The organism is Cycloclasticus sp. P1, assembly GCF_000299965.1.
Classification (GTDB): Bacteria; Pseudomonadota; Gammaproteobacteria; order Methylococcales; family Cycloclasticaceae; genus Cycloclasticus; species Cycloclasticus pugetii.
On sequence record NC_018697.1, the window covers coordinates 691260 to 1152632 of the forward strand.

Here is a 461373-nt window from a genome sequence, read left to right on the forward strand (position 1 = left end):
CAATGGCCATGCGCTATGGTAAGCCCAGTATTGAGACGGAATTATTAGCGCTCAGTCAACAAGCCGGTATAGAAGAAGTTTTGTATATCCCACTGTATCCACATTTTGCCGATAGTACCGTCACCACCTCTATTGAAGAAGCCGAGCGGGTTATTAAAGAACACAATCTAAACATCAAGCTTAACGTTGTTACACCGTTTTATGACCAACCTGACTATATTAATGCCTTAGTAAACAGCGCCCGGCCTTATTTAGAGCAAGCCTACGATCACATCGTTTTTAGTTATCACGGCCTACCCGAATCGCATATTACAAAACGTGACCCAACGGGCCAACATTGCCTGCAAAGTGCAGACTGTTGTCAACGCCCAAGCGAAGCACATAAAACCTGTTATCGCCACCAAGTGATGTGCACCACGCAATGTTTTGTAGAACAGGCGCAAATAGCACCCGAAAAATACTCGGTTAGTTTCCAATCTCGGCTTGGCCGCGCTAAATGGTTAGCGCCTAATACAGAGGACCGCTTGCGCGAACTGGCCCAATCAGGCGTTAAAAAAGTGTTGGTGATTTGCCCCGCTTTTGTCACAGACTGTTTAGAAACACTCGAAGAAATAGCCATTCGTGCAGACGAAGTATTTAAGGAAGCAGGGGGGGGCGAGTTACAGTTAATTCCGTGTCTTAATGATCACCCTGCATGGGTTAATACGCTAGGGGCGTGGTGCGAAGCGAAGGAGGGATAAAAAGCTTAAGCTTGGAACAATATCCTTGTATTTAATCGCAGTTTCAATAATGGGTGACTGAGTAAAAGCGACATTAATACTTCAACCTTGGCCCCGAATTGTTTACATGTTGCCTAGGCATAAATACTTGATTTCTACAAACTCATCGATACCATATTTAGAGCCTTCGCGGCCAATACCAGACTCTTTAACGCCTCCAAATGGCGCGACTTCTGATGAAATAATGCCTGCATTGATGCCAATAATACCTACTTCAAGCGATTCAGCAACTTGCCACACACGCTTAATGTTTTGTGAGTAAAAATAAGCGGCTAAGCCAAAAGGTGTATCGTTAGCAAGCTCAATGGCTTGCTGGTCTGTTGTAAAGCGATAGAGCGGGGCAACGGGGCCAAATGTTTCTTCATGAGTGATTTTCATCGCCGGAGAGACATTGCTTAATACGGTGGGTTGAAAAAAGAGCCCGCCTAATTCATGCGACGCTCCACCGGTTAGCACAGAAGCGCCTAATTGAACGGCGTTATCAACGTGTTCTTTAACTTTATCAAGTGCTGCGGTGTTAATCAGAGGTCCTTGCTCTGCGGTCGGCTCAATACCATTTGCAACAGTGAGTTGACGTACTGTTGCGGTTAGCTTTTCGGCAAATTCATCATATATACTGTCTTGAACAAATATTCGATTTGCACAGATACAGGTTTGCCCTGTGTTCCTAAATTTACTGGCCATCACGCCTTCAATAGCGGCATCTAGGTCGGCATCATCAAAGACAATAAAGGGTGCATTTCCACCTAATTCAAGGCTTATTTTTTTGATCGTATCTGCGCATTGGCGCATTAAGGTTTTGCCAACCTCTGTAGAGCCCGTGAATGAGAGTTTACGTACGATGGGGCTTGATGTTAGTTCTTCACCGATGGTGCTGGCTTGTCCGGTGACGACATTGAGCACGCCAGGTGGTATTCCAGCTTGATCGGCTAATTCAGCCAGCGCGAGTGCAGAAAAGGGCGTTTCCGATGCTGGTTTGATGATAACGGGGCAACCAGCTGCTAGAGCCGGTGCGCATTTACGTGTGATCATCGCATTTGGGAAATTCCAAGGTGTGATCGCTGCAACAACGCCAATAGCCTGCTTGATGACGATGATTCTTTTATCATTACTGGGGGCGGGAATGGTGTCGCCGTATACTCGTTTTGCTTCTTCAGCAAACCACTCAACAAAACTAGCTCCGTATAATATTTCTCCACGTGCTTCGTTGATAGGCTTGCCTTGCTCTGTTGTCATTATGCTAGCAAGGTCTTCTTGATTGTCGATAATTAATTCAAACCATTTTCTTAGAATACTAGAGCGGTCTTTGGCGGGGCGTTTTTGCCATTTTTCCCATGCAGATTGAGCGCATAAGATAGCGTCTTGAGTTTGTTTTGCAGTAAGCAAAGGGACATGGCCTATAAGCTCATTATTTGCTGGGTTATAAACAGCAAGCCTTTGGTGGTCAGTACTATCTACCCATTGCCCGTTGATAAACGCGTGTTGTTTGAAAAGCTTTTTATTTTCAATGTGCATGATTGTATAGCGGCTTTATAAGACAGAAGATCATAGTAATATAAATTTAAAGGATTAAAAGCTTAAAGCAAATATTATTAGCATCGCGTTTTTAATTATTACTACTGCAAATATTTAAGGGTAGGTCATGGCTTAATGCTCAATCTTGCAGTAAGGGAGTATCAAGCTGATTGATTAAATATGAGCTGGGGTTATGATGTTAGAACACCTTGCAAATATTAAATAAAGGAGTAATGGTGAAGCAGTAATAAAAACAGTGGTAGATGTCATTGTGAAGTGCTAAAAAAATAATAAAGACTAAACAGGGGAAGAGCATGAATTACAGCAGAGAAACAGCGAAACAGTGGGCGAATGAACACATTAAGGGTTTGTTTATGTGTCCTATTTCACCAATGAATGATGACTTTACTTTTGATGAAGAAGGGATTCGTGAAAATATTGAAGCGTTTATTGAAATGGGTGTGGATGGTCTAGTAGTGGGTGGTTTCATCGCCGAGTGCTGGAATGCAACGCTAGACGAATGGTACCGTTATCATGAGGTGGTTGCCGAAGCAGTTAATGGGCGGATTCCCTTATTTTCAATATTATTGGACCCCAGTGCTTATCAAACAATTGAAAAGATGAAGCGCCTAGAAGTACTTGGCTATGACGGTGTAGAAGTGATAAACCCCGTTGTTCAACTCAAAAGTGATGATGAAATTTATAATTGGTTTAAATTTACCACCGATAGCTCGGATTTGGCGGTTGTGCTATACAGAACGCCGGTTTCCGGCAAAGTACTCGGCTGGGATTTACTACAACGTTTGGCAGACCTGGAGACTGTTGTAGGAACAAAACAGGGCGTTATGAATCGCGTGGAAACGTTAAAAATTCGCAGCATCATTCGCCCTGATTTTATTGTAGCTGACCCGTTTGAATCTGTTTTTTGTGATGACCTGCGAAAGGGTGGACAAACAGTATTTGGTGAGCTGTCTTATATTTTGTATGGCAAAAAACGTCATATCGTCAAAGATTATATGGCCTTGTCGGCAGCAGGCAAGTGGGAAGAAGCTTATCAAACAAGTGCACAGTTAAACGATATTCGAGAATTTTATAATGAAGTGTTTATTTGGGATGTAGTGCAAACATTCACCTATGCCAGTGCCTTAGCTAGTATGAAGGCATGGTTTGAAGAGATTGGTTTAAAAGCAGGGCCTATTCGTCCCCCTATCGAGCAATGTACGCCTGCACTAAAGGCGCGTATTCAGTCAACATTAAAAGAATTGGGCGTGAGTTAAATATAATGAAAAAAAAATTGCATATTTGCATACATGGCGCAGGCGGTTTGGGCTCTGTAATAGGGGGGTATTTAGCTAAATCTGGGCATCAAGTAACATTAATTGGTCGGCAAGCACATGCAGATGCTATCAACCAAAAAGGCCTGCAAATGGTTGGGCGCTTAGGTGACATGTTAATTAAGGATAATTTACGTGCTGTTACCGTGCCGGATCAAGTAGAAGGCGTTATTGACTACTATATTTTATTAACCAAGGCCAAAGATGCACGGGCCGCCTTAAATGATGCCGAAGTTTTAGTTAATCAGGTTAACTGTGCGTTAACGATGCAAAATGGTGTTGGTAAAGAGGCTTTGTTGATTGAACGTTTTGGTGTTGAAAAAGTGATTGGTGGCTCAACGATTGAAGGGGGTACTTTGCTTGCGCCAGGGAAGGTTAATAATCATGTCAGCGCGCCAATAACAGCCTTTTTTGGTGAACTTAATGGCGGCACTACAGAGAGAACCGAGCTATTAGCCGAGGCTTTTAGTGGGGCAAATTTAAAAGCAGAATCTGTTGACGATATTAATCACGTTTTATGGGAAAAAGCGGTTCAGGTATCTGGCGCGTCGGCCTGGGCTGCTAGTACGTTAAGTGCAACCCCAGCGCTAGATTACGCTGATGGTATTTCAGTACGCGAAGGGGCTGAGCATTATGTAACGATTGCCAAAGAATTAATTGGTGCCTACAAAGCAATGGGATATGTTCCACAGGATTTTTATGCGCCTTTTTCTTTTCTTAAAGTATTGGATGACGCTACGTTTGAGGATGCTGTTCAAGTTTGCCTCGACTTAGGTGTGCATATGAAAACCTTGCGTAGGGGTATCCGGACATCAATGCATGAAGATGTTATTAATGGCAAATTGACAGAGGTAGATGCTTTGTTTTTACCTTTAATTGAAGCAGCAAAGGAAAATAACGTGGCAATCCCTACCTTCGTTGGTGCATATCGTGTTATTAAAACTATCGACAGCCTACGCTAGAGGTAAAAAAATTACAGGGCTTAGGTGCATTTGTTTAGTGCTTATAAGGCAAGTAGCGTGTAAGGTGTCGAGCCAACTTAAGAATTGATAGTCATGGATAAAGAAACAATAAAAGCATTACTGTATTTAAATGTTGCCAGTATTTTATGGGGAGGTAATGTTTTTTTTGGCAGTTACTTAAAAGACTTTTTAGGTCCATGGAGCATCATGAGCGTGAGAATGCTGATTGGTAGCTTTATATTTTTGTTTTTACTGCACCAAGCAGGGCATCTCAAAGGAGTGACCCGCTTACTCGGCTGGAAAGAGGTGTTTTTAATTGCATTGTCGGGAACAGTTGCCTATCAAGCAACCGTGTATTTTGGTTTGCGCTATACAACGGCCATTAATGTGGGTTTGATTAATTCGCTAGCGCCGATTGCTGTGGCTTTTGCAGCAGCGTTTTATTTAAAAGAAAAGTTGGGCCGCCAACATTGGATAGCGGCGTTTGTTTCGGTTATTGGCTTGGTATTTATTTTGAGTAAAGGGAGCATGGAGAGCCTTTATGCGTTGAGATTTAATAAGGGTGACTTATTTATTTTAGGGTCCATTTTTATTTGGGCCGTTTATAGTATTGCGGCGAAACTGGCAATGGCGAAGGTTACCCCTCTAGTAGTAACAGCCTTGGGTATTTTATTATCAACTTTCATTGTGATCCCGTTGGGGGTGTATGAAGCCAATTACCTTATTAAGCCGGTTATCAATGCTGAGGTTATTATGGCAGTTGTGTTCATAGGTATTGGTCCTACGGTGCTGTCTTTGCTGTTTTGGAATAAGGGAGTGATGATTATTGGCCCAGCTCGTGCGTCATTATTCCTTAATATGGTTCCAATTTATGTAATCGTCTTGTCGTCAATTTTATTGGACGAAGTACTGCACGATTACCAGTTAATAGGTATGGTATTAATTATTGGTGGCAGCTTATATGCCAATAGGCAAAAGGTTGTTAGTAAGAAAGACTGATATTTCTTTGTGCTGACTGGGTGATGAGTGATTATTTGAATGAAGCCGAGTTGTATTGGTGTTATCTGGTTTTGTTAAGTCGGGTTAACATACTGTAAACACATTATTGTGTAAGGCTTCTGATGAAACCTTACGGTAAAAACTTTTCAATACATGTACTTAGGTCTGCTATTTGACGAATGGGCGAGCCAATAGTCAGATAATGTTCTGTTATATGTGAGCTTTTTGCAGCCGATCAACTCTGCTTGTCGTTAAGGCGTAGAGCCATAAAATGATAACCATGGTGACCCCATAAATAGAAGGGACCATCGCCACATCGGCATTGTTGAGTAAAAAAGGGCTAATAGCAATGGTGACACCTAGCATTGCATTTTGCGCACCTACTTCAATGGAAAGCGTTTTGGTTTGGGGCCTTTCAAGTTTTGCAAATTTAGCGATACCGTAGCCCAGTAATATAGACAGGATATTCAGGCAGATAGTTAATAGACCCACTTGTACGAAGTGTTCAAACCAAGACCCACCGTTTTGCATAAAAATCCCAACAATCAGGAAAGGCAAGAAAGCACCACAGCCTCTTCGCACCCATTGTTTAGAGGCTTTCGCAAAGCGCGGCGCATATTGTAATACCAACATGCCGCAGCTGACAGGAATGACGGTAATCAACATGATTTGGCTGGCTGTTTTCAGAAGAGGTAAACTCAGCTGAATGGTTTCATCGTTAAAGTAGATCATGCTTAGGTTAAGAATAACCGGTAACGTAAAGACGGTGATTAGGCTGGAAATGCTGGTCATCGTGACAGATAGTGCTAAATCGCCTCGTGCGATCAGGGTAAACATATTAGATAACACACCACCAGGGCATAGGGTTAATAACATAATGCCAATGGCTATAGCGCCACTTAGATTTAATGTATAACACAATATAAATCCAAGCAGTGGCAACATAATTAATTGCCCTATTAAGCCTGCCAAAGCGGCCTTTGGAATGGTAAAAACTCGGCTAAAATCTTGGATAGTGAGTCCAAGGCCCATGCCAAACATCAGTAAAGTTAAGAGAATAGTAACAAGGTAGCTGATCATGATATTTTTTTTATAGTTATCTTTTATCAGTATAGTCTTATATGTAAAGCAATGCTAATCAAGCCAGTTTTTGCTCAGCGCTTGGGCTGTTAATAGGCTTGCTGATTGATTTCGCGTTGTGAAATTTTAAGGCCTTGGTGAGAGGGCTTGAAAAATATTTCGCAAGACCCCATATCTGGATTTGCAAATAAACTTGATGGATAAAAGGTAACTTTAATGAGTGAAACAATAGAAAAGAATGAAAAACAAACGCTAGGCTTTGAGGCGGAAACGAAACAAGTATTAGATTTAGTGATCCATTCGCTTTATAGCAACAAAGAGATTTTTTTACGTGAATTAGTCTCAAATGCATCAGATGCTGCAGATAAATTACGTTTTTCGGCACTGTCTAATGAAGAATTATATGAAGGTGATGGTGAGCTGAAAGTTCGTTTGTCAGTTGATAAAGAGGCGCGAACGCTAACAATTTCCGATAACGGCATTGGTATGACGGTAGAGGAAGTAAAGAAAAACATCGGCACCATTGCGCATTCAGGTACTAAAAAGTTTTTTGAGTCATTAACGGGTGATGAAGGCAAAGATAGCCAAATGATTGGCCAGTTTGGTGTCGGCTTTTACTCTGGTTTTATCGTAGCTGATAAAGTGACAGTGGTAACACGCAAAGCAGGCGAAGATAAAAGCATGGGCGTTCAATGGGAATCATCAGGTGAAGGTGAATACACTATTGAAACCGTAGAAAAAGCGGCACGAGGCACCGATGTTATTTTGCATTTGAAAGAAGGTGAAGACGAGTTTTTAGAGTCATACCGTCTACAGGCCATTATTCATAAGTTTTCTGAGCACTTGGATATTCCGATTGTGATGAAAAATGAAAACAAGGATGAAGAGAAAGAAGATGAGCCAGACGATATTACCGTTAATAGTGCTAAAGCGTTATGGACAAAAGCAAAAAATGATTTAACCGAAGAAGACTATCACGAGTTTTACAAACAAACACTTCACGATTATCAAGACCCACTTGCCTATACACATAGTAAGGTAGAAGGTAAAAATGAATATACATTGCTGTTGTATGTGCCTGCAAAAGCACCATTTGATATGTGGGATAGAGAAGCAACCAGTGGTGTAAAACTATATGTAAAGCGTACTTTTATTATGGAAGGTGGCGAATTAATGCCACGTTACTTGCGTTTTGTTAAAGGTATTATTGATTCAGACAGCCTGCCGCTTAACGTTTCGCGTGAACTACTACAGCAAAGCAAGCAGATTGATCTATTAAAAGCCGGCGCGGTTAAAAAAATATTATCGTTGATTGAAGGATTGTCTAAAAACCACCCTGAAAAATTTGATACCTTCTGGGCAGAGTTTGGCGCAGTCTTGAAAGAAGGGCCTATCGAAGATGTAAAAAATAAAGATCGGATTGCTAAATTATTACGTTTTGCTTCCACAAAAACTGAGGGTAAACAAACCGTAACCCTGGCTTCTTATATTGAAAATATGCAAGAAGGCCAAGACAAAATTTATTATCTAACGGGAAGTGCCTACTCAACTGTTAAAAATAGCCCACACCTTGAAGTGTTTAAAAAGAAAGGTATTGAGGTGCTGTTATTGACCGATCATGTTGATGAATGGTTAGTTCAGCATATGCCAGAGTTTGACGGCAAGTCTTTACAATCAGTCGCTAAGGGTGATCTTGATCTGGATTCATCAGATAAGGATGAAGCGGATAAAAAGACCGATGATAAGAAAGAAGATGAATCGCTAAACAGCGTGCTTGAGCAAATCAAAAGCACGTTAGATGGTAAGGTTAAGGATGTGCGTGTTAGTTCAAGGCTAACCGATTCACCTGCTTGTCTGGTTGCAGATGAACATGAGATGGGCGCACACATGGAGCGCATTATGAAAGCGGCAGGCCAGGACATGCCGACCAGTTTGCCAATCTTCGAAATCAATGCAGACCATGCGCTTATTCAACGCCTAAAGGATGAAGCGGATGATGAGCGCTTTGCTGACTTATCGAACTTGTTATTTGAACAAGCGTTGTTGAGTGAGGGTGGTCAGTTAGAAGACCCAGCAACATTTGTACACCGCTTAAATAAATTACTGCAATCTTTATTGTAAAAAGTAAAGTTCTTTTTCAATGCTAAAAAGAAGGCGGCCAAATGGCCGCCTTGTAAGTATGTGAGATATACCTCACAAGGGAAGGGGCTAAAATTTTAAATACAGGTTGAGTCCTGGGTTGTAGTAATTAAGACGGTTTAAGGCATTATTAAACCGATGGCCTGATTGGTAATTATTGTAGTGATAATGCTTTGGCCGGTAACTGTTATAATTATAATACTTAGGGTGGTTGTTATAGTTTGAATAACGGCGGTCGCGGTAATTATGCTGTGAATGCTTATTCGAATGTTTTTTTGCCTTCCAATGTTGCTTTGTCGAGTAGCCGTTTTGGTGTTTATTATGTGAATAGTGCTTGTTATGGTGGCTTGAAAAGCCAGTGTTACGATCGGTATGATCTGAGCGATCAGAATGTCTTCTGTCAGCTAACGTGTCCGCGCTAATTGTTAACAAAGAACAAAAAATAATAGCGGAAATAATATGTAGTGATTTCATCATCTTATCCTTAACTGCAAAAGCAGTTCTGTTAATGTGCAGTTAAAGGATAAGACTTAGTGATGAATTGAAACTGAATGCTGGCCTTGATGCAGAAAAGTTCGTTCGTTTTTTTACGGTAGTTGCACAGGCGTGCTAGGTTCCCAGTTACTATCCTTATGTTCAGCGACGACCGTGGTATAAACACCACCTCGTACATTAAACTCGGCTGAAAGGCGCATAAAACGTGGCTCACAGGCTTTAACCAAGTCTGCCAAAATGGAGTTGGTTACCGCTTCATGGAAGGCGCCTTTGTCTCGGTAAGACCAAATATAAAGTTTAAAGGATTTTAGTTCGATACAGCTTTCGTTAGGCACATACTCAAGCGTCAGTGTTGCAAAATCAGGTTGTCCCGTTTTTGGGCATAAGCAAGTGAACTCAGGGGTGTCTATGCGGATCGTGTAGTCACGCTCAGTATTTGGGTTAGGAAAGGTTTCTAAGTCGGTATTAAGTTGTGTGCTCATTAAAATATCATGGATGTTGTCTTTAAAAGCGCATTTTACATTGAATATAAAGCGAAGGGTGTTAATCGGCTTTTTTATCGGCTAAATTTACCAGTATTCTTTGTGAAAAAAGTACATTCCTGTATTGTTATTCGATGCGCTTGGAAAAAATAAAACTATCCGGTTTTAAATCATTTGTTGATCCAACGACCATTCCTTTTTCTAGTGATTTGGTCGGTATTGTTGGGCCTAATGGTTGTGGTAAATCAAATGTGATTGATGCCGTTAGGTGGGTACTTGGTGAAAGTTCAGCAAAGCATCTGCGTGGTGACCAAATGGCTGATGTGGTTTTTAACGGTTCAACAACGCGTAAACCGGTTGGCCAAGCATTTGTCGAACTTATTTTTGATAATACCGATGCCACCATAACAGGTGAATTTGCTGGCTATCAACAAATATCCTTGCGGCGACAAGTGAATCGGGAAGGGCAATCGGTATACTTTTTAAATGGCACGCGCTGTCGGCGTAAGGATATTACAGATTTATTTCTGGGTACTGGGCTCGGGCCACGTAGTTACGCAATTATTGAACAAGGTACCATTTCACGCTTGGTAGAAGCGAAACCAGATGAACTGCGTGTGTTCCTTGAAGAAGCGGCCGGCATCTCGAAATATAAAGAGCGACGTCGTGATACTGAAAATAGAATGCGCCGTACCCGAGAAAATTTGGAGCGTATCGCTGATCTTTGTGATGAAATTGAAAAGCAATGTCGTCATTTAAAGCGTCAGGCCACTACGGCCGAACGTTACAAGCTCTTAAAAGCAGAAGAGCGTCAATTTAAAGCACAGTTATTGGCATTACGTTGGCAGCGGCTTGATGAGCAAGATGAGGGGCAGCTTAAAGCCATTAAATTGCTTGAATTAAAAGTGGAGCAGACGCTAGCTGCACAGCGAGAGCTGGAAAAAAATATAGAGCAGCAACGTGAGCAGCATAGTCTGCAGCAGAAACAGCTAGGCGAAGTTCAGGCGGAGTTTTATGCGACCGGGTCAGAGATCGCCAAGGTTGAACAAGCTCTGCAGCACCAACAAAGCTTAAAAAAACAGCATGAGTCAGAATTGGAAAATGTTAGCAAATTGCTGACGCTGTCGACACAAGAGCAAGACGAAGGTGATAGAAAATTGGCAGAAACAAATGATGCCATTAAGAAAAGTGAAGCTGAACTGGTTGAGGTAAAGCAACGGTTAGAAACAGCGAATAAAACGCTAGCTGATCAAGAACAAGCAATGGCAGATTGGCAGCAATCATGGGATGAATTTACTTATCGAGTAGCCGAGCCTAAAAGAAGCATTGATGTTGAAAACGCTAAAATAGCTCAGCTTGACAGACAACTTTTGCAAGCGTCGAAACAATTATCTAAGTTTACAAACGAGCAAAAAACACTTCAGGAAGCTTTGGAACGTGTTGACTTAAGCGACCTTGAAAAACAACATGCTCTGTCCGAATCTCAGCAACAAAAGAGTCAATCGGCAGTGCAAGAGAATCGCGAAAAAATGGCTAGCATGCAGTCGTTAATTCATCAAGAAAGTGAGCTTTTAGCCGACTTGCGTGCTGAAAAGTCACGTTTAACGGCAAGGGTTGAATCAATAACTGTCTTGCAGCGCTCTAGTTTAGGTGAGCCAGATGAAACGGAAAGGCAGTGGTTAAAGGGCCTAGGCTTAGCGCAAGCACCTAAGTTAATTGAGAAAATAGACGTGGTAACTGGCTGGGAAAAAGCAATAGAAACAGTCTTGGGGGTAAGGTTACAGGCAATTTGTACTGAGGGTATGGATGCTGTCGTTGATGCTGGCATGCAATACCCAGTTGATGGCTTAACATTCTTTGATACAACGGTTAAGTCTCAACAATTACCTTGTAAAACGTCGTTAGCGAACCTGATTACCTCTGATTTACCCGCAATGGCTTTGCTGAAAAATGTTCATTTTGCTGAAACGCTGGAGCAGGCAAAAGCCTTAATGAATGAATTAAAAGAGCATGAATCAGTTATCACTAAAGAGTGTGTTTGGCTGCATGTGGATAGTATTTATTTTCAGCATAATGCGCAAAAAGATAGTGCCTTGGCGCTAGAAAAAGAGAAAAAAGAGTTAACGCAACAATTGCACGTGGTGTCGACTAATGTTTTAGATAAAGAAGGTTGGTTAATAAAGGCTCGAGACGAGGTGTCTGAGCTCGAGAAGCAAGGTATTGAGTTGCGCCAACAAGAAGGCAGTGTGGTGAGGCAAGTGTCGCAGTTGTGGATGCAGATAAATGAACAGCGTTCAAAACTGGAGATGGCGACGCAAAGGCTGGCAGAGCTAGAGGCTGATATTAATCAGCTCGTTGAGGACCAAGCGACCGATCAAGAGCGTTTAACAGAAAGCAAACGCGTATTGGAGCAGGCCATTGGTCAATCAGCACAAATAGAAACACAGCGTGCTGCATTACAAAAAGAACGTTCAGTTAAAAAAGACCTCTTAGATAGGGTAAAGCAACAAGTGCATAGTTCGCGTGAACGAGTGCATTCATTGATGTTAAAGATCGAAGCGCAACGTTCATCACAAGCGCTGATTGTTCAAAATGCTGAGAGGGTTAACGAGCGTTTGCTTCATGCAAAAGAAAAAGTGGCTGAATTGCAGGCTCAATTAACCATGAGCGATGAGCCAATAGAAGAAAAGGAAGTGACTTTGGCTAATCTACTTAAAAATCGAGTTGCTATTGAAAACCGTCTTGTAGAAGTCAGGACTACGGCTGAATCAACAGAACAAACAATTAGAAGCTTGGAAACAACGCGTCATGAATTTGAGCAACTAGTGCAACAGGCAAGGGACAACATGTCTGCCGCAAAAATAGAACATCAGGCTATCTTGGTGCGAAAACAAACCTTAATTGAGCAGCTTGAATCATCGGGCGTTGAGTTGGCTGACACATTGAATGAGATGCCCAAGGATGCAAATGAGACTCATTGGCAAGAGCAGGTGGATGCGCTTGCTGAAAAAATAAATGGTTTGGGGCTAATCAACCTGACGGCAATTGAAGAGTATGAAACACAGTCGGAAAGAAAGCAGTACTTAAATGATCAGCAGCTTGATTTGACCGAGTCGTTGAGGATATTGGAAGAAGCGATTGATAAAATTGACCGAGAAAGCAAAGCGCTTTTTAAAGAAACGTTTGACAAAGTAAATGCAGGTTTTGAAAAACGGTTCCCAAAACTATTTGGTGGTGGGCATGCGTATTTGCAGCAAACAGGCGAAGATTTGTTGGAAACCGGCGTAACGGTAATGGCGAGGCCACCGGGCAAACGTAATAGCTCAATCCATTTGTTGTCAGGTGGCGAAAAGGCACTGACGGCCGTGGCCTTAGTCTTTTCAATCTTTGATTTAAACCCATCGCCTTTTTGTATGCTAGATGAAGTGGATGCGCCATTAGATGAGGCAAATGTTGGTCGTTTTGCTGAACTGGTTAAAGAAATGTCAGATAATGTTCAAATGATTTTGATTACACATAATAAATCAACGATGGAAATGGCTCAGCAGCTAGCTGGGGTCACCATGAAAGAACCGGGCGTATCGAGATTGGTTACCGTTGATTTGGAAGAAGCCGCTAAAATGGCAACTGGTTAAACGCTAAATAAACGAATTTTTAAGGATAGAAAATGGAAGAAAACTCGTTAAGGTTAATATTGCTCTTAGTGGGTATGGTCATATTGTTGGGGATATATTTTTATGACGTGCTAGAAAAAAAGAAAGCGACCGTTCAACAAGAAGAGCTAGATGACTCGGCATTTGATGAGCGAGTGGATCCGGTGATAGGTGGTGAGCCGTCCTTTTCTGCGGTATTGGACGAACAGCAGGCCCCGACCATTCATGAGCATGTGGACGTGCCTGAAGCGCAAGAGTCAGACCCTTCACCCGTTGATCCAGTGGAGGATGTGCCTGTGGCAGAGCAGGCATTGGTCATTCAACTGGTTGTTTTGCCTCACAGTGGCGGCTCGTTATTGGGTACAGCTTTGATAGATGCGTTTACAGCCTTAGGTCTTGAGTTCGGTGATATGGGGATTTTCCATTATTACCAGCGACATGATGGTGTTGAGGCGCAACAGTTTCACGTGGCAAATATATTAGAGCCAGGCACTTTTCCTGTGGGTAATATGACTGAGTTTGAATCAACAGGGATCATATTGTTTTTTCAAGTCAGTGATGTCGCGCAACCAAGTGAAGCGTTTGAAAATATGTTGAATGTGGCGCGTGAATTAAGTCAGCGCCTAGAGGCGAGATTGGTCGATGCTGAAATGAACGAGTTGAGACCAGATAACATTATGAATATTCAGTCACAGCTTTCTAATTTATGACAATGCATGACGATGTTAAGCGACGTGTGCAGACGCTACGTGAAGAGATAAATCAACATAACCAGAATTATTATCAGTACGACGCACCAAAAATTCCTGATGCCGATTACGATGCCTTATTGCGAGAGCTTCAGTTATTAGAGGCTGAAAACCCAGAGCTAATGAGTGATGATTCGCCGACGCAGCGCGTCGGTTCAGCTCCGTTAGACTCATTTCAGCAGGTAGAGCATGCGGTGCCGATGCTGTCATTAGATAATGCCTTTGACGATGATGAGTTTGAGGCATTTGATAAGCGAGTGCGAGAGCGAGCTGACGGGTTTGAAGATATCGAATACCTTGTCGAGCCGAAATTGGATGGCTTAGCTATTTCTTTGTTGTATGCGGACGGTGTGTTAGTACGTGCTGCAACAAGAGGGGATGGTAAACGAGGCGAAGACGTTACCGAAAATGTTAAAACTATTGGTGCCATTCCACTCAGTTTAAAAGGCGATAATCTACCATTGAGGCTAGAGGTCAGGGGTGAAGTGTTTATGCCGTTGTCTGGTTTTCAGCAGCTGAATCAACAGGCATTGGCGTTAGGTGAAAAGCCTTTTGCTAATCCAAGAAATGCCGCTGCAGGTAGTTTGAGGCAGCTAGATTCAAAAATAACAGCAACCCGTCCACTGGCTTTTTATAGCTATGGTATTGGGGTGGTAGAGGGTTACGAGCTACCGCAGACACAACAGGCGCTGTTTCAGCTGTTGGCTACATGGGGTTTGCCAGTGAGTGATCAGGTGACGACAGCAAGGGGCATGCAGCAATGTCACCAAGCCTATCAAGTGTTGGCGCAAAAAAGAGCGCTATTACCTTATGAGATTGACGGGGTCGTTTATAAAGTTAACGATTTTGCCTTGCAGAAAGCCATTGGTTTTGTGTCAAGAGCGCCGCGTTGGGCAATAGCACGTAAATTTCCAGCACAAGAAAAAATGACCGAAGTAATAGGGATTGATGTGCAAGTGGGTAGAACAGGAGCCATTACGCCGGTTGCTCGATTGGCACCTGTTTTTGTTGGTGGGGTTACCGTTACGAATGTCACGTTACATAACGAAGGTGAAATGCGCAGGAAAGATGTTCGTGTGGGTGATACGGTGATTGTCAGGCGTGCCGGCGATGTGATTCCAGAAATTGTTTCTGTTGTATTGGAAAAGAGAAAGCCTGCATCGCAGCTTTTTGAAATGCCAGTGTCTTGTCCTGTGTGCGGGTCAACAGTGGAGCGCGCCGAGGGAGAGGCGATCGCACGTTGTCCAGCTGGCTTGTTTTGTCGTGCTCAAGTGAAAGAGTCGATCAAGCATTTTGCCTCACGTAAGGCGATGGATATAGATGGGTTGGGTGACAAGATTATTGAGCAATTAGTCGCTCAGGATTTAGTTAAAACGCCGGCTGATTTGTATCGATTAACTCACGAGCAGTTGTCGAGTTTGGAGCGAATGGCCGATAAGTCTGCCAGTAATATTATCGCGGCACTTGAAAAAAGCAAGGTAACGACCCTGCCGAAGTTTCTGTATGCGTTGGGTATTCGAGAAGTAGGCGAGGTGACTGCGGCAAGCTTATCGAGCTATTTTGGACAGCTGGATGTGATACAGAGTGCCACTGTTGAAGAGTTGGAGAAGGTGCCTGATGTTGGGCCTATTGTTGCACAACATATCGTGGCTTTCTTTGAGTTGGCGCATAACCGTGAGGTAATAGCGAGCTTGAAAAACTTAGGGGTTAGTTGGCCCAATGTTGAAGCAGTTCCCCAAGATGATCAGGCTTTATCAGGTAAAGTCTTTGTGTTGACCGGTACATTGTCGACGATGGGGCGTATTGAAGCGAAAGAAGCCTTGCAATTATTGGGTGCAAAAGTGACTGGAAGCGTCTCGAAAAAAACCGATTATGTTGTTGCCGGGGAGGATGCTGGTTCAAAGTTGAAAAAAGCCCAGTCGCTAGGGGTGACGGTATTATCAGAAGACGATTTAATAAAGCTAATAGCAAAGGACTGAATATAACTGTAACGCTATGGATGCCGATTTAGAAACGCAAGTTTGCGTGTTACAAAGCCATATGGATGGCATGATTTCGCGTGCGCAAAAGAATGAGGAAATGTTGAAACGTTTTCAAGACTTGGAAATGCGTTTATTGTCACTGAATTCTTTACGTGAATTAATTGAGCATATTAACGACGATGCCCAGTTAGCCTTTAATCTCGACTCTTTATCGTTGGTGCTCGCAGATGAAGATGATGAGATAAAGCAGTTTCTTACCGAGGATGGTTTTAGGTTTGATGAATACCCGAATATTATTTTTTTATCTAAGGGAGGGGTGTTTAAAGATGAGCTGGGTTTGTCTCAACGAATTTTGCTAGGCGCTGCTAATGATGTCCTACCCCAGGTTTTTTGGCCAGCTAATAAAACAGCGCCAAAGACAGTAGCGATTATTCCTCTTGTGCGGCGTGGTATTTATCTGGGCTGTATGGTGTTTGGTAGTGAAGATGAGGGACGTTTTCAAGTAGAAATGGCGACATATTTTTTGGAGCGTCTAGGTAAGGTGATGAGCGTGTGCATGGAAAACACGCTGAATTATGAACAGCTCAGGCGCACTAGCCTATTTGATACGCTGACAGGGGTGAATAATAGGCGGTTCTTTGAACAACGGATGGATGAAGAGATGCTTCGCTGCTTAAGAACGGGTGATAGTCTGTCGTGTTTGTTTATTGATATAGACTTTTTTAAGGCGGTGAACGATAACTTTGGGCATCAAGTAGGTGATCTGGCGCTTCGACACGTGGCGGAGACATTACGTGGTCAATTGCGAGCAAATGACATTCTGGCGCGTTATGGTGGTGAAGAGTTTGTGGCGATATTGCCAACTGCCTCTGAGAAGAAGGGTATTGAAGTAGCAGAAAGGATGCGGCAGTCGGTTGCTAATGCCTCAATAGAAATGGCCGGCGAAAGTTCACTAGCGCTGACCGTTTCAATTGGTGTTTCAACGTTTGTTGTTGCAGAACCAGGGGTATCTAAGCCTTTGGGGGCTAGTCAGTTAATAGATGTTGCCGATAAGGCTTTGTATCAGGCAAAAAAATCTGGGCGTAATCTCGTGCGTAGTGGTGGAGAAGTAAAGTCGTGCTCAGTTGTTGATAAAAGAGCCGAGTAGCACGCAGGGTTTGTTTCTATGGTTCAGTATAGGGCGTAGCGGCTTCTTAAGGCCATATTTTATGGCGATGTAATGGCGAAAGCTTAGAAGCATTGTTTTGTGCGGGCAAACAAAGTTATCAAGAGCACCGTTTTTCGGGTATAATTTCGGCTTTATTTAGCATAAATTTTTTGGCGATAAAAAGCTGATGTGAAGTATATTTTTATCGCTTTCTTAATGTTTTTTTGAATTATTTGGCATCCTAGGAGATACCGATACATGTCTGAGCTTGTAAAAGAAACGATCCCCGTCAATATTGAAGATGAGATGCGCCAGTCTTATTTAGACTACGCGATGAGTGTTATTGTTGGGAGAGCCTTGCCAGATGTACGTGATGGCTTAAAGCCAGTGCACCGTAGGGTGTTGTACGCAATGAATGTGTTGAACAACGATTGGAATAAACCTTATAAGAAATCCGCCCGTATTGTTGGGGATGTTATTGGTAAATATCACCCTCATGGTGATACCGCTGTATATGACACCATCGTTCGTATGGCACAGCCTTTTTCTATGCGTCATATGTTGGTGGATGGTCAGGGTAACTTTGGTTCAGTTGATGGTGATTCTGCAGCGGCGATGCGGTATACCGAAATCAGAATGTCAAAGTTGTCGCATGAAATGTTAACTGACCTAGATAAGGAAACAGTTGATTTTACTGCTAACTACGATGAATCAGAGCACGAACCCAGTGTATTGCCTGCGCGTGCTCCTTTACTGCTCATTAATGGTTCGTCTGGTATAGCGGTGGGCATGGCGACGAATATTCCGCCACATAATCTTGCGGAAGTAACCTCAGCATGTCTGCGTTTGATTGAGGAGCCTGAAACAACCATTGATCAATTGCTGGAATATATTCCAGGGCCTGATTTTCCAACGGCAGGTATTATCAATGGTGCCACCGGTATTCGCGAAGCTTACCAAACAGGCCGCGGTAAAATTTACCTACGTGCGCGTTACCATGTTGAAGGCGAAGAAAGCTCAAATAGTAAGTTGTCTATTATCGTCACTGAATTGCCGTATCAAGTAAATAAAGCACGCTTGATGGAGAAAATTGCTCATCTTGTTAAAGATGGCAAGCTAGAAGGTATTTCAGGCCTTCGTGATGAGTCAGATAAAGACGGCATGCGTATGGTGATAGAGCTTAAACGTGGCGAAGTGCCTGAAGTGATTATCAATAATTTATATCAACACACGCAACTTCAGAATGTGTTCGGTATTAACATGGTGGCGCTGATCGATGGTCGCCCTAAATGTTTGAATCTTAAGCAAATCCTTAATGCGTTTATTGATCATCGACGTGAAGTCGTAACGCGCAGAACAATTTATGACTTACGTAAAGCGCGTGAGCGTGCTCATACCCTAGAAGGGTTAGCGATTGCGTTGTCGAACATTGATGAAATGATCGCGATGATTAAGGCAGCAAAGACCCCTGCCGAAGCAAAGGTGAGCTTGCTGGGAGCAGCTTGGGAGCCTGGTTTAGTAGCTGACTTATTATCAAAAGCAGACTCAAGCCGTTCTCGCCCAGATAAGCTTGAAGAGCAATATGGCATTGTTGATGGGCGTTATCATTTGTCTCCTGCGCAAGCGCAGGCTATTTTAGAGTTGCGCCTGCACCGTTTGACAGGGCTTGAGCAAGATAAGATTCTTCAAGAATATAAAGATCTTCTTGTTGTAATTGATGACCTTTTAGATATTTTGGCGAACAGGGATCGCTTGATGTCAGTGATCAGTGAAGAGCTAAAAGCACTGATAGAAGAATATAAAGAAGAGCGTAGAACAGAAATTGTTGATAAGTTTTTAAACCTCACGGCAGAAGATTTAATTACCGAAGAAGATATGGTGGTGACTTTGTCGCATGAGGGTTATGTGAAATCACAGCCGCTTACTTCATATACTGCGCAACGTCGTGGTGGAAAGGGTAAAACAGCCGCAAACACAAAGAATGAAGACTTTATTGATAAGCTGTTTATTGCCAACACACATGACACAGTTTTATGTTTCTCGAGTAAAGGGAAAGTCTATTGGTTGCGCGTGTTCAATTTGCCGGTGGCCAGTAGGGTTGCGAGAGGTAAACCGATTGTCAATTTGCTGCCGCTAGACAGTGACGAACGTATTAACGCTATTTTGCCAATTCGTGAGTTCAATGAAGATGAATATATTTTCATGGCTACTGAATCGGGCACGGTTAAAAAGACCCATATTAAAGAGTTTGAAAAACCCCGTGCGAACGGCAAAATTGCTATTGATTTGCGTGATGACGATACCTTGGTTGGCGTTGCTGTCACCGATGGCGAAAAAGACGTTATGTTATTTGCTAGCTCAGGAAAGGTAGCTAGTTTTAAAGAGGCAGATGTTCGGGTGATGGGGCGTACAGCAAGTGGTGTTCGGGGTATGCGCTTAAAAGATGAAGAACATATTATTTCATTGATTATTTCAGAACCAGGCACTGTTTTAACATTAACCCAAAATGGTTACGGTAAGCGCACAAAAATTGAAGAGTATCCGATTCATAAGCGTGGTGGGCAAGGGGTTATAGCAATGCAAACCAGTGAACGTAATGGTGCGTTGGTCGGTGCTGTCTTGGTAGATGAAAGCGACGAGCTAATGCTGATCACCGATGGCGGTACATTGGTTAGAACGCGAACCAGTGAAATATCAATTTTAGGGAGAAATACACAAGGTGTTCGTGTTATTCGTCCCGCTAAGAATGAAAAAGTCATCGGTTTAGATCGTATTGCTAGCTTAGATGATGAAGAGGGTGAAGAAGTCGCCCTTGATGAAGAAATTACAGATTAATTGTTTTAAGGAGAGTTAGATGTCCCGTGTATATAATTTCAGTGCCGGCCCGGCTGCAGTACCTGTAGACGTATTGAAAAAAGCCCAACAAGAAATGCTTGAGTGGCATGACTCGGGTATGTCTGTTATGGAAATGAGTCACCGTGGTAAAGACTTTATTTCAATTGCAGAAAAAGCAGAAGCCGATGTTCGAGAACTAATGAACGTTCCTGAGAACTATAAGGTTCTATTTTTACAAGGTGGTGCAACAACCCAATTTTCAATGGTGCCGATGAATTTACTTCGCGGTAAAGATAAAACCTGTTATGTCAATACAGGTGCTTGGTCTAAAAAAGCCATTAAAGAAGCTAAAATTCATAGCAATGTGCACATTTCGGCCAGCTCAGAATCGACTAACTTCACTACAATCCCAGCAGTAGACAGTTGGGATGTTGATCAAAATGCGGCCTACTTGCATTACACCAGTAATGAAACCATTGGTGGTGTTGAATTTCACTCTATTCCCGATGTGGGTGATATAGATTTGGTTGCGGACATGTCATCAAATATTTTATCTAGAGAGTTTGATGTCAGTAAGTTTGGTGTCATTTATGCTGGCGGTCAGAAGAATATGGGGCCATCGGGTATAGCACTTACAATAGTGCGCGACGACTTGATTGGCAATGTGAAAGCCGGTTCGCCGTCCATGATGGATTATAAAAATCATGCAGATGCAGGGTCAATGTTTAATACACCTGCCACCTACAGCTGGTACTTAATGGGCTTAGTGTTTGAGTGGATAAAAGAGCAAGGCGGTGTGTCAGCGATAGAAGCACAAAATGTTCGTAAGGCTGAAAAACTTTATGCTGCGATTGATAACTCAGATTTTTATGCAAACCCTGTCGAGTTGACCTCACGATCAAGAATGAATATTCCATTTACCTTGGCAAATGCTGAATTAGAAGGCTTATTTTTAAGTGAAGCTAAATCAGCTGGCCTAGTCACTTTAAAGGGTCATCGATCAGTAGGGGGTATGCGTGCCAGCATTTATAATGCAATGCCAGAAGAAGGGGTTGATGCATTGATCAGTATGATGGCTGAGTTTGAAAGAACAAAGGCATAGACAAACAGTTAATAATTTATAGGTTAGTAAACATGTACAAAATACAAACATTGAACAACATTTCTGTAAAAGGCCTTGAGAAATTTCCAAGAGAGACCTATGAAGTGGCCTCTGAAATTCAAAACCCAGATGCTTATATGCTGCGTTCTTTAAAGCTGCATAATGTAGATATACCTGAAAGTGTTTTAGCAATTGGACGAGCCGGTGCCGGTGTTAATAATATACCCATTGAGAAAATGAGTGCACGAGGTGTTCCTGTGTTTAATGCACCAGGCGCTAATGCAAATGCGGTAAAAGAATTAGTTTTAACAGGTATGCTTTTAGGTTGCCGAAATATATGTCAGGCGTGGGAATGTGCAAAAAACCTTACAGGCGATGACGAGTCCATTAGTAAAGAAGTAGAGCAAGTTAAGAAAAAATTTGTAGGCTTTGAATTACCAGGTCGTACATTAGGCGTTATTGGCTTAGGTGCGATTGGCACATCCGTGGCGAATATGGCGCGAGATTTAGGCATGAACGTTGTAGGATATGATCCAGCGTTGACTGTTGAGCGTGCGTGGCAGCTATCATCATCTATTGAATCTGCAAATACAGTCGATGAGTTGTTAGCAAAGTCTGATTTTGTGACGATCCACGTGCCGTTTAATGAGGGAACAAAGAACCTCATTAATGCACGTCGTATTAACACGATGAATGATAATGCGATTATTTTGAATTTTTCTCGCAACGGAATTGTAAATGATGAAGACGTTGTTGAAGCGTTAAATGCCGGTAAGCTGTATTCATACATTTGTGATTTTCCAAGTAACCTATTAAAAGATCACCCGCGTGTCATTACCTTGCCACACCTTGGGGCTTCTACAGGGGAAGCTGAAGAAAATTGTGCAATTATGATTGCTGATCAATTAAAGGATTTCCTAGAAAATGGAAATATCAAAAACTCGGTGAATTTTCCACAAGTCAAGATGCCACGAGTGAGTGGTTACCGTATGGCTATTGCAAATTCTAATGTACCTAATATGGTTGGGCAAATTTCGAGTATTCTTGCGGAAACAGGTCATAACATCTTAGATTTATTGAATAAATCGAGAGGCGACTTGGCGTATACCTTATTAGATGTGGATACAGAAATTACAAAAGACGTCGTTGATCAAATTAAAGCCATTGATGGTGTTCTATCTGTTAGAACGATTTAAGAGGTGAGCATGGGTGTTAATGATTCATTATCTGAGTTAAGAGGCGCTATCGATGAGCTAGATAGTCAATTATTAACCCTGTTTAATCAGCGAGCTGATTTGGCAAAAGCGGTTGCGGCTGTAAAGTTACGTGAAGGAGAAACGGTAGATTTTTATCGTCCAGACCGTGAGGCTTCGGTCTTAAGGCGTGTTAAGGAGCAAAACCCAGGGCCTTTAAAAGATGAGCATGTGGCACGAATTTATCGTGAATTAATGTCATCGTGTTTGGCGCTGGAAAAGCCGCTGACGGTGGCTTACCTTGGTCCGTCAGGCACCTTTACGCAAGAAGCTGCCTTAAAACATTTTGGACATGCTGTACGCACTGTTGAGACGGCGACCATTGCTGATATTTTTCATGAGGTGGAAAATGGAGAGGCTCACTATGGTGTGGTGCCGGTTGAAAATTCTACTGAAGGTGTGATTAGTCATACGCTAGACATTTTCATGAATTCAGCCTTACAGATTTGCGGAGAAGTAGCGTTAAGGATTCATCATCATTTGTTGACCAATGTAGAAGCACTAGACCAAGTTAAGGTGGTTTATTCGCACCAACAATCCTTAGCGCAATGCCGGCAGTGGCTTATGTCGCATTTACCCGGCGTAGAAACTATAGCGGTAAGCAGTAATGCTGAAGCGGCACGTCTTGCGAGTGAAGAAGGGGCTGCGGCGATTGCGGGTGAAATAGCATCTGATTTATACCAATTAAATATGTTGGCCAGCAATATTGAAGATGAGCCAAATAATACAACACGGTTCTTGGTCATCGGTCAGCAAGAAGTACCACCAAGTGGCGATGATAAGACCAGCATGATGATTTCTACAAAGAACATTGCTGGTGCTTTGCAAAGTGTATTAGCACCGTTTGCATATGCAGGTATTAGTCTAAATAAAATAGAATCTAGACCGTCAAGGCAAGCAGCTTGGGACTATGTATTCTTTGTTGATATTGATGGTCATCAAGACGATGAAAAAGTGTCCACAGTATTACAAGAATTGCTGCCTAATGTGAATCTATTAAAAGTATTGGGCTCTTATCCCAAAGCGGTTATTTAAAAATAAAGCAAAGGGTTGCCGGAAAGCAATAATAATAATGTCTATAAAAAATAATTTTTGTGATTTGGCGTTTGAGCCTATTAATGGCCTGTTCCCCTATCAGCCCGGGAAGCCTATTGATGAATTACAGCGTGAGCTGGGACTTGATAATATTATTAAGTTAGCCTCAAATGAAAACCCCTTGGGCCCAAGTGAGAGGGTTAAAAAAGCGATACAGAACTCGTTGAATGATATTTCAATGTACCCTGATGGCAACGGTTTTTATTTAAAAAAAGCCTTGTCAGAAAAACTCGGTGTAAACGCTGATATGATTACACTGGGTAATGGTTCAAACGATGTTCTAGATGTTATTGCTCGGGTGTTCTTAAGCATGGGGCGAGAATGTATCTACTCTGAATATGCGTTTGTTGTGTACTCCATTGCTACGCAATCTGTAGGTGCTACTGCACGAGTCGCTAAAGCCCGTTTGCCTGATGAGCTTGACGCTTATGGGCACGATCTTGAGACGATGGGGAGGTTAGTTAGTGAAAAAACGTCAGTTATTTTTATTGCTAACCCAAATAACCCCACAGGAACGTGGATAGAGCCAGACCAATTGGAGCAGTTCATAAAGAAAATACCTAAGCACATTATTGTGGTTCTTGATGAAGCATATTGCGAATACCTGGAACCACAAAATGTCGTTGATACAACCCGTTGGCTACAGCGCTATCCAAATTTAATTATTACCAGAACTTTTTCAAAAGCATATGGGCTAGCTGGGCTGAGAATAGGTTATGCGGTCAGTCACCCGGATATTGCCGATTTGCTCAATAGGGTGAGACACCCATTCAATGTAAATTCTTTGGGCTTAGTTGCTGCCGAGGCTGCGTTACAAGATGATGCCTACATTGATAAAAGCCGTGAATTAAACAAACAAGGCTTACAACAACTCGCTAGTGGTTTTGAGAAACTAGCGCTGAGCTATATCCCTTCTGCTGGAAACTTTATCTCGCTAAATGTCGGTGAAAAAGCGGCAGATATTTACACGAAATTACTGCATGAGGCGGTCATTGTACGCCCTATAGCAGGGTATAACATGCCTGACTATCTTAGAGTATCAGTTGGCTTAGCCGAAGAAAATGAGGTTTTATTAAGTGCGCTGAAGAAGGTGATCTAGCATGTTTAAGAAAATGTGCATCATTGGTGTTGGCTTAATTGGCGGCTCTATTGCAAGGGCATCAAAGAAAAACAACTTATGTGAAGAAGTTATTGGCGTAGGGCGAAGCGAGAAGCATTTACAAAAAGCAGTTGAATTAGGTGTTATTGATGGGTATGAGCTGTCCATTCCATTAGCGACAAAAAACGCTGATATTATCGTTATTTGCTCACCTGTTGGGGCTTTTGAATCAATTTTCCAGCAACTAAAAACCACATGGTCAAAAGAGTGCTTGTATACGGATGCTGGCAGTACAAAAGCTAGCGTTTTAGACGCTTTAGAAAGCGTTTTTGCTGAGGTGCCCAGTAACTTTGTGCCAGCGCATCCGATTGCAGGCTCGGAAAATAACGGTGTAGAAGCATCCAGTGATCGTTTATTTGAAGGAAAACGTAGTATCCTTACGCCCACTGAGTCGACAGATCAGCAGCTCACTGACCTATGTCAAACATGGTGGGAGAAAATGGGTGCAGAGGTGTCTATAATGAGCCCTCGGCATCACGATGAGGTGTTTGCTGCGACAAGTCATTTACCCCATGTATTAGCGTTCTCATTAGTAGAAGTGCTGAAAAACAAACAAGATGAACGTGAGATATTTGAATACGCTGCCGGTGGATTTAAAGATTTTACACGTATTGCATCAAGTGACCCAGAAATGTGGGCGGACATCTGCCTAGCAAATGGGCCTGAGTTACTTAATGTAATGAAAGAGTTAGAGCAACTTAACCAGAAGATATCATCGTTAATCGATGCAAAAGATAAACAAGGTTTATTAGAGATATTTAAATCAGCACAAAGTGCGCGGAAATATTTCTTAAGCCTTCAAAAAAAGTAAAATTCAATGAATACAATGTTATCAAGCCTCAGTCAGGGACTAAAGGGGCAATTTCGTGTCCCTGGTGATAAATCAATTTCACATCGCGCCATTATGTTAGGTAGCTTGGCAGAGGGTGTCACGCAAGTCAGTGGTTTTTTAGAAGCCGAAGATGCCTTGGCAACCTTAAAAACGTTTCAACTTATGGGTGTTGATATTGAACGATTAGGTGAAGGTCGGCTACGTATAAATGGAGTCGGTTTGCATGGGCTTAAAGCGCCGCAAGAAGACTTATATGTTGGTAATTCAGGAACCTCGATGCGCTTATTATCGGGTATATTGGCTGGCCAAAAATTTGACAGTACGCTGACAGGTGATCATTCATTAACCAAACGTCCAATGCGTCGGGTCTTAGACCCACTATCATTGATGGGTGCAGCAGTTGAAAGCACTGATGCAGGTACATCACCTTTAAAAGTCCATGGTGGCGCGCCCTTGCGTGGTATTCAATATAAGATGCCAATGGGTAGCGCCCAAGTAAAGTCGTGTTTGTTATTAGCGGGTTTATACGCAGAAGGCACAACAGAGGTGATTGAGCCTGCAATTACTAGGGACCATACAGAACGTATGTTGAAGGGCTTCGGCTATTCGGTAAAAACGGAAGGCAATGTGGTTTCAATAGAAGGAGGAGGGGCACTAAAAGGTATGTCAATTGATGTGCCGGGTGATATTTCTTCGGCAGCATTTTTTCTTGTGGCGGCCTCGATTACACCCAATTCAGATATTACACTCCAACATGTTGGCGTGAATGCAACACGGACAGGCATTATCGATATTTTATTAAAGATGGGCGCCGATATTCAGTTACTAAATGAAAAAGTAGTGGGTGGAGAAAAAGTAGCAGACATACGGGTCAAAAGCTGTCAATTAAAAGGTATAGAAGTACCTGAAAATTTAGTTGCTTTAGCCATAGACGAGTTTCCAGTCATTTTTGTTGCCGCTGCTTATGCTGAGGGTCAAACAATCGTTACGGGCGCCGAAGAGTTGCGTGTAAAAGAGAGTGATCGGATTCAAACAATGGCTGATGGCTTACAAACATTAGGCGTAGATGCCCAGGCTACAGCCGATGGTATGATTATTAATGGAGGGGCTGTGCAAGGCGGAGAAGTAGAGAGTTTTGATGATCATCGAATCGCGATGGCGTTTGCGGTAGCTGGTCTACAGTCAAGGGGAGCTATTAAAATTAATAATTGCGAAAATGTAGCGACGTCCTTCCCTAATTTTGTTGAGTTAGCGACTCAATGTGGTTTTGAGTTAGCGGCAAAATGAGTAATTTAATTCCAGTTTTAACAATTGATGGTCCAAGTGGTTCAGGAAAAGGGTCTATTTCCAAGCGTATTGCTGAAAAATTAGGCTGGCGTTATTTGGATAGTGGTGCACTATATCGCGCACTCGGTGTAGCAGCGATCAGGTCTAAAGTGGATCTTAAGAATGAAGACGCGCTTGCAGATTTGGTTAGAGATATTGCATTAGAGTTTAAGCGAACAGAACTGGGAAACTGGTCGGTTTTGCTAAACGGGCAAGAAGTACAGAATGAATTACAAACCGAACAGGTTGGGGATGTTGCTTCAAAAATAGCGGTATTTAAGAGAGTGCGAGATGGGTTGTTAGCTAAGCAACAATCTTTTTTGAAGCCGCCAGGCTTAGTCGCCGATGGAAGAGATATGGGGAGTGTTGTATTTCCAACTGCGACACACAAAGTGTATTTGACAGCAAACGCGGCCGAGCGTGGAAAAAGGCGTTATAAGCAGTTGATTGAAAAAGGAATAAGTGCTAACCTGACTGATGTTATTCAAGATATTGAGCGAAGAGATGAGCGAGATAAAAATCGCCGTGCTTCTCCGTTGGTAGTGCCGACAGATGCTGTTTACATAGACTCATCTCTTTGCACTATAGAAGAGGTTGTACAGCAAGTTCTAAATTTACTGAAAAACAAATAAAACGTATCCGACAGTTTGGGTACTCTCGTTACCGAGAAATAAAGGTGGTTTGAGCTCGAATGACTCAAGCCTTTTTTTAACTTAACCCTTTTTTAAGGTCTTAGGACGTTAAAAAATTTATAAAGAGAACATCATGAGCGAAAATTTCGCAGAACTATTTGAAGAAAGCATTAAGTCCGCTGAACTAACACCGGGCACACTGATCACCGGTTTAGTAGTGGATATTACTAACGACTCAGTTATTGTTAACGCAAACCTGAAATCAGAAGGCAATGTGCCACGTTGGCAGTTTGTTAACGCCTCTGGTGAGCTAGAGGTTGCGATTGGCGATGAAGTTGAAGTTGTATTGGATATGGTGGAAGACGGCTTAGGCTCAACACTATTATCGAGAGATAAGGCGAAAAAAGCTGCAGCCTGGAAATTCCTAGAAAAAGCAGCAGAAGAAAAAGAAACAGTAATAGGTGTTATCACTGGCAAAGTACGTGGTGGCTTTACTGTTGAAGTAGGTGGCTTAAGTGGCTTCTTACCAGGATCACTTGTGGATGTACGTCCACTTAGAGATACAACCTTCTTAGAAGGCAAAGACCTTGAGTTTAAAGTCATCAAATTAGATGAAAAACGTAACAATGTTGTTGTCTCTCGTCGAGCAGTTCTAGAAACAGAATACAGCGCAGAGCGTGAAGCATTATTAGAAAACTTGAAAGAAGGCGCTATCCTTAAAGGGGTTGTAAAAAATCTTACCGATTACGGTGCATTTATCGATTTGGGCGGCGTAGATGGTTTGTTACATATTACCGATATGGCTTGGAAGCGTGTTAAACACCCATCCGAAGTGATCGAAATCGGTCAGGATATTGAAGTTCTTGTGCTTCGTTATGACGAAGAGAAGAAACGTGTTTCACTTGGCATGAAACAGTTGGGTGAAGATCCTTGGGTTAATATTTTAGACCGTTACCCAGTTAACTCTAAACTGAGTGGTAAAGTAACAAACTTAACAGATTACGGTTGCTTTATTGAAATTGAAGACGGCATCGAAGGTCTTGTTCACGTGTCAGAAATGGATTGGACTAACAAAAATGTTAACCCAGCTAAAATCGTATCATTAGGTGACGAAGTTGAAGTGATGGTGCTTGAAATTGATGATACTCGCCGTCGTATTTCATTGGGTATGAAACAATGTAAAGGAAACCCATGGGAAGACTTCTCAGCGATTCATAAGAAAGGCGACAAAATTAAAGGCCTTATTAAGTCTATTACTGACTTTGGTGTCTTTATTGGATTGGATGGTGATATTGACGGTTTGGTACATTTGTCTGATATTTCTTGGGATGAGAAAGCTGAAGAAGACCTGCAAAATTACAAAAAAGGAATGGAAATTGAAACTGTTATTCTAGCGATTGACTCTGAGCGTGAGAGAATCTCATTAGGCATTAAGCAGTTAGAACAGGATCCTTTCCAAGAGTTCTTGGCATCGAATGATAAAAATAGTCTTGTCAAAGGAACGGTAAAAGAAGTTGATGCGAAAGGCGCGGTTATTCAATTAGCAGAAGGTATTGAAGGCTACTTACGTGCTTCAGAGCTTAATAGAGACCGAGTGGATGATGCTAGAAACTTACTGACCGAAGGGGATGAGGTTGAAGCTAAATTTATTGGGGTTGATCGTAAGAACAAAACCATTAATTTATCTGTAAAAGCTAAAGATGATGATGAAGAGAAAGCAGTATTGAGCGACTACTCTGCTCAAAATGCTAGCACACCGACATTGGGTGATATCTTTAAGAACTCCATGGAAGATAAGTAAAAAGAGTCGAACATTAGGCGGGATAATGTATTCCGCCTAATGTCTACTTAAGGTGATAACGTGACAAAATCAGAATTAATTGAAAAATTAGCAGATCAGCAAGTACATCTGCCCTATAAAGATGTTGAGTTGGCTGTAAAATGCATCTTAGAAAGAATGAGTAGGGCGCTATCCTCTGGTGAAAGAATTGAAATTAGAGGGTTTGGTAGTTTTTCGTTGCACTATCGTCCACCAAGAATTGGTAGAAATCCGAAAAATGGCGAATCGGTTGCCTTATCAGGGAAGTATGTTCCTCACTTTAAACCGGGGAAAGAACTAAGGTCTCGGGTAGATAATGCAAAAGAAAGTTACAGAATTAAATAAAAAAAGCCCCTTTTAAGGGGCTTTTTTTTGCTCGAAGAAAAGAACTAAATATAATTTTAGCTTGTTATAATCAAGTACACATTGTTTGATAAGCTACATATAAAGGCTAAGAAGGTGCGTATGAAATTCATATATTTATTAGTTTTCGTTATTGTTCTAGTCGTGGGCTTTGTACTATCGGTTTTAAACTCCGCGCCTATCAAAATTAACTATTACTATGGCTGGCTTGAGATGCCACTCTCTTTTGCGTTACTGTCAGCGTTTATATTAGGTGCCGTGCTGGGGTTAAGCTCAAAAATTTGGAGTAATTTGATGTTACGACAACGTTACTCGAAATTGTCAAAAGAAGCGGCAGTTACCAAAAAAGAAGTTTCTAGTTTAAGAACATACCCCGCTAAACAGATAAATTAATTGAATGTTTGAATTTGCAATAATGCTGCTACCGGTAGCAGCAGCCAGTGGATGGTACGTAGCATTTAGACATTATAATGCGAAGTTAAAAAAGCCTTCTAACGAATATGAAGGCTTTTTTAAAGGCATCAACTATTTGTTAAATGAGCAGCCTGATAAGGCGATTGATGTTTTTATTGATTTATTAGAAGTAGATGATGAAACCATAGAAACGCACCTTGCATTGGGTACGTTATTTCGTCAGCGCGGTGAAGTAGAAAAATCCATCCGTCTACATCAAAATCTTATTGCGAGGCCTCAAATTAGCCTAGATACGCGAGCCAATATTTTAAATGAACTCGGTTTGGATTATATGCGTGCCGGACTACTTGATCGAGCCGAGAATATTTTTCTTGAATTAGAAAAAATGGAGCTTCATGAAGTTAATGCGGTTCGACAATTATTGTCTATTTTTCAACAAGAAAAAGAATGGTTAAAAGCGATAGACTATGCGACAAGACTAGAATCAATCGAATTCAAAAAGCAACCTTTACTACTGTCCCATTTACACTGTGAAGCAGCACTATTGTATCGTTTTGAAGAGGATGCGGATATTATCAAAAGCCACTTGAGAAAAGCGCTTAAAATCGATCCATTGTGTGTCAGGGTTAATATTATTAGTGCGGAAATTGAGGTGGCTAAAGGTGAGTATAAGCAAGCATTGAAATTATTGTTAAAAATAATGGATCAAGATAGAAAGTTTGTGCCTGTATTTATTGATTTAATACTTAACTGCTATGACCGACTAGGCCGGTCAAAACAAAAATTTGATTTCTTGTCTGAACTTCAACAGAACAATGAATCAACCATTGTTGTCAGTCGCTTTTTAGATGTGCTGTTGGAACACAAAGGCTTGGAAGAAGCATCTGCTTTCATGCATAAAAAGTTACGTCAACATCCGTCGAAAAGTTATTTGAAATTGTATGCAGGGATTACACGTCCGGATAAAAATACCGAGCTTGAGTTCTTAAAAAGTATTATTAAACAGTTTGATAATGATGTACAAAATTTTCAATGTAAACAGTGTGGGTTTACTTCAGTTGATTTAAATTGGTGTTGTCCAAGTTGCCAAGACTGGGGGGTTATTGAACCGATCGAAATATAAAAGGTATTCTGTAAGTCTTTACCGATAACACTTTAAGGTTTTACGTATAGACGTAGGCTATCTAAATAGACGAAAGTAAATACGGTTGTATGGAATAAGGATGTTTAATCAACGTAAATGAATAAGGATATTTATGAAAAAGGTTATTATAGTATTGGTTTCATTAAGTTGTTTTTGCTTTTCTTTCATGGCATTGGCAGTAAATATAAACACAGCGGATGCCGATGATATTGCAAAAGAACTTAAAGGTGTTGGCCCAGCTAAAGCAGAAGCGATTGTTAATTACCGTGAAAAAAATGGTGCCTTCAAAAGCCTGAAAGAACTGACTAAGATAAAAGGTATAGGCGCGTCTACGGTTGATAAAAATCGTGAAAATATTCAACTGGATGTAATGTAGAGCTTTTCATGGAGTGAAAAAGCCCTGTTAATTCAGGGCTTTTTTATGCTCATACCTTGATGGTTAAAACTGCTCTTCCTTAAGGCTCATGGTGCTATTACAGCCAGCCAAGATGTTAGACAGTAGAGAGCCTGTTTGAGGCAAGAGGCGTTGCATATAAAATAGGCCTGTGTTGAGTTTTGCATCGTAAAAATCGGCACTCATTTCGCCTTTACGATAGGTGATTTGTTCAGCCATTTTTGCCCACATATAACCAAGAGCGACTAAACCAAACATATTTAGGTAATCGCTAGCAGCGCTAGCAGCTTCATCTGGGTCTGATAACCCTTTTTGTGCAATAAAGAGAGTTGCTTGTTGTAATCTTGAAAATGATTTCTGTAAGGGTAATATATAGGCTGTTAACGGCTTATCGTTAGCATATTGCTCAAGAAAGTTAGAGATGGGGTGAAAGAAATGCCGTAAATATTTACCCATTTGCTCGGGTAATTTTCGACCGACTAAATCAAGCGCTTGAATACCATTTGCACCTTCATAAATTTTACTAATTCTTGCATCTCGTAAATACTGTTCCATTCCATTTTCACGGATATAACCATGGCCACCGTATACTTGTATACCTAGGCTAGTGACTGTTTCTCCAATATCAGTAAGAAATGATTTAAAGACCGGTGTTAATAAAGAAACAAGCTCATCTGCTTCTTGCCTTTGTTGTTTGTTATCAGCATGCTGGGATAGGTCAAGTTTGTAAGATAACCAGCTACTTAAGGCTCGCGCACCTTCTGTGTAAGCCTTCATTGTCATCAGCATGCGTCTAATGTCAGGGTGAACAATCAGTGGGTCGGCAGCTTGTTCGGGGTACTTTGCCCCACTAAGAGCTCTGCCTTGAAGACGTTCTTTAGCGTAATCTTTAGCACTGCAATAAGAGGCTTGAGCAATGGCCAAGCCTTGAATACCAACATGGAGCCTAGCGCTGTTCATCATAACAAACATCGCTTTCATCCCTTTGTTTAGCTCGCCAACAAGAAAACCTTTCGCGTTATCAAACTCTATAGAGCAGGTGGATGAGGCGTTAATGCCCATTTTATGTTCTATTCCGCTACAAAAAACACCGTTGAGTTCTGCCAGGGTTCCATCATCATGAACGTTGAACTTGGGCACTAAAAACAAACTAATTCCTTTGATTCCTGAAGGGGCATCTGGGGTTCTTGCTAATACTAGGTGTATTATGTTTTCTGTTAAGTTATGCTCGCCAGCGCTAATAAAGATTTTACTGCCGGAAAGGTGATAATTACCCTCACTTTGTGGAACCGCTTTTGTTCGAATAAGCCCTAAATCTGTGCCACATTGAGGTTCTGTTAAACACATTGTGCCACTCCATTGCCCGGAGACCATATTAGATAGAAATTTTTCTTTTAAATCTTCGTGGGCAAATTTTTCGATAGCGTTATAGGCACCAATAGTTAACCCCATGTACATGGTGAATGACATATTGCTTGAAATAAGCATTTCATCAACGGCATTGGCAATATAATGAGGTAAGCCCTGTCCGCCGTATTTAGGATCACAGGTTAAATTCCCCCAGCCAGAGGCTGTCATTTCTTGATAGGCTTCTTTAAAACCATCAGGCGTTGTAACGACGCCATCATGGTATGTGCAGCCTTGTTCATCACCCGCTTTATTTAAAGGAAATAATAATGTTTCGGACACCTTTCCAGCCTGTTCAAAAATAGCATCTGTCAGGTCTGTCGTCATCTCTGAGAAAGTAGCTATGTTACTGAGTTCGTCAGTTTCTAAAAATTCATTTATTAGATACTTAATGTCGTCAATCGGCGCTTTTAATGTAGCCATGTTTAGTTCCTCAGCGGTTTGCCAGTTTCTAGTGTGTGCTGCATACGATCTAATGTATTAGTATTTTTGATCAGTGTTACAAAGGCTTGGCGTTCGAGTGCATATAAATCATCTTCAGAATGGAGTTCAGTAATATCTGTGTCACCTCCACTCAATACCATAGCTAATTGGTCGGCAACGGTGCTGTCGTAGGGTGTTGCCTTACCTGTATTAACAAAATTGTTAACGGCTAAATTAAGCGCTATACGTGCGGTGCTGCCGGGTAGTGATACCTCAGCTTCTTCAGGAGCAAGGTAGCCCTCAACCAGTTCTAAGGCTTTGTGTTTTGCGTCAAATAATAAGCGTTCACGATTCATCGTGATGCCATCTGTTGGGCGCATGAATAAGTGGCTTTTCGCTTCTTCTGCTGAGCTGGAGACGGTGGCAGTGCTGATTAATTCGAATGCTTTGCTGATCGCTGGCATGGGACCTTTAGCCCGTATTGGGTTTAGCATCCAGCGGGTTAATAGTTCTTTACAGCCCCCCCATGACGGAATAAGCCCAACGCCTACTTCAACTAAGCCGAGGTAAGACTCTGCGTGTGCTTGAATGGCATCACAATGAAGCAAGCTTTCGCAGCCGCCTCCAAGAGCCATTCCAGATGGCGCACCAACAACAGGAAAGGGGGCGTATTTCATGGCTTTGTAGGTATCTTGCCCTGATTTCACCATCTGATTTATTTGTGGCCAAGCGGCTGTGTTAGCAGCAAATAAGGCTAAACCAATGTTGGCGCCAACAGAGTAGTTGTCAGCTTCATTGTACAAAACTAAGGCTTTGTAGTTAGTTGGAATGATCTCAACTGTACTACCAATCAGAGCTAAAATATCAGGGTCAATCGAATTCATTTTGCTGTGAAACTCTAAGCAGAGAACACCATCACCAATATCCCATAGGCTTGCGGATGAATTCGACTTGATAGGGCGTTGGCTTTGCTTGATATCGGTTAATGTTAAAACCCCCTCGTGTTTTTCTACCGGACGATACTCACCGGCAAGGTTTAAGCTTAACGCCTGCTCGTTTTCAAAGGAGTAAAAGGTTTTTCCTTGTGCTGCTAACAAGAACGGTGGGATGGGTTGTTGGTTATCGTTTAGTTTATTGATAAACCAATCAACCCCGACTTTATCGAGCAGTTCGAACGGGCCATACTTCCAGTTATAGCCTAGCTTCATAGCTCGATCGATGGATTCAATATTGTCGCTTATTTCTGGAACTAAAGAAGCTGAGTAACACAAGGTTTTTGATAAAACTGACCAAGCAAATTGACCACCTTTGTCATCGAATGAAACCAGTTTTCGTAGATCCTTTTTAACTGAAGGTTTTAGTGACTCTAATGTTGTTTGCTTGTGTGGGGCATATTCTCCAGTTATTAAGTTAATAGACTCTTTGGTTTTTTTACCGTTTAACGTACTGAGTCTATAAAATCCACCTTTTCCCTTGCGACCTATATAGCCATCGGTAATCATTTTTTTTACGATGTCTGGAATAACCGCTTGTTCTTGAAATGGGTCGTGCTTAGGTAAGGAGTGAACCATGGACTCTAAAACATAGGGCATGATATCAATGCCCACTAGGTCCATTAAGCCAAAAATGCCTGTTTTAGGAACGCCCATTGGTGTGCCCGCTAGGCTGTCGGCCTCATCTACGGTTAGCTTTAGGCGAATGGCATCTAGTAAGGCAGTTTGTATCCAATATGTACCAATTCTATTAGCAATAAAGCCGGGTGTGTCATGGCACTTGACGACCCCTTTGCCTAGTTTGTAATCACAAAAATGACTTAAGCATTCCACAACTTTTGGCTGTGTATCTGGCCCGACAACCATTTCTAATAATCGCATATAACGAGGTGGGTTGAAAAAATGCGTGATGAGAAAATGACGTGAGAAGTCTTTGGATGTTCCAGCTGTTAAATCGCTAAGAAGGAGTGTGGAGGTATTAGATGAAATGATGCAGTCTGGTTTACGTATTGCGTCAATTTTTTTGTATAAATCTTGTTTCAAATCTAAGCGTTCAACAATTACCTCTATTATCCAATCTACAGTGGCTAAATCATTGAAATTGTCCTCTAGGTTTCCAGGTGTAATGTTTTTGGCGTTACGTTTATGCATTAACGCAGCTGGTTTTGTATTCAATAATTTTTTCAGGGCAGTTTGAGCAATGATGCTGCGATCTTCGGCACCCTCAGGAACGATGTCTAATAACAAAACTTTTTTACCGGCATTCGCAATCTGGGCTGCAATGCCGCTGCCCATTACGCCTGCGCCAATGACGGCGATGCTGTCTATTTTCATTAGAGAGACTCCAGGATAGTTGCAATACCTTGCCCGCCGCCAATACATTGAGTGGCTAATGCATAGTGTTTGTTTTCGCGCTTCAATAAAGCGGCTGCTTTTCCTGTGATTCTAGCGCCTGTCGCTCCAAGAGGGTGACCGAGAGCAATGGCGCCACCATCAATATTAACTCGATTAATATCAACCTTAAGTTCCTGAATACAAGCGATAGACTGACTGGCAAAGGCTTCATTAATTTCAATGATGTCTATATCTGTAATCGTTAAGGATGCTCTTTGTAAGGCCTTTTTGGTCGCGAAAATTGGTCCTAGGCCCATTGTTTCGGGAGCGCAACCGGATACAGCAATGCTGTTAATTCGAGCCAAAGGCGTTAATTTATTTTGTATGGCGTACTCTTCGCTGCAAACTAATGTTGCTGAAGCGCCATCAGTCAGTGGGGAAGAGTTGGCCGCCGTTACGGTTCCGTCAGTAGAGAAAGCGGGCTTTAATCCTGCCATCTCTTCGATGCTGGTATTTGCTCGGATGCAGCCATCCATCTCAACAATGATTGAATCACAGTCTATGGGGATGATTTCATCTTTAAAGCGGCCTTGTTGCTGAGCGGCGGCAGCTTTTTGTTGGCTAGCAATGGCAAACTCGTCTTGTTGTGAGCGTGACAATTGGTATTGTTTCGCAACGTTTTCAGCTGTTTCCCCCATGCTGATATAGGCTGCTGGTAGGGTGTTGAATAAGGCTGGGTTTGGCATAGGGTTATACCCGCCCATGGGAATGCGACTCATTGATTCAACGCCAGCACAGATAAAGGCTTCTCCTGCATTCATTTGAATAGCACCGGCAGCCATATGAATGGCTTGCATAGAAGAGCCACAAAAACGATTAACTGTGACCCCGGCAACACTGTTGGGTATTCCTGCCATTAAACCACTCAGTCTGGCGATATTAAGACCTTGTTCGCCCTCTGGGAAAGCACAGCCCATTATAATGTCTTCTAGTGAGCCTGAGTCGATGCCTGTTTTGCTAACTAGGCCGGCGATCACTTGAGAGACCAGGGTGTCTGGCCTTAGGGTTGCTAAAGCGCCCTTATGGGCAAAAGTTTGGGGTGATCGTACGTAAGCTGCTATAACAACATTTTTCATGATTTGCTCCATCTGATGGCAGGTTGAATGCTGAGAGTTTTTGAGACGGTGGGTTAGGTTTGTTTACGTTTTGCATGTTTTTTTCAGTCCCATGTCGACGCTCAGTGAACGGCCTAATGTGGCCTGCTGAGCTGATAAGTAGAGGGGTTATATGTGTTGTTTGTTCTGTAGGACTGTTATATGACGCCGTAAAAACGTTGATATTAATGAATGAATAGCGAAAAGGTTTAGCGCAAAGCGTTAGCCACTTATGTGTATAACCGTTATAAGGAAAGGTGAGGTTAAAAATAGGACTTTTAGAGTTTTTAAAGCGGCTCGTTTTATAGCGTGCTAGCGTATAAGTTCTAACATTTGCAATGCCAGTTATCGTTATTGCTATGTATAACGTGTCATGTTTCATATTATGCCTAATATGCAATATGCGCCTGCCTTATAGTAACGTCAATTGAACAAGCGGGTAGATACAAAAACGCAGCTTGGCATTGACTATAAAGACCGAAGTTCACGCCTTAAAACCTTACCGACATTGGTTTTAGGTAGTTCATGAATAAAAACAATTTTATCGGGTGTTTTATAGGCGGTAAGGCTCTTTCTGCAATGTGCCAGTAGTTCGCTTTCTGTTAATGATTGGTCTTTTTTGACAACAAACGCTTTAACAGCTTCACCACGTAGGTCATCGGGTACGCCAATAACGCCACATTCTAAGACGCCTTTATGTTCAACAATAACGCTTTCTATCTCGTTTGGGTATACGTTAAAACCAGAGACTAAAATCATGTCTTTTATACGGTCGACAATGTAGAAAAAGCCATTACCATCCATTTTTGCAACATCACCGGTTTTAAACCAGCCATCGTTGGATAGGACTTCTGCGGTATCTTCTGGGCGATTCCAATAACCCTGCATAACTTGTGGGCCTTTAACGCAGAGTTCCCCCGCTTTACCATCTGGAAGCGTATCACCCTGGTCGTTTATTAGTTTGCAATAGGTTGATGGAATGGGGAGACCAATACTGCCGTTAAATTCTTCCAAATTTAAAGGGTTAATACAGACAGCGGGTGAGGTTTCGGTTAAGCCAAATGCTTCTACAAGCGTGCATCCGGTTATTTTCTTCCATTGAGCAGCGACGGCTGGTTGTACCGACATGCCGCCACCTAATGATATTTTAAGTTGGGTGAAGTCTATATCTGCAAAGCCAGGTGTATTAATAAGAGCATTAAAAAGCGTATTCACTCCAGTTATGGCGGTAAATGGGGTGTTGCTAAGTTCTTTAACGAAGCCTTTGAAGTCTCTTGGGTTGGTAATTAATATATTGTTTGCGCCCGCCTCCATAAAGACCAGACAATTAGCAGTAAGGGAAAAAATGTGATAGAGCGGCAAAGCAGTAATAATAGCTTCACGGCCCGGTAGTACGTCATTTTTTATCCATTCGGATGCCTGTAACATGTTAGCAACCATGTTTTTATGCGATAACATGGCGCCTTTGGCAACACCAGTTGTGCCGCCTGTGTATTGCAGAAATGCAATATCATGATGGCTAAGTGGTGTTGGTACAAAGTCCTGGTTTGATCCTTCAGATAAGACGGTTTTGAATGAAATGGCGTTGGGTAGAGTGTAAGAAGGGACCATTTTTTTTAGATATTTAACCGCCCAATTGATGAGAATAGATTTAGGGAAGTTAAGCATGTCGCCCATTTTGGTAACAATAATATGCTCAATATCGGTATCAGTTACAGCTGCTTGAACTGTGCTGGCGTAGTTTTCAACAACAATAATCGCCTTGGCACCAGAATCTTTTAGTTGGTGGTGTAATTCACGAACGGTATAAAGCGGGTTAGTATTAACGACTGTTAGGCCAGCTCGCAAAACACCAAAAATTGAAACAGGGTTTTGCAGTAAGTTTGGCATCATAATGGCAACACGTTCTCCTTTTTCCAGCCCAAGTTTATTTTGTAAATAGGCGGCAACTGATTCTGTAGCATCGCTAAACTCGGCATAGCTAATTGTGGTGCCGAAATTGCTAAAGGCTGGGAGGTTTGCATACAACTCCACACTGTGTTCAAAGATCTCGACGAGAGAGTTATATTGATGAATATCAATATCTGAATTTACACCATCGGGGTAACTGGTTAACCAAGGCCTATCCATGATGTTCTCCTTTGTCGATTAGGCGTTTAAGTATGTTGATATCGGTTTTTATAATGGCTATAAACGTCTACTGGTCTACATATCCCAGCGCAGTTGTACGCTGATAATATCAGCATCAGACTCATAGTCTCCTCTAACAGCGCTAAGTTCTGCTGGGTTAAGTCCAGTGACTTCAGAAGATCTATTGATTTTTGTGTCCGGTACGAAGAGGTGAGCATAGCTCGCGTCAAGAGATAAATTATCGGCAAGTTGGTAACTAGCGCCAATGGCTAACCAATATCGGTCATTATCAGGGAAGCGTGAAGAACGGGAAGATGCATTTCTTGCAGCACCTTCATCGTAAGCTGCGCCTATGCGGTATGTCCAAGGGCCCTCTGTTGAATAGGTAGCACCAAGAGACAGACGAATATTGTCTTTAAGTCGTAAGATATCGGTGCTATCTGCTTTAAGTGGGTTATCAAACATAATGATTAGAGCAGGCACAGAGCTCCAGCCGACCCAAGTGGCATCCGCCATAATATCAATACTATCATTCCATTGGTGGTGGATGCTTAATGATGCACTGGCGGGCAGATCAGGTTGAACGTCTAAATGGGTATCTGCTAAAACAAGGTCTAAATTTAAAGCGGATGTAATATTACGGAAATCGGCATCGCCTTTAAAGTCATGCTTTATTTCTGATCGATAGGAAAGCCCAATGCGTGTTTTATTGGTTATGTTGTACAGTGCTCCTAGGTTAAAACCATACGATATGTCATCGGCCTCTAAGTGAGAAAAGCCGTCAGGAATAGCTCCTAAAACAGAAAAATCTACCTTATTATTTAAAGTGGCCTCAATGTATTGAATGCTGATGCCAAAGCCAAGTGAGAGGTTCGTTGTGGCTTTCCAAGCTACGGAAGGGTTGATATTAACGGTAACAATTTCAGACTCAATCGCCTGATACTTTCCAATCCAGTCAGCGCCATATTTTGTTGCAAGTCCAAACGGTGAGTTAATGCCTACGCCCACTTTGACATCATTATCTAGGCTGTGGACATAGTAAAAATTGGGTACATAGGCAAAACGTCCGCCGTCTTCTGAGCCATCTGCAAAGTTGCTAGCGCCAGCAGAGTTAGTGCTTCCGTCGTCATCAAAATCAAATGAAGGCGCGATAAAGTGCATGCCGAGTACCATTTGGTTGCCTTTAATACGCGTCATGCCCGCTGGGTTAAACCAAATGGTCGAGGCGTCTTCAGCAGAAGCTGCGCCACCTGCAAAGGCGTTCCCCAAACCAAGTGCGCTTTGTTCGGCGACACCGAAAGCGGCTGAGTGAGACATTGGAGAAAAAAAAGGTAATGTAAACAGGGTGGATAAAGCAAAAACTTTAATAGAGCGAGTATTCATGTTACATCCTCCAGTCATTTACTTTTGTAATTAGTATTTTTATAAGTAACGCAATCCTTTTTTATGCCAATTATTAGAAAAGGTCAAATTTAGTTGCAAAAGAATAAGATCAAGGACACCATGCTTAATATTAAAATTATTAGGAATGAACAGATGTCGTCAGTTTTAGTGGAAAAGAAAGACGGTGTTGCTTGGCTTATTTTGAACCGACCTGAAAAGCTAAATGTGGTTGGTTCAACAATGCCGGCTGACTTACTGTGCTGTACTGAGGAGTTGAAAAATGATGAGAGCATTAAGTGTGTCATTGTCACCGGTGCGGGAGATCATTTTATGGCTGGGGGCGACATTGATTACTTCAAATCACTTGTAGATGCTTACGCAATAGAGGGTGAGTCAGCATTACCGGGTGATATGTTTGATAATTTGCATCAGGCAATATTGAATCTTGTCATGATGGAAAAGCCCGTTATTGCCTGTGTTAAGGGAGCTGTTGCAGGGTTTGGGTTAAGTTTAATGTTAGCGTGCGATATGGTGGTGGCGGCGGATAATTCAGTGTTCTCCGTTGCATATTGTAAAATTGGCACTACACCTGATGGTGGCATGAGTTATTTCTTACCGCGAGCAGTTGGTCAAAAAAGAGCGCTGGAATTATCACTAACTGGGCAACGTTTCTCCGCAGAGCAAGCTGAACGTTGGGGAATGGTTAATCGAGTTGTCGCTGTCGAGTTGCTAGAGACAGAGTCAATGACTCTTGCCGAGTCACTATGTAAGGGGCCGAAAGATGTTTTAGCAAGAACCAAGCGGTTATTTAACCAGACGTATGAGACCAGTCTAAAAGATAGATTAAATGAAGAAGCGGATAACTTTTATTTGAGTATGTTAAAAGAGGATTTCGCCGAAGGGGTTACCTCATTTTGCGAAAAGCGCCCAGCAATTTTTAAAGAATAAATAGAGGGTTAGTGCAAAATGACATTTAATGTCGCCGTGATAGGCCTTGGTTATGTTGGTTTGCCATTAGCCGTTGAGTTGGGTAAACAGTTTCCAACGGTTGGCTTTGATATTGATAATGAGCGTATTTCTGCATTACATAAAGGCTCTGATGTTACCTTGGAAATATCAGCTGAAGAGATCAGTGCTGCGAAGCAATTGAGATTTACAGCAAAGGCAGATGAAATATCGGCTGCGAATATCTACATTATTACGGTTCCCACGCCGATAGATAATGGTAATAACCCAAATTTAACACCGATTAAAGAAGCGACAACAGTGGTGGCTAACTACCTGGGCAAAGGGGATGTTGTTATCTATGAGTCTACAGTGTACCCGGGGGCAACAGAAGAGGTTTGTGTGCCAATTCTTAGGCAGATATCAGGGCTGGCATATAACGAAGAGTTCTTTTGTGGTTATAGTCCCGAACGCATTAACCCGGGGGATAAAACACGTAGTTTAACGTCTATTGTTAAAGTAACATCTGGCTCAACGCCGGATGCCGCAGCGCTAGTGGATCAGCTTTACCAGTCAATTATTTCAGCCGGCACTTACAAGGTTAGTAGCATCAAAGTGGCTGAAGCATCCAAAGTTATTGAGAATACACAACGCGATATTAATATAGCCCTTATGAACGAATTGGCGCATATTTTTAGCCGTATTGGTATAGATACAGAAGAAGTACTTGAGGCTGCAGGGACAAAGTGGAACTTCTTACCCTTTAGGCCAGGTTTAGTTGGCGGGCACTGTATTGGAGTTGATCCATATTATTTGGCGCATAAAGCAGAAACACTTGGGTATCACCCGCAATTGATTGCTGCTGGGCGACGGATTAATGACAAAATGGGGTCGTTTGTAGTCAGTGAAGTGCTGAAACTTATGGCCAAAAAGCGTTTGAGTATTGTTGGTGCTAACGTGTTAATAATGGGTTTATCGTTTAAAGAAAATTGCCCAGACCTACGAAATACCCGTGTAATAGGCATGGTTGAGGAGCTTGAATCATACAATGCTAACGTCGAGGTGTACGACCCTTGGGTAAACGTTGATGACTTAAAAAATGAACAACAACTTAAGGTGATAAAGCAGCCGACTAAAGGATCGTACGATGCCATTATTATTGCTGTGTCGCACGATCAATTTAAAGCCCTGGGTGTGAATGCTGTTAGAGCCTTTGGGAAGCCTAATCACGTGTTGTATGACATCAAGTATTTGTTTGCTTCAAATGAGACAGATGGGCGGTTGTAACAAACAGGAATGAATGTTTGTGTTCTCGACGCGCATTAAGGCTGATCAGTAAAATACGCTACTAATTTGAATTTGCCTGTTATGTGTGGCCAATACTTGCATCGCTTTATTGGCGAGGGGGTATTAAAAGTAGCTTAAGGTAACTATGGCTTGCAAACTGAGCGCGTGGGCTTTAGGCTTGTCAACTCTATTATTAACTTTCCCATTAGTGTCTAAACAGAAGCGAAGCAATAAATTGTCAAACAACGAGACAACGTCTTTAGGTAGTAAAGAACCTATCAATAAAACCCAACTTATCAATTATTTAACTCAGCAAAAACGTCCGCAAAGTTGGATAGATATTGTGAGTGGGTTGAATGTCCAATCAAAGCGCGAAAAGAAAACAGTGTCGCGCCATTTATCTGAGATGTTGAAATCCGGCCAGTTGCTATTTAATCGAAAAGAGCAATATTGCTTGGTGCAACAAAGTGATCTTGAAACGGGCATAGTCATAGGTCATGCGGATGGTTTTGGGTTTTTAAAACGTGATGCGGGTGGTGACGATATGTTTATCCCTCCACATGAGATGCGAGCGTTAATAAACGGTGACCGTGTGGTAGTTAGCCGTGGAAAATTGAACCGTCAAGGAAAGCTTGAGGCGCGAGTGGTTGAGGTGCTAGAGCGGAAAGTTAAGACAGTCGTTGGGCGATTTTTTGATGTGATGGGTATTTTTCATGTTGAAGCAGAAAATAAACGGATTTTCCAGCATATTTTCATTCCCCCCGAGGCGACGTTAGGTGCTAAAGACGGCCAGATAGTGATGGCTCAGATCACCCATTACCCTTCTTCACGTACGCAAGCTATCGCCAAGGTGATTGAAGTGATGGGTGACCATATGGCGCCTGGCATGGAGATCGATATGGCCATTCGCTCTTACGAATTGCCAAACAGTTGGTCGCAGGCCGTATTGGATGAGGCCCAGCGTTTCGATACCAGTGTTGTTGAGGCCGACTTGGCCGACCGTAAAGATATTCGTAAATTACCTTTTGTAACCATTGATGGTGCAGATGCTCGCGACTTTGATGACGCGGTGTTTTGTAAAAAAATGGCGAAAGGTTGGAAGCTATGCGTGGCGATTGCCGATGTGTCTCATTATGTAAAGCCACAAAGTGCAATTGATACAGAGGCGTATGAGCGTGGAACATCCGTATATTTTCCCGAAAAAGTTATCCCAATGCTGCCCGAAGTATTATCAAATGGTTTGTGTAGTCTAAACCCACAAGTAGATCGTTTATGTGTGGTTTGTGAAATGCGAATCGATGAACAAGGAACGGTTACATCAACCAAGTTTTATAATGCCGTAATGTATTCACATGCACGGTTAACCTATGATGAAGTCGGGTTGATTTTTGACGAGGCAGCACCTGAATTATTGCTTAAGCATAAAAAATTACTGCCTCATTTAAAAGAATTAAGGGCGCTCTATGAAGTAATGAAAGGTGCTGCAGATGAACGTGGTGCGCTTGAGTTCGATACATTTGAAACACGCTTTGTTTTTGATAAAGGTCGAAAAATCAAGGCAATTGAGCCGGTTGTTAGGCATGATGCCCATCGGCTTATAGAAGTGTTTATGATTGCAGCGAATGCATCAACAGCTAACTTTTTAGCGAAACACGAAATGCCTAATTTGTTGCGTATTCATGAAGGCCCCAGTGTTGATCGTTTGTTGAAATTGAGGGGGTTCTTGTCAGAGTTGGGTTTGAGTCTAGATGGCGGAGAAGAACCAAAACCGCAACACTATAAACAGTTAATTGCGAGCATACAAAACAGGCCAGATGCCCATTTGATTGAAATGGTGATGCTGCGCTCAATGTCTCAAGCGATGTATGGCCCAGAACAACAAGGGCATTTCGGCTTGGCGTTAGAACTGTATGCGCACTTCACGTCGCCTATTCGCCGTTATCCTGACTTATTAACGCATCGTGCCATTAAGCACGTTATCGCAAAACAAAAGGCAGGGAGCTTTACCTATTCAAAGAGTGATATGACGCTATTTGGTGAGCATTGTTCTTTTTGTAGTAGGCGAGCAGACGAGGCAACACGTGATGTGGAGAGTTGGCTGAAATGTGAATTTATGATGGACAAGATTGGCCAAGAATTTAGTGGTGTTGTCTCTTCAGTGACCTCCTTTGGTTTGTTTGTAGAACTAGATAAGATTTTTATCGATGGTTTGGTTCACGTTACTGGCTTAGGTGATGATTATTACCACTTTGATGCCAGTAAGCATCGTTTGTTAGGCGAGCGTACCAATAAATCATTTCGTTTGGGCGATCGACTAAAAGTAAAGGTGGTTAAAGTAAGCTTAGATGATAAAAAAATTGATTTGGCATTGGCGGGTGTAGAGCAAAAGAAAAAATTGTGACTAAACGTCGTAGGAAGAAGAAACGCTAATGGCTGAAGTGCAAAAAATTCATGGAATTCATGCTGTTCAAGCGCTTATTAAAGCGAGGCCTGATCATATCGTTAATGCATGGATGGATCGACAGCGCAAAGATGCAAAGCTGCAAGCAATAAAACAAAGTCTGGATGAGGTTGGTATTCGCGTTGACTATGTTGATAAGAAAACATTAGAGAAATTGTCCAGCAATGCAAACCATCAAGGTGTTTTGTTAACCGCTAAATTGCCACAAGAACGAACAGAAGAGCAACTTAAGAAGGCGCTTAAAGAACAACAAGACCAAGCATTTTATTTAGTGTTAGACCAAGTGACCGACCCGCATAATTTAGGGGCTTGTTTAAGAACAGCGTTGGCCGCAGGGGTGCAAGGGGTTATTGTGCCAAAAGATAATGCCTGTCGCTTAAATGCGACTGTTTGTAAAGTAGCCAGTGGCGCCGCTGAACTGCTTCCGGTCTATCGTGTGACCAACTTAGTGAGAACCTTGAAATACCTTAAGACTGAAGGGGTTTGGGTTAGCGGGGCTGCTGGAGAAGCAACAAAAGATGTTTTTGAGGCTGAATTGACCGGGTCTGTAGCGATTGTGATGGGAGCAGAAGGTAAAGGTCTGAGGTCTTTAACGCAACAGCAATGCGACCAATTAATTAAAATACCAATGTCCGAAAAAGTGGAAAGTCTAAATGTTTCTGTTGCTACGGGTATTATTTTGTATGAAGTGCTTAGACAAAATCAACGATCATTGAATTCATAAAAAATCAGTCAGGCATCAACCCTTATAAGTGTTCATCAGAATAAGCAAAAGAGTCTGTTGAATAACACAAGTCTGTTTGGTTGGTTTTTGGGTCGTTGATGAGCCGACAAAGTTTGCTTAAGGCGTTTAAGCAGTAAAGGGCTTGTTTAAAAACTGAGCCGTTTCTATGGTTAACAGTTTAACTATTAGAGCTAACTTGATTTGCAGTACTGATACCTGTAAAATCGCGCGTTCGAAATTGTAGCTTGTATGATCAGACTACAATCCTTGCCTTACCTGAGTGTGTCAGGAAGGCTGATAATCCTAAAGGAAATAAAATGAGACATTACGAAGTTGTATTTTTGGTTCACCCGGATCAAAGTGCGCAAGTTCCTGCAATGGTTGAGCGTTATAGCGCATCAATAACAGAGCGTGGCGGAAACATTCATCGAGTAGAAGATTGGGGCAGAAGACAGCTTGCATACCCCATTAACAAAATTCATAAAGCACATTACACATTGATGAACATCGAGTGTGATCAAGCGGCTCTAGAAGAATTAGAAAAAGCCTTCAAGTTTAATGATGCTGTGATTAGAAATATGATCATGCGTCGTGATGAAGCAACGACAGGTACTACACCACTTGCCAAGTCAAACGAAAAAGAAGCGGCTAAACCCTATGTAAAGCCAGTTGAAAAGAAAGCTGAATCATCAGCCGAAACAACAGAAACGTCTGAGCCTGCTGCTGATAAAGCAACAGACGCATAGACACTGTACAACGTATAATTTAAGGAATAGACATGGCATTTGATAAAGGTTTTAGACGCCCACGTTACTGCAAATTCACTGCAGAAAATGTAAAAGAAATTGATTACAAAGATTTAGATACATTAAAAGAATATATGACCGAAACTGGGAAAATTATTCCTGCACGTGTGACGGGTGTTAAAGCAAAGTACCAACGTCAGTTAACGGCTGCAATTAAGCGAGCTCGTTTCTTATCGTTGATTCCATATTGCGACGCGCACGAACGGTAGATTTATGTCGCGAGTAATCGCGGGCTAAGCCTTGTATGATGAAAGCAGTAGCAACATTTATTATGCAAGGTGGTCGGCAGGCCACCATTGTTTCAGCAACGATGGCAATTTTGTCATTGTTAATGCCGCCATTATTAATCATTAGCGTTGCCTGTGTTTGCTTGGTAACATTAAGAAATGGGTCTGCTGATGGGCTTAGGGTTGTAATTGGCTCAACGGTCGCGACTGCGTTAATAGGCTATATAGTATTAGGAACATCGTTAGTTTCTTTTACATATTTGTTTATTATGTGGTTACCTGCTTTTTTGATATCGCTGGTATTACGAGAGACAGGGGAGCTAAACAAAGCACTTGAGTTTTTAGTCATACTTGGGATGTTAGCGGTAACGGGGCTTTATTTAACAATAGATAACCCTGCACAGCTATGGGCAACAGGCATTCAAGAGGTTGTTAAAGCCCTTGCAGAACAACAAGAGTTGCCGGTAACCGAGGCAGAACTTGAAGAAGGTTTGCTGTTCTGGTCTCAGTACATTACTGGTGTTGTAGTGGCCGGTACGCTTATTAGTTTACTGATGAGTTTGCTGTTAGGCAGATGGTGGCAAGGCTTGTTATTTAATGAAGGTGGTTTCGACAAAGAGTTTAGCCACCTTCGTTTATTACCACGTGATGGGTTAGTATTCGCAATACTGGTTGTGTTAGGCGTGTTATTAGACGGACAGTTTGCCGAATATATATTGAACTTGGATATACAAGTTCTTTTATTGTTTTTTATAGTTGGTGTGTCAGTGGTACATGTAGTAATCAAGGGTAGAGGTGGTAGCCGTTATTTGCTCTTTGTTTTTTACATGGCGATATTTTTTGTGCCACATTTGATCTTGCCTTTGGTGTTGATTGGCTTATCAGATGTTTGGATGGATTGGCGTCAGCGGTTTGTTTGAATCGCACGCTGAGTTAAATTTTAAAATAAATAGGATTTAGTAAAGATGAACATTATTCTTCTTGAAAAGGTAGCAAATTTAGGTAACTTGGGTGACAAAGTAACAGTAAGGCCCGGTTTTGGACGTAATTTTTTAATCCCCGGTGGTAAAGCAGTTCTTGCGACGCCAGCCAGAATTAAAGAATTTGAAGCACGTAGAGCAGACCTTGAAAAAGCAGAAGCTGAGCGTCTAACAAAAGCTCAAGCAAGAGCAGAAGCCATTGAAGTGTTAAACTTAACTATTACTCACCAGGCGGGTGAAGAAGGTAAGTTATTTGGATCGGTCGGCTTACCGGATATTATTAAAGCATGTGCGGATGCAGGTGTAGAAGTTGATAAGCAAGAAATTAAATTACCTGAAGGTTCCATTAGACAGACAGGTGAATTTGAAGTGGCTATCCACTTACATACTGATGTTGTTGCATCACTAAAATTGGCGGTTGTAGCTGAAGCTTAGGACACCACATTTAAAAAAAGCCGGTGTCATTTGGCACCGGCTTTTTTTTGCAAAGAAGATTTCACCTTCCTGTACAATCGTAAAAACTTTCAATTTATCTTCAAAAACTGCTCATGTCTGAAGAACCATTATTTGACTATGAAATGCCCGATGAGACAGAGTTTCTTCGTGTTCCACCTCACTCATTACAAGCCGAACAATCAGTTTTAGGCGGTTTAATGTTAGATAATCAGTGCTGGGATACAGTGGCTGATAAGGTTTCACCAGAGGACTTTTACCGTAAAGAACACCGGCTAATTTTTGAATCGATTGCAGACTTAGCAAAAAAAGACGAGCCTTTCGATGTTGTTACTATTTCTGAAGTGCTCGGGCAAGCTGGGGAATTAGAAAGTGTCGGTGGTTTAGCGTATTTAGGGGCGCTTGCAAAAGATACGCCTAGTGCAGCAAACATTGTTAGCTATGCAGCTATTGTTCGGCAACGATCTGTTCGCCGTCAGCTTATTCATATTGGTAATGAAATATCAGATTCTGGGTTTGATACTGAAGGCCGAGACATAAATGAATTGTTGGACGAAGCTGAAAGTAAAGTTTTTAAAATTGCCGAACAGGGTGCAAAAGGGCAAAAGGGTTTTGAATCGATTAAAAACTTATTGGGCGTAGCCGTTGATAAGATTACCGAATTACATGAAAACCAAAATGCTATTACCGGTGCGAGTACCGGGTTTTCTGATTTAGATGAAATGACATCCGGTCTTCAACCGGCTGATTTAATTATTGTCGCTGGCCGACCTTCAATGGGCAAAACCAGTTTTGCAATGAACTTGGCAGAAAACATAGGCATTCAAAGTGGCTTGCCTATCGCCGTATTTAGTATGGAGATGCCGGGTGATTCATTAGCGATGAGAATGATGTCTTCTTTAGGCCGTATTGATCAGCATAAAGTTAGAACCGGACAGCTTGATGATGATGAGTGGCCACGAATGCAATCTTCAATTAATCTGTTGGCAGAAGCTAAAATATTCATAGATGACACAGGAGCACTGAGCCCCATTGAGGTTCGTGCCCGAGCAAGGCGACTGATGAAAGAACATGGTCAGCTAGGTTTGATTGTTCTCGATTACTTACAATTGATGCAATCACCATCGAAAAGTGAAAGCCGTGTAGCAGAGATTTCAGATATTTCGCGTTCATTGAAAGCCTTAGCCAAAGAGTTAAATGTACCAGTTATTGCTTTATCTCAGTTGAATCGTAATTTGGAGCAACGGCCGAATAAACGACCAGTGATGTCTGACTTGAGGGAGTCGGGAAGTATTGAGCAGGATGCCGATGTTATTATTTTTATTTATAGGGATGAAGTGTATAACGAAGACTCTGACGCAAAAGGTGTGGCAGAAATTATTATTGGTAAACAGCGTAATGGGCCGATTGGCACCTGTCGGTTGACGTTTTTAGGGCAATATACGCGGTTTGAGAACTATGCCAATGACAGTTACATTGATGATGAATATTGATCTGATGGTTAATTAGTGGCCCATCAACGCATTATGACGTTAGAATAATTATGTCTTTTCACCCCGAAGCGGTTATTGATTTATCGGCATTAACACATAATGCTGATGTTGCTCGTCGAGCAGCTCCTAACTCAAAACTTATGGCGGTAATAAAAGCAGATGCTTATGGGCATGGCATGTTAGCGGTTGCTCAGGCGTTATCATCGGTTGATGGTTTTGCTGTAGCACGGCTAGAAGAAGCAATAAAACTTAGACAAGCAGGCATCGATAAAATAATTCTTGTGTTAACTGGGTTTTCTTCTCAAGCAGACCTTGAGCAGTTTTGTGCCTATGACCTAGATGCAGTTATTCATAGTGAGTACCAAGTAGAGCTACTCCATTCAGCTGATGTTTCAACACCGATATCTGCTTGGTTAAAAATAAATACGGGGATGAACCGTCTAGGAGTTGATGCGTCCGCAGTGCCGAGGCTTTACGACGCTTTGCAACTATCTGGAAAGCTGCGTTTGCCGGTTAAGTTAATGACTCACTTGGCCTGTGCGGACGATATGAATTCATCGTCTACCACCTCTCAAATTAGTGTGTTTGATGAGGCTACGCTCGGTTTGAATGGTGAACAAAGTATTGCTAATTCAGCTGGATTGTTAGGTTGGAAGCATGCACAAAGACACTGGGTGCGTCCTGGCATAATGTTATATGGTGCCAGCCCGTTTTGTGACTCAACAGCAAGTGATGATCATTTGCTTCCTGTGATGACACTAAAAAGCAGGGTTCTATCAATAAGAACGGTTAGAAAATCGGGCTGCGTCGGTTATGGTTCAACTTGGCAAGCTAATAGAACCAGCCTAATAGCAATTGTTGCGATTGGTTACGGCGATGGTTACCCGCGCCATGCCGTGACAGGAACACCCGTTTTGGTAGCGGGCCAAGTAGCCCCATTAGTAGGCTGTGTTTCAATGGACTCGATTACAGTGGATATCAGTCAATGCAATAATGTTCGCGTGGGTGATGAAGTTGTTTTATGGGGACGTGGTTTGCCCATTGAGGAAGTGGCTGAAAAAAGTGGTACGATTTCCTATGAGTTATTGTGTGGGATTACTCATCGTGTCAGTCGATCTATACGGGAAACATTAAATGTCGAGTAAACCTAAAACTGTTTATAGCTGTCAAGAATGTGGGGCGAGTGCAACTAAATGGGCTGGACAATGCCAAGACTGTGGTGGCTGGAATACTCTGCAAGAATCAACGCTGAGCGGTTCCTCTAAAGTAAACCGTTTTAGTGGTTATGCTGACCAAGCCAGCTCGGCGGAAGTGCAAATCTTATCTTCTGTAACAGCGCAGCGTTTAGAGCGTACTCAAAGTGGCATGGATGAGTTGGATCGAGTACTCGGTGGAGGTATTGTTCCCGGCTCAGCAATTCTTATTGGTGGTGATCCTGGGATTGGTAAATCAACCTTATTGCTGCAATCATTGGCGAGTATGAGTCAACGTACTAAAACGCTCTATGTAACGGGTGAAGAGTCTGCTCAACAAGTAAGTATGCGTGCGACGCGACTTCATTTATCAGTCGATAAAGTTAATATTTTATGTGAAATTGCACTCGAAACCATATTGGCGACAGCAGAAAAAATGTCAGCAGATGTTTTGGTTGTAGACTCTATTCAAACGGTTTTTAGTGATGAGTTACAGTCTGCGCCCGGCTCGGTTGGGCAGGTACGTGAATGTGCTGCACGGCTGGTACGATTTGCTAAACGCACAAATACCACCATATTTTTAGTGGGCCATGTCACCAAAGAAGGGGCGATTGCTGGTCCACGTGTTTTAGAACATATGGTGGATTCTGTTTTATATTTTGAGGGTGATTCGGGAAGCCGTTTCCGCGTGATAAGGGCGATTAAAAACCGCTTTGGTGCGGTTAATGAGTTGGGCGTTTTTGCGATGACAGAAAAAGGGCTTCGCGAAGTGACAAACCCCTCTGCTATTTTTCTTTCGCGTCACGAACAAGAGGTGCCTGGTAGTGTTGTAATGGTGACTCGCGAAGGGACTCGTCCACTTCTGGTTGAGGTGCAAGCATTGGTCGATGAAAGTAGGCAAGGAAACCCTAAACGGGTTACTGTCGGGATGGACCAAAACCGTTTGGCGATGCTGTTGGCTATTCTACATAGGCATGGGCAATGCTCATTACTTGACCAAGATGTATTTGTAAATATCGTTGGTGGTCTACGTGTTATGGAAACAGGTGGTGATTTGGCGGTCGTTGCAGCGTTATTATCTAGCTTTAAATCTAAAAATATCTCTAAAGACTGGGTGGTGTTTGGTGAGTTGGGCCTATCAGGGGAAGTTCGCCCTGTGCCTAATGGTGAGGAGCGCCTAAAGGAAGCCGCGAAACACGGTTTTAAGTTTGCATTAGCGCCTAAAGGGAATATTCCTAAGGAAGGTGTCGATGGTCTAAAAATACATCCGGTGAGCGTGTTAAGGGATGCATTGCAGTTTTTTTAGAAGCATTTTTTTGAAGAGTAAAGACTAAAGCAGAAGCTGCCCCTCCACCCTATTACTTATATTTAAGGGTTATTCAGTAAAAAAGAGATATTTATTGTCTGCAATGTTTAAGACATTGTTATTAGCTAGTTTGGTCTCGCTGGATATCGTGTTGCCGTCGATGGAAATGCTAATATCGTCCATTAACCTTGAAATATAATACCCGTCGGCTCTCTTAGCAATCATTGCGGGTGTGGTGTTAGTAATATTGACTTCATTAACAGCCTTATTTAACGCGCTAACTAGGCCGATGTTGGCACCATTTAGAGCTTGAAGGTTTGCTTTGCCTACTGGGCGTAACGATGGTTGCGCAGTTGATGTGTCTGAGGTGTCGATATCATCGATGGTAGAAAAAGAATAAAGAAGACTGTGTTTTCCGATGTTAATTTTGTCGCCTTTCTTAATGGCCTCTTTTTGAATTGGCTGCCCATTAATAAAAGTGGGGAACTGTTCAGATACGCTTTCAATAAAGTATTCGTTAGCAACCCGAGTCACTTTTAAGTGTGTTGGTGCGATAGCAAGGCTGTCGATAATAAATGTATTGTCAGGGTCCCTGCCGATGGTTGAGGTGTTTTGTTCGAGTTGGAATACCTCAATGGGCTTGCTGTTAAAAAAAAGAGTCAGTTTAGCCATAAGTCATATTCCATTATTTTTTTATATTAAATTAGAGGCACCATAATCGTTATTTTTCATAACGATTATGATGATTGAAATTTTGCCAGCTTTACAGCATTGTCTTCAGTTAATACGATTTCAACAGAGTGTTTATAGAGTTTTAAACTGGTTCCTTGTTCTGGAATAGATTCAAGGTATTCAATAATTAACCCGTTTAATGTTTTAGGGCCGTTGGTTGGCAATTTCCAGCCCATAGAACGATTAAGTTCTCTAATGGTAATGTTGCCGCTAACGAGTATGCTGCCATCTGCTTTTTTCTGAATGTCAGGAGAGCTATCTGAAAAGTCGGTGGTGAATTCACCGATCACTTCTTCTAACAGGTCTTGTAAAGTTATTAAGCCCAAAATGGAGCCATATTCATTTACAACAAAAGCAAAGCGCTGTTTGTTCTGTTGAAAGTTAATCAGTTGTTTATACAGGCTTGTGTTATTTGGAATAAAGTAAGGTGGTTGCTTAATGTCTAATAATTGTTGATGACTAAAGTCACCACTGTTAGCTAACTGCAAGATATCTTTCGTTCTTAAAAAGCCTTGAATAGAATCCATATTAGTGGAAAAAACCGGCAAGTTAGAATAGGACGCATTCAATAATTGTTTTTTTATATCATCGATGTCGTCATCAAGATCAATACCGTGAATATCGTTAATAGGGGTCATAATATCTTCAACGGTGGCCTGTTGAAGATCAAGAATACCCAGTAGCATGCCTTTATGCTCATCGGGAATTAGGTTTCCAGCCTCGGTCACAACAGTACGTAATTCATCATGGTGCAAATGTGTGTCTGTATCATGTTGAACATGGATGCCCACCATTCTTAGTAATAAGTTAGATAAGGTGTTGATGACCCAAACGAGTGGGTAAAGGAGCTTTAATAAAGGTGTGTATATAATGGATGCAAAAAAAGCTAAACGTTCAGGATGGCTAGCTGCCCAAGTTTTTGGTGCGACTTCAGAAAAAATTAAAATAATGAAAGTCAGTAACCCCGCGGCAATAGCGATACCTGATTCGCCATATAGGCGTAAGGCTAGGATGGTTGCAATCGATGAGGCGAAAATGTTAATAAAATTATTGCCTAATAAAATAAGGCCGATTAATCGGTCTGGCTTTTTTAACAGGGTATGGGCCATCTTGGCGCCTAAATGGCCGCTTTTGACAAGATGTATAAGCCGATACTTATTCAAGCGCATCAAGGCAGTCTCAGAGCCGGAAAAAAAAGCGGATAATAAAATAAGGATGAATAACGTGGAAAAAAGAAATCCCAGTGAAAGGTCTGTCACGGCGTGTGGCTCAAATTAATATAATGTACTTTCTAAGACTTGTTTGTATAGCTGTCAAGTTAAAACACAGCGGAAGTCTAAAACAGCACGTTAACGCACAAAAAATTGCACGAGGTGTCGGTTTTTTGACATACTAATTGAAATTTATATTTCATGACATGGGTTTATTGCTTTATGGCATTACAAAAAGTTTTTTTGATAGGTGATGATAAAGATCGCTGCTCAGAAGTAATAACAGTATTAAATTTTTTAGACTATAAGGTTAAATTATTAACCTTGGATAAGTTACAAAGTGAAGTCAACGATGATGAGTCACCACTGGTTATTCTTTGTGATGATGTGAGCTTTAAGGACGATGAGATACATTCTTTTTATTCAGAGCCTAAGCACCAGCAACCATTTTTGTATTTACATAACAAAGGGCGTGCGCCTAAATTGTCTAAAACCATAGCGAGCTACCTCGTCCCCTTAGAGTGGCCAACGACCTATCAGCACTTTATTAACAGTATTCGTCAGTTACAGTCTGTAGGGCATTCGTTAACAAGAGATGCGACACAACGATCGACTGAATTATTTAGAAGTTTGGTAGGTAATAGTCAGGAGGTTAAACGTGTTAGGCAGCTGATTCAACAGGTATGCGTTTCGGATGCAACGGTGTTAATTCTTGGTGAGTCGGGTACAGGAAAAGAAGTTATTGCGAGAAATATTCATTACCATTCGACACGCCGTCAAAAGTCTTTTGTGCCTATCAACTGTGGAGCAATACCAGCAGAGCTGATTGAAAGTGAGTTGTTTGGTCATGAAAAGGGAGCCTTTACTGGTGCATTAACAGCAAGGCAGGGACGTTTTGAGTTGGCAGAAGGTGGGACCCTATTTCTTGATGAAATTGGTGATATGCCGATGCAAATGCAGGTAAAGTTACTACGAGTGTTACAGGAAAAAGTATTTGAGCGGGTAGGGGGGACTAAGTCTATTGAATGTAATGTAAGGGTGCTAGCTGCGACACATCGAGATTTAAAGCAGGAGATTGAAAAGGGCAGCTTTAGGGAAGATTTATTTTATAGATTAGATGTATTTCCTATTAGTATTGCGCCATTAAGAAATCGCGCTGAAGATATTCCTATGCTGGTGAGTGAATTAGTGCAACGTATTGAAAATGATAATAAAGGCTCTGTGCGCTTTACCTCGGGTGCATTAATGGCGCTATGTCAGTACGACTGGCCTGGTAATGTTAGAGAGTTGGCAAATATGGTAGAGCGACTCGCCATTATTCATGCTTACGGGGTTGTAGATGTTAAGGACTTGCCTGATAAGTTTCAGCAGTACGATAGTGCACCGGTGGTTACACAAGAGGAGTTGCTGCTTGAGTCGCCAATATTCGACGAGACAAGTTTATTAAATCATCATTCGGTGACTAATGGCCATCATGCGGTAGGTATCTTGCCTGAGCAAGGGATGGATCTTAAAGAGCATTTGAATAACCTTGAGTATTCATTAATTCAACAGGCGTTAAATGATTCGGATGGTGTGGTGGCGCATGCCGCTAAGAAGTTAAGTATGCGTCGAACGACCCTTGTTGAGAAGATGCGGAAACATGAGATTAACCGCGCGGATTAAGTGACCAATATTTGACATTCGTTAAATCAATACTTCATAACGTATTGTTTATTAAGCATTAAATAATATGGCACGTTTTTGGCATTGTTTGTGAGTACCACAATTACAATGGCAGAAAATGAGTTTACTTGCTACATCAGATAAGGTTCATCAGAGCCAACCACTTGAAGATGCTTTTCATGCGTTTAATCAAGTGTCGCAACACCTAACGGAGTCATACCAGCAACTCGAACAACAGGTGGTTGTTTTAAGTGATGCGCTAGCTCAATCAAACTCAGAAAAAATACAGCACTTATCAGACAAAGAGGCCTTAGCGACTCAATTGGAAGGGTTGATTGAGGCTATTCCTGGTGCAGTTATTGTTCTTGATGTTCAGCAGAAAGTTGTCAAGCTAAATGCTTGCGCTAGATCCTGGGTGGATGGAGATGTACTAGGGTTACCGTGGGATAATGTACAGACAAATTATTTGATTCCCGATGAGCAGCTTGCAGATCAATTTAGTCTAAAGACGGGGCAAATAGTCGCCTTATCCACCACAAGCTTAGGTGGGCAATCTGGTAGTGTCGTTTTACTAACCGATATCACTCAGCAACGAGAGTTACATCAACAGCTTGAGCATAAAAAGAAACTGGCTGAAATGGGTGAGTTTTCCGCAGGCTTGGCTCATCAAATCAGAACGCCTTTAGCGTCTGCATTATTGTATGCCTCGCAACTGAATACAGGTGTATTAAGTCATGAGGCGCAGCAAATTTTTGCCGCAAAACTACTTGATAGATTAAGGCTATTGAACACACAAGTAACAGATATGCTGAATTATTCGCATCATGGTGAGTTTGTGAAGCAGCCCGTTAAATTAACAACGTTTATTAAGGGCTTAAGCGATTTGTATCAGGATAAACCTGTTGCTTTTGAGGGTCGTGATGCAGAAGAGTCTATACAGCTTTATATCAGTAAAAATGCTTTGCTCGGCGCGATTGGTAATTTGCTAGATAACGCCTTAGATGCGACTAAGTCGGGTGAATCTGTGACATGTTCAATAAGCTTGAACGGTGACGCTAACCTAAGAATCACCGTGGCAGACCAAGGGCATGGCTTGAGCAAAAAGCAGCAACAACGAATATTCGAGCCCTTCTATACCAATAAAGCCAATGGAACAGGGTTAGGTTTGGCTGTGGTCAGTAATGTGGTTAACGCCCACGCGGGTGACATTAAATGGGTCTCAAAGGTAGGGGTTGGGACCACGATGGACGTTCAATTACCGGTGGTAATGTCATCGTCCATGAAGCAACTACAAGGGAGTATGTAAGGTGATAAAACAAATAGATGTGTTAATTGTTGAAGATGATGAACCATTGCAAGAAGCTATTCAAGATGCGTTAACGGCTTACGGTTATCAAACAAAGTGCGCTGCTAACGGCCTTGAAGCACTTAAAGTGCTGGAGAAGTATCAGGCTCGTTTAGTGATCAGTGATGTTCAAATGGACGGAATGGGTGGTCAAGAACTACTTGAAATGCTCAAAGTGCGGTTTCCAAACTTACCGGTTTTATTAATGACTGCGCATGCCACAGTGGAGCAGGCCGTCAAGGCGATACAAGCAGGTGCATCAGACTATTTAACAAAACCCTTTGAGGTGGACCAACTCATTGTTCATGTGGAGCAAACGATCTCGCCAAGAGAAACCGCGTTTGGTGAACTACCCAGTAATGACAGCTGTATGAAAGACATTGTGGCGTTAGCAGGGCGTGTCGCTAAAAGTGAAGCGACGGTATTGATACAGGGCGAAAGTGGCACGGGTAAAGAAGTGTTATCGCGATTTATTCACAAAAACTCGCCTAGAAGTAAAAAAGAATTTGTGGCGATAAATTGTGCGGCGATTCCTGAAAACATGCTTGAAGCGATGTTGTTTGGCTATGAAAAAGGGGCGTTTACAGGTGCATATCAGTCGTCAGCAGGAAAATTCGAGCAGGCACAAGGCGGGACTCTTTTGCTGGATGAAATCTCTGAAATGAATATTTTATTACAGGCTAAATTGTTGCGTGTTTTACAAGAAAAAGAAGTGGAGCGCTTGGGCGGCAAAAAAACCATAGCGCTTGACGTGCGTGTATTGGCGACCACCAATAAAGACCTAAGAACCCTGGTGAACGAGGGTAAGTTTAGAGAGGATCTGTTGTATAGGATCAATGTGTTCCCCATCAATATACCACCACTAAGAGAGCGAAAAGCAGATGTTCTGGCTTTGTCGAAAACGATGATCGCGCGACATTATAACGGCGACCAATCGCCACCAACACTATCAGCTAACGCCATTAAACTGCTTGAAAAGCATGATTGGAAAGGGAATGTTCGTGAGTTGGAAAATGTCATTCAGCGGGCTTTAATTATGGCAAATGGCTCAATGATTACTGAGAACGATTTGATTTTTGAATCGACGCCATCAGCAATAAGCACAGAGCCGCTTGAGAGGCCTGAGACGGCAGAAAATGAGTTGAGTGCAGGTGTTAGAGCGGTTGAAGATAAGCTTATTCTCGATACGCTAGTTAGTGCTAATGGCAGTCGTAAAAATACTGCCGAACGGCTTGGTATCAGTGCAAGAACACTGCGCTACAAAATTGCACGGATGCGTGAGGCGGGCGTTGAAATCCCTGCATGATGGTATTAATTGTTCAGAAACACGGTAAGGAAAAAGACTATGAGTAACATGGAAATAAATAATGTATTGGCCCAAATGCGGGCGATGTCGGCGCAAGCTTCAAATACAGTTGCAGAAGCAAAACCAACAAATTCGTCAGACTTCTCAACAATGCTGAGTCAGTCAATTGAAGCGGTGAATAAAACACAACAAGAAGCCAGTACGCTATCAGAAGCTTTTACGAAAGGTGAAACGGATGCCAGTTTGGCTGAAGTAATGGTGTCTTTGCAAAAAGCAAACTTATCATTTCAGACGGTTCTGCAAACTAGAAATAAGTTAGTAGATGCCTATAAAGATGTTATGCGGATGAGCATGTAAGCGTGTTTGCTAATGCTCATAAAAATTACTTAAAGCAGGTTTACTAATATGGCAACTTCCGCCGAACAAGCAACTATTCAATTATCACCAAACAATATGATGGTGCGTCAGCTGGGCGTGATGCTCGCGCTGGCCATCAGTGTCGCCTTAGGTGTTGCGGTGGTGTTGTGGTCACAAACGCCAAACTACAGCCTGTTATATAGTAGTTTGGGTGATAGGGAATTAAGCGAAGTAATGTCTGGTTTGCAGCAATCAGGGGTTGAGTATAAGTTAGAAGCGGGTTCAGGCGCTATATTGGTTCCTTCGTCACAAGTTGATGAGTTGCGTTTAAAATTAGCCGGTTTAGGTCTGCCACGTGGTGGTGGACAAGGGTTTGAATTATTAGAAAAAGAAACCGGTTTTGGCGGTAGTCAAGCTATCGAAAAAGCGCGTATTCAACGTGCATTAGAAGGTGAAATAGCCCGCTCCATTGTAACTATACAAAGTGTACGTTCTGCGCGTGTTTTATTAGCCATTCCAAAGCAGTCCGTGTTTTTACGGCATCGTAAAAAACCCAGTGCTTCGGTGGTTGTTGATATGCATCAAGGGCGAGAGCTGAATAAACCTGAAGTTGCCGCTATTTTGCACTTGGTGTCATCAGCGGTGCCACAGCTTGATGTATCGCAAGTAACCGTTGTTGACCAAAAAGGTGCTCTATTAAGTGCTAAAACATCAAATGATGTTATGTCTCTGACAAGCAACCAATTTGAGTTTAAGCAAGGTGTTGAAGAGCATTTAATCAACCGGGTTGAAAGTATTTTATTGCCGATTGTTGGCGCAGGTGCTATTCGTGCATCGGTCTCAGCGGATGTTGATTTTACGACGACAGAGCAGACACAAGAGCAATATAACCCCGACTTGGCCGCTTTAAGAAGTGAGCAGGTGACCGAAGAGCAGAGCAATTTAGCAGGTGTGCAAGGTGTTCCGGGTGCGCTCTCTAATCAACCGCCTGCAGCTGGGGTCGCACCAGAAGTTGCTGAAGGTGAATTGGGAAGCACTGCATCGGCGACCACGAATGTTAATAAACGGTCCATTAAGAACTACGAATTGGATAAGAAAATCAGCCACACTAAATTGTCTAGCGGCCGTGTAAAACGAATAACTGTGGCCGTTGTAATAGATAATAAACAAGGAGCGGTCACCGCTGAGGGTGGAGCGAGTGCTTCAGAACCCTATAGCGATGAGGATGTCGCTAAATTCACTGTGCTCGTGAAAGAGGCTGTTGGTTTTAATGCATTGCGAGGAGATAGCGTAACCATTACTAATTTGGCATTTAGGCAGCCAGATGTTCCTGTTGCCTTGCCTGAAGTGCCCTTGTGGGAACAAGCCTGGGTGCTAGATGCTGCTAAACAGGTTGTCGGCGGGGTTTTTGCGCTAATCTTGATATTTTTTGTATTAAGGCCCACTATTAAAACGTTATTAGAAAAACCAACTGCAGCGGGTTTACCAGCAAGCGGTCAAGGCACGCAGATGACCCCTAGTGGCGCTATGGCGACAGAGGCAAGAGCTTCTCAGTCAGCGGGGGAAAGGTCTTTGGAGCTTGAGTCAGATGAGGAACTGATGATGTTAGAAGCACCTAAAAGTTACGAACAGCGTTTAGAGATGGCCCAAAAGATAGCGGGTGAAGATCCTAAGCGGGTTGCCCAAGTCATGAAAACATGGATAAAAGAATAATGGCTGAAGAACAAATAAGTGCACATGAATTAAGTGGAACAGCGAAGGCTGCAGTACTATTGTTGTCTTTAGGTGAAGACTATGCGGCAGGTGTTATGAAACACATGGGGCCTAAAGAAGTACAACAAGTTGGTACAGCCATGGCCTCACTTGAAAATGTGACGACGGAAATGCTGGATTCAGTTGTAGGGCACTTTATTACCACCATTGGCGGGCAAACGGCGTTAGGCATAGATTCGGACAAATACATTAAAAATGTGCTGACCAATGCGCTAGGAGTGGATAAGGCGGGTGGCGTCATTGACCGGATTTTGTTGGGCAGAAACTCTAAGGGGTTAGAGCAACTTAAATGGATGGATCCACGGTCGATTGCAGACTTTATTCGTTTAGAGCATCCACAAATCATGGCCATCGTCTTATCGTATTTAGACAGTGATCAAGCCGCTGAAACATTGGGTTATCTGCCAGCCTCGCAGAGGTCTGATGTGCTCATGCGTATTGCCGTACTGGATGGTGTACAACCAGATGCATTACAAGAGCTCGATGCGATTATGGAAAATCAGTTAGCTGGAAACTCTGGTGCTCAAACTGCCCAAATGGGTGGTATTCAAACGGCAGCCAATATTTTAAATTTCTTAGAAGGTTCGATGAGTGCCGAACTTATTGATGCGGTAGTCGAATCAGATGATGAAATTGGACAATTAATTCAAGATAAGATGTTTGTCTTTGATAATTTGATTGATGTTGACGATCGTGGCATTCAAAGCTTACTCAAAGAGGTGTCTACTGATGTATTAACGCTGGCATTACGTGCAGCAGAAGAAGCGTTGAAAGAAAAAATATTTGCAAATATGTCTAAACGTGCCGCCGAAATGCTGCGTGATGATATGGAAGCCGCTGCACCTGCTAAGGTGAGTGATGTAGAGGCGGCGCAAAAAGAAGTGTTAGTGATTGCAAGACGTTTGGCAGACTCAGGTGAAATTGCGTTAGGTGGCTCTGGAGGCGAGGAGTTTGTCTAATTCATCAACAAAAAAAGAGGTTGTTTCTTCTTGGCGTTTTCCATCATTTGTCGAGGGTGACTCTGTTGATGTGGATATAGCTCATGTTAAAGCCCCGACGGCTGGTGATCTTGAAAAACTGCAAGAACAAGCAATGCAAGAAGCCTCTAAAAAAGGCTATGAAGAAGGGCTTGCAAAAGGGTTAAGGGCGGCTGAAGCACAAATTTCACAACAGGTTAAATCCTTGGAGTCTGTTATTCAGTCGTTAGTGAGCCCGTATGAAGAATTTGACGAGCGTGTAGAGAATGAAATTGCCTCGCTTGCGATTCAGATCTCAAAACAGCTGATTCGACGAGAATTAAAAGCCGATGCGGGGCAGGTCGTTGGTGTTGTAAAAGAAGCACTAAGCGCATTACCTTCAAGTTCACAAAATATTCAATTATTTTTACACCCTGATGATGCGGCGTTAATAAAGTCAGCGCTTTCAATTGATGATGAGGCCCGTTGGAAAATTGTTGAAGACCCAGTTATTACCAGAGGTGGTTGTCGTGTTGCTACCGACGCATCAACAATTGACGCAACCATTGAAAACCGCCTGTTAGCCATCATTGCTAAAGCCTTGGGTGATGAAAGAGCGGTGTCGTGAACGATTTATCATTTGTAACGCAACGTACAGATAAATGGCTTAAGCGCCTTAAAGAATATCAAGAACGAATTGAAGAGCCTCAGCCAATGTTGGTAGAGGGACGATTAACACGAATGGTCGGTTTGACATTGGAAGCGGTTGGTTGTCGCTCGACAATTGGAGGGCGCTGTATGATAGAAACGGCGGATGGCCATCAAACCGAGGCGGAAGTCGTTGGTTTTTCGGGCGAACGTTTATATTTAATGCCAACGGGCGATATTAGAGGTCTTGAGCAAGACTGTCGAGTTATTCCTATGGGCTTGAGTAGTATGGCGCATGTCGGACCTGGTTTATTAGGTCGAGTTGTGGATGGCGGCGGTAAACCAATTGATGGCAAAGGCCCTGTGCATACGACTGACACAATGCCTTTACACGGCCGTGCCATGAATCCCTTGGGGAGACGGGCTATAACGGAGCCTTTGGATGTTGGTATTGGGACTATTAATTCATTATTAACGGTTGGGCAGGGCCAGCGAATAGGCTTGTTTGCTGGCAGTGGCGTAGGTAAAAGTGTATTGCTTGGCATGATGACGAAATATACGAAAGCGGATGTGGTCGTGGTGGGCCTTATTGGTGAGCGTGGTAGAGAGGTGAACGAGTTTGTTAGAAAAACTTTGGGAGCCGAAGGAATGGCGCGAGCAGTAGTAGTGGCGTCACCAGCGGATGACCCGCCATTGATGCGAATGCACGGTGCTATGTTGGCGACCAGTATTGCCGAATACTTTCGTGATCAAGGAAAGAATGTATTATTGTTGATGGATTCGCTAACGCGTTATGCACAAGCTCAAAGAGAAATTGCCTTAGCGATCAATGAGCCACCTGCAACAAAGGGTTATCCACCCTCTGTTTTTAGTAAGTTGCCCAGTCTAGTTGAGCGCGCAGGTAATTCAGACAAGGGTAATGGCTCTATTACAGCCTTTTACACAGTATTGACTGAAGGGGATGATACAAATGATCCAATTGCAGATGCAAGTCGAGCAATTTTAGATGGGCATATCCATTTGTCACGACGTTTAGCAGAAGCAGGGCACTTTCCGGCGATAGACATGGAGGCATCAGTGAGCCGGTTGATGACAGAAATTGTGCCAGAAGACCATCAAGAGATGGCACGTGAATTTAGAAAAATAAACTCGACCTATCAACAAAATGCAGATTTAATCAATGTTGGTGCCTATCAGCCCGGTAGTAATTCGTCGGTTGATGAGGCCATTGATATGCATGAATCAATGTTAGAGTTTCTTCAGCAGAGAATAACCGAATCGGTTAGTTTTGATGAAAGTATTGAAGGTTTGGAAAGTGTTTTACAACATAGAAAGCCGGCAGCTATGTCAAAGGTATTATAAATGGGGGGAGTGTTGAAAAAGTCAAAGAGGCTTGGTCCGGTTAAACAAATTGCTGAAAACAATGAAACAGCAGCTGCGATGAAAATGAATCAATCGCTTCAAGCCCAACAAGAATCTCTAGCGCAACTGGAGAAACTAAAAGAGTACCGTAATGATTATACCGTTCAGTTTAAAACGAAGGGGCAAGTGGGGATGTCAGCGTCACGGTTGCGTGAATATCAGGAGTTTGTTCAAAAACTCGATCAGGCCATTGAAGAGCATACCAAAACGGTGCAGTCATTACAGGAAAAGTTAGGCCAGCATCAACAGGCCTTTAAAAAAACGAATAGTCGAAAAAAAGTAGTTGAAAAGTTGATCGAAAAATCTAAACAGCATGAATTAAGAGAAACCGGCAGGCTCGAACAAAATGAGTCCGATGACCGTATGGTAAAAGGGTTTGAGCTGGATTAGGAGCTGTTTTTAAATACCTTTTTTAACAAAGCGTTTGTATATTTATTGTGTTTTTCAGCAAGGGGTGCTTTATAATACAGCTTATGAATATCACAAACTTATTAGAACAAGGTGTGGAACTAATGTTACTTGGAATGGGGATGGTATTCTTCATCTTGGGTATGTTAGTTTTTGCTATCAAAGGGGTTTCTGCTGTTATTCAACGATACGAACGCGTTGTTGAACACAGTAGTAAATCGTCTGTTTCCACAGATATTAGTGAAGATATCGTTACAGCGATTACGATTGCTGTTCAACGTTTTCGCTCTAAATAAACTTAAAAATCATGAAAAATCCGTTAAAAATTACTGATGTCGTGTTGCGCGATGCTCATCAATCCCTATTTGCAACAAGGTTACGTATTGAAGATATGTTACCGATTGCGGAAAAATTAGACAAAATTGGCTATTGGTCATTAGAAACTTGGGGCGGAGCAACATTTGATGCTTGTATTCGTTATTTAGGTGAAGACCCTTGGGAGCGTTTGCGATTACTAAAAGCGGCGATGCCTAATACACAACAACAAATGCTATTACGTGGGCAGAACCTATTAGGCTATCGTCATTATGCTGATGATGTTGTTAGAAAGTTCGTAGAGCGTGCTGCAGACAATGGTATGGATGTTTTCCGTATTTTTGATGCGATGAACGATGTGCGTAACTTAGAGACGGCCATTAAAGCAACTGTCGAAGTAGGCAAACATGCGCAAGGTACAATCTCATATACAGAAAGCCCAGTACACACGCTAGAAAATTGGGTCGATATGGGTAAGCGGTTAGAAGATGCTGGCTGCCATTCGATCGCGATTAAAGATATGGCAGGACTTTTGAAACCTTATGATGCTGAGATATTGGTGAAGCGCTTAAAAGCCGAGTGTGATCTACCAATTGCTTTACACAGCCATGCAACAACTGGGATGAGTGTAGCAACCTGCCTTAAAGCAGTCGATGCAGGGCTTGATATGCTAGACACAGCTATTTCGTCCATGAGTATGACATACGGTCATTCACCAACGGAAACCTTTATTGCAATGTTGGAAGGAACTGATCGCGAGACGGGTCTAGACATTGAGAGCGTTGAAGAAGTAGCGGCATATTTTAGATCAGTACGGCCAAAGTATGCGGAGTTTGAAGGGTCGCTGAAAGGTGTCGATTCAAGAATTCTTATTGCACAGGTCCCTGGTGGCATGTTGACAAACCTAGAAAGTCAATTGAAGCTGCAAAATGCAGGTGACAAAATTGATGAGGTGTTAGCAGAAATTCCACGTGTACGTAAGGACCTTGGCTATCTTCCTTTAGTAACCCCAACATCACAAATTGTAGGTACTCAGGCAGTGATGAACGTTTTGATGGGTGAGCGTTATAAATCTATCAGCAAAGAAACATCAGGTGTATTAAAAGGCGAATATGGTGCAACACCTGCAGCAGTGAATAAAGAGCTTCAAGAGCGTGTATTGGATGGCGCTGAAGCGATTACTTGTCGCCCAGCTGACTTGATTGATGATGAGTTGGAGAAAATTTCATCAGAATTTAAAGAAAAAGCCGAAAAAGATAGTTTGCCATTGGCCGATGAGGTCATTGATGATGTGTTGACATATGCGTTATTTCCACAGATAGGCTTGGACTTTATTAAAAATAGACATAACCCTGATGCGTTTGAGCCGGTTCCAACAGGCGTTGTTACTCAAGCAACAGCTGAAAAAGGCGGTAGTGAAGTATATGATGTGGCCGTTAATGGTAAAACATATCAGGTTGAAGTGGGTCCAAGTGGCTCGATTGAAAATCTAACACCTTCTTCAGCTGCTAGTAAAGTGGTTGCGAAAGCAGCTGAACCAACACAAGAGACAACATCAGGCGCGGTTTGTCAAAATGAACCCTTGTTGTCTCCAATGGCCGGTAATATTGTGCGCATAGCAATGGCGGCAGGAGATGATGTGTATGAAGGTGATGTAGTGATTATTTTAGAAGCCATGAAGATGGAAACTGAAGTAAGGGCGCATATTGAAGGTCAAATTTCAGATGTTTTCGTAAAAGAAGGTGAGTCAGTTCCTGCTGGCGCGCCGTTAGTACTTATTTGCTAAGGTTTATATAATATGGATAGTGGCGTATTACAAATTTGGCAGTCGACGGGTATTGCAAACTTTGAATGGGGCAATATATTAATGATAGCCATTGGCTTATTATTAATATATTTAGCCATTTCAAAAAACTTTGAACCCTTGTTATTACTGCCGATTGGTTTTGGTGGAATTTTAGCTAATATTCCAATTGCTGGCATTAGTGGGCCAGATGGAATGCTAGGTATTTTGTACCATATGGGCGTTGATACTGGCTTGTTCCCTTTGCTTATTTTTATGGGGGTTGGTGCATTAACAGATTTTGGAGCGCTTATAGCGATGCCAAGTTTATTGGTACTCGGTGCGGCAGCCCAATTTGGTATCTTTGCAACGCTTCTTGGCGCTTTGGCGATGAACCTAATACCGGGTATGGAATTTAGTTTGTCTGATGCGTCGGCGATTGCCATTATTGGTGGCGCAGATGGCCCAACAGCTATTTTCTTAGCCTCTAAATTAGCACCTGACTTATTAGGCGCTATTGCAGTGGCTGCATATTCATATATGGCTTTAGTGCCGCTAATTCAACCACCTATCATGCGTGCATTAACCTCAGAGTCTGAGCGAAAAGTTGAAATGAAGCACTTGCGGCATGTGAGTAAGAAAGAGAAGATAATCTTCCCATTAACTATATTAACGGCGGTTATTCTATTTTTGCCAGCGTCAGCACCTTTGGTTGGAATGTTAGCCTTCGGTAATTTAATGCGAGAAAGTGGTGTGGTTGATCGTTTAAGTTCTACAGCACAAAATGAACTTATTAATATTGTGACTATTTTCCTAGGCTTAGCTGTTGGCTCGAAACTATCAGCGGATAAGTTTTTAACTGCTGAAACACTTGGTATCTTAGTGTTAGGAATGGCGGCATTTTCCATTGGTACTGCAGGTGGTATTTTAATGGGTAAGTTAATGCACAAGGTAACGGGCGGCAAAGTTAATCCACTCATTGGTGCTGCAGGTGTGTCGGCAGTTCCTATGGCGGCCCGTGTGGTTAATAAAGTAGGGCTAGAGTCTAACCCTCATAATTACTTATTAATGCATGCGATGGGGCCTAACGTAGCGGGTGTTATTGGTTCTGCGGTCGCGGCAGGTGTTTTGCTGGCAATAGTTAATTAATATCGGTCATTATCTAGGTAAAGAAATGAACGCAGCATTGATTGCGCTCAAAAATATACCCTGAACACTGACCTGCCTACAGTAAGGTTAGATGAGAGTAATCTAAACCAAAGCCATAACGTTACTGATTAAGTTAAAAATCACCCTTAATAGAAATATTGGGGTGATTAGCCTTAATAATTTGTGGGGTTATCTTACGGTTCTTTTCGCTGCCTTTTAATTCAATCTATCAATCACTGACACTGGATTTCTTAGAAAGCTTTAAAAGGGCCAACCATCTAGCTGTTTACATTAATACAGGTTTATAACAGCATTATTTTTGATGCTGATGGGCAATGTAAACAAATTGGGCTAACATCTAACAGAAATAGCAATTACTCTCATGCCAAGCATTAATAGACTGTTATCCATTGCACCGATGATGGATTGGACAGACCGGCACTGCCGATATTTCCATAGACTTTTATCACCTAATGCCCTGCTTTATACAGAAATGGTAACGACAGGTGCATTACTTCATGGCGATAAACAGCGCTTTTTGGCATTTGATCAATATGAGCAGCCAGTAGCATTACAATTAGGTGGTAGTGACCCTAAAGCCATGGCGCAATGTGCCGGATATGCACAGGAAGCGGGTTATAAAGAAGTAAATATCAATGTCGGCTGCCCAAGTGATCGTGTTCAAAATGGACGTATAGGTGCATGTTTAATGGCTGAGCCGCAACGTGTTGCACAATGCGTATCATTAATGCGACAAGCTGTGGACATTCCAGTCACGGTTAAAACACGAATTGGGATAGATGAGTTAGATTCATTTGAATTCCTGAGAGGCTTTGTTCAGGCAGTTACTGATGCGGGTTGCGATACTGTTATTATTCATGCCCGTAAAGCCATCTTAAACGGCCTGTCCCCGAAAGAAAACAGAACCATTCCGCCGTTAAACTACGATAGAGCGTACGACATTAAAAGAGCTTTTCCATCGGTATCAATTATTGTTAATGGTGGGGTTAATGCAATCAGTGAGATTCAACAACATTGGCAACACCTTGACGGTGTGATGATTGGTCGTGAAGCTTATCATAATCCCTTTTTTTTGGCGGAAATTGAACACCAACTGTTCAAACAGCCCTTGGCCGATAGAAAAAAATTGCTCGAAGCCTACCTTCCATATATTGAAAAACAATTAGAGTTAGGTGTTCCGTTACAAAATTTAACACGGCATATATTGGGGCTTTTTGCAGGTCAACCTGGTGGAAAACATTGGCGTAGGTACCTTAGTGAGAATGCTCGACAGAAAAATGCGGGGCCAGAGGTATTATTAGCCGGTCTAGAGGCTATGGCGCCATACGCTAAAACTATTTGATTTAAAGCAAACGAGAAAACGGTATACTTTAAATACTTTTAAAGATGATTGAGATTGATGGAAAAACTATATAAACAAATAATTTCACAGGTTGGAGAAGACGTTAATCGCCAAGGTTTGGTTGATACGCCAAAGCGTGCGGCAAAAGCAATGTCTTTCTTAACAAGCGGCTATCAGCAAAGTTTAGAGAATATTGTGAATGGCGCCGTTTTTGACTCTGATGCTGATGATATGGTGATTGTTAAAAATATAGAACTGTATTCTATGTGTGAGCACCATTTACTACCCTTTATTGGCAAGTGCCATGTGGCGTATCTGCCAGATGGAAAAGTACTTGGTTTATCAAAGGTAGCTAGAATCGTCGATATGTATGCACGTCGATTACAAATTCAAGAGCAATTGACGACACAAATTGCAGATTCTATTCTCGAAGTAACGGGTGCAAAAGGGGTTGCAGTGGTTGTGGAGGCAAAACATTTGTGCATGATGATGCGAGGTGTGGAGAAACAAAACTCACAAATGACTACATCAAGTATGTTGGGGCAATTTCGTAAAAATTCTGAAACACGGGCTGAATTTTTAAGCTTATTAAAAATGGGTTAGTGGTGATTCAACCTGTTAAATTACAGAAAAGCTGTTGATGGCACTGTTTTATTAGTTTAGGGAATGATGTGCCAAATAGACGGTCACAGAGTTTTAAAGGGAGTGATAGTCAGCGACTACCCCCACATTTAAGTGAAAGTAAAACACAGGCCTATGTGTTTTTAGAAGTTGATTGACAGTACGCCATAGGTGAGACGGTAATACAAAAGGAGGGAACGAGATGCCAAAGTTTTTTGGAGAAGGGTCCGATTGTAGTTTTTGTAGAATGATGAGAAGTATGGCATTCAGTGGCCTAGGTGCTGCGATTGGTGCGGGGATAGGTAGCCTGCTAGGCCTGCAACGATCTGATATTTGGATGTGTGCGATTGGCGGGGCTTTTGTAATGGTCTTTTTGGTCTTAAGAAAACTGGAAAATTCATGAGATATATCGTATTGATAATCATAGCCTTTGTTCTTTCGGCTTGTTCAGAAGAACAGCAAAATAAATTTTCACGATTAGGTGTGAGCTGGATGGAAGGAGATTATAGGGTAAGCTTTTACGAGGGTGAGCATAAAAAATCGTGGACAGTTCTTGATAGTAAAGTGACATCTGAATCACAAAAAGGTTATTACTACTTTTGGGTTAAAGAGAACGGTAAAAAGAAATACGTCCAAGTTCCTATCGAGCGGACTATCATAGAAGAGATTTAACAGTCTATATGTGTGAATTACTAGGGATGAGTGCAAATGTACCGACAGATATTTGCTTTAGCTTTAGTGGTTTAATTAAGCGTGGTGGGGAAACTGGTGTACATAAAGACGGGTGGGGTATCGCTTTTTATGAAGGGAAAGGTTTTCGTGCTTTTCACGACCCAGTTGCTAGTGCTAACTCTGAAGTCGCAAAGTTTATTCAGCAGTACTCAATAAAAAGTACGCAAGTTATTTGTCATATTAGAAAGGCAAACCGAGGACGTGTTTGTTTGGAAAATACACACCCATTTTCGCGTGAACTGTGGGGTCAAATATGGTCATTTGCACATAATGGTCAATTAAAAGGCATTAAGAAAAAGTACTTAATGGCTACACCCCTATCGGCACAACAGACAGCGAGTATGCTTTTTGTTGGATTTTGGGCCAGCTTCGTAAAAAGTACCCTGTTAAACCAAAAAGTAAAGTGAAGTTGCGGAAGACTGTTGAAGAACTTTTCCGTAAGGTATCTCAGCATGGAGTGTTTAACGTATTAATGAGTGATGTAGATCATTTGTATACGTTCTGTAATACAAAACTATATTGGCTAACACGTCAAACACCATTCGTAGAGGCGCAATTATTGGATGCAGACTTGTGTGTAGACTTTAATCAAGAAGCGTCACCCGATGATGTGGTGACGGTGATAGCCACTGAGCCGCTGACATCGAATGAGCAGTGGACGAAAATGGAGACCAATGAATTTAGTGTGTTTCGCTTGGGTGTAAAAACATTTACGCAGGTTTCTTAATCAAAAAATAACGCATAGGTTTGGCTAAACTGTTCGTCTACGTGATTAGCAGCGGGTGCAATAATGCCGTAAGGGAGGTCAAGCTGGTTCCATAAATTATCTTCTGTAGATATCGTTTTGTTGATGGTTTCTTCAGACGTACTGTTAGCATGAGTTAATTTATTCGCAAGGTAAACGATATAAACTTCGTCTTTATTATTAGTAGCTAAATCAGGCTGATGATGGAAGCTTGCCGAATCTTGAATGGAGGCTGGTATTTCCCATAGTTTTAACAAAGCACCACCTAGCTCGGCATGATTAAAACCTACAAAGGAGGCCTCGGCTTCAATTTCATTTACAGTTTCCGTCTTAACAAGCAAAGCGGCTGCGCGGGCTAGATCAGGTGCTTTGATATAAAAAATTAACCGCCCTATATCATGGAGAAGCCCACTCATGAATGCAGAACTAAGCTGCCTTTTTTTAGGGTGATTGTCAGCAAGGTACTTTGCAAATAAAGCAGTTTTTAAACTATGCATCCAAAATTGGCGCATATCAAGAATCGAGTTAGGTAAAGTTGAAAATTTTTCAACCACGCTCGTTGTCATGACTAGCATTCGAACGTCATGATTACCCAGAATAGAAATGGCATGCTCAATCGTTTTAATTGAGGCCGGGAAACCAAAAAAAGCGGAATTAACAATTTTTAGCATTCGAGCGGATAGTGAAGGGTCTTGTTCGATAATGGCCGCAATATCTTGAGAGTTTTTTAAGGGGTCGTCGAGTGCTTGTGTAATACGATAGAAAATCTCCGGAGCAGAGCACAGGTCAATGTCTCCTGTTAAAAAATCATCAACGGTACAAATATTGGCGTATGTTTGTGTCATATCGAATCATGATTAAAAAGTTAATGGCTCTAAGTCTAGTAAAAATAGGCGATATGCTTAACGTTGAATGACTGATTATTATTTTTTCTAGCAGATATATATTCTACGGGGTCCTTGTCCGGAATATCAAGCTGTTATGAAATTATTGTTGACACTGTATTAAGAGTAGGCGTAAAGTTGTTGATAGAAAAGAAAATTATGTATATATTTTGATAATTATTCGTTGCTTGTTGTTTTAAAATAACGGATAGTCAGCTCGAAAAGGCGACTGAAATGACGGAACAAATACCAAAGCAACAAGCTATTCTAATCATCGAAGACGAGGTGAGCCGCTTGTCTAGTCTACAGGATATTTTATCAGCCGGTGGTTATAGAAATTTAATTTGTGCATCAAGTCAGGAACAAGCTTTTGAGCTTATCCGTCCTTATCAAGGGAAGGTAGACGAGATTGGCATGATATTTTTAAGTTATGGCTTGCCTCAAAGTGACCCCTTGAAGCTTAGCCAGGTTTTAACGACTCTTGATGGTCATGACGCCATTCCGTTGATTTTACTCGCAGATAAAGCAATTACGATTAATGATGAGTTGATGGCCCAATGTCATAAAGCAAATGCCGCGACGATGACGCATTACCCAACAGAGGGCAAACATCTCATGCCTTTAGTTGAACTGGCGTTTGCACTTAAAAGTGAACGAGATGATCGAATTCAAAGTGAGGAAAAGTTAGTCAGGGAGCTTTCTGAACGACGAATTATGGAAGCCCGTTTACAATATTTAGTAGCACATGATGAATTGACAGGGTTATCTAACCGAAGTGGCTTAGAAAAAACATTGGATTTTGCTATTTTAAGGTGCAATAACTTTAAACAACATGGTGCTTTGTTAGACATTGATTTAGACCAATTTAAAGTCGTCAATGATATTGAGGGTCACGAAGCTGGTGATCGACTTCTAGTAGAAGTAGCCACCCTAATTCGCTCAACCCTCGATAATAATGCGTTTATTGCACGAGTTGGCTCAAATTTATTTCAAGTCTTCATCAGTAAAACAGCCGAAAAAGAGGCCATGCAATTGGCTGAAAAAATAAGGCTAACCATTGATGAGTTTGATTTTAAATCGGGTGAGAATATTTATAATATTTCAGCCAGCATCGGTGTCGCGATGTTGGAACCATTAAAATTAATTAAACGCCCTAGTGAACTGATGTCTAGAGCGAATCATGCCTGTTATTCTGCAAAGACCTTGGGCCGTAATAGGGTTAATTTATTTGAGAGTGATAACGACGAATTAATTAGCATTAGAGAGGATGCCAAATGGGTGCCTAAAATTCGTCATGCATTGAGTGAAGACTTATTTAAAATAGTTTTTCAGCCTGTCGTAAAACTCTCCAATGGGTCCGTTTCTCATTATGAAACATTGCTTCGGATGATAGGGGATGAAGGCGAGTTGTTAAGACCAGCCCAGTTTATTCCGGTGGCAGAGAGAATGGGGCTTATCCATCACATTGACCTATGGGTGGTTTCACATGCGATAGATCACATCGCTGGTTTACCAAAAACACAAGAGAATATTTGTTTTACCATTAACTTATCCAGTCACGCACTCCAAGGTGATTATTTGTTGCCGGTTATTAAACAGAAACTTGAATCTACATGGATTTCACCGTCAAGGCTAACGTTTGAAATAACAGAGACAGCAGCAGTTTCAAATTTCAATAAAACACGAGAAATGGTTTCTAAAATTCGTGCCCTAGGGTGTCGATTTGCCTTAGATGATTTTGGTGCTGGCTTTAGCTCGTTTAATTATATTAAAAACTTTCCGGTCGATTATCTAAAAATTGATGGTCAATTCATTAATAATTTAGCTGTGGACCATGCTGACCAAGTTCTTGTTAAATCAATGATAGAAGTAGCGCATAGTCTTGGTAAGAAAGCCATTGCAGAATATGTCTCAAATGCTGAAATATTACGAGTATTAAAAGAGTTGGGTGTGGATTATGTTCAAGGTTACCTGCTTGGTAAGCCTAGCCTAGAACTGTTAGAGGATCAGTATGTTTCTATTGACGGTTTGTTGAATAAATCGTTAGATATCGAAAAATTAATGACCCATTAACGCCAAGTCTATGACATGATGACGCAGCCGTGCTGCGGTGCAAATTTTGTAACCTTGTAAATCTGTTAAATTGACTATGGCTAAGCCAAAAACTAAAGCAAAATCGAGCAGAAAAAAAACGAAGAAACCTCAAAAAAAACCACAGTCTAGTGGTTTTCTAAAGAGGTTAATCCTGAAAGTAGGGTTGCTATTAATCGTTGTGATAGCTGTCTACGTTTTTTACTTAGATCATGTTGTTCGCACTCAATTTGAAGGGAAAAGGTGGGCGTTACCGGCTCATGTGTTTGCAAACCCTGTTGAACTGTATCAAGGGCTGTCCTTATCAGCACAGCAATTTGAATCGTTATTGAAAGACCTACATTACCAACGAACATCGACATTCACCTCGGGCGGTCAATACTATCAATCAGGCTCAACTTTTACGGTAAAAACACGTTCATTTAAATTCTTTGATGACCGTGAAGTATCTAAGACAGTCAAAATTTACTTTAGAAGTGATCATATATCGGCGATTCAAAACGTACAAACAGGTAAGTCTGAAGCCTTACTCCGTTTAGACCCAGTTCGAGTCGGTAGTTTTTACCCTAGTCACAAAGAAGATAGGATTCTAATAAAGCTTGATGATGTGCCACGTACATTAATTGACGGCTTGATATCAGTTGAAGACCGCGATTTCTATCAACATTACGGCGTTTCTATTAAATCTATTTTGCGTGCGGTGTGGGCAAATATAAAAGCTGGAGGCGTTGTTCAAGGAGGCAGCACCTTAACGCAACAATTAATTAAGAATTTTTACTTAACGTCAGAAAGGAGTTTGTGGCGAAAGATTAAAGAAGCCATGATGGCGTTGATTATTGAGTTTCATTACGAAAAAGATGAGATTTTAGAAGCCTATCTAAATGAGGTTTTTGTTGGCCAAGATGGTGAGCGTTCGATCAATGGTTTTGGAATGGCTAGTGTGTTTTATTTTAATAAACCCTTGATTGAATTAAAGCCACATCAAACGGCGTTGTTAGTTGGGTTGGTCAAAGGCCCTTCTTATTATGACCCGAGGCGACACCCCGAAAGAGCGCTAAAACGCAGAAACTTAGTACTTGATGAAATGACTCGCTTTGGAGTGCTACCGGACGAGCAAAGGCGTATTGCAAAACAATTTGGTGTGGATATTTCGCCATTTAAGCAGGTTAAAAGTTCTCGCTTTCCTGCATTTTTAGATTTAGTAAAGCGTCAATTAAGTCGAGATTATAAGGATGAAGACCTACGCTCGGAAGGCCTAAATATTTTTTCAACGCTTGATTACAATATTCAGACGACGGCCGAAAAACTGTTTAAGCAAAAGCTTGAAGCACTTAATAGGCAGTACGGTATTGAAAAAAATAAACTCCAAGGTGCAATGGTTATTACACGCCGTGAGGGCGGTGAGATTGTTGCCGTTATTGGCGACAGAAATCCATTGTTTAGTGGGTTTAATAGGGCGCTAGATGCAATTAGGCCGATAGGCTCTTTGGTGAAGCCAGCAGTTTATTTGACGGCATTATCGCAACCAGCAGACTATACGCTCACGACAATGATTGAGGATAAGGCGGTTAGTTTAAAACAACGTTCAGGTGAACTTTGGATGCCGGAGAATTATGACAAGGTTGAGCATGGACCTGTGCCATTATACGAAGCCTTGTCGAACTCATATAATTTAGCGACTGTTCGCTTGGGTATGGCGCTTAAAGTGCCAAATGTAAAACGAACAATTGAAGAGCTAGGTATTCGGCGACCGATTAAGCCTTACCCGTCATTATTGCTGGGAGCACTTCGGCTATCACCTCTTGAGGTAACGCAAATGTATCAAACTTTAGCAGGCGAAGGTTTTTTTACCCAATTACGATCTATCCAGTCAGTAACATCTAGTGATCATATCGCTTTGCAGCGTTATGCGCTAAGTGTACGACAAGTGGCAAACCCATCAGCGGTTTACCTTGTTAATACAGCCTTACAAGAAGTGATGACGAAGGGCACAGGGCGCTCAGTTTATCGACAGATGCCTCATTACTATAAGGTGGCCGGGAAAACCGGAACTACTGACGAATTAAGAGATAGTTGGTTTGCCGGGTTTAGCGGGGATTATTTAGCAGTTGTATGGCTAGGACGTGATGATAATAGGCCCTCTAAATTAACTGGCGCTAGCGGCGCATTGCAAGTATGGTCAAGTGTTATGAGTACTATTTCAAAAGAGCCCGTGGAGCTGACAAAGCCACAGAATGTTGAGTATACTTGGGTAGACCCACTCGGCTATCGTGCTAATGAGTTTTGTGAAGATGCTGTACAATATCCGTTTATAAAAGGCTCCGAACCCACTGAGTATTCACCCTGTGTTGGGGCGGTTAATAGAACATTAGAGCGAGCTGGGAATTGGTTTGATCGCTTAACGAACGGTATGTAAATAATCATGAAATTAACCACCTTGATCGCGTTGCTGCTAGCTTTATCGGGTTGCGCAGATCTGTCGATGTATAATCAAGTACCTGCTCCGATTGGACGCACTGGTGAAGCTTCGCCATATCCATCGCAACCATTGCCACAAACGGCTCAAACATACCCTATTGATGAGCAGCCTATACAAGAGGGTATGGGGCAGTCTTATGATCAACCAATCGATGAGGCAAAAACCACACAAAACCCAGCTGTAGTTGCCTTACTGGATAGTGCGTACCAACAAAGTGAATCTGGTCAGCCTGATATGGCGGCTTCAAAATTGGAACGAGCTGTTCGTATTTCTCCAAGAGACCCGCAGGTTTGGCATGCATTGGCGAAAGTGCGTTATCAACAAAAGAAATATACCTTAGCGATTAGTTTGGCTGAAAAATCTAACTTATTGTCTGCTGGGCAGACGAGCCTTCAGCGTAGCAATTGGTTATTGATGGCAGACTGTTATGATACCTTAGGTCGAACTGAGGATGCCCGAAAAGCACGTGTTGCTGCCAATAGGTTGTTTTAAAATGACGGAGCCAACGCAAGTTTATTCTGTTGATAAATTAATAGAGCAAGCAAGGCAGTTGGCCACAGATTATAAAAAAATGACAGGTAAGCCCTTGCCGGGGGTCAGCAATGAAATTGCTGAACATGATGCCTGCAAACTATTAGACTTAGCGTTAAGCGACGACCGCTCGCTAGGTTTTGATGCCTTACGTGTTAAAGGGTGTGGGCCAAAAAGAATTCAAATTAAAGCGCGAACTATATTCAATGACAATTATCGAGGCCAACGGCTTGGGCAATTAAAGTTAGATAAAGAATGGGACTCGGTTGTGTTAGTGCTTATGGATGAAAATTATCTGCCGTTTGATATCTTTGAGGCCACACGTAGCGATATTTTAGATAACCTGAATGATAGCTCAAACCGTATGAAGCGAGGCGCTATGTCGGTTGCAAAGTTTCGCAATATTGCTACCTTGGTTTGGACAAAAGAAGGTGGTTTGGACGCATCAGCGTGGACTGATGAAACAAGTTAATAAATTTAAACGGATAACCCTTTGTACGACCTCGATAGCATATTTGGCTCTAATGGCGAGCTGGTTAAACATATTAAAGGCTTTCAACCGCGAGATGGACAGTTGTCGATGGCGCAGGCTATCGAGCGGGCTATTGAGCAGCATACACATCTAGTAGCTGAAGCTGGAACAGGAACAGGAAAAACCTTTGCCTATCTTATTCCTGCCATTTTATCTGGTAAGAAAACAATTATCTCAACCGGGACGCGTAATCTTCAAGACCAAATATTCGAAAAGGACTTCCCGTTAATCCGTGACGTATTAAACGTACCTGTACAGGGTGCAGTGCTGAAAGGACGGTCTAATTACCTGTGTTTATATCGCCTTGATCAGGCAAAAATGCAAACATCTAGCTTTGACAAACAGACGGATGCTGAATTAAGAGAGGTCGAACGGTGGTCTAATCAAACAAAAGAGGGAGATATTGCTGAGGTAACCTCGGTTGCCGAAGATTCTTACGTTTGGCAACAAGTTACGTCAACAGCAGATAATTGTTTGGGCCAAGAATGTCCAATGATCAGTGAGTGTTTTCCAGTATTAGCCAGAAAAAAAGCACAAGAAGTAGATGTGTTAATTGTTAACCACCATCTTTTATGTGCAGACTGGTCATTGAAAGATGATGGGTTTGGGCAGTTATTGCCAGATGCAGAGCTAATTATTGTTGATGAGGCACACCAATTAATTGACACGGCGTCTCGGTTTTTAGGAGTGTCGGTCAGCGCACGTCAAATTTTATCGTTGATCGGTGATGTCAGTGCAGAACAATTAAAATTAGCATCAGATATGCCTGAATTGATTGATTTAACACATGTAATTAGTGAAGACATACGAGAAATGCGGAAGGTGCTGCCTGAGCCGGTTATTAAAGGCTCTTGGGATGAGCTTGAGCAAGGTACAGACTTCTTGCAAGCCTTAGATTGCCTGATTGAACGTATCGAACAGTTATTTAAAGTATTAACTAAGGTGGCTGTTCGTTCTAAAGGTTTAGAAGCGTGTTGGAAACGCTGCGAAGATGTTCTACTGCGACTGAAACTTTTTTCAAATCAAGATCAGCACGATTGGATCCAATGGTTCGAAACGTATCAGCGGACGTTTACTTTTTATCGAACGCCTTTGGATATTTCTAAGGCATTTGCCAGTTTTGCTTTTGCCAGTGATGCCAGCTGGGTGTTTACCTCGGCTACTTTATCGGTGAATAATAAATTTGATTTCTTTTCTAAACGATTGGGTTTGGAAGATGCTGAAACGGGTAGCTGGGAAAGCCCTTTTGATTTTGTGCATCAGTCATTGATGTATGTCCCAACTGGCATGCCTGAGCCACGCGATTATCACTATACGGCGACGATGATTGAAAAAATCATTCCAGTATTAGAGGCTAGTGAAGGTAGGGCATTTATTTTATTTACCTCGCATAAGGCATTAAAAGAAGCCGCTAATATTTTATTGGCTGAAACGAACTTTAAATTATTAGTGCAAGGTGATTTGCCGAAGCAACAAATGTTAGAGTCCTTTAGGCGTTCTGAGCGTGCGGTTTTGCTCGGTACTGCGAGTTTTTGGGAAGGCGTTGATGTGCGGGGGGAAGCCTTATCCTGTGTGATTATAGATAAACTACCGTTCGCATCGCCTGGCGATCCGGTGACTAAAGCTCGGTTAGAATATATGGCCGCTAATGGCCAGTCAGCGTTTTCAGATTTCCAATTGCCCTCAGCAGCCTTGACGCTAAAACAGGGGGTGGGAAGGTTGATTCGTGATGTTGAAGATAAAGGCGTGTTGGTGCTGTGTGATCCACGGTTATCTAGCAAAGGCTATGGTAAAGTGTTTATTAAATCCTTGCCAGCGATGCCTATTACACAAGATGTAAAAGATGTGAAGAGATTCTTTCATCGTATCAATAGTCAAAAACTCAGTGATAAAAAACACGTTATAAAATCAGCATGAAAATTTTAGCGATTGAAACAGCAACAGAGGGGTGCTCTGCGGCCTTGTTGATAAACGGCGAGGTAATAGACCGTTTTCAGGTGGCACCACGAGAACACGGTAACTTGATTTTGCCAATGGTCGATGAGCTACTGAACGAAGCTGGTATGACGTTACAACAACTCGATGCGTTAGCTTTTGGCCGTGGCCCCGGGTCTTTTACCGGCGTTAGAATGGCGACAGGCGTTATTCAAGGCTTAGCCTTTGCGGCAGAGCTACCGATCGCGCCGGTGTCTACGCTTACCGCGTTGGCATATCAGGCGGGTCCTCCCGTAGAAGGTCAGACAGTGTACGCAGCCTTAGATGCTCGAATGGGTGAGGTATATTGGTGCGAATATGAACGGATTGATGGCCAACTCAAAGCGGTTTCCAATGAGTCTGTTATTGCGCCAGCAGCGTTAAGCGTTACGCAAGGAAAACAGGCGATTGGTATTGGACACGGTTGGGGCACATATGAAAATGAGTTAACGCAGTTAGTTAACGCTAGCGAGTTGTTGCTTTTACCAAACGCGCTGCCAAAAGCAAGAGAGGTTGCTCAGTTGGCGGTCGGCATGGTGAGGGATGGGCAAACGGTGTCTGCCGACAATGCATTACCGGTGTATTTACGTGATAATGTAGCAAAGAAAAAAGCACAACAGCAATCATGACACAATACTTGAATATTCACCCCGATAATCCACAGCCACGGTTAATTAAGCAAGCGGCCGATATTATACGTCGGGGCGGTGTTATCGCTTACCCAACTGACTCTTCTTATGCCTTGGCTTGTCATTTGGGTGATAAGCAGGCGCTTGATCGTATTCGTCAGATTCGTCGAATTGACGATAAACATAATTTCACCTTAGTGTGTCGGGATCTAACTGAGATCTCGATGTACGCACAAGTGAATAACGATACGTACCGCCTGCTCAAATCATTAACGCCGGGCGCGTTTACTTTTGTGTTAAAGGCAACTAAAGAGGTGCCTCGACGCCTCCAGCACCCGAAACGAAAAACCGTTGGTATTCGTATTCCAAATAATTTGGTTGCGCAAAAAATACTTGAAGAGCTCAATGAGCCGATGTTAACCAGTACCTTGATCTTGCCGGGTGAAACCGAGGCCATAGCCGATCCTTATGAGATTAATCAGCAGTTAGCCCGAGTATTGGACCTTGTGGTTGATGCGGGTGTTATTCCGTATGAACCAACAACCATGATCGTTTGGGATAATGACTTTCCTGAAGTGGTTAGAGAAGGTAAAGGTATTGCTGATTTTATTGCACGTAAGGATGAGCATTAATGTCAATGGACGAATTGACCTTGGTCGGTCGAATAGCGGTGTGGATATTACCGGTTATTTTTGCCATTACTGTTCACGAAGTCGCTCATGGTTGGGTGGCTAGCCAGTTTGGTGATAATACGGCAAAGAGCCTTGGGCGTTTAACCTTAAACCCCGTTAGTCATATGGATTTGGTCGGAACCGTGATTGTGCCTGGGGTTTTGTTATTATTGGGTGGTTTTATATTTGGTTGGGCAAAACCGGTTCCGGTTAACTGGCACAATTTAAAGAACCCCAAACGTGACATGATTTATGTGGCCCTAGCGGGACCCTTCGCTAATCTTTTAATGGCGATTGGTTGGGGTGTTGTCATGAAAATAGGCTATATGATGGGCGCGCAAAATGAGTATTTTGCTATGCCGTTGATATACATGGGCTATGCAGGTATTTTTATTAATTCGGTGCTGATGATGTTAAATTTATTACCGATTTTACCGCTTGATGGTGGACGGGTGTTAGCCGGTTTATTGCCAATGAGAGCCAGTATTGAGTTTAGTAAACTTGAACGCTTAGGCTTTCCAATTTTGGTCTTTATTATTGTAATGGGATGGTTGTCTAAAATTTTAGGTCCGCCCGTTTATTTTTTACAAACCAGTATTTTTAAAATATTGGGTATTTAGGAGGAAATGTGAGTTCAGAAGTTCCAGCGCAGTATCGTCGTGTACTATCCGGTATGAGGCCAACCGGCAAATTGCATTTAGGTCACTATCACGGAGTACTAAAAAATTGGGTCGATTTACAGCAAGAATATAAGTGTCATTTCTTTGTGGCAGATTGGCATGCGCTCACAACGCACTATGAAGACCCTTCAATTATTGCAGACAGTACTTGGGATATGGTTGTTGATTGGTTGGCCGCTGGTGTTGATCATGGTTTGGCTGATTTATTTATACAATCGAGCATTCCTGAACATGCAGAGCTGCATTTGTTGCTATCTATGATAACGCCGCTGGGCTGGTTAGAAAGGGTCCCGAGTTATAAAGACCAGCAAGAAAAACTCAAAGAAATGGATTTAGCAACGTATGGGTTTTTAGGCTATCCACTTTTACAAAGCGCAGACATTCTTATATACAAAGCCGGTTTAGTCCCCGTTGGAGCCGATCAGGTGGCACACGTTGAGTTGACGCGTGAGGTGGCTAGGCGCTTCAATTATTTATATGGCCGAGGCTTAGACTTTGAAGAAAAAGCGGAAGCTGCGATTAAGAAAATGGGGAAGAAAAATGCCAAAATATTCAACAAGTTGCGAAGTTCTTTCCAAGAAAATGGTGATCAAGAAGCACTGGGTGTAGCTAGAGCTTTATTAGAAGCACAACAAAATATAACGGTTGGTGATAAAGAGCGTTTATTTGGTTATTTGGAAGGCAGTGGCCGCGTTATTTTGCCAGAGCCCATCGCCTTGTTGACTAAAGCGTCGAAGATGCCCGGCTTAGATGGGCAAAAGATGTCCAAGTCCTATAACAACACAATTGCATTGCGCGATGAACCAGAAGAGGTAGAGAAAAAACTTAGAACAATGCCAACTGATCCAGCGCGTGTTCGTAGAACAGACGCGGGTGACCCAGCAAAATGCCCAGTATGGCAGTTTCATGAGGTGTATTCAGAAGAGGGTGTGCGTAATTGGGTTCAAGAAGGCTGTAAGTCAGCGAGTATTGGTTGCATAGATTGTAAACAACCCGTTATTGATGCTGTGTTACGTGAACTAAAACCGATGCAAGAAAGGGCTAAAGAATACACGGAGCAACCTGAGCTTGTTCGCTCTATTATTAATGAAGGCACTGAAAAAGCTAGAGATTTGGCAAAAGAGACGCTTGAAGAAGTAAAGTCAGCAATGGGTATTAATAACGTTTAAACGACGTTAAAAAAACAGAATAGGAAATAACATGTCAGAATTTAAAAATGTCACGATTGTTAAAAAAGCAAATGTGTATTTTGATGGAAAAGTGGTTAGTCGAACGGTTAAATTTGAGGATGGTTCGACAAAAACATTGGGCTATATGATGCCGGGTAACTATGACTTTAATACCGCTGCAGCTGAGGTGATGGAGATTTTAGCTGGGCAACTCGATGTGTTATTGCCAAATTCGCAAGAGTGGGTAGCTGTTAAAGGTGGCGAATCGTTTGATGTGCCGGCGAATGCTAATTTTCAATTAAAAGTTCATGAGCCGACAGATTATTGTTGCTCATATTTTAAATAACGTGTGGGTTATTGTTGCCATAAAACTGTCATCTACACGCTATACTCTAAGCACTATTTCTTAATGAACGAGTAGAGTATGCCTCCTTTTAGAAAACCTAGACGGACTAAAATTATTGCCACCTTGGGTCCAGCTACCGATGAACCCGATGTTTTAGAAAAATTAATTAAAGCGGGCGTAGATGTCGTTCGTTTGAATTTCTCTCACGGCCATGCAGATGAACAAAGAAAACGTGCTCAAGCGGTAAGAGACTTATCAGAAAAACTCGGCCGTCATGTCGGTATCTTGGCTGATTTGCAAGGACCAAAAATTCGTATAGCGCGTTTTGAGGATGGAAAAGTAAGCCTTCAAGAGGGGGCTAAATTTACGATAGATGTAGCGTTAGCATCAACAGCAGGTGATATCACCCAAGTTGGTTGTGATTATAAACCGTTAGCCAATGATGTGACTGAGGGCGATCGTCTATTATTAGACGACGGACGTATCGTGCTGGATGTCGAGGCTGTTAAGGGTTCAAAAATTAAGTGTACTGTCGTTGTGGGCGGGATACTGTCAAATAACAAAGGCATTAACTTACAAGGTGGAGGCTTATCCGCCAATGCGTTAACCGACAAAGATAAGCAAGACATTAAGACGGCTGCTGAGATGAGGGTGGATTTTGTCGCCGTGTCGTTCCCAAGATCTGCAGAAGATATGCATCAAGCGCGTGCGTTGGTTAAAGCGGCCGGTAGCCAAGCGCATTTAATTGCTAAAATCGAACGGGCCGAAGCCCTGGATGTGCTGGAAGAAATAGTAGATGCATCTGATGCGGTTATGGTCGCACGAGGTGATTTGGGTGTGGAAATTGGTGATGCTAACTTACCGCCGGTTCAAAAGCATATCATTAGGATGGCTCGTGATAGGGATACTGTAGTTATTACCGCTACACAAATGATGGAGTCGATGATTAATAACGCCATTCCTACGCGTGCAGAAGTGTTTGATGTTGCAAACGCCGTTTCTGATGGTACAGATGCTGTGATGTTATCGGCTGAAACATCAGTTGGACAGTACCCTGTTCAAACCGTGGAGGCAATGGGGCGTATTTGCGAACAAACCGAACGTCAGCCAAGAACGACTCGTTCGCGCCACCGTATGGGTAAAGCGTTTGGGCAAATTGATGAGGCCATTGCGTTATCTGCGATGTATGTGGCTAATCATACAGATATTACCGCTATAGCTGCCTTCACTGAGTCGGGGGGTACGCCGAGAATGATGTCTAGAATTAGTTCAGGAATACCTATTTTTGCAATGGCGCCAAATAGTGACGTTTGTCGCCGTATGACGCTGTATCGAGGTGTGGTGCCTATTTTGCTAAAAGCGCCACTAGGTCATGCTAAGGATGTTAATGAAGCGGCAATAACAAAATTGCAGCAGCTTGAAATAGTGGCCAAGGGCGACTTAGTTATTATTACAGCAGGTGAGCTGACAGGGCAGCATGGTGGAACAGATACCATGAAAATAAAGAAGGTAGAGTAGCTTGATAGGGTTTCATTGCCAAGCATTTGCTGTGGTAGACTCAGTATCATTAGCCAGCATCTTTTAAATTAATGAACAACCAGACTGACTATGTGGTGCCAATTCAGCAAACGTTAGCCTTGGTTGATGGGAAACCATTTAAAGAGTTACCCGACGACTTATACATCCCCCCAGATGCCTTAGAGGTTTTTTTAGAAACATTTGAAGGCCCTTTAGATTTGCTGCTTTACCTTATTAAGCATCAAAACTTAGATATTCTTGATATTCCCATTCTAAAAATTACTCAGCAGTACATTGAATACATAACGTTGATGCAGAATTTGCGTATGGAATTGGCTGCCGAATATTTAGTCATGGCGGCAATGCTCGCAGAAATAAAATCTAATATGCTATTGCCAAAGAATGTTGAACAGTTAGATGATGAGGAAGACCCTCGTTCAGAACTGGTTAGGCGCCTACAAGAATATGAACGGTTTAAGCGAGCAGCAGATGATATTGATGCTATGCCACGACTGTATCGCGATAATTATTTAGCCACAGCTGAATTGATCGTAGATAAAATGGAAAAACCGCTTCCTGATGTTGATTTGGACAGTCTCTTAATAGCGTTTCAACAGGTGCTTAAACGTGCTGAAAAATTTACTCACCATCAAATTCAGCGCGAAGCATTGTCGGTTAGAGAAAGGATGTCTAATGTTTTGACGCTACTCGATAAAACAGAGGAAACGTTTTTAGCTTTTCATCAGTTTTTTACCGCAAAAGAAGGGAAAAAAGGCGCTGTGGTGACATTTTTAGCTATTTTAGAGCTCTGTAAAGAAGAGCTGGTTGAGGTCGTGCAAGGTGAGGCGTTGTCAGAAGTATGGGTTAAATCGCTTAGAGAATAATTGAGAAACTAGGATGGACATAAAGAATATTATTGAGGCATCTTTATTTGCCGCCAGTGAACCCTTGTCGATAATGGAATTGCAAAACTTGTTTTCACTCGAAGATCGTCCAGATAAGCATTCGCTTCGAGAGGTCGTCAACCAGCTGCAAGATGAATATTCGACAAAACCGGTGGAGTTGGTTGAAGTGGCCAACGGCTACCGTTTTCAAGTTAAATCAAAGTATTCGCCTTGGGTAGCAAGATTATGGGAAGAAAAACCTGTAAAATATAGCCGTGCCTTACTGGAAACATTAGCTATTATTGCTTATCAACAGCCAGCGACTCGTGGCGAAATAGAAGATATTCGAGGTGTCGCTGTTGGGACTAATATTATACGTACGCTAGAAGACAGAAACTGGGTACGTGTAATAGGGCGTAAAGAAGTGCCGGGTAGACCGGCCCTTTACGCAACCACAAAAGCGTTTTTAGATTATTTTAATTTACAAACACTGGCTGATTTGCCACCGTTAGCAACTCTCCTTGAAGCTGACTTATTATCGAGCAATGAGCTTCAACTTAACCTGGGTGACGATACCCCAATAAATAAAGATATTACTCAAGATGAAAAACAACAACCCACGTAAAAACCCTCAGCAAGCGACTAATAAAAAAAAGGGTCAGCAGCCAGAGCGCATTCAAAAATTATTAGCGCAAGCCGGTGTTGGCTCACGAAGGCAAGTTGAAAAGTGGATTTTAGACGGTTCTATTCATGTTAATGGTGATGTTGCTAAGCTAGGCGACAAAATTACCACGCATGACATCGTTAAACTTAGAGGGCGGCCAGTTAAATTAGCTGGCAAGCTTGATGTAAATACACAAGTGTTGGTTTATCACAAACCCACGGGTGAAATTGTCAGTAAAAAAGACCCCGAAGGTAGGCCTAGCGTATTTAAACGACTGCCGCGACTAAAGGTTGGGCGTTGGATTGCGATTGGTAGGCTCGACTTAAATACGCAAGGCTTATTAATGTTCACTAATGATGGTGACTTGGCAAATAAGCTCATGCACCCATCAAAGCAAATTGATCGTGAATATGCAGTGAGAGTGATGGGGGTTGTGACACATGACATGCTTGAACGTTTGGTAAATGGTGTGGAACTGGAAGATGGTAAAGCGCGTTTTGAAGATGTACAAGAGTCTGGTGGTGAGGGAATAAACCGTTGGTTCCATGTGGTAGTGGCTGAAGGGCGTAACCGTGTTGTTAGAAGGCTCTGGGAATCCCAAGACTGTAAGGTGAGCCGTTTAATTAGGGTTCGCTATGGCAGTGTGTTTTTGCCGCCGGGACTGCCAGCTGGGCAGCACCAAATGTTAGATAAAAAAGAAATTGAAGCGCTTAAACATTTAATTGCCGATTAGGCACAAACAACTTTATTTCGACCGCTATCTTTTGCTTTGTACAATGCGTTATCTGAACGACTCATTATGACCCCCAGCGAGTCGTTTTCTTTGTATTGTGTAATACCCATACTAGCAGTCAGTTGGAACTGAGTGTCATCATGTAGAATGCTTAAAGATTCAATAGCCGTACGTAATCGTTCAGCAATGAGTTCAGCGCCTTTTAAATCAGTATCGTTTAGTAGTATGGCAAACTCTTCACCACCAAGCCTAAAAATATAGTCGCTTTCACGCAGGGTCTTTTCAATGCATTGTGTGACGTCTTTTAGGGCAGTGTCTCCTGCGCAATGACCGTATCTATCGTTTATTGTTTTAAAAAAATCAAGGTCTAGCATTATCAAAGATAAGTCAGAGTGGTGGCGCTTGGTTAAAGAAACCTCTTTTTGAAAAACAGAGCGTAATGTGGAACGGTTTAAAACACCGGTTAATGGGTCTGTATGTGCAAATTGAATTGCTTGGCTGTATAACAAGGTATTTTTCAAAGGGTAGAGCAAAACACTAAGAAATTGCTCTATGGTGTTAAGTTCACTTTCAGTAAACCGTTGACGACGCATAAATGTCAGCTTACCAAGAGAATTGTTTTCAATAGTCAGGCTGTATTCGCAACTGTGGTTGGTGCGTGAACCATGTTGAAAAACAATGCCTAGCTCAGGGTTTTCAAAAATGACACCACTATGGTCAACAGCTTTTAGTAATTCATTACTAAAGAGGGGGACTAATTCATCTAAAATAATAGTGGTCTGAAGCGCACTGATTAGATGATTTATAGTGTCTTGCTGTTTAAGTTTTTGCGAGACTGATGTGTCGTTTGATCTGCTGTCTATTGTTTTTTTTAATTCCATTGTTATTCAGCCTGTACAGGTAACTAGGTTAACCGTTATTGTTGATTTTAAAACTTTATAGCGAAAGTTGTGCCAAAAAAATTAAATCGATATAAAACAATGTGTTAATAATTTATTTAAAGGTAATATTTTAAAACGACAATATTTTGACTTTTAATTGAGGGTCGTCTTGCAGGTAGGATTAGTGGTTCTTATATGGTAATAAGAACCGAGCTTGGCAGTGCTATGGCGTCGTTAAAGTAGACGTTCTTGAGATCTTCCAATGGTTATTAGGTGGAGTGATGTATATATACCATTTGCCTTGTTTGGGTAATTTAAAAGGAGTTTGGTAGATACCGTTGGCTATTTTAACCAAGTTGAGAGTCTGGTCATATTGCTCAAGCGTGGGATGTCGTAGCGCAACGATTAAGTGTGACGGTTGAACCTTAGGGGCATTTAAATGGACGGTAAGAGCGGTACTATTAACACTGACAACTGCTGAGACACCAAGTCTTAGAGCCTTTTCTTCAAGCTGTTTGCTGGCGTTTATGGCGAGCCCCTCTTTGTAATAATCACTTTGGACCAAGGAAGGAGGGTTCCCTTGAGCAATGAGGAAGGTAATTATGCTGGCAACAACGACGCTTAGCGGAAGTAGTATTAAAAACCAGGGCCAAAATTGTTTATACCAAGGGAGGCTGTCTTCACGAAGAGTATTCATCATTAAGGTTCTAATGGGCCAATAAATCGGCCTTCTGATTCAGTTGAAATGCTGGCATCATCTGTTGCTTGCACCGATAAAGTCAGGTTGATTGAGGTTGTATGAAGCGTATCTGGGTCGGCGGATAATTGTAACGGCATTTCTAATACTTGGCCGGCGTTAACATGGATAGGATCTTTGATAGAGGTTTTAATGCCTTCTATACCGGTGACCTTTAAGCTGTAGGTGTGGTCAACAGTATCCATATTTAAGATTTTAATCGTGTAAGTATTACTGATGGTTCCTTCATAATCTTCACGGTATAGTGCATTTCGATCTCTTAGGACATTTAGCTCAACAGCATCCCGTGTTTCAATAGAATAGATAACGCCAGATAAAATACCGATGAGCAGTAGACTGTAGATGACAATTCGTGGCCTTAGCAAGTTAGTTTTCTTGCCTTCCATATGGTTCTCGGTGGTGTATTTAATCAGCCCACGTGGGTAATTCATTTTATCCATAACGTCGTTGCACACATCAATGCAGGCGGCACAGCCAATGCATTCATATTGCAGTCCGTTACGAATATCAATTCCTGTTGGGCAGACTTGAACACATAAACTACAGTCTATACAGCTGCCTAACTGTTTTTCTTTGAAATCCTCGCCTCTTTTTCTCCGCCCTCTAGGTTCGCCTCTTAGGGCGTCATACGAGATCACTAAGGTGTTTTTGTCTAGCATGGCGCTTTGAAAGCGAGCATAGGGGCACATATACATACAGACCTGTTCTCTTAACCAGCCTGCATTGCCATAGGTTGCAAAACTATAAAATAGAAACCAGAAGGTTTCCCATGGACCTAGGTTAAACGAGGCAATGCCCTGTGCTAGATCCCTAATAGGCGTAAAGAAACCGACAAATGTGAAGCCGGTATACAACGAAAAGATCAGCCAAATGGCATGTTTGGTCGCCTTTATACGAAATTTCGTAAAACTATTTGCTTGTTTGTCCAGCTTCATTTGCTGAGAGCGAGTTCCTTCAACTTTTCGTTCAATCCATAAAAAAACTTCGGTCCACACTGTTTGTGGGCAAGCGTACCCACACCATAATCGACCGGCTAGCGCAGTAAAGAGGAATAGTGCAAATGCAGCACAAATTAAAAGTAGGGCAAGATAAATAAAGTCTTGAGGCCAGAAAATCCAATGAAAAATGTAAAATTTACGCTCTGGTAGATCAAACAGTACAATCTGGTGACCATTAAAATTAACCCAGGGAAGGAGGTAATAAAGACCAAGAAGGGTGACTACACCGAGCACTCTTAGGTTAGCAAATAGGCCATGGACTTCACGAGGGTAAAGTTTTTTTCGTTTTTCAAAAAGCGATGACTCTATAGAGTCATTTTTATGAGACGTCATTTTTTTCTGTTTACGCTACGAGAAAATATGATTGAGAATAAGCCACTCCAAGCACAAGCTAGCCAGAAAAAAATAAAGCCTAAGGAGTAAGCGGCGAGATAGGAAATATGATCAAAACCAATCTGTGATGCGATAATGATGGGATCAATGGCACTAAAAACAATGCCGCTGAGGACGCAGGCCATCCAAAAAGATGGCCACAGTGTTCCAATAATGATCCGTTTAGTATCTAAATTCATGCTTAATTTAGTGGCTAGATAAGCTATAGACGTAAGCAGAGAGAATATGGATTTTGTCCTCGCCCAAAAACTCCAAATGAGCTGGCATTTGGCCGTTACGGCCTTTACTAATGGACTCAATTATTTTGTTACGTGAGGCACCATATAACCAAATTTTATCAGCAAGGTTGGGTGCGCCAAGCAAAGGGTTGCCGGTTGCATCTGCTTGGTGGCAGGTGGCGCAATAACTTGCAAAAATTTTTTTACCACGTTGAGCATCGGTCGCTTTATGTTGTCTGCCAGTTAAGCTCATCAGGTAGTCTGCAAGGTAACTAATTTGTATGGGTTTGAGGACTGACTCCCAAGCAGGCATAACGCCGGTGCGTCCGTGAGCTATTGTGTGTTGGATATCAGTGGGTTGACCGCCCCAGATCCACTCATTATCCGTGAGGTTGGGGAAGCCTCTAGAGCCGGCAGCGTCAGAACCATGACATTGTGCGCAATAATTAACAAATAAGCGTTGGCCGACTGCATTGGCATCTTTGTTTTCACTTAGCTCAATAATGGGTGTTTCAGCATATTGACTGAAAATAGGACCGTAGGTCTCATTGGCTGCTTGGACTTCATCAGAGTATTTTTTATCCGATGTCCAAGCTAATAAGCCGGGGTAATTACCATAACCGGGGTACATTAGTAGGTAGATTAACCCCCACACAATGGTGATGTAGAACAAGTATAACCACCAGCGAGGCATTGGATTGTTCAGTTCCATTAGGTCGCTATCCCAAACATGGCCTGTTGCTTCGCCTTGCTTGGCCTCGCCCTTATTGGGCTTGGCAACCCATCTAATGAGTAGATAGCAGCCAATAATATTTAATAGAATGACAACCGTTACAACGATAGACCAAAAATCACTCATTTTTTATCCTCTTGTAAAGTTGCGCTGATCTCTTCACCTTGAAAGGGGATATTAGCGGCTTCTTCAAACTCTTTTTTACGGTCTTTGCTCCATGCCCATATCCAAATGGCAATAAAAAGTACAAATAGCGCTAGTGTCAAAATAGAGCGTAGTGTATTTAGTTCAAACATACGTTATCTCCTTGTGCTGACGTGGGTCCCGAGAACCTGCAAATAGGCAATGAGTGCGTCCATTTCAGTTTTTCCTTTTACAGAATCAGCTGCATTGGCAATGTCTTCGTCTGTATACGGCGTGTTAAGAATGCGAAGGGCGCGCATTTTCTTTGCAATGAGCTCACCATCGACCTTGTTATCCTTAAGCCAAGGGTAGCCGGGCATATTGGATTCGGGCACTACTAAGCGTGGGTTTGTGAGGTGTAAACGATGCCAATCATCACTATAGCGACCGCCAACACGTTGTAAGTCTGGCCCGGTTCTTTTCGAGCCCCACTGGAAAGGTCTATCGTACGTAAACTCACCGGCTAATGAGTAATGGCCATAACGTTCTGTTTCTGCACGGAATGGGCGAATCATTTGTGAATGACAGCCATAGCAGCCTTCGCGTACATAAACGTCTCGGCCAGCTAACTGTAAAGAATTATAGGGCAGTAACCCAGACACAGGTTCAGTCGTTTGCTTCATAAAGAATAAAGGGACAATTTCAATCAAGCCGCCAACTGAAATAACGAGGACGATTAAAACAACCATTAACCCAATATTAGTCTCAACTTTTTCGTGACTCATCTTGATGCTCTCCAGTTAAACATGTTGAGGTACAAGAATATTAGAAGCTTCAGAGCCCTTAATAGTTTTGTACACATTGTAAGCCATGATAAGCATGCCAATTAGGAACATGGTGCCACCCAGAAAGCGAATAAGGTAAAAAGGCTGCATACGTAATAAAGACTCTACAAAACTATAAGTGAGTGTCCCGTCATCATTGATTGCGCCCCACATCAGCCCTTGCATAACACCAGCAATCCACATGGATGCTACGTAAAGAACAATGCCAATAGTAGCGACCCAAAAATGTGTTTCAACAAGTGCCATATTAGACATATCTTGTTTACCAAATAGCTTTGGGATTAAGTAATACAAAGAACCTATAGTGATCATGGCGACCCAACCTAAAGCACCGGAATGAACGTGCCCTATCGTCCACTCTGTATAGTGAGACAGAGCATTGACAGATTTAATTGCCATCATCGGGCCTTCAAATGTAGACATGCCATAGAAAGACAGTGAAACAATTAAAAACTTTAAAATGGGGTCATGGCGAAGTTTCTGCCAGGCACCTGATAAAGTCATGATGCCGTTGATCATACCGCCCCATGATGGCGCCAATAAAACGATCGAAAAGGCCGCACCTACGGATTGAATCCAGTCAGGTAGGGCGGTGTAATGAAGGTGATGTGGTCCTGCCCACATATAAATAGAAATAAGTGCCCAAAAATGCACAATAGACAAACGGTATGAATAGATAGGCCGTTCGGCTTGCTTAGGAACAAAATAATACATCATGCCTAAAAAGCCAGCGGTTAGGAAAAAACCAACCGCATTATGCCCATACCACCATTGCACCATGGCATCCGTTGCGCCAGCGTAGATCGGGTAAGACTCGGTAAGGCTTACAGGGATGGCTAAAGAACGGACAATATGCAAAACAGCGACAGTAAGAATAAAAGCGCCAAAGAACCAATTAGCTACATAAATATGTGGTGTTTTTCGTTTCACGATAGTGCCGAAGAAGACAATGCCATAGGCTACCCAAACAACCGCTAATAGAATATCAATCGGCCAAATTAATTCGGCATATTCACCGCTTTGTGTATAGCCTAAGGGGAGCGTAATCGCAGCCAGTACGATAATCAGTGTCCAACCCCAAAAGACAAAGCTAGCCAAGGCGTTAGCAAATAAACGAACTTGACAGGTTCGTTGTACCACATATAAAGAGGTGGCCATTAAACCAGAGCCACCAAATGCAAAAATAACGGCATTTGTATGTAACGGCCGAAGTCGGCTATAGGTTAACCAAGGCAGGTCAAAATTAAGAGCAGGCCAAACTAATTGTGCAGCAATGATGACGCCGACAAGCATACCAACAATACCCCAAACAACGGTCATGATCGAAAATTGTCGAACCACAGTATCGTTGTAGATAAGTGTACCCATGCGAGAACCTCTGTCATTTAAGAGGCTAAAGTATAGGTGCTGTATTGCAGCAAAGAAAGGTCAGCTGGGGCAAACCTGATCTGAATCAGTTTTTCGTTAAATCAAGTTATTTTGTGGGCTTAGCTCGGGCTAAATGCTTTGTTTTTTGTGATAAATTAGATAGCCGTCAGTATGTTTTTCAGGCCTTCCAGGTTATTGATTTTAATCCGGCGTCTGTTTTCAAGCGTGATGAGGTTGTCACGTTCAAGTTTGCGTATGCCCCTGCTAACGGTTTCAGGTGAGAGGTTGAGTAAGCTGCCGATTTCACTACGCGATAAGAAAAGGTTGAATTCGGTATAGAAGTAGCCCCGTAGTCGATAGCGATCCGATAAGTCTAATAGCAATGAAACAATACGTTTTTCAGCACTAACTTTACTAGTAGCGTTTGTATTGTTGCTTTGATTTATTGATTTGCTAGCATGCTTGAGTAATTGTTTAAAAATACTTGGGATGTTTTCTTGTAAACTCTCAAGGTCTATTTCACAAATATTGCTGGTTTCAAGTGCATGAATCGAACATTGGTATCTGTCAGTAGCGACACCATCAAAACCAATAATTTCGCCGGGAAGATAAACACCCATTACATCATCAGATTCATCACTTTTGCTGATAATTTTGACAGAACCAGATTTGAGTGCATATAACGACTTAAAAGGAGAGTTTTGGTGATAAAGAATATCACCCGCTTGCAACAGTTTTGTATGGCTGACCGAGTCATCTAGCCGATCAATATCTTGTGGAGCTAAGCCATGAGGTATACATAAATCACCTAGGCTGCAGTTACTACAAGATACAGTTAAATCACGAAATAAATTTTTAGCTGATACGCTCATTCAATCTAAACTATTGAAAATGAATATATTACCTTATTTGAACATGAATTCCACTGTCTAACTGATGACAATTGACACTAAATTAGAAAAAGAAGTTGTTTGCTTTCACTGTGGCCTTGAAGTGCCAAGCACAACGAAGTGGGGTATTAATTTTGATGGGCAGTGGAGAGCCATGTGTTGTCCAGGCTGTGAAGCCGTGGCGCAAGCGATTATAAATAATGGTTTGGCAGATTATTACCAAAAACGTACCGCTTATGCAGTTTCAATGGATTCGTTAAGTGAAGAGCTTGAGTTTAATACGGCTGCATCGTTAGAAACCGATTGCTCTAACGAAGAAGTCATAGAGACCTCACTTATCATCGAGGGGATTACTTGCTCTGCCTGTATATGGTTATTGGAGCGGCAAGTTCAAAAACTACGCGGCGTGGTGTCGTTTAAGATTAATTATGCGACTCGGCGTGGGTTACTTAAAACCATCGGTCACGAGATCAATATTGCCGATGTACTAACGGCGATAAGAGCCATTGGGTATCAGGCAGTTACCTTTGATGCGAATAAGCAGTTCCTTAACTTGCAAAAAGAACGCAAAGACTTTCTTAGTAGAATTGGTGTGGCTGTATTTTGTGGTATGCAGGTGATGATGATCACATTAGGTATCTATGTAGCGGACCCAAGTGAAATTGACCCTAATATGTTGCAGTTTTTAAAATGGATTAGCGCCTTATTAACACTGCCGGTCTTATTGTTTTCAGCGAAGCCATTTTTATATGCGGCTTGTCGAGATATTAAAAATAAAATGCCGGGTATGGATGTGCCTGTTGCATTGGGTATAAGCCTGGGTTTTTTTGCCAGCCTTTTTAATACCTACCAAGGTAAAGGTGATACGTATTACGAGTCAGTTTGTATGTTTGTATTATTTCTTATGTTAGCGCGATATGTAGAGTTTCTCACCCGTTGGTACGCGATGAGTTCGAGTGAGCGTATTACACAGGCGGTGCCAATGATGGCTAAACGGATAGCTGAAAACAACGTTACCCATAAAGTTGCAGCAAATTCGTTAGCATTGGGCGATTACATACAAATTAACCCAGGAGAAGTGGTGCCGGCAGATGCAGTTGTTGTGGACGGTGAATCGCAGGTAGATGAGTCAATTTTAACCGGTGAAAGTGAACCGATTCGTAAACGCCTCAATGACAGTGTATTAGGCGGTAGCCATAATTTAGATAACACCTTAATAGCAAAGGTGAGCTGCGTTGGAAAAGACAGTACCTTATCAACCATTGCACGTTTAATCGAACAAGCCCATGCACAGAAGCCTGCTTGGGTCGAAACAGCAGACCGTTTTGCTAGTGTATTTGTTTTAATGGTTATTTTGGTCACCTTGGGTAGCGCTATATTTGGTTATTGGCAAGGTCATGTGGATTGGTTTTCAACGGCCTTGTCGGTCCTAGTGGTGACCTGCCCGTGTGCGTTATCCCTTGCGACGCCAACTGCTTATACAGCTGCGATGAGTGCGTTATTTGACCACGGCATTATTATTACAAAAGGGACTGCGTTAGAAAAATTAGCCAGTATTAATCGGGTCGTTTTTGATAAAACGGGCACGCTCACCGAAGGCAGTATGAATGTATCTGATTGCACTGTGTTTGATGGGCGTGATAAGCAAAGCATAATGGATATAGCCATTAGTTTAGAGCGCTTTTCAGATCACCCTATCGCGCGTGCTTTTAAACATGAAAAAACGGTAAACCCTCAACCAGCCAGCGCAATAGAGCAAACCAATGGCGCCGGTTTAAAAGGCTCGATAGAGGGTAAAACCTATTATATTGGATCTCAGCAATATATTAAGCAGTCATCTGGGTTAATGTTTGAGACTCATAATTCAAATGTAACACAGGTGTATTTGGCTGATGATGTGCAATGCCTCGCTGTTTTTGAAATACATGATGATATAAGGCAGGGGGCTTCTTCAGCTGTTAATTGGTTAAAAAGCGATGGAAAAAAAGTGAGCTTATTAAGTGGTGATAAACTCAGTCCCGTTGCATGGTTAGCGAAAAAAGTAGCTATTGAGGATTTTAAATCGGATGCCACACCGAGTGATAAACTAAAAGAAATCGACCGCATGCAAAGGGGCGGCGAGCAAGTGGCTATGGTGGGTGATGGTGTTAATGATGCGCCCATTTTGGCTAAGGCGGATGTTTCTATTTCTGTTTCTGGTGCAAGTCAATTGGCACGTGCATCATCGGATATCTTGTTAATGAATAATGATATGCAAAACCTTCAACACGTCTTTAAGCTATCAAAAAAGACCAAGGCAATTATTAAGCAAAATATGGCTTGGGCACTGGTATATAACATTGGTGCTTTACCATTAGCAATGGCAGGGCATGTAGAGCCTTGGCAAGCAGCACTCGGCATGTCGATTAGTTCCTTGGTGGTTGTTTTAAACTCTTTTCTCTTGCGCTTTGTGCTCCCAGCAGCCAGTAAGAGCAAAAAAATATCGAGGTTACACGTTGGATAGCTTGTATTTTTTAATTCCCGTATCGGTTGTTTTGCTGGTGCTAATAGCCGCTATTTTTTTATGGGCGGTGCGGTCTGGGCAGTTTGATGATTTAGAGGGGCCGGGCCACAGTATTTTGTATGAAGAAGAGAATGAAGAATTAGGTGCTGATGACAACAAGGCTGACAATAAAACAGACAAATAACGTTACTGCATAGACATACCCATGGGGTTAATTAATTTAAACAGCGCAAAAATAATAATTAAGCCACCAACACTGCGTCGAATAAGTAGTGAGCGTGTAAATTGGGTTAGTTTTTCTGACGCTATTCCCATGGTCATTAACATCGGTAAGGTGCCTAGGCCAAAACTTAACATAATTAAGGCGCCATTTAGAGGGTGCGCGCTGGCAAGACTCCATGCCAGTGCAGAATAGACCAGTCCACATGGCAGCCAGCCCCAGATAATACCGAGGAGAAACGCATCACGTTTATGTTGGATGGGTAATAGTTGACGACTAAGTGGCGACAGGCGTTTCCATAAGCGTTGGCCAAAACGCTCTAAGTAACTGAGAAAATTTAGCCAGCCTAAGAGGTAAAAACCGAAGGCAAGCATAAAAATAGACGTTAAGTACTTTGAAAACAACATCAACGCGGCTGTATCCATTGGCGAAAGAGCCACATGGCTTATGCTACCAGCTAAAAAACCAATAAAACTATAACTAAGAATACGCCCAGCATTATAGGACAGTGTTTTTGTAACAGTTTGATAACTAGACGAATTCGTTTGTTGGCTTAATATGCCGACTATTCCTCCACACATTGGAACACAATGGGTAGACCCCAATAGACCAAAGGTAAATGCAATAAAGTAAGTGCTTTGTGTCAACAAGGGGTAGCAATAACGGCTTTAGCAGATAAGCGCAGCGTCTAAAGCATCCCTAGTTGAAGTTTTGCAGCTTCAGACATCATGTTTTGATTCCAAGGCGGGTCTAAAACAACCTCTACTTCAACAGTCTCAACCCCTTCCATATGCTTAATACCCGATTCAATATCAGCTTGAATAACCGGGCCCATGCCACAACCCGGTGCGGTTAGGGTCATTGTAACGTGTACATGATTCAAGCCGTCAGTTAGGGCGCGAACGGTGCAATCATAAATTAGCCCAAGGTCAACGACATTGACCGGTATTTCAGGGTCGTAGACGGTTTTCATAAAAGCCCAACAAGCTTCACGCACTGATTCAGGGTCTGTGCCGGTTTCATAAGCATGAACAACTTCAACTTCCTTACCTAAAACATCAGCATCAATGGCTGAAATTCGAGCAATAATACCTGTTTCGCTTGATACGGTATAAGAGCCGCCCAGTGACTGCATGATGGTAACGACATCACCTTTTTTGAGCCGAACATGGATCCCCGCAGGGATAACGATGGCATTAACGTCTCTGTTTAGTTCGATGGATTCTTGTTCTGACATAAAAAAAATAAAATGAAAAGTGAGATTGCGTAAATGATACCTGTGTTGTTTACGAAAAGCGAAGCCTGTAGGATATTTGAGGGAAAAAAAGAACAGACAATAACAAAGGCCTGGGAGCTAATACGTGCAAAAAAATAAATTTAACTTGCAAGATAAAGTCACCTCGTTGCTCTGGCCAGATGAAACAGGGCTGTCACCATTCCATCTACTGTTATTGAAAATATTACGTGTGGTATACGTGTCTGTCACAGATTTAATAGAAGGGCAGCTAAGCCTAAGGGCGATGAGTTTGGTTTATACCACGCTGTTATCCATTGTGCCCTTATTGGCGTTGAGCTTTTCGGTGTTAAAAGCAATGGGTGTGCATAATGAAATTGAGCCTTTCCTATTTCAATTTTTAGCACCGCTTGGTGAGCAAGGCACCCAAATTGGTGAAAATATAATTGGGTTTATCGATAATATAAAAGTCGGGGTGCTCGGCTCGGTTGGCTTAGGTTTGTTAATTTACACCGTTTTGTCGCTAGTCCAAAAAATAGAAAATGCATTCAATATGATTTGGCATGTTGAAACGACCCGTAGCATTGGAGAGCGGTTTAGTAGTTACTTGAGTGTTATTTTAATTGGCCCAGTCATGATGGTTTCTGCGATAGGGGTAACCGCTACCATCATGAGTTCCTCTATTGTGACTTATTTTGCGACCATCGAGCCTTTTGGTAGTTTGATTGTGCTAGCAACCAAATTGCTGCCTTATCTCATGGTGATGGGCGCCTTTACATTTATCTATATGTTTGTGCCCAATACGCGTGTGCGCCTATCAGCGGCTTTAATCGGGGCAATCGTAGCAGGGTTTTTATGGGAATCATCAGGCCTTTTATTTGCAACATTTGTTGTTAATTCAACGAAGTACACAGCTATTTACTCCAGTTTTGCTGTGGTGATTATGCTGTTGATTTGGCTCTATATCAGTTGGTTAATTTTACTGTTTGGCTCTAACCTTGCCTTTTATGTGCAAAACCCATCGTCTCTCAGGGTCGATAGGGGCGGTTTTGAAATAAGTAATCGGGTTAAGGAACGCATTGCTCTATTGTTAATGCAATTGGTTGGTGAAAAACATTATGCAGGGGAGAAGCCGCCTACAATGGCTGATTTAACCGGTGATATCTCTGCACCACATACAGTCGTTCGTTATGTTCTTAAAAAACTAATAGCGCAACATCTAGTGATAGGGACGAATGAGACACCGGTTGCTTATTTACCGGCCAAATCATTGGATGTTTTACTATTAAGCGATGTTATACAAGCGGTTCGATGTGCAGAAGAAGACCACTTCTTGGCGGCTAATGTACTAACATTAAAAAGCCAATCATTAGAGCTCGTTAATGGAATTGATAAGGCCATTAGTGCCTCTTTAGGCAATAAAACAGTGCGTGACTTGGTTGTTGATAGTAAGCAGCAGTGACTTTTTAAAGACGTTACCCGCAAGATGCTTTAAAATTCGGCGCTTAATTTAGAATTAGGTGTTCCGTCGATGAATGATAAGAAGATTGAGTCAAGCCCGAGTAATTTTATACGTACTATTATCGATGCCGATATAGCGTCGGGCAAGCATCAGCAAGTCATCACACGTTTTCCGCCCGAGCCAAATGGCTATTTGCATATTGGGCACGCAAAATCTATTTGTCTTAATTTTGGTATTTCACAAGACTACAACAATTCTGTTTGTCATTTACGGTTTGATGATACAAACCCCGGTAAAGAAAAGTCAGAGTATATTGATGCTATTAAAGAAGATGTGCAATGGCTCGGTTTCGATTGGGGAGAGAACCTTCACCATACCTCTGACTACTTTGATCAACTGTATGCCTATGCAGTTCAGCTGATAAAAAAAGGCAAGGCATATGTAGATAGCTTGTCTGCAGAAGACATTCGGCTTTACCGAGGTAATTTGACGGAACCCGGTAAAAATAGCCCATTTAGGGAGCGGTCTATTGATGAGAACATCGATTTATTAGAACGCATGAAAAATGGGGAGTTTGCTGAAGGTGAGCATTTATTACGTGCAAAAATTGATATGGCAGCGCCGAATATTAATATGCGTGACCCAGCCATTTACCGCATTAAAAATATGTCACACCCTATGACGGGTAATAAGTGGCATATCTACCCAATGTACGATTTTGCTCATTGTGTATCAGATGCCATTGAAGGCATTACACACTCGCTTTGTACGCTTGAATTTGAAGATCATCGTCCTTTGTATGATTGGTTTTTAGATGAATTGCAAACGCCAGTACACCCACAACAGATTGAGTTTTCTCGTTTAAACCTCGATTACACGGTTATGAGCAAACGTAAACTGCACGAATTAGTAGAGGGCGGTTATGTTAATGGCTGGGATGACCCGCGTTTACCAACGCTAAGCGGAATGCGTCGACGCGGTTATACGGCCAATGCTATACGTGATTTTTGTTCACGAATTGGGGTCACCAAAAAAGATAATATTGTTGAAATGAGCGTGTTAGAAAACTCATTACGAGAAGATTTAGATGATAACTCGCCCAGAGCATTGGCGGTTTTAGACCCTATTAAGTTAGTTATTGATAACTACCCAGAAGATCAAGAAGAAATATTACGTGGCGTCAATCATCCCAAAAAGCCGGAACAGGGACAGCGTGATATTCCTTTCTCCAAGGTGTTATATATTGAACGAAGCGACTACATGGAAGGTGCTCCAAAGAAATTTTTCCGCTTAACCGAAGGCCGTGAAGTGAGGCTGCGCTTTGCTTACTATGTCACGTGCACCCATGTTGTGAAAGATGCAAACGGTGAGGTAACAGAAGTTCACTGTACCTACGACCCTGAAACGCGCGGTGGAAAGTCGGAAGATGGTCGTAAGGTAAAAGGCACCATTCATTGGGTATCAGCAAAACACTCAGTTAACGCAGAGGTCAGGCAATACGATCGTTTGTTTAGCATTCCTGCGCCAGCCTCAGAAAGTGATCAGGACTATAAAACGTTTATTAATAACGAGTCAGTACAGGTACTAAAAAATTGCCAGCTAGAAGCATCGTTATCCACTGCGGGATCATCAGCTTATCAATTTGAACGTCAAGGGTATTTTTGCCAAGACAGTGTGGACTCAACACCAGAAAACCTTGTGTTTAATCGAATTGTAACGCTGAGAGATTCTTGGGCTAAAAAGAAGTAAATGGATTATTACTAAACAAGGAAACAGTGTTAATCACCAAGTCATCTGGTGAATAAATGCTTGGCTGCAAAAACAGTGTATTTAAAAAGCCCAACCGCCGATGGCGGTTGAGCTTTTTAAGGCGACAATATTTTTTTAGAATGTCCGGCCTATACCAATACCCCAAACGATAGGGTCTATATCAATATCTACTTTGATATTGGCGCCATTTTTAATATGCGCATCCGCTTCGATATCAATGTACTTAACATCAAAGTTAACAAACCAGGTGTCATTCAGGTCAATATCAACACCTGCTTGTGCAGCAAGTCCCCATGAATCATCTATCTCAAGGTCTGCTCCGGGTGCATCTAAAGCCCCTTTTACAGTGGAGTCAAAGAAGTGAGTATAGTTAATACCGGCGCCTACATAAGGGCGGATATTTGATGTTGGTGCAAAATGATATTGCAAGGTTAGAGTAGGTGGTAATACTTTAGTATCGCCAATTTGGTTTAAGCCACCTAAAGAACCACCAGCATCAACTTTATGTTCGGTGTACGCTAAAATCAGCTCTAAACCCCAATGAGGATCGAGCATATAGGTAAAGTCTAGCTCTGGCATAATGTCTGAATTAACAGACGCGCCACTGCCAGCTACCGATGCGCCATTTATACTGACACTGCTACTGTCGTCTTGAGGGTCAACACTAATAATTCGACTTCGAACAATAAGGTCACCCGTTTCATAAGATAACGAAGGTGTTGCTATAACAGTTAAACCTAAGGCCGCACATAAAACAGTCGTGTTTTTGATAAGCTTCATTCATCCATCTCCATAGTTAAGAATTGTTAAAAGCCAAAGCGGCTAATGACAAATATCTTAGTAAAGAGGCTGTGTTTTCTTCTATGATCTATATCAGAGATCGGCGAAATGCATCTCTACAGAGGGGTGAACGCTAATTAAAATGAGATGAGTCAATTTTTTTTTAAAAAATGACGGCAAAAACTTAGTGCTTAAAGCTCTAATAGTTAAGGTTTATGGCCCTGATTTTTTACAGGTGGTTATCATTCCTAAGGTTGCGTTGTTAAGGCATTGGCTGAAAAACCACCTGTAAAAATTTAACAGGCTATTGGGTTGTTTTTATAAGAAAACGTTAAGGTTTTTGCTTAATAACGAGGTGAAGTCAGGTGTTATTTTGCGTTTAGCAACCTTAAAAGAACCATCGGCTTCGCGTAAGACATCATCCCGTTTGGCAAGTAACCAATACTCTTCACGCTCTAATCTGCTTCTGTAAACTAATGTATTAGATCGCACCTTGATTTCACCTGCGGCGTCGCCTAGCTCCACTTCAACATTAGAAACAATATGTCGATAGCGTGTGCGCGGGTCTTCTGCCCAAGCGGCGCCACTATGAAGCCTTGCCACACGTAATTGCAAACTGGGCAAAGTTTCATTGTAATGGTTCATATTGCTGGTTGAATCGGGTTTTTCATCCTTGCGAAACACGCTTTCTCTTGCGGGCATCCAGTACTGTAAGTCTTCTGCTAGCATCGAAAACCAAGTTTCATAGTCTTCATCGTCTAATGCGCGTGCTTCTTGATTATAAAATTGGTTTACTTTATACCAAAGTAACATTTGATCAGTATCAGTCATTTTAGTTTGTATGTTTGTTGTTGTAGTCATCTGAATTACCCTTTAACGGAACTTAGGAATATCGTCCCAAGAATCGGCGCTTAAATAGTCCATCCAGCGTTGATAAAACGCTAATTGATTAACATCGCTGTACATTGGTTTACTGATGTTGCCAGGTAATTCGGGGTCATCTCGGCGACTGGTTCCTGATCTTAATCCATAGTGCAGGCTTTGTTTTCGGGTTACAACGCCTTCATTGGCTTGAGTAGCATTTTCCCAGTTTTCACCATCGTCCATTTCAAAAATACCACTGGGTGAAAAGGTCATTACACAGGCGTTTTGAACAATTTCTCTGATATGGTCAGGCATGCTTTTGTTAACCATCGTCCAAGCACGTAATTCAAATTGTCTTGGGCCCTTTGGTAACCAAGTTCTCATGGTGTTAATGCCGGGTAAAAATGAAAAATTGGGGAAAACCGTTGCCGATATAACCGAGCCATATAATTTACGAGCACGAAGCTCACCAAGGCGTTTAGCCATGTTTTTACGCTCATTCTCAAAGTATTCGACCAACGTTGGGTCACCACTGGATATAAGTGCTAAAGTGCCCACACCATCGGTGCCGCCTTCCCAGCCATGACCATTTGCGTTGGCATGAAAAGATTCAGGGTCGACTGGCATGTACTCAGGTACTTCGCCACCTTTACTAACCGCTCTTGTGCCGGAGGCATGTGTCCAACCAACATGAAGTGAGTCGCCAACAAAGTTTTCGGCACCGAACTTCCAGTTAGCGTTGTACATATTCTTGATGCAACCACCAATAAATTCGGTTCCTTCTTCGGTTTGGTCAAGAATAACATCTAAATACCAGCGAAAATCGCCCAAAAAGTCTTCTAGTCTGGGTGCTTCATCGTCAAAACAAGCAAATACCAATCCTTTGTAGGTTTCAACACGTGCATTTTGTAAACCGTGTTCAGCTTTATTAATATACCCTTCATAATGCGTTTCTTCATGCATCCCCAATAGGGCGCCATCGGTGCCAAAAGCCCATCCATGATAATTACAAGTAAACTGCCTAGCTTGCCCGCGGTCTGCAAAGCAAATACGGTTGCCACGATGAGTGCATGAATTTGTAAACACATGGATATTGCCATCTTTGTGGCGAGAAACAATCACGTTATCTTGTCCCATATAAGTAGTAACAAAATCACCTGTGTTTTTTACCTGACTTTCATGAGCGACAAATAACCATGATTTAGCAAATAGTTTTTCGAGCTCCAGCTGGTAAATCCAATCTTCCCAAAAAATACGTCGGTCGATGCGACCATTTTGTAGATCAACCATCGACTTAAGTTCTTCAATCCGGCTCATTTGTCTTATTCTCCAGTGTGTTGTATTTAAATTTAAACCAAACTATCATTAGTTTTAACTTTATAAGAATATCTTAATATTGGATGTTCAACAACAAATCAGCAAACACAATTTAAAATAAGGAGAACACAATGAGCAGTATCTGGACAGATCTTATGGGCGTTGAGTACAGCCAGAAATATTACGATGTTAAGGGTATTAAAACCCGTGTTATAGAGGCAGGTAGTGGTCCCGTTTTAATTTTTTTACACGGAACCGGCGGGCATGCTGAGGCCTACGTTAGAAATATTGAAGAACACGCGAAACACTTTCATGTTTATGCCTACGACATGATTGGTCACGGCTATACAGATAGACCCGACTGTGAATACGATATGGATGATTTTGTTGAACATTTGGTTAACTTTATCGACACAATAGGGGCGGATAAAGTGTATTTGTCTGGTGAGTCGTTAGGGGCAATGGTGGCATCGTGGACAGCTATAAAACACCCTGAAAGAGTTATTAAACTAGTACAAAATACAGGCATCCTAATGGCACCAAACGGTGAAGGGAAAGCCGAATTAGCCGATGCGCTGGAACGTTCAAAAAAAGCAGCGGGTCAATTAACTAAAGAGATCGTGCGAGCTAGAATGAGCTGGTTGATGGCTGAGCCTGAAAAAACATTAACTGACGAGATTATAGATGTTCGTTATCAAATCTATGATCAGCCCGGTATGTTGCCGGTGATGGGGAAAATTGCCAATAGTATTTTAGGGGGTGTTATTAATGATCAATGGTGCGATAAATGGGTTAACCCTGAATCCATGCGCAACATTCAATGCCCTACATTGGTTTTATGGACACGACACAACCCAGGTCAGCCTGTTGAGTTAGCGCAAGAAGGCATGAAGAAAATTCCTAATGCACGGATGATTATTTTGGAACAAAGCGCGCATTGGCCGCAATGGGAAGAACCAGAAGAGTTCAATAAACTGCATTTAGAATTCTTGCTCGAATAATTCAACTTTATCGCTCTGTGTTAAGAGAGGTGGCGCTAAGGTAATAATCGCAAAAAATTGCGATAAATCATTTCGTTTGTTTCTTTGTGTGTTATTTTTTAGTAAAGCGAGTCGCCTTTCTATAGGCGACTTTTTGAAAACTAAACCGGAGAATGAAATGAAAAACCAACAAAGCAGTGATTTTATTGATGTACTCGGTGCAGTTTACGAAAGACTATTTGAACAGGTTGTCGAGGGCTTTCATAAAGCGGAAAAAGCCTCTGCACCGGTGCTTCATCAACTAATAGATGATGCAAAAGAAGAAGCCGTTAAGCTCGAAAAGGTTACTAGGGATGAAGGCGAAAAGTTAGCTCAATGGTTAAAGCAAGATATTCATGAAGCGGCTCATTACCTTACAGAAACAGGGCAAGAGTTAGAAGACTGGCTTGGTTTTGAAAGCAATATCTTGCAAAGTGTAGCCTTAGAAAAGCTACTTAAAACGGCAGATAAGGCAACGGTACAAATGTTGGCGCTAAAAATGGAATTGGCCCGGCGCATGACTCCACACACGGGTGAAGTAACAGGGGCAGGTACGCTGGTGTGTGATAAATGCGGCGAGAAACTACATTTCCATAAAGCCGGCAAAATCCCTCCTTGTCCAAAATGCCACGCCACTGAGTTTCACCGTGGGCATTAAATAATTCCTGTCTGGCTTAAAGAGGCTTATTGCTCATAACCAGCAAGGTAAGATAGAACCATTTTCATACCTTAATGGGGCGGTTGATTAGTGGTAAGCCTTAACAAGGCCGGTGGTCACTAACTGGGTATTTGTTATGCCTTAAACCCCCAAATAATTTTAAGAGAGAAAGTTTCAGCTAATGGCGCAAGCAAATAATTCCGATCAACCAAACAGCGCCAAACCAAAACGCGTTATTTCATTAAAAGATTTATGGCCTTTTTTAAGGCCTTATCGCTTACAGCTGGCTATTGCTTTTGTCTTATTAAGCTTGGCGTCTGCCACCTTACTGTTAGTACCTTTAGCCTTTCGTGATTTAATTGATGTAGGCTTTGGTAATAACGATGCTACAACCCCCGCTATTAATATTAATACCAAGTTTGGTGTACTGTTTGGCTTGGCTGCTTTTTGGGCGCTGATGGTAGCTTCGCGCTTTTATGTGGTTTCATGGATAGGTGAGCGAGTAACGGTAGACTTACGTAGCGGGGTGTATGCCCGTGTACTAAGGCAATCACCGCAGTTTTTTGAAACGCTACAAACCGGTGAAGTACTGTCTCGTTTAACTGGCGATACAACGCTTATTCAAACGGTTGTCGGTAGTTCGGCATCCATGGGCCTACGCAGCTTGTTTCAGTTTACGGGCGGTATGATCATGCTAGCGGTCACCAGCTTTTACTTGTTTTCGATCAATATTGGATTAATGATCTGTTTGATTTTTCCCATTATCTTAATTGGTCGCTCAGTCAAAAAGCTGTCACGTGAGTCGCAAGATCGTATTGCCGACAGCTCCGCCATGGCGGGTGAAATTTTAAACGCCATGCCCACGGTGCAATCGAATACACAAGAAACGCGAGAAATTGATCGTTTTACCCAGAGCGCACAGTTGAGCTTTTTAGCCGCAATGCGCAGAACAAAGGTAAGAGCCTTATTGACGGCGGTGATTATTACAGCCGTGATGGGTACGATAATTTTTGTATTGTGGCTAGGTGCGCGCCAAGTGAGTGACGGCATAATGACCGGTGGCGAACTCGCCTCATTCGTCTTATATGCCGCCATGGTGGCTGGTAGCGTTAGCACCATAGCGCAGGTATGGGGTGATATTATGCGCGCAGCAGGCGCCACCGAGCGATTACTTGAATTGCTGCATGCAGAAACAGCCATTACCGATACGCCAACCCCAGTTCCATTAGCCAGTGTATCTCAGGCCGATATTCAATTTACCGACGTCACATTTTACTATCCATCGCGGCCAGCTACCCCCGCTTTAAACAACGTGAGCTTGCATATTAACGCAGGGGAAACTCTTGCCTTAGTGGGGCCATCCGGCGCCGGTAAAACCACCATTTTTCAATTATTGTTAAGGTTTTACGAAACGCAAAGTGGCAGCATTGCCATCAATGGCCAAGCGATTAATGAGATTAGTTTAGATGACTTACGGCGCTTAATAGCCATTGTCCCGCAAGACCCAGTTATATTTTCTGCCAATGTATTAGAAAACATTCGTTACGGGCAGCCCAATGCCACCGATGAAGCAGTAATCGCCGCGGCCAATGCCGCCCAAGTTGCGCCATTTATTCCGCAGCTACCCGATGGTTACAACACCTTCCTAGGTGAGCGAGGTACACGTTTATCGGGTGGGCAACGACAGCGCATTGCCATCGCTCGCGCGATACTAAAAAATGCACCTATTTTATTATTAGACGAAGCCACCAGCGCATTGGATGCAGAATCTGAAATACTCGTACAAGAAGGGCTTAATGCCGCCATGCAAAACAGAACCACCCTGATTATTGCCCACCGCTTAGCCACGGTGCAAAAGGCCGATAAAATTGTCGTTATGGAAAATGGTGAAGTAGTAGAAACAGGCGATGCGACCGAACTACGCAAAAAAGGTGGCTTGTATGCAAGGCTTGCTGAATTGCAGTTTGACAGTTAATTGTAAGGGGTAATTTATTAATCAAGTTGGCTGCCCCCCCCACCTTGCAGCTCTATATGATTTTACCCATATTTGATGTGTTAGTATCACAATGCATGGAGGGACAATAAAAAGTAAGGAGCAAATAACATGAGTCAGATAAAAGTTCATGGAGGAGATTTTATAGAACAAGATATTCATTTCTTGAATGGTATATTCGTTTTCCGTGGAAGGGGTGGAAAAGAGACTATTCCCAGTAATCGCTTGAAATCAATTGAAGTTGCTACAGAAGAAACAATTAAAAAATTACCCGGAAGCATTGGCTTAGGTTTAGTTGGCGGCTTATTGCTTGGGCCAGTTGGGTTGGTTGCGGGTGTATTAGTGGGTGGGAATAAGAAAGAAATTACTTTTGTCGCGACCTTTCACGATAATCGATCATTTGTAGCAACGGCCGACCCAAATACCTTTGCAAACCTTAAAGCAGATGCGTTGGATAGTAGTTACGCTCCCCCTTGTTTAAAGCGTGACATACTGCCAAAGAGGTACAGCCCCGTTTGTCCTAAGTGTAATAAGGAAAAGGATAGCCGCCCATTTTCAGCAACAGATGAATGTGATTATTGCGGGGCAAAATTGTCTGTAATAGTTTTGTGATGGATCAATAATAACTAATTAACTGTTGTTACTTGAATGGTGATTTATGCATGTTACTAACAATGATTGGCTCTATATATTCAGGTTTTATTGTGAGCTATTCTAGCTAAGTGCAGTTTATGTCTTATTTCAATTAAGCCAAATTCAATAGTTTTGATAAGCAGCTCTGAAGCTCTTTTGTAGCTTGTTATTACCCAAATAGCCATTATGGAAATAACCATGAACGCTATTAAAGCAATAAAGTTATCTTGGAGAATGGTTTGCCATGATTCGGGACTTATTTTTAAAATGACTTTCATTTGCTGATTAAGGATGAGACTAAATAGCGCCCATGATGCAGCAACAACCCACTTATATGAAGAAACTCTGGCCATGATTCGTGTATGGATGGCTTCTACATTGGAGAGAATGCAGTCTATTGTTTCCGGTTCTTGGATATTAAAGGTTTCGAGATATTTGACAATAACATCAATGTCTTCTTGCTTCACTCCGTAATAAGCGTAAGTGCTTGGAACAGCAAACATAACCAAAGCCATTGGTATAAAAAGGCAAAGGCTTAGAACGACAGACTTGATTTCATCAAGTAACACATTGTTGTTCATAATAAGGGCAGCAGCAAAACTAAAGACTGTAGTCATAACTGACCACTGCACTAATGGTTTTAAAAGCTCTGCAGAGCCTTTCATTAAAAAATTGACGGGAAAGGTAATGTGTCGTGAAAACCATAGCCCAATCCTGTTTTGGCTACTATGCCCTAAGATATATGCTTCAGCTTCCTTTAGAGTTTCTTGCGTTAGTTCAAAAACCTTAATTTCTGACATTTTCTTACAGTTCCATTGTATGTTTAACTATCAAGCTTATTTATAAAGTTGACCAGAGGTTGACCCCAATAAAAAAGCCCTAGCGTTTTCACGCTAAGGCTTTGATAGTTGGCTCCTCCGACTGGACTCGAACCAGTGACCCAATGATTAACAGTCATTTGCTCTACCAACTGAGCTACAGAGGAATTGTTCAGGTCGCGTATCTTACGAAACGCGGCTGTTTTGGTCAATAGCTAATAAGCTTTAAAACGCATTTAATTGTCGTTTAGTAACTTCGCTATTCGATCCATGGCGTTTACTAGGTTATCCATGCTGGTTGCAATGGATATACGCATGTGACCATTAAGTCCAAAAGCTGAGCCTGGAACAAGCGCTACGCCTGCTTTTTCAAGAATATATTCAGCTAAGTCTACATCGTTGTCGATGCTGTCCATGCGATTCAGTATGGCGTTGAAGTCAGGGAAGCAGTAAAACGTTCCGTCAGATGAGATGCAGCTGACGCCATTTATTTGGTTCAGTTGTTCTACAACATAATCGTGGCGTTCTTTAAAGGCGACGAGCATTTCACCGATGCAAGATTGGTCTCCTTCTAGTGCGGCTTGCGCAGCGTATTGTGAGATAGATGTTGGGTTTGATGTGCTTTGCGACTGAATCTTCTTCATCGCTTTCATCAGCTCGCTAGGGCCTGCTGCGTAACCAATGCGCCAACCAGTCATGGAGTAGGCTTTTGATACACCATTAAGCACAATAGTTTGGTCGTATAGTGCTGGGCACGCCATAACGATGTTGCTGAAAGGCTCGTCAGTCCAAAGGATGTGTTCGTACATATCGTCGGTCGCGATGAGGATATGTGGGTGTTTGACCAACACATCGCCCAGTGCTGCTAATTCGTCATTGGTATAGGCTTTACCACTTGGGTTTGATGGGCTGTTGATCACAACAAGTTTGGTTTTTTCGGTGATGGCAGCCTCAAGCTGTTCAGGGGTAATTTTAAAAGCTTGATCTTGGCCTGCTTGAACGATGACCGGTACGCCACCTGCCAATAAACTCATATCAGGGTACGACACCCAATACGGTGCAGGAATAATAACTTCATCGCCATCGTCTAATAAGGCTTGAGCTAAGTTGAAAAAGCTTTGTTTACCACCGCATGAGACAAGAATTTGGTCGGCTTGATAATCAAGACCATTGTCGCGTTTTAATTTATTGATAATGGCATCTTTAAGTTCAACCGTGCCATCAACGGCTGTGTATTTGGTTTTACCTGCATTAATAGCGTCTTTAGCGGCTTGTTTGATATGCTCTGGTGTATCAAAGTCAGGCTCGCCTGCGCCTAGGCCGATGATGTCTTGTCCGGCTGCGCGTAAGGAAGCCGCTCTTGCTGTTACAGCAAGTGTTGGAGAAGGTTTTATGCGTTGTACGCGTTGTGACAGTTTAATGCTCATTTGTTATAGCCTCTATGAATAAAATTCAGCTTAAATGGGGTGTTGACAGCTTTTTTAGAATAAAATTAAGTATTTGGTCCCCTAAAGACAGTATTCTACTAGATGCTGCGTTCCCAGATAATCCCTATGAATAAAAAATTCGAAATTCACTCATCTTTTAAACCAGCAGGCGATCAACCAAAGGCGATTAAAGCGCTGGTTGAGGGAGTTAATCATGGCGAAGCGAATCAAACCTTATTAGGGGTAACAGGCTCAGGTAAAACTTTTACGATGGTGCATACCATCGCAGAGCTACAACGGCCTGCTTTGGTGTTGGTGCATAATAAAACGCTGGCCGCGCAGTTGTATGGCGAGCTTAAAGAGTTTTTACCCGATAATGCGGTTGAATATTTTGTGTCGTATTACGATTACTATCAGCCAGAAGCCTATATGCCGGCATCAGATACCTTTATAGATAAAGATGCGTCATTAAATGAGCACATTCAGCAAATGCGCTTGTCTGCGACTAAAGCACTGATGGAACGCAAGGATGCGGTGATTGTTGCGAGTGTTTCTTGTATATATGGCTTAGGTGATCCGGAACTATATTTTAGTATGATTTTGCATTTATCTCGTGGTGAGCGGGTGAGTCAGCGCGAGATTATTCGTCAGTTAACAGACATGCAATACAAGCGTAATGATGTTGAATTACTTCGGGCAACGTATCGAGTAAGAGGGGATGTGATTGATATATTTCCTGCCGAGTCAGACCAAGATGCGCTGCGTGTGGAATTGTTTGATGATGAAATTGAGCGTTTGTCGTTGTTTGATCCATTAACCGGTGAAATTATCCAACGCATACCGCGTTACACAATTTTCCCTATTTCTCATTATGTAACCCCGCGCGAAACCATTTTAGAAGCGATAGAAAAAATAAAATCTGAATTGGCGATTCGCTTAGAACAGTTACGTTCGTTAAATAAACTGGTTGAGGCGCAACGGTTAGAAGAACGTACAAAGTTTGATTTGGAAATGATGCGTGAAATTGGCTACTGTTCGGGGATTGAAAATTACTCACGTTATCTATCCGGTAGAAAGCCTAATGAGGCGCCGCCCACGTTATTTGATTATTTGCCAGATAATGCCTTGCTCTTTATTGATGAGTCACATGTGACGGTGCCGCAAGTAGGGGCGATGTATAAAGGTGATCGTTCAAGAAAAGAAACGTTGGTTGAATATGGCTTCCGTTTGCCATCTGCGTTAGATAATCGGCCGATGCGCTTTGAAGAGTTTGAAGCGAAAGCGCCTCAAACGATTTATATTTCAGCGACACCTGCTAAGTATGAAATCGAGCGCTCGGGGGCGGTGGTGGAGCAAGTTGTTAGGCCAACAGGCTTACTTGACCCGATTATTGAAGTAAGGCCGGCCACAACACAAGTGGATGACCTGTTGTCAGAAATTAAAAAACGAGTGGCAGTTGAAGAGCGTGTGTTGGTTACAACGCTAACAAAACGAATGTCTGAAGATTTAACCGATTACTTAATGGAGCACGGGGTAAAGGTTCGCTATCTGCATTCTGATATTGAAACGGTTGAACGGGTAGAAATTATTCGTGATCTTCGTTTGGGTATATTTGATGTGTTAATTGGTATTAACTTATTACGTGAAGGCTTGGATATTCCAGAAGTGTCCTTAGTAGCTATTTTAGATGCAGACAAAGAGGGATTTTTGCGATCTGAGGTGTCTATGATTCAAACAATAGGGCGTGCGGCAAGGAATGTAAAAGGAAAGAGTATTTTATATGCCGATAAAATAACACGGTCAATGCAACGGGCGATGGATGAGACCAGTCGCCGTAGGGAAACTCAGCAGGCGTTCAATGAAAAGCACGGAATTAGCCCAACCGGAATCATTAAAAAGGTCACCGATATCATGGAAGGGACGGCCCGATCTCAGCGAAGTACAATGAAAAAAGTAGCTGATGAAGCGGCAAAATATCAAGCTTTATCACCAGCTCAAATGGCTAAAAAAATAAAAGAATTAGAAGCGAAAATGTATCAACATTCACGAGATTTAGAGTTTGAAGAAGCCGCTAAAGTACGGGATGAGGTGAATGAGTTACAAAATCAGATGGTTTTGAATAGCTAGCATTGGCAAATTAAATAAACTGATAGCTTCACTAACGAGGCAACATTCAGTACAATGCGCGGTCTTAAGAAAATTGGCTTGCAGGCGCGTAGCTCAGTTGGTTAGAGCGCATCCTTGACATGGATGAGGTCGGTGGTTCGAATCCACTCGTGCCTACCAATTTTTAACACCAAATTCAAACATCAAAACACAAAGGTTCTAACGTGCCAGTTATTACATTACCGGATGGAAGTCAGCGCGAATTTTCACAAGCAGTTAGCGTGCTGGACGTGGCCGCTGATATTGGCGCAGGCTTGGCAAAAGCAACCTTAGCAGGGAAGGTGAATGATGTATTAGTAGATGGTTCTTATTTAATAGAGCAAGACTCAACGCTAGCGATTGTGACCGCAAGAGATGAAGACGGTCTTGAGATTATTCGCCATTCAACCGCACATTTATTAGCACAAGCAGTTAAGCAGCTGTTTCCATCGGCTCAAGTCACCATAGGCCCGGTTATTGATAATGGTTTTTTCTATGATTTTGCATTTGAGCGTTCGTTTACGCCAGATGACCTTGAAAAAATTGAAAAGAAAATGTCTGAACTGGCAGAGCAATCTATACCGGTTGAGCGTTTTGAGCTGTCTCGTGATGATGCAGTAACGTTTTTTAGAGACAAAAACGAGGAATACAAAGCACAAATTATTGAAAGCATTCCGCAAGATGAAGTGTTGTCACTTTATAAACAAGGTGATTTCACTGATTTATGTAGAGGGCCGCATGTACCAAATACTGGTAGTTTAAAAGCGTTTAAACTAACTAAACTGGCTGGTGCGTATTGGCGTGGTGATTCTAATAATGAAATGCTTCAGCGTGTATATGGCACGGCTTGGGGCGATAAAAAGGCGCTGAAAAAGTACCTGCATAGAATAGAAGAAGCTGAAAAGCGTGATCATCGTAAGATTTCTAAATCACTGGATTTGTTTCATATTCAAGAAGAAGCACCAGGGATGATTTTTTGGCACGATGCAGGCTTAAGTGTTTATAGAACAATTGAGCAATATATTCGTTCTAAACTACAAGACAATAATTACGTAGAGGTACGTACACCGCAATTAGTGGATAAGTCATTGTGGGAAAAATCAGGTCACTGGGAAAAATTCCGTGATGATATGTTTACCGTAGACTCGGATAACCACGAGTATGCTGTTAAACCAATGAATTGCCCATGTCATGTGCAAATATATAACCAAGGCTTAAAAAGCTACCGTGACTTGCCCTTAAGAATGGCCGAGTTTGGTTCGTGTCATCGTAATGAGCCATCAGGTACCTTACATGGACTGATGCGTTTGCGTAACTTTATTCAAGATGATGCGCATATCTTCTGTACAGAAGATCAGGTTCAATCAGAGGTGTCTGATTTTATTGACCTGTTGTTTGAAGTGTATGCGGATTTTGGTTTTACCGACATTCTTATCAAGTTATCTACACGCCCTGAAAAAAGAGTAGGCTCTGATGAGGTTTGGGATAAGTCTGAAAAAGCTTTAGAAGAGGCCTTAAATGCAAAAGGCTTAGACTGGGAATTACAACCGGGTGAGGGTGCCTTCTATGGGCCTAAAATTGAGTTCTCACTGAAAGACTGCTTAGATCGTGTTTGGCAATGTGGCACCATCCAAGTGGATTTTTCAATGCCGGGTCGTTTAGATGCGCAATTTATTGCAGAGGATGGTTCAAGACAATCGCCGGTTATGTTGCACAGAGCGATTTTGGGTTCTTTGGAGCGTTTTATTGGCATTTTAATAGAAGAATATGCGGGTAAATTTCCTGTGTGGTTGGCACCGACCCAAGTCGTTTTAATGTCAATTACGGATAAAAATGACGAATATGCGACCTCAATTGCAAAAATCCTTCAAAAACAAGGCATCAGAGTCAAATTAGACTTGAGAAATGAGAAGATCGGCTTTAAAATTCGCGAGCATACTTTAAAACGCATTCCGTATCTCATCGTTATCGGTGACAAAGAAGTAGAAAATAACGAGTTGGCAGTGCGTTCGTTAAGTGGAAAAAACCTGGGTCATTTCAATCCTGAGGACTTTATTTCGTTAGTAACCAAAAATGTTACTGAACGAAATGCATTAGAGTCTTAAGTTTTTGCACAAGGTGCATTAGCGTACGTTGCTAATATTAGAAATGGCTTAATTTAGCGTTAAAAATTTTCGGAGATTGTTAAGATCGCAACAAAAAGAGTAAGAGTAAACGAAGAGATTACAATACCAAGTGTAAGACTCATCGATCATGAGGGTGAGAAAGTAGGTGTTGTTACACTAGAACAAGCGATGAGCTTGGCGGCTGAAGTCGATTTAGATTTGGTTGAAGTTTCTCCAACAGCTAAACCACCTGTCTGTAAAATAATGGACTATGGTAAGTTTAAATTCGAGGCTAGCAAGAAATTGCAGGCATCGAAAAAGAAACAAAAAAATGTTCAGGTTAAAGAGATTAAGTTTAGACCTGGAACCGATATTGGTGATTACAACGTAAAATTACGTAATCTGCGTTCATTTTTAGAGAACGGTGATAAAACCAAAATCACAGTAAGATTTCGCGGTAGAGAAATGGCCCATAGAGAGTTAGGTATGGAGTTGTTAAATCGCGTAGAAAAAGATTTAGAAGAATTAGCCTTGGTCGAACAGCGGCCAAAGTTTGAAGGCCGCCAAATGGTAATGGTTATGGCGCCGAAAAAAATTAATTAACGGAGTATTGTAATGCCAAAGATGAAGTCAAATAGCGGAGCATCCAAACGTTTTAAGAAAACGGGTACGGGCGCTTTTAAATGTAAGCAAGCTCACTTGCGTCACATTTTGACCAAAAAAACCACTAAACGTAAACGTCAACTACGTAAAGCATCACTGATTCACGCTTCAGATATGAAAAGCGTGACTCGTATGTTGCCGTATAGTTAATTTTAAGATTTTCGAGGATAAGAAATGCCAAGAGTAAAACGCGGTGTTGTTGCTAGAGCAAGACACAAAAAAGTATTAAAACAAGCAAAAGGATACTATGGAGCACGTAGCCGTATTTATCGTGTTGCTAAACAAGCGGTGATTAAAGCGGGTCAATATGCCTACCGAGATCGTCGTCAAAGAAAACGTCAATTCCGTGCTTTATGGATTGCACGTATTAATGCTGGTGCCCGTAGCTGTGGTTTGTCATACAGCCGTTTTATGAATGGCCTTAAAAAAGCATCCATCGGTTTGGATAGAAAAGTATTAGCTGATCTAGCAGTGTTTGATAAAGATGCGTTTTCGCAATTAGTAGCGACTGCAAAATCTAACCTGTAGAAACAGCTTTTGGGTAATTAACATTACCCACATATTTTTTATACTGTATTGACTACAAGCTGATAGTGAGTCGTGAGGGAAAGGTCTAGAGGCCTTTCCCTTATTTATTTGGATTAAATAAAAAGATAACAACGTGGAAAATTCATTAGAAAACATTGTTAAGCAAGCGCAAAAAGAATTAGCTGATGCGTCATCTCTTTCAGTTGTTGAAGAAATTCGAGTTACTTACCTAGGTAAAAAAGGTGTATTTACGCGCCAAATGAAAACGCTGGGCAAGCTATCTGCTGAAGAAAGGCCAAAGGTTGGTGCCGTTATCAACCAAGCTAAACAAGAATTTCAAGCGCACTTAGAACAGCGTAAGGTACAACTTGAAAATGAATTATTAGCAAAGCGCTTAATAGAAGAAACTATTGATGTGACCTTACCTGGCCGTGGCCAATCAGTGGGTGGTGTTCACCCTGTGACAAGAACGATGCGCCGTATTGAACAGATTTTTAATCGTGTTGGTTTTGATGTGGCAACTGGGCCTGAAGTGGAAGATGATTTTCATAATTTTGAGGCATTGAATATTCCTTCTCATCATCCTGCACGAGCCATGCACGATACTTTTTATTTTGATGAGCATACCTTATTAAGAACACATACATCACCTGTTCAAATTAGAGTGATGGAAAATCAACAACCGCCACTTAAAGTGATAGCGCCGGGTCGTGTTTATCGTTGTGATTCAGATATTACGCACACACCCATGTTCCACCAGGTTGAAGGCTTTGTTGTAGATAAAGATATTAACTTTGCCGACTTAAAAGGTGTTATTAGTGCGTTTCTAAAGGCCTTTTTTGAAAAAGATGTCAAAGTAAGGTTTAGACCCTCCTATTTTCCATTTACAGAACCCTCTGCTGAAGTAGATATTGAATGTGTGATGTGTGAAGGTGAAGGTTGTCGTGTATGCGGGCATACCGGTTGGTTAGAGGTATTGGGCTGTGGAATGATTCACCCAGAAGTATTTCGTCATATCAACATTGATGCAGACCAATTTACCGGCTTTGCTTTTGGTATGGGTGTAGAAAGGCTGACCATGCTTCGATATAAAATCAATGACTTACGGTTATTTTTTGAAAATGATCTTAAATTCTTAAAACAGTTTAATTAAGCTTAAATAAGGACTCATAAATGTTAGTAAATGAAGCATGGCTTAAAGAGTTTGTTGATTATTCAATTCCAACGAATGAATTGACAGAAAAATTAACAATGGCTGGCTTAGAAGTAGACTCTGTAGAAGCGGCTGCGGCTGAGTTTACCGGCGTGTTAGTAGGTGAAGTATTATCAGTTCAAGCACACCCAAATGCGGATAAATTACGCCTTTGTAAAGTCTCTATTGGGCAAGAAGAGCCTTTAGATATTGTTTGTGGTGCGAGTAATGTTAGAACTTCGTTACGGATTCCTGTGGCAACTGTTGGTGCCGTCTTACCCGGTAATTTCAAAATCAAACCATCAAAGTTACGTGGTGAGCCTTCTAATGGCATGTTATGTTCCGAAGAAGAGCTTGGCCTCGCTGATTCAGCTGATGGGTTGATGGAGCTACCAAGTGATGCGCCGATTGGAACTGATATTCGGGACTATTTACAACTTGACGACACGATTATCGAAGTAGATTTAACGCCAAATCGTGCCGATTGCTTAAGCGTAGAAGGTGTTGCGCGTGAAATTTCTTGTTTTGCTAAACAGCCTGTCAAAAACAAACCAGCACCAAAAATAGAAACTTCAATAAACGAGCATAAAAATGTAAACGTTGAGGCTATTATAGATTGCCCTCGTTACCTAGGTCGTGTGATTAAAGGCTTAGATCGTTCAGCACAAACGCCTATCTGGATGCAGGAAAAATTGCGTCGATGTGGTCAGCGTAGTTTAGGTCCGTTAGTGGATGTGACAAATTATGTTCTATTGGAATTAGGGCAGCCGCTTCACGCATTTGATTTAGCTAAAATCGATGGTGACATTGTTGTTAGACATGCGAGAGAAAAGGAATCTCTAACGCTATTAAACGAACAACAAGTTGAGTTAGATGAGAGTGTGCTGGTTATTGCAGACCAACATAAAGCCTTGGCTTTTGCTGGTGTGATGGGTGGTGAAGCGTCAGCAGTTAATGACGAGACAACAGATATATTCTTAGAATGTGCATTTTTTAGTCCTCTGTCAATTGCGGGTAAATCTAGAAAGTTTGGCTTACATACAGATTCATCACACCGGTTTGAGCGTGGTGTAGACCCAGAGCTTTGTTACCGTGCATTAGATCGAGCGATTGAATTGTTGACCGATATTGCTGGCGGGCAAGTAGGGCCCTTAACGGACGCATCGTCAACCAAAACGCTTCCAGTTAATAAAGCAGTGCCTTTTAGGTTTCAAAGAGTGCAGCGTGTGCTGGGTATAGAACTTGATGAAAATACAGTCGAAGCATATTTTGATAGCTTGGGAATGATTGTTAATAAGACGGCAAGTGAGTGGTTCGTTACAGCACCAAGTTATCGATTTGATATTGCAATTGAAGCAGACTTGATAGAAGAGGTGGCACGCTTATATGGCTACGATAATCTGCCACAAAATGAATTAACCGTTTCGGGTACTTTAACAGCCATTGAAGAGCAGTTGCAGCCCCTAGACAGGATTAAAGACTTACTGGTTGATTTAGGCTATCAAGAAGCGGTTACATACAGTTTTACAGATGACTCGTCGCTCAAGCTGTTGACCCCTCAGAATGATGTGTACCGATTACAGAATCCAATATCGGCTGATTTGTCTGTTATGCGTACAACCTTATGGGCTGGCTTATTAAAAGCAATGGATGCAAACATTAAACGTAATGAAGAAACAATACGTTTTTTTGAAACAGGCTTAAAATTCACGGTTAAAGATGGGCAGCTAGTGCAAGAGCAAATGTTGTCTATATTAGCGACAGGACTCGCTCAGCCAGAACAGTGGGGTGAGTCATCTAGAAGCATTGATTTTTATGATGTTAAACACGATATAGAAGCTATTTTATCGTTGAATGGCAGTTTGTCAGACTACCAGTTTAAACCGGCTAAACACGAAGCTTTACACCCAGGACAAACAGCAGAGCTGATTAATAATTCAGGGGAGCATGTTGGTTATATTGGTTTATTACACCCAGCTTTGGAAGGTGAGTTTAATATTAAGAAACCAGTGTATTTAGTAGAACTAAAACAATCTCTGATTCAGACAAAACAGATACCAGAATTTCAAGCAGTGTCAAAATATCCAGCGGTAAGACGTGACCTAGCACTCATTGTGGATGAAAAGTTCCACGTAAATGAAATGGTCGGCTATATTACTAAGCAATACACGCTTGTTAATGAGGTTATTGTGTTTGATATTTACCAAGGCAAGGGAGTAGAAACTGGTAGAAAAAGTGTTGCTTTGGGCTTGATTTTACAGGATAAATCTAAGACACTAGTTGAGCAAGATGTTGAGGAACTCATTAATGAATTGCTCGCTAATCTTAATAATTTATTTAATGCTCAGCTAAGGGAATAAAAAAATGTCATTAACGAAAGCTGATTTAACAGAGCAATTATTTGACGAGTTAGGTCTCAATAAACGAGAAGCTAAAGAGATCGTTGAGCAAATGTTTGAAGCAATAAAGGAATCGTTAGAAAAAGGTGAGCAAGTTAAAATTTCAGGATTTGGAAATTTTGAACTTAAAGACAAAGAGGCTCGACCTGGACGAAATCCAAAAACAGGCGAAGATGTATCTATTTCTGCAAGAAGGGTGGTTACTCTTAGAGCAGGTCAAAAACTTAAAGACAGAGTAGAAGCATATGCTGGAACCCAGTCATAACAATGAGTTGCCGGCGATACCGGCGAAACGTTATTTCACTATTGGTGAAGTGAGTGAGTTATGTGCTGTAAAACCCCATGTACTAAGGTATTGGGAGCAAGAGTTCTCACAACTTGAGCCGGTAAAACGCCGTGGTAATCGTCGTTATTATCAACGTAAAGATGTTGTGCTGATAAGGCAAATTCGTGGGCTGCTTTATGAGGATGGTTACACTATTGGTGGCGCTCGTTCACACCTTTCAGGTGAAAGTTCACAAAAAGACACCTCACAGACAAAAATAGAAATTCAGCAAATAAAAGCTGAATTAGAAGAAATTTTAGACATACTCAAGTAATTTTAATTCCATCGGGGCGTAGCGCAGCCTGGTAGCGCACCAGTATGGGGTACTGGTGGTCGGAGGTTCAAATCCTCTCGCCCCGACCAAATTTCCTTTATTATTCAATTAGTTATAGCTCGGCTATTTTTCGATATTACAAGATTGTCTAACCTTTCACTAGTTTCACTAGAATAAGTCACTTTTGCAACAGCACTAGCAAAGCCACTAAGGTAATTAACTTTTCCAGTTCCAACGTTGAAGCTTTTATTATCAGCATGTTTCTTAGCGTAAGAGGCAGAGGGTGTGCAAAGCCCGTTAAGCAATGTATTGCAAACGATGTAAGCAATTTATAGACACTGCAGCAGTGTTAGCTTATCTAGTTAACTAATTGTCGGTACAAATGAGGAAGCGGGTTGTAGTTGAAGTGTCTTATCATGTGCTTAAGTTTTTTGATACAGCCAAATTCTTTTTAATATCAACTGCTAAATAGGTTATCTACGATTGTAGGTCTGATTTTTAGTTAAGCATGAATCGTGGTTAGACCATTTTAGTTGGTGCTTAACAAATTCAAATAATTATGGCTATAAGATGCTAGTTATTAAGACTGGTGCTCTAAGTGGTTCTTTATTCCTCTGTAGTTACGTTATTGGGCTTTTTGGCTAGGAAAGCCTTTATTAAGAATATCAGGTAGTCTATTTGCAAGGGCCATTAATAGTATTCCCACCACAGAGGCAGGAGGATAGGTTAGTTGTAGCGTAATAAATTTTATACAGGACTTGAACTGTGTTGTGTCACAATGTTATTAGATTTATTGTCTTTTTTGATTAAAAAGGGGTGGGTCTTAGGCAATAGAGACTGTTCACTAAACAACAGTAGGGTAGATAAATGGATTTGAAAGGAAAAGCAGCGATAATAACCGGTTCAACATCGGGAATTGGTTTAGGCATTGCGCAGGGGTTTGCAGCGCAAGGCATTAATATTATGTTGAATGGGTTTGGTGATTCGGTTGAGATTGAAAAAGAACGGCAGGCGATTGAAAACCAAGGGGTTAAGTGTATCTATAATGATGCTGATATGACCCAACCGGATGAAATAACAGCCATGGTCGAAGAGGCTGTGAAGGTTTTTGGTTCTATTGACATTGTTGTTAATAATGCGGGAATTCAGCACGTTGCACCCGTTGAAGAATTTTCGCCTGAGAAGTGGGATAGCATTATAGCGATCAATATGTCCTCAAGTTTTCATACCGTACGTGCCGCTATTCCGCATATGAAAAGACAAGGTTGGGGGCGAATTATTAATATAGCATCGGCACATGGACTTATTGCATCGCCTTTTAAATCGGCATACGTTACCGCTAAGCATGGTGTGTTGGGGTTTACAAAAACAATTGCCTTAGAAGTGGCGGAAGACAATATTACTTGTAATGCTATTTGCCCGGGCTATGTATTAACTCCGTTAGTTGAAAAACAAATTCCGGATACGGCTAAGGCTCGTGGTATTAGTGAGGAAGAAGTAAAACGAGACGTTATTTTATCGGCGCAATGGACTAAGAAGTTTGTGACTGTTGAGGAGTTAGCAGGGACGTCTTTATTTTTGTGTTCGGAACACGCTGAGAATATTACAGGTACACATATATCCGTCGATGGTGGTTGGACGGCTGGCTAAGTTACTCTATTGAGGTAATAAGGTGAATACTAGAGATATTTTAAGTTTACTTTCGATGCCGCTTGCATCGCCGAATTACCCAAAGGGCCGTATCGTTTTATTGACCGCGAGTATTTGATTATTACGTATGAGTCAGGCCCTGCTTGTTTGCAACTCATTCCACATGTAAAGGCACCCGTAACTGATCTGCCTGTTAAACAAGTTATTGGGCATGTAGATCTAACACTACCATATGGACGTGTAATACATGACTACATGGGCTCTAAATAATCTATTAACCGAGGAATTCCATGACGGAAAAAAGCAGTAAAGTAGAAAAGACAATCAACCTTGCGCTTCAGGGCGGGGGAGCACACGGTGCATTTACTTGGGGTGTGTTAGATAAACTATTAGAAGATGGTCGTATTGGCATTGATGGCATCTGTGCAACCAGTGCCGGAACGATGAATGCCTGCGTGTTAGCGTCAGGGATGCAGCAAGGCGGTCCTGAGAAAGCGCGTGAGAGTTTGCATAATTTTTGGTGGCGCATTTCAGAGGAAGGTAAAGCCTTCAAGCCAATGAAAAAATGGGCTCTAGATAAATATATGCCATGGAAAGTGCCTGATGTATTGAATTTTATGGTTACAGACTTCATGTCGCGGATCTTTTCACCGCATCAACTTAACCCATTTGATATAAACCCTCTGCGTGATGTATTGGCCGATACGGTCGATTTTGAAGCGCTAAATAATTGCAGTGACATTAAATTGTTTATCAGTACAACGCATGTCCATAGTGGCAGAGTACGGGTATTCAATACCAAAGATGTCACATTAGATGTAGCTATGGCATCCGCTTGTCTACCATTGATATATAAAGCGGTGTCGATAGACGATGAAGACTATTGGGACGGTGGTTATGTTGGAAACCCTGCCTTGTTTCCTCTGTTTTATAAAACGGATAGCAGAGATTTGTTGATTGTGCATATTAACCCCATCAACCGTTTTAGCACGCCTACAACATCGGCAGAAATTGTTAGCCGCATTAATGAAATTAGCTTTAACTCATCACTATTATCAGAAATGCGTGCGATAGCCTTCGTGAAAAAATTACTCGAACACGATATGCTCAAAGATGAGCATAAAGGCAATTTTAAGGATATTCTCGTACATTCTGTTCGGGCAGATGAGGCATTAAAAGACTTATCACTGAGTAGTAAGTACAGTTCAGATTGGGATTTTTTAACCTCTCTGCGTGATAAGGGTCGAGCAGAAATGTCTTTATGGTTGGAACAAAATTTTGATGCAATAGGTGTTAATGACTCTGTGGATTTGCATAAGACCTTTCTCAATTCGAATACAAAAATATTTGAAGATGAAAATGGTCGGCATAGACACGAGAACAAGTAAGAAAGCATTTATTCATCACTACGGAAGCCTCCAAAATAAGCTGAGCAAGTAACATGCTAAAAAGCTAATCAGCGTTTTGCATGCCCCCAATGCTCGTTACTCCCTTTGTGAAACTTTGTAGTGGCCGGTTTTTTGGTGGGGATTTTTTTGCAGTGCCTTTAACTGATCAGTTGGGCCTTGTAATAACGAGGTGTTTTTCCTGTCTTGTCTGGAGAAGTCGTGGGTGTACGAAGAGTATCGAGATCGGTTTATTAATCTTTATATTGAATAGCTTTAAGAAAGCCCGTTCCGGTATGCAAGAAGGTAGTAGAAGCGGTTATCAGAGCAATGCTTTTATGGTGAGCCTCAAGTTAACGACAGCTTGATCATTAACATATTCTAGGCAGTTGCGAGCCACTTAGCAGTTGCAAAATACGTGTTGTACCAATTCGGTTTTTTATTGTAACCATGGCCTGAGAGCCCTTGTGTACGTTACCGATAACGGCGGCTTGTTTTCCTAAAGGGTGAGCGTGCATTATGGCTAATGCTTGAGCAGCTTGGGCTGATGGTAATATGCTAATAAAACGTCCTTCATTGGCAACATAGTACGGGTCTAGGCCAAGTACTTCACAAACACTACGCACGGGATCGGCAATGGCGATAGCGGTTTCGTCAAGCATGATTTGTTTGTTAGCGGCAGTGCTAATTTCAATTAAGGCAGTGGCTAATCCTCCCCGAGTTAAATCACGCATACAGTGAATGTCAATGCCGCTATCAAGCAATAATTTGACCAGTCCAGATAGGTCAGCGCAATCACTTTCCAGAGTTTGTTCGAGTTTAAAACCTTCTCTTTGCGCCATAATGGCGATGCCATGGCGACCAATATCGCCATTAATAATAACAACATCATCATGCTGTAGCATGCTTGGGGAGAGGCTCATGGCTGTATCTAGCACGCCGATGCCACTGGTATTGATGTACAGCCCGTCGCCTTTTCCTTTCTCAACGACTTTGGTGTCGCCAGTTACAATGTTAACGCCAGCCGCTTTGGCTTGGTGGCTCATGGAGTGGATAATTTTTTGCAAGGAATCAATAGCAAAGCCTTCTTCAATGATTAAACCACAACTTAAAAATAACGGTCGAGCGCCACTCATTGCCAAATCATTTAATGTGCCGCAAACCGCCAGTTTGCCGATGTCACCTCCGGGAAAAAATAGGGGGTTAACCACGTAGGAGTCAGTGGTAAAAGACAAACGCTCACTATTGATAGCCAGCACAGCGCTATCATTTTTTTCATTGAGTGCAGGGTTGTCGAATTCAGCCAGCATGAGTTTGTCGATGAGTGACTGTGTCAATTGACCGCCACCACCATGCGCCATCACTATTTTGTCATACAGGCCAATAGGTAGAGGGCAGGCGTCTTCTGAATTATCCGTTTTACTCACTGGCTAATGTTCTCCGTAATACTTTGCTGACGACGGTAGGCGTAATAAGCGGCGCAGGCACCTTCAGCGGAAACCATGGTGGCACCTAAAGGGGTTTCTGGCGTGCAGCGGCTAGCAAACTCTGGGCATTGTGATGGTTTGATAATACCTTGTAACACCTTACCGCTTAGACATTGCTCGTGTTCTTGTGTGTTGATATGTGCGATTTGAAAGTAATTTTCTGCATCAAAAGCAGCGTAATCTGCACTGAGCTCAAAACCACTCATCGGGATATCACCAAGTCCTCGCCATGAACGAGTAACCGGTTTAAAAATTCGATTAACTATCTGTTGCGCGGTGGTATTACCTGATGCTTGGACGGCCCGAGCATATTGATTTTCAACTGTTACCTGACCTTGTTCTAATTGGGTAATACACAACAAAATTCCTTGCAGAATATCGACGGGTTCAAAACCAGTAACGACAATCGGCACCTGATATTTCTCAGTAATGGGTAAATATTCCTGATAGCCCATCACCACACAGACATTGCCTGCGGCGAGAAACCCTTGCACTTTATTTTCTGCTGATGAGAGTATCGCTTCCATAGCCGGAGGAACGCGAACGTGTGACACCAGCAATTTGAAATTTTTTAAACCCATTTGTTGCGCCTGATATACGCTCATGGCGGTCGTTGGAATAGTGGTTTCAAAACCAATGGCAAAAAACACCACCTGCTTATCAGGGTGCTGTTGAGCGATCGTGACCGCTTCTAATGGGGAGTAGACTGTTCGGACATCGCCACCTTCGGCTTTGACGGTCATTAAATCTTTTGTTGAACCGGGGACGCGAAGCATATCGCCAAAGGTGCAAAAGATAACGCCATTCAAGGCCGCTATGCCGATTGCCTTATCAATGGCTTGCAAGGGGGTAACGCAAACAGGGCAGCCAGGGCCATGAATGAGGTTAATATCGCTTGGCAGTAATTGATCAATACCGTATTTCATGATCGCATGTGTTTGACCACCGCATAATTCCATAATGGTCCAAGGGCGTGTACAGGTATTCCTTATCGCTGTTGCCAATAACTCAACATGTGGCTGATGTCGAAAATCATCAATATATTTCACTGAACTTATTCCTGCGCGCTTTTCAGGTCATCGAGGCTAGCCAAGGTGGCAAGGGCTTCTTCTTCATCTAGCAGATTAATGGCAAAGCCTGCATGCACAATCACATAGTCATTTTCTTTCGCTTCTGGCACCAGAGCGAGGCTTACAGTGGTCACTAGTCCTGAAAAACTGATATCCCCTGTACGGGTGTAGAGGTTTTCACCAGAAATGGAGATGATTTTACCGGGAATTGCCAAGCACATTCTGTGTTCCTCTATTAGCTGCGGCGAGTAATTGACCAAGCGCTAAGCCGCCATCATTACACGGTAGTTTTTGTTGCCAGTAGACCTTAATATTAAGGGCTGATAAGCGGCGGATGAGCGTTTCGCTTAGGTAGCGGTTTTGAAAACTGCCTCCGCTTAATATTACTCTTTTTTGTCCTGATTTGTGTGTCATATCAACCATCATTTCTACTAGCGTGTTATGAAATTTACATGCAATCAGTGGTTTTGGCACGGCGTTGTTTAAATCATCAATAATATCGCTCAGTAGGGGTTGCCAGTCAAATCTGGCTAATTCTTTGTCTTGTTGCCATAACACGCGATAGTAGTCGTCACTTGCTGTTGCGGCGAAACATTGTTCTAAACGCTGTGCAGCTTGACCCTCATAGCTTGAAACCTGACACAGATCGAGCAAACTGGCGACACAATCAAATAGCCGCCCAAGACTAGAACTGCGCGGGGAGTTGATTCGTCTGTTGAGCATAGCTTGTAACAGTGCTTTTTCTTCCTCGGTGAAGGCTGATATGGGAGCGAGTGAGTTGTGTGAAAATACCTTGTCACCCATGTATTCCCATAACATTGCCAATGCTGATCGACGAGGTTCTTTAAGGGCGATAGCGCCACCAAGCAAAGAAAATGGCCGCAGACTGGCGATGCGTGAAATGTTTGACGATGGGTCCAATGTGAAAAACTCACCGCCCCACAGCGAGCTATTATCACCGAGGCCATTGCCATCGCAAATGATGCCTAATAACGGTGGTTTAATGGCATGCTCTGCCATACATGACAGTAGGTGGGCGTGATGATGTTGTACGCTAACAGTCGGCAAATGGAGCGATTTAGCATAAAGGCTGCTGGCATACTCAGGGTGTTGATCCTGAGCAATCAGCTCGGGGTGGTATTCAAGCAATTGCGATAAATCAGCAATATTGTGTTTAAAACCAGTGATGCTTTCAAGGCTTTCAAGGTCACCATTGTGTTGACTGATCATGGCGTAATCACCCTTGCTAATAGCAAAGGTGTTTTTTAAATGCCCACCAACGGCCAATGTCGGCCTGTGCGGGTGTTGAGTAGATTGATTGTCCGCCAATTTGATTGTGACAGGCGCGTAGCCTCTAGCCGCACGTAGCAAAGTCGCTTCGTTATGAATGGTTTGTACAACAGAATCATCAACGGGTCGTAGAGTAGGGCGATTATGAACAACAAAGAAATCAGCGATATTGGCTAGCCGGTCTAGTGCTTGTTGATTATCAATACAGATCGGTTCGTTACTAAGATTGCCACTGGTAGCAACAAGAGGGAAAGGTAAATGTCTAAGCAGTAAATGATGCAAAGGCGAGCAGGGTAGCATGATGCCAATGAGGGTATTGTCAGGCGCGACACCTTCAGCCAAGGTGGAACACGCGATTAATTTATCCATTAACACAATCGGCGCAGCTGCTGAAAGTAGCAGTTTTTTCTCCAGTGCTGAGGGTGTGGCGATGGTGTCGACTTGGGCAATGTCTCGACACATCAACGCAAATGGTTTCTCAGGACGTGATTTATGGAGTCGTAATTGTTCAATACTGGCCTGATGGGTCGCATTTGCTAACAGTTGAAAGCCACCAATACCTTTTAGCGCCACAATTTTACCCTTAGTTAATGCCTCTGATGCTTGCTTGATAGCCGTTATATTGTCAGCAAGGTATTTACCTTGATGGGTTAATAACTCAATAGTGGGGCCGCAATCTGGGCAAGCAATAGTTTGCGCATGAAAACGACGATCGCTAGGGTTCTCATATTCATTCTGGCATGCCTGACACAAGGGAAACGTGTGCATTGCTGTGCGTTCACGATCATAAGGTAATGCGTTAATAATGCTGTAGCGAGGGCCACATTGGCTGCAACTGATAAATGCATATTGATAGCGACGATTACTTGTGTCAAGCAGCTCATCGATGCAGGTGGGGCAGGTGGCAATATCGGGTGAAATAAACATCGAGTGTTGCTGACCGGCACTGTTGCGTAATTCAAATTGTTGATAACCGCAGACAGGTAGATTAGTTATAGTTAATGATTCTATTTTGCTGTTGATAGGAGGTTTTTTTTGCACTGTTTCAATAAATGCCTCTAATGCGCTTGGTGAGCCTTCAATATCCACCGTTACACCATCACCAGTATTGCTGGCCCATCCCTTCAGTGCTAATTGGCTGGCTTGCCGATAGATAAAGGGACGAAAACCAACACCTTGAATTATCCCTGTGACTTGTAGTTTTTTTCTGTTAATCTGAATACTCATGGTGTTTCCATACTATCGAACTATGGACTTGGAATGAAATCAAATTTGTGCAGGTTTAATCGCTTTGGAAAGAGATGATGGAAACCAAAATCAGTGCAATTATTGATGAGCATGCGGCTGACCCCGCACGGCTGATTGATATTTTACAGGCCTTGCAAAACCACTTTGGCTTTCTTTCGACAGATACCGTTGAACAAACAGCACATCTTCTGAATATTCCCCGTAGCCAAATCCATAGCGTTATCGAGTTTTATAGTTTTCTACATTCAGAACCCGTTGGGACTTACCGCATTCTGTTAAGTGATTGTATTATTGATACCTTACATGGGTTCCAAACAGTAATGGATGCATTTTGTCAGAAGCTTGATATTCAGCCAGAGACCATTCGCAGTGATGGCAAAGTGAGCATTGCGACCACCTCGTGCACCGGCTTTTGTGATCAGGGTCCCGCAGCACTTATCAACGGTATTGCAGTGGTCGCATTAGATATCGATCGCGTTGAGCAGATTGTTAATCTCATCGAACACGATGAGCCAATCAGTGAGTGGCCAGCTGATTTGTTTCACAGTGAAGATAATATTCAGCAACGCGGTTTTTTATTGCAACAAGGTATTGAAGCGGGATCAGCCATTAAGACCTTGCTTGATCGCGGCATTGAAAACAGCTTGATTGAGTTGGAGCAGTCTGGCTTACGTGGTTGTGGTGGTGCAGGGTTTCCTACGGTGAATAAATGGCGTTTTTGTCGTCAAGTCGAAGCGGATGCACATTATGTCGTTTGTAATGCAGATGAAGGTGAGCCAGGTACCTTCAAAGACCGTGTTTTGCTGAATAATTATGCCGATCAAGTGCTCGAAGGGATGACGCTGTGCGCGCGTCTTATTGGTGCCTCTCAAGGCTTTATTTATTTGCGTGGTGAATATCTTTTTCTGCGACAAAAATTACAACAGATCATTGATCAACGTAGACAAATTCACTTGTTGGGTCAAGCCATTGCAGGTGTCGAAGGCTTTGATTTTGATATAGAGATTCGCATGGGTGCCGGGGCATATATTTGTGGTGAAGAATCCGCCTTGCTTGAGTCGCTGGAAGGTATGCGTGGTGTCCCACGGATAAGGCCGCCTTTTCCTGTAACGCATGGTTATCTTGATAAACCGACGGTCATCAATAATGTAGAAACATTTGCCGCAGCGGCGAAAATAGCGCTAGCAGGCGCTTCATCTTATAATCAGGTCGGTACGGAAGACTCTCCCGGAAGCCGCTTGCTAAGTATTTCTGGCGATTGTGCTCGCCCAGGTATTTATGAATATCCTTTTGGCACGACTATTGAGCAGGTCCTTATTGATTGCGGTGCTAGCCATACACGTTGTGTGCAAGTGGGTGGGCCATCGGGAGCACTGGTGGCGAACACCGATTTTAAGCGACAGATTAGCTTTGAAGATTTGCCAACGGGCGGTTCATTTATGATCTTTGATGAGAGCCGTGATCCTTTAGCAATAGCGACTAACTTTACCCATTTCTTTGCCCATGAAAGTTGTGGTTTTTGTACACCGTGTCGAGTGGGCACAACGCTGGTGAAGAACACGCTCGATAAGGTAGTTAACGGCATGGGGAGTGAGAATGACCTTGCAGAATTAAAAAAACTAAGTCATTTGCTGAAAGATTACAGCCATTGTGGATTAGGTCAAACGGCGACCAACCCAATAATGGACTCATTGACTTATTTCCCCGAGTACTATCAGGCCAAGCTTAAAGATCAGGCGTTTACCCCTGCTATTGATCTTGAACAGGCTTTACAGCAAGCACGTGTGCTGACCGGTAGAACGGATGCGGATGCCCATCTGGAGCAATTTAACGAATGAAAACGCTGTCGATAGTAATTGATGGGCAACAGGTTCCTTTTCAGCAAGGTCAGACGATTATTGAGGCTGCGTCAGCGGCTGGAATTTATATTCCTCACCTGTGTTACCAGCCCGAGTTTGCACCCCATGGTAGCTGTAAGGTTTGCGTTGTTAAGGTGAATGGTCGGGCTTGCTCTGCCTGTACAACGCCAGCGAGTGAAGGCCAAGTGGTCGATAATAATAGCGATGAAATGAATGCTTCACGTCGCAGCATTACACAAATGTTGTTTGTTGAGGGCAATCATTTATGTCCTTCTTGCGAAAAGAGTGGAGATTGTGAGTTACAAGCGCTGGCTTATCATTTAAAAATGTTCGATGCTCATTTTCCTCATTTGTTTCCCCTGCGTGAAATAGATGCCTCACACGCCGATATTATGTTGGATCGAGATCGCTGTATTTTTTGTGAATTATGTGTCCGAGCAAGTCGCGATGTTGACCAAAAAAATGTGTTTGCGATCAGTGGACGAGGTATTGAGAGCGAATTGATTGTTAATTCCCCGTCAGGGACATTACACGACAGCGACCTTGATGTGAACGATAAAGCGGCCCACGTTTGCCCAGTAGGGGCGATTTTAATTAAAAGAAAAGCATTTGATGTGCCCATCGGTGAACGTACTTATGACAAAAAGAGCATTGATGGAACAGAGCTGAATAAGGTGGAAAATGACCGCCAAAATTAGTATCGCTACAACATCACTGGCTGGTTGTTTCGGTTGTCATATGTCCTTGTTGGACATTGATGAGCGTATAACCGGTTTGGCGGAAGTGGCGGTGTTTGATCGTTCGCCATTGACTGATATAAAAAATTGTCATCATTCAGATATAGGCTTGATAGAAGGTGGGGTCTGCAATGCGGAAAATGTGCATGTATTACGAGAATTTCGAAAAAACTGTAAGACCTTGATTGCTGTTGGAGCCTGCGCCATTAATGGCGGGCTGCCGGCATTGCGCAATAAGATATCGCTAAAAGAATGTCTTGAAGAGTCTTATATTGATGGGCTTGGCGTAGTGAATCCGCAAATCCCTAATGACCCAGAACTGCCTTTGTTATTAGACAAGGTTTATCCGGTTCATGAAATCGTCAAGGTTGATTATTCGCTACCAGGCTGCCCACCATCAGCTGATGCGATATGGACATTTATTACCGATTTACTTGCAGGGCGCGAACCGACCTTGCCAGGCGAACTAATGCATTATGATTAATGAGATGTTGAACTTATGAGCACGACAGACCAGCAAGCATCTAATTCGGAGTCACTGCGACGAGTTGTTATTGACCCTGTTAGCCGTGTAGAAGGGCATGGCAAGGTTACGTTACTGTTAGATGAAAACAATCATGTCGCGCAAGCGCGCTTACATATTGTTGAATTCAGGGGCTTTGAGCGTTTTATTCGAGGCCGCCCCTACTGGGAGCTACCGGTTTTAGTGCAACGTTTATGTGGAATTTGCCCTGTTAGCCATCATTTAGCTGCGGCAAAAGCCATTGATCAATTAGTCGGTGTGGATCAACTAACGCCTTCGGCAGAAAAGCTGCGTAAGTTGCTACACTTCGGCCAGGTGTTACAGTCACATGCGTTACACTTTTTTTATTTAGCCTCACCTGACTTGCTATTTGGTTTTAGCAGTGACAAAAGTAAACGCAATATCCTTGGTTTATTAGCTGACTACCCTGAACTTAGCATGCAGGGCATTAAACTGCGAAAATTTGGTCAAGAAGTGATTCGGATTGTTACTGGTAAACGCATACATGGAACGGGGGCTATTGCAGGTGGAATGAATAAATCATTAACGCCTGATGAGGTTAATTATTTACTGAATGATATTGATGATGTTATTGAGTGGAGTAAGGCAGCGGTTAAGTTAGCGGCTGATATTCATTTAGCGGATGTCCCTTTTAACAATGAATTTGCCACCATCAAAAGTGGCTTTATGGGGTTGACCGGCTCTTCTGGTGAGTTGGAGCTTTATCATGGCGGTTTACGCGGTATAGATCGTAACGGTCATCCTGTGTTCGACCATTTTGATTACCGTCATTATCATCAAGTGATCCACGAGGAAGTGAAGCCGTGGACTTATATGAAGTTTCCATTTTTTGAGTCATTAGGTGTAGATGATGGCTGGTACCGTGTTGGACCCTTAGCCCGAGTTAACTTGTGTGACCTCATTACTACGCCTGCTGCTGAGCAGGCGCGTGTGGCATTTAAAGCTCAAGCAGGGGCTGATGCGATGGGAATGGTACAAAGCTCACTCGCTTTTCATTGGGCCAGAATGATTGAAATTCTTCATTGCGCCGAATCAATTAAAGCACTGTTGCATGACGCCGACTTGCAGGGGAAAGATTTAGTTGTTACGGGTGAAAAACGGTTGGAAGGTATCGGGGTGATTGAAGCACCGCGTGGCACCTTGTTTCATCATTATGAAATTAACGAAGATGATATTGTGACAAAAGCCAATCTAATCGTTTCAACCACGAGCAATAACCAGGCAATGAATGAATCTGTGCGGCAGGTTGCCGCCCGTTATTTGGATGGTCAGGAACTGACAGAAGGGATGTTAAATTATATCGAAGTAGCCATTCGTGCTTATGATCCTTGCTTGTCTTGCGCCACTCATGCTCTTGGTAAAATGCCATTACAGGTGGAGTTACGCGATGTTGAAGGAAAGTTATTACAGCAACTGGTTAAAAATAGTCAGGGTGAAGTAAGTGGCTAAGCTGCTGATTATTGGTTATGGCAATCCAGCGCGAGGTGATGATGGCTTAGGGCCTTTAGTTGCCGAACATATTGAATCGCTTAAGTCGCTAAGACATTGGCAACATATCGATGTGTTAACGGCGTACCAATTACAAATAGAAAACGTCATGGACTTGGTCGATTATCAAACCGTATTGTTTATTGATGCAGATAGCCAAATCAATAGCCCCTATCTTCTAACGCGTTGCCAGCCTGAAGTCGGGCAAAGTTATACCTCGCACGCATTGACACCAGATGCGTTATTAGCGGTTTACCAGCAGGTGTATAAAACAGCACCACCAGCCTGTTATTTATTGAAAATGGCTGGTTATGCATTTGAGCTAGGTCAGCCATTGTCGTCGATAGCCACTGATAACCTACGGTTAGCAAAGGACTTTGTTGAGCACTGTTGTCAACGGTCAGAGCAAAGCGTGCTATTTGATGATTGTGAAATGATGGAACTTAGTGCTGCGTATGCATGAACTATCGTTGTTAGAAGATGTACTAAGCATTATTGAGGATAATGCAGACACTCAGGGCTACACATCAGTAAAAAAAGTGTGTTTAGAAATTGGAGCGCTTTCGTGTGTTGAGCCAGAGGCATTGCGATTTGGTTTTGATATAGTGATGAAAAATAGCGTAGCCGACGGCGCGATTCTGGATATTGTAACCATGCCAGGGCAGGCAATATGCCAACAATGTGGTTGCGAAACAAAAGTTTTTGAACTACATACGCCTTGTCCCGACTGCCAATCCTTTAGCTTGGATATCCAGTCTGGACTGGAGATGCGAGTGAGAGACTTGATTGTTAATTAGGAGAGATTTATGTGTACCACTTGTGGCTGCGGTTCGACTGAAACAGTAAACCATCAACATACTAGCAAAGAGAATGCAACTGATACGGCTGATCTTCGATTGGTGCAATTAGAAAAGGATGTGCTGGGAAAAAACAAACGCTATGCAGCAAAAAATAGACAGTATTTACAGCAACATGAGATTTTTGCATTGAATATTATCTCCAGTCCAGGCTCTGGTAAAACTTCATTATTAACGGCAACGATTGATGCGTTGAAAGATCAGCTGGACATTAATGTGATTGAAGGCGATCAGAGCAGTCAACTGGATGCTGAGCGCATTCGCAATTCTGGCGCGAAGGCTATTCAGATTAATACCGGTAAGGGTTGTCACTTGGATGCTCATCAGGTGGGGCATGCCATTGAGGACTTAAACCCAGCAGATAAAGGCGTGTTATTTATCGAAAATGTAGGCAATCTGGTCTGTCCGGCACCATTTGATCTTGGCGAGGCCTACAAGGTCGTTATGCTGTCAGTAACCGAAGGCGAAGACAAACCGCTTAAATACCCAGATATTTTTTATGCAGCGGATTTGATGATCATTAATAAAACTGATCTGTTGCCCTATGTTGATTTCAATATGGATAAATGTGTCGAATACGCTAAGCAGATCAATCCGAACTTAATAATTATTGAACTCTCAGCGACAAAGGGCGATGGTTTAAGCGAGTGGGTGCAATGGATCAAGGCGCAACTAACATTAAAGGCTGTTTAGGCGCGTCACTGAAATTTATAACGAACATTGTGCATAACCCACAGTAGATGATTAAAACAATCAATTTTAATATTATTTAGCAGAACCTGTTGGAGAAGAGGCTAGAGCACCAATCACAAGAAAACTCATCACATTAGCCAAGCAGTTGTAAGTCCAACTGCAGACGCAGCCAATAATGGCAGTAGAACGCGCATCCCCAGCCCCGGGCCGCCAATAAAGCTGGCTAATAATGCTTTAACAAGCGTGTTTGACGATGCAGCAATAACAATGCCCAATGCGGCGAGGTTGACTGATAAATCGGTGGTACTCATTCTAGACAGTGCCAGGTTAATCGGGTCCACATCGGCAATGCCCGATATCATTGCCATCAAATAAATACCCGCTTCACCAAAATAATCAATCGCTGCCTTACTTAACAAGATGACGAGCACCAATAAAGCGCCGAAAAACAGTGCAGATTTTAGCTCTAGTGGATTAATCAAATGGGTCATCTTAGCGGGTGTCTGAGCGGCTTTTTTATGCCAGATGACAAGTGATGATAATAAAACCACAGCCATCATAACTGACATGGGAACCAGTAGTTTACTGAACAGCGCTGGATTGATAAGGCTAGAAACCAATAGAACACGAGGAAACATGGTGCCACAGGCAAGTAAGATACCTGCCGCTAGCAGGTTCCTCATGGTCTCTTGCTTTTGGGATAACCGAGCATAATGCAAGGTCAAGGCAGTGGATGATGCCATACCTGCTGCTAGTGCAGTTAAGATGACCCCTCTGCTTGGCCCAGCTATCTTCATCGCAAAATAACCGCTGAATGAAATGCTTGCGATGAGAACAACCATCCACCATATTTCATAGGGATTTAAAGCTTGCCAAGGCCCATAACCACGGTCGGGGAGGATAGGCAGAAGAACGACAGAAATAAGAAGAAGTTGCAAAGCGGCATGCAGTTCCTTTTTTTCTAGTTTTTTTAACCAGCCATGTAATGCCTCTTTATATCGTAATAATATTGCTGTCAGTACAGCGATAGATGCTGCCAGATCTACATGCTCTAGGGTAGCAAATACGCCCAATATAAAGGTCAGCAGCATTGTAATGAGGCTGGTAATGCTGGCATCTTCGCTATTGTTTCGCTGCACTGTATAGGCCGTTGCTACGGTGATAGAGAATCCCAAAAAAATAAAACCTAATACCATTGCATCAAGGTACTGTGACAGCAAACCAGCTCCGCCACCCAGAAGCCCTGTCAGACCATATGTTCGCAGGCCAGCTATCCTTTCACCGTCTTTTGCTTCACGGGATTTCCAGCCACGTTCGGCACCGATAAGAAGACCTATAGCTAGCGCTATGCCCATAAGCGTTATCTGTTTAGCATCAACAAAACCGTTCACTTTTTTTCTCCAGTGGCTGGCTTATAGAAGGTTGTAGCATGTATAAAGTTGGATTTTTCCATCACTCTCCTTTCATTTTTTGGAATGCGAGCCGCATCTGTTTTTCTGCCTCAATAATAGTAAACAGTGCGATACCAACCGCGATAATGATAAGACCGTCTAAGAAGGGGATAGACTCGGTGGAAAAAACAGTTTGTAGTAATGGCAAATAGGTAATAGCAAATTGTGCAATCGTTATGGAGATAACAACAGCCCAGACGACTTTGGTGCCGCGTACTCCCTGCCAAGTTAATGAGGCACTATAAATGTTTCGAATAAAAAACAGATGAAAGATTTCCATCACGACCAAGGTGTTTAGCGCGATGGTTCTTGCTAAATTGACTGAATAACCATTATCTATGGCGTAGCTGTAAGTGCCAAAGACGCCACAGAGAAACAAAAACGATACTAGTACGATATGCCAAAGCAAACCACCATTTAATAGTAGTTCATGACGTGATCGCGGTGGTCGCCGCATGGTGTTTTTCTCGGTGGGTTCAAACGCCAAAGCAATGCCCAGTGTTATGGCGGTAATCAGGTTAACCCATAGAATTTGAATCGGGGTGATCGGTAGCGTCATTCCCAAAAGCAATGCTAATACGATGGTCATGGCTTCACCGGCGTTGGTCGGTAGCGTCCAGCTGAGGACTTTTTTTAAGTTATCGTATACCGTGCGACCTTCGCGTACAGCGGCCACAATGGAAGCAAAGTTGTCATCGGCTAATACTAGGTCTGCTGCTTCTTTTGCCGCTTCACTGCCCTTTAACCCCATGGCAATACCGGCATCAGCTCTCTTTAGCGCGGGTGCATCGTTAACACCATCACCAGTCATCGCAACGGTCTTTCCGTGGGCTTGTAAGGCCATGACCAAGCGTAATTTATGCTCTGGGTTGGTGCGGGCAAATATATCGCATTCTAATATTGCTTGACTCAGTGCTGTGTCATCAAGTTCATCAAGCTCTTTACCGCTGAGGACTTTAGTCGTGTTTTGTAGACCAACCTGCTTACCGATGGCAGCAGCTGTTTTCGTGTGATCACCAGTAATCATTTTTACTTGGATGCCAGCATCATGACACTCTGCTACCGCTGTAATGGCGTCTTGTCTGGGCGGGTCAATCATGCCCAACATACCAATCAACGTTAACGAACCTGATACCTCTGCATGTTCTAATACTGTGTGTGCTGGTGAAGTGGGATTAACCGCAATCGCCAGTACACGTTGACCGAGTGCGGCAATGGCGTCTGCCTGCTCGCTCCAATAAACGGTATCTAAAGGTTCAGTGCCACCATTGGCGCTTCGTTGATTCGCGCACATGGCGAGCATACGTTCTGGCGCACCCTTTACATGTATAAAAGCGTGATGCTCATGATCGTGATTGAGTGTTGCCATAAACTGATGTTTAGCGTCAAAAGGAATGGCATCGGTTCGAGCCCAGCTAGCTTGTTCTTGACGGGTATTCAAATCCATTTTTCCGGCGAAGCTTAGTAGCGCGCCTTCCATTGGGTCGCCTTCAACAATCCAGGCCCCATTGTGTTCGCGCAGCGAGGCATCATTGCAGAGTATTGAGGCGCGGGCCAACTCTTCCAGTACGGCGTGTTGCGCTGGAGACACAAAAGCGTCCTCCAGCATGAGTGAACCTTTGGGTTCATAGCCACTACCTTCTAGGGTAAAAAGATGGCGGTGAGTGAGTACAGAGGAAACCATCATTTCATTGCGAGTTAGGGTGCCAGTTTTATCTGTGCAAATGACTGATACCGATCCAAGCGTTTCTATGGCAGGCAAGCGTCGTACGATGGCGTTGCGCTGAGCCATGGCTTGCACACCAATAGCCAAGGTAATAGTGAGGACTGCTGGTAGGCCTTCAGGAATCGCCGCCACAGAAAGCCCCACTACAGCCATGAATATCTCAGTAAAATCGTAATGTGCAACAAAGTAGCCGAATGCCAATAAGATCACAGCGATGACAAGAATCAAAATGGTCAGCCATTTGGCAAACACATTCATCTGTGTCACTAACGGTGTTGTTAGCGTTTCGATTTGCGATAGTAGTCCACTGATTCGACCGATCTCAGTGTCTGACCCTGTCGCCACTATCACCCCTTTGCCCTGACCACTAGTGACGAGTGTGCCGGAGTAAGCCATACAGCTACGGTCTCCTAAGGCGGCATTCTCGGCAACTAAGTGTGTGTGTTTATCCACTGGTACAGATTCACCGGTTAAAATTGCTTCTTGCACAGTTAATCCATGTGCGTTAATTATTCGAAGGTCAGCGGGCACTTTATCACCGGCCTCCAGTATGACGATATCGCCGGGAACCAATTGCTCGCCAGCGATATTGGCGCGCTCTCCAGCACGAATAACATTGGCTTGAGGCGCTAACATATGGCGGATGGCATCCATAGCCTGTTCGGCTTTTCCTTCTTGCATAAAGCCGATAATGGCGTTAACAACGACCACCGTCAAAATAACCCAAGTATCGACCCAATGACCTAGAAGGGCGGTAATTAGAGCAGCGCCGAGTAGTACATAGATAAGGATATTATGAAAATGCAGAAGAAAGCGTACCAAGGAGTTACGACGGGGTGCTTGTGGCATTCGGTTGGGACCATGGGTGGAAAAACGAGCTTCAGCGTCGATTTTAGTCAAGCCGTTTTGTGAGGAGCCTAGGGCCTCCAGTGTAAGGTCGGAGGAAATTCCATGCCAATTAGTCTTTGACGACGCACCTGTGTTTTTCATATTTGCCCATTGTTAGCGTATAAAAAAATATCAACGTTGGTAAGCACCTTATCTATCATCCTAACAGATCTTGTATAAACTGCTTATTGGAAAAAAATCGGTTCTGGTAAGTGGGAGTGGCCGGCAAAGTTTAATTTAATCGTTTTTCAGACACCGCATCGGATTCGCTATTATTTCAATCTATTTTCTTTTGTTCTTGAAATACCCCAGCTATACTATTTTCAGCTTGAGGTTTCTAAAACTAAGGTACATGGAAAGTTAAAATAATGAGAACAGTGGTTGTAGCGAGTACAATTTTTATATTCTGGTTTATGCTCTCAGGGCATACCGAAACGTTGTTGATCGGGTTAGGTGTTTTATCTACGGTGATCAGTGTCTATCTTGCAAGGCGAATGGATATTATTGATCATGAAAGTTACCCTTTTCATCTAAGTTTACGCTTGTTACATTATTACTTTTACTTGGGAGCGGAAATTATTAAATCTAATATTGATGTGGCGAAACGGATTCTGACGCTTGGGCCTGTTAATATTAGTCCGCAAGTTGTTACACTTCGCGCCAGTAAAGAAACTGACTTAAGTAAAGTTATTTATGCTAACGCGATTACGCTGACACCAGGCACTGTGACCTTGAAGTTATCAGACGATGAAATTGAAGTACATGCGTTAAGTAAAGAAGGCGCTGCTCATTTAAAATCGGGTGAGATGGCCAAGGCTGTTCCTGATATGCCAGAACACACTTTATGATGTACGCTGCCGCAACACTCGCCATTTTAGTTGTTATTTTATTGCCCTTGGTAAGAGCTTTACTGGGGCCAACGGTTTATGACCGTATTGCGGCAATGAATATGTTGGGCACTAAAACAATTTTATTAATTGCTGTCTATGCCTTTTTGACTGATCGACATGACTTGCTTGATATTGCGTTGGTTTACGCGCTGATTAACTTTATTGGCGTGGTTGCTGTTTTAAAATTAATTGAGCAGGGTAATTTTTATACTGAAGGTAAGACGGTAGTTAATAACGAACAGAAGATGAAAGAAAAATGATGATGGATATACTCAGCTGGGTCTGTTTAGCATTGGGTAGTTTTCTGGGTATTGTTGGTGGTATCGGTATACTGCGTTTCCCTGATTTTTATACAAGACTTCATGCCGTTGGTATTACAGACACCTTATGTGCAGGACTTTTTTTATTAGGGTTAGCTTTTCAGGCAGGCTTAACAATAGCCAGTTTTAAATTATTTCTAATTTTCGTGTTTATTTTTTTTACTAGTCCTACTGCCTCACATTCCCTCGCTAATGCGGCTATGTTGGGTGGGCTTAAACCTAAACTTTCAAACGACGACACAACGGATTCAAGCAAGTTGGGTGATGAATGATAGATAATGTTGTTGATATTATATTGCTCAGCCTTATTGCCATCCATGCGATTGCGATTATTCGTCTGAAAAGTATATTTACGGTCATCATGCTATTTGCTGGATTTAGTTTTCTATCAGCTGGTTTGTTTGTGGTTATGGATGCCGCTGATGTGGCTTTTACTGAGGCTGCAGTGGGTGCTGGTATATCGACGGTGTTGATGTTGGCAACGCTCGGGCTGACCTACTCACCCAAAGATATTAATAAAGAAGAAAAACGAGCAACACATAACCCATGGCTCCCTTTCATGGTGGTGTTAGTTACCGGTGCGTTATTAATTTATGGCACATGGGATATACCCGCATTTGGTGATTTGGCAGCACCGGCGAATCAGCACGTAGCACCCTATTACTTAGGTAACAGTTTATCTGATACAGGCGTGCCCAACGTGGTGACTTCGATACTAGCGAGTTATCGTGGGTTTGATACCTTGGGTGAAGTCACTGTTATTTTTACTGCAGGTATTGCAGTACTATTGTTGATTGGTGGCCGTCGGCGTAAACCTCAATTAGAGAAAAGAGACGATAACGGTGAAGCATAATTTAATTTTACGGGTTGTTTCAAAATTCCTTATCCCCCTTATTTTGCTGTTCGCACTTTATGTTCAGTTCCATGGCGATTTTGGCCCTGGTGGTGGTTTTCAAGCGGGGGTGATTTTTAGCGCAGCAATTATTTTATATGCGTTAGTCTTTGGCGTAGATAATGCAAAAGCAGTGATTTCACCGTATGTTCTTCGCCTTCTTGCCAGTTTAGGCGTATTAATTTATGCAGGAACGGGTGTAGCGGCATTAATCTTAGGTGGTAATTATTTAGAATACAGCGTGCTAGGGGCTACGCAAATAGCGGGTCAGCATCTTGGTATCTTGGTCATTGAGTTGGGTGTGGGTATCACCGTAATGTCTGTGATGTTGCTAATGTTTTTTACGTTTGCTGAACGCGGCAGACCAAACTTAAAATCAGAGCCTGAGTCAGGATTGGAATAAGTTATTTATGGAGATGATTCTTGGGCATTATAATTACTGGTTGGTCATTGTTATTATGATGGCTGGGTTTTATACCGTTATTAGTCATGGCAATTTGATAAAAAAAATTGTTGGCTTGAATATTTTTCAGGTCTCAGTTTTTTTGCTTTATATCAGCATTAGTAATGTAGAAGGCGGTGCGGTACCGATTATAGAAAAGGGCGTCGATCTTTACTCTAATCCCTTGCCTCATGTATTAATTCTGACGGCTATTGTGGTCGGTGTGGCAACAACTGCCTTGGGTTTAGCGCTTGTCATTCGAATCAAAGAAGCGTATGGCACTATCGAAGAAGATGATATTCATCGTCAGGATCAATCATTATGATAGAAAGCCACCTAAGTCTACTGTTAGTTGTTTTACCTTTAATGGCGGCACCTATTATAGCGGTGCTACCAAATGGCCGTTTGCCTTGGGCCGTTAGTACGATAGTGAGCTGGTCAGTTTTTTATATGGCGGCTTGGCAATTAATCAATGTCAGCACAGGGCATACGATCAGTTATGAACTTGGTGGCTGGGCTCCTCCTTGGGGTATTGAATACCGTATTGATGCGGCAAATGCACTGGTTGCCTTGGTGGTTTCTGGTATTGCTGCGCTAACCTTACCCTACGCATTAAAAAGCGTTATTAAGGAGATTCCAGAGAAGCAGCACGCGCTTTTTTATACGGCGTTTATGTTGTGTTTGACCGGTTTATTGGGTATTGCGCAAACAGGCGATATATTTAATTTGTTTGTCTTTTTAGAGATTTCGTCTTTATCATCATATGCATTAATAAGTTTGGGTAGGCAACGTCAGGCATTGACGGCGGCTTATCAATATCTAATTATGGGGACGATTGGAGCAACATTCTTTATTATTGGGGTGGGTTTACTCTATGCGATGACTGGCACGCTTAACATGGCGGATTTATCGCAACGGTTACCAGAGTTATATAACCATCGTACTATTCATACCGCTTTTGCATTTATTATGGTGGGCTTTGCATTAAAGTTAGCCTTGTTTCCATTACACCTTTGGTTACCTAATGCTTACACTTATGCGCCGACGGTTGTGTCTGTTTTTCTTGCAGCGACGGCAACAAAGGTTGCAGTTTATGTCATGTTACGTATGGTATTTTCAGTGTTTGGCTTTTCGTTTATTGAAAATACACCAGCGGATGAGTTGTTTATATTGTTATGCGTAATGGGTATTTTATCGATGTCATTTTATGCCATTTACCAGAAAGACAGTAAACGCTTACTGGCATACTCTAGTGTGGCTCAAATTGGTTATATGATGCTGGGTATAGGCTTAGGAAGTGTCCTAGGTGTTACGGCAACTATGGTGCATTTATTTAACCACGCCTTAATGAAGGGAGCTTTATTTATGGCAATCGGTACCTTAGTTTATAGAGTCAGTTCTAGTCGCCTTGAGCACTTTTCTGGGTTAGGTAAGCAAATGCCGTGGACCTTTGGGGCGATTGTGATAGGCGGGCTTAGTTTAATTGGCGTGCCCGGTACGGCAGGTTTTATTTCTAAATGGTATTTAGTACTGGCGGCGATTGAAAAACAGAATTGGTTTATTGTTGGTGTAATCTTAACGGGTTCGTTGTTGGCCGTTGTGTATGTTTGGAAGCTCGTTGAAGTACTGTACTTCAAAGTAGCTGATAAACCACAACAAGGGCAAATAAGTGCAACAGAGGCACCATTGATGATGCTAATCCCCATGTGGGTATTGGTATTGGCTAATGTGTATTTTGGTTTTAATACTGAGCTGACCGTGGGTACGGCAGAGCAGGCGGTTAAATTATTGCTTCCAGGTGCTAGCGAATGAGGTTGAATAAATGATCGGCTTAGCAGGCGAGCAAATAATCCAATTAGCTATCTTAATGCCGCTAGTGGCGTCAGTTTTAATTGTGTTAGCGGGTAAAAAACCTAATCTTCGTGAAGCAATAACACTCATTACAGCCGTGATGGTTGCTCTATTAGTGATGACACTTGCTGGCCAAGTGAACGCTGGTGAGCGACCAAGTTTTGATGTGTTTGAAGTGATTCCTGGCATCAATATTAGTTTTTCAGTAGAACCGTTAGGGATGTTGTTTGCCTTGGTGGCGAGTATTTTGTGGCTAGTAACCTCCATTTATGCGATCGGTTATATGCGAGGTCACCATGAAAAGAACCAAACACGCTTTTATGCCGCATTTGCCATTGCCATTGCTAGTACGCTAGCGGCAGCATTTTCTGGCAATATGTTTACCTTATTTCTTTGCTATGAAATATTAACGCTATCAACCTATCCACTTGTTACGCATGCGGGTACTAAAGAAGCAAAACGCAGTGGCCGTATCTATTTGGGTATTCTTTTGGGAACCTCTATTGGTTTTCAGTTGTTGGCTATTTTACTGACTTGGTCAGTAACGGGTACGCTTGATTTTAAAGATGGCGGTATTTTGGCTGGTAAGCTAGATCCTGCCTATGCTGGTATTCTGTATGCCTTGTTTGTTTTCGGTGTTGGTAAAGCGGCTATCATGCCATTCCATAAATGGTTACCTGCCGCGATGGTTGCACCTACGCCAGTCAGTGCTTTGTTACATGCTGTTGCCGTTGTGAAAACGGGTGTATTTGCGATCCTTAAAGTGACGATTTATATTTTTGGTAGTGATTTTATTACAAGCTCAGGAGCCAGTGATTGGCTTATTTGGTTTGCCGCAGTAACTATCTTATTGTCCTCATTGATTGCAATGACTAAGGATAACCTTAAAGCACGTTTAGCGTATTCAACCATCAGCCAACTCAGTTACATTGTATTGGGCGCACTGGTGGCTGTTGAGATGAGCTTAATCGGCGCATCTATGCATATTGCAATGCATGCATTTGCGAAAATCACCTTGTTTTTTGCTGCAGGGGCTATTTTAGTAGCAGCGCATAAAAAGGATATTAGTGATATGGACGGTTTAGGCCGTGTGATGCCGATCACTTTTGCCGCATTTACTATTGGCAGTTTGAGTATTATTGGTCTACCTCCTTTTGGTGGCATGTGGAGTAAGTGGTATTTAGCATTAGGTATGGTGCAAACTGAACAATGGGTATTGTTAACTGTTTTAATGCTTAGTTCATTACTTAACATCGCATATCTATTACCAATATCAGTGCGTGCGTTTTTTGCAAAACCTAAAGAAGGTGTGGTGTATACACAGATAAAAGAGGCGCCCATCAGTATGTTAATGGCTATAGGGTTTACATCACTCGCTTGTATCGTTTTGTTTTTTTATTCTGACCCATTTTATAACCTCGCTGTAGATGCAGCGACGGGTCGTTAGAGAGTACTTAATATGTCAAACAAAATTGAAGATGAAAAAACTTACTTGTTTGATAACCCACGCAATGTTTCGCGTCTGTTATTAGGCTTTTATATCATTTCTGCAGGGTTGTTTATTGCAGACTTCTTTGTTCATCGTCATACCGTTCACCCCTGGGAAGGCTTTCCAGGTTTTTATGCCCTATATGGTTTTGTGGCTTGTGTGTTGCTAGTTTTTATTTCTAAGGAAATGCGCAAGGTACTCATGAGGGATGAAGATTATTATGAAATGAAGGAAAAGAAAGATGATGTGGATAAGTAATTTACCACCCTTCATTCCTTTTTTTATTGCCGCGATATTGGTGCTGGTTACGCGTGGTCAGGTACGTAATATAATTCTACTTGCAACACCGGTTTTGGGTGGTTTACATTTATGGTTAGATGTACAACCGTTTGTACCAATGCAGGCAAGTGATACCTTAGTCAAAGCCACTGCATTATCATATCCATTAACCGTGTTTACGTATCAACTTGAGTTTATGCGAGTTGATAAGTTGAGTTTGTTATTTGGTTATTTATTTCATATTGCCAGCTTTATTGCCATCGTGTATGCCTTACATGTGCGGGATACCACGCAACAGGTGGCAGGGTTACTTTATGCAGGCAGTGCGCTAGGGGCAGTGTTTGCAGGGGATTTAATAAGTTTATTTATTTTTTGGGAATGCCTGGCATTAAGTTCAGTATTCTTGATTTGGGCTAACCGTACTGACCGTGCCATTCAGTCGGGCATGCGTTATTTGATATTTCAGGTAGCCTCTGGTGTGTTATTACTAGCGGGTGCTTTGGTCTATTACAATGAACATGCTTCATTGGCTTTTGATTATATTGGGCTTAATGGTATCGGCAGTTGGTTAATATTTTTAGCATTTGGTATTAAGTGTGCGTTTCCTTTTTTACACAATTGGTTAACAGACGCTTACCCTGAAGCGACCGCTAGTGGGACAGTCTTTTTATCTGCATTTTCGACTAAGCTTGCGGTATATGCTTTAGCACGTGGGTATCCTGGAACAGAGCTTCTGATTTATATCGGTGCTGTAATGGCCTGTTTCCCAATCTTCTATGCGGTCGTTGAAAATGATCTCAGGCGTGTTCTAGCGTACAGTATGATTAACCAGTTGGGTTTTATGGTGGTAGGTGTTGGTATTGGCACTGCTCTAGCGCTAAATGGCACAGTTGCACATGCCTTCGCGCATATCATTTATAAATCACTGTTGTTTATGTCAATGGGTGCAGTCATGTATCGTGTTGCTAACATTAGAGGCTCAGATCTTGGCGGCTTGTATAAGAGCATGCCCTGGACAGCAACATTTTGTATTATTGGCGCCGCCTCAATTTCTGCTTTTCCCTTATTTAGTGGTTTTATTGCAAAATCATTAATCATGGTTGCTGTGCTGAAAGAAGGGTATGAAGTAGTTTGGTTGATGTTATTGTTTGCAGCGGCGGGTGTATTCCATCACGCGGGTATTAAGGTACCGTACTTTGCTTTTTTCCATCATGATTCGGGAATTAGGGTTAAAGAGGCGCCGATTAACATGTTAATTGCAATGGGCGTTGCGGCTTTCTTATGTATATTTATTGGTACACAGCCACAATACCTTTATGCGTTATTACCATGGAAATTTGATTATTGGCCGTATGATTTGACACATGTATTGACCCAGTTACAGTTACTCTTTTTCTCTGCGTTAGCCTTTGTTTGGTTAAACAAAAAAGGCTTGTACCCACCTGAGCTACGCTCGGTTAATATTGATGTTGAGTGGACGTATAGAAAACTATTACCTGCAACAGCAAGGGCGAGTTATAAACTATTGGATCAGCTTAACCGTGTTGTAGTAGCCACTCTTCGTCAAAGTTGGGAAGGTGCTCAATCGGCTTTTCAAGCCAGTCGTTTATCTCAATATCATTTAGCGAGTAGCTGGCCAACCGGAAGTATGGTGTTGTGGATTGGCGTTATTTTAGGTGGATACCTATTAGCTGATATTTATTTTAAATAACAGCTAATAGGCTTATAACAAGAACTTAAAGTCTTTTTGCTATTGCCATAGGGTATCAACCCACAGTAGAAAACTTTCTCTGTACTCTAATCGTTTTGTTTTTTCCCAGCAGTTTTGACTTGCGTCTCATCGTGAGCACAACAGGCCAAGGTGCCGTATTATAAAAATAATAACGTAGATGAGTGTTCACTCATTTCGTTAATTAATAGGGCTGTTTGTTATACGCTGGCCCATTTCTTACGCCTACCGTATCTAATAATTACCTAAATATATCGTTTAAGACGATTTATAAAACACAGATTTTAAAGTGGAAGACTGTACATAAGGCACATTTATGGTGCGCTGCATGATGAAGGTTGCGCATATATAGTGCAGTAGCGTATATGGATTCTTAAATTTGAAAATAAATTTATTTAGACATTTATTATTCGAGTTAAGTATAAAAATATTTATTTTTAATAGATTGATTCTAAAGTCTTTTTTAATAAGAAGGTGTTAAAAAAAATAGGGTGGCATTGTAGTTGCTTTAAGTAAACTTAAAGTGCGACGTGGTGAAACTAATTCTACAGCACTAGAGGTTGGTAATCATTATTTAGACTATTTATAAAGGAGTTTGCAATGACACGTAATGAGGTAACTGAATTAATTATCTTACAAAAATCAGCCATGGGTTTTACCTGGTCTGAGTTAGCAAAAGCGATAGATAAGAGTAAAGAATGGACAACGGCGGCTTTATTAGGGCAAATGACATTAACGAAAGAGCAAGCTGAGACACTTGGTACGATGCTTAATTTGCCTGTTGATGCGACGACCCAATTACAAGTAGTTCCTTATAAGGGCTCCTTACCTACAGCCGTTCCAACAGACCCTTTAATTTATCGTTTTTATGAACTAGTTAATGTGTACGGAACGACGTTTAAAGAACTGATACATGAAGAGTTTGGTGATGGAATTATGAGTGCTATTGATTTCAGCATGGATCTTAAACGTGAACCAGACCCATTGGGTGATCGTGTGAATATTGTAATGAGTGGGAAGTTTCTTCCGTATAAAAGTTACTAATCATTTAATTAATTTGTAAAACTGGAGTATATAAAATGTCATATTTAGAGCCGAGTGAATTCGTTACAAAAATGGTGGATTCTGGTGAATCCAAAGTGTATATGTCGACAAAAGATACGTTTATTCGTGCTTTTATGGCCGGTGCTATTCTTGGGCTTGCCGCCATTTTCGCCATTACGGTTGCTGTGAAAACGGGGTCTCCATTAATTGGTGCTATTTTGTTCCCTGTGGGTTTTATCATGCTGTACTTAATGAAGTTTGATCTATTAACAGGGGTATTTACCTTAGTGCCATTAGCATTAATTGATAAGAGGCCAGGTGTCACCATCGGTCAAGTATTTAGAAACTGGGGGCTTGTGTTTATTGGTAACTTTGCAGGAGCGCTCACAACAGCGTTTATGATGTCGTTTATCTTAACCTACGGCTACAGTGTCGATGGAGGCGCTATTGCTGCCAAAGTCAGTACGATTGGTGAGTCTAGAACGTTAGGCTATAAAACACACGGTGTTGATGGCTGGTTTACGATTTTTATTCGCGGCATGTTATGTAACTGGATGGTTTCAATGGGTGTGGTTGGTGCAATGATTTCGACTTCTGCTACCAGTAAAATGTTAGCGATGTGGATGCCTGTTATGCTGTTCTTCTTTATGGGTTTTGAACACTCAATTGTTAATATGTTCCTGTTCCCATTTTCAATGATTATGGGTGGGGAGTTTACGTTTGTTGACTATTTAGTTTGGAATGAGCTGCCAACAGTACTTGGCAACCTAGCTGGTGGTTTGTGCTTGGTAGGGCTTCCACTATACTTCACTCATGTTAGAACCAGTCCAAATCGTTCTATATAATCATTTCCATTAAACAACTGATGGACCAAGGCCAGCCTAAGCTTAGGCTGGCCTTTATTTAAAATGACAAATCGATTAAACATATCCGTAGGTCAATATTCAGATAAAGGTAAAAAGGATATAAACCAAGACTTTCATGGTGTTTATATTCCTGATGAGCCGATGCTAACATCTAAGGGCATAGCGGTTGTTTTATCCGATGGTATCAGTAGTAGTGATGTAAGCCATATTGCCAGTGAATCATCGGTGAGTGGTTTTATCTCGGATTATTATTGCACCTCCGAGACTTGGTCTGTTAAACAATCAGCTGAACGGGTGCTAAGGGCTACCAACTCTTGGCTATACGCCCAAAGCCAACAAAGTACACACCGGTTTAATAAAGATCGTGGTTATGTGTGCACGTGCAGTGCCATGGTTATTAAGTCAAGAACAGCACACATTTTTCATGTTGGAGACAGCCGAGTATATCGCCTGAATGATCAGTCGTTAGAACAGCTTACCAACGATCATAGATTATGGGTAGCAGAGGGTAAAAGTTACCTTAGCCGAGCAATGGGGGTTAAGCAACAACTCGATATTGATTATCAAAGCATGGCTGTGGCAGAAGGTGATACATTCTTTTTGGCAACAGACGGGGTGTATGAGTTTGTTAATGATGCGTTTATCGTTAATACAATAAATGAGCACGCCGATCAATTAGATGAGGCGGCAAAGCTTATTGTTAATACAGCATATGAACAAGGTAGCGATGATAATTTAACGGCGCAAATTATTCGTATTGATGCACTACCAGATCATGAGACAAGTGAGCTTTACCAACACATTACTGAGCTTCCATTTGCCCCGTTATTAGATGCTCGCATGACAATGGATGGGTATAGAATTATTCGCGCTATTCATCAAAGTAGTCGTAGTCACGTTTATTTAGCGTTTGATGACGACACTGGAGAACAGGTTGTTATTAAAACGCCCTCCGTTGATCTAAGAGATGATTCTGCTTATCTAGAGCGCTTTACAATGGAAGAGTGGATTGCGAGACGTATCAATAATGCACATGTGCTGAAACCCTGTAAACAGAGTCGCAAACGAAACTACTTGTATTTAGCAATGGAGTTTATTGAAGGGCAGACTTTAAAACAATGGATGATAGATAATCCTACGCCTGATTTAGAAACAGTACGCGGCATTATTGAGCAGGTTGCTAAAGGCTTACGGGCTTTCCACCGATTGGAGATGCTGCATCAAGATTTAAGACCAGACAACATCATGATCGATTCAACAGGGACGGTGAAGATTATTGATTTTGGTTCGACACGGGTGGCTGGCATCATGGACATATCAAGTTCAAGGCAGCAAGACGACATACTCGGCACTGCTCAGTATACTGCGCCAGAATATTTCCTTGGACAAAGCGGTACAAGCCGTTCAGACCTATTCTCTTTAGGTGTTATTACGTATCAGATGTTAACAGGTCGGTTACCTTATGGCGTGGATGTGGCGAGGTGTAAAAGCAAGTCGGCGCAAAATAAATTGAATTATAAAACGGTGCTCGATGATGAAAAAGAGATTCCAGTATGGTTTGACGATGTGTTAAAAAAGGCAGTGCATCCTGATCCTTATAAGCGATATGGGGAGCTATCAGAGTTTATTTTTGACCTGCGACAACCAAATAAAGAGTTTATAAATAAAACTCGTCCACCTTTGATGGAGCGTGACCCTGTGCTTTTTTGGAAGAGCACCACGTTAATGTTAACGATCTTGGTTTTATATTTACTTAGCCAATAACGGGTTTTATGTTTATTGGTATAGGCTAAATCAAAGGGGAGCCGCCGAACCATGTTTGATGAAAGTACATAACGGCAAAGAATATGGCGGTACCTGCTAGTGCTGCCCAGATATTAAGTTCGCTCAAAACAAGTTTATTACGTTTGTTTAAAATAGCTACAAAAGGAATATAGGATGTTTGTTCGGTAAATTTAACCCAAGACTCACCATACCGGGCCTTGTATTTACGGTCTAAATTCATAGGCGCAATAAGCCCTTCAAATGCAATTGTTCCAAACAGAAGGTGGGAGGCCCAATCGCCGTTGACAATAAAATGAGCGAAGCCCCATAATCCTAACCCAATAAGTCCTGCATGCCGTGTGATGCGTACCATGCCACGGGTTGTGACTTGGTCGGGTGGAACAAGCCCCATTAAGGTTGGGTTTTTATCAAAAATACTCATTGGTAATAACAAAAAGGCAAAGAAGGTGAGCCCAATGCTGACTGGTTTTAAGGCTTCAGCTGTTCCCCAAGTGGCAATATAAGGAGCGCTTTGATAGGCGAACCCCATCCAAGCTAAAGCAATAAATATACTCAGCGAGAATAAGACCTTAAAGACGGTTTCGCCAAGAATGTTAACAATGTGAGCACGCAAGGGGCTGCCAGAAATAATCCAGTGCATGCCAAGAAAAAAAAGACAAGCCGCGGTTAGTGAGTTCATGGGGTTGCTCCTCCAGCTAGTTATTAGCGCCCTTTTTAGCTATGGGCTGTTATTCGAACTAGCATAAAGCATACTTAAAATTTTGCGAAGCGTCGTGTATTTATGTAATTGTTAATTCAAAAAGCTAGTTTTTTTGGCATGAGAGGATGTAGATCAAGAAAACGCTAGTGATATAGGGTCGCTAAGATGATAGCGAAAAGCGTTATCGTTATGAATACATGGATTTACTTTATGAGCAAAAGGGCTGCATTGGAGAATAAGCTTAATAGCGCGACTGCCTTCCAGAAGGCGAGAGGGTTTCGTTCAACTAAGGGTGTGTGAACGGCAGTGGTGAATAATTTATTCGGGTGTGAGAGGTCGTGAATAAATTCTGATATTTCCTCGTATCGATTTGAAGGTTTTTTGTTGACGATTTTTCTGATTGCACCATCAATCCAAAGTGGAATGTCCGTATCGATTTCTAATATTGGAATATAGTGCAATTTACTAAGTGCTTTTTCACCGTATTTTTCCCCAAAAGGGAGTTTTCCTGTCAGCATTTCGTAGGTAATAACGCCTAAAGAGAAAGCGTCTGAACGGTAGCTAGCGGGCTGACCTAATAGGTATTCTGGTGCTGTGTAGTGTTGAGTTCCCAATAAATTTAAACGTTGAATGGGAGATGCTATTTCTTCTACACCGGCAACTTTTGTAGAGCCGAAGTCTATTATTTTAACGGTGCCTTGGGTATCGATAATGATGTTTTCTGGTTTCAGGTCTTGGTGAATCATTTCCTTTTTATGAAAAGCTCTGAGGCCTCGAGCAATTTGCCTAACGATGCCTCTAACATCGTGCAAGCTGGGTTGGGGGTTGTCACTCATCCAATGCCTGAGTGTTTGTCCTTCGATGTATTCGGTGACGTAATAAAGAAAGCGACGTGTCCTTGTTTGTTCAATAATTTTTAGAACATGATTGTTATCAATTCGGCGGCCAATCCATTCTTCTTGCACAAACATATCTAAAAATGTAGGGTCATCTACATAATTAACAGACGGTGTTTTAATAACAACTTGCTGTTGTGTTTGAATATCTGTTGCCAGATACACTTGTGTACGATTACTGGCATGTAGTTCTCGCTCAATTCGGTAACCATCTAAGGTCATGCCGGCACTTAAGTCAGGAGGAAAAGGTAGCTCAGTTAATTTACGGTATATTTCCTGTTCATTAACGTGTGGTCGTTGATTAAACCTGACAATTTGGCAGGTGACATTGTCATGGCTGCCATTTTTCATTGCAAGATCAGTAATGTTTCGAGCAGCACGGTCAAAATTGTCGGTATTATTATTTACTTGTGCCAGCATGATGTTGTCACTGACAAACTCATGAACACCATCCGTGGTGAATAAAAAAGTATCGCCTTCTTCCAATAGAAAATGGCTGTAGTCAATTTCTAAATGTAGATCAATGCCTATTGCACGAGTGAGGTAATTTTTTTCTTTGGATACCCAGAAACGATGATCGTCCGTGAGTAGCTCCAATTGCTTATCGCGTATTCGGTAAATACGTGTATCGCCAATATGGAATAAATGCACGGTGGAAGATTTAACAACTAAGGCGCTCATAGTAGTGGCTAAGCCTTTTTGGTTAGCACCACCTTGCTGTGCCATCCCCAACATCCAACGGTTAGTAGCGGTTAAAACCTTTTGAACAGAGGTTTTAACCGTCCAAGTGTCAGGTGTGCAGTAATAATCACCCAATAAGCTTTTTACACAAGATTCACTGGCAAGTTTACCGGCCTCACAGCCACTAACACCATCAGCTATAACCGCAGCCACCCCTTTTTGCTCTAAAACAGGTGATTCAGGTAGTAAAACACCATAACTGTCTTCATTGTCCGTTTTAAGGCCTTTATCGGATGATTGACCAAGGTCTATAATCGATTCTGATTGCATGTTAGTGGTGTTGATGGGTTATGTCACATCGATAAGTTCTACTGTACCATCTTCAAGCACCTCGGCTGTTTGTCCTTTAGGCTCTTCTAAGAAAATAAACATAAATAATAAAACGGTGGCGGCTGTTCCTCCAATCACCATAAAGAAGACTTGCGGAGAAACAAAAGAAAGAACAGTTAGAAATATAAGGCCACCTACATTGCCGTAAGCGCCCACCATACCAGCGACTTGGCCAGTCATACGACGTTGAATTAGAGGCACCATGGCATACACTGCACCAGACCCGCCTTTAGAAAATAGCCCACATAAAATAGTACATGCCACAACTAACGGTACAGCCCATGTTTCACTAACTTGACCGAGTAATAAAAAGGTAACGCTAATACCTGAAAACAAAATAACAAGTGATTTTTTGCGGCCAATTTTATCACTCATCATACCGCCGCCAGGTCGAGCTATTAAGTTCATCACAGGGTAAATGGCGGCTAGTAGCCCAGCTGTTACAGGCGATAAGCCAAACATATCGATATAGAATAATGGCAACATAGAGACTAGGGCTAATTCAGAACCAAATGTCACCATATAAGCAAGATCTAAAATGGCAACTTGTTTAAATTGATAGCGAAATAAATCAGGCACTTCTTTGCTGAAAATATCTTTGTTAACTTTAATAATATGCATCGCTTGATACAGGTAGACAATGGCAATGGATGCATAGGTGATAATGACTACTTGCTCATTTAACCAGCCCATACCCTTTGGAGAGAGTTTCCATGTGAGCAATGCGAGTGCACCATAAATGGGCATGCTCATTATTAAGTAAAGCGTCAAATCAAGCTTACTGGTGACTTCCATTCCACCTACTTTTTTAGGTTTGAAATAGGTTGAACCTTTTGGTGTATCTGTGACACTTAAATAATAAAAAATACCATAGAAAAAAGCGATCACTGCGGTAGCTGTTAATGCATAACGCCAGCCATCCTCACCGCCTATCCATAAAGCTAAAGCGGGTAAAGCCATGGCGGAACCTGCCGAGCCAAAATTACCCCAGCCACCATAGATACCTTGTGCGATACCAGTTTGTCTAGCGGGGAACCACTCGCCGATCATACGGATACCAACAACGAAACCTGCGCCAACAAAACCCAGTAAAAAACGAGCTAAGGCAAGTTGTTCAAAAGTTTGTGCCCAAGCAAAAAATAAACATAAAAAACTAGAGAATATTAGTATGCCTGAGAACATGCGGCGAGGGCCAAAGCTATCCACCATCATGCCAACAATAATGCGTGCAGGGATTGTTAATGCAACGTTCAGGATGAGTAAAACTGACACTTCTTGAGCTGTTAAGTTAAAGACATCTCTGATAACAGACATTAATGGGGCATGGTTAAACCACACCATAAAGCTGATAAAAAAGGCAAACCAAGTTGTATGTAAAATACGAATATTGCCTTTGAACGATAATAAATTTAGTTTTTGCGACATTGCAATGTGTCTCCTTCAATAGATTGTGAGGGTAAGAGCAAAAGCTATGCCAGCTAAGTATTTACTTACTCTTAATGGTCGTTGTAGTTATTTGTTTGGGGTAATGTGCTTTTTTGCACCAAGTTAATGCGATTGGGGTTTTTATTGCACAGCACTAAAGCAAAAAACTGTTTTGACAGTCTTTTTTTATATGTTTTTAAAAATTTTCTGCTTAAAAATCAATTGTTAGAGAGGTGGTGGTTGATGTTGGCATGTTGCGTGCTATGGAGGTGTGACTATAAAGAATTTTGGATATACATAAAGCATGAGTAATAAAAAACAATTAGTTGTAATTGGTAACGGTATGGTTGGGCATAAATTCCTACAGTCCATGGTAAACAGCGATGAAATGCAAAACTACGATATAACAACGTTTTGTGAAGAAACGAGGTTTGCTTATGACCGTGTTCAACTATCGTCATACTTTAATGGTAAAACTGAAGAGGACCTGTCACTTGTTGAGCCGGATTTCTTTGAAAAAAATAATATTACCGTTCATATCGGTGATCGTGCAGCCCACATTGATCGTGACAAAAAAATCGTTACCTCCGAGAAGGGTCAACGTATTTCATACGATAAAATTGTTCTAGCGACAGGGTCCTTTCCCTTCGTTCCACCTATCCCAGGCCATGAAAGGGAAAATTGTTTTGTCTACAGAACTATTGATGACTTAATTGATATTGCGAAAGCAGGTAAGGAATCTAAGGTAGGCGTTGTTATTGGTGGTGGTTTGTTGGGTCTTGAGGCTGCTAAAGCGTTAAAAGACTTGGGGTTGAAAACGCACGTTGTTGAGTTTGCGCCACGGTTGATGGCCGTACAAATTGATGATGGTGCTGGCGCAGTGTTACGTAAGAAAATTGAAGAGTTAGGTGTTAGCGTACATACCCAAAAGAATACACAAGGCATTGTTGATGGTGAGCAGTGTCTGCATCGGATGAACTTTGCTGACGGCTCACATATTGAAACCGATGTTATTTTATTTTCAGCCGGTATTAGACCGCGTGATGATATTGCTCGTGATTGTGGTCTGACACTTGGTGAGCGAGGCGGTATTGTTATTGATGATCATTGTCAAACATCAGATAAAGACATTTATGCGATAGGCGAGTGTGCTTTATGGGATGGCAAAATATTTGGTTTGGTGGCACCGGGTTATCAAATGGCCCAAGTTGTAGCAGACCGGTTATCACTCAAGGAGAATAGTTTTACCGGTGCAGATATGAGCACGAAATTAAAACTGATGGGTGTGGATGTAGCGAGTATTGGTGATGCGCATGCAACCACTGAAAAGGCGAAGATTTACACTTATGTCAATGGTGCAGATGACGTGTATAAAAAGATCGTCGTCAGTGAAGATAATAAACGCTTATTAGGTGCGGTGTTAATTGGCGATACGGTTGATTACGGTAATTTGTTACAACTTAAACTGAACGATATTGCTTTGCCAGAGTATCCGGATGCATTAATTTTGCCACAACGAGATGGCTCAGGCGCAACAGGTTTAGGTGTTGAAGCTTTACCGGATGCTGCGCAAATATGTTCTTGTTTTGATGTATCCAAAGGTGCGCTTTGCCAAGCCATCTCTGATGGCGCTACAACGATGGCAAGCCTTAAAGAGTGTACCAGTGCAACAACAGGCTGTGGTGGTTGTACGGCACTTGTTGGTCAAGTACTGAATAAAGAGTTAGAGAAACTGGGTATGGATGTTAATACAGATTTGTGTGAACATTTTGCGTATACCCGCCAAGACCTTTATCACTTGGTTCGTGTCGGCAAGATTAAAACGTTCGATGAAATGATCGAAAAACATGGTAAGGGGTATGGCTGTGATATTTGTAAGCCAACGCTAGCGTCTATTTTTGCTTCTTGCTGGAATGATTATGTATTAGAAACTCCACATACTGGCCTGCAAGACACGAATGACCGTTATCTTGCCAATATTCAGAAAAATGGCACTTATTCAATCGTACCTCGGATTCCAGGTGGTGAAATTACACCTGACAAGCTGATTACTCTGGGTGAGGTTGGCAAAAAATATAATTTGTATACGAAAATTACCGGTGGGCAGCGTGTTGATTTATTTGGTGCGCACCAAGAGGACCTACCTGTTATTTGGAAAGAATTAATTGATGCGGGCTTTGAAACAGGTCACGCCTACGGTAAATCTTTACGAACAGTTAAATCCTGCGTCGGTAGTACGTGGTGCCGATATGGCGTTGCCGATAGTGTGACAACGGCGATTGATTTAGAGAATCGTTACAAGGGTTTGCGCACACCACACAAAATAAAGTTTGCTGTTTCGGGTTGTACTCGTGAGTGTGCAGAAGCGCAAAGCAAAGATGTTGGCGTGATCGCCACAGAAAATGGTTGGAACTTGTACTTGTGCGGCAACGGCGGTATGAAGCCGAGACATGCGGACTTGTTTGCAACAGGCTTAGATTACGAAACAATGGTTCAATATATTGATCGCTTCCTTATGTTTTATGTAAAAACAGCAGATCGATTACAACGTACATCTACATGGATGATGAACCTAGAAGGCGGCATTGATTATTTGCGTGAAGTGGTCATTGAAGACTCATTAGGGCTTGCTGAAACGTTTGAAACAGAAATGCAAAATGTTATTGATACGTATCAATGTGAGTGGAAGACAACAGTTGAAAACGAAGAAAAATCAAAAACCTTTAAAGCGTTTGTAAATTCTGACAAAGGCGATAGCCAAATTGTATTTGTTTCAGAAAGGGATCAAATACGGCCTGCGCGAAAAGAGGAAATACCAGCACAACTTGAAGAAGTTTAAACAAACGGATGAATACACGAATGGTTAATGAATTAAAAAGTAGTGAAGTGGATGTCTGTGCGTTAACAGATCTAAATGAAAATGCAGGTACAGCTGCTTTGATAGATGAGAGACAAATAGCTTTGTTTTATGTGAAAAAGACCGAACAAGTTTATGCGCTTAGTAATTACGACCCTTTTAGCGAGGTGAACGTTTTATCCAGAGGGATAATTGGCAGTATAGGTGATGAACTTGTGGTGGCATCGCCGATTTATAAACAGCACTTTAATCTAGAAACAGGGCAATGCTTAGAAGACGAGAGTGTTTGTATTAATGCATACCCAGTAAAAATAATAAATGGCCGAGTTGTCGTCGGTACAAACAGTTAATGAAGGCTAAATAATGAAAGTAACTTATTACACTCTCGATGTTTTTACCGATACGCTTTTTCAAGGGGCACAGGTTGCTGTTTTCCCAGATGCAGAGGATCTGCCAGAAGAGCAGCTTGGTCGTATAGCACGTGAAATAAATTTATCTGAAACGGCATTCGTTTATAAAGCAGATGAGGGCCGTAGTACCTTTAAAGCTCGAATTTTTTCGCCCGATGGCGAGAAGGATTTTGCAGGACATCCTATTTTAGCGATTGCCAATGTTTTAGTGGAAACTGGAAAAGTTAGCTTGGAAGGCGACTATACAAGCATTATGGTAAAGCAAAATAGCCAAGATGTTACCGCAAATATTTCTATGGATGCGAATGGTAAGCGGTATGTGCAATTTACATTAAGTAGTATGCCTGTTGTTGACCGATTTACACCCACGGATCAAGAGTTAGCAAAACTATTATCGATTGATGAGAAAGATATAGACCATTCAAGCTATTACACACGCCTTGTGTCGAGTGGCTTACCTTATTTAATTGTGCCACTGAAATCACAGACGGATGTACGTAAAGCATGTTTTGATGTGAAGGCTTGGGCTGAGTCGTCAGCACCCGCTATGGCAGCACAAGAAATTTTAATTTTTAGTGCAAAAACGGACCTAGACGATTGTAATTTCCACGGGCGTTTAATGGGCCCAAATATCAGCGATCGTGAGGACCCACCCCTTGGTTCGGTCTTGCCTACCTTTGCTGGCTACCTAGCTTCTCATGAGCATATACGGCTGGGTACTTATAGTTTTGCAATTGATCGTGGCACAGCAGAAACTCGCCGAAGTTTGTTACATGTAGAAATGGATAAACGAGAAGGCCGCCCAATAACTTTAAGGGTGGGTGGCGATTCATTGTTGGTCAGTAAAAGCGAACTGTTGCTAGGTTAAACGAGGGAGATAATAAGATGCTATTTGGTCGGAATAAAAAAAATCCCATCGCGATCGCGGATAAAAAAATTGAAAAATGGACCTATGCTACTTGTGGCTATTGTTCAACTGGCTGTGCAATTGAAGTAGGCACGGACAAAGATGGTGTGCCAGTAGGAAGTCGAGGAGTGGCTGATGCAGATGTTAATCGAGGCAAGTTATGTGTAAAAGGCCTTTTTGAACACGAATTGTTTGAGTCAGCAGGTCGTGGTGACGTACCGCTGATGCGCTCAAATATTCATGATGAATACCAAGAAGCGAGCTGGGACGAAAGCTTTGAAAAAATGGCCTCTGAAATCAAACGCATACAAGATACCTATGGGCCAGACTCATTTGCCATTGTATCAACGGGGCAAATTTTAACCGAAGGTTTTTATACCTTGGGCAAGTTGGCCCGCGGTGTGATTGGAACCAATAACTACGATGGCAATACCACACTGTGTATGGCCTCGGCAGTATCAGGCTATAAGCGCTCTTTTGGTTCAGATGGCCCTCCAGGTTGTTATGAAGATTTTGAACATACCGATTGCCTGATTGCTTGGGGGTCCAATTTACCAGAACAACACCCTATTATTTATTGGCGTTTTAAAGAAGCGCAGGAAAAACGAAAATTTCCTTTAATTGTTATTGATCCAAGAGTCACCATGCTGGCGCAAAATGCAGATATGCATTTGGCAATTACGCCCGGTACAGACGTTGTGTTAATGAATTCATTAATGCATGTCATTCTGGCTGAAGGATTGGAAGATCAAGACTATATAAAAGCGAATACTACTGGCTTTGACGAATTAGCAGCAGAAGTTAAAAACTATGACCCGATAACGGCATCTAAAATATGCGGTATTGATGAAGATACGATTCGCAATGTTGCTCGTTTGTACGCAAAAGCTGGCGCCGCAATGAATATTTGGACGATGGGTATTAATCAAAGCACGCATGGCTCAGATGGAGTGGTGGGTCTTAATAACCTTAGCTTGCTGACTGGCAACATTGGTAAAAAAGGTGGGACCAGCTTGTCTATTACTGGACAGTGTAATGCGATGGGAACACGAGAGTGGTCATCGTGTTCTGGTCTACCTGGCTATCGTTTATTAGAAAATGAACAAGACCGAATTGATATTGGAAAATACTGGGGCGTAGATCCAGAGTTTTTCCCAAAGAAACGGGGGCTTGCACAAACAGATATATTTCCTGCCATTGAAACCGGCGCAATTAAAGGTCTGTGGTTGGTGGGTACAAACCCAATGACATCAATGCCTAATACGGCGCGTATTCGTAAAACATTAGAAAAGCTCGAATGTTGTGTAGTGCAGGATTCTTACCTTGATGTGGAAACAACGCAATATGCACATATTTTTCTACCAGCGGCTATTTGGGCTGAAAAGGAAGGCGTTTTTACGAATACAGAAAGAAGGGTCAATATTATTCGTAAAGTAAAAGAACCCTATGGCCAGTCAAAAACAGATTTACATATTTTTAACGGCCTAGCAAAACAGTTTGAACAGGGTAGAAAGATGAACTTCCCTGATAATTTTCATGAAGTGTTTGATGAAATGCGCGAACTATCCAAAGGACGGCTGGTTGATATATCGGGTATGACTCATGATTTGATTGAGCAGAATAAGGGCATTCAGTGGCCTTATACGCAAGAGCAGGTGGATAAGGGTGAAAAGCCGCTTAAAGGTGGAAAACGCTTGTATACCGAACCAGCTACTTTTCGCCATCCCGGTGGTCGGGCTAAACTGATTCCGCTACCGTTTATCGATAATAATGAAAAACCAGACGAGCAATACCCGTTTTGGTTGAATTCAGGCCGGTTAGTTGAGCACTTTCACTCACGGACTAGAACTGGAAAAGTCGGTAATAACAATAAATACAGCCCAACGCCATTTATGGAAATGAACCCTGATACAGCAGCTGAACAGGGGATAGAGCATCAGTCCTATGTGCGTGTTATTTCACGTCGTGGTGATGCTGTTGTTATGGTTATGTTGACACAACGAGTACCTAGGACGATGGTGTTTATTCCCTTTCACTTTTTTGATTGCGTTAACCGACTTACATTAGGTCTATTAGACCCACATTCACGGCAACCTGCCTTTAAACAATGCGCAGTACGAATAGAGCATGTAAATCAGGAAGTTGCTGCACGATTAAATTTAGAAGCAAGAACATTTTAAGTCCCATGATTGAAACACGTAGTGATGAACAAAAATATGCTTTTTTAAGGACAGAAGAAAGCCGAGAAAAAAACCGATATGGAGACAATATTGAGCTCGCCGAGGAGGGTAATGCGTTAAGGGAGGTGAGCCTTAATATAAATGGTGATACAGGTATTAGCGAAAACCCAGATCGATATAAACAGCATGGGTTTTATTTAAATGCAGATAACTGTATCGGTTGTCATGCATGTGAAGCGGCATGCAGTGAAAAAAATGATAACCCTGCTCATATCTCATTCCGTTCGGTTGGTTATGTCGAAGGTGGAACGTACCCAGATTATCAGCGCCTTAATATTTCGATGGCCTGTAACCATTGTGATGACCCAGTTTGCTTAAAAGGTTGTCCAACAAGAGCTTACACAAAGTTTGCTGAATATGGTGCGGTGTTACAAGACCCAGATATTTGTTTCGGCTGTGGTTACTGTACATGGGTTTGCCCTTATAACGCCCCTCAACTTGACCCTGTTAAAGGTGAGGTTAGTAAATGTAATATGTGCGTTGATCGATTAGAGGTGGGGTTAAAACCGTCATGTGTATCAGCCTGTTTAGGTAATGCGTTGGATTTTGGAGTCATTGAGAATGTGCCAGAAAATAGGGAACAGGCTCAAGCTGAAATACCGGGTTTTCCAACAACAGATATTACGCATCCGAATATTCGTTTTCAGCAAACGCGACAAAATAAGCGTGAAATGACGCGTACCGACTCGATGCCGCTTAAATATCATAAAGATGAAGAAGTTGGAAAGTATAAACCGGTAGTAGATGAAAAGCATGGAGTCAAAAAGCAATGGAATTGGAAAGCTTTGCTGATGACGCATGAAAGTTCTCATGTCATTTTTACATTATCAACACAAGCCATCCTTGGCGCGTTTTTAATCATTGTGCTTGGCAGTTTTACGGGGGTTGAAGCGATAGTAGCGATTCAGTCGTCTGCTGCGTATCTGCCTTTATTAGTATTGATGAATGTATTGCTGATGTTTGGCTTCTATAAACTCAATATGCATTTGGGCAAACCACATCGTTTTTACCGTGGTTTTTATAATTTACGCCATTCACCGGTAAGTCGTGAAATTGCTGGGGTTAGTTTGTTTTTTAGCAGCTTGCTTGGGTTTAGTGTTTTTAGTTATTTTGAGATTAAGCCATTGATTGGACTGTTTGCCATTATGGGCGTACTCAGTGGTCCAGTAGGTCTGTTTTATATGTATAAGCTATATAGAATTAAGGCACGCCCATTTTGGGATCACTGGCAAACAGCGAGTTCTTTTGTTGGAACATGTTTGAGTCTTGGGTCATTAACGATTGTTTTCGTTGCGTTAATAGCAGATGCTCTCAATACTACACAATATGTTAGTTTGGTAATTTTACTATTGCTGGGCTTGCTGCTTGAAGCCATAGGGCACGTCGCGCATGCCGCTGATCTTAAAAATAGTGAGGGAGAAGGTAGTGCTTCATGGTACTTACAAACAACCCGTTTTGCATGGCCTTATATTATTAGTAATGTATTGTTAGGCTCCTCAATTATTGTGTCTTGCTTATTGCTTGATTCTCCATCATCAACGCTGGGTTGGTTGATATTAGGGCTGTCATTACTTAGTACAGCCGTGATTAGGCGTTCTTTATTCTTTGCATTGGTTATTCCTACCACAATGCCAGGTGCATTCTTTTGGAAAAACAAAGCTTTTGAAGAACATGCAAAAGAAACTGGTTTAGCAAATATGCCTCAAGTGGGTGTGCGTTATGAGGAGCATAGAACCTTTAAAGTAGGTGAATTGATAGATACTATTAAAACCACAACCGCAAAAGAAGCGATTGACCAATTGAAAGAAATATTTTATTGGAAAAAGGTTAAATAGAAGCTCGGCTTGAAACTCAGGTGACCTTGTTATTTAACAAGGTGTAACTTTTTAGAAAATCCTAATGTGCCTTAAATTTATCAATTTGTTAATACTTGTTTGTAGGCTACCTTAGGCCTACAGCATAGGCTGTAACGTATTAAAGGCGATGTTCAGGGGAATATAAGGTTTTTATTATGTTTTTGCATTTATTCCAATTCTCTTAAGATTGGCTTAATTTTCAACAAGTACACTCGTAACCAGTCTATGAGAATAAGGATTGGTTATGAGTGCACTACAAAGTGAATCAGAGGGTAGCAAACAACGTGCTGATTCAGAAGCAAGCAAACGAGTTTTTTTACCTCACTTATCTGTTGTTTTAACAGGCCTTGAATCACCGCAACGAGCTAATGTAGAAGCATATATTACAAAGCAATTTTATAAAAACCATGCCGCGCAGATAAAGAGTTTTTTACCTTATTTATTATCTGCAGAAACCAAAAAAAATATAACATCAGTGCTTGGGTTCTATCCGGCTGAGATCGATAACCCAATGTTTTTAGAACAATATTTAGATGATAAGGCTGAGTTAGTGATTAGTCGGCTGATCAACCTTAATGTTGACCGGCAGAAGATAGCGGAAATTGGTAACTTAACATCGAGCTATCCTAGTACCAGTAAAATGCTGTTTGTTTTAATAGTGTCAACACTCTATCAATTAGATATTGATTGGGCATTATTTACCGCAACTAAGCAAGTTCAATCTATGATTTCGGAACTGGATATTGGGTGTATTGATATTTGTGATGCCCAAGCCGAAAGTCTTGCGTTTGATAGTGGTTCATGGGGCAGTTATTACAAAAACCAACCCAAAGTTATTGCAGGGGATATAAAAAAAGCTTATGCAATATTGAAAAGTCACCCGGTTTCAGGTTTTGTGATGACTAATTATCAGTCCACAATCGACCAGCTTGTGTTGCAAATATCTCTGGACCGGTAATGCTTTGGAACGAAATTAAAGAGCTTGCCAAACAGCGGCCAAGTGATATAGCCATTGTTGGCGAAAAAAAAGCATACACCTATAAAGAATTGCTGAATGGGGTTAATGTTATATCAAGGTTTTTAGTACGTTATCAGCATAAAGTATTGGCCTTGTTTTGTGATAATTCGCCTGAATGGTTGTTAGTTGACCTTGCTGCTAATATATCAGGGGTGGGCTTGTTACCCTTGCCGGCATTTTTTTCTCAGCAGCAATTAGCCTTTGCTATTGAAAAATCGGGCACATGTGCGCTGGTTCATAAGCGTGATGATAGCTTATCGAACGTTACGGAGTTATTGAATACAGAGGTATTGATTGGGGATTTACTCTGTAGTGACTTGAAAAATATAGCGGATAGCGAATTACCTGTTTCTACTGCGAAAATAACGTTTACATCGGGTTCAACAGGTGAGCCTAAAGGTGTTTGCTTATCGAACAAGCAGCAGTTTGCGGTCGCGAAAGCTACTCATGATTCATTACAATTGCCAGTCGGCAAGCATTTATCAGTATTACCGTTTAGTACCTTACTTGAAAACACAGCGGGTTCGTACGTCACCTTGTTAAATGGTGGAACTATTATTGCCTTACCCAGCAATCAATTAGGCTTTAATGGCAGCAGTGACTTTAAGTTATCAACTTTGCTGAAAACGATTGAGAAATATAAGCCCGTTAGTTTAATTTTATTACCAGAAATACTACTGAGTCTTATTGGTGCGATAAAAAAAGGTTGGACGCCACCCTCGTCCATAGCGTTTATGGCTGTCGGTGGTAGCAAAGTGTCTCAACAACTCATTCAGCAAGCGCAATCGTATGGCTTGCCCGTTTATGAAGGATATGGGCTATCTGAGTGTGCTTCGGTTGTGAGTTTAAATTCAGCTAAAAATAATAAAGCGGGGTCGGTTGGCAAGCCCTTGCCGCACCTTGAAGTACGCATTGTGAACGATGAAATTATTGTTTATGGCAACCCGTTCCTGGGTTATGTAGGTGAGCCTGCTTCATGGAATAAAGCAGAAGTTGGAACGGGTGATTTGGGGTTTTTAGATGAACAAGGGTATCTATATGTCAATGGACGTAAAAAAAACCTTCTTATTTCAAGTTATGGTCGGAATATTAGTCCTGAGTGGGTTGAAGGCGTTTTATTAAGCGATGGCCTGCTTAAACAGTGTGTCGTGTTTGGCGATCAACGGCCACACTGCATTGCACTAATATCCTTAAGAGATGAAGCAATGCCTGAAGAAATAATAAAGGATAGCATTATCAAAGCGAATCGCTCACTGCCTGATTATGCGCAGGTTAAAAGATGGGCAGTACTGCCACAACCGATGAGTTTTTCAGCAGGCACGATGACCTCTAATGGCAGACCCGTTAGGGATGTTATTTTGAGGCAGTATCAATCAACTATACATCAATTATATTCGGAGTAAGGGTAATGGCCTTTTTTCAACAATTGCAGCAACAAACCGAGCTGGAACGTCATCAGCTTCTGCTAGCCCCCGTTATTACTAAAGCGGTATCTGGAAGCATTTCAAAAGAGGAGTATATCGCTTTTTTAGAGCAGGCTTATCACCATGTTAAACATACGGTGCCATTATTAATGGCAGCCGGTGCGAGAATACCCGAGGAAAAAGAGTGGCTGCGTAATGCACTAGCAGAATACATTGAGGAAGAGTTAGGCCATCAAGAATGGATTTTAAACGACCTTGCTGTGTGTGGGGTTGATAAAGAAAGAGTCCGGCATGACGCGCCAGCCTTTGAAACGGAATTAATGGTTGCGTATGCCTATGATGTTATTAACCGTGTTAACCCCTTGGGTTTTTTTGGTATGGTTCATGTGTTAGAAGGCACCAGTGTCACAACAGCTGATAGAGCGGCAGATGGCATTCAAGAAGTATTGAGTTTACCTGATGAGGCGTTTAGTTATTTGCGCTCACATGGCGCACTGGATCAGGATCATGTTCAATTTTTTGAAAGCTTAATGAATAAAATAAATCAGCCAGCTGAGCAGCAGCTTATTATTCGTTGTGCCAAACAGTTTTATCGACTCTATGGTGATATTTTTTGTAGCTTAACTGAACAGCCTGAAAAGACATTAGCATAGAAGGTAAGCGTACTTATAAATAAATAAAACAGCGTGACGAGTGGTGGTGCATTGGCTTATCAATGATGTTATTAAGCGCTGGCTGTTCAATCTACGGATAAACAGTGAGCAAACACAAAAGGTTGCTGAGTAACCTAAATCGGAGTTTAGTATGAAAAATATTGTGAAAATACTGTGTTACGTTTTACTCATATCATCAACCGCCGTATTGGCAGATGTTCAGCAGGATGTGGCTCTCTTGGCAAAAGATTGGGCAAAAGCTAACTATCAAATGAAAGGGTCACAACAAGAAGAAGCGTTTGAGACCTTAATAGAGCAATCTAACGAGGCAGTTAAGTTGCATCCGGTATCGGCGGAAGTGCTTATTTGGCGGGGTATTATTGAATCAAGTTTCGCTGGCGTTAAGGGTGGCCTGAGTGCGTTATCATTAATAAAAGAAGCAAAAAAAGATTTGGAAAAATCTATTTTATTAGATGATAAAGCGTTGTCTGGCTCAGCACATACAACCTTGGGAACCTTGTATTTTAAGGCGCCAGGCTGGCCGATTAGTTTTGGCAATGACAAAAAAGCAAAAAGGTATCTTCAAAAGGGCATACTCCTTGATCCAAACGGCATTGATAGTCATTATTTTTATGCCTTGTTTTTGCTGGATCAAGGTGAGAAAAAACAAGCTCAAGCTAGCTTCATAAAAGCACTCGATGCTAAAGCAAGGCCAGACAGAGCGCTTGCAGATAGCGGCCGCCGGCATGAAATAAATGAAGCATTGCATGAAATTAATTAGCATTTAAACTGAACAAGTGAATATTTTACTGGTTGAAGACGATGCAGCATTGGCTAACGCCTTGGTAAAGACGCTGACACATGAAGGTTTTGTGGTTAATTATTTGAAGCATGGTCAACAGGCGATAAGCATCGTTAAAACTGAGCCAACGGATATTGTGATTTTAGACTTGGGCCTGCCCGATATGGATGGCTTGGATGTATTGCGGGCCATTAGGCAGCATACAGCGCAGTTGCCGGTACTTATTTTAACGGCTAGATCATCGATTGATGACAAGGTGTCGGGCTTGGATTTAGGGGCGGATGACTATTTAGCAAAACCATTTGAAGTGGATGAGCTGTTGGCGCGTTTAAGAGTTGTTGAACGCCGTTCTAGTAGCTCCAAACATGCAGGCCTTCAGATCGGCGACGTTGAATTAGACACGGCTTGTTATGGTTTATCGGTTGCCAACGAAGCGGTGGATATATCGCGTCGTGAGTTTACCTTGTTAAAGGCACTGATGGAAAATGCTGGGCGTGTTTTAACACGCGAAAGCCTGGAGTCAAAACTGTATAGCTGGAATGAAGAGGTGGCGAGTAATACGATAGAAGTTCATATTCATCATCTTAGAAAAAAGTTACCTAAAGGTTTTATCAAAACACTTCGAGGTGTTGGGTATATAGTGAAGCCAGCATGAGGTCAATTCGTACCTTTTTATTGTTAACACTGTTAGCGACTATTACCGCGGTGACGTTTTTATCGTTATTGCTAGGCTACCGCTCGAGTCTTGCTAAAACGGATGCTTTGTTTGATGAGCGACTTAAAAACTTAGCCAGCATTATTGTACATGCTAATCATGATCTCACGCCTAGGGTTGAAAAAACACTCGACCTTAAGCCTTCGGTTTTTTTTCAAATTTGGTCGCATGATGGCGTACTTATTGCGCGCTCCGGTAATGCGCCTGAACACCAAATGTTTAACAGTCAATTGTCGGAAGGCTTTCATGATGAAAACTACGCAGACTTTCGTTGGCGTACTTACATATTACAAGACAGGCTTTTTAAACGCTGGGTGATCACAGGGGAACGTATCGACTTACGTTATGAAATAGCCGATAAAATTGTATTATCTGCCATCAAACCAACAGTGATGGCTATCCCATTGGCCGCCTTTATTATTTGGTTAACGGTGGGTTTTGGTTTAAAGCCTTTACGTGAATTAACCACGCAACTCGGTGATAAGAAAGCGGATGATCTGTCTGCAATTTCGATTAAGCAACAACCCAAAGAGCTAGAGCAATTATGTATAACAACCAATGATTTACTACAGCGCTTAAATGATGCATTCGTACGTGAGCAGCAGTTTTCGGCGGATGCGGCGCATGAGTTGCGTACCCCTATTAGCTCCTTAAAAGTGCAGCTACACAACCTAATGTCTACTAAGGACATAACTGATGGCGATCTAGAACCGTTAAAAGAGGGAGTGGAACGAATGGGGCATGTGATTGAGCAGATACTGAGTTTATATCAACATTCACCCGATCAAGCTGCTCAGCAAATGGAACCGTTAAACTTAACTGATATTGCTAAGATGGTGATTGCCAACGAATACATGCAGTTTGAGTCAAAGCAGCAAAGAATAAGTTTGAATGCAGAGCCTGTATGCCTTATCAAAGGTAATGAATTTGCACTAGAGAGTTTATTGCAAAACTTAGTTCTTAATGCCAATAAATATACGCCAGCAAAGGGTGTTATTTCGGTAAATATTAAATCCAAAGACAATACTGTGATGCTTTGCGTAGAAGACTCTGGGCCAGGCATCGTAGAAGAAGATCGGGTACGTGTTTTTGAACGGTTTTATCGGGTGGGTGGAGATAGACATGCATCCGGTATATTAGGGTGTGGGCTTGGCTTAGCCATTGTGCAGCATATTTCTACTTTTCATGGGGCTAAGGTTGAACTGGCAGTATCAGCTGAATTAGGTGGTTTAAACGTGATGGTAGAATTTCCAGCTATTTAAGGGCATCTATGCGTATATTTATATTACTCATCATCTGCTTAATGTTGACAGTAACCCCACTTTTCGCGGCACCTACAGTTAATATTGTTATTCGTCATCACCTGTTTTACCCGTCCACGGTTGAAATTCCCGTCGATACCAAAGTAAAGCTGTTAATTGATAACCAAGACCAGACAGCAGAGGAGTTTGAGAGTTATGAGCTTAACCGTGAGAAAGTTATTCCAGGACATTCAAAAGGCGTTGTTTTTATAGGTCCATTACCAGCGGGTGAATACCCCTTTTTTGGTGAGTTTTTTCCTAAAACAGCTCAGGGCAAGGTCATTGTAAAGTAACGTTATGCTTATCAATTCAGTCATTATTATCTTACGGGAAGTATTTGAAGCAGCGCTTATAGTCAGTGTGCTGTTAGTGCTATCTCAGAAACTGCAATTACCGCGTCGTTACTTTCTTTCCTCTTTGGGCTTAGGTGGGGTGTTATCAATTTTTTATGCTCGTCATATTGCATCTATTTCGACGTTTTTTGATGGTGTTGGGCAAGAAATTTTGAATGCGTGCATGCACCTAATGACGTTTATTTGTTTGTTATTTTTAATTTTTTCAATGGGTAGGCGACCTTATTACAAAACAACTGTATGGGCGATTGCTGGGTGTTTATCGGCCACTTTAGTGGGCGAAGGGTCAGAAATAATCATTTATATTCAAGGTTTTATAGGTAATGAGCAGCTATTAGAAACAGTGCTTGCAGGCAGCTTTATTGGAGCTGGAGTTGGCTTCAGTGTGGGAGTGTTTATGTATTATTTAATGATCAATTTGCGTCCTAGGAAGGGGGTTGCTGTTTGCTTAGTTGCCTTGGTTCTAATCAGCGCGAGTATGACCACTCAAGCATTTCAATTGTTAATTCAGGCGGATATTTTGATCAGTCAATCACCATTATGGAACACCTCATCATGGGTGAGTGAGGGCTCTGTTATAGGGCAAATTTTATATGCCTTGCTTGGCTATGAATCAACGCCAACGCCTATTCAAGTTGGTGGGTATTTTATAAGTTTAATGCTTTCATCGGCCTTAGCTTTTAAGACGTTTAAAACCTTTAAGTGGGAAATGGGCGAGTGAGAACAATAAGCAGAACACTACAAGCCTGTTGTTTAGCACTTTTAGCCGTTCGTGTGGCAGCATCGGAATTTTCGGTAGATAAAGTGTATCACCCGTACGTCCAGCCTTTAGAAAGGGAGCTGGAATGGCGAATGTTATCAGGAGATGGGCAGCAACTTCACCGGCTTGGTATCGGTAAATCATTATCGGATAGCTTGTTCGTTGAGGGCTATCTTATTGCAGAAGATAACGATCGGCACTTTTCTTTAGAGGCCTTAGAGCTGGAAGTAAAATGGCAGTTAACTGAACAAGGTGAGTACGATGCTGACTGGGGTGTTTTATTTGAACTTGAGCATCAGCAGCATGATGATACTTGGGGCTTATCCAGTGGTCTTTTAATCGAAAAAGAGTGGGGGAAATGGGTGGGTGCCGCCAATTTTATTATTGAGTATGAGTGGGGGAATGAAATAAAGAATGAGCTTGAATCGTCGCTAGCTCTTCAGGCACGCTACCGGTATTCAGAAAAGTTAGAACCTGCCATTGAGTTTTATAGTAATGAAAATGGCCAGGCGGTAGGCCCTGTTGTAATGGGTGATATTCGCTTAGCTCATGCGAAAAAAATGCATTGGGAAGTAGGCTCCATATTTGGCTTAGGTTATAAAGGCCCTGATAGTACGTTGCGCGTATTAATAGAGTATGAGTATTAATGGAGAGGGATTAAGGTTTTCTACTTAACTGTAATTAGGGTTTCTTGATTGATTAAAGCGCCATGTAATGGTTGCTATGGGCACGTTATAAGAAAGTTGTTTAAGTTTCTTGATTATTAGTAAGGGTTTGCAGCAAGGTAAGAATGTCGCTTTTTAATGTAAGCAATGTCTGTATTTCATTACAAAAAATCTTGTGGAACTTTTGAGTATTATTTTTATCGTTTTCCCTCAATACAAGCTCAAGTTTTTTCGCTGCTGATTTTAATAAAGGTGTTCCACAATATGCTGCCGAACCGTGGATTTTATGGACTGCTTCTGCTGCATCCACTATGTTGTTTTGCCCAATCAGCTCTGAAATGTCTTCGCTTTGTTTGGGGAGTTCAGATAAAAACTTCTCAAGCATAATTAACATAAACGAATGGTCCGCATTCATGCTTTTTTTAGCTAAATGATAATCAAACGGTTGACTGTTAGAGGCTGAGTCGCCATTTGTAGTGGTTGATATAAAAGGCTGCGTATCAAAATCATGTTCGCTAAGTAATTGCTCAATTAAGGCGAAAAAGTGTACTTGGTTAATAGGTTTTATTAGGTACCCGTCAAATGAACTGATGTGGTGTGCCTTCTCTTCACCTGAGGTAATGTGTGCAGTAATAGCAATGGCGGGTGTTTTATAGTTAGGGTTTTGTGAGTGGTTACGTATTTCAAAAAGTGCCTCATTGCCCATTTTTAAAGGCATCCTTAAATCAAATAGCATCAGGTCATAGGGGTGCTTGAAGGCTAGTTCAATGGCTTGTTGGCCATCGTTAACACAGGTTACATTAGCGTGTTGTTTTTCTAATAAATGACTCAACAATAAACGATTAATTTCGTTGTCGTCTGCAACTAATATATTTAAAGAACTTAGGTCGGGCAGAGGGTGTTCAATCGCTATGGGTTTATTAATAGCTTGGTAGCTATCTTTCACCTGTGTAAAGGGTAGACTAAAGGTGAAATTAGAACCTTCGCCTAAGGTGCTTTTTACCTTAATGCTACCGTTAAGTGCGTTTAGCAGGCGTTTAGTAATTACTAAGCCAAGACCTGTTCCCTGATCGCTAGTAGCGCCATCAAGTTGAGAGTATTCTTGAAAAAGCTGTTTGAGGTTATGTCCACTGATGCCGATACCGTGATCAATGATGCTAATATCAATAACATCCTGCTTGTAAGGGTTCATTTTTAAGCGAACGATAACAGATGATTGGTGGCTGAACTTAATAGCATTGCTAAGTAGGTTAATAAGTATTTGGCCAAACTTGACGTGGTCTTGATTAATAACCACAGGGACATTGGCATCGTGCTGATAGTTAATACTGACGTGATTTTCCTTTGCTTGGGCAGATAAAAGCAAGATGGCATCTTGTATTGCTTTTTTCAGTTCAAAATTTGTTTTATGAATAAGTACTTTGCCAGATTCAAGCTGGGTAAAATCTAAGACTTCATTAATAATGGTTTGTAAATTTTTTGATGATAAATGAGACGCATTGACCAATTTCAGTTGCTCATCATCAAGAGGGGTTTGTTGAATGATTTCAAGAAAGCCGATAATGCCATTTAACGGAGTTCGTATTTCATGACTTATATGTGAAATAAACCGTGATTTTGCATCGGCGGATTTGAGGATTTCTTCTTGGGCAGAAAAAAGCTTGTCGTTTTGAGATCTTAACTCTTGCGTTGCTTCAAGGACCCTCTGTTTCAGAATCCGTTGGTGATTATTAATTTGCTGAGCCATTTCATGAACACCGCTCTCGAGTGTGGCAATTTCATCTTTGCTACTGATATTTGGGGTGTTAGGTGGTGGAGTATAGTTGCCTTTAGTAATGTTTTTTACATCACGTGTTAATTTTAGAATGGGACGACTAATTGTTGCGCTGAAGTATTTTGCAATAAGAGCGATCACCAATAGTAAAAATAAGGTGATGTAGATTGTGTTAGATAAAATATTATATTGCCGTTGTTGAATAGCCTCATATGAAAGCGTGAGTGTGACGTAACCAATGGTTTCATTTTTTTCAACCGGTAGGCCAACCAATAAGCTGTCAAATTCATCCGTGTTTTCAATTGATTTAAGTGTGATTGGTTGAACAATTTCTTTTGATGGGTTAGATAGTAATGAGGGTGTTGCAATATCACTGCTTGCATAGGAAAGAGCCGTTCCCGCACTGTCTGTAATTTTAATAGAGAGGATATCTGGCTCATTAACTACTGAACGGACAACTGCATCGAGCGCCGCTAAATTCCCAGAAAAGACACCATTAACACTGGATTTGGCTATTGAAAGACATAAGTTCTCATTCGTTTTATGCAATAAATCGTACATGTCATTTAAACGCGTTGAGGTTAGGTAGGTGGCTAATATAATGGCTACGATGGCTGCTGGCATAACGCCTAGGAGTAGCAGCTTATCTTGTAATTGAAACCTACTTATCAAACTCATTGCTGATTAATTGCGCTTGTAATGCTTTATCGTTAGGGAAATGTAGGTTTAAACTTTTTGCGACATTTCTATTGGAAATAACGCTGAAATATTTAGGGTAAACAATACTGTTTGCCAGAGGCTTCTTTGCGTCCTCTAGGGCGAAGATTGTTTCGGTTAAATGCTTAGCCAACTGCTCGAGGCTACTAACTGTTCCTGCAATAGCCCCGGCTCTTATAAAGCCTTTAGAGAAACCTATGATGGGTGTTCCATAACGGTAACTGGTTAGTAGGATTTGTGAAAGAGACGTGGCGTTATAAATATCGGTATCGGCTATTGCGAGAATGATGTCTGAAGATTGTGAAACACGATCTATTTGGGAATGTACATTTTTTGAATTACTAAGGTGTTCGTTAATGGTTAATTTTTTATCCGCGGCAATTTTCTTTAAGTGTGTTAGCTGATCTTTTGATTGATGAGTGACAATAACACCAATGTTTTTAAATAAAGGGCTAAGACGTTGTATTAAATTTAATTGTCTAGCTGGTGGCTGATCCAAGACAAAGAAAAAGTGATTGGGCCGAAGCTCTCGGCATGACGGTAAGCATGGGATGTTCTTTTTAGCATGTGATAATGTTGTTAAGGCGTGAAATGTTGTGGTTTGTATATTCAATTCCACGAGCTTTTTTATGGCTTTATTATCGAGATTAATCAGGATGTCGGGTGAGTCTTTTGTTAGCGTTTCGGTGCTTAATGAGCTGGTCGGTATGTTTCGTAATTGTATACTGGGGTCTTGAGATAGCTGGTTCGTAATAAGTGTTTTATAGCTGGTTTGATAATGGCTAGCGTTATCAGAAATGATAACCAAATTTTGTGCGAGTAAGGGTAGAGGCATCAGCAGTAAAGCCACTGCTAGATAGACACTATAAAATTTTCTGGGCTGATGGGTGTTAATCAGCACGCTATTTTATCCTTTGATGCATTTGGTTATTGGTGACCACGTATTGATGAAGAGGCTGCTTTTTATTGGATGCTAATGATGAGCTAAAACGGATTCCATTAGTTAGCTTTTTCGATAGTTTAAAGTACAGTCGAATATTAGCAATGGTTTGATACGTGGGGTTGCCTTTGGTGAGTAGTCTGTTCCTTTTTAGACGTTCTGCGAAAAATTGTTGCTTAACAACATAGGAGAATATGTTATGACTATGACTAAGTTTAATGCCGATAATTAGGCAGATAAGTTTGGCCATCAAAAAAGCATTAGAAGTTATAGTCCTCATGCTATTAATAGCCTAGCTAAGGAGCATTGCTGTGTGAGGCTATTTAAAATTAGGTAGAAGAAGAGTAATCGAGGGAACATTGAAAATAGGTATTGATTTTCAACATAAGGCACACAAATAAAGCCGACCAGTAATAAGCTGGTTAGTAAATACCTAGAGTTTTTTGTGCAACATTCCATGTCTTAACTTGTATTACTGTCGTCCTTTTAGTCATACCTATAGGTTAGTTCGACAAATGCTCGGTTATCGAGTTCAAATTCATTCAGGTAGTCTTTGTTTTTATCAAGAGCCAGTTGTAGGTTAAAGCTAAGGTCTATTTCTTGGCGTTGTGATAGGTTAAATGATTTTCCTGTATTAATATCTAAGCGCCTTAAGGGACCTTGCGGGTTACCCGAGTCTAAATACTCCATGCTACTAGTGTAGTAGAAAGCAATGCTAGCCCATAAATTGTTATCAAACGTATGGGAGGCCAAAATATTAAAAACATCTTTTGGTACAGAGCTGCGAATATTTTCAATATCATTGTGAGTGATTCTCCCAACATTGGTATGGTTGTATGCATACCCTAGGTGAACTAAGTTATTTGCATCGGGTCGATAGTTCAGTTCAATTTCATAGCCGTTTATATTTGCATAATGCAGGTTGTCGACTGTTTGAACTTTGGTGCCAAGGTCAGCGGTACCTATAGGGATGCCAAATAGTGACAGGGTCGCGTCAGTTGCTAGGCCCTTTGTGTCAATCAGGTTGTCGTACTCATTTCTAAATAACTTAAGGTCTACGGTGAGAGCATTATTAAAAAATAAACCATGGTAGCCTGCTTCGAGTGAGTCTACTGTTTCAGGGTCAAGCCCAGCTTTGGTTCGTAATAAAGGTTGATTCAATACCAGCCCTGGAGTGCTAATAGACTCTATTGATGCATCGGCATTTAAATTGTTCTCAAGCAAGACAGGGGCCCTGATGGCATGAGAGGCAGAAAACCTAATACTTTGTGAAGGTGTTAGCAGGTAGTTTACTGCCAACCGTGGTGACAGATCATCACCTGATAACTGAGAATGCTCCCAGAGTGCGCCCATGTTGATAATTAAATTATGCTCGGGGCGCCACTCAACATTGCTAAAGATGCGCTGAATAGAATTATCAAATTTCTGTGTCGAGCCTTGTAAAAGAGGCATATAGACACGATCGATTCTACTGCCAAGGCCCCAAGAAACGCGAACTTGATCATTAAAATGAAATTGATGCTCAAATTCCATATCATATCGATCAAAGTACTCGGTGAAGTCGAGACGACTAACGGAGCTCCCCAGAAAACCTAAACCTATATTGTTGGCATCAAAGAAAGTTGTAAATTTGTCTTTGTGTAGGTGTCTGGTATAGGAAGCTTGAGTAATAAACAGTTGATCATCAGGTGTTGAATGTTCCCATTTAGCATGAATTGAATGCTGCGAGTCATCAGTGTTTCTGGGCGGGTCAAAAGGATCTAATAAAGTGCCAGGTGTATGCGTTTCCTTTAAGGTATTAATGATACCGAAATTCAATTGCAAGCTATCGAGATGAGTAATTTGGTAATCCAATCGCCCGGTCAGCGAGTCATGACGGCTATCGTCATCATTATTGGCGTAGCCGTTATCATCAATGTGTGAAGCGGAGAGTCTAACGTCGATATCCCCAAAGGAATGGCTACCAGTTAGGAGCGTGCGTTGATAGCCCCTTTCACCGAGCGTGCTTTTAACTTGAAAATCATTCGTTTGCACCGCATGTGATGTGGTGATATTGATGACTGCTTGGAATGCATTCGAACCAAAGGATGAGCCGTTCGGACCACGGATAACTTCAATTCTTTCAATATCTTCCATCATGATAGGAAGATTTGACCAGTCAACACCACCAAAAAGGGGACTATAAACGGAGCGCCCATCAATTAATACTTGAACGCCTTGGGGGAATTCACCACTAAGCCCCTGATAAGCAACAACAGGTTCATTGCCACGAAAGTGAGCAACATGAAAGCCGGGTACTAATCTAAATAATTCGGGAATGGCTTTTGCCCCCGATAGTTTGATCAGTTGACGGTCAATGATGGTGATCGTTGCCGGTGCTTCGGTTTGTGGTTGTGCTAACCGAGTGGCAGATAAGACAATAGGAATCTCGGTATTAAAAAAAGATAAATCGTTTATCTCATTTGCAACGGCAAAAGGTGTGATGAAGGCAATATAAAAAGCGAATAAGAGATTTTTTCTAGCAAAAAGGGGGCTTTTAACTATCTTCATTAGGCAACTATTTTTTTATGTAATTTTTAAAAAAATTTTAGCATAAGTCGATGGCCTTAAGGACATAACTCAAAATTATTAGCTACGTCGTAAAGGTATGATAGTCTTCTGTGCCAATTTTTGTTTTAAAGAGAGTAAATGACTTACCCAACCATTGAAGATTTTGTTGGAAACACGCCGCTCGTCAGGTTACAGCGGATGGACTCAACAACAAATACTATTTTGTTGAAGCTTGAGGGTAATAACCCAGCAGGCTCTGTTAAAGATAGGCCTGCCATTAACATGATTCAACAAGCGGAGTTACGTGGTGATATTAAGCCTGGAGACCGTTTGATTGAAGCGACTAGCGGAAACACAGGCATCGCTTTGGCAATGGCTGCGGCTATTAAAGGCTACAAAATGACACTCATCATGCCAGATAACATGAGTGCAGAACGGCGTGCATCAATGAAGGCTTACGGGGCCGATATTGTTTTAACACCGGCCGCTGGCAGTATGGAGGCGGCGATCGATCTAGCAAGGCAGATGGAGCAGCAGGGCAAAGGCACGATTTTGGATCAATTTGCTAACCCAGATAACCCTTTATCGCACTATAACGGCACGGGACCTGAAATTTGGCGCGACACGTCAGGAGAGGTAACCCACTTTATTAGTTCAATGGGGACGACCGGAACGATTATGGGTACCTCAATGTACTTAAAAGAAAAAAATAATGATATTCAGGTGATTGGTGTTCAGCCGGAAGGTGATTCTAAAATTCCAGGAATCCGCCGTTGGCCTGAAGAGTATTTGCCAAAAATTTATGATCGTTCACGTGTTGACGACATTCTTGAAGTTAATCAGCAGCAAGCCGAACAGACAATGCGAGCCTTAGCGCAGCGAGAAGGCATTTTTTGTGGTGTCTCGTCTGGTGGGGCCACTCATGTTGCTTTAGAGCTTTCAAAGCGTTTAAGCCATGCAACAATTGTTGTTGTTATTTGTGACAGAGGTGACCGGTATATTTCGACAGGAGTTTTTCCGGATTAAATTTTGTTTAACGTTTAAAATGTAATGCTTATTTAACATAGAAAGATGGTTTTAAAAGCAACATGGCTAGACGTAGGAATAGAAGAAAGAACTTACCGCCTGAAACGGCAACAGCAACAATAGAATCGTTAGCCCACGATGGTCGCGGTGTGGCACATGTAGATGATAAGGCGGTTTTTATCGCAGGTGCGCTACCAGGCGAAGACGTTGTTTTTGAATACAGTAAAAAGAAAAAAGATTTTGCCGAAGGCCGTGTTACTGAGGTGTTAAAAGCATCTGACGACCGTGTTGAGCCGGGCTGCCAGCATTACAGTATTTGTGGTGGCTGTAGTTTTCAGCACCTTGATCCTGAGAAACAAATTCTTGCCAAGCAAGGCATTTTGCTCGATCAGTTTAAAAGCATAGCTAAACTCGAAGATGTTGAGTTATGGCCTGCGTTAACAGGGCCTTTTTGGGGTTATCGTCACCGGGCGCGTTTAGGCGTGAAAGATGTCGTAAAAAAAGGCCGAGTGCTGGTAGGGTTTAGAGAAAAAGCCAGCCCTTTTTTGGCTGAAATTGAAAAATGTGAGGTGTTACATCCCTCAGTTGGGCAACGCCTAATGGATTTGTCATCGTTGATTGGCAACTTATCGATTAAAGATAAAATTCCGCAGATCGAAGTGTCTATTTGCGATAGCCGAACAGCATTAGTTTTTAGAATTCTCGAGTCGTTAAGTGAAGAGGATATAGCGGTATTAAAACGTTTTGAAGTGTCTGCTGATGTAGATATTTATACCCAATCCAAAGGCCCAGATACCATTATCCCATTAAGCGGTGAAAAAGCACCGCTCAGTTACCAATTGCCGAATAATGTAAGTTTGTTCTTTGGCCCTAGCGACTTTGTTCAAGTTAATGTTGATATTAATCGCTCTATGATTAATAGAGCGCTAGAAACACTGGCGTTAAATGAAAATGATAACGTGCTTGATCTATTTTGTGGTTTAGGAAACTTTACGCTACCAATGGCTCGTGTGGCAGGTCATGTAACCGGTGTTGAAGGCAGTGATGAGCTGATTATACGGGCAAAACAAAATGCCGATAAGAATGGCTTGGACAACGTGGATTTTTATACCGCTAATTTAATGGAAGCTGTCGCTGAGGAACCTTGGACGAAGAAAAAATACAATAAAGTATTAATTGACCCACCTCGTTTAGGCGCAAAAGAAATCCTACCTTATTTGCCAAAGTGGGGCGCTGAACAGGTGCTTTATGTGTCTTGTAACCCATCTACGCTTGCACGTGATTCAGCTATTTTAGTGAATGAATTAGGCTATACATTAAAAAAGGCCGGTGTCATGGATATGTTTCCGCATACCTCGCATGTCGAATCGATCGCGTTATTTGAAAAATAAATGAATCGCCCTAAACTGAACATAATAATCAGTATTAGCGATCAGTTATTAGCGTTATATAACAGTGACCGATTGATTAAGTCCTATCCGGTATGCACCGCAAAAAATGGTGCCGGTGAACTGTTTGGCAGTGAGTGTACCCCACGAGGGAAACATATCATTCGCGCAAAAATAGGTGCTGGTCAGTTGTCAGGCAGTGTGTTTGTAGGTCGCCGTTTTACAGGTGAAATTTACCAACATGGCTTTGCAAAAAGCCAGCCGAATAGAGACTGGATATTGACTAGAATTTTGTGGCTGTCTGGTTTAGAAAAAGGCAAAAATCGTTTAGGTCAGGTTGATACGATGCGGCGTTATATTTATATTCATGGTGCACCTGATGAACTGGTGACCTCTACACCCTCGTCACATGGATGTATTCGAATGTTAAATACAGATGTTATTGAGCTTTTTGATCGGGTATCGGTTGGGTCTAGTGTGTTAATTAATGAATAGTTTATTGAGAAACAAACTCAGTAAAAAAGACAGCTTCTACGCCTTCTTTTTTAGCGTATTTTTTTAGTGTGGTGTTTAGAACTTGCACTGCTCGGTTTTGTAATTCTATTTTATCGCTGCCGCTGGAAATATTTTCCACATAATTATTGCTTAGCAATACAATAAGTGCGTGGCGAATAGCAGGGTTATGAGCCTCTATCGACTCTTTTATTTCATTGTTACGTAGTTGTAATTGAATACTGGTGCGCAAATAATGATTGTCGCCTAATAGGTTTACAGTGAACTGAGGTGTTAGCGGTAGATAGATGGCTTCTGCAGAAGTTTCCTCATTGGCAACAGTGAAGGGGGAAATAAACATAAGGCCTAAAAGTAAAGCAACAAAACGCATAACAGCTCCAAATAACGATGTGTTTGATTTAAGAAAATTATATTGATAAGGATAGACTAAAAAAATGAAATCGCCTATGCCCCTTGGGCCTTTAATGATTGATATTGACAGTGTGGAATTATCGGCCGTTGATCGAGAGGTTCTTAAACACCCTCTAGTGGGCGGTGTTATCCTTTTTTCAAGGAATTATGACAGTATTGAACAAGTCTCAGTGCTTTGTGATGAAATTCATCGTTTAAGAGCAGAGCCGTTGTTGCTAGCTGTTGATCACGAAGGTGGGCGAGTGCAGCGCTTTAAAGAGGGGTTTACCCCCATCCCTTGTATGCAAATGTTAGGTGAGTGCTATCAGGAAGATAAGGAAAATGCTCTCAATTATGCGCGGCAAGTGGCTTGGTTAATGGCAATGGAATTGAGGCAGGTGGGAGTTGATTTTAGTTTTGCACCAGTGCTGGATATTGATTACGCTTGCAGCGATGTTATAGGCGATCGTGCGTTTTCGAGTGATAAAAAAATCGTTGCTGAGGTGGCTGAAGCATTCCAGCAAGGGCTGGCTGAAGCAGGCATGGCAAGCATCGGTAAGCATTTTCCTGGGCATGGTGCAGTAGCACCTGATTCTCATGTTGCGATTCCAATTGATGAGCGTTCATTAGAAGACATTTTACAAGATGATGTGTACCCCTTTAGGCAGCTCATACAAGCAGGAATGAAAGGCATTATGCCGGCGCATGTTATTTATCAACAGGTTGATGAAATGCCAGCCGGTTTTTCTGAGTTTTGGTTGCAAACTATTTTGCGTCAGCAATTAGGCTTTCAAGGTGCTATATTCAGTGATGACCTGACCATGCAGGGTGCTAGTGTAGTTGGTGATATTGGGCAACGAGCGCAGCAGGCGTTAAAGGCGGGTGGCGATATGGCACTTATCTGTAATGATCGAACCGCAGCCGAACAGGTTATTGATCACTTAAATGGTGTTGAAATAAACACTAACTCTATCGAAAGGTTAAAAAAAATGCGACCGACAACAAGGCTTCCTGAAGGCCATCTTCAAGGTTCTTTAAAGTGGCAACAATGCCGAAAGATCATTGATGGGTTTAACTAAGCTGATGATGCCTTTAACAGAAATAGAGTGGGTAAAGAAAAACAGTACCTGTTTGTTGGATGGCGCAGCTGTAGAGCAGATGTACAATGCACTGGCCGTTGAAATTACTGAAGAATGTGGGGATAAGAACCCACTTATTCTTTGCGTTATGACCGGTGCAATTGTAGCCGTTGGTAGCTTAATACCTAAATTGGATTTCGCATTAGAAGTTGATTATATCCATGTGACACGTTACCACCGTGATCTGGTTGGGGGGCAACTTGAGTGGAAACAACTTCCCGCCACGCCGATACAAGGTCGAACAGTTATTATTGTTGATGATGTGTTGGATGAAGGTATCACAATGGCGCATATAAAAGCGTATTGCGAGGAACAAGGTGCTGTCTCTTGTTATACAGCTGTTTTAGTGGATAAAGATTTAAACAAGCAAAAGCCCTTGCGGGCTGATTTTGTTGGCTACCACAGTGGTAAGCAATATTTGTTTGGTTTAGGCATGGATTACAAAGGCTACCTAAGAAACATAAATGGTTTATATGCCTGCCCAGAAAATATTGAGGAACTAGTATGTCAAAGCTAGCGATTATTGGCGGCACTGGTTTAAGCAAACTTGTTAATTTGGAGCGTGTCCGTAAACGAGTGGTTAAAACCCCCTATGGTGAACCTTCATCACCGATCACTTTTGGTGAATTAAATGGCGTTGATATTGTGTTTATGGCACGTCATGGGTATGGTCATAATATTCCACCACACAGAATTAATTACCGGGCAAATATGTGGGCCTTGAAGGAAGTGGGTGTAACGGATGTTGTTGCAATCGCTGCTGTTGGCGGTATTAATCGATCAATGCCACCTGCGAGTCTTGTTCTGCCAGATCAGTTAATTGACTATACATGGGGGCGAGCCTCAACGTACTTTGAGGATGATCTAGAGCACGTTACTCACATAGATTTTACAACCCCGTATTCGGTGGAGCTGAGAAAAAAAATAAAGCGCGCAATGTATAAAGCGGAAATCGCTGTTTTCGACAAAGCTGTTTACGCTTGTATGCAAGGCCCAAGGTTAGAAACGGCAGCCGAAATAATAAAATTAGAGCGCGATGGTTGTGATTTAGTTGGTATGACAGGCATGCCTGAAGCAGCGTTAGCTAGAGAGTTGGCACTAAATTATGCCTGCTGTGCTTTGGTGGTTAATTGGGCGGCAGGTTTAGAAGGTGGTGAAATTAGTATGCGAGACATAGAAGGCCATGCAGAAGCGGGCATGATCAAAGTGGAGCATTTATTGAAAGTGCTGGTATATGAAATGAAAGTGGATGAATAACGTATAATTCTGTTGGTCTTAACGAAAAATCATAATCATGGATATAAAAAAGTTTTATAAAATAGACGATCAAAAAGTTAGTTTTACAAGGCAGCAAGCCAGCCTTTTTGCTAAATCAGTAGCTGGTGACTTTAACCCATTGCATGATGTTGAGACAAAACGATTTTGTGTACCAGGGGATTTATTATTTGCGGTAGCGTTAACGGAATTAGGTGTTAGCCAATCAATGCGTTTTAGCTTTGAAAGCATGGTGACTGAGCAAACGGTTGTTACTTTGCCTGAGAAGCTGAGTGAGCAGTTTATTTTGTCTGATCAAAATAATAAGTCGATGATGACGGTTCAGTGTTCTGGGGAACAGAGCAACAACGATAAGTTTATTTCGAGTTTGATTGAGAAATATGTTCAATTCTCAGGTCGAACATTTCCGGAAATACTCATCGATTTAATGCAAAAGAAAGGGGTGATGATTAACCCTGCTCGGCCATTAATTATTTATAAAGATATGGTCATTGAAATTCATTCGTTTCTAGAAGGCTCATTGGATCTCGAGTTTTCTGGTGCGTCGATGCGTGTTGATGGTAAAAAAGGCAGTGTGAAGCTTGAATTTAATTTGTTTGTGGATGGTCAAGCCATAGGGCATGGTACAAAAGATATGGTGGTCAGCGGTTTGAGGCCTTTTGAACAATCGGCGATTGACAGCATTGTAGATGAATATAATGCGGTTAAATTAGCCTATGTGAGCTAGCTGTATCAGTTAACTTTTGTTGAAATGGGTTAATTAGGCGAGTCAATTTTTTTCACAATAGCCAAAACACCAAAACGCGGATGATCAAAATAGTGTGACTCATCCGTTTTTATTCGCCGAGTTTCTGTTAATCGGTATAAGGTAACAGGTTCATGAAAGCGTTGTGAAAGATTGGTTTGAGTTATCGCTAACGAGTTCATCTCACTCAACTGCAAATCAATGTCTAGGTGTAAAAACCGTCCACGGTGAAAAGTAAGTGTCCCCTCAAGTTGTAAAGGCCCAGTTTGGTGGCTAATTTGTACAGGCTTCCGCTCGCCTTTTTGTTGAAGTGGTTGAACCCACCCCGCATGAGCGATGGGTGTATATGAGGATAGCTTTTCTAACCGATTATAAACGCCGTAAAGTTGTTGTTGGTTGGGTGCTAAAGGCTTAAAGGCTGTATTGCTAGATACATTGCTCAGCCTGATGGCATTGTCAGGTATTTTGAAGGCTGCGCTTGTCCAAGGCTCTAACGTTTGGTTACTCAATGATTTGTTTTCGAAAATGAGGTACTCAATACTGTACCAAGTGCTTGACTGAGATGAGCTTTCATTGTCGGCAAACGCCTGAATGTTGTATGAAAGCACAATAAGAATTAAAGCATATGAAAATAATCGTGTTGCTGTCATGTTTATTACTTGCTCAATGCGATAGAGTTAATGAGGTCGAGTATAAACTCAACTTTCTCTTCAGTGGTATTAAGTTTTTTACTAAAACGTAATTTTTGAGGTCCATCCAATTTAAAAATTTGTGGTTGTGTTTGGATCAATTCAATTATTTTTGCAGGGTCTATCGATGGGGCATTTGAAAATATTAATCGCCCATTGGATTTGGCAAAATCAATTTTATCAATACCAATACGTTTAGCCTGTTGTTTTATCTCGCTGATACCAAAGAGGCATTTTGTGCTGTCTGGTAGAAGGCCAAAACGATCTATCATCTCGACTTGTAAGTCCCTTAGTTCTTCTGCATCATCTGCACTAGCAATTCGTTTGTACAACACAAGACGTGTGTGAACGTCCGGTAAATAATCATCGGGGATTAATGCGCTGGCAGACAGGTCTATTTCTGGTCCTGTTTCGATACGTTCTTCAAGTTCTGGTTGCTTACCTGATTTTATTGCGGCTACTGCGTTATCCAGTAACTCGGTATATAAGGTAAAGCCAATTTCTTGGATTTCCCCACTTTGGTTGTCGCCCAGTAACTCACCCGCACCACGAATCTCCATATCGTGCGTTGATAAGGTAAAGCCAGCACCTAGGTCGGCACTGCTTTGGATTGCATCAATACGTTTTTTTGCATCTTTAGTCATAACACCTTCGGGCGGTACGATCATGTATGCGTATGCACGATGATGAGAGCGGCCAACCCGACCTCTTAATTGATGCAATTGAGATAAACCGAGTTTATCGGCGCGGTTAATAATAATGGTATTGGCATTGGGTAAATCAATACCATTTTCGATAATCGTCGTAGACACCAGTACGTTAAATCGAGCGTGATAAAAGTCGAGCATGATATGCTCTAATTCGCTTTCACGCATTTGCCCGTGTGCTTTTCGAATGTTGGCGTCGGGTACTAGTTCTTCAATGTCACGAATAACCCTATCCATTGTAGCAATGTCGTTATGAAGAACGAACAGTTGACCGCCGCGTCTTATCTCACGTTGGCAGGCCTCTTGAATCAGTCCACTATTCCATTCAGATACAAAGGTTTCGATAGCATGTCTATTCGGTGGTGGTGTTGCAATGATGGAAATATCGCGTAATCCAGACATGGCTTGATTAAGTGTTCTGGGTATTGGGGTAGCGGTGAGTGTAAGCATGTCCACTTCAGAGCGCATGGATTTTAAATATTCCTTATGGCGCACGCCAAAGCGTTGTTCTTCATCAATAATCACTAAACCAAGGTTTTTGTAGGTTAATGATTTTTGTAATAATTTATGGGTGCCAATAAGAATATCAACTTTCCCTTCGGCGGTATCAGCAATAATTTGATTTTGCTTTTTGCTGCTGACAAACCGTGAAAGTACTTCAATGCGAATGGGCCAATCGGCAAAACGGTCGGAAAAATTCTGATAATGCTGTTGAGCAAGTAAGGTGGTTGGCACTAAAACGGCAGTTTGGTAGTGATTATTGGCACAGGTGAAGGCCGCGCGCATAGCCACTTCTGTTTTACCAAACCCCACATCACCACAAACAACACGGTCCATTGGTTTAGCCAGGCTCATGTCATGTAGTGTTTGTTCAATAGCGGTTGCTTGATCTTCGGTTTCTTCGAACGGAAATGCACGGGCAAAGTTATCGTACTCGGTTGATTCAGTAACCATTGGGCGGCCAGGTTTGGCGGCGCGTCGAGCATGGATGTCTAATAATTCTGCGGCGACATCGCGTGCACGTTTCAGTGCTTTTTTGCGTGCTTTTTCCCACTGATCACTACCCAATCGATGTAATGGGGCGCTATCCCCTTGGGTGCCCATGTATCGACCAATTAAATTAAGCGATGAAACAGGCACATAGAGTTTATCGCTATTGGCATATTCTAAGGTTAAAAATTCGGTTTCAATCTCGTCTACAACTAAGTGCTTTAAGCCGATGTATCGACCAACACCATGTTCTTGGTGAACAACAGGGGAGCCGATTTCAAGGTCGGCTAAGCTGTTAAATACATTTTCAAGTCGTTGGTTAGAGGAGGACCGTCTGCGTCTACGTTGTTGAACACGTGTGCCTAATAGGTTGTTTTCCGTAATGATGCTGACGGTAGAGGAGCTAAGGCCTTCATCTATCGGTGCAACGACAATGCAGGGGGATACATCGTTTTGAACAAACGTCGCCCAATCTTCAACGAGGGTAGGGCGTACATTTAGTTTTTGTAGTTGCTGACGCATTGATTCACGATGCCCCGCAGACTCCGCAACAAACAAAGTTTTATGTTTTTGTTTGTTTAATAAGTCTAATAAAGGGTGTGCCGGGTCATTTTTATCGGTATTGATTAAGGCTGTTTTTTCTGTTTCATGGATGTCACTTTGTAATGAAGCAGAGGGGTAATTGGCCATTCTTTGTTGCAGGCTCTCTAAGTCGTGAAACAGTAATTCTGGGCGCAATGCCGGGCGATCTATATCACGTTGCCTGTGTTGAAATCGCTCAATGACCTGTGTGGCAAATGTTTCTCCAGCAGCTAAGATATCACCGTGCAAGATGAGAGTGGCCTTCGGGATGTAATCAAAAAATGATTCGGTATGTTCTACAAATAAGGGCAAATAGTTTTCTATACCATTAGGGATATTACCTTTAGAGACTTGTTGATATAAGGTGTTCTTATCAGACACATTTGGGAACTGGTCTCTAAATTGTTGGCGGAAAAGTTGAATGCTTTTGTCATTAATAGGGAATTCTCTTGCGGGAAATAGTTGAATGGAGTCAACTTTATCAATGGAGCGTTGGGTTTCGGTGTCAAACGTACGGATGGACTCTACTTCATCATCAAACAAATCAATTCTATAGGGCTTTTTGCTGCCCATTGGGAACATGTCTAAAATAGCTCCTCGAACGGAGTATTCACCATATTCATGAACAGAGTGCACGTTCTGGTAGCCTAATTTGTCTAGATTTAGGCAGGTTTTTTCAATATTGAATTGTTGACCTGTTGAGAGTGAAAAGCACTCATTTAAAAGTTGATCACGTGGCGCTAACCGTTGTAGTAAGCAAGCGGTGGTGACAATGAGTATGCCTTTATTTAGGCTTTGCAGTTTGTATAAAGTCGCTAGCCTTTCAGAAATAATTTCGCCTAGAGGAGAAAAGCTATCATAAGGTAAGACTTCCCAGTCTGGAAAATAAATAACCGGCAAAGGCGTGGTTAGAAAAAAAGGAACTTCTCGTTCTAATCTCAGTGCCGATTGGGTATCTGAACAAATAACCACCAGTAATTGCTCCGACTCCATTCCTGCGTTTGCGATGGTTAAGGCATCAGAGCATCCTTCGAATTTTCCCCAAGAAATGGATTGTGTGGATTTTGTAGGTAGGTTTGGCATAGCTGAGTAGACGTAAAAAATGGAAAAAATAAAAGAATTATTTTCTCATAAACAAAACAAGGGGTGTATTTCATTTGGCTTAAATAAAGCGCTAAGTGGAAATAGTTAGGTTGACTGGTTGAGGCAGTGCCTTTTGATCATGCCAGCCAGTTAGTGGATGGTTAGCTCGTGTGTAATGTATAGAGTAGGGCTGTGTGTCTAATAAGAATAAGGGTTGTTATTGAGCACCTTAATCTAAAGCAAAGACGGTGAGACCACAGTGGTTATATGCTTTATGAAGGTTTTCTCGTACAGGTATAAAGTCAAATTACAATATAGGTAATTGATTTGTAACTGACTTTAGTCTTTGCCGATTATTTTAAAGTGCTTTTTTTGGCTTGTTAACAACACTATGAATAACAAGGTTGTGTTCAAAATAAACAGAAAATTTGACATATTGCCATCGGGTAATCGGTGGTTCGCCAACAGTAGGGTATATTCTTATGGGGTTGCCAAATTGAGAGATCACGGTATCCATTGATTGCCCATTTTTGGGTCTCAATAAGCCGGCTGGCGTGTTCGCTGGTTCCTTGTTAATCACGTCAATAAGTAAAACGTCAGCATGAGTGATCAATGGTGTGAAACAAAAAATGCTGGCTAAAATGATTTTTTTAAACGTCATGTTGATATCCCTATATGTTTTCCAGCATTAATATATCACCTCTTGATGAAATGTTGATAATTCTCTAGACAGTAAGTTAGGTTTACAAATTAAATATATGATCTAATTCGCACCTATGTTTAAACCACTCGAAATTTTTATTGGCCTGCGTTATACACGAGCAAAACAACGTTCGGGGTTTATATCGTTTATTAGCATGACATCTATGCTGGGTGTCGCGCTAGGTGTGATGGCGCTAATTACAGTACTATCGGTGATGAACGGGTTTGAGGCGCAATTACGTGAAAAGATTTTAGGGATGGCGTCCCATGTCACCATTTCTGAATACTACAATGCATTGCAAGACTGGCAAGTCTTAGGTGATACATTAAGTGAAACTGATGATGTGGCTGGCTGGGCACCATTTGTAAGAGCGGAAGTAATGTTAAGTGCTAATCAACGAGTCAGCGGCAGCTTGTTAAGGGGTGTGTTACCCGGGCAAGAAGATGAAGTGTCTGATATTAACCAGAAAATGGTTGAAGGTCGTTTGGAATTATTAAAACCAAAGGAGTTTGGTATAGTCCTTGGGTCGGAATTAGCTCGTTATTTACGTGTGGGTGTGGGTGATAAAGTGACTGTCATCACACCACAAGTTACACCGACGCCAGCAGGTATATTGCCTAGATTGCGTCGCTTTACGGTTGTCGGTGAGTTTGAAGTGGGCATGTATGAGTACGATCGAAATTTAGCCTTTATTCATCTTGATGATGGTTCAAAACTGTTACGTTTAAACAAAGGCGTGACAGGGGTTAGGGTGAAGTTGCATGACCTGTTTCAAGCGCCTGTTGTAACCGGCAAAATTGCGCAAACACTGACACCGAATTACAGTATTTCTAATTGGACGATGGAACACAGTAATTTCTTTAAGGCGATTAAAACTGAAAAGCGCGTGATGTTTATCATATTGATGTTAATTGTCGCTGTTGCGGCATTTAATATTGTGTCGACGTTAGTAATGGTCGTCACGGATAAACAGTCTGAAATTGCCATTTTAAGAACACTGGGGTTAACACCTCGCTCTGTGATGGGTGTGTTTATGGTTCAAGGTACATTAATTGGCCTGATTGGCACCCTTGTTGGCGTGGCTGCAGGTGTTGGTTTGGCGTTAAATGTTGAAATGATCGTGCATACCATTGAGCAATTCTTTCATGTTCAGTTCTTACCCGCTGATATCTATTACATTAGTGAGTTACCGTCAAAATTAGTTTGGTCGGATGTGACCACCATAGCGACGTATTCATTTTTATTATCTTTTGTTTCAACGCTTTACCCTGCTTGGCAGGCGTCACGAGTGAACCCTGCGGAGGCATTACGGTATGAATAATGACGTTTTTTTAAGTTGTTCAGGACTGACCAAAACGTTTGGTGAAAAAGACCTGATTGTACCTGTGCTCAAAGGGATTGATTTAAGCCTAAAGCAGGGCGATCGAGTTGCTATTATGGGGTCGTCCGGTTCGGGTAAAAGCACCTTGTTGCATTTGTTAGGGGGGCTAGATCAACCGACCTCAGGTGAAGTGATGATGAATGGCGTAAACCTGACCACACTCACAGAAGTGGAGCGTTCATCATTAAGAAATAAATGTTTAGGGTTCGTGTATCAGTTTCATCATTTGCTGGCAGAGTTTAGTGCCTTGGAAAATGTGGCGATGCCTTTGTTGATAGGTGGCGAGAGTGTTGCACTTGCCCAAGAAAAAGCAGACGAGATGCTCAAGCAGGTAGGCTTAGAAAGTAGGATAAAGCACCGTTATGGTGAATTGTCTGGTGGTGAACGGCAGCGTGTTGCTATTGCGCGTGCGTTAGTTACACAACCAGCTTGTGTCTTGGCAGATGAGCCAACGGGTAATTTGGATAAAAAAACAGCCGAGCAAATTTATGAATTAATGTTGGAGTTGAATCAACGCCTCAATATTAGTTTGCTGTTAGTGACACATGATCATGAGTTAGCAAATAAAATGGATAGGGTTTTAACGCTTGATGATGGAATGCTTACGAGCTAACCATTTTTTGATAACAGCAAGTCTCCAAATAATACGAGCAAGAACATAGCCGACGGCAGATGTTGCAGAACCCAATATAAAACAACCAAGTAAAAAAGGCTTCCAGCTAGCCCCCAAAGTGTCGAGAATAAAGGCTACTGAAAATGAAAATTCATGGGCCTCTATTGGGACTTCCATAAGGGTCGCACCAACCGAGTATGCGGCATAAAAAAGAGGGGGCATGGTGACCGGGTTACTGACCCAAACGGTGGCAACAGAAACCGGTAGGTTAACCTGTAAAAAAATGGCTGCCGCTGCGGCAATTAACATTTGTGTGGGTAAGGGAATAAAAGCAATAAATAGACCTGTCGCAATCGCCCCTGCAAAAGAGCGGCGGTTAAGGTGCCACAAGTTTTGATTATGTAATAAGCTACCAAAGACCTTTAGGTGTTTGTGTTCCTTTATCGATGTATTGTTGGGGAAGTATTTTTTAATGAATCTTTTTGGCATGTGACGATAAAAACAGCTTAAATTTAAGATACCTTTGTTTGATTGGGCTTAATAATCAAGGGTGGAAAAGTCATAACGATGGGTGCTTGTGAGTTGACCAAGCAAGCCAAGTGTAGCAGAGCATGGATGCGGCTAAATGAATAAATTTCAACAAATGACGTTGTTTTTTTGCATAGGCATTTTACCGGTGCAATTGTTAATCGCCTTACCACCAATATACATTTTAATTTTAGCCTTTTTTGTTGCATTAGGGGTATATAAGTGGGCCAAATGGTTGAGTTTTTTATTGTTTGGTTTTGTTATGGCTACTGGGTACGCTGCTTGGATAAACAATAATGGTTTGCCAAGAGACTTAGAGTCTAAAGAAGTACTGATAAGTGGCCAAGTCATTGGCCTGCCAATACAAACCGATCGCTCAACTGGCTTTTTGTTTAAGGTGGATAAGGTGCTAAGCCCTGCTAATATCGTTGCCTTCCCAACAAAAATTAGACTCAATTGGTATAACCTAGATAAACAAGTGCGCTCTGCTGAAAGGTGGCAGTTATTAGTAAAGCTAAAAAGACCGCATGGGTTGATAAATCCACATGGGTTTGATTTTGAAAAATGGCTATTTCAGCAACAAATAGGAGCAACCGGTTATGTTCGAAAAAGCACTAACAATCAACGGATGGGTGAAGCTTCTCGTTGGGCTATTAGTTACTGGCGAGAATCGTTAAAAAAATATTTAGAGGAGGCGCTTAATGAGCAACAACAGGCCGGTATTATCAATGCCTTAGTGTTGGGCGATAGGCAATCTATTACGCCTGGTGAGTGGCGCGTTTTTCGGCAAACTGGGACTTCCCATTTGATGGCTATCTCGGGTTTGCATATTGGTTTGGTAAGTGCTTTATTTTTTGGCGTTGTTAGCTGGTTTGTACTTAGACTGCCAACTCTACGTGGGAGCGCGACTCGCTGTGCGATTATTGTAAGCATAGCAGCAGCAACTGGGTATGCAGCGTTGGCGGGGTTCTCTATTCCAACGCAAAGAGCTCTCATTATGTTGGTGGTGATAATGGGAGGTGTTTTTTGGCAACGACATTACAATCCTTTCCATGTGATTTCAATGGCTTTGCTGGCGGTGTTAATTTACGACCCTTTGGCGCCTATGTCGGTTGGTTTTTGGTTGTCGTTTTGCGCGGTTTTTATCATTCTGCATGCTGTGGTAGGGTGTATGGAAAAAGTTGGTTTTATAAAACAGTTATTGTATGCCCAGTGGTGGGTGTCGATTGGTTTGATGCCATTGGTGCTGTATTTTTTTCATGAAGTTTCATTGGTTGCGCCGTTGGCTAATATTGTTGCCATACCGTTTGTAAGTTTTGCTATTGTTCCAATGTTAATTATTGCGTTGTTAATCGCATTGATAGCCCCATCTGCAGGTGCTTATGCCTTAAAGTTTTCAGCGTTGTTAATAGATGTTTTATGGCAGTTTTTAGAGGCTCTCGCTTCAGTAGACTATTCAACCTTAATGATGCCGGAGGTATCCATTTTTGCCTGTATTACCGCAATGGTGGGTGTTGTGTTTTTATTGATGCCTAAAGGTTTTATTCCTAAGCCTTTAGTATGTGTTCTTTTTTTGCCGGTGTTGTTTCCAATACATGAGAAAAGTTTAGCTTATGGCGAGTTTAAGCTGGTTTTACTGGATGTGGGTCAGGGTTTATCGGCGGTTGTTCATAGCGCAGATAATACCTTGGTATTTGACACAGGCGCTAAATATAGCGAAAAGAGCGATTTGGCATCTCGAGTTCTTGTTCCATATTTGAATTCGGTTAGAACAAAACAAATAAAACAATTAATTATTAGCCATGGGGATAATGATCACGCAGGTGGCGCGCAAACCGTTTTAAATACCTTTGATGTTAATCGCCTTTATACCAGTGTTCCTGAACTATTTAAGGGGTATAACCCTTTGCCTTGTGAAAATACTATCAGTTGGCATTTGAATGGTGTTTTATTTGAATTTATAAACCCTTCTGCGGATAACTTATTTGAAGGGAATAATGCATCTTGCGTGTTAAAGGTCAGTTCAGTAAATGGCAGCGTTTTATTAACTGGCGATATCGAAAAAAGCGCGGAATATTCATTGTTGCAATATAAAGGGCATCAATTGAAAGCAGATGTAATGATTGCCCCTCATCATGGTAGTACTACATCTTCTAGTGAAAAATTTATAAAGGCTGTTGATCCTGATGTTGTTTTGTTTCCAGTTGGTTATAAAAACCGGTTTGGGTTTCCAAAGCAGGAGGTTATCGAGCGATATGAAAAACAAGGTAGTCGTCGATTAGATACGGCTCGTCATGGTGCAATTATAGTACGTTTCTACAATCATCAAGGTCCTCGAATAGAAAGTGTTAGAGAGCAAACGGCTAAGTTTTGGAATTGGAGACATTAAAAAATTTTAACGGGTTGTAAAGGTGAATAGAGTTTAAAAATACAGTAATATGACAGCGTAATTAAATTATTGAAAATTGAGGGTGCTGTGCTAGAAATTTTGATGTCAGGTGGTTGGTTAATGGTTCCAATTATTGCGTGTTCAATTGTTTCATTGGCGATAATTGGTGAACGTTTCTGGTCATTAAATAGTGAGAAAATACTCCCGCGTGAACTGGTTTCTTCTGTATGGTCTTTACATAAGGCTAACCAGTTGGATAACAGCAAAGTGAGAAGCCTCTCGAATAGCTCACCCCTTGGTCGTGTCTTAGCGGCGGGCATTATTAATCAATCTCATGGCCGCGAAATTATGCGTGAAAGCATAGAAGAAGTAGGGCGCCAAGTAGCACACGAGCTTGAAAGGTATTTAAACTCTCTTGGTACAATTGCGTCAATTACACCCTTATTAGGCCTATTAGGCACCGTTATCGGGATGATTAATGTTTTTGCTGCTATTACAGCAAATGGTGTGGGGGACCCTACTGTATTGGCGGGGGGTATTTCTCAAGCATTAATCACAACGGCTTCGGGGATGTCTGTGGCGATTCCTTCATTAATGTTTTATCGCTATTTTAGGGGTAAGGTTGATGAGTTGGTGATAAAAATGGAAAGTGAGGCGCTTAAGTTGGTTGAAATGATGCACGGGGAACGTGAGTAAACCAGATGAATTTTAAGCGTAAAAACAGAGAAGGTTTTGATCTTAATTTAACCCCTCTAATAGATGTCGTTTTTTTATTATTGATCTTCTTCATGGTCACAACAACGTTTGATCGTGAAACACAGTTAAAAATTGAATTACCGCAAGCCTCTGGTGAGCAAAAGCAAGCGACTAAAACCTTAGAGGTCAGTATTGATTCAAAAAGTCGTTTTTTTATTAACGACAAAGAGCTCGTCAACTCAGGCTTGGAGACTATCAAGAAAGCATTAAAGCAGGCTGCGGGAGATCAAAAGAACCCACCTTTGTTAATTAGTGCAGATGGTCAAGCGACACATCAATCGGTGATTACGGTATTAGATGCCGCTGGTCAGTTAGGTTTTGTAAATATTACTTTTGCGGCGAACCAGCCTGTGCCAAAGCAATAACGTAGTTTAACGTTTTATGAGTCATAAAATAAGTCGGTTTATTGATAGTATGTGGTATGGGCAACGCCCTGTTGCCCTATTGTTCGTTCCATTATCATGGTTGTTTGGGGTCATTGTTAAGCTACGTGCTTGGCTCTATAAAAAAGGCTGGTTAAGGTCAACTTGTTTAAATGTGCCGGTTATTGTGGTCGGTAATATTACCGTCGGTGGAACTGGTAAAACGCCTATCGTGATTTGGGTAGCCGAACTGTTAAAGTCTGCTGGCTATAAGCCGGGCGTTATTAGTCGTGGTTATGGTGGTATCGCATCTAGTTGGCCCCAGCAAGTACGAGAGGACAGCGACTCAAGAGTGGTCGGTGATGAGGCAAAAATATTAGCAAGACGAACGCAATGCCCGGTGGCGGTAGGGCCTAGCCGAGCGGATAGCGCACAAGCGTTAATAGACCACCATCACTGCGATATTATTATCTCAGATGATGGGCTTCAGCATTATGCATTGCAACGAGATATTGAAATTGCCGTAGTTGATGGGGAGCGTCGCTATGGTAATCGTTATTTACTGCCCGCTGGGCCATTGCGTGAACCTGTCGAGCGATTAGAATCAGTTGATTTTATTGTCTGTAATGGGCTTGCAAATAAGCATGAATACCCATTGAGGGTAGATGGCAGTGAGGCGGTAATGCTAGTGGATGAGTCTGAACGACTTGATTTGCAGAGCTTTAGAGCAGCAGAATGTCACGCGATAGCGGGTTTAGGTAACCCCTCTCGATTCTTTTCACATTTAAAGAAATTTAACCTTTCTTTTGAACCACATATTTTTCCAGATCACTATAAGTACACCGAAAAAGATATAAACTTTAATGATGAAAAGCAGGTGCTGATGACCGAAAAAGATGCTGTGAAATGTACGCATATGGCGACTAGAAAACACTGGTATGTGCCAATCAAAGCGCAAATGACACAGAATTTTGGCTTAACGTTATTATCATTGATAAAAGAGAAAATAAATGGATAAGAAACTACTGGAAATATTGGCGTGCCCCTCTTGTAAGTCGAGTTTGGTGTACGTACAAGAGGAACAAGAATTAGTGTGTATACCGTGCCGGCTTGCTTATACGGTCCGCGATGATATTCCGATTATGTTGATTAATGAGGCGAGGGAGCTGAGCGCTGATGAGGCTGACGCGCTGAGGTCATAAAATGGTGAATACCTTTAAAGTTGTAATTCCTGCCCGTTATGGTTCATCTCGGCTGCCCGGCAAACCACTATTAAAGATAGCTGGAAAAGAGATGATCTTACATGTTTGCGAGAAGGCCTCCTTAGCGGGAGCGCAAGAAGTTGTCGTGGCAACGGATGATGAGCGTATTGTCGACTGTGTTAAACAAGCCGGCTTTAATGCGGTGATGACATCTGCAAAACATACCAGTGGCACAGAACGTTTAGCCGAAGTCGCGAATACACTGCAATGGAAGGATGACACGGTAGTGGTAAATTGCCAAGGTGATGAACCGCTAATCCCACCAGAATTAATCAAGCGAGCTGCAATAGCGTTAATGGAGCAAGAGGTGGCTCAAGTAGCTAGTTTATGCGCCCCTATCTTTGAATTGGCAGAAGTTTTTAACCCGAATGCGGTAAAAGTGGTTCGTGATGCAAAGGGGTATGCACTGTATTTTAGCCGAGCCCCTATTCCCTGGGATCGTGATGCATTTCCTGTTAAAGCAGGCAGTGGCCAAGGTGAGCATTTTAGACACATCGGTATTTATAGTTATACCGCCGGCTTTTTGAGGCGTTATATTACATGGCCTGTATGTGCACTTGAACAAATTGAATCGCTTGAACAGCTGAGGATTTTGTACCAAGGCGAGAGAATTATCGTGCCTGCGGTAGAGAAAGTGCCTGAAGCTGGAGTGGATACACAGGCTGATTTAGATAGAATTAATGCATTATTGAGCGTGTAATAACAACGCATAATATTATACGTGGAGCTGTTTCTAGCTCTTGAGTGCCTAAAAAGGTTCAAATTTATAAACTGTATACGCATGTTGTCGTGTAGCTCCAGATCAATCGCAAAACCGTGCTGATGTGCAACTCAATGTGCTGGTTGAGAAGTGAACTGTCGTGACTTTTGGTCGATGACCATGTCAGTGCTAATATAAAGCGAATGGCATGCTTATTAGAATGATTGAATTTGTAACTAGTTAGCAATGTGTTTTCGCTATTTGTATAAATTTAAACGATTAATTAGTTTTCAAGGTGATATGGAAGCAATAAAAGTACTCTTTATTTGCATGGGTAATATTTGCAGGTCCCCGACTGCTCATGGTGTTTTTCGAGAAATGGTCAAGGCAAAAGGGTTTCAGCATTCAATTCATGTGGACTCGGCTGGGACGCATGCTTATCACATCGGTAAAAGTCCTGATCCAAGGTCAGTACAAGCGGCGCATGAACGTGGCATTGATTTGCACGATTTAAAAGCACGACAGTTAGATGATTATGATTTTGAAGAGTTTGATTATTTGCTGGTGGCAGACAAAGATAACTACTATTTAACTTTAGAATCGTGCCCGAAAAAGCACCGGCATAAGATTAAATTTATATTGGACTTTGCAACACGCACATCGCTTAAGGAAGTGCCTGACCCATATTATGGTCAAGGAAATGGTTTTGAGCGAGTATTAGATTTGATTGAGGATGCTTGTGAAGGTTTGATGCTGGAATTGGAAGAAAAGCTGACGCGTTAACCTTGATTTAAGAGCATTTGTAAGACGAACTTACTGCCAAAATAAGCTAACATCAAAGCAAAGTAACCACCATAGGTCCACTTAACTGCCTTTTGTCCACGCCAACCAAAAAAATATCGGCCACCTAATAATGCGGCAAATAAAACCCAAGCAATAATTGATAGGAAGGTTTTATGAACTAAATGTTGGGCAAAAATATCATCAAGAAAAATAAAGCCACTTGCAAGAGCAAAGGTTAACAAAAGCATACCTAAAAAGATGGTTCTAAACAGTAGGCTTTCCATCAGTTGCATAGGCGGCAAACAATTGATTAATCGACTTGGGTGACGGTTATGCAATTGTTTTTCTTGAAGCGAAAGCAGAATGGATTGAAACGCGGCAACAGTTAATAAGCTGTACGATAAAACGGATAAAATGATGTGCGCTTGTAAACCACCATCTAGGTTGCTAGTTGGTAAGGGTGGTGATGCATTATTAAAGTTTAGTAAAACAGCGAGCGCAGAAAAAGGAAAAATAATAATCGATAGAGTCTCTATAGATTGATTTGCTGCTGAGATAATAAATAATAAACCGATCACCAAAAAAACCAATGAAAGCATGCTAAATAAATCGTTGGCAATAATTTGGTTGACGCTATAGCTATGGGCAACCAGTGATGTATGTATAACAATGGCTAAAATAGCAGAGATTAAGACCCATTGACGTTGGCTCTTAAACGTAGGCTCTGTGCTATTTAGATTAACAACAATAAGACAGGCGCCAATAATGTATAAAAGGGCGCTAACAACGGTTAAGGTATTAAAAATCGTAAGGGAAAAAAGCATAAACGATAGTGTGTCATAAAGCACCGTTTGGTAGAAGTACTGATGTTCAAAATTATCTCTTTATCTGACTTTTAAGCTATAAAATCAACTGCACAGGACGTAAAGACGTGCGAAAATACCACTAATACATTTTTAAGGTAATAATCATGTTTGATAACTTAACAGACCGTCTTAATGCCACCTTTAAAAATATCCGGGGGCAAGGGCGTTTAACAGAAGACAATATTCAAGACACAATGCGCGAGGTCAGAATGGCCTTGTTGGAAGCAGATGTCGCTCTTCCAGTCGTTAAAGCCTTTACTGATACAGTTAAGCAAAAAGCGTTAGGTCAAGAGGTGATGCAAAGTCTGTCACCTGGTCAAGCGTTGCTCAAAATTGTTAATGACGAATTAGTTAAAACGATGGGCGATGGCAATGAGTCATTAAACCTGTCGGCTACTCCACCGGTCGTCATTTTGATGGCTGGTTTGCAAGGGTCAGGTAAAACCACAACGGTTGCTAAATTGTCTCGTCTGTTAATGGAGCGCCACAAAAAATCAGTAATGGTAGTTAGTGCTGATGTGTATCGCCCTGCTGCAATTGATCAGCTACAAACATTAGCGACAGAAGTAGGGGCGGGTTTTTACCCAAGTTCAGCCGAGCAAAAACCAGTTGATATTGTCAATAACGCAATTGCACAAGCAAAAAAGGAATTTAGCGATGTGTTGATTGTTGATACGGCGGGTCGTTTACATGTGGATGATGAAATGATGAATGAAATTCGTCAGGTTCATATGGCTGCTAATCCTGCTGAAACACTTTTTGTTGTCGATAGTATGACCGGGCAAGATGCCGCAAATACGGCAAAGGCATTTAATGATGTGTTGCCGTTGACGGGGGTCGTGTTAACTAAAACAGATGGTGATGCAAGAGGCGGTGCTGCCTTATCTATTCGTCAAATAACATGTAAGCCGATTAAGTTTTTAGGGGTTGGTGAAAAAATAGATGCTTTAGAGCCTTTCCACCCTGATCGAGTGGCTTCACGCTTGTTAGGTATGGGCGATGCGTTAAGTTTAGTTGAAGAGATTGAACGCAAAGTTGATAAAAACAAGGCTGAGAAGTTAGCAAAAAAAATTCAAAAAGGTAAAGGGTTTGATTTAGACGATTATAAAGATCAATTAAGTCAAATGATGGAAATGGGTGGTATGAGTGCAATGATGGATAAAATTCCTGGTATGTCGAATGTTCCCCAAAATGTGAAAAGCCAAGTCAATGATAAAGAGTTTACAAGACAAATTGCATTAATTAACTCCATGACCAAAAAGGAAAAAATATTTCCAACTTTGATTAATGGTTCAAGAAGAAAGCGAATTGCGGCAGGTGCAGGCTTACAAGTTCAAGATGTTAATAAACTTATGAAACAGTACAAGCAGGCACAAAAAATGATGAAAAAAATGTCAAAAGGCGGCATGGCCAAAATGATGCGTGGATTGAAAGGTCAGATGGGGCAAGGGCAAGGTTTCCCTTTCCAATAACTGCAAAGGCATCGAATTTTAGTAATTATTAGGTGGAATAATGAAAAAAACTTCACCAAATTAAATAATTCGCGTAGAATTAACGAGTTAACCTAATTAAGATTTATAAAACAGAATTTAAGGAAAATAAATGGTAAAGATACGTCTTTCAAGAACTGGCGCGAAAAAACGTCCTTTCTATCACGTTGTTGTTGCAGATAGTCGCAGAAGTCGCGATGGTCGATACATCGAAAGAGTGGGTTATTACAACCCAAGAGCTACTGGTGGCGAAGTTCGTTTAACACTCGATACTGATCGTGTAGACCATTGGGTTGCTCAAGGCGCCCAAACAAGCGAGCGTGTTGCAAAGCTTGTAAAAGAGGCTGCTGAAACTGCCGCTTAAAGGTGACACAAGTAACAAAAACAGAACAAATACAGAAAGAAAACAGCTGGCTAAAACTAGGGAATATCTCTGGTGTGTTTGGCGTTAAAGGCTGGTTAAAGGTCTACGCAAACACAGATAAAAAAGAAAATATACTGTCTTACCAACCTTGGTATATAGAGCGAAACAAGGTTCGTAAGCAAGTTAAAATAAAAGCAGGTAAGCCACACGGAAAAACAATCATCGTCCAATTAGAGGGTGTTGATGATAGAAATGAGGCTGAATTGTGGGTAGGTTCTGATATTTATATTAAGCCAGATCAGTTGCCAACCTTAGGGAAAGATGAGTATTACTGGTCTGACCTGATTGGTTTGAAAGTTGTCTCAACAAAAGGAGATGATTTTGGAATGATTGATCATTTGCTTGAAACCGGAGCGAATGACGTTATTGTTGTTAAGGGAGATAAAGAGCGGTTAATCCCTTATGTTACAGGCCAGGTAGTAAAGTCTGTTGATTTGGAAGCGCAACAGATGGTTGTTGATTGGGAGTTAGACTTTTAACGTCCATGCGTTTTGATGTTATAACGTTATTTCCTGAGTTGTTTGAGCAAGCGGCATCTATGGGTGTTGTTGGTAAAGCGATAGACGCTGGTAAGGTGCAGTTAAAAACGTGGAACCCTAGGGATTTTACGAAAGATGTACACCGAACGGTAGATGATCGCCCTTTTGGGGGAGGTCCTGGCATGGTGATGAAGGTCGAACCGTTGAAAAAAGCAATACAAACAGCGGTAAGACAGGTTGATAAGCCATCAAAGGTGATTTATTTAAGTCCTCAGGGGCGAAAACTAGATCAACAAGGTGTTGAATATTTGGCTGAATTCTCACATCTAGTGTTGTTGGCGGGTCGGTATGAAGGTGTTGATGAAAGGCTGCTAGAAGATTATATCGATGAAGAATGGTCGATTGGTGATTTTGTACTGAGTGGTGGTGAGTTACCTGCATTGGTATTGATAGATGCAGTGTCTAGGAGCTTACCAACGGTGTTAGGGCACGAATGTTCGGCTGTTGAAGACTCGTTTGTTGAGGGTTTGTTAGATCACCCTCACTATACGCGACCAGATGAGTTTGAAGGAAAGTCAGTACCAAGTGTGTTGTTAAGTGGGCACCATGAAAAAATTGCTCAATGGCGAGAAAAACAGCGGTTAGGAAAAACGTGGCAAAAACGACCTGACTTATTAGACAAAATTGTCTTAAATAAGCACCAACAGTCGTTACTTGACGAGTTTATAAAAGAATCAAATAATCAAAGAGTTAAAACTAAGGAATAAAAAATGAGTAATATAATTGCACAAATTGAAGCGGAACAAATGACTAATGAATTGCCTGCATTTAGTTCAGGTGATACGGTCGTTGTGAAGGTTAAAGTTAAAGAAGGCACCACAGAGCGTATTCAGGCGTTTGAAGGGATTGTGATTGCAAAACGTAATCGTGGTGTAAATTCAGCATTTACAGTTCGTAAAATCTCACACGGCGAAGGTGTTGAGCGTGTTTTTCAAACATATAGTAAATTGATTGCTGGTGTTGAAGTGAAAAGACGTGGTTCAGTTAGACGTGCGAAACTTTATTATCTTCGTGAGTTACGTGGTAAAGCGGCTCGTATTAAAGAAAAGCTATAGCATTATATTTAAAGTAACTAAGTTGCTTTAATGACGATTAGTTAATCGTTAGCAGACACATAAAAAAAGGCCGATGTACTGGCCTTTTTTTATGCATGTGGTTTATGTGAATTAGCTGAGTTTTTATTGATATGATATGTTTTTTAATAGCTGAAAGGCCTGCTGCTTGAGTGATAAAGAATATATTGTTTCATTTCTTGATAACATATGGGTTGAATATGGCCTAAGTGATAATACTTTAGCGGCGTATAAAACTGATTTAACATCTTTTTCTAGTTGGTTACTTAAACAGCGTAAGAGCTTATTGACAATAGAGTCATCGGATATATCTTCGTACCTAGCCGATCGATTAGCCCAGGGGGTCTCGGCTCGCTCTTCAGCGCGTTTTTTATCTAGTTTAAAACGTTTCTATTCTTACTTAATACGTGAGGCTGTGATAATCGAAGACCCCACTGCGATAATTGATGCGCCAAAGCTTGCTAGAAGTTTGCCATCAACCTTATCTGAAGCAGATGTAGAGGGCCTGTTAAACGCACCAGATACTTCTACGGCGCTGGGGTATAGAGATCGGGCAATGCTTGAATTACTGTATGCAAGTGGTTTGAGGGTTACTGAGTTAGTGGGCTTGGCGCTATCAGAAATAAACTTTAGACAGGGACTAGTTAGAGTAACTGGTAAAGGCAATAAGGAACGTTTAGTCCCAGTCGGTGAAGAAGCGTTGGATTGGTTGCAAACGTTTATTGAGCGATGGCGTTTAGATATTTTGGGTGACAAAAAAGCGGACGTTGTGTTCCCAACTAATCGTGGCGGAGGGATGACGCGTCAGGCTTTTTGGTACATCATCAAACGTTATGCGGCGAAAGCAGATATTCATAAAGATATTTCGCCACATACGTTGCGTCATGCTTTTGCTACACATTTGTTAAATCATGGAGCAGATTTGCGAGTTGTTCAGTTATTGCTTGGTCACAGTGACTTGTCAACAACACAAATTTATACCCATATTGCTAAAGAACGTTTAAAAGATATCCACGAACGGTTTCACCCTAGAGGTTAAAAAGTTAACGCCGCTGGTATGCTTTTTATCTTTAAACGTGTTTAATACCATCACAGATGAATAAAGAAGGTGTTGTAGATGAATAAGGTTTTGCTTGGTTGGTTTTTATTAGCGTGTTGTAGTGCACCGGTTTTGGCAGATGAGGCTTCTGTTGTCACAGGCTTATCTAAAGTGATACCAAATATTATGGAGAACCATGTTTCTAAAACACCTATAGAGGGTCTGTATCAGGTATTGATAGGGGCTAGGGTTGTTTATGCATCTGAGGATGGACGGTATATTCTTCAAGGTGAAATGGTTGATTTAGTCAGTCGTGAAAATATGACAGATTCTGCGTTAAAAACTGCTCGTCAATCAGAGATGGCAAAGATAGATGAAAAAAAGATGATTGTTTTTCCGGCTAAAAATGAAAAACATGTTATTACCATTTTTTCAGATATTGACTGTGGTTATTGCCGAAAACTACATGCCGAAATCAACGATTATACGGATGCTGGAATGACCGTACGCTATATGTTTTTCCCACGTTCGGGTCCAAATACAGAGTCTTACCATAAAGCGGTGTCGGTCTGGTGTGCAAAGGATAGAAATAAAGCGTTAACAGATGCAAAATTAAACAACAAAGTGGTTGATAAAACGTGTGAAAACCCAGTTGATGAGCACATGAGAATCGCGCAAGTTTTCGGTGTTACTGGTACACCGGCTATCATTGCTGATGATGGCACCATGGTGCCAGGCTTTGTTCCGGCTAACGATTTGATTCAGCACTTAGGCTGGTAATTAATTCGTTAAAGACTTTAACTGATACAAGGCCTCTAGCGCTTCTTTGGGGCTTAAATCATCGGGTGACAGCTGTTCAATAAAATCAGTAGTGGCTTGGTTATTAGCCGTGTTGAAAATATCAAATTGCGTATGCGTTTGTGTGGGGTTTTCTAAGTTGCTTTGCTGGTTTTCAAGGCTTGCCAGTTTTAGGCGAGCATTGCTGATAACTGTTTTAGGCACGCCTGCTAAAGCGGCAACTTGTAGCCCGTAGCTTTGATTGGCTGCACCGTCTTTAACGGCATGTAAAAAGACAATGTGGTCGCCGTGCTCAATAGCATCTAAGTGGACATTTTTGGCTGTGGGGGCTGACTCGGGCAGAGATGTCATTTCAAAATAATGCGTGGCAAATAAGGTGAACGGTTGAGTTTTATTTGCCAGATAATCAGCACATGCCCAAGCCAGTGAAAGGCCATCAAAAGTACTGGTTCCTCGGCCAATTTCATCCATCAAAACTAAGCTTTTGTCACTGGCGTTATGCAAGATATTAGCTGTTTCCGACATCTCTACCATAAAGGTTGAGCGCCCACTGGCAAGATCGTCAGTTGCTCCAATACGCGTAAAAATTTGATCAATAGGGCCAAAATGGGCCTCTGATGCCGGAATGTAACACCCAATGTGTGCCATCAGCGTTAATAAGGCTATTTGCCTCATATAAGTTGATTTTCCGCCCATATTTGGCCCCGTAATAATGAGCATTTTTTGGCTAGAATTTAGTTCAATATCATTAGCAATAAACGGCGTGTCGATAACACTTTCTACAATAGGGTGCCGGCCTTGTTTAATTGATATGCCAGCAGTATTACTTAAAGAAGGTTGATTAAAATTTAAAGTGGCAGCACGTTCTGCGAAATTTGTCAGTAAGTCTATCTCAGCAAGCGCTTCAGCACATGATTGTAATGCGCTAAGTTGTGGGGCCATGCTTAAAAGTAGGGCGTTATATAGCTCTTTTTCATAAGATAAAGCTTGTTCTTTTGCATGCAATACTTTGTCTTCAAATGTTTTTAGTTCAGGCGTAATATAGCGCTCAACATTTTTTAGGGTTTGCTTTCGAATGAAGTAATCAGGTACCTTGTTGGCTTGAGAACGAGGCACTTCAATATAGTAGCCATGCACACGGTTATAGTTAAGCTTTAGCGTACTAATTTGACTAAATTCACGTTCCTTTAGTTCGATCTCTAGTAAAAACTGATCAGCATTCGCACTGATGTTTTTAAGTTCGTCGAGTTTCTCGTCATAACCATTGGCGATCACACCGCCATCACGTATTAAGACTGGGGGGTTGTCAACAATCGCCTTATCTAAGAGCTCGGCTAATGTTTGGTGGTTGCCAGTTTGATCAAGTAAGGTTTTTAGGCGTGGTGCATCGAGGTTAGCTAAGGTGTTTTGGATAGCAGGAACTGCCTTTAGTGTGTCACGTAAAACCACAAGGTCACGAGGTCTAGCCGTTAATAATGCGATTCGGCTTGTGATTCGTTCAATATCACCGGTTTGTTTAAGGCTTGCTTGTAGCTGGTCAATTATTGTTTGGGTTTGTAATTGTTCAACGGCTAAATAGCGGTGCTTTATGATGCTCTGATCACGTAATGGTAAATGAATCCAGCGCCGTAAAAGACGTGTTCCCATTGTGGTTTTGCAACGGTTAAGTAAACCAAATAAGGTGAAATGCATATTACCGCTTGGGTGATAGTCCAATTCAAGGTGCTGACGCGTTGCTGCATCAAGGGTAATGAAATCTGTTTGTTGAATGACCTTAATGGATTGTAAATGCGGTAGCGATGATTGATGCGTATCTTTTAGGTACTGTAGTAATGCACCGGCTGCACTTAGTGCAAGTGTCATCGCATGGCAGCCAAAGCCTTTTAGGTCCTGGGTGCCAAACTGTTTATTTAACAGTCGAGTAGCTGTTTGCTGATCGAAGTGCCAATCAGCCATTAAATTTAGGCCTTTATGCGTTGCTAACAGTGTTGATAAAGAGCTGTCTTCACTTATTAATATTTCAGCTGGATTAATTCGCGCTAATTCGGTTTTTAGCGATGCTTCATGATCTATTTCTTGTAATAAAAAACGCCCGCTAGCTAGATCAAGTGTTGCTAAACCGTATTGTTTTTTTTGTTCGAAAACGGCGCAAAGCAAACTATCGCAATGAGAGTCGAGTAGTGAGTCTTCGGTTAAGGTGCCTGGGGTAATAACGCGAACAACCTTGCGTTCAACAGGTCCTTTAGACGTGGCAGGGTCACCAATTTGCTCGCAAATTGCAACGCATTCACTGGCTTTTAATAGTTTAGCGATGTAACCATCGGCAGCATGATGAGGGATGCCAGCCATAGGAACAGGCTTGTTTTCAATTTGCCCACGACTGGTTAATGTGATGCCCAGTATATTAGACGCTTTGATGGCATCATCAAGAAACAGTTCATAGAAATCCCCCATACGGTAAAATAAAAGAGTATTGGGGTGATCCTCTTTGATGCGCAAATATTGTTGCATCATCGGAGTGATGGCTTTTTTTGTAGGGGTACTTTTAGGCATCGTGATAGTGTAACAACCTTGCAGGTATTCGGTAAATTGTAATAAAAAAATTAGGTAGTGGTGAATGACAGATTCGATATTAAACGAAGCAGGCTTATTAGCGGAAAAATTGGCTGGCTTGCTCATTGAAAAGAATAAAACACTGGCTGTTGCAGAATCCTGCACAGGTGGCTGGCTTTCAAAAATACTGACAGACTTAGCAGGTAGTAGCGAATGGTTTCTAGGCGGCGTGGTGAGCTATAGCAATGATTCAAAGCAGCGGTTAATCGATGTGAATAAAAAAAACCTTGATCAATATGGTGCGGTTAGTCAGGAGGTAGCTGAACAGATGGCTGAAGGTGTGATTGAGGCGTTTAACTCATCCATATCAGTATCTATTACTGGGGTTGCTGGACCATCTGGCGGCACACTAGAAAAACCCGTTGGTTTGGTCTGGTTTGGGCTTAAAGCATCGCCTTATGAGACATATTCAATAAAGAAAAATTTTGAAGGAACTCGAGATCAAGTCCGGCAACAAGCCTTGCTAACGGCATTAACATTATTGGTTGATCATCTAAGTCAATAAGCCACCATAAAATAGTGATTTCATTATGTGCTCATCTTAAGGATGTGTGATAATTCAAGATTATTGACGATAACTAGCTTTTACAGGATGTGGAAGCCTTTAAGGGGATAAAAAATGGATGAAAATAAGAAAAAGGCGCTGAGTGCGGCATTACTTCAAATCGAGAAACAATTCGGTAAAGGGTCAGTCATGCGAATGGGCGATGGTTCAACCATTCCTGATATTGGAACCTATTCAACTGGGTCAATTGCATTGGATGTTGCCTTAGGTGTTGGTGGCTTGCCACGTGGGCGTATTGTTGAAATTTACGGTCCTGAATCCTCTGGTAAAACAACGTTAACTTTAGAAACCATTGCTCAATGTCAAAAAGCAGGTGGTACAGCGGCCTTTGTTGATGCAGAGCATGCTCTAGATCCTATTTATGCCGATAAAATTGGTGTGAATATGGATGAATTGCTCGTTTCGCAACCTGATACGGGTGAACAGGCCTTAGAAATTGTAGATATGTTAGTACGTTCTGGCGCTGTTGATATGGTTGTTGTTGACTCAGTAGCGGCTTTAACACCAAAAGCTGAAATCGAAGGGGATATGGGAGATCACCATGTTGGCCTGCAAGCCCGCTTAATGTCTCAAGCGCTTAGAAAGTTAACAGGTAATATCAAACGCTCAAATACCTTGGTAGTATTTATTAACCAAATTCGAATGAAAATTGGCGTAATGTTTGGCAACCCAGAGACCACAACAGGCGGTAACGCATTGAAGTTTTATTCATCAGTTCGTTTAGATATTCGTCGTATCGGTGCGATTAAGAAAGGTGATGAAATATTAGGTAATGATACACGTGTAAAGGTTGTAAAAAATAAGGTAGCGCCACCATTTAAACAGGCATTATTTGAAATTTTGTATGGTGAAGGAATTTCACGTGAGGGCGAACTGGTTGACTTAGGTGTGAGCTTAGACCTTGTTGAAAAAGCAGGCTCTTGGTACAGCTATGGCGGTGCTAAAATTGGCCAAGGTAAGGACAATGCCAAAAGTTTCTTTAAGGAAAACCCTGATAAATCAGCCGAACTAGAGGCAAACATTAGGGATGCTTTGTTACCTAAAAAAGAGCAGAAAGAAAAATTAATTGATGAAGGTGAGTAAGCCTGAGTGAAGATAAGAAAAGAGAGCTATCAAAGCTAAGAGCGAGCTGCCTTGCTATGCTGGCTAGGCGTGAACATAGTCAGCTAGAACTTATTCAAAAGCTCACAGGAAAAGGTTTTGATGAAGATGATATTGAGCGCTTATTAGAAGAGTTTATTGAATTAAATTGGCAAAGTGATCAACGGTTTGCAGAGAGTTACAGTCGTTCAAGGGTTTATAAAGGTTTTGGGCCAACTCGAATAGAATACGAATTAAAGCAAAGAGGCGTTGAAGTCAATATTGACACCGTGTTTGATGAGCCACCTGATTGGCAAGCATTATTAAGCGAATTACATACTAAGAAATACGGGCATCAACCGCCAAAAGATATGAAAGAACGGGCAAAACGTACACGCTTCTTTCAACATAAAGGGTATACCAACGAGATGATTCGGCAATTGTTTAATCAATTGTCTTAATGCAGGTTTTAAACGAGATGAAAAATTTAAGCAGTGCTGAAATTAGATCAGCCTTTTTGACATATTTTGAAAAACGCGGACATCAGATTGTTCCGTCTAGCTCGTTGGTGCCTGGAAACGACCCAACGCTATTGTTTACTAATGCGGGTATGGTGCAGTTTAAAAACGTTTTCCTTGGAGAAGAAAAGCGTTCATACACGATGGCGACCTCTTCGCAGCGTTGTGTTAGAGCGGGTGGTAAGCATAACGACCTTGAAAATGTTGGTTACACGGCGCGTCATCACACCTTTTTTGAAATGCTGGGCAATTTTAGTTTTGGTGAATACTTTAAACGTGATGCTATTAAATATGCATGGGATTTCCTTGTTGAGGAACTTGGTATTCCTGCTGAAAAACTATGGGTGACCGTTTTTGATGAAGACACAGAAGCTGCTGATATTTGGCTAAATGAAGTCGGCGTCGATGCGGACCGCTTGTCAAGAATTGGTGCAAAAGACAACTTCTGGTCAATGGGCGAGACGGGTCCGTGTGGCCCATGTTCTGAAATATTTTATGATCATGGTGAGCAGGTTGCCGGAGGCCCCCCCGGCACACCAGAAGAAGACGGTGATCGTTACGTCGAAATATGGAATTTAGTTTTCATGCAGTACGATCGTAATGATAAAGGCGAGTTAACACCATTACCAAAGCCCTCTGTTGATACAGGTATGGGTTTGGAGCGTGTGGCAGCTGTTTTGCAAGGCGTCCACAATAATTATGATATTGAGTTGTTTAAATCTCTCATTAAAAATGCAGCAACATTAACGGGCACAAAAGATACAAGTCATACTTCTTTACGTGTTTTAGTTGACCATATTCGCTCATGTGCATTTCTTATCGTAGATGGTGTGCAACCTTCTAATGAAGGTCGCGGTTATGTGTTAAGGCGTATTATTCGCCGAGCCATTCGACACGGCTATAAATTGGATATGAAAGATGTCTTCTTTCATAAGCTCGTGCAACCCTTAGTGGAGCAAATGGGCTCAGCGTATCCTGAATTAACTGAAAAAGCGGATATGGTGAGTAATATCTTGCTAAAAGAAGAGCAACGTTTTGCTGAAACGTTAGAGCAAGGAATGAAGCTTTTACAAGATGGTACGCAATCATTAAAAGATAAACTGATTACCGGTGAAACGGCTTTTAAACTCTATGATACCTATGGTTTTCCCGTTGATTTAACCGCTGATTATGCAAGAGAGAATGGCTTAACTGTAGACTTCGATGGTTTTGAAAAAGCCATGGAAGCTCAACGTGAACGTGCAAGGTCAGCCAGTTCATTTTCTGCAGATGGCCCCGATTTACCGCATTTAACACAAGCAACTGAGTTTATTGGCTATGAGTCGCTGCAAGCAGAATCCAAACTGGAAGCTATTTATAAAAATGGTGAACAAAGTTCGACAATTTGTGAGGGCGAAAGCGGTTATTTAGTGTTAGATAAAACGCCTTTTTATGCAGAGTCAGGCGGTCAAGCTGGCGATCATGGACAGATTACTACACCAACGGCAATATTTGATGTGATAGATGTTCAAAAAAGGGCAGATGCCTATTTCCATATTGGTCAAGTCAGCAAGGGTGAGTTTAAAAGCGAGCAGGTTGTACGCGCTGTAGTCGATAAGAATAATCGACAAGCAACGGCCTCTAATCACTCGGCGACACACCTTTTACACGCAGCTCTTCGTAAAGTGCTGGGTGAACACGTTACACAAAAAGGCTCGCTGGTTGAAGCAAGCAGACTACGTTTTGATTTTAGCCACTTCGAGCCCATTACAGCTGCTCAGCTTCAAGAAATTGAGCGTTTAGTTAATGCACAGATTCGCTTTAATGAAGAGGTGCAAACACAAGTCACCGATCAAGAAACAGCCATCGCTAACGGTGCTATGGCACTGTTTGGTGAAAAGTATGGCGATAAAGTCCGGGTCTTGAAAATGGGTGAGTTTTCCACAGAGTTATGTGGTGGTACGCATGTCAATCGGGTAGGTGATATTGGCTTAATTAAGATACTCTCTGAAACAGGGATTGCATCGGGCGTACGTCGTATAGAAGCTATCGCTGGGGAAGGCGCGTTATCATGGGTAGAGCAGGGTGATGAGCTACTGCAAAAAATTGCCAAAGTGGTTAAAGGTAATCGTGAATCTGCATTAGAGAAGGTTGTTCAAATTCAAGATAAAAATAAAGCACTTGAAAAAGAACTAGAACAATTAAAAGGTCAATTAGCAACAGCAGCCAGTGGTGATTTGCAAAACCAAGCAGTACAAATTGATGGGCTTAATGTGTTGGCTGCCAATATTGAGGGTGCAGACAATAAAACGTTACGTGATTTAGTAGACCAATTAAAAGACAAATTAGGCAATGCAGCGGTTGTTCTATCTACAACACAGGGTGAAAAAATCACGTTAATAGCGGGTGTTTCTAAAAATCAAACTGACCGTATAAAGGCGGGTGAGTTGGTTAATTCCGTCGCTTTACAGGTCGGTGGTAAAGGTGGTGGCAGAGCGGATATGGCACAGGCGGGCGGTAATGATCTTGCTGCGTTAGAGGGTGCTTTAAAATCAGTACCAACTTGGGTTGAGAAAAAATTAACGGATGCTAGTTAATAAGTATTAGGGTCTAATCTAGCAACGTTCAGACGATAAATTACGCAAGATATGATGAAGCAACGATGAGTTTACATGTACATAAATATGGTGGCACTTCCGTAGGCACTGCTGAAAAAATAAAAGGTGTTGCCAAAAAGTTAGTCCAAGAAAAAAAATCGACACAGCATGATTTAGTTGTTGTGGTGTCAGCGATGAGTGGTGAAACAAACCGTATGACGGAGCTTGCAAAGCAAATGCAGCGCAGCCCCTCTGCGAAACAAATGGATGTATTACTATCTACTGGAGAACAAGTGACCATAGCCCTATTGTGTATGGCGCTTGAAGAACTGGGTCAAGAAGCAACGTCTTATACGGGTGGGCAAGTCAAAATAGTGACTGATGACGCCCATGGGAAAGCTCGTATAGAGGAAATCCAAACAACGAACATTCAAGCAGATTTAGATAACAATAGAATTGTTGTCGTAGCAGGCTTTCAAGGTGTAACGGCTAGCGGGGCAATAACGACCTTAGGGAGAGGGGGCTCAGATACAACAGCTGTGGCCTTAGCTGCTGCGCTAAAGGCTGATGAGTGTAGAATTTATACTGATGTAGATGGTGTTTATACCACCGACCCAAGGGTTGAACCAAAAGCAAGAAGATTGGACAGAATTACTTTCGAAGAAATGCTTGAAATGGCCAGCTTGGGTTCTAAAATTTTGCAAATTCGTTCTGTAGAGTTTGCGGGTAAATACAATGTTCCATTACGTGTTTTATCGACCTTTGTTGAGGGGGAAGGCACGCTAATTACTTATGAGGACGATGAAATGGAAAAAGCATTAATTTCTGGGATTGCGTTTAATCGTGATGAGGCAAAAGTAACCTTGGCTGGCGTGCCAGATATGCCTGGCGTTGCTTCAGCAATTCTAAAACCGATTTCAGATGCTAATATTGAAATTGATATGATTGTGCAAAATATTGCGGAAGATAAAACCACAGATTTTACCTTTACAGTCCACAGAAATGATTATGAAAAAACGATGCAGATATTACAAAATATTTGCGCTGAGCTAGGGGCTAAAAATGTTGACGGCGATAATAAAATAGTTAAAGTATCGATCGTGGGCGTTGGTATGCGTTCGCACGCAGGCATTGCCAGTCAAATGTTTACAGCGTTAGCAGACGAAGGGATTAATATTCGAATGATATCAACCTCAGAAATTAAAATTTCAGTTGTGGTCGATGAAAAATACTTAGAATTAGCGGTTCGTACGTTGCATGAATCTTTTGGTCTGTCAGGTGAATAATCATCACTTGAGAGCTGTTTGAGTTTAATTAGCTATGGTAGAATACGCCAAATAATAATAAATATATAAATTGGTTGGCAACGCTTCAAAGAAGAAGCAATAAGGAGCTAATATGCTTATATTAACGCGTAAAGTTGGTGAGTCCCTTGTGATTGGAGATGATGTCTCTATCATCGTTTTAGGGGTAAAAGGAAACCAAGTAAGAATTGGAGTTGACGCACCTAAAAGCGTTACTGTTCATCGTGAAGAGATTTATAATAAAATTCAAGATGAAAAAGGTACAGACGGTAACAAATAGTCAGTAATAAATTCCGGAGAGATGGCCGAGCGGCTGAAGGCGCTCCCCTGCTAAGGGAGTATGGGTTTTATAGCCCATCGAGGGTTCGAATCCCTCTCTCTCCGCCATTTACCCATATACACCAATAAGTTAGAGATGATTTATTGGTTTACCCCTCATCCTGCCCCTCTTTTTGGAAATGATTAAAATTTCCATAAAAAACAACATAAATATTAGTGAACCATGTCGTTTGATGCCGATAATAAACGATAAGCCAACCATTTGTACACCGCTTTTTTAGTGATGCGTGGCGAGGTGTAATAACCCTGAAGCCATTTCCAATCGGCTTCTTCAAGAACTGGTTTATGCGCTGAGTGAATGCCATTTTCGGCAAAAAATGAAGTAATACTACGGTTAACTATCGCTGAATAATGCTCAAATTCAGGCTTATCGACTGTCACAACATCAAGATGGCTTAGGAGTGTAGTAGGGATTTGCTTTACTGAATTAGCCGTACAAATCCAACTCACACGTGAGAAGTCACAGCGCCCACATAAATACTCATCGAAAAAATGTCTAGCGGATGTGGGTTCAAATAATGTGAGCAAGGTATCAAGTGCTCGTCCGTTATGATCACTTCCGCCGCATTTATCCACTTCATCGGCCAATACAATAGGGTTTCCAACTTTGTGTTGGTTTATCAGCGAAATTATCATTGAAGGCTGCCCGGTTCCCCAGCCCCTCGATGTGCCAACGAGGTCTCTGTTATCGCTTTTTCCGGCAAGGCTAATCGCACGGAAAGGTACTTTTATCAATTGACTAAAGCGTAAGCTGAAAGAAGTCTTACCAATACCAGCATCACCCAAAATTAACAGTGGTGGAATAAAGAAGTCCCCATTGCCTAGTAACCGAAGTTGCAATGAAGAAATTAGTTTTTGTGTTAATTTGTGAAACCAGGGGAATTCTTTATCCAAGGTTTTCTTTACACTATTCAAATCGCCAATTCGAACTAAGGTAACAGGAATTTTTACTAATTCTTCGTATTTCTCACACACGGCACGTACATTCCTATCACCGCTGGGTTCTATTGATTCAAGAACTCGAATACCACCTATTTTTTCAATTAAGTCGTCGGTTATGGAGCTGAGTACATGCTTCGAATCTGGGTTATCAGTTTGTGCTCGCGACTGCATTAAAGTAAATACATGACTCAGCCCAAGCTTAGGGTTCATATATGAAACCCTTCGAATAACTAGATGAGCCTGCTGTACAAGATTGTTCTGTTTGATTTTATCGAAACAGTAGCTTAATTCTTCAGCTATTAAATCAATGGTCTTTCTAGACCAAAAGGCAATAATATCTTCATCCATCTCATGGTCAATTGCATACAAAAAAAGATCAAAAGTTGCTTTGTAATGTGCAAAAGTAGCTGCATAGCGACACCATGAGACAAAGAGAAACTCCCTTTCTACATCTAACCCAACATTGTGACGATATTGACCAGCTATTTGGTAACTCAATTGACTGATGCTTACGTCTAACTCCCGGTCACCAAAAATAGTGGCCTTCCCATTATGAAGTTCATTCCATATTTGAACTACTTTTTTGGGTAGTTTTCCATCTTGATCTTGAACTTTTGAAATAATCATTGATAGGTCAGTGCAATAATCTTCCTTAAACACATTGTTGATTGCCTTTGTTACTGCATCATGAGGGTCTTCGTTGTTCTTTTTCATGTGTTGCTCCTAATGAATGCTTGCGCATGGGTGTCCAATAGGTAACGATGCGATTAGACTAGTTGGTAATAGCTCTAATAAACTGTCATGACCAGATTTCGGAATATGCGCCAACACCATTGCTAATGACAGCGCTTGAAGGTCTTTATCAGCAAATTTATTTTTGCTTAAATTTACGCCCCAAATGACCATGCGTACATTCGATGGAATGTAACCAACTGCATTATCAACCCTATCAATGCTAGGTGAATAAAAACCACGTCCTTTCGTCAAAGAGCCCGCGCTACTATGAAACGGTAAGCCTGTTAACTCACAAACTCCTTTTTGTATCCTGCTTTTAAACAAGTTCACATCCAAGCAAAAATCAATTTCTCGCTTTTTAGCAGAACTCTTTGTTGCACTATGCCACTGTCTTTCTGGGTATTTCGCATTGTATTTTCTAAGTCGATTCCTTCTAGCTGCTTTGGTCTTAGGCTGCTTGTCTCGGTATTCAGCTGCACATGAAGCTGAGCAGTGTTGTCTTCTTCGCCCCTTACCTTTTTTATTGTAAGTATGAGTCGCTCCACAATTTTTGCATTTTATTGTGGTTGTCCTATCTAATGTAGGGCCAGGGAGCAGCAATATTTGTTGTGTGCTAAGTTCAGTTGTTATTGCTGTTGATAGTGGGTTTTTAGTTATATTTAAAGTTGTCATTGTAATCCCCATAAACACTTAGTGTGCATTAATAGTTAAATAAAAACTGGCTGTTCCAGCTATGGAGTAATTAAAGCACACTATGTGTTCATTGTCAAGTCTTGATTAAACCTTTGGTGGGAAGGGGATGTTGAATTTAATGCAAAAAAGCTCAATGAGTCCAATAGTAACCTTGCGATGGTTAGGGTGATCAATAGGCGTTTCCCACGATTGCCAAGTACGCCTCGATACATAGACTACCTTCCCAGCCTCTTCTTGGGTTAGGTTAGCTTTCAACCTAAGTTTAGTGATCTGCTGTGGAGTAATTTGCATCTGTTTTATTTTGAATAACGGACAAAGATAACGATAACACATAGTGTGTGTTAAATTATAAAACAAAATGACACACCATTTAAGTTTGTATTGTTTTTTACTTTGGCAATATTGAAGAAAGAGTGATTGGCTCTTCTCTAGTGTTAACACTGCATTTAGTAATGATGCGTGTGATTTCTGTTTCAGCAGGTATGTTGCATATCTATTCCTGCTTTGTCACAAACCTCACCCCACGTATTAAGCTTTTCTTTAATGCTATGTTTGACTTCGATGATTTGGTCGTTGGTCTTACAGTGGTAATCGTAAGTCGGCATGAGTGAATAAGATACTGTTATTGGCGCAATCTGTAAGATGTCTAGTAAATTAGGGGTAACTCAGACTCTGAAAACACTCGTTTTGATAACCCAAGCTCTGTCAAAAGAAACACATCCAAGTCAGTTTCATTATTAATGATGAGTTGGGTTTTTATTGTTTTATCCATTGAGTGTATTGACCCCGTAGAGTAACTCTTTACGGGGTGGCAGCTTATTAATAACTATCAATGAAAAAAAGAATTAAAAAAACTCTGCTAAAGATGCTAAAGATATAGTGTTGAAACGCGGTTAGTTTAAATAAACATCGTGCTTTACTGCTCAATATCAGAAGCGTAACGTTGTAATAATTCTCTATCATGAATAGACAAGTCACTGTGTCTATTATGTTTGATAATGCATCCGCTCTCTGTCAGTCGTGTAAAAGCACGGCTTAATGTTTCTGTTGCTAGACCAAGGTAATTAGCTATATCTTGACGACTCATGCACAAATGAAGGTTATTTGGATCTAAGTTTTGGGTGCCTTGTCGATTGTTCAAAATAAGTAAAAGAGTTGCTAGCTTGGCAGATGCTGATTTCTTTGAAATACATTTGAGGAGGTCTTGAGAAAGTGCTAACGCTTGGCTGTATACTCTAATAGCCATATTTGCAAGCATAGGAAACTCATCTTTTAAGGCAGTTAACTTCATGAAGCTAACTTTACAAAGGATGCTATGGTCAAGTGCTGTAGCAGAGTTCATATGTATGCCTCTATAAACGCTTTCCATGTTAATAATGTCGCCTGTCATGTAAAAACCATTTATATATTCCGCGCCATCAGGATTGGTAATATAGGTTTTAACTGAGCCGGATTTAATAACATAAATGTGTTGGGTGTTTTCCCCTTGGCGGTATAGAAGCTGACCTTTGTTGTACGACATATTGCTGGTAATTATTTGGGTTACATGGAACAGGCTTTCTTTAGGAATAGAGGAAGGGAAGCAACGGCCGGCTAAAGCGCATTCGTCACAGTGATTCTTTATTGCGATATTCGGTCCCGACATTGCTCTTTAAATTAAAAAATAATCAGCCAAGGATACACTGAAAACACTACACAAAACTAGTGTTCGTTTTAGATTCAAAGTATTTAACCTACGGTTAATTAATCAAAGGGCTATGTAGAGGGGAGCTGAGCTACAACAAGAGTTTCCTTTTTCAATGATTTATGTCAATAGATATTTGGTTTTCTGATTTTAAATAGGAGCCCTAGTTGATGCTTTGGCTTCAGGCTATGCATTAAAAAAATAGCATGTAAATAATTAAAGTGGGTTAAATAATGAAAGACTCGTTAACAAGGCCATTTCAGTCAACATTTTTCAGGATGGTTTGGATAGCCATTACAATATCAAATATCGGTTCTTGGATGAATGAGATTGGGGTTACGTGGTTAATGGCGACGCTGTCGAGTTCCAATTTGCAAATTGCGCTGGTGCAAACGGCTATATCATTGCCGTTCTTATTGTTGGCTTACCCCTCTGGGGTGTTAGCAGATCTTTTTGATCGGCGACGTATATTGTTTATATTCAATGTTGTGTTGTTTTTGTCAGCGCTGGTCTTAACCTTTGTTGCTTACCGAGGGAATTTAACCCCCTTTATACTGTTGCTGCTGACATTTATACTAAATATCAGCAATACCATCATGCGCCCTGCTTGGGCAGCAAGTGTGCCGGATTTTGTTCCTCGTAAGGATTTACCTAGTGCTATTACTCTGAACACATTGAGTAATAATGTAACAAGGGCAATTGGGCCGGCTGTCGGTGGTTATGTTATTTACATGTTTGGTACAACGGTAGTTTTTGCCATTAACGCGATCTCATTTTTGCCGATGATTTATGCGGCCTATCATTGGAAATCAACTACAACAAGTTCAGTTTCGTCGATACCCGTTGAGCGATTTTATGGGGCATTAAAGTCGGGCCTGCGCTATTCATTTAACTCTCCTGAAATACGAACAGTACTCGTAAGAAGTTCGGTTTTTTTCTTTTTTGCAAGTGTCTCTTGGGCATTGTTACCAGTAATTGCGATTCGTCAAATGCAAGTGAGTGCCAATGGTTTTGGCTTGCTGATGGCTGTTGTTGGTATTGGTTCGATTATGGGGGCTATTTTACTCCCGCGTTGCCAGCGTCACCTGTCGCGAAGTGGCATTGTTGCTTTGGCATCGGTCATGTTATCGGCCGTGTTGTTCTTAATAGCGTTTATACCAAACCCATATACGTTGTTTCTAATGATTGTAGTTTTAGGTGTTTCTTGGATTTTAAGTTTTTCATGCTTAAGCGTAGCCACCCAATTAGCCTTGCCACGGTGGGTTTTAGCACGTGGTCTGGGCGTGTTGATGGTCTGTTTTGGTGGCAGTATGGCAGTAGGGAGTTTTTTATGGGGCTACTTAGCAGATGCTTATGGATTGACAGTAGCAATAGCCATCCCTGCCGTAGGCTTATTGCTAAGCACAACGTTGACTAAGTCATTTCACATTAGTGATGAAGTTTTAAATCTAACAGCATCTAGCAATTGGCCAGTGCTTTACCCAGTAGATAGCCGTGATCACACTAGAGGCCCGGTAATGGTTAGCATTCAATATAGTATTGCAAAAGCTGACGAAGCTGAGTTTTTATCATTGATGAATAAAAGTTGTCAGATAAGAAAGCGAGATGGTGCTTACTTTTGGCAGCTATTTAATGATAGCGAGAATGAACGATCTTATTCAGAAGTCTATATGGCGGAGTCATGGCTTGAGCTACTGCGTCAACAGCAGCGGAAAACAATAGATGATGAGGCGATTAAAAACAGGCTTATTGAGCTGAATAAAGGAGATATAAGGCCCAAGGTTACTTATCAGATGGCTATCGTTAATAACAAAAAGCCCTCTGCAAAACTGTCATGAAGTACTTTTAGTTAAAAACCAGTTTTCGTTGATGATTGTCAACGGGAGCGGTAAATACAGGGGTTATATTATTTGGAAATAAAAGTTTGCCTATACATAGGCCCTAAGGAGGCGTGCAATGATTGAGATTGATAAGCTGGTGAGTGAAGACGGCGCATACGTAAGCCGTGAAATATTCGGCGATGCAGACATTCATAAACTGGAAATGAAGCAGGTATTTGGTCGTAGCTGGTTGTTTTTAGCGCATGAAACGCAACTACCTGATTCGCAGGATTACTTAACTACTTTTATGGGTGAAGACCCCGTTATTGTCATCCGCCAAGAAGATGGAACCTTAAAAGCTTTTTTAAATGCGTGTACACACCGTGGGCCATTGCTGTGTGCCTCTGAAGAAGGCAATGCAACTAACTTTACCTGCCCGTATCACGGTTGGGTGTTCGGCTCGAGCGGTGATTTGTTAGATGTGCCACATGAAGGGAGCAGTGGTTGGCATAACGAGCTTAACAAAGAACGGCATGGGTTAAAGCCAATCCGCGTTGAGTCGTACAAAGGCTTGTATTTTGGAAATTTTGATGAGCAAGCACCGTCTCTTGATGATTATTTAGGTGATTATAAATGGTATGTGGACGCCATATTCTCACCTTTACCAACAGGTGTTGAATTTCTTGGAGGACCGATGCGGCAACGTTTGCAATGCAATTGGAAAGTCGCTTCAGAAAATATCTTCGCTGACACGTACCACGTTTTTGCAGCTCACGGCCAAGCGGCAAGAATTTGTATGGAAGGTAAAGAAGGCGGTATTGGAATAGAAGAGAATGATGATAAAGAAGGTGATGCGCTTGGTGTCGCTGTTACTGTTAATGGACACAGCATGGGTCTGCACTTTGATGGTATGGGAGCTTATGTGCTGAATAAAAATATGGCTGAATGGATGGCTTACCTTGGTTCGCAACGTGAAAACTATATTAAACACCTAGGTCCCCGTAGAGGCATGATGCCAGGCTCATCAATTAATGGTGGGATCTTCCCTAATTTCATGTTTGTCCCCGGGTTTACCTTTAGACAGATTCACCCATTAGGTCCCAATGAATGTGAAATTTGGATGTGGACGGTGGTTGAAAAGGATATGCCGCTTGAGCTTAAACACGAACAAGTAAAAGCCAATGCTCGAATGTTGGGAACGTCTGGATTATTTGAAACCGATGATTGTGCCAATATGGAACGTATTGATAATACGGTTTCTGCTTACCAAGGGTCTAAATTAATTTCAAACTACTCAATGGGGCTTGGGCGTGAGCAAAAACGAGATGATTTGCCCGGCTTGACTGATCAGCGTATGTCAGACACTGGGTTTAGGGGCTATTACCGTCGCTGGGCGTTGTTTATGAAAGCGGATAAATCAAGTGATATCCCCTTGGATGCACCAAGAAGTATAGAAGGAGCCGAATAATGACTACGATTGAAGAAAAAGTGAGTATGGAGTTGCATCATGATGTTGAACAGTGCCTGTTTTATGAGGCTCGCTTATTAGATGATTTTAATTTTGACGGTTGGCGAGAATTATTAGCAGCTGACCTGCACTACTGGATTCCGGCCCGTCGTAGCCGTTATGTAAGAGAAAAGAGGGCAGAGTGGGCTATTGATAATGATCATTATGATGATGACATGAGCTCAATGGATTTGCGTTTAAAGCGCTTATCCAAACCAATGCAGTCAAGTCTTGACCCTCGTCCACGTGAGGTACGTAGCATTTCTAACATTGAAGTTAGCTATGGGGGAAGCACTCAAGAACTAAGAGTTGACTCGGTGATTTTATTTATGCGAAATCGTATGCTCGACCAAGAAAAGCATATTGCCGCCCGTCGGCAAGATGTTTGGCGAATTATGGATAACGGGAGGTTTGAGTTGGTTAAAAGAAAGGTGTTAATCACTCAAAATTCAATCCTGATGGCCAATATGAATAGTTTGTTGTAGGAAATTAGAGGAATTAAATTGTGAATAGATTAGATTTTGAATCAGATGTATTGGTTATTGGTGGTGGCTTCGGTGGGGCAGTTGCTGCACTGCGGGCAGCAGAGTTAGGTCAGAGTGTTACGCTAGTGGAAAAAGCAGTTGTGTCCCGCGCAGGCCCATCAACCTATGTGCATAGCCAATATGCACCAGATAAGAAAGTTGAAGGTGAAGAACTAGAAGCGTGGATGGATGAGTTCGTGGTTGGTGCTAATTACATGGCTGATCAGGACTGGGTGGAGCAGTACATTCTAGAGGCATATGATAGAACGCAGGAGATGATTAAATTAGGCGTTCCTTATGCTAAAGATGCGGAAGGTAACTTGAGGTATGTTAGTGTTCGTGGCCATAAACTAGGGACTACATTAGGGGTTGATGGTCGTGCGTGCATGGAAGTGCTCAGACGAAGAATGAAAGCCAAGCGAGTTAAACTAGTCGAAAAGGTGGCTGTTATTGAGCTGTTGACCAGTGATAACAAATACCCAACTAATGGTTCAATCGTTGGCGCTGTTGGTGTGCATATTCGCACGGGGCAGCCGCACGTTTTCAAAGCGAAAAGCGTTATATTAAATAGCGGACCTTTCTATCCAAAAATTCATTATGCATTCGGCGATCACTGTACGGGTGAAATTCATGCTGCCGCATGGCGTGCAGGCGCTGAGTTTGCTGGGATGGAGTTTGCTACATTTGCTGCATGGAGTAACTTTAATAATAAGTTTTTTACCCCTGGCCAAGCAAAGATACAAGGGGTCGGTGCGCACTTCAAAAATGCAAGTGGCGAACGCTTTATGGAAAAGTATGATCCAATTTGGGGTGAGTTGTCTGGCTTATTCCAGATTGCAAGAGCCATTATTACAGAGAACATTGAAGGCAGAGGGCCATGTTATTTAGACCTTCGTCATGTATCAGAAGAAGATATTAAGGTACTGTATGAGGTGAGCCCCTCAGTTGAAAGGGCTTTTAACGAGTTTAAAATTGACCCGTCTAAAGATACATTAGAGCTGGGGCCGTTCGTTGTTATTGGCACCTTAAGCTCTAGCGGACCAAATATTGGTCTTAATGCTGAAACCAGTATTCCTGGTCTGTATGCGACTGGTTACGGTACGTCTTGTCCGCACTTAATGTCAGGTATCTCGGGCAGTGGTATTTCAACATTTTCAATGGTTGGTGGGCATCGTGCCGCTGAACATGCAAAAAAACGTTCAGATGAGCTTCAAATTCCATCGATTAATGAGGGACGAGTTGATGAAATTTTAACAGCGTATTTCAAACCAATGAAAAAACTCCGCCAAGTAAGGTCGTCAGATATTTGGATGGAAATTGGTGAGATTACATCAACGGCGGAGTTCGCATTATTTAAAACAGAGAAGCGAATTAAGCATGTCATTAATCAACTTAAAACACTGCGTGAAGAACGGATACCTAAGATTTTTGCACCTGATATGCATGAGTTGGAAAAGGCGCATGAAGTTAAAAATTACTTAGATATGGCAATATTAGCTTGCTTTGCCATGCTAGAGCGAACTGAAAGTCGCGGGGAGCTATTCCGTGTTGATTACCCATATCAAGACAATGATAACTGGCTTAAATGGTTGCTAGTGAAAAAGGTAGACGGCGAAGAAGACCCAGTTTTTACACACCATGATTTAGATTACGACAAATGGCGAATAAAGCCGCCCACCGGTCGGTTACCAAGCCCATATCCTGTCCCTGAACGCTTTGCTGAGGAGAAATAACGATGATTGAACATATAGATTTAGACCTGTGCGATGGCTGTAATGTTTGCATAGAAAGTTGCCCAACAGATGTGATTCGTTTGGTAGAAGATGGTTATCCTTGGGAAGTAAAAGGTTGGAAGGTTGTCGTTGCTTATCCTAATGAATGTCACTCATGCCGCTTATGCGCTATTGATTGCCATGTTGATGCGATAACAGTGACACATGAGCTTCATATTCCAGCACCTTTCCTTGACTATCAACGTACTTAATTATCATTTACGTAACCGAATAACTAATAGGAGATAACATGCTAATTTGTGCAGGTGAGCGAGGACTATTCACATTAAATGATGCAGGTGATATTGGAGATGCTGTATATCATGGTAAGCAATTTATGGCGATGGCGAGCCATGCCTCTACAGTTGTCGTAAGTATTTTTAAAAAAGGGGTAATTATATCAACAGATTGTGGCCAAAGCTGGCAGGATATTACAGAGGATTTACCGTATACAGATGTTCGATCCTTGGCGATTGATCCCCAATGCCCCACACGAATTTATGCGGGTACGGAGCCCGCTAATATATATTGTTATGAAGGCTCGAAATGGGTGAGCTGTGGTGATCTTAGCAAAGTTCCAGAATCTAAAGACTGGAGCTTTCCGGTTCCACCTAAAGTGCCACATGTACGTTCTATCGTAGTTGATCCAACTAATTCAAATACTATTTACGCACTGATTGAAGTGGGTTCGTTTTTAATTAGCCATGACCGGGGTGAAACATGGAAAGCAGCTACAGGTGTAGGGCATGATTTACATAGGGTCATAGTGCACCCAGGTAACACAGATGTTTTAATTGCTGCAACTGGAACAGATACGGGTGTCTATAAGGGTGGTCAAGGAATCTATCGCAGCGAGGATGCAGGTGAGACATGGCGACAGGCAAATGACGGGTTGGAGCACCGAATTTATTGTGAAGATGCGATAGGTTTTGCCGAAAATGATGCTAATACAGTATTTTTAGCTGCTGCTGATGGTATTCCTCCACATTGGGCTTCTCTAATTAAACTAACGATAGGGGCGCTAAAGGGGAATGTTTACTTCTTGTCTCCTTCTAAATTAAGGCGCCGCAAGGGTGCTGATATTACTATCTATAGAAGTGTAGATGCTGGTGCTAGTTGGTTGCCAGTCCCTGATAAAACGCAACATGCACTTTTTGACATGGTTTGGGCTTTAGAGACTGGACTTTCAGATGACGGTCGGCCAGCAGTTTATTACGGAACGACAGGCGGTGAAATCTGCGCCTCATTTGATGGCGGAGATTCATGGGGTTTGCTAGCGAATAACTTGGGCGCCATTACTCATTTGCATCCAATGGGCTAGTTAAACAGATATTTAGGAGAAGAAAATGACTGATTTCGAAAAAATTAGAGGCTCAATTGCCAACCGTTTTGGTAGTTCTGCAGATATCCCCAAAGAAATATTTTCTGATGAAGCTGTATACCAACATGAACTGGAGCAGTTTTTCTATGGAGCCTATTGGCACCCACTTGCACATAGGGCCGAATTAGCAGAGTTAGGTAGTTTTAAAACCACATGGTTGGCAGAGGTACCCATACTTATTACAAGAACAAAAGATGATGATATTAAAGCATTTGTAAACAGTTGCTCGCATAGAGGTGCGTTACTGGAACAACGAGCTTGTGGTGTCGCTGAGGAATTTGAATGCCCCTATCATCGCTGGCTTTTTGACAATAAAGGTTCTTTTTGTGGTGCTCCGGGTCAGCGTGAGTTTCGTTCTGATTTTAAACGTGAAGATTATGGACTTGCGTCGTTGCGTGTTGCAGAACATGCTGGTTTGATATTTGTGACTCGCGACCCTTTGGCACCTACGTTGAAAACTTTTTTGGGAGATGCAGCACCATCCTTATCCGACTGTATGCTTGACGATGGTAAATTGGAATTAATTGGCTACCAAAAAGTTATCTACCAGGCAAACTGGAAAGCCTATATTGATAATGATCCTTACCATGCGCCTCTGTTACACACAGCGTTTAAATTGCTCGATTGGCAAGGTTCTAAGGGAGAATTAATCAACGCAGATCCCTATGGCCATATGTGTATTAACTATCAAGTTAAACACTATAAAGACAATGGCTTTTTAAATGACCCAAGTTCTGTTGAATTTCACGGAACAGATGATAGAGCGAGAGTTGTCGCATTAAGGCCAGTAACCGGTATAACAAAGCATTTAGATACTATTAATGTACGGTTTGCACGCCCATTAGGTGTCAACCAGACGGAAGTGCACTATACGTTTTTTGGTCATCAGAGTGATACTTCAGAATATCGGGAGCATCGCATTCGCCAGTCCTCAAACCTTCTCGGGCCTTCTGGTTATATTAGTATTGAAGATGCTGCTATATACAACCGAGTTCAAGCTACAACACGTGACGGAGGCTTAGCCCACTTTGTAAAAGGTGTTGGCAAACCAAGGGAAGAGTGGACGCAAAATGATGAGGCCAGTAACACGGTATGGTGGGAGCACTATCGCGATGTTATGGGTTTTAGCAGCTTAGAGGGTGAATGACATGAATGAATATATAGAGAATTGCTACAAAATAGATGATTTGCTCGCGACCTATGGCTACGTGCTTGATAAAAAAGAGTTTGACGGTTGGGTGGGCTTATTTGCAGAAGAGGCTGCCTACCATGTTTTTAGTATGGACAACGTTGAACGGGGCCTACCGTTGGCTTATATGATGGACGATAACAAAGAAAGAATCCTTGATAAAGTAAAAGTTATAGAGGATGTTTGGGCGGGTACGGTCGAACCTTATCGAACAAGGCACACTATCCAACGCAATATGGTGATGGACTTAGGCAGTGGCTTATATGAAGTGCATTCTAATTTTGTTATTGCTTATACGGAAGCATCTGGCGTGGCGGGTATTATTGCAATGGGACACTATGAAGATATGGTTCAAATAACAGGTTCAAGTGCCGTATTCGTTTCTAAAACCGCTTTTATCGACAATACACCACCAAGGTATCTAGTGTACCCACTATAAAAATTAACACACGGTTAAAAGGAATGATTTTATGAAAGCAGCGATGTTACTGGGGAACCAGTCGATAGAAATAAAAGAAATAGCTGAGCCGACACCTGAGGCAAATGAAGTTATTTTGAAAGTTGGTTATACGGGTATTTGTGGTACAGACTTACACGAGTACCAGGCGGGGCCCATGTTTGCAAAAGCTAATGTAGTGCTTGGGCATGAAACGGCCGGAACCATTGTTGCTTGTGGAAATATGAGTAATAAATTCTCTATTGGCAGCCGGGTCACTGTTATTCCAATGGATTATTGTGGACAGTGTCATTACTGCGTTCATGGTTTATATCACCTTTGTGAGCAACCGGGTTGGGTTGGGTTTACGCGAAATGGCGCGTTTGCTCCTTATGTTGCAGTCCCAGAACGTTTGCTTGTTGCTTTACCAGAAGATGTGTCTCTTGAAGTTGGCGCACTTACAGAACATTTTGCTGTTGCTTTTCATGCTGTAAGAAGGGCTAGGTTGCAAGTGGGCGAAAGAATTTTAATCCTAGGTGCAGGTCCTTTAGGCTTAGCTGTCATGCAATGTGCATTAGCCGCTGGTGCATCGGATGTATTGGTCACAGAAACAAATAAGTTAAGGTTAGAAACAGCCAGCTCGCTAGGTGCTACACAGGTATATAACCCGGTAGAAGAGGGTGCTGAAGAACGAGTCATGCAACGAACAGGAGGGATTGGTGTTGATGTGGTCTTTGACTGCGCGGGAACTCAAAAGGCCCTTGAACTTGGTTTTAGCTGTTTACGTAAGCGAGGGCGTTTTATTGAAATGTCGGCTTGGGGTGAAGTTGCCAAGATTAACACTAATAATAGTTTGTTAGCCGAGCATGAAATTATCTTTATGTTTGGGTATGAGATGCACGATGACTTTCCGGCAGTTTTGGGCTTAATGGCTCGCGGTGTTATTGACGCTGGCAAGCAGATAACCAAGAAAATTTCACTGGATGAAATTGTAAAAGAGGGAATATTGCCTCTTGTAAACGGCACGGGAGAAGAAGTTAAAGTACTAGTGGACCCGGCTAGGTAATATTTAAAAAATAATAATTTGCTAATGAAAGTTTATCCTTATATTCGAAAGTGCTAATGTTTAGAAGTGGGCGTTAATTGGGCGCCAAAAGGAGAGAGTAATTTAGTGGTACAACGTAAATAAAATGACAAGAGGATGAATTGTGAAAATAAAAAATAGAAAAATAATAAATCATTTAGCGGGGGTAACGGCAATCGCAGTATCTTGCACTAGTGTTATGGCTAAACCCTATTTAGATGGTGATTTAAATATAACGGGGTTTGTTAGAGCGCAAACGGCTATCTCTACAACCAACGATAAAAATCCTGCCAATGCGGCATTGGGTAAAGCAGATAACCCGGATTTTAATTTAAACCGTGTTTGGGGTATTGCGGATTTTGATTATCGGCCTGAAAGTTTAAGGAAAGGGATGTTCGATAGTGTGCGTTTATTTTCACGGATAAAATTTGCCTACGACTTAACGGAAGACTTAAGTGGTGGTATTGATGAATATGATGCTTTTCCTGCATCCAATAACCTTAAAGATCGTGGCACGATGATGAATGCGAGCAACGACACGGCTTCAGCAGAAATCTGGGAATTATTTGTCGATGTTAGAAAGGGTAATTTCTGGACACGCTTAGGTCGTCAAAACATTGTTTGGGGTGAGTCAGATGGTGTTAGGTTATTAGATGTTGTTAACCCATTAGATAATGCATGGCATCCATTTGAAGGAGGTGGTGAATTATTTGATCATCGTCGTATTCCATTATGGATGGCGCGATTTACGTATCAACTACCTATCAAAGATATGAGTGTGGACTTCTTTTATAACCCAGGTGACTTTGTACCCACCGTACAAGCTGATATAGGCGCACCTTTCAATGTAAACCCATTGCCACGAAATGGTGTGGCCGATCCAGCTGATGCAGGATTGCAATATGGCACGCCTGACGGATTTGGCGGGTTTGTACCATCAGGGATTCCTCTTGCTGCAGGCTCTACCTTCATCACAGCAGATGATACGAATGATAGACGCGGTGATGACCAATGGGGAATTCGCTTATTAGGCTCAGTCGGTAGTTTTAACTACACCTTAAATTATTTGAGTTTAATTGACCAAGATGGAGTAACGTCTGCTATTGGTTCAGTTCCAGTTAATGTTCCAGCGGGTCCATTCCCTGGTGCTGGCGCATTTGTTGGTTTCCTACCTGTACTCGAAGTGACGCATGAGCGCCTAGACATAGCCGGTGCTTCATTTAACTGGTATTCCGACAGTATTGCGACGGTATTTAGAGGAGAGATGTCTTATACCTTTGATAAGCCCTTTGCAAAATCCACCTCAAATCTTGTGTTTGGCCCGTTTGGTCCTACAAATCCACAAGATGCATTGGGTGTTGTTCATCGTGATGAAATGAAAATAATGTTAGGCATAGATCGTCCAACGTTTATTTTTTCAAAAACAAGAACGATGAACATTTCAGCGCAGGTTATTTATACCGAACGTGAAAAAATCAACCTTGATACTGATATTAATGGCTTGCCAGCACGTAAAGATGAAACCCAATTAACGTTAAGCTTGAGTCAGCCATTTTATGGTGATCAGTTGTTTTTCGAGTTTTTTGGTCTTGTTGATCTAGACGATGGTTATTGGTTACAACCTCAAGTGCGGTGGCAACCAGGCGATAACTGGCGTGTATGGGCTTACTACAACGCAATTGGTGGTTCTGAAGAACGTAGTATTGCAGCCTTTAGCCACACAGATGAACTTAACCTAGCGGTGTCATATCAGTTTTAACGGTAAATTATAATTAAGAAGTTTGGAGATATAAAAAATGAAATACATTAATAAAGTTATATGTGCCTCATCAATTCTTTTATTGAGTGGTGCTGTTCAAGCTAAAGCCCCAATGGTAGGGGATATTATTGATGCAACAAATGTTAATGAGTATAAAGAATATATTTTAGACTCAACTGTTGAGCTCATCAAAATGGGGCTTGTACAAAAAGTAACAGAAACATCGGCTCCAGGGGCATTGGACAATATTGACTATATGGCTCTGTCTCGAAAAAATGCTGGTAAGGCAAAAATACTTGATGAATATGGGACTATTGGTCTCGCGGATGGGTCCCCTTGGATTGGCGGCATTCCTTTTTTAAAGCCTAAATCTGGTATTGAGGTTATGCAAAATTACCAAGTGGCAAATATTGGTTTGCAAGGCGATGATTGGTCTTCACCTAAGGGCGTTTTATCTCCTTTAAACCGTTTGTTCTATGTTGATGCTTCTGGTGAAGTGTATAAAAACCTTGTTATGGCCGGTGCACAAATCAATATGTCTGCAAGGACTCAAGTTGAACCAAAGCCCTACATAGATGGCTACGATGATGAGCTGTTACGGCGCTTTTTTGTATTCTTAGAACCGTATGATGTTAGAGGTATTGTGACGCTTGATATTCAATTTCAGAATCAAAGCCGTTTGCCAGAATCATATGTCTACCTACCCTCTTTTAGACGGGTTCGACAGGTGTCTACAGCACAAAGGGCCGATGCTGTGGCAGGCTCTCAAATGACACAAAGTGATATAAGTGGTTTTTCCGACCCTCTAGGTTTATGGAGCTTTAAAATCCTTGAAACTAAGAAAATGTTGGTGCATACACATGGGTCAGTTGATGTTGCGCAATACCCCGAAGAAGTTACATTTCATAAAGGGTACTTCCCAAATGCACAACGTCCAGTTGAGTTAAGGGATGTTTTTATTATTGAAGCGACTCCAAGAAACCCAGATATTATTTATGGGAAAAAGATAATGACCATTGATGTCGAAACATTTAGAACATCGGATTTTGCAATTTACGATAAGCAAGGTACTTTATATAAAGCCTTTACTCAAGACTGGATTCTAAACGAAGAAAATCTTCCTCGCCCGGTCTGGTTGTCAATTTACAATCTTCAGACAAAGGAAGCGACATTGTCAGGTCAAGCATTCCTTAAGATAAATCAAAATCCTAGTTTAAGGTTCTTTGATAAGTCATCTATGAAGGATGCATCAAGGTAGCCATCGAGGCTGATAGACGCCTCTATGGCTTTTTATAGAGCCATAGAGACGTATTATAAGTTTTTTATTATTCTTGGCACCAATTTAGGCTTTAAGTTTTTGCTGAATCGAACTTGTAGGAAAAATATGTATTCCCTTGATATGATACGAAAAGGGCTGGTAGCCAGCACCTTATTGATAGTTACGTCTATCAATTATACGACAGACGTTTATGCGAATGCACCCGTTCAGAAAAGTGCAGCTAACGGAAAATTGTCGGCCCCTTCTATATTTGCTCAGCATGAATCAGGTGATTCAGTTGGCAATAAAAGGGATTCATTCTTTTCAATTACGTCACTGACACAGCAGAGTAAATTGCTGACAGGTACACGTGGGTCACTGTTTTTAGTGTCCAACGATGGCAGGTTTTCCAATATTAATATTGGGTCAAAGAAAAACCTGTACAGCGCTCTTAAACTACAAAATAGCACTGTTTTAATTGGGGCTGACAGAGGCCGGCTTTATAAAACAGATGTTTCGCTAAAAACATTTAAGCCAATTCAATTAAAGCAGAGTGAAGCTGTTTTTGATCTGCTAGAGGCAAATGATAACAAAGTGTTTGCTGTGGGAGCTTATGGTTTGTTTATGAGTGCAACCGCACCTTTTGAAACATGGTATGAAGAGCAGCTTCCTTGGGGGGTGTACTTGAAAAGGGCATGGAAAGAGCTTGGTGAATCATTACCACACTTATATTCATCATGCTCAAGCGAGGCAGGTGAAAGCTTCGTTGTGGGTGAATATGGCCTACTGCTTAAATATGAGGGTACGAAGTGGGTGAAATTGCACGGTGGTAGCATAGAGCCAGCCTTGTATGGCTGTGTTGTTTCGAATGAAGGACAAGATATTATAGCTGTAGGTCAAAAAGGGTTGGTTATCCATAGTTCTGACGGTGGTTTAAATTGGGAGAGCATAAAACTAAAAAAGGAATTTGATTTATACGGAATTAAACAAGTAAACGGTGTGAATATTTTAATAGCCAACTATCGCCAATTATTTATTTCAAAAAGTTGGAAGGACTGGTTTTGTAAAAGATTAAAAGGTGACGATCCCATAGGTTGGTATATCGATATGCTCTTTACGAACAATGAATTAGTAATGGTAGGCAATAAAGGCAACGTTAAGTCAACTCCATTGAATTTTATCGCTAATGTTTTTCATAGTAATGCTGATGTAAAGGGGTTTAAATCTTGTGAATAAATCTGCAAATAACATATATAAATATAGGCTATTGATTTTGTTGTTGGGACTTGCTGTAACAACTGTTGCAGCCTTTTATGCAAAGGATGTTGTTTTTAAAACGATTTACAGTGAAATGCTACCAAAGCATGACCCATTTATAAAAACACACCTTAAGTATCAAACTCAATACGGTGGACCACTTTCAGTGAGCATGATCCTTAAGGTTAAGGAGGGAAATATTATTCAAGCTGATATCTTGGAAAAAATTAAAAAGATGACAGAAGAGCTTGATGCAACTCCATATGTAAATCATGACCAAGTTTTCTCTATAGCATCAAGAAAAGTTAGATGGACAAAAGTTGATGAATATGGTTCTTATAGCGTTCCACTATTGCCCGCTGATAAACCTCTACCAAAATCAGTTAAAGAACTAGAAGATTTTGATTCTATTATAAAAAGCACGCCTGGGCTGATAGGTGTGTATGTGTCATTCGATAAAAAGGCTGCTTATTTTAAAGCAAATTTAATCCCAAATGAGATTGATTATACAAAGGTGTTTGCGCATTTGCGCAAGCTTGAAAAAACATATACAGATGATAAGTCAAAAGTTTATCTTTTTGGCGAACCGGTACTGACAGGTTGGGTATACACTAACAACCATGGTGTATTGAAGATACTATTACTATCCTTTCTTTTGATGTTAACGTTATTACTATACCTTTCAAAGAACATTCGATTGGTGTTTTTAGCTAGTATTGCGTCAGTTACAAGTGCTATCTGGGGGCTAGGATTTATAGGGGTTTTAGGTTGGTCAATGGACCCTTTGATCTTAGTTATACCAATGTTAGTAATGGCTCGTACATTAAGTCATTCAGTTCAAATGGGTATGCGCTATCTTGAGTTATATGACTACGGGAATAGCAAGAAAGACAATATTGTTTTGCTGATTAAAAAACAATTCAAACCGGGTGTGTTAGGTGTTGTAACAGATGCAGCAGGTATCTTTTTGATTGCAGTAGCTGATTTTACGATCATGCAAAAGTTGGCTATATTCGCTGGTGTATGGTCGTTGAGTGTAATTATCAGTGTTTTAATTATGATGCCGTTATTACTCAATTATATGAGGGAGCCAGTGAAGTTCGATTTGACTGAGCCTGCTTTTGATCGAGGTTACACGCATACATTACTTAAGGGCGTTTCTTATTTAACTGAAAGCTCAAAAAATAGGCAGGTCATTTGGGGGCTTTTATTAGTTATCACAGTTGTTTCCTTATGGGTTTCAAAAGATTTACAGGTAGGCGAGATCGAACCGGGGTCAAGCTTGTTATGGCAAGATTCTAGCTATAATCAAGCCGTTTCTTTACATGCTAAAAACTTTGTGGGGACGGATGAGTTGCTAGTTATAGTGGAACCACCACCAGTCGAAGGTAATACCAAAGCTGAGCTAAATCAGGGTGTCAGGTCCATTCAAATCATGAATAAAATGTGGGAATTCCAAAGGCAGATGTCTTCAGCTGGCTATGTATTAGGGAGCCTTTCATATATTGATTTATTACCCACGGTCAAAAGAAGTTTGTCTGGAAACTATCCTAAGTTTGAAGTGTTGCCCATCACGGATCAAGAGTTAGCCCAAAATATGGAGCTGATGCAATCAAGTTCGGCACCAGGTGATTTTGATTACTTTTTCAATCGACGTTACAAGGATGCCAGTATCCGTGTATTTGCTCCAGATCATAAAGCGGCAACAGTTAGGACGATGGTCGCAGCTGCCGAGAAAACAATAGAGAAAATTAATGAGGATACTTCGTTAGGGAATGGTGTTTTACGTATGGCTGCCGGCAGTATAGGTATTGCTGCGGCGACTAATAATGAAGTTTCAAAAGCACAGAGCCTTAATTTTATTTTAACTGTTCTGGCTATTATTGTTTTTCTTTGGATTGGGTACCGCTCATTCGTTGCCGTTATTATATTGCTAGTGCCTTTATTACTGACAGACGTGGTTATTGCTGCAATTATGGTTAAGTTGGGTATCAGTATAAATGTTAATACGTTACCCATATTATCCGTTGGTATGGGCATAGGTATTGATTATGGTATTTATCTATTGAGTCGGGCGATTGAGGAAAATAAAAATCCAGACCGACCAACGTTAAATCATGCGGTTGGGCATGCGATTTTCACCAGTGGTAGAGCCATTTTTGTGACTGCTATAACGATGGTTTTTGCTGTTGGTTCTTGGTATTTTATGTCGGATTTGCGTTTTCAGGCTGATATGGGGCTACTATTGGCGCTTATTATGATTATTAACTGTATTGGTGCTCTGGTATTAATTCCATTATTTGTTAATACCTTTAAACCAAAATTCTTTTGGCGACACGAGGAGGTGAAACGTTGATATTAGTAGTTAATAAACTAAAAATAATGAATCTAAACAATTTAATAGGAAAAAAGAAATGAGCGAAATAACTGAAGCTTCAACGAGTAACTATGCCACGATAAACGAAGAAGGGCTTGAGAATTTTAAAATCCATTATAATGATGCTGGGGAAGGTGACGTTGTCGTTATGTTGCACGGTGGGGGGCCGGGCGCAAGTGGTTGGAGCAACTACTACCGAAATATAAATGCTTTTGTTGATGCTGGTTATCGTGTATTACTGGTCGATTGCCCAGGGTTTAATAAATCGGGTGAAATCTGCAGCGATGTGGCAAGAGGCTTTTTAAATGCTCGTGCGGTAAAAGGTCTGCTCGACGTTCTCGGTATCGATAAGGTAGATTTGGTCGGTAACTCAATGGGAGGCGCCTCATCACTTAGCTTTGCACTTGATTACCCAGAACGGCTTAAAAAAATGGTGTTAATGGGGCCGGGTGGCTTGGGTAAAAGCTTAGTTCAACCAAGCCCGCAAGAAGGTATTCGTAAAATGTTCAAGCTGTATAACGAACCTACGTATGAAAACTTTGAAGACATGCTGGGTACATTTGTTTTTGCCCCAGAAAAAATCACTCAAGATTTAAGAGATGGGCGTTGGGCAAATATACAAGGAAACCTACAACACCTGAAGGACTTTGTAGAATCATTCAAAAAAGCACCGATAACTGCGTTGGACGTTACCCCAAGATTGGGTGAGATTAAGGCAAAAACACTCGTTACGTGGGGTAGAGATGATCGATTTGTACCTATTGACCATGGTTGGAAGTTAATAAATCACATGCCAGATGCGCAACTTCATGTGTTTCCACAATGTGGGCATTGGGCTCAATGGGAGCATGCGGAGTCTTTTAACGCCTTAGCAATTTCTTTTCTTAAGAATTAGTGGGTAAGTTTTTGTTAGTAGGTTTATAAAATAAGATATGGCATCGACAATAAAGCTTTATAACTATGGGTCACATTACGGCTTGGCTGATTTAAGCCCATTTGTTTTAAAAGTGGATGCCTATATGAAGTTTGCAAATATCCCTTTTGAAAGTAGTCCCGATTATAGAAACCCAAGGAAGGCTCCTAATGGGAAATTACCTTTTATAATTGATGAGGGCAAGACCATTAGTGACTCAGAATTTATTATTGCCTACTTGCAAGAAAAATTTGATGTTCAACTTGATTCAAAACTAACAACAAAAGAAAAAAGCACTTCGTATTTAATGGGGAAATCTCTTGATGAAAATTTATATTGGTGCCTAGTTTATTCTCGCTGGGCTATGGATGATACATGGGATTATATTAAAAAAGCATACTTTTCATCCATGCCATACCCCCTTAACAAAATTGTTCCCTTAATCGCTCGTAAAGAAGTTGTGAAAAACTTATACAAGCAAGGTATAGGCAGGCACTCTACGGAGCGAGTGTTAAAGCTAACGGAACGATCGTTTTCTGCCTTAGCATCTACGTTAAGTGATAAGCCATATTTCTTTGGGAATGCGCCTAGTTCATTTGATGCCGTGGCATTTGGAATTTTAGCTCAGTTCATTTGTGTACCCATAGACAATAAGGCCAATAACCTAGCTCGGAACTATTTAAATTTAGTTCAGTATTGTGAACGAATTTTGGCGGAATATTACCCAAATCAATAGTAAAAACTGTGCTGAAGAAAGGTCGGTTGTCACCTGTTTTATTAAATGTTTTTTGGTTTTCTTATTTGAAATGATTGCAATCACAAAAAACTAAAAAGCACAAAAATAACAACCCGAAGGTGAATCATTATTTGATGCTTATGTGTGTGTCAGTTTTGGAGGCTTATTGATACTAGAGGATATTTGGCTATATACGGCCAAAACTTAGAGCGATGATCAGGCGGTTAAGTACATTGGTGATATAGAGGCAGTATTTCTCTTATTAGTAGATAAGCCCTTTCTCTGTCGTGAACGGACTGAGCTTTAACCGCTAGTTCGAATGCACTGCTTTCAAAGACACTTAATTATATACAGACAGTTAGGGGGTGACAATCACTATCATTCGTATTCTTCATGAAAGTGTTGATGTTGAAGAGAGGCTTGAATTGCTGTCTGATGACTTGTCTTTTGCCGAGGCTTGATCGTTGTCTAGATAGTCGACTGATGTTTCTTTTCTGACAAGCTTATTAATCTCAACTGGCGTGACTCCAGCACTTATCGAGCAAGCACCCGTGCCAGATCGTCTATTGCCATAGCGCCCTATACTCGCAGTTGATTGATGTCCCATGATGTAACTGCGTTCTTTGTTGCTCATGTCAACTGACTTTAAATTAGATGCCAGTTGATGACGGAAGCTGTAAAAAACAATCTGTTTTTTACGCCTTGGCCATAGTTTCTTGGTGGCACGGTATAAGGCTTTTTGCAATGCTACTTGGCCTTTATCGGGATCTAGCTTAGCTAATGCTTTTATTGCTGTATCGAGCATGCAAGCAAATTTTTCATCTAATTGAATAATTCGATCGAGGCCACGTAAGCCATCTTCTGTTCTCTTGGCACTCGGGATAAAGAATTTGTTATTACCCAGCGATTTAATGTACAGCATTTCAGCTGGTCTACAGCCTGTGAATTTAGCGACAACAAGGGCGGCCTTTAGGTTTTTGTTCGATATTCCATGATAGAGGTTGAGAAACTCTTCATGTTTAACAGTCTTAACTTTTGGTGTTATATACGGTCTATCTAATGGCAATATGGTAGACGGGTATGTCTGCTTAGAGATACGTTTTGCTGGTTCAATATATCCCTTATCATGCTGGTCATATGAAATAGCACGCCGTAGTTTTCGCCAGGTATCTTGCTTGTGCTGACAGGCTAGTGATTGAAGGTGAGCGGCCATACTGTCTGGGGTAACATTCCCGGTAATACCTTTATAAAAGTTATTGGCTAAACCACGGTACTGCTTGATGGTTTTAGGTGATAACGCGTGGTTATCCATTAAATAGCCTTTGATGTTTAAACATACTTTGGACAGGAATTTTTGTCCGAAGTATGTGGGTGCTGAGGCTTTTCATCAGCGCCAAATGCTCTTGTTTTATCATGAATGCATATGAATGAGTGGTTATTAGCTCAACCTTTATTAGTGTCAATGTCGTGTTACTGTGCTGATACATTGTTGTGCTCAACTCTAGTTGTCTGACGGTGAAATTGGCTGTCGTATATAACGATAGGCTGCTTATTTGCCCAACGTTGATTCCCATTCATCAAGCTTAGCCACCGACCAGCGAGTTGAGCCTTTAATTTTAACAGGTGATGGCAGTGTACCTTCTTTAGCCCAACGCCAAATTGTGGCTTTTGTGACGTCATACCTATTGGCTAACGTGGTAACACTAATAAGTTTTTTATTGCCTAACATTTTCTTCCTTAATTAAGTCGTCTTTTATTAAGACTAGCGCTACACGACACATTTGTCATATTTGAAAAGCAAATTAAGTTAATAAAATTGATAGTAGGTCTCATCAAGTTGCTAAGCGCAGGTGTGAAGACTCGCCAACTATGCAAAACCTCCCCCATTCATCCATTAATATTGTTCTTTCATCTAGTAGCTCATTACGCGCATAGGCAGCACGTGTCTTATCATTATTAACATGTGCTAATGCCAATTCGGAGACCTCATCTAAAAATGTTGTATGTAAACGGGCCCAATCTTTGAGAGTAGAGCGAAAACCATTTGGGGTAGCAATGCGATTGCGCTGATCTGGATCAATATAACCAGCGCTTGCCGGGTTTTGTTTGATTTTAGCTTTATGCAACTTTAGGATGGGTTTCTTGCACGCCGAATCTGATAATGGGTTTCCTTGGGTGTTTCGGAAAACGTAGGGTGACTTTAAATCACGCTTTACTAAATTAAGGACAGATAATGCTGGGACGGACAGTGGAACCTTGTGTAACTTACCACCTTTCATTCTGTTGCCTGGGACGCACCATAACCCATTATTTATGTCTAGTTCGTTCCAGGTCATGTAACGGACTTCACCACCTCGAGAGCCGGTTAGTATGCTGAATGCTAATGCCCAAGCGCTCATGTAATTTTCTTGAAGTAATTTAATGAAAAATTCATTCATTTGATGAACTGGTAGAGCAGGGTGGTGGCGGTCATCTTTATCTTGGCTCTTTAGTACATCCTTAGGCTTAGCTAATAGGTTATCTAATCGGCCTTTCCATTGAGCGGGATTGGCTTTTGTACGAATCTCAGTTGTTATCGCATAATCGAAGACAGTTGCCATCCGTTGCCGAACCCTTGTGGCAGTTTCAGTCTTGGTCACCCAAATAGGCGTTAAGATGGCGAGCACATCATTAATGCCAATATCATCTACCCCCATATCACCCACGGTAGGGTAGGCGTAAGTCTCTAGCGTTGATATCCACTGTTGTGAATGTTTCTGGTTTTTGAATCCTGCTTTTTTAAATGCATGGCACTCTTGGGCTACTTCAGCAAAGGTTTTATTTTTACGTTGTTCAATGATTTGGGCTAGTTTGGTCTCTTTTGCTTGTTGAAGCGGGTCAATTCCTGACTTGACGAGTTCTCTAAGTTCACGTGCTTTTTCTCGGGCATCTGCCAGTGATATGGAGGGAAAGATCCCCAGCCCTATATCACGTCGCTTTTCGGCAATTTTGACTCGCAATAGCCATGATTTACCGGAAGGTGGCGTTACTTGTAGATATAAGCCTGCTACCCCACCCACAGGGTATCTGCCTTTATCACTTAACTGCCGTATTTCAATTGGTGTTAGCTCTTTAACTTTCTTCATCTGTCGTACCCCTCATCCTACCCATCATGTGGCGTGTGATTACATTTTACCAAATGAGACGAATTTGCCGAAATAAGGGTCTATTTATCAAAAGCTTAGTGTTACTTTTCGTTGCTTTATGATATTCTATGACACGTTATTAAGTGGGTATGGCGGACTCTCTCTCCGCCATTTGTGAGATCAATCAATATTGTTCAATTTATTGGTTTCTCTTAGTTAATACATCATTGTTGGTGTGAATTCCCGTTCAAATCGACTTAATTAGCTTTGTTCATCAAAGCAAAATAGCCTAGTAGTTAGCGTACAGTGCAGATCGCTTGTGAAGCAATGAGCTGACTTTCTCTATATGACTACTCAAAAGCAGCAACATTAGTCTTCATTCACGAGATACTTCACCAGGCTTTGGTACATCGCCCTTATTAACGTGTTGTTCGGCAGAAATTTCACTAGCCCATTGATGATCAGCGGCGCGGGAATCTATACTACTTTGTTTGTTGTTTTCTAAAGGCGTTAATGAGAGCCTAGTTAGTAAAGGAAAGTGGTCAGAACCAATAGAAGGTAAGCACTGAATGGCCCGTAAAGTGAAATGTTTACTATGAAATAAATGGTCTAAAGGCCAACGCATAAAGGGGTAATCCACATGGAATGTGTTGAGCACGCCTCGTCCAACTCGCGGGTCTAATAAGCCGCTAATTTTTCGGAAAAGTCGGGTTGTTGCAGACCAGGCAACGTCATTAAGGTCGCCAGCTACGATGACAGGCTGGTCACTTTCGGCCACACTTCTAGCTACAATAACTAGTTCAGCATCCCTTTCTGATGACTCAGGGTTTTCCGTTGGACTTGGAGGAGCGGGGTGAAGAAAATGCGCGCGAATTTTGTCACCCGTGCGTAGTTCTAGTGTTGCATGTATCGATGGAATACCTTCTTCAACTAAATAGCATATTTCTGTTTCTGCTAACGCTAAGCGTGAAAAAACGTGCATGCCATAAAGGTTTTCGAGAGGGCACTTAACACTATAAGGCATTTGCGTTGCCAACACTTGAAGCTTTTCTTGCCACCACTGATCTGACTCTAGCGTAACAAGGACATCAGGTTGATGTTTGTTGACCAAAGCTATTAACGCATCAGCATTATGGTTCGATTTAAGTACATTAGAGGTCAGAACACTCAGTTGATTATCTGGACTGTCATCAGTTGAAGTAAGGACCTCCTTAGGCCAAAAAAGGGTGTAGGGTAATATCCAGCATAATTGCCAGATTAAACAGATAAGCGTTATGCTTATTAAGCATTGAGTGATCAGCAATTGGCTGTCAAGAAAAAGAAAATGTGCTGCTAAAAGGACAATCGCCAACGTGGCAAACTGTAAGCGAGGAAAATCCATTGCTCTAATTAACCAATGTGAAATTTTTAATAAAGGCAGGAAAGTCACCAAAAAAATAAAAACTGTGGAGATTAAGAGTACGGATAACATTCTGCGATTACCTTTGTATGGTTAATAAAATCGTACGTATTTAGGCTCGAAATGGCCAACTTATCGTGGATAAGAATGCCATAAAAACTTATAAAGTGCAGCGTCAGTTGTTACTGGAGATAAGCTTTTGTGCCCAATTCTTATTTGGTAGCGCTATATGAAATAAAATTAGAAGCTTTAAGTCTAATTAAGGTGTGTAGTATATCTGCCTACAGCTTATTAGCTGAAGGCTGTTCCATCAAGTTTAGCAGCATAAGATCTGACCGTTTAAGTCAGTCATATCGTTTGTGTTGCTGGTGCTGTAAAAATCAGCATGGTTTTTTATGACAGTTATAAAGAAAGGCGCCTTTAAAAACGCCTTTTAAATATTTTTAACTGCCAAAAATTGATACTTATCGGTCTTTTAGCTGGTCTCTTTGCCCATTAGGCGAGGTAGTTCACTAAACACTTCATGGTTAACTAATGCTTGCAAGGCTGGGTCATCGTGAATACTCTCCAAGTAACTTTCTCGCCTATTAAGTGCTTCGATTAGAAAGTGAAGTGCTTCATCAAATTGCCTCATAGCGGTATATGCGCAGGCCAATTGATAAAATGCACGACTATTTTCAGGGTCTATTTTAAGTGCTTGGTGACATAAATTAGCCGCCCATTGAGGTTCGTTCAATTCAAGTACTGCATTGGCTTTATAGGTTATTGCCTCGCAATCATCTCGGCGTATTTTAAGAATTTCGTCATAAATGGTTATTTTGTTGGAAGGGGAGTCATCTTGTTGTGCCTGTAGCCAAAGTGATTGGAGTTCTTGTGTTAATTCGATTTCTTCACGGTTTTCATCAATATGTTGCGTTTTTTGCTGTAATTGCTCTTCAATCATTTCTAATCGAGCCTCATATTCATGAATCAGCTTTGATATTTCCTCATCGGCGAGAGAATGTACGCGTTCTTTGATGTCCCTTATTGAGGTCCAGCCGACCAATACTAAAACGGATGTTGCTGCAGCTATCAAATAAAAGAAGTAGGTAACGGTGTCGGTTGCATAAGCCACAGCACGGTCAACGGAGTTATGCTCACGATCTAAAATTTGTTGCAGTAATTCTTGTTTTGATTTTGCCTGATCGATACGCAATTGCTTAATTTCATCTAACACATAGCGTTCAACAAATGGGGAGTAGAGCGGTTTCTCTAAATTATCAATTTTTTCCGGTATAGGGTCATCGACAGTGGTGGCGGCCGCTAATAATATAGGAAACAAGCAACTTAATAGAATCAGCTTTTTTATGATGCGAGACATATGGCCCTTCCGTGATCATGAACTTCTACCAGTGCGGCATGTAAGCTTTTCACTGTATTGTCATGGTCTGCTTCGTTGACAATAAATTGCATATCTACTTGGCGCATTGACTGGTGGACAGCCAAAACACTAATATTTTCGTTGGCTACTGCCTGCACCATTTTTGCTAATATCCCTGGAATTTGCATATCGCTGCCTATAGCAGAAACAATGGCTACTTTTTTATGATTTACATCGGCTTCTGGAAAACGTTCTTTAATTAAGTAAAGAATGCGTTTTACGGTTTTTAAGTTTGTTGATAAGAAATGGGTAATAGCATTGGCATTGGTGTCCTTAGAGACGATATGTGCATTAAATCGTTTGATAATAGAGACTAATTCGCTATCGTAATTTGATAGATTTCCGGCCATATCTTGATCAAACACCTCAAGCGCATAGATTCCTTTACAACCAGCAATGATTTCAACGCAAGGCGACTCACTAACATAATCGCCAGTAATTAAGGTGCCCGTATGTACTGGCTCAAACGTATTTTTTATACGAAGTGGAATGTCATTTTGTCGTAAGCCTTTGGCTGCTTTTGGGTGAATGGCCTCCATTCCTAGGTTAGCCAGTTGGTCCGCCACGTCATAATTAGTACGGCCGATAGGAACAGCGTTTTCTTCACCAACTAATCGAGGGTCAGCGCTGCTTAAGTGAAACTCCTTATGGATAATGGCTTCGCTCGCCCCAGTTAACACAGCTAAACGGCTGAAGGTCATCTCGCTATAGCCTCTATCAAAAGATGACATGAGGCCAGAATCACTGTGTGCGTAGCCGGTCACAATGGGGAGTTGTTTTTCAAGGTTGATGTGTTGGAAGCTTAAACGAATACGTTCGTCTAAAGAGATATGGTGGTCAGCTCGCCAACCGGTTAAATCAACAAAGCAAGCATCAACACCATCCCGCTGAAGTAGCTCGGCGGTGTTCCAAGCGCTATGTGCTTCGCCAATGCTGGCTAACATTTCTCGAACGGTTGCTAAATGCGCATCTAAGGCAAAATGGCCATGTTGGCATAGGCTTTGTAGGTCAGCTAAGCATTTTTTTGCGTCGTCCATCCGTTCGGCCAAGAAAGTGTTAGCCTTATCTAGCAATGTCGTTTGGCCAAATAGTTCTAGATTAATAGCTTGTAATTGTTGGTGCAATTCGTCACATTTAGTCAGCCAGCTGTCATCTTCTATGCCGTTGGCAAATAAGCCGTAGATGCCCGGTTGGCCACTTTTTTTATGTTCCAGTAAGGCATCAGTAACACCGCCATATGCTGACACTACAAATATTCGTCGGTAAACGCCGTCTAGGTTTTGATTAAGAATGATGTTATCTCGAACGGACACATAATCGCTCATTGATGTGCCGCCGATCTTTTCTACAGTATGCATTTTATCCTCTATGTATTATGTTTAAAGCGCTGATTTTCAGTGCAAGATGGGCACAATGGTGAGCTCAGTATAGTTATTAGTCTGGTTAATAGACTTTTAAGGTCACACATAAATAGTTCCCCGTATGCTCAGCTATGTATGGTTTAGTTATTGTTCAGAACGCTACTTTTTTCATGATTAATGGGTTTCTTCATGGTTAAGCTCCTTTCCTTCGCAGTATCTAATTTGTAATTTGATGTGTTAGCTGGCCTATTGGTTTTTGATGTTTGCCTGTTTCCATAATGGTTAAAATGAACGAGAAGGTGTTAATGGTTTGATGTTGGAGCGTGCACAAAGATACTCAGGCCGAGGCGGTTGCTCGCAAAATGGCTTGGCAACTTTGTTGCTTAATGCGTTATATACAAAAAACACATTGGCTCTAGGGTGAGGGGTAATATTACCGTTTGAGCCGTGTAGCGTATTACAGTCAAATACAATAACGCTGCCAGGTTTACTGGTGACTGTGGTAATGCCCTGTTTTTCTACCAACATGCTCAGGTGCTCGTTAGAAGGTACGCCATATTCTTGTTTTTTTAGTGAGGCTAGATGATGTTGCCGAGGCGTCTTACCTTCGCAGGCAATAAACTTCTTGTGCGAACCAGGTATCAGCATCAAGGGTCCGTTATGTGCGTGGTTTTCTGTCAGCGTGACCGACATACTCAAGGCGCGCATATTAGGCATACCGTCTTCGACATGCCAAGTTTCAAAATCAGAATGCCAGAAAAACTCTTTACCGATAAAGCCGGGTTTGTAATTAAGGCGTGATTGATGAATATATACTTGGTCGTTCAATATGTACCTTGCGAGACCTGCTAAACGTTCATCCATCATTAGCTTTTTAAAGACCGTACTGTTTTCATGTAAACTAAATATTGAGCGAACTTCGTGATGCCCCGGCTCTGTATATGCTTTTTCAGATTGTTCGTCGTTGCTAGCTGTAGACCGGAGTCGAGCGGACTCATCTTGAAGGGCTTCGATTTCAGCACTTGAAAAGATATTGTCGAGCACAATAAACCCTTGTTGCTCGAACTGCTCAATTTGTGAAGGGTCGATAGGCGGTGTGCTGTTTTGGGGAGCATAAATTACTGGATCCTGCCGATCCGTTATGCTGCTTAGCCCTTTGCGTGATGGGTAAGTATCTTCAACAGCGTGGCTTTGATCAATAGAGTGCCTACTTGCTGTGTTATTCATCAGTGCTATTGTCCTCAATGCCTTGGTCGTTTAATTCATAAGCACCTTCTGCGTTATGCACTTCCTTACCATTAAGTGGCGGGTTGAATACACAAGCCAAAGTCATTTCTTTTGAAGCACGAAGGATGTGTTTATCATGCTTGTCCAAAACGTAAATAGTACCGGGTTTGATTGGGTGCTTTTTATTGTCGGCTAAGGTTTCAACTTCGCCCTCGCCGGTAATGCAATACACCGATTCCAAGTGATTTTGATAGTGCATTTGAAAATCAGCGCCTTGGTAAATAGTCGTGATGTGAAAGGAGAACCCCATGTTGTCTTCCTTAAGAAGCAGTCGAGTGCTTTCCCAGTTTCCATCGGGGGAAATAATTCTTCGGTTACTTTGATTGGCGTCAGATAAATTACGTACGATCATTAGATTATCCTTTGGTTAAGCTCTTTTTACGATGATTGATAAAAATAAGTGATTCAGTAAGCAGGGCTTTATTGCCCTGCTTTTACTGTGTTTTTATCGTTTAAATGGGCGTTTAAACGTCACTAGGTCAGCAGTGAAGCGGTTAAACCTTAACTGGCTTCGAAATACAGATTCTTTTCTGGAATATCTTGTTTTTCACATACCTCTCGAATAGCTTCTTCAATAATATCAATACCTTTTTTAAGGTTCTCATCAGAGATAACTAACGGGCACAAAAACTTGACGACTTGATCATCTGCACCACTGGTTTCAATGATGAGCCCTTTTTGGAAGGCGTGATGTGTAATTTTCCCAGCAATGTCACCATTAACACAGTTAATGCCTTGAAACATGCCGCGACCTTTGGCGGTAAACTGACCTTCACCATATTGGCTGACGATGTTTTCAAGTCGCTCGGAAACATACTGGCCTTTGCGTTTAATCTCTTGCGAAAATTGATCATTTGTCCAATAGTGGTCAATGGCTGCTTTAGCGGTTACAAAAGCAAGGTTATTGCCTCTGAAAGTACCGTTGTGTTCACCGGGTTTCCAGAAATCAAATTCGGCTTTTATCAGCGCTACTGCAAATGGCAAACCATAACCACCAAGCGATTTGGATAAGGTGATAATGTCAGGTTCGATACCGGCTTCTTCAAAACTAAAATAGTCGCCTGTTCGACCGCAACCGGCTTGTATATCATCAACGATTAACAGGATGTTGTGTTTGCGGCAGACAGTCTGAAGGTTTTGCAGCCATTTAATACTGGCAGCGTTAATACCACCTTCACCTTGGACAGTTTCAACAATTACCGCAGCAGGGGAGTTAATGCCACTGCTTGAATCGGACAGCACTTTATCAAGGTATTCTGTTGTATCGATGTTATCACCTAAGTAACCGTCATATGGCATACGGTGGGTACCGACTAAGCTAACGCCAGCCGCATCTCTATGATGTGAGTTGCCTGTTGCCGCTAGTGAGCCCAAGCTGACACCATGAAATCCATTGGTAAAAGTCACAATATTCTGTTGGCCAGTTACATTACGTGCAATTTTCATTGCTGCTTCAACAGCATTGGTACCGGTAGGGCCGGTAAATTGCACCATGTATTCCATATTTCTTGGTTTTAAAATATGGTCATTAAATGCTTGTAGGAACTCACCTTTAGCTTTGGTATGCAAATCTAAGCCATGGGTAATACCATTGCTTTTAATATATTTAAGCAGCGCGTGTTTGAATATAGAGTTGTTATGACCATAGTTAAGGGTTCCAGCTCCAGCGAGAAAGTCTAAATATTGGCGACCTTCTTCGTCCCACATAAACTCTCCTTTAGCGCGATTAAAAACGCGCGGGAAAGAGCGTGCATAGCTTTGTACTTCAGATTCTATTTCATCAAAAATTTTCATAGTAATTTGTTTGTTTGGTTAAGGTTAAAAGGACCGATTCGGACTAAATTCTCAGAATCATGTTGGCCGTCAAAGTGCGTTTGCTTGTCCATCCATGGGGCATGCTGCAACTGTGTCTCTAGACTTTTTGATAAGGCCTTAAAGAGATGCCAAGAGGGCTTGTTATCTTCGGTGATAGTTGTCTCTATGTAATGCACATCCTGACAAAAAGGGCGGTTTAAGATGTGTAGCAACATCTGTGAAGCAAGCCCCCGCCCACGGGCCTGTTCATTAACAGCAACCTGCCAGATAAACAAAGTGTTTGGGCTTTTAGGCAGTAGGTAGCCTGAAATGAAACCGACTATTTCATCGTTCATTTCTGCTGCGACAGAGGTGCTTGCGAAATGCTCACATTGAAGCAGATTACAGTAGCTAGAGTTGGTATCGAGGGGAGGGCAATTTTCGATCAATCGATAAACGGCCATGCCGTCTTCAAGGGTCGGTTCCCTCAAATAAATAGGTTTGGAATATGACAAATTTTTTTATTACGCTATATATTTAGTTAGTGTGCTAATTAATAAAATTTAAAAATAAAGGCAAATTTAGTTTTTTTGGGCTATAAAGCCTTGTAAATTTAATATTTTATTTAATTAATAATTAGTACACTAAACATTGTAGCATGAGATCGTAGTTGATTTCCACCTGACAGCCTATGCATCAAATTAAGAATAGGCTAGGAGCTTGATAATTAAGTAGAATATTTTGACGCTAAGGTTTTAGAGAATGGAGATCCTGATCAGAAGGGCTTAAATTATTTATTCGAATTAACTGCTAATGGGCGAGCTGAAAACATGGGTGTTAACCAGTTGAAGGGAAAACCAATACGCAGGTCAGTATATAGATGGTTTGGGTTAGACGTTTATCTAGTGGTTTGGTTTTTTTACCATTAAAAATTATCGAAGATATAATGGACTTGAGTATTAATTAATCGAGAGGAGCCCAGTTGAATAACAGTCAAGAAGTATTGATGGCATTAAGGCGTGTAATTAGGGCAACTGACCTGCACTCTAAACACTTAGCGAAAACGACCGGCTTAACGGCACCTCAAATTTTGTTGCTGCAAACTATTCGAGATAAAGGTGAAGTGACCATTGGCGAACTTGCGAGTGAAATAAGTCTTAGTCAAGCAACGGTGACGACGATTTTAGATCGACTGGAAAAGCGTCAACTGGTGTATCGTGAACGCTCTAAAGCAGATAAGCGAAAAGCGCATGCTTACCTTACAGAGCAAGCTATTGAGATTTTAAAAGACTCCCCAATTCCCCTGCAAGAACAGTTTGCGCGCCAGTTTGATCATTTGCATGAATGGGAGCAAACGATGATTATCTCTTCTTTGCAGCGTGTTGCTCAGATGATGGATGCACAAGATATTGACGCTTCCCCTGTATTGGATCTTGGTGTTTTAGACCGTCAGGGAACAGCGATAACCCCATCTGACGTATAAGCAATAATGAGACTGCGGTTCCTGAGCTTTATTATTGAGTATTCTGCTGGGATAAATGATTGACGGCTTTGTTTTATTTTTCATTAAACGTTAATGTTTTTTTATGGAGCTGCTTTAATTAATTTAAGAAATTAACTTTCTTTAGTGATTTTTGCTTGACCTTTAGTTCAGTCCGAATACAATAGCCACCTCAAAGCGCCTGTAGCTCAGCTGGATAGAGTACTCGGCTACGAACCGAGCGGTCGGGCGTTCGAATCGCTCCAGGCGCGCCATACATGAAACCCTCCTTTTGGAGGGTTTTTTTGTGCCTGCCGATTAAGTATGGGCGCTTTAATGCCTTCATTTTTTAAGGCAATATTTGTAAATAGGGCCTAACAGGTTGATATATAAAAATATTTTTACAGTTAATTCATTTTGTTTGGAATACAATATATAGTTAATATTAAAATTATTTACACACTATCTTGTGTTTCTATGGGCTTTCTTATAATCTATCTCTACAGGGAATAGGGAGCGCATCCCGAAAACATTACATTAAGATAGATAGGGGAAATATGAGCACAGTCAACTTGAAAGTTATTAAAGAAAATCACGCTGAGATTGAGTTCCAATCGGCCTCGTTAGATATCTGGGATAAAAAATACTGTTTAAAAAAACAGGATGGCTCGCCCGTCGATAACAATATTGAAGAAACCTATGATCGTGTTGCAGCAGCAATTGCTGAGGTGGAAGAAAGCGCAGATAAAAAAGAATATTGGCATGATCAATTTGTCTGGGCTCTAAAACATGGTGCGATTCCAGCAGGGCGTATTATTTCCAATGCAGGTGCTAGCGATTATAAACCAGCGACATCGACTATTAATTGTACTGTATCAGGCTCTATTTCTGATTCTATGGACGATATCTTAAGGAAAACACACGAAGCTGGTTTAACCCTTAAAGCGGGTTGTGGTATTGGTTACGAATTTTCAACGCTACGCCCTAAAGGTGCCTATGTATCCGGTGCAGGTGCTAACACCTCGGGTCCATTATCGTTCATGGATATTTTTGACAAAATGTGCTTTACCGTATCATCAGCGGGGGGGCGACGTGGTGCTCAAATGGCAACCTTTGATGTTGCTCATCCCGATGTGCGCGACTTTGTTCGTGTAAAGCGTGAAGATGGCCGCTTGCGTCAGTTTAATTTATCGCTGTTGATTACAGACGACTTTGTACAAGCAGTTAAAGACGATGCCGATTGGCCGTTAGTGTTTCCTTTGTCAGAAAAAGAATTGGCGTCAGGCGAGATTGATTTAAACGATAAAGACAAAGTGCTATGGCGTGAATGGCCTATTACCAAAGGCTACCAAGTAAATGATGTAGGCTTAGTTGCCTGTCGAATTTATAATCGAGTGAAAGCTCAACGCCTATGGGAAACTATTATGGCGTCTACTTATGATTATGCTGAACCTGGGTTTATTCTTATCGATAAAGTGAACGAAATGAATAACAATTGGTTTTGCGAAAATATTCGCGCAACTAACCCATGTGGTGAACAACCATTACCGGCCTATGGATCTTGCTTGTTAGGCTCCATTAATTTAACTAAGTTTGTATTAAACCCTTTCACCTCAAAAGCGTCTTTCGACTGGGAAAAGTTTCGTAAAACTGTCGGTATTTTCACCCGAATGCTGGATAACGTAGTAGAGATTAATGGCTTGCCTTTGGAAGGCCAACGTGAAGCAATTGAGCACAAGCGTCGCCATGGTATGGGCTTTTTAGGCTTAGGTTCAACCTTAACAATGATGGGTATTCCTTATGGTGAAGATGCATCGGTTGAATTTACTGAAGAAGTCAGTAAGCAACTAGCGGTTACCGGTTGGGAAGCGGGTTTAGAACTGGCTAAGGAAAAAGGGCCTGCACCCATCATGGATGAGGACTTTGAAGTAACTGGAGATATGCTGCGTAAACGCCCAGAAATGTTGGACGATGGTTATCAGGTTGGCGATACAGTAAAAGGCCGTGTTTTACATGCAAAGTACAGTCGTTATATGCAACAAATAGCCTCTGTTGCGCCTGAGCTCGTGGAGCAACTTGCTGAAACGGGTGCGCGCTTTACTCACCATAGCTCTATTGCGCCAACAGGAACTATTTCTCTATCACTAGCCAATAATGCCAGTAATGGCATTGAACCAAGCTTTGCTCATCACTATGCACGTAATGTTATTCGTGAGGGGCGTAATGCGAAAGAAAAAGTTGATGTTTTCTCATTTGAATTATTGGCGTACCGCACATTAATTAATGAAAAAGCCATGCCGTATTCAGAGCAGGCAGATGAAAAACTACCTAGCTATTTTGTAACGGCAGAAACCATTACTCCAAAACAGCATGTGGATATACAAGCTGCAGCACAAAAATGGATTGATTCATCTATTTCAAAAACCGCTAATGTGCCGACAGAATTTCCTTTTGAAGACTTTAAAGATATCTATCTTTATGCTCACGAAAAGGGGTTAAAGGGCTGTACAACGTTCCGCTTTAATCCAGATGTATTTCAAGGTGTACTGGTAAAAGACTCAGACCTAGAAAACACAACATATCGTTTTAAGCTTCAAGACGGCTCGACGTTAGAGGTAAAAGGTAACGAGATGGTTGAATATGAAGGTGAATCACATACCGCAGCGAACTTATACGATGCCTTAAAAGAAGGTTATTACGGCAAGTTTTAAGGTTGACGGCAGCGAACAGGAGAAAAAAATGACACACAAAATTACACAAGCCATCACCGGTTACGACGTTGTAAAAGACGATGAACCAAAGGTTGAAGAAGTCGCTCTTCAGAGTGAAGAGAAAAGCAATATCATCCAAATGCACGAAAGCCTAAAAAGGCCAGAAATGTTATTGGGTTCAACCTATAAAATTAAAACGCCGTTATCAGAGCATTCGCTATATATAACGATTAATGATTTGATATTAAACCCAGATACAGATCATGAGCAACGGCGTCCATTTGAGGTGTTCATCAACTCTAAAAACATGGATCACTTCCAGTGGATTGTTGCGCTAACAAGAATTATGTCTGCGGTGTTTAGAAAAGGTGGCGACATCACCTTCCTAGTAGAAGAACTACGTTCCGTATTTGACCCCAGTGGAGGCTACTTTAAAAAAGGCGGTAAGTTTATGCCGTCGCTCGTTGCTGAAATTGGAGACGTAGTCGAATCGCATTTAAAAATGATTGGGATGATCAAAACTGAAGAAATCAGCGAGCACCAACAAAAAATCATGGATGAGAAACGGGCTCAGTTTGAAGCAGAAAAACAGGTTAAATCCCCCGAGCATGAAACCACTAGCGAATTTCCAGCAGGCTCACAATTATGTACAAAGTGTAATGTGACCGCCTCCATCCAAATGGATGGCTGTATGACATGTTTGAATTGTGGTGATAGCAAATGTGGCTAGGATGAAATCAAGTTGGCTGACCCCTTGATTTACAGCCCTGTTTTGTCTTGATTATCGTATTACAGGGAATTGTAGTCCTTATAAGTAAAGAAATTACAGGGAAATTTTAGTTCCCTTAATAACTAGTTAGCTTTGAAAACAACAAGGGAAATTAAAATGAGTGAAAAAGATGAAGCAGAAAGGATTGAAAAAGCAAAAAAACGTAAGAAACGGAAGCAAAGACCCTTTCCTGCTTGTTCCTTTTCAGAGGCAATGGAGCTTGCTAGTTCTATATTAGAGTTTGGCAGCGGACAACCTGTTAGACGTATTAGTCTTTTTGATCATCTTGGTAAATCACCTGAAAGTAGTACTTCTCGCCAACTAATTACCAACGCTGGAAAATATGGACTTACAAAGGGAAGTTACGGCGCTGAACATCTTGAGCTTACACCAGAAGGTGCAAAGGCAGTTGATGAAGAAATATCCAAGCGAGAACAACTAAAAGCAAAAATTAAATTGGCTATTGAAAACATCCCTCCTTTTAAAAGCCTTTACGACAGGTTTGTTAGTAATAAATTGCCAGCACGAGCTGCGTTGATAGATGCAACTAAAGAATTTGAGGTTAGCGACGAGTTTGTTGAGGAGGCGGTTGATACTTTTATTGTTAATCTAAGAGACTTAGGGCTGCTTCAAACGTTATCAGGAGCAGAACGTATTGTAACAGTTGACCATTTGCTAGATACACTTCCGGCCGCATCTTTAAAACAAGAAACAAACAATCAACAAGCTCATACGCATTCGCCTGGTCATCTCGTTACACTTGAGCAAGCAAATTTTGAGAGCACATGTTTTTATGTTACTCCAATTGGTGAAGAGGATAGCGAACATAGGAAGCATTCTGATCTTTTTCTTGGCTCAATAGTTGAGCCTGCTTTGGAACAGTTTCAAATGAAAGTCGTAAGAGCTGATGCAATTGATAAACCCGGTTTAATTACTAGACAAATAATTGATTATCTATTGAGATCACGCCTTGTGATAGCTGACTTGTCATTTCATAATCCAAATGTCTTCTACGAGCTAGCTATACGACATGCAGCACGACTGCCTGTTGTTCAAATTATTAGAGCAAGTGACAGAGTACCTTTCGACTTAAACCAAGTAAGAACTATAAAGATAGATACATCTGATATCTACTCGTTAGTTCCGAAAATAGAAACATACAAGTCAGAAATTGGTAGCCAAGTTAGAAGAGCACTAGAAAACCCGGACTCGGTAGATAATCCTATAAGCACATTTTATCCAAATTTAAAAATGCTATTAGAATAAACAAGCTAACAAGACATTTAAGCCGACGCCAAAAAGCGGCACGGCTTAATTAAAACGTTAGGCACTTCGTGAACATAATATATTTATTTATTACCACTCAACTATTTCTCATATTGGCATATGGATGGTCACTAATGATATTTACATCTCTATTTACTTCTTTACCCTGGTACGAACCATCAGGAATGCAGTTTTTAGCTATATTGGTTTTATTCCTACCTGTAGCAATAATTATCATTTCTATCTCTATGTTTATATCAAAAAGAAAAAATAAGGCATTATTCATTACAAATTACTTAATCTGCTTTGCATTAGCAGCAACTGTTTTAGTAGGCAGTAATTTAAATACAATCATGCAGGTTATAGGCGCATCATTAAGCGCATTAGCGATCATCATCAATTTAGTAAGCATACAAAGGTTTAAGTTACATGCCTAACAAGTCATTCAACCCGACCGTTTTATACGCCGTTTCGCTTCGCTGCTCTCTGTATAAAACGGCCGGTTAACTCAAACGTTAGGCATCTTTTACAAACGGAGACGATTTTGTCAGGAGTATTAATATTTGAAGGAATGACCGTTGGAGTTCTAGAAGGTGATTTCACTATCAGTGTCGATGATTCAGGTCAAACTTCATCCAAATTAATACTCTCAACTTCATATAACGTTCTCCCCATTTGGCTAAAAATTGCATATGAAAATATAACTTTGTCAAAGGAAGCTAGTGAAGCAATATCGAATAAATGGTGCGATGATCCGCAAATACAAAAAGAACTTTTACTTACTGAGCTAACACCTTCTATACAAGTATTCGTTGCATGTGGAGCGGCACTTGACTCTATCTATGATCAGCTGAAATCCCATGCCAATATAAGTTCAAACGATATCGAGTCGTGGAAAGAAAAGAAAACAGCACGATCAGCTCAAATCACCGAAATCATTCGAAGGGTGTACAAACTCAACAATGAAATGACGAGAGCTTTTAAAAAAAACATTAAATCAATAATGGAATTTAGAGATCAAATCATACATCCAGCACATGAAATAAAACAATCTTGTACTAGACCAGATATCCCTGTTGGCGTCGACTGGCGATTTGCAGCATATCGTTTCGCTAATTCTGCCATTTGTTACCAAAGAACTATGGAAATGTTTATTCATATGTATGAAAAAGGCGGAAACGATGCAAAAGTCGATGAAAACATGAAAAATATATTCAAGGCATTGCAAGAAATGAAATTGGTCACAGAAAATGCCTAACAAAAAAATCAAGTTCACCAGCAAAAATACGCTGGCTGGGACGCGGAAAAAGCCCGCGCCCCTTATTTAAAACGTTAACTGTCCAAAATGAATACATCGCAAACGATAATTTCAGTTGTTTTATTTGTTGCCTTACTTTTGGCGTTTGTTGCTTTTTTTAGAACTCCTAGAGATGAACGGTACGCCATATATAAGCCGAGTAACACGGAAAATGATCCAGAGTTTGCCCCTGAATATACGAAAAAAGAACGCTTTTGGTTAATAGCCAAAAGCCTTTTATGGTTCGTGCCAATTCTATCATTCTGCCAGCTTTGGTTTTTTGATTGGTTAGGTGAGTACGCAAAAGTAGCACACTGTTACGAATATGGTCCGGTCAAAGGGACTCATATTATAATTTATGGCCTTTTTGTTGGTTTGCCTTTTACGCTAGCTATTATGCTCTTTGGTTTCGAGGGCGTGAAAGCAATAAAGGTTATTAAAATTGGTCAGTTTCCGTTACCCGGACAAAAGGTATTTAAACCGACTAAATATAAGTATGGTAACGTGGCAAGAGTAAACGGTGCCATAGTCATAGGTGCTTTGGTGTTTCTTCTTGGCTTAGCCGCATGGGGTGTTGGGCAGGCAAAAGAAATAAGCAGAGACATCAAACCCTGTTTAATCAATCAGTTAACAAGCGGCTCAAATGCGCTCCGTTTCACTCCGCCGGACGCTCACTGCGTTCGCGCCGTTTAGCCGGGCGTTATGGCATCACATGAAGATAGTTCGTGAGTTAATAAAAAATTACAACGCAACTTATTTGCTTAAGAAGCGTTACTACAACATTACCTCAATGGTAGGACTACTATCTGTTGCAACTGGACTAGGCCTCATGATGTCTTTAGTGTTCTATGTTGGCCCTATGATTGGATTCGACCCGGACACAAAAATAACTGCCAATGGCGTTGAAAAATTAGGTATGTTTGTTCTCATGATGCTGTTTTTCACTGCATGTATTTACGCAGGCATGTTAATAGTTGCTGGTTCATTTGCTTTTGTAATGTTCAAAATCGGCAAGTTCACAAAAGTTGAGGCTTTCAATTATGCACTTTATTCTGGCTACCCGGAGTATTGGTTTGAGCAAAAGCCATAACAAGTCAATCAACTACGCGCCTTGCAGGCGCCGGACGCAGCAAAGCTGCGCCGGTTATTGAGGCGTTAGAGAGTAAAAGGAATTATGGTTGTATTAATATTTATCGCAATATTTATAGTTACTTACGCTATCACTTATCTTGTATGGTGGCTTGTAGCCGATCTAATAATTAAGCTACCAAAAAACATTCAAGTTTCCGCATTAGTCATAGTTGCAACAATGTTATTTACTCCAATAGTATCTGCTTTCGTTGTAGTATTATTCCCAGTACCGAGCTTATTTTTCTTATTATCAGTTCCAGTTATTGGTGACTTACAAGAGACATACAGAATGGCAAGTGCAACAGGACCTTTAAATTTAGTCACACCACTTATTACTGCACTTATTTCGTTTAAGCTTGCACCTAAAATACTCTCTAACAAGGCACTCAAGCGGGACGCGGAAAAAGCGCCGCGCCCCTTAGCTTAAACGTTATACGTCAGCAAGGAATCAGTATGATCGTAATATTTGGAATTAAAGAAAAACTTAATCCAATAAAGGCACAGCTCTCTGATGTTATTCATGGTTGCATGAAATCAGTCTTAGGTATGCCAGAGGATAAACGTGCACATCGATTTATACCAATGGATAAAGAAGATTTTTATTACCCTGGTGGTCGAAGTGATGCCTATACTGTTATAGAAATAAATATGATGGCTGGGCGTCAGGTGGAAACGCAAAAACAACTGATTAAAACTATTTTTCAAGAAATAGAAATCCAGCTTTCAATTGCTCCTATAGATATCGAAATAGTTATTAAAGAACAAGCTCCACACCAATGGGGGTTTAGAGGTATTACGGGTGACGAAGCCAATGACCTTAAATACAAAGTCAACGTATAACAAAAAAATCAAGTTCGCCAGCAAAAACACGCTGGCTGGGACGCGCAAAGAAACGCGCGCCCCTTATTTAAAACGTTAGCCGTAAAAATAATAAATCCACAGGAAAGCATATAAATGAGAGATGGTTACATAAAAGATTATATAAGCGGTGAAGAAATAAAAGCGACACCGGAAGAAGTTGAAGCCGTTCAGGTTTTTTCCGAAATATTGGTTGAGGATTATGGTTATCCTAAAGAGCAACTACAAACAAGGCCACAATGGCGAGTAAAAGTAAGACCATCCGATACAAAAAAGGAATATCCGATAGATATTGGTGTTTTTGACTGCAATAAGAAAACAGATGACTCCCTTTTTATCGTTGTTGAATGTAAAAGAAAAACAAGAAAAGATGGGTTAGCACAGTTAAAAAATTATCTTACGTTTTCAACTGCTCGATTGGGTGTTTGGTTTAATGGAGAGGAAAGGCTCTATATTAAGAAAACGGAGAAATCAGGGAAGGTGCTTTTTTCTGAAATCCCAAATATTCCAAGAAATGGTGAGCGAATTGAGGACATAGGTAGATTTAAACGCAAAGATTTAACTGTTCCACATAACCTGAAAGTAGTTTTTAAAGCTATTAGGAATCATTTGGCTGGTAACACGGTAGGTGCAACTAGAGATGAAGTTCTGGCGCAACAATTAATTAATATTATCTTTTGTAAAATTTATGACGAAAGATTTACAAAACAAGAAGAAATGGTCGAGTTTCGTGCTGGTGTAGATGAAAGCGACAAACTTATTTCGAAAAGAATAAAAGTTATTTTCAAAAAAGTTCAAACAAAATACAAAGAGGTTATTGATTTTAGTGACAAAATAAGTCTGGACGATAAATCAGTGGTCTATATTGTTGGCGAGTTACAAAATTATTGTTTGACTGGATCTGAGCGAGATGTTGTTGCAGATGCCTTTGAAACTTTTATAGGTTATGCGTTAAAAGGAGGACAAGGTCAGTTTTTTACCCCAAGAAATATAGTTCAGCTAATGGTGGAAATAATTAAACCGCAACCAGACCAACTCATAATTGACCCAGCTTGCGGCTCAGGTGGTTTTCTTGTTGAAAGTCTCAAATATATGTGGGGGGAATTAGAATCTCAATCTAAGGAATACGGCTGGTCAGACTTAGCATTACAAGAAGAAAAAATGGCTGCTGCAATTCATAATATTAGAGGGATAGAAAAAGACGAGTTTCTAAGCAAAGTGTCAAAAGCTTATATGGCAATTATAGGTGATGGAAAAGGCGGCATCTTCTGTGAAGATAGCCTAGAAGTACCTAAAAATTGGAAAGACAAGACGCAGCAGAGTATTGAGTTATCAAAATTCGATGTACTTCTTACCAATCCCCCTTTTGGTAAGGATATTAAAGTTGTAGGTGAAAGCAAGCTAGCTCAATATGATTTGGCTAGTAAATGGAAAAAAGAAGGGGGTCTGTATAAGAAAACGGATAAGAAAAATACTGAAATGCGCCCTGAAGTATTATTTATCGAAAGAAGTTTGCAGCTATTAAAAGATGGTGGGGTTATGGGAATTGTTTTACCCGAGACATTTTTTCATGCGCCAAGGGCTAGACCAGTAATGCAATTTATGGAAGGGCACAATATTAAGTGGGTTATAGATTTACCACATAATACATTTAGACCTCATAATAATGCTAAATGTATCATTATCGTAATACAAAAAAATACAAAACAAAGTAAAAATATAAATTTTGCAGTTGCAGAAGAGATGGGACATGACCATCAAGGTAAAGAGATTTACAGATGGGATCCGGTCACTCAAAAAGTCGATAAAGAGCAAACATGGGATGACATTAAGCTAATAATTGAGGAAAACAGAAATAGGAAGAAGAAGTATATTTTCTCAGTAGATTCAAAGTCCGTGAAGGATAGAAACATATTTGTCCCTAGGTATTACTGGGAAACTAGAGATAAAGAAGTAGAAGAAATTGCCAAAGTTAAAAAGTTGAAATTAATTTCAATAAAACAATTAATTGATGAGGGTGTAATTCAACATTTTGATGGTCATGGGTCACCACCTGCGGAATATAAAGGCCGAGGTGATATCTCCTATATTAGGGTAAAGGATATTGTTAATTGGGAGGTATATAAAGACCCTACGTCAAGCATTCCTGAAAACATATATAAAAATATGAAAGGCGAAAATAAAAACCTTAACGTAGGCGACATTCTTTATGTTCGCAGAGGCAGTTATAGAATTGGTAGTGTTGCAATGGTTTCGCCACATGATACAAACGTCTTGCTCACGAGAGAAATATTAGTATTAAGAGTAGTAGAAAATAATAAATACGGGTTAACACCACACTACCTTCTTTATTTGCTATCTCATCGCTTAGTTGCCATGCAGGCGTTTAACAAAGTCCTAATTGAAACAACGCTACCAAACATAGCAAATAGATGGCAAGAATTAAAACTACCACTATTTATAGATAAAAATATGGCAGAAACTGTTACAACCCAAATTGAAGAAGTAATAAATGCAAAATGGAGTGCCATTGAAAAACCACATAAAGTTAAAGATGTACATGGTGAGCTTGTTACATAAAAAACGGCTAACAAGGCGCTTCACTCGGACGGCAATTCCGCTGCGCTCCATTGCCGCCGGTGAGCTTGGTCGTTAGGCATCCGTGTGAGTCCTGAATTGAAAGAGTAAAAAAAGATGAAAGATTTACTTGATAAGCTTTCTTCATACAATATTTTCAACTATCTCTTGCCAGGGGTGGTTTTTGTAGCCATAGCCAACTCATTAACAAAATATAACTTTGTTCAACAAGATATTGTTATTGGCGTTTTCTTATATTATTTCATTGGATTGGTTATTAGCAGGATAGGCTCTGTTGTTATTGAGCCGATTTTGAAGTGGAGCGGATTTGTTAAATTTTCGGAATATAGAGATTATGTAGAAGCATCTCATAAGGATAAGCTTATAGAAGTTCTTTCAGAAGCAAACAATATGTATCGAACTTTTCTTTCGTTGTTCCTATTTCTCTCCTTTTTAAAGATATATGAAGCTTTGTCTGAGCGCTTTCAATCCTTGAACAGCCTTTCATCAGAGATAGCAATAGTAGGACTGCTAGCTCTTTTTGCCTTCTCATACAGAAAGCAAACAGCCTATATAACTAAGCGCGTAGCTAGCGCAAAAGACAGGGACTAAGTTATGACTGACTTTTTCGAAATAGATTTTTTAGATGTAGAATCCAAAAAGAGTGGAGATGCAATACCTCTACGATATTCAATCGGGGATGTCACCAGAATTCATGTGACTGACGGCGGGTTCCAAGCCACAGGAGATATGTTAGTAGAGCATATTAATAAATATTACGGGTCACCAAAATATATTGACGCTGTAATCGCAACTCACCCCGATGGTGATCACGCCGGAGGACTTAGAAAGCTGTTTGATGAGTATGAAATTGGTGGATTATGGATGTTGCGACCTTGGTTATATGCGGAAGAGCTAATTGATCGATTCAGCCGCTTTACATCTTCAGATAACCTGGCGAAGAGGTTAAAAGAGATATATCCAAACTTGGCAGCTTTAGAAGAACTTGCTATTGAACATAAGGTAAAAATATCAGAGCCATTTCAAGGTGCAAAGATAGGAGAGTTTAATGTATTGGCTCCCTCTAAAGCCAGATACTTAGATCTTATTGTAGAGTCAGAAAAAACTCCCGAAGCTGCAAAGGAAGAGGAACAAACATTGGCCGAAGCATCCGGCCAGTTTATTAAAAAAGCGATAAATTTCATTCGGGCGGCATGGGGCGATGAGTACTTTCCAGATGACGACACAAGCCCTGAAAACAACATGAGCGTGATTCAATATGCTCGCCTATGCGATAAAAAAATACTACTCACAGGTGACGCGGGGAGAGCAGCACTTGATGAGGCCGCAGATTTTGCACCGAATGTCGGACTAGATCTTCCCGGAATAGATCGAATACAGGTTCCCCATCATGGCTCAAGGCACAATGTATCAACAGAAGTATTAGATAGGTGGCTTGGAACCAAGCATGATGCGCAACCTGAATCGGGAAGTTTTACGGCAATCGTTAGCGCCGCAAAAGAAGATAAAGATCACCCGCGTAAGTCTGTTGTTCGGGCCTTCATTCATAGGGGGGCAAGAGTAATATCAACAGAAGGTAGTCACAAACAAACTGGTCATAATGCACCCGATCGTGAAGGATGGGTGGCCGTAACTCCTTTACCTTATCCTGAAGACCAAGAGGATTGATTTGCATCCATGCCTAACAAAGCGCTGCTGCCGGACAAATTTTCCGCTTCGCTCAAAATTTGCCGCAGAGCGCGGCGTTATACCTTGCGGCGAGTCCTGGAGTGTTGAATTGAATCTGAATCAATAGGGTCAGACTCGATTGATTTTAAAAGAGGGCCAGTTTAAGCCCATACGTTGTGATTAAAAGGGCTTTATCATGGCGTAATTACTTTGTTGTGTTGTAATGGGTGAACCCAGCACGCTTTCGTTCGTGGTAACAACGCTAAGCTTTTGGTTTCCTAGTCGCGTATTATGATCTAACTCACATCACTAGGGTACGGGGTATAAGCTTGAACAGCCCAAAGATAACGTATTACTAATAAGTAAACTCAATATCACTTCGTGATGAAATGCTAGGTATTACGACGGTATTTTGTATTTAGCTGCTTCTGTATTACAAAAGCTGTGGTCGTTATAGGCTTGATGTGTTTGGCGAGATATTTTAAGCGTTTGTTTACGTGTTTTAATGCTAGAATTGAAAAACAACGAATAAAGTTGGCGCTATATTTAAACGTTATTATTTGGCATAACTGTAGATGAAAAAAGTTGTTACATCGTTACTGATATTTTGTTTGATGGCTGCTCCGGCCGTGTCGATATCGGGTGCGTGTTCTAACATGGATAATGTTGATAATATTTCAACGGCCTTTAAGCATGCAAATAGCGGTGCGACTCATCAGCAACACCAGCAAGCATCTGTGGTTAACGAGACTCATATGGGTTGTGAATGCCCTGATAATATAAATTGTGTCGGTCATGCATCTGCCTATGTGGCGACAAACAATGTAGTGCCTAAATCGTTGGGCTTGTCTTCCATTTTTATAACCTATAGCGCCATCGAAAGGCCTAATGAATCACTCTCGCCTGAAATAAAACCTCCCAGACCCTCTGCTTAAGACAGGGGGTTAATGCGCCTGTAGTTTAAGCAAAAAGCAACGCAGTAGAAGAACTACGCGTCTAGTTTTAGTTGTTTATCTTACCGGTTAAGAACCCTCAATACCCTTTGTTGATAACACAAAGTCAACGTTTGAAGAGATGAGGATAATATGGATTTATTGAGAAGGTGGGCACAATTAACTATATTGATAGCAATATTTAGCAACGCCCAAGCTGAAAATTCTGATGCGCTATCATTACAAACAGCGCTTGATCTAGCATTACGAAATAACCCGAGCCTAGCGGAAATAAGGGCACGGTCTGAGGCGATGGCTTATATTCCATCTCAAGTGGCAACATTACCTGATCCGGTGATCAGTTTTAATGCGCTGAACTTACCAACGGATAGTTTTGACGTAGGCCAAGAAAACATGACTCAGTTACAGGCTGGGTTCTCCCAACAGATTCCTTTTCCTGGTAAGTTGGCATTACGTGAACAGACGGCGACACATGAAGCACAAGCGGCTGCTCATACGGTTGTAGAAGCGCGTTGGTTATTATTGCGTGATGTGAAACAAGCGTGGTGGAGTCTGTTGTACCTTGATCATGCATTAAAAATAATGGCTGCTAATCAACGTTTATTACAGCAGTTTGTGGATATTGCTCAATCTAAATATCAAGTGGGTCAAGGGTTGCAGCAAGACGTGTTGTTAGCACAGCTAGAATTGTCTAAATTGCTAGACAATACACTTAGCTTACAAGCCGCGCGTGATTCAGTTAGGGCACGTTTAAATAGCTTAATTGATCGTTCCTCAGACCAGCCGATAGTGTTGACAGTTATGCCTGATGAGCATTTGCCGACTCTAAAAAAAGAAGCTGAACTATTCGCGTTTGCTAATGGACATCGCGCCTTACTAGCAGTAAAGCGTGAATCTGTTAAGGCCGCTAAATCACAACGAGACTTAGCAGAAAAGGATTTTTACCCCGATTTTAATGTTGGTGCTTTTTATAGTGTGCGCGACGATATGCCCAATGGGCAAGAGCGTGCTGACTTGCTTAGTGTGCGGCTTAGTATGAATGTGCCAATTTTTACGGATCATAAACAGCAAAAAGCGGTTGATCAAAGGAACAAGGAAGTGCTGCAACAAAAGTTTTCCTTGCGTGATGCAACGAATCGAGTACATAGCGAAATATCCACGGCCTATAGTCAATATCAAAAGAGTAGGCAACAAGTACTGTTATTTAAAACGGGCATTATTCCTCAAGCCAGACAAACGGTTGCATCCATGCTGGCGGGTTATCAGGTGGACAAGGTGGACTTTTTAAATTTAGTGCGAAGTCAGATTACGCTTTACAACTATGAAACCCAATACTGGAAAGCTTTAACAGAAGCCCAACAAGTGTTGGCACAATTAATTGCCGTTGTCGGCAAGGAAGAGATTTATGAGTAACAAGATATTATGGATAGCTGCGCCTGCAATGCTGGCATTGGGGCTGGGTTTAGGGTTTTGGTTTGCAAGTACGCCACAGACAAGTGCCCCGAGCACAATACCACCGAAAAAAAGTGATATTTTATTCTATCGTCACCCGATGAACCCGGAGATTACTTCACCTGTCCCTGCAAAAGGTGAAATGGGAATGGACTATACACCGGTGTATGCAGGCGATGAGCAAATGGATAAAGCACCGGTAGGCACGGTTAAAATTGATGGGGTTACAACGCAAAATATTGGGGTAAGAACGACTAAGGCTAAAGAAGAGGCAATGTCGCATATTGTTAGGGCTGTTGGCCGAGTGGATTATGACGAGCAGAACATGGTTAGGCTGCACCCTAAAATTGAGGGCTGGGTTGAAGACATGTACGTTGATAAAACCGGACAATGGGTTAAAAAGGATACTCAATTACTTAATATTTATTCGCCACAATTAGTTGCTAGCCAAGAAGAGTATTTATTGGCACTTAAAAATAATAAAGCCTTGGAAAAAAGTCCGATAGACACAATTCGTAAAGGCGCTGAACAGCTACTTAAAAGTTCACGTGAGCGACTTAAACTCTTCGACTTTCCGGCTCATCAACTGTTGGAATTAGATAAAACTGGTCGGGTGAAAAAAAATATTCATATTCATAGCCCAGCAGAAGGGATTGTGATGAAAATAGGTGCGCGTAACGGTCAATTTGTCACCCCTCAAACAGAAATTTATATGATTGCAGACTTAAGGACGGTCTGGGTGTATGCGAATATTTATGAATATGAATTGCCGTGGATTAATGAAGGTGATCTTGTGGAAATGCAATTAGTGGGTATTCCAGGGCGCATTTTTAAAGGTCATTTAGCCTACATTTACCCATATGCAGAATCAGAAACAAGAACGATTAAAGTACGATTGGTGTTTGATAACCCTGAGTTATTACTAAAGCCGAATATGTTTGCTGATTTAACTATCCATGCAAACCCCCAGTCCAACGAAGTGGTAATTCCGTCTGAATCCGTGATTCGATCGGGTTCACGCAATCAGGTATTTGTGGTGCGTGATAAAGGAAAGTTTGAACCTAGATTAGTAACCTTAGGGTTAGAATCTAATGGCAAAATTGCTGTGTTAGAGGGGCTAAAAGCGGGCGAAGAGGTAGTTACGTCGGCTCAGTTTTTGATAGATTCTGAATCGAAATTACGTGAGGCCACGGCAAAAATGCTTGAGTCTATGTCGAGCGATAAACAAACAAGCAGCTCAAAAATGCAGATGCCGCAGGAGATAACGCATGATTAATGCAATTATCAACGGCTCGATTAAAAACCGATTCATGGTGTTAGTGGCCACGCTGATTGTTGCTGTGGCAGGCATTTGGAGTTATCAAAATACCTATTTGGACGCGATCCCCGACTTGTCCGATGTGCAAGTAATTATTTTTACCAAATACCCCGGTCAAGCGCCACAAGTGGTTGAAGATCAGGTGACTTATCCATTAACCACAGCAATGTTATCTGTTCCTCGGTCTAAAACAGTTCGTGGCTATTCCTTTTTTGGTTTTTCATTTGTCTATATTATTTTTGAAGATGGCACCGATATGTATTGGGCGCGTTCACGAGTGCTTGAATCGCTGAATTTTGTTAACAGTAAACTGCCTAATGGTGTAACGCCGACACTGGGCCCAGATGCGACCGGGGTGGGCTGGGTGTATGAATATGCCTTGGTGGATAAAAGCGGACAACATGATTTATCCCAATTAAGATCGATTCAAGACTGGTATTTACGCTACCCGCTACAAACGGTTGATGGTGTGTCTGAAGTTGCTTCGGTGGGTGGCTATGTCAAACAATATCAGGTTGAAGTTGATCCGAATGCATTGCAAGCCTATGGCATCTCGTTAAATAAAGTTAAACAAGCCATTAAACGGTCTAATAATGATGTGGGTGGGCGTTTAATTGAGCGTGCAGAAACGGAATATATGGTTCGTGGTTTAGGCTACATTCGATCGTTAGATGACCTGAATAGTATTCCTGTTGCTGTTGATAGTAATGGCACACCGATACGTTTAAAAGATATTGCTAATGTGCAAACAGGGCCTGAACTTAGGCGAGGCGTGGTTGAGTTAAACGGAGAGGGTGAAGTAGTCGGTGGTGTGGTTATTATGCGCTATGGTGAAAATGCATTATCAACCATTGAAGGGGTCAGAAAAAAATTAGACGAGCTAAAAAAAGGGCTCCCTGAAGGGGTCGAAATTGTGCCTGTATATGACCGTGGTCACCTTATCGAACGTGCAGTAGCAAGCCTTAATGAGGCTCTTCTCCAAGAATTGGCGGTTGTTAGTTTAGTGGTTATTTTATTCTTACTACATGTGCGCTCTGCCTTGGTCGCTATTATTACCCTGCCGATGGGGATTCTTATGGCGTTTATCGTGATGAAATGGCAAGGCTTAAACGCTAATATTATGTCCTTAGGTGGTATTGCCATTACCATTGGTACGATGGTTGATGGTGCCATTGTGATGGTGGAAAACGCACATAAGCACCTAGCGCAAGCAACAAAAGAAAAAGGCGCTAAGCTAAGTGATAATGAACGCTGGACGACGATTGCAGCGGCCTCGCGTGATGTAGGGCCTGCGCTGTTCTTCTCCCTGCTTATTATTACCGTATCTTTTTTACCCATTTTCACCATGCAAGCGCAAGAAGGCCGTATGTTTAGCCCGTTAGCCTTTACCGCCTCTTACGCGATGGCAGCTGCCGCTATATTGGCAGTGACATTGGTGCCCGTAATGATGGGGTATTTCATCCGCGGTAAAGTAATATCAGAAAAGGAAAACCCTATTAACCGTGTGATGCACACCATGCATACACCAGCACTGAGATTAGCCATGCGGTGGCGAAAGGTAACGGTTTTATTAGCCTTGTGTTTAATCTTATTGACTGTATACCCATTTTCAAAATTAGGCAGTGAGTTTATGCCGCCATTAGATGAGGGGGACCTTTTATATATGCCGATTACCTTTCCGGGCATATCTATTACCAAGGCTAAAGAGGTGCTTCAGCAAACGGATAAAATCTTAAAAACATTTCCAGAGGTGCACCACGTATTTGGCAAGGTAGGACGGGCCGAAACGGCAACCGATTCTGCGCCGCTCTCAATGATAGAAACAACTATTCGTTTAAAACCTAAAGAAGATTGGCCGGACCCGAATAAAACAACTCAGCAGTTAACTGCCGAAATGGACCGGGCAATCCAGTTTCCGGGGCTAACAAACGCCTGGACAATGCCGATTAAAACACGACTTGATATGTTATCGACGGGGATTAAAACACCGGTTGGAATAAAAGTCTCTGGTCCTGATTTAAATAAACTTCAGGTCTTATCTGGGCAGATTGAGCGTGCAATGAAAACGTTACCAGAAACTATTTCAGCGTTTGGTGATCGAGCTGTTGGAGGCTATTATTTAGACGTTGATATCAATCGAGCGACGGCTTCCCGTTATGGTTTAACGACCGGTGATGTGCAAGATGTCATACAAACTGCTATTGGTGGTATGAATGTTACTGAAACGGTAGAAGGCTTAGAGCGGTACCCCGTTAACGTGCGTTACCCAAGGGAGTTGCGTGATGATGTGGAAAATTTGAAACGAGTTCTGATTTCAACACCAACAGGCAGCCAAATTCCTTTAGTGCAGATAGCTGATTTAACGTATAGACGAGGCCCGCCGGTTATAAAAAGTGAAAACTCACGCCCCAATGCATGGGTCTATGTAGATATCAGCAGTTCTGATATTGGTGGTTTTGTTGATAAGGCCAAAAAAGTGTTGGCTGAGCAAGTAGACATACCTGCAGGTTATACGATTGTTTGGTCAGGGCAATTTGAATATATGGAACGAGCAGCGAAGCGATTACAACTTGTTGTGCCAGCCACGTTAATGATTATTTTCATCCTGTTGTATCTAAACTTTCGTAATCTTTTAGAGCCGATTATTGTAATGCTCGCTTTGCCGTTTGCCGTTATCGGCGGTATTTGGATGTTGTATTTTAATGACTATAACTTATCGGTAGCGGTGTATGCGGGGTTTATCGCGTTAGCGGGTATGGCGGCTGAAATAGGCGTGTTAGTGTTAAGTTTTATTGATATGGAAATAGCTACACGGCGTACAAAAAGCACACAACCGCTAACACGAGGTGAACTTATACAAGCGTGTCAGCAGGCCACCTCAAAGCGTGTTCGCCCTGTAGTGATGACTGCGGTATCAACCATGGCGGGATTAATCCCTATTATGCTTAGCAGCGGTACTGGTTCGGACGTTACCCATCGTATTGCCGCCCCAATGTTAGGCGGTATGTTAACGGTCTTAATTTTGAATTTATTGGTATTGCCAGTGATTTATAGTTTTGTATTGCAGTACCAAGAGCAGAAGACGTGACACGCTGTTCAGTTTTAGTATTTAGGCATCAGGTGTCGGGGCATTTAGTTAAAATGTTCTATAAAGCAAGAATAATGTTATGTTACTGATCTATTAAGCTTTTTTATTAAAAAAGCGGTAGGGATAATCATGGCAAGCGAGTTTTTAGGATGAAACAAAGAAACGTCACTACATGAGCAATGGAAGCACTTAAACTACTACAAACAGCTTTGCACGAAATGCTCAACCCAGGTCTTGAGCTGCTTCCTCAGTTGTTGGTATTTATTATTCTTCTTGTTATTACCTACTTTGTTGTAAAGCTATTTAAAATAATTGCTAGGCGTATTTTGAGCCAAAGCAAAATGCATAAAAGTTTTATAGAGGTGAGCCAGTCGTTGATGAAGTGGTGCGCTTGATAAAAAGTGCGCTTGATGACGCTAATATTGAAATTCCATTCTCATATAGGACGTTGTCTTTGAGTGAAGAGTTAAACATTGTTACGACGAATTTGGACTAGGCACTTTATACATACAAGCTAAGGAGAGCTTAAAATGATAGGCTGCGGTTTAAACGCGGTGTTAATAAAAAATTCATCATACTTAAGGCACACTCCTTTCAATAAATAAACAAGGTTACTTATTAATGAATCATCATATGGCAGAATTATTAGCCTCGATCCTTATTGTTGGCATTGCATTACAGTGGATTGGTTGGCGTTTAAAAATCCCTGCGTTGATTCTACTTATTGCGGCTGGTTTTATTATGGGCCCAGTAACCGGCTGGCTTAACCCCAGTGAGGATTTTGGTGAGTTATTACAACCGATGATCGCGTTGAGTGTTGCGGTTATTTTATTTGAAGGTGGCTTAAGCCTACGCTGGCATGAATTAAAGCAGAATAGTCGTGTTATTTATCGTCTTATAACGTGGAGTGTTTTACTAACCTTTGCATTTGGTAGCTTGTCAGTTCACTATTTAATCGGTGTCTCTTGGCCTGTCTCGTTAATATTTGGCGCTATTATTATAGTCACTGGGCCGACGGTAATAATGCCTTTGCTGAAACAAGCTAATCTTAAAAAAGGCCCGTCATCTTTATTGCGTTGGGAAGGTATAGTGAATGACCCGATTGGCGCATTATTGGTGGTGCTGATTTATGGTTATTATGTACGAACCGAAAATGAAACGCTTGCACTGGGTGTTTTTATTGGGTTGGCCATTAGCCTTGTTGTCTCACTGGTTTTGAGTGTTAGCTTAGGGTTGTTTATTGCCCGTTCTTTTCGCAAAGGTCTTGTTCCTGAGTATTTGAAGTCTCCATTAATATTGGTTGCGGTATTACTGGTATATACGTTGGCCAATAAAGTACAAAGTGAAGCGGGCTTATTAGCCACGACTATCTTGGGGATTACGCTGGCTAACCAAAACCTAAAGACTTTACATGAGCTAAAACGTTTTAAAGAATATGTCACCATTTTATTGGTTTCATCTACTTTTATTGTACTGACTGCGGATATTGACCCCGAAATAATAAAGTATCTGCAGTGGCAAAGTTGGTTAGTGTTAGCGCTGGTAATTTTCATTTTCCGGCCGCTTGCTGTTTATCTTTCAACTATAGGTACTGACATTAGTAAACAAGAAAGGGCGTTACTTGCTTGGATTGCTCCTCGTGGCATTGTTGCAGCGTCAGTTGCAGGTTTGTTTGGCTCAGAGTTAAGCAAAATAGGCTATGCGGATGCAGAGTTATTACTTCCCATGGTTTTTGCTTTGATTATTATGACGGTGCTCTTACATGGGTTGACTATTGGTTGGCTGGCTCGCAAGTTAAATTTAGCATCTATTCACCCAGACGGAATTATGATTGTTGGAGCCGCCGATTGGAGTACACGTTTAGCAGTTGAATTACAAAAAAATGACATTCCAGTAATGCTAATAGACACGCAATGGGCGCAGCTAGAATCTGCTAGGATGCAAAACATTCCCATTCATTATGGTGAGGTTTTATCCGAAAGAACAGAAGAGGTTCTAGAGCTTGCGCACTTTACCAAATTAGTTGCTGTAACACCCAATGAAGCCTACAACACGTTAATCTGTTCGCTTTTTGCGCCAGAACTTGGGAAACGAAATGTGTACGAACTGCGCTGGTCTAATGTTGATAAATTAAGCGATGAAAGTGTTAATAAGCCCAGTGAGGCGATCGGTGGGGATCGTTTGTTTATCGATGGGGTGGATGATGAGTATTTTAAAAAGACGTATGCTGAGGGGTGGACATTTAAAAGTACGCCACTAACGGAGGAATACACACTAGACGATTATTTAAACAGTAACCCCGAATCTACAAAATTAATTTGTTTAATCACGAAGGCGGGCTTTGTCAATTTTTATCCGTGGGATCAAAATATAGAACCAGAAGATATAGCTATTTTAATGAGTTATGTTCCACCACAAACCGATACTAAAAAGATAAACAGTGGCGAGAGATGAAAACACGAATTATTCATTTTTTTGAGGTTTTAAGTTCGAACTTTTGGGTGATCCCTTTACTCTTGCTAATAAGCGGAGCGGGGCTGGCTTTTCTTAACGTTTATTTAGATAAAACACTGTATGCCAGGCATATCGAATTGCCTGAGTTATATCTATACTTTAACAGTGCTTCAAATATTAGAACTTTATTGAGTGTTTCCGCTACGTCTATACTCGGTGTTGCAGGTGTTTCTTTTTCAATAACGATTGCCTCGTTGACACTTGCCTCACAACAATTTGGGCCGAGGTTACTAAGAAATTTCATGTCAGATAGGTTTAACCAATTAGTTCTTGGTTGTTTTATAGGCACCTTTCTTTATTGTATTTTGATGTTGCAATTTACGGGCTCTATGGAGCTTGATAAAACAACGCCATTTTTCTCCATGATGAGCTTGTTAACGATCCTCATTTTCAATTTATTGTTATTAGTATTTTTTATTCATCACATTGCTGTTGCTATACAAGCCGAGACCGTTATTACTGAAGTTAATAACGAATTAGTGACACAGATGAATTGCACATTTCCAAATAAGGCTGATAAAAATAGCCAGTCGATTCAATTCGATATACCTGATGATTTAACTAAAAAGTTTGAACAAAAAGGTGAGGATATATATTCAACGACATCGGGTTATTTACAAGCAATTGATACCGACAACTTAGTCAAATGCGCGACAGATAATGATTATGTTATTAAATTTATCATCAAACCTGGTGATTTTATTCTGACAAATAGCGTTATTGCCCATTGCTTAGCAAGCGACCAGATTGAAGAGATAGAAAAAGACATCAATACTCATTTGTTAATCGGTAGTGAAGGAACGCCTGAGCAAGACCCGGAATTTGCTGTTCGGCAATTAGTAGAGGTTGCGGTAAGGGCTTTATCGCCAGGTATTAATGACCCTTTTACAGCTATTAGCTGTATTAAAAAATTGGGTGAAAATATTGCTTTTTTAATGCAGCGCCAATTCCCAACACAATATCATTTAGACGATAGTGGGCAGTTAAGGTTAGAGTTAAAGCCATTTACATTTAGAGGGATTGTCGATACATCATTCGACCAAATTCGTCAGCATGGTAAAAATGACATTGCGGTTGTAATCTGTTTATTACAAATGTTGAATAAGTTAATTCTACAATCTCAAACCAAAGAGCATATGGAGGCGTTGAAGGTTCAAGCTGAAGCCATCTCCTCAGTTAATACCGATGATGTCATTGCTCTAAAAGATAAGGAAGATATTAAAGAGTTATACGATGTGATTAATGTGTCGTTGAATACAAAAGAATCTACACTGCTAACTTAACCTTATTACACTATATTTCCTGCCCTTTATGCGTTTGGAAACCAGCTGGTGTCAATTTCAAAAAAACGATCGATAAAATTCAAGTCCTTCTTGAGCTTGTCCGGATCTAAGATGGTTATTTTTTTTCGATGGTTAAGGATTTTATTTTCTTGTTTTAATTGCGCAAATGCATTGCTGACACTGACATTTGTTAAGCCTAATGCGTCTGCAATAACATCTTGAGTTAACGGCATATTGAAGGTTGTAAATACCGTGTTATTGGTATGGATTTTTTGTCTTGAGTATAGCTCAAGCATGTAGTTTGCCACGCGGTTGACGGCGTTGTTCCTGGCTATCATGGTTATTCTGTCTAGTAAAATAGCTTCTTCTAACATGCCTAAGCTAAAAATGAGTGCCGTTAACCTTGGGGACTGGATAAAGACCTTATCAAGGTGCTTTTTTTGAAAAGGGCACAAGGTAACGTCTGTGGCAGTTGCAAGGTCACCGAATGTTTCGCACATGGCAATATCAGTAAGCCCGATAATATCACCAGGGTAATGAACACGTAATACCTGTCGTCTGCCGTCCTGTAAGTCAGCATAACGATAGAGCCAGCCACGCTTTAATATAAACAAATTGTTTTTTTGTTGTTGTAAATTAAGCGTTCTACGTGCTTTGTAATTAACCTCTTGTTTTTCAAGTTCTAAAACTAGCTTTTCATCATCTTCACTGATGTCTAGGTAGTAACGTAGTCGTGAAACTAAACAACTCATGATGGCCTGCTTGTTTTTGAGTGAGGTGTTGTTTAACGTTTAATGATATCAATGATGTTAAGAACCAATGACATAAACGATAAGCCTTGATCATATTACACCTTTCATCAGTATGCCGGTTAAAGTCTTTTAAGAAGGTGTGGGAAAGGATAATGGAACAAGTGCGTTAGCTGACAATAATGACGCGCTTTATGAAGCGATGGCTTATAACGCAAAAAAGAGGTTTATTACTGCGGCGCTAGAATAAGCTGAGCGACTTAAAAGTGGAAATAATAAGTACTTAGTGTGTCTAGATCGTTAGGCTTACCGTAGCAAGCCTAACGATTAGACCAATACTAAAGAGTATTTGGAAATAAAAACAATTAAAACTGTGGGGTTAATACACTATCTATTGATAGAGTAAATCAGTTTTAATTAACTTTCTCTTGTAGTTTCTCTCCAGCATTTTCGATGCTTTCAGCAGCATCTTCTGTCATGTTGTCGATTTTTTCACCAGCATTTTCAGCAGGGCCGTCTGGCTCACAACCTGACACCGTGATAGCAAATGCAAGTGTGATAATAATGGTAAACATATGTAGTAATTTCATCGTACTCCCTATATTTTTTATTTCATAATGGTAGTGCACTAAAGATACTAACAAAAATTAGGATCTTTGTGACACCTAAGTTTTATTCATTAGCCTTTAGGCTCACGAATTGTATGATTAGCCAAGGTATTTATATCTTTGGTTTACGCCCGGTAATCATAAAAATAATGGCTAAAACAATGCCAACGACGAATAATATCCAAGCTATATTGCTGGCAGTGCCTGCAATACCGCTAAGTTCTAGTACGCCCGCTACTATAGCTATAATCAAGAATATGACAGCCCAATTAAACATATTAGCTTCTTTTTTTAAGTAAACTTTAATGCCCAGCTTTAAGGATCAGTTGCTAGAAACCTTAACCCTTTAGATTAGTTAGTTGTATTTCTTAAACCAGGCCTGAACTTGTCTATCTGCTTCATCTTTTTCAATACCATAACGTTCTTGCAATTTTCCAGATAGTATTTCAGTATTGCCTTCAATAATATCTACGTCTTTATCAGTTAATTCACCCCATTGCTGTTGCGCCTTACCTTTGAGTTGCTTCCATTTGCCTTTTAAAATATCGGTATTCATTTGTTACTCCATTAATAGTTAAACTAACACACAAAATATTGTGCTTTTCGACTTACGGTTTAAACAATAACAAGGCTTGAAATGAAAAACTTTAAAGCAGATTAAAGTTTTCTATCTTTGGCTAAGAAGCTTGTCGGTATGCAGATAGTGAGCTTGGGTGCTCTTTAAAAACAATGACATGTGTTTATTTTTCAGGTAAATAGGGTGTCAGGCTATTTTTAGGTTGGCATTCATCATACCTACCATCGCCCATAACGATTTATGTCATATATTCCTGATTCTAATGGCCGCTTAGTATTAAGTGATGTGGTGAAATCATGCAAAACGTTCCAGAAATTTGGATTCATGCGTCGAATACCCCATTTATTAATCACGGCATCAAATGCCTCAGGGGTGTCTGCTTGAGATAAGGCAAAAACAAAATCATTTAGCTCTTTGATGCTAATAACAAACATTAGGTTAGGGTAGCTGCCAATTAATTCAGGGAAAATAGCTAAGGTATCTTGCTGATCTTGGTGCCTTAAAGATTCACCTAAAATAAAGGAGACACTACTGTGACGACGGTTTTTTAACATGCTGTAAGACAAAAACTGACCGTCTAGCTGTTCAATTTTAATAAAGCTGATTTCTGGTAACCAGTTGATTGCCTTTAATTGCGAAGCAGGGGTGCTGGCAAGCTTAGAGAGTAACTGGTTTATTTGAGTACCTTGATGTTCGAACGTTTCTTTTTTAAGGCTGGCTGCTTCATGACATTCAGCATCACAGCGGTTAATACTATCTTTTGCTTTGCTTAATGCTGGGTAGTCATTTAGTTGTGACGTAAGTAATTCTGAGTAAGGCTCTTTTGTCTCGTAGTTAATGGCTACCGGCGAATCTATATCTATATCATGATAGGTAAACTCGGTTTTAATATTGGCGAAGGTTGGGTACCATTTTTTATACAGTGGTTCTCGGTAATCAGCAGGCATTAAGCGCAAGAAATTAACTTCTGAACTATTACGAATTAAATCAAAATAGAGCCGAGTTTGTGTTTGATGAGAAGCGCTACCAAACACATTAAAACTGACTACTAATTCATAATAGGTTCTTTCGAGTAAGGGATAATCCATTAGCCACGTGGTTAATGGTAATTCTCCCTTCCATCCCTTTGTAACAGAAGCGTTATCGTGGTGGCGAAACACGGTAAGGAAAGCATTGTCATTGACCTGTTCCCCATTCCATATATGTTCCTTGGTTGCACCTTGTGGAAATATTTTTTGATAGGTGAGTTGACGCTGACCTATATATTGGTTTCGTTTGGTCTCATATTTCATCCATTGGCTACCAAAATCCAGTAAGGATGTTTTTTCACCTGGCAGCCCTAAGTAAGGATTCATTGCATGTTGGTAATCAGGGTTATTGGTGTAGACCTCATGTTTTGGGTTTTCAAACATAACCCAAAATTGGTCACGGATAACATTGGTTGCTATTTGCCCTCGGCAGACTGGGCCGCGAATAAAGTTGCGTATAAAAAATTCGGCGTTATCTAGTAGAAAACGGTAACGGGCTTTTGCTGGAATAGCCTGATAAGTGATAAAAGGGTTTGACCTTTCTAAATAAGAATAGCCGGGAAGTTTGTCGACAGACCACCCAGGAGTCATGAATAATTGTTTAAAGTGTTTTAAGCGTTGTTGATCAAACCTATATGGAATATGGGTTTTATGCACAATGGTTTCTTCAATAGCTTTTAAACGATAATAAAAAGCCTGATTTACATCGTCAAACGGTCTTGCTGTATTAACAGGCATAATTTTTTGACCGCTGGGAGTATAAGATCTCACCAGTGAATAAAACTGTATGCCTGCGTTGGGTGAGTTACCGGCAGATTGGTTGACTTGATCGAAATATAAATGGCCTAAGAAAAGGTGTTCATATAAATAGCGTGCTACCAATGCTGTACGTTTATCGTTACTGTTTAACCAAGTTTCCCACTGGACAATCATTGCCTGATGTTCTGGTGAAATATCGATGTTCTTTGTGACGATTTTAGCGCCCTCACTCAGCCAAGTGCTTAAGGTCTGTGCCTCGCTTTCATTTAGACCGGCAACAGCTAGCGGCATTCCTCCATGTGGGTTGTTTTTTGCGTAGTCAGAAAACTCACCGGGAGCAGGGCAGGTATTCTCTCGTTTTAAGCCAAGTTGAATATTTTTTGGGATCGGCTGATTAGGTGTTAGCGGGTTTTGTAAGGCTAAATCAATCATGTTTTTAAACAAGGACTGATTATTATTCTCTCCCCCGTGTTGTAGACGTTTTTCTAACACAGAAAAAAAGCCTTTTTCTCGCCATTCTTTTGCACTTTGAGCATCGATTGATAATCGAGTAGGGCTAGCATCATTTAAACGGGTAGCATCGTACACCGATTGCTTTGTTGCTCCACGCTCAAGGCCATCAGGTGACTGCATTTTTAGTTGACAAGGAGCGTCATAACAAGCATGACAAGCAATACATTTCTTTTCAAGAATAGGTTTAATGTCGCTGTGGTAATCGAAGGTTTGATGTTTGCCGATAACCCTTGGGGCCGTTCTATTGTCTTTTTCACAGGCTGCAAGAACTAAAACGAGTGAAAAGAAAACCATAAAGTTCAGGTTTTTGTTACGAATGGTGTTTGTATGCATGAGTGAAAAATTACTACATAATGTTGATTACCTTAAAGACCAACAAGTTTACTCGACAATCGCTGACTGAAAATTTAATTATGAAAAAATTATGGACGATATTACTGAAAGGCAGTGTTGCTGTTTTTCCTGCACTGTTAACTCTGTACTTTTTTTATTGGCTGGTGACGACAATAGAAAAAACGGTGAGTCCTTTAATTATGTTCATTATCCCCGAGCAATATTACGTGCCTGGCATCGGTTTGTTAGTCGGTATTTGCTTTTTGTTTTGTGTCGGTTTATTGGTTAATGCTTGGATCTTTAAGTGGGTATTTGGACTTGGTGAGAAACTGTTAGAAAGAATTCCATTGATAAAGTCAGTGTATGGCGCACTTCGCGACTTTATGCACTATTTTTCACCATCAGGCGAGCAAAAAGAGCTTAAAAAAGTGGTGATGGTTAGCATTAATAATATGCAATTAATCGGGTTTATGGTCAGTGAGGCAGGTGAGCTTCCTGGTGTTGATATGCCTGATGATAAAGTGGCCGTCTATCTACCCATGAGCTACCAAATAGGCGGGTTTACTGTGTATATATCAAAAGAGAATATTCAGCTCATCGATATGTCTGTAGAAGATGCTATGCGCCAAGTATTGACAGCCGGCTTGTCTAAAAAGAAAACAGCTCCATAGTTTATAAAAAGCATCAATCAAGTGTGTTTTTATCTAAGGGTGAAGGTTTGCCGCAACTATCATTGTCGGCAAACCTTTTATTGATAACACCTTTATAAGACGATTTTTAATTTACCAATTTAATGCACCACCAGTTTGATATTCGGTCACGCGTGTTTCAAAGAAGTTTTTTTCTTTACGCAAATTAGCTTGCTCATCTAACCATGCTAGGGTGTTTTTTGCGCCTGGAAAGGGCTCTTTTAATGCCAAGGTGCGTGAGCGTCGGTTGGCAATAAAGCGAAACTGCTCAATATGGTCAGCTTTGTTGTAGCCTAAAATGGGCTTCTCTAGCAGGTAGTTGGCATAGTCAAGCTCGGCGGCTTCAGCTTCCTCCCAAAGTGCTTGTACTGCCTGTGGGTCTAACTGGATATTTTCTTCAATTAAAATTTGTTTGATAACGCGCAGACCAAAAGAGCAGTGCATGACTTCATCGCGCATAATATATTGAAGTTGCTCGGCAGTTCCCTTCATTAAACCACGCCGTTGTAAGGCAAAAATGGGGCTAAAGCCGTTATAAAACCAAGTTCCTTCAAAAATGGCAGCAAAAAAGAAATACGCCATGACAAAGTTTTGCAGTTCATCTTTATTCGTTAAATCAATGTCGGGGCGCATAATTGAGCCCAGCCGTTGATTACACAATTGAATTTTATGATGTATTTGCGGCACAACGCGATAGCGGTTGTAAATCTCCGATTGGTCAAGCCCAATGGTTTCTATGCAATGTTGGTAGGTCCATGTGTGCATAGCTTCTTCATACACTTGTCGAGCCTGATAAATTTGTAGCTCGGGCGCACTCATCTTTTCCATCACTGCCAATCCGATATTTCTCATGGCGAGAATGTCCGAGGTGGTCAGGTAAGCTAAAACATTTTCATAAACATGGCGCTCTTCGGGCGTTAGTTTATGTTGATAATCATGAATATCTTGAGTCATATTGACATCTAACGGTGTCCAATGATTTTTATTCGCATTGATAAAGTAATTCCATGCCCAGTGATATTTAAAGGGGGCCAGTTGGTTAATGTCAGCCATGCCATTAATTACCCGTTTATCTTCTGGGTTAATTGGCGAGTTAGCTGGCCGTGAAGACGTAGCAGCTTGCGCTTGGTTGACAGTGGGTTTGTTGCTTGATGTGTTTTCTTTGCTTGAGTTTTTCGCAAATGGATCATTCCAATTTAGCATCATAATTCCTCTTAATTTACATGTTAGGTGATGGCCTACTGGCAGGCATCACAATCAGGGTCTAAGATAGAGCAGACCTGCGGTGCTTGTTCGGACGTCGCGTCGTTATGATTATCATTTTGTTCCATATGGGTCGCCCCTATGGAGCGCAAATAATAGGTACACTTTAGGCCTCTTGCCCAAGCGAGCATGTAGAGACTATCGAGTTTTTGGCCTGATGCTTCAGCCATATAAAGGTTGAGACTTTGTGATTGATCAAGCCATTTTTGTCGCCGCCCAGCCGCTTCAATGAGCCAGCGCGAATCTATTTCAAATGCTGTTGCATAAAGGGCTTTAAGTGCTTCAGGTACACGTTCAATGTGTTGCACAGAACCGTCGTAGTACTTTAAGTCATTAATCATGACCTCATCCCACAGGCCAAGCTCTTTGAGATCAGCCACCAAATGAGTATTGATAACAGTAAACTCACCAGACAGATTAGATTTAACAAACATGTTTTGATAGGTTGGCTCGATAGATTGCGAAACGCCGCAAATATTTGAGATCGTGGCCGTTGGTGCAATCGCCAAACAGTTACTATTTCGCATACCTGTGTTCATTACTTGCTGGCGTAAGCTGTCCCAGTCTAGGGTTTGACTTTGGTCAACTTGTAAATACTGGCCACGCAGCTCAGCCAGCGTTTTTAATGAGTCAATCGGTAAAATGCCTTTGCTCCATAAAGAGCCTTTGAAACTAGGGTAGGAACCCCGTTCAGCGGCTAACTTACAGGAGGCGCTAATGGCGTAATAGCTGATTAACTCCATTGATTTATCAGCAAACTCAACCGCTTGTTCACTGCTGTAGGGTATTTTTAATTGTTGTAAACTGTCTTGAAAGCCCATTATGCCCAGGCCAACTGGGCGATGCTTTAAGTTTGAGTTGCGCGCTTGCGGGACACTGTAATAATTGTAATCAATCACGTTATCGAGCATTCGCATGGCGGTGGTAATTGTTTTTTCTAAATGTACAAGATCCAGTTCGTTACCCTGTAGATGGGCGGGTAGATTGATAGAACCCAAATTGCAAACAGCAATTTCTTGCTCACTGGTATGTAAGGTGATTTCGGTACAAAGATTCGAGCTGTTAACAACACCGACATGCTGATTGGTATAGCGAATGTTACAAGGGTCTTTAAAGGTAATCCAAGGGTGACCGGTTTCAAATAACATGCCCAGCATTTTTCGCCAAAGATCTACTGCTTTGATGGTTTTATGTAATTTTATCTCGCCTTGCTGAGCTTTCTGCTCGCACAGCTGGTACGCCTTTTTAAAGGCTTCACCAGTTAAGGCATGAAGGTGGGGCACTTCGTCGGGTGAAAAAAGAGTCCAATCATCTTGTTCGATAACGCGTTGCATAAATAGATCAGGGATCCAGTTGGCGGTATTCATATCGTGGGTTCGGCGGCGCTCATCACCGGTGTTTTTTCGAAGCTCTAAAAAGGCTTCAATATCAATATGCCATGTTTCAAGGTAGGCACAAACAGCCCCTTTACGTTTGCCGCCTTGATTAACCGCAACCGCGGTGTCATTGGCGACTTTTAAAAAGGGAATCACTCCTTGAGATTGGCCATTGGTCCCTTTGATCTCAGCGCCTAAGGCACGAACTTGCGTCCAATCATTGCCTAGCCCACCGGCATATTTAGAGAGTAAGGCGTTATCTCTGAAAGATGAGTAAATATCGGCCAAATCATCCTTAACGGTGGTGAGGTAGCAGCTGGACAGTTGTGGCCTTGGTGTGCCCGCATTAAATAAGGTTGGTGTCGAACTCATAAAGTCAAAAGATGAGAGTAATTGATAAAACTCAATCGCTCGTTCTTCTCGCTCAACCTCATTAATTGCTAAGCCCATTGCTACGCGCATAAAAAAGGCTTGTGGTAACTCAAAACGGGTGTCTTTTGTGTGAATGAAATAACGGTCGTAGAGTGTTTGTAAACCAAGGTAACTAAAATTAAAATCACGCTCACTTTGTAGCGCCTCGGCTAGCTTATCTAGGTCGAATCTTGATAATTCTTCATCTAATAAGTTTAATGAAACGGCTTTGTTGATATAAGCTTTGAAATACTCAGGATAGTCGGCGAGCATCTCAGCTTGGCTTCGGCTGGTGGTTTGTTGGTGAGTAAAACTTAATGCCTCGGTGCGTAAATTATTAAGCAGCAACCTTGCTGCCAATTGGCTATAGTCGGGGTCTGTGTCAATCAAGCCTCTGGCACCCATAACAATGGCTTGTTGGAAGGCGGACTCGGGCATTTCATCAAAAAGGTTATTTTTAATTTCGTTGATTACTCGTTCGACTGAAATATCATTAAGCCCTTCTGCGCACTCTGATATTAAGTTGCTCAGCGATTCTTCATTAAAGGCCTGAAGGGACTGGTCAACTTGCTGGATGCGAATTTGCCAACTGGATTGTTCAGCTGTTTCTTCGGCAGAGCGTTCAGCGGATCGTTGTTCACGATACAAAACATAGGCACGGGCTACCTTATGTAAGTCGGCGCGCATCAGTGCTAATTCCACTTGGTCTTGTATGCTTTCGATATGAATGGTGTCACTTATCGATAGATGCCTAACAATAGCCTGTTGTACTTGGCTGCTTAGTTGAGTGGCAAGATCGTGAATATGACTAGATTGTTGTGTATGTTCACCTTCTACCGCCAATAAGGCTTTACTGATGGCAATATAAATTTTATTAACATCGAATTGGGTTAGTTGCCCGTTGCGGCGAATAACTTGATAGTTGACAGCTTGCGCAGCTGCTGGATGATCTGTTGTTAAAGCGACAGAAAGATCGTTCATTGTTAAATCCTCAGGTTGATTATTAGGCAAACCTCGAGGCAACAATGGGAAAAAGTGATATCAATACGGGGCTGATACATCACTGATTACAATCCTTAACGCGAGGCTTGGCAAAAAATAGAGGTAATCGGACTGAGTGAATATAAGATTCACAACACCGTTGCGCGACAGTTCTGGATTCTAACCAGATTCCCCTCAAATACTATATATAGTGCTTAAATGTTTCTTGGCTAGCAAGATAATGTAAAATTAATGTATTTACAAGTGCTTGTTATTTTTTATTTTTGAACCCCCGTGCTAATTCAATAAAGGCACTGATATAAGGTGTTTCAATATCTTGGTCACGGCAAGCAGCATGTAACATCCCATGCATGCCCTTAGCGCCCAGTGGTTTTCCAATTAATGACTGTGCTGTTGTTGGCGCATCCAATAACCAGTCGGGTAGGGCAGCCACCCCTTGGCCAACGGCAATTAATTGCATCATCATTGTGGTTAACTCAACCTGACGAACTTGCGCGGGTTCTACATTGGCAGGGTCTAGGTAGTGTCTAAATACATCAAGGCGACTACGCTCAACTGGGTAGGTAATAAGCGTTTGCTCGGCTAAGTCTTCTGCGTTAATGAAGGCTTTATCTTTCAATGGATGCTGATCATTCATCACTAACAAGGCTTGATACGGAAACAGCGTTAAGAATGAAAGACCTGGTTTATCAACTGGGTCGGTACTAATAACTAAGTCAATTTCACCACGACTCAGCGCCGGTAGCGGATTAAAACTCATACCGAGTTTGATATCAATATGGATGTCTGGCCATTGCTTGCGGTATTGCTCTAAGGTTGGTAATAACCATTCAAAACAGGCATGACATTCAATGGTAATAAAAAGCCTTCCTGCTTTGCCATTAGCAATTTGTTTAAGCTCATGCTCGGTGTTTTCAACCAACGGTAATACTCGCTCAGCTAGATCTAATAAGCGTTGCCCCGCATCAGTAAGCCCGAGGGGCTTGTGTTGGCGGAAAAACAGCGTCGTTTCAAAGTGGTTCTCAATTGTTTTTATTTGGTGTGATAAGGCCGATGGTGTCAGATGAAGCTTTTGTGCGGCTTGATTAAGGTTTTTACTGCGGGCAATGGTGTAAATGGCCCTGAGGTGTCGAATTTCTAAGATCATGGTGAATTTATTTCAACTTAATGGTGAAAATTATGAGATTGATTCAATTCTATGCTTGCTGGATACTTCTCGCAACATAAAAATAATGAGGTTAAAGATGATTCGTACACATAATTTAGGTTTTCCACGTATTGGCGCGCAAAGAGAGTTAAAAAAATCATTAGAGTCGTATTGGCAAGGAGAGATAGATTCGCAAGATTTGTTTAATAATGGCCAACAATTAAGAAAGAACAACTGGCAAACTCAAGCTGACTCGGGCTTAGACCTTATACCCGTGGGTGATTTTTCGTGGTATGACCATGTGCTAGATATGAGCGCCTTACTAGGCTGTATACCTGAACGATTTAAGCATGATGGTGGTGCAGTGGATATTGACACGTACTTTCGGATGGCGCGTGGCCGTTCTGTTGATGGTGGTGATGTTAGCGCTTGCGAAATGACTAAATGGTTTGATACGAATTATCACTATATCGTGCCCGAATTTCAGCCCGAGCAGTCGTTTAAGCTATCCACTGAAAAGTTGTTTGATGAGGTAAATGAAGCGCTTCAATTAGGCCATCGTGTTAAACCCGTTATTTTAGGCCCGCTGAGTTTTCTTTGGCTTGGCAAGGCAGAGGGCGAGGCGTTCGATAAGTTAAACGTGCTCGATCAACTGCTGGCAGCTTATGGTGAGATATTAAATCGTTTATCTGATCTGGGTGTCGAATGGGTACAAATTGATGAGCCTATTTTAGTCCTCGATTTGCCTGATCAATGGAAGTTAGCCTTTGAACAGGCCTACCATAAATTACAACGAGGCGATCTAAAGTTATTGGTGGCAAGCTACTTTGGCGAGTTAGCTGACAATTTAAAGCTTGTTTGCGATTTGCCCGTGGCAGGGCTGCACATCGATGCGATTAGAAGCCCCGAACAAGTCCAACAACTGATTGACTGGTTGCCCAGTTATAAGGTGTTGTCAGTCGGTATTATTGATGGCCGAAATGTTTGGAAAAACAATTTGGGCGCGACAGTCAGCGTGACACAAGCTATTCAACAACATTGGGCTGGCGAGTTATGGCTGGCACCTTCTTGCTCTTTACTGCATGTGCCTGTTAATTTGGCGTTTGAAACGTCATTATCAGATGATATTAAATCTTGGTTATCTTTTGCCACAGAAAAACTTACCGAGTTACAGTTGGTAAAAGCCGCGGTGTTAGATAATAACTGTTTATCAAGCGATGAGTTTTCACGTAATAGGGAAGCCATTAGCAATAGAGAAAATTCTTCGCTGGTGCATAATAAAGACGTTCAGCGATGTTTAGAGAATGTGAAAAGCTTAAGCTTAAAGCGAGGCTTAGATTTTAACGAGCGGATTAAACTTCAACAGCAGCATTTGCGCCTACCTAATTTCCCAACGACGACCATTGGCTCGTTTCCACAAACCACCGATATTAGATCAAACAGGCGACGTTACAAACAGGGTGAGCTTTCTCAGGCAGACTACCAATCAGTCATGCAACAAGAGATTGCTGATGTCATTGCCAAGCAAGAAGCGCTAGGCTTGGATGTGTTGGTGCATGGTGAGCCAGAAAGAAACGACATGGTGGAGTATTTTGGCGAACAACTACAGGGTTTTGCCTTTACACAAAACGGTTGGGTGCAATCATATGGCTCGCGTTGTGTTAAACCGCCGATTATTTATGGGGATGTGTCTAGACCTCAAGCAATGACTGTGAATTGGGCTAGCTATGCACAATCGTTAACCGATAAGCCGGTTAAAGGCATGTTGACTGGGCCGGTGACCATTTTGAATTGGTCGTTTGTTAGAGATGATCAAGACCGTGCGACTACATGCCAACAAATAGCCTTAGCAATAAGAGATGAGGTACTGGATCTAGAAAAAGCAGGTATTCGCATTATTCAAATAGATGAAGCGGCTTTAAGAGAAGGCTTACCATTGCGAAAAAAACAATGGTCAGAATACTTAAACTGGGCTATTGAGGCTTTTTGTATTACCACCTCAGGGGTGAAAAATGAGACACAGATTCATACTCACATGTGTTATTCAAACTTTAATGACATTATGAGCTCTGTCAGTGACATGGATGCTGATGTGATTACCATTGAAACCTCACGATCAGACATGAAATTATTAGATGCTTTTGAACAGTTTCAATACCCAAATGAAATTGGCCCTGGGGTGTATGATATCCACTCGCCAAATGTTCCAAAAATTGAGCAGATAGAATATTTAATGCAGCAGGCAGCAAGGCGGATTCCATTGGAGAGACTGTGGGTGAACCCAGATTGTGGCTTAAAAACACGTGCTTGGCCAGAAGTGCAACAAGCGTTACGCAATATGGTCACAGCCGCTAAGCAATTAAGGCAGTCGGTTACAGTGGTTGACTAAGGGAGCAGTGTTTTCATAGGATTTGTGTGTTACATCACCTAATCGGGTTGTGCCGGAACAAATAGTCATGGTTTGAAAAACATAGGACGTTTAAAATATGAGAAGGGCGGTGCTAGTCTTAATGGTTTAAGGCTGGCATTGATTTTTGTTTTAATACGCCATTGATTAAGTCAAAAATATGAGGGACTGTATGCACGAACGCACGTTAGATCATTTAAAACACAGTCATGATTTCTCGTTGAAAAATGAACGTGGAGAACGGCGCACACAATATGTGTTGATATTGACCGCTATTACCATGGTCGCAGAAATAGTGGCTGGTACTGTGTTTGGCTCAATGGCGTTGTTAGCTGATGGCTGGCATATGGCCACTCATGTAGCAGCCTTTTTAATTACTATATATGCCTATCGTTATGCACGTAGGCATGCAAAAAATAAGGCTTACACGTTTGGTACTGGTAAAGTCGGTGTGCTAGGTGGTTTTGCCAGTGCCGTTGCCTTGGCTGTTGTTGCATTTGTGATGGTGATTGACTCTATCCAACGCTTGATTGATCCTCAAGTGATACAATTTAATGCGGCGATTGGTGTGGCAGTTATTGGCCTTCTGGTAAATGTTATTAGTGCTTTTTTACTTAAAGAAGACCATCATCATGGCCACGCTCATGACCATGGTCATGACCACAATTTAGAAGCGGCTTATATGCATGTTCTCGCCGATGCATTAACATCATTACTCGCTATTGTAGCATTGCTATCTGGCAAGTATTTTGGTCTTAATTGGCTTGATCCAATGATGGGTATAGTAGGGGCAGTAATTATTACTCGTTGGTCTTATGGCTTATTAAAGCAGACGAGCCCTATTTTACTGGATGGCGGTGTTGATGAGAAATATAGGCTTGCCATTAAAGACAGCATTGAAAAAGATGCCGATAACCGTGTTTCAGATATTCATATCTGGAAAGTCAGTGCAAATCATTATGCCGCAATTATTTCTTTGGTCACACATGACCCGAAGCCGACAGAACACTATAAAGATCTATTAGCGGGCTTTCAGCAACTTTCTCATATTACCGTTGAGGTATATGAATGCGCTGATGAGGTTTGCGAAATTTAAACTTTACCGAATACAACGGTTGCTTGATTTTCTGTCCAAGGTTCGTGCTTGACCATTGCTTTTGTAAAAACAGCTTGTTGGTATTGGGCTGTTAACCATCGCTGTAGAGCGGGGTAAGGCGCTTGTAGATACCATTGCCGTTCAACACGAGAGAATTGCCTGATAAAGGGTAAAATCGCATAGTCGACTAAGCTGGGGTTATCGCCCATGATGAACTCATGTCGGTTAAGTCGCTGCTCAAGTTGTTTAACGTATTCTTCACAGTGCCCGCGGTAAGTGTTTTTCTCTTTGTCGTGATATCGAGAGGCCGCTTTATATTTTTTAAGTGAGTCTACGAAGGTGATATCGTTATGTTCAATGAACTTAAGCATATCCTCTAGCATGCTGGCTTGGTGCTTATAAAGTAAGTTACTAGGGTCATTTTTATTTAAGGCCCAAAGCATAATATCGATACTTTGATCGATGATTAAGCCATCATTTAAGACCAGTACGGGAACGGTTGCTTTTGCTGAAACAGATAGCATCTCTTCAGGCTTTTTTTTCATGTTCACTTCACGCAAAGTAACGACTTGTTGAGCCATTAATAAACCCATTCGTGCTCGCATCGCATAAGGGCACTGACGTAATGAATAAAGCGTTGGTAAAGAGGGCATAAAAGAGGTCGTTGTTTTGAATGTAATGGAAATGTCTTGAGTATAAGGGTGATTGTAGCGTCAAGTTGTGAGTGTCACATAGTTTTGATCTAATGAGGTTTAATAAATACCTCAGCATCAGAAAAGACTGCGTTAAACACTGTAAAATGCGGATTCAAGTTTTTTTACATATGCACTTCGGAGATAACCATCAACGCTTTTCTATCTATCCCTCTAGGTATTCGCTACATGATACTCAGTGCTTTTGCATTCAGCATTATGGCATTGTTTGTAAAATTAGTCGGTGATCACGGGATTCCTGTTTTAGAAATAGTTGCTGCGCGCTCGCTCATTTCATTGGTCATCAGTTACCTAGGGCTAAGGCGAGAAGGAATCGCAGTATTGGGTACACGTAAAGGCTTGTTGGCGGCACGCGGCTTAATTGGTTTTGCTGCCCTTATTTGTGTGTTTTATGCAATTACCCATTTGCCCTTAGCCGAAGCAATGGTTTTACAGTATCTGCACCCTATGTTTACTGCGTTATTAGCACTGTTTTTTTTAAAAGAGGTGTTAAGAGTTGGCACGCTGGTATGTATTGTTTTAAGTTTTTTCGGCGTATTAATTATAGTGCAACCGGACGTTCTGTTCTCTTCAACTACGGTTGATTTTGATTTTTTCACAGTGATGATTGCTATTGCGGGTGCGTTTGGTAGTGCCGTTGCCTATACCTTAGTTCGAGCCTTGGGGAAAACAGAGCACCCCTTAGTGATCGTGATGTATTTTCCGTTAATTTCCTTACCGGCTAGTCTGATTTTGCTATGGGGCGACTTTGTCATACCAGTAGGTATTGAATGGTTTTACCTACTAGCCATTGGGGTTGCAACCCAAGTAGGTCAGGTAGGTCTAACGAAAAGTATGCGCACTGAATCTGCCGGCCGTGCTACAAGCTTTGGTTACTTACAAGTTGTTTTTGCGATGTTATTAGGTATGCTTTTTTATCAAGAATATCCAAGTCTAAATACCTTATTGGGGGCCGGTTTGATTATCATAGGCGCATACCTCAATCTTACTTGGAAAGAAAAAGTTAAGGAAATATAAATGGCAAAAGCATGTGCACGACATATATTGGTTAAAGCTAAGGAAGAGGCCGAGAGACTGAAAAGACAGTTGGCTGGTGGCGCTGATTTTGCAAATTTAGCTAAAAAGCACTCACAGTGTCCTTCAGCAAAAAAAGGCGGGGATCTTGGTGAGTTTAGCCCAGGTAAGATGCTAAAAGCATTTGATAATGTTGTTTTTAAAAAAGCATTGTTAACTGTTCATGGCCCCGTTAAAACGAAGTTTGGCTATCATCTTATTGAAACCATTTACCGGACTTAATGATCAGAAAACTGTCAGATTATGAAAATATTATTTAGTAAACCTCAGCAGTTGAGCGAGGAAAAAAATGTTGAGCTGGTGGCGCAATTGAGCGGTGTCTTGTCATATAAAAACCTTGATGATATGCATACTCACTTCTTATTAGAGTTGGACAATGAAACTGTAGAGTTTGATTCTATTAAGCAGTTGTTTAGTTTATTTGAGCAATGGAATATTGATCAAAGCCCGCTTGAATCTTTATTGCAGATGGTTAATATGAAATAAAAAAATCGCACTGGCTGATAGTTTTAATAAAAAAAGAGGGTCACTCATGGCAACTCAAAAATTTAAATTAAGTTACCTGCATCCTAAATATTGGCCAGCGTGGTTAGCGGTTGGAGTGAGCCGATGTATGGCTATTCTTCCGAGGTCTTGGCAGTTTAGCTTGTCAAAATGGATTGCGAATAGGCTGGCGAGTAAAGAAAATCGTCGCATTAGCACTATTCGACGAAATATTGACCGCTGTTTTGCTAATGAAACAGATGCTTATCGAGAGGAACTTGTTCGCGCTAATATCAAGTCATCAGCCTTAATGTTATTTGATTTGTTTAATATAATTTGGCGGCCACCCGCTGATATGACCGCTAACATTAAGGTTGTTGGTGAAGAATATCTAGAACAGGCGTTGCGTGCAGACAGACCTCTTTTGTTAGTCATTGGGCATTTTACGCCACTTTTTCACGCCATTAGTAAACTGAGTACCTTGGCCCCCTTTGACGTGATTTATAGGCGTATGAATAATCCAGTAATGGAAGCAAATTTGTATCAAAGGGGTGCTGGGAAATACCCGATAACCTTATTCCATCGTAAAGATATTCGTAAAATGCTAGAAAAATTGGCTGATAACGGGACGGTTTTTATTGCACCAGACCAAGATTTTGGTGTCAGTCGTGGCGCATTCGTTTCTTTTTTTGGTATTCCAACAGCGACGATTACCACTATTCCACAATATGCCCAACAGACGAATGCGCAAGTGATGTTACTTAGCGCATATCGAGATGGTGAAAAAGGTTCTGTAATTGAGTTTGAGCCTGTTTTAGAGAATTACCCAACGGGTGATGATGTGGCGGATACGCAGCGCTGGACGGATTGGTTAGAAGAAAAAATACGTTTACATCCGGCAGACTATTTATGGATGCATAAGCGCTTTAAAACTCGGCCTAAGGGCGAACCTGGTTTTTATAAATGAATACTAGGATTATCATCACTAAAATAACGAGCAGCTATGCAACAAGCTAAACGTCGATTATCGCAACGATTGTTACGTAGAGTTGAGGCGTGGGGTAATACCTTACCTCACCCAACGATGTTGTTTATTTACTTATGTTTTTTAGTGATAGGGGTGTCATGGATAGGCCATTATCTTGGTTTGTCGGCTATACACCCTGTTAACGGTGAACAAATTAGCGTAGTAAACCTGTTTAATGCGGCTGGTTTGCATCAAATACTGGGCAAAATGGTTTCAAATTTTATGACTTTTGCCCCCGTTGGTCCTGTATTAGTCGCAATGCTTGGATTAGGTATCGCCGAACGATCGGGTTTAATTCAAACCGCTTTGCGTTTAATGGTGATGAAGGCGCCGACAAAGTTTTTAACGTTTATTGTTGTGTTGGCGGGGGTGCTATCTAGTATTGCAGTGGACTCTGGTTATGTAGTGATGATACCAATGGCGGGCGTTATATTTTTAGCCGCAGGACGGCACCCATTAGCGGGCATTGCGGCCTGCTTTGCTGGTGTTTCTGGGGGATTTAGTGCGAACTTATTAGTTGGCCCATTCGATGCTATTCTCGGTGGTATAAGCACAGAAGCTGCGCGCTTGATCGACTCGAATTATGACGTAACCGCTACTGCAAACTACTATTTTATCGTTGTTTCTACGCTGCTGATCTCTGTAGTGGCGACGTGGGTAACCGAGCGTTTTATTAGCCCGATGTTAGGCGAATACCGTGGTGCAGAACAAGGTGATTTAAAAACGGTGTTAACAAGCGAAGAACAAAAAGGTTTAAAAGGGGCCTTTGTAGTTGGGCTGGTTATTGTCGTGGGTATTTTATGGGGGCTAATCCCTGAGCAAGGGTTGTTAAGAGACCCTGTAACAGGCGGTATTATTAAGTCACCATTTATGTCTGGTCTGATTGCCTTAATTGCTTTAAGTGCCGCTCTTATGGGGATAACATATGGCAAATTGTCTGGCTGTTTTAAAACCCATGTCGATGTGATTAAGAGCATGGAAAAAAGCATGGAAATAATGGCTACTTACATCGTTTTGATGTTTTTTGCAGCCCAATTTGTTAATTATTTTAATTGGACTAATCTGGGGTTAATTCTTGCCATTAATGGTGCTGATACATTAAAAAATAGTGGGTTGGGTGCTGTTCCATTAATGTTAGGTTTTATCTTTTTTTGCACATTTGCAAATTTATTTATTGGTAGCGCATCAGCTAAATGGGCCATCATGGCCCCTGTTTTTATACCGATGTTTATGTTGATGGGAGTGGCACCAGAGGTTGTACAGGCGGCTTACCGTGTTGGGGATAGCTCTACTAATATCATTACACCATTGATGCCTTATTTTGCTTTAGTGTTTGCTTTTATGAAACGCTATGATGATAAGGTTGGTGTGGGGACAATCATGACGCTGATGCTACCTTACTCAGTAGCCTTTTTATTAAGTTGGGGATTATTGTTAAGTCTATGGTTAATGTTGGGTATTCCATTAGGCCCAGGAGCCTCATTGTTTTTAGCCATACCCTAGTGAACAGGGATCGTGGTGTACATTACTATCAGTATCAATAAATATAATAAAGGGGAATAAGAAGTGAATATAGTTGGTCAAAATTTTATCTACGCTACAGTGATGTTTTTGGCGGGGGTAGGCATTCCTATCATGGGTGCGCTAAGTGGCGGTTTAGGCGCAAGGTTACAAAGCCCAGCGTTAGCAGCGGTTATATTATTTGTAGTTGGTTTTGTGATCGCAGGTGTTTATTTGTTTGTTGTAGAAGGCCTACCTAGTGGATTACCTGATGCATCAATACCAATACAGTATTATTTGGGCGGTGTATTTATTATTTTTTACACATTAGGGATTACCTATATAGGCCCTAAATTTGGCATTGGTAATGCTGTGTGTTTTGTGTTGTTAGGTCAGCTTATTTCAATGACTGTGATTGATCATTTTGGTTTATTAAGCTCACTTCAGTATTCAATTACTATGCAACGTTTTGTAGGCTTGTTATTTATGGCGACAGGCGTTTTTTTGGTAGTAAAGCGTTTTTAATTAAAAGACTTTAATGAGCTGAATTAAACGTCTCAGGAGAGGTTAAGTGGCAGACATGAAAATAGGGTTGGCATTAGGAAGTGGGGCCTCTCGTGGCTGGTCACATATTGGGGTTATTAAAGCGCTGATTAAACAGGGCATAGAACCAGATATCGTTTGTGGAACATCAATAGGTTCACTAGTAGGCGCATCCTATGTATCGGGTCATTTAGATGATCTGGAGCAGTGGGCGCTTTCGTTATCTAAGCTTAATACAGTTAAATTCTTTGAGATTAATCGTTCATTTAATGGGTTTGTTAATAAAGATCGGTTGCATCATTTTCTAAGTCAATATGTTGCTTCAGATAAAGCACTCATTGAAGAATTTGACAAGGACTATGCCAGTGTAGCGACAGACCTTAAGACGGGGAGAGAAATATGGCTGTCTGAAGGGTCAGTGTTAGAGGCTGTGTGGGCTTCTATTTCGTTACCGGGTTTGTTCCCAGCGATACAGCATGACAATAAATGGCTGGTCGATGGAGGCTTAGTGAACCCTGTGCCTGTTTCTACTTGTCGAGCCTTAGGCGCGGATGTAGTGATTGCGGTAAATTTAAATCGAGACATTGTCGGTAAGCATATAGGAAAACAAGAGAAAACCATTAAACCATCCGGAAAAGTGGTCGATAAGCTTACCAATTTAGTCGCTGAATATACCGATTCAATTTTTTCATTTGATAGAAACCAAGAACAGACGCCTAGTTTATTTGAGGCGATTGCTGGCTCAGTTAATATTACCCAAGACCGAATTACTCGGAGCCGTATGGCAGGAGACCCCCCAGATATTATCCTGACGCCTAAGTTATCACAAATGGGTTTGTTGGAGTTTTATAGGGCGCAAGAGGCAATAGATGGAGGGATGGACTGTGTCGAGCGGATGATGCAAGAGATACAATGTACTGTGGGTAAATAAAAAAATATTGGAATCTAAAAATAATAATAAGAGGGTAGACAATGGCAGGGGGTTTAAAATTTAATGATGAGGTAAGTCATGCATTAAAAATGGCTTATCAAACGCCGGATATTGTGTCAGCGAGAGGTCAAGTGATTGCCTCACTTAAACTACAAAACGGTTTAAAGGTGCTTGATATTGGGTCTGGTCCTGGCTTATTAGCTAAAGATATCAGCCAGCATATAGGTCCTACAGGGTCAGTGGTTGGTGTTGATATGGCAGACAATATGATTGAGTCGGCTAAACAACTCTGTGCTGATGCTGTGAATGTCACCTTTGAGCAAGGTGATGCAATGTCCTTACCCTTTGCCGACAACAGTTTTGACTCGGTTGTTTCAACGCAGGTCTATGAATATGTTCCTGACTTAAATGCTGCTTTATTAGAGTTCGCAAGGGTACTTCGCCCAGGTGGGCGAGGGGTTATTGTTGATACAGATTGGGCGTTCCCGTACTGGAGCGCAGCGGATGTTGATTGTCGTGACCGTATTATTCATGCATGGAAGCAGCATTGTGCGCAAGAGTCTGTTCCTATGCGTTTGGCTGGCGCCATTAAATCAGCAAGCCTGCAATTAAGTAAGGTGGAAGCGTTGCCAATTATGAACATTGAATATAATGATAAAAATTTTAGTTATTGGTTATCTAAAATTATTGCCTCGTTTGCAATTGACCGTAATGGTGTGACTAATAAGGACTCTGAGGCTTGGTTAGCAGGAATTGAGTCACTTGAACAAAAAGGGGAATACTTTTTTTGTATTAATCGTTATCTTTTTGAAGTGACAAAATGATTTTTTGTAATGGTATGTTTTGCACAGAAAATTAACGTGATTGCACTTATTTATGTAATAGGTTTATCAAGCGAAAACAATAGCTCATTTCTAATGATTAAACGAGTTAGTACGAGGAGGTTGGCATTGGCTACTTCTATTCGATAGATTAAAAGAGGTAGTTTTTTAATGCCTATGCTATTTAAAAAGAACGCCCACTTCAGTGGGCGTTCTTTACACTGAAACTACCAAAGTTCAGTAAGTGCTAATCAGTGATGGTCTGAATATAGTGCCTTGTTATATATCAATATCCATACCATAACCAGACGCTTCTACACCATGACCAAAAATGTCACCAGCATAGTGCTCTTGAGTTTCTGGTTTAACATAATCACCCCAACCTAATTCCATCAACCAACCAGAAGGAGTAGCTGAATAGAAGGTATACAGTTGATCATTAGCATGTTTACCTAACTGCATAGCAACATCAATACCTTGGTTGCGAATAATATCGTGAGATTGGCCAAAATCGTCTAAGTGACTGTATTGGATATGAAGGTGGTTTAGCCGCTCAACCATGCCATGGAAACCAAAAGCAATGGAATGTTGACGGCTGTTACAGTGCATAAAGCAAGGCTCAGCAAAGTTACCATCGGGCATTGGAATTCTATACTCTACCGAGCCAACTAAGCCTAATAATTTATAGAAGTTATACGTTTCTTCATCGTTATCTGAACGCACAAGAACGTGACCTAACCCTTGGTCGCCAGCAATAAAGTTGCCAAATAATGGGCGTCCTGGGTGAAAGGGTTTCATAACATCTACTTGAGGACTGTAATAAATTTCATTCGCTGTGCCTGATGGATCTTTAAGTTTTATCAGCGCCAATACATGACGCTCACGCGCTTCTTCAGGCGTTCCAACTTGAAAATCAACGCCAGCATCTGTTAGTTGTTTTTGCATGGCTTTGAATTCTTCTTGCCCAGCGACACGCCAGCCCATATAAGCTAAATCATCACAATCAGCTGTTTCATGAACAGTAATACGATGATGCTGAAGGTCCATTCTTAGATGAAAGCGGTCATCTTGACCACTTTCAACAATTTGAAGACCAATGCATTCTGTCGCGTATTTCCGCCAAGCAGCAGCGTCAGTGACATTAAGACCTAAATAACCTAGTTCTATTACCTTTACCATTTTCTCTCCTCGTTAAGCTTAAAGATGTTTATAAAAATACGTTTAAACTTTTGTTCATAAAGATGTTTTGATCCAAAATAATTTTACGTTTGGCCAGTTTTAATTGCCCATCAACGCGACGTAAAATATCAGTACGATGTCCAACCATTAGGTGTTCTTCATCTTCATTCATATTTCGGTTGACCGTTGTTAATGAATACACTTTGTACTCATCTGGATTCTTTGTATGTTCAATCTCGATATTGCTGATAACATGAGAAGAGCGTGTGGCTGGGTCTTCAGACCAACACGTTCCGGTATCATTTCGTAGAACTCGCCTTTTTAAGTTATGCATATCATCATTGTAATAAGCCATACCCTTCACGGTTGGTTCTACATGGTTTTTACGATAGCGCTGATAACGATAAGGCATCCAGTAGTGAATATCGTCGGTTAGGATACCCAACCAAGCATGAAATTCTTCGGTATCTAGTAAACGAGCTTCTTTATACAAAAACTGCTCAACCTCAAAAGTAAGCTCCATAGAGGCCGGTACTGGTGCTGCTACTGCTGCTGTTTTTTCTGATAAATTTGTCATCGACCTAGCTCCTATTTAGTTGTTTTTTGTATGACGGGGTCTGTAACGTGTTGGTACGTCATTCCATGAATCAGCATTCATCAAGTCAGCCCAGCGGGTATAGAAATGTCGTTGATTGGCGTCGTTAAACTGGCCTTTGTAAATGATGCCCGGTAGCTCTTCGTGCTCAATTTCTCGGGTAATACCGCAGCCATAATGAAGTTTTTCTTGGCGAGTTAAATAACCCTTATTGACCTGTGTATTGCCTTCCCAGTTTTCCCCATCGTCCATCTCAAGAACACCGGCTGGGTTAAAGGTCATCATGCAAGCATTATTAATTTCTTGTTTGATCTCTTCGGGCATGTTTTTATTAACAATGGTGAAAACACGTAGTTCTAACTTTTTAGGCCCTCTAGGTAACCAAACACGAAATGTTTGAATGCCAGGTAAAAATGAAATATTGGGAAATAATGAAACGGAGGCTAATGAACCAAATATATTGGAGCGAAGCTCACCATATTTCTCTTTAATTTTAGGTTTAATGATGTCTCTGACATAATTAAGCCACTTTTCAGACCCACCAATCACTACATCTGCGTAGCCATCGGTTCCAAACTCCCAACCATGCCCATTAATACTTGCGTGATAAGAGTTTTCAGTTACTGCTGGGCCAAAGCCTTCACCTTTATTCATGGCTTTAAGGCCAGAGTCATGGTTCCAAAGCGCATGGTAAGCATCACCAACAAAGTTTTCTACGCCAAATTTCCAGTTGGCATTAACATATGATTTAATGCCGCCATCAATGAATTCTGTTTCTCCATCGTTGTCAAACATCATGTCTAAGTACCAACGAAAATCACCGAGCCACTCATCCAGCGAAGGTGCATCTTGGTCAAATGTCGCAAATATTAAGCCCTTATAGGTTTCAACACGCGCTTGTTTTGGGCTCCATTTTTCTTTATCAATATCGCCTTCATCATAAACATGCTCGTTCGCTAAAGCGCCTAGCTTGCCGTCAATACCAAAACTCCAGCCATGGTAATTACATATAAAAGAGCGAGCATTGCCTTCGTCTGCAAAACAGAATTTGTTTCCACGGTGTGGGCATGAGTTTAAAAAAACTCTGACGTTACCATCTTTTTGTCGCGCCCCAATAACACCATCTTCGCCCATATAAGTGGTATAGAAATCATTAGCATTGGGAATCATTGAGTCATGAGCGATGAATTGCCATGATTTAGCAAAAATTTGTTTTAATTCTTGCTCATAAATTTCTTCTTCCCAAAAAATACGTCGATCGACCCATCCTTCGTCATTATCAATAAATTGATGGTAGTCGGTATTATTAGTCATAAAGTAGGTTCTCCTAAGTGACGAGTTATAAAATACAGTTGCTTTCAAGTAATATTTGTTTTTACTGTGGCGCAAATTCTAATGTTTAATGCCTATAACTACTCTGATGTAGGTCAGGAAAATAAAAAGAAGGAAACCCTACTAAAGCAAGTTCTACTATTAAGTATTTACACAATAAAACTTGTTGAAAAAGCAGGATGAGAAGGGCCTGAAAGCCTTTGAATAATTGATGCTAACCATTGAGACCGATAATAAATTTAAAATTTGAGCTAGATTTTCTTTATCGACAAGGGGATTTTTTTAAGGTCAAATGATCACTGATACGACCATGAGGGCAGTGTTTACACTGATATAAATTATGCGTTTTATAATCACCTTAATAACAGTCTGCTTACTTTATATTCCAAGCACTTGTGTGGCGGAAATATTTAAATATAAGGATAAAGATGGGCATTGGCAGTTTTCTGATTCGCCTATCAATGAGGATGGGGCTACTGAGGTTCGCGCATATAAAAATTCAACCGCCTCTGTCGAGAGGTCGAATGATTTTATAACGCTGCTAAATAGTAAATACCCATTGACTAATCCTGTTCAGCAAGCAACGAAGGCTGTTGTTACTGTTAAAAGTAAACTTGGTTCTGGATCTGGCTTTTTTGTAACCGAGGATTGTTATTTAGTGACGAATAAGCATGTGGTTCGCCCCGCTAAAGGTAAGCAATGGGATGCGACGCAGGCAAAGATCAAAAAAAATAGTTTAATATTTAATAGTAATAAAATACGGCTTAATCAACAAAAAGAGCGGCTCTTTATTAATAAGCAAAAACTCGATGATTTTCGAATATATATAGACGGTTTGAGATCAGACAAAGAAAAACAAATCGCGTTACGCGAGTACGCGCTTTATGAGCAGCAATATCAGCAAGACCTGCAACAACTGAATGAAACGCAGAGGCGCCTGAGCTTGGATGAGGACATCTTTAATCGACAAAAATCTGACTTTAACTTCTCTAGCGCGGTGTCAAATGTTGCTCAGTCATTTGATATTGTTTTAAAAGATAATACTAAAGCAAGAGCCAAGCTAATTAAGGTGGCGTCGACAGATGACTTGGCTTTGCTGAAAGTAAATGCCTGTAAAGCGCCTTACTTAGAAATGGCACCTGGCTCAGTCGTACAGGGTACAACCGTTCATGCAATTGGAAGCCCCTTGGGGTTACGTGATCAGTTAACAGATGGGACGGTAACGCAGGTGTTGCAAAACCAAATAGTCACTGACGCACAGATTTTACCGGGTAACAGTGGTGGGCCATTGATAACCGATGATGGCTATGTGGTGGCAGTTAATACCATCAAAGTAGCAAAAGGGTCTGCGTTAAAGACTGGGTTTGGCGTTTCGATTCCAATTGCTAAGGTTAGGAAAAATTTTGCTGAGTATTTAAATAATTAAATAAAAGGTATTTATTAAGATTAGCGAGGGCCAGTCCATTCATAGATATCTATTGTCTCGGGGTCACAACTTCTACAACCACCTTGGCAAAGTGAGCCAGCTGGAAGTTTTTTTGCATAACCTTTTTTTACCCAGTGTTCGAGCATTGATTTGGCGTCATCTTGAGAGATTTTGAAATGTAAGGCCAAATCACGAACAGGAGCGCTTCGTGCGGCTTGTAAGTAATCACGGACCTCTAATAAAATCATGCGTCTTTAATCAGTGTTGGTTCAACAGCGAGTAATTTCTGGCCAAGTTGGCGAAGCGTAAGCCATATTCCTAGAAAGCCAGCAATGAATACACATAACCAAATCAGTGTTTGTGTTGGATGGCTTGAAAAGTTCGCAATTTGATAGAAAGAAGTCGCCATGCTGTATGCCAAATAAAGGCTCCAGAAAATAGAAAATAAGGCCCAACGTGTTCCTGTTTCACGTTTAACGGCGGCAATCGCAGCAACACAAGGGACATATAAAAGAATAAAGAGTAGATAACTAAAGGCACCAATTTTGCCATCAAAATATTTCACCAAGGTGCCAAAGAGAGCTGAGCTAACTTCTTGCTCAGTTGCGGCTTCATCAAGATTGTCGTTGGCATCAAGTGTCCTTAAACCAAGCGGGTCGCCCATGTTTTGGAACGCATCATTTAAATTATCTTTAGTTGTTGTCACAGCTTCTGAGAACTTATTTTTAAGGCTAAAGTTTTCGTCGTTATCGTCGGTGTTGCCTTCAATATTTGAATAAACTGCATCGAGTGTTCCAACAACCACTTCTTTAGCGAGTAAGCCACTAAAAATACCAACGATGGCGGGCCAATTTTCTTCTTGGATTCCCATCGGTTCAAAGGCAGGTGTGAATGTTTTACCGACTTCACTCAAGACTGATTTTGAACTGTTTTCATTACCAAAACTGCCATCAGTGCCAACGGAATTAAGAATATTGATCACCATGACCATCATGACGATAAATTTGCCAGCCTCTAATACGAAACCCTTTAGGCGTTCCCAAGTGTGGATTAGTAAGCTTTTGATGGCTGGTCGGTGGTAAGGGGGGAGTTCAATGAGAAAACTATCAGACTCACCCTCAAGCACGCTGCTTTTTAGTAACAGTGCGGTAAAAATAGCCGCTGCAATGCCTAATAGATATAGTAAGAAAACAATATTTTGCCCAGATTGAGGAAAAAAAGCTGCAGCAAACAAGGCATACACAGATAACCGTGCACCACACGACATAAACGGCGCCATCATCACCGTCATAATGCGGTCACGTTGCTTTTCTAGGGTACGTGTAGCCATGATGGATGGTACGTTGCAACCAAAGCCAATAATTAATGGCACAAAAGCTTTGCCGGGTAGTCCAAGCCTACGCATAAAACGATCCATAACAAAGGCAGCTCTGGCCATATAGCCGGAGTCTTCGAGTATAGATAAACAGAAATAGAGAGTCGCGATGATGGGGATAAAGGTAGCAACAACTTGGATACCACCGCCTAAACCATCAGCGAGTAAGACTTGAAACCAATTGGGAAAATCCAAATTTTGGAGTTGAATTTTAAATCCATCAACAAACAGCGCGCTGGCGGTAATGTCAAAGAAATCAATAAAAGCGCCACCAAAGTTAATGGTTATACTGAACATTAAGTAGATGGCTAAAAAGAAGATAGGTAAGCCGAGATAGTCACTAAGAATGACTTTGTCTACTCGGTCAGACCATGTTTGTTGAATGTTTTTGACTTGCTTGACTACCTGTGAGGTTAGCTGGTGTGCAAATTCATAGCGGCTGGCAGCAATAAGAGTATCTGCATCTTCTCCAGTTGAATCTTTTATATAGAGCTGTCGGCTAGCACAAATTTCTTCGGTTTGCTGTGTTGTAGTGGGGGAGAAGTACCCCTCTAAGCATTGAAGCGCATGCCATCGTAGAATAAATGGGGAGTTGCGTTGCGTATTTAACGTCGGAATAATTTCATCAAGAGCCGAGGTAACGGCAGTCGGGTATTCAATGTTTAAGTGATGCTTAGGCTGCTCATCAATTACCGTTAATATGCTTTCTAAAAGTGAGGTGATTCCTTGGTTTTTACGCGCAACAATAGGAAAAACAGGGCAGCCAAGAGCGTTAGATAAAGCCTCTAGGTCGATGTTCATGCCACGAGATTTGGCAACATCCATCATGTTTAACGCAAGTACAGCTGGAATGCCGGTTTCAAGTAATTGACTGGTAAGGAACAGGCTGCGTTCTAGATTGGCTGCATCTGCAACAATTAATAGTGCATCAGCCTCTTCGGATAAAATATATTGGCGAGCTATTTGTTCATCAAGAGCCTCACGGTCACTATCAAGCGCATAAACACCTGGTAAGTCGACCAAAACAAGCTCTTGGTTGTTAACTTTAGTAAGCCCTTCACGACGGTCCACTGTAACGCCAGGCCAGTTCCCCGTTTTTTGTTTAATGCCTGTAATAACATTAAATAATGTTGATTTTCCGCAGTTAGGGTTGCCAATAACGGCAATAACAGGGCTTTTATTAGAGGGGCGTACGGGCGTATTTTCTTCGCAACATTGCTTGGTCATAATGTTTCTATTACTACTTGTTTTGCGAGGGTTTCATTCAGAGCAATACGAGTATTTCCAATACTGACAATAATTCCACCTTTGCTTCTTTGAGTAACCTGAAGGGGAATTAATTTAGAAAAGCCTAGCGTTAGCAATTTTTTTTCTAACGAATGAGCCATTTGATTTTTACACAGCATTACTTCCTGGCCAATTTCAATATCAGCAAGAGTAGCGTACTGGTTTAATGCCTGCTTATTTGACATGTGATCTCAAACGTTAATGATAATGATTCCCATTCTAATCTATGATTGAGTCATGTCAAGGATGTGGAATTAAGAATGCGGTTGATACTTAGGTTTAATGACATAGATCAGGTAAGCAAAAATGATTACGCTAATCCAAATAAAACTAAGAATACCAATTATGCCATCGTATTGCCCAGTTAAGTAAGTCCAGCTTGATGCGGGGTTATGGTCAGTGAGTTCTTTAGTTATTTTTATGAGGAAAACCCAGCTAGCATGTAGACCAATGCAATAAGCAAGAGTACGTGTCTGAAGACGAACTAGGGCAAGGAAAGCGCCAACAACAAAAAGCGCTAGAAAGTCATCAAGCGGCATAAATGCAACTGCTTTAAATGCATTAACGATAACTTCAAAACCAGTGCCTATGTATAAAAGGTTTTGATCAATATGTTCAATGGGTTTAATAAAGTGCAAAATGGCATAAAAAAAACTACTAACAACAACCGCCGTAAAACCGTTGTGCCATTGTTGGCTTAGCTTGAAGAATAGCCCTCTAAATAAGGTTTCCTCTATTAAAGCAACGACGATTCCGGCTAATAATGCTTTAGAAACAAGTTTCCATGTGAATTGAGCATCTTCTGACAGTACTCTAATATCAAGAACGATCAGAGTAAACACAACAACGCCAAGAATTAACAGACCAGAAATAAAGCCGAATGATGTTTTTTTAAAGAAGTTGCCATAGGTATTATTGTGTCCAATGGCGTTTAAACTCAATTTAAAAAACTTAAAACATGGAATCAGTCCTAAGATTAAAAATAAAAGGGCGGCGCGCGTAACCCATTTTTCAAAACGATATTCATTTGTGCCAAACGCTAAAAATAATGGATAGGCGATTAAAGCAGCCAAAACAGAGGCTGTTAAGAAGTAAAAAACAAAAAATAAGGTAGCTTTCATATGGTTTTTTTACATTTAAGTAAAATTGTATTCAAAAAGGAGTGCAAAAATGTTGAAAGAGTCGGTATGATACCGCACATTATTTCCAACCAAAATGCGAAAGTGGCGGAATTGGTAGACGCGCTGGATTTAGGTTCCAGTATCGTAAGATGTGAGAGTTCGAGTCTCTCCTTTCGCACCATCTATTTTTTTGAACAATCATCAATAAACTACACTAGAGAATAATTATGCAGGTTTCTGTTGAATCTATTTCTGATATTAAAAAAACATTAACAATCGTTGTCCCTCAAGAAGAGGTCGATACGGCGATCAATAAGCGTTATGACGATGTGAAACGAAACGCACGGATTGATGGATTTAGACCTGGTAAGGTTCCTATGAGCGTTATCAAAAAGAAATTTGGCGCAAGTGTGCGCGCTGAAGCGTTATCAGAGTTAACACAAAGCTTTTTTTATAAAGCAATCATGGAAGAAAAGCTAAACCCAGCCAGTGCGCCTGTTATTAAAGCTAATGAAGCTGAGGTTGAAGGGTATGAGTTCTCAGCAAGCTTTGAAGTCTATCCAGAGATTACAGTTAACCCAGTTGAAGACTTATCACTGAATAGCCCAGTAGTGGAAATTGCAGAGTCTGATATAGATAATATGGTTGAAAAGCTGCAAAAACAAAAAGCAAGCTGGAAAGAAGTTAAAACCAAAGCTAAAGACGGTAACCAAGTAACAGTTAGTTTTGAAGGTAAAGTAGGTGATAAGCCTATCTCGGAAGAGCCTATTAAAGGTTTCCCTGTTGTTCTTGGCTCAAAAAGCATGATACCTGGGTTTGAAGAAAACTTAAAAGGCGTGAAAACTGGTGAGAAATTAAGTTTTGAAGTGACTTTTCCTGAAGACTATCAACAAGCTGACTTTGCCGGCAAGGTTGGGGTTTTTGATGTAGAAGTGGATAAGGTTGAAAAGAGCGAATTACCTGAAATAAATGAAGAGTTTATTAAGGAATTTGGTGTGGAAAGTGGTGATGTGGCTGACTTTAGAGCAGACCTTGCTAAAAATATGGGCGGTGAGTTAACTCGGGCATTAGCAACTAAACGTAAAGAAATTGTCATGGATGCAATTGTTGAAAACAATGAAGTGTCTGTGCCAGAAGCACTTGTTGATAATGAAATTAATCAAATGCTTGCTTCGCTAAATGAAAAAGCAGCTCAGGCAGGTCAACCAGCACAGCCGGATTTACCAAAAGAGCTTTTTAAAGATCAAGCAACTAAACGCGTTAAATTAGGCTTGCTATTGTCTGAAATGATCAAGCAAAATGATATCAAAGCGGATGCTGAAAAAGTACAAGCACGAATTGAAGAGTTTGCTCAAACGTATCAATCGCCTGAAGAAGTTATCAATTGGTATAACTCTAACCCAGAAGAGCGCAATAAAGTTGAAAGCGTTGTATTAGAAGACCAATTGGTTGATTGGGTGTTAGAAAAGGCTAAAATAACAGAAACTCAGTTAACGTTTGATGAGCTAATGGCACCTACTCAAGCAACTGGATAAATGACAGATAATAAGGGAGTTAAGATGCAAAATAAACTAGAGGCGCAAGCACTTGGATTAGTTCCGATGGTGGTTGAGCAGACTGCACGTGGCGAACGTTCATACGATATTTACTCTAGACTCCTTAAAGAACGGGTTATTTTCTTAGTAGGCCAAGTGGAAGACCATATGGCTAATTTGATTGTTGCTCAGATGCTATTTTTAGAGTCTGAAAACCCTGATAAAGATATCCACCTATATATTAATTCACCAGGTGGTTCTGTCACAGCAGGTATGTCTATCTATGACACGATGCAGTTTATCAAACCAGATGTTAGTACTATGTGTATCGGTCAAGCAGCCAGCATGGGTGCATTATTGTTGACAGGTGGTGCTGAAGGTAAACGATTCGCTTTACCACACTCAAGAATGATGATCCACCAACCGCTGGGTGGTTTTCAGGGTCAAGCATCTGATATTGATATTCATGCGAAGGAAATTCTATTAATCCGTGATCGTTTAAACAAAATTATGGCTTCACATACAGGCCAGCCGTTAGATGTTATTCAAGGTGATACCGATAGAGATAACTTTATGGGTAGTCAACAAGCCGTTGAATACGGCCTGATTGACCAAGTATTAAAAACACGTAATATAGAAGAGTAGAATAGTTAGCGCTTGGACTGGACAGATTTATAATCTTTAGCATACTGTATATAGCATGTAACTAAAGATTAAGAGTAATGAAACAGTCAACCCTAATAATGAGTGTTAAAGAAAAGAGGTTTGTATGAGTGATGATAAAGACAATGGCGAGAATGATAGTAAGCTTTTGATTTGCTCGTTTTGTGGAAAGAATCAGCATGAAGTTAGAAAGTTAATTGCAGGCCCTTCTGTTTTTGTTTGCGATGAGTGTGTAGAGCTTTGTAACGATATTATTAAAGAGGAGCTTCAAGAGAATGAAGCGACAGGCGCAGGTGATAAATTACCTAAACCCTCTGAAATTAAAGAATCCTTAGATAAGTATGTGATAGGCCAGCAACAGGCCAAAAAAATCTTATCAGTTTCAGTCTATAACCACTATAAGCGTCTAAATGCCTCAAAAGGTGTTGATGATGTTGAGTTGGCAAAAAGTAATGTATTGTTAATTGGCCCCACCGGCTCAGGCAAAACATTATTGGCTGAAACATTAGCAAGAATGTTAAATGTTCCTTTTACCATTGCAGATGCTACGACGTTAACTGAAGCGGGTTATGTTGGAGAGGATGTCGAAAACATTATTCAAAAAATCTTACAAAAATGTGATTTTGATGTCGATAAAGCTCAAAACGGCATCGTGTACATTGATGAAATAGATAAGATCTCACGGAAGTCGGACAACCCATCTTTAACACGTGATGTTTCTGGTGAAGGCGTCCAACAAGCATTGTTAAAATTGATTGAAGGAACAGTTGCTTCAGTCCCTCCACAAGGTGGAAGAAAACATCCACAGCAAGAATTTTTACAAGTAGATACCAGTAACATCTTGTTTATTGTTGGTGGTGCGTTTGCCGGTTTAGATAAGGTTATTAAAGATCGTTCTCAAAAAAATGTCGGCATCGGTTTCTCAGCTGAAGTAGTAAGCGAGAATGAAGCGCCAGATGTCAGTGATGTTTTGCAAAATGTTGAGCCGGAAGATCTTGTTAAATATGGTTTGATTCCAGAATTTGTTGGCAGGTTACCTGTTGTAGCAACGCTTGAAGAGCTAGATGAAGATGCATTAATTCAAATACTCAGTGAACCTAAAAATGCATTAACAAAACAATATGTAAGGCTTTTCGAAATGGAAGGGGTTGAACTTGAATTTAGAGAAGAAGCCTTAAGAGAGGTCGCAAAGAAAGCGATGGCTCGTAAAACAGGTGCTCGTGGTTTAAGGACAATTTTAGAACATGTATTACTAGACACAATGTATGACTTACCTTCGCTAGATAATGTTTGTAAAGTTGTTATTGATGATAAGGTTATTCGGGGTGAGTCTGACCCTATGTTTATTTATGAAAATGATAAAAAAGTAGCATCATCGGAATAAAATAGACTTCAAAGAGAAAAAAAGGCGCTTTAAGCGCCTTTTTTTATGAGTTATGGCTTGAAAATAATGTTCGGTGCCCTGATATTCTTACTAATACTAAATTTAATTCTTTAAGGCGGTAACTAATGAACGAAAAACTAGATTTAACAAACTTACCAATTCTTCCGCTGAGAGATGTGGTTGTTTACCCACATATGGTGATTCCGCTTTTCGTTGGTCGCGATCGATCAATACAGGCGATTGATTTTGCGATGGAGGATAATAAAAAAATTGTTCTAGTTGCACAAAAAAACCCAGATAACGATGATCCCAAAGAGGGTGACCTTTATCAAGTCGGTACCTTAGCCACTATTTTGCAGCTCCTTAAGTTACCTGATGGAACGGTAAAGGTTTTAGTGGAAGGTGAGCAGCGAGTTAATATTGATAAGATTTATACCAATGAAAAATTGTTTGGTGCAGATGTCAGTTTGCTGGAAGATGCCGTAGACCTTGAAGAGCAAGAAATGGATGTGCTAATTAGGACCGTTAGTTCCGCCTTTGAAAGCTATGTGAAGTTAAATAAAAAAGTACCACCTGAAGTATTAACATCATTATCTGGTATTGAAGACTCTGGCCGTCTTGCAGATACTATGTCAGCGCACATGGTGTTGAAAGTTGAAGAAAAACAAAAAATACTGGAAACATATAACCTTCGCGAACGTTTAGAACATTTGCTGTTATTGATGGAGGGTGAAGTTGATATTCTGGAAATGGAAAAACAAATCCGTAGCCGGGTTAAGCAACAAATGGAAAAGAATCAGCGCGAGTATTATTTGAGTGAGCAAATGAAGGCCATTCAAAATGAATTGGGTGACATGGAAGAAGGTTCAAATGAGATAGATGAACTCGAAAAGAAAATAGCTGATGCAGGGATGTCAAAAGAAGCAAAAGAAAAAGCTGAATCAGAACTGAGCAAGTTAAAAATGATGTCCCCGATGTCAGCTGAAGCCAGTGTTATACGTAATTACATTGATTGTATGGTTAATGTGCCGTGGAAAAAACGTACGCGTATTAGGCATGATCTCGCTGCTGCACAAAAAGTGCTTGATGCTGACCATTATGGGCTAGAGAAAGTAAAAGAAAGAATTTTAGAGTACTTGGCTGTTCAACAACGGGTTAAAAACATGAAAGGGCCAATTCTTTGCTTGGTTGGGCCTCCAGGTGTTGGTAAAACATCCTTGGGGCAATCTATTGCTCGTGCGACGAACCGTAAGTTTGTAAGAATGTCTTTAGGTGGTGTGCGAGATGAAGCTGAAATACGTGGGCATCGTCGTACATACATTGGTTCAATGCCAGGTAAAATTTTACAAAACTTATCAAAAGTTGAAACAAAAAACCCTTTATTCTTGCTTGATGAAATAGACAAAATGGCAATGGATTTCAGAGGCGACCCTGCTTCTGCTTTACTTGAGGTGCTTGATCCAGAACAAAACAGTACGTTTAACGATCATTACTTAGAAGTGGATTTTGATTTGTCTGATGTTATGTTTGTCGCGACTGCAAATAGCATGAATATACCGGGTCCCCTGTTGGACCGTATGGAAGTGATTAACCTCGCTGGTTATACTGAAGATGAGAAAATTAACATCACGGAGAACTACCTCATTACCAAACAATTAAAAAATAATGGTTTGAAAGAGTCGGAATTGCACGTAAGCCAATCAGCGATTAGAGATACGGTGCGTTATTATACGCGTGAGGCTGGAGTTAGAAATATCGACAGAGAAATGTCTAAAATTTGTCGAAAAGTAGTGAGAGACATTTTACTGAGCAAACCTAAGAAGCGAATCAATGTTACATCGCGTAACCTTAGTAAATACTTAGGGGTTAGGCGATTTGACTTTGGTAAAGCCGAAGAAACTAATCAAATTGGGCAAGTAACTGGCTTGGCTTGGACAGAGGTTGGTGGTGAATTACTAACAATTGAATCAGCTATTAGCGAAGGTAAAGGCAAGTTAACACTTACCGGTAAGTTAGGTGATGTTATGCAAGAATCTATTCAAGCTGCTTTAACAGTGGTCAGAAGTCGTGCTGCAATGTTAGGTGTTCCAGCTGATTTTTATCAAAAGAACGATATACATGTACATGTTCCTGAAGGAGCAACGCCTAAAGATGGTCCAAGTGCAGGTATCGGTATGTGTACGGCCTTAGTATCATCCTTAACGGGTATTCCTGTGTTAGCTGATGTGGCTATGACAGGGGAAATTACGCTTCGAGGTGAGGTGTTACCGATCGGTGGGCTTAAAGAAAAATTGTTAGCAGCTCTTCGCGGTGGAATCACAACGGTTGTAATCCCACACCAAAATGAAAAAGATTTAATAGAGATGCCGGCTAATATTAAACAAAATTTAACGATAATCCCTGTCCGCTGGATTGATGAGGTGCTGGAAGTCGCGCTTGAACGGTCCCCGACACCATTGAAAGGAAGTGAAAAGTTAACAAAAAAAGATGACAAAAAAAGTAAACCTGCAAAAAATAAAACGGTGACCGCACATTAAGCTGAAGTGTTTGATTTAATTGAGGCAAGTAAATTAATTGAAGGTATGCTTTAAAAAAATATAGTCATAAAAACCTTCTGAAGCTTGACACTGGTGGGGGGGAAAGGATATAAAATCTCCTGTTGAGTGAATAGTGAGGTAGATATAGCCGCTCTAAACACCAGTAACAAAAAAAATTAACTTTAAAAATTATTTAATCATCCTATTGGGGAAAATTTATGAACAAATCAGACCTTATCAATGCAATCGCTGAAGAATCAGGACTTACTAAAGCTGACGCAGGCCGCGCATTAGATGCCACTATCTCTTCTGTTAGTAGTGCACTTAAAAGCGGTGACTCAATCTCACTTATTGGCTTTGGTACCTTCTCTGTAAAAGAGCGTTCTGCACGCACAGGCCGCAATCCACAAACGGGTGAAACGATTCAAATTAAAGCTTCAAAAATTCCTTCATTTAAAGCTGGCAAAACTTTAAAAGACTCTGTAAACTAGCGCCTCTTCTGTTCTTGGGGTGCTTAGCTCAGCTGGGAGAGCGTCGCCCTTACAAGGCGAATGTCGGGGGTTCGATCCCCTCAGCACCCACCATTTAGGAGTGGTAGTTCAGTTGGTTAGAATACCGGCCTGTCACGCCGGGGGTCGCGGGTTCGAGTCCCGTCCACTCCGCCATTGGTACAAAAAACCATTAATTTGAAAAAATTAATGGTTTTTTTTTGCTCATCGAAAATGTGAGTTAATTTAGAACGCGATGCAATTAATAGGATGTTTATAAATGTCCCCTATAAAGTGCTATCCGTTGTTTAATAAATGCAGTTGCCAGCAGTAACGCCGCTTAATATCGTTTTCTTGGCTAGTGTCCTTGTTGTTGTAAAGGATAGTTTGTTCAAACTAACGCACACTAGCCTAAAATATGGTTTAATTTCCTCACATATAGTGCAATAGTGAATTCCCCTTTAGGATGCTGCGGCCACTGTCAATAAACATTAAATTGTTAATTCAGTGGTTTTATATAAACTGAGAGTATTGTCTTTTGAGACGACTGTTAAGCACTATTTTTTTAAATTTTTATGTGGATTATTTTTTATGTTAGATAGATTGCGGGTACACGTTAAAGGCTGGTTGGGTATGGTTATTCTTATAATGATCTCTATCCCATTTGCTTTGTTTGGCTTACAAAACTACACCAATGGTGGGTCCGAAAAAGCTGTCGCTGAAGTAGGGGATTATAAAATTTACCAAGCGGATGTTAATCAGGCTTATCAAAACCGCGTGGCTCAATTAAAAGAGCAATATGGTGATCAATACTCTGCTGACTTATTTAATCAAGAGGCAATACGCCAAGAGTCGTTGAATCGATTAATTCAAGAACAACTTGTTTTGCAAACAGTTAATAAAGATGGCTATGTCGCATCAAACAAGGCCGTTCTTGATGTAATTTCTAATATAGATGCCTTTCATAAAGACGGACGGTTTGATAAAACAACCTATGAGCAATTATTACAAGCAAGAGGCTTAACAACCACTGATTTTGTAGAAACGGTACGTGCAAGCATTGAACGAGAACAATTTATAAACTCTATTATAGGTACGACCTTAGTAGACGAGAGTGAAATAGATGAATTTCATCGTTTAACGAATCAAACTAGGGATATTAAGTATTTGTTGCTGCCTATTTCTTCAGTGGTTAATGAAGTGGTGGTAACAGATGAAGAGCTTAATGAACATTATTCACAAAATAAGCTTCTTTATAGATCACCTGAAGAAGCATCTATTGAATATATTTCATTAAACTTGTCTGACTTGATGTCGGAGGTTTCCCCGTCGAAAGATGAATTGTTAGCGTTCTATGAACGTGAGCGTCAGTCATTTACGGTATCCGGTCATCGAAGAGCGAGCCATATATTGATTGAAGCAACTGCTGATCTCGCAGATGCAGAGAGAGAGGAAAAGAGAGCAAAAGCCGACATGGTTTTAAGCCGACTTAACAAGGGAGAAAATTTTGCAAGCTTGGCTAAAGAGTTGTCTGAAGATATTGGTTCGGCTGAATCAGGTGGTGACTTAGGCATCATCACCGACGGTATGATGGGCGCAGAGTTTGAAAAAACGCTGGATTCTCTTGAAGAAGGCGAGGTTAGTAACGTAGTTCAAACTCAATACGGCTTTCATATTATAAAGCTGGTCTCAAAAGAGGCTGATAAGGTGCAACCATACGAAGCAGTAGAAGAGACAGTAACAGAACTGTTTAAATTAAATGTTGCTAGCGAAAGGTTTTATCAACTAGCAGAGCGTTTTGCTGAGTTAGCGTTTGAAAATCCAGATTCATTAAACCCTATCGCTGATGAATTAGGGTTAACGGTTGAACAACAAACGGGTATTACACGTACTAGTGATGAGGGCATTGCTGCCAGCACTAAAGTGCGTCAGGCTGTGTTTAATGAAGATGTTTTAGCGGGTAATAATAGCGATGCAATTGAAATAGGCTCTGAGCATTTAGTTGTATTACGTATTAATGACTATGTTCCTGAGGCAACAATGCCGTTAACTGCAGTAAAAGATAGAGTTGAATTGTCTGTTAAAAAAGATAAGGCTAATGAATTGTTAACACAGAAAGCGGCTGATTTACTGTCTCAGCTAACATCAGGGGTAACGATTAATACCTTGTCAACGTCAGATGATGTCCTGCTTGAAGATATTGGACCGGTGACAAGGCATGATAAATCGGTTCCAGTAAAATTATTAAACGATGCGTTTAGTATGTCTCACCCAACACAGGGAAAACCCTCTTTTAAATTAAGTACGCTAGACAATGGCGATGTTGCGATTATTGAGTTGAGTAAAGTAACTGATGGCGACCCAACAGAGATGACAGAGACTTCACGCCAAACATTTAAGCAGTTTTTATCACGTTTAACTGGTGAAGTAATGTTGGCCGCAACAATAGAAAATTTAAGTGTTGAGGCAGACGTGGTTTTAGCTAATCAAGCACAATAAGTTGAAATGAAACTACACTGGCAAATTTTTATTGCAATTGGCTTAGCGATTATTGCGGGTATTGCAACAGGAGAAGAAGCGGGTATAGGTTCATTCACTTTTTATGATGTGTATGTATTTTTAGGTACGTTATTTCTTAATGCACTAAAAATGTTGATAGTCCCATTGATCTTGTCATCGATTATTTGTGGAATTGCAAATATGGGTAACTTAGGTGGTTTAGGTCGTTTAGGTGGGAAGACAATTACGTATTATCTGTCGACCAGTCTGGTTGCTATTTTAATCGGTTTGGTTTTGGTTAATATCGTAGAGCCAGGCATCATTGCTGGCGAGCCAGTTCGTGATCGTGTTGGCTTAACGGAAGATATTACAGAGGTTGCTTCAAAGCTAGAAGGAAAAGGAGCTGCTGATATCACCGGTATATTTTTACGGGTGGTGCCAACCAATATTGTCGCAGCAGCAGCCAATGGTCAAATGTTAGGGCTGATCTTTTTTGGACTATTATTTGGCTATTTTATGACTCAAATAATCGAACAAAGAAAAACAGTTTTGCTGACATTTTGGAATGCAGTATTGGATGTAATGATGAAAATGACCGATTGGGTCATGAAGTTTGCACCGATCGGTGTTTTTGGCTTAGTAGCTAAAGTAGTTGCTTCAACAGGCTTAGCTGCTTTTTTACCATTAGCCTATTTTTTCTTTACGGTATTAGGTGCTTTAGTTATTCATATGTTTGGTGTTATGCCATTAGTGTTGAAATACCTCGGTGGCGTTAAACCACTTCGCCATTACAAAGCGATGACCCCCGCATTGCTGACCTCTTTCTCAACAAGCTCGTCGTCAGCCACACTGCCCATTACGTTAGAGTGTGTTGAAAAAAACGCAGGTGTTTCAAATCGTACAAGTAGCTTTGTCTTGCCGTTAGGTGCAACTATTAATATGGATGGTACGGCGTTATACGAATGCGTGGCAGCTATGTTTATTGCTCAAGCTTATGGCTTAAGTTTAGGGTTTACTGAGCAGTTTCTTATTGTCCTAACAGCCTTGGTTACCTCGATTGGTGTAGCGGGTATTCCAGCGGCAAGTCTTGTTGCAATCAGTATTATTTTGGTAACAATAGGGCTTCCATTAGAGGGCATTGGGCTTATTCTTGCTGTCGATCGTGTTTTGGATATGTGTAGAACCAGCGTTAATGTATTTAGTGATTCTTGTGGTGCAGTTATTATTGCTCGAAGTGAAGGCGAAGATCAGGTTTTACAATCAAAATAAATCATCGTGAATAAGCCAGTAATTAAACTGCGTAGGGCAGCGGGTTTTCTCTTTTTAGTGCTATTAATGTCTGCTTGTACAGATAAGGCTTTAAATAACCCCTATGTTGAGGATCACGGAGAAGGCAAGGTCATATATTCGTCATTTTCTGAACGGCCTAAGCATCTTGATCCTGCGAAAGCGTACAGTTCAAATGAGTATGCCATTATTGCGCAGGTCTACGAACCTTTATTTCAATACCATTATTTAAAACGCCCTTATCAATTAGAACCGCTAGCGGCCGCTAAAATGCCTTCGGTCAGCTACCTAAATGCGAAAGGTGAATATTTGCCAGACGATGCGGATTTGGCCAATATTGCTTTTAGTGAATATCATTTAACAATTAAAAATGATATTAAATTTCAGCCCCACCCGAGTTTTAATCTTGAATTACATAAAACATTGCCCGAGGGTTGGGATACTCGGTCTTTATACGACTTACCAACGGCAACACGTACATTAACGGTAGATGATTTTATTTATCAAATAAAGCGTTTGGCTGACCCAGCAACACAATCACCAATCGCCAGCTTAATGGCGAACTATATAGTGGGTTTTAAAGAGTTTTCAGAAAAACAAACGGCATTACAAAATAAATCGCCTAGATTAAGTAAAACTCAACGTTTGCACTCTGAGCAAATGACTGGCATCAAAAAATTAACGGGTCAACACTTTACGATTCGCATCAAAGGGAAATACCCACAGTTTATAAATTGGTTAGCAATGCCATTTTTTGCACCAATGCCCTGGGAAGCAGATGAGTTTTATTCAAACCCTCTATTGGTAGAAAAAAACATAACATTAGATTGGTTCCCTGTGGGAACAGGACCATATTTTTTGCAAGAAAATAACCCTAATAGACGAATGGTTCTGGCAAAAAACCCTAATTTTCATACGGAGTATTACCCTTCAGAAGCATACCCTGGTGCAGATATTCAGACCTTATTGATGGATTCAGGCAAACCATTACCCTTAACAGATAAAGTGATTTTCTCGTTAGAAAAAGAGAGCATTCCTTATTGGAATAAATTTTTACAAGGTTATTACGATGTTTCCGGTATTAGTTCAGATAGTTTTGACCAAGCGGTTAGTTTTTCGGCGCAAGGGGATGTTGGTTTAACCGATAATATGATTGCACGTGGCATTGGCCTACAAACAGCGGTGACAACATCGACCTATTATTTCGCGTTTAATATGTTAGATAATGTTGTTGGTGGTGATTCTGACAAGACTAGAAAGCTACGTCATGCTATTTCTATAGTTATGGATTATGAGGAATATATTTCAATTTTTCAAAATGGTCGTGGTGTTCCAGCACAAAGTATTATTCCTCCAGGTATTTTTGGTCATGTTGCTGGTAAGCAAGGGATGAACCCTGTTGTTTATAACTGGCGTGATGGCTTACGCAGACGGACTGTGGCTGAAGCAAGGGAGTTGCTGGCTGAGGCGGGCTACCCGAATGGGTTAGACCCAGCAACTGGGAAACCGTTGGTTTTATATTTTGACACAATGGACAGTGGGCCAGATAGTAAAGCTAGACTAAATTGGTTACGTAAACAGTTTGATAAACTTAATATTCAACTGGTTATTCGTAGTACAGATTACAATCGCTTCCAAGAAAAAATGCGTAATGGTAATGCGCAAATGTTTATGTGGGGTTGGAATGCAGATTACCCAGATCCTGAGAATTTTTTATTTTTGTTATATGGCAAAAATGCCAAATCAATTCATGGTGGTGAAAATGCTTCTAATTATCAAAATAAACAGTTTGATCGTTTGTTTGAGAAAATGAGCGCCATGGAAAATACCCCTGAACGCCAAGCGATCATTAAACAAATGGTAGCAATCAGCCAACAAGATGCACCGTGGTTATGGGGCTTTCATCCAAAAGCTTTTTCACTACATCATGCTTGGTATAAAAATGCATACCCCAATTTAATGGCCAATAATAAAACTAAATACATCAATATTGACCCTGAGATGAGGGATGAATATCAAAAGAAATGGAATGCGCCGGTTTATTGGCCATTAGTGTTCGTTTTATTGGTGATAGCCTGTTTACTATTACCTGCTTACATTATCTATCGGCGAATTGAGCGTTCCACAGCCCTATGATTAATTACATTATCAGACGTTTGTTTTATGTATTACCTGTGTTGCTTGGGGTCAATATATTAACGTTTGTACTATTTTTTATTGTTAACTCACCCGATGATATGGCGCGAATGCAACTGGGTGATAAACATGTGACTCAGGCTGCGGTTGATAACTGGAAGCAACAACGTGGCTATAACTTACCGTTACTGTGGAACAAGCAAGAAGCGGGTGTTAAACAGTTTTCGGAAACAATTTTTTTTGAAAAATCAGTGGGTTTGTTTGTATTTGATTTAGGCGTTTCTGATAGTGGTCGTGATATTGTTGCCGATATTTCGCAACGGATGTGGCCCAGTTTAGCTATCGCTATTCCATCATTAATATTTGGGGTATTAGCAAATATTACATTTGCCCTCTTATTAATATTTTATCGAGGCAGTATTTTAGAGTTTGGTGGTTTGTTTTTATGTATAGCCTTAATGTCTATTTCAGGGCTGTTTTATATTATTGCTGGTCAATATTTTGTAGGCAAGTTGTTAGCGCTAACCCCCATTTCTGGATATGCTCCGGGTGTCGATGCACTTAAGTTTATTATCCTACCTGTGTTGATTGGTGTGGTGTCTGGTTTAGGCTCTGGTGTTCGCTGGTACCGTACGTTATTTTTAGAAGAGGCTGCAAAGGATTATGTTAGAACAGCAAAAGCAAAGGGGCTGTCTGATATCGAAGTATTATTTAAACATGTGCTTAAAAATGCCATGATTCCAATTCTAACCGGCATTGTTGTGATATTACCCTTGCTCTTTATGGGGAGCTTGATTACCGAATCGTTTTTTGGAATACCGGGTTTAGGCAGTTACACCATTGACGCGATCAGTAGTCAAGACTTTGCTATTGTTCGTTCAATGGTGTTTCTTGGTTCATTTTTATACATTATTGGCCTGCTTTTGACCGATATTTCTTACACCTTGGTTGATCCAAGAGTACGGCTAGATTAATGCTGACGCTTTTATGGACAGATATGGCTGTGTTTGCCCTTGTGATCAGTGGGGTATGGGCTGTTTGCTATTCTCGAAAAAAAGAACATTTACGCCGGCCTTGGTTAAAAGTAATGAACAACTCGGTTGGCGTTATATCACTAACCGTTTTATTGGTGTTTTTATTGATTGGTACGTTAGATTCTATTCGGCTTGAGCATCATGAAACATTAGCGAATGGACAAATAAATGAACATGCAGAAGTCGTCAGTGTGTTGGATATCATATTGACGCCTTTGCGCACAAAGGTAGAGAAAACGTACTCTAAGCCTTTTGCACATTTGGCCTATGCTAAAGAAATGCATGTCGATGCAAGCGGTGTTACTCGCTGGGTTTATCCTCCGTTGCTTCATGGAGGGGCGCATTTAGCTAAACCATCTAATAAGCAAAAAGATATCCTGGTTAAAATCTTACAAGGACTAGCAACGGGGGTTTTGGTCTGGTTCTTCTTAATAGCTATTTTTAAGCTGATAAGTAAACGTGCATTATTTACTGGCTCTAATGGCCTCAAGAGTTGTCTCTTAACGCTATTGGTTATATTTTGCTTAGTGTCTGTTTTAACAATGTTAGCACCTCATTACCATGTTTTAGGTACAGACAAGGTGGGCGAAGATGTGCTTTATCAAGCGATAAAAAGTATTCGTACAGGCTTGGTTATTGGTGCACTGACAACCATTGTTATGTTGCCTATAGCGATTACTTTTGGCTTAACCGCTGGGTTTTTTCGTGGTTGGATAGACGATGTTATTCAATACCTCTATACCACCCTAAGCTCCATTCCTAGTGTGTTACTGATAGCTGCAGCTATCTTAATGGCGCAGGTCTATATGGCAAATAACCCTGAATTATTTACCACAGTAGAAGACAGAGCGGATATGCGGCTCTTGCTGCTGTGTATGATTTTAGGTATTACGAGTTGGACAGGGCTTTGTCGACTATTACGTGCGGAAACCTTGAAAATTCGCGAAATGGACTATGTTGTTGCTGCCCGAGCATTAGGTGTTGGAAAGTTTCAATTGTTGAAGCGGCATGTGCTGCCTAATGTCATGCATTTAGTGATGATTACTATTGTGCTCGATTTTAGTGGATTAGTGCTGGCCGAAGCGGTTCTGTCTTATATAAATATAGGTGTTGATCCATCAACCTACAGCTGGGGCAATATGATTAATACATCGCGGTTAGAAATGGCGCGTGAGCCGATTGTTTGGTGGTCTTTAACCGCGGCGTTTATTTTTATGTTTACCTTGGTGTTAGCGGCTAATTTATTTGCGGATGTCGTACGGGATGCTTTTGACCCAAGATCAATATAATTGAAAGCGTAGATTAACTTAAATTAAATTTGTAACGTATTGAATAATGAATAAATATATTTTCCATGATGCTCTTTTTTCTGATCAAGACCTTTCTTATATCAGTAAGGTTTTTGATACAAAAGCTGAACCTAACGATGGGTTTTATAGCTTAACGAGTCCACAGCTTGTTGAGCTTTCAGCAGTACGCCAGGCATTAAACTGCGATGTAAGTCGGTTACCAGATCATTTCGATGGACAGCAAGTACGCTTAATAGTCACTGATATGGACTCAACATTAATTTCTATTGAATGTATTGATGAAATTGCTGATATGTTAGGTATCAAGCCAAAAGTGTCGAGTATTACAGAAGCTGCGATGCGTGGTGAGTTAAATTTTGAAGAGTCGTTGACTCAACGAGTTGCGTTATTGAAAGGGTTACCTGTCGGGGAGTTGCAGCGTGTCTATGATGAACGGTTAAAGCTAAACCCGGGTGCAGAGAAACTTAATGATTATTTAAAGCAGTCAAAGATAAAGTTGGCCCTAGTGTCAGGTGGTTTTACTTTTTTTACTGAAAAATTAAAAAACAGATTAAACCTAGATTACACACTAGCTAATACCTTGGAAGTTGCTGATGGTTGCCTAACCGGTGCAGTGGAGGGTGATATTGTTGGCGCACAATCAAAAGCAGATTTGTTATTAGCGTTGTCTAAGGAATTGGGGTTAGCGCAGCATCAAGTGATAGCAATGGGTGATGGCGCCAATGATTTGTTGATGATGAATTGTGCTGGTTTAAGCGTGGCTTATCATGCAAAACCAACCGTTCAGGCTCAAACGGATATTCAATTAAACCATCGTGGTTTAGATGCTGTGGTTGATCTACTAAAAGCTTAATTAAGATGCGCGCACCGATACTGTCCGTTGACGGACTGATGACTCAATTTAATCAACCGTCTGAAACGGTTAAAGCGGTTGATGGTGTAAGTTTTGACATTGCTGAAGGGGAGACCTTTGCACTGGTTGGTGAGTCGGGTTGTGGCAAGTCAGTGACTGCTTTATCAGTAATGAGGCTGTTGTCTAATAACGCGCAAATAACAGCAGGAAAGGTACTATATCGGGGCGTCGATCTATTACGGATGGCAGAAAAAGATATGCGTCAGGTACGTGGAGCGCGTATATCGATGATATTTCAAGATCCAATGACATCGTTGAACCCAGTGCTAAGTATTGGGGAGCAGATTGCAGAAGCAGTTTTAGTGCATAAGAAACAAGCCGCTGAGGATGTGAGAAAACGTGTCATAGGATTGATTAAACAAGTCGGTATACCGGATGCAGATGAACGTTATGCTGATTACCCCCATCAATTATCCGGAGGAATGAGACAGCGAGTGATGATTGCCATTGCGTTAGCAAATGAGCCTGATTTATTGATTGCCGATGAGCCGACAACAGCGCTAGATGTAACTATCCAAACGCAAATTCTACAGTTGCTTAAAGAATTGCAGCGAGAAATGGGGATGTCGTTATGGATTATCACGCATGACTTGGGCATTGTGTCTGATATGGCTGACAAAGTTGCGGTGATGTATGCAGGGCAGTTAGTTGAAATGGCATCGCGAGATGACTTTTTTAAAAAGCCAGTACATCCTTATAGTCAGCGTTTATTTGATGCTGTTCCTAAAATGGAAAAGCGCAAGGAGTCGTTGGTAACCCTGCCAGGCACAGTTCCTAAGCTATCGCAGCCATTTGCTGGCTGCCGGTTTGCAGATCGTTGTGATTTTAAACAGTCGTCTTGTGTAGATTCGACTATGGTTGAGTGGACCGAGGTATCTAATACACATCAAGTAAGGTGTATAAGAGTAGGCGAGCTTGAACTGGTTGAGAAACTAGGGACTACATTGGCTTCTTCAAATGAAGATGCGGTAAACCATTCATCGTTAACGGTTAATCAACTAAAAGTTTATTTTCCGATCAAGAAAGGCTTGCTAAAGCGCACGGTTGGGCAGGTTAAGGCGGTAGATGAGGTTAGTTTGGACTTAACAGTAGGCAGTACAACTGCGTTAGTTGGGGAGTCCGGTTGTGGCAAAACCACGTTAGGAAAAGCACTGTTACGATTGTTGCCTATTACATCGGGTGATGTTGTATATAAGGGGCAGAATATCGCAAAGCTCTCAGAAAAAGCTTTTCAAGCATACCGCCAGCAGTTGCAAATTATTTTCCAAGATCCATTTTCATCGATGAACCCAAGAATGCTGGTTGGTGATATTTTGGAGGAAGGAATTAGGGCGTTAAAACCTAATTTAAGTGATGCCGATGTTGTGCGTGAGTGCAACAGCTTACTGCTTAAAGTTGGCTTAACAACAGAGGTTAGATTACGTTATCCTCACGAGTTTTCAGGTGGGCAGCGTCAACGTCTTTGTATTGCCCGTGCTTTGGCGGTTAATCCGTCAGTAATTGTTTGTGATGAACCAACCAGTGCATTAGATGTTTCTGTGCAAGCGCAAGTTTTAAATTTGTTGAAACAACTGCAACATGAGCAAGGGCTTAGTTATTTATTTATTACTCATGATCTGTCAGTGGTGGCTTATTTAGCTGATAAGGTTGCCGTTATGTATTTAGGGCGAATTGTTGAATATGGCAAGGTTGAAGAGGTACTTAATCGCCCGGCTCACCCTTATACAAAGGCATTGATTGAAGCAGTTCCTAGCTGGGATAAAGATTTGGGGAAAAAGGTCATTAAACTACCAGATAATATGCCATCACCCGCTAATCCGCCAACTGGCTGCCATTTCCATACACGTTGTGATCAAGCGATGGCTGATTGTAGCCAAATCAAACCGACTGATGTGTTATTGAGTGAAAGCCATAAAGTAGCCTGTTTGTTGTATCGGTAAACGTAGCTTGTTATGTCCTGGTGACATCAACAATAATTTTTAGTTTTTGTCCTGGCTTCAGGTATTTCTTATTTAAGGTGTTCCAACGTTTCAAATCTATAATGCTAACGTTGAACTTCCTAGAAATAAGGTACAAAGAGTCACCGCTTTTTACGGTATAGCGAATAGTCTGGTTTTTACGTTTAGAGGCGAGTTGCGTACGCGGGCTTGGATGTGTTGGGTGCTGACTCCAAATAACCAGCTTTTGACCAATTCTTAAGGTATCTCTGGGGGCCATTGCATTCCATTTAGCTAAGCTGCGAACGCCCACTCCGTATTGTTTAGCAATACTCCAGAATGAATCGCCTGACTGAACGTAATACTCTACTTTTTGCCCCTGGCGCGAGGTGTTAATAATGTCACTTTTACGCATATCCGCACTACTAGCGTATAAACGATTATTGTAATTAGCCGTAGGTATAAGTAGATGCTTGCCAGCTCTGATCAGGTTGTTTTTAATAGGGTTAGCTTGTTTTATTTGTGTAACCGTCGTGCGGTAACGTCTAGCAATTTGTCCCAAAGTTTCGCCGTTTTTAACTTTATGGCGAACCCACTTTAAGCGTTGTGAGTCGGGTAAAGCAGCCAATTTAGTTTTAAAATCGGCAGATTTAGACACGGGAAGTAGTAGGTAATGGGGCCCTTCAGGGCTGGTTGCCCATTGGTTAAATGAAGGGTTAAGAATGTATAAGTCTTCAATGCTAATTTCGGCAAGCTCAGCGGCGCGAGCAAGGTCAAGTTGTTTTGTAATGTTTACTTTTTCAAAAAATGGCTCATTAGGGATATCGATGAGTGTTACATTGTACTTGTCGGCATTTGCAAGAATACTTGCAATGGCAATTAATTTGGGGACGTAATGTCGCGTTTCTTTGCGAAGGCTAAGTGCCCAAAAATCAGTTGGGCGACCGAGTCGTCTGTTCTTTCTCATTGCTGACGACACAGAACCGCCGCCTGCATTATAGCCAGCTAAGGCAAGAAACCAATCATCATCAAATCGTTTAGATAGTTTTGTAAGGTAAGTTAAAGCAGCATTTGTAGAAGCGTACACATCACGTCGCCCATCATACCACCAAGTTTGTTTTAAGCCGTATGCGACACCAGTAGAGGGGATGAACTGCCATAAACCAGCAGCTCTGCCATGCGAATAAGCAAAGGGTTTATAAGCACTTTCAACAATGGGTAAGAGGGCAAGTTCACCGGGAAGTCCGCGTTTTTCTATTTCATTAACGATATGGAAAAGATACGGTTTTGCATTTTGTTGAACGCGTATTAAATAGTCAGGGTGTTTGCTGTACCAGTCAATCTCAGCTTGGATGCGGTCGTTTTCAATGGTCGGGAATTGATACAATGAGAACAAACGAGACCAGAGATTTTTCGACAAATTGACGTTAGATGAAGGCGTTTTTTGAACAGCCTTTATAGTGCTTGAACTGGCTAGCGATTGTGCTTCAGTAGAAGGGTTTAGTTCAGCTGTTGGCGTCGGTTTAAGCTGTATCGGGGTACAAGAAATAAGTATAGTAAAGCTGGCAAATAAAAGAAAACTGATCGTTTTATTTGTGATTAAATATCGCATTGAATTGGGCTAGTTGTGACGGGTTAGTTTAATATTCTAATTATAGGTTGTTTAATTAATGGTAGACAGAAAAAACTCATTTATAGGCAGCACTAGCGAACTTCGTCATTGGTTTGAGTCGCCTATTGGGCAAATTTTTCGGCAAACGGAATCTGTTTTATTAAGTGAAAAACTCAAAGAGGGGTTTCACCCAGAAGTATTACAGCTTGATTTTATCGGTTGGGAAGACGAGCTTCATGAAGCAATGCGTTTTGCTCATTACACTATTTTGGACCATGAGTTAAACAAGACGACAAACTACCCATGCATCGTCGGGGAGGCCGATAGTTTACCGATAGAAACGCATAGTGTAGATGTTGTTATTATGCCGCATACATTAGAGTTTGAAGAAAACCCTCACCAAGTTTTGCGCGAAGTAGATCGAGTATTAAGGCCTGAAGGCATTATCTTATTGATGGGGTTTAATCCATGGTCTTTTTGGCATTTACCTCGATTTTTACCAAAAGTGATGAAAAAAACACCTTGGAACGGTCATTTTATTAGTCGTTATCGGGTGGTCGATTGGTTAAGGTTGTTGAATTTCGAGATTGAAAAAAGCAAAGGTTGCTGTTTGTTTCCATTGCATAAAAAAGAAGCGACGACGACACGACAAAAACTTATTGAAAAGGTACTGGCCTGTTTGCCCTTTTTGCCAGCCGCATATTTTGTAATGGGCGTTAAGCGTGTTTCAGGTGGCACGCCTATTTTTCATTTAAAAGATTTAAAAAAACGATTTATTTCACCTCTAACTGAACCAGCGACAAAGATAATACATGTTAAAAAAGAGCGTACAAATATACACTGACGGCGCATGCCGAGGAAACCCAGGAATAGGCGGTTGGGGCGCCAGTTTGCAGTACAACGGGACTAAAAAAGAAATTTACGGGGGAGAGCTAGAAACGACCAATAACCGTATGGAGCTAACCGCGGTAATTGAAGCGTTGAAACTATTAAAAGAACCAGCGGAATTAACCATCAATAGTGACTCTAAATATGTTTTAAGTGGCATTAATGAGTGGTTACCCAACTGGAAAAAAAGAAACTGGAAAACGGCGAGTAGAAAGCCCGTTAAAAATGTGGATCTTTGGCAACAATTAGATGCATTGGCTCAACCGCACACTATTAAATGGGTTTGGGTTAAAGGGCATAGTGGTAATGTAGGTAATGATAGGGCCGATGAGCTGGCAAATATGGGTATAGATTCATTATGAGACAAATTATTTTAGATACTGAAACCACTGGGCTTGAGCCAAAACAGGGGCACCGTATTATCGAGGTAGGATGCGTTGAGTTGGTTAATAGACGTTTAACAGGGAACAACTTCCATTATTACTTGAATCCGCAGCGAGATATTGATGAAGGGGCTGTTGAGGTGCATGGTTTAACAGCTGAGTTTTTAGCGGATAAACCGTTATATGAGAATATTGCAGAAGAACTTTTCGAGTATCTAAAAGGAGCCGAAGTGATTATTCACAACGCGGCATTTGACGTTGGCTTTATTAATCATGAATACAGTTTGATGGGTTCGGATCATACAGATATGGCATCGTGGTGTGAGGTGACAGACTCTCTGCATATGGCTAGAAAGATGTTTCCTGGCCAACGCAATAGCTTAGATGCGCTTTGCAAGCGCTTTGAGATAGACAATAGCCAACGAACGTTGCATGGCGCTTTGTTAGATGCTGAGATTCTAGCCGATGTGTATTTGATGATGACCGGTGGGCAGAACTCCCTGTTTGCTGATGAGCATCAAACGGATACTGTATTTGAGCCTAAAATGTTAGATAAGAATCGCCAGCTTTTACCAGTTATTAAGGCGAGCAGTGACGAGTTAGAAAAGCACGCTGAGCGAATTGAAATGATTAATAAGGCGTCCGGTGGCCAATGTGTTTGGGATAAAATTAAACAAACTGCTCAGTAGATATAAGGCGTGTAAATATTAAGAAAAGTCATTGGTTTTAAATAGAGACTATTTGTCGATCATGAGCAAATGACTTAATGCGATGTAACGAGCCATTACGGGGCTGCTAAAGCCTTAACGAAAGTTATTATTTTGTGATGGCTTCATTTAGTAACAGTTTTTTGCTGACTTCCATGAAACTTACCCTCGTTGAGTATAAAATATCGCTTTTATTTTATCTGGTGATTTTAAATGACAGTCCGTACACGATTTGCTCCTAGCCCCACAGGTTACCTACATGTTGGTGGTGCAAGAACAGCCTTATTTTCATGGTTATATGCTAAAAAAACAAAAGGGCAGTTTGTATTAAGAATAGAAGACACCGACCGTGAACGGTCTACAGACGAATCGGTGCAAGCTATTTTTGATGGTATGAAGTGGCTTGGACTGTCCCACGATGAAGGGCCTTTTTTTCAAACAGAGCGATTTCCCCGTTATCAAGAAATTATTGAACAGCTATTAGAACAAGGTGATGCTTATCATTGTTATTGTTCTGCTGAAGAAGTAGAAGCAATGCGTGAGCAGCAGCGTGCTAATAAACAAAAACCACGTTATAACGGGAAGTGCCGACACCGTACAGAAGCTGTTGAAGGCGTGTCACCCGTGGTACGCTTTAAAAACCCAGAAACGGGTATGGTTGTTTTTGATGATTTGGTACGCGGCGAAATATCCATTGCTAATGACGAGTTAGATGATCTGGTTATTGCCCGATCAGATGGCACACCAACGTATAACTTAACCGTTGTGGTGGATGACTTAGATATGAATATGACGCATGTGATACGCGGCGATGATCATATCAACAATACACCTCGACAAATCAACATTATGAAAGCACTTGGTGCTCAGGAACCTCGATTTGCACATGTGCCGATGATTCTTGGCGACGATGGCGCACGATTATCCAAACGACATGGTGCGGTTAGTGTTATGCAATATCGCGATGACGGTTTTCTACCCGAGGCCTTATTGAATTATTTGGTTCGTTTAGGCTGGTCTCATGGTGACAAAGAGTTGTTTACACAAGCTGAAATGATTGAGCTATTTGATATTAAAGATGTCAATAGAACCGCCTCAACATTCAATACAGAGAAACTACTTTGGATTAATCAACAATACATTATAAATAGTGACCCTGAGCGGTTGGTTGAGCCATTAAGTGAACAATTAGTAGCGCAAGGTTGTGATGTGGATAAGGGACCATCTATTATAGAGCTTGTAAAAACACAGCAAGAGCGCGCTAAAACATTAAAAGAAATGGCCGAAAAAAGTCTTATGTTTTATAATAACTATGAGGCGTTTGATGAAAAAGCAGCTAAAAAGAATTTAAAGGCAGCTAGTTTAGAACCCTTAGAAATGATGTTAGCAACATTTGAAGCGTTAGATGACTGGTCTAAAGAAAAGCTGCATGAGGTGATTATAAAAACGGCTGAAACTTTGGATTTAAAACTTGGAAAAGTTGCGCAGCCATTACGTGTTGCATTATCAGGTACATCAGTTTCACCAGCATTAGATGCAACGCTTTTCTTGTTGGGTAAAGAAACCTGTATAAAAAACATCAAAAGAGGGATAGATTACATAAAAAATAGAATTCTTCTGCAAGAAGGCTAGACACTTAGTTAATCATTCAGTACAATTCGCGTCCTGCCAAGAGGGGCCATAGCTCAGCTGGGAGAGCGCAACACTGGCAGTGTTGAGGTCAGCGGTTCGATCCCGCTTGGCTCCACCATTTTTTTGGTGATAAAGTGATTTAGACGATTCACTTTTGTAGTAAATATAGACTTAGTCCCCATCGTCTAGAGGCCTAGGACACCGCCCTTTCACGGCGGTAACAGGGGTTCGAACCCCCTTGGGGACGCCATTTAAAAAACCGCTTACAGAAATGTAAGCGGTTTTTTTATGCGCGTAGATATTTCTCAGGTTTAAACAGGCTAGAGTGCTTTAGTAGAAAGATTTTAATAAGGCAGTATTTGTGAGAAACAACAATAAATGCTGAAAGGAGCAGACCTAAAAGGAGGGGTTAGTTTAAATTAAACTCAAGTTGATCAGCGGGCCCATTTTTTGCTTTTTTATCGTTCATACTTTGTAAACCACTGGCACTGATGCCGACTAATCGAACACCTTGTTGACCAGCGTCAGTGCGAGAGAGTAATTCTGTGAGTATGTTGGGTATTTCAGGTAATTGAATAAAAATTTTAGTACTGCTGTACGAACGAGTCACTGATTTAAAATTTGCGTATTTTATTTTTACGGTGATTGTTTTAGCCATGAACTGCTGAGCTGCTAAATTTTCGAAGACCTTTTGCGCTAATTGATTGAGTTTTTCAAGCAGTAAGGTTTTATCATAAACATCCGTTTTGAATGTTGTTTCTTTACCTAATGATTTTCTAATACGTGTGCTGCGTACAGGGCGATGGTCGATACCACGCGCGATTTGGAAAAAGTACTCGGCTGATTTACCAAAATGCTTAGTTAATTCGACAGAGCTTTTAGAGCGTAAATCACGGCCTGTTTTAATGCCTAATTTATTCATTTTTATCTCTGTGGCAGGGCCAACACCGTAAAAACTTCCAATAGGTAGGGTTGCTATAAACGCTTCGCCTTGCTCTGGTCTTATAACATACAGGCCATCAGGCTTATCCATATCAGAGGCTATTTTTGCCAAAAATTTATTGTATGAAACACCCGCTGATGCAATCAGCTGCGTTTCGGCTTTAATGTCATGTTTAATGGCTTCAGCGATCCGCGTTGCTGAGCCTTTATATTCGCTGCTATGGCTAACATCAAGATACGCTTCATCAAGTGATAAGGGTTCAACGTCTGTGGCATAACGCCAGAATATTTCATGGATTATTTTTGATACGGCTTTATAGGCATCAAATCTAGGCGGAATAAATATAGCTTGTGGACAAAGTCTGTAAGCGCGTGAGCAGGGCATGGCAGAATGAATACCAAATTGGCGTGCTTCGTAGCTACAAGCCGCTACCACACCACGACTATTTGGCTGGCCACCGACAATAACAGGTTTGCCTTGTAGTTCAGGCTGGTCACGCTGTTCAACGGAGGCAAAGAAGGCATCCATGTCGATATGGATAATTTTTCGTTGCAAAGGGGTCATTAACTCACATTATGCCGAGTTTTCTTTATTTTTAAGATAGGCAAGGCGCATTGTAATAAATAAGCCAGCAATAAAGATAGTGATGCCTGTTATAGAGCTGCGATTAAAGGGGCCCGGGAGTGGAGAAAGTGTCTAAAGAGAAAAAAATAATGGAAATTGTAACAGAGCCAATTTGTGACGGTGTCTGCAAAAATTTAATCTAGCTTGATGGTGCAGGTGAAATTAGTTTTATAATCGTCGGGCGCGTTATTATGTGGCTAATTATGTATCTGCGGTTTAAGTAAATAAGCGTAGGGCTTGTGTGGTTTATCTGTACGTTTATTATAGCTTTACTAATTTTTCAGCTATACATGATGGTGTCAACATGCTTTAGTGGCTGTGAACAGCTAGGCGGATTACGGATGGCTAGTTATGAGAAGTTTTGCTTGCATCTGCCATGCATAGCTCACTTTTCTGTTAGTATTTTTGGCGTCAGGTTATGTTGACCATTGAAAGCAAACCAATAATGAAAATTAAAATAGGAGAAAATAATGTCTATAGATGTAACGCTGGATATGCACGTGAGTGCAGACAATCGTGAAACGTTATTGAATACACTGGAAGCTATTTTGCCAGATACACGGTCCTTTAAAGGTTGTCAGAGTATTGTTGTAACTTGCAATGATGATGACCCTTTAAATATTGTGCTACTTGAAAAATGGGAAACACGTGCAGATCATGAAAGCTATGTTGCTTGGCGTGGAGAACGAGGAGATCTAAAAAAACTGGGTGCTCTGTTAACAGCGCCACCGGCTTCTAAGTTTCTTTCAGCCTTAGATATATAAGCGTTATTAAAAAATAATAGACTGGAGCTAAAGAAGCTTCAGATAAATAAAAATGATACCTTTTCTAGGTATTAATACTCGATAGGGGCTGACCTTCAGCCCCAAACTTTAATAATAATAAAAATTTATGCATATTTTATCCGTTGCTCTGATTGCTATTTTAGCCATCACTCTTAGTGCTTGTGGTGATGTATCGAATAGTCAACCATTAAATAAGCTCGTTGATGTAACTACTTTTTCATATCAACCGGCGACTCGTATTATGGATTACCCGGGTCGTGTTCAAGCTCGATATCAAACTGAGTTATCATTCCAGGTAGAAGGTCGTTTGATTGAGCGCCTAGTTGAAGTTGGTGATGTAGTGCAAAAAGGTGACCTTATTGCAGTGCTTGATGCAAAAGACTATGCGTTGAGCAATGAAAGCTATTCCAATAAGAAAAAGGCTGCTGAAGCAGATTTACAAAGAGCTCAGCGTGATTTGGCTCGGGCTAAAGAATTACGTCAAAAGAAGTTTATTGGGCAATCCGAGCTTGATAAAGCGATTAATATTGAACGAGCCGCTTATGCTGAATTAAACGTGATGAAAGCGGAATATGCTCAACGTGTGAATCAGCATGGGTATACGCAATTATTAGCCCCAGCAGACGGTGTTGTTATTTCACTTAGTAAAGAAGTCGGTGATGTGGTTAAAGCTGGCGCAGCCATTGCTATGTTTGCCTGGAAAGATGGTTGGGAATTTGTTACAGCGGTAGCAGAAAAAGAGATTAATCAATTATCAATTGGTCAGTCAGTCAGCGTTACACTTTGGGCCTATGACGATAAAGAATATGCTGCATCAGTTCGTGAAATTAGCCCTATTTCAACCATTAACGCCCCCTCGTATAGAGTAAAACTGAGTCTTAATGAGCAACCCAACGGGGTAAAACTGGGTATGACAGGGCATGCGTTATTTTCAATAAAAGAGGATCGTGTAGGCTTGTTGCCAACGTCTGCTATTGTTAAGAATGATGGTCAAATGATGGTCATGACCGTTGATTCAACGACAAAACAGGTTCGTGCTAAGCAGGTTACTCTGGGTCAATCACTAGCAGACCATGTGAGCATTGTTGATGGCTTAAAGGATGGCCAATGGGTGGTGATTGCTGGCGCTAATAAAATTGAAGAAGGTAATACGGTTAGAGTTTTAACCAATGAGTGATAAAGAGCGCATAAACCTCGCACGATGGGGAATAAAGCACTCACAGGTGCTGATCTATTTTATGGTTGTTATTTTGGTGGCCGGAACGTTTGCCTTTTTCAAGCTAGGGCAGCGTGATTTACCCGTTTTTGCAATTAAAACTATTGTGGTTAATGTGAAATGGCCCGGAGCGTCGGCAGAAGAAATGTCGCAATTCGTGACAGACCCCATTGAAACAAAATTACTAGAAGTGCCTTGGCTTCGCGAAGTAAGCTCGTTTAGTAAACCGGGTGAGGCGTGGTTAATCGTTAATATTGAAGATTTTATGCCAAATGCCGCGATAGAGATGAAGGATCGTGCGTATGACATACGAAAAAAAATCAATGATATTCAACATCGGTTGCCTGAAGGTGTTCAAGGTCCTTTTATTAATGATGAGTTTGGCGATATTTTTTCAATGGTGTACAGCTTCAATAGTGACGACTACTCATTTGCGGATTTGAAAGATTATGCTGAGAAAGCGCGAAATGCTTTGGTGCGTATTGAGTCAGTGGAAAAAGCTATTTTATACAGCGTACAAAATGAAAAAATATTTGTAGAGATGGATGATAAGCGTATGTCGGCGCTGGGTTTAGATCCTTTGCAAATTGGTATGTTGTTGCAACAACATAATAAGGTGCAAACCAGTGGCCGAATAGAAGGCAAGCAGTCCTATTATAGGCTTAGCCTTAATGATCGTTTTCAATCCATTGACGATATAAAAAAACTGCCTATTAAGCTACAGGATAATAGCGTTATATATCTTGAAAATATCGCCACTATTAGCCGAGGTTACGACGATCCGCCTGTATTCAGGATGCGTGTTAATGGTAACCCGTCTATTGGGCTAGGTATTACGATGCGTAAAGGCTATCAATTACTGACCTTGTCAGATGAGGTTAAGGCCACCATGGCAGAGTTTACAGAACAGTTACCCGCTGGTGTGGAGGTCGTTTTGGTGAGCGATCAGCCTAAATCTGTGCAAGCACAAATTAATCGGTTTTTGCTTAAATTATTAATAGCTGTTTTTATTGTATTGGTGGTTTGCTATTTCTCACTTGGGTTTCGTACCGGCTTTATCGTAGCGCTAGCCATTCCTGTGGTTTTGGGTTTGGTATTTGTCATGATGTCTATATTAGGAATCCCCCTTACCCGTACCTCTTTGGGTGCCTTAGTCATTGCACTTGGCTTGTTAGTAGATGATGCGATGATCGTGGTGGAATTAGTTCATGTAAAACTCGAGCAAGGTTGGGATAGGTTAAAAGCTGCTACCTATGCATATACTGCGACATCGAAACCGATGTTAAGTGGTACCTTAATTGCGGCCGTAGGCTTTTTACCAGTTTATATTGTCGATGCAGCACCGAATGAGATATTGGGTAATCTTTTTGTAGTGATTGGTGTGGCGTTAATTGCCTCTTGGATAGTGGCTGTTTTGTTAACCCCTTATTTGTCTTTTAAATTGCTAAAGGTTGAACACCAGGGTAAGCAGCATATACAAACGGCTAATGTCGACAATTCGGCTATGTATCAGAGTGATTTTTATAATCGGTTTCGCCGCTTAATCGCTTGGTGTATGTGTCATAACAAAACGGTACTAGGGGTCACGGCACTCTCATTCGTTTTGACCATATTTGGAATGCAGCATGTAAAAATGGAGTTTTTTCCAGGCAATGATCGCCCTGAGGCACTGGTCGATGTCTGGTTCCCAGAGGGGACTAGCTACCATCAAATGGAGCGTCAGATCGCCGATGTTGAACGGTTGCTAGACGCACAAGATAATATTGAAAATTACCTTACTTATATCGGCGGGGATTCTTTGCGTGTACAGAATGATATGTACATAGAGCAACCTAATGCGAACTACAGCAAAATTATTGTGATTGCAAAGAACCTAGAGGCACGTGCACAAATAAAAACCTTGTTAAGCGACTATTTTGCAACACATCAACCCAATGTGCGAACCCGTGTGTATAACCTTGTATATGGTTTACCGTTCAACTACCCCGTTCAATATTTAATCACTGGAAATGATGCTGAAAAATTGTCTGATATTTCTGAGCAATTAAAAGACATACTCAGAAATAATCCACAAACAAGAGATGTGCATGATAATCGCCGAGAAAAACGGGTGGTGGTAGATATTAAGCTTGACTTGCCCCGTGTGGCAGCTAGTGGGACTGATCCGGCTCAGTTGAGCAAAACACTCGGTGTTATGCTTAATGGCTTACCGGTGACTCAATATCGCGAGGGTAATGACCATATTGATGTTGTGCTTCGTAATGAATCGGAGAATCGTTATAACCTAGATCGAATTAATTATTTACAAGTGCCCTTAGGCAACGGCACAACCGTTGCGTTGTCTGAGCTGGCAGATATCAGTTTGAAATTTGAAGAAGGTGTTATCTGGCGCTATAACGGATATCGTTCGGTGATTGTGCAGTCATTATTGGAAGAGGGCGTGTTGAATTTTGATGTGGTTAAAGCGTTAAAACCACAGATAGATGAATTACGTGATTCATTACCTAGTGGTTATCGGGTTGAAGTGTTTGGAGAAGTGGATATCTCCAGAGAAGTTGATACACAATTAGCGAAAACAATGCCTTTTATGTTGATTGCGATACTTACCTTATTAATGTTTGAGCTAAATAGTATAAAAAAAATGTTCTTAGTTTTAATGACGGTACCATTAGGACTGATTGGTGTTGTCTTTATTTTATTAGTATTGGACTTGTCATTTGGTCTAGTAGCACGGCTTGGCTTACTGGCCTTGGTGGGTATTATTATTCGAAATTCGATTATTTTAATGGATCAAATTGATCAAGATTTAGCGGCGGGTTCATCACCTTGGAATGCGGTATTGGAGTCAACTGTACGACGTGCTCGGCCGATTATTTTGACAGCCTTGGCAGCTATTTTCGCGATGATACCGTTGATTACAGATTATTTTTGGGGTCCAATGGCGATCACTATGATGTCGGGACTGTTAGTTGCGACCTTGTTAACATTGCTGGTATTTCCAACGATGTACGTGGCGTTTTTTAAGGTTAAAAGTCAGTAAAGGATACTGGCTGAGCGCAAAAACTAATAACGATTATTCTGATCGCAGCGGTCTTAAAAGTATTGCTGTATTGAGGAAAGTTATAGGTTCTTGCACTTATAAACTGCTCTATATCAAGGTTGAAGTTCTTTTTTTTTATATTACTTGTATACTATTTCTTTTAGTTTAATAATTTTTGAAATGAAATTATCGAAAGGATTGGATAAGAAAAATAAAATATTTGATGTTGCGTTAACGCTATTTTCAAAATATGGCTTTAAGGCAGTTACTATGAGAGAGATAGCTGCTAAATCATCGACCAGTCTCGGTTCCTTATATATTCACTATAAATCAAAGGCAGAGTTATATGACATGGTTTTAGATAGTGCTTACCTTGAGCACGCTAAAGCATGGCGAGTAACCTCTGATCCTGATGAAACTTTAGAAAGTAAACTGTACCGATTTATAAATAACTTTTGCCACTTTATGAATGATAACGTTGAAGTGGCGAAGCTTTTTAAACGTGAACAACTGGATGCTGATCCTAAGCGTATTAAGAAGCTTGCAGAGAAGGTATTATCCGAAGAATATAATAATTTAAAAGAGCTAGTGATAGAGGCTAACCCTACATGTCATGCAGATGTCACGACGGTTTTGATTTTTGGTATGGCACTAAATTATTATGAAACGATGGAATTTAGAAAATACTTTCCTGGTTATGATGATTCCATCAATAGTCCAGATTTTATTGCAGAGCAAATATTTAATATGGCAATAGCGGGGCTTAAAAGTACGTAAGCGCCTAGTTATTCTTCAATATTTTTATGTGAATTGTTCTTAACAACTGTAAGCAAACTCGTTTAAATATCTAAATTATTTAAATTCCCAAGCTAATTCCAGACTTATTGCGTTGATAATTCCTACTAACGCATTCAGTGTATTGACTACCACGAGTGGTAATAACCTTTATTGTTTTAAGAAATTGATCAGTAAAATCTCATTAATAATCAGATCCATTTAAATGTAATGTGACTCTTAAAAGGGGATGGTTATTTATTTCCTAAGTTGTTGATTAATGATGAGTTAGATCGGTTTCAATTATTTCCCTGTGCACATTCCTTCTGTAAAGTACTTTTAAATATCTATGAACAAATGTTCATTTTGATGTTGAAGTTATAAAAACACGCTGATAATATTTATGTGAACAATTGTTCATATTGTTTTAAAAAAACATTTAATCCATAGAATATGGGGATGAACAAAAGTTCAAATAATTGTTGCGACGCAAAAAAACAGGTGGTAGGATTTAGTGAACAAGTGTTCATTTGAGCTAGAAATGAAAAGGTAGATGTTAAGTATTAAGACTAATTAATGAATGGTTAACGAAAAAAGTTTCAAAATTTTAACGTTAAACATTTAATTTATATCAGCAGAGGACGTATGAATTTAGATCAATTAACTCCATCCAGTTTGGGATATTTTGTTTTTAAATCCGATAAATTGGCGGAATGGAACACTTTTTTAAAGGACCTAGTTGGTCTGCAGCTTAGTGACAAAAGTAGTGACGATCAACTTGCTTTTCGTATGGATAAGCAAGAACAACGAATCATTATTGAAAAAGGGTCAGCAAATGATTTATCAGCAGTCGGTTGGGAATATGATAATGATCAATCGCTGAATGAAGTTGTTCTACATATAAAAGGAAAGGGTGTTGAGATTGTAAAAGCAGACCAGAAGTTTTGTGAAAGTAGGGGGATTAAGAAAGCCTATATATGCACAGACCCGGATGGGGTTGATCATGAACTATATTATGGCGCATCGATTATCCCGATGAATGACAGTTTTAAATCGGATGTTTTGGTTGGGCAATTTTTAGCTGATCGTTTTGGTGCTGGTCACTATGTTGCTAATGCTGAAAATGTTGAGATGAGTCTTAACTTTTATAGGAATGTATTGTGTATTCGATTAAGCGATTATATCACCGGTGAGGTTTTTCCTGGTGGGCCAGTATTAGAAGCTACTTTTTTACATACAAAAACTGGCAGACACCATTCTGTCGCCTGTGCAAGTATCCCAATACCTAAAAAGCTACATCATTTTATGATCGAGTATGAAAATATGAATGACGTTGGTCTCGCTTTTGATCGCTTTAAAAAGGCTGATACACCTTTTTTTATGGAGCTTGGTCATCACCCAAATGATCAAATGTTTTCTTTCTATGTTCAAACACCCGATGGTTTTGGTTTAGAAATTGGTTGGGGCGGAATAATCATTGAAGAAGATAACTGGGAAGTTAAGACGTATTCCCAATTAAGTGATTGGGGTCATGTTGAACCTAGATCAAATGACAACTAAAAATTTTTTCAAAAAATGAACGTCTGTTCATAAGTGTGTGAGTTTGGTAACAAATTTGTATTAAGTTCTTTGGAAAATAATGATGAGGGTGAATAAAGTGAATGAAAAAAATAAAGTAATTAATAGCTTGGATTGGAGTGACTCAACAAAAATTCCATTTGAAGTTTATACAGACGAAAGTATTTATAAGCTTGAACAAGAAAATATTTTTCGTGGTGAAACCTGGAGTTTCGTTGCGCTGGAATCTGAATTAGCAGAAGCATTTAGTTATAAGTCGACATTTGTAGGTGATGTGCCTGTTGTCGCAACCCGTGATGATAAAGATAACTTCTATGTATGGGTTAACCGCTGTTCTCATAGAGGTGCAGAAGTTTGTAGAGAACGACATGGGAAGTCTGAAGATGGCGTTTTTACTTGCGTTTACCACCAGTGGGCCTTTGATGCGTCAGGCGAGTGTGTTGGGGTTCCTTTTCGTAAAGGCCATGGTGGAAAAGGTGGTTTTCCTAAGGACTTTAAGCCGAGTGACCGACCTTTACAAAAGTTAAAAGTTGAAAGATTGGGTGGGCTTATTTTTGCAAGTTTTGCTGATCAAGGGCCAACATTAGAGGAATACCTAGGCCCTCAAATGCTCAAAATGATGTTGAGGGTGTTATGTAAGCCGATCGAATACCTCGGCGTGACTCGGCAATATGTTAATGCTAATTGGAAGCTATATACAGAGAACACTAAAGACCCTTATCACGCCAGTTTACTGCATCTTTTTCATGCCACGTTTGGTGTTTACCGATCTACGATGGGTGGTGGTGCTGAAATAGGTGGGCCGTTAAATATGCATAGCCTTCTTAGCGCCTATGTTATTGAAAATGAAGATAAATCTGAGTACGAAAAAGGTGATTTAAGAACCTATGATACAGGTGTTAAGTTAGCTGATACCTCTGTTTTAGAAGTTACACCAGAATTAGACCCAGTTTTTACCAATCATATCCAATCTATTTTCCCTTCAATGGTGTTACAGCAAATTCATAACACCTTGGCGGTACGTCAAATTATTCCTAAAGGTGTCGACGAATTTGAGTTGGTGTTCCATTTTTTTGGCTATGAAGATGATACCCCTGAATTAAGAGCTGAAAGAGTTAGGCAGATGAACTTAGTAGGCCCAGCGGGTTATATCTCTATGGAAGATGGTGAAGCCACTGAATTGGTTCAAAACGCCATTAAGGGTGATCCAAGTCATCATTCATTGATGGCAATGGGTGAAGACGGAGATGAAGGTACGTTGTTAACCGAGTCGATATTACGTGCCTATTGGAAAGGTTATCAGCAAATTATGGGTGTGACTCAGTAAAGGTTTATTAATAATTAAATATAAGGATAAAGAGATGAACGAAGCAGATTTTGAAACAAAATATATTGATGTTAACGGTGTTAAAACTTGTTATATAGAAGAAGGGCAAGGTGAGCCGGTCATTTTAATTCATGGTGGTGGAGCAGGTGCCAATAGCTACGGTAACTGGTTTGCAAGCCTGCCTCTTTTCGGTAAGAAGTTTAGAGCGATTGCCATCGATATGATTGGCTTTGGTAAATCTGAAGGCCCTGCTGTCATTGGAGCGGACTGCTCACAAAAAACCCGCTATGACCATTTAGCTGGCTTTATTAAAGCCATGGGGTTTGAAAAAGCAACATTGGTTGGAAACTCTATGGGTGGCGCAACGGCTATGGGTGTTGCCATTGAGTACCCAGAGCTTGTTGATAAATTGGTGTTGATGGGAAGTGCTGGTCTCAATACAGAAATCTCAGAAGCATTGATGCCGATCTTGAAATATGACTTCACTAAAGAAGGTATGGTGAAAATGGTTCAAGCGTTAACCAATGATGATTTTGTTATTACTGATGAGATGATCGATTACCGTTTTGCCAACTCTATAGACCCGAGTAATAAAGAAGCTTATGGCAATGTGATGGAGTGGATTAAATCTCAGGGAGGGCTTTTTTACGAGGATGAATACATTGCGAAAATCACCCAGAAAACATTAGTTGTAAATGGCAAAAATGATCTGGTTGTTCCCTTAACTCACGCGCACAAATTTTTAGAATTAATTAATGATTCATGGGGTTATATAGTCCCTCATTGTGGTCATTGGGCGATGATTGAGCATCCAGAAGATTTTGCATCAGCGGTTAGCCAATTTATTGAATCTCACTAATTCGAAGGAAAATTAGATGCCTAATATACCCTTAACCATAGAATTAAAAAGCGAAGTAGAACAACTGCTTAATAGCTATGTCCAGTGTATTGATGATGATGACCTTGAGCATTGGCCAGACTTTTTCACGGAAGATTGTTTGTACCAAATCATTCCTAGGGAAAACCATGAAATAGGCTTGCCAACAGCGGTGATCTGGTGCGATAGCCGTGGAATGTTAGCTGACCGTGTTACAGCTTTGCGTCATGCAAATGTATATCAAGTGCAGTGGTACCGTCACATTATTAGCAACCCAATGATCAGTACAGAAGACGGAGAGACCTTTCATGTGCAGTCTAATTATGCGGTCTTTAAAACATGTAACGACGGTGAAAGTAGCGTTTACAACGTGGGTCGTTATGTCGATGAAATAGTTCGTGATGAAGGGGTTCTTAAGTTTAAAAAGCGTTCTGCTATTTATGACACTCATCGAATTACGACTCTGATGGTTATCCCAATTTAACCCTAAGCATCACTTGTAATTTAAATTTAATTTAAAAGGAAAATGTTATGGATCAAAGTGAAAGAATTTTAGTCAACGAAGAGGTCGTGAAAAAGAACAAGTTATGGCCGAACTTTATTAAGGCCAAGCTGGGGTTTAGAAACCATTGGTACCCCGTCATGTTCGGTAAAGAAATAGAAGAGGGCAAGCCTGTTAAGGCGATGTTATGTGGTGAAAACCTATTACTCAACCGAATTGATGGAAAAGTTTATGCCATCAAAGATAGGTGTTTACACCGAGGTGTTGCCTTTTCTAAAAAGCCTGAGTGTTATACAAAAGAGACCATTACCTGTTGGTATCATGCTTGGACGTATCGATGGGACGATGGCTCGTTATGCGACATTATGACGGACCCTAAAAGCGATATGATTGGTAAGCATCGTCTTAAAACGTATACCGCGCAAGAAGCAAAAGGGCTTGTATTTATTTTTCTCGGCGATATTGAACCTACCCCTCTGATTAATGACGTACCACCTGGGTTTTTAGATGAAGGGCGTGCGATTAGAGGCATTAAACGAGAAGTTGGGTCAAACTGGAGAATCGCTGCTGAAAATGGTTTTGATTCAACACATGTTTTTATTCATAAAGACAGTAAGTTAATACCAAACAATGAGACCGTTATTCCATTAGGGTTTGCGACAGATCGTGAAGAAGAAGCAAAAGGCACCTTATGGGAAGTAGTTAATAACGAAGACGGACCTAAGGGTGTTTACGATAATATCGGCCAGCATGCGGTTCCCGTCGTTGAGGGTAAAGTAGATGGTGAAACAGTTCTTCGTCCGGTTATTGGTGGTGATAAACGCATAGCCAACCAAATCTCAATATGGATGCCAGGCGCCCTTAAAGTAGACCCCTTTCCAGACCCTTCATTGATTCAATTTGAATGGTATGTGCCAAGAGATGAAAACTCACATTGGTATATTCAAACGCTTGGTAAAGAAGTGGCTAATGAAGCTGAAGAGCAAGAGTTTGAAAAAGATTTTAATGAAAAGTGGGAAGACTGGGGGCTACGTGGCTTTAATGATGATGATATTTGGGCCCGTGAAGCGATGGAAGAGTTTTACAAGGATGACTGGGGTTGGATTAAAGAACAGTTATTTGAGCCAGATGGAAATATAGTCGCGTGGAGACAGTTAGCCAGTGAAGCAAATCGCGGTGTCCAAACACTAGAAGATTTATAACTGGGTGATCAAATGAGCACACTCAATAATGATGCTTTAGACGAACTGTTTGATAGGCGCCCCGACGACGGTATCTACAAGGTTAACCGACGTGTATATAACGACCCCGCTCTTTACGAGCGGGAGTTGGAGAGTATTTTTGAAGGGTCTTGGATATATGTCGCGCATGAAAGCCAACTACCGAATAAAGGGGACTTTGTTACAGTCACCATGGGGCGACAGCCTGTCATTATTAACCGCGACATGAATGGGCAAATTAATGGTTTCATCAATGCTTGCCCACATCGGGGCGCACGTTTATGTAGAACAGAACGGGGTAATACGAAAAGCTTTATATGCACCTATCATGGTTGGGCATTTGCTAGTGATGGTGAAGCAAAATGGATTCAGCGAGAAGAAGAGGGCTATCCCGAGCTGCTTGACCATAAGAATGACGTCGGCCTAAAACATGTTGAGAAAGTAGAAAGTTATCGTGGCTTTATCTTTGCAAGCCTATCTGCAGATGTTCCTACCTTAGATCAGCATTTATTGGGGGGTAAGGCTTATATCGATATGTTGGTTGACCAAGCGCCGAACGGGCTAGAAGTGTTAAAGGGCAGTTCGAGTTGTGTTTATAAGGGTAATTGGACACTGATGCTTGAAAATGGCGGTGGTGATGGATTACACCCGGATTACGCACACAGCTCGCTTTTAAAAGTAGCCGATCGAAAATTACAAAGAAGCACTGCAGTTCAGACCATGCAGGTATCAAAAATGTATGAGCAAGTTGGTGGGCAGTGGGCTTTTGGTAATGGCCATACTGGCATTTGGTTTAATTTTCCAAACCCTGAAGACAGACCGGCTTATAAGCATTTGGCTGAACTAAGTAAAGCGTACGGAGAAGACAGAGCTCATTGGATGACCGGTGTGTTTCGTAATCTATCTATCTACCCTAATTTACATTTGCTGGACCAAATGGCGACGCTTATTCGCACCTTTAGACCCTTAGATGTAAACCGTACAGAAATAACTTTTTTCTGCATAGCACCAGTCGGTGAGCCAGTTGAAGATAGAAAAAACCGCCTTCGCCAATTTGAAGAGTTTTTTGCCGGTAGCGGAATGGGTACCCCAGATGATAATGCTGAGTTTGAAGAATGTCAGTCAGGTTCTGAAGGGCGTAATTTAGCCACTAGTTATATTTCTTTTGGCCTACATTCACGCCACGAAGGTACCGATGAAGTTGCTAGTAACTTAGGTATTGAGCTGTCTCATAGTGGGATCATCGGCTATGAGGGTTGCACAATGACGCAATATGACCGTTGGATAGAGCTGATGACGAAGGAAGACAAATCATGAAAACACAAGTTGTAGATTTTGATACGTGGAACTTATTGTCCGGGGTTTTATATGAAGAAGCGGCTGCTTTAGATGAACAGCGTTGGGAAGATTGGTTGTCCTTGTATACAGATAATTGCGTTTATTGGGTGCAAGCTTGGGATAGTGAACATGAGTTGTCATGTAATCCTGAGAATGATGTATCGCTGATCTATATGGATAACAAATCCATGCTAGAAGACCGTAAATGGCGTTTTACCAGTGGTACATCACCTGCTTCAGTGCCACTACCAAGGACTAATCACCTCATCGGAAATGTACAGCTTGTTGAATTCAGTGGTGAAAAGGCCGTATTAAAAAGCCATTGGCAAGTTGCTTCGTATAGGTTCCGAGAGCTTACCCAAATAGCTGGGCGTAGTCGATATATGCTGACGTTAGACAATGGTCTATGGAAGATCGAACAACGGCAGACAGTTCTTGTGAATGATCAGGTCCAAACAACCTTGGATTTATACCATATATAGATGTTCAACAGAGGTGTTTAAGCATTGAAGTAGGTTTTGGTAACAAAAAGGTGAAAGAAATATTTATTAAATTAACGAGTGATTTTGTACAGATATCTTTTATCCATAAAAAGCTAGAAATTAGTGAATGACAGTTAATGGATATGCAGTTATGGGGATAAGGATTTAATTAGTTTTAAATACTTTAAATGGGAAATAGGAGCATAAAATGCGCACAACTCAGACTATAAAAAAGCTGATAGCAATCGGCCTGACAACGTTGGTTGTCAGTCCATCGGCACAGGCAATTGACTATCTAAACGGAGATTTACGTGTATCAGGATTCGTTCGAGCACAAACCGCTATCTCCACCACCAGTGATAAAAATGCGGCCAACACAGCATTAGGCCAACAAGATAATCCCGACTTTAACTTAAACCGCGTCTGGGGGATTGCAGACTTTGATTACCGTCCATCAAGTTTAAGAAACGGCTTGTTTGATAGCGTTCGTTTATTTCACGGGTCAAACTGGCGTATGACCTCACTGAAGATTTAAGCGGCGGCGTCGATAGCTACGATGCCTTCTCTGCCTCCAATAACCTTAAAGATCGCGGCACGATGATGAATGCAAGCAACGACACCGCATCAGCCGATATCTGGGAACTCTTTGTCGACATTAAAAAAGGCAAATTATGGACACGGTTAGGTCGTCAAAACATCGTCTGGGGAGAATCTGATGGGGTAAGACTGTTAGATATTGTTAACCCACTGGACAATGCCTGGCACCCGTTTGAAGGCGGCGGTGAGCTCTTTGATCACCGTCGTATTCCATTATGGATGGCACGGTTTACCTACCAACTACCCATCAATGATATGAGCGTCGACTTCTTCTATAACCCCGGCGACTTTGTTCCCACAGTACAAGCGGATATCGGTTCACCTTGGAACGTAAACCCCTTACCCCGTGATGGTGTTGGCGATCCGGCTGATGGGTTTTTAGTCGTAGGCAGCCCATTTGGACCCACCTTAGCACCCGGCACCACCTTCATCGTGGATGACGACACCAATGATTGGCGCGGCGAAGACCAATGGGGAATACGCTTATTAGGCTCACTAGGTGGGTTTAATTACACCTTAAATTACTTAAGCTTAATTGATCAAGATGGGGTGATTTCAGCGACCAACACACTCCCTGTGTTCACACCAACACCGCCAACAGCACCAGGTGCGCCAGTAGCCGTACTGCCCGTGCTACAAAACACCCATGAGCGCTTAGATATTGCAGGGGCTTCATTTAACTGGTATGCCGACAGTCTTGCCGCGGTGTTTAGAGGCGAAATGTCCTACACCTTTGATAAGCCGTTTGCAAAATCTGCCTCAAACCTACAGTTTGCTGGGCCGGTCCCGCTGAACCCGCAAGATGCACTCGGGGTCGCTCATCGAGATGAAATGAAAGTAATGTTAGGCATAGATCGACCTTCCTTTATTTTCTCAAAAACTAGAACGATGAACATCTCCGCTCAGGTGATCTATATCGAACGTGAAAAAATATCCCTTGATACAGATCTTAACGGGTTAGCGGCAAGAAAAGATGAAACACAACTCACACTGAACTTAAGTCAGCCCTTCGACAATGACCAGTTTTTCGTTGAATTCTTTGGCTTGTATGACATAGACGGCGGTTATTGGTTACAGCCCCAAGTCAGATGGCAGCCGGGTAATAACTGGCGTGTATGGGCTTACTACAACGCCTTTGGCGGAGAAGAAGAACGCAGTATCGCCGTGTATGACCACGCTGACGAAATGAATATAGCCGTGTCATACCAGTTCTAATCAATCATTCATAAAATTTTAAGAGGTCATGAAAATGAATATAAATGAAATAATGAAACATGCTTTGAGCGCACTCATTATCAGCAGTGCATCAACAATGGCATTTGCCAAGGTTCCGCAAGTCGGCGATGTGATTGATGCCAGCAATGTAGACCAATACAGCGAATACTTAATTGAATCAGCGATTGCACTTGTTAAACAAGGTCAGGTACTCAAAGTCACACCGACTTCTGAAAAAGGCTCATTAAGTAACCCGGAGTTTTTGCAAATCACTGAGGCAAACAAAGGTAAAGCGCGAATACTCGACGAATACGGGACATTGGGGCTTGAAGATGGCTCGCCATGGATCGGTGGATTACCCTTCCCGGTTGCTGAAAAAGGTATCGAGGTGATGGTTAATTATCAATTTGAGAGTTTAGCCTTAGAGGGTGATGACTTTGGTCATGGCAATGGGCCTAATAACCCGATTAGTCGTCTATCATACGTTGATAAGGATGGCAATATATATAAAGAAGCGACCATGGGGATGACCTCTATGCTGATGACAGGACGGTCATCGGGCAATCCCGGTCATACTGTTCCGGGGCATGAAGATGAGCAGTTAAGAAGGATGTTAAAATTTATTGACCCCTATGATGTAAAAGGCATTGTTTCCTTAGATATTCAATACCGAGACCAAAGTAAGTTACCAGAATCTTATGTTTACTTACCATCGTTTAGGCGGGTTCGCCAAGTAGCTACCGCCAACAGAGCGGACGCACTGGCCGGTTCTGATTTAACTCAAGCTGATTTGGGTGGTTTTTCAGATCCACTAGGCCTGTGGAAGTTTAAAATTATTAAAAAAGGAAAAATGCTTGTTAACGTTATGAGCATAACGCCGACGGTTCGCTACCCAAAACCTATTACGCTACATAATAAGTATTTCCCACAACCTCAACGTCAAATGGAATTGCGTGAAGCCTATGTTATTGAGGCTACCCCTCGATACGATATGGTTTATGGCAAGAAAATCATGGTGTTTGATGCTGAGGTGTATCGATTAAGTGATGCTGGTTTTTATGATAACTCCGGCAAGCTCTATAAAGGTATGCAACAAGATTTTGCTTTTTATGAGGGTAACGGTAATCACCCTATACCATCATGGATGCTAGCTGTAAACTTCCAGACAGGTGGCGCAACGGTATTTGCCAACATTGATATGGTCGTTAACCATTATCCGTCACCGACAATGTTAGATAAGTCAGAAATGAAAAACTTAGCACGATAAAACATAGCCCTCCCTCTGGTATATACCAGAGGGAGGGCTATTATGATTTTGTGACAAGACCTTATCAGCCTAAGACTTGAGTATGTAAAAGCAAAACATTGCGCCAAAGTGAGCTAGATTATTTGAATAAATTCTGTTCATCCAAATTCATTGATATGTCAGCTTAATCTAGTTATATGACCGGCTCTAAGTTGGGGATTGATGGTGATTTTATCGTTTATTAAGGCGCTAAGAATTATGCTAAGTAGCTTCATTTATTTGTTATGTTAGACTTCTTTTCCGTTATTAAAGACTGTGAAGAGGTTAACGAATTGACATTTAAAATTGCTTTTGTCGGGCTTGGTGCAATGGGGCAAGCTATTGTTTCTAGAATTATACAAGCTGGCCATAGCGTTACGGTACATGACCTATCCGCTCAAGCTGTTAACGCGATGGTGGAGAAAGGAGCAACAGCACTTGAACAAGGTGTGCCGTTAGGCAGCGATAAAAACCTCGTGTTTGTCAGTGTGTCTCATGCCGATATCATGGAAAAGTTGATCTGTGAAGAAGGTGGTTTGTTAGATGGCATGGATGAGGGAGGCATTATTGTTGATTTAGGCACAACGCCCAGCGGGCAGTGTCGGCAGTTAGCAAAACTGGCCAGTGCTAAAGGTAAAGTTTTTTTAGATGCCCCTGTTAGTGGTTCAACGCCTTGGGCTGATGCTGGTACATTGGCCATGATGGTTGGTGGTGAAGAGCAAAGCTATCAGCGAGTGCGGCCGATCCTTTCCTCATTTGCTAATAAAATTCACTATTTAGGTGGGTCGGGTAATGGGCAATTACTAAAATTGTGTCACCAGTTAACCTTTGTTTCTACCATAACAGGTATATCGGAAGCCATTGCTTTGGCCGAAGCGCACGGGCTTAAGGCGAAAATGGTTCTTGATGTATTGGCAGATTGCGTTGCGCCGAGACATGTTATTGACTTTATGCTGCCGATGGCTGAAAACGAGCGTTTTGACCAAGGGCGTGGAACCTTAAAACTAGGCCATAAAGACCTACAAGCAGTTAAGAAAAGTGCCGAGGATGTCAGTTTAAAACTACCGCTTGCTGAAGAACTGTTGGGTTATATGGATAAGGCAATGCAAGAGGGTTGGCAAGATGCTGACTTGTTTGCTTTGGTTGATATGGCAAGAGATGAGTTTTATGCAACGATGAAAAGCCGCTAAGAAAAGACTCTTTTATATAAGCAGGTTAAATGTTTATATGCTGACGTAAAGCCTCTAAATTTAGAATAGTAATCGTTTTGCCTTGTACCTCAATCAAACCATCGCGTGTTAATTTTTTTAAAATTCTAGAAAAGGTTTCAGGCCGTACGGATAGGCGTGAGGCTAGGGTTGCCTTTGGTGCTGTCCATTGTATTTTATAAGGTGATAGGGCATCGTTAGTGATGCCTTGGAGCATAAATTGAACAACACGCATGGTAGCATTTTGTAGGGTTAATTGATCAATCTCCTGAATGCTTCCATGTAAGCGTTGACTCATTTTAGCCAGTATTTTCAAACAAGTGGCGGGTGACTGGTCAAGTAGTTTAAGAAACGTACCCATTTTAATTTGTATCAGTTGGCAGTCACTAATCGCTTGCGCATGCACTGGATAATGTTGAAAGTTCATAAACATTACCGCTTCAGCAAATGTTTGTCCTGGCCGAATTAGTTCGATGACTTTTTCTTCACCATTAGCAGATAGGCGATACAGTTTAATCTCGCCGGCCTGTAAATAATAAAAGTACTTGGCTGGGTCTTGCTGGTGAAATAAATGGTTCCCATCGTTGAGTGAAAGTACGCTAGTTGCCGTTTCAATTTGACTAAATTGTTGCTCATTAAAGCTGGCAAATAATAAATGTTGGCGTAGTGAAGTCATGTTTTTTTGGTTTCTTGATGTAGGTCAATTACAACGGAAGGAGCGCTGCCTAGAATTCGCCACACATGTAAAAGACAAAGGAGACTAACATGTTTTGTTATCAATGCGAACAAACAGCACATTCAAAGAAAAATGGTATTGGCTGCCAAACAGCACAAGGGGTTTGCGGTAAAGATGCTACCACCGCTGATTTACAGGATTTAATGACCTACAGCGTTAAAGGCATTGCGCAATATGCAAAGTTGGCTCGTGAGTTAGGCCACACAGACAATGAAGCAGATGTTTTTATTCTATATGGCTTATTTACGACCTTAACCAATGTTAATTTTAATGCAGATCGCTTTGTTGAGCTCATTGCTGAAGCTAAACAAATACGAGATCGTCTTAGGGCAGCGTATGAACATGCCGCCGTAGAACAAAATGTACCCATTGAAACGCCAGAAGGGCCAGCAGTGTGGAAGCCAGCGACGGTTAAAGCAGGCTTGTTGTTGCAGCTTGAACAAGCAGCGATTGATAAAGACTTAGACACGGTTGGTGAAGATATAGTTGGCTTACGTGCCATGATGCTTTATGGCCTTAAAGGTGTAGCGGCATATTGTTACCATGCGCATGTTTTAGGTTACCAAAATGAAGAAGTTTTTGAGCGCATTGAAAAAGCATTAGATTTATTAGCTAGCGAACCAACTGATGCAGAGCTTCTACTTGGTGGTTGTTTAGAAGTAGGCGCTATTAACCTAAAAGTAATGGAATTACTGGATGCGGCTAATACCGGTCAATTTGGTGCTCAAGAAGCGGGTGCAGCAAGAACAACGGCGGTTAAAGGGAAAGCCATTTTAGTCAGTGGGCATGATATGCAAGACCTTTATGACTTGCTTGAACAAACCAAAGATACAGGTATTAATATTTACACTCATGGAGAAATGTTGCCTGCTCATGCCTACCCAAAGCTAAAAGCATATCCTCACTTAATTGGTAATTATGGCACGGCTTGGCAGAACCAACATGTGGAATTTGCGGCCTTTCCAGGTGCCATCATCATGACATCAAACTGTTTAATTGAGCCACAAGATTCTTATAAAGATAGGATTTTTACTGCTGGACCGGTCGGTTGGCCTGGGGTGCCTCATCTAGAACATGGTGATTTTACGTTGGCGATTGAAGCGGCTAAAGCAGCCGAAGGTTTTACCGAAGATGAAGAAGAAAAATCAGTGATGGTTGGCTTTGGTCGTCATACCGTATTGAGTGTTGCAGACAAAGTAGTTGAAGCGGTTAAAAGCGGCGATATTAGTCATTTCTTTGTAGTCGGTGGTTGTGACGGTGCGGCACCCGGTCGTAATTACTACACAGAGCTGGTTGAGCAAACACCCGATGATACCGTTGTTTTAACATTAGGCTGTGGTAAATACCGTTTCAATGATCAGGACTTAGGCGATATCGGTGGTATCCCTCGTTTATTAGATGTTGGCCAATGTAATGACACATACTCGGCTATTCAAATTGCCTTGGCATTGGCTAAAGAGTTTGACTGTGGCGTTAATGATTTACCACTATCTTATATGGTTTCATGGTTTGAACAAAAAGCGGTTGCGGTTTTACTGAGCTTGTTATCATTGGGTATAAAAGGCATTCACCTAGGGCCAACATTGCCCGGTTTTATCACCCCCAATCTTCTTAATATTCTTGTAGAAACGTTTGATATTAAACCGAATGGTGTGGCCTCAGAAGATTTAGCAAAAGCATTGGCTCAACAAGCCGCTTAATATTTAACTAATAACATTCTGATTAAAAAAGAGCGCCTAGAGCGCTCTTTTTTATATTAATAACCATTGATGTCACTGATGAATCGAGATGGCTTGTATAAGAAAAAATCACCAGCGGTGAATCTGATCTAGATCATTTAATAAGAAAATAGTGCTCTAAAACAAGGCTTGGCGAGAAAGCCAAAATAAAAAATTGATTAGGGTCAGTTTAATTAATAGGCGTAGCAGATAGAGTCACGTTTTTCGACATGATAATAAAAGTTAGATCATTTCACAGGAGATAAGATGAAGCCAGTTAATAAATTAATCCAACAAGACGGTGCGATTCAAGATCGTGCGATATTTTGGGATGAGGACATTTACCAAAAAGAGATGGAAGAAATTTTTGCTCGATGTTGGTTGTTTTTAACACATGAATCAATCATTCCCGATGAGGGTGATTATCAGTCGACAATGATGGGTGAGGACTCTGTTGTTGTTGCACGCCAGAAAGACGGCAGTATTAAAGCATTTGTAAACTCATGTACACATCGTGGTAATGCCGTTTGTTTTTCAGATGGTGGTAATGCTAAATCATTTACCTGCCCATACCATGGCTGGGTGTTTGGTATGGATGGTAACCTTGTTGATGTACCTTTAGAAAAACAGGCCTATCATAATGAAATTGATAAGAGTGCCTTACACCTTAAGAAAATAAGGGTAGAAAGTTATAAAGGCTTTGTCTTTGGTACATTTGATGATGAAGCGCCATCACTAAAAGATTACTTAGGTGGAATGGCTTGGTATATGGATTCATTTATGGACGTGCCCGGTGGCTGTGAGCTAATCGGCCCTCCGATGAAATCTATTCTAGATTGCAACTGGAAAAACCCAACAGAGAACTTTATTGGGGATGGCTACCATGTCGGTTGGGCACATGCGTCCGCGTTAGAAATAGCAGGTGGCCCATTAGCCATTGCCAAAGGTAATGCCGTTTATGATGCTGAAACATCCGGGTTGCAAGTTACCGTACCTGAAGGTCATGGGTTCGGTGTTATTTGGGAAGGCGCGGCTGCGCTTCATGGCGGCCCTGTTTTTGAAGCCTATCAAAAATGGTTGGATGACAGATCGCCACTGATTAGAGAAAAAATGGGTGAGCACCGTGAGAAGTTTTACCGTGGGCACTGGGATGCTGCAATTTTTCCTAATTGTTCATTTTTATACGGCACAAATACTTTCAAAATGTGGCAACCACGTGGCCCGCATAGTATTGAGGTGCTGACATGGACCTTAGTTGAAAAAGAAATGCCTGATCAGCTTAAACAAATGATACATACCGATAATATGCTGACCTTTGGTACCGCGGGTATTCTTGAAAGTGATGATGGTGAGAATATGGAGCAATGCACACAAACTAATCGTGGCTATTCTACACGTCAAGGGACGCTTTATCTTGGTATGGGGAAAGGGCATGAATACCTTGATCCTGAGTTACCCGGTTTGGTTAGTAAAGGATGGGTTAACGAAGCACCTCAACGAGGCATGTATCGTCGATGGGCAGAATTTATGGAAGGTAAACCTTGGAGTGAATTGTCAACGACGGCTCAATTAGAGCAAAAAAAAGTAGGGGGCTAAAATGAGCAATAAACAACAAGCAGGACAAAGCGTTGATCAATCTACTCACTTTGAAGTTGAGCGTTTTTTAGTACAAGAAGCAAGAGCCTTGGATGAAGAGCGATTTGATGATTGGCTTGGAAATATGCTATGTAAAGATATTAGCTACCAGCTACCAACTCAAGAAGTGCGCTATCGCCGTGACAACAAGGTATTGGGCAATTCCCAAACAACATATTTATATAATGATGACTACGGCATGTTGAGTATGCGTGTGGCAAGAATGGCGACAGGCATTGTATGGGCTGAGGACCCTAGGGTTCGTAATCGTCGTATTATCAGTAATATAGATGCTCAATGGTCTGAGGCCGACGACGAAATTGATGTGCGTTCTGCCTTTATTTTATTTCGTAGTCGTATGCAAAGGGACCAAGCAACACATTACGGTATTCGGATGGATAAATTAAGAAAAGAAAAGGGTAACTGGAAACTAGCATCAAGGGTGATTACCTTAGATCAACGTGTTGTGCTAGACAAAAATATTCACTGTTTCTTTTAGCAAGCAGCCCGTTTAGTTCAACTTTACCAACCACCAGCCTAGCTAAGATAGGCTGGTGGTTTTTTTAATAACTTTCTTTGGAATGCTCAATAGTAAGGTTAGAACATTCTTGCAAGGCCTCTAAGTCCACAATGTGAATCTCTTTATTCATTTTATGAATACAGTTTTTATCAACCAGCCTAGTAAAGGCACGGCTGGTTGTTTCGTTGGCAAGTCCCAAGTAGCTTCCAATATCTTGACGAGACATCGGTAATTGAAAGTCTAATTGGTACTGATCAGATCGGCTGGTACGTTTGGATAAGGTTAATAGAAAAGTCGCTAATCTCGCAACAGCAGTGTGTTGAGACAGGCAATTAAAAAAGTCTTGGCCAGAAGCCAACGACAAACTAAATAGGTTGATAGCCCAGTCAGACAAAGCGGGTGTATATTTTCTTAATTCGGCCAGCTCCTGATAATTTACCCTGCAAAGTCTACTGTCTGTGAGTGTTTTAGCGGTGTTTAGGTAGCGCCTTTTTGAAATACTCTCAAGACCCACGATATCTCCAGGCATGTAAAAACCCGTAATATTTTCATCCCCCTTAGAGTTAGTAATATAGGTTTTTAACGCACCCGATTTAACAATATATAAGGCCTGAAAGTTGCTACCTTGATGGTATATATTTCGATGCCGAGGGTATTGCTTAGTGGGCGATACAATTTTATCGAGTTTATGAATATTATGCTCAGCAAAGGCGCTGGGTATACAGGTGTTTGCTAATGAGCAATCCTTACAATCTTCAGGCATAAAAGTATACTATTTTACAATTTGACGGTGAATTTCATCACACTCTTGATCTATTAGCAATTGATAATATAGCTTGCTTATCTTTTAATCTCTATCTATTAACAATTTGTTTACAATAAGGTTATAACGTACATCAAAAATACTTCAGGTTAGAACAAGGAATGAAAATATGTTTAATATAGTAAGGCTACTTTTGCCGTTAGCATTTTTATTGGGGCTAACAGCTTGCTTAGAAACCGAGCAGCAAACACAAAAAAATAATGCCAATGAAGAGCTATCGTCCTTGGTTCAATTAGATGTTTTTAAAAGTCCCACCTGTCAATGTTGTGATGGTTGGGTAAGCCACGCAAAGCAACATGGTTTTATATCGACAACGCATCATCCGCTAGATTTAAATGAACTTAAATCAAAATGGGGAGTTGCCCCGCAGTACCAGTCTTGTCATACGGCGGTATCAAAAGAAGGTTATGTTTTTGAAGGGCATATTCCAGCGCAGGTAATACAACGTTTTTTAGCTGACAAACCTGCTAATGCATTAGGTCTTGCTGTTCCTGGAATGCCGATTGGAAGTCCGGGAATGGAAATGGGTGACCGACGTGACGATTATGATGTTTTATTGCTGAAAAAAGATGGTGGCTCACAAGTTTATGCACGTATTCGTGCAAATAGTTAGTTTCAATGTATTCACGTCCATTAGGCGCTGCTGTGCTTATTTGTTGCCTTATGCTCACCAAGCGCCATACATGGGCATTAATTGGACACAGGTGTAAGGTAAAAGAGCAGATCATGCAAAAGAAGTTGGCTATCAGTTTTAATTGAATGATTAACGCAGTACAGATATATAGCTTAAATTAAAACTTTAGCCAGCAGACATTGATGAGAGCAATGCATTCACCTGCGCAGTAGACGTTGGGCGAACCACGCGAGCTAATTCCACACCATCTTTTAATAAAATTAACGTAGGCCAGCGTCTAACTTTAAAGGCGCGGCCTAAAGCCAAACCTTTACCGTCATAAACCTTAACGTGCGCAAATTGAAGCGGTTTTAAGGTTTGCTCAATGGCAGATTGTGCCGCTTTGCAATGCTCGCACCATGGGGCTCCAAATTCTAAAAAGGCATAGCCGGACAGTTGGCTAATGTCTTCTAAAATCGGGTTATCTTCAGCGTATAGAGGGTTAAACCCTATTTGACTAGCTTGCATAATGATGGCCTTTTTTAACGAGTTAGTCGAAAAGTTTAATTCTACACCTTATGCCAAAACATGCGCGGCATAAGCGGTGGTAAAGGCGGTTTCTTGAAACACTTTTAATCCAGTATCAGAAAAGCTTATTGGTAAACGGTTTTCAGATAGAGCTAACTTAATTTCTTTTTGAGATAGCATTATTACATCAAGTGTATCAATCAACTGAATAGTTGCTTCTAATTTAAAACCAATGGGGCCACCGGCAAATTTGCCTTTTAAAGCACGCTCTTTAATGGCCACCTTGTTAATGCCATAGTCGGCCATCAATTTAGCAAAAGTTTTTTGGAAGTGTCGTAAGTCATCAGTAGAATGCCCCTTTGGCAAACTTACTTTACGGACTCGACAATCGGGTAAATTAAACGTTTGCTGTTCAAATTGAAGGAAACAAATAACAGCATCATTAGCAGAGAGTTCTACACCACAAATTTTCATAAATAATTTTTAGTTGTTTGAAATAATGTGTGACAGATTAGCATTTTTAGCTTGTATGATCTTGTTAGATACATACGTTGCAGGCGATTCATATCACGTTGATTGGCGTTATGGGTAAGGCGGTATGTTTAGATATCAAAGGCTAATAAAAGACGATATTGAAAATCATTTTCTTGACTCTCACCGTTCGCCAATGAGTCATAGTCATTAACAAACCCTACTTTTAGATTCAAATTATTAATATCTGCTAGGCCAATTTTCCAATTGAGTTCTGTTAAATTTCTAAACTCGCCTAATTTATCCAAATTTGGGTATAGGCTGTTTTTAAACTCTACCGAATGATGTTTACTAATAGCCCAAAAACTTTCAAGCCCCAAAAGTGCTTCTGGTGTCCAGTCATCATTGTCACCACCAAACTCTTTACTCACACCTAGGCCTGTTCTACCAATAAGTGACCAAGCGTCTTTTTTTATTAATTGGCTACCTACACCGGCCGATAGGTCAATTTGGTGATCCCAATCTTCGAACTCATCCCAGTCATACCGACCCTTTATAAAAGAAAAGTGGGGTGTTGATGGGTTGAGAAAATCTCTTGTAAATTGAGCAAAAAAATCACTTTTTGTCGTTTCATTATCATCGCTACCATTGTTATATACACTGGATACCGACCAACGTCTTGTTGTGTTTGAAAAATCCCCATTCACACCAATATGAATATCCATATCTTGTGTATTACCTTCATTGCCATTAATCCCTAGTTCAGCGGATCTTTTCCAGTCTTTAAAAAAGCCGGTACCTAATAGGCCGTTATCTTTTTTATCGACTATTTTTTCTTCGCTCACTACAGCTGGTTTAATGTTGGACGAAGGGATAGTGACTAAGCCTAAAATAGGGTGAGAAAGGGTGACTTGTCCATTTTCTGTTTTAATAACATCACCGTTCAAGGTGTCGCCATTGAGTAATTTAATTTCAGTAGCGATTGCGGATTGGAAAAAAGCTAAGCTCAGCAGAAAGATAAAAGGCTTCATAAAATAATAATTAGATAGGGTAGAAAAACAGGTTAAACAAGAATAGTTTTGCTTGATAGGGGGCGCTATGGCCACGTGTGTTTATTGCAAACCGATTATTATAAACAAAGTTGATTTAGTTTTGCGTATTGGAGAAGCATAATAGTTTTGGCATCAACGATATCGCCTGTTGCGATCATTTGATATGCCGCTTCAAAATTAAGCTCTAAGACTTCAATGTTTTCTTGTTCATGCGCGAGTCCTCCGCCTTCACTTATTTTCATTTGCGGTGTGTATTCAGCAATAAAAAAATGCAGTATTTCAGTCACTGCGCCTGGGGACATATAGGCTTGAAAAATTTTCTTAACCGTTTTAACACTGTATCCAGTTTCTTCCTCAATTTCTTTTTTTATACATATTTCTGGTTCGTCGCCGTCTAACAAACCTGCACAGGTTTCAATGAGAAGGCCGTCATTATTGCCATTTAAATAACTGGGTAAACGAAACTGTCTAGTAAGAATAACGCTCTGTTTTGCTGCACTATAGAGCAGTACCGTAGCACCATTGCCTCGGTCATAAACCTCACGCTGATGTTGCTCCCATTGACCGTTTTCTTTTTGGAAATCGAAGGTATATTTATTCAATGTATACCAGTTATCGGATAGTAATTTTTTACTTAAATTTTTAATACTCTGAATCATAATATCGGGGGGGGTATAGATATTTATTTGGCTGTTACTCATTATATTGCAATGTCGCAAGGTGTTCTTGCCGAGTAGGTAAGCTGTGAGTTTATAAATAAGGGGTAAAAAGCCACCAAAAGGCATCCCAAGCTTTTATTACAAAAGAGCGTTTATTGAGTTTTTGGGGCGTTATTTCAATGGCTTGTTGTTTATCGTTGTTTATAATTTTGGCCATTGATTGAGCAAAATCAGCATCAAATATTTCGACATTAAGTTCAAAATTTAATCGCAAACTACGAGAGTCAATATTAGCCGATCCAATTTGGCAATAATGATCGTCTATTAGTAACAGTTTTGAATGCACAAAAGGGCTGGGCTGATAATAAATTTTTACGCCATAGGCTAGAAAATGGCGCATGTTATTTCGCATCGCCCAATGTATATAAGGTTGGTTATTATGGACCGGCAATAATATTGAAACATCTACACCTCTAAGTGCAGCAGACTGTAAAGCAATAATCAGCCCATTAGGCGGTAAAAAATAGGGTGTCACCAGTGTAATACTCGATTGAGCACTGTTAAGAGCGCTAATCATTACTTTTGTTAATACATTTATATTAATGCCCGGACCATCACTGATAGCGCGACAGGATGATTGTCCGTATGTGTTAATGTCATAGTACTTGCTTGGTAGCTTTTCACCACAGGCGTAAAACCAGTCATTCTCAAATATTTGACCGATTTGTTGTACAACAGGGCCTTTCAAGCTAAACATAAAATCTTTAGTTGCCCTGTTAGGCTGGCACGTTTGTACTAAATGACATTGGCGGATATTCATTCCGCCCGTAAACGCATGTTTTCCGTCACATAATAAAATTTTGCGGTGGTTACGCAGGTTAAGTGTAAAGCGCGGTAACATTTTTCCTATGGGTAAAAAGGTAAGTGTCGTTACACCACGAGCAACTAGAGCCTTTCTAGTTTGACCGAGACTGTACCAAGAACCTACACCATCAAGTAACACACGAACATCAACACCACGTTCCACAGCATCAGCCAGTGCATCGATAAACTGTTCACCAACACCGTTAGACTCAAAAATGTACATGGATAAATAAACCCACTCAGTTGCTTCATGAATACTTTTTAACATCGCTGGGTAAGCATTCTCACCCTGACTAAGAATCTGTATTTGGTTGCCTTCGCTTAAGGGTAGTCCGGTAACAGCCAAACTAAGACGTTGATGAGGTGATAAAGGTCTGCTTTTTTTATCAACAGAGGTAATAGGTTTGGGAGTAGTGCTAAGTGAGGTATCAGCAACTGCGCCTAGTGATAAAACTTTATTGTGAGCGCGGTTTATTCCTAAAACAAGGTAGAGAATAGGGCCAACAAATGGAAGAGAAAAGCAGGTAATAATCCAAAGTAGTGATGACCTAGGATCGTTTTTATTCATCAGTGCATGTAAAGCCGTTGAAACCGACAACATAATTAGTAGCAGTTGGATCAGCCAGTTTAGAGTTAGCCAAAAAGTAATCATATTTTTCTTAACGAGAGGCGATGAAAATTAGCCGAGACTGATTAGTCTACGCTGATTTTTTAAAGTCACAAATCAACTTGCCGATGCTTACTAATCTTTAAAAATTAGGTAGCCCCCAGCGGCTAACATAAAACTACCGGCTGTTTTTCTAACCACGTTATCAAACTTATTAGCGGATGCAACAGCAACTATTTTAGCGGCTGAAAACGCATATAGAATTTTTACACTAGCCAGGCTAATAATCATAATAGAAATTAAAATTAGAATATCTGGGGTTTGAACGGTAGACAGATTAACGAATACAGGTAAGAAACTAGCGTAAAAAATAATGGCTTTAATATCGCCCAAAGTTAATATTAAGCCTGCAGCGAAACTAGCGAATAAATTTTGTTGTTTAACGCTTTTATCAACTGATATTGAGCTAGCACCGTTGGACGTGATGAGCGTATAACCTAACCAAAGTAGGTAAGCGGCTCCGAGGTATTTAATAACCATAAATAAGCTACCCAAGGTGTCAGCCACAACCGACAAACCAACAATAGCCAGTAGAATAAATATCAAATCACCCAGAATGATGCCGGCAGTTACAGCAACACCGTTGGCTACACCAAATGTGGCTGAGCGCGTAACAACTAAAGCAACACTTGCACTGGGTAAAGCTGCCAGCGCAACCATCATGCCGAATAGAGTAATAATCTCAATAATGCTCATTCTTTTTGCCTATTGATTGTGCTGGTTATTTATTAGCCGCCAACTGACTAATAAAGATGATAGAAACGGCTTCTTTTATATGTGAGTTTACAGGCTCAAGTATTTCAATAAGCTCAAGCTTATTAAGCTTAAACAGGGCTTTCCATGTTTCTAATGTTCTAAAGTACCAAGGTGGTGGGTTTGTAAACTGCTGATTAAAGCCAGCCCAAGTGCCTTTTCGCCACCCATCCTGGTATTTAACATGTCCGCAGCCGTTAATAGGGTGGATAGTTTGAATAATAAAATAACCTTGCTCATTTAGAACATGTGGTATGCAGTTAAAAACATGATTAACAGATTCATTACCTAATAATGAAAAGTTACAAACAGCCACATCAAATTTTTCTTTAATAACACGTTGGCTTAACTGCTCATAAGGTATTAGCTTAAAGATACCGCCGCCCAGTCTGTTAGCCTCATCAACAAGGCCGGGCACAACATCTATTCCAAGGGTGGTAATACCCGAATCACTTAGCCTTCTAGCTAACCAACCCTCGCCACAGCCAATATCTAATACAGTTTTAGGCTTTTTTTGTAAAATAGTGTCGGTGATTGCCTTATTTGTAAGCAGCGTTCTGCTTGCTATTTCATTATCACGAATAGCAACAACCCATGGTTTTGCATTTTGTAACCACGAATTAATGATATGTTTGTCAGAAAAGTTATCATCCATATTGAAAAGGGGTAGCGTTTCACATCATTTATATTCTCATAGGAGAGCTAACATTGTGCTGTGTTACATAACACTGTCAATAGGTATTAGAAGCAGGGTGGTTTGAACGGGGGAATAATTGAAGAATTTGCTATACGTTGATTCCCGCATATTAATATGAGTGGGCCACAGAGACCGTTGAGGTCAGCCCAGCTTCAAGCAAACTTGTTGCTGTACCGGCCGTATACGGTACAGAGTCTGATAAAATAAAAATGAGTGACGAACAGCTTGTTTGGAGATTAGACCACAGCAACAATTCAACACCAGCTAGTAGCGAGCTTTTAGCATTAGCAAAAAAATACGGTGCTGATCTTGACTCTGCAACGCCTGGTATGTGCTTCCATGAACATACACTACCAGCTAAGTTTGAAAATTTGACAGAGCAAGTTTTAACAGCAGAGGCATCTGAAACAGTTAAAACAATTCCAACAACCTACCGTACCGTTGAAAAAACCGTTCTTGTTAGTGAAGCGTCAAGCAAAATCATTCAAGTACCTGCTATCTTTAAAACTGTATCAGAAAAAGTACTTGTTAAGCCTGCACACATCATCTGGAAGAAAGGCACTGGCCCAATCCAGCGTATTGATTCTGCCACCGGTGAGATTATGTGCTTAGTTGAAGTACCTGCAGAATATAAAACAGTCAGCAAGAGTGTACTTGCAACACCAGCCACCACTAAAACGGTTGAGATTCCTGCTCAGTATAAAACTGCCTCGGTCCAAGAAGTGGTTAAACCAGCATCAGAATTACGTACAGCAATACCTGCAAAATACGATACGCTAACAAAAACAAATCAAGTGACTGCTGCAACGTTCACTTGGCATGAGATTCATAATAAAAAGCATCCTACTTCTTCACGAACAGGACAAAAGGTATGTTTAACAAAAACGCCTGCTACGTTTAAAACAGTAACTAGACAAGTTGTTAAAACACCTGCAACAACTCGTGAAGTTACCATTCCTGCACAGTTTAAAACGATTAAAGTACGTAAACTAGCTTCACCAGCAACTGAAAAACGAATCGCCATTCCTGCGACATATAAAACAGTTACTCACCAAGAGTTAGTTATCGATGGCTTTATGCAATGGCGCTCTATCTTATGTGAAACCAACATGACTCAAGGTCGTATTTCAAAAATTCAATCTGCGTTAAAAGCAAAAGGCTTCAACCCTGGCAGAATTGATGGCGTGATTGGTGCAGAAACAATCGCTGCAGTTAATGCATTTCAATCAGCTAATAAACTACCCGTCGATAAGTATCTGAATGTTGAAACAGTAAAGGCGTTAGGTGTATCTGTAAAATAACAATGTAATATTAACGATAAAAAAACCCGCTACGGCGGGTTTTTTTATACCTTTCTAAAATCAATGGATCAGGCTATATGGGGTTTGTCTGTAAACCGTTTATATCTCCCTTATTAATACTGTAGTTATAGCTATAAGTGATACAAAGAGCTTAATATTTCCACAGTACATTTAAAGTTACTCATAACTCTCCTGAAAAGCTAACGAAGCCAATAAGCAGATGCCAAAAGATGCAGAGCGAAGCGGCGCAGCTTTTGGCAGCCCGAGTTAATTTGCCTTGTTAAGTGATTGCTCTGCTGGGTTGGTTTGTAAGAGCACCAACCTAAACTCCCCATAATCTTTAGCCAAAATCATCTTGACTGGTACGATAGAAATTAGTAGTCCTATTATCATGCCGATTAGTGTTGTAATAAATTGTATGGTTTGACTAGAAACTCCCACAATTGCTAGTATGAATCCAATAATAAAGCCGATGACACCCCCAATTATCATTGCAACTATGATTGCAATGATATTTCTCCAGAGATACGCCCACCATACTTTTGCTGCTCGTTTCCAAGTTACTTCGAGTTCCATTCTTTTCTCCTTTTTGATTCACCTAACAGTGTTAATAAGCAAAACCAATTATCCGCGTATTACTTGCTCTATGCGGATAGTACTTCCATGTATTTTGATATTAAAGACATAAATATGGGTATTACCATGTGCACCAAATACCCTTAACTCAGAGTTTAGGGTGTTTACTCAAAGGGATCAATGTTTAAAATAAACTAATCAAAATAAGAAGTGGTTTTAAACCACTTGCCCTGCACACCAACCTGAAGACCAAGCCCACTGAAAGTTATAACCGCCCAGCCAGCCGGTAACATCGACTACTTCGCCCACAAAATATAACCCTGTTGAGTAATTTGATTCCATGGTTTTTGAAGATAACTCATCACAATTAACGCCACCCAGTGTTACCTCTGCGGTTCTATAGCCTTCGGTGCTGTTGGGTTTTATTTGCCATTGGTGTAGTTGCTTGCTAATAGTTTTAAAGCGATCGTGCGAGATGGATTGCAGCGGTTGGTTTAGGAGTTGTTCATCAAGTAAGGCGGCGATAAATCGTTTGGGTAAATGCTCAGCTAATATGGTTTTTAAATGTGTTTTGGCTTGTGTTTGTTGCTTTGTTTTTAGAAGTGTTTCTATGTCTACATCGGGCAGTAGATTAATGCTGAGCGTTTCGCCAGCGTGCCAGTACGATGATATTTGTAAAATGGCTGGGCCGCTTAAACCACGATGGGTTAGTAGGATATTTTCTCTAAAGCTGTTGCGCTCATTACTCACCACGCACTCTATGGCAATGCCAGAAAGCTCGGCTAGCCAAGCTTTATCGTCCGGTTGTAGGGTAAACGGTACTAGCCCTGCAGTCGTTGGGTGAACAGTATGCCCAAAACGTTTGGCTATGTTATACCCAAAGCCTGTTGCGCCCATTTTAGGAATGGATAAGCCACCGCTAGCAATCACGACCGATTCTGCACTGTAATCGTCTAGAGATGTGTTGATGATATAGTGGTCATTTTCTTTGTGAATGTTTTCTATACTGCAATTAAGGCGAATGTCTACCCCTGCATGAGCACATTCTGATAGCAACATATTGAGAATGTCTTTAGCGCTATCATCGCAAAATAATTGCCCGTGGCTACGTTCGTGATAGGGGATGTTGTAGTCGCACACCAGCGCAATAAAATCCCATTGTGTGTATCGACTAAGCGCTGATTTACAAAAGTGCGGGTTATGGGAAATATAATTGTCTGCACTGATATCCATATTGGTGAAGTTACAGCGCCCACCACCGGACATGAGTATTTTTTTACCCGCCTTATTTGCATGGTCTAATACCACCACATTGCGGCCACGTTTGCCGGCTTCTATTGCACACATTAAACCAGAAGCGCTAGCACCAATAATAAGAACATCGACGGGTTTATTCATGATGCGAATAGAAAGGTTTAGTTAGAATGGAGAACATTTGTAATGTTGGTGGTTGAATCATGAGATGGTTGCCCCCAATGTTTATAACGGATTAGAAATAAATATTGGGTCCGGTAAACGCACTATTGTATAAAACTCAGCATTAAAAAGGATAAATAAACCATGGTAGAAAGTAGTTTACGCGATTCTAAAGCGGCTATTCAGCAACTTAAAGAGACGATCAGCAAGCAGATTATTGGCCAAGACGTATTAGTAGAAAGAATGTTAGTTGCCTTGTTAGCAGATGGCCATATTTTAGTTGAAGGGGCTCCTGGGCTTGCTAAAACGCGTGCCATTAATGTGTTGAGTAAAGGGATTGAGGCAGACTTTCACCGGGTTCAGTTTACACCAGATTTATTGCCCTCAGATTTAACCGGTACGGATATTTATCGACCACAGCAGGGTACGTTTGAGTTTCAAAAAGGGCCTTTATTTCATAATCTAGTATTAGCGGATGAAATAAACCGTGCGCCTGCAAAAGTTCAAGCCGCTTTATTAGAAGCTATGGCAGAACGACAAATTACTGTTGGTGGTGCCAGTTATCAGTTACCCAGTTTATTTATGGTAATGGCTACGCAAAACCCATTGGAACAAGAAGGCACTTATCCTTTGCCTGAGGCACAACTAGACCGGTTTTTACTGCATGTAAAAATAGATTACCCTAAGGCAGTACATGAAAAAGAGATTTTACAGTTAGCCCGCCGCGAGGAAAAAGGCGGTGATACTAAAAAAGCAACAAGCGAGCCGATAACACAGCAACAGTTATTTGCAGCACGTCAGGAAATATTAGACGTGTATATGAGTGACGAACTGGAAGATTATCTGTTGCAATTGATATTAGCAACACGTGAACCGGCTGCTTATGGTGATGATCTAGCTGCTTGGGTTCAATACGGGGCTAGTCCAAGAGCGAGCATTGCGCTTGACCGTTGTTCTAGAGCCAAAGCGTGGTTGAATCAACGTGATTTTGTTACCCCGGAAGATATTCAAAATATTGCCTACGATGTATTACGACATCGTTTAATTATGTCTTATGAAGCCGAAGCAGAGGGCATTACAGCCGATAGGTTTATTAAAGAATTAATTAATAGAGTTGCTGTGCCTTAAATGAAGCAGGCTGTTTTACAAAACGAACGGGTTTCTGTTCAGTTAAAACCCATGGTCGATTTAGCGAAAAAGGCGGGGCTGTTAAAAACTCGTCGGCATCGTATACAGTCGGCCCAAAATGGCGGGTATGTGTCACGTTTTAAAGGCCGTGGAATGGAGTTTGATGAAGTGCGTTTGTATCAAGCAGGGGATGATATCCGTAGTATTGACTGGCGAGTGACTGCTCGTACGAATAAAACACACAGCAAAATATTTCGTGAAGAACGTGAACGACCCATTTTTATTTCTGTTGATTTACGACCCACTATGAATTTTGCAACACGCGGTGTGTTCAAATCGGTACAAGCGTCTAAAGTGGCTGCCTTAGTAGCGTGGGCTGCTCAGTTAAATGGCGATAGAGTAGGCGGTCAGGTTTTTAATCAGCACGGTTGCCAAGAGTTAAAGCCAGCCAATGGCCGCTCAGCTGTTTTACATTTTTTAAATGCGTTGGTTAAACCTACATTATCGATAACAGAGTCTTTCTCGTTAGAGCAAATTCTTAACCGCTTAATGCAACATGCCAGACCTGGTAGCTTGGTATATATTGTTAGTGATTTTCGTGGCTTAAATAATCATGTTGAAAAGCAGTTATCTAAATTAGCTAAACACTGCGAACTTCAATTAGTACATATTTATGATCCGCTAGAAAGCCATTTGCCAAGCAGAGGGCGCTATCGTTTTACTAATGGTAAACAGGAAACAGTACTGGATACTGGCGATAACCAGCGGGTATTAGCCTATCAACAACATTTTAAAAACAGGCAACAACAGTTAACAACATTGTGTAAAAAATGGCGAATTTCACTGCTTGAATGTAGCACCGTTGATGATCCATATGAGGTGTTAAGTTAATGAATGAAACATTGCCCTTAAAAGACATTCATTTACCCGCTGAGGTTAGCTGGTGGCCACCTGCTTTAGGTTGGTGGCTTGTTTTACTGGTTGTTGTTGTGGCTTTGGTTTGTGCTTGGTGGTTGTATAAAAAATTAACACGTCGTACGGCGATTAAAGCAGCATCAGCCTTATTGGTTGATATAAAGCAATCCAAAAACAACGATGAAATAAATACACTTAAACAATTATCTATGTGTCTGCGTCGTGTTTCTATCAGTGTGAATCCGCGCAATAAGACGGCAGGTTTAACGGGTAAAGACTGGTTGGAGTATCTAGATCAATCGGTAGACGGTACGCCATTTAGTACCGGTATAGGACGTTATTTATCTGAAGCGCCTTATCGGCAAACAGCGCCAGAAGACATAGAAATAGATGACTTAATTGAATTGTGTGAATGTTGGTTAAAGAGGCAACACCAATGATTCATATCGAGTGGCCTCAATTATTTTTATTATTACCGTTGCCATTGCTATACCGCTGGCTTTTGCCGGCTTATACAGCAGATACACAAGCGGCCCTAAAAATCCCTTTTATAGAAGATTTTGGTGAGGCTAAGGCACGGTATAGCTCAGCAAAACAGCCTTGGCTTTTGTGGTTGGCTGTTATCGCGTGGGTGTTATTAGTGTTGGCGTCTGCTCGACCACAATGGCTGGGTGAGCCTATTGAACAAGCAGTGAGTGGACGTGACTTAATGCTGGCGGTAGATGTATCTGGCAGTATGAAAGAGGAAGATTTTGTTATTGAAAACACCCGTGTGGATCGCTTAACAGCTACCAAATATGTGGCAACAGACTTTATTGAGCGACGCATCGGCGATCGGTTAGGGTTAATATTGTTTGGCACTACAGCCTATTTGCAAACACCTTTAACCTTTGACCGTAAGACAGTTGCAACGTTATTAGACGAAGCATTTATTGGTATTACTGATGATGAGCCGGCAACCTCTATTGGGGATGCAATTGGTTTAGCTGTTAAACATTTGAAGGATGAGCAAGCAAACAGTCGAGTGCTAGTTCTGCTAACAGATGGAGCGAATACAGCGGGTGAAATTACCCCCCTTCAAGCTGCAAAATTGGCAGCTGACCAGCAACTTAAAATTTATACCATTGGGATTGGTGCAGATGAAATGTTGGTACGCAGTTTTTTTGGTAACCGTAAAGTTAATCCATCACGTGATCTTGATGAAAAAACCCTTACGGCCATTGCAGAGGCAACAAATGGTCAATATTTTCGTGCGCGCAGCAAAGAAGAGCTAGAGCAGATATATGAGCTGTTAGATCAACTAGAACCTGTTGAGAAAAATAAGCAATTTTATCGCCCCATGAGTGAACTATACCCTTGGCCATTAGCGCTAAGTTTATTGTTATTGGGCATTATTACTGTGATTCGTTTGAGGCTTATATGAACTGGGCAGACTTTCATTTTATAAGACCTTATTTTTTATTGGCGTTGATTCCGGCGCTGGCTTTAATGTTTGTATCGGTTAAAAACACACTGGCTAAAGGTGAATGGGCCGATGTGTGTGATGCAGCCTTATTGCCGTTTATTTTAGAAGATAAACAATCGTCTAAAAGTTATTGGGTAGTCGGGGCTTTATCAATGGCCGTTTTATTATCAATTGTTGCACTGGCAGGCCCAACATGGGAACGCTTAGAAACACCTGCATTTCGTAATGATGCGGCGTTGGTTATTGCCTTAGACCTTTCGCAAACCATGAATGCGACTGATATAAAACCCAGCCGTTTAGTGCGTGCCCGCTATAAAATTGCAGATATTTTAAGACAAAGAAAAGACGGACTGACGGCCTTGGTGGTGTATTCAGCAGATGCGTTTACCGTTACGCCATTAACTAGCGATGTGGCAACGATTGAGAACCAGCTGAATGCCTTAGAAAGCAGTTTAATGCCACGGCAAGGTAAAGATACACAAGCGGCTTTAACGTTGGCCGTTAATCTTTTACAACAAGCCGGTCAAAAGCAGGGTAATATTTTTCTTATAACCGATGGTATTAAGCAACCGGCAAAAACATTAGAAAAAGAGCTGGGCGATTATGTTGTCTCTATTTTGGGGGTTGGAACAGCTGCTGGTGGCCCGGTTAAACAAGCTGGTGGTGGTTTCTTAAAAGATAATCAAGGGAATATTATTATTGCCAAATTAAACGCTAAAGAACTTGCATCGTTAGCGAGCCGTTCAGGCGGGCACTACGGAACAATGACGGCTGATGATAGTGATATTAAAGCAATGTTATCTAGCCTAGAACGGCCGGTGTTAGATGAACTTGCTAATGATAATAATGGACTGATTGAGCAATGGAATGATAGGGGCGTTTGGTTGCTATTGTTGGTCTTGCCATTGGCTGCCTTTGGTTTTAGGAAAGGGCTACTAATAGGGTTGGTTTTTATTATTATGCCACTGGCCGAAAACAGTTATGCGGTGGAATGGGACGCGCTTTGGTTGAATAAAAATCAGCAAGCAAAACAGCTATTTGAAGAAAAAAAGTTTCAGCAAGCAGCAGAAAAATTCACCTCACCAGAGTGGAAAGCAGCGGCTCAATATAAAGCAGGTGAGTACCAACAAGCTGTAGAGCAACTTGAAGGAATTGAAACAGCAGAGAGTCTGTATAACAAAGGCAATAGCCTAGCAAAATCGGGTCAATTAAATGAAGCAAAACAGGCGTATGAGCAATCGTTAAAATTAAACCCTGATAATGAAGATGCACTACATAATTTGAAACTGATTGAAGAGGCTCAAAACAAATCACAGCCTAAAGGTGATCAAGGTCAAGACAAACAGCAAGAGGGAGAGGGTAACTCTAAAAACGCCGAACAAGCAGATCAGCTATCCAATACACAACCAGCCGATAATAAGGACGATTCGTCCAACGAGTCTAAAGAGGCAGCGCAAGATCAGGCTGCTGAGTCATCAACGTCAGCTAATCAGGAATCGTCTGCAGAAAATACCGAGGAGGAAAGCAGGCCGAACGACAGTAAAGAGGTGGGTGAGCAGCAGCAAGCGGCAACGGCAGAGCTTTCTAATGAAGAACAACAAGCGGCTGAGCAATGGTTAAAACGTATTCAAGATGACCCTGCGGCATTATTAAAACGAAAATTTAAGTATCAATATGGTCAACGACAGCTACAACGTTAAGAAAAAGGCAGCAATGATGAAAAATAACCTGTTGAAATACTTTGTTTTAATATCAGTTTTTCTAGTTAGCACGCATAGTATTGCGCTTGATATAAATGTCTCTGTTGATAGAAATCCAGTCAGTATTAACGAATCTTTTAAGTTAATTTTTAGTATGGAGGAGTCGCCTGATGATGATCCGGACTTTAGCCCATTGGATGATAAGTTTGAGGTGTTAAATCAACAAAAAAGCAGTCAATCTTCTTGGGTTAATGGCCGATCAACAAAGTCTATTTCTTGGACCTTAGATGTCATGGCAAAACAGACCGGTCCACAACAAATTCCGGCTATATCATTTGGTGATGATGTATCAAAAGCGCTGAGCATTACGGTTTTAGCAAACAGCACAAGCGATAAAGTGGACATTGATGATGACCTATATTTACAAGTAGAGGTTTCGCCAGAGCAGCCTTATGTTCAGTCTCAATTATTGTATACCGTACGTTTATTCCAGCGTGTGCAAATTTCAAAAGCATCACTTTCTGAACCAACAATCGACAATGCCATCGTTGAAAAAATAGGTGAAGATAAGCAGTATAACAAGCAGTTAAATGGGGTTAATTATTCGGTTTTCGAACGTAAATATGCCATTTTTCCTCAACAAAGCGGGCCATTAACAATTCCACCCACGGTATTAACAGCACAAGTGGTTACCGGTGCCGGTCGGTCATGGAATGGCAGTCTGTTTAATACTCAACGTACAAAAACTAAACGGGTTCAATCAAAAGCAGTTAATGTTGATGTGCAACCTGCGCCAGCAAGCTTTACAGGTGAGCATTGGTTGGCTGCCAAAAGTGTTCATTTACAACAAACTTGGTCAAACGACGAGTTAAGCGTAACAGTAGGGGAGCCGTTAACTAGAACGTTAACAATGTTGGCGAGAGGTGTAACGGCCAGTCAACTACCAGAGTTAAATACTGATACAGCGTCTTCGCAGCTTAAAGTGTATCCAGATCAGCCCTTGTTAAGAATCCAAAGCGAAGAAGACGGCGTTATAGCGTTGAGAGAACAAAAAGCAGCTATTATTCCTGCTAAGGCTGGGGACTATACATTACCCGCTATAGAGGTGCCTTGGTTCAATACAATAACAGGGCGTATTGAAACAGCCGTTATTCCAGAAATGACCATTACTGCCGTTGCGCTTGAATCGGTCGAAATACCGCAGGTTATAGCCACAGAGCCTAATCAAAAATTAGTTACTGAGATAGACAGGCTTGATCAGGCAGCAACGGTTAATACCACAGAGCATTATTGGAAATGGTTAGCTATTATATTTGCAATAGCTTGGTTAATTACTCTTGTGTGGGTGGTTATAAAGGGACGGTTTAGACGTTCTTCAAGCTCTTCAATAGACGAAGAAAATAGCTCAGTGAAAAAAGCGATTAAAGACCTGCAACAAGCCTGTAAAGCGAATGATCCTAAAGAGTCAAAAAAGGCGTTAATAACTTGGGGCTTTGTACAATTTAACAGCAAAGAACTTGATCAAATAAGCCGGTATTGCAGCAAAGAATTACAAGCAGAAATTGAACAGCTTAATCAGGCGCTGTATTCAAACAATGATATTGAATGGAAAGGTGAGGATTTGGCAGGCTTGGTTAATGAACATAGTCAGCGCTTGCAAAAAAGAGATAAAAAAGCCGAGGGTTTAGAACCGCTTCATAAACTATAGGTCTAATAAATTAAATATTTATCATATAGTTAAAAGATTTTTGTAATGTAATATATTATATTTATTTATTGTTAAAATTTAGAAAATTTGTTGACTGAATTAAGGCAAGGCTAAGTTTAAATGAGCGTGTATAAAGTTAAATTACTTACAACTTAACCACTTTTGCAGCTTAACCAGACTGCGGCTCTAATTAAATTATCTGCTATAAAAAAGGCCCCAGACGGGGCCTTTATATTGTTGACTCATCAGTCTAAATTTAACGGCTTAACAAGGTATTAACGTTGGATGAAAGATTCAATCACAGTACTGATTTTTTGGTCTTGGTAAGCCAAGGTTTTCACGTAAGGTATTACCTTCGTAGCTGGTTCGATAGACGCCACGTCTTTGTAGTTCTGGGACTAGTTTTTCAACAAAATCATCTATGCCCTGAGGTAGGTAAGGAAACATGATATTAAAACCATCACAGGCATTAGAATTTAGCCACTCTTCCATTTGGTCCGCTATCATTGAGACGGTTCCTAACATTTCTAAACAGCCATAAGAGCCGCCAACATATTGGGCTAATTCGCGTACAGTCATATTGTCTTCTTTTGCCATATCAACAAGTTTTTGACGACCAGATTTAACTGCGTTGGTTTCGGGTATTTCAGGAAGAGGGCCATCAAGATCAAACTTGCTAGCATCACATCCTAACAAAATGGATAAAGAGCCCATGCCTGTGCTAGGGTCAACCATGCTATCTAGTTGACGTTTTTTATTTTTTGCTTCCTCTAAGGTATCACCAATAATAACAAAGCAACCAGGGAAAACTTTAAGGTGATCTGGGTTTCTTCCGTAGGCTTTAGCGCGTGATTTTATATCGGCATAATATTCTTGTGCGGTACTTAGTGTACTAGCGGCTGAAAAGACCATTTCTGCTACTTCTGAGGCAAACTGGCGTCCTGCTTCAGAGGCACCAGCTTGGACTATAAGAGGCCAACCCTGAACCGGACGTGCTACATTTAAAGCACCTTCAACAGCATAAAACTCACCTTTATGTTTAGGTGGGTGCAATTTATCAAGGTCTGCAAATATGCCCGTTTCAGTGTTTCTAAGAATAGCGTCATCTTCCCAGCTATCCCATAGTTTGGTTACCACCTCATAACACTCTCGTCCGCGTTTATAGCGCTCGTCGTGTTCTACTGCTTCTGGTAAACCAAAATTAAGGGCTTCTAACGGGTTAGAAGAGGTCACAACATTCCAGCCAGCTCGTCCTTCACTGATGTGGTCTAGTGAAGCGAATTTTCGTGCAATATGGTAAGGCTGGTTGTAGGTTGTGGATGCGGTAGCAATTAGGCCTATATGTTCTGTAACGGCAGCAAGCGCAGGCAGTAGGGTTAGGGGTTCAAGGGATACAACAGTTGCACTTCGTTTTAATGCCTCATCGGGCATGTTTAACAATGAAACGTGGTCCGCCATAAAGATGGCATCAAAAAGCCCTTTCTCTAAGGTTTGTGCAAAACGAATATGGTGTTTAAAGTTAAAGTTTGCATCTGAAAATGCATCAGGGTAGCGCCAACTGCAACTATGGATGCTGGCTGGGCGCATAAAAGCCCCAAAGTGTAACTGTTTTTTTGTACTCATCGTTGCCTCATTCTTTGTAGTATTAAGTTTTTATTTTAGGTTTGGAGGTTCTTTCCAATTAAGCTACTTCGAGCTTTTATTGCTGTTCTGAGAAAATTTTCTATTGTTATTATTTTTTTATATGCGTTGAATCTAACGTTTGAACTGCCCTATATATAAACCATAAAAGTGGGAATAGTCCATACAAAAACTATATAAATGTCTGTCATTAATTACTCGTAGCTCGTTTAAATGACACATGCTTGAGTCGTTTTGTTAATGACGTTACGTTAATAATTAGCCCTTTAATCATCTATATGGGTTTTGATAAAAGTCCCTATCGAATGAATGGCTTGGCGCGCTTCTGGAATCAATCTGGACATTAACTGCCAGACATGAACTTGGCCATGCCAAACTTCAAGCGTTGTATCGACACCTGCTTTTTTTGCAAATTTGTTCAAACGGACGGCATCGTCAAGTAATACCTCATCACTGCCCACTTGAATTAATAGGGGAGGGAGTCCGTTTAGCTCGGCAAAAAGAGGTGAAACTCGTGGGTCATTAGCGGCTACATCACCCAGGTATTGATCAGCTAACCATGTTAAGGATTCCTTACATAAAATTGCATCTGCCTTGGTATTCGTTTGCATCGAGTCACCAGAAAAGCTTAAGTCGACCCAAGGAGACAGGCAGATACCTGTAGCCGGTAATGGGATGGACTGCTCTTTTAAGGCAAGCATCAGTGAAATAGTAAGCCCTCCACCGGCTGAATCACCTGCAATAACAATTTTTTTCGGATCTTTGCCGTCATCTAACAAGGCTTTATATGCAGACACTGCATCGTCCAGTGCAGCTGGGAAGGGGGCTTCTGGTGCTAAACGGTAATCTAAAACAAATACCCTTGCTTGAGCTAAATTAGCTAACATGGCTGCCAAGCCTCTATGGCTGGTAGGCGATCCAACCACGTAGCCACCACCATGCAAATATAAAATAGTCGTTTCTTTACTGCCTAATTGCGCTTCATGCCATTCGCCGGGAACACCCCCTAAGGTAGTCACTCGCCCTCGTTCCGGTTTGACGCTCATGACTGCTAACTTGTCCATGTTATCGCGTTCTTGAACCAAATTACGACTGGCTGTGAATTTCCTTTTAATGGTCATTCGCAAAACCTTCGCTAATAACTGACTTCGTATGCTTGCCATTATTGCCTCCTTTATTTATTGATAGTAAACCATAAACCACTACGTAGTATTCATCAGATATTCTTCATCATTTTAGTAAGCGTATAACTTTTTGCTAATATTTAATATCATTAGCTAAAAAAGTTTTTATAATGAGTGTTAGAATTTGTAATATAAGAATTAAAACAATAACTAAGGGCTAGGCATGTCAACGATAAAAACAATTAAAGCGTTAAAGGATGGAGGCGTTAAGGAACCACGGGTGATTATTATGGGTGCCGGTATGTCGGGTATCTTAATGGGCATTAACTTACTAAAGGCGGGGCTAACAAATTTTAGTATTTATGAAAAACGTAGCACTATAGGTGGCACCTGGCGTGAAACACCTATCCTGGAATTGCATGTGATATACCATCTTATTTTTATACGTACAGCTTCGAGCCTAACCCACATTGGACGCGGCGTTTTCCCCCGGGTTCAGAAATTCAAGCCTATTTTGAGCGAGTTTTTGAAAAGTACCAATTGGCAAGTTACACAACCTTTAATGAAGAAATAACCAATACCCAGCACAAAGATGGGCAATGGCATGTTGAAACGGCCAGTGGAAAAACAGATACCGCTGACTTTATTGTGGCGGCAACTGGGGTGTTACATAAGATCAACGAACCTAAATTTGAAGGTATTGAGGACTTCGAAGGCGATGTTTTTCATACGGCACGCTGGAATCATGACGTTGAGTTATCAGGTAAAAGGATTGGTGTGATTGGCGGGGGGTCAACAGGCACCCAAATGATCGATCCTTTATCTAAGGTTGCTAAAAAGTTGACTTTATTTCAACGTACGCCGCAATGGATTTTCCCGATTCCTGATAAGGCTTATTCTAAACTGTGGATTCGTTCGGTTAAACGGTTTCCTGTTCTTGGGAAGTCTCTTTACCGGCTTTATAAGTTTATGCAAGAAAGAACAGTCGGTGTTGCAACGGTTAAGCCTGGTTGGAATCGTTCAATACTCAATAAGTTGTGCGAATGGAATTTAAATCATGTGAAAGACCCTGTGTTGCGCGCTAAGTTAACGCCTAATTATGAACCTGGCTGTAAGCGCCTTGTGATGTCCACCAGCTTTTATCCAGCCATTCAAAAACCGAACGTTGACTTAGTGACAGAAGGCATCGATAAAATTGAAGCAAAAGGTATCCGTACTAAAGATGGCGTCTTGCATGAGCTTGATCTTATCGTACAAGCGACAGGGTTTGATGGTTTTGCTTTTATGCGCCCGATGACCATGCAAGGCACGAATAACACAACATTATCCGAGGCATGGGAAAGCGGCCCGCGTGCTTTTCGTGCGATTACTATTCCAAATTTCCCCAATTTTTTTATGTTAAATGGCCCCAATAGCCCTATAGGGAACTATTCATTAATTGCCATTGCCGAGACGCAAAGCAGCTATATCATGAAATGTATTCAAAAATATATGGAAGGTGTTTTTGATTATATTGAGCCTAAACAAGAAGCTGTTGATGATTTTTATAAAACAGTTCATGAAGCGCTCCCGGGCACCATTTGGACGACAGGTTGCCAAAGTTGGTATTTAGATGATAACGGTGTGCCATTATTGTGGCCGTGGTCACCACAACGTTATGCAAAAGAAATGAGTCAACCAGACTTTAATAATTATCATTTGAAAAAAGCGTAGCTATTAAGTGGAGACAGCTGTCTGTTCTATAAGGTTTCACAACCTTTAGCCGATACTTAAATAATACTTGTTAAACTGTTTTGAGCCTTAGTCGTTGAGATGAGGCTCTTTTTTGAGGGCTAGACTTTAGGGACGGTTAGCTATTTTTGTATAAATAGGCCAGTTAAAACAACCTTTATGTGGGGTTTGATAATTCAGCCAAGGCACCTTTTATAACATGTGCAGACGATCTTAATAAAATAATGGCCAAGAAAGAGGCAATGATAATATCGGGAATCCCAGAATTAAAAAACCACACGCCAAGGGCTGCTAAAAGAACAGATAAGTTAGATGCGATATCATTTCGTGAGCACTCAAACACAGAGCTCATATTTATATCCTCGTGCCGATGTTGCCAAAGTAGTAAAAGGCATAAGCCATTGGCCAGTAGGCCGGCAATACTAAAAATACTCATTACTTCGTAAACTGGCAGGGTGGGCGTTACTAGTCGATATATTATCTGGGCGATAACAACACTCGCGGCAATAAAGATTAGCCCACCTTTGAAAAGTGCAATGCGGGCTTTTAGTTCGGGTCCTTTAGATACTGCAAATAAACTCAGAGCATAGGTTAGTGCGTCGCCTAGGTTATCTAAACTGTCAGACATTAACGCTGTAGATTGACCATAAAAGGCAGCAGCTACTATTACCACGAACATAATGGCATTTATCCAGAGCACCTTAATTAGCGTGCTACGCTGTCTACCTTCTTTTGCATCTAGTGTGCAGCTATTGTCGCAACATGATCCCATATGGTTACCTTAAAGAGCGAATGTCATGGGTAGAATTGAATTATGAACATTGAGTGTGGGCATAAAGTCACCGGTATTATTTATGCTCTTTTTTTGATTGAGCCGACAATAAAAAGCAGTAATACAGCGCCCACAGTTGCGGTGATGATTGAACCAATCAAACCACCCGCAGAAATACCTAACAAACCAAAGACAAACCCACCAAAGACAGCGCCAATAACACCAACGACAATATTGCCTAATAAACCAAAACCGTTACCTTTCATCAGTGTGCCCGCCAACCAACCAGCAATGCCACCAATGGCTAAAAAAATTAAAATGTCCATTGTTTTATCTCTTAATATATAACGTTTATATAAGTTTACCCTAGCATACGGGATATTAGTTGGCGAATGAAAATATCAATCCGTCACCGGCTTTATTTGGTAGGTAGACATTCTTTAGGCCATGTCGTTTTTAAAATAAGCAAGTTCATTATATTTATTTGAACGAGTTTAAAACAACCATGTTGTTGGGTTTGGGTACTCTTGTTGTTGCTCTAGTAATTTTAGGCCTTTTATGCAGCGAATAATCAGCCATACCACAGAAAACATTAGTACTAAGTAACCGATTAGAACGGAGGCTAGTAGAGTGCCGACTAGGATAAAGAGAATACCAATCCAAAAGGTCCTAATCTGGAACCGATAATGGCTTTTTAACCATTCCGGTGAGTCGTTTTGGTTAAGGTAGGCCATGACGATGCCAATGATGCTAGTGATACCAAAAACAAGCCCTACCAGATACAGAATGTAGATAGTTTTAGCGGTTCGATCTGTGCTTGGCCCTAGTTGTGCGATTGGTTTATTCATAACTTTTGTCCATATTAGTTTTGTGGCTCACAGGTTCAACTTAGTTACCCTTATACTAAGGTGAGGGTGGTGCAATCATTACGCGATCTCGACCTTGTTGTTTGGCGTTGTACATAGCCTCGTCAGCGCGAGCTAAGAGGCTTTCAATGGACTCGTTGTTGTCAAACATGGCAACGCCGGCACTGATAGTTATCGTAATAAACTCTTCGCTGTTTAGCTTGACGGGGTGTAAAGCTAAAGTGTGTCTTAGTTTGTTACCAAATTCCTCTGCACGTTCTATGTTTGCACCAATTAGCACAAAGATAAATTCTTCTCCCCCGATTCGTCCACAAAAATCAGTTTTTCGGCCTATACCTGAGGCTATTTGTGCAAATTCTACCAATGCTTGATCGCCTGCGGCATGTCCGTATTTGTCATTAATACTTTTAAAATGATCAAGGTCTATTGACAGTACACAGAGTTTTTTGAAAAACCTATTGGATTGATCGATGAGTTGATGCAAACGCTCAAAGGTGGCACGTCGGTTAGGTAGGCTGGTTAACTCGTCAATTATTGCTAAGGCTTCTAATTCTTCTTCTGATATTTTTTTGTATAACAGGTAGCTGAAGGTATCAGAGAGTAACTGCATCAAGATGTAGTCGTCCTTACAAAAAGGGTCAACAGGAGAGGAGCTGGTGAAATTTACGGTTCCATAGAGTTTGCCATCCAGTTTTAATGGCGTGCCGATGTACGATTCTAATTGGAAATTCTTGTAGCAAGGGTGGTTTTGAATTTGACTCTTACCTACAAAATGAAAGCCAACAGTTTTATTTTCTTTTAATGTGTGAACACAGTAAGTTCCCTCTAGGTCAAATTGTGTTTTTGGCTTTAATTGACCATTAAAATCGACGCAGTTTTCAACCGTATACTCATTGCCTTCAATATGAGACATTATGGCTGTTTCCAGACCAAAATGATTAAGGCCAATGGTCAATAATGATTCTATTTTTTGCTCATAACTTAAGCTAAGGTCAGAGGTTACATTGTGAATTTTTTGCAGGGCATCTAAAGATTGGTCGGCTGAGCGTGCAGGGCGGATAAGGCCTAAAAATCCAATGACCGCTCCATCAGAAGAATGCATAATGGTCCCTGTTGTTACGCCAAGGAAAATTTCTCCGTCCGAACGGCGATATAAAATCCTATAGTTTTCTGTAGGCTTTTCGCTTGCTAGGTTAGAGCGATGCCGACCTTGTTCTGAAAAATCATTTTCATCGGCATAAAGTATTTGGGACACTTTTCCATACAGCTGCTGTTTCGAGTAACCAAATAAACGTTCTGCTGCCAAGTTCATATACACTAGGCGTCGATTGGTATCGGCAACTAAAATAGCTTCTTCAAAACCATGGAATATTTCGGAAAGCAGTGCTGATGAAATCGCACTTACTTCGTCCGCAGCTATCATTGATTGCATATTGTCTAACTTAAGTTCATTCATAATTTACCTCAGTAAAATCTATTGCGATAGTGCTAGCAAATAGTGGATCCACAATAGAGAACGAAGAGATGTGGCGTATTGTAGGTCAGTTATTTTGAACAGTTGTGTACTGTAAGTTTTGGTGTTTATTGAGACTTCCATAAGAATAACCTGATATAGAGTCCAATAGCCCAACCTAAACTTGCCAATAAATAATCATGGAAAACATCAAATAAGAGATCAACCAAGGGCTTCCTTGAGGGGCACAATACTGCTGAGAACCCACACTACTACAAGGATTAAGGCGGTTGCAAATAGAAAATGTAAATACTTGTGGTTTTTTTAATATGGATCATTTTTAAGGCAGTTTTTAGGCGTATTAAGGGAGAATTAGAATTCAATGATAATGGACTCATTAAGTAGCCTCATAATGAGGCTGTTGTTCTGATTTAATAGATGGATTTTGATACGCTAGTTAAATGAATTTTTCAGATTTTTTTAAAGCAATAAAACAAGGCGCAGTCGTGATTACCGTGAATCAGCGTTTATCACGACACTTAACAAGTTGGGTTGAACAAGCGCTAGTGGATGAAGGTGCGGCTGTCTGGGCTTCGCCTATGATTATGTCGTTTGATGTTTGGTTATTACAGTGCTGGCAACGACGGTTTGATCTGCAAAGCAATGAGGCATCGGCTTCGTTAGTGAATAAAACTCTATTAACACAGGAACAAGCGCTAGTTATTTGGGAACGTGTTATACGACAGACCTTGGGTGCTGAGTTATTAAACGTACCAGCAACGGCCAAAGCAGCCAGTAAAGCCAGACAACTTAGCCTGCAATGGATGATCGCTGAAAACGCAGTGAATGATATTTCTACCGGTGTTGATATGGCCTCGTTTAACCAATGGCATGATGCGTATAAAGATGAATTAAATAAATCAGCTTGGATAGATCGTGCGCAGTTAATAAAGACGGTTAGTGAATTGGTAGATCAAGATTGTTTGCTATTGCCAAATCAGATTATTTTTTCAGGGTTTGAAATTTATACGCCGACACAACAGTCATTGCATGCATTGTTAATAGAGAAAGGGCATCAACTTAGCGAGTTTTCTGCAGAGGCCGCTACAAACCAGACGCATGTGCTTAAAGCGATTGATCGTAAAGAAGAAGTGAAGCTAATGGCGCAATGGGCAAGAGAACGTTTGGATGAAAACCCTGACAATAAGATCGGTATAGTCGTGCCAGATTTGGAAGTCATGCGAGAATCGATTGAGTCAGCCTTTAAAACGGTTTTTTATCCCAGTGTTGTTTACCCAGTAGATGTACCTTTTGAAAAACCATATAACGTGTCGTTGGGCCAGTCTCTATTAAGCTATTCTCCCATTCAACAAAGCCTTCGGTTGTTACAATTTTGTAGCCAACCAATAACTTTTAGTGAACTGTGTCTATTGCTTCGTTCTTCTTTTATTACGGCGGGGCAAAAGGAATGGGGTCAGCGCGCACGATTGGAAGTTGTTCTACGTAAAAAAGGCATCTTGTCCTGCTCGGTCAAGCAGTTACGCAATAGTCTTCAGGCACCTAAAGACGATGAGTCTTTATGCCCGTTACTGCTTAAGTGTTTAAATCAGGTAATAGAGCTGCTAGAGGCAAAACCAAACCGTGTGCTGCCGTCAGACTGGGTACAGCTGTTTAGGTCTTTTTTAGCCACCATGGGGGTGCAAGGCGATCGAGTATTAAGCTCCACAGAATACCAAGTATTCCAAGTGTGGGACGATGTGTTGAAAAGTTTTTCAACCTTGGATGAGGTGTATAGTGTAATCACCTTTGAAACGGCACTAAATGCATTACGAAAAATACTACTTGAACGTGTTTTTCAACCTGAAACCCCAACAGCAGCGATTCAAATAATGGGTTTAATGGAGGCATCAGGACATACGTTTGATGCGTTATGGGTGTGTGGTTTAGATGATAAAACATGGCCACAATCGCCAAACCCTAGCCCTTTTTTACCGCTTGCCGAACAGCGCAATAAAGGTTTGGTTCAATCATCTGCTGAACACCAATATCAACATGCGAAAATAATCACAAAAAACTGGGCTCGCTCAGCAAAAACAGTGGTGTTTAGTTTTTCTCATGTTAAGGATGAAACACTACAAGCAAAGAGCTCACTGATAGAAGGTTACCCTGTGATAACAAAGAAGCAGTTATTACAACAACTACCCGTGAATCCAATTGAACACCGAGTAGGTAATAAGAATTTTAAATGGATTGAAGATGTTTCCGGGCCATTGCTAGAAAAAAGCGAAACAGTGCGCGGTGGTGTCAGCATATTGAAAGATCAAGCCGCGTGTCCATTTAAAGCTTATGTGCATTTTCGTTTGCAAACGAACGCTTTACAAGAGCCTGAGCCAGGAATAGATGCACGCTTACGCGGTAGTCTTGTACATCGAAGTTTAGAAGAGCTATGGACGAAGATTAAAACGCATAAAGCCTTATGTGATTTATCAGTTGATGAACAATATGAGCTGGTCAAAGCGATTGTGACGGCTGTCGTTCAAACTGAAAGTAAACGGACCGCTATTTTAAAGAAAGCACTGGGTCAGCTAGAAACCGAAAGAATCACGCAATTATTAATGGCATGGCTGAACATAGATCGCCAACGAGAGCCGTTTGAGGTTATTGCAACGGAATTAAAGCAGTTGTTAAGCGTTGGAGAATTACAACTTAACACCATTATTGATCGTGTGGATAAGCTACCAGATGGTTCATTAGCGATTATTGATTATAAAACAGGTGATTGCAGTATTAATAGTTGGTTTGGTCTGCGGCCTGAAGAGCCACAATTACCACTGTATAGTGTATTTAGTGAAGGTAATGTAGGTAGCATCAGCTTTGCGCAACTTAAAAAAGGCCAAACTCAGTATCAAGGTTTAACGGATAGTGACGATCACTTTTCTACATTAAAAAACTTAGCGGATAAAAAAGTAAAAGCAGACTATGATCAATGGAATAATCAAATGGATCATTGGCGTACAGTGTTGGGTGGTTTGTCCGATGAGTTTGTTACAGCTAATGCACGTGTGAGCCCAACGGCCAAGGCTTGCCAATATTGTGATTTGACTAGTCTATGCCGTATTAATGAACAAATAACGCAAAGGGCTGCTGAAGATGAGTAAACCGCATGATATTGCTCAACGACAAGAGGTGCTGGATGTTAGTCAATCGTTTATCGTTCAAGCGCCTGCCGGTTCGGGAAAAACCAGTTTATTAACGCTAAGGTTTTTGCATTTACTAAGTATTGTTAATAACCCTGAAGAAATTTTAGCGATTACCTTCACGAAAAAAGCAGCGGCTGAAATGCACCTGCGTATCATAGAGTCGATTAAGCTAGCGACCAAGCCTTGTCCTGAGAATGAGTTTGAAGCACAAACATGGTTAGTTGCTGCAAAAGTGCTCGAGCGTGATGAAGCCTTACAATGGCATCTGTTACAAAACCCAAACCGTTTACGAGTGCAAACCATTGATTCATTGTGTGCGCACTTAGTGAAGCAAATGCCAATTACTGCACAGTTTGGTTCTTTGCCCAACATTCAACAAGATGCCAGTTCTCTATACACTCAAGCAGCTAGCAACTGTTTAAAAGAACTTGACAGTAATGACCGTGTTGGCGAAGCGATAAGGTTACTGTTAACTCATGTGGATAACCATTTGTCACGAGCTGAAGATTTAATTTCATCGATGTTAGCTTCAAGAGACCAATGGCTACGCCACGTCTTAATGAGTGACTCTGATGCAGCTAAACGTGAAGCATTAGAAAACGTTTTAACGCAAACGGTCGAGTCAACACTGGCTGATATTGTGCGGCATCTGAGTCAACAGCAAGCAGATGTTCTAAAAGATTTACTACAGTTTGCGGCAACTAATTTAAGTGATAAAGCGTCACCTGTGTGTTACTTGGCTGAACACCTTGATGAGTTGGACACCTCGGCTGATTCATTAAATGATTGGTTAATCTTGAGGGACTTTTTGCTCACCGGTGCGGGAACTTGGCGTAAACAAGCAGATGCAAAAATGGGTTTTCCACCCGTCAGTCAAGCCAGTAATAAAGATCAAAAGGCTCTGTACACAGATAAAAAGAATGACTACAAAGCGTTGTTGTTGGCCTTACAAGAAAATGATGAATTAACCGAAGCGATGGCTTGGTTGCGTTACCTGCCAAGTCCAGGATATAGCGATCAACAGTGGCAAATTATTCAAGCTTTATTATTGATCTTGCCGCAAGCCGTTGCTCATTTACGATTGGTGTTTCAACAGATGGGTTGTGTTGATTTTTGTGAAGTGTCATTAAGTGCCAGTCGAGCGATTCATGATGCGAGCGGAATGACCGATGTTGGTTTAAAGCTAGATTACCAACTGCAACACATGCTTGTTGATGAGTTTCAAGACACGTCTGAAACTCAATTTATGTTATTAAAAGATTTAGTGGCAGGTTGGCAAGAAGGCGATGGGCGAACATTATTTTTGGTGGGTGACCCGATGCAATCTATTTATCGGTTTCGTCAGGCTGAGGTTGGCTTGTTTTTAAAAACTCAGCAAGATGGTTTGGGTGAAGTTAAGAATATTAAACCGGTTAATATTGCGGTTAATTTTCGCTCGCAAGAAGGGGTTATTAACTGGGTAAATGAGGCGTTTAGCAGGATTATGCCGCCAAGTGATAATATATTCAGTGGTGCTATTTCTTATAAAGCTTCAATAGCATTTAAAACAGCACAAGCTGCAACTAATGGCGTTCAATATTACCCGTATGAAAGCAGAGTCCAAGAGGGTAAAGGCTTATTAGCCTTAATTCAGCAGATTCAACAAACATCGCCTAACGAGTCAATCGGTGTGTTGGTTCGAGGGCGTAAGAGCTTAAGTGAGTTGGTTATCGCGTTAAATGAGGCATCTGTAGCTTATCAAGCCAGTGATATTGACCCACTTAATACACGACAAACAGTGATTGATTTAATGTCCCTGACACGAGCCTATTTACACCCGGCAGATCGGTTGGCGTGGTTATCCGTATTACGTGCGCCATGGTGTGTTCTAAGTTTGGTAGATATGCATTTGTTACTAGAAGGCGAAACGAATGAAACGGTCTGGCAGTTAATACAACACAGTGAACGGATACAGAAATTATCGCAAGACGGGCAAAGGAGTATTGCCCATGTGGTATCACATTTTAAGGTTGCACTCTCGTATCGAGAACAGATGAGTGTGACCGACTCAATACGTGGTTTATGGTCTGAGTTGTTAGGCCCTGAGGGTTTATCGTCTGCTGCTGATTTAGCCGATTGCGAACGGTTTTTTGAGTGTTTGCAAATGTTAGAGCTTGATAAAGGCAGTGTTGATATCACAGAGCTTGAAGAGCAGATTGATAAACTGTACGCAGCTCCAAACACACAAGCGCCTGATACATTACAGATAATGACGATACATAAAGCTAAAGGTTTGGAGTTTGATCATGTAATTTTGCCGGGCTTAGATAGACGCTCAGGGCGAGATGAGTCACGTTTGTTGTCTTGGCTAGAACGCCCTTCGGAGATAGCGGGAGGTAGTGAGTTAATGATTGCACCCCTTAAGGAAGTGGGGGCGAACGAGGATGATGCCATTGTTAATTATTTAAATAGGGTAGAGCAGGAAAAGGCCATTCATGAAAGTCAGCGATTGTTATATGTGGCGGCGACCCGTGCTAAAAAACAATTACATTTAAGTTTTTGCTTAACGCTTAACGAAAAAACACAAGAGGCTAAAACGCCTGCGAGTAATACCTTACTTGGTTTGCTTTGGCCGACAATTAAAGATGAGGTTGTTATTAAATTTTCAGATAACAAACTAGATGATAATAAGGCTCTAACAAATTGTTATTTAAAGAAAATAAATATATACGATATTGATAAAAAAGATTATTCAATGCTGGATTATCAGCATGGTTTAGATAATAGGATACGGCTACAAACAAATATCATTGAATATGATTGGGCCTCAGATTTAGCCGCATCGGTCGGGACTGTTTGTCATCAATGGATGCAAATAATGGGTGAGCAAGGCTGTTTAAAAGTTGATGATGGAATGATGCGAGTAAAGGTTCAACAGCAACTTGTAGAGCTTGGCGTCTTACCTCGGCACCTTGATGAAGCTACTCAGCGTGTTTTACACGTTCTTGATGTTTGTGTGAAAGATTCGCGTGGTCAATGGGTTCTTAATAATCAGCATGAAGATAGTCAGTTTGAATTATCGCTGTCAGGAGTAGTGGATGAAGCGATCATTCATTACCGATTAGACAGAACCTTTGTTGATGAGGGTAAACGTTGGATTATTGATTTTAAAACAAGCCGCCATGATGACGATGATAAGGAGCAGTTTTTGGACACTGAAGTGACACGATATAAGGCTCAACTTGAACGTTATGCCCAATTGATGAGCAAAAAGGAGTCGCGACCTATTATGTTAGGGCTTTATTATCCAGAATTTGCTGGGTGGCGAAGCTGGGAATATATGGATGTTTAAATCGCGAAAAGTTTGCTTAATAGGCCTTGTAGCGTTGTTGTTTGTAGGTTTTTATTGGTTAGGTTTTGATCAATATATCGATTTAACTGTTTTAAAAGAAAAAAACGATGAATTAGCCGCTTATTACATTGCAAACCCCTGGCAAACTTCCGCTTGGTTTTTTGTTTTTTATATTATTTCAACGGCTATTTCTATACCGGGAGCTAGTATTCTGACCTTGGCGGCGGGTGCAATTTTTGGTTTGTTTTGGGGCGTTATATTAGTTTCATTTGCATCAACAATAGGGGCGAGTTTAGCTTTTTTATTGTCTCGTTATATTTTGAAGGAGACAGTGCAGCTAAAATTTTCCGATAAACTTACCGATGTAAATGCCGGGATCAAAAAAGAAGGGGCTTTTTACCTTTTTACATTACGTTTAATTGTGCTGTTTCCATTTTGGCTTGTTAACCTGTTAATGGGGCTGACACCTATTAAATTAAGGACCTATTTTTGGGTTAGTCAATTAGGTATGTTGCCAGCCACAATATTGTTTGTTAATGCAGGTACGCAATTAACTAAGGTTGAACAGGTGTCAGATGTTTTATCGCCAGCAGTCGCTATTTCATTTGCGTTACTGGGGCTATTTCCCTTATTCGCCAAAACCGTGCCGACTATTATTCGACGTTATAAAATTTTAACGTCCTATAAAAAACCTAAGGTTTTTGATTATAACTTAGTTGTAATCGGTGGTGGTTCTGCGGGGTTAGTAAGCGCTTATCTTGCAGCAGCAGTAAACGCTAAAGTCTTGTTAATTGAAAAAAATAAAATGGGGGGCGATTGCCTCTATAGTGGTTGTGTGCCCTCAAAATCACTGATTAAGTCTAGCCGTTTTTTAGCAGAATTAAGCAGAAGTAAGCACTATGGTATAAACAGTGCTTCGGCAGAATTTGATTTTGCTGAGGTTATGGAGCGTGTATCGTCGGTTATCAAGCAAATTGAACCGCATGATTCTGTAGAACGTTACACTCAATTGGGTGTTGAGTGTATGCAAGCTGAAGCGCGTGTGTTATCACCTTGGGAAATAGCCGTTGGCGATCGAATCATTAGCAGCCGACATATTATTGTTGCGACCGGTGCTAAACCACGGATACCAACGATTGAAGGGGTTGATCAAGTTCCTTATTACACATCGGACACAATATGGTCATTGCGTGAACAACCGAAACACCTTCTTGTTGTTGGGGCTGGGCCTATTGGTTGTGAATTGGGTCAGAGTTTTAGTAGATTAGGCAGCAAGGTAACCCTTATTGATAACGCCGATCGCATTATGCCGTCTGAGGATGAAGAGTCAGTCGGTGTGTTAATGACTCATTTGGAACACGATGGTGTTGAATTAAAACTACAATATTCGGTTGATTCCTTCGCAATGGACAATAATCAATGTGTCGCCACGCTTAAATCGGCACAAGGTAAGCCGTTAAAACTTATTTTTGATGCGGTACTCTTTGCTGTTGGACGAGAGGCCAATGTTGCTGGTTTAGGTTTGCAAGAGCTTGGGGTTCAATTAACACAATCGGGTACGATAAAGGTCGATAAATACATGAGAACCCATGTGCCCACCATATACGCTTGTGGAGATGTCGCTGGGCCTTACCAATTTACCCATACCGCTGCACATTTTGCTTGGTATAGCGTTGTGAATAGTTTATTTGGTGATTTTTGGCGTTTTAAAGCAGACCGAAGGGTGATCCCAAGGGTGACCTTTACAGAGCCAGAAATAGCCAGTGTGGGTTATAACGAGCAATCAGCAAAAGCGGCGGGCTTGCAAATAGAGACAACAAAATTTGAGTTTAATGAACTTGATAGAGCCATTGTAGAGGGTAAAACAGAAGGGTTTGTTAAAGTGCTGACTGCAGCAGGAAAAGATCATATTTTAGGCGTTACCATTGTTGGAGAACATGCTGGTGAAATACTGCCTGAGTTTGTTTTAGCCATGAAGCATGGGTTGGGCTTAAATAAAATATTAGCAACGATTCATGTGTACCCAACATGGGCTGAAGCAAGTAAATATACAGCGGGGGTCTGGAAAAAGAACCATCAGCCTACAAAATTGCTAAAAATTTTAAAACGCTACCATTTAGCTAGGCGGAGTTAACTATGCACCCAACGTTAGCTAAGCTAGTGGATACAAACTTCCCTGCGATAACACGAACTAAACTTCACACGTTACAAGTAAACATGGGGTATTTGTGTAACCAGTCCTGCTTACACTGTCATGTTAATGCTGGTCCGACACGTAAAGAAATAATGGCGAAAGAAACTATCGATCAAGTCTTTAAGTTTATAGATCAGCAGGCTATTAAAACACTCGATTTGACCGGCGGTGCGCCAGAAATGAACCCTTGTTTTCAATATGTTGTTATAGAAGCGAGAAATAGAGGAGTGGAGGTCATTGATCGCTGCAATTTAACGATTCTTGAAGAACCGGGTTATGAATATTTGGCTGATTTTTTAGCATCTAATAAAGTACAAATTGTTGCCTCCTTACCATGCTACTCCAGTGATAATGTAGATGCACAACGTGGTAAGGGTGTCTTTGAAAAGAGTATCACTGCGTTAAAAAAACTAAATACCCTCGGTTATGGGGAAACATTAGAGCTAAACCTTGTATATAACCCACAGGGTACTCAATTACCGCCAGATCAGTCGGCTCTTGAAGCGGATTATAAAGACCATTTATTTGAACACTTCGGCATTGTGTTTACGCGTTTGTTCACGATAACAAATATGCCCATTAAGCGGTTTGGTAGCTGGCTGATTTCAACAAGTCAGTTTGACGAATATATGAACGTACTTAAAACTGCGCACCATGCGGTTAACCTTGATCAAGTGATGTGTAAAAGTACTTTAAGTGTTGATTGGGCAGGTTATGTGTACGATTGCGATTTTAATCAAATGCTAGGCTTGCCTGCTGGCCAGCTTAAATCAAAGAGGCATATTAGCGAGTGTTTAGGGCTTGATTTTGAATCACAAGCCATTACGGTAGCCGATCATTGTTATGGTTGCACGGCGGGTAGTGGTTCAAGCTGTGGTGGCGCCTTAAAGCAGTGATTATAAAAATATCCTATAGAAGGGGCTGTTATTAATGCCTGAGCTATCTATTATTATTCCCACGCTGAATGAGGAGACGGCCTTACCGGTAACGCTGGCATCGTTACAATCGCTTAGAAGGGAAGGTGTCGAAATTATAGTGGTAGATGGCGGCAGCACCGATAAGACGGTCTGCTGCACAGAAGGCCTTGTTGAACAGCTGGTGGTCTATTCAGCAGGACGTGCGGTGCAGCTTAATAAAGGTGCACAAGTAGCACGTGGAAAGGTATTGCTTTTTTTACATGCAGATACCCTGCTAGCAGGCAGGGCCATTAAAAAACTATTAAAGCAACCGAAACAGCCAACTCTTTGTTGGGGACGTTTTAAGGTCAAGTTGGACGACACAGCAATTGTTTTTCGAATAATTGAAACGATGATGAATTGGCGCTCTTGTTTGACCGGTATCGTAACAGGGGACCATGCAATGTTTGTTTCAAAGCACTTGTTTGAACAGGTAGGCGGCTACCCGTGCATTGAGCTTATGGAAGATATTGCAATAAGCAAAAAACTAAAAAAAGTTTCAAAGCCGATATGCCTTAAAGAAACTGTTACCACATCCTGCCGGCGTTGGCAGGTTAATGGGGTCGTGAAAACAGTCCTGTTAATGTGGTTTTTAAGGTGGGCATATTTTTTTAATGCGGAACCTAAAGTATTGGCGCAGAAGTACCGCCAAATTAGAATCAAGTAGTACTGTTTTGCGACGAAGTCAGTTTTTCAATTAAGCTTTCTTTTAGCTGATCGATGATCTCGGAATCTTCAATCATTTTGTTATCGCTATCGGTAATATAGAAAATATCTTCAGCGGTTGAACCTAAGGTGGTAATTTTTGCATTTCGCACGTTAACTTTACAGGCACTAAAGCATTGCCCAATGGTGGATAAAACACCGGGTTGGTCTTGTGTGCGTATTTCTAAAATGGTGTAGCGTTTTTGATAATCACTTTTAAAGCTGATAGTCGTTTTAATGTTGAAGTGTTGAGATTGGCGAGGCCTATGCCTATCAACCGATAAAACTGATTGGTCTGGCGCTATTAAATTAGCACGTAAGACGTTGACGATAGATTGTTCACGAGTAAGGTCGGGAATAGGGCTGCCGTTATCTTCTAAAACATGGAAACTAATCAATGCGAGGTCTTCATTAGTGGTAATGATTCGAGCATCTAAAATATTAAGGCCAAGCTGATCGAGCGTTGCTGTGCAGATAGCAAATGTGCCAGCGCGATCATCTACGTAAATAAAAATTTCTGCGCCACCGCGATGTGTTTGTGGGCGTAGTAAGACCAGTGGCATCTCTTCTTGACGACAAGATGATATGGCCAATGTGTGCCAAATACTATCTTCAACAGAAAACCGTGAAAAATAATCCTTACTGATTGTTCGCCATACTCGATCAATTTTATCATCACTTAAGCCACGGATATTAAGGCCTTGTCTAGCCTGATACTGCATGTCTTTGATTTCGTCACTTAATTCATCAGTGACCGTTTGTAATCCGCGACGTAAAAGTTGCTGAGTGTTGTTGTAGAGTTCTTTTAATAACGAGCCTTTCCAGTCGTTCCACAGCGTTGGGTTTGTTGCTCTAATATCTGCAACGGTTAGTAGGTAGAGGTAATCAAGGTACTCAAGACTGCCAATTTTAGAGGCAAATTTATGAATAACAGCGGGGTCATTAATATCCTTACGCTGCGCGGTCATTGACATGATTAGGTGGTTTTGAACCAGCCAACCGACAAGGTTGGTGTCATAAGAATTGTAGCCATGCTGGCGGCAAAATTCGATGGCATCATGCATGCCAAGTTCTGCATGGTTGCCGCCGCGGCCTTTAGCAATATCATGAAATAAGCCAGCTAAATAAAGTAACTCAGGTTTGCGAATTTCTTGAAAGACATCGAAACAATGCGGCAGGTCGTCACGGTGCTTTTCTAAGGCAAACCGTCTTAGGTTTCTAACGATAAATAGGGTGTGCTGATCAACGGTATAGGCATGAAATAAGTCATACTGCATACGCCCGATAATATCGTCAAAGGCTGGAATATAAGCCGCTAATAAACCGTAGCGATTCATCCGACGAAATTGATGGGTGATGCCATGCGGTTGGCGAAGAATATCTAAAAATAAACGTTTAGCCCGAGGGTTTGCCCTGAACTCATCATCAACGAGGTGTAAAGACTCGCGTATTAAGCGGATAGTTGCTGATCTGATCCCCTTTACATCTTCATGTTTTTGTAATTGAAGGATAATATCGAGTAGAGCAGTAGGTGTTGTTTTAAAGGTATCTGGATGCGTCACCTCGATATAATCATTAATGATCCTAAAAGATTCATTGATAGGGGTCACATCCATGACTTTATTTTCTAACGCCTCATTAAATATTTGCAAGACCAGTTCATTAATGCGCTCAAGGTCCATCACAGTACGGTAGTACAGCTGCATAAATGATTCGACAGCAAGGTTGTTATCGCCATCTTCAAAACCAAAGGCTAAGGCAAGGTTTTTTTGATAATCAAAAAGCAGGCGGTTTTCAGGTCGATTCGCTAAAAGGTGTAATTCGAAACGGACTTTCCAAAGAAAGCGTTGCCCTTTTACCAGTGAGCGATACTCATTTTTAGTAAGAAACGCATGATTTACCAATTCACCAAGTGAATTGGAACCAAAATAACGCTGGGTAATCCATTGAATCGTTTGAATGTCTCGTAACCCACCTGGCCCTTCTTTCATATCAGGTTCTAGGTTGTAAGCGGTATTGCCAAACTTCAAGTGTCTGTTGTGTTGTTCTGCTACTTTTTCGCGAAAAAATGCAACCGGCGACCAAAGATTATCGATACTGATCTGATCTTGCATGTCAGAAAAGAAAGCCTCTGAACCTGTGATGAGGCGAGCTTCCATAAGGTTTGTAATAACCGTAATATCTAACTTAGATTGTTCTAGGCAGTCTGAAATTGTTCGTACACTTAGGCCCGGCTTAAGACCAATATCCCATAGGAATGTCGAGAACGATTCGAGTTCTGTTTTGTAATTGTCGAGCTCGGATTCATCAAAGATAATGAGTAAATCAATATCGGAAAAAGGGTGCAGTTCCGCGCGGCCATAACCACCGGTGGCAATTAAGGCCAGTTGGTTAGAATAGGGACCTAATATTTCATTCCAATAGTTGGTAAGTAATTGATCGATAAAATCACTACGAGCTTTTAGAAGTGTTTCTACCGTTTCACCAGACTTAGCGCGTGTATGTAATTCATTATTAAAGGCTTGAATTAGCGCTTTAATATCAGCAATTTTATGCGCGGCTGGTTCATTTTCAGTAGGAAGAGATGTCATGATTTATATAACTCTGGTGGAATATGGGTTGCTTCAATGGCCTCGTTATCTCGAACGGTAAAAATTTCAAACCCATTGGATGTGACCGTTAAGGTGTGTTCAAACTGTGCAGATAGGCTGCGGTCTTTAGTAACCACGGTCCAATCATCTGCCAGTGTTTTTACATTCCTTTTGCCAGCATTAATCATCGGTTCTATAGTAAAGGTCATGCCCTCTTCTAGTGTGGTACCGGTATTAGGTTCGCCGTAATGTAAAACTTGGGGCTCTTCATGAAAAACGCGCCCAATACCATGACCACAATACTCTCGAACAATAGAGTAACGCCTGCTTTCTGCAAATTTTTGAATAGCATGGCCAATATCACCAAGTCTTGCGCCGGGCTTAACCATGCTAATGCCTAGGTATAAAGCTTTTTGTGTGGTATCGATAAGACGCTTGGCTAAAATGCTTGGTTCACCAACAACGAACATTTCACTGGTATCACCATGGAACTCATCTTTAATAACGGTGATATCAATATTGACGATATCTCCTTTTTTAAGTTTTTTATGGTTGGGGATACCGTGGCAAACAGTTTGGTTAACCGAGGTGCAGATTGATTTTGGAAAGCCATGGTAATTAAGCGGGGCGGGGATTGTTTTTTGGGTGTTAACCATGAAGTCGTGACAACGTTGGTTAAGCTCTTCTGTAGTGACACCTGGAACAACATATTCCCTGATCATCTCGAGAACTTCAGCAGCTAAACGGCCAGCGACACGCATTTTTTCAATTTCAGGGGGTGTTTTTAAAGTAATACTCATATTTTAATAAATAAAGTGGTTTCAGAATGTCAAACAAGTGACAGATTATAACGCTTAATAGATGAATTTAAGGTTTTTTTACAGCTTAGGCATAACACTAATATTTTAGGTTTAAATTGCTGTTTAGCTCTAGATATGGTATAAAGCGTCGCCACTTTTGGCAACAACGATCACATGCATCAACACATCCGGTAGGGTGCTTGAATTAAATCAGGTTACCGTTTGGGATGCGTGGTAGTTATCAACCCGAGTCATGTCAGATTATCTGGCTGGCTATAACATAAGGAATTAAAAGAAATGTCTAAAATCACAATGCGTGAAATGCTCGAAGCTGGTGTCCATTTTGGTCACCAAACGAGGTACTGGAACCCTAAAATGGCCCCTTACATCTTTGGTGAGCGTGGCAAAATTCATATCATTAACTTAGAGAAAACCTTACCTCTTTTTAATGATGCATTAAATTTCATCAACAAACTAGCAGCAAACAAAGGCACTATCATGTTTGTTGGAACAAAAAAAGCCGCTCGTAAAACAGTTGCAGAAGAAGCAAAACGTTGCAGCATGCCATATGTTGATCACCGTTGGTTAGGTGGTATGTTGACAAACTTCGGTACCATCAAAAAATCAATTAATCGTTTAAAAGAACTTGAAACGATGCGTGAAGACGGTAGCTTGAATCGTTTTAGCAAAAAAGAAGGTTTAAAGTTCATGCGCCAGCTGGAAAAACTAGAGCGCAGTGTTGGCGGTATTAAAGACCTTAAAGGCCCACCCGATGCTATTGTAGTAATGGATGTAGGCTATGAAAAAATCGCAGTTAAAGAAGCGGCTAAATTAGGTATTCCAGTGATTGGTATTGTTGATTCAAACAATAAACCTAATGATGTGGATTATGTAATACCGGGTAATGATGACTCAATCAGAGCCTTAACACTATATTGCCAAAGTTTTGCCGGTGCGATTCTTGAAGGTAAAGCCAGCGTAATTAAAGAATTAGTTGATAATAAAGAAGTGGCTAAATCAGTTTCTAAAAAACCGGCTGTGAAAAAAACAGCGGTAAAAAAAGCAGCAACTGAAGAAGTAAGCAAAGAAGGTTAATCGCTACAGCTTAGAAGACAATGAACGCCTCCTGTTGGGGGCGTTTTTATGATTAATTAATATAGACAGAGGTTTAGAATGAGTGTAACAGCTGCAATGGTCAAAGAATTACGTGAAAGAACGGGTTCTGGCATGATGGAGTGCAAAAAAGCATTAGTAGAAACAGGTGGTGATTTAGAAGTTGCGATTGAAAACATGCGTAAATCAGGCATGGCAAAAGCAGATAAAAAAGCAGGGCGTATTGCTGCTGAAGGTGTTTTAAAGGTTGCAACGTCCGGTGATGGATCAGCAACAACGATTGTTGAAATTAACAGTGAAACTGACTTTGTTTCAAAAGGTGATGATTTTGTTGAGTTTGCTACAGTGGTTGCAAACACGATTGTTAATAATGACGTCGCTGATGTTGAAGCATTAAATAATGCAACGATTGACGGTGAATCTGTGACAGTTGATGAAAAACGACGTGCATTGATTGCTAAAGTTGGTGAAAACATTAATGTTCGACGTTTTCAAACCATTAAGCCTGAATCAGGCGTTGTCGGTTCATATTTGCACGGTATCCGTATTGGGGTGTTGGTTGAATTGGAAGGTGGGTCTGTTGAATTAGCAAAAGATATTGCTATGCATGTTGCTGCGACGAATCCTTTATGTATTTCTGAAGCAGAAGTACCTGCAGAGGCTATTGAAAAGGAAAAAGAAATTTTTAAAGGGCAAGCTGCTGAAAGTGGTAAGCCACCTGAGATTGTTGAAAAAATGATCGTTGGTAAAGTTAAAAAATTCTTAAAAGAAGTCACCTTATTGGGTCAACCATTTGTTAAAGATGGTGATGTTACGGTTGAGCAATTATTAAAATCTAATAATGCTAAAGTCGTATCTTTCGTACGCTTTGAAGTAGGTGAAGGTATCGAGAAGAAAGAAGAAGATTTTGCATCTGAAGTAATGGCTCAAGTACGAGGCGATTAATTTAATGAGCGAGTTGACATATAAACGAATATTGCTAAAACTCAGCGGGGAAGCCTTTATGGGCGACTCCGCTGGTGGTATTGATGGTAATACAGTTTTAAGGCTAGCAGAAGAAGTTAAGCAGCTATGTGACATTGGTGTTCAAGTTGGTCTTGTTATAGGTGGTGGAAATATTTTACGTGGTTCTGAAGTAGCTTCAGATGTTATGAATCGTGTGACCAGTGATCATATGGGTATGTTGGCGACAGTCATTAATGCCTTAGCGATGCAAGATTCATTAGAGTCTCTTGGTCAGGATGTTCGCGTTATGTCAGCGCTTCAAATTAACCAAGTATGCGAAAGCTTTAAACGTAGAAGAGCGGTTAGACATTTTGAGAAAGGCCGCGTAGTTATTTTTGCAGCAGGGACCGGTAATCCATTTTTTACCACTGATTCGGCAGCGAGCCTCAGAGGTATTGAGGTTGAGGCTGAATTGCTGATTAAAGCAACAAAAGTGGATGGCATTTATTCTGATGATCCGGTTAAAAACCCTGATGCCACGCTGTATTCACGTATTAGTTTTGATGAAGCCATTGATCAACGTTTAAATGTTATGGACGCAACAGCATTGGTACTTTGTAGGGATCATAAGTTACCATTAAGGGTCGTTAATATTTTTGATAAAGGTGCTATTAAACGTCTTGTGATGGGTGATGATATTGGCACACTTGTAGAATAACGGTAGAGATAATTATGATTGAAGATATTGTTAAAGATGGAAACCTAAGAATGGGTAAATCCGTTGAGTCTTTTCAAAAAGCATTGACAAAAATTCGTACAGGTCGTGCGCACCCAAGTTTGCTAGAGCATATTGTTGTGTCTTACTACGATGTTGATACACCCTTAAATCAAGTAGCAACAGTTAATATTGAAGACGCTAGAACATTGTCTATTATGCCGTGGGAAGCAGGTATGATTGGCCCAGTTGAAAAGGCTATTATGAAGGCAGATCTCGGGCTTAATCCAGTGACTGCTGGTAATGTCATTCGTGTACCAATGCCACCATTAACAGAAGAAAGGCGTCGCGATCTTGTTAAAGTGGTTCGTGGTGAGGCAGAAGCTGCGAAAGTTGCGATTAGAAACATTCGTCGTGACGCAAACTCTGAGTTTAAAGAGGCGTTAAAAGAAAAGATGATTACTGAAGATGAACTTCGCTCTGGTGAAGAAAAAATTCAGAAAATCACCGATCAGCATGTAAAAGATATTGATAAGCACCTTGAGGTAAAAGAAGCTGACTTGATGTCAATGTAGGCAATGAACCTAACATCGTGTGCTTTCAGTGTGTTTAACCTTGATCTAAGTTTTTACGACGTTGTCAAAAGAGATAAATAGGATTCTTGTGACTGACAACCAAGTTAAAAAAAATATAAAAAAAAGCCCTAAGCACATTGCCATCATAATGGATGGCAATGGGCGTTGGGCTACCGCTCAGGGTAAACCTCGTACAGCAGGCCATAAAGCGGGCGTTGATGCATTAAGAACCACTATCGAAACGTGCGCTAGCTACGGTGTGGAAGTGTTAACAGTGTTTGCATTTAGCAGCGAAAATTGGCGTCGTCCAGCGAAAGAAGTTAATGTGCTGATGGACTTGTTTATGTTGACGCTAAAAACACAAGCAAAACGATTACATAACAATAATATTCGTTTGAAAATAATTGGTGATAAAACCAAACTGTCCCAGTCGTTACAACAAAAAATTATAGATGTTGAGTTATTAACAGCTGAAAATACTGGTTTATTGCTGGTCATTGCAGCAAATTATGGTGGCCAATGGGATATTACGCAGGCAAGCCAATGTATGATGGCACATGCAGTCAGTCAAGACATTCCTTTAACAGACCTGAACATAGAAGACTTTTTATCCACCGCAGCTATACCAGACCCTGATTTATTCATAAGAACAGGTGGTGAGCAGCGAATTAGTAATTTTTTACTTTGGCAAATAGCTTATAGTGAACTTTATTTTACAGACACACTTTGGCCAGATTTTGATAAGAATGCTCTTGATGTGGCCATTCAGTATTTCTCTTCTCGTGAGCGTCGGTTCGGACAGACAGGTGAGCAACTTGATGAAGATGGTTAAGGAATGACTAGTCTCGCTAAGAGGCTTCTAACAGCCATAGTATTGATTCCAGCTGTGGTCTGGGTTGTAATGTATTCTTCTGAACCATATTTTATAGGGGTTCTAAGTCTAATTGTTTTGATAGCTGGCTATGAATGGGCTGCTTTAAGTGCTGTAAAAAGCAAGCTATATAAATCTATATTTGCGATAACTGGCTTGCTGTTTTCGTTTGGTTTAACGCTTTTAAATGAACCTTTTTTAAGTGGTTTTTTTTACGCTAGTTTAATATTTTGGTTATTGGCGATCGTGTTGCTGATAACTAAAGCGCAAGATTTACTGGCAAATAAAGTAGCGCGCCCTGTGATGCTTTTAATTGGCTATTTATTGCTTGGTTTAATATTCATATCGCTTTACCAGTTGAGGCTCAATTTTGAACAAGGCCCTGAGCTTTTAATGTACCTATTATTGTTGATGTGGATTGCAGATAGTGGGGCTTATTTTGCTGGCCGTTCATTTGGGCATCATAAATTATCACCTCTTATTAGTCCTGGAAAATCTATAGAAGGCGTCATTGGTGGCGCATTAGCTTGTTTATTGTTGGCTTTTTTTGCAGATCAATATTTTGAAATTAACAACAGTGCCATGTTTATAAGTGTGTCGGTGTTTGTTGCCTTTGTCTCGGTTTTTGGGGATCTATTTGAAAGCCTTATGAAGCGACGTGTAAACGTTAAAGATAGTGGGGCAATTTTACCGGGTCATGGTGGCGTTCTTGATCGTATTGATAGCCTTATTGCGGCAGCTCCTGTTTATGTTGCTTGTCTGTTAATGACAAAACTGTTCACATGAAAAATGTTTGCTTGCTTGGCTCAACTGGCTCAATTGGAGTTAGTACGCTTGATGTTATAAGACTCAATAAGAATGCTTACAGAGTAGTTGCACTGACAGCTAATAAAAACATTGGGCGGTTATTAGAGCAATGTATAGAATTTAAGCCAACTTATGCAGTGGTTCCAGATGCTGAGCTTGCAGAGGCGTTTAGAGGGAAGTTGGAACGCTCTGACGCATGTGAAACCCAAGTGTTATCTGGCATGGATTCTTTAGAGTTTGTTGCTAAACATTCAATGACTGATATTGTGGTGGCAGCCATTGTTGGAGCGGTTGGTTTATTGTCAACTTTAGCGGGTGCTAAGGCAGGTAAAACAATTTTACTGGCGAATAAAGAATCTTTAGTTGTATCGGGTGATTTATTGATGTCTGTAGTGAAACAAAATGGTGCCACATTGCTACCGTTAGACAGCGAACATAATGCTTTATTTCAATGTATGCCCGATGCATACAAGGCTGGGCAACGTGCTGAGGGTGTTAGAAAATTAATTTTAACGGCTTCTGGTGGGCCTTTTTTGAATCTTAATGCCAGTGAGTTGGATAATGTAACGGTCGAGCAGGCTTGTGCACACCCAAACTGGTCAATGGGGCATAAAATCTCTGTTGACTCAGCGACTATGATGAATAAAGGTTTGGAGTTAATTGAAGCGAGTTATTTATTTGATATGCCCGCTGAATTAATAGATGTGCTGATACATCCTCAAAGTATTGTTCATTCGATGATTGATTATGTGGATGGGTCTGTTTTAGCGCAACTTGGAAACCCCGATATGCGCACACCCATAGCACATGCATTAGCATGGCCAAAAAGGCATGAGAGTGGCGTGTCAGCGCTGGATTTTCTAGTGAATAATCAATTAACATTTGAATCAGCCTCATATGAAAAATTCCCTTGCTTACGTTTAGCTTATGAAGCTTTAGATGCTAAAGGAACAGCACCAGCGATCTTAAATGCAGCAAATGAAGTCGCCGTTGAAGCATTTTTGGCAAAAGAATTAGCGTTCACTGGTATTTCCACATTGATTGAGCAGGTGTTGAGTATTACAACAGTGAGCCCTGCTGACTCAATTGAAAGCGTTTTAAGCGCAGATGCACAAGCACGTCAGGTTGCAAAAAATTGTTTGGAGAACGGTTAATGAGCATTATTATTTCAATGGCCTCTTTTATCTTGGCCTTAGGTATTTTGGTTACCGTTCATGAATTCGGCCATTTTTGGGTGGCGCGTAAATGTGGTGTGAAAGTATTACGTTTTTCTGTCGGTTTTGGTAAACCGTTAATTAAATTTAAAAGGAAAAATGACGAGACAGAATATGTCATTGCAAGTATACCGTTAGGCGGTTATGTGAAAATGCTCGATGAGCGTGAAGGAAACGTCGAAGAGAGTGAGAAAAAGCTAGCCTTTAATAATAAACCTCTGCTAAGTCGTTTCCTTATCGTTTTAGCGGGCCCTGTTTTTAATTTGGTGTTTGCCTTCTTGGTTTTTTGGCTAATTCTAACAGTTGGCGAAAGAGGTTTGAAGCCTGTGGTTGGTAAACTAGACCCGGCTGGTGTTGCTATTCATTCAGGTATTGAAGTTGGTGATGAAATTCTTGCTGTCAATGATCGTCCAGCAACTATATGGCGTGTGGCCATTGGCTTAATTGCCAGTGAAATGATTGATAATGGCTCGGTTGATCTCACCGTTGAGACACCTGGTGGACAAACAAAAGACATTCAATTTAACGTCCAATCGGGAGATATTCCTGAGCCAAACGATATTGTTAATAAGCTTGGTATTGAGCCTTTTTTGCCGACATTAAAACCGATGATTGGCAATATTGTTTCTGCTGAGCCAGCTGATTTAGCGGGGTTAAAGAGGGGTGATTTGATTCTGTCTGCCAATAATGAAGAGGTCGATAGTTGGCAACAATGGGTCTCAGTTATTCGTGCAAACCCAGAAAAAAGCATTTCTATAATAGTGCTAAGAAATAATGAGCGCTTAGCATTACGCCTTATTCCGCAAAAAATCATAGAAAATGATAGCCCGATTGGAAGAATTGGTGTGTCCCCATGGGTCGATGAGGTGTCAAATGACTTTTATACTACGTATTCATTGAATGGTTTTTCAGCGATAGCGGAAGCGGCCACTCAAACGGTTCATTATTCAATATTAACTGTTAAGTTAATTGGCAGAATGCTGATTGGAGAGGCATCTGTGCAGAACTTAAGTGGGCCTATTAGTTTGGCTCAATATGCAGGTAAAACGGCCACAATAGGTCTAATACCATTCTTAAAATTTTTGGCATTTGTCAGCGTTAGTTTAGGTGTTATGAATTTATTGCCGATTCCTATGTTAGATGGCGGTCATTTGTTTTTTTACCTCATTGAAGCGGTTAAAGGTAAGCCTGTTTCTGAAAAGGCTCAAGGTCTGTTTATGCGTGTGGGTTTATTTGTCCTACTTTGTATGATGGTGTTGGCCATTTTTATCGACATTGGTCGAATAATTGGTTAAATAAAAATACGTATTGAGTCAATGGATTGTTTTATCTATACTTGCTCGATACGCCTTAAACGAACATAACATTAAAACGCATTGTGATAAAAAAAATCAGAACACTATTTCTTCCAGTTTTTATACTATTTGTTCTATTCAGCTCAAATGTGGCATTTGCAGAAGAACCGGTGCTGGTTAAAGATATACGGGTTAATGGATTGCAGCGGATCACGGCGGGTGCTGTTTTTAATGCGCTAAGTCTGAAAGTAGGTGATCAATTTGAAGAGGAGACATCTGGGGAGATTATCCGAGAACTCTTTGAAATGGGCTTTTTTAGCGATATCAATGTGGACCTGAATGATGACATAGTCATTATTAATGTAAAAGAACGTCCAGCGATTACCAGTATCGAAATTGAAGGCAACGATGATATCGAAAACGAAACATTGCTTGAAGCATTTGGTGATGTTGGTATGGAAGTAGGACGTGTATTTAACCCACTAGTTCTCGATAAAGTTAAAAACGAATTACTTCAGCAATATTACAATAACGGTAAATATTCAGCAGAGGTTAGCAGTAAAGTGACAACACTTGAGCGTAATCGAGTGGCTGTATTAATCAGTGTTGTAGAAGGTTCAGCAGCAAGTATTAAGAAAATTAATATTGTTGGTAATAAGTCTTTTTCAGATGAAGAGATTTTGTCGGTATTTGAGTTAACAGGTCCAACTCTGATTAGTTTTTATACGAATAGTAATCAATACTCAAAACAGAAATTATCGGCTGATTTAGAACGTTTGAACTCATTCTATCAAGATCGTGGTTACATCAATTTTAAAGTTGAATCCACACAGGTCTCAATTAGTCCTGATAAAAATGGAATTTTCATCACTATCAATATCAATGAAGGGAAGGTGCACACAGTTAGTGAAGTAAAACTGGCCGGTGAGTTGATTGTTAATCCTGATAAGTTAATCCCTTACGTGATTGTTCAGCCAACAGATGTTTTTTCTAGGAAAAAAGCAACGCAAACATCAGAATACATTACTACCATTCTTGGGCAGGCGGGCTACTCGTTTGCAAATGTCAATATGATTCCTGAAATTGATAATGAATCATCAACAGTCAAAGTGACGTTTTTTGTTGACCCTGGGAAACGTGTCTATGTTCGACGTGTGTTGATGGAAGGGAATACTAAAACACGTGACGAGGTTCTAAGGCGAGAAGTTAGACAAATGGAAGCGGCATCCATTTCAACCAGAGCGGTTGATCATTCTAAAGCTAGGTTGTCACGATTAGGCCACTTTGATGAAGTGGACGTGGAAACATTACCCGTTGCTGGTACCAGTGATCAGGTTGATATTAAATACACGGTTAAAGAAAAGTCATCGGGCAATATTTTAGCCGGCGCTGGGTTTTCTCAATCACAAGGAATTGTGTTAAATGCGAGTATTAGTCAAAACAACTTCTTAGGCACTGGTAAGCGGATGAGTGCTAGCTTTAATAATAGCTCAGTTAACACTATTTATAGTTTGGGTTATACCAATCCGTATTACACAGTTGACGGCGTGAGCCGTGGCTATAACATCAGTTATAGAACAACCGACTATGATGAAGCCAACAGCTCAAATTACGAAACTGAAACATTTAATATGGGCGTTAATTTTGGCTTGCCATTAAATGAAAGTGATAAGATTGGTCTAGGTTTGGATCTAGAGTTCACTGATATTCAGTTAGACAATAATCTGTTTTTTGGTGAAATAAATAAATTTATTGTTGAAAATGGTAATTCTTTTACTAACTTAAAAGCTTCTGCTTCATGGGGCACTGATACAAGGAATCGTGCTGTGTTTGCAACGCGAGGTGGGTCAAAACGTTTATCTGGCATCATTACAGTACCGGGTTCCGATCTTGAGTTTTATAAGTTGTCATATAATCAAGAGCAATATTTCCCAATCAGTACTAATACAACACTCTATTTGAATGCTGATTTTGGTTATGGTGATTCATATGGCGATGCTGAGAGCTTACCGTTCTTTGAAAATTATTATGCCGGCGGTAAAGGCTCTGTCAGGGGCTTTACAGATAATACACTAGGTCCTCGGGATATTTTTGACGATCCAATTGGCGGCAGTGTTAAATTAGTGGGTAATGCAGAATTCATCTTTCCTGTACCCTTTATGCCAGATAATAAAAGCGTCAGAATGAGTACTTTTGTTGATGCTGGTAATGTTTATGATGATGAGATAGACGTAGGTGAGTTACGTTACTCTGTTGGTGTGTCAGCAAAATGGTTGTCTCCATTTGGCGCATTATCCTTCAGTTTAGCAATGCCTATTAATGATGGAGAAGATGATGAGGTGCAAACATTCCAATTTGCCTTTGGCTCAGGGATATAAAATCGGCTAAAACCGAGGCTACAGGCACCACTTCAACTTAACGAAATATACCTTGATGGGTATTGATAATAGTAATGTAAACAGTAGGAGAACACATTGAAACTTTTTAACCAGATCTTAATTGCTAGCATATTAACAGTAGGACTTCTAAGTACCGCGCAAGCTGCCGACATCAAAATTGGCTTTGTTAACGTAGCTAGGATTTTAGAAAAAGCACCTCAGGCAGAAAAAGCAAAGGTGGCTTTGGAAAAAGAATTTTCTCCAAGAAATAAACGCTTATTAGCGAGTCAAAAGGAAATCAAAAAACTAGATGAAAAACTTGCTCGTGATGCCAAATTAATGAGTGAGTCTGAAACACGACGCTTACAGCGTGATGTGCTAGAAAAGAAGCGTGCACTCAATCGTGACCAAGAAGAGTTTAGAGAAGACTTTAATTTAAGACGTAACGAAGAGTTAGCCAAGTTACAAAAATTGGTTTTCGAAGCAATTAAAGGGCTTTCAGAAGCTGAAAAATATGATTTAGTGCTTCATGATGGTGTTGTTTTTGCGAGTGGCGCAGTTGATATAACCAATAAAGTTCAAAACCGTCTATCTACTGGTAAATAGCGTTAACCAAAATGGCTGTTGATTAATGCTGACTTTACAAGAATTAGCGGTCGCTATTGATGCTGATTTAATCGGTGACCCAAACTATCAAATCAGTAGTTGTGCTACGCTTGAATCAGCTAGGTCTGATCAGCTATCGTTTATCTATAATAAAAAGTACATTACAGATTTACAGACAACCAATGCGGGCGTTGTTATCTTATCCGATGCTTTTTTAGCAGGATATGATGGCAATGCATTGATTGTTAAAAACCCATATTTAGCGTACGCAAAAGCAGCAAATGTGATTCATGCCGCCCCTCCAAGATTGGGCAGTATTCATGCTTCGGTTGTAATTGGTGATAATGCAAATATTGCTGAGGATTGCGTGTTGGCTCCTCATGTTGTCATTGGTGATGATGTCACCATTGGTAAAGGTTGTTATATAGGGCCTGGATGCGTCATTGCCAATAAAGTAGTGATTGGTAATAATCTTAAGTTAGTCGCCAATGTAAGTCTTGGAGAAGAGACGAAAATAGGCGATAACGTTACGATTCACCCAAGTACTGTGATAGGTAGTGATGGCTTTGGCTATGCACCATACAATGATAAAAAAGGTTGGTGTAAAATACCTCAACTTGGACATGTTGTTATTGGTAATGATGTTGAAATAGGGTCTAATACGTCGATTGATTGTGGTGCTTTAGATAATACAGTTATTGGTGATGGCGTTAAAATTGATAACCAAGTACAGATAGCACATAACGTTGTGATTGGTGACCATACAGCTATAGCCGCTTGTACTGGTATAGCCGGTAGTACGAAAATTGGAAAATATTGCACATTTGCTGGTGGTGTTGGCCTAGTAGGGCATATATCGATAACAGATGGTGTGCATGTAACCGGCATGACAATGGTTACGCATTCAATTAATGAAGCCGGTGTTTATTCATCGGGTACACCGTTTCAAAAAAATACAGATTGGCTTAAGAATGCAGTTCGCTTTAAGCAACTTGATAAATTAACCAAAAAAATCAATTATTTAATAAAGTTAAAAAAGGAAAATTAATGTCGCTTGATGATGTAAGAAAAGTAATGGAATTCTTGCCACACCGTTATCCTTTTTTAATGATTGATAGAGTTGTTGAGTATGAGGCCGGCGAAAGGTTGTTAGCCGTTAAGAATGTCACTTACAACGAACCCCAGTTTACCGGTCATTTCCCACATAACCCGATTATGCCAGGCGTATTGGTTATTGAAGCATTGGCACAAGCAACGGGTCTGTTGTCGATGAAAACATTAACAGATCGTGGTGAAGATTTTGGCGAATACTACTTGGTAGGTATCGATAAAGCGCGTTTTAAACGGTCTGTTGTACCCGGCGACCAATTAATGATAGAAGCGGTTTTCAAAAAGAATAAACGAAATATTTGGTCCTTTTCAGCGTCCGCAACAGTCGATGGAGAATTGGTTGTGTCTGCTGAGATTATGTGTGCCTCAAAGGAGTCGACTAAATGATCCACCAAACGGCTATTATCGACCCAACAGCGTCTATAGATGAGAATGTAAAAATTGGTCCTTATACGGTTATCGGAGCGAATGTTTCGATAGGCACTGGAACGGTTGTTTCTTCTCACGTTACGATTAATGGAACAACAACAATAGGCAAAAACAATCGAATTTATCAGTTTTCGTCTATTGGTGAAGACCCTCAAGATAAGAAGTATGCTGGTGAAGAGTCATTCTTAGAAATTGGTGATAATAACGAAATCCGCGAATTCACAACAATTCACAGAGGCACAACACAGGATAAAAATATTACGAAAATTGGTAGTAATAATTTATTCATGGCCTATACACATGTTGCTCATGACTGTGTGATTGCCGACGATGTTATTCTTGCTAATGCTGCTTCATTAGGTGGTCATGTACATATTGGCAATAATGCTATCTTGGGCGGTTTCTCCATCGTCCATCAGTTTTGTCATTTGGGTGATCATTGTTTTTCAGCTATGGGTAGCGCGATTACAAAAGATGTGCCGCCTTTTGTAATGGTTGGTGGTCGACCTACCAAACCTCATGGGATCAATACGGTTGGATTAGATAGGCGTGGCTTTTCAGCGGACACTATTTTGCAGGTTAAACGAGCCTATAAATTGCTTTATAAATCAGGCTTAAAGTTAGCTGATGCTAAAGCAGAATTAGTCAATGTTGTAAAAGATCACCCCGAGTTAACCATCATGTTGGATTTTTTAGAGAATTCTAGCCGCAGTATTTTACGATAGTTAGACAGGTAAGCTTCATAAGGATTACCGTGCGTTTACTATGATGCCCACAATTATTGATAAACCTATAAAAGTTATGCTGGTTGCCGGTGAGCACTCTGGTGATATTTTGGGTGCTGGTCTAATAAAACGATTGAAAGAAAGGTACCCTAATGCAACGTTTTCCGGTATTGGTGGACCAAGAATGTTAGCTGAAGGTTTTCAATCGTATTATCCGATGTCTAAATTATCTGTTTTTGGCTTATTTGAAGTGATAAAACATTTACCGGAATTACTGGGGATTAGAAAGCACTTAAAAAAAATCATAATCAGTGAGAACCCAGATGTTTTTATTGGGATAGATGCGCCCGATTTTAATCTAAAACTAGAACGCGAGCTCTATAAAAAAGGAATTAAAACAGTTCATTATGTCAGCCCAACCGTTTGGGCATGGCGGCCAAAACGAATTAAGAAACTAATTGGTTCGTTAAATGCCTTGTTATGTATTTTTCCTTTTGAAGAAACTTATTTTAAAGATACTGCTGTCCCAGCTTATTTTATAGGGCACCCATTAGCCGATAAGCATCAACATCCTATCAATACACAGGCGGCTAGACAGTCTTTAGGATTACACAGTGAACAACCGGTATTAACAATAATGCCCGGTAGCAGGCTTGGTGAGCTTGAACGACATAGTTTTTTATTTTTACAGACCGCCTATAATTGCTCAAATAATATTTCTGGACTCAAAATTTTAGTACCAATGCCAGATCAAGTGGTTGCAGATAAATTTGAAGAATATTATAGAGCGTCGGGGTTGACGCTCGATTTAGAGATAAAAGTAAGGGCGACTACGGAAATGATTGCAGCTGCCAATATGGTGTTAGTGGCTTCTGGTACAGCAACGCTTGAGGTGATGTTGTTTAAAAAACCGATGGTGGTTGCCTACAAATTATCAGCACTAACTGCATGGGTCATTAAAACATTCGATTTACTAAAAGCCCCCTTCGTATCGATGCCAAACTTAATAGCAGGCAAAGAATTGGTTAAAGAATATTTACAAGATGATATTAATATCGCTACGTTAACTGAAGAATTGGTTAGTTTTTACCAAGATAAAGATAAGACTCAAACTATAGTGAATGAATTTAATAAAATGAAAATAAAATTGACACGTCAGGCTGATATTCAAGCTGCAAACATTGTGTCGGGCGTAATTAATGGTGATGTTTCATTTTGAACAAGGTGGTTGTTGGCTTAGATGAGGTAGGTAGAGGTTGTATTGCAGGGCCTGTTGTTGCAGCGGCTGTCATTCTGGATGATGAAAAACCAATTGATGGCCTGATGGATTCAAAAAAGTTGACAAAAAAGAGACGAGAGGTGCTTGCACAACAGATCATCGAGTCTGCTAAAGCATGGTCAATTGGTCGAGCAGAGGTGGCTGAAATTGATGAAATTAATATTTTACAGGCAAGTTTATTAGCCATGAAACGGGCATTTGATGGCTTGGATATTAAGGCAGGTTATGCCAAAGTTGATGGGACATTCTATCCAGATATTGATCTGCCGGGTAAATGTATCAAAGGCGGTGATAACCTTGTGGCTGAAATCTCCGCGGCTTCGATTATCGCAAAAGTATATAGAGATGAGCAGATGGCCCTGCTTGATGTGTTATATCCCGGTTATGGCCTATCAAAACATGCCGGTTACCCGACCCCTGATCATAAAATGAAACTTGCCCAGCAGGGTGTTATTTCGATTTACCGACAATCATTTTCCCCAGTAAGAAAATTATTACCATGAGTGAGGCCATCAAGTTTATCCACCTTAGGAACCATACCGAATATTCATTGGTAGATGGCATTATTCGTGTAAAACCATTGGTCAAACGTGTAGCTGAACTAGCTATGCCAGCTATCGGGGTGACCGATCAGTCTAATTTATTTGCCACGGTAAAGTTTTATCGTGCTGCCTTAGCTGCTGGCATCAAACCTATTATTGGGGCGGATGTACAGATAAGAGATTCGGTGGCGCAAAAAAAGCCATATATCATCACCTTACTGGCCCAAAACCAACAAGGTTATTTAGCACTGTGTGAATTAATTTCTGAGGCGTATCTTAATGGGCAAGATAAAGGTGTCGCCTATCTAACCAGTAAAAAAATACTGGAGAAAAATGAAGGTTTAATTGCCTTATCTGGCTGTTTGGACGGGTTGTTCTCAACACCGCTTCAGTCAAATGATACAGAGCAAGCAGATACTATGTTATCTACTTGGTTGCAGGTTTTTAAGGATCGTTTTTACATAGAGCTTCAACGTATTGGTCGATCAGGTGAAGAGGGGTTAAATAATCAGTTATTAGCCTTAGCTAGTAAGCATCATGCACCTATAGTGGCTACTAATAGTGCATGCTTTTTAAAACCAGAGGAGTTTGATGCGCATGAGGCGCGAGTCTGCATTAATCAAGGGCGTGTATTATCTGATACTAGGCGGGTCAAAACGCATACCGAACAGCAGTATTTAAAAAGTCAGGAAGACATGTTGGCGCTTTTTTCTGATTTACCTGAAGCGCTTGAAAATACAGTAGAGATTGCAAAACGTTGCAATGTTGAACTTAGTTTAGGGGAGAACTTTTTACCTGACTTTCCCGTTCCAGAAGGTATGACCATAGATGAATATTTCGCAGATTTATCACAAAAAGGGTTAGAGAAACGAATTCAAGAAACTTCTCATCGAATTAAGTTTGATGATGAAAAAAGGGCCCAGTATCAAGCCAGATTAAAGCGCGAATTAGACGTTATTTGTCAGATGGGCTTTCCTGGTTATTTTTTAATTGTTGCTGATTTTATTCAATGGGCAAAAGATAATGGCGTACCCGTTGGCCCGGGTCGTGGTTCTGGTGCGGGATCTATTATTGCGTATGCATTAAGAATTACTGACCTAGACCCGCTAGAGTTTGATTTACTGTTTGAGCGATTTTTAAATCCTGAACGTGTGTCAATGCCTGACTTTGATGTGGATTTTTGTATGGATGGGCGTGATCGGGTGATCGATTATGTCGGTGAGAAATACGGACGAGATAAAGTGTCGCAAATTATTACCTACGGGAGTATGGCTGCGAAAGCTGTTATACGTGATGTGGGGCGTGTATTAGGCCATCCTTATGGTTTTGTAGATCGTTTAGCAAAAGCAATCCCCTTTGAAATTGGTATGACCTTAACAAAGGCACTTGATGAAAGCCCTGATCTATTGAACGCATATAAAGAATCAGACGAGGTTCGTGAGCTAATAGACTTAGCTCTAATGCTTGAAGGGGTGGCAAGAAACGCGGGTAAACATGCGGGTGGTGTTGTCATCGCTCCGAGTAAGTTAACTGATTTTTCACCCTTATATTGCGAGGAAGGTGGTGCAAACCTGGTGACGCAGTTTGATAAAGACGATATCGAAGCTGTTGGTTTAGTTAAGTTCGACTTTTTGGGGTTACGAACATTAACAATTATTGACTGGGCCTTACAAAATATAAATCAACGCTTAGCCGCAAAGGGCGAAAAGGCCGTTAATATTGACCTGTTACCTCGCGATGATGAATTAACGTACGAGTTATTAAAAAATTACGCAACAACAGCTGTTTTTCAGCTTGAGTCTAGGGGCATGAAAGATTTGATTCGTCGTCTGCGCCCTGACACCTTTGAAGATATTATTGCTCTAGTGGCTCTCTTTAGACCAGGGCCATTGCAGTCTGGCATGGTGGATGATTACATTAATGTTAAGCATGGTCGCAAAAAAGCAGAATATCCGCACCCAACCTTGATACCAATTTTAGAGCCAACTAATGGGGTTATCTTATATCAAGAACAAGTGATGCAAATTGCTCAGGATTTAGCTGGCTATAGTCTTGGCTCAGCTGACTTGCTGCGTCGAGCGATGGGCAAGAAAAAGCCCGAAGAAATGGCCAAGCAGCGTGAGATGTTTACCACAGGAGCGGTTGCTAATAATGTCGAAGAAAGTGTAGCGACCTATATTTTTGACTTAATGGAAAAATTTGCAGGCTACGGGTTCAATAAATCTCACTCCGCTGCGTATGCATTAATTGCCTACCAAACCGCTTGGTTAAAAGCGCACTACCCATCAGAATTTATGGCCGCAGTGTTGTCTTCAGATATGGACAATACCGATAAAGTTGTTTTGTTCATCGATGAATGTCGTGATATGGGGCTCAATATTCTTCCGCCTGATGTTAATAGCTCTTACTATCGATTTACGACAAATGAAGAAGGCGACATTATCTATGGCTTAGGGGCGCTTAAAGGTGTCGGTGAAGGAGCTATTGAATCAATTATTCAACAAAGAGAACTTAACGGCCCTTATTCTAGTCATGAAGACCTTGCCAATCGTATAGATTTAAGAAAGGCAAATCGTCGTGTGCAAGAAGCTCTTATCAGAGCGGGTGCATTAGATTGTTTTGACACAAACCGTGCACAGCTGATGCAGCAATTAACGAATGTACTTCAAGTGGCTGAGCAGCAGGGGAAAAGTGCGATGGCTGGGCAAAATGATTTGTTCGGCGTAAGCCTTGTTGAAACAACTCAAAAATCTAATGCTGTTCGTGTAAAAGCTTGGAGCGAGCATGAGCGCCTTAAACATGAAAAGACAATACTTGGACTGTATTTAACCGGGCACCCATTTGATACAGTTCGAGATGAAATGAGCAATATTGTTTCAGGAAAATTGGCAGCCTTACATGATATGGAGTTAAGCTCCCCGGGGGGAGGCCAGTATCGGCGTGCAAAAGGAAAACCGATTACCGTCTCTGGTTTGGTGTTAAATATCCGTACACGTCCAACAAAAAGTGGTGCTAAAATTGCCACCATTATTTTAGATGATGGAAGCGCTCGCATGGAGGCTGTGGCCTATAGTGAGGTTTTTGAGACCTATAGCGAACAATTACAGGTTGAGCAAATTGTTGTTATTGAAGGCAGTATCTCTTTTGATGACTTTGCCGGGCAAAATAGAATTAGCATTGAGTCAGTGATGACAGTTGAGCAAGCACGTAAACGGTTCATAAAAGATGTATTGATAGAGTTAGACGCTGATGTTCTAAAACAAGACAATAAAATTAATCAATTACATACTGTTTTAAGTAAATACCGTGGTGGTGATTGCCCGGTTAAAATAAAATTGATGCTACCCGGTGCTTCATCCGCGCTTTTATTGCCGGATGAATGGAATATTAAACCTGAAGATGCATTGTTGACAGATTTACATAATGCATTGCCAGAACAACAAGGCTTTATTCGATATTGAATTTTGCTGGCTGAATTCATCGACTCAAGATAAAATAAGCTTATGAACTTAGATTACTTAGATTTTGAACAACCGATTGTTGAACTTGAAGAAAAGCTTGAAGAGCTTCGTCGAGTTGGATCGGATAATGAAATTGATATCCAAAAAGAGATCGATAGGCTGCAAGAAAAAAGCCTGTCTTTAACGGAGTCGACGTTTGCAAAATTATCTGATTGGCAAATATCAAAACTCTCGCGTCATCCTAAACGCCCATACTCTTTAGATTATATTGATGGTGTTGTTGATAACTTCATCGAATTACACGGTGATCGCCATTATGCTGATGATGCGGCTATTGTTGGTGGATTGGCAAAACTAGATGGGATGCCTGTTATGGTGATTGGGCACCAGAAAGGACGAGATACAAAGGAAAAACTTAAACGTAATTTCGGTATGCCAAGACCTGAAGGCTACCGGAAAGCGCTACGTTTAATGCATATGGCAGAACGTTTTAATTTACCAATTATTACGTTTATTGATACACCCGGTGCCTACCCCGGCGTTGGTGCTGAAGAACGTGGGCAAAGTGAAGCGATTGCAAGAAATCTTTTTGAAATGTCTAAACTTAAAACACCTGTTATCAGTATTGTAATTGGCGAAGGTGGTTCTGGCGGTGCGTTAGCATTGGGCGTATGTGATAAGTTGTTTTTATTAAAATATAGTACGTACTCGGTAATATCTCCCGAAGGCTGTGCATCGATACTATGGAAAAGCTCAGAAAAGGCATCTCAAGCTGCTGAAGCGATGGCAATCACCTCAACGAAGTTATTAGCAAATGGCTTGATCGATGGTGTGATTGAAGAGCCGTTAGGGGGTGCGCATAAAGATTTAGCGTTAATGAAAAAAAGAATCAAAGAGGTTTTACTCAAAGAGGTCGCTGAGCTCAATAGTAAACCCATAGAAACTCTTTTAGCTGAGCGTTACGATCGTTTAATGAGTTATGGAAAATTCACAGAATCCTAATTCTATTTAGCTTCTTTATCACCTTAAACAACGCTAAACTTTATCAATTAAGGTGCTACATTGGATGACCTTGTTAACACTGTTAAGCAGCACCTCGATTCAATAGAGGGTGTTACAAAGGTCGTTGTTGCTTATAGTGGTGGTGTGGACTCACATGTTTTGCTGCATGCCTGTTCAATATTAAGGCAGCAGTTAAAATCACTATTTTTTTCGGCTGTGTATATTGATCATGGTTTACACGATGATTCTGTGCATTGGTCTGAGCATTGTAAAAAAATAACGGCTGAGCTTGGTTTTCCTTTTCATTCTATACAGGTGAATGCGCAGGACAAGCACGGTGATGGCCCAGAACAAGCGGCGAGAGTGGCAAGGTATGCTGCATTATCAACGTTTATAGATAAACACAGTGTTTTATTAACCGCCCAGCATGAGGATGATCAAGCTGAAACGCTAATGCTTCAATTACTTAGAGGTGCGGGTGTGGATGGTTTGGCTAGCATGCCCTCGTTTAATCAATTTAATGCAGGTTTTATTTCAAGACCCTTATTAAGGGTGAGCAAACAACACATTTTGCACTATGCAAAAAACAAAGGTTTGAAATGGGTTGAGGACTCAAGCAACTATGATGTGTCCTATGACCGCAATTTTCTACGCCAAGAAGTCATCCCTTTAATACAAAGCCGATGGCCTGCTTTTTCAAAAACCACTGCACGATCTGCTTCCCACTGTGCCGAAGCGTCTAAAGTCCTTGCTGAACTAAGTAAGGAGCTGTTGAGTGATTCGGTAGGACATGAGTTAAGTATACAGTTACTTGCAGGCAATAAAGAAGAAACACAGCGTTTAATGATTCGGGAGTGGCTTAAAACACAGGGTGTACGTCTACCGTCTAAGAAAATCTTGCAACAAATACAGTCGATGCTAAAAATTGATAGTAATAAACCAACGCTGATTGCTTGGGCAGATCATCAAGTAAGACTGTTTGATAACCGTCTTTTTTACACACCAAAAACTGAACAGTTAATATTGCATAAAGTTAAATGGTGTGGAGAAGTCTTAACCTTGCCTAATTTGCTAGGGATACTCACAAGAACGACGGCTGTTGGAGAAGGGATAGATAAGGCATTATGGGACTCATCAACTACCTCGGTTCGTTATAGGCTAGGTGGTGAACGGATTAAATTAGCAAAAAGATCTGGCAGCAAGGCATTAAAAAAACTTCTTAATGAGGAAAAGATTTTTCCGTGGGTTAGAGATTCAATACCGTTGATTTATTTGGATGATCATTTAGTAGCAGTGGCTAATTTATGGTTGGATGAAAGGTTTTTAGCTAAAGAGGGCGAGCAAGGTTATGTTGTTGAATGGGATCATCCTGACTGGCGAATTAAATAAGCGTTAAGTTTTACTTAATTATATCTTGCGAGTGCTTTCTTATTATTTGATTCGCGTATAATACTTGGCATTCAATTTTTCACTTCATAGGTTTGTATGGCTAAGTTTATTTTTATTACGGGTGGTGTTGTGTCTTCTTTAGGGAAAGGCATATGTGCATCCTCATTAGCAACTATTCTTGAAGCTCGTGGTTTGAAAATAACCATGACAAAGCTCGATCCTTATATCAATGTCGACCCTGGCACAATGAGCCCATTTCAACATGGTGAAGTGTATGTAACAGATGATGGCGCTGAAACAGACCTAGATTTAGGTCATTATGAGCGATTTAGTAACAGCATTATGTCTAAGGCTAATAACTTTACGACAGGCCAAATTTATGAAACGGTTATTAAAAAAGAAAGACGTGGCGACTACTTAGGGGGAACAGTTCAGGTTATTCCTCATATTACTGATCAAATTAAAAAGAATATTATAGACAGTGCAGAAGGCGTTGATGTCGCGCTGATTGAGATTGGTGGAACGGTTGGTGATATTGAATCATTACCCTTTTTAGAAGCTATCCGTCAAATGCGAGTCGAGCTGGGTGATGATCGCTGCCTGTTCATGCACTTAACACTGGTGCCCTATATTGCTTCCGCAAAAGAAATTAAAACAAAACCAACACAGCACTCTGTTAAAGAGTTAAGGACTATTGGGATTCAACCCGATGTGTTGATTTGTCGATCAGAACGCCCAATCCCATCCTCTGAGAGAAAAAAGATTGCACTGTTTACCAATGTTGAAGAAAAAGCGGTTATCACGGCGTTAGACGCAGACAGTATTTACCGCATCCCAATGATGTTGCATGAGCAAGGCCTGGATCAAATTGTCGCTAAAAAATTACATTTAGATACGGTTCCTGCTGATCTATCAGATTGGCAAGCTGTTGTTGATGGGTTATTTGCACCGACCGACACCGTGAAAATAGCGTTAGTGGGTAAGTATATTGATCATGCTGATGCATATAAATCTTTAACGGAATCGTTGATTCATGCTGGTATACATACAAAAACACAGGTGGAAGTGGTTAAGGTTGACTCCGAAGATATTGAAAATCAGGGTACCTCTGCATTAGATAACGTGGATGCTATTCTTGTACCTGGCGGTTTTGGTGAAAGAGGTGTTGACGGTAAAATTGCAACCATCCGTTATGCGCGTGAAAACGATGTGCCGTATTTAGGTATTTGTCTTGGAATGCAATCGGCTGTTATTGAGTATGCACGCAATAAAATAGGCCTTGAAGGGGCAAATAGTACAGAATTTATGCCCGATTCACCTTTCCCTGTTATCGGTTTAATTACCGAATGGTTAACCGAGGAAGGGCAAATTGAGACACGTGATGCAAGCTCAGACCTGGGGGGGACGATGCGTTTAGGTAGTCAAAAATGTCAATTAACTCCTGGCTCATTAGCTCATAAGGTTTATGGCAAAGATGTTATTACTGAACGACACAGGCATCGGTATGAGTTTAATAACACCTTTATAGAGCAGTTTGAATCAGCAGGGCTTAAAATTTCTGGTAAATCAATGGATGGCCGCTTAGTTGAGATTGTTGAAGTGCCAGGGCATAGATGGTTTTTGGCTTGTCAATTTCACCCAGAGTTCACCTCAAAACCAAGAACAGGACATCCATTATTTAGTAGTTTTGTTGCCGCAGCCATTGAGTATTCAGGATCAACCGACAGAGTAAAAAAATCATGAAATTATGCGGGTTTAATGTAGGTATTGATCAGCCGTTCTTTTTAATAGCAGGGACCTGTGTTGTAGAAAGTGAGCAAATGACGATTGATACAGCCGGTCAATTAAAAGAAATAACTGATGAGTTGGGTATTCCTTTTATATATAAATCATCGTTTGATAAGGCTAATCGCTCATCTATTGATGGTTTTAGAGGTCCTGGCATTGAAGAAGGCTTACGTGTTTTGCAGTTGGTAAAAGACCAATTAAATCTCCCTGTTATTACCGATGTGCATGAAGACACGCCGATGGATGAAGTGGCCTCTGTTGTTGATGTGTTACAAACGCCTGCTTTTTTATGTCGTCAAACTAATTACATTACTAAAGTGGCGGCAACAGGCTTGCCGGTTAACATTAAAAAAGGCCAGTTTTTAGCGCCTTGGGATATGAAGCACGTAGTTGATAAAGCACGTTCGACCGGTAATCAAAATATCATGGTGTGTGAAAGAGGGGCATCTTTTGGCTATAATAATTTAGTCTCTGATATGCGTTCATTAGCCGTAATGCGCGAAACAAGTGCTCCAGTGGTTTTTGATGCAACTCACTCGGTTCAACTACCCGGGGGGCAGGGAAGTTCTTCTGGCGGGCAACGTGAATTTGTGCCGACATTAGCGAGAGCCGCAATGGCAGCTGGCGTGTCCGGCGTATTTATGGAAACACACCCTGATCCGGATAAAGCGTTAAGTGATGGTCCTAATTCGGTGCCATTAGAAAAAATGAAAGCATTACTCAGCATTATGAAAACAATCGATGACGCGGTTAAACAAGCCGGGTTTATTGAAAACGAATTTTAAGATAATTTATTTGAGGAAGTTATGGCAGAAATAGTTGATATTAAAGCGCGTGAGATTCTTGATTCACGCGGTAATCCAACCTTGCAAGCGGATGTGACGTTAGCCTCTGGCATTATTGGCAGTGCAATGGTGCCCTCAGGTGCGTCAACCGGGGAACGTGAAGCGATCGAATTACGTGATGGCGATAAAAGTCGTTATGGTGGTAAAGGCGTACTGAAAGCCATCGGCCATGTAAATGGCGAGTTAAAAGATGCTTTATTGGGCATGGATGCAAGCAATCAGGCAGCGATTGATAAGGCAATGATTGAGCTTGATGGAACTGAAAACAAGGCTCGGTTAGGTGCAAATGCAACACTTGGTATTTCGTTAGCTACAGCACATGCTGCAGCAAATGAAGGTGGTTTGCCACTGTTTCGTTATTTAGGTAACAGCGAGTTTACGTTACCAGTACCGATGATGAATATCATCAATGGCGGTTCACATGCTGATAACAGTGTTGATCTGCAAGAATTTATGATTTTACCTGTCGGCGCACCTAACTTTAGTGAAGCGATGCGTTACGGCACGGAAGTTTTTCATGCCTTAAAATCGGTTTTACTAAAAAAAGGCTTAAGTACGTCGGTAGGTGATGAAGGGGGCTTTGCACCTGATTTGTCATCAAATGTTGAGGCAATTGAGGTTATTTTACAAGCCATTGAACAAGTTGGTTTGAAGATTGGTGATGATATTTCGTTGGGTCTTGATGTGGCAAGTTCTGAGTTTTGTGAAAACGGAGAATACTTCTTAGCGTCGGAAAATAAACGCTTTAACTCTACCGAAATGACCGACTTTTTAGCTGGCTGGGTTAATCAATATCCAATTATTTCTATTGAAGATGGTTTAGATGAAAACGATTGGGACGGTTGGAAATACATGACCGAGCAATTGGGTCATAAAGTTCAATTGGTTGGGGATGATTTATTTGTTACAAATCCTAAAATATTTAAACAAGGTATAGATAAAAATATCGCCAATTCGATTTTGATTAAAGTTAATCAAATTGGCACGTTAACAGAAACATTAGCGGCCATTAAAATGGCGCATGATTCAGGCTATACATCAGTCGTATCTCATCGTTCTGGTGAAACAGAAGATACCACAATCGCTGATTTAGCTGTTGCAACCTGCTCAGGCCAAATTAAAACAGGCTCTCTTTGTCGTTCTGATCGTGTTGCTAAATACAACCGTTTACTGCGGATAGAAGAAGAGTTAGGCGAGCAGGCTGTTTATGCGGGTAGAAAGGCATTTAAATACCTTCGCTAATCTGTGAAAGCGCTTTTGATCATTCTTGTTATTGTCTTCAGTTATTTGCAGTATAAACTATGGATAGCTGAAGGCAGAGTTCAAGACTCATGGTCTTTAGAGCAACGAATAAACACCCTTGAAGCAGAAAACAAAATTCTGAGCGAGCGCAATAACGCCTTACAAGCCGAAGTTTCCAATTTAAAAAGTGGTTTAGAGGTCGTCGAAGAAAAAGCTCGAAATGAATTAGGGTTTGTAGGTAAAGACGAAACGTTCTTTCAGTATATTGAAGCTGGCGATGGTAAATAAACCAGAAAAAGTTTGGTGTGTAGTGGCAGCCGCTGGCATTGGTTCAAGAATGCAATCAGCAGTTCCTAAACAATATTTACCACTTGGTTCATCAACTGTTTTAGATGCAACATTGGAACGACTACTGTTATGCGAAAAGATTGAGCATATTGTTGTTTGTATTCATCAGAATGATAATTACTGGCAACACAGCAAATTTGCACAGGATGACCGTATTAATATAACGTTTGGTGGAAGTGAACGAGCTGATTCTGTTTTAAATGGTGTATCTTTAGTCAAAGAGCATGCTGATTTAAATGATTGGGTTCTTGTTCATGATGCCGCACGACCCTGTGTTAGATGTAGTGATATAAACGTGTTAATTAACACTGCATTAAAACAGCAAGTTGGTGCTATTTTGGCGACACCAATACACGATACGGTTAAAAAAGTAGTCAATAAAAAATCCACACAAACGCTCGATAGGTCAACATTATGGAGAGCACTGACACCACAAATATTTAAACTCGACATGCTAAATAATGCCCTAATCAATGCGATCGAGTCTAATCGTGTAATCACGGATGAGGCCAGCGCTATTGAGCAGATGAATCAAGCTGTACAAATAGTAAAAGGACATGCTGATAATATCAAAATCACTTCGCCATCAGATTTAGATTTGGCTCGTTATTATTTAGAACAACAAGAGAGGCAAGTATGCGCATAGGCCACGGCTATGATGCACATCGGTTCGAAGCAGGGAAACCTCTCGTATTGGGCGGTGTGAAAATTTCTCATGACTATGGCTTATTAGCGCATTCAGATGGTGATGTGCTGTTACATGCGTTGTGTGATGCGCTGTTAGGTTCAATAGGTGAAGGTGATATTGGGCAACATTTCCCTGACAGCAGTGATGATTATGCCAATATCGACAGTCGTGTTTTGTTGCGGCATGTATATGCTTTAGTCCAACAAAAAGGTTTTAAGCTAGGAAATGCTGATTTAACAATTATTGCGCAAGCCCCGAAGTTATCTCCTTATTTAAATAAAATGGCGTTATATATAGCCAAAGATTTAAATTCAGACGCATCGCAAATAAATATAAAAGCAACCACTACAGAAGGAATGGGCTTCGCCGGAAGAAAGGAAGGTATTGAAGCGCATGCTGTGGTTATTGTCGTTTCTGCGCGTTAAATTAAGATGCTGTTTGAGAAACATGTTGATGAGCTGGCTTATGCCCACGGTGGCACAGTTGGTGCTGGCCAACTAAAGCAACAAGCAGAAGATTTTATCGTAAACGAGCGCTTAACATTTACCCCATCTGGCGAGGGAGAGCATGAATTTGTGTATGTGCAAAAAAAAGGGCTCAATACCGATGAGGTGCTAAAAAAACTTGCTGTTCATGCAGGTGTAACCCGGCGTTCAGTCTCTTATGCGGGTATGAAAGATAAACATGCGGTTACCAAACAGTGGTTTAGTGTACATTTGCCAGGCCGAGCAGCACCGGATTGGCAGTTGTTAGAAGATGATTCAATTAAAATCGAACGAAGTACTCGTCACCTTAAGAAATTAAAAAGAGGGGTTATTCAGTTTAATGAATTTGAGATCGTTATTTCACAGTTAACTGTTGATCATGCCTTGCTGCAGCAACGTATTGAACAAATAAAAATGTTTGGTGTGCCTAATTATTTTATGCAACAACGTTTTGGTTACTTATGCCAAAATCTAGATCGTGCGTATGGACTGTTTTTTAGAGGCGAGAAAATTAAGAATAAACAGTTAAAAGGCCTATTGTTATCTTCAGCCAGATCGTTTCTGTTCAACCAAGTACTGTCTGAGCGAGTGAAGGCTGAAAATTGGGATAAGGCGCTACCCGGTGATGCATTTATGCTCAGTGGAACGCGGCAGTATTTTACAGATAAAGCCAACTCAACAACGACTCATACACGTTTAATGGAACATGATATTCATCCAAGTGGTCCATTATTTGGAGTAAATGATAAAGTGGTTTCTGCTTCAGTTGAGCAGCTGGAAGACACAGTGTTTACGGCTAACAGTGTATTTTGTAAGGGTTTATTGAAGGAAAAAGTTGACTCTGCTAGACGCGCTTTAAGGGTTGTGCCGACAGATTTTAAGGCAGAGTTGATATCCACTGATAAACTTCGATTATCGTTTAAACTCCCCTCCGGCAGTTATGCAACCGCTGTTATTCGTGAGTTAATTAACACAACAAGTCATGTTAACTAGGGTTTATTAATGGATTTTGAACATATCTTAGGCTTAGGGTTATTACAAGGGTTAACAGAGTTCCTGCCGATATCAAGTTCAGCACACTTAATTTTATTGCCCACTCTTTTAGGTTGGAAAGACCAAGGTTTAGCCTTTGATGTTGCTGTGCATGTGGGAACATTAATAGCAGTAGTTAGCTATTTTCAACACGATTTGAGGCAAATTATTAAAGGTTGGTTTGCATCTGTCTTCAAAAAAAATCATACGCAAGACAGTCGTTTAGCTTGGATGATAATCATAGCGACAATTCCGGTTGGTTTGGTTGGTTTATTAGCGGGTCATTTAATTGAAATTTACCTTCGCTCGCCCATAGTTATTGCAATAGCGACGCTCTTTTTTGGCTTGCTTCTTTGGTATTCGGATACTAAGGCACAGCGACATAAAGATGAATATGCAATATCGATTAAGACAGCCATTATTATTGGGTTATATCAGGTGTTGGCACTTATTCCTGGGACATCAAGATCGGGAATTACCATGACTGGAGGCTTGCTGCTAGGATTGACGCGTGAGGCAGCTGCAAGGTTTTCTTTTTTACTATCCGTCCCATTAATCTTTTTAGCAGGAAGTTTAAAGTCAGTTGAGTTGATGAGTAGCCCAAGCCAAATTGACTGGTTCTCTATTATTATGGGTGTATTTATTTCAGCGTTAAGTGCCTTTGCCTGTATTTCAATTTTCCTAAAGGTGCTAGAAAAAGTAGGGATGCTGCCTTTTGTGATTTACCGTTTAATACTGGGTTGTTTTTTATTGTATTTATATGCAGTTTAGCGTTTTTGTCGTAACAAAACGTATAACGCCCCGGTTCCACCATCTTTAGGCTGGGCAGAGGCAAAAGCTAATACGGCAGAGTCATTTTTTAGTAGATTAACACAAAGGTTTTTTAAAACAGGCGATTGATTGAGTGATCTTGTTCCCTTGCCATGTATAAGTAATAGACAACGCTGCTGAAGCTCAAGCTGTTCTCTAATACACTCTCTAATGTAATGTTGTGCTTGTTGTTTATCTAAACCATGTAAATCAATTGTTTCATTAATTGTTATCGCGCCTCGTTTTAATTTTTTTATCGTTTTAGCTTGAACAGAGCTGTGGGCAAAGAAAATGTATTGCTCTGATGTAATGTCATTTGTGTGATCAACAATATATTCATGATCCGCTTTTAGAGGTGGAAAGTTTTTTTTTATTGGTTTTGGTTTCGACGTATCATCATAGAAATGCCGTTCTGTGTTCGAGAGTATGTTTACCTCGCCAATAAACTCACGGAATAATTGAGAATCATTATCGGAACTTAGGCGTTTTTTTTTGTCTTCAGGCATAATATGAGTTTATCAAATTTGAGCGCTAATTTTTTTATAAGTAACGGTATCTAGATAAACTTAATGCATATTTTAGTAAGTAATGATGATGGGTATTTAGCCCCTGGTTTGTCGGCATTGGCGAATAAACTATCTGAAGTAGCTCGTGTTACTGTGGTCGCGCCGGATAGAAACAGAAGCGCGGCGAGTAACTCTTTAACACTGGATATGCCGCTGCGAGTACAGCAAATGGATAATGGTTACTTTAGTGTTGATGGAACCCCCACAGATTGCGTTCATTTAGCGATTACAGGCTTGTTAAAAGAAGACCCCAGTATTGTATTCTCTGGCATTAATAACGGAGAAAATATGGGTGATGATGTTTTGTATTCCGGTACGGTTGCTGCGGCAACTGAAGGGCGCTTTTTAGGCTTACCGTCAATTGCTATTTCAATTACCTCTAGTAAGCCAAGATACTTTGAAACAGCGGCAAATATTGCTGTGCTGTTACTCAATCAATTGATGGTTAAAGAGCTTCCGGCCGATACAATTTTAAATGTTAATGTCCCTGATTTGCCATTAACAGAGATAAAGGGTCTTAAAGCGACAAGGCTTGGTCAACGACATCGTTCAGAGCCGGTAATAGAGGGGCGTGACCCAAGGAATAAAAAAATATACTGGGTAGGGCCGCCTGGCGCGCAGCAAGATGCGGGTGAAGAAACAGATTTTTATGCTGTTGAAAATGGTTATGTTTCGATTACGCCGTTAAAAATTGATTTAACCAACTACCAGCGTTTAAATACATTAAATGATTGGCTTGAAGAGCTCGTTTTATGAAAGACCTAACAGGCATTGGGATGACTTCGCAGCGCACCCGAGACAGGCTTATTGCTCATTTAAAAGAACTAGGTATTAAGGATGAGCGGGTGTTATCGGTAATGAGAAAAGTACCGCGGCACTTATTTATGGCTGAAGCCTTATCAAGTCGGGCTTATGAGAATACCTCGCTACCAATTGGGCATGGTCAAACCATTTCGCAACCGTATATGGTTGCGCGCATGACTGAACTATTGATTGAAGATGGTTTGCCTGAAAATGTCTTAGAAGTTGGAACTGGTTCGGGCTATCAATCTGCTATTTTGGCCAGTTTAATACCCAGAGTATTTTCAGTTGAAAGAATCAGGCCGTTGCAAGAACAAGCAAAGAGAGTGTTGGCTGATATAGGGGTTAGAAATATAAGTTTCAAACATTCAGATGGCGGTTGGGGGTGGAAGGCATGTGGGCCTTATCAGGCTATTTTGGCGGCCGCCGCACCTGCTGAGATTCCTATGAATTTATTAGAGCAACTAACCATTGGTGCTAGGCTGATTATTCCCGTTGGCAAAGAAGGGCAACAAGTTTTACAGCGAGTGACCAGAACAGAATCGGCTTATGAAGTTGAAACGATTGAAGAAGTTAGTTTCGTACCTTTTTTAAAAGGGCGTGCCTAGGAGGCGTTAGATTGTTTAAACGTTTATATCAGCAGGTTTTATTTTGGGCGGAGCACCCAAAAGCTAACAGGTACCTTTTTACTTTAAGCTTCGCAGAATCTTCATTTTTCCCCATTCCCCCAGATGTTATGTTGGCACCAATGTGTTTAGCAAAACCGTCGAAAAGTTTTTATTTTGCAATGATAACCACTATTGGTTCAGTTATTGGCGGAGTATTTGGTTATTTAATTGGAATGTTTTCGTTTGAGTTGGTAGAACCGATTATTGAAATGTTTCACTACCGTGAGAAATTGGAACATGTAAACGCGTGGTTTATAGATTGGGGCTTTTGGGCAATTTTAATAGCTGGCTTCTCACCGATTCCCTATAAGTTGTTTACGATTGCTGCAGGCTTGCTCGGTATGATGTTTATCCCCTTTGTCCTTGCCTCTCTAGTCGGTCGTGGGGCACGGTTCTTTTTAGTGGCTTTCCTGGTGTCGTTAGGTGGTAATAGTTTGAAAAACAAACTCAATGACTACATAGAGGTAACTGGTTGGATCGTGACAGCGATGATTGTTATGGGGTTGTTAATCTCTAGATTTTATTAACGTGTTTAGCTTAAAAGCCATTAAAGATACTGTTACTTTAATAAGTGTTTTGCTCGTAATCTGCACGCTCATATCTTGTGGTGGCTCTAGTGTTCATGCGCCAGTCTATAATAATCATTTACCTACGAAATCAACTTCATCTAAAGTACATATCGTTCGTGCTGGCGATACCTTGTATTCAATTGCTTGGCAAAATGGTAAAGATTACCGAACATTAGCTCAATGGAATAATATCTCATGGCCTTATACAATTTATAAAGGTCAGAAATTGACCTTAATTGGCAGCAATTTAAAAACAAATGATAAGAATAAATCATTAAAACCAGCCACAAAAACACTTAAAAAACAAAAGATAACGAAGAGTACTTCAAATAATTATCAAAAAAGGTTAAAGTTAAATTGGCAGTGGCCGATAAATGTTGCAAGCTTTGAGAAAGGCCTTGTTAAATCTGGTCTGGTGTTATTTGGAAAAACCGGTGAGCAGGTTAAAGCAAGTGAAAGTGGTAAGGTTGTTTATGCAGGCAGTGGTTTAAAGGGCTATGGTAACCTCATAATAGTAAAGCATAATGAAGAGTACCTAACGGCCTATGGTTATAACAAACGTGTGTTAGTCAGTGAAGGCAGCGTTGTTAAAAAAGGTGAGGTTATAGCAGAAATAGGTGTCGACAATAAAAACCGTCGGGTTCTTTTTTTCGAAATGAGGCGTCACGGTAAGGCAGTTTCGATACTAGAGTATATGCCAGTATTAAGAAAGTAAATGCAAGGAAATGCTAACTAATAAATCATCTGATAAAAAATCAGACTGAGAGAATACTATGGACGATAATAAAAAATCAAAAACAACTACTAACGACCCAACCCAGCTTTACCTAAATCAATTAAGTGAGTCCTGCTTGTTAACTGCTGAAGAAGAGGTTTTTTTTGGTCGTCTTGTGCAAAAAGGTGATCACCCAGCAAGACAGCGAATGATTGAAAGTAATTTACGGTTAGTGGTTAAAATATCACGACGTTATATGAACCGTGGTCTTCCTATGCTGGACCTAATAGAAGAAGGAAACTTAGGATTGATTCGTGCGGTTGAAAAATTTGACCCCGAAAAAGGGTTTAGATTTTCAACCTATGCAACATGGTGGATTAGACAAACAATTGAAAGAGCGATTATGAATCAAACCAGAACGATTCGTTTGCCAATTCATATCATCAAAGAGATGAATATTTATCTCAAAAAAGCCCGTGAACTCAGTCAACAACTCGATCGTGAAGCCAGTGCTGAAGAAGTGGCTGAAGTAACCGGTAAGCCTGTAGAGGTCATTGAAAAATTGTTTCGTATGCACGCTGATAATGTTTCATCACTGGATGTGTCTCTTTCCCAAGACTCTGACCAACAAGTCTTAGATACGGTTGTTGATCAAGATGCTAAAGAACCTACTGATATTTTACAGTCTGAAGAAGTCCGAGAGAACCTGACAGTTTGGCTCGAACTGTTGAACGATAAGCAAAGAGAGGTGATCTCTCGTCGTTTTGGTGTTCGTGGCTACCATGCATCTACTTTAGAGCAAGTAGCTAATGAAATGGGGGTAACTCGAGAGCGTGTTAGGCAGATACAAATGAATGCACTTAAATCATTGCGCTCGATCCTTGAAAATGAAGGAATGTCAGCATCTGTTCTACTACATTAGTGATGCAGGGCCTAGATTAGGTCCTTTGTATTACATTAATGTTGACAGTTAAAATACAGATGAGTACTGTATCGCGCTCATCTCGTCTTACATAATGGCCCTGATACAATATGCATGATTTCGCTAGAATACAACGTCTCCCACCGTATGTTTTTAATATTGTTAATGATTTAAAAGCACAAGCGCGTGCAGCAGGCGAAGATATCATCGATTTTGGTATGGGTAACCCTGATCAGCCAACTCCTCAACATATCGTTGATAAAATGACCGAAGCCGCTCAACGTGGTGATACTCATCGATATTCCGTTTCACGAGGTATCCCTCGTTTAAGAAAAGCTATTTGTGGCTGGTATAAAACAAAATATGACGTAGACCTAGATTTTGACTCAGAAGCCATTGTTACCATTGGTTCTAAAGAAGGTTTGGCGCATTTAGCAATGGCGACTCTTGGTCCCGGTGATGCCGTACTGGTTCCCAACCCAGCTTATCCAATACACCCTTATGGTTTTGTTATAGCGGGGGCTGATATTCGACATGTTCCAATTAGCCCTGAAGTAGACTTTTTTAGTGAACTTGAAAAAGCAATAAAAACGTCGTATCCAAAACCCAAAATGTTGGTATTAAACTTTCCGGGTAACCCAACAACGCAGTGTGTTGATTTAGAGTTTTTTGAGAAAGTAGTAAAAATGGCTAAAGAGCATGACATTTGGGTCGTGCATGATAATGCCTATGCAGAAATTGTATTCGACGGTTATAAGGCGCCGTCTATTCTTGAGGTTCCAGGTGCTAAAGATATTGCTGTTGAGTTTTATTCGTTGTCAAAAACGTACAATATGCCTGGTTGGCGAGTGGGCTTTATGTGTGGAAACAAAGAATTGGTGGGCGCATTAGCACGTATAAAGTCTTATTTGGATTATGGGATGTTTACACCTATTCAAGTAGCGGCAATTGCTGCACTAGAAGGTCCGCAAGATTGTGTTGATGAGATACGTACCTTATACAGAGAGAGAAGGGATGTATTGTGTGACGGGCTTAATGCAATTGGTTGGGCGGTTGAAAAACCTAAAGCAACCATGTTTGTATGGGCAAAAATCCCTGAACAATATCGCTCTCTTGGTTCTTTAGAATTCTCTAAAAAGTTGCTAAAAGATGCAAAGGTGGCGGTATCTCCGGGTATTGGTTTTGGTGATTTTGGTGATGAATATGTGCGCTTCGGGTTAATTGAAAATACTCACCGAACACGTCAAGCTGTTCGGGGTATTAAACAAATGTTTCGAAACGATAATCTGGCATAACTGCTTTTTCGTCCGAGGTTAAATCCTGTATAATCGCGCCCTTAATTGAACGAAGGGGAATCGCTTGAAAGTTGTAAAGGTTGGGCTATTAGGTCTAGGTACGGTAGGCGGCGGTACAGTTAATGTTTTAACTAAAAATGCTCAAGAGATATCACGTCGCAGTGGTTGTGAAATTGTTGTTAGTTCAGCAAGTGCACGGGATATAACGCGCCCACGAATTTGTAATACCGATACGCTGCACCTAACGACAGATTCGCAAGAGATTATCAACGACCCTGATGTTCAGATAGTGGTCGAGCTTATGGGTGGTATAGAACCAGCGAAGTCTTTAATTCTTGAGGCTTTATCTAAAGGTAAGCACGTAGTCACAGCAAATAAGGCGCTTATTGCGAACCATGGTAATGAGTTGTTTGTTGCTGCTGCTGAAAACAAAGTAACGCTGGCTTATGAAGCTGCTATTGCTGGTGGTATTCCAATTGTAAAAGCGATGCGTGAGGGGCTCAGCGCAAATAGCATAGAGTGGCTAGCCGGAATTATTAACGGAACGGGTAACTTTATACTGACCGAAATGTTTGAAAAAGGCAGTGTGTTTTCAGATGTATTGAAAGAAGCGCAAGAGCTAGGATATGCTGAAGCAGACCCAGAATATGATGTTGAAGGCATCGATGCCGCACATAAACTGTGTATTTTGGCCTCATTAGCTTTTGGTATGCCGCTTAATTTCGAGCGAGTCTATACAGAAGGTATTTCAACAGTCACCCCATTAGATATTGCCTATGCTGATGAGCTGGGCTACCGTGTTAAACATTTAGGTGTTGCGAGAAAAACAAAGATGGGTGTGGAAATGCGTGTTCACCCAACGTTAATTCCAGAAAAAAGGCTTATTGCCAATGTGGATGGTGTGATGAATGCCGTTGTAGTGAAAGGCAATGCAGTTGGACCAACATTATATTACGGAGCAGGGGCCGGTGCAGAGGCAACAGCGTCAGCTGTTATCGCAGATATTATCGATATTTGTCGAGACTTAGATACGCCTACAGTAAATGCTGTGCCTGCATTAGGTTTTGCAACCTCAGCGCTGGAAGAATTACCGATTCTTCCGATTGAAAGTATTACAACCGCATTTTATTTGCGTTTGTCTGTCGAAGATAAACCCGGTGTTATGGCAGCAATTACGAAAATCTTAGCAGACCATGGTATTAGCATCGAAGCAGTTCAGCAAAAAGAGCCAGAGCAACATGGTGATAAGGCTCAAGTAATTTTACTGACAGATAGCGTTGTTGAAAAATCACTGATCAACGCGTTAACAGAAATTGAATCACTTGATTCAATCAATCAACCAGCGGTTCGTATTCGCGTCGAATCGTTACAATAGGAATGACTATGCCAACAGGAAATCGTTATATCGGTCTAATCGACAAATTTAAAACTGTGTTGCCAGTGTCTGACAGCACTCGCTTGATTAGTTTAGGTGAAGGGAATACGCCGCTTATTCAATTGCAGAATATTCCCGCGTTGATTGGTAAAAATGTCGATATTTATGTTAAGTATGAAGGCTTGAACCCAACAGGTTCTTTTAAAGACCGTGGCATGACGATGGCGGTAACAAAAGCAGTCGAAGAGGGTAGTAAGGCTATTATTTGTGCATCTACAGGCAATACCTCGGCATCAGCTGCGGCCTATGCTGCTCGTGCAGGTATTAAAGCTTTTGTATTAATTCCTGAAGGAAAAATTGCGTTAGGTAAATTGGCACAAGCAATGATTCACGGCGCAGAAATAATACAAATTAAAGGTAACTTTGATCATGGGATGCAATTGGTTAAAGAGGTTGCAGAGCACGCGCCTGTAACCATTGTTAACTCTATTAACCCTTATCGTTTGCAAGGCCAAAAAACAGCCTCCTACGAAATTGTTGAGGCCTTAGGTAAAGCGCCAGATTATCATTGTTTACCCGTCGGTAACGCTGGAAACATTACAGCTCACTGGATTGGGTATAGTGAAATGGCACAACCAGCCGGTGAGCACGTAACCGATTCATGTGCATTTTGTGAGGGTGATTGCGAATATGATCGTACACAATATGTAACCGCTAAGCGCCCTGTGATGGTGGGCTATCAAGCAGCTGGCGCAGCTCCTTTCTTAAAAGGTGAAATGATTGATGAACCAGAAACAGTAGCAACAGCAATTCGTATTGGGCGACCACAATCTTGGGATCAAGCGTGGGCGGCACAAAAGGAATCAGGTGGTTGGTTTGACTTGCTGACTGATGAAGAAATTCTTGCAACACAAAAGTTACTCACTGAAAAAGAAGGGATTTTCTGTGAACCCGCGTCTGCTGCTTCTGTTGGTGGTGCTATTCGTGATATAAAAAACGGCAAAATCCCTGAGGGCAGTACGGTTGTTTGTACATTAACTGGACATGGGCTGAAAGACCCCGATACGGCCATTGCGCAGTGTGCGGTAAATCCTAACGCCATTGAGGCGTCATTGGATGCTGTTAAAGCGGCTATTTTAGACAAGTTATAATGCCGTAATGGCGGGCGAAACCGAACTAGCAAGCTCATCTATTGTTATAAAACATCGTGAATCAACTGACCATGATTCAGACGCTTTGCCAGATTTACATCCTGTTTTACGGCAAGTGTACTTAAATCGTGGGGTTACCCATGAGCAACAACTTGACCGTACATTAAAGAACTTACCGAATTATCAACGCCTTTCAGGTATTGATAAAGCTGTCAGCCTTATTAAGACGGCAATTAAAACAGATCAAAAAATACTCATTGTGGCTGATTTTGATGCGGATGGTGCCACTTCGTGTGCGGTAGCTATTAGAGGTTTACGGATGTTGGGTGCAACTAATTTAGACTTTGTTGTACCCGACCGCTTTAAATTTGGTTATGGGCTAACGCCTGAAATTGTTGATGTTGCACTAGAGTTAAAGCCAGATTTATTAATCACGGTAGACAACGGTATTTCTAGTGTGGAAGGGGTTGCGCATGCTATCAAGAAAGGCTGCCAAGTCATTGTTACTGATCATCATTTACCACCTAAAACACTACCAAATGCAGATGCTATCGTTAATCCACAGCTACAGGGTGATGAGTTTCCTAGTAAATCCTTAGCGGGTGTTGGCGTCATCTTTTATGTTTTATTGGCACTGAGAGCCGCCTTAAAAATTGAAGGTGTGTTTGATAAGCAACCAGTGCCTAATCTTGCAAACCTACTCGATATTGTAGCGCTTGGTACGGTGGCAGATGTGGTACCCCTAGATGAACTTAACCGTAAATTGGTCTATCAAGGCTTGCTTAGGATACAAGCAAAAAAATGCGTTCCAGGGATTATTGCCTTACTTAATATTGCTAAGCGTGAACCAGAGCGTGTTGTTTCTAGTGATTTAGGTTTTGCTATTGGTCCACGGTTAAATGCCGCCGGGCGACTTGATGATATGTCTCTCGGTATTCAATGCTTGCTCACCGATAGTGAACAACAGGCACGCGATATGGCTGAGCAATTGGACATGTTGAATATAGAGCGTCGTTCAATTGAAGAGGATATGAAGCAAGATGCATACAAGATTTTGGCTTCGTTAAAACCAAGTCAGCATCAACATGATCAATGGGGTGTTTGTTTGTTCGATGAATACTGGCATCAAGGTGTGATAGGTATACTGGCATCGCGAATTAAAGAAAAACTTAATCGACCAGTGATTGCTTTCGCAAAGGGTGATGGTGAAGATGTAAAAGGCTCAGCACGTTCGATCCCCGGGTTACACATAAGAGATACGCTAGACGATGTGGCTAGTTTACACCCTGGGTTATTAAAAAAATTCGGTGGTCATGCAATGGCGGCAGGGTTGACGATTGCTGAAAATAATTTAAGCCTATTTATCGAGGCGTTTAATGTAGCCGTTAAAAAACGTCTTAATAATGAATTGCCTGATGATGTGTTATTAGTAGACGGAGAGGTGCCTGATAACGATATTAATTTAACATTTGCTGAAACACTTCGACAAGCTGGACCTTGGGGTCAAAACTTTCCGGAACCGGTTTTTGTTGGTCGTTTTAAGGTAAAGCAAGCGCGAATTTTGTCACAAAAACACGTGAAGTTATCTTTTGAGACGTTAAGTAACAACAGAGTGATAGACGCGATTTATTTTAATGTAGATAATCCAGACAGTATTATTGGTTTAAATGAGGTGGTTGTTGCTTATCAATTAGATGTTAACACCTATATGGGGCGCTCAAGGGTGCAATTATTAGTTAGGCATCTAGAAGAAGTGAAGCAATTTTAAATGCGTTTAGCAGTAGAGAAGAAAATGATTAACGGCCTTTGTTTAGCTCCTAATTATTTGAATCATATTTAGATCTTTTGCTAATGATGTATCACAAATTCGGAGGATCAGATGGTTGAACAATATTCAAAGTTAGAAATTGACAGGGAGCTTGCCCTCTTAAATCAGCTTACATCTGTTCATTGGATCTTGAAGAGTGGAAAGCTGGCTAAGACATTTACCTTCTCAAATTTTATCGAGGCGTTTGGCTTTATGACAAAGGTGGCTCTTTATGCTGAGAAACTAGGTCATCATCCGGAGTGGTTTAATGTTTATAAAACAGTTAATGTGAATTTGATAACACATGAAGTAGGCGGGCTATCAAAAAAAGATTTTGAGTTAGCCAAAACTATGGAAATACTCAGTCATTAAATGATGAAAGCTATTTTTAAACATTTCTTCGTCATAGTAGTTATTAATTTACTAATAGCTTGTGCTGGTGCACCGAAAAACCCTCATTTAATAGATGGGATTAACCCTGAAACTCGACAGCGTGTTGAGGCATGGAAAACGCTGATAGAGCAAGGGGCTAAAAAGCCAGATATTGATAAATTGAATGCAGTTAATGATTTTGTTAACAAAGTTGAGTTTATTGATGATATTTATCATTGGGGAAAGCAAGACTATTGGGCAACACCGTTACAAACTCTGGTGACTAAGGCCGGTGATTGTGAAGATCTATCAATTGCAAAGTATTTTACTTTAACAGCGATGGGCGTCGAAGAAGAGAAACTTCGTCTAACCTATGTGAAAGCCTTAGATATTAATAGGGCGCACATGGTTGTAAGTTATTTTAACAAGCCAAATGCTGAACCGTTAGTGCTGGATAATTTAAACCCAAAAATACTTCCGGCATCTCAGCGTAATGATTTACTACCGGTGTATAGTTTTAATGCAAATGGTCTATGGCTTACAAAACGTAATGCAACGGCACGCTATGCAGGGAGCAGTGATCGAGTGGGGCTGTGGCAAGAATTGCTTCAAAGTATGAACGTCGAGGCTTCAAATGAACCTGCCATGATTTGTTTGTATCAGTATTATGATTTGCCAGACGAAAAAGCAAAAACATTTTGCCCATAAAGAGTTAATAATAATTATGATTGACGTTGAAATTCCAAAGGAACCAGTAGAGTTGTATAAAGTGTTGAAGTTTGAAAATCTGGTTGCCAGTGGTGGCGAGGCAAAATTGGTCATCAGTGAAGGGTTGGTCTTGTTAAATGGTGAGATAGAAACAAGGAAACGTAAAAAAATTGTTTCAGGCGATGTTGTGGAGTTTGCCGGTGAAACGTTGCGTATTAAATTAGGGTCAGCAACGTAAGGTTTATCATTTGGCACGTTTAGTTTTAGAATTTAACTGATTTCAATAATTAAAAAACAGGGCGCTAGCTTGTTGTTTTTAGGTGCATAACTGGCTCAGACTTACGATTTTAGGTGTACATTGAACCTATATAGTACTAAAATAGTCCTATATATGAGGTTATTATGTTAAGAGTCAGTAAACTTACAGATTACGCGAGCGTTATTTTGACGCATATTGCTCATCATCCAGATGCGCTTCATGCTGCTTCTGACTTAACCAATGCAACAGGTGTTGCGTTACCCACCGTGAGTAAGATTCTTAAATTGTTAACAAAAAATAACATTTTAGTCTCTCACCGTGGATCTAAAGGTGGTTACGCATTAGTAAACTCCCCCAGTGAAACAAACGTGGCTGACATAATTACCGCGATAGAAGGCCCAATTAGTATGACTGAATGCAGTACGATTTCAGGTCTATGTGAACAGGAAGCCTCGTGCGAAGTTAAGGGTAATTGGCATTTAATAAACAGAGCCGTCTATACCGCTATTGAGGCGGTTAGTCTGGCAGATATGATTACCCCGGTTAGGCAGCAAACAGTTAATTTTAGTGTGCCAGAAATGGTCAAAACAAGTGATTTAAAAGTGGAGAGCTAGATGTCAGCATCTAATGAAAATTTAAAAGATAGGATAGGTCAAGCGTACAAAGATGGTTTTGTGACGGATATTGAATCAGATTCTTTTCCGCCAGGCCTAAATGAAGATGTTATCAGAGCCTTGTCAGCAAAAAAAGAAGAGCCTGAGTTTTTGCTGGAATGGCGATTAGAAGCATATCGGCATTGGCTAACAATGGAACACCCCGAGTGGGCGTTTGTTGAATTTCCTAAAATAGATTTTCAGGATATCAGCTATTACTCAGCGCCAAAAAGTATGGAAGATGGGCCTAAGAGTTTAGATGAGGTGGACCCTGAACTTATCAGTACCTATAACAAATTAGGAATTCCACTGGAAGAGCAAATGCGTCTTGCCGGTGTGGCCGTTGATGCTGTGTTCGATAGTGTTTCTGTCGCGACCACGTTTAAAGATAAACTAGCTGAAGCGGGTGTTATATTTTGTTCATTCTCAGAAGCGGTTAAAGACCACCCAGAGTTGATTAAACAGTACTTAGGCACTGTGGTTTCACAGTATGATAATTTTTATGCAGCGTTGAATGCTGCGGTGTTTAGTGATGGCTCATTTGTATACATTCCTAAGGGCGTTCGCTGTCCAATGGAACTGTCTACTTACTTTAGAATTAATGCGGCTAATACCGGACAGTTTGAGCGAACCTTAATTGTCGCAGATGAAGGTAGCCATGTCAGTTACCTAGAAGGTTGTACAGCGCCTATGCGAGATGAAAACCAATTGCACGCAGCAGTGGTTGAATTGGTGGTTTTGAAAGATGCTGAAATTAAATATTCAACTGTTCAAAATTGGTATCCGGGTGATGAGAACGGCCTTGGTGGTATTTATAATTTTGTAACAAAACGCGCTGATTGTCGTGAAGACAATGCCAAAGTGTCTTGGACACAAGTTGAAACAGGTTCCGCGATTACGTGGAAATACCCCAGTGTTATCTTGAAGGGTGATAATTCTGTTGGCGAGTTTTATTCAGTTGCGTTGACAAATAATTACCAACAAGCAGATACCGGCACAAAAATGATCCACCAAGGAAAGAATACGAGTAGTACAATTATCTCAAAAGGTATTTCGGCGGGGCATGGGCAAAATACGTATCGCGGTCTTGTTAAAGTAGGTCGAGGTGCTGAAAATGCTCGAAACTATACACAATGTGACTCGTTGTTAATGGGTGACCAATGTGGCGCGCACACCTTTCCGTATATAGAAACAAAAAACCCTACTGCGACCATCGAACATGAGGCGTCGACCTCTAAGATCAGTGAAGACCAATTATTTTATTGCATGCAACGAGGCATTTCTGCCGAAGATGCTGTCTCGATGATTGTGAACGGATTTTGTAAAGAAGTGTTTAAAGAATTACCGATGGAGTTTGCGGTTGAAGCGCAGGCCCTACTTGGCATTAGTCTTGAAGGCAGTGTTGGTTAATAAATAAAATAGTTAAGGAATAAAGATATGTTAAAGGTTGAAAATTTACACGTCAGTGTAGAAGGAAAAGAAATTCTTAAAGGTATTAATTTAGAAATTGGCGCTGGTGAAGTACATGCGATTATGGGTCCAAATGGCTCTGGTAAAAGTACCTTGTCATACGTGCTCTCTGGTCGAGAAGGCTATGAAATAACCGAAGGCCGTGTATTATTTAACGGTAAAGACTTGTTTGAAATGAGTGTAGAAGAGCGTGCTTGGGCAGGCGTATTTCTGGCTTTTCAATACCCGGTAGAAGTCCCAGGCGTGAGCAATATTTATTTCCTAAAGGCTGCACTTAATGGTGTGCGTAAATTTAACGGCTTACCAGAGCTTGATGCGATGGATTTTATTTCCATGGTAAAGGGAAAAATGAAAGAGCTCGATATGGATGAAAAGTTTCTATACCGCGCAGTTAATGAAGGGTTCTCTGGTGGTGAGAAAAAGCGTAATGAAATTCTTCAAATGTCAGTATTAGAGCCCTCATTATGTTTGTTAGATGAAACAGATTCTGGTTTAGATATTGATGCGCTTCAAGTCGTTGCTAAAGGCGTTAACCGTCTACGTAACCCTGAACGTTCATTTGTTTTAGTGACTCATTACCAGCGTTTGCTAGATTATATTAAACCTGATTACGTTCATGTATTAGCTCATGGACAAGTCGTTAAGTCAGGTGGTCCAGAACTAGCATTAGAACTTGAAAAGCAAGGCTATGCTTGGGTTGACGAAAAATTAGCGAGTTAATTATGTCTGTTACGCATTTACCAAATACTCATTACACTGGCTTAGTGCTAGATCAAAAAAAACAGCTTCTTGGTGAAGGGTTTGATTGGTTAGCTAATCTACGTAAACAAGCGGCAGAGCAATTTTCTGCTAGTGGTTTTCCAACGTTTCGTGAAGAAGAGTGGCGATATACGAATATTACGCCGATAGAAAAGAATCAATTTACACTGCCTGATGTCGCTGGACAGGTCGATTCTGCATTTGTCGATAGTGTCTTGTTAGATGACTGCCATCACATCGTGTTTGTTGACGGCTTTTATCAAGCTGAGCTTTCTTCGCTTAAGGATATACCGAATGGTGTGATTGTTTCCGCTTTGAGTGATGGCCTAGTCGATAACGAAGCGCTTATTAAGTCATTATTGGATTCTGTAGTAGAAACACCAGCGTTAGGGTTCATTAATTTTAATACCGCTCTTTTTTCTGATGGTGCGTTGATTTGTATTGAGGAAAACACGGTGGTCGATAAACCGATTCAGGTAGCGTTTATCTCATCAAAACAAGGCGCATTAACACTGAGTAATACAAGAAACTTAATACTTGCTCAAGCATCATCAAAAGCACAAATCATTGAAACCTATCATGCAGTTGATGACAGCTGTTATCTTACAAACGTTGTCAGCGAAGTGGTTGTTGAGCCAAATGCAAACTTATCACACCACCGTTTACAATCTGAATCTACAAGCGCCTATCATATTGGTGGTGTTTATTCACGGCTTGAGAAAAATGCAATATTTAATCAGAACAGTTACACTTTTGGTGCAAGTATCTCGCGCACGGAGGCTCATGCAACCCTAGGAGAAGCCTCTGACTGTACTATGGATGGTTTATATGTTGGACAAGATCGTCAGCATATGGATCAACATACGCGCTTAAATCATGCACAGCCGCACGCTGTTAGTAATGAGTTCTATAAAGGAATTTTAGGCGACCATTCAACGGGTGTTTTCCAAGGGCGTATTATTGTTGCGCAAGATGCTCAAAAAACTGATGCAGCAATGAATAACAGAAATTTATTGTTATCCGATCGTGCCGAAGTTGACACCAAGCCACAATTGGAAATTTATGCTGATGACGTTAAATGTGCTCATGGTGTAACGGTTGGTCAGCTTGATGATGCAGCTGTTTTCTATTTGCAGTCTAGGGGCGTTGACAACCAGACTGCAAAAAATATGTTGACCTTCGCGTTTGCCAACGAAATGATTGAGCGAGTTAGTTTTGAACCATTAAGAATGGTCTTGTTAGCTAACTTGCTTAAACGCTTCCCACAGGCCGGTATGAAAAAAGAGTGGTTATGAATCAATCAGTAGAAAATTTAGCCGCGTATGATGTTGATAAAATCCGTCAGGACTTTCCTGTCTTAGATCAGCAAGTTCGGGGTAAACCATTGGTATACCTTGATAATGCAGCGACAAGCCAAAAACCTAAGCAGGTGATAGATAGTATCGTTAACTATTATGAAAACGATAATGCTAATATCCATCGAGGTGTTCATACATTAAGTGAGCGGGCTACTTTATCGTATGAGAATGCGCGTAAAACTGTTCAACAGTTTTTGAATGCAGCATCAGAAAAAGAAATTGTTTTCACCCGTGGGGCGACAGAAGCTATTAACTTAGTCGCCAATGGCTTAGCAGAAACAATTAAACAAGGCGATGAAATATTGATCACCGCGATGGAGCACCATTCCAATATTGTTCCTTGGCAGATGTTATGCAAAAAAACAGGGGCTAGCTTAAAGGTGGCACCAATTAATGAGCATGGTGAGCTGATGCTGGAAGAGTTTGAAGCATTGATAAGCAACAAAACTAAGTTTGCGGCTATATCGCACATGTCCAATGCGTTGGGAACAATTAACCCAATTAAGCAACTAATCGACCAGCTTCATCAGCATGATGTTCCTGTTCTTGTGGATGGCGCTCAAGCAATTCCTCATATTTCAGTTGATGTGCAGGCGCTTGATTGTGAATTTTATGTGTTTTCTGGGCATAAGTTGTACGCACCAACCGGTATTGGTGCTCTGTATGGAAAAATGGAGCAACTTGAAAAAATGGCGCCTTATCAAGGTGGTGGTGACATGATCAGTGTTGTTACATTTGATAAGACGGTCTATAACAAAGTACCGTATAAGTTTGAAGCGGGAACACCAAACATTGCTGGAACGATTGGTTTAGGCGCAGCAATAGACTATGTAAACAGCATTGGGGTTGATGAGATAGCGGCGCATGAAAATGCATTATTAAACTATGCTGTAGCACAAGCTAAACGCATTGATAAATTAAGAGTTATTGGTACGGCTAAAGAAAAAGGAGCGATTATGTCGTTCGTTTTAGACGGTATCCACCCGCATGATATTGGTACGATGATGGATCATCAAGGTATTGCAGTTAGAGCAGGGCATCATTGTGCAATGCCTGTGATGGATTTTTTTGGAGTGCCTGCCACTGCGAGAGCTTCATTTGCAATGTATAATACGCACCAAGAAGTCGATGCTTTGATGGCTGGAATTGAAAACTTAATAGAGATGTTTGGCTAATGTTGGATGATTTAAGAGATCTATATCAAGAAGTTATTTTTGATCATAATAGAAACCCAAGAAATTTCCGCGCGATGGACGATGCAGATCGTCAAATAGACGGCTTTAATCCATTATGTGGAGACCGATTAACGCTTTTTATAAAATTTTCAGACGGTAAAATTAGTGATGCTAGCTTTCAGGGTCAAGGTTGCGCAATTTCAACAGCCTCCGCATCATTGATGACAGATATCGTTAAAGGGCAGACCGAAGAAGAAGCTCAACACCTATTTTCATTGTTCCATAAAATGGCAACGGGTGAGCATGTTGAAATGGACGAGCTTGGAAAACTAGCCGTATTAGCAGGTGTCTGTGAATATCCTGCACGTGTTAAATGTGCAACATTACCATGGCATACGTTAGATGCTTTGTTACAAGGGTCAGAAGAACCGGTAACAACCGAATAACCACCTTTAGTAACTTTTAGCCATGCGTGAGCTTAACCCAATCATTAATAAGATTAGTGACCTAAAAGAGCGTACTTTATCGCTTAGGGGGTACCTTTGACTTCGAAACAAAAGACGAGCGTTTAACCGAGGTTTTACGCGAATTAGAAGACCCTGACGTATGGAATGATCCTGATCGAGCACAAACATTGGGTAAGGAACGTGGCCAACTAGAACTTTTTGTCAATACTATTAATGAATTAACTAGCGCGTTAGCAGATGCAAGTGACCTGTTGGAAATGGCTGTTGACGAAGATGATGATGAGACAGTCGCGACAATAGAAGAAGACTTATTATCTTTTGAAAAAAAAGTAGCGGCACTTGAATTTCAACGCATGTTTGCAGGTGAGATGGATGCAAATAATGCTTTCTTAGATATTCAAGCAGGCTCAGGTGGCACAGAGGCCCAAGATTGGGCTGAAATGATTTTGCGTATGTACCTGCGGTGGGCGGAGCAACATGATTTTAAGACAGATATCATCGAGATTTCAGCTGGTGATGTGGCCGGTATTAAAAGTGCAACAGTGTCTATTCAAGGAGATTATGTATTCGGTTGGTTAAAAACTGAAATTGGTGTGCATCGATTAGTGCGGAAATCACCATTTGATTCAGGTAACCGTCGTCATACATCTTTTGCTGCTGTTTTTGTATCACCAGAAATTGATGATGATATTGATATTGATATCAATCCAGCTGATTTGAGAATTGATGTGTATAGGGCCAGTGGGGCAGGTGGGCAGCATGTTAACAAAACAGAGTCTGCTGTGCGCATTACACATGAACCGACCAATACGGTTGTTCAATGTCAAAATGATCGATCGCAGCATAAAAATAAAGCCACAGCAATGAAGCAATTAAAAGCTAAGCTGTATGAGCTAGAAATGCAAAAGAAAATGGCTGATCAACAAGAGCAAGAAGAAAGCAAATCAGATATTGGCTGGGGAAGCCAGATTAGGTCTTATGTATTAGACCAATCAAGAATTAAAGATTTACGTACAGGTGTCGAAACTGGCAATACACAAGCAGTCCTCGATGGGTCGTTAGACCAATTTATTGAAGCCAGTCTAAAAAGTGGAATTTAAGTGATGAGTGAACAAAAGAACAATAACCCAGAGCACGATGAGAATAAATTAATTGCGGTTCGTCGTGAAAAACTCGCTGAGATAAAAAAATCAGGCAATGCTTACCCTAATGATTTTAAGCGCCAACACTATGCTGAAAGCTTACAAGCCGACTATGATCAATTTGATAAAGAAACATTAGAAACTAAAGCAGTTAACGTTTCTTTAGCTGGCCGCTTAATGGGTAAACGCGTTATGGGTAAAGCGAGCTTTGCTCACATACAAGATATGACTGGGCGTATGCAACTATTCGTTCAACGAGACAGCCTGCCTGAAGGGCATTATCAAACATTTAAAAGTTGGGATATCGGTGACATTCTAGCGGTTGAAGGCGTTTTATTTAAAACCAAAACGGGTGAGTTATCAGTTCGCGTTGCATCAATTAGATTGCTAACAAAGTCTTTACAGCCCTTACCTGAAAAATTTCATGGGCTCACAGATCAAGAACAACGTTATCGCCAGCGGTATGTTGACTTGATTATGAACGAAGAGTCACGAAAGGTATTTCAAACACGTAGTAAAGTGGTTAGCTATATTCGTCAATACCTCGTTGATCATAACTTTATGGAAGTTGAAACCCCAATGATGCATGTCATTCCAGGTGGTGCAACGGCTAAACCATTTGCAACACATCACAATGCCTTGGATATGGAGTTGTTTTTACGTATTGCCCCTGAATTGTATCTAAAACGCTTAGTCGTTGGTGGTTTTGAACGAGTTTTTGAGATTAATCGTAGCTTCAGAAATGAGGGACTTTCAACACGTCATAATCCTGAGTTTACAATGCTTGAGTTTTATCAGGCGTTTTCAGATTACAAAGATATGATGGATTTAACTGAAGATATGCTTCGTTCACTGACTGAACGTGTTCTTGGAACAAATATCGTTCATTATCAAGGTGAGGATTATGACTTAGGTAAGCCTTTTAGGCGTATGTCGGTTATTGAGTCTATTTTGCATTATAACAACGATATAACTCGGGAAAACTTGGCAACAAAAGAAGCTGCATTAGAAGTGACTAAACGCTTAAAAATTCCAGTTGAAGACAGTTATGGACTAGGGAAAATTCAAATTGAGATATTTGAAAAAACGGTTGAAGAGAAGCTTCATGAACCAACGTTTATTACTGAGTACCCAACAGAAGTGTCACCGCTAGCCCGTAGAAGCGACAAAGACCCGTTTGTAACCGATCGGTTCGAGTTTTTTGTTGGCGGGCGTGAAGTAGCTAATGGCTTTTCAGAGCTTAATGATTCAGAAGACCAAGCTGAACGTTTTAAACAGCAAGTAGAAGATAAGGAAGCAGGTGATGATGAGGCTATGCATTATGACGCAGATTACATTCGTGCACTTGAAGTGGGCATGCCCCCAACCGCAGGTGAAGGAATTGGTATAGACCGTTTGGTTATGTTTTTAACTGATTCGGCTTCAATCAGGGATGTAATTTTATTCCCTCATATGAAATTAGAAAACTAACCGTTTTACTCGATTTCTAAGGTGTATTTCTTAGGCATGGATTGGTGTTAGGCCCATTGCCCAAAGACTAACTGTCGCAACTAAAATTCCAACGATGGTTACCAAACCGATAGTAAGGACAGCACTGGCAAATAGAAAACCTCTTTCTTGATTAATGCCCATTACAATGGGAATGCCGGTGTATAAAAGATAAACGGCATAAGCAATGGCGATAAGCCCCATAATAAAAATAAGCCAAGGGATGGGTGCGCTTGCAAAAATACCACTCAGGAAGAAAGGTGATAGTATCGTAATGCTTAATAACATACAGGTCGATAGATCTTTACTTGCCCCATATGTTGCTGCCATCCAATGGATTGCTTTACCTATAATCGCGGTGCCAATTATGCAAGCCAAATAGAAAGCGACGGCAAGTGGAATGGTGCTTTGATAAGTGAATCTAAAATTTCTGTCGCCAATATCCCAGCCAATTACTGCAGCACCAATGTAAGCAGATACTGCAGGGATTGCTGTCAATAAAAGGATATATTTATAAAAGCACTCAGCAATACTGATTTTTCTATCACGGATCTTAATCCATTCTTTATCTGATCGTATGAATTTACCGGTAAGGTGTTTAAGTATCATTTGAATTCCTTTTTAAATTATTGGCTGATATCTCAGTAATAAGTATGAACTAATCTAAGTATCTATCTCTAAATATTAATACTTTCTTGATCTAGATCATTATTAATTTAATTGTTGTGCAATGAATATTTAAGAAGCTAATGCAGTACCGGGTAACACCTTTGTTATAATCTTGCTTTTTTACAATATTCATTTCAATGCATTTACTTGATTTCCTTAAACCATGGGAGTTTTCACCTGTCTTAATGGTGTCATTCTTATTGCTCTTTTGGTTATATACGCGTGGTTTTATGGCGATTAAGAGGGTGGATAGAACGGCTAAAACGTATTGGCAGGCAGTCAGTTTTTATATTGGTTTGTTCTCAATATATATTGTTTCTCATACCTACATTGATTACCTGTCTCAGTATATGTTTTGGGTGCATCGTTTCCAGCATTTAGTTTTGCATCATTTAGCACCCATGTTAATGGTTCTGGGTGCTGTGGAAATTGTGCGTAAAGGCTTGCCGAATTACTGGCCGTGCTGGTCGTCTGTGCCAACACTTATTAGGTGGCCTTGTGAGCGTCTATACCACCTTATTCAACACCCTGTGTTAGCCCCTATTTTGTTTGTTGGTTTAATTTATTTGTGGCTAATACCCGACATTCACTTTATAGCGATGCTCAGTAAGAAGTTGTATTATGTAATGAACTGGTCGATGCTTCTAGATGGCTTTTTATTTTGGTGGTTGGTATTAGGCCCCGAATGGCGTGGGGAAGGGAAGGGGTTTAAAACGCGTATCATTATGATGTTCGTCGTTGTTGTTCCTCAACAATTATTAGGGGCTTATTTAACCTTTAGTACCGATGTTATTTATGATGTATATGATGTGTGTGGCCGTGCATGGCCCATTAGCCCTATAGCTGATCAAATTTATGGTGGTATTATTACCTGGATTCCAGCTAGCATGATGAGTGTTTTAGGGCTTGTTTTAGTATTACGTCGCCGTTTGAATTATCAAAAAAATGAAAATTATGAAAAAAATTAAGTGCATTGCCGTTATAGCTATCCTTATCACATTATCAGCATGTGCTGAAGACGAGCCGACACGTTTAACCAATGTCAGTGGTTTAATACCAGACCTTAGTTTTGAACTTATTGATGAAGATAATAAGGTGGTGACAGCAAGTGATTACCATGGTTATACAGTAGCGTTATTTTTTGGTTTTACCAATTGCCCAGGAATCTGTCCAACAACCATGCACCAACTATCACAGGTGTTAGCCGACGTTGACCCTGAGGGCTCTTCGATGAAAGTTTTATTTGTCTCGGTTGACCCTAAGCGAGACACGGTAGAAAAACTTAAAAAATATACGGATATTTTTGGCCCAGCGTTTATTGGGCTTCGTGGCGATGAATCAGCGGTTAAAGAAATGACAAAAAAATACCGTGTGACGTTTGGTTATGGTGATTCTGATGCCCAAGGTAATTACGAGGTTTCGCACAGTGGAGCGGTTTTTGTTTTTGATTCAAAGGGTGAGGCAAAGTTATTAGCAACTCAGTCATCAACGACAGAAGACATGATTTATGATGTGAAAAAACTCGTTAATTTATAAATTAACGAGTTTTTTAGTCACGATGCTCTGGCTGATTTTGATCGTCTGGTATCAGGGTTGATAAAAAGCAGCTTGTAAATATAGCCTCTTATCGTTACGCACTAGATTATTGCAAGCTTTATTCCCCTAAGCCGTAAGTTGGTTTATGTAGGATTAGCTCACTTTTATCATCTAACTGCAGTGCTTCATCATTAATAAACGATGTTTTAAGGACGACTAGTCCAGTGTTGGTTTCACCACCTATATTAAGTGAATTTAATATAGTCCCAACACTGTTAGGGTCGTCAGGACAATGGATGCTTTCACCTGCGGCGCGATCTTTTTCTGTGTGAAATTGAACCAACCGCCTTTTAACGGTGCCTTTATAATGCATTCTAGCGACAACTTCCTGCCCCGTATAACAGCCTTTTTGAAAATTAATTCCATTCAAAAGGTCCATATTTAACATTTGTGGGATAAATAACTCGCTTGTCTCTGTTGTTATTTCTGGAATGCATTCATTAATCAATAGTAGCTGCCAATCTGTCTCGTTGCTCTGTAATGTTATTGATGGGTCTGTCTTAGCAGTCGTGTATTGTTGGGTTGCAACGATTAATAAGGAAAGCTCGCTATCAGATTGATATTTAATGCTTTTTAAAGGCGCTAATAAGCTGCTCATTGCTGGAGGGAGAGGCTGGTTTATGCCAAATACTTTGTAGTCATTTGATGCGTCAGTAATCTCAACCTTTGATCGAAATACAAACATTTTCATACGTTTGATAATAATTGAGGCCATATCACTAGATAAAACCATGTAATAGGTTTCGTCGTGTTTTATTAGGTGAAATAATGTAATTACTCTGCCTTTTGGGTTACATACGGCTCCAAAAACAGCGTCAGAGTTTTTTAAAGCCAATACGTCACAAGTTGTTTGGCCTTGTAAAAAATGAGCTGCATCCTCTCCTGAAAAAGCAATAATTTTCTTACTACTTGAAAGGTCATATAGGGTAGTTGTATTCATATGCTTAGACTTACAATTCATGAGAGACATATTGTAACGTTAAAAAATTATGTTGCGGCACAAAAACCGTCAGTATATCCTTGAATATAAATGACTGATGTTTTAATCTAACGAGCTTCTGAATTGAGGTGTTTTAATGCGCAAAGAACTGGAACCAGCAGAGCAATTAAAAAAAAATAATGCTGAAAAAGACAATAAGCCTACACCGGAATTAACAAAAGAAATCAATGGTCGTTCTGGTCCAGAACCAACTCGCTACGGGGATTGGGAAAAGAACGGAAGATGCATTGATTTTTAATATATTTTTTACATCATCAAGAGGGTTTACATGAGTAGTAATAACAGACCACTATCACCGCACCTAGATGTTTACAGGTTGCCATTATCAGCATTGCTTTCAATCGTTCATCGCGGTACAGGGGCTTTTTTAACGCTTGGGACTCTTGTTCTAGTTTGGTGGTTAATGGCGTTAGCCGGCGGTGAAGAATCGTTTATCTCTGCACAACAGTTTATGGGGAGTTTTATAGGGCGATTGGTTTTGTTTGGTTGGACATTTGCTTTGTTTTTTCATTTATCAAACGGCATTAGGCACTTGGTTTGGGATGCTGGTTATTGTTTTGAAAAAGCTGACGTTGAAAAAACGTCTTATATTGTCTTAGGGTTATCTGCTTTCTTAACAATTGTTGTTTGGATTGTTGCCTTTTCATCTGGAGCGGGAGCATAACATGAGTTTAAGATCACCACTTGGCCAGGCTAAAGGCCTAGGTTCAGCAAAAGACGGTTTACACCACTGGTGGGCTCAACGTGTAACGGCCGTTGCCCTTATTCCATTAACAATTTGGTTTGCGTTTAAAGTGGCTGTACTCAGCATGGCTGATTACACAACCGTTGTAGACTGTATTGGCACGCCTTGGTCTGCTGCTTTGATTGTTAGTTTAGTTGTTGCTGCTTTCTATCATGCCGCATTGGGTATGCAAGTTATTTACGAGGACTATATTGGTGCTAAGGCTGTACGAATTGCCGCCATTATGGGGACTAACTTATTATTATTTTTATTGGCCGCTGCAAGCATTATTGCTGTGGTACGCATTGCTGTGGGAGGCTAGAGCTGTATGAGTATTGAAGATTATAAAATAACCGAACACAAGTACGATGTTGTGGTGGTCGGTGCTGGCGGTGCTGGTTTACGTGCAACCTTTGGGATGGCGCAAAAAGGCTTAAAAACAGCGTGTATTACTAAAGTTTTTCCTACGCGTAGTCATACTGTTGCTGCACAAGGTGGTATTAGTGCAGCGTTAGGTAATATGGGTAAAGATGATTGGCGCTGGCATATGTATGACACCGTCAAAGGGTCTGATTGGTTGGGTGACCAAGATGCTATTGAGTATATGTGTCGTGAAGCGATTCCTGCAATTGTTGAGCTTGAACATTATGGTGTGCCATTTTCTCGTACAGAAGAAGGCAAAATCTATCAGCGTCCTTTCGGTGGGATGACCACTAATTATGGTGAAGGGACTGCACAACGTACTTGTGCAGCGGCTGACCGAACAGGCCATGCAATCCTTCATACGCTATATCAACAATCTTTAAAACATGATGCAGAGTTCTTCATTGAGTACTTTGCGCTTGATTTAATTATGGATGACGACGGTGTATGTCGTGGTGTATTAGCACTTAAAATGGACGACGGTACGCTTCATCTGTTCCGTTCACACATGGCTGTCATGGCAACCGGTGGGTACGGGCGTTCATACTTCTCTTGCACCTCTGCCCACACCTGCACTGGTGATGGTAATGCTATGGCGTTAAGAGCTGGCTTGCCTCTACAAGATATGGAATTTGTTCAATTCCATCCCACAGGTATATACGGCTCAGGTTGTTTGATTACTGAAGGTGTGCGTGGTGAAGGTGGCTATTTAACTAATTCTAAGGGTGAGCGCTTTATGGAGCGTTATGCGCCGAACGCTAAAGATTTAGCCTCTCGCGATGTAGTGAGTCGCTCCATGACGATTGAAATTAATGAAGGGCGTGGCGTTGGTCCAGATGGGGATCATATTAACCTTCATCTGGAACACTTAGGTCCTGAAGTTATTGAAGAGCGTTTACCGGGTATTGCCGAAAGTGCAAAAATATTTGCAGGTGTAGATGTCAGCAAGGAACCTATTCCTGTTCTACCAACCGTGCATTACAACATGGGTGGTATTCCAACCAATTATAAAGGTGAAGTTGTTACTCTTGATGGCGATAACCCAGATAAAGTTGTAGAAGGGTTGATGGCTATTGGTGAGGCTGCTTGTGTGTCTGTTCATGGTGCGAATAGATTAGGGTCAAACTCACTATTAGATTTAGTAGTGTTTGGTCGTTCTGCAGCTATTAGAGCCGCTGAAGTGGTTAAACCTGGTACGGATCATCCAGACTTGGCAAAAACTGCCTGCGATAAAGCATTAACTCGCCTAGATAAGTTTAGAAATGCAAATGGTTCTAAAAGAACCTCAGAAGTTCGCCTAGATATGCAAAGAACCATGCAAAAACATGCGGCTGTGTTTCGAACAGGTGAGTCTATGCAAGAAGGTGTTGAAAAACTTAGAGAAGTTCAAGAATCATTTAAAGACGTGTCGATCTCTGATCGTTCACTAATTTGGAACACTGATTTAATAGAAACACTGGAACTTGATAACTTATTGTCTCAAGCAGCGGTAACGATTGAAGGTGCTTTAAATAGAGAAGAAAGCCGTGGTGGTCACGCACGTGAGGATTTCCCAGATCGTGATGATGATAAATGGCATAAGCATTCAATTATGTGGTTTGACGATCAAAATAAGGTCAGCATTAAGTTCCGCCCTGTACATATGTATACATTGTCGGATGATGTGGATGTTGTTCCGCCTAAAAAGCGTGTCTACTAAGATTTAACGAGGATAAATAAATGGCTGAATTTACACTTCCAAAAAACTCTGTAGTACAAGAGGGTAAAACTTACCCTGCACCTGAAGGTGCTACCAATATTCAAGCAGTTGAAATTTATCGTTGGGACCCAGATAGCGGTGAAAACCCACGCGTTGATAAATACTTTCTTGACCTAGATACTTGTGGCCCAATGGTATTGGATGCCATTATCAAAATTAAAGATGAGGTTGATTCAACATTAACTTTTCGCCGTTCTTGCCGTGAAGGAATTTGTGGCTCTTGTTCGATGAATATTAATGGTAGAAATACCTTAGCCTGTACCAAAGATATTGGTGATATTGATGGGCCTATTAAGATTTACCCATTACCGCATATGCCCGTTGTAAAAGACATTGTGCCTGACCTAACGCACTTCTATGCTCAATACGCCTCTATCAAACCTTGGATTCAATCAACAACACCACCTCCACCTGATAAAGAGCGGCTACAGTCAAAAGAAGACCGCGCACAACTTGATGGTTTATATGAATGTATTCTTTGTGCATGCTGTTCAACATCATGCCCAAGTTACTGGTGGAATGGTGATCGCTACCTAGGTCCAGCAATCTTGCTGCAAGCTTATCGTTGGTTAGCTGATTCGCGTGACGAAAATGCAGGTGAGCGTTTGGACGAGCTTGAAGATCCTTTCAAATTGTATCGTTGCCATACCATTATGAATTGCACTGAAACCTGCCCGAAAGGTTTGAATCCAGCAAAAGCCATCGCTGAGATTAAAAAACTATTAGTTGAACGAAAGATTGCTTAATGTCTGATAAATCAAAGCTCCTTTGGCGCTGCCGACGTGGCGTGAAGGAGCTTGATGTTCTTTTTACTCGTTTTGTAGATACCTCTTATGATGCGCTCTCAGCAGCTGAAAAAGAGGCTTTTAATAAACTACTAGAAATTGAAGACCCTGAAATATTAGGTTTCATGCTCTATGGTGATATTCCAAAGGATCAAAACGTAGCCCGTATCGTTGAAAAAATTTGTACCGACCTTTGAAATAAACATACAACCATCTAATAGAATTAGGTGGTTTGCTTATAGCGTCTTTATATTCGCACTGATGGCTTGTTGGTTAAATGCCTTGGCTTTTCCAGCCCAAGTTATGTTGAGCGTATTTGTCATATTGATGATTGCCCATACCGTTCACATTGGTGCTTTAAATGTTGCTCAAGTCAAAAAAATACGCTGTATGGAAAATGCTGATTGGCTGATAGAGAGAAATCATGTTAAACCTCATGTGTATCGTCTTAAAGAAACCACAAGACTCTTAGGTCCGCTTATTTTTCTACATTTCCAGTCAGACACCAAGACCTTATATTTGGCATTAGGCAGTGACTCTATGACTAACGAGGAGAATAGAAAACTGCGTGTTGCGTTAAAGGTATATAAAAACCAGCTGCTAAACCCTAAGGTTTAAGGATTGTATCTTTCTTAAAGTGCTTATCATCTAGGTTAGGATAATCTAGTGTGTAATGTAAGCCACGGCTTTCCTTACGTAGAAGCGCACTATCGATAATAAGTTCTGCGGCGGTAACGAGATTCCTTAATTCGAGAAAGTCACTGGTTACATGAAATTTACCGTAATACTCTTGTATCTCTCGTTTTAATAGCTCAATACGATTTTTAGCTCGCTGTAACCGTTTGGTTGTTCGAACAATACCCACGTAATCCCACATGAACTGGCGCAATTCAGCCCAGTTATGTGAAACGACAATGGCTTCATCTGAATTAATGACTTTTGAATCGTCCCAGGCTGGGATGTTGGGCTGTTTTTTGGTGTTTTTTAAGAAACGAGTGATATCAACACTGGCCTGTTTGGCGAAAACTAAACATTCAAGAATAGAGTTGCTGGCCATTCTATTAGCACCATGTAACCCAGTGAAAGCAGTCTCTCCAATAGCATATAAACCGGTAATGTCGGTTAGTCCGTTTTTGTCAGTCATTACGCCGCCACAAGTGTAATGCGCCGCAGGAACAACAGGTAACGGTTCTTTGGTCATATCAAAACCGAAATCAAGGCACCTCTCGTGGAGCATGGGGAAATGTGATTTTGTAAACTTAGCGGTACGATGGCTAATGTCTAAGAACAAAGAAGAAACCCCTAAACGCTTCATTTCATGATCAATCGCACGGGCAACAATATCACGAGGGGCGAGTTCTGCACGTTTGTCAAAATTTGGCATAAAACGTGTGCCGTCTGGCAATAATAAAAGTCCACCTTCTCCTCTAACCGCTTCGCTGATTAAAAAAGACTTGGCTTCTGGGTGAAATAAACAAGTCGGATGAAATTGCATAAATTCCATGTTAGCGACTCTACAACCAGCGCGCCATGCCATAGCAATGCCGTCGCCAGTTGAAACATCGGGGTTGCTGGTATACAAATAAACCTTGCTCGCTCCGCCTGTTGCGAGCGTAATGCAAGGTGCTTTCATGCTAAATACGATATCTTTTTTAGCGTCCAGTACATAACAACCGATGACTCTTTTTTTACCGCTTAGGGTGTCTGTTTCTGTGACTAAATCAATAACATTATGGTGTTCAAAAATCTTAATATTCGGCTTATTAAGCACTTGTTCGTTTAGTGCAAGTTGCACCGCTTTACCCGTTGAATCATCTGCGTGAACAACACGCCTATAGGAATGACCACCTTCTTTAGTAAGGTGCAATTGACTGTTTGATTGCGTGCTCTTATGAGTGGAAAACGCGACATTATTCTTCATGAGCCAATCAATACTGCTTTTACCGTTTGATACCACTAGTTCAACAACATCGTCATGGCATAAGCCAGCACCAGCACGCATGGTATCTAGGCGGTGAGATTCTAATGAGTCAGCGCTGTCTAAAACGGCTGAGATGCCACCTTGGGCATAATAAGTACTGCCTTCAGACATATTTAGTTTTGAAAGAATAGCAACTTGAAGGTGGTCAGGTAATGAAAGGGCAAGTCCTAGACCAGCGGCACCGCTACCTATAATGATAACGTCATAAGAAAGTGAATGATCAGGCATATTAATTTATTTGATTAGACTTACTCTTAAGGGTCATAATGGAAAAACTTTGTTACTTTACACGGAATAATTAATAAATTGCTTTTTTCTTCTAAACAATTGAACTCCTTCTTAATACGACTGTCTTTAGGGCAAGCGTTAGAGTTATCTGTACAAGTTTATGTGAGCAGGTATGTCTGACCAAGATGATCAGCAATTAATCGCGCTTGTTAAAGAGGGTGATAAGAAGGCGTTTGATAGATTAGTTATTAAATATCAGCAGCGTATTATTCAATTGGTGAGCAGGTATATTAGTGATGCAAGTGAGGCTCAGGATGTGGCGCAAGAAGCATTTATTAAAACGTATAAAGCCTTGCCGAATTTTAGGGGAGATAGTGCTTTTTATACATGGTTATATCGTATTGCCGTTAACACAGCTAAAAATCACCTTGTTTCTAGAGCACGAAAATCTTCTGATCATACGGTGGATGTCAATGATGCAGAAAATTTTGAAGGCGCATTTCAACTTAAAGAAGGCGACACGCCTGAACACCTGTTACTTAGTGAAGAGATTAGAAGCACTATTCAACAGGCCATTAACGACCTGCCAGACGAATTGAGAAATGCGATCAGCTACCGAGAACTAGATGGAATGAGTTATGAAGAAATTGCACAAAAGATGAAGTGTCCGGTTGGTACAGTTAGGTCACGCATATTTAGGGCTCGTGAAGCCGTGGATAAAATACTAAAACCATTGCTCTAATTAGGTTATTGATTAGGAAAAAAAATGAATGACACGCATAAACAACAACTCTCATCGCTGCTTGATAATGAATTAAGTAATTATGAGATGAAAGAGTTATTAGCCGAAATACAAAGTGATCACGAGCTGAATCAAACCTTAGATCGTTATGCGCTTATTAGAGAAGTATTAAGTGAAGAACCAGATGTTCATCAACAATCATTTTTAAAGCAAGTTCAGGCGGCAATTGTTGCGGAGCCAACAGTTTTAGCCCCCCAACGTAATAAATCAGACAGTAAAACATATATAACGGCAGCCATAGCGGCCTCAGTGGCCATTTTCGCAGTCATTGTTTTTAATATAAATAATGTGCCCTCCGTGTCCCCACAACAACAATCTATTGCATCACTTGACCCTCAAAAGGAAGAACATTTAGCCCTAGAAGAGCCCGTTGATGATGAGTTAATAGTTAATGAAAATACATTACGTCCTCAGTTAGTTACCTTTGGACGGTAATTGATTAACTCTCCGGTTTATCAGGATAACGTGGTGAATAATTTGTTGTTTAATAACAGGTTTCAGTATTTTCTAGTAAAAGCACTTAAAACTAATATAACCAAGTGGAAATAGATGTGATTGAAGAAATAGCCGTCGTACAATCGGTAGACCATTCATGGGTTAGTGTTGAAACCACCCAAAGCTCTTCATGCCAAAGTTGCAAAGAAGCGTCTTCTTGCTCGACTTCAACGTTATCAAAATTTTTTGGGTCCAAAAAAATTCAACTTAAAATGCAATCAACGTTACCACTAAAAGAGGGTGATGAAGTTGTTATTGGTATTAGCGAAAAAGTGTTTTTGGGACTAACCGGTTTAATATATTTTGTACCCTTATGTGCGCTATTTCTCTTTGCAATAGTAGGCCAATACCTAACCGAACAATTCAATTTAAATAATGAATTATTGACTATCGTTCTAGCACTTATTGGTTTTGCTGGTTGCTATCAATTTATTAAAAAATTAATTGAGAGTTTTTTTGAAGTACAGAAAATTAACCCGGTAATCTTGAAAAAAATTTAATGCTCCCCATTTATTTTGAATCGTTATAAAAAGGAAAACTTATGTATACACGTTTGAGCCGAAGTATTTTTTTTATAGTTATGTTATCGGGTTTGTTTACGAATGCTGTAGCTAATGGTTTGCCTGACTTCACGGACCTAGTAGAGAAAAATAATAAAGCCGTTGTAAATATCAGCACAACGCAAAAAGCGCAACAGCACAGTGTCTTGCCTGAAGGTTTCGAGTTTCCAGAAAACCAGCCTTATAGTGATTTGTTAAAACATTTTTTTGGTGGCCAAGGGCAAAGGCCACGCCAACGCGAGTCTCGTTCATTAGGGTCAGGGTTTATTATTTCAAATGATGGGTTTTTGTTAACCAATCACCATGTTGTTAAAAATGCAGATGAGATTTTCGTTAGGCTTCAGGACCGTAGAGAGCTTAAAGCCGAATTGATTGGTAGTGATGAGCGTACCGACGTTGCGTTACTAAAAGTAGATGCTAAAGACCTCCCTGTTGTGAAATTAGGTTCATCTAAATCACTTAAAGTAGGGGAGTGGGTATTTGCGATAGGCTCACCCTTTGGTTTTGATAGCTCAGTGACGGCGGGAATTGTTAGTGCTAAGGGTCGAAGTTTACCTAAAGAGAATTACGTGCCTTTTATTCAAACGGATGTTGCGATTAACCCCGGCAATTCTGGTGGCCCCTTATTTAATCTAGAGGGCGAAGTGGTTGGTATCAACTCACAAATTTATAGTCGCTCTGGTGGCTTTATGGGCTTATCATTTGCAATTCCGATTGATGTTGCGCTAAATGTAAGTAACCAATTGAAGGAATCTGGTCATGTTATTCGCGGCTGGCTAGGTGTTCGTATTCAGGATGTCACTCGTGAACTAGCAGAATCCTTTGAGATGGATAAACCTCAAGGTGCCTTAGTGGCTCAAATTGTTCCTGATAGCCCAGCAGAAAAAGCAGGCATTCAAGTCGGCGACGTTATCATAAGTTTTAACGGTGAAAGTATAAGTCGCTCATCCTCTTTACCTCCTTTAGTAGGTGCCGCTAATATCAAAAATAAGGCTCGAGTAACCGTTATTCGCAATAAGAAAACTAAAGTGCTTACGGTCACGCTAGAAAATTTACCAGAAGATGAACAAGCATCAGCTACCGATGTAATTGAGTCAAAGGGTAATAGTATTCTTGGCATGTCTATAAAAAACTTAACAAAACAGATGCGTGATGAGCTAGGAATTAAGCAATACGGTGTTCTTGTTGCCTCTGTTGATAATGGGAATGCATCAAATGCGGGTATTCGTGCCGGTGATATTATTATGCAACTTGATGGCCAGTCAGTTAAAAATACCCAGCACATGAAAAAGTTGGCTTCTAAAATAAAAGAAGGAAAGTTTATTTCTGTGTTAATAAATCGACAAGGGAACCCAATTTTCCTCGCATTGAAAAAATAATAGGTACAATACACGCTATAAAATTAAACGCCTCTTTTGAGGCGTTTTTAACTATGTGAATCGGATGATTTATATACGATTTAGCCTACATTTACGGTCTATGACCCCGATTGACGAGTAAAAACGTGCCTGATATTAGCTTAACAAGAAATTTTTCTATCATTGCCCATATTGATCATGGGAAATCTACTCTTGCAGATCGCTTAATCCATATATGTGGAGGTTTGAGTGAACGTGAAATGGAGGAGCAAGTCCTTGATTCAATGGATATTGAACGTGAACGTGGTATTACCATTAAAGCGCAAAGTGTTACCTTGCATTACAAAGCAAACGATGGAATAACCTATCGATTGAATTTTATTGATACACCTGGCCATGTAGACTTTTCATATGAAGTATCACGTTCTTTAGCAGCCTGTGAAGGAGCTTTATTGGTGGTTGATGCCGCGCAAGGAGTTGAGGCGCAAAGTGTAGCGAATTGTTATACCGCTATTGATTTAGGGCTAGAAGTTCTACCGGTACTAAATAAGATAGATTTGCCCTCTGCAGAGCCTGAACGTGTTGCAGAAGAAGTAGAAGAAATTATAGGTATTGAAGCAATTGATGCGCCTCAAATTAGTGCTAAAACTGGATTGGGTGTTGAATTGGTTTTAGAAGATATTGTAAAGAATGTGCCTGCGCCTAAGGGGGATCCTGATGCCCCTTTACAAGCGTTAATTATTGATTCTTGGTTTGATAATTACCTGGGTGTTGTCTCTTTGATTCGTGTTGTTAATGGCACGATAAAAAAGAAACAGAAAATCAAAATGATGTCTTCAAATAATATTCATTTAGTCGATCAAGTTGGTGTTTTTACGCCCAAAAGGGAGGTGCTTGATGCACTGTACCCTGGTGATGTGGGATTTATGGTTGCTGGCATTAAAGATATTTATGGGGCTCCAGTTGGTGACACGATCACCTTTTCGAGCCAGCCTGCGGAAAACTCATTGCCGGGTTTTAAAAAGGTTCAAGCACGTGTGTTTGCCGGCTTGTTCCCTTCAAGTTCTAATGATTATGAGAACCTTCGAGAAGCATTAAATAAATTAAAGCTTAATGATGCCTCTTTAAACTATGAACCAGAAACGTCTGATGCACTGGGTTTTGGGTTTCGCTGTGGTTTCTTAGGTATGCTGCATATGGAAATCATTCAAGAACGTCTTGAACGTGAATATGACTTGGACCTAATAACTACCGCACCAACGGTTGTTTATGAAGTGCTATTACATAACGGCGATATTATTGAGGTAGATAACCCAGCAAAGCTGCCTGATATTTCAACAATTGCTGAAATTCGTGAGCCGATAATTGAAGCCCATATACTGGTTCCTCAAGAGTATTTAGGAAATGTGATTACGTTATGTATTGATAAACGTGGCGTACAAACAAAAATGCAATACATGGGCAAACAAGTGTCATTAAGCTATGAGATGCCTATGAGTGAAGTGGTATTAGACTTTTTTGATCGTTTAAAATCTGTTAGTCGCGGATATGCATCGTTTGAATATGAGTTTAGACGTTTTCAAGCTGAGCCCTTAGTAAAATTGGACGTGCTTATTAATGGCGACAGGGTCGATGCCTTATCCCTAATTGTACATCGAGATATTAGCCAAGGGCGTGGCCGCGAGTTGGTTGAAAAAATGAAAGACCTTATTCCAAGGCAGATGTTTGAAATTGCCATTCAAGCTGCTATTGGTGCGAAAATTATTGCACGCTCCTCAGTCAAAGCACTTAGAAAAAATGTGACGGCTAAATGCTATGGTGGTGATGTTTCTCGTAAACGTAAACTATTAGAAAAGCAAAAAGCCGGGAAAAAACGTATGAAACAAGTTGGTAATGTTGATATTCCACAAGATGCCTTTCTTGCGGTGCTTAAACTAGGAAGTGACTAATGCATTTTGACTTTTCTGCCGCACTAACACTCGCCACCTTTATAACTGGGTTTATTGCCGCTATTTATTGGCTTATAAAACGGTTGAAAAAAAGCCAAACCGCCCGTAAAGAGCCACTGATTGTTGAGTATTCAAAATCATTTTTCCCAGTGCTTTTATTCGTTTTGGTTTTGCGCTCGTTTATTGTAGAGCCATTTAGAATCCCCTCCAGCTCGATGATGCCAACATTACTAATAGGTGACTTTATTTTGGTTAACAAGTTTTCCTACGGCATACGGTTGCCTGTTGTTGATACAAAAATAATTGATATCGGAAAGCCAGAACGAGGTGACATTATGGTTTTTCGTTACCCCCAAAACCCCTCATTAGATTACATTAAACGCGTGATTGCCTTACCTGGTGATAAAGTCGGCTATTTCGATAAACATATTTTTATTAATGGTGAGAAAATAATACAAAAACCCTTAGGTCTGTACAAAGGTGTTGGCCAAGGGGAGAATATGACAGGTGCCTTATTGCAGCATGAGCAACTACAAGCGAAAGAACACGAGATACTTATTATGCAACAACGTCCGTCAGTTGAAGGTGAAATAATAGTGCCTGATGGACATTACTTCATGATGGGAGATAACCGTGATAACAGTAATGATAGTCGATACTGGGGTACGGTCCCTGAAGAAAATATAGTCGGTAAAGCGTTTATGATTTGGATGAACTGGGATGCTGATAATAAAGGTGTCGATTGGTCAAGATTAGGTTCAATAATACAGTAGGATTAATTATAAAAAGGAAATATGGTATGAATTCATCAAAGCAAAAAGGGTTTACTCTTGTCGGGTTAATTTTAGTTTTCGGCTTAATAGGCATTATTACATTAAGTGTTTTGAAGGTATTCCCTGTTTATATGGAACACCTTGCTGTTAAAAAGGCAATGGAAGCGATCGAGATGGATCAAGACTTAAGTAAAATGAGTGTTGGGCAGATAAGGGGCTTGTTTCAGAAAAAACTGGATATGAATCAGGTTAACAGTATTAACGCCAAAAACGCCAAAATCAACCGTTCTCTTAGCGACATTACGATGAAAGTTGACTATGAGGTTCGTAAAGACTATATCGGCAATGTTGATTTAATCCTCTCATTTAGTGATGAGTTTGAAGTACCTATTTAAAGTAAATTAGATGATATGTTGAGCTTTGATGCTAGCAGGCTGCAAAAAAAAATAAATACAATATTTGATGATCATGCTTTACTCGAACAGGCATTAACGCATCGAAGTATTAGTAAAAATAATAATGAGCGTTTAGAGTTTTTAGGCGATGCTATTTTAGGGTTTATTATTGCCGATGCAATCTATGAGAAATTTCCTGCGGCTGATGAAGGCGTGATGAGTCGGCTTCGTGCGCATTTGGTTAATGGAGAATCGTTAGCAAATATTGCTAAAATGCTGCAGTTAAGCGATGAATTGGTACTGGGGCCGGGCGAGATGAAAAGTGGTGGTAAACACCGTGCTTCGATTCTTTCTGATGCTGTTGAAGCATTAATAGGTGCCATGTATAAAGATAAAGGGCTAAACGAAACGAGATCTTGGGTGTTGACGATATTCAAAACACAATTAGACTCATTAAATTTAGATACCGCTTCAAAAGATCCAAAAACTCAATTACAAGAATATCTACAAGCGCGTGGTATAGCGGTGCCTCGCTATAGTGTAATCTCAACCACAGGACTGGATCATAATCAGCAATTTAAAGTTGAGTGCCAGGTTGACGGTGTGGAAGAAGTGGTATGCGCAACAGCTAGCTCTCGGAAAAAAGCCGAGCAAAAGGCTGCATCAAAAATTTTAGAGGGTTTATTATCATGACAAAAAAATCATTCAAAAGTGGTTTTGTTGCCCTTATAGGTGCACCAAATGCCGGTAAATCAACCCTTTTAAATAATATATTAGGGCAAAAGATCAGCATTACTTCTAGACGACCACAAACGACGCGTCATCGGATATTAGGCATTAAAACAACAGAAGCATCGCAAGTTGTGTATGTTGATACGCCAGGTATGCACTTAGGTGGTAAAAGGGCGTTAAATAAATACTTAAACAAAACCGCAGACACCAGCCTAATGGGGGTTGATGTGATTGTTTGGGTTAAAGATGATATGCAATGGGATGCTATTGATATCTCTATTCTTGAGAAGTTAAAAAATGAAGGAGCACCTGTCGTTTTAGCGATTAATAAAATTGATAAGGTTGCTGACAAAGAAAGCTTATTGCCATTTATTCAGAAAATTAGCCTCGAACACGATTTTCAGTCGATTATCCCTATTTCTGCTTTAACAGGTAAACAATTAGGTGAGTTTGAACAGCTGCTTCTAACGTTACTTCCTGAGGGTGAGTTGATGTTTCCGGAAGATCAGGTGACCGATAGCTCTGAACGATTTATGGCAACAGAAATTATTCGAGAAAAGCTTATACGTCGTCTAGGGCAAGAAATTCCTCATTCATTAAGTATTAGTATCGATCAATACAAAGTGGAAGAAAAAATAACCCGTATTCATGCTGTTATTTGGGTGGAAAGGGATGGGCAAAAGAATATAGTCATAGGCGATAAAGGCGTAGGGCTTAAAGAGGTTGGTACGCAGGCTCGTCTGGATATTGAGAAAATGCTCGAATCAAAGGTTTATTTGAATTTATGGGTAAAGGTTAAGAAAAACTGGTCGGACAATGAACGAGAATTGATCAGTTTAGGGTATCGGGGTATCGAATAACTGACTATATAAGGAACAGCGTTAATTCGTTTACACAAATGCGATGAATAGAGTTGAGCATCAGACGGGCTTTATTTTAAAAAGTCAGGGGTTTAAGGAAAACAGTTCAATTCATCAAGTGTTTACGCGCGATTATGGTGTTTTGTCGATTCTTTCCAAAGGCTCAAAAAAAAATAATTCTAAATACGGTTCTTTGTTGCAAGCCTTTCGAGCATTATCGCTATCTTGGATTGGTAAGAGTGATCTTAAAACGCTTATCTCTATCGAGGACCCTGAAAATATACCTCAATTGAAAGGAGCTGCTTTGTATTGTGGCTTTTATGTTAATGAATTAATTCTATGTTTACTTCATAAACACGATGCGCACCCTTATTTATTTGATGCATATAGAGACGTTATTGTTTTGCTGTCAAAGGGCCTATCGCTGGAAGTACACCTGAGAGAGTTTGAAAAAAAGTTATTTGACGCAATCGGCTATGGGCTCATGCTGGAATATGACAGTGAATATCAACGACCGATAGACCCTAGTAAATATTACATCTATCATCCAGGGCAGGGGCCTCGGTTGACTAATAATGAAAATCATCCTGATGCCGTTCTTGGTAGTACTCTAATTAACCTTAACAATAATAACCTACAAGGCAAAACAGAGCTAAAGCAAGCAAAACGTCTTATGCGACGGTTAATCGATAACCAGTTGGATGGTAAAATACTTAAAAGTCGCGATTTGTTCGCTTAATTTTCTACTTTATAACTATGCATAAAAATTCTCTCTTTTTAGGTGTTAATATTGACCACGTTGCCACATTAAGAAATGCACGAGGCACAGACTACCCGTCCCCACTTGATGCCGCCTTTATCGCTGAGCGAGCTGGCGCCGATGGCATCACTATTCATTTACGAGAGGATCGCCGCCATATTAGAGATCAAGATGTATACGACATCGCGTCCAATATACACACGCGATTAAATTTAGAGCTGGCTATTACCGATGAGATGATTGATATTGCTTGTAGAACAAAGCCAGCGTCTTGTTGTTTGGTGCCTGAAAAACGTGAAGAATTAACTACGGAGGGTGGCTTAGATGTTTCTGGGAACTTTGAGCGATTAAGACAAGCTTGTTTATCACTATCATCAGCTGGCATTTTGATCTCCCCTTTTATCGACCCAGATAAAGAACAAATAGACGCTGTAAAAGAAGCGGGTGCCTCGATGCTTGAATTGCATACCGGTTGCTACGCAGATGCAAAATCATTATCCGAGCAAGAAGCAGAATATAACAGAATTGTAACGGCTGCTAATTATGCCGATAGTTTGGGTTTGCAAGTTAATGCGGGCCATGGTTTGCATTATCATAATGTAGAACCCATTGCTAAAATTCCAGAAATTGTAGAGCTTAATATTGGTCACTCAATTATTTCAAGGGCGCTAATAACGGGACTTGAGTTAGCCGTACGTGATATGAAAACATTGATGCATAACGCACGTGTTAACTAGGCTTTATTAAATGATGAAATTTGCTGTTGGGGTTGAGTATGATGGAAGTTGCTACCATGGTTGGCAACGGCAAAAAAACACTCCTCAGACGGTTCAAGAGAAACTAGAGTCTGCCTTGTCTGTGCTAGCATCGAGTCCTGTATCTGTTGTTTGTGCAGGGCGGACCGATGCTGGCGTGCATGCTTTAGAGCAAGTTGTACACTTTGAAACCAGTAAGCAACGAGAATTACATCAATGGGTATTTGGTACAAATGCTAATTTACCCGACGATATTCGTGTTGTGTGGATTAAACCGGTTACGGAAGATTTTCATGCTCGTTTTTCAGCGGCTGCGCGTTACTACCGGTACGAGATTTTAAATCGTTGGGTAAAATCTGCCTTAAGTCGACATCATGTCACCACTATTTTTAACCCCTTAGATGAAAACTTAATGCAGAAAGGGGCTAATTATTTATTGGGTACTCATGATTTTACTTCATTTCGTGCACAAGCTTGCCAAGCAAAATCTCCGGTTAAACATATTCATTCGATTGTTATTAAACGTATCGATGATAAAATCATCATCGATATCATCGCCAATGCTTTTTTACATCATATGGTGCGAAATATAGTTGGCACCTTATTACCTGTTGGGACAGGGGAGCGACCTCCCGAATTCGTACATCACGCACTGAAGGCTAAAGATCGTCGACAGGCAGGCGTAACTGCTTTGCCTAATGGTTTGTATTTTAAAGGCGTGTACTACCCTGAAGCGTTCGGTTTAGATAATCTTGAGGCGTTTTCGCCTTTTAGTGATGCCATTGAAAAAAAACAGAGCTAAGTAAAAAAATGCCATTTAGAACACGTGTGAAAATTTGTGGAATTACTCGGCCTGATGATGCCTATGCAGCGATAGAAAATGGTGCAGATGCGTTAGGTTTTGTCTTTTATGATAAAAGTCCAAGAAGTATAGAAATACAAAAAGCTGAAATTCTATTTTCTAATATATCGCCATTTATCAATAAGGTAGCGCTTTTTGTTAATCCAGATTATGATTATGTTAATCACGTCTTAAGCAAACTTCCGGTTGACCTTCTTCAATTTCATGGTGATGAAGATGAAGTATTCTGCTCATCTTTTAACAAGCCCTATTTAAAAGCGATTAGAATGCGTAACAGCATAAATTTAGATGAGGTAGCTGATACTTATCACTCAGCATCTGGGTTATTGCTTGACGCTTTTGACAGCAGCCAATACGGTGGTACTGGACAAACATTCGATTGGGATCTAATACCAAAAAAATGTAAATTACCTATCGTATTAGCCGGTGGGCTTAATCCGAGTAATGTCTCTAAAGCCATACAGAATACTAACGTATTTGCCGTAGATGTTAGTAGTGGGGTTGAAAAAAGCAAAGGGGTCAAAGACCACCAATTAATAAAACAATTTATGCAAGAGGTTAAACGTGCCAACGAGTGACAAAAAAATGCAAGCAGCTGTAACACATTATGACTTACCTGATGAACGTGGTCACTTTGGCCCTTACGGGGGGCTGTTTGTTGGTGAAACACTAATGGAATCGATTGAAGAGTTGAATGAGGCATATGCTAAATTTATGCAAGACCCCGATTTTCTTGCAGAATTGGATGCTGATTTGCATGACTATGTCGGCCGTCCATCTCCTATCTATCATGCAAAACGCTTAAGTGAAGAAAATGGTGGTGCGCAAATTTATCTTAAACGAGAAGATTTAAACCACACCGGCGCGCATAAAATAAACAATACAATTGGCCAAGCGTTATTAGCTAAACGCATGGGTAAAACACGAATAATTGCAGAAACTGGTGCTGGTCAACATGGTGTTGCGACGGCAACTGTAGCTGCACGGCTAGGCCTTGAGTGTGTTGTTTACATGGGCGCTGAAGACATTCAGCGTCAATCACCTAATGTATATCGTATGAAATTGCTAGGTGCCAAAGTGGTGCCAGTTACTTCTGGATCACAAACGCTTAAAGATGCTCTAAACGAAGCGCTTAGGGACTGGGTAACCAATATAGATGATACGTATTATATTATCGGCACAGTAGCCGGGCCGCACCCTTATCCTGCAATGGTCAGAGACTTTCAAACGGTTATTGGGCGTGAATCTCGTGAGCAAATGATTGCTAAAACGGGCCACTTACCCAATGCGCTAGTGGCCTGTGTTGGTGGTGGTTCTAATGCCATCGGGCTTTTTCACCCATTTATAAAAGATCAATCAGTCTCTATTTATGGCGTAGAAGCGGCTGGTTTAGGTGTTGAAACAGGGCAGCACTCAGCGCCTTTATGTGCAGGTAAACCAGGTGTGCTGCATGGGAACAGAACGTATTTGATGGCCGATGACAACGGTGAAATTATTGAAACGCATTCTATTTCTGCTGGTCTTGATTACCCTGGAGTAGGGCCAGAGCATTCCTGGTTAAAGGATATAGGGCGTGCCGAATATGTCAGTATTAAAGATGATGAGGCGTTAGCGGCTTTTCATCAATTAACCCGAGTAGAAGGTATTATTCCTGCGCTGGAATCTAGCCATGCAGTTGCTTATGCGACCAAACTAGCGAAAAAAATGAACAAAGATGAAACCATTTTAGTGTGCCTATCGGGTCGAGGAGACAAAGATATATTTACTATTGCGAAACTTGAAGGTATTGAACTATGAGTCGTTTAGACAAGTGCTTTAAAGGACTCGAAGGTGCCAAGCAAAAAGCTTTAATTCCCTTTATTACTGCGGGTGATCCAGATGCTGATTTTACTCTATCTTGCATGCATAACATGGTTAAAGCTGGAGCCAGCATTATTGAACTAGGCGTTCCTTTTTCTGACCCGATGGCCGATGGCCCTGTTATTCAACAAGCCAGTGAAAGGGCGTTGGCAAAAGGAATGTCTTTAAAAGGGGTTATAGAGATTGTTCGGGCATTTCGAGAAACTGATCAAGTAACACCGGTTATTTTAATGGGCTATTTAAATCCGATTGAATTTATGGGTTATGAAACCTTTGCCAGTACTGCTGCGAAAGCTGGTGTTGACGGCGTGTTAACTGTTGATATTCCTCCTGAAGAAAGCTCCGATTTAATAGCAGCGTTTAAACAGCATGGTTTAGCGCCTATATTCCTCTTATCACCAACCAGTAATGAGAGTCGTATCAAAAAGGTGTCAGCTGTTGCGCAAGGTTATATTTATTATGTGTCTTTGAAAGGCGTAACCGGTGCGGGGCACCTTCAACTAGACGACATTAAAACAAAAATACAAAATATCAAACAATACACATCATTGCCTATAGCCATTGGTTTTGGTGTTAAAAATGCCGATATCGCCGCGAATATTGCTAAAATAGGTGATGCTGTCGTGGTGGGGAGTGCGTTGATTAACTGCATTACCGATCACTCTGAGAATCAATCGAAAGGGCAACAAGCCATTTCTGGTTTATTAAGTGAAATGCGAACGGCGATGGACGCTGTCACAAAATAATTATAAAGGTTAGGTGATTTATGAGCTGGTTTGAAAAATTAATACCGTCTGGCATCCAATTAAGTGGTAAGAAAAAAGGCTCTGTGCCTGAAGGTTTATGGTGTAAATGTGATAGTTGCCATAGCGTTTTATATAAAACGGACTTGGAAAGTAATTTACATGTATGCCCAAAATGTGATCACCATCAGCGTCTAAGTGGTCGAGCACGCCTAGAGTCTTTCTTAGACGAAGCTGGCCGTGTAGAAATTGGTGGGAACGTCAGATCGCTTGACCCATTAAAGTTTAAAGACAGTAAAAAATATAAAGACCGCCATGCCTCTGCCGTCAAAGCTACAGGGGAAACTGATGCACTTATCGTGATGAAAGGCAGCGTTCTTGATATGGAGCTTGTTGCAGCAGCCTTTGATTTTTCATTTATGGGTGGGTCTATGGGTTCAGTAGTCGGTGAGCGCTTTATGCGGGCTGTGAATCAATCCATCGAATCCAATATTCCATTGGTATGCTTTTCAGCAAGTGGTGGAGCGAGAATGCAAGAGTCCTTGTTTTCTTTATTCCAAATGGCTAAAACCAGTGCCGCCTTAGCACAATTGGCTGACAAAAAAATCCCCTTCATATCCGTTTTAACAGACCCAACTATGGGTGGTGTGTCGGCTAGTTTAGCAATGCTAGGAGATGTACATATTGCAGAACCCAATGCATTAGTAGGCTTTGCAGGACAGCGAGTGATAGAGCAAACGGTTAGCGAAAAACTACCAGAGGGCTTTCAACGCAGTGAGTTTTTATTAGAGCATGGTGCAATAGATATGATTGTTGACCGCAGAGATCTACGTCAAACGATCACAGATATTCTTTCCTTATTGCATGCGGGCCATGACAACTTGAAAGCACTCGATGTGCCCGTGGCTGAAGTAGTGCCCGATGACGAACTGGACGACGATCAATAATCAATAGTTAGCGTGCAATCTGGTTTATCAGCGTTATCTTCTATTGACGAGTGGCTGGCTTGGCAGGAACAGTGTCATGTTAAAAATATTGATCTTGGTCTGGAGCGTGTAGCAAGCGTATACAAAGCATTAAAGCCAACACATTCACGGTCTATTTATACCATCACGGTGGCGGGCACCAATGGTAAAGGCTCTTGTGTTGCTATGCTAGAAGCAATTTTTATTGCCGCTGGCTACAGTGTAGGCGTTTATAGTACACCGCACCTTAAACACTATAATGAACGGGTTAGAATTAATGGCACGCCCGTGCTTGATTCCTCACTAGCCTCATCTTTTTATAAAATAGACCTCGCACGAAAAGAAACCAGCTTAAGTTATTTTGAATTTGGCACGCTGGCAGCCATAGACGTATTTGATCATTATAAAGTGGATATTCAAATTCTCGAGGTTGGTTTGGGCGGGCGACTTGATGCAGTTAATATCGTCGATGCTGATGCCGCACTTATTACGAGTATCTCTATTGATCATATTGATTGGTTAGGTGATGACCGTAATCAAATTGCGTTAGAAAAAGCAGGTGTTTTCAGAGCCAACCAGATCGCTGTTTGTGGCGATTCGACGGTGCCTAACAGCTTAATTGATTATGCAAAAAAACTAGGCACCCAATTATCGTTAGCAGGTAAAGACTTTGATGTTAATAAAAACGCTAACGACTGGTCTCTAGTGGCGAATCATGTGTTTGCAGGGCATTACCCAATGCCAGTTTTACAAGGTTATCACCAAATAAAAAATGCTGCTGCCGTGGTTAGCCTATTAGCAAACATACAGCACATTAAACCAGTTAGTAAAAATAATATTGACATTGGCCTTCGACACACCTCATTAAAAGGTAGGTTGCAACAGGTTAGTTCAGCGCCTGATATTTTTTTAGACGTTGCACATAATGCTGAATCAGCTCAGGTGTTATCGGACTTTCTTAAAAGTAAAAAGACTAATGGGCAACTCCATGCCGTCTTTTCTGTACTGGCGGACAAACAGTTAAATGAAGTGCTTAAACCTTTTATTGGGCTAATTGATAATTGGCATATTGCACCATTACAGGCTCCCAGAGCGTTATCAGTGGCTGATTTATATAAAAGCTTGGTCGATGATAATTCACAACAATGCTTTAAATATTCATCAATACAGCAGGCATTGAAAAATGCGAAACTTGCTGCAAAGCAAGATGATTTAGTTATATGTTTTGGTTCTTTTTATGTGGTAGAAGCGTGTTTAGAAGCGTTATAATGCGCTCAAATACTCCCTAATAATAGTCTCTTAAATTTATATGGAACAACCTTTAAAACAGCGTTTAATTGGTGCCACTATTGTTATTTCTTTGGCTGTTATTTTTTTACCAATGCTCATCGGTCAAAAGCCAGCGGATACAGATATTATTACAATAGATATTCCTACTGAACCGAGCGAGCCAACGCCGAACATTCAGACATTGCCCGAACAAAAAGAAGAAATAGTGGCTAAGGTTTCAATCTCTAAAGAATCCGGTGTCAAAATTTCTGAACAAGTCCCGCCAACTATCCCCAGCCCACCAGAGGTTAAAACGGTTGAAGGTATTTCTGCATGGGTTGTTCAAGTTGGTAGCTTTTCAGACTCAAAAAATGCAAACAGCCTAGCAAGTAAACTTAAAAGTGCTGGTTTTACAGCATTCGTTGAACCGTCATCTGTTAAAACTGGTGATATTTTCCGCGTAAGAGTTGGGCCGGAATTAGACAAAGAGAAGGCAGAAGCTATTAGTGTAAAGCTTCAAAAAGAACAGAAGCTTTCAAATACCATCGTTATCCAATATCCATAGGTTTGTCGGTGAATGTTTTAAATAATATGATTTGGGTAGATTATGTCATCCTTGGCATTATCTTCATTTCGGCACTCATTGGTTTATTTAGAGGTCTAGTAAAAGAAGCCTTTTCGTTAGGTACATGGGTGGTTGCGATTATAGTTGGTATTAGGTTTAGCCAACCATTCTCATTTTACCTAACCGATTATATTGAGGTTCCCTCCGTCAGAATCGCTGCGGCGTTTATTATTTTATTGTTATTAACACTGATATTAGGCGCTATGTTGTCCTATTTAATCAGTCAAATAGTTGATAAAACAGGGTTAACGGGTACCGATCGATTTGCTGGCCTGCTTTTTGGTATAGCACGTGGCGTGGTCGTTATGGCCGTGTTAGTTTTATTGGCAGGTTTAACACCTTTACCTCAAGATCCTTGGTGGGTAGAGTCAATGCTTATTGGGCCTTTTCAGGAATTATCTCTTTGGTTAAGAGAACAAATTCCCGATGGTGTTAGTGAGTACTTTTCATATTAAGTTTTTAAAAGGTTGAATCAAAATGTGTGGAATTGCGGGTATCGTTGCTCATCACAACGTTAATCAAGAGTTATATGAAGCGTTAACTGTTTTGCAGCACCGCGGTCAAGATGCCGCTGGTATTGTCACTTGTGAAGGCAGTCAGCTGCATCTTCGTAAAGCAAACGGCTTAGTTCGAGATGTTTTTAGAACCAGTCATATGCTAGAACTGAAAGGAAATATGGGTATTGCTCATGTTCGTTACCCAACAGCAGGCTGCTCAAGTTCTGCAGAGGCTCAGCCATTTTATGTCAATTCACCTTTTGGCATTACCTTGGCGCACAATGGTAATTTAACAAATGCCGCTGCGCTGAAAAAAGAACTGTTTATCGAAGATCAGCGCCATATCAATACTAATTCGGACTCGGAAATTTTATTAAATGTATTAGCCCATGAGCTGCAATCTTTAGGCAAATTAAAACTTAATGAAAATGACGTTTTTAAAGCGGTAGAAGCCCTACATAAACGTTGTGAAGGAGCCTATGCAGTCGTAGCAATGATTACAGGTTTTGGCGTTGTTGGGTTTCGTGACCCTAATGGCATTAGACCCATTTGTTATGGTGTGCGTGAAACTGATGAGGGTAGCGATTATATGATTGCTTCGGAATCAGTTGCCATGGATGCTCAAGATTTTAAATTAATTAGAGATATTGCACCGGGTGAAGCTGTTTTTATTAAAAAAGGCGGGGTAATACACACCAAACAGTGTGCAGAAAACCCTCGTTTAACACCTTGTATATTTGAGTACGTATATTTAGCTCGTCCAGACTCAATTATGGACAATGTTTCGGTGTATAAGTCACGTCTAAGAATGGGTGAGAAATTAGCCGAAAAAATCATGAGAACTCGTCCTGATCATGATATCGACGTGGTAATCCCTATCCCAGATACTAGTCGAACCTCTGCTTTACAGCTTGCTAATATGCTAGATGTCAAATATAGAGAAGGGTTTATTAAGAATCGCTATATTGGCCGCACGTTTATTATGCCGGGGCAACTAGAACGTAAAAAATCGGTTAGACGCAAACTTAATGCCATTGATCTAGAGTTTAGAGGTAAAAACGTTTTATTGGTCGATGATTCCATCGTTAGGGGGACAACTTCAGGTCAAATTATTAAATTAGCGCGTGAAGCCGGGGCTAAAAAAGTTTATTTTGCATCGGCTGCCCCAGCCGTTCGCTACCCAAATGTCTATGGTATTGATATGCCGGCTGTTGAAGAATTAGTTGCGCACGATAGAACAACGGACGAAGTACAACAAGCCATAGGCGCTGATTGGTTGATCTATCAAGAGCTCGATGATTTATTTGAGTCGGTTAGAAAACGTAACCCAGAAATTGTTGATTTTGATGCGGCTTGCTTTAATCAAAATTATGTTACCGGAACGGTTAGCGATGAATACCTTAGAGAGCAAGGGTTAAGTCGATCAGATGATCAAAAAGCGATCAACGATTTGGATCCTACAGTGATTGAACTGCATAACTCTCACTAATTATAAAAGGCGCATATATGTCAGATATTGATTGGCAAGATTACTCCATTGAAACGCAGGGTGTTAGAGCAGGTCAGCACAGAACGCCAGAAAATGAACATAGTGATGCAATTTTTCCAACGTCGAGTTATGTTTTTGGTAGCGCACAAGAGGCCTTTGAGAGATTTTCAGGAAAAGCTGCGGGTAATATTTATTCGCGTTTTACAAACCCTACAGTTAGAGCTTTCGAAAATCGCCTTGCTGTAATGGAAGGCGCCGAACGTGCAATGGCAACATCGTCAGGCATGGCGGCGATTAATGTTGTTTGTTTAGGCTTGTTAAGCGCCGGTGATCACGTCATTTGTTCGCGTAGCGTTTTTGGAAATACTGCATTGATGTTTAAAAATATCATGCAAAAATTTGCCGTAGAGACCACCTTTGTAGATCTCGATGATATCAACGCATGGGCGTCAGCAATAAAGCCAAATACAAGGTTTCTTTTTTTAGAAACACCATCTAACCCTCTTGGCAATGTAGCAGATATAAAAGCACTAGCCGAATTAGCACATGCCAATGGTGCGTTGCTTATCGTTGATAATGTTTATTGTACGCCGGCCTTGCAAAAACCACTGAGCTTAGGCGCTGATTTGGTTGTTCACTCGGCGACTAAATATATAGATGGTCAAGGTCGCTGTATTGGTGGTGCTGTTGTTGGCAATAACGCACTGATAGAAGAAAAAATTTATCCAATTTTACGTACCGCAGGTCATACGATGAGCCCATTTAATGCATGGGTATTTCATAAAGGCTTAGAGACTCTATCGTTACGGATGGAAAAACATTGTTCCAATGCACTGATTGTTGCGAGATGGTTAGAACAGCAATCGAATGTTGAAAAAGTCTATTACACTGGCTTAGCTAATCATCCACAACATGAGCTTGCTAAGCAGCAACAAAGCGGTTTTGGTGGCATTGTTAGCTTTGAAGTAAAGGGCGGTAAAAACAATGCTTGGAAAGTTATTGATATGACGCAGATGATTTCGATAACCGCTAACCTAGGTGATGTAAAAAGCATGATTACTCACCCATCGACCACAACTCATGGACGTCTAACCGAAGATGAGCGTAACAAAGCTGGTATAACAGACGCCTTAATACGCTTAGGCGTTGGCTTAGAAAATGCTGACGATATAACAGCAGATTTAAATCGAGGTCTGTCATCCTTTTAATGTTTTCTATTGGCATCTAAAAAACCAAAGACGTTGAAGTTTATCGGTTTCTTTAAATCACAAAAAAGTTGTCTTAATGCAAGCAGACTAACCAAGACATTCTAATGATCGGTTGATATTAATCGACGTAAGCGCACTTTCAACATTCACATGTATTGCGCTTAGCTTTAAAATAAACAGTAAATAAATTAATTCGGAGTATCAATCGCATGGGTAGAGCCTACCAAAACCGCAAAGAGTCTATGGCTAAAACGTCTGATATGAAAGCGAAGGTTTATAGCCGTTATGGGCGTGAGATTTATGTTAGCGCAAAGTCAGGTGGTGTTGACCCTGAAGGTAATTTGGCACTTCGTAGCTTAATTGACCGCGCGAAAAAAGACCAAGTGCCTGCTCATGTTATTGAAAAGGCAATTGATAAAGCAAAAGGCGGTGGTGGCGAAGATTATTCTCCCGCACGTTATGAAGGGTATGGGCCTGGTGGAAGTATGGCTATTATTGATTGTCTAACTGATAACCCAAATCGTACATTTGGTGATGTTCGCCAAGCGTTTACTAAAACAAAATGTAAAATTGGCACGCAAGGTAGCGTAAGCCATATGTTTGATCATTCTGCCATTCTAGTGTTTAAACACGATAATGAAGAAGCGGTTTTAGAGATACTAATGGATGCAGACGTAGACGTAACAGATATTGAAAATGAAAATGGTAAAATTTCCGTTTTTGCGTTACCTACCGACTACTTTAAGGCAAAACAAGCATTGCTTGATAAGCTAGGAGAAATTGATTTTGAAGTAGATGAAATTCAGTTTATTCCACAGGCATTTACTACTATGACAGGCGATGATGTAGAACTGTTTGAAAAGTTTCTTGCCATGTTGGATGATTTAGATGATGTGCAACAGGTGTATCACAACGTTGAGTTCAACTAGAAAGGACGGCCTAGTTATTAAGTAAGGGAATGCAGCAAATTGTTCTCAATTGAGGTGGTCAGAAGGGTGCTTGGATGAGCAATTTGAGCACTCAAAAATAACTGCCTAATTAATGAAGACCGCATTAAAACCCAAAATTTAAATGCTGTGTACCAAGTTGGTTACGCGTATCGTTTAGTGCTTGATTAGTCGGCTGTCATGTTTATGTTGGTTGATAAAAAAGTTTTAGTTTATCTAGTTATTAGCTCAATTTCTTCTTTTACATCACCTGTTATTTCTCCACTCGAGTCATAACTTATTTCTAGAAACTTAACACTTAGTTCATCAACAGTTAGTAATGTGGTGCACCGTGTACCGTAATCTTTCCCTTGAATAAAAATAGGTGATAAGAAACGCTCAAATTCGAGGCTAATCCCGGTGTTAGGTAAATCTTGGTCATTAGCTTGGGTTTGCGACTGCATCGTACTTAATAACTCAAATGGGTCGATTTTGTTGCTTGCTAACGATTTTTCTACGGCCGCTGTAGCGGTAGATAATTTTGGCCACGGGGTATTTAAGGAGGCATTACAAAGCCCATGAATACCAGCAGGTACTTGTTGAACATGTAACGAGTCATTAGAGTAATACCACAAGCCAGTGTGATCCATTAATAATAAATTGAATAACCCGTAATCAGCACGCCGTTTTTTTAGTTTTTCTATGAAGTCTGGAGCTGTGGATTGTTGAGATAAGAAATCACGCACTAAATGGCCGCGGGATAGTTTTGTATTTTCTATAAAGGGAGGTTTCCGCACATTAGTTAGTGCTGCTAGTCGGCCTGAGGTATCGGTACTTAACCAACTACCGCCAGCAACATGGTCTATGCCACCGAAAATATGCGGTTGATCTGGCCAATAACCAGCGGCTTGTGTTGCACGCTGATAATATTCGTCACGGTTAGCAACCAGCACTAATTTATAGAGGTCGTTTGGTTGGTATTTAAAAATGATTAGGCACATTGAGAATTGTGATATTTGTTTTAAATAACCGCATGTGTATATAAAACACCTTATCGCTAAACCTGTCAATTTTGAGTGCTAAATGCTAAAATATTCACCCTGATTGGTAAGTATTGCTTGCTTAAAGCCCCAAATTTTAAACCTAGGAGTGATCTGTGTTAGAAGAATATCGTAACCATGTAAATGAACGAGCTGCTTTGGGTATTGTTCCAAAGCCACTGGATGCCGAGCAAGTTGCTGGCCTTGTTGAGTTATTAAAAGCGCCGCCAGCAGGAGAAGAAGAGTTCTTGCTTGATTTGATCATTAATCGCGTACCAGCAGGAGTAGATGAAGCTGCTTATGTAAAAGCAGGTTTTTTAGCCGCTATCGCAAAAGGCGAAGCCTCTTCTCCATTAATCGACCGAGTTAGAGCCACTGAGTTGTTAGGCACCATGTTAGGTGGCTACAATATTATGCCATTGGTTGAACTTCTTGATGACGCAGAACTTGCCGAAACAGCTGCAGATCAGCTATCTCAGATTCTACTAGTGTTTGATGCTTTTCATGATGTTCAAGAAAAGGCAGAGGCTGGCAATGCTGCTGCTAAACGTGTGATTCAATCATGGGCAGATGCCGAATGGTTTACCAATAAAAAACCGCTTGCCGAAAAGTTAACCGTTAAAGTATTTGAAGTCACTGGTGAAACTAATACTGATGACTTATCACCAGCCCCTGATGCATGGTCTCGTCCTGATATTCCTTTACACGCGCTTGCGATGCTTAAAATGCCACGTGAAGGCATTCAACCAGATGTCCCAGGTGAAAGAGGACCAATCGCTCAAATTGACGAAATGGAAAAAGACGGTATTCCTCTCGCCTATGTAGGTGATGTTGTCGGCACAGGCTCCTCTCGTAAATCTGCTACTAACTCAGTGTTGTGGTTTATGGGTGATGATATTCCTTACATCCCTAATAAACGTGCGGGTGGTGTTTGTATTGGTGGCAA

Annotated in this window: 420 protein-coding genes, 10 tRNA genes, 1 pseudogene and 1 riboswitch (2 of these 432 running past the window's edge); of the genes and pseudogenes, 329 read left to right on the top strand and 102 right to left on the bottom strand. The window is 41.1% G+C overall.

Annotation, left to right across the window (positions count from 1 at the left end):
• A protein-coding gene (gene hemH / locus Q91_RS03370) for a ferrochelatase (RefSeq protein ID WP_015005479.1) crosses the window boundary here: on the top strand, positions 1-740 show its 3' portion. It extends 280 nt beyond the left edge of the window; only the last 740 of its 1020 coding nucleotides appear in the window; its start codon lies beyond the left edge, outside the window; its stop codon occupies positions 738-740.
• A 102-nt stretch (positions 741-842) separates the two neighbouring features.
• Here the strand turns inward: hemH and Q91_RS03375 are convergent, their stop codons facing one another.
• On the bottom strand, positions 843-2294 hold the full coding sequence (locus tag Q91_RS03375; protein WP_015005480.1) for an NAD-dependent succinate-semialdehyde dehydrogenase: 1452 nt from the start codon (positions 2292-2294) through the stop codon (positions 843-845).
• Between the two features lie 314 nt (positions 2295-2608).
• On the opposite strand from Q91_RS03375, the gene Q91_RS03380 reads away from it, so the two are divergent.
• The 3 genes from Q91_RS03380 (at position 2609) to Q91_RS03390 (ending at position 5589) form a co-directional block, all read left to right on the top strand.
• Complete coding sequence (locus tag Q91_RS03380; RefSeq protein WP_015005481.1) at positions 2609-3571, top strand: dihydrodipicolinate synthase family protein; 963 nt, start codon at positions 2609-2611, stop codon at positions 3569-3571.
• Positions 3572-3576: 5 nt separating this feature from the next.
• On the top strand, positions 3577-4590 hold the full coding sequence (locus Q91_RS03385) for a ketopantoate reductase family protein (RefSeq protein ID WP_015005482.1): 1014 nt from the start codon (positions 3577-3579) through the stop codon (positions 4588-4590).
• A 93-nt stretch (positions 4591-4683) separates the two neighbouring features.
• Positions 4684-5589 (top strand): DMT family transporter, encoded by a 906-nt coding sequence (locus Q91_RS03390; RefSeq protein WP_015005483.1) that lies wholly within the window; start codon positions 4684-4686, stop codon positions 5587-5589.
• Between the two features lie 210 nt (positions 5590-5799).
• On the opposite strand, the gene Q91_RS03395 is transcribed toward Q91_RS03390, so the two are convergent.
• Positions 5800-6669, bottom strand: a complete 870-nt coding sequence (locus Q91_RS03395; RefSeq protein WP_015005484.1) for a bile acid:sodium symporter family protein — start codon at positions 6667-6669, stop codon at positions 5800-5802.
• A gap of 216 nt (positions 6670-6885) precedes the next feature.
• Between Q91_RS03395 and htpG the strand changes: the two genes are divergently transcribed.
• Positions 6886-8790 (top strand): molecular chaperone HtpG, encoded by a 1905-nt coding sequence (gene htpG / locus Q91_RS03400; RefSeq protein WP_015005485.1) that lies wholly within the window; start codon positions 6886-6888, stop codon positions 8788-8790.
• 605 nt (positions 8791-9395) lie between these two features.
• On the opposite strand, the gene queF is transcribed toward htpG, so the two are convergent.
• A complete protein-coding gene (gene queF / locus Q91_RS03410; protein ID WP_015005487.1) occupies positions 9396-9785 on the bottom strand; it encodes a preQ(1) synthase in 390 nt (129 codons plus the stop codon).
• A gap of 134 nt (positions 9786-9919) precedes the next feature.
• On the opposite strand from queF, the gene smc reads away from it, so the two are divergent.
• The 17 genes from smc (at position 9920) to Q91_RS03495 (ending at position 31666) form a co-directional block, all read left to right on the top strand.
• On the top strand, positions 9920-13420 hold the full coding sequence (smc, locus tag Q91_RS03415) for a chromosome segregation protein SMC (protein WP_015005488.1): 3501 nt from the start codon (positions 9920-9922) through the stop codon (positions 13418-13420).
• A 32-nt stretch (positions 13421-13452) separates the two neighbouring features.
• Complete coding sequence (locus tag Q91_RS03420) at positions 13453-14148, top strand: cell division protein ZipA C-terminal FtsZ-binding domain-containing protein (protein WP_015005489.1); 696 nt, start codon at positions 13453-13455, stop codon at positions 14146-14148.
• Entirely contained in the window at positions 14145-16166 is a 2022-nt protein-coding gene (ligA, locus tag Q91_RS03425) for an NAD-dependent DNA ligase LigA (protein WP_015005490.1), read from the top strand. The genes Q91_RS03420 and ligA overlap by 4 nt, the downstream gene beginning before the upstream one ends.
• A gap of 16 nt (positions 16167-16182) precedes the next feature.
• Positions 16183-17316 carry a sensor domain-containing diguanylate cyclase gene (locus Q91_RS03430; protein ID WP_015005491.1) on the top strand — a complete coding sequence of 378 codons (1134 nt, stop codon included), beginning with the start codon at positions 16183-16185 and terminating at the stop codon, positions 17314-17316.
• Positions 17317-17574: 258 nt separating this feature from the next.
• On the top strand, positions 17575-20151 hold the full coding sequence (gene gyrA / locus Q91_RS03435) for a DNA gyrase subunit A (RefSeq protein WP_015005492.1): 2577 nt from the start codon (positions 17575-17577) through the stop codon (positions 20149-20151).
• Positions 20152-20170: 19 nt separating this feature from the next.
• Positions 20171-21253 (top strand): 3-phosphoserine/phosphohydroxythreonine transaminase, encoded by a 1083-nt coding sequence (serC, locus tag Q91_RS03440; protein ID WP_015005493.1) that lies wholly within the window; start codon positions 20171-20173, stop codon positions 21251-21253.
• A gap of 32 nt (positions 21254-21285) precedes the next feature.
• Positions 21286-22449 carry a phosphoglycerate dehydrogenase gene (locus Q91_RS03445; protein WP_015005494.1) on the top strand — a complete coding sequence of 388 codons (1164 nt, stop codon included), beginning with the start codon at positions 21286-21288 and terminating at the stop codon, positions 22447-22449.
• 9 nt (positions 22450-22458) lie between these two features.
• Entirely contained in the window at positions 22459-23541 is a 1083-nt protein-coding gene (gene pheA, locus Q91_RS03450; RefSeq protein ID WP_015005495.1) for a prephenate dehydratase, read from the top strand.
• Between the two features lie 37 nt (positions 23542-23578).
• A complete protein-coding gene (hisC, locus tag Q91_RS03455) occupies positions 23579-24700 on the top strand; it encodes a histidinol-phosphate transaminase (RefSeq protein ID WP_015005496.1) in 1122 nt (373 codons plus the stop codon).
• Position 24701: 1 nt separating this feature from the next.
• Positions 24702-25571: a prephenate dehydrogenase/arogenate dehydrogenase family protein gene (locus Q91_RS03460; RefSeq protein ID WP_015005497.1), complete on the top strand. Its 870-nt coding sequence runs from the start codon at positions 24702-24704 to the stop codon at positions 25569-25571.
• Positions 25572-25577: 6 nt separating this feature from the next.
• Positions 25578-26879: a 3-phosphoshikimate 1-carboxyvinyltransferase gene (aroA, locus tag Q91_RS03465; protein WP_015005498.1), complete on the top strand. Its 1302-nt coding sequence runs from the start codon at positions 25578-25580 to the stop codon at positions 26877-26879.
• Positions 26876-27550 (top strand): (d)CMP kinase, encoded by a 675-nt coding sequence (gene cmk / locus Q91_RS03470; protein WP_015005499.1) that lies wholly within the window; start codon positions 26876-26878, stop codon positions 27548-27550. Before aroA ends, cmk begins: the two co-directional genes overlap by 4 nt.
• A 133-nt stretch (positions 27551-27683) precedes the next feature.
• Positions 27684-29351, top strand: a complete 1668-nt coding sequence (rpsA, locus tag Q91_RS03475) for a 30S ribosomal protein S1 (RefSeq protein WP_015005500.1) — start codon at positions 27684-27686, stop codon at positions 29349-29351.
• A 60-nt stretch (positions 29352-29411) separates the two neighbouring features.
• Positions 29412-29714, top strand: a complete 303-nt coding sequence (locus Q91_RS03480) for an integration host factor subunit beta (protein WP_015005501.1) — start codon at positions 29412-29414, stop codon at positions 29712-29714.
• Positions 29715-29834: 120 nt separating this feature from the next.
• The gene (locus Q91_RS03485; RefSeq protein ID WP_015005502.1) at positions 29835-30125 is read left to right on the top strand and encodes a lipopolysaccharide assembly LapA domain-containing protein; all 291 of its coding nucleotides are present in this window, start codon (positions 29835-29837) and stop codon (positions 30123-30125) included.
• Between the two features lie 4 nt (positions 30126-30129).
• Positions 30130-31269, top strand: coding sequence for a lipopolysaccharide assembly protein LapB (gene lapB, locus Q91_RS03490; protein WP_015005503.1), 1140 nt, complete (start codon positions 30130-30132; stop codon positions 31267-31269).
• 133 nt (positions 31270-31402) lie between these two features.
• Complete coding sequence (locus tag Q91_RS03495; protein WP_015005504.1) at positions 31403-31666, top strand: ComEA family DNA-binding protein; 264 nt, start codon at positions 31403-31405, stop codon at positions 31664-31666.
• Positions 31667-31729: 63 nt separating this feature from the next.
• On the opposite strand, the gene Q91_RS03500 is transcribed toward Q91_RS03495, so the two are convergent.
• The 5 genes from Q91_RS03500 to Q91_RS03525 form a co-directional block, all read right to left on the bottom strand.
• The gene (locus Q91_RS03500; protein ID WP_015005505.1) at positions 31730-33514 is read right to left on the bottom strand and encodes an acyl-CoA dehydrogenase C-terminal domain-containing protein; all 1785 of its coding nucleotides are present in this window, start codon (positions 33512-33514) and stop codon (positions 31730-31732) included.
• A gap of 2 nt (positions 33515-33516) precedes the next feature.
• Entirely contained in the window at positions 33517-35841 is a 2325-nt protein-coding gene (locus Q91_RS03505; RefSeq protein ID WP_015005506.1) for a 3-hydroxyacyl-CoA dehydrogenase/enoyl-CoA hydratase family protein, read from the bottom strand.
• Positions 35841-36977: a thiolase family protein gene (locus tag Q91_RS03510; protein ID WP_015005507.1), complete on the bottom strand. Its 1137-nt coding sequence runs from the start codon at positions 36975-36977 to the stop codon at positions 35841-35843. Before Q91_RS03510 ends, Q91_RS03505 begins: the two co-directional genes overlap by 1 nt.
• A gap of 486 nt (positions 36978-37463) precedes the next feature.
• Positions 37464-39125 carry an AMP-binding protein gene (locus tag Q91_RS03520; protein WP_015005508.1) on the bottom strand — a complete coding sequence of 554 codons (1662 nt, stop codon included), beginning with the start codon at positions 39123-39125 and terminating at the stop codon, positions 37464-37466.
• A gap of 75 nt (positions 39126-39200) precedes the next feature.
• Positions 39201-40508 (bottom strand): OmpP1/FadL family transporter, encoded by a 1308-nt coding sequence (locus Q91_RS03525; RefSeq protein ID WP_015005509.1) that lies wholly within the window; start codon positions 40506-40508, stop codon positions 39201-39203.
• Positions 40509-40628: 120 nt separating this feature from the next.
• Between Q91_RS03525 and Q91_RS03530 the strand changes: the two genes are divergently transcribed.
• The 11 genes from Q91_RS03530 to radA all read left to right on the top strand — a co-directional run bounded on the left by Q91_RS03530 (position 40629) and on the right by radA (position 52383).
• Positions 40629-41456 (top strand): enoyl-CoA hydratase/isomerase family protein, encoded by an 828-nt coding sequence (locus Q91_RS03530; RefSeq protein ID WP_015005510.1) that lies wholly within the window; start codon positions 40629-40631, stop codon positions 41454-41456.
• An 18-nt stretch (positions 41457-41474) separates the two neighbouring features.
• Positions 41475-42740, top strand: coding sequence for a nucleotide sugar dehydrogenase (locus tag Q91_RS03535; protein ID WP_015005511.1), 1266 nt, complete (start codon positions 41475-41477; stop codon positions 42738-42740).
• A 178-nt stretch (positions 42741-42918) separates the two neighbouring features.
• A complete protein-coding gene (gene rnr, locus Q91_RS03540; RefSeq protein WP_190274373.1) occupies positions 42919-45141 on the top strand; it encodes a ribonuclease R in 2223 nt (740 codons plus the stop codon).
• Positions 45142-45169: 28 nt separating this feature from the next.
• Positions 45170-45925, top strand: a complete 756-nt coding sequence (rlmB, locus tag Q91_RS03545; protein WP_015005513.1) for a 23S rRNA (guanosine(2251)-2'-O)-methyltransferase RlmB — start codon at positions 45170-45172, stop codon at positions 45923-45925.
• A gap of 317 nt (positions 45926-46242) precedes the next feature.
• The gene (gene rpsF / locus Q91_RS03550; protein ID WP_015005514.1) at positions 46243-46671 is read left to right on the top strand and encodes a 30S ribosomal protein S6; all 429 of its coding nucleotides are present in this window, start codon (positions 46243-46245) and stop codon (positions 46669-46671) included.
• A gap of 32 nt (positions 46672-46703) precedes the next feature.
• Positions 46704-46940: a 30S ribosomal protein S18 gene (rpsR, locus tag Q91_RS03555; protein WP_015005515.1), complete on the top strand. Its 237-nt coding sequence runs from the start codon at positions 46704-46706 to the stop codon at positions 46938-46940.
• A 35-nt stretch (positions 46941-46975) separates the two neighbouring features.
• Positions 46976-47878 carry a DUF2232 domain-containing protein gene (locus Q91_RS03560; protein WP_020932830.1) on the top strand — a complete coding sequence of 301 codons (903 nt, stop codon included), beginning with the start codon at positions 46976-46978 and terminating at the stop codon, positions 47876-47878.
• Between the two features lie 45 nt (positions 47879-47923).
• The gene (gene rplI / locus Q91_RS03565) at positions 47924-48373 is read left to right on the top strand and encodes a 50S ribosomal protein L9 (RefSeq protein ID WP_015005517.1); all 450 of its coding nucleotides are present in this window, start codon (positions 47924-47926) and stop codon (positions 48371-48373) included.
• A gap of 113 nt (positions 48374-48486) precedes the next feature.
• Positions 48487-49884, top strand: a complete 1398-nt coding sequence (gene dnaB / locus Q91_RS03570; RefSeq protein ID WP_015005518.1) for a replicative DNA helicase — start codon at positions 48487-48489, stop codon at positions 49882-49884.
• 50 nt (positions 49885-49934) lie between these two features.
• On the top strand, positions 49935-51029 hold the full coding sequence (gene alr / locus Q91_RS03575) for an alanine racemase (protein ID WP_015005519.1): 1095 nt from the start codon (positions 49935-49937) through the stop codon (positions 51027-51029).
• Positions 51019-52383: a DNA repair protein RadA gene (gene radA / locus Q91_RS03580; RefSeq protein ID WP_015005520.1), complete on the top strand. Its 1365-nt coding sequence runs from the start codon at positions 51019-51021 to the stop codon at positions 52381-52383. Before alr ends, radA begins: the two co-directional genes overlap by 11 nt.
• 69 nt (positions 52384-52452) lie before the next feature.
• Here radA and Q91_RS03585 read toward each other — a convergent pair whose 3' ends face one another.
• Positions 52453-53055 carry an FHA domain-containing protein gene (locus tag Q91_RS03585; RefSeq protein ID WP_015005521.1) on the bottom strand — a complete coding sequence of 201 codons (603 nt, stop codon included), beginning with the start codon at positions 53053-53055 and terminating at the stop codon, positions 52453-52455.
• A 65-nt stretch (positions 53056-53120) separates the two neighbouring features.
• Positions 53121-54374 carry an HlyC/CorC family transporter gene (locus tag Q91_RS03590; RefSeq protein ID WP_083856985.1) on the bottom strand — a complete coding sequence of 418 codons (1254 nt, stop codon included), beginning with the start codon at positions 54372-54374 and terminating at the stop codon, positions 53121-53123.
• A 174-nt stretch (positions 54375-54548) separates the two neighbouring features.
• Between Q91_RS03590 and Q91_RS03595 the strand changes: the two genes are divergently transcribed.
• The 17 genes and pseudogenes from Q91_RS03595 to Q91_RS11830 all read left to right on the top strand — a co-directional run bounded on the left by Q91_RS03595 (position 54549) and on the right by Q91_RS11830 (position 70896).
• Positions 54549-55991, top strand: coding sequence for a sigma-54-dependent Fis family transcriptional regulator (locus tag Q91_RS03595; RefSeq protein WP_015005523.1), 1443 nt, complete (start codon positions 54549-54551; stop codon positions 55989-55991).
• Between the two features lie 118 nt (positions 55992-56109).
• Positions 56110-57297, top strand: coding sequence for a PAS domain-containing sensor histidine kinase (locus Q91_RS03600; RefSeq protein ID WP_015005524.1), 1188 nt, complete (start codon positions 56110-56112; stop codon positions 57295-57297).
• A gap of 1 nt (position 57298) precedes the next feature.
• Complete coding sequence (locus Q91_RS03605) at positions 57299-58642, top strand: sigma-54 dependent transcriptional regulator (protein ID WP_015005525.1); 1344 nt, start codon at positions 57299-57301, stop codon at positions 58640-58642.
• Between the two features lie 39 nt (positions 58643-58681).
• Positions 58682-58999 carry a flagellar hook-basal body complex protein FliE gene (fliE, locus tag Q91_RS03610; protein WP_015005526.1) on the top strand — a complete coding sequence of 106 codons (318 nt, stop codon included), beginning with the start codon at positions 58682-58684 and terminating at the stop codon, positions 58997-58999.
• A gap of 48 nt (positions 59000-59047) precedes the next feature.
• Positions 59048-60712 (top strand): flagellar basal-body MS-ring/collar protein FliF, encoded by a 1665-nt coding sequence (gene fliF, locus Q91_RS03615; protein WP_015005527.1) that lies wholly within the window; start codon positions 59048-59050, stop codon positions 60710-60712.
• Positions 60712-61731 carry a flagellar motor switch protein FliG gene (fliG, locus tag Q91_RS03620; protein ID WP_015005528.1) on the top strand — a complete coding sequence of 340 codons (1020 nt, stop codon included), beginning with the start codon at positions 60712-60714 and terminating at the stop codon, positions 61729-61731. The genes fliF and fliG overlap by 1 nt, the downstream gene beginning before the upstream one ends.
• Positions 61724-62356, top strand: a complete 633-nt coding sequence (locus Q91_RS03625) for a flagellar assembly protein FliH (protein ID WP_015005529.1) — start codon at positions 61724-61726, stop codon at positions 62354-62356. Before fliG ends, Q91_RS03625 begins: the two co-directional genes overlap by 8 nt.
• Complete coding sequence (fliI, locus tag Q91_RS03630; protein ID WP_015005530.1) at positions 62353-63738, top strand: flagellar protein export ATPase FliI; 1386 nt, start codon at positions 62353-62355, stop codon at positions 63736-63738. Before Q91_RS03625 ends, fliI begins: the two co-directional genes overlap by 4 nt.
• A 9-nt stretch (positions 63739-63747) precedes the next feature.
• Complete coding sequence (gene fliJ / locus Q91_RS03635) at positions 63748-64188, top strand: flagellar export protein FliJ (RefSeq protein ID WP_236610516.1); 441 nt, start codon at positions 63748-63750, stop codon at positions 64186-64188.
• Between the two features lie 83 nt (positions 64189-64271).
• On the top strand, positions 64272-64502 hold the full coding sequence (locus Q91_RS03640; protein ID WP_238538357.1) for an OadG family protein: 231 nt from the start codon (positions 64272-64274) through the stop codon (positions 64500-64502).
• A gap of 11 nt (positions 64503-64513) precedes the next feature.
• Positions 64514-66307, top strand: coding sequence for a sodium-extruding oxaloacetate decarboxylase subunit alpha (gene oadA / locus Q91_RS03645; protein WP_015005533.1), 1794 nt, complete (start codon positions 64514-64516; stop codon positions 66305-66307).
• A 12-nt stretch (positions 66308-66319) separates the two neighbouring features.
• Complete coding sequence (locus Q91_RS03650) at positions 66320-67453, top strand: sodium ion-translocating decarboxylase subunit beta (RefSeq protein ID WP_015005534.1); 1134 nt, start codon at positions 66320-66322, stop codon at positions 67451-67453.
• 382 nt (positions 67454-67835) lie between these two features.
• Positions 67836-68816, top strand: a complete 981-nt coding sequence (dusA, locus tag Q91_RS03655) for a tRNA dihydrouridine(20/20a) synthase DusA (protein ID WP_015005535.1) — start codon at positions 67836-67838, stop codon at positions 68814-68816.
• A gap of 57 nt (positions 68817-68873) precedes the next feature.
• A complete protein-coding gene (folE, locus tag Q91_RS03660; protein WP_015005536.1) occupies positions 68874-69419 on the top strand; it encodes a GTP cyclohydrolase I FolE in 546 nt (181 codons plus the stop codon).
• A 220-nt stretch (positions 69420-69639) separates the two neighbouring features.
• On the top strand, positions 69640-69840 hold the full coding sequence (locus Q91_RS03665; protein ID WP_015005537.1) for a hypothetical protein: 201 nt from the start codon (positions 69640-69642) through the stop codon (positions 69838-69840).
• Positions 69837-70109, top strand: coding sequence for a hypothetical protein (locus Q91_RS03670; protein WP_020161959.1), 273 nt, complete (start codon positions 69837-69839; stop codon positions 70107-70109). The genes Q91_RS03665 and Q91_RS03670 overlap by 4 nt, the downstream gene beginning before the upstream one ends.
• A gap of 26 nt (positions 70110-70135) precedes the next feature.
• Positions 70136-70896 (top strand): annotated as a pseudogene (locus Q91_RS11830) (class II glutamine amidotransferase).
• Here Q91_RS11830 and Q91_RS03680 read toward each other — a convergent pair.
• Positions 70893-71759 (bottom strand): HDOD domain-containing protein, encoded by an 867-nt coding sequence (locus Q91_RS03680; RefSeq protein ID WP_015005541.1) that lies wholly within the window; start codon positions 71757-71759, stop codon positions 70893-70895. The pseudogene Q91_RS11830 and the gene Q91_RS03680 sit on opposite strands and share 4 nt — an antisense overlap.
• A gap of 273 nt (positions 71760-72032) precedes the next feature.
• Here Q91_RS03680 and Q91_RS03685 point away from each other — a divergent pair, with 273 nt between their 5' ends.
• The 14 genes from Q91_RS03685 to rluB all read left to right on the top strand — a co-directional run bounded on the left by Q91_RS03685 (position 72033) and on the right by rluB (position 86699).
• Positions 72033-73871, top strand: a complete 1839-nt coding sequence (locus Q91_RS03685; protein WP_015005542.1) for an EAL domain-containing protein — start codon at positions 72033-72035, stop codon at positions 73869-73871.
• 199 nt (positions 73872-74070) lie between these two features.
• Complete coding sequence (gene mrcB, locus Q91_RS03690) at positions 74071-76305, top strand: penicillin-binding protein 1B (RefSeq protein WP_238538358.1); 2235 nt, start codon at positions 74071-74073, stop codon at positions 76303-76305.
• Between the two features lie 6 nt (positions 76306-76311).
• Positions 76312-76860, top strand: coding sequence for a M48 family metallopeptidase (locus tag Q91_RS03695; protein WP_020161963.1), 549 nt, complete (start codon positions 76312-76314; stop codon positions 76858-76860).
• 1 nt (position 76861) lies between these two features.
• Positions 76862-77371, top strand: coding sequence for a hypothetical protein (locus tag Q91_RS03700; protein ID WP_015005545.1), 510 nt, complete (start codon positions 76862-76864; stop codon positions 77369-77371).
• A 21-nt stretch (positions 77372-77392) separates the two neighbouring features.
• Positions 77393-79348, top strand: a complete 1956-nt coding sequence (locus Q91_RS03705) for an ATP-dependent DNA helicase (RefSeq protein ID WP_015005546.1) — start codon at positions 77393-77395, stop codon at positions 79346-79348.
• Entirely contained in the window at positions 79345-80034 is a 690-nt protein-coding gene (gene tsaB / locus Q91_RS03710; protein WP_015005547.1) for a tRNA (adenosine(37)-N6)-threonylcarbamoyltransferase complex dimerization subunit type 1 TsaB, read from the top strand. Before Q91_RS03705 ends, tsaB begins: the two co-directional genes overlap by 4 nt.
• Positions 80031-80666 carry an L-threonylcarbamoyladenylate synthase gene (locus Q91_RS03715; RefSeq protein WP_015005548.1) on the top strand — a complete coding sequence of 212 codons (636 nt, stop codon included), beginning with the start codon at positions 80031-80033 and terminating at the stop codon, positions 80664-80666. Before tsaB ends, Q91_RS03715 begins: the two co-directional genes overlap by 4 nt.
• On the top strand, positions 80666-81325 hold the full coding sequence (locus Q91_RS03720; protein WP_015005549.1) for a site-2 protease family protein: 660 nt from the start codon (positions 80666-80668) through the stop codon (positions 81323-81325). The genes Q91_RS03715 and Q91_RS03720 overlap by 1 nt, the downstream gene beginning before the upstream one ends.
• Positions 81326-81333: 8 nt before the next feature.
• The gene (locus Q91_RS03725; RefSeq protein ID WP_015005550.1) at positions 81334-82554 is read left to right on the top strand and encodes a tryptophan--tRNA ligase; all 1221 of its coding nucleotides are present in this window, start codon (positions 81334-81336) and stop codon (positions 82552-82554) included.
• A gap of 31 nt (positions 82555-82585) precedes the next feature.
• A complete protein-coding gene (locus Q91_RS03730; RefSeq protein WP_015005551.1) occupies positions 82586-82900 on the top strand; it encodes a pyrimidine/purine nucleoside phosphorylase in 315 nt (104 codons plus the stop codon).
• 78 nt (positions 82901-82978) lie between these two features.
• The gene (gene pyk, locus Q91_RS03735) at positions 82979-84418 is read left to right on the top strand and encodes a pyruvate kinase (protein WP_015005552.1); all 1440 of its coding nucleotides are present in this window, start codon (positions 82979-82981) and stop codon (positions 84416-84418) included.
• Positions 84419-84489: 71 nt separating this feature from the next.
• Positions 84490-85302, top strand: coding sequence for a ScpA family protein (locus Q91_RS03740; protein WP_015005553.1), 813 nt, complete (start codon positions 84490-84492; stop codon positions 85300-85302).
• A gap of 13 nt (positions 85303-85315) precedes the next feature.
• Complete coding sequence (scpB, locus tag Q91_RS03745; protein WP_015005554.1) at positions 85316-85927, top strand: SMC-Scp complex subunit ScpB; 612 nt, start codon at positions 85316-85318, stop codon at positions 85925-85927.
• A complete protein-coding gene (rluB, locus tag Q91_RS03750; RefSeq protein ID WP_015005555.1) occupies positions 85905-86699 on the top strand; it encodes a 23S rRNA pseudouridine(2605) synthase RluB in 795 nt (264 codons plus the stop codon). Before scpB ends, rluB begins: the two co-directional genes overlap by 23 nt.
• On the opposite strand, the gene Q91_RS03755 is transcribed toward rluB, so the two are convergent.
• The 9 genes from Q91_RS03755 to Q91_RS03795 form a co-directional block, all read right to left on the bottom strand.
• Positions 86696-87580: a GGDEF domain-containing protein gene (locus Q91_RS03755; protein ID WP_015005556.1), complete on the bottom strand. Its 885-nt coding sequence runs from the start codon at positions 87578-87580 to the stop codon at positions 86696-86698. The genes rluB and Q91_RS03755 overlap by 4 nt on opposite strands.
• 223 nt (positions 87581-87803) lie before the next feature.
• A complete protein-coding gene (locus Q91_RS03760) occupies positions 87804-88280 on the bottom strand; it encodes a FixH family protein (protein WP_020161970.1) in 477 nt (158 codons plus the stop codon).
• Positions 88280-89668: a cytochrome c oxidase accessory protein CcoG gene (gene ccoG, locus Q91_RS03765; protein WP_015005558.1), complete on the bottom strand. Its 1389-nt coding sequence runs from the start codon at positions 89666-89668 to the stop codon at positions 88280-88282. Before ccoG ends, Q91_RS03760 begins: the two co-directional genes overlap by 1 nt.
• Entirely contained in the window at positions 89665-89907 is a 243-nt protein-coding gene (locus Q91_RS03770) for a hypothetical protein (RefSeq protein WP_015005559.1), read from the bottom strand. Before Q91_RS03770 ends, ccoG begins: the two co-directional genes overlap by 4 nt.
• A gap of 7 nt (positions 89908-89914) precedes the next feature.
• Complete coding sequence (gene ccoP, locus Q91_RS03775) at positions 89915-90805, bottom strand: cytochrome-c oxidase, cbb3-type subunit III (protein WP_015005560.1); 891 nt, start codon at positions 90803-90805, stop codon at positions 89915-89917.
• Positions 90802-90975: a cbb3-type cytochrome c oxidase subunit 3 gene (locus Q91_RS03780; RefSeq protein ID WP_015005561.1), complete on the bottom strand. Its 174-nt coding sequence runs from the start codon at positions 90973-90975 to the stop codon at positions 90802-90804. The genes ccoP and Q91_RS03780 overlap by 4 nt, the downstream gene beginning before the upstream one ends.
• Before the next feature lie 3 nt (positions 90976-90978).
• Positions 90979-91587 (bottom strand): cytochrome-c oxidase, cbb3-type subunit II, encoded by a 609-nt coding sequence (gene ccoO / locus Q91_RS03785; protein WP_015005562.1) that lies wholly within the window; start codon positions 91585-91587, stop codon positions 90979-90981.
• Positions 91588-91602: 15 nt separating this feature from the next.
• A complete protein-coding gene (gene ccoN, locus Q91_RS03790; RefSeq protein WP_015005563.1) occupies positions 91603-93015 on the bottom strand; it encodes a cytochrome-c oxidase, cbb3-type subunit I in 1413 nt (470 codons plus the stop codon).
• A 155-nt stretch (positions 93016-93170) separates the two neighbouring features.
• Positions 93171-93887 (bottom strand): helix-turn-helix domain-containing protein, encoded by a 717-nt coding sequence (locus tag Q91_RS03795; protein WP_015005564.1) that lies wholly within the window; start codon positions 93885-93887, stop codon positions 93171-93173.
• A gap of 64 nt (positions 93888-93951) precedes the next feature.
• Between Q91_RS03795 and Q91_RS03800 the strand changes: the two genes are divergently transcribed.
• Both Q91_RS03800 and ccoS read left to right on the top strand, forming a co-directional pair.
• A complete protein-coding gene (locus Q91_RS03800; protein ID WP_015005565.1) occupies positions 93952-96408 on the top strand; it encodes a heavy metal translocating P-type ATPase in 2457 nt (818 codons plus the stop codon).
• The gene (ccoS, locus tag Q91_RS03805) at positions 96401-96592 is read left to right on the top strand and encodes a cbb3-type cytochrome oxidase assembly protein CcoS (RefSeq protein ID WP_015005566.1); all 192 of its coding nucleotides are present in this window, start codon (positions 96401-96403) and stop codon (positions 96590-96592) included. Before Q91_RS03800 ends, ccoS begins: the two co-directional genes overlap by 8 nt.
• A 2-nt stretch (positions 96593-96594) precedes the next feature.
• On the opposite strand, the gene Q91_RS03810 is transcribed toward ccoS, so the two are convergent.
• A complete protein-coding gene (locus tag Q91_RS03810) occupies positions 96595-97278 on the bottom strand; it encodes a sulfite exporter TauE/SafE family protein (RefSeq protein ID WP_238538359.1) in 684 nt (227 codons plus the stop codon).
• A 38-nt stretch (positions 97279-97316) separates the two neighbouring features.
• Positions 97317-97865: a putative Fe-S cluster assembly protein SufT gene (sufT, locus tag Q91_RS03815; RefSeq protein WP_015005568.1), complete on the bottom strand. Its 549-nt coding sequence runs from the start codon at positions 97863-97865 to the stop codon at positions 97317-97319.
• 124 nt (positions 97866-97989) lie between these two features.
• Between sufT and Q91_RS03820 the strand changes: the two genes are divergently transcribed.
• Positions 97990-99324, top strand: coding sequence for a YihY/virulence factor BrkB family protein (locus tag Q91_RS03820; RefSeq protein WP_015005569.1), 1335 nt, complete (start codon positions 97990-97992; stop codon positions 99322-99324).
• 69 nt (positions 99325-99393) lie between these two features.
• The gene (locus tag Q91_RS03825; RefSeq protein ID WP_015005570.1) at positions 99394-101073 is read left to right on the top strand and encodes a glutamine--tRNA ligase/YqeY domain fusion protein; all 1680 of its coding nucleotides are present in this window, start codon (positions 99394-99396) and stop codon (positions 101071-101073) included.
• Positions 101074-101208: 135 nt separating this feature from the next.
• On the opposite strand, the gene Q91_RS03830 is transcribed toward Q91_RS03825, so the two are convergent.
• The 3 genes from Q91_RS03830 to Q91_RS03840 form a co-directional block, all read right to left on the bottom strand.
• A complete protein-coding gene (locus tag Q91_RS03830; RefSeq protein ID WP_015005571.1) occupies positions 101209-101874 on the bottom strand; it encodes an OmpW family protein in 666 nt (221 codons plus the stop codon).
• Positions 101875-102192: 318 nt separating this feature from the next.
• A complete protein-coding gene (locus Q91_RS03835) occupies positions 102193-102735 on the bottom strand; it encodes a 3-phenylpropionate/cinnamic acid dioxygenase subunit beta (RefSeq protein WP_015005572.1) in 543 nt (180 codons plus the stop codon).
• A 12-nt stretch (positions 102736-102747) separates the two neighbouring features.
• The gene (locus Q91_RS03840; RefSeq protein ID WP_015005573.1) at positions 102748-104055 is read right to left on the bottom strand and encodes an aromatic ring-hydroxylating dioxygenase subunit alpha; all 1308 of its coding nucleotides are present in this window, start codon (positions 104053-104055) and stop codon (positions 102748-102750) included.
• Between the two features lie 131 nt (positions 104056-104186).
• Between Q91_RS03840 and Q91_RS03845 the strand changes: the two genes are divergently transcribed.
• The 4 genes from Q91_RS03845 to Q91_RS11410 all read left to right on the top strand — a co-directional run bounded on the left by Q91_RS03845 (position 104187) and on the right by Q91_RS11410 (position 108337).
• Positions 104187-105056: an alpha/beta fold hydrolase gene (locus Q91_RS03845; protein WP_015005574.1), complete on the top strand. Its 870-nt coding sequence runs from the start codon at positions 104187-104189 to the stop codon at positions 105054-105056.
• 157 nt (positions 105057-105213) lie between these two features.
• Positions 105214-105732, top strand: a complete 519-nt coding sequence (locus Q91_RS03850) for a zinc ribbon-containing protein (protein WP_016389623.1) — start codon at positions 105214-105216, stop codon at positions 105730-105732.
• A gap of 181 nt (positions 105733-105913) precedes the next feature.
• Complete coding sequence (locus Q91_RS03855) at positions 105914-107707, top strand: ABC transporter transmembrane domain-containing protein (RefSeq protein ID WP_015005576.1); 1794 nt, start codon at positions 105914-105916, stop codon at positions 107705-107707.
• 129 nt (positions 107708-107836) lie between these two features.
• Positions 107837-108337 (top strand): hypothetical protein, encoded by a 501-nt coding sequence (locus tag Q91_RS11410; protein WP_015005577.1) that lies wholly within the window; start codon positions 107837-107839, stop codon positions 108335-108337.
• An 80-nt stretch (positions 108338-108417) separates the two neighbouring features.
• Here the strand turns inward: Q91_RS11410 and Q91_RS03865 are convergent, their stop codons facing one another.
• From Q91_RS03865 to Q91_RS03875, 3 genes are all read right to left on the bottom strand, one after another.
• On the bottom strand, positions 108418-109158 hold the full coding sequence (locus Q91_RS03865) for a hypothetical protein (RefSeq protein ID WP_015005578.1): 741 nt from the start codon (positions 109156-109158) through the stop codon (positions 108418-108420).
• A gap of 109 nt (positions 109159-109267) precedes the next feature.
• Positions 109268-109343 (bottom strand) — tRNA-Asn (locus Q91_RS03870).
• Between the two features lie 69 nt (positions 109344-109412).
• Entirely contained in the window at positions 109413-110603 is a 1191-nt protein-coding gene (locus Q91_RS03875) for a pyridoxal phosphate-dependent aminotransferase (protein WP_015005579.1), read from the bottom strand.
• Between the two features lie 126 nt (positions 110604-110729).
• Between Q91_RS03875 and uvrB the strand changes: the two genes are divergently transcribed.
• The 13 genes from uvrB to Q91_RS03940 all read left to right on the top strand — a co-directional run bounded on the left by uvrB (position 110730) and on the right by Q91_RS03940 (position 123272).
• Positions 110730-112730, top strand: coding sequence for an excinuclease ABC subunit UvrB (uvrB, locus tag Q91_RS03880; protein WP_015005581.1), 2001 nt, complete (start codon positions 110730-110732; stop codon positions 112728-112730).
• 82 nt (positions 112731-112812) lie between these two features.
• Positions 112813-112889, top strand: a tRNA-Val gene (locus Q91_RS03885).
• Between the two features lie 44 nt (positions 112890-112933).
• Positions 112934-114853, top strand: coding sequence for a threonine--tRNA ligase (gene thrS / locus Q91_RS03890; RefSeq protein ID WP_015005582.1), 1920 nt, complete (start codon positions 112934-112936; stop codon positions 114851-114853).
• Between the two features lie 75 nt (positions 114854-114928).
• Entirely contained in the window at positions 114929-115456 is a 528-nt protein-coding gene (gene infC / locus Q91_RS03895; RefSeq protein ID WP_223253239.1) for a translation initiation factor IF-3, read from the top strand.
• Between the two features lie 12 nt (positions 115457-115468).
• The gene (gene rpmI, locus Q91_RS03900) at positions 115469-115666 is read left to right on the top strand and encodes a 50S ribosomal protein L35 (RefSeq protein ID WP_015005584.1); all 198 of its coding nucleotides are present in this window, start codon (positions 115469-115471) and stop codon (positions 115664-115666) included.
• A 24-nt stretch (positions 115667-115690) separates the two neighbouring features.
• Positions 115691-116044, top strand: coding sequence for a 50S ribosomal protein L20 (gene rplT / locus Q91_RS03905; RefSeq protein WP_015005585.1), 354 nt, complete (start codon positions 115691-115693; stop codon positions 116042-116044).
• A 133-nt stretch (positions 116045-116177) separates the two neighbouring features.
• Positions 116178-117197 (top strand): phenylalanine--tRNA ligase subunit alpha, encoded by a 1020-nt coding sequence (pheS, locus tag Q91_RS03910; protein ID WP_015005586.1) that lies wholly within the window; start codon positions 116178-116180, stop codon positions 117195-117197.
• A gap of 20 nt (positions 117198-117217) precedes the next feature.
• Positions 117218-119596 carry a phenylalanine--tRNA ligase subunit beta gene (gene pheT / locus Q91_RS03915; protein ID WP_015005587.1) on the top strand — a complete coding sequence of 793 codons (2379 nt, stop codon included), beginning with the start codon at positions 117218-117220 and terminating at the stop codon, positions 119594-119596.
• Between the two features lie 4 nt (positions 119597-119600).
• Positions 119601-119900 (top strand): integration host factor subunit alpha, encoded by a 300-nt coding sequence (locus Q91_RS03920; RefSeq protein WP_015005588.1) that lies wholly within the window; start codon positions 119601-119603, stop codon positions 119898-119900.
• On the top strand, positions 119881-120234 hold the full coding sequence (locus Q91_RS03925; protein ID WP_015005589.1) for a MerR family transcriptional regulator: 354 nt from the start codon (positions 119881-119883) through the stop codon (positions 120232-120234). Before Q91_RS03920 ends, Q91_RS03925 begins: the two co-directional genes overlap by 20 nt.
• A gap of 12 nt (positions 120235-120246) precedes the next feature.
• Positions 120247-120323: transfer RNA gene (locus Q91_RS03930), tRNA-Pro, on the top strand.
• Between the two features lie 778 nt (positions 120324-121101).
• Positions 121102-121884: a 3-hydroxybutyrate dehydrogenase gene (locus tag Q91_RS03935; protein WP_015005590.1), complete on the top strand. Its 783-nt coding sequence runs from the start codon at positions 121102-121104 to the stop codon at positions 121882-121884.
• 290 nt (positions 121885-122174) lie between these two features.
• Positions 122175-123272: a patatin-like phospholipase family protein gene (locus tag Q91_RS03940; protein WP_015005591.1), complete on the top strand. Its 1098-nt coding sequence runs from the start codon at positions 122175-122177 to the stop codon at positions 123270-123272.
• Between the two features lie 368 nt (positions 123273-123640).
• Here the strand turns inward: Q91_RS03940 and hypE are convergent, their stop codons facing one another.
• Genes hypE through hypF form a run of 4 tightly spaced genes read right to left on the bottom strand, consistent with a single transcriptional unit; the run spans position 123641 to position 128343 of the window.
• Positions 123641-124696, bottom strand: a complete 1056-nt coding sequence (hypE, locus tag Q91_RS03950) for a hydrogenase expression/formation protein HypE (protein ID WP_015005592.1) — start codon at positions 124694-124696, stop codon at positions 123641-123643.
• Positions 124693-125805, bottom strand: coding sequence for a hydrogenase formation protein HypD (hypD, locus tag Q91_RS03955; RefSeq protein ID WP_015005593.1), 1113 nt, complete (start codon positions 125803-125805; stop codon positions 124693-124695). The genes hypE and hypD overlap by 4 nt, the downstream gene beginning before the upstream one ends.
• Positions 125806-125810: 5 nt before the next feature.
• Positions 125811-126047 carry a HypC/HybG/HupF family hydrogenase formation chaperone gene (locus tag Q91_RS03960; protein WP_015005594.1) on the bottom strand — a complete coding sequence of 79 codons (237 nt, stop codon included), beginning with the start codon at positions 126045-126047 and terminating at the stop codon, positions 125811-125813.
• Positions 126025-128343, bottom strand: coding sequence for a carbamoyltransferase HypF (gene hypF, locus Q91_RS03965; RefSeq protein WP_015005595.1), 2319 nt, complete (start codon positions 128341-128343; stop codon positions 126025-126027). The genes Q91_RS03960 and hypF overlap by 23 nt, the downstream gene beginning before the upstream one ends.
• A 74-nt stretch (positions 128344-128417) precedes the next feature.
• On the opposite strand from hypF, the gene Q91_RS03970 reads away from it, so the two are divergent.
• The 7 genes from Q91_RS03970 to hypB are packed head-to-tail and all read left to right on the top strand — an operon-like array spanning position 128418 to position 134542.
• The gene (locus Q91_RS03970; protein WP_238538360.1) at positions 128418-130202 is read left to right on the top strand and encodes an NAD(P)H-dependent oxidoreductase subunit E; all 1785 of its coding nucleotides are present in this window, start codon (positions 128418-128420) and stop codon (positions 130200-130202) included.
• Complete coding sequence (locus Q91_RS03975; protein ID WP_015005597.1) at positions 130199-130921, top strand: 2Fe-2S iron-sulfur cluster-binding protein; 723 nt, start codon at positions 130199-130201, stop codon at positions 130919-130921. Before Q91_RS03970 ends, Q91_RS03975 begins: the two co-directional genes overlap by 4 nt.
• Positions 130905-131444, top strand: coding sequence for an NADP oxidoreductase (locus tag Q91_RS03980; RefSeq protein ID WP_015005598.1), 540 nt, complete (start codon positions 130905-130907; stop codon positions 131442-131444). Before Q91_RS03975 ends, Q91_RS03980 begins: the two co-directional genes overlap by 17 nt.
• Positions 131445-131459: 15 nt before the next feature.
• Positions 131460-132953, top strand: a complete 1494-nt coding sequence (locus Q91_RS03985) for a Ni/Fe hydrogenase subunit alpha (protein ID WP_015005599.1) — start codon at positions 131460-131462, stop codon at positions 132951-132953.
• Positions 132946-133455, top strand: a complete 510-nt coding sequence (locus tag Q91_RS03990) for a hydrogenase maturation protease (RefSeq protein WP_015005600.1) — start codon at positions 132946-132948, stop codon at positions 133453-133455. Before Q91_RS03985 ends, Q91_RS03990 begins: the two co-directional genes overlap by 8 nt.
• Positions 133448-133789 carry a hydrogenase maturation nickel metallochaperone HypA gene (hypA, locus tag Q91_RS03995; RefSeq protein ID WP_015005601.1) on the top strand — a complete coding sequence of 114 codons (342 nt, stop codon included), beginning with the start codon at positions 133448-133450 and terminating at the stop codon, positions 133787-133789. Before Q91_RS03990 ends, hypA begins: the two co-directional genes overlap by 8 nt.
• A gap of 9 nt (positions 133790-133798) precedes the next feature.
• Positions 133799-134542, top strand: coding sequence for a hydrogenase nickel incorporation protein HypB (hypB, locus tag Q91_RS04000; RefSeq protein ID WP_015005602.1), 744 nt, complete (start codon positions 133799-133801; stop codon positions 134540-134542).
• Between the two features lie 128 nt (positions 134543-134670).
• On the opposite strand, the gene Q91_RS04005 is transcribed toward hypB, so the two are convergent.
• Together Q91_RS04005 and Q91_RS04010 are read right to left on the bottom strand one after the other, a co-directional pair.
• Positions 134671-135933, bottom strand: coding sequence for an MgtC/SapB family protein (locus tag Q91_RS04005; protein ID WP_015005603.1), 1263 nt, complete (start codon positions 135931-135933; stop codon positions 134671-134673).
• Between the two features lie 61 nt (positions 135934-135994).
• Positions 135995-138709 (bottom strand): cation-transporting P-type ATPase, encoded by a 2715-nt coding sequence (locus Q91_RS04010; protein ID WP_020932778.1) that lies wholly within the window; start codon positions 138707-138709, stop codon positions 135995-135997.
• A gap of 266 nt (positions 138710-138975) precedes the next feature.
• Here Q91_RS04010 and Q91_RS04015 point away from each other — a divergent pair, with 266 nt between their 5' ends.
• The 13 genes from Q91_RS04015 (at position 138976) to Q91_RS04075 (ending at position 150173) form a co-directional block, all read left to right on the top strand.
• On the top strand, positions 138976-139455 hold the full coding sequence (locus tag Q91_RS04015; protein WP_015005605.1) for a Na+/H+ antiporter subunit E: 480 nt from the start codon (positions 138976-138978) through the stop codon (positions 139453-139455).
• Positions 139452-139757, top strand: a complete 306-nt coding sequence (locus tag Q91_RS04020; RefSeq protein ID WP_016389583.1) for a monovalent cation/H+ antiporter complex subunit F — start codon at positions 139452-139454, stop codon at positions 139755-139757. The genes Q91_RS04015 and Q91_RS04020 overlap by 4 nt, the downstream gene beginning before the upstream one ends.
• Positions 139754-140089: a monovalent cation/H(+) antiporter subunit G gene (gene mnhG / locus Q91_RS04025; protein WP_041230487.1), complete on the top strand. Its 336-nt coding sequence runs from the start codon at positions 139754-139756 to the stop codon at positions 140087-140089. Before Q91_RS04020 ends, mnhG begins: the two co-directional genes overlap by 4 nt.
• Positions 140086-140670 carry a DUF4040 domain-containing protein gene (locus tag Q91_RS04030; RefSeq protein ID WP_015005608.1) on the top strand — a complete coding sequence of 195 codons (585 nt, stop codon included), beginning with the start codon at positions 140086-140088 and terminating at the stop codon, positions 140668-140670. The genes mnhG and Q91_RS04030 overlap by 4 nt, the downstream gene beginning before the upstream one ends.
• A complete protein-coding gene (locus tag Q91_RS04035; RefSeq protein ID WP_015005609.1) occupies positions 140660-141112 on the top strand; it encodes a Na(+)/H(+) antiporter subunit B in 453 nt (150 codons plus the stop codon). Before Q91_RS04030 ends, Q91_RS04035 begins: the two co-directional genes overlap by 11 nt.
• 7 nt (positions 141113-141119) lie before the next feature.
• On the top strand, positions 141120-141476 hold the full coding sequence (locus Q91_RS04040) for a cation:proton antiporter subunit C (protein WP_015005610.1): 357 nt from the start codon (positions 141120-141122) through the stop codon (positions 141474-141476).
• Entirely contained in the window at positions 141473-142963 is a 1491-nt protein-coding gene (locus tag Q91_RS04045; RefSeq protein ID WP_015005611.1) for a monovalent cation/H+ antiporter subunit D family protein, read from the top strand. The genes Q91_RS04040 and Q91_RS04045 overlap by 4 nt, the downstream gene beginning before the upstream one ends.
• 10 nt (positions 142964-142973) lie before the next feature.
• The gene (locus Q91_RS04050) at positions 142974-144449 is read left to right on the top strand and encodes a monovalent cation/H+ antiporter subunit D family protein (RefSeq protein ID WP_015005612.1); all 1476 of its coding nucleotides are present in this window, start codon (positions 142974-142976) and stop codon (positions 144447-144449) included.
• Between the two features lie 12 nt (positions 144450-144461).
• The gene (locus Q91_RS04055; RefSeq protein ID WP_015005613.1) at positions 144462-144749 is read left to right on the top strand and encodes a hypothetical protein; all 288 of its coding nucleotides are present in this window, start codon (positions 144462-144464) and stop codon (positions 144747-144749) included.
• Entirely contained in the window at positions 144733-146481 is a 1749-nt protein-coding gene (locus Q91_RS04060; protein ID WP_016389578.1) for a Na(+)/H(+) antiporter subunit D, read from the top strand. The genes Q91_RS04055 and Q91_RS04060 overlap by 17 nt, the downstream gene beginning before the upstream one ends.
• A gap of 618 nt (positions 146482-147099) precedes the next feature.
• The gene (gene cynS, locus Q91_RS04065) at positions 147100-147543 is read left to right on the top strand and encodes a cyanase (RefSeq protein WP_015005615.1); all 444 of its coding nucleotides are present in this window, start codon (positions 147100-147102) and stop codon (positions 147541-147543) included.
• A 35-nt stretch (positions 147544-147578) separates the two neighbouring features.
• On the top strand, positions 147579-148388 hold the full coding sequence (locus Q91_RS04070) for a formate/nitrite transporter family protein (RefSeq protein ID WP_015005616.1): 810 nt from the start codon (positions 147579-147581) through the stop codon (positions 148386-148388).
• Positions 148389-148451: 63 nt separating this feature from the next.
• The gene (locus tag Q91_RS04075; RefSeq protein WP_015005617.1) at positions 148452-150173 is read left to right on the top strand and encodes a bifunctional protein-serine/threonine kinase/phosphatase; all 1722 of its coding nucleotides are present in this window, start codon (positions 148452-148454) and stop codon (positions 150171-150173) included.
• A 25-nt stretch (positions 150174-150198) separates the two neighbouring features.
• Here the strand turns inward: Q91_RS04075 and Q91_RS04080 are convergent, their stop codons facing one another.
• The 3 genes from Q91_RS04080 to Q91_RS04090 form a co-directional block, all read right to left on the bottom strand.
• Complete coding sequence (locus Q91_RS04080; protein ID WP_015005618.1) at positions 150199-150873, bottom strand: NnrU family protein; 675 nt, start codon at positions 150871-150873, stop codon at positions 150199-150201.
• A gap of 224 nt (positions 150874-151097) precedes the next feature.
• Entirely contained in the window at positions 151098-152801 is a 1704-nt protein-coding gene (locus Q91_RS04085) for a bifunctional protein-serine/threonine kinase/phosphatase (protein WP_015005619.1), read from the bottom strand.
• 18 nt (positions 152802-152819) lie between these two features.
• On the bottom strand, positions 152820-154286 hold the full coding sequence (locus tag Q91_RS04090; RefSeq protein ID WP_015005620.1) for a NarK family nitrate/nitrite MFS transporter: 1467 nt from the start codon (positions 154284-154286) through the stop codon (positions 152820-152822).
• 304 nt (positions 154287-154590) lie between these two features.
• Here Q91_RS04090 and nirB point away from each other — a divergent pair, with 304 nt between their 5' ends.
• From nirB to Q91_RS04160, 14 genes are all read left to right on the top strand, one after another.
• Entirely contained in the window at positions 154591-157125 is a 2535-nt protein-coding gene (gene nirB / locus Q91_RS04095; protein WP_015005621.1) for a nitrite reductase large subunit NirB, read from the top strand.
• An 8-nt stretch (positions 157126-157133) separates the two neighbouring features.
• A complete protein-coding gene (nirD, locus tag Q91_RS04100) occupies positions 157134-157493 on the top strand; it encodes a nitrite reductase small subunit NirD (RefSeq protein WP_020162008.1) in 360 nt (119 codons plus the stop codon).
• A 13-nt stretch (positions 157494-157506) separates the two neighbouring features.
• The gene (locus tag Q91_RS04105) at positions 157507-158421 is read left to right on the top strand and encodes a PhzF family phenazine biosynthesis protein (RefSeq protein ID WP_015005623.1); all 915 of its coding nucleotides are present in this window, start codon (positions 157507-157509) and stop codon (positions 158419-158421) included.
• 17 nt (positions 158422-158438) lie between these two features.
• Positions 158439-160640, top strand: a complete 2202-nt coding sequence (locus tag Q91_RS04110; RefSeq protein WP_015005624.1) for a molybdopterin oxidoreductase family protein — start codon at positions 158439-158441, stop codon at positions 160638-160640.
• A gap of 5 nt (positions 160641-160645) precedes the next feature.
• Entirely contained in the window at positions 160646-162535 is a 1890-nt protein-coding gene (locus Q91_RS04115) for a DmsC/YnfH family molybdoenzyme membrane anchor subunit (RefSeq protein WP_015005625.1), read from the top strand.
• Positions 162536-162800: 265 nt separating this feature from the next.
• Complete coding sequence (locus Q91_RS04120) at positions 162801-163514, top strand: thermostable hemolysin (protein WP_015005626.1); 714 nt, start codon at positions 162801-162803, stop codon at positions 163512-163514.
• Positions 163514-164977, top strand: a complete 1464-nt coding sequence (locus Q91_RS04125) for an AMP-binding protein (RefSeq protein ID WP_015005627.1) — start codon at positions 163514-163516, stop codon at positions 164975-164977. Before Q91_RS04120 ends, Q91_RS04125 begins: the two co-directional genes overlap by 1 nt.
• A 5-nt stretch (positions 164978-164982) precedes the next feature.
• A complete protein-coding gene (locus tag Q91_RS04130; RefSeq protein ID WP_015005628.1) occupies positions 164983-165651 on the top strand; it encodes a TenA family transcriptional regulator in 669 nt (222 codons plus the stop codon).
• 151 nt (positions 165652-165802) lie between these two features.
• A complete protein-coding gene (locus tag Q91_RS04135) occupies positions 165803-166432 on the top strand; it encodes a tetratricopeptide repeat protein (protein ID WP_015005629.1) in 630 nt (209 codons plus the stop codon).
• A gap of 16 nt (positions 166433-166448) precedes the next feature.
• A complete protein-coding gene (locus tag Q91_RS04140; RefSeq protein ID WP_015005630.1) occupies positions 166449-167108 on the top strand; it encodes a response regulator in 660 nt (219 codons plus the stop codon).
• Positions 167105-168430, top strand: a complete 1326-nt coding sequence (locus Q91_RS04145) for an ATP-binding protein (RefSeq protein WP_015005631.1) — start codon at positions 167105-167107, stop codon at positions 168428-168430. The genes Q91_RS04140 and Q91_RS04145 overlap by 4 nt, the downstream gene beginning before the upstream one ends.
• An 8-nt stretch (positions 168431-168438) precedes the next feature.
• Positions 168439-168762 carry a cupredoxin domain-containing protein gene (locus tag Q91_RS04150; protein ID WP_015005632.1) on the top strand — a complete coding sequence of 108 codons (324 nt, stop codon included), beginning with the start codon at positions 168439-168441 and terminating at the stop codon, positions 168760-168762.
• A gap of 4 nt (positions 168763-168766) precedes the next feature.
• Entirely contained in the window at positions 168767-169543 is a 777-nt protein-coding gene (locus Q91_RS04155) for an FTR1 family protein (RefSeq protein ID WP_015005633.1), read from the top strand.
• Positions 169540-170229, top strand: a complete 690-nt coding sequence (locus Q91_RS04160) for a hypothetical protein (RefSeq protein ID WP_083856987.1) — start codon at positions 169540-169542, stop codon at positions 170227-170229. Before Q91_RS04155 ends, Q91_RS04160 begins: the two co-directional genes overlap by 4 nt.
• Before the next feature lie 100 nt (positions 170230-170329).
• Here Q91_RS04160 and Q91_RS04165 read toward each other — a convergent pair whose 3' ends face one another.
• The 3 genes from Q91_RS04165 to Q91_RS04180 all read right to left on the bottom strand — a co-directional run bounded on the left by Q91_RS04165 (position 170330) and on the right by Q91_RS04180 (position 176228).
• Positions 170330-172699, bottom strand: a complete 2370-nt coding sequence (locus tag Q91_RS04165) for an ATP-binding protein (RefSeq protein ID WP_041230488.1) — start codon at positions 172697-172699, stop codon at positions 170330-170332.
• A complete protein-coding gene (locus tag Q91_RS04170; protein WP_015005636.1) occupies positions 172683-173639 on the bottom strand; it encodes an ABC transporter substrate-binding protein in 957 nt (318 codons plus the stop codon). Before Q91_RS04170 ends, Q91_RS04165 begins: the two co-directional genes overlap by 17 nt.
• Positions 173640-174164: 525 nt before the next feature.
• On the bottom strand, positions 174165-176228 hold the full coding sequence (locus tag Q91_RS04180; RefSeq protein WP_015005637.1) for a TonB-dependent siderophore receptor: 2064 nt from the start codon (positions 176226-176228) through the stop codon (positions 174165-174167).
• Between the two features lie 138 nt (positions 176229-176366).
• Here Q91_RS04180 and cysM point away from each other — a divergent pair, with 138 nt between their 5' ends.
• From cysM to Q91_RS04195, 3 genes are all read left to right on the top strand, one after another.
• Positions 176367-177254, top strand: coding sequence for a cysteine synthase CysM (gene cysM, locus Q91_RS04185; RefSeq protein WP_015005638.1), 888 nt, complete (start codon positions 176367-176369; stop codon positions 177252-177254).
• A 62-nt stretch (positions 177255-177316) separates the two neighbouring features.
• Complete coding sequence (rlmD, locus tag Q91_RS04190; RefSeq protein WP_015005639.1) at positions 177317-178645, top strand: 23S rRNA (uracil(1939)-C(5))-methyltransferase RlmD; 1329 nt, start codon at positions 177317-177319, stop codon at positions 178643-178645.
• Positions 178646-179137, top strand: a complete 492-nt coding sequence (locus Q91_RS04195) for a L,D-transpeptidase (RefSeq protein WP_015005640.1) — start codon at positions 178646-178648, stop codon at positions 179135-179137.
• 1 nt (position 179138) lies between these two features.
• On the opposite strand, the gene fliL is transcribed toward Q91_RS04195, so the two are convergent.
• Positions 179139-179525 carry a flagellar basal body-associated protein FliL gene (fliL, locus tag Q91_RS04200; RefSeq protein ID WP_015005641.1) on the bottom strand — a complete coding sequence of 129 codons (387 nt, stop codon included), beginning with the start codon at positions 179523-179525 and terminating at the stop codon, positions 179139-179141.
• Positions 179526-179589: 64 nt separating this feature from the next.
• Between fliL and nagZ the strand changes: the two genes are divergently transcribed.
• Genes nagZ through Q91_RS04220 form a run of 4 tightly spaced genes read left to right on the top strand, consistent with a single transcriptional unit; the run spans position 179590 to position 182686 of the window.
• A complete protein-coding gene (nagZ, locus tag Q91_RS04205; RefSeq protein ID WP_015005642.1) occupies positions 179590-180624 on the top strand; it encodes a beta-N-acetylhexosaminidase in 1035 nt (344 codons plus the stop codon).
• Positions 180611-181201 (top strand): hypoxanthine-guanine phosphoribosyltransferase, encoded by a 591-nt coding sequence (locus Q91_RS04210; RefSeq protein WP_015005643.1) that lies wholly within the window; start codon positions 180611-180613, stop codon positions 181199-181201. Before nagZ ends, Q91_RS04210 begins: the two co-directional genes overlap by 14 nt.
• On the top strand, positions 181189-181941 hold the full coding sequence (locus Q91_RS04215) for an S-methyl-5'-thioinosine phosphorylase (RefSeq protein WP_015005644.1): 753 nt from the start codon (positions 181189-181191) through the stop codon (positions 181939-181941). Before Q91_RS04210 ends, Q91_RS04215 begins: the two co-directional genes overlap by 13 nt.
• Before the next feature lie 37 nt (positions 181942-181978).
• A complete protein-coding gene (locus Q91_RS04220) occupies positions 181979-182686 on the top strand; it encodes a DUF3581 family protein (RefSeq protein WP_015005645.1) in 708 nt (235 codons plus the stop codon).
• 29 nt (positions 182687-182715) lie between these two features.
• Here the strand turns inward: Q91_RS04220 and Q91_RS04225 are convergent, their stop codons facing one another.
• From Q91_RS04225 to Q91_RS04235, 3 genes are all read right to left on the bottom strand, one after another.
• Positions 182716-183354 (bottom strand): CsiV family protein, encoded by a 639-nt coding sequence (locus Q91_RS04225; RefSeq protein WP_015005646.1) that lies wholly within the window; start codon positions 183352-183354, stop codon positions 182716-182718.
• A 5-nt stretch (positions 183355-183359) separates the two neighbouring features.
• Positions 183360-186755, bottom strand: a complete 3396-nt coding sequence (gene mfd / locus Q91_RS04230) for a transcription-repair coupling factor (RefSeq protein WP_083856988.1) — start codon at positions 186753-186755, stop codon at positions 183360-183362.
• Positions 186756-187113: 358 nt separating this feature from the next.
• Entirely contained in the window at positions 187114-187416 is a 303-nt protein-coding gene (locus tag Q91_RS04235; RefSeq protein WP_015005648.1) for a hypothetical protein, read from the bottom strand.
• Between the two features lie 115 nt (positions 187417-187531).
• Between Q91_RS04235 and Q91_RS04240 the strand changes: the two genes are divergently transcribed.
• Together Q91_RS04240 and lolD are read left to right on the top strand one after the other, a co-directional pair.
• Entirely contained in the window at positions 187532-188779 is a 1248-nt protein-coding gene (locus tag Q91_RS04240) for a lipoprotein-releasing ABC transporter permease subunit (protein ID WP_015005649.1), read from the top strand.
• Complete coding sequence (lolD, locus tag Q91_RS04245; protein ID WP_015005650.1) at positions 188772-189452, top strand: lipoprotein-releasing ABC transporter ATP-binding protein LolD; 681 nt, start codon at positions 188772-188774, stop codon at positions 189450-189452. The genes Q91_RS04240 and lolD overlap by 8 nt, the downstream gene beginning before the upstream one ends.
• On the opposite strand, the gene Q91_RS04250 is transcribed toward lolD, so the two are convergent.
• Positions 189420-189941 carry a DUF2062 domain-containing protein gene (locus Q91_RS04250; protein ID WP_015005651.1) on the bottom strand — a complete coding sequence of 174 codons (522 nt, stop codon included), beginning with the start codon at positions 189939-189941 and terminating at the stop codon, positions 189420-189422. The genes lolD and Q91_RS04250 overlap by 33 nt on opposite strands.
• A 136-nt stretch (positions 189942-190077) precedes the next feature.
• Between Q91_RS04250 and Q91_RS04255 the strand changes: the two genes are divergently transcribed.
• The 7 genes from Q91_RS04255 to Q91_RS04285 all read left to right on the top strand — a co-directional run bounded on the left by Q91_RS04255 (position 190078) and on the right by Q91_RS04285 (position 196232).
• Positions 190078-192369: a DNA internalization-related competence protein ComEC/Rec2 gene (locus tag Q91_RS04255; protein ID WP_015005652.1), complete on the top strand. Its 2292-nt coding sequence runs from the start codon at positions 190078-190080 to the stop codon at positions 192367-192369.
• 87 nt (positions 192370-192456) lie between these two features.
• Positions 192457-193065, top strand: coding sequence for a MotA/TolQ/ExbB proton channel family protein (locus Q91_RS04260; protein ID WP_026362587.1), 609 nt, complete (start codon positions 192457-192459; stop codon positions 193063-193065).
• Between the two features lie 5 nt (positions 193066-193070).
• The gene (locus Q91_RS04265) at positions 193071-193490 is read left to right on the top strand and encodes a biopolymer transporter ExbD (protein ID WP_015005654.1); all 420 of its coding nucleotides are present in this window, start codon (positions 193071-193073) and stop codon (positions 193488-193490) included.
• 16 nt (positions 193491-193506) lie between these two features.
• Positions 193507-194505, top strand: coding sequence for a tetraacyldisaccharide 4'-kinase (gene lpxK / locus Q91_RS04270; RefSeq protein WP_020162028.1), 999 nt, complete (start codon positions 193507-193509; stop codon positions 194503-194505).
• On the top strand, positions 194498-194689 hold the full coding sequence (locus Q91_RS04275; RefSeq protein ID WP_015005656.1) for a Trm112 family protein: 192 nt from the start codon (positions 194498-194500) through the stop codon (positions 194687-194689). Before lpxK ends, Q91_RS04275 begins: the two co-directional genes overlap by 8 nt.
• Before the next feature lies 1 nt (position 194690).
• On the top strand, positions 194691-195449 hold the full coding sequence (kdsB, locus tag Q91_RS04280; protein WP_015005657.1) for a 3-deoxy-manno-octulosonate cytidylyltransferase: 759 nt from the start codon (positions 194691-194693) through the stop codon (positions 195447-195449).
• A gap of 300 nt (positions 195450-195749) precedes the next feature.
• Complete coding sequence (locus Q91_RS04285) at positions 195750-196232, top strand: low molecular weight protein-tyrosine-phosphatase (protein WP_041230570.1); 483 nt, start codon at positions 195750-195752, stop codon at positions 196230-196232.
• Here Q91_RS04285 and Q91_RS04290 read toward each other — a convergent pair.
• Positions 196229-197056, bottom strand: a complete 828-nt coding sequence (locus Q91_RS04290) for an inner membrane protein YpjD (RefSeq protein ID WP_015005659.1) — start codon at positions 197054-197056, stop codon at positions 196229-196231. The two genes, Q91_RS04285 and Q91_RS04290, sit on opposite strands and share 4 nt — an antisense overlap.
• A 146-nt stretch (positions 197057-197202) precedes the next feature.
• Here Q91_RS04290 and ffh point away from each other — a divergent pair, with 146 nt between their 5' ends.
• The 7 genes from ffh to Q91_RS04325 all read left to right on the top strand — a co-directional run bounded on the left by ffh (position 197203) and on the right by Q91_RS04325 (position 202443).
• The gene (gene ffh / locus Q91_RS04295; RefSeq protein ID WP_015005660.1) at positions 197203-198570 is read left to right on the top strand and encodes a signal recognition particle protein; all 1368 of its coding nucleotides are present in this window, start codon (positions 197203-197205) and stop codon (positions 198568-198570) included.
• A gap of 130 nt (positions 198571-198700) precedes the next feature.
• Entirely contained in the window at positions 198701-198952 is a 252-nt protein-coding gene (gene rpsP, locus Q91_RS04300) for a 30S ribosomal protein S16 (RefSeq protein WP_015005661.1), read from the top strand.
• Between the two features lie 2 nt (positions 198953-198954).
• Complete coding sequence (gene rimM / locus Q91_RS04305; protein WP_015005662.1) at positions 198955-199491, top strand: ribosome maturation factor RimM; 537 nt, start codon at positions 198955-198957, stop codon at positions 199489-199491.
• Between the two features lie 5 nt (positions 199492-199496).
• Entirely contained in the window at positions 199497-200258 is a 762-nt protein-coding gene (gene trmD / locus Q91_RS04310) for a tRNA (guanosine(37)-N1)-methyltransferase TrmD (RefSeq protein WP_015005663.1), read from the top strand.
• 3 nt (positions 200259-200261) lie between these two features.
• A complete protein-coding gene (gene rplS / locus Q91_RS04315) occupies positions 200262-200606 on the top strand; it encodes a 50S ribosomal protein L19 (RefSeq protein ID WP_015005664.1) in 345 nt (114 codons plus the stop codon).
• A gap of 166 nt (positions 200607-200772) precedes the next feature.
• Entirely contained in the window at positions 200773-201663 is an 891-nt protein-coding gene (gene xerD, locus Q91_RS04320; RefSeq protein WP_015005665.1) for a site-specific tyrosine recombinase XerD, read from the top strand.
• Between the two features lie 78 nt (positions 201664-201741).
• Positions 201742-202443 (top strand): DsbC family protein, encoded by a 702-nt coding sequence (locus tag Q91_RS04325; protein ID WP_015005666.1) that lies wholly within the window; start codon positions 201742-201744, stop codon positions 202441-202443.
• On the opposite strand, the gene mutS is transcribed toward Q91_RS04325, so the two are convergent.
• Positions 202444-205014, bottom strand: coding sequence for a DNA mismatch repair protein MutS (gene mutS, locus Q91_RS04330; protein ID WP_015005667.1), 2571 nt, complete (start codon positions 205012-205014; stop codon positions 202444-202446). It lies immediately after the preceding gene.
• A gap of 64 nt (positions 205015-205078) precedes the next feature.
• Here mutS and Q91_RS04335 point away from each other — a divergent pair, with 64 nt between their 5' ends.
• From Q91_RS04335 to Q91_RS04365, 7 genes are all read left to right on the top strand, one after another.
• Positions 205079-205579 carry a CinA family protein gene (locus Q91_RS04335; protein ID WP_015005668.1) on the top strand — a complete coding sequence of 167 codons (501 nt, stop codon included), beginning with the start codon at positions 205079-205081 and terminating at the stop codon, positions 205577-205579.
• A 114-nt stretch (positions 205580-205693) separates the two neighbouring features.
• Complete coding sequence (gene recA, locus Q91_RS04340; protein WP_015005669.1) at positions 205694-206722, top strand: recombinase RecA; 1029 nt, start codon at positions 205694-205696, stop codon at positions 206720-206722.
• Between the two features lie 56 nt (positions 206723-206778).
• Positions 206779-207180, top strand: coding sequence for a regulatory protein RecX (locus Q91_RS04345; protein ID WP_015005670.1), 402 nt, complete (start codon positions 206779-206781; stop codon positions 207178-207180).
• A 17-nt stretch (positions 207181-207197) separates the two neighbouring features.
• Positions 207198-209813, top strand: a complete 2616-nt coding sequence (gene alaS, locus Q91_RS04350; RefSeq protein ID WP_015005671.1) for an alanine--tRNA ligase — start codon at positions 207198-207200, stop codon at positions 209811-209813.
• A gap of 65 nt (positions 209814-209878) precedes the next feature.
• On the top strand, positions 209879-211099 hold the full coding sequence (locus Q91_RS04355) for an aspartate kinase (protein WP_015005672.1): 1221 nt from the start codon (positions 209879-209881) through the stop codon (positions 211097-211099).
• A gap of 112 nt (positions 211100-211211) precedes the next feature.
• Positions 211212-211397, top strand: a complete 186-nt coding sequence (gene csrA, locus Q91_RS04360) for a carbon storage regulator CsrA (RefSeq protein ID WP_015005673.1) — start codon at positions 211212-211214, stop codon at positions 211395-211397.
• A gap of 15 nt (positions 211398-211412) precedes the next feature.
• A tRNA-Ser gene (locus Q91_RS04365) sits at positions 211413-211504 on the top strand.
• 105 nt (positions 211505-211609) lie between these two features.
• Here Q91_RS04365 and Q91_RS04370 read toward each other — a convergent pair.
• The 3 genes from Q91_RS04370 to Q91_RS04385 form a co-directional block, all read right to left on the bottom strand.
• Complete coding sequence (locus Q91_RS04370; RefSeq protein WP_015005674.1) at positions 211610-213112, bottom strand: AAA family ATPase; 1503 nt, start codon at positions 213110-213112, stop codon at positions 211610-211612.
• 9 nt (positions 213113-213121) lie between these two features.
• The gene (locus Q91_RS04375; protein WP_015005675.1) at positions 213122-213805 is read right to left on the bottom strand and encodes a hypothetical protein; all 684 of its coding nucleotides are present in this window, start codon (positions 213803-213805) and stop codon (positions 213122-213124) included.
• Between the two features lie 937 nt (positions 213806-214742).
• Positions 214743-215348 carry a Crp/Fnr family transcriptional regulator gene (locus tag Q91_RS04385; RefSeq protein ID WP_050999769.1) on the bottom strand — a complete coding sequence of 202 codons (606 nt, stop codon included), beginning with the start codon at positions 215346-215348 and terminating at the stop codon, positions 214743-214745.
• Positions 215349-215743: 395 nt separating this feature from the next.
• On the opposite strand from Q91_RS04385, the gene Q91_RS04390 reads away from it, so the two are divergent.
• From Q91_RS04390 to Q91_RS04460, 15 genes are all read left to right on the top strand, one after another.
• A complete protein-coding gene (locus Q91_RS04390; RefSeq protein ID WP_015005679.1) occupies positions 215744-217348 on the top strand; it encodes an MFS transporter in 1605 nt (534 codons plus the stop codon).
• Positions 217349-217466: 118 nt separating this feature from the next.
• Positions 217467-218798, top strand: a complete 1332-nt coding sequence (locus Q91_RS04395) for an aromatic ring-hydroxylating dioxygenase subunit alpha (RefSeq protein ID WP_015005680.1) — start codon at positions 217467-217469, stop codon at positions 218796-218798.
• Positions 218798-219322 (top strand): aromatic-ring-hydroxylating dioxygenase subunit beta, encoded by a 525-nt coding sequence (locus tag Q91_RS04400; protein WP_015005681.1) that lies wholly within the window; start codon positions 218798-218800, stop codon positions 219320-219322. The genes Q91_RS04395 and Q91_RS04400 overlap by 1 nt, the downstream gene beginning before the upstream one ends.
• Positions 219323-219342: 20 nt before the next feature.
• Complete coding sequence (locus Q91_RS04405; protein ID WP_015005682.1) at positions 219343-221094, top strand: FAD-binding protein; 1752 nt, start codon at positions 219343-219345, stop codon at positions 221092-221094.
• 2 nt (positions 221095-221096) lie between these two features.
• On the top strand, positions 221097-221345 hold the full coding sequence (locus Q91_RS04410; protein ID WP_015005683.1) for a ferredoxin family protein: 249 nt from the start codon (positions 221097-221099) through the stop codon (positions 221343-221345).
• A 38-nt stretch (positions 221346-221383) separates the two neighbouring features.
• Positions 221384-222454 (top strand): sialidase family protein, encoded by a 1071-nt coding sequence (locus tag Q91_RS04415; protein WP_015005684.1) that lies wholly within the window; start codon positions 221384-221386, stop codon positions 222452-222454.
• A 25-nt stretch (positions 222455-222479) separates the two neighbouring features.
• The gene (locus tag Q91_RS04420; protein ID WP_015005685.1) at positions 222480-223661 is read left to right on the top strand and encodes an aromatic ring-hydroxylating dioxygenase subunit alpha; all 1182 of its coding nucleotides are present in this window, start codon (positions 222480-222482) and stop codon (positions 223659-223661) included.
• Position 223662: 1 nt separating this feature from the next.
• Positions 223663-224142 (top strand): aromatic-ring-hydroxylating dioxygenase subunit beta, encoded by a 480-nt coding sequence (locus Q91_RS04425; protein WP_015005686.1) that lies wholly within the window; start codon positions 223663-223665, stop codon positions 224140-224142.
• A 31-nt stretch (positions 224143-224173) separates the two neighbouring features.
• Positions 224174-225205: a 2,3-butanediol dehydrogenase gene (locus tag Q91_RS04430; protein WP_015005687.1), complete on the top strand. Its 1032-nt coding sequence runs from the start codon at positions 224174-224176 to the stop codon at positions 225203-225205.
• 217 nt (positions 225206-225422) lie between these two features.
• Entirely contained in the window at positions 225423-226982 is a 1560-nt protein-coding gene (locus tag Q91_RS04435; protein ID WP_148271124.1) for a DUF1302 family protein, read from the top strand.
• Between the two features lie 37 nt (positions 226983-227019).
• Complete coding sequence (locus Q91_RS04440; RefSeq protein ID WP_015005689.1) at positions 227020-228240, top strand: DUF1329 domain-containing protein; 1221 nt, start codon at positions 227020-227022, stop codon at positions 228238-228240.
• Positions 228241-228366: 126 nt separating this feature from the next.
• Positions 228367-229476: a photosystem II stability/assembly factor-like protein gene (locus Q91_RS04445; RefSeq protein ID WP_015005690.1), complete on the top strand. Its 1110-nt coding sequence runs from the start codon at positions 228367-228369 to the stop codon at positions 229474-229476.
• Positions 229469-231853, top strand: a complete 2385-nt coding sequence (locus Q91_RS04450) for an RND family transporter (protein WP_238538361.1) — start codon at positions 229469-229471, stop codon at positions 231851-231853. The genes Q91_RS04445 and Q91_RS04450 overlap by 8 nt, the downstream gene beginning before the upstream one ends.
• 58 nt (positions 231854-231911) lie before the next feature.
• Positions 231912-232769 (top strand): 2-hydroxy-6-oxo-6-phenylhexa-2,4-dienoate hydrolase, encoded by an 858-nt coding sequence (bphD, locus tag Q91_RS04455; protein WP_015005692.1) that lies wholly within the window; start codon positions 231912-231914, stop codon positions 232767-232769.
• 37 nt (positions 232770-232806) lie between these two features.
• On the top strand, positions 232807-233523 hold the full coding sequence (locus Q91_RS04460) for a glutathione S-transferase family protein (RefSeq protein ID WP_015005693.1): 717 nt from the start codon (positions 232807-232809) through the stop codon (positions 233521-233523).
• A 391-nt stretch (positions 233524-233914) separates the two neighbouring features.
• Here Q91_RS04460 and Q91_RS04465 read toward each other — a convergent pair whose 3' ends face one another.
• The 10 genes from Q91_RS04465 to ectA form a co-directional block, all read right to left on the bottom strand.
• Positions 233915-234835 carry a site-specific integrase gene (locus Q91_RS04465; protein WP_015005694.1) on the bottom strand — a complete coding sequence of 307 codons (921 nt, stop codon included), beginning with the start codon at positions 234833-234835 and terminating at the stop codon, positions 233915-233917.
• A gap of 237 nt (positions 234836-235072) precedes the next feature.
• Entirely contained in the window at positions 235073-235252 is a 180-nt protein-coding gene (locus Q91_RS04470; protein WP_015005695.1) for an AlpA family transcriptional regulator, read from the bottom strand.
• Positions 235253-235355: 103 nt separating this feature from the next.
• A complete protein-coding gene (locus Q91_RS04475; RefSeq protein ID WP_015005696.1) occupies positions 235356-236648 on the bottom strand; it encodes an integrase arm-type DNA-binding domain-containing protein in 1293 nt (430 codons plus the stop codon).
• A 376-nt stretch (positions 236649-237024) separates the two neighbouring features.
• Positions 237025-238119, bottom strand: coding sequence for an endonuclease/exonuclease/phosphatase family protein (locus Q91_RS04480; RefSeq protein ID WP_015005697.1), 1095 nt, complete (start codon positions 238117-238119; stop codon positions 237025-237027).
• Between the two features lie 403 nt (positions 238120-238522).
• The gene (locus tag Q91_RS04485; protein ID WP_015005698.1) at positions 238523-239407 is read right to left on the bottom strand and encodes a tetratricopeptide repeat protein; all 885 of its coding nucleotides are present in this window, start codon (positions 239405-239407) and stop codon (positions 238523-238525) included.
• Positions 239392-240825, bottom strand: coding sequence for an aspartate kinase (locus tag Q91_RS04490; RefSeq protein ID WP_015005699.1), 1434 nt, complete (start codon positions 240823-240825; stop codon positions 239392-239394). Before Q91_RS04490 ends, Q91_RS04485 begins: the two co-directional genes overlap by 16 nt.
• Before the next feature lie 285 nt (positions 240826-241110).
• Positions 241111-242055, bottom strand: a complete 945-nt coding sequence (thpD, locus tag Q91_RS04495; RefSeq protein ID WP_015005700.1) for an ectoine hydroxylase — start codon at positions 242053-242055, stop codon at positions 241111-241113.
• On the bottom strand, positions 242048-242467 hold the full coding sequence (locus tag Q91_RS04500) for an ectoine synthase (RefSeq protein WP_015005701.1): 420 nt from the start codon (positions 242465-242467) through the stop codon (positions 242048-242050). Before Q91_RS04500 ends, thpD begins: the two co-directional genes overlap by 8 nt.
• Before the next feature lie 149 nt (positions 242468-242616).
• Positions 242617-243909: a diaminobutyrate--2-oxoglutarate transaminase gene (ectB, locus tag Q91_RS04505; RefSeq protein WP_015005702.1), complete on the bottom strand. Its 1293-nt coding sequence runs from the start codon at positions 243907-243909 to the stop codon at positions 242617-242619.
• Complete coding sequence (gene ectA, locus Q91_RS04510; protein ID WP_238538370.1) at positions 243906-244373, bottom strand: diaminobutyrate acetyltransferase; 468 nt, start codon at positions 244371-244373, stop codon at positions 243906-243908. The genes ectB and ectA overlap by 4 nt, the downstream gene beginning before the upstream one ends.
• Positions 244374-244891: 518 nt before the next feature.
• Here ectA and Q91_RS04515 point away from each other — a divergent pair.
• From Q91_RS04515 to Q91_RS04615, 21 genes are all read left to right on the top strand, one after another.
• Positions 244892-245392, top strand: a complete 501-nt coding sequence (locus tag Q91_RS04515; protein WP_015005704.1) for a MarR family winged helix-turn-helix transcriptional regulator — start codon at positions 244892-244894, stop codon at positions 245390-245392.
• A 195-nt stretch (positions 245393-245587) separates the two neighbouring features.
• A tRNA-Arg gene (locus Q91_RS04520) sits at positions 245588-245664 on the top strand.
• A 282-nt stretch (positions 245665-245946) separates the two neighbouring features.
• On the top strand, positions 245947-248100 hold the full coding sequence (locus tag Q91_RS04525) for an adenosylcobalamin-dependent ribonucleoside-diphosphate reductase (protein WP_015005705.1): 2154 nt from the start codon (positions 245947-245949) through the stop codon (positions 248098-248100).
• A 28-nt stretch (positions 248101-248128) separates the two neighbouring features.
• Entirely contained in the window at positions 248129-248830 is a 702-nt protein-coding gene (locus Q91_RS04530; RefSeq protein ID WP_015005706.1) for a ribonucleotide reductase subunit alpha, read from the top strand.
• 156 nt (positions 248831-248986) lie between these two features.
• Positions 248987-250135, top strand: a complete 1149-nt coding sequence (locus Q91_RS04535; RefSeq protein ID WP_015005707.1) for a hypothetical protein — start codon at positions 248987-248989, stop codon at positions 250133-250135.
• Positions 250136-250269: 134 nt separating this feature from the next.
• Positions 250270-250572, top strand: a complete 303-nt coding sequence (locus Q91_RS11560) for a hypothetical protein (RefSeq protein WP_148271125.1) — start codon at positions 250270-250272, stop codon at positions 250570-250572.
• Positions 250573-250679: 107 nt separating this feature from the next.
• On the top strand, positions 250680-251393 hold the full coding sequence (locus Q91_RS04545; protein WP_015005708.1) for a hypothetical protein: 714 nt from the start codon (positions 250680-250682) through the stop codon (positions 251391-251393).
• Positions 251394-251531: 138 nt separating this feature from the next.
• On the top strand, positions 251532-252125 hold the full coding sequence (locus Q91_RS04550) for a hypothetical protein (RefSeq protein WP_148271126.1): 594 nt from the start codon (positions 251532-251534) through the stop codon (positions 252123-252125).
• Positions 252126-252144: 19 nt separating this feature from the next.
• Positions 252145-252522, top strand: coding sequence for a hypothetical protein (locus tag Q91_RS04555; RefSeq protein ID WP_041230495.1), 378 nt, complete (start codon positions 252145-252147; stop codon positions 252520-252522).
• An 84-nt stretch (positions 252523-252606) separates the two neighbouring features.
• Positions 252607-252990, top strand: coding sequence for a hypothetical protein (locus Q91_RS04560; RefSeq protein WP_041230496.1), 384 nt, complete (start codon positions 252607-252609; stop codon positions 252988-252990).
• Positions 252991-253016: 26 nt separating this feature from the next.
• A complete protein-coding gene (locus Q91_RS04565; RefSeq protein WP_015005711.1) occupies positions 253017-253403 on the top strand; it encodes a tautomerase family protein in 387 nt (128 codons plus the stop codon).
• A 114-nt stretch (positions 253404-253517) separates the two neighbouring features.
• Entirely contained in the window at positions 253518-256001 is a 2484-nt protein-coding gene (locus tag Q91_RS04570; protein WP_015005712.1) for an N-6 DNA methylase, read from the top strand.
• A gap of 114 nt (positions 256002-256115) precedes the next feature.
• Positions 256116-256610: a hypothetical protein gene (locus Q91_RS04575; protein WP_015005713.1), complete on the top strand. Its 495-nt coding sequence runs from the start codon at positions 256116-256118 to the stop codon at positions 256608-256610.
• Between the two features lie 3 nt (positions 256611-256613).
• Entirely contained in the window at positions 256614-257687 is a 1074-nt protein-coding gene (locus tag Q91_RS04580) for a ComEC/Rec2 family competence protein (protein WP_041230497.1), read from the top strand.
• Between the two features lie 575 nt (positions 257688-258262).
• Complete coding sequence (locus Q91_RS04585; protein WP_041230498.1) at positions 258263-258622, top strand: hypothetical protein; 360 nt, start codon at positions 258263-258265, stop codon at positions 258620-258622.
• Positions 258623-258772: 150 nt separating this feature from the next.
• Positions 258773-260053 carry a TolC family protein gene (locus Q91_RS04590; protein ID WP_015005716.1) on the top strand — a complete coding sequence of 427 codons (1281 nt, stop codon included), beginning with the start codon at positions 258773-258775 and terminating at the stop codon, positions 260051-260053.
• A complete protein-coding gene (locus Q91_RS04595; RefSeq protein WP_015005717.1) occupies positions 260046-261368 on the top strand; it encodes an efflux RND transporter periplasmic adaptor subunit in 1323 nt (440 codons plus the stop codon). Before Q91_RS04590 ends, Q91_RS04595 begins: the two co-directional genes overlap by 8 nt.
• Complete coding sequence (locus Q91_RS04600; RefSeq protein ID WP_015005718.1) at positions 261361-264498, top strand: efflux RND transporter permease subunit; 3138 nt, start codon at positions 261361-261363, stop codon at positions 264496-264498. Before Q91_RS04595 ends, Q91_RS04600 begins: the two co-directional genes overlap by 8 nt.
• Positions 264499-264716: 218 nt before the next feature.
• A complete protein-coding gene (locus Q91_RS04605) occupies positions 264717-264893 on the top strand; it encodes a hypothetical protein (protein ID WP_238538371.1) in 177 nt (58 codons plus the stop codon).
• A gap of 226 nt (positions 264894-265119) precedes the next feature.
• On the top strand, positions 265120-266952 hold the full coding sequence (locus Q91_RS04610; RefSeq protein ID WP_015005720.1) for a sodium:proton antiporter: 1833 nt from the start codon (positions 265120-265122) through the stop codon (positions 266950-266952).
• Positions 266949-268295: a DUF2254 domain-containing protein gene (locus tag Q91_RS04615; RefSeq protein WP_015005721.1), complete on the top strand. Its 1347-nt coding sequence runs from the start codon at positions 266949-266951 to the stop codon at positions 268293-268295. The genes Q91_RS04610 and Q91_RS04615 overlap by 4 nt, the downstream gene beginning before the upstream one ends.
• Before the next feature lie 26 nt (positions 268296-268321).
• Here the strand turns inward: Q91_RS04615 and Q91_RS04620 are convergent, their stop codons facing one another.
• The 5 genes from Q91_RS04620 to Q91_RS04635 all read right to left on the bottom strand — a co-directional run bounded on the left by Q91_RS04620 (position 268322) and on the right by Q91_RS04635 (position 272862).
• The gene (locus Q91_RS04620; RefSeq protein ID WP_015005722.1) at positions 268322-269047 is read right to left on the bottom strand and encodes a Crp/Fnr family transcriptional regulator; all 726 of its coding nucleotides are present in this window, start codon (positions 269045-269047) and stop codon (positions 268322-268324) included.
• 410 nt (positions 269048-269457) lie between these two features.
• Positions 269458-269634: a hypothetical protein gene (locus Q91_RS11605; RefSeq protein ID WP_015005723.1), complete on the bottom strand. Its 177-nt coding sequence runs from the start codon at positions 269632-269634 to the stop codon at positions 269458-269460.
• 130 nt (positions 269635-269764) lie between these two features.
• A complete protein-coding gene (locus tag Q91_RS11475) occupies positions 269765-269929 on the bottom strand; it encodes a DUF1328 domain-containing protein (RefSeq protein WP_015005724.1) in 165 nt (54 codons plus the stop codon).
• 78 nt (positions 269930-270007) lie between these two features.
• The gene (locus Q91_RS04630) at positions 270008-270208 is read right to left on the bottom strand and encodes a CsbD family protein (RefSeq protein ID WP_015005725.1); all 201 of its coding nucleotides are present in this window, start codon (positions 270206-270208) and stop codon (positions 270008-270010) included.
• 239 nt (positions 270209-270447) lie between these two features.
• A complete protein-coding gene (locus Q91_RS04635) occupies positions 270448-272862 on the bottom strand; it encodes a fatty acid cis/trans isomerase (RefSeq protein ID WP_041230499.1) in 2415 nt (804 codons plus the stop codon).
• A 2-nt stretch (positions 272863-272864) separates the two neighbouring features.
• Here Q91_RS04635 and Q91_RS04640 point away from each other — a divergent pair, with 2 nt between their 5' ends.
• Entirely contained in the window at positions 272865-273533 is a 669-nt protein-coding gene (locus Q91_RS04640) for a DUF502 domain-containing protein (protein ID WP_232228571.1), read from the top strand.
• A 111-nt stretch (positions 273534-273644) separates the two neighbouring features.
• On the opposite strand, the gene Q91_RS04645 is transcribed toward Q91_RS04640, so the two are convergent.
• From Q91_RS04645 to Q91_RS04655, 3 genes are all read right to left on the bottom strand, one after another.
• A complete protein-coding gene (locus Q91_RS04645) occupies positions 273645-274754 on the bottom strand; it encodes a ribonucleotide-diphosphate reductase subunit beta (protein ID WP_015005728.1) in 1110 nt (369 codons plus the stop codon).
• Positions 274755-274789: 35 nt separating this feature from the next.
• On the bottom strand, positions 274790-277582 hold the full coding sequence (locus tag Q91_RS04650) for a ribonucleoside-diphosphate reductase subunit alpha (protein WP_015005729.1): 2793 nt from the start codon (positions 277580-277582) through the stop codon (positions 274790-274792).
• A 100-nt stretch (positions 277583-277682) separates the two neighbouring features.
• Positions 277683-277822: riboswitch (cobalamin riboswitch) on the bottom strand.
• A gap of 31 nt (positions 277823-277853) precedes the next feature.
• Positions 277854-278750 (bottom strand): LysR family transcriptional regulator, encoded by an 897-nt coding sequence (locus Q91_RS04655; RefSeq protein WP_015005730.1) that lies wholly within the window; start codon positions 278748-278750, stop codon positions 277854-277856.
• 97 nt (positions 278751-278847) lie between these two features.
• Here Q91_RS04655 and metE point away from each other — a divergent pair, with 97 nt between their 5' ends.
• Both metE and dmeF read left to right on the top strand, forming a co-directional pair.
• Complete coding sequence (gene metE / locus Q91_RS04660) at positions 278848-281139, top strand: 5-methyltetrahydropteroyltriglutamate--homocysteine S-methyltransferase (protein ID WP_015005731.1); 2292 nt, start codon at positions 278848-278850, stop codon at positions 281137-281139.
• Positions 281140-281329: 190 nt separating this feature from the next.
• The gene (gene dmeF / locus Q91_RS04665; protein WP_015005732.1) at positions 281330-282253 is read left to right on the top strand and encodes a CDF family Co(II)/Ni(II) efflux transporter DmeF; all 924 of its coding nucleotides are present in this window, start codon (positions 281330-281332) and stop codon (positions 282251-282253) included.
• Here the strand turns inward: dmeF and Q91_RS04670 are convergent.
• A complete protein-coding gene (locus Q91_RS04670; RefSeq protein ID WP_015005733.1) occupies positions 282250-282906 on the bottom strand; it encodes a glutathione S-transferase in 657 nt (218 codons plus the stop codon). The genes dmeF and Q91_RS04670 overlap by 4 nt on opposite strands.
• A 228-nt stretch (positions 282907-283134) precedes the next feature.
• Between Q91_RS04670 and Q91_RS04675 the strand changes: the two genes are divergently transcribed.
• From Q91_RS04675 to Q91_RS04710, 8 genes are all read left to right on the top strand, one after another.
• Entirely contained in the window at positions 283135-283983 is an 849-nt protein-coding gene (locus Q91_RS04675) for a DMT family transporter (RefSeq protein WP_015005734.1), read from the top strand.
• The gene (locus tag Q91_RS04680; protein WP_015005735.1) at positions 283984-284262 is read left to right on the top strand and encodes a peptidylprolyl isomerase; all 279 of its coding nucleotides are present in this window, start codon (positions 283984-283986) and stop codon (positions 284260-284262) included.
• 21 nt (positions 284263-284283) lie between these two features.
• Positions 284284-284526: a hypothetical protein gene (locus Q91_RS04685; RefSeq protein WP_015005736.1), complete on the top strand. Its 243-nt coding sequence runs from the start codon at positions 284284-284286 to the stop codon at positions 284524-284526.
• 46 nt (positions 284527-284572) lie between these two features.
• Positions 284573-285490 carry a lysophospholipid acyltransferase family protein gene (locus Q91_RS04690; RefSeq protein ID WP_015005737.1) on the top strand — a complete coding sequence of 306 codons (918 nt, stop codon included), beginning with the start codon at positions 284573-284575 and terminating at the stop codon, positions 285488-285490.
• A 36-nt stretch (positions 285491-285526) separates the two neighbouring features.
• Positions 285527-287053 (top strand): AbgT family transporter, encoded by a 1527-nt coding sequence (locus Q91_RS04695; RefSeq protein ID WP_015005738.1) that lies wholly within the window; start codon positions 285527-285529, stop codon positions 287051-287053.
• A 63-nt stretch (positions 287054-287116) separates the two neighbouring features.
• Positions 287117-287575 carry a DMT family transporter gene (locus Q91_RS04700; RefSeq protein WP_015005739.1) on the top strand — a complete coding sequence of 153 codons (459 nt, stop codon included), beginning with the start codon at positions 287117-287119 and terminating at the stop codon, positions 287573-287575.
• 46 nt (positions 287576-287621) lie between these two features.
• Positions 287622-288524, top strand: a complete 903-nt coding sequence (gene rssA, locus Q91_RS04705; protein WP_015005740.1) for a patatin-like phospholipase RssA — start codon at positions 287622-287624, stop codon at positions 288522-288524.
• Between the two features lie 41 nt (positions 288525-288565).
• Positions 288566-289348, top strand: coding sequence for a methyltransferase domain-containing protein (locus Q91_RS04710; protein ID WP_015005741.1), 783 nt, complete (start codon positions 288566-288568; stop codon positions 289346-289348).
• Positions 289349-289624: 276 nt separating this feature from the next.
• On the opposite strand, the gene Q91_RS04715 is transcribed toward Q91_RS04710, so the two are convergent.
• From Q91_RS04715 to Q91_RS04725, 3 genes are read right to left on the bottom strand one after another with little or no spacing between them, the layout of a single operon-like run.
• Positions 289625-290524 (bottom strand): VOC family protein, encoded by a 900-nt coding sequence (locus Q91_RS04715; protein WP_015005742.1) that lies wholly within the window; start codon positions 290522-290524, stop codon positions 289625-289627.
• 28 nt (positions 290525-290552) lie between these two features.
• Positions 290553-291101 (bottom strand): 3-phenylpropionate/cinnamic acid dioxygenase subunit beta, encoded by a 549-nt coding sequence (locus Q91_RS04720; protein WP_015005743.1) that lies wholly within the window; start codon positions 291099-291101, stop codon positions 290553-290555.
• 15 nt (positions 291102-291116) lie between these two features.
• Positions 291117-292433, bottom strand: a complete 1317-nt coding sequence (locus Q91_RS04725) for an aromatic ring-hydroxylating dioxygenase subunit alpha (RefSeq protein WP_015005744.1) — start codon at positions 292431-292433, stop codon at positions 291117-291119.
• A 415-nt stretch (positions 292434-292848) separates the two neighbouring features.
• Here Q91_RS04725 and Q91_RS04730 point away from each other — a divergent pair, with 415 nt between their 5' ends.
• Positions 292849-293877, top strand: coding sequence for a S1C family serine protease (locus tag Q91_RS04730; protein WP_015005746.1), 1029 nt, complete (start codon positions 292849-292851; stop codon positions 293875-293877).
• 20 nt (positions 293878-293897) lie between these two features.
• Here the strand turns inward: Q91_RS04730 and Q91_RS04735 are convergent, their stop codons facing one another.
• The 4 genes from Q91_RS04735 to Q91_RS04750 all read right to left on the bottom strand — a co-directional run bounded on the left by Q91_RS04735 (position 293898) and on the right by Q91_RS04750 (position 297660).
• Positions 293898-294125, bottom strand: a complete 228-nt coding sequence (locus tag Q91_RS04735; RefSeq protein WP_015005747.1) for a FeoC-like transcriptional regulator — start codon at positions 294123-294125, stop codon at positions 293898-293900.
• Entirely contained in the window at positions 294122-296479 is a 2358-nt protein-coding gene (gene feoB, locus Q91_RS04740) for a Fe(2+) transporter permease subunit FeoB (protein WP_015005748.1), read from the bottom strand. Before feoB ends, Q91_RS04735 begins: the two co-directional genes overlap by 4 nt.
• Entirely contained in the window at positions 296476-296724 is a 249-nt protein-coding gene (locus Q91_RS04745; protein ID WP_015005749.1) for a FeoA family protein, read from the bottom strand. Before Q91_RS04745 ends, feoB begins: the two co-directional genes overlap by 4 nt.
• 69 nt (positions 296725-296793) lie before the next feature.
• On the bottom strand, positions 296794-297660 hold the full coding sequence (locus tag Q91_RS04750) for a CPBP family intramembrane glutamic endopeptidase (RefSeq protein ID WP_015005750.1): 867 nt from the start codon (positions 297658-297660) through the stop codon (positions 296794-296796).
• 96 nt (positions 297661-297756) lie between these two features.
• On the opposite strand from Q91_RS04750, the gene Q91_RS04755 reads away from it, so the two are divergent.
• From Q91_RS04755 to Q91_RS04825, 15 genes are all read left to right on the top strand, one after another.
• Positions 297757-297841 (top strand) — tRNA-Leu (locus tag Q91_RS04755).
• Between the two features lie 46 nt (positions 297842-297887).
• Positions 297888-299195: a trigger factor gene (gene tig, locus Q91_RS04760; RefSeq protein WP_015005751.1), complete on the top strand. Its 1308-nt coding sequence runs from the start codon at positions 297888-297890 to the stop codon at positions 299193-299195.
• Positions 299196-299219: 24 nt separating this feature from the next.
• Positions 299220-299840: an ATP-dependent Clp endopeptidase proteolytic subunit ClpP gene (gene clpP, locus Q91_RS04765; protein ID WP_015005752.1), complete on the top strand. Its 621-nt coding sequence runs from the start codon at positions 299220-299222 to the stop codon at positions 299838-299840.
• A gap of 124 nt (positions 299841-299964) precedes the next feature.
• Positions 299965-301242 carry an ATP-dependent Clp protease ATP-binding subunit ClpX gene (gene clpX, locus Q91_RS04770; protein WP_015005753.1) on the top strand — a complete coding sequence of 426 codons (1278 nt, stop codon included), beginning with the start codon at positions 299965-299967 and terminating at the stop codon, positions 301240-301242.
• Between the two features lie 125 nt (positions 301243-301367).
• Positions 301368-303779, top strand: coding sequence for an endopeptidase La (lon, locus tag Q91_RS04775; protein ID WP_015005754.1), 2412 nt, complete (start codon positions 301368-301370; stop codon positions 303777-303779).
• Positions 303780-303997: 218 nt separating this feature from the next.
• The gene (locus tag Q91_RS04780; RefSeq protein WP_015005755.1) at positions 303998-304270 is read left to right on the top strand and encodes an HU family DNA-binding protein; all 273 of its coding nucleotides are present in this window, start codon (positions 303998-304000) and stop codon (positions 304268-304270) included.
• A 17-nt stretch (positions 304271-304287) separates the two neighbouring features.
• A tRNA-Val gene (locus Q91_RS04785) sits at positions 304288-304363 on the top strand.
• A 4-nt stretch (positions 304364-304367) separates the two neighbouring features.
• Positions 304368-304444: transfer RNA gene (locus tag Q91_RS04790), tRNA-Asp, on the top strand.
• Between the two features lie 414 nt (positions 304445-304858).
• Positions 304859-306766 carry a SurA N-terminal domain-containing protein gene (locus Q91_RS04795; RefSeq protein ID WP_015005756.1) on the top strand — a complete coding sequence of 636 codons (1908 nt, stop codon included), beginning with the start codon at positions 304859-304861 and terminating at the stop codon, positions 306764-306766.
• 6 nt (positions 306767-306772) lie between these two features.
• Entirely contained in the window at positions 306773-308035 is a 1263-nt protein-coding gene (locus Q91_RS04800; RefSeq protein WP_015005757.1) for a dicarboxylate/amino acid:cation symporter, read from the top strand.
• 66 nt (positions 308036-308101) lie between these two features.
• Positions 308102-310189, top strand: coding sequence for an ABC transporter substrate-binding protein (locus Q91_RS04805; protein ID WP_015005758.1), 2088 nt, complete (start codon positions 308102-308104; stop codon positions 310187-310189).
• A complete protein-coding gene (locus Q91_RS04810) occupies positions 310186-311163 on the top strand; it encodes an ABC transporter permease (RefSeq protein WP_015005759.1) in 978 nt (325 codons plus the stop codon). Before Q91_RS04805 ends, Q91_RS04810 begins: the two co-directional genes overlap by 4 nt.
• Entirely contained in the window at positions 311163-312512 is a 1350-nt protein-coding gene (locus Q91_RS04815; RefSeq protein ID WP_041230500.1) for an ABC transporter permease, read from the top strand. Before Q91_RS04810 ends, Q91_RS04815 begins: the two co-directional genes overlap by 1 nt.
• Before the next feature lie 46 nt (positions 312513-312558).
• Entirely contained in the window at positions 312559-313386 is an 828-nt protein-coding gene (serB, locus tag Q91_RS04820; protein WP_015005761.1) for a phosphoserine phosphatase SerB, read from the top strand.
• Between the two features lie 5 nt (positions 313387-313391).
• Complete coding sequence (locus Q91_RS04825; RefSeq protein ID WP_015005762.1) at positions 313392-315386, top strand: dipeptide ABC transporter ATP-binding protein; 1995 nt, start codon at positions 313392-313394, stop codon at positions 315384-315386.
• A 10-nt stretch (positions 315387-315396) separates the two neighbouring features.
• Here the strand turns inward: Q91_RS04825 and Q91_RS04830 are convergent, their stop codons facing one another.
• Positions 315397-316995, bottom strand: a complete 1599-nt coding sequence (locus Q91_RS04830; RefSeq protein ID WP_015005763.1) for a LysM peptidoglycan-binding domain-containing protein — start codon at positions 316993-316995, stop codon at positions 315397-315399.
• Positions 316996-317053: 58 nt separating this feature from the next.
• Here Q91_RS04830 and Q91_RS04835 point away from each other — a divergent pair, with 58 nt between their 5' ends.
• From Q91_RS04835 to Q91_RS04860, 6 genes are all read left to right on the top strand, one after another.
• Complete coding sequence (locus Q91_RS04835; RefSeq protein WP_015005764.1) at positions 317054-317839, top strand: class I SAM-dependent methyltransferase; 786 nt, start codon at positions 317054-317056, stop codon at positions 317837-317839.
• The gene (rnhA, locus tag Q91_RS04840) at positions 317808-318245 is read left to right on the top strand and encodes a ribonuclease HI (protein ID WP_015005765.1); all 438 of its coding nucleotides are present in this window, start codon (positions 317808-317810) and stop codon (positions 318243-318245) included. The genes Q91_RS04835 and rnhA overlap by 32 nt, the downstream gene beginning before the upstream one ends.
• Complete coding sequence (dnaQ, locus tag Q91_RS04845) at positions 318242-318955, top strand: DNA polymerase III subunit epsilon (RefSeq protein ID WP_015005766.1); 714 nt, start codon at positions 318242-318244, stop codon at positions 318953-318955. Before rnhA ends, dnaQ begins: the two co-directional genes overlap by 4 nt.
• Before the next feature lie 231 nt (positions 318956-319186).
• Positions 319187-320605 (top strand): glutamate--tRNA ligase, encoded by a 1419-nt coding sequence (gltX, locus tag Q91_RS04850; RefSeq protein WP_015005767.1) that lies wholly within the window; start codon positions 319187-319189, stop codon positions 320603-320605.
• Between the two features lie 42 nt (positions 320606-320647).
• Positions 320648-320723, top strand: a tRNA-Ala gene (locus Q91_RS04855).
• Between the two features lie 56 nt (positions 320724-320779).
• Positions 320780-320855 (top strand) — tRNA-Glu (locus Q91_RS04860).
• Positions 320856-321014: 159 nt separating this feature from the next.
• Here the strand turns inward: Q91_RS04860 and dinB are convergent.
• Complete coding sequence (dinB, locus tag Q91_RS04865) at positions 321015-322112, bottom strand: DNA polymerase IV (protein ID WP_015005768.1); 1098 nt, start codon at positions 322110-322112, stop codon at positions 321015-321017.
• Positions 322113-322642: 530 nt separating this feature from the next.
• Between dinB and Q91_RS04870 the strand changes: the two genes are divergently transcribed.
• The 15 genes from Q91_RS04870 (at position 322643) to Q91_RS04935 (ending at position 339598) form a co-directional block, all read left to right on the top strand.
• The gene (locus Q91_RS04870; protein ID WP_015005769.1) at positions 322643-322936 is read left to right on the top strand and encodes a putative quinol monooxygenase; all 294 of its coding nucleotides are present in this window, start codon (positions 322643-322645) and stop codon (positions 322934-322936) included.
• Between the two features lie 127 nt (positions 322937-323063).
• Positions 323064-324134, top strand: a complete 1071-nt coding sequence (locus tag Q91_RS04875) for an efflux RND transporter periplasmic adaptor subunit (RefSeq protein WP_015005770.1) — start codon at positions 323064-323066, stop codon at positions 324132-324134.
• A complete protein-coding gene (locus Q91_RS04880; RefSeq protein WP_041230501.1) occupies positions 324127-327213 on the top strand; it encodes an efflux RND transporter permease subunit in 3087 nt (1028 codons plus the stop codon). The genes Q91_RS04875 and Q91_RS04880 overlap by 8 nt, the downstream gene beginning before the upstream one ends.
• Before the next feature lie 180 nt (positions 327214-327393).
• Complete coding sequence (locus Q91_RS04885) at positions 327394-327990, top strand: TetR/AcrR family transcriptional regulator (protein ID WP_015005772.1); 597 nt, start codon at positions 327394-327396, stop codon at positions 327988-327990.
• 642 nt (positions 327991-328632) lie between these two features.
• Positions 328633-329547 (top strand): VOC family protein, encoded by a 915-nt coding sequence (locus Q91_RS04890; protein ID WP_015005773.1) that lies wholly within the window; start codon positions 328633-328635, stop codon positions 329545-329547.
• 97 nt (positions 329548-329644) lie between these two features.
• The gene (locus tag Q91_RS04895; RefSeq protein WP_232228588.1) at positions 329645-330892 is read left to right on the top strand and encodes a Rieske 2Fe-2S domain-containing protein; all 1248 of its coding nucleotides are present in this window, start codon (positions 329645-329647) and stop codon (positions 330890-330892) included.
• A 34-nt stretch (positions 330893-330926) separates the two neighbouring features.
• On the top strand, positions 330927-331751 hold the full coding sequence (locus Q91_RS04900; RefSeq protein WP_015005775.1) for an alpha/beta fold hydrolase: 825 nt from the start codon (positions 330927-330929) through the stop codon (positions 331749-331751).
• Positions 331752-331767: 16 nt separating this feature from the next.
• A complete protein-coding gene (locus tag Q91_RS04905; RefSeq protein ID WP_015005776.1) occupies positions 331768-332253 on the top strand; it encodes an aromatic-ring-hydroxylating dioxygenase subunit beta in 486 nt (161 codons plus the stop codon).
• Between the two features lie 47 nt (positions 332254-332300).
• Positions 332301-333473 carry a Rieske 2Fe-2S domain-containing protein gene (locus Q91_RS04910; RefSeq protein ID WP_015005777.1) on the top strand — a complete coding sequence of 391 codons (1173 nt, stop codon included), beginning with the start codon at positions 332301-332303 and terminating at the stop codon, positions 333471-333473.
• 12 nt (positions 333474-333485) lie between these two features.
• Entirely contained in the window at positions 333486-334808 is a 1323-nt protein-coding gene (locus tag Q91_RS04915) for an aromatic ring-hydroxylating dioxygenase subunit alpha (protein ID WP_015005778.1), read from the top strand.
• Positions 334805-335311 (top strand): aromatic-ring-hydroxylating dioxygenase subunit beta, encoded by a 507-nt coding sequence (locus Q91_RS04920; RefSeq protein ID WP_015005779.1) that lies wholly within the window; start codon positions 334805-334807, stop codon positions 335309-335311. The genes Q91_RS04915 and Q91_RS04920 overlap by 4 nt, the downstream gene beginning before the upstream one ends.
• A 208-nt stretch (positions 335312-335519) precedes the next feature.
• Positions 335520-335846 carry a hypothetical protein gene (locus Q91_RS11735; RefSeq protein ID WP_015005780.1) on the top strand — a complete coding sequence of 109 codons (327 nt, stop codon included), beginning with the start codon at positions 335520-335522 and terminating at the stop codon, positions 335844-335846.
• Positions 335819-337123 (top strand): DUF1302 family protein, encoded by a 1305-nt coding sequence (locus Q91_RS04925; RefSeq protein WP_238538372.1) that lies wholly within the window; start codon positions 335819-335821, stop codon positions 337121-337123. Before Q91_RS11735 ends, Q91_RS04925 begins: the two co-directional genes overlap by 28 nt.
• A 34-nt stretch (positions 337124-337157) precedes the next feature.
• Positions 337158-338390 carry a DUF1329 domain-containing protein gene (locus Q91_RS04930; RefSeq protein ID WP_148271150.1) on the top strand — a complete coding sequence of 411 codons (1233 nt, stop codon included), beginning with the start codon at positions 337158-337160 and terminating at the stop codon, positions 338388-338390.
• Positions 338391-338701: 311 nt separating this feature from the next.
• On the top strand, positions 338702-339598 hold the full coding sequence (locus Q91_RS04935; protein WP_041230574.1) for an NAD(P)-dependent oxidoreductase: 897 nt from the start codon (positions 338702-338704) through the stop codon (positions 339596-339598).
• A gap of 25 nt (positions 339599-339623) precedes the next feature.
• Here Q91_RS04935 and Q91_RS04940 read toward each other — a convergent pair whose 3' ends face one another.
• Positions 339624-340292 (bottom strand): Crp/Fnr family transcriptional regulator, encoded by a 669-nt coding sequence (locus Q91_RS04940; protein ID WP_015005784.1) that lies wholly within the window; start codon positions 340290-340292, stop codon positions 339624-339626.
• Between the two features lie 89 nt (positions 340293-340381).
• Here Q91_RS04940 and hcp point away from each other — a divergent pair, with 89 nt between their 5' ends.
• The 3 genes from hcp (at position 340382) to Q91_RS04955 (ending at position 344204) form a co-directional block, all read left to right on the top strand.
• Positions 340382-342052, top strand: coding sequence for a hydroxylamine reductase (gene hcp / locus Q91_RS04945; protein ID WP_015005785.1), 1671 nt, complete (start codon positions 340382-340384; stop codon positions 342050-342052).
• A 285-nt stretch (positions 342053-342337) separates the two neighbouring features.
• Complete coding sequence (locus Q91_RS04950) at positions 342338-343666, top strand: aromatic ring-hydroxylating dioxygenase subunit alpha (protein ID WP_015005786.1); 1329 nt, start codon at positions 342338-342340, stop codon at positions 343664-343666.
• Position 343667: 1 nt separating this feature from the next.
• Positions 343668-344204, top strand: a complete 537-nt coding sequence (locus tag Q91_RS04955; protein WP_015005787.1) for a 3-phenylpropionate/cinnamic acid dioxygenase subunit beta — start codon at positions 343668-343670, stop codon at positions 344202-344204.
• A 64-nt stretch (positions 344205-344268) separates the two neighbouring features.
• On the opposite strand, the gene Q91_RS04960 is transcribed toward Q91_RS04955, so the two are convergent.
• The gene (locus tag Q91_RS04960; RefSeq protein WP_015005788.1) at positions 344269-344988 is read right to left on the bottom strand and encodes a Crp/Fnr family transcriptional regulator; all 720 of its coding nucleotides are present in this window, start codon (positions 344986-344988) and stop codon (positions 344269-344271) included.
• Positions 344989-345157: 169 nt separating this feature from the next.
• On the opposite strand from Q91_RS04960, the gene Q91_RS04965 reads away from it, so the two are divergent.
• Positions 345158-345661, top strand: a complete 504-nt coding sequence (locus Q91_RS04965) for a DUF411 domain-containing protein (RefSeq protein WP_015005789.1) — start codon at positions 345158-345160, stop codon at positions 345659-345661.
• Positions 345662-345847: 186 nt separating this feature from the next.
• On the opposite strand, the gene Q91_RS04970 is transcribed toward Q91_RS04965, so the two are convergent.
• The 7 genes from Q91_RS04970 to Q91_RS05000 form a co-directional block, all read right to left on the bottom strand.
• A complete protein-coding gene (locus Q91_RS04970) occupies positions 345848-346189 on the bottom strand; it encodes a thioredoxin family protein (protein ID WP_015005790.1) in 342 nt (113 codons plus the stop codon).
• Between the two features lie 48 nt (positions 346190-346237).
• Complete coding sequence (locus Q91_RS04975) at positions 346238-346663, bottom strand: DUF3010 family protein (RefSeq protein WP_015005791.1); 426 nt, start codon at positions 346661-346663, stop codon at positions 346238-346240.
• Positions 346664-346791: 128 nt separating this feature from the next.
• A complete protein-coding gene (locus Q91_RS04980; RefSeq protein WP_015005792.1) occupies positions 346792-347691 on the bottom strand; it encodes a YdiY family protein in 900 nt (299 codons plus the stop codon).
• A 98-nt stretch (positions 347692-347789) separates the two neighbouring features.
• Positions 347790-348413, bottom strand: coding sequence for a GDP-mannose pyrophosphatase NudK (gene nudK, locus Q91_RS04985; protein ID WP_015005793.1), 624 nt, complete (start codon positions 348411-348413; stop codon positions 347790-347792).
• A 49-nt stretch (positions 348414-348462) separates the two neighbouring features.
• A complete protein-coding gene (gene cls, locus Q91_RS04990) occupies positions 348463-349887 on the bottom strand; it encodes a cardiolipin synthase (RefSeq protein WP_020932704.1) in 1425 nt (474 codons plus the stop codon).
• Between the two features lie 90 nt (positions 349888-349977).
• Positions 349978-350598 carry a LysE family translocator gene (locus Q91_RS04995; RefSeq protein ID WP_015005795.1) on the bottom strand — a complete coding sequence of 207 codons (621 nt, stop codon included), beginning with the start codon at positions 350596-350598 and terminating at the stop codon, positions 349978-349980.
• Positions 350599-350623: 25 nt separating this feature from the next.
• Positions 350624-351310, bottom strand: coding sequence for a bifunctional 2-polyprenyl-6-hydroxyphenol methylase/3-demethylubiquinol 3-O-methyltransferase UbiG (locus tag Q91_RS05000; protein WP_015005796.1), 687 nt, complete (start codon positions 351308-351310; stop codon positions 350624-350626).
• Between the two features lie 251 nt (positions 351311-351561).
• Between Q91_RS05000 and Q91_RS05005 the strand changes: the two genes are divergently transcribed.
• Positions 351562-352653, top strand: a complete 1092-nt coding sequence (locus tag Q91_RS05005; protein WP_015005797.1) for a peptidoglycan-binding protein — start codon at positions 351562-351564, stop codon at positions 352651-352653.
• A 267-nt stretch (positions 352654-352920) separates the two neighbouring features.
• On the opposite strand, the gene Q91_RS05010 is transcribed toward Q91_RS05005, so the two are convergent.
• Positions 352921-353229, bottom strand: a complete 309-nt coding sequence (locus Q91_RS05010; RefSeq protein WP_015005798.1) for a hypothetical protein — start codon at positions 353227-353229, stop codon at positions 352921-352923.
• 216 nt (positions 353230-353445) lie between these two features.
• Positions 353446-354627, bottom strand: a complete 1182-nt coding sequence (locus Q91_RS05015) for an NAD(P)/FAD-dependent oxidoreductase (protein ID WP_015005799.1) — start codon at positions 354625-354627, stop codon at positions 353446-353448.
• Positions 354628-354789: 162 nt separating this feature from the next.
• On the opposite strand from Q91_RS05015, the gene Q91_RS05020 reads away from it, so the two are divergent.
• From Q91_RS05020 to Q91_RS05045, 6 genes are read left to right on the top strand one after another with little or no spacing between them, the layout of a single operon-like run.
• Positions 354790-355773 carry a MoxR family ATPase gene (locus tag Q91_RS05020; RefSeq protein ID WP_015005800.1) on the top strand — a complete coding sequence of 328 codons (984 nt, stop codon included), beginning with the start codon at positions 354790-354792 and terminating at the stop codon, positions 355771-355773.
• Entirely contained in the window at positions 355774-356664 is an 891-nt protein-coding gene (locus Q91_RS05025; protein WP_015005801.1) for a DUF58 domain-containing protein, read from the top strand.
• Positions 356664-357128: a DUF4381 domain-containing protein gene (locus Q91_RS05030; RefSeq protein WP_015005802.1), complete on the top strand. Its 465-nt coding sequence runs from the start codon at positions 356664-356666 to the stop codon at positions 357126-357128. Before Q91_RS05025 ends, Q91_RS05030 begins: the two co-directional genes overlap by 1 nt.
• Complete coding sequence (locus Q91_RS05035; protein WP_015005803.1) at positions 357125-358111, top strand: VWA domain-containing protein; 987 nt, start codon at positions 357125-357127, stop codon at positions 358109-358111. Before Q91_RS05030 ends, Q91_RS05035 begins: the two co-directional genes overlap by 4 nt.
• Positions 358108-359853 carry a VWA domain-containing protein gene (locus tag Q91_RS05040; protein WP_015005804.1) on the top strand — a complete coding sequence of 582 codons (1746 nt, stop codon included), beginning with the start codon at positions 358108-358110 and terminating at the stop codon, positions 359851-359853. Before Q91_RS05035 ends, Q91_RS05040 begins: the two co-directional genes overlap by 4 nt.
• A 13-nt stretch (positions 359854-359866) precedes the next feature.
• Positions 359867-361561 (top strand): BatD family protein, encoded by a 1695-nt coding sequence (locus Q91_RS05045; protein ID WP_238538362.1) that lies wholly within the window; start codon positions 359867-359869, stop codon positions 361559-361561.
• Between the two features lie 294 nt (positions 361562-361855).
• On the opposite strand, the gene Q91_RS05050 is transcribed toward Q91_RS05045, so the two are convergent.
• Both Q91_RS05050 and Q91_RS05055 read right to left on the bottom strand, forming a co-directional pair.
• On the bottom strand, positions 361856-363184 hold the full coding sequence (locus Q91_RS05050) for an LLM class flavin-dependent oxidoreductase (RefSeq protein ID WP_015005806.1): 1329 nt from the start codon (positions 363182-363184) through the stop codon (positions 361856-361858).
• A 284-nt stretch (positions 363185-363468) separates the two neighbouring features.
• Positions 363469-364365, bottom strand: coding sequence for an alpha/beta hydrolase (locus Q91_RS05055; protein ID WP_015005807.1), 897 nt, complete (start codon positions 364363-364365; stop codon positions 363469-363471).
• A gap of 184 nt (positions 364366-364549) precedes the next feature.
• Between Q91_RS05055 and Q91_RS11740 the strand changes: the two genes are divergently transcribed.
• Together Q91_RS11740 and Q91_RS05060 are read left to right on the top strand one after the other, a co-directional pair.
• The gene (locus Q91_RS11740; protein ID WP_238538363.1) at positions 364550-364900 is read left to right on the top strand and encodes an NAD(P)-binding protein; all 351 of its coding nucleotides are present in this window, start codon (positions 364550-364552) and stop codon (positions 364898-364900) included.
• The gene (locus Q91_RS05060; protein ID WP_238538373.1) at positions 364828-366039 is read left to right on the top strand and encodes an NAD(P)/FAD-dependent oxidoreductase; all 1212 of its coding nucleotides are present in this window, start codon (positions 364828-364830) and stop codon (positions 366037-366039) included. Before Q91_RS11740 ends, Q91_RS05060 begins: the two co-directional genes overlap by 73 nt.
• A gap of 175 nt (positions 366040-366214) precedes the next feature.
• On the opposite strand, the gene Q91_RS05065 is transcribed toward Q91_RS05060, so the two are convergent.
• The 4 genes from Q91_RS05065 to Q91_RS05080 all read right to left on the bottom strand — a co-directional run bounded on the left by Q91_RS05065 (position 366215) and on the right by Q91_RS05080 (position 369151).
• Positions 366215-366829, bottom strand: a complete 615-nt coding sequence (locus Q91_RS05065) for a cation transporter (protein ID WP_015005809.1) — start codon at positions 366827-366829, stop codon at positions 366215-366217.
• An 80-nt stretch (positions 366830-366909) separates the two neighbouring features.
• Positions 366910-367155 (bottom strand): GlsB/YeaQ/YmgE family stress response membrane protein, encoded by a 246-nt coding sequence (locus Q91_RS05070; RefSeq protein WP_015005810.1) that lies wholly within the window; start codon positions 367153-367155, stop codon positions 366910-366912.
• 168 nt (positions 367156-367323) lie between these two features.
• Positions 367324-367677 carry a membrane protein gene (locus Q91_RS05075; RefSeq protein ID WP_015005811.1) on the bottom strand — a complete coding sequence of 118 codons (354 nt, stop codon included), beginning with the start codon at positions 367675-367677 and terminating at the stop codon, positions 367324-367326.
• A gap of 55 nt (positions 367678-367732) precedes the next feature.
• Entirely contained in the window at positions 367733-369151 is a 1419-nt protein-coding gene (locus Q91_RS05080) for a diguanylate cyclase (RefSeq protein WP_015005812.1), read from the bottom strand.
• A gap of 458 nt (positions 369152-369609) precedes the next feature.
• Between Q91_RS05080 and Q91_RS05085 the strand changes: the two genes are divergently transcribed.
• From Q91_RS05085 to Q91_RS05105, 5 genes are read left to right on the top strand one after another with little or no spacing between them, the layout of a single operon-like run.
• Entirely contained in the window at positions 369610-372306 is a 2697-nt protein-coding gene (locus Q91_RS05085) for a PD-(D/E)XK nuclease family protein (RefSeq protein WP_015005813.1), read from the top strand.
• Entirely contained in the window at positions 372299-375679 is a 3381-nt protein-coding gene (locus tag Q91_RS05090; protein WP_015005814.1) for an exodeoxyribonuclease V subunit beta, read from the top strand. Before Q91_RS05085 ends, Q91_RS05090 begins: the two co-directional genes overlap by 8 nt.
• Positions 375672-377813 (top strand): FAD-dependent oxidoreductase, encoded by a 2142-nt coding sequence (locus Q91_RS05095; protein WP_015005815.1) that lies wholly within the window; start codon positions 375672-375674, stop codon positions 377811-377813. Before Q91_RS05090 ends, Q91_RS05095 begins: the two co-directional genes overlap by 8 nt.
• 2 nt (positions 377814-377815) lie before the next feature.
• The gene (arsS, locus tag Q91_RS05100; protein WP_015005816.1) at positions 377816-378769 is read left to right on the top strand and encodes an arsenosugar biosynthesis radical SAM (seleno)protein ArsS; all 954 of its coding nucleotides are present in this window, start codon (positions 377816-377818) and stop codon (positions 378767-378769) included.
• 34 nt (positions 378770-378803) lie between these two features.
• Positions 378804-379496 carry a TIGR04283 family arsenosugar biosynthesis glycosyltransferase gene (locus tag Q91_RS05105; RefSeq protein ID WP_015005817.1) on the top strand — a complete coding sequence of 231 codons (693 nt, stop codon included), beginning with the start codon at positions 378804-378806 and terminating at the stop codon, positions 379494-379496.
• On the opposite strand, the gene glnD is transcribed toward Q91_RS05105, so the two are convergent.
• Together glnD and map are read right to left on the bottom strand one after the other, a co-directional pair.
• Entirely contained in the window at positions 379489-382125 is a 2637-nt protein-coding gene (gene glnD, locus Q91_RS05110; protein ID WP_015005818.1) for a [protein-PII] uridylyltransferase, read from the bottom strand. The genes Q91_RS05105 and glnD overlap by 8 nt on opposite strands.
• Positions 382122-382925, bottom strand: coding sequence for a type I methionyl aminopeptidase (gene map, locus Q91_RS05115; RefSeq protein ID WP_015005819.1), 804 nt, complete (start codon positions 382923-382925; stop codon positions 382122-382124). The genes glnD and map overlap by 4 nt, the downstream gene beginning before the upstream one ends.
• A gap of 297 nt (positions 382926-383222) precedes the next feature.
• Between map and rpsB the strand changes: the two genes are divergently transcribed.
• From rpsB to Q91_RS05245, 26 genes are all read left to right on the top strand, one after another.
• Positions 383223-384020 (top strand): 30S ribosomal protein S2, encoded by a 798-nt coding sequence (rpsB, locus tag Q91_RS05120; protein ID WP_015005820.1) that lies wholly within the window; start codon positions 383223-383225, stop codon positions 384018-384020.
• 78 nt (positions 384021-384098) lie between these two features.
• Entirely contained in the window at positions 384099-384983 is an 885-nt protein-coding gene (gene tsf, locus Q91_RS05125; protein ID WP_015005821.1) for a translation elongation factor Ts, read from the top strand.
• 4 nt (positions 384984-384987) lie between these two features.
• Positions 384988-385701: a UMP kinase gene (gene pyrH / locus Q91_RS05130; RefSeq protein ID WP_015005822.1), complete on the top strand. Its 714-nt coding sequence runs from the start codon at positions 384988-384990 to the stop codon at positions 385699-385701.
• 14 nt (positions 385702-385715) lie between these two features.
• Complete coding sequence (frr, locus tag Q91_RS05135) at positions 385716-386273, top strand: ribosome recycling factor (protein WP_015005823.1); 558 nt, start codon at positions 385716-385718, stop codon at positions 386271-386273.
• 88 nt (positions 386274-386361) lie between these two features.
• Positions 386362-387105 (top strand): polyprenyl diphosphate synthase, encoded by a 744-nt coding sequence (uppS, locus tag Q91_RS05140; RefSeq protein WP_015005824.1) that lies wholly within the window; start codon positions 386362-386364, stop codon positions 387103-387105.
• A 3-nt stretch (positions 387106-387108) separates the two neighbouring features.
• The gene (locus Q91_RS05145; RefSeq protein WP_238538364.1) at positions 387109-387930 is read left to right on the top strand and encodes a phosphatidate cytidylyltransferase; all 822 of its coding nucleotides are present in this window, start codon (positions 387109-387111) and stop codon (positions 387928-387930) included.
• Positions 387927-389105 carry a 1-deoxy-D-xylulose-5-phosphate reductoisomerase gene (ispC, locus tag Q91_RS05150; protein ID WP_015005826.1) on the top strand — a complete coding sequence of 393 codons (1179 nt, stop codon included), beginning with the start codon at positions 387927-387929 and terminating at the stop codon, positions 389103-389105. Before Q91_RS05145 ends, ispC begins: the two co-directional genes overlap by 4 nt.
• Positions 389105-390460 carry an RIP metalloprotease RseP gene (gene rseP, locus Q91_RS05155; RefSeq protein ID WP_015005827.1) on the top strand — a complete coding sequence of 452 codons (1356 nt, stop codon included), beginning with the start codon at positions 389105-389107 and terminating at the stop codon, positions 390458-390460. The genes ispC and rseP overlap by 1 nt, the downstream gene beginning before the upstream one ends.
• 149 nt (positions 390461-390609) lie before the next feature.
• Positions 390610-392838: an outer membrane protein assembly factor BamA gene (gene bamA, locus Q91_RS05160; protein ID WP_015005828.1), complete on the top strand. Its 2229-nt coding sequence runs from the start codon at positions 390610-390612 to the stop codon at positions 392836-392838.
• A 96-nt stretch (positions 392839-392934) separates the two neighbouring features.
• Positions 392935-393444: an OmpH family outer membrane protein gene (locus Q91_RS05165; protein ID WP_015005829.1), complete on the top strand. Its 510-nt coding sequence runs from the start codon at positions 392935-392937 to the stop codon at positions 393442-393444.
• A gap of 25 nt (positions 393445-393469) precedes the next feature.
• Complete coding sequence (gene lpxD / locus Q91_RS05170; RefSeq protein WP_015005830.1) at positions 393470-394492, top strand: UDP-3-O-(3-hydroxymyristoyl)glucosamine N-acyltransferase; 1023 nt, start codon at positions 393470-393472, stop codon at positions 394490-394492.
• A complete protein-coding gene (gene fabZ, locus Q91_RS05175) occupies positions 394492-394941 on the top strand; it encodes a 3-hydroxyacyl-ACP dehydratase FabZ (protein WP_015005831.1) in 450 nt (149 codons plus the stop codon). Before lpxD ends, fabZ begins: the two co-directional genes overlap by 1 nt.
• On the top strand, positions 394938-395708 hold the full coding sequence (gene lpxA / locus Q91_RS05180; RefSeq protein ID WP_015005832.1) for an acyl-ACP--UDP-N-acetylglucosamine O-acyltransferase: 771 nt from the start codon (positions 394938-394940) through the stop codon (positions 395706-395708). The genes fabZ and lpxA overlap by 4 nt, the downstream gene beginning before the upstream one ends.
• A 40-nt stretch (positions 395709-395748) precedes the next feature.
• A complete protein-coding gene (gene lpxB / locus Q91_RS05185; RefSeq protein ID WP_015005833.1) occupies positions 395749-396927 on the top strand; it encodes a lipid-A-disaccharide synthase in 1179 nt (392 codons plus the stop codon).
• Positions 396924-397490 carry a ribonuclease HII gene (rnhB, locus tag Q91_RS05190; RefSeq protein ID WP_015005834.1) on the top strand — a complete coding sequence of 189 codons (567 nt, stop codon included), beginning with the start codon at positions 396924-396926 and terminating at the stop codon, positions 397488-397490. Before lpxB ends, rnhB begins: the two co-directional genes overlap by 4 nt.
• Positions 397487-400990 (top strand): DNA polymerase III subunit alpha, encoded by a 3504-nt coding sequence (gene dnaE / locus Q91_RS05195; protein ID WP_015005835.1) that lies wholly within the window; start codon positions 397487-397489, stop codon positions 400988-400990. The genes rnhB and dnaE overlap by 4 nt, the downstream gene beginning before the upstream one ends.
• 42 nt (positions 400991-401032) lie before the next feature.
• Positions 401033-401992: an acetyl-CoA carboxylase carboxyl transferase subunit alpha gene (gene accA, locus Q91_RS05200; RefSeq protein WP_015005836.1), complete on the top strand. Its 960-nt coding sequence runs from the start codon at positions 401033-401035 to the stop codon at positions 401990-401992.
• 60 nt (positions 401993-402052) lie between these two features.
• Positions 402053-403381 (top strand): tRNA lysidine(34) synthetase TilS, encoded by a 1329-nt coding sequence (gene tilS / locus Q91_RS05205; RefSeq protein ID WP_015005837.1) that lies wholly within the window; start codon positions 402053-402055, stop codon positions 403379-403381.
• A gap of 96 nt (positions 403382-403477) precedes the next feature.
• Positions 403478-405124: a CTP synthase gene (locus tag Q91_RS05210; RefSeq protein ID WP_015005838.1), complete on the top strand. Its 1647-nt coding sequence runs from the start codon at positions 403478-403480 to the stop codon at positions 405122-405124.
• Positions 405121-405954, top strand: a complete 834-nt coding sequence (gene kdsA / locus Q91_RS05215; protein WP_015005839.1) for a 3-deoxy-8-phosphooctulonate synthase — start codon at positions 405121-405123, stop codon at positions 405952-405954. Before Q91_RS05210 ends, kdsA begins: the two co-directional genes overlap by 4 nt.
• A gap of 21 nt (positions 405955-405975) precedes the next feature.
• The gene (eno, locus tag Q91_RS05220) at positions 405976-407256 is read left to right on the top strand and encodes a phosphopyruvate hydratase (RefSeq protein WP_015005840.1); all 1281 of its coding nucleotides are present in this window, start codon (positions 405976-405978) and stop codon (positions 407254-407256) included.
• 3 nt (positions 407257-407259) lie between these two features.
• Positions 407260-407544, top strand: a complete 285-nt coding sequence (locus Q91_RS05225; protein ID WP_016390758.1) for a septum formation initiator family protein — start codon at positions 407260-407262, stop codon at positions 407542-407544.
• Positions 407534-408250 carry a 2-C-methyl-D-erythritol 4-phosphate cytidylyltransferase gene (gene ispD, locus Q91_RS05230; RefSeq protein ID WP_015005842.1) on the top strand — a complete coding sequence of 239 codons (717 nt, stop codon included), beginning with the start codon at positions 407534-407536 and terminating at the stop codon, positions 408248-408250. Before Q91_RS05225 ends, ispD begins: the two co-directional genes overlap by 11 nt.
• Positions 408241-408717: a 2-C-methyl-D-erythritol 2,4-cyclodiphosphate synthase gene (gene ispF / locus Q91_RS05235; RefSeq protein WP_015005843.1), complete on the top strand. Its 477-nt coding sequence runs from the start codon at positions 408241-408243 to the stop codon at positions 408715-408717. The genes ispD and ispF overlap by 10 nt, the downstream gene beginning before the upstream one ends.
• 6 nt (positions 408718-408723) lie before the next feature.
• Complete coding sequence (gene truD / locus Q91_RS05240; protein ID WP_015005844.1) at positions 408724-409770, top strand: tRNA pseudouridine(13) synthase TruD; 1047 nt, start codon at positions 408724-408726, stop codon at positions 409768-409770.
• Between the two features lie 9 nt (positions 409771-409779).
• Positions 409780-410580 carry an undecaprenyl-diphosphate phosphatase gene (locus tag Q91_RS05245; protein ID WP_015005845.1) on the top strand — a complete coding sequence of 267 codons (801 nt, stop codon included), beginning with the start codon at positions 409780-409782 and terminating at the stop codon, positions 410578-410580.
• Here Q91_RS05245 and Q91_RS05250 read toward each other — a convergent pair.
• Complete coding sequence (locus Q91_RS05250) at positions 410577-411125, bottom strand: Smr/MutS family protein (protein ID WP_015005846.1); 549 nt, start codon at positions 411123-411125, stop codon at positions 410577-410579. The two genes, Q91_RS05245 and Q91_RS05250, sit on opposite strands and share 4 nt — an antisense overlap.
• A 63-nt stretch (positions 411126-411188) precedes the next feature.
• On the opposite strand from Q91_RS05250, the gene surE reads away from it, so the two are divergent.
• From surE to lysS, 20 genes are all read left to right on the top strand, one after another.
• A complete protein-coding gene (gene surE, locus Q91_RS05255) occupies positions 411189-411941 on the top strand; it encodes a 5'/3'-nucleotidase SurE (protein WP_015005847.1) in 753 nt (250 codons plus the stop codon).
• Positions 411938-412594 carry a protein-L-isoaspartate(D-aspartate) O-methyltransferase gene (locus Q91_RS05260; RefSeq protein WP_015005848.1) on the top strand — a complete coding sequence of 219 codons (657 nt, stop codon included), beginning with the start codon at positions 411938-411940 and terminating at the stop codon, positions 412592-412594. The genes surE and Q91_RS05260 overlap by 4 nt, the downstream gene beginning before the upstream one ends.
• Positions 412595-412605: 11 nt before the next feature.
• Complete coding sequence (locus Q91_RS05265; RefSeq protein ID WP_015005849.1) at positions 412606-413181, top strand: YqaA family protein; 576 nt, start codon at positions 412606-412608, stop codon at positions 413179-413181.
• Between the two features lies 1 nt (position 413182).
• Positions 413183-413938 carry a peptidoglycan DD-metalloendopeptidase family protein gene (locus Q91_RS05270; RefSeq protein ID WP_015005850.1) on the top strand — a complete coding sequence of 252 codons (756 nt, stop codon included), beginning with the start codon at positions 413183-413185 and terminating at the stop codon, positions 413936-413938.
• A 58-nt stretch (positions 413939-413996) separates the two neighbouring features.
• Positions 413997-414860, top strand: coding sequence for an RNA polymerase sigma factor RpoS (rpoS, locus tag Q91_RS05275; protein ID WP_015005851.1), 864 nt, complete (start codon positions 413997-413999; stop codon positions 414858-414860).
• Between the two features lie 110 nt (positions 414861-414970).
• The gene (alaC, locus tag Q91_RS05280; RefSeq protein ID WP_015005852.1) at positions 414971-416155 is read left to right on the top strand and encodes an alanine transaminase; all 1185 of its coding nucleotides are present in this window, start codon (positions 414971-414973) and stop codon (positions 416153-416155) included.
• Between the two features lie 64 nt (positions 416156-416219).
• Positions 416220-417530 (top strand): homoserine dehydrogenase, encoded by a 1311-nt coding sequence (locus Q91_RS05285; protein WP_015005853.1) that lies wholly within the window; start codon positions 416220-416222, stop codon positions 417528-417530.
• An 8-nt stretch (positions 417531-417538) separates the two neighbouring features.
• Positions 417539-418681 (top strand): threonine synthase, encoded by a 1143-nt coding sequence (gene thrC / locus Q91_RS05290; RefSeq protein WP_015005854.1) that lies wholly within the window; start codon positions 417539-417541, stop codon positions 418679-418681.
• Between the two features lie 7 nt (positions 418682-418688).
• Positions 418689-420449: a single-stranded-DNA-specific exonuclease RecJ gene (gene recJ, locus Q91_RS05295; RefSeq protein ID WP_015005855.1), complete on the top strand. Its 1761-nt coding sequence runs from the start codon at positions 418689-418691 to the stop codon at positions 420447-420449.
• A gap of 111 nt (positions 420450-420560) precedes the next feature.
• Positions 420561-420860, top strand: coding sequence for a 4a-hydroxytetrahydrobiopterin dehydratase (locus Q91_RS05300; protein WP_015005856.1), 300 nt, complete (start codon positions 420561-420563; stop codon positions 420858-420860).
• Positions 420861-421568, top strand: a complete 708-nt coding sequence (locus Q91_RS05305) for a transglutaminase-like cysteine peptidase (RefSeq protein WP_015005857.1) — start codon at positions 420861-420863, stop codon at positions 421566-421568.
• A 16-nt stretch (positions 421569-421584) separates the two neighbouring features.
• On the top strand, positions 421585-421806 hold the full coding sequence (locus tag Q91_RS05310) for an RNA-binding S4 domain-containing protein (protein ID WP_015005858.1): 222 nt from the start codon (positions 421585-421587) through the stop codon (positions 421804-421806).
• Between the two features lie 164 nt (positions 421807-421970).
• The gene (locus tag Q91_RS05315) at positions 421971-422441 is read left to right on the top strand and encodes an SUF system Fe-S cluster assembly regulator (RefSeq protein ID WP_015005859.1); all 471 of its coding nucleotides are present in this window, start codon (positions 421971-421973) and stop codon (positions 422439-422441) included.
• Positions 422442-423890, top strand: a complete 1449-nt coding sequence (gene sufB, locus Q91_RS05320) for a Fe-S cluster assembly protein SufB (RefSeq protein ID WP_015005860.1) — start codon at positions 422442-422444, stop codon at positions 423888-423890.
• 27 nt (positions 423891-423917) lie between these two features.
• On the top strand, positions 423918-424670 hold the full coding sequence (sufC, locus tag Q91_RS05325) for a Fe-S cluster assembly ATPase SufC (RefSeq protein ID WP_015005861.1): 753 nt from the start codon (positions 423918-423920) through the stop codon (positions 424668-424670).
• Between the two features lie 2 nt (positions 424671-424672).
• A complete protein-coding gene (gene sufD / locus Q91_RS05330) occupies positions 424673-426004 on the top strand; it encodes a Fe-S cluster assembly protein SufD (RefSeq protein WP_015005862.1) in 1332 nt (443 codons plus the stop codon).
• Entirely contained in the window at positions 426001-427242 is a 1242-nt protein-coding gene (locus Q91_RS05335; RefSeq protein ID WP_015005863.1) for an aminotransferase class V-fold PLP-dependent enzyme, read from the top strand. Before sufD ends, Q91_RS05335 begins: the two co-directional genes overlap by 4 nt.
• Positions 427242-427688: a Fe-S cluster assembly sulfur transfer protein SufU gene (gene sufU, locus Q91_RS05340; protein WP_015005864.1), complete on the top strand. Its 447-nt coding sequence runs from the start codon at positions 427242-427244 to the stop codon at positions 427686-427688. Before Q91_RS05335 ends, sufU begins: the two co-directional genes overlap by 1 nt.
• A gap of 22 nt (positions 427689-427710) precedes the next feature.
• A protein-coding gene (prfB, locus tag Q91_RS05345; protein WP_148271129.1) for a peptide chain release factor 2 occupies positions 427711-428809 on the top strand; the annotation gives its coding sequence in 2 pieces (ribosomal slippage) (positions 427711-427785 and positions 427787-428809; 1098 coding nt in all).
• Between the two features lie 3 nt (positions 428810-428812).
• Positions 428813-430321, top strand: a complete 1509-nt coding sequence (lysS, locus tag Q91_RS05350; RefSeq protein WP_015005866.1) for a lysine--tRNA ligase — start codon at positions 428813-428815, stop codon at positions 430319-430321.
• 30 nt (positions 430322-430351) lie between these two features.
• Here lysS and Q91_RS05355 read toward each other — a convergent pair whose 3' ends face one another.
• Positions 430352-430948 carry a Yip1 family protein gene (locus tag Q91_RS05355; RefSeq protein ID WP_015005867.1) on the bottom strand — a complete coding sequence of 199 codons (597 nt, stop codon included), beginning with the start codon at positions 430946-430948 and terminating at the stop codon, positions 430352-430354.
• Between the two features lie 197 nt (positions 430949-431145).
• On the opposite strand from Q91_RS05355, the gene Q91_RS05360 reads away from it, so the two are divergent.
• Both Q91_RS05360 and Q91_RS05365 read left to right on the top strand, forming a co-directional pair.
• The gene (locus tag Q91_RS05360; protein ID WP_015005868.1) at positions 431146-431976 is read left to right on the top strand and encodes a cytochrome c oxidase assembly protein; all 831 of its coding nucleotides are present in this window, start codon (positions 431146-431148) and stop codon (positions 431974-431976) included.
• Positions 431963-432544, top strand: coding sequence for an SCO family protein (locus tag Q91_RS05365; protein WP_238538365.1), 582 nt, complete (start codon positions 431963-431965; stop codon positions 432542-432544). The genes Q91_RS05360 and Q91_RS05365 overlap by 14 nt, the downstream gene beginning before the upstream one ends.
• Positions 432545-432662: 118 nt before the next feature.
• Here the strand turns inward: Q91_RS05365 and Q91_RS05370 are convergent, their stop codons facing one another.
• Positions 432663-433544: a folate-binding protein YgfZ gene (locus tag Q91_RS05370; protein WP_015005870.1), complete on the bottom strand. Its 882-nt coding sequence runs from the start codon at positions 433542-433544 to the stop codon at positions 432663-432665.
• A gap of 136 nt (positions 433545-433680) precedes the next feature.
• Here Q91_RS05370 and Q91_RS11480 point away from each other — a divergent pair, with 136 nt between their 5' ends.
• The 7 genes from Q91_RS11480 to Q91_RS05400 are packed head-to-tail and all read left to right on the top strand — an operon-like array spanning position 433681 to position 437913.
• Entirely contained in the window at positions 433681-433842 is a 162-nt protein-coding gene (locus tag Q91_RS11480; protein ID WP_015005871.1) for a DUF1674 domain-containing protein, read from the top strand.
• Between the two features lie 30 nt (positions 433843-433872).
• Complete coding sequence (gene sdhC / locus Q91_RS05375) at positions 433873-434268, top strand: succinate dehydrogenase, cytochrome b556 subunit (protein ID WP_020932672.1); 396 nt, start codon at positions 433873-433875, stop codon at positions 434266-434268.
• Position 434269: 1 nt separating this feature from the next.
• Positions 434270-434650: a succinate dehydrogenase, hydrophobic membrane anchor protein gene (gene sdhD / locus Q91_RS05380; RefSeq protein WP_015005873.1), complete on the top strand. Its 381-nt coding sequence runs from the start codon at positions 434270-434272 to the stop codon at positions 434648-434650.
• Between the two features lie 6 nt (positions 434651-434656).
• On the top strand, positions 434657-436450 hold the full coding sequence (gene sdhA, locus Q91_RS05385) for a succinate dehydrogenase flavoprotein subunit (protein WP_015005874.1): 1794 nt from the start codon (positions 434657-434659) through the stop codon (positions 436448-436450).
• Between the two features lie 20 nt (positions 436451-436470).
• On the top strand, positions 436471-437256 hold the full coding sequence (locus Q91_RS05390; protein WP_015005875.1) for a succinate dehydrogenase iron-sulfur subunit: 786 nt from the start codon (positions 436471-436473) through the stop codon (positions 437254-437256).
• Entirely contained in the window at positions 437256-437492 is a 237-nt protein-coding gene (locus Q91_RS05395) for a succinate dehydrogenase assembly factor 2 (RefSeq protein ID WP_015005876.1), read from the top strand. Before Q91_RS05390 ends, Q91_RS05395 begins: the two co-directional genes overlap by 1 nt.
• On the top strand, positions 437467-437913 hold the full coding sequence (locus Q91_RS05400) for a protein YgfX (protein WP_238538366.1): 447 nt from the start codon (positions 437467-437469) through the stop codon (positions 437911-437913). Before Q91_RS05395 ends, Q91_RS05400 begins: the two co-directional genes overlap by 26 nt.
• Here Q91_RS05400 and nadB read toward each other — a convergent pair.
• The gene (nadB, locus tag Q91_RS05405) at positions 437903-439504 is read right to left on the bottom strand and encodes an L-aspartate oxidase (protein ID WP_015005878.1); all 1602 of its coding nucleotides are present in this window, start codon (positions 439502-439504) and stop codon (positions 437903-437905) included. The two genes, Q91_RS05400 and nadB, sit on opposite strands and share 11 nt — an antisense overlap.
• A 172-nt stretch (positions 439505-439676) precedes the next feature.
• On the opposite strand from nadB, the gene rpoE reads away from it, so the two are divergent.
• From rpoE to Q91_RS05515, 22 genes are all read left to right on the top strand, one after another.
• Positions 439677-440246, top strand: coding sequence for an RNA polymerase sigma factor RpoE (rpoE, locus tag Q91_RS05410; protein WP_015005879.1), 570 nt, complete (start codon positions 439677-439679; stop codon positions 440244-440246).
• A gap of 24 nt (positions 440247-440270) precedes the next feature.
• Positions 440271-440741, top strand: a complete 471-nt coding sequence (locus Q91_RS05415) for a sigma-E factor negative regulatory protein (RefSeq protein ID WP_015005880.1) — start codon at positions 440271-440273, stop codon at positions 440739-440741.
• 116 nt (positions 440742-440857) lie between these two features.
• Complete coding sequence (locus Q91_RS05420) at positions 440858-441301, top strand: SoxR reducing system RseC family protein (protein ID WP_020162128.1); 444 nt, start codon at positions 440858-440860, stop codon at positions 441299-441301.
• A gap of 41 nt (positions 441302-441342) precedes the next feature.
• A complete protein-coding gene (locus Q91_RS05425; RefSeq protein ID WP_015005882.1) occupies positions 441343-442740 on the top strand; it encodes a DegQ family serine endoprotease in 1398 nt (465 codons plus the stop codon).
• A gap of 125 nt (positions 442741-442865) precedes the next feature.
• Positions 442866-444668, top strand: a complete 1803-nt coding sequence (lepA, locus tag Q91_RS05430) for a translation elongation factor 4 (protein ID WP_015005883.1) — start codon at positions 442866-442868, stop codon at positions 444666-444668.
• Entirely contained in the window at positions 444668-445441 is a 774-nt protein-coding gene (lepB, locus tag Q91_RS05435) for a signal peptidase I (RefSeq protein ID WP_015005884.1), read from the top strand. The genes lepA and lepB overlap by 1 nt, the downstream gene beginning before the upstream one ends.
• 26 nt (positions 445442-445467) lie before the next feature.
• Positions 445468-445836 (top strand): DUF4845 domain-containing protein, encoded by a 369-nt coding sequence (locus Q91_RS05440; RefSeq protein WP_015005885.1) that lies wholly within the window; start codon positions 445468-445470, stop codon positions 445834-445836.
• Positions 445837-445851: 15 nt separating this feature from the next.
• The gene (gene rnc, locus Q91_RS05445; RefSeq protein WP_015005886.1) at positions 445852-446529 is read left to right on the top strand and encodes a ribonuclease III; all 678 of its coding nucleotides are present in this window, start codon (positions 445852-445854) and stop codon (positions 446527-446529) included.
• On the top strand, positions 446526-447428 hold the full coding sequence (gene era, locus Q91_RS05450; RefSeq protein WP_015005887.1) for a GTPase Era: 903 nt from the start codon (positions 446526-446528) through the stop codon (positions 447426-447428). The genes rnc and era overlap by 4 nt, the downstream gene beginning before the upstream one ends.
• Positions 447429-447471: 43 nt before the next feature.
• Entirely contained in the window at positions 447472-448167 is a 696-nt protein-coding gene (gene recO / locus Q91_RS05455; RefSeq protein ID WP_015005888.1) for a DNA repair protein RecO, read from the top strand.
• A 17-nt stretch (positions 448168-448184) separates the two neighbouring features.
• Positions 448185-448925, top strand: coding sequence for a pyridoxine 5'-phosphate synthase (gene pdxJ / locus Q91_RS05460; protein WP_015005889.1), 741 nt, complete (start codon positions 448185-448187; stop codon positions 448923-448925).
• Between the two features lie 10 nt (positions 448926-448935).
• Positions 448936-449745 carry a tRNA pseudouridine(38-40) synthase TruA gene (gene truA, locus Q91_RS05465; RefSeq protein ID WP_015005890.1) on the top strand — a complete coding sequence of 270 codons (810 nt, stop codon included), beginning with the start codon at positions 448936-448938 and terminating at the stop codon, positions 449743-449745.
• 8 nt (positions 449746-449753) lie between these two features.
• Complete coding sequence (locus tag Q91_RS05470) at positions 449754-450383, top strand: phosphoribosylanthranilate isomerase (protein WP_015005891.1); 630 nt, start codon at positions 449754-449756, stop codon at positions 450381-450383.
• Positions 450384-450390: 7 nt separating this feature from the next.
• Positions 450391-451602 carry a tryptophan synthase subunit beta gene (trpB, locus tag Q91_RS05475; RefSeq protein WP_015005892.1) on the top strand — a complete coding sequence of 404 codons (1212 nt, stop codon included), beginning with the start codon at positions 450391-450393 and terminating at the stop codon, positions 451600-451602.
• Positions 451599-452411: a tryptophan synthase subunit alpha gene (trpA, locus tag Q91_RS05480; RefSeq protein WP_015005893.1), complete on the top strand. Its 813-nt coding sequence runs from the start codon at positions 451599-451601 to the stop codon at positions 452409-452411. Before trpB ends, trpA begins: the two co-directional genes overlap by 4 nt.
• 20 nt (positions 452412-452431) lie before the next feature.
• Positions 452432-453355, top strand: a complete 924-nt coding sequence (accD, locus tag Q91_RS05485) for an acetyl-CoA carboxylase, carboxyltransferase subunit beta (protein ID WP_015005894.1) — start codon at positions 452432-452434, stop codon at positions 453353-453355.
• A gap of 12 nt (positions 453356-453367) precedes the next feature.
• Positions 453368-454642 carry a bifunctional tetrahydrofolate synthase/dihydrofolate synthase gene (gene folC, locus Q91_RS05490; protein ID WP_015005895.1) on the top strand — a complete coding sequence of 425 codons (1275 nt, stop codon included), beginning with the start codon at positions 453368-453370 and terminating at the stop codon, positions 454640-454642.
• 40 nt (positions 454643-454682) lie between these two features.
• A complete protein-coding gene (locus tag Q91_RS05495; protein ID WP_015005896.1) occupies positions 454683-455207 on the top strand; it encodes an SPOR domain-containing protein in 525 nt (174 codons plus the stop codon).
• Positions 455208-455215: 8 nt separating this feature from the next.
• Entirely contained in the window at positions 455216-455722 is a 507-nt protein-coding gene (locus Q91_RS05500; protein ID WP_015005897.1) for a CvpA family protein, read from the top strand.
• 22 nt (positions 455723-455744) lie between these two features.
• Positions 455745-457253 (top strand): amidophosphoribosyltransferase, encoded by a 1509-nt coding sequence (purF, locus tag Q91_RS05505; RefSeq protein ID WP_015005898.1) that lies wholly within the window; start codon positions 455745-455747, stop codon positions 457251-457253.
• Positions 457254-457270: 17 nt separating this feature from the next.
• Positions 457271-458461 carry an O-succinylhomoserine sulfhydrylase gene (locus Q91_RS05510; RefSeq protein WP_015005899.1) on the top strand — a complete coding sequence of 397 codons (1191 nt, stop codon included), beginning with the start codon at positions 457271-457273 and terminating at the stop codon, positions 458459-458461.
• 209 nt (positions 458462-458670) lie between these two features.
• Entirely contained in the window at positions 458671-459390 is a 720-nt protein-coding gene (locus tag Q91_RS05515) for a YebC/PmpR family DNA-binding transcriptional regulator (protein ID WP_015005900.1), read from the top strand.
• A 230-nt stretch (positions 459391-459620) separates the two neighbouring features.
• Here Q91_RS05515 and Q91_RS05520 read toward each other — a convergent pair whose 3' ends face one another.
• The gene (locus tag Q91_RS05520) at positions 459621-460388 is read right to left on the bottom strand and encodes an NRDE family protein (protein ID WP_015005901.1); all 768 of its coding nucleotides are present in this window, start codon (positions 460386-460388) and stop codon (positions 459621-459623) included.
• A gap of 155 nt (positions 460389-460543) precedes the next feature.
• Here Q91_RS05520 and acnB point away from each other — a divergent pair, with 155 nt between their 5' ends.
• A protein-coding gene (acnB, locus tag Q91_RS05525; RefSeq protein WP_015005902.1) for a bifunctional aconitate hydratase 2/2-methylisocitrate dehydratase crosses the window boundary here: on the top strand, positions 460544-461373 show its 5' portion. 1768 nt of this gene lie beyond the right edge of the window; only the first 830 of its 2598 coding nucleotides appear in the window; the start codon lies at positions 460544-460546; its stop codon lies off the right edge, out of view.

Bases quoted from the DNA above. Each gene is read 5' to 3' on its own strand.
- Q91_RS03375 (WP_015005480.1), bottom strand. From the start codon at position 2,294: ATGCACATTGAAAATAAAAAGCTTTTCAAACAACACGCGTTTATCAAC.
- Q91_RS03380 (WP_015005481.1), top strand. From the start codon at position 2,609: ATGAATTACAGCAGAGAAACAGCGAAACAGTGGGCGAATGAACACATT.
- Q91_RS03385 (WP_015005482.1), top strand. From the start codon at position 3,577: ATGAAAAAAAAATTGCATATTTGCATACATGGCGCAGGCGGTTTGGGC.
- Q91_RS03390 (WP_015005483.1), top strand. From the start codon at position 4,684: ATGGATAAAGAAACAATAAAAGCATTACTGTATTTAAATGTTGCCAGT.
- Q91_RS03395 (WP_015005484.1), bottom strand. From the start codon at position 6,669: ATGATCAGCTACCTTGTTACTATTCTCTTAACTTTACTGATGTTTGGC.
- htpG (WP_015005485.1), top strand. From the start codon at position 6,886: ATGAGTGAAACAATAGAAAAGAATGAAAAACAAACGCTAGGCTTTGAG.
- queF (WP_015005487.1), bottom strand. From the start codon at position 9,785: ATGAGCACACAACTTAATACCGACTTAGAAACCTTTCCTAACCCAAAT.
- smc (WP_015005488.1), top strand. From the start codon at position 9,920: ATGCGCTTGGAAAAAATAAAACTATCCGGTTTTAAATCATTTGTTGAT.
- Q91_RS03420 (WP_015005489.1), top strand. From the start codon at position 13,453: ATGGAAGAAAACTCGTTAAGGTTAATATTGCTCTTAGTGGGTATGGTC.
- ligA (WP_015005490.1), top strand. From the start codon at position 14,145: ATGACAATGCATGACGATGTTAAGCGACGTGTGCAGACGCTACGTGAA.
- Q91_RS03430 (WP_015005491.1), top strand. From the start codon at position 16,183: ATGGATGCCGATTTAGAAACGCAAGTTTGCGTGTTACAAAGCCATATG.
- gyrA (WP_015005492.1), top strand. From the start codon at position 17,575: ATGTCTGAGCTTGTAAAAGAAACGATCCCCGTCAATATTGAAGATGAG.
- serC (WP_015005493.1), top strand. From the start codon at position 20,171: ATGTCCCGTGTATATAATTTCAGTGCCGGCCCGGCTGCAGTACCTGTA.
- Q91_RS03445 (WP_015005494.1), top strand. From the start codon at position 21,286: ATGTACAAAATACAAACATTGAACAACATTTCTGTAAAAGGCCTTGAG.
- pheA (WP_015005495.1), top strand. From the start codon at position 22,459: ATGGGTGTTAATGATTCATTATCTGAGTTAAGAGGCGCTATCGATGAG.
- hisC (WP_015005496.1), top strand. From the start codon at position 23,579: ATGTCTATAAAAAATAATTTTTGTGATTTGGCGTTTGAGCCTATTAAT.
- Q91_RS03460 (WP_015005497.1), top strand. From the start codon at position 24,702: ATGTTTAAGAAAATGTGCATCATTGGTGTTGGCTTAATTGGCGGCTCT.
- aroA (WP_015005498.1), top strand. From the start codon at position 25,578: ATGAATACAATGTTATCAAGCCTCAGTCAGGGACTAAAGGGGCAATTT.
- cmk (WP_015005499.1), top strand. From the start codon at position 26,876: ATGAGTAATTTAATTCCAGTTTTAACAATTGATGGTCCAAGTGGTTCA.
- rpsA (WP_015005500.1), top strand. From the start codon at position 27,684: ATGAGCGAAAATTTCGCAGAACTATTTGAAGAAAGCATTAAGTCCGCT.
- Q91_RS03485 (WP_015005502.1), top strand. From the start codon at position 29,835: ATGAAATTCATATATTTATTAGTTTTCGTTATTGTTCTAGTCGTGGGC.
- lapB (WP_015005503.1), top strand. From the start codon at position 30,130: ATGTTTGAATTTGCAATAATGCTGCTACCGGTAGCAGCAGCCAGTGGA.
- Q91_RS03495 (WP_015005504.1), top strand. From the start codon at position 31,403: ATGAAAAAGGTTATTATAGTATTGGTTTCATTAAGTTGTTTTTGCTTT.
- Q91_RS03500 (WP_015005505.1), bottom strand. From the start codon at position 33,514: ATGGCTACATTAAAAGCGCCGATTGACGACATTAAGTATCTAATAAAT.
- Q91_RS03505 (WP_015005506.1), bottom strand. From the start codon at position 35,841: ATGAAAATAGACAGCATCGCCGTCATTGGCGCAGGCGTAATGGGCAGC.
- Q91_RS03510 (WP_015005507.1), bottom strand. From the start codon at position 36,977: ATGAAAAATGTTGTTATAGCAGCTTACGTACGATCACCCCAAACTTTT.
- Q91_RS03520 (WP_015005508.1), bottom strand. From the start codon at position 39,125: ATGGATAGGCCTTGGTTAACCAGTTACCCCGATGGTGTAAATTCAGAT.
- Q91_RS03525 (WP_015005509.1), bottom strand. From the start codon at position 40,508: ATGAATACTCGCTCTATTAAAGTTTTTGCTTTATCCACCCTGTTTACA.
- Q91_RS03530 (WP_015005510.1), top strand. From the start codon at position 40,629: ATGCTTAATATTAAAATTATTAGGAATGAACAGATGTCGTCAGTTTTA.
- Q91_RS03535 (WP_015005511.1), top strand. From the start codon at position 41,475: ATGACATTTAATGTCGCCGTGATAGGCCTTGGTTATGTTGGTTTGCCA.
- rlmB (WP_015005513.1), top strand. From the start codon at position 45,170: ATGGCTGAAGTGCAAAAAATTCATGGAATTCATGCTGTTCAAGCGCTT.
- rpsF (WP_015005514.1), top strand. From the start codon at position 46,243: ATGAGACATTACGAAGTTGTATTTTTGGTTCACCCGGATCAAAGTGCG.
- rpsR (WP_015005515.1), top strand. From the start codon at position 46,704: ATGGCATTTGATAAAGGTTTTAGACGCCCACGTTACTGCAAATTCACT.
- Q91_RS03560 (WP_020932830.1), top strand. From the start codon at position 46,976: ATGATGAAAGCAGTAGCAACATTTATTATGCAAGGTGGTCGGCAGGCC.
- rplI (WP_015005517.1), top strand. From the start codon at position 47,924: ATGAACATTATTCTTCTTGAAAAGGTAGCAAATTTAGGTAACTTGGGT.
- dnaB (WP_015005518.1), top strand. From the start codon at position 48,487: ATGTCTGAAGAACCATTATTTGACTATGAAATGCCCGATGAGACAGAG.
- alr (WP_015005519.1), top strand. From the start codon at position 49,935: ATGTCTTTTCACCCCGAAGCGGTTATTGATTTATCGGCATTAACACAT.
- radA (WP_015005520.1), top strand. From the start codon at position 51,019: ATGTCGAGTAAACCTAAAACTGTTTATAGCTGTCAAGAATGTGGGGCG.
- Q91_RS03585 (WP_015005521.1), bottom strand. From the start codon at position 53,055: ATGGCTAAACTGACTCTTTTTTTTAACAGCAAGCCCATTGAGGTATTC.
- Q91_RS03595 (WP_015005523.1), top strand. From the start codon at position 54,549: ATGGCATTACAAAAAGTTTTTTTGATAGGTGATGATAAAGATCGCTGC.
- Q91_RS03600 (WP_015005524.1), top strand. From the start codon at position 56,110: ATGAGTTTACTTGCTACATCAGATAAGGTTCATCAGAGCCAACCACTT.
- fliE (WP_015005526.1), top strand. From the start codon at position 58,682: ATGAGTAACATGGAAATAAATAATGTATTGGCCCAAATGCGGGCGATG.
- fliF (WP_015005527.1), top strand. From the start codon at position 59,048: ATGGCAACTTCCGCCGAACAAGCAACTATTCAATTATCACCAAACAAT.
- fliG (WP_015005528.1), top strand. From the start codon at position 60,712: ATGGCTGAAGAACAAATAAGTGCACATGAATTAAGTGGAACAGCGAAG.
- Q91_RS03640 (WP_238538357.1), top strand. From the start codon at position 64,272: ATGAATATCACAAACTTATTAGAACAAGGTGTGGAACTAATGTTACTT.
- oadA (WP_015005533.1), top strand. From the start codon at position 64,514: ATGAAAAATCCGTTAAAAATTACTGATGTCGTGTTGCGCGATGCTCAT.
- Q91_RS03650 (WP_015005534.1), top strand. From the start codon at position 66,320: ATGGATAGTGGCGTATTACAAATTTGGCAGTCGACGGGTATTGCAAAC.
- dusA (WP_015005535.1), top strand. From the start codon at position 67,836: ATGCCAAGCATTAATAGACTGTTATCCATTGCACCGATGATGGATTGG.
- folE (WP_015005536.1), top strand. From the start codon at position 68,874: ATGGAAAAACTATATAAACAAATAATTTCACAGGTTGGAGAAGACGTT.
- Q91_RS03665 (WP_015005537.1), top strand. From the start codon at position 69,640: ATGCCAAAGTTTTTTGGAGAAGGGTCCGATTGTAGTTTTTGTAGAATG.
- Q91_RS03670 (WP_020161959.1), top strand. From the start codon at position 69,837: ATGAGATATATCGTATTGATAATCATAGCCTTTGTTCTTTCGGCTTGT.
- Q91_RS03680 (WP_015005541.1), bottom strand. From the start codon at position 71,759: ATGACACAAACATACGCCAATATTTGTACCGTTGATGATTTTTTAACA.
- Q91_RS03685 (WP_015005542.1), top strand. From the start codon at position 72,033: ATGACGGAACAAATACCAAAGCAACAAGCTATTCTAATCATCGAAGAC.
- Q91_RS03695 (WP_020161963.1), top strand. From the start codon at position 76,312: ATGAAATTAACCACCTTGATCGCGTTGCTGCTAGCTTTATCGGGTTGC.
- Q91_RS03700 (WP_015005545.1), top strand. From the start codon at position 76,862: ATGACGGAGCCAACGCAAGTTTATTCTGTTGATAAATTAATAGAGCAA.
- tsaB (WP_015005547.1), top strand. From the start codon at position 79,345: ATGAAAATTTTAGCGATTGAAACAGCAACAGAGGGGTGCTCTGCGGCC.
- Q91_RS03715 (WP_015005548.1), top strand. From the start codon at position 80,031: ATGACACAATACTTGAATATTCACCCCGATAATCCACAGCCACGGTTA.
- Q91_RS03720 (WP_015005549.1), top strand. From the start codon at position 80,666: ATGTCAATGGACGAATTGACCTTGGTCGGTCGAATAGCGGTGTGGATA.
- Q91_RS03730 (WP_015005551.1), top strand. From the start codon at position 82,586: ATGTCAGAATTTAAAAATGTCACGATTGTTAAAAAAGCAAATGTGTAT.
- pyk (WP_015005552.1), top strand. From the start codon at position 82,979: ATGCCTCCTTTTAGAAAACCTAGACGGACTAAAATTATTGCCACCTTG.
- Q91_RS03740 (WP_015005553.1), top strand. From the start codon at position 84,490: ATGAACAACCAGACTGACTATGTGGTGCCAATTCAGCAAACGTTAGCC.
- scpB (WP_015005554.1), top strand. From the start codon at position 85,316: ATGGACATAAAGAATATTATTGAGGCATCTTTATTTGCCGCCAGTGAA.
- rluB (WP_015005555.1), top strand. From the start codon at position 85,905: ATGAAAAACAACAACCCACGTAAAAACCCTCAGCAAGCGACTAATAAA.
- Q91_RS03755 (WP_015005556.1), bottom strand. From the start codon at position 87,580: ATGGAATTAAAAAAAACAATAGACAGCAGATCAAACGACACATCAGTC.
- Q91_RS03760 (WP_020161970.1), bottom strand. From the start codon at position 88,280: ATGATGAATACTCTTCGTGAAGACAGCCTCCCTTGGTATAAACAATTT.
- ccoG (WP_015005558.1), bottom strand. From the start codon at position 89,668: ATGACGTCTCATAAAAATGACTCTATAGAGTCATCGCTTTTTGAAAAA.
- Q91_RS03770 (WP_015005559.1), bottom strand. From the start codon at position 89,907: ATGAATTTAGATACTAAACGGATCATTATTGGAACACTGTGGCCATCT.
- ccoP (WP_015005560.1), bottom strand. From the start codon at position 90,805: ATGAGTGATTTTTGGTCTATCGTTGTAACGGTTGTCATTCTATTAAAT.
- Q91_RS03780 (WP_015005561.1), bottom strand. From the start codon at position 90,975: ATGTTTGAACTAAATACACTACGCTCTATTTTGACACTAGCGCTATTT.
- ccoO (WP_015005562.1), bottom strand. From the start codon at position 91,587: ATGAGTCACGAAAAAGTTGAGACTAATATTGGGTTAATGGTTGTTTTA.
- ccoN (WP_015005563.1), bottom strand. From the start codon at position 93,015: ATGGGTACACTTATCTACAACGATACTGTGGTTCGACAATTTTCGATC.
- Q91_RS03795 (WP_015005564.1), bottom strand. From the start codon at position 93,887: ATGAGCGTATCAGCTAAAAATTTATTTCGTGATTTAACTGTATCTTGT.
- Q91_RS03800 (WP_015005565.1), top strand. From the start codon at position 93,952: ATGACAATTGACACTAAATTAGAAAAAGAAGTTGTTTGCTTTCACTGT.
- sufT (WP_015005568.1), bottom strand. From the start codon at position 97,865: ATGTCAGAACAAGAATCCATCGAACTAAACAGAGACGTTAATGCCATC.
- Q91_RS03825 (WP_015005570.1), top strand. From the start codon at position 99,394: ATGAATGATAAGAAGATTGAGTCAAGCCCGAGTAATTTTATACGTACT.
- Q91_RS03830 (WP_015005571.1), bottom strand. From the start codon at position 101,874: ATGAAGCTTATCAAAAACACGACTGTTTTATGTGCGGCCTTAGGTTTA.
- Q91_RS03835 (WP_015005572.1), bottom strand. From the start codon at position 102,735: ATGACTACAACAACAAACATACAAACTAAAATGACTGATACTGATCAA.
- Q91_RS03840 (WP_015005573.1), bottom strand. From the start codon at position 104,055: ATGAGCCGGATTGAAGAACTTAAGTCGATGGTTGATCTACAAAATGGT.
- Q91_RS03845 (WP_015005574.1), top strand. From the start codon at position 104,187: ATGAGCAGTATCTGGACAGATCTTATGGGCGTTGAGTACAGCCAGAAA.
- Q91_RS03850 (WP_016389623.1), top strand. From the start codon at position 105,214: ATGAAAAACCAACAAAGCAGTGATTTTATTGATGTACTCGGTGCAGTT.
- Q91_RS03855 (WP_015005576.1), top strand. From the start codon at position 105,914: ATGGCGCAAGCAAATAATTCCGATCAACCAAACAGCGCCAAACCAAAA.
- Q91_RS11410 (WP_015005577.1), top strand. From the start codon at position 107,837: ATGAGTCAGATAAAAGTTCATGGAGGAGATTTTATAGAACAAGATATT.
- Q91_RS03865 (WP_015005578.1), bottom strand. From the start codon at position 109,158: ATGTCAGAAATTAAGGTTTTTGAACTAACGCAAGAAACTCTAAAGGAA.
- Q91_RS03875 (WP_015005579.1), bottom strand. From the start codon at position 110,603: ATGAGCATTAAACTGTCACAACGCGTACAACGCATAAAACCTTCTCCA.
- uvrB (WP_015005581.1), top strand. From the start codon at position 110,730: ATGAATAAAAAATTCGAAATTCACTCATCTTTTAAACCAGCAGGCGAT.
- rpmI (WP_015005584.1), top strand. From the start codon at position 115,469: ATGCCAAAGATGAAGTCAAATAGCGGAGCATCCAAACGTTTTAAGAAA.
- rplT (WP_015005585.1), top strand. From the start codon at position 115,691: ATGCCAAGAGTAAAACGCGGTGTTGTTGCTAGAGCAAGACACAAAAAA.
- pheT (WP_015005587.1), top strand. From the start codon at position 117,218: ATGTTAGTAAATGAAGCATGGCTTAAAGAGTTTGTTGATTATTCAATT.
- Q91_RS03920 (WP_015005588.1), top strand. From the start codon at position 119,601: ATGTCATTAACGAAAGCTGATTTAACAGAGCAATTATTTGACGAGTTA.
- Q91_RS03925 (WP_015005589.1), top strand. From the start codon at position 119,881: ATGCTGGAACCCAGTCATAACAATGAGTTGCCGGCGATACCGGCGAAA.
- Q91_RS03935 (WP_015005590.1), top strand. From the start codon at position 121,102: ATGGATTTGAAAGGAAAAGCAGCGATAATAACCGGTTCAACATCGGGA.
- Q91_RS03940 (WP_015005591.1), top strand. From the start codon at position 122,175: ATGACGGAAAAAAGCAGTAAAGTAGAAAAGACAATCAACCTTGCGCTT.
- Q91_RS03960 (WP_015005594.1), bottom strand. From the start codon at position 126,047: ATGTGCTTGGCAATTCCCGGTAAAATCATCTCCATTTCTGGTGAAAAC.
- hypF (WP_015005595.1), bottom strand. From the start codon at position 128,343: ATGAGTATTCAGATTAACAGAAAAAAACTACAAGTCACAGGGATAATT.
- Q91_RS03970 (WP_238538360.1), top strand. From the start codon at position 128,418: ATGATGGAAACCAAAATCAGTGCAATTATTGATGAGCATGCGGCTGAC.
- Q91_RS03975 (WP_015005597.1), top strand. From the start codon at position 130,199: ATGAAAACGCTGTCGATAGTAATTGATGGGCAACAGGTTCCTTTTCAG.
- Q91_RS03980 (WP_015005598.1), top strand. From the start codon at position 130,905: ATGACCGCCAAAATTAGTATCGCTACAACATCACTGGCTGGTTGTTTC.
- Q91_RS03985 (WP_015005599.1), top strand. From the start codon at position 131,460: ATGAGCACGACAGACCAGCAAGCATCTAATTCGGAGTCACTGCGACGA.
- hypA (WP_015005601.1), top strand. From the start codon at position 133,448: ATGCATGAACTATCGTTGTTAGAAGATGTACTAAGCATTATTGAGGAT.
- hypB (WP_015005602.1), top strand. From the start codon at position 133,799: ATGTGTACCACTTGTGGCTGCGGTTCGACTGAAACAGTAAACCATCAA.
- Q91_RS04010 (WP_020932778.1), bottom strand. From the start codon at position 138,709: ATGAAAAACACAGGTGCGTCGTCAAAGACTAATTGGCATGGAATTTCC.
- Q91_RS04015 (WP_015005605.1), top strand. From the start codon at position 138,976: ATGAGAACAGTGGTTGTAGCGAGTACAATTTTTATATTCTGGTTTATG.
- Q91_RS04020 (WP_016389583.1), top strand. From the start codon at position 139,452: ATGATGTACGCTGCCGCAACACTCGCCATTTTAGTTGTTATTTTATTG.
- mnhG (WP_041230487.1), top strand. From the start codon at position 139,754: ATGATGATGGATATACTCAGCTGGGTCTGTTTAGCATTGGGTAGTTTT.
- Q91_RS04030 (WP_015005608.1), top strand. From the start codon at position 140,086: ATGATAGATAATGTTGTTGATATTATATTGCTCAGCCTTATTGCCATC.
- Q91_RS04040 (WP_015005610.1), top strand. From the start codon at position 141,120: ATGGAGATGATTCTTGGGCATTATAATTACTGGTTGGTCATTGTTATT.
- Q91_RS04045 (WP_015005611.1), top strand. From the start codon at position 141,473: ATGATAGAAAGCCACCTAAGTCTACTGTTAGTTGTTTTACCTTTAATG.
- Q91_RS04050 (WP_015005612.1), top strand. From the start codon at position 142,974: ATGATCGGCTTAGCAGGCGAGCAAATAATCCAATTAGCTATCTTAATG.
- Q91_RS04055 (WP_015005613.1), top strand. From the start codon at position 144,462: ATGTCAAACAAAATTGAAGATGAAAAAACTTACTTGTTTGATAACCCA.
- Q91_RS04060 (WP_016389578.1), top strand. From the start codon at position 144,733: ATGATGTGGATAAGTAATTTACCACCCTTCATTCCTTTTTTTATTGCC.
- cynS (WP_015005615.1), top strand. From the start codon at position 147,100: ATGACACGTAATGAGGTAACTGAATTAATTATCTTACAAAAATCAGCC.
- Q91_RS04070 (WP_015005616.1), top strand. From the start codon at position 147,579: ATGTCATATTTAGAGCCGAGTGAATTCGTTACAAAAATGGTGGATTCT.
- Q91_RS04075 (WP_015005617.1), top strand. From the start codon at position 148,452: ATGACAAATCGATTAAACATATCCGTAGGTCAATATTCAGATAAAGGT.
- Q91_RS04080 (WP_015005618.1), bottom strand. From the start codon at position 150,873: ATGAACTCACTAACCGCGGCTTGTCTTTTTTTTCTTGGCATGCACTGG.
- Q91_RS04085 (WP_015005619.1), bottom strand. From the start codon at position 152,801: ATGCAATCAGAATCGATTATAGACCTTGGTCAATCATCCGATAAAGGC.
- Q91_RS04090 (WP_015005620.1), bottom strand. From the start codon at position 154,286: ATGTCGCAAAAACTAAATTTATTATCGTTCAAAGGCAATATTCGTATT.
- nirB (WP_015005621.1), top strand. From the start codon at position 154,591: ATGAGTAATAAAAAACAATTAGTTGTAATTGGTAACGGTATGGTTGGG.
- nirD (WP_020162008.1), top strand. From the start codon at position 157,134: ATGAATACACGAATGGTTAATGAATTAAAAAGTAGTGAAGTGGATGTC.
- Q91_RS04105 (WP_015005623.1), top strand. From the start codon at position 157,507: ATGAAAGTAACTTATTACACTCTCGATGTTTTTACCGATACGCTTTTT.
- Q91_RS04110 (WP_015005624.1), top strand. From the start codon at position 158,439: ATGCTATTTGGTCGGAATAAAAAAAATCCCATCGCGATCGCGGATAAA.
- Q91_RS04115 (WP_015005625.1), top strand. From the start codon at position 160,646: ATGATTGAAACACGTAGTGATGAACAAAAATATGCTTTTTTAAGGACA.
- Q91_RS04120 (WP_015005626.1), top strand. From the start codon at position 162,801: ATGAGTGCACTACAAAGTGAATCAGAGGGTAGCAAACAACGTGCTGAT.
- Q91_RS04125 (WP_015005627.1), top strand. From the start codon at position 163,514: ATGCTTTGGAACGAAATTAAAGAGCTTGCCAAACAGCGGCCAAGTGAT.
- Q91_RS04130 (WP_015005628.1), top strand. From the start codon at position 164,983: ATGGCCTTTTTTCAACAATTGCAGCAACAAACCGAGCTGGAACGTCAT.
- Q91_RS04135 (WP_015005629.1), top strand. From the start codon at position 165,803: ATGAAAAATATTGTGAAAATACTGTGTTACGTTTTACTCATATCATCA.
- Q91_RS04145 (WP_015005631.1), top strand. From the start codon at position 167,105: ATGAGGTCAATTCGTACCTTTTTATTGTTAACACTGTTAGCGACTATT.
- Q91_RS04150 (WP_015005632.1), top strand. From the start codon at position 168,439: ATGCGTATATTTATATTACTCATCATCTGCTTAATGTTGACAGTAACC.
- Q91_RS04155 (WP_015005633.1), top strand. From the start codon at position 168,767: ATGCTTATCAATTCAGTCATTATTATCTTACGGGAAGTATTTGAAGCA.
- Q91_RS04165 (WP_041230488.1), bottom strand. From the start codon at position 172,699: ATGAGTTTGATAAGTAGGTTTCAATTACAAGATAAGCTGCTACTCCTA.
- Q91_RS04180 (WP_015005637.1), bottom strand. From the start codon at position 176,228: ATGAAGATAGTTAAAAGCCCCCTTTTTGCTAGAAAAAATCTCTTATTC.
- cysM (WP_015005638.1), top strand. From the start codon at position 176,367: ATGACTTACCCAACCATTGAAGATTTTGTTGGAAACACGCCGCTCGTC.
- rlmD (WP_015005639.1), top strand. From the start codon at position 177,317: ATGGCTAGACGTAGGAATAGAAGAAAGAACTTACCGCCTGAAACGGCA.
- Q91_RS04195 (WP_015005640.1), top strand. From the start codon at position 178,646: ATGAATCGCCCTAAACTGAACATAATAATCAGTATTAGCGATCAGTTA.
- fliL (WP_015005641.1), bottom strand. From the start codon at position 179,525: ATGCGTTTTGTTGCTTTACTTTTAGGCCTTATGTTTATTTCCCCCTTC.
- nagZ (WP_015005642.1), top strand. From the start codon at position 179,590: ATGAAATCGCCTATGCCCCTTGGGCCTTTAATGATTGATATTGACAGT.
- Q91_RS04210 (WP_015005643.1), top strand. From the start codon at position 180,611: ATGGGTTTAACTAAGCTGATGATGCCTTTAACAGAAATAGAGTGGGTA.
- Q91_RS04215 (WP_015005644.1), top strand. From the start codon at position 181,189: ATGTCAAAGCTAGCGATTATTGGCGGCACTGGTTTAAGCAAACTTGTT.
- Q91_RS04220 (WP_015005645.1), top strand. From the start codon at position 181,979: ATGGATATAAAAAAGTTTTATAAAATAGACGATCAAAAAGTTAGTTTT.
- Q91_RS04225 (WP_015005646.1), bottom strand. From the start codon at position 183,354: ATGACAGCAACACGATTATTTTCATATGCTTTAATTCTTATTGTGCTT.
- mfd (WP_083856988.1), bottom strand. From the start codon at position 186,755: ATGCCAAACCTACCTACAAAATCCACACAATCCATTTCTTGGGGAAAA.
- Q91_RS04235 (WP_015005648.1), bottom strand. From the start codon at position 187,416: ATGACGTTTAAAAAAATCATTTTAGCCAGCATTTTTTGTTTCACACCA.
- Q91_RS04240 (WP_015005649.1), top strand. From the start codon at position 187,532: ATGTTTAAACCACTCGAAATTTTTATTGGCCTGCGTTATACACGAGCA.
- lolD (WP_015005650.1), top strand. From the start codon at position 188,772: ATGAATAATGACGTTTTTTTAAGTTGTTCAGGACTGACCAAAACGTTT.
- Q91_RS04250 (WP_015005651.1), bottom strand. From the start codon at position 189,941: ATGCCAAAAAGATTCATTAAAAAATACTTCCCCAACAATACATCGATA.
- Q91_RS04255 (WP_015005652.1), top strand. From the start codon at position 190,078: ATGAATAAATTTCAACAAATGACGTTGTTTTTTTGCATAGGCATTTTA.
- Q91_RS04265 (WP_015005654.1), top strand. From the start codon at position 193,071: ATGAATTTTAAGCGTAAAAACAGAGAAGGTTTTGATCTTAATTTAACC.
- lpxK (WP_020162028.1), top strand. From the start codon at position 193,507: ATGAGTCATAAAATAAGTCGGTTTATTGATAGTATGTGGTATGGGCAA.
- Q91_RS04275 (WP_015005656.1), top strand. From the start codon at position 194,498: ATGGATAAGAAACTACTGGAAATATTGGCGTGCCCCTCTTGTAAGTCG.
- kdsB (WP_015005657.1), top strand. From the start codon at position 194,691: ATGGTGAATACCTTTAAAGTTGTAATTCCTGCCCGTTATGGTTCATCT.
- Q91_RS04285 (WP_041230570.1), top strand. From the start codon at position 195,750: ATGGAAGCAATAAAAGTACTCTTTATTTGCATGGGTAATATTTGCAGG.
- Q91_RS04290 (WP_015005659.1), bottom strand. From the start codon at position 197,056: ATGCTTTTTTCCCTTACGATTTTTAATACCTTAACCGTTGTTAGCGCC.
- ffh (WP_015005660.1), top strand. From the start codon at position 197,203: ATGTTTGATAACTTAACAGACCGTCTTAATGCCACCTTTAAAAATATC.
- rpsP (WP_015005661.1), top strand. From the start codon at position 198,701: ATGGTAAAGATACGTCTTTCAAGAACTGGCGCGAAAAAACGTCCTTTC.
- trmD (WP_015005663.1), top strand. From the start codon at position 199,497: ATGCGTTTTGATGTTATAACGTTATTTCCTGAGTTGTTTGAGCAAGCG.
- rplS (WP_015005664.1), top strand. From the start codon at position 200,262: ATGAGTAATATAATTGCACAAATTGAAGCGGAACAAATGACTAATGAA.
- Q91_RS04325 (WP_015005666.1), top strand. From the start codon at position 201,742: ATGAATAAGGTTTTGCTTGGTTGGTTTTTATTAGCGTGTTGTAGTGCA.
- mutS (WP_015005667.1), bottom strand. From the start codon at position 205,014: ATGCCTAAAAGTACCCCTACAAAAAAAGCCATCACTCCGATGATGCAA.
- Q91_RS04335 (WP_015005668.1), top strand. From the start codon at position 205,079: ATGACAGATTCGATATTAAACGAAGCAGGCTTATTAGCGGAAAAATTG.
- recA (WP_015005669.1), top strand. From the start codon at position 205,694: ATGGATGAAAATAAGAAAAAGGCGCTGAGTGCGGCATTACTTCAAATC.
- Q91_RS04345 (WP_015005670.1), top strand. From the start codon at position 206,779: ATGCTGGCTAGGCGTGAACATAGTCAGCTAGAACTTATTCAAAAGCTC.
- alaS (WP_015005671.1), top strand. From the start codon at position 207,198: ATGAAAAATTTAAGCAGTGCTGAAATTAGATCAGCCTTTTTGACATAT.
- Q91_RS04355 (WP_015005672.1), top strand. From the start codon at position 209,879: ATGAGTTTACATGTACATAAATATGGTGGCACTTCCGTAGGCACTGCT.
- csrA (WP_015005673.1), top strand. From the start codon at position 211,212: ATGCTTATATTAACGCGTAAAGTTGGTGAGTCCCTTGTGATTGGAGAT.
- Q91_RS04370 (WP_015005674.1), bottom strand. From the start codon at position 213,112: ATGAAAAAGAACAACGAAGACCCTCATGATGCAGTAACAAAGGCAATC.
- Q91_RS04375 (WP_015005675.1), bottom strand. From the start codon at position 213,805: ATGACAACTTTAAATATAACTAAAAACCCACTATCAACAGCAATAACA.
- Q91_RS04385 (WP_050999769.1), bottom strand. From the start codon at position 215,348: ATGTCGTACAACAAAGGTCAGCTTCTATACCGCCAAGGGGAAAACACC.
- Q91_RS04390 (WP_015005679.1), top strand. From the start codon at position 215,744: ATGAAAGACTCGTTAACAAGGCCATTTCAGTCAACATTTTTCAGGATG.
- Q91_RS04395 (WP_015005680.1), top strand. From the start codon at position 217,467: ATGATTGAGATTGATAAGCTGGTGAGTGAAGACGGCGCATACGTAAGC.
- Q91_RS04400 (WP_015005681.1), top strand. From the start codon at position 218,798: ATGACTACGATTGAAGAAAAAGTGAGTATGGAGTTGCATCATGATGTT.
- Q91_RS04410 (WP_015005683.1), top strand. From the start codon at position 221,097: ATGATTGAACATATAGATTTAGACCTGTGCGATGGCTGTAATGTTTGC.
- Q91_RS04415 (WP_015005684.1), top strand. From the start codon at position 221,384: ATGCTAATTTGTGCAGGTGAGCGAGGACTATTCACATTAAATGATGCA.
- Q91_RS04420 (WP_015005685.1), top strand. From the start codon at position 222,480: ATGACTGATTTCGAAAAAATTAGAGGCTCAATTGCCAACCGTTTTGGT.
- Q91_RS04425 (WP_015005686.1), top strand. From the start codon at position 223,663: ATGAATGAATATATAGAGAATTGCTACAAAATAGATGATTTGCTCGCG.
- Q91_RS04430 (WP_015005687.1), top strand. From the start codon at position 224,174: ATGAAAGCAGCGATGTTACTGGGGAACCAGTCGATAGAAATAAAAGAA.
- Q91_RS04435 (WP_148271124.1), top strand. From the start codon at position 225,423: ATGGCTAAACCCTATTTAGATGGTGATTTAAATATAACGGGGTTTGTT.
- Q91_RS04440 (WP_015005689.1), top strand. From the start codon at position 227,020: ATGAAATACATTAATAAAGTTATATGTGCCTCATCAATTCTTTTATTG.
- Q91_RS04445 (WP_015005690.1), top strand. From the start codon at position 228,367: ATGTATTCCCTTGATATGATACGAAAAGGGCTGGTAGCCAGCACCTTA.
- bphD (WP_015005692.1), top strand. From the start codon at position 231,912: ATGAGCGAAATAACTGAAGCTTCAACGAGTAACTATGCCACGATAAAC.
- Q91_RS04460 (WP_015005693.1), top strand. From the start codon at position 232,807: ATGGCATCGACAATAAAGCTTTATAACTATGGGTCACATTACGGCTTG.
- Q91_RS04465 (WP_015005694.1), bottom strand. From the start codon at position 234,835: ATGGATAACCACGCGTTATCACCTAAAACCATCAAGCAGTACCGTGGT.
- Q91_RS04470 (WP_015005695.1), bottom strand. From the start codon at position 235,252: ATGTTAGGCAATAAAAAACTTATTAGTGTTACCACGTTAGCCAATAGG.
- Q91_RS04475 (WP_015005696.1), bottom strand. From the start codon at position 236,648: ATGAAGAAAGTTAAAGAGCTAACACCAATTGAAATACGGCAGTTAAGT.
- Q91_RS04480 (WP_015005697.1), bottom strand. From the start codon at position 238,119: ATGTTATCCGTACTCTTAATCTCCACAGTTTTTATTTTTTTGGTGACT.
- Q91_RS04485 (WP_015005698.1), bottom strand. From the start codon at position 239,407: ATGTCTCGCATCATAAAAAAGCTGATTCTATTAAGTTGCTTGTTTCCT.
- Q91_RS04490 (WP_015005699.1), bottom strand. From the start codon at position 240,825: ATGCATACTGTAGAAAAGATCGGCGGCACATCAATGAGCGATTATGTG.
- thpD (WP_015005700.1), bottom strand. From the start codon at position 242,055: ATGAATAACACAGCAAGTAGGCACTCTATTGATCAAAGCCACGCTGTT.
- Q91_RS04500 (WP_015005701.1), bottom strand. From the start codon at position 242,467: ATGATCGTACGTAATTTATCTGACGCCAATCAAAGTAACCGAAGAATT.
- ectB (WP_015005702.1), bottom strand. From the start codon at position 243,909: ATGAAAATTTTTGATGAAATAGAATCTGAAGTACAAAGCTATGCACGC.
- ectA (WP_238538370.1), bottom strand. From the start codon at position 244,373: ATGGCCGTTTATCGATTGATCGAAAATTGCCCTCCCCTCGATACCAAC.
- Q91_RS04525 (WP_015005705.1), top strand. From the start codon at position 245,947: ATGAGCACAGTCAACTTGAAAGTTATTAAAGAAAATCACGCTGAGATT.
- Q91_RS04530 (WP_015005706.1), top strand. From the start codon at position 248,129: ATGACACACAAAATTACACAAGCCATCACCGGTTACGACGTTGTAAAA.
- Q91_RS04535 (WP_015005707.1), top strand. From the start codon at position 248,987: ATGAGTGAAAAAGATGAAGCAGAAAGGATTGAAAAAGCAAAAAAACGT.
- Q91_RS11560 (WP_148271125.1), top strand. From the start codon at position 250,270: ATGATATTTACATCTCTATTTACTTCTTTACCCTGGTACGAACCATCA.
- Q91_RS04555 (WP_041230495.1), top strand. From the start codon at position 252,145: ATGAAGATAGTTCGTGAGTTAATAAAAAATTACAACGCAACTTATTTG.
- Q91_RS04560 (WP_041230496.1), top strand. From the start codon at position 252,607: ATGGTTGTATTAATATTTATCGCAATATTTATAGTTACTTACGCTATC.
- Q91_RS04565 (WP_015005711.1), top strand. From the start codon at position 253,017: ATGATCGTAATATTTGGAATTAAAGAAAAACTTAATCCAATAAAGGCA.
- Q91_RS04570 (WP_015005712.1), top strand. From the start codon at position 253,518: ATGAGAGATGGTTACATAAAAGATTATATAAGCGGTGAAGAAATAAAA.
- Q91_RS04575 (WP_015005713.1), top strand. From the start codon at position 256,116: ATGAAAGATTTACTTGATAAGCTTTCTTCATACAATATTTTCAACTAT.
- Q91_RS04580 (WP_041230497.1), top strand. From the start codon at position 256,614: ATGACTGACTTTTTCGAAATAGATTTTTTAGATGTAGAATCCAAAAAG.
- Q91_RS04585 (WP_041230498.1), top strand. From the start codon at position 258,263: ATGAAAAAAGTTGTTACATCGTTACTGATATTTTGTTTGATGGCTGCT.
- Q91_RS04590 (WP_015005716.1), top strand. From the start codon at position 258,773: ATGGATTTATTGAGAAGGTGGGCACAATTAACTATATTGATAGCAATA.
- Q91_RS04595 (WP_015005717.1), top strand. From the start codon at position 260,046: ATGAGTAACAAGATATTATGGATAGCTGCGCCTGCAATGCTGGCATTG.
- Q91_RS04600 (WP_015005718.1), top strand. From the start codon at position 261,361: ATGATTAATGCAATTATCAACGGCTCGATTAAAAACCGATTCATGGTG.
- Q91_RS04605 (WP_238538371.1), top strand. From the start codon at position 264,717: ATGCTCAACCCAGGTCTTGAGCTGCTTCCTCAGTTGTTGGTATTTATT.
- Q91_RS04610 (WP_015005720.1), top strand. From the start codon at position 265,120: ATGAATCATCATATGGCAGAATTATTAGCCTCGATCCTTATTGTTGGC.
- Q91_RS04615 (WP_015005721.1), top strand. From the start codon at position 266,949: ATGAAAACACGAATTATTCATTTTTTTGAGGTTTTAAGTTCGAACTTT.
- Q91_RS04620 (WP_015005722.1), bottom strand. From the start codon at position 269,047: ATGAGTTGTTTAGTTTCACGACTACGTTACTACCTAGACATCAGTGAA.
- Q91_RS11605 (WP_015005723.1), bottom strand. From the start codon at position 269,634: ATGAAATTACTACATATGTTTACCATTATTATCACACTTGCATTTGCT.
- Q91_RS11475 (WP_015005724.1), bottom strand. From the start codon at position 269,929: ATGTTTAATTGGGCTGTCATATTCTTGATTATAGCTATAGTAGCGGGC.
- Q91_RS04630 (WP_015005725.1), bottom strand. From the start codon at position 270,208: ATGAATACCGATATTTTAAAAGGCAAATGGAAGCAACTCAAAGGTAAG.
- Q91_RS04635 (WP_041230499.1), bottom strand. From the start codon at position 272,862: ATGCATACAAACACCATTCGTAACAAAAACCTGAACTTTATGGTTTTC.
- Q91_RS04645 (WP_015005728.1), bottom strand. From the start codon at position 274,754: ATGCTAAATTGGAATGATCCATTTGCGAAAAACTCAAGCAAAGAAAAC.
- Q91_RS04650 (WP_015005729.1), bottom strand. From the start codon at position 277,582: ATGAACGATCTTTCTGTCGCTTTAACAACAGATCATCCAGCAGCTGCG.
- Q91_RS04655 (WP_015005730.1), bottom strand. From the start codon at position 278,750: ATGATCTTAGAAATTCGACACCTCAGGGCCATTTACACCATTGCCCGC.
- metE (WP_015005731.1), top strand. From the start codon at position 278,848: ATGATTCGTACACATAATTTAGGTTTTCCACGTATTGGCGCGCAAAGA.
- dmeF (WP_015005732.1), top strand. From the start codon at position 281,330: ATGCACGAACGCACGTTAGATCATTTAAAACACAGTCATGATTTCTCG.
- Q91_RS04670 (WP_015005733.1), bottom strand. From the start codon at position 282,906: ATGCCCTCTTTACCAACGCTTTATTCATTACGTCAGTGCCCTTATGCG.
- Q91_RS04675 (WP_015005734.1), top strand. From the start codon at position 283,135: ATGATACTCAGTGCTTTTGCATTCAGCATTATGGCATTGTTTGTAAAA.
- Q91_RS04680 (WP_015005735.1), top strand. From the start codon at position 283,984: ATGGCAAAAGCATGTGCACGACATATATTGGTTAAAGCTAAGGAAGAG.
- Q91_RS04685 (WP_015005736.1), top strand. From the start codon at position 284,284: ATGAAAATATTATTTAGTAAACCTCAGCAGTTGAGCGAGGAAAAAAAT.
- Q91_RS04690 (WP_015005737.1), top strand. From the start codon at position 284,573: ATGGCAACTCAAAAATTTAAATTAAGTTACCTGCATCCTAAATATTGG.
- Q91_RS04695 (WP_015005738.1), top strand. From the start codon at position 285,527: ATGCAACAAGCTAAACGTCGATTATCGCAACGATTGTTACGTAGAGTT.
- Q91_RS04710 (WP_015005741.1), top strand. From the start codon at position 288,566: ATGGCAGGGGGTTTAAAATTTAATGATGAGGTAAGTCATGCATTAAAA.
- Q91_RS04715 (WP_015005742.1), bottom strand. From the start codon at position 290,524: ATGGTAAAGGTAATAGAACTAGGTTATTTAGGTCTTAATGTCACTGAC.
- Q91_RS04720 (WP_015005743.1), bottom strand. From the start codon at position 291,101: ATGACAAATTTATCAGAAAAAACAGCAGCAGTAGCAGCACCAGTACCG.
- Q91_RS04725 (WP_015005744.1), bottom strand. From the start codon at position 292,433: ATGACTAATAATACCGACTACCATCAATTTATTGATAATGACGAAGGA.
- Q91_RS04735 (WP_015005747.1), bottom strand. From the start codon at position 294,125: ATGATTTTATTAGAGGTCCGTGATTACTTACAAGCCGCACGAAGCGCT.
- feoB (WP_015005748.1), bottom strand. From the start codon at position 296,479: ATGACCAAGCAATGTTGCGAAGAAAATACGCCCGTACGCCCCTCTAAT.
- Q91_RS04745 (WP_015005749.1), bottom strand. From the start codon at position 296,724: ATGTCAAATAAGCAGGCATTAAACCAGTACGCTACTCTTGCTGATATT.
- Q91_RS04750 (WP_015005750.1), bottom strand. From the start codon at position 297,660: ATGAAAGCTACCTTATTTTTTGTTTTTTACTTCTTAACAGCCTCTGTT.
- tig (WP_015005751.1), top strand. From the start codon at position 297,888: ATGCAGGTTTCTGTTGAATCTATTTCTGATATTAAAAAAACATTAACA.
- clpP (WP_015005752.1), top strand. From the start codon at position 299,220: ATGCAAAATAAACTAGAGGCGCAAGCACTTGGATTAGTTCCGATGGTG.
- clpX (WP_015005753.1), top strand. From the start codon at position 299,965: ATGAGTGATGATAAAGACAATGGCGAGAATGATAGTAAGCTTTTGATT.
- lon (WP_015005754.1), top strand. From the start codon at position 301,368: ATGAACGAAAAACTAGATTTAACAAACTTACCAATTCTTCCGCTGAGA.
- Q91_RS04780 (WP_015005755.1), top strand. From the start codon at position 303,998: ATGAACAAATCAGACCTTATCAATGCAATCGCTGAAGAATCAGGACTT.
- Q91_RS04795 (WP_015005756.1), top strand. From the start codon at position 304,859: ATGTTAGATAGATTGCGGGTACACGTTAAAGGCTGGTTGGGTATGGTT.
- Q91_RS04800 (WP_015005757.1), top strand. From the start codon at position 306,773: ATGAAACTACACTGGCAAATTTTTATTGCAATTGGCTTAGCGATTATT.
- Q91_RS04805 (WP_015005758.1), top strand. From the start codon at position 308,102: ATGTCTGCTTGTACAGATAAGGCTTTAAATAACCCCTATGTTGAGGAT.
- Q91_RS04810 (WP_015005759.1), top strand. From the start codon at position 310,186: ATGATTAATTACATTATCAGACGTTTGTTTTATGTATTACCTGTGTTG.
- Q91_RS04815 (WP_041230500.1), top strand. From the start codon at position 311,163: ATGCTGACGCTTTTATGGACAGATATGGCTGTGTTTGCCCTTGTGATC.
- serB (WP_015005761.1), top strand. From the start codon at position 312,559: ATGAATAAATATATTTTCCATGATGCTCTTTTTTCTGATCAAGACCTT.
- Q91_RS04825 (WP_015005762.1), top strand. From the start codon at position 313,392: ATGCGCGCACCGATACTGTCCGTTGACGGACTGATGACTCAATTTAAT.
- Q91_RS04830 (WP_015005763.1), bottom strand. From the start codon at position 316,995: ATGCGATATTTAATCACAAATAAAACGATCAGTTTTCTTTTATTTGCC.
- Q91_RS04835 (WP_015005764.1), top strand. From the start codon at position 317,054: ATGGTAGACAGAAAAAACTCATTTATAGGCAGCACTAGCGAACTTCGT.
- rnhA (WP_015005765.1), top strand. From the start codon at position 317,808: ATGTTAAAAAAGAGCGTACAAATATACACTGACGGCGCATGCCGAGGA.
- dnaQ (WP_015005766.1), top strand. From the start codon at position 318,242: ATGAGACAAATTATTTTAGATACTGAAACCACTGGGCTTGAGCCAAAA.
- gltX (WP_015005767.1), top strand. From the start codon at position 319,187: ATGACAGTCCGTACACGATTTGCTCCTAGCCCCACAGGTTACCTACAT.
- dinB (WP_015005768.1), bottom strand. From the start codon at position 322,112: ATGACCCCTTTGCAACGAAAAATTATCCATATCGACATGGATGCCTTC.
- Q91_RS04870 (WP_015005769.1), top strand. From the start codon at position 322,643: ATGTCTATAGATGTAACGCTGGATATGCACGTGAGTGCAGACAATCGT.
- Q91_RS04875 (WP_015005770.1), top strand. From the start codon at position 323,064: ATGCATATTTTATCCGTTGCTCTGATTGCTATTTTAGCCATCACTCTT.
- Q91_RS04880 (WP_041230501.1), top strand. From the start codon at position 324,127: ATGAGTGATAAAGAGCGCATAAACCTCGCACGATGGGGAATAAAGCAC.
- Q91_RS04885 (WP_015005772.1), top strand. From the start codon at position 327,394: ATGAAATTATCGAAAGGATTGGATAAGAAAAATAAAATATTTGATGTT.
- Q91_RS04890 (WP_015005773.1), top strand. From the start codon at position 328,633: ATGAATTTAGATCAATTAACTCCATCCAGTTTGGGATATTTTGTTTTT.
- Q91_RS04900 (WP_015005775.1), top strand. From the start codon at position 330,927: ATGAACGAAGCAGATTTTGAAACAAAATATATTGATGTTAACGGTGTT.
- Q91_RS04905 (WP_015005776.1), top strand. From the start codon at position 331,768: ATGCCTAATATACCCTTAACCATAGAATTAAAAAGCGAAGTAGAACAA.
- Q91_RS04910 (WP_015005777.1), top strand. From the start codon at position 332,301: ATGGATCAAAGTGAAAGAATTTTAGTCAACGAAGAGGTCGTGAAAAAG.
- Q91_RS04915 (WP_015005778.1), top strand. From the start codon at position 333,486: ATGAGCACACTCAATAATGATGCTTTAGACGAACTGTTTGATAGGCGC.
- Q91_RS04920 (WP_015005779.1), top strand. From the start codon at position 334,805: ATGAAAACACAAGTTGTAGATTTTGATACGTGGAACTTATTGTCCGGG.
- Q91_RS11735 (WP_015005780.1), top strand. From the start codon at position 335,520: ATGCGCACAACTCAGACTATAAAAAAGCTGATAGCAATCGGCCTGACA.
- Q91_RS04930 (WP_148271150.1), top strand. From the start codon at position 337,158: ATGAATATAAATGAAATAATGAAACATGCTTTGAGCGCACTCATTATC.
- Q91_RS04940 (WP_015005784.1), bottom strand. From the start codon at position 340,292: ATGACTTCACTACGCCAACATTTATTATTTGCCAGCTTTAATGAGCAA.
- hcp (WP_015005785.1), top strand. From the start codon at position 340,382: ATGTTTTGTTATCAATGCGAACAAACAGCACATTCAAAGAAAAATGGT.
- Q91_RS04950 (WP_015005786.1), top strand. From the start codon at position 342,338: ATGAAGCCAGTTAATAAATTAATCCAACAAGACGGTGCGATTCAAGAT.
- Q91_RS04955 (WP_015005787.1), top strand. From the start codon at position 343,668: ATGAGCAATAAACAACAAGCAGGACAAAGCGTTGATCAATCTACTCAC.
- Q91_RS04960 (WP_015005788.1), bottom strand. From the start codon at position 344,988: ATGCCTGAAGATTGTAAGGATTGCTCATTAGCAAACACCTGTATACCC.
- Q91_RS04965 (WP_015005789.1), top strand. From the start codon at position 345,158: ATGTTTAATATAGTAAGGCTACTTTTGCCGTTAGCATTTTTATTGGGG.
- Q91_RS04970 (WP_015005790.1), bottom strand. From the start codon at position 346,189: ATGCAAGCTAGTCAAATAGGGTTTAACCCTCTATACGCTGAAGATAAC.
- Q91_RS04975 (WP_015005791.1), bottom strand. From the start codon at position 346,663: ATGAAAATTTGTGGTGTAGAACTCTCTGCTAATGATGCTGTTATTTGT.
- Q91_RS04980 (WP_015005792.1), bottom strand. From the start codon at position 347,691: ATGAAGCCTTTTATCTTTCTGCTGAGCTTAGCTTTTTTCCAATCCGCA.
- nudK (WP_015005793.1), bottom strand. From the start codon at position 348,413: ATGAGTAACAGCCAAATAAATATCTATACCCCCCCCGATATTATGATT.
- cls (WP_020932704.1), bottom strand. From the start codon at position 349,887: ATGATTACTTTTTGGCTAACTCTAAACTGGCTGATCCAACTGCTACTA.
- Q91_RS04995 (WP_015005795.1), bottom strand. From the start codon at position 350,598: ATGAGCATTATTGAGATTATTACTCTATTCGGCATGATGGTTGCGCTG.
- Q91_RS05000 (WP_015005796.1), bottom strand. From the start codon at position 351,310: ATGGATGATAACTTTTCTGACAAACATATCATTAATTCGTGGTTACAA.
- Q91_RS05005 (WP_015005797.1), top strand. From the start codon at position 351,562: ATGAGTGACGAACAGCTTGTTTGGAGATTAGACCACAGCAACAATTCA.
- Q91_RS05010 (WP_015005798.1), bottom strand. From the start codon at position 353,229: ATGGAACTCGAAGTAACTTGGAAACGAGCAGCAAAAGTATGGTGGGCG.
- Q91_RS05015 (WP_015005799.1), bottom strand. From the start codon at position 354,627: ATGAATAAACCCGTCGATGTTCTTATTATTGGTGCTAGCGCTTCTGGT.
- Q91_RS05020 (WP_015005800.1), top strand. From the start codon at position 354,790: ATGGTAGAAAGTAGTTTACGCGATTCTAAAGCGGCTATTCAGCAACTT.
- Q91_RS05025 (WP_015005801.1), top strand. From the start codon at position 355,774: ATGAAGCAGGCTGTTTTACAAAACGAACGGGTTTCTGTTCAGTTAAAA.
- Q91_RS05030 (WP_015005802.1), top strand. From the start codon at position 356,664: ATGAATGAAACATTGCCCTTAAAAGACATTCATTTACCCGCTGAGGTT.
- Q91_RS05035 (WP_015005803.1), top strand. From the start codon at position 357,125: ATGATTCATATCGAGTGGCCTCAATTATTTTTATTATTACCGTTGCCA.
- Q91_RS05040 (WP_015005804.1), top strand. From the start codon at position 358,108: ATGAACTGGGCAGACTTTCATTTTATAAGACCTTATTTTTTATTGGCG.
- Q91_RS05045 (WP_238538362.1), top strand. From the start codon at position 359,867: ATGATGAAAAATAACCTGTTGAAATACTTTGTTTTAATATCAGTTTTT.
- Q91_RS05050 (WP_015005806.1), bottom strand. From the start codon at position 363,184: ATGAGTACAAAAAAACAGTTACACTTTGGGGCTTTTATGCGCCCAGCC.
- Q91_RS05055 (WP_015005807.1), bottom strand. From the start codon at position 364,365: ATGGCAAGCATACGAAGTCAGTTATTAGCGAAGGTTTTGCGAATGACC.
- Q91_RS11740 (WP_238538363.1), top strand. From the start codon at position 364,550: ATGTCAACGATAAAAACAATTAAAGCGTTAAAGGATGGAGGCGTTAAG.
- Q91_RS05065 (WP_015005809.1), bottom strand. From the start codon at position 366,829: ATGGGATCATGTTGCGACAATAGCTGCACACTAGATGCAAAAGAAGGT.
- Q91_RS05070 (WP_015005810.1), bottom strand. From the start codon at position 367,155: ATGGACATTTTAATTTTTTTAGCCATTGGTGGCATTGCTGGTTGGTTG.
- Q91_RS05075 (WP_015005811.1), bottom strand. From the start codon at position 367,677: ATGAATAAACCAATCGCACAACTAGGGCCAAGCACAGATCGAACCGCT.
- Q91_RS05080 (WP_015005812.1), bottom strand. From the start codon at position 369,151: ATGAATGAACTTAAGTTAGACAATATGCAATCAATGATAGCTGCGGAC.
- Q91_RS05085 (WP_015005813.1), top strand. From the start codon at position 369,610: ATGAATTTTTCAGATTTTTTTAAAGCAATAAAACAAGGCGCAGTCGTG.
- Q91_RS05090 (WP_015005814.1), top strand. From the start codon at position 372,299: ATGAGTAAACCGCATGATATTGCTCAACGACAAGAGGTGCTGGATGTT.
- Q91_RS05095 (WP_015005815.1), top strand. From the start codon at position 375,672: ATGTTTAAATCGCGAAAAGTTTGCTTAATAGGCCTTGTAGCGTTGTTG.
- arsS (WP_015005816.1), top strand. From the start codon at position 377,816: ATGCACCCAACGTTAGCTAAGCTAGTGGATACAAACTTCCCTGCGATA.
- Q91_RS05105 (WP_015005817.1), top strand. From the start codon at position 378,804: ATGCCTGAGCTATCTATTATTATTCCCACGCTGAATGAGGAGACGGCC.
- glnD (WP_015005818.1), bottom strand. From the start codon at position 382,125: ATGACATCTCTTCCTACTGAAAATGAACCAGCCGCGCATAAAATTGCT.
- map (WP_015005819.1), bottom strand. From the start codon at position 382,925: ATGAGTATTACTTTAAAAACACCCCCTGAAATTGAAAAAATGCGTGTC.
- rpsB (WP_015005820.1), top strand. From the start codon at position 383,223: ATGTCTAAAATCACAATGCGTGAAATGCTCGAAGCTGGTGTCCATTTT.
- tsf (WP_015005821.1), top strand. From the start codon at position 384,099: ATGAGTGTAACAGCTGCAATGGTCAAAGAATTACGTGAAAGAACGGGT.
- pyrH (WP_015005822.1), top strand. From the start codon at position 384,988: ATGAGCGAGTTGACATATAAACGAATATTGCTAAAACTCAGCGGGGAA.
- frr (WP_015005823.1), top strand. From the start codon at position 385,716: ATGATTGAAGATATTGTTAAAGATGGAAACCTAAGAATGGGTAAATCC.
- Q91_RS05145 (WP_238538364.1), top strand. From the start codon at position 387,109: ATGACTAGTCTCGCTAAGAGGCTTCTAACAGCCATAGTATTGATTCCA.
- ispC (WP_015005826.1), top strand. From the start codon at position 387,927: ATGAAAAATGTTTGCTTGCTTGGCTCAACTGGCTCAATTGGAGTTAGT.
- rseP (WP_015005827.1), top strand. From the start codon at position 389,105: ATGAGCATTATTATTTCAATGGCCTCTTTTATCTTGGCCTTAGGTATT.
- lpxD (WP_015005830.1), top strand. From the start codon at position 393,470: ATGCTGACTTTACAAGAATTAGCGGTCGCTATTGATGCTGATTTAATC.
- fabZ (WP_015005831.1), top strand. From the start codon at position 394,492: ATGTCGCTTGATGATGTAAGAAAAGTAATGGAATTCTTGCCACACCGT.
- lpxA (WP_015005832.1), top strand. From the start codon at position 394,938: ATGATCCACCAAACGGCTATTATCGACCCAACAGCGTCTATAGATGAG.
- lpxB (WP_015005833.1), top strand. From the start codon at position 395,749: ATGATGCCCACAATTATTGATAAACCTATAAAAGTTATGCTGGTTGCC.
- dnaE (WP_015005835.1), top strand. From the start codon at position 397,487: ATGAGTGAGGCCATCAAGTTTATCCACCTTAGGAACCATACCGAATAT.
- accA (WP_015005836.1), top strand. From the start codon at position 401,033: ATGAACTTAGATTACTTAGATTTTGAACAACCGATTGTTGAACTTGAA.
- Q91_RS05210 (WP_015005838.1), top strand. From the start codon at position 403,478: ATGGCTAAGTTTATTTTTATTACGGGTGGTGTTGTGTCTTCTTTAGGG.
- kdsA (WP_015005839.1), top strand. From the start codon at position 405,121: ATGAAATTATGCGGGTTTAATGTAGGTATTGATCAGCCGTTCTTTTTA.
- eno (WP_015005840.1), top strand. From the start codon at position 405,976: ATGGCAGAAATAGTTGATATTAAAGCGCGTGAGATTCTTGATTCACGC.
- ispD (WP_015005842.1), top strand. From the start codon at position 407,534: ATGGTAAATAAACCAGAAAAAGTTTGGTGTGTAGTGGCAGCCGCTGGC.
- ispF (WP_015005843.1), top strand. From the start codon at position 408,241: ATGCGCATAGGCCACGGCTATGATGCACATCGGTTCGAAGCAGGGAAA.
- truD (WP_015005844.1), top strand. From the start codon at position 408,724: ATGCTGTTTGAGAAACATGTTGATGAGCTGGCTTATGCCCACGGTGGC.
- Q91_RS05245 (WP_015005845.1), top strand. From the start codon at position 409,780: ATGGATTTTGAACATATCTTAGGCTTAGGGTTATTACAAGGGTTAACA.
- Q91_RS05250 (WP_015005846.1), bottom strand. From the start codon at position 411,125: ATGCCTGAAGACAAAAAAAAACGCCTAAGTTCCGATAATGATTCTCAA.
- surE (WP_015005847.1), top strand. From the start codon at position 411,189: ATGCATATTTTAGTAAGTAATGATGATGGGTATTTAGCCCCTGGTTTG.
- Q91_RS05260 (WP_015005848.1), top strand. From the start codon at position 411,938: ATGAAAGACCTAACAGGCATTGGGATGACTTCGCAGCGCACCCGAGAC.
- rpoS (WP_015005851.1), top strand. From the start codon at position 413,997: ATGGACGATAATAAAAAATCAAAAACAACTACTAACGACCCAACCCAG.
- alaC (WP_015005852.1), top strand. From the start codon at position 414,971: ATGCATGATTTCGCTAGAATACAACGTCTCCCACCGTATGTTTTTAAT.
- thrC (WP_015005854.1), top strand. From the start codon at position 417,539: ATGCCAACAGGAAATCGTTATATCGGTCTAATCGACAAATTTAAAACT.
- recJ (WP_015005855.1), top strand. From the start codon at position 418,689: ATGGCGGGCGAAACCGAACTAGCAAGCTCATCTATTGTTATAAAACAT.
- Q91_RS05300 (WP_015005856.1), top strand. From the start codon at position 420,561: ATGGTTGAACAATATTCAAAGTTAGAAATTGACAGGGAGCTTGCCCTC.
- Q91_RS05305 (WP_015005857.1), top strand. From the start codon at position 420,861: ATGATGAAAGCTATTTTTAAACATTTCTTCGTCATAGTAGTTATTAAT.
- Q91_RS05310 (WP_015005858.1), top strand. From the start codon at position 421,585: ATGATTGACGTTGAAATTCCAAAGGAACCAGTAGAGTTGTATAAAGTG.
- Q91_RS05315 (WP_015005859.1), top strand. From the start codon at position 421,971: ATGTTAAGAGTCAGTAAACTTACAGATTACGCGAGCGTTATTTTGACG.
- sufB (WP_015005860.1), top strand. From the start codon at position 422,442: ATGTCAGCATCTAATGAAAATTTAAAAGATAGGATAGGTCAAGCGTAC.
- sufC (WP_015005861.1), top strand. From the start codon at position 423,918: ATGTTAAAGGTTGAAAATTTACACGTCAGTGTAGAAGGAAAAGAAATT.
- sufD (WP_015005862.1), top strand. From the start codon at position 424,673: ATGTCTGTTACGCATTTACCAAATACTCATTACACTGGCTTAGTGCTA.
- Q91_RS05335 (WP_015005863.1), top strand. From the start codon at position 426,001: ATGAATCAATCAGTAGAAAATTTAGCCGCGTATGATGTTGATAAAATC.
- sufU (WP_015005864.1), top strand. From the start codon at position 427,242: ATGTTGGATGATTTAAGAGATCTATATCAAGAAGTTATTTTTGATCAT.
- lysS (WP_015005866.1), top strand. From the start codon at position 428,813: ATGAGTGAACAAAAGAACAATAACCCAGAGCACGATGAGAATAAATTA.
- Q91_RS05355 (WP_015005867.1), bottom strand. From the start codon at position 430,948: ATGATACTTAAACACCTTACCGGTAAATTCATACGATCAGATAAAGAA.
- Q91_RS05360 (WP_015005868.1), top strand. From the start codon at position 431,146: ATGCATTTACTTGATTTCCTTAAACCATGGGAGTTTTCACCTGTCTTA.
- Q91_RS05365 (WP_238538365.1), top strand. From the start codon at position 431,963: ATGAAAAAAATTAAGTGCATTGCCGTTATAGCTATCCTTATCACATTA.
- Q91_RS05370 (WP_015005870.1), bottom strand. From the start codon at position 433,544: ATGAATACAACTACCCTATATGACCTTTCAAGTAGTAAGAAAATTATT.
- Q91_RS11480 (WP_015005871.1), top strand. From the start codon at position 433,681: ATGCGCAAAGAACTGGAACCAGCAGAGCAATTAAAAAAAAATAATGCT.
- sdhC (WP_020932672.1), top strand. From the start codon at position 433,873: ATGAGTAGTAATAACAGACCACTATCACCGCACCTAGATGTTTACAGG.
- sdhD (WP_015005873.1), top strand. From the start codon at position 434,270: ATGAGTTTAAGATCACCACTTGGCCAGGCTAAAGGCCTAGGTTCAGCA.
- sdhA (WP_015005874.1), top strand. From the start codon at position 434,657: ATGAGTATTGAAGATTATAAAATAACCGAACACAAGTACGATGTTGTG.
- Q91_RS05390 (WP_015005875.1), top strand. From the start codon at position 436,471: ATGGCTGAATTTACACTTCCAAAAAACTCTGTAGTACAAGAGGGTAAA.
- Q91_RS05395 (WP_015005876.1), top strand. From the start codon at position 437,256: ATGTCTGATAAATCAAAGCTCCTTTGGCGCTGCCGACGTGGCGTGAAG.
- nadB (WP_015005878.1), bottom strand. From the start codon at position 439,504: ATGCCTGATCATTCACTTTCTTATGACGTTATCATTATAGGTAGCGGT.
- rpoE (WP_015005879.1), top strand. From the start codon at position 439,677: ATGTCTGACCAAGATGATCAGCAATTAATCGCGCTTGTTAAAGAGGGT.
- Q91_RS05415 (WP_015005880.1), top strand. From the start codon at position 440,271: ATGAATGACACGCATAAACAACAACTCTCATCGCTGCTTGATAATGAA.
- Q91_RS05425 (WP_015005882.1), top strand. From the start codon at position 441,343: ATGTATACACGTTTGAGCCGAAGTATTTTTTTTATAGTTATGTTATCG.
- lepB (WP_015005884.1), top strand. From the start codon at position 444,668: ATGCATTTTGACTTTTCTGCCGCACTAACACTCGCCACCTTTATAACT.
- Q91_RS05440 (WP_015005885.1), top strand. From the start codon at position 445,468: ATGAATTCATCAAAGCAAAAAGGGTTTACTCTTGTCGGGTTAATTTTA.
- rnc (WP_015005886.1), top strand. From the start codon at position 445,852: ATGTTGAGCTTTGATGCTAGCAGGCTGCAAAAAAAAATAAATACAATA.
- era (WP_015005887.1), top strand. From the start codon at position 446,526: ATGACAAAAAAATCATTCAAAAGTGGTTTTGTTGCCCTTATAGGTGCA.
- recO (WP_015005888.1), top strand. From the start codon at position 447,472: ATGAATAGAGTTGAGCATCAGACGGGCTTTATTTTAAAAAGTCAGGGG.
- pdxJ (WP_015005889.1), top strand. From the start codon at position 448,185: ATGCATAAAAATTCTCTCTTTTTAGGTGTTAATATTGACCACGTTGCC.
- truA (WP_015005890.1), top strand. From the start codon at position 448,936: ATGATGAAATTTGCTGTTGGGGTTGAGTATGATGGAAGTTGCTACCAT.
- Q91_RS05470 (WP_015005891.1), top strand. From the start codon at position 449,754: ATGCCATTTAGAACACGTGTGAAAATTTGTGGAATTACTCGGCCTGAT.
- trpB (WP_015005892.1), top strand. From the start codon at position 450,391: ATGCAAGCAGCTGTAACACATTATGACTTACCTGATGAACGTGGTCAC.
- trpA (WP_015005893.1), top strand. From the start codon at position 451,599: ATGAGTCGTTTAGACAAGTGCTTTAAAGGACTCGAAGGTGCCAAGCAA.
- accD (WP_015005894.1), top strand. From the start codon at position 452,432: ATGAGCTGGTTTGAAAAATTAATACCGTCTGGCATCCAATTAAGTGGT.
- Q91_RS05495 (WP_015005896.1), top strand. From the start codon at position 454,683: ATGGAACAACCTTTAAAACAGCGTTTAATTGGTGCCACTATTGTTATT.
- purF (WP_015005898.1), top strand. From the start codon at position 455,745: ATGTGTGGAATTGCGGGTATCGTTGCTCATCACAACGTTAATCAAGAG.
- Q91_RS05510 (WP_015005899.1), top strand. From the start codon at position 457,271: ATGTCAGATATTGATTGGCAAGATTACTCCATTGAAACGCAGGGTGTT.
- Q91_RS05515 (WP_015005900.1), top strand. From the start codon at position 458,671: ATGGGTAGAGCCTACCAAAACCGCAAAGAGTCTATGGCTAAAACGTCT.
- Q91_RS05520 (WP_015005901.1), bottom strand. From the start codon at position 460,388: ATGTGCCTAATCATTTTTAAATACCAACCAAACGACCTCTATAAATTA.